The sequence below is a fragment of the Xylophilus sp. Leaf220 genome, assembly GCF_001421705.1.
Taxonomy (GTDB): Bacteria; Pseudomonadota; Gammaproteobacteria; order Burkholderiales; family Burkholderiaceae_C; genus Xylophilus.
The window spans coordinates 1-447,000 of sequence record NZ_LMKO01000001.1; the positions used below are offsets into that span (position 1 = coordinate 1).

The following is a 447,000-nucleotide window of genomic DNA, read 5'->3' on the forward strand; positions in this document are numbered from 1 at the left end:
GGTGAGTCCGCGCAGAGAATCCAAGCCATGAAGCAAGCCGACCTGGGCCTGAACCTGACGACCAAGCGCACGCGCAAGCGCGAGTTCCTGGCAGAGATGGAACGCGTGGTGCCGTGGTCAGAGCTGGTGGGCTTGATCACGCCGTATGCGCTCGAAGGCAAGCGCGGTCGCCCGCCGTTTGCGGTGGAGACGATGCTGCGCATCCACTTCATGCAACAGTGGTTCACGCTGAGCGATCCGGCGATGGAAGAATCGCTGCACGACGTGCCACTGTTTCGTGAGTTCGCAGGCTTGAACTGGGACACCGCAGTACCTGACGAGACCACGATCCTTCGATTCCGCCGGCTGCTGGATGAGCACAAGCTCAGCGCCCAGATCCTGGCGCTGGTCAACGAATTGTTGGGCGCCAAGGGTTTGATGCTGCGTGTCGGCACGGTTGTGGACGCCACGCTGATCGCCGCGCCCAGCTCGACCAAGAACGCCTCGGGCGAGCGCGACCCGCAGATGAAGCAGAGCCAGAAGGGCAACCAGTGGTACTTCGGAATGAAGGCCCACATCGGCGTGGATGCGGACTCGGGCCTGGTGCACACCGTGCGCGGCACGGCGGGCAGCGTCCACGACGTGGTCGAGGCCAACGCACTGCTGCATGGCGAGGAAACCGAAGCCTGGGGTGACGCGGGCTACCAAGGCGCCGGTAAGCGCCCTGACGCCCGGGACGGCGTACGCTGGAACATCGCAATGCGGCCGGGCAAACGCAAGCTGCTGGACAAGGCTCGCCTGGTCGACGACCTGAACGATCAACTCGAACGCCTCAAGGCCAGCATCCGGGCCAAGGTCGAGCACCCGTTCCGGGTGATCAAGCGCCAGTTCGGACACGTCAAGGTACGCTACCGCGGCCTGGCCAAGAACACCGCGCAGCTGCACACGCTGTTTGCGCTGTCCAACCTGTGGATGGCGCGGGGGCGTTTGATGGGAACGCGGGCATGAGTGCGCCTGCAGGCGGCCAGCGGGCCGAAAAATTAACCTTAGACAGTGCTGCGATGTCCTGGGGACGAGATGTCGCGGCGAATTAATCCTGGTGGGCGTGCTGGTGATCGNCCTGTGGATGGCGCGGGGGCGTTTGATGGGAACGCGGGCATGAGTGCGCCTGCAGGCGGCCAGCGGGCCGAAAAATTAACCTTAGACAGTGCTGCGATGTCCTGGGGACGAGATGTCGCGGCGAATTCATTCGACCGCCCTGCATCAGCACATCTCAGAGCGCATTGCGCAGACCTTCCCTAGGCGCCGGATGAGCGCGAATTGCAGCATTCAGGACCTGGGCATATGGACGCGAAGGTCAGCGCATCCCGCGCACCAGGGAGTACGGCTTCTCGTAGAGGACGACGGCCGAACTTGCCATACAAGAGATGGGGCCCGCCGTGCGCGACCGAGGCTGGACAGCTTCAGCGACCTCGCGATCCTGACCGGCTCCTAACGGGCGCAAAGGTCGTACACCCGTTGAAACGGCATGCCGTTCTCGGCTGCGGTGCGCGCTTTGCGAGCCAAGACGCCGTCAAGCGGGAGCTCTCGCTCGAGGGCATTGTGGAAATCATGCAGATGACGCCTTTCCCGGGCCCTAACGCGTGGAGCCCGTCTTAGGTGAAACCGGCTTAGATGACGAAAAAGCCTCTCGCCCACGCGGTTTTCTGAGTAACCTTGCCATCCAAGACGTGGAGGTCGGCTGCCGGCGTGAGCGCCTACTGCCACTTAACTTCGAGCAGGTAAGTCTCTCCTTGCAATGTGAAGCTGCCATCTATCTATTCGTGCTGATTTCGGAACGGCTCGCGCGGCGGCAATTCATAAACGTTGAACACCTCTCCCAGCCACTGCTCGAACGCGTATTCGCGCTGATGGGTAGCCATACTCCACATGTCTTTGAGCCTTCGCTTCAAGGCCAGCAGCTTGGGACGATCGGCGGCTCGGCGGTGCCTGCCCCCGGCATGCCCTGCATTCGGCCAAGCATCCAGAAGAACCGGCGCTCCGAATTGTTCACCCGCTCTTCAGCCCCTGTTGTCTGCGGATGCCGGCTGTATAACCGACTTCAAGAAGGGTTGGTCGGACGCATGCTGACCTTTACTCCGATACATGATGTTGAAGCATGCGCGACTCACCGGTCTCCTTGCAGTTTTGGTCGGCTGTAGCAGTGATGTCGAGCCCGTCTGCCCAGCTTAGTGTTGAGGTGGCTAGGTCCTTCGGCGGCTAGCGCAGCCTTCGGACACCCTAGTTTTGCGGCGGCCAGCGTTGAAGCCTGAGCGGCACCGGACGTCCCATGGCCGGGAACACCGTCACCGAAAAATCGTACTTGCGCGGCGGACGCCCGCCCAGGATCACCAGTATGGGCTCCGGGCACTGGTAGCGCTCGTTGGTTGCGATAGCGGCCATCGAGCTCTTGTCCGGCGAGCTCGGCTCGCTACTGCCTCCTGGGTGGAAGTGCCATTCGCCAAGATAGTGGAGCCCGTGTGTCCAACGTTGCACAAGCATGTCCCGCAGGCCCGATGCGCCTCTCTTGAACCAAGCCCAACCGGCCCCCGAGTCCGGCGGTTTGGCGCTGGCCTCGAGTACAAAGGCGGCGTTGCCATCTTCGGTAAAGCGACCGATCAGAATTCCCCCCGTTTCGCGGCCTCTGGCCACGGCACATACCGCGACCATCGAACCGACGGCCTGGTCGCTCAGGTGGACCTGGAATCTGCGGCTGTGGCCATCCACATAGATTCGCCCACCCTTAGACATCCACTCGCTCCACGGTGCCCAGATTGGTCTGCCTGAAGTAGGTGCAGGACCTCTCCCCCGAAATGATGGCCCGGCGCACAAACTTGCTGCCCAACGCCGCCCACAACTGCACGTCGTCGGCCGTTGCAGGAAAAACAGGATTCCAGCATCCCACACCTTCAGCACGCGCCTCATCGAAGTTCACGGGGGGCGTGGGCGCAGCACCAAATTTGGCGGTCGCATCATAGGTGGGAAAAGCCGCCTCGCTTGCCGCGTAAGCCAGCAGGCCTTCAGCACGCCATGTTATCGAGAGCACCACGAATTGCTTTTCGTTACCCCATTCGAACTGGCCCATGGCATGCAGCACGGCGTCCTCCGCCGTGCAGTCAACGATGACGTCGTACCCCCGCAAGCGATTAGCCATGTTGGCCTTGGCCGGAGGGAAGCGATCGGTCAGCGCCTCGACGCGTGCGTCAGGCATTGCGGAGTTCAAACGCGCCGCCAGCGCGATGGACTTGGCGTGGCCAATGTCTTCCATTGTGAGCACGTGCCGACTCAAGTTGCCATGCTGGAAGACGTCGCTGTCCATCAGCCCCATGTTCGTCACGCCCATGCGCAACAGGTTTTCGGCCACGGCCGCGCCCAACGTCCCGCAACCGATTAAGAGGACTTTCTTCCGACGTACCATGTCCTCAGCTTCGCCCCTCATGCGCATCTGGTCCGAGGCCCAGTTCGAGGTCCGCTGCCACACCAGCGACTTTGTTGAACTGGCGAGTTCGCGGTCCCAGCGCAGGTGGTTGTCCTCGGTGGTCCGGAATCCTTCGCGCGGGGTCTTCCGTGAACAGAGGGGCACCGTGTGTATAGCCAGCCAATGCAAACGGTCAGGCGTGTCACCGATGCGTTCGGCAACGGGAAAACCAAGCAGTAGGCGGTAGTGACGCGCCTTGCTGCTCGACTTGCGATAGGCTGCTCCGGCGTACTGGAGGATGTAGGCCAGATCGAAGCCGTCTGCTTCTAGCAGCGAATTCAACTCACGCCATGTGGTCGGCCGCTGCCAGGGCTGCAACACAGGTATGGTGGGGAGCTTGATCCAGATGCCCATGAAATCCGGTTGCGTGTCGGTAATCGGTGCTGACCAGTCCACTTTGCGAATGGTCGCGCCAGCGCCGGCCATGAACTCGGTCAGGACCAACGTGCGCTTGGCGCGCGGCACGGCTGCCATGCGGGCAAAACCCCAGGTGACAGCGCTTGCATTCCAGAAAGCCAGATCCGGCTTCGACTCGTTGAAAGCGACCATGTCGGCCACCCAGCCGGCCGGGAAAGCAGGTACCTCGAAGGGGTCGCCTGTCTGCACGAGCCGGCCTTCGGCGGCGGCATCCACCCAGTGCAGCAGACGCTCGACCTTCCATCGCATGCGGGCCTGCAGATCGCTCTGCGGCTCGTCGTTCCACGCGACGCGGCCCAGGTTCGCGATTGGCCTCTCGACACAGGGGTTGCCCGTGCGCCAAGGCTTGTCCTTCTCCGGCTTGTCGTTGTGCGACTGGTGCGGGAAAGTCGCCGTCAGCCCATTTTTTCCGTCGGGATAGATTCCCACGTCGACCTCGAAGCTGCTTCCCTCCACTACGAGGTGCCAGGACGTTTCGAGTGGCACCGCCTCCGAGGGCGGTACGGACAGCCTGACCACCAGCGGCAGCGACCAGGTGCCGGGGCCATGCGAATGCCACGGCGCCGAAATATCCACCCGGTCATGGGGCGCCATTTCGTCGGCAAAGCTGGTTAGGATCTCCGGCACCATTGCGACGTCGACTATGCAAACCTCGGTGTCAGCTGCGGGTCGGCCGGGCCGCTTGGCTTGGTGAAGCCGGGGGGACGGTCGCCGCCTTGGGGACTGGGCAGGGGGAACTTGGCACCGAACAGACCCTGCCACAGCATTCCGCTCTCCGAGGGGTCACCTGCGTCCAGCGCCTTGCGGGCCTGCGCGGCCGCGTCGGAGATCGCCTTGTGGAAGGCCTCGAAATCCTCGAAGCTCAAGCGCTGAAGAACGTTGTGCTCCGGCACACCGTGGTCGTCCAGTACCGGTACACGGCCCATAGCGACTTCCGGCGTCCACCGGTCCCTCATTTCTTCCAGGACCTGGACCACCCCGGTGCCCATCGAGCCCGTGCCGTTTGCCAGCGCCTGGCCGATCATGTGCTCCAGCGGGTATCCCTTGGGATACTTCGGCAGCATCCTAGCGTTGGTCTGCCGCCAGCACTTCAATGCCTTCACCAGGTTCACGTAGTGACCATTGCAGTCACGGTTCTTCGCCGCAGTCCACTGAATCTGGGCGAGGGGATGAGTGCGGCCCCAGCGGCCAGCATCCCGGTCAGGCAGCATCAGAGGGTGAGGCTTCCAGTCTTGCTCGGGGGCGTCCTGTGCAATGGCCATAACTGGGTAGAGGCCATCGCCCTTGGCCGCGGTCCAGCTTTTGTTCAGGCGCCATGTCGGCTGCTCTTCCAGGGTCTGGATGTTCTGCACGGATTCTGACTTGTACAGCGCCGTGACCGCCTGGTCGGAAGTCACTTCGCTGGGCAGGGCGGTGATTACCAAGTCTATGTCCACATAGGACAGCTCGATGCCAAAGGACCGACCCTGCCGGCGCCACTTGCCGGCGTAGTGGCGTTCCAGGAAGGGAACGAACTTGTCCATTGCCTGCTCCGGCGTCGTGGTGTTGTAGTCGATCGTCGTGACCACAACCACGTCGACGTCGGGGCGCTTGTCGCCAATGGGGCGGATGGCCGTAGAGCGGCGGATGCTGCCCTGCAAGAAGGTGGACACGGTGATCTTGGTGAGATCGGGATCCGCGTTCAAGCGAGTGCGCAGGGTGGTCGCCCCCACGATCCAGCCCTCCTTCTGCGACTGCGTGGGCCGAATCTCGGTGAGGAAGGTCTTGAATTGCTGGTTGAGTTCCATGGTTATTCGATCCTGAAAGCGGGCTGGTAGCTGCCGGTTGCTGTGTTGTTGAAATCGAACTCGTAGACAACGCACGGCCCCATCGCGTACCGGTGCTGGCCGAGGAAGAAGGTGAACGCGTTCGGGGCCGCGGCAAAGATGTGCACGGGGGTGCCTGCCGGGCGCCTGATCCGCTGGACCGCAGAAGACACTTGGTCGGCGATATCTGCGGCATGAGCACCCCCCACGATGGCGGTCTGACCTGGGCCAGCCGCGGGCGTGATGTTGACGAGCTTGCCGATGGCGGGCATCTCCTTCGCCAGGTACTCGCGCACGCCCTGCGATACGTCGCGCGATAGGCCCACGGCAACCGCGATCTCGGCACCGGTGCCGATCTCCTCTGAGGTCACGGTGGCTGCGGGGCCGGTCCGCTCGTCGTCGGCCTGCCAACGGCTGGATCCGCGCCGGCCCTTCTGAATGAGCTCGACCGTGACGCCGGACTTGAGACCAAGCGTGGAGCCTGCCAGGAAGGCCACGGAAGTGTGCGCATCCAGGTACAGCCGCAGCCGCGGGTTCTTGGCCCGCATCTGCGTCAAGAACTTGGACACCGCTGGCTGGATGGTGTCGGTCCAGCTGACGCCGTCGCGCAGGTGTCGGCCGTCGAAGTGTTCGACCAGCCTCAGGGTGTTGTCCGTGGCCGCATCGAGATGGTCGGCCAGGATGTCACCGAAGGACTGGATCGAAACGTTCAGGGTGGGCGACGCCGCTTTCTCGCGGAGCCACCCCTTCTCGATGACGAACTGCTCGAAGGCTTCACGGGTCAGGCTGTTGCGCTTCTGGCGCTTGAGGTCCCGGGCGACGCTGTCGAAGGTGAAGCCGGTGGTGTTAGTGCAGGTCATCATGCCCACGGACCTGAACCGCAGGTTGACCTCGTTGCGCATGTCCTCAAACGAAATCGCATGCTGCTTGATGCGGAAGCCGATCAGCACCTCCCGCAATTCATCATCCGCAGCTAGGCTCAGGTGCTCGCGCCATAGCTTGCGGATCTTGCCCATCTTGCTGCGATCACCCCCCCCGATGAACAGCTTGTCCAGCCGCAGGGTGTTGTCGACGTTGGAGATCAACTCGTTGAGCGGGTCGCCATCGCTGATGCGGTCCGTGGTCACCAAGACAAAGCCGGCGTCGCCGGCCTCGGCCTTCGCATCCTTCAGACGTTGCAGGATGGAAATGGACTCCGCACCGATGAACTTTGGATCCACCAGATCCGCGAAGCCGAAGCGCCCGATCTGGGTCGCATGGAACTTCAGTTGGTGGTAGTCCGCTGAGACGTGGGAAGGGTGCGAACTGGTAACCCGCCCGGGCGGCCGGTAGCGCACGATGACATCGTCGAACCCCTTGGGCCCGTCACCTTCATAGGTGACCTCAAGCACGTGGGCCTGGTCATCGTCGCGGAGCGCGGCCGCCATGTGCCAGAAATACCGGGACTGATAGTCATGCCCGTTCCAACTGGCTTCAACTGCATTTGCCAAGGGAACCTCCTCAATCGCCGAAAGAAACCATCGCGGCTGGCATCCAGAACTGGCGAATCTTGATGCGACCTTTGTCCTGGTACATCGAAGCGTGCTGAAGCTTGAAGAACTCGGTGCTGCCCATGATGTGGTCGATGGCGGCGTGCGTGAAGGCCACGGCGTCCAAGTAGTCACATCCGGCAGCCTGCAACTCCTCCTTGAGCCGCTTCTTGATATCGATCGCGGGTGTGTCCGCGCTTTTGGCGTTCGGGCGGTGGCAGAAGTCGAACAGGATGCGGCGCCCTTGGCTGAGGACGACCTGCGATGTGTCGCCCTCGCCCACTGGGTAGAAGAGGATCTGGTGCTTTTCTGCCATGTGAACCCTTCGATTGAGCCTTTGTGCTGGTTGACTTGAACTTATGACGCCCCGCACTGGCGGTGCGGCGGCTGAGAGCATATTTAATGTACGCATACTTTCTATGCGCGTCAACAAACTATACTCGCCTCATGCCAAGCCAAACCTCCCCTCGCAGAGCCGCTGACCCAACTCGGGTGAACAGCCCACCCTCTGAGCCGGGCGCTGCACTCCCCTCCGTCCCGCGACCCTCAGCGCGCTCCAGCAAGACCTCGCCCCAAGAAAAGGAGCCCGACACCGGTCCCGTCAAGTGGAGCCAGGAGCGCAGGCTGCAATTCATAGACTTCCGTCTGCAGTGGGGTGGACGCATCAACCGCCGCGACGTGACGGATTTCTTCAAGATCTCGGTGCCCCAGGCGTCTGCCGACATCGCTCGCTACGCCGAGGTGACGCCAGGCAATCTGGACTACGACACCAGTTCGCGCACGTACGTCGCTACGCCAGGGTTTGCCCCCCACTATGAATCCAGCGGAGCGCGCCAGTACCTGTCTCAGCTGCTGGCCTTGGAACGGCAGATCTTGACCAGCGGCCAAGCTTTCTTGGCGTTTCGGCCTCCCATGGCCTCGGTACCCCTTCCTAGTCGAACGGTCGAGCCGAAAACGCTTGCCCTTCTGGTGCAGTCAATCGCCGAGCGGGCGAAGCTGCGTATCCGATACCAGTCGATTGCGCGGGACGAGCCGCAAGAGCGCTTTATCAGCCCCCACGCGTTTGGTTATGACGGCGTGAGGTGGCACGTGCGGGCCTACTGCCACCTTCGCGAGGGGTTCCGAGACTTCGTCCTGGGTCGAATCCTGGTGCCCAGTGAACCTGTGGCGTCTGACGTTGACCCCTTGCATGACTGCGAGTGGCACACCAATGTGGACCTCATTCTGAAGCCACATGATTCACTCACGCTCATGCAGCGCGAGGGTGTCGAGATCGACTACGGGATGAAGGACGGAACGGTCACCGTGCCCTGCCGTCAGGCTATGCTGTTCTACACCCTGAGGACGCTGAACTTCGAGCCCAGCGGCACACCCCGGAGGGGCGAGAAGCAGGTGGTCATCGCCAACCTTGCCGAGATCAAGTCTCTGCTGCCGAGGCCAGGCCAAGCCTGAGCAATTAGCCCAACCGTCTGAAATAACCTCCGAAAGATGCACTAGCTCAGCCGACCTAGGTTAGCTGGCGTGTGCCACGTACACGAGAGAATATGCAGGGAGATGCGGAAATGATGGCCAACACGTCTACGGTGGCAAGCCAAGCGGACATAGATCTTCGAACGGTTTGGAGATTGCTCACGGTTGAGGATCAGACCGAGTTTTGGAAGTATGCTGGCCAACACTCGCGTCAGTTGCATCACGACACTGCGGTCTACAGAAAGCTCTGCGCGGCTCTCCGACAGGCTGAATCGAACAAGCCCGGAAGTCGTCCGACACCCGCCACCCGAGGCGCAGTTCGCCTTTTGTCCTCCGATGACACGCGCTCTGGGATTGCCCGACTAAAGGGGCGACTGGGTCAAATTTACTTCGGCGATCCGACGCAAAGTGGGTCAGATTTAAATCGGCGTTGATATCTGGGACGGGTTAACGCCAGTGTGCTGCCGTCCTGGGGCCAGACGAACCTGCCGGCATTTCACCGGCGAGCTGCCAGCCATACACCGATGCCGTCATGCACCAGCACCTACATGCGATTGGCCAGTCGGTTGGCGAACAGGTAGGCATGGTGAGGTCGAGCTTCGCCAAAGACCTGGCCCACCCGGCCGAGTACCGACTCGGTGCCCGCTCGCATGTTCAAGGGTTCACAGGTAAGCCACACTGCATCTACACGAACCATTTGAGCACCTCTCGAGTCCACAGGGCGAACTCGCCTGCAGCGCTGGTCGGCCAGGTGATGGACATCGTGATCGCGCCGCGGCGCAGTTCGACCAGCAGGTCCGCCTGCGGCGCTGACGGTTGCCGGGTGGCGCCGGTGCGGAAGCATCGTGAGGGGCAGTGCGATGAACTCGCCTGTCTTTGTGGCCGCCTTGCCGTCACCGACTCGGGTCAGCTTGCGCCAGCAATGAATGACATTGGCATTGATGCCGTGTGCCATCGCAATCTTGGCGACCGATACACCGGGCTCGGCGCACTGTGCCACAACCTGCGCCATCTTCGCCATCTTCGCCATGCTGTCCCGCCGCCCGGTATCCCCCTTCTCGCTTGTCATCGTGTCCACCTCAATCTAGATGCACACGATCCTTGCCGCCGCGCGGCTCGCTATCAAGATGAATTGGCCGGACGCATACAAAGCGCCGGCAGCAGCACATGGCTCACCGTTCTGGCCTGCATGGTGCTCGGAGATATCTGTAAAACTCTCGCTGGATTTTGGTTGCGCCTAGTCCTGCGCTTCATGCCAGTGATTTAACGTTTAAATCGGTCGCAGATCTTGTCGACCATTTCAACGACAAATTCCCGATCGGCCGGCAGGAGTGATCCAAGCCGTTTGCTCAACCATACGGCCTGATCTTTAGGGATCGCACTGACTGGAAGAATGAATTCGTCGACCCCGCAGCCATAGGCGTTGGCAAATTCGAAGAGGCGCTGGAGAGAGGGTACGACCACGCCTCTTTCAAGTCGGGAAACAGCCTCCTGCCCAATTCCAAGTATCTCTGCGACGTCCTCTTGGGACAACTGTGCTCTGACGCGGCGCGCAGCCAAAGCCGACCCGAGAGCTTTGGCATCGAGTTGAGGCGGGGGATGTTTTAGAGACGAGGACACAACTCCGATGGTCGTATGTCAACCGCTTGAGTTGAAGGGCGTTATGGGTTGTAATGCCACCTACAGGGTGGCATCCCATTAAGTTTTTCAAGCTTGTCGAAGTGCAGTCCTCCGGTCTCTCGAAGTCTGTCGTCGCGCTTGCTTGCACAGCCCCGTGTCCGTCGCTTCATCCAAATTCGTACCCGCATCACTAGCTGAGCACTACTAGGCCCCTCGCATGAACGCTTTTGACCTGAACGACCGAATCATCACCGCCGTCGGCACTGGCATGGCCGCAGCCGCCGAACGCTTCGGCCAGCGGATGCAGGAGATCCGCGAGCGGCGCGCGGAGCAAAAAGCGTCTGAGCACAACGCGCAGGTTGGCATCGCGTATGCAAAACAGGTCGATGACCTCACCGACAAACTCAAGCTGCTCCAGGCCTACTCCCGGAGCCAAGCAGAGGCGCATTCGAAGACCAACGATGACCTGCGGAAGGCACGTGCGGCCGGTGTAGCAGCGTCCAAGTACTTCATGCAGTTGCGAGATGACCTGGCCAGCACGCAGGACATACTGCAACGCCAAAGTGCCAACAGCTTCGCGCTCGATGAGTTCCGCAAGCTCGCTCTGGAGGAAATGCGCAACGGTGTCACCGGTGCGGACTCGGTCTGCATCGACGACGCCAAGCGTGGCGCATTCCTCGACACCGCATGGCTGAGCTTCATGAAAAACACGAACGTCAAGCGTGGCGTGCGGCCGCTGCCACCAGCACTCGACCCTAACCACCGCCCCTTCGTGCCCGCTCCCAAGGTCATCCCAAAAAAGTAGTTCCGATGACGCGCGCACGCTGCAATACCAACAACGGGATTCGATTCATGTAGCGGCGCGGCGCGTTCCTGTCGAACTTTTTGGCCGGGTCGTCAGCACACCCTCGTGTGCACCCGCGCCTGTTGAAAGTCGACAATGACGCTCTGCATCCTCCGTTCCGTGTCCGCAGTGGCCTGCGCCTTCCTGGCACTCTCGGCCACTTCCCAGACCCTCGCCTCTCCCCCACCCGCGACCTACAACCAGATCCTGGTCGACACGCAGCGCATCAGCAACGAATACCAGCTGATGACAGCGATGGGTGCCCGCCCTGTCGTTCTGGATCTCGTCGGTTTCGGCAAAGGCTCTGATGCCTTTTTCCAGCGTGGCCATCGCAAGGACGAGATCGGGTTCGTCTGCATGAACCCGACATTCAAAGGCGGGGCGATGACGGGCACCATCGTGAGGACTGAGGTCAGCCCCGACACGGGCCGCTTCTACTTTTTGAAGGATTGCGCCCCCATGCGCAAGAAGTAGTCCCCTCTTCTATGCCCGTCGACCCGACGGGAAGATCAGAACCCTGCTCTTGGGATGTGCCGCCTGCGCCACATCCCTTTTTTTGCGCGCGCTTGAGCATTTGCGATGGATTTTTTTGTCGTCTTCCTTTCACAATGTGTAGAGCGATGGGTGCGTGATGTTGTCGAGCCTTTTACGGGCGCTGAACAACGGAGCCATAAAGTGAGGATTACTTGGACCGTCCAAGTAATTAATCAACCTTTTTGGTTCACAAACCGGCGGTGAAAAGGGCCGCTGTTGGTAGTGCATTGTCCGTTTAGGTGCGACAAGCAAATCCAGGTCGAACGCAGTGAGCCAGCATCCATCATCGAGTTCAAATTCAAGAAAACCTTGTTTCACGGCTAGGTCTGCCTTTGAAATCGTGATTCAGACCTGAAGCGCAGGTCGGATCAGTCTGAAATAGCAAAATCGGCCATTTATTACGTGGCCAAACCCACCAAACTGGAAAATCTTCCGGTTTTTCAGTGTTCAAATAATGCTGCAGGTTCAGAAAGCCGCAGGACTTTAGTACCGCGGCTTCTGTCCAGGCCAGCCGATTGGCGGCAAACCAGACGATATGGCACTGATCGGATTTTCAAGCAGGCCAGCGCTCCATCGTTCCCACAACCTCACTTAGAAAGCCATCCATGGGAAGAAGTAAGGTAACCCAGGTCATCTCGCGGCGCAATAGCCCGTCGTCCGCGAATGACCAGCCAGAAGCGCTGGAACCGCCCGTCTGTGCGCTGCTGTCACCTGCAGAACAGCAAGTACAAGACGTGCGCACAGCCAGTGCTTTCCCGGCGTCGTCGTCCCTGACGCCTGAACAGGCCTTTGAGCTTGAAGCAGAAGACCTTCGGCAGAAGGTCTGCACGAAGAACTTCACGCAGAAGCGATTTCAGGAAATCGAAGCGCTGCTGAACAAACCGTGCTGATAGTCCCCGCGGCCCGGTAAGCCCGGGTCCTCCCCTTCAATCCACACAAGCACTTGCTATGGCAGGTGCAGCACTGCTGCGCGCGTCGCACTGTGCTTCGCACACATTCAGGAATTACCGCGATGAACTTTCAAGAAAACCCAGACGGCGTGCCTTTGTCCAAACCAACCAATGCGGTTGATCCAGTTCCGCAAAATCGCAAAACCTCTGCAAGCAGAAAGCCTCAAACCCGCAAAAAGCCCGCGCCCAAACGGAAAACTTCGGCTGCCCGTCCAGCGCAGAAATCGCGCAAGACCGCCGTTTGCATTGCAGCCGCAACCGCCACCACCGCCGAGACTGGAGATTCGCGCGAGACTGAAGATCTTCCTCCGCTGCCGCCACTGGCACCTTTCCAAGGCTCAGTACTTCAGCTCTCGCCAGACTCGATCGAACCCTGGGAACACTCCATCGACCGCACCGAGTTCCTGGACCCGGACAGCTACAAGCAAGTCTATGAGTCGATCGCGCTTGCAGGCACCAACACGGAACCCATTCTCGTCCGCAAGATTCTCCAGCCTCCGCCAAGCGGCCCTCGGTACACGGCGATTACCGGCCAACTCCGCTTGCGAGCGTGCCGAGACTTGGGACTGGATGTACAGGCGCAGGTCGAGGACGCCGAAGGATTCGACGACCATGCTGCTCTGCGCCACATGTTCAATTCGAATCGGGGCCGCCAGAGTTATGCACCCGCGGCCCTGGGCTCGTGGGGCGAAAGGATGCTCGACACCGGCGTCTTCCCGACTGCGAGGGAGCTGTGCCACACGTGTGGGCACGACGAAGGTGACTTCAGCAAGGCACGGAAGGTGGCCGCCCTTCCACGGGAACTCCTCGACGCGTACCGGGGCACCAGTGGACCGCACTTTCGCCATGCCGTCCCGCTGACAGACCTGCTGCAGAAAGACAAGAAGGGCCTGATGGAGCGGGCTGCGCTGGTTGCCCAAAAGAACGTGGACAAGAACTTCTCGATGAAGGCTCGCGAGATCTACGAAGCCCTGCTTCCACCCAAAGCCGAAGCGCCCAAGAATTCCGGAGGGGCCACCAAGAAGTGTCCAGATTGCACGGCCAGAGCCCAGGCGTTGCTGATGGCCTCGCCGTTTGCTGCCCACATGGATGTGTCGATGAACACGGCGTCGTTGCCGCCGCAGGGCGAAGGTGCATCGGTCACTGCAGCACCCCATAAGCTGGACGCAGAGCGGCCAACGGAAACGCAGCTGCAGCTTGACCTTGGACCTGAGGCAGACCTTATCGCTCCCGCAGTTGCTGCAGCACGGATCGACCGTGATGCGGTAGTAGCGTCAGTCGAAGCGTGCGAACAGGAAGCCTCCGAACCGGTTGGTCCCCAGTTCGTATTGCCAACGCACCTTCCATCGGATGCTGAGCCTGTCATCACCGACGCCGGCGTCACGCGAGGTGGGGTGTTCAACGATCGGACAAGCAAGACCTGTGCAGTGATCTGGATCCCGAACGTGGGAGAGCCTTATTGCAAGTGGCTGGCGTTGCGTTTGTCGATGCTGTTGTCGGACATTCCGGACTTTGATGATGTAGGCACTGAAGCCGGCGGAGGACTGTCTGCATGAGCACGTCTGCCCACCTCTGTGCGGGCACGGGCGCAGTCAGGCAGTTCACTGCCATGGCTGCGCCTGGACCAGACGCTGCAGTCCACCAAAGGCGAAAGGCATTTACGTCCGCGGCTGCCCCCGCGTGCGGAAGGCTTGCCACTGCGCCTTCGCAGTTCAATACGCAGTCGAATGCTCCATCCACGAGAGCGAAGTCCATTCCGGCATCGCAGAACATCCGACTCGAATTCGAAAATCTCCGCGATCGCAACAGCCCTTATTCACTTGCTTCGTTTGAAGCCAGCCTACGTGGTCGTACCCGGAGGGTACTCGCACGGCTGACGAAAGGGGCGTGCCGCCCCCCTCGACCCCCCACGAGCCATTGCGACTTCGTGCGTGCCCCGACGTCTTGGGAGACCATCCCATGAGGTCAGCTACCCCAAGACGAAAAACGGAAACCTTCAAACCCAACGAGGAGGAAAGACAAGCCATTCACCAAGCCGCAGAACGGGAGGGCATCACCCGGAGCGAGTTCATCCGCCGGGTGCTTCGGAAAGCGATGGGACTACCGGAAGGCCCGGTCGCGCGCAAGACCACACCCAAAGTAGTAAGACCCACAGGTCTGGAGCCCGGCGGCCCGTGCGCAGAGCTGCTGCACGTGCATGTGCGACTCAAAAATCTCGTGGAAGAGATCGCAGAGGGTGTCCGGGTGCTGTCCCACAACGGCCTGCCGATCGACCTCTCTGCCCTGCACTGCCTGCTCGTCGTGATCGACTTGCGGCTGGACGACTTGCTCGATCAGCAGGTGATTCGGCTTGACGAGAAAGCGCATTCGGGCGCCCTGTTCGCTGGGGACCCGCCAGCAGGTCTGGGGGCTTTGCAATGATGCTCAAGTTTCTGAACCAGGGCGGCACACAGCCAAGATTGGCAGTGAAGTACTGCAAGGCGGTTCTGGATCCCGCACACGGTGGCCGTGATGCGGTCGTCGTGCTCAGGGGATCGCCGAAAGAGTTTGTTCGGGTCGCGGAAACACTTCCATTTCGGGAGCGATACAAAAGCGCGGTGATCGCATGGGCCCCGGGCGAAGTACCCACATCTGAACAGCTCGACGAACTGCTGAAGGATTTCCAAGAGGTCAGTTTTGCAGGTCTGTCGCCAGACCGTTTCTGCTGGTGTGTGTTCCTGCACCAGAAAGGAAACCGGACTGATGTGCATCTTCTGGTTGCCACGGTCGATTTGGAAACTGGAAAACACTTCAACCCGGCCCCGCCTGGGTGGATGAAAAGCTACGATCCCCTGCGGGACATGCATAACTATCGCCACGGCTGGTCGAGTCCAGCAGATCCGCGATTGGCCCGCGCGGTTCAACCGGGCAGTCGTCCCCGCTGGGTTGCGGCGAAGCTCAGAGAGGCGCTTGCGGTCGAACCCGACACAAAGCAGGTGCTTCAAGACTTTGTCTTGGACCTGGTGCTTCGCAAGAAAGTGCGCACGCGCACCGACATCGTGGCAGTCCTTGCGCAACACGGTGAGATTACGCGAACAGGCAAGAACAGCCTCTCGATCAAGCCCGAGAACTTCTCGAAGTCGATTCGCTTGCGCGGGACGCTGTTTCAACGGGACTTCGATGCATTGACGTTTCAACCGCCAAAGCCCAAGCCAAAGGCGGATCGAACTGACGCAGAACGCGAAGCGGATAAAAACCCAGCAGCAGAGGCAGCGGCCAAGATCCGATTGGACGCGGCCATTCATCGGCGTGCTGAGGTCAACCGTCAACGCTACCAGCCGAAGAAACGCCGCGCTCAAACCGCGGATGGCCCCTTGACCCCGCCCGTCCATCCATCGCCCGATCGCCAGGTCATGGACCTGTCAGCAGACCCTGCCGACATGGTGCGGGTCCAGTCGCTTGCCGACCTCGTTCCTGTGCTTAAGCACATTGGCGATTCGGCATTTTCGCAGCCAGATGATCTCGCGACGAAAGAGCTGCCTGTACCTGCCCTAAGCACGTCTGAAAACCGAAAGCCGCAAACCTCCCCCACATCGGCCCCATACCCCACGCAGCAGAAAGCCAAAGATGGACAAACGACTGGAACAGATCTTCAAGGAATCGTTACAGGATTTATTGGCCGACTTCGGGCAGAGCTTGAAGCAATCTCAGCAGCTTTCGCTCGGCGAGTGCGAGCAAGGCTTGCAGACCTTGCAGTTGAAATGGAGCGGTTTGGAAACCAGCTTGCAAGAAAACGAGCAGCGCACGCAGCACGCGATCAGCTCGCTCGAGCGCAGGATCCTGCAGCTGGAACAAAACCAGCAGTCGAGCGATTTGGAAACCGCGCGCCCTGACTGAGTAGCAACTGATGGTGTGGGCGCTGTTGCACGGAGCCCGCCAGTCGCGCATATTTTGTGAACTGGCCGTTGAGACCTTGCTTACACCAGGCTTCATCGTTGTACCAGGCTCAATAAACAAAGTTGAAGGTTTGTATTGATCGCGCAAATATTTTCAGTACCGCAAATCGGGCTGCGGGACGAAACCGCGCACGCCTGAATGAACGACGCCACTCGGGCAGCCTCCTCCCATCGCGGCCAGACGTGAACGGGCGTTGCGCGGTGCGCCGTCGCCGACACGCACAGCTGCCTTGCGGATGCACAAAGATGCTGCGGGTAAATTTGTAGAACGTAGTGCTAATCAAAGGCAGTGGTAGTGGTAGCGGCTCCTTCGGCGCGGCGACGATTCGTGCGGTATGACGGCCTGCTTGGTACCCCACCAGTTGAGAGGGCGCCGTACTAGTTACCCGCGTCGCGCCACGCAAGGAGGCGCCTTGTGCCGCTGGCGGCGGTCTTCACGTAAGTGCGAAGTTCCCCTTCGTCTAACGCTTGTGGAGCGGGAGCATAAATTGTAGTGGTAACATAGGCCATGTGTAACCCCATGTTTCATTATGCAAAAAATTAGTCGGTGTTTTTTCTTGCTTGCCAGTGCAATTTCTTTTTGTGCAAATGCTAATCCATTCACCGACGATTTCGGTATTGCTAGCACTAGACAAGCATCGTCTTATGTGCCGCAATTTTCTGCCAATGGTGGGACAAGTTATTATAAATTTGCAGATCCTGCCGCACCCGCTGGCCCGACACAGACGCAGCAGCGAGTAATCGATGATGGCTATTACACCGTACTGAACCCAAATGCGGTTTTGACTTCAGGTGGAGGGGCGTGGTGGCAAAATGGAACGACAGGGTCAGCATCTAATTACCAAGACCATACAGGCAACGGCGGTGCTGTTCTAATTGTTAACGCCGGTAATGTACAGAATGCAGTTTACCGCCGCGTCGTGAGTCTACAGGCCGGGACAAAATATACTGCCAAGGTTTGGCGCTTCATCATTGCTGGCCCAACCAATCTTTCTTTTGACATTAGACAGGCTGACGATTCAGCATCGGTAGGCCAGTCTCCTAACTACACGACTGCAACTGGTACGAACGGAACATGGTCTGAGATGAGCTGGACCTTTACCACTGGTGGAACCTGCGGTACAGCTCAATATGCATTCTCGCTTTTGAATAATTCCCAAGTCGTTTCGGGGAACGATTTGTTCTTTGACGACATTTCTGTACAACCGGACCCGACTGGCACACCATCTGGTACGTTAGCTTGTTCAACCACTTCGACGCCAACGGTAACGGCTTTGCCAGATAGTATAAACACTGGGCCCGGGCAAGCTGTAACGATTTCTCCGCTAGCAAACGACACTATTACCCCTAACGGAAGCGCCGTTGGCGACCCAACGCAAGGGCAAATTCGAGCTGCGCATGGAACTGTTAACTTTACCGGCACCGGAACAGTGATTTACACGCCCACTGCCGGCTATGTTGGCCCAGACACGTTTTCTTATCAGATCTGCACGACCGCGTCTGCAGCAAACCCGACTCCAATCTGCTCGACCGCTAACGTAAATATTACTGTTGCTGTCGCGACTGCAGTTACAAAATCAATCCCGACCCTGTCCGAGTGGGGTTTGATCCTCATGGCCTCGGTGGTTGGATTGATTGCCATGCTACGAATGCGCAAACAGCGCTAACGGCTCACCCTTCCTCGGTTTCTCACGGCGGGCTGGGGCACCAACCAAGCGCTGGAACCAGCTCCTTTTCCTAGACTTGTCGCACGTCGTTCTCAGCGGTGGCGTGCGCGACCTGGGTGTTGATTTCGTACGGCGGCCGTGGCACATCGAGCGAACCGGCGCCCATGCAAGCGTCTATATGCTCCCCTCGACTAGCACTGGCGCCTTTCCCTCAGCGTCGATCCGCTGGCGCTTTTGCAATCAATACGCTAAAGCTGCAGTGAACGCCATCGAGGTTGACTGACTAACTAACGCAACCTGCCACGTCTCCATTTTTATCAGATCGCCGCTTTTGATCGCCGATCTTCGGCACCGCCCGGTCGTCCACTGTCGTAGGGCGCTCGCTGATGGAGACGGTGTCGGCAATCTGGCCGTGGAGGCTGGTCTTCTGCGTGTAATGGCGCGAGCGGCGCATGCCACGCGTGCGGCGCGGGTGCTCCAGCAAATCCTTCTTCAACGCCCCGCGCGTCTGGATGAAGAGGCTGCGGTAGATCGCTTCGTGGGACACGTGCATGGTCAGGTTGCCAGGATAGGTTTGCTTGAACCAGCCGGCAACCTGTTCGGGCGACCATTGGAGCGTAAGTTTCTCGGCCACCAGTGCCGCGAGGCCCGGGTGCAGGACCAGCTTGCAGGCCTTGGGACGCTTTGCACGCCCCCAGGCGGCTTGATCGGCTGCAGCGGCGCGGTAGCTGTCTGCCCCACCATTGCGGAGCAGCTCACGGCTGATGGTCGAGGCGGCACGATCCAATCGTTTGGCAACGGACCTGAGCGATTTTCCGGTGGCAACTGCACGGGAGATCTCTTCGCGCTCGGCCAAGCTCAGTGCCCGAGACGAACGCTTGGGCTGAGGCGGCCGGATGCCGCCCGTCTCGGCCAGGATGCGGTGGATGGAGGTGTGCGGTCGGTCGAACAGCTTGCCGATCTAGTGCAGCGTGTCGCCCTGCTTCCAGCGCTCCCACATGACTGCTTTCTGGGCGTCCGTGTAGTAAATCCTCGGTCTTCTCTTCATACAACACCCCTTCCGCAATCGCGGATCTAGTGTGTTGCATCGACCGGTTGAATCCGCAATAGAAAGCGGATCCTTGATTGGCAGGATCAGTGCTCGCGAACAGCGGTCGGCGGCTGCATGAATTCGATGGTCGCGCCATCAGGGCCAACGACGTAGATCACCCGCGTCCCAGCCCGCGCGCCACCTGCGATCGGCTGCGGAGTGCCTTGTGCCTTCCAGCCGTAGGTGGCGATCCGCGCCAAGAGCGCGTCGATGTCATCGACCACGAGCGCGAGATGCGCAAAGCCTGGGTCGAAAGGCTTGGCCGGTGCGCTCGGCCGGTCTACGCCCCGATATTCCAGAAGTTCGATCGTCTGATCTGCCAGCGACACGATTGCAATGCGTACCTCCGCCCCATGCGCACCCGTCACTTGGCCGAGAAACTCGCCCCCCATCTCGCCCGTGCGCACGAGTTGCGCCCCAAGCCCATCAAGCCAAAACCGAAGCGCCTCATCGAGGGAGGCGACCGCGAAGCCGACGTGGTCGGCACAGCGCACCTGGAAACTTGCATGTTCGCTCATACGGACGATCCTACTGGCAACGGGCTGTTCGTCTGCCACGGGCCCAAAGCAGTCACTTGAGATGCCGATTACGCTTTGACGTACTGCAGTACCGGGCCACCTATCCGGCTTTTTGCCGGGCTCTAAAGGCAGCTACCTTCATCCGGTTGCCGCACAGCCCCATGCTGCACCAACGGCGACGGTGCGACTTGGTCAAGTCTCGGAACAAGAGCGTGCAGTCGTGCGCCTCGCACTGCCGGACCCACTCCATCGGAGCATCGGTGAGCAGTTCTAACAACGCCCTCGCGACCGGCTCCAGCAGGCTCTCGGCGCTGTCATCACGGGGAGCAGTCTGAAGCACATAGCTGCGGCTCTCGGCACTCCACACCAACGCACGGGCCGCGCGGCCGGCCTCAAGCACTTGGTTGACCACCGCGACGTCGGCGGCATCGCCGGCCTTGGCCGCACGCACCAACGTGCTGCACTGGTCGCGGAGAGCTATGGCAAGCCGATGCAAACCTTCCGGCACGCGCTGGCGGTCAGGCGACACGACCCCCGTCTTTTTCAGCCACGCAAGCACGCTGGTGTCGTCCACAAAACAGTCGCGATGCGCAGCATCCACACCGTAACGGGTGTTGATGAAGTCGAGTGCCAAGTCGTCGCCGACGAATAGAAGCTCCAGTGGTGTGGACTGACTTTCGATCATGGATGCAATGTAACCTTTAAATTTAACGTTGACAAGTTACAAGCAGCCAAAGTAACCTGTAAATCCAAATTCAAAGGTTACAGGATTTACCCATGAGCTCAACCCAAACGATTGCAGCCGCTGGTTTCGCCGCCGCGGTGATGGCCGGAAGCGTCATCGCAGCCGACCTGCAGGTGCACCACAAGTTCGAGCAGGTCGGCGACGTAAAGGTCTTCTATCGCGAGGCGGGAGACCCGAAGTCGCCCGTAGTGCTGCTGCTCCACGGATATGCGGCTTCATCGTTCATGTACCGCGATCTCATCCCCAAGCTAGCGGACCGCTACCACGTCATAGCGCCGGACCTGCCGGGCTTTGGTTTCACCGAAGCGCCTGGGCGTGGCCGCTACGACTACACCTTCGACAAACTCGCTCGGACCATGACGCAGTTCACGGAGCAACTGCAGCTCAAGAGCTATGCCATGCAGGTGTTCGATTACGGTGCCCCGGTGGGCTGGCGCATGGCCCTCGCGCATCCCGAGCGCGTGCGAGCCATCGTTTCGCAGAACGGCAATGCCTACGAAGAAGGACTGGGCGCGGGCTGGGCGCCCATCCAGAAATACTGGGCAGAGCCAACGCCGGCACACCGCGCGGCCTTGCAGTCGTTTCCTACGGCGGCATCCATCCGGTGGCAGTACCTCGAGGGCGTGGGTGACAAGAGCTTGGTCGCACCCGACGCGATCGCGCTGGAGAGCATGCTGGTCGAGCGCCCGGGCAACGCCGAGGTGCAGTTGGATCTGCTGCTCGATTACGCATCCAACGTGGCGAAGTATCCGGAGTTCCAGTCCTACTTCCGTCGACACCAGCCGCCTTTGCTTGCGGTGTGGGGAAAGAACGACCCCTTCTTCCTGCCGGCGGGCGCCGAGGCGTGGAAGCGCGACATTCCAGGTGCAGAGGTGCGCTTCTACGACACCGGCCACCTGGCGCTCGAAACGCACGGAGAGGAGATCGGCGGTGTCATCCGGTCCTTCCTGGACAAGCACCTGAAATAGGCGCACTGCGAAACGTCCGCGCCCGACGCGCGAGTCGGGCACGGGAGCGCCTCGACACCGGTCTTCGCTTCTACGGCCTTGCAAGCTTGGCTGCCTCCCAAACGAGCAGAACCGTATGACCGCATCGCGCCGGGCGCTCCCGTGCTGCCGCGCACTATTTCGAAACGCGGTGAGGAAGCTATCGAAGACGCTGGTCAGGGCCTCGGTGTCACTTGATCGCAAGTAGGCGGTGGGATCCACAAGCTGATCGCCCAGGCACCGAGCAGGGGCGCAAGACGGCATCAGTGTTCTTTCGACTGAGAACTCACCGCGCGCAAGGACACCGCGCATCGGCGTGACCAGTCTCAAAGATGCGGCCAAGAACAGAACTTCCGGGCCTGGCTGGCCAACATTCATTTCCGGGACGAGCCCCCTTGCGTGGACGGCGATCAGCGGATGAAACCCATGCGGGTTTGGGGCTCGACCTTGATCGATCGAAAATCCTCCGGCAGAACCTCGACTCTTCCGTCGGCCACCGCTCTACCAATCGCCACTTGGCACCTGTTCTTGAACTCCCGCGTTCCGATCTCCAGACAGGCTTCGACAGCGGCGGCCGGCATGTTGGCATCGAAGGTGTAGAGGCGGCAGTCGGACACGGCTTGCATGAACATCTGCCGATAGATGTTGCGTCGCTCTTCTACTGACAACTCCGGAACCTGGAAGGTCAAACACCGCGACAGCAGCGCCTCGGGAATACCATCGACCGAGTTGCAGCACAAGATCCATCGCACGTATCTGGCGTCGATTTTCAGTCCGGGCAGCGACTCGTCCTGGAACGTCGCTGCAGTGCCGCTTTCCAACACGGTGTACAGACTGCCCACCGGGTCCATCTGCTGGCGCATGCCGATGGCCTTGTCCAGCTCATCCACCAGGATGACGGGGTCGGCATGCGGTGGTGACCCGATGCCGTGCGCGAGCAGGCGAAACAGTAAACCAGGTGCGCCGTTGCCCCACTTCGTAGACAGCCCAGTCAGGTCGGCGCAGGTGCTGGCAGTGGACATGTCGACGACACCCATCGGTACGCCCAGCATCGCCGCCAGCGCTCGTGCGAAATGCGTTTTACCGGTTCCTGGCGGACCCACCAGCAGTATGGGTGGCTGTCGGGCGATCCCACCCGCTGCGCGAATGACCATCGCGGGGCGCACGGCGCCCTCCACTACTTCTCGAAAGTTCGGTTGCCTCCTTAAAAGCAGTTCCAACTTCTTCTTGTAGATCGCACGCACCCAGCTGAGCGGTCTCGAGGTGCCATGTTCTGCAAGTAAATGCAGTTCGTGCAGCTGTCGTTCTTTGAGATCTTTCTCGAGTACCGATGCGGCCGCAGCCGCTGCTTCCACGCCAGCTTTGGTGAAGACCTCGACCCTCAGGAGTCCATCGCTGCGGTAGTGCTGCGCATCACTGCCACGTCCCACAAGCTTCGAAGGTCCAGTGTGTTGATCAACCTCGGGGGCGCTGGCTGGCTTGGCTGTTTGAGCAGGACCTAGTGATCGGAGCAGGTCGGCGATGTCGGCTTCCATCGACGCGCCCGGAGGCGCTGGATCAACTGGCGGACAGATCGGCGGGAAGAGCAGGCTTTGGTTTGGGGCTCCGAGGAGCCCCATGTTGTCGGGGCTCATCCGTTTACTTCCCGCAGCGCTCGAGGGTAAGGATGCCCTGAACGTCCGCGCCGAGCTCTGTGGTCAACGAGATGCTCTGGACGGTCGAGGTCACGTGACCTCCGGCGAATCCGCTAGTTAAAGCGCAGACAACTACGAGGTCCGGTTCACCTTCGATCTCGTAATAGGCGATCGCCGGGAACGCGCGCAGTTTCACTGAGACCGGCGTGCCCACCAGCTGCGTCAGCGAAGACCTATCGTGTTCGAAAACATGGATTGCAGCCGAGATGTCGCTTCCGGTCAGCGCTACGGGCTGTGATGAGGCTGCTGTGGATGCGGCGATGGCCGTGGCAAGCGCTGCGGCTGCCAAGAATGGAGGAGCGAACTTCATGGTGTCTTTCGCTCGACGACGTGCGTGCAAAGGCACACGCTTTAAACGTCTCGAGAAAATGACCACTCGGTCGCTGCAAGGGCTCGGGTCGGTTGCCGGCCTTGCTTGAAGGTGGGAATGCTATCCGAGATCAGGACGAAGATGGGCCCGAGATTCCACGCGTACCGCCTGCGGCATCGGCAGCAAGCGGCACCTGTGTTCGAACCCTGTCTGTGAATGGAAATGTTGCTGCATGTCTCCACGGACCGCCGACGTAGTGCCAAACCTGAAGCCCTACCGCGTCGATTTCGTGCGGCTCGAATGCCTGCTCGAGTTCGCCATGCAATTGCCTGGCAGCTGAAGGCGACACTTTGTTTTGCACGGTGATGTGCAGCGCTCCCCGCTTGTTTCGGTCTTGTGGGCTCAGAAGCGGTGACCAGCGCGCAACGAGCGCACTGCGCAGCTTCACCGCCTGCACGGACGACAAGGCATAGGCCACGCCTGCGCCAAGAAACAGCACCCGATCGACACGCAGCCTGAATGCATCGGTGCTCGATGCAAGCTCCGCCGCATCTCGCAGTACGAGATCCATTGACCCAATGGGCAGAGCGTGGAATAGCGTGATGTGGGCGTCGAGCCAGTTGCGATGCGCGGGGAAATGTTCGCGTCGCATCGCGGTAAATCGTGCTGAGGCTGCCGGATCCATTTGCAACGTGACTATGAGCGCTGTGGCATTGGGCTCGATAGCAAGGTTGCTATTTTGCGAAGGCTGGAATGACACGGTCATGGGCTCCAATCAAAGCGGGTTCTCTATTCAGCCTGAAGGTGTCTTACATTCCGATGCGTTCGCCTTCTGAAAGGCCAAGAACTAGGGAAGGTCTGCAAAACCTCACCGCTGATTGGCGCGTGCGGTGAGTCGCAGGCAAGATGGCGAGGATGACGCAAAAGCAGCAGATGCTGGAGTTCGATCCTCTGCCCAAGAGGACCCGCAAGGAGCATCACCCACCTGCCACGCACCGCCTGTGATTTGCCCGACGCCTGACGGTCGACCTTCGACGGCGGCGCTGCGGGCCTGCAGGTCAAGGTGCTACGCATGGACGACAGGCCTACCCCGCGGTGCACGACTTCGACGAAGCCTGCTGATGATCGACGGCTGCCTGCTGCTTGAATCGGAAGGCCGCATCCAGCGGGTGGAGGCCGCCTGCCTAGTCATCGTGCCGGCCGGACTGCTGCATGCCGTGGCGCCGGGCAGCCACGGCACGCTGGTCATCGTGGGCAGGTAACGCTGCGCCTGCGTAACGCCTGGGTACCCATATCGACGCCGGACACGCTATCCACTAAACCGCCGCCGGCGCCACGCCAGCAAACCCACCAGCGCGCTCATCAAGGCAAGCCCCGCATCCGACAACGTGGGTATGCCGGTCACGCCCGCCGGCGCGACTGCCTGCAGGAGCATGGGGGCAAAGGGGTCTTCAATGACGCCCACTGCAGCGTTGGAATCGCCGGCCTGGTTGTCGGTGATGGAGTAGCTCACTGTGCGGCGGTCCCCGCTCAGGCTGACAGCGCCGGACGGCAGCTCGAACCATTCGGCGGTCTGGCCTGCAACGCGTGGCCCGAACTTGAAGAAACGGATACCGCTGGGCAAAGGTTGCGGGTAGTTCAGGGTCACCGTGAGCTGGTCGCCGGGGCACCCCGTAGTGCGAAAGCCGAACACGCCTGCAGGCTGCGTAGAGCCGGCCGGTGCGCCTGCCGGCAGGGCCATGTTGAATTCTGCGGACGCCAGCGTGCAGGTCAGGCTGCCGCCACCTATCTCTACCGCCGCCATGCCCGCCATACCGGGAATGGTGCCAGCCGCTACCTTCTTGACTGGGGTGGCGTTCACGGCAGCGGACGCTGCGCCGCCCCCGATCGCATTGGTCGCCATTACCGTGAACCAGTGGGTCGTGCCGTTGACCAGCCCCAGCACCGTGCAGGTGGTGGCCGTAGCAGCTGTCGTGCTGCAGGTACCCAAGGGCGCGCCCTGAGAAGTGGTGTACGCGATGGCGGTATAGCCGGTGATGGGGCTGCCGTTGTCAGCCGGTGCCATCCACGACAGCGTGACTTGGCCGTCCCCCGGCGTGGCGGGGTTCAGCACTGGTGCGGCAGGCACGGCGGCCACGCGGCCGACCAGCACGCCTGTGGTGCTGCCCACGCCGTTGAGTGCCAGGTTGGCACTGTTGCCTGCTACGTCACGCATGGCACCGCCTTGGGCCTGCAACGCGCCCAGAGATATGCCATCGTTGTCTTCATCGTTGGACGCAACGATGTAGCGGAAGAGCAAGCTGGACGATTGCGACCCGGATACATACGCGGCTGAACGCGTGTTACCGCCGACCACCAGGGCGATACCCGGGGTGCCGCTCGTGGTGTCGACCGTCACGGCTTCGCTGAAACTGACGGTGAATTCCAGGGGGCTGCCCGTGCCGTAAGTGGCCGACGCCGGCACAGTCACCGAAGAAATCTGCGGCGCAGTCGTGTCGATGACGGCCGTCAGCCTGGCAGACGCAAGCGACACGTTGTCGGCCGCATCGGACGCCTTGGCCGTGAACGTGTGGGCGCCCTGCGCTAGCGTGCTGCTGGTGATGGACCAGTTGCCGGCGCCGTCGGCCATGGTGGTGCCCAGCACCGTCGTGCCGTTGGTGTCATACAGCGTGACGGTGGTGTTGGCCTCGGCCGTGCCGGTGATCGTCGGCGTGGTGGCCGAGGTGATGCGGTCGGAGTTGGACACACCCGTATCGCTGGCGGTGCTCAGCACCGGGGTGCCGGGCGCCGCCGGCGCCTGGGTGTCGAACGTCAGCGTGGGTGTCGTACCGGCACCGCCGTTGTTGCCCGCGGCATCGGTGTAGGCGCCGCCGGCCACGGTGATGCTGGCAGTGCCGCTGTTGGTCGCCGGCGTCGGGGTGAAGGTGGCCGTGCGCGTCAGGCCGCTGCCGATGATGGCGCCCAGCGTGCCGCCGCTGGACACTACGCTGCCCGCGGTGAAGCTGCTGCCCGGATTCTCGCTGAAGGTAAAGGTGATGGTGGCGGTTTCGCCGCTCTTGAGGGTTGCCACGTCGCTGGTGATCGCCAGCGTGGGCGCCACGGCATCGACCCGCACGGCGCCGGTGCTGCCGACCGACAGTCCGCTCAGCGTGGCGTTGTTGCCGACGGCGTCGCGCAGGGTTGCGCCATTGGTGCTGATGGCCGTGCCGACCACGACGCCGTCCGGATCGTTGTTGCCTGCCGCCACGACGTAGCGGAAAGTCAGCGTATTGGTGCCGCTGCCCGACACGTAGGCCGCCTGCACGGTGCCGCCCGTGTTCAAGGTGACCGGCACAGAGGGCGTACCGCCGGCGGTGTTGACGGTGACGCTCTCGTTGAAGGTAACCGTGAAATCCAGGGCGTTGCCTGCCACATAGGTCGCGCCTGGCGGCACGCCCGTGCTGCCGACGCCCGGGCCGGTGTGGTCGAAGGTGTAGACGTTGCCAGCGCTGAAGCCGGTCGCGGCATTGCCTGCCATGTCGGCCACGCCGGAGCCGCCCGACTTCAGGTCCAGCCGCAGCGTGCCGTCGCCGGTGATACCGCTTACCGCCACCGTGTAAACCGTCGAACTGACCGCCGTGACGGCGCCGACGGTGCCGCTGGCGGTTCCCGTGGTGCTCAAGCTGAACGAGCCGGCACCGACACCGGTCACGGCCTCGGCGAAAGTCACGGTGTATTCGACGACTGCCGCGTTGCTGAGGGCGGCCGTCCCCCCCGAGCGCACGATGGACGACACCGTGGGCGCGATGGTGTCGACCACCGCGTTGGTCGAATCGGCGGTGGTTTCGGACAAGCTGCCGTTGGTGGCGGTGATGGACACGTTGCGGCCCGCCGTGCCGTTGATGCTGCCTGCGGTGATGGTGTAACTGGCCGTCCACACGCCACCGGCATTGGTGGCGGCGACTGCCGTGCCACCGCCGAACTGGCTGAAATTGACCGTGACGCCAGTCACGCCCGGCTGGTTGTCGCCCGTGGCAGCCGTGTTGTTCCAGGTGGCGGTGACAGTGTCGCCGATGCGGTAGGCGCCGCCAGTGCCGGTGGCGCCAGCGATGGAGATGCGGGCGTCGGTCGGTGTGGGGCTTGTGGCCACGATGTTGTCGAGGACCAGCGAGTCGAGGGAGAACACGCTTTGGCTGGAACCGGACCCGGCGGTGTAGCTGACCGTGAAGGACGTGATCGACGCGAAGCCACCGCCGCTGGGGGTGATGGTCTGGTAGACGCCCCCGCCGGCCGTGAGGCTGCCCGACTGGGAACCGGAGGCCGGCGTAGTGATCAGGTAGGACGCCGGACCGCCGGTCTCCTGTTGCGCCAGCTTCAGGGATGTGAGGTCGAATCTGAAGCCCCGCAGCGAAATTACGGCGGTAATCGTGCCGCCGGGAGCTGCGCTGTTGCCAATGGCATAGCTGTCACCGCTGAAACCCGCGCTTCCATAGACTTCGCCGGCAGCGGCCCCGCTGACGGAAAATTGCAGGGTATAGGTGGGAGTTCCCAATGTCGTCCACGTGGTGGCGAAACCGCTTCCCCCATCGTTCCCATCCACGCCGGCCGTGAATTCGAAGGTCTGGGAAGCCGCCAGCACGTCTGCAGGAGTGCCCCAAGTCGCCAGCGCGACCAGAGCCCACCCAAAAGCAGCCCAAAGGCGACTGTTGGAATGGGGGCGCCGACGAAATTGGCGCAGAACCGCTGAGTACACAGAAGATGCAGACATAGCAAGACTAGGTTGGAGAACGTAAGCTCCGACGGCACAAGAAGGCGTCATGCGATTTTGTTAACAATTGTCAAGCTGCGCAAGCTCTGGTAACCCAAAGAAGCATCGACTTCAGGCTGCTGTTGATCTACCGCGACAACTCTTCCGGTGCGAAAGGCCGCAAGAGCAGCCACCCGGCGCTCCGCGCATCATTCGACTCACTGCACTAAGCTCGATGGCGTAGACCAGATTCCATCTCCATGCTCACGCCTTGCGGCAATTCGCACATCACACGCTGCAGACTCGCCAGAACGAATACCTGTCAGAACGACCGGCCTATTCCATTCCTTATGACCATTTGCCTCAACCATTGCGTCCTTAAGCAAACGTTGACCAACGTCCACTTTCCACGACTTACTACAGTCCATTGTGGGTGAGGAAGGTATGTTGGAAGGCCTCGCCCCGTAAGTACGCGCCCAGCCCAGCTTGAGTTCAGATCGGGTCCCCCGTTAGCACAGTGAGAGTGAAGTCATGCTTTGCAGCAAAGGTCTTCATCTTTGTGAGTTCGGCCTTCGCCAAGGCTGCGACAACAGGATTTTCAACCCCGGTGGAGCTGTGAGTCACGTAGATCGGCGGGAGGCTGAGCCCTCTTTGCCGGTAGTCCGCCGCCACTGCGAGCAAAAAGCACGCCGTAGCACTTTAATGCTTGCCACCGCCGTATGCCAAACCGGCAATGTGCCGGTCATCGAACACCTCACGTATGAGCCGCATTGCGCGGTCCATTGGTTGTTCTAGTGATAACTGGACCAATGCGTGTCCTGGATTGTCCGCCTTAACGACCTCAAAGAGATCTTGAGTTTGCATAGGTGCCTCTTAAGACTCAAAAGGCTTTTTTCATTGTCGGGAGATGGCCCCGCGAACGCTGCTGAAAGGCGATTTTCGCGCTCCAAAGCAGCCATCCACCCTCTTCTGAGTGCCCGCGCTACACAACAGAGCGTGCTTTGTACATCTACCCAACCGTCCAGCTCGGTGAAGAAGGGGGCGAACTGTGGGAGTTGGCTCCGCCTCGCTACGACTTATCTGCATATCCGCGTTCGACACACACGGTGTCGAAATCTCGCGCCAGATCGCCCAGGGTGATCGCGCCCAGGCGTGCCACCAGCAGGGCCTCGGCCTGCGCCAGCGCGTCGTCCAGTGCTGCGTTCACCACCTTCTCCACCGCGCACTGCGGTTCAGTACTCGTATTGCCGATGGCAAAGATGTGCGGCCCGCCGACCGCGCGGTGCACGTCCAGCAGCGTTACCGATCCCAGGTCGCAGCACAGTCGCCACCCTCCCCCGTGGCCTTTCTCGGAACTGACGAAGCCCGCCTGCTTCAGGCCCGCCATGGTGCGCCGGACGACGACAGGGTTGGTGCCCAGCATTCTGGCGATCTGCTCGGAGGTGAACGGATCGGCATGGCGGGCCATGTGCAGCAGCACATGCAGCATGCGGGACAGGCGGCTGTCGTTCCTCATGGCCGGTGCCGTTTTGGCGTTTGATCAGGCGGTACTGCAATGGTCATGACGCATTTTAAGTTGCGTGACACGGCAGGCCCGTCTATCATGCAACTTCGATAGTTTCTTCATGCGTCGAGCGGTTGCTTGATGTCTTCCCATTGATCCAGCAATGACCTACGACGCCATCATCATCTGAGGCAGCTATGCAGGCTTGGCCGCCGCCCTGCCGCTGGCGCGCGCCCGCCGACGCATCCTGGTTGTCGACGGCGGCCAGCGCCGCAACCGTTTCGCCGACCATTCGCATGGCTTCCTGACGCGGGACGGCACACCGGCCGCCGAAGTCGCCGCCATCGGCCGCGCGCAACTGATGCCCTACGGCACCGTCGAATGGCTGGAGGGCGAAGCCGGCGCAGCGACACAGGCCGACGGCGCCTTCCACGTCGAGATCGGCGGGCGAGTGACACGCTCCGCCCGCCGGCTGGTGCTGGCGACGGGCGTGGTCGATACGCTGCCACCGGTGCCGGGCCTGCATGAGCGCTGGGGCCGCCATGTGTTCCATTGCCCGTACTGCCACGGCTACGAGCTGGACCAGGGCCGGATCGGCGTGCTGGGCACCTCCGCACTGTCCCTGCACCAGGCACTGCTCCTGCCGGATTGGGGGCCGACCGCCTTGTTTCTGGACGAGACCATGACGCTCGATGCAGCTCAGCAAGCCCAGTTGCAGGCGCGCGGCGTGGCGGTGGAGACAACGCCGGTGGAGCGGATCGTAGGCCGTGCCGACGTGGTGCTGCGGGACGGCCGTATTGTCGCGCTGGCGGGCCTGTTCACCGTCACCGAGACCGCTCTCGCAGGGCAGGCCGCAGCATCCCTGGGCTGCGGATTCACCGATGGGCCGATGGGCCCGGTCATTACCACCGACGCGATGAAGGCGACGACGGTGCCGGGCGTGTTCGCCTGCGGGGATGCGGCACGGGCCGGCGGATCGGTGGCCCTGGCCGTGAGCGACGGAACGGTCGCCGGCGTGGCGGCGCACCAGTCGCTCGTGTTCGGGCTTCGCGCGGCATGACAGGCCACCACACGGCGGCCCACGGGTTCGACGATGCACAGGCCGTCGCAGGCTATGCCCTGCGGCCACCGCGGCTCGTCCCCGGTTTTGCCGACATGCAGCGCATGGCGATGCTGCTGCTGGCAGAAAGGTCACCGTCCGATGCGCGGGTGCTGGTGCTGGTGCTGGGGGCGGGCGGCGGCCTGGAGCTGGATCTGTTCGCGCGGGATCAGGCGGGCTGGCAGTTCGACGGCATCGACCCGTCGCACGCGATGCTGCAGCTGGCGCAGTCACGGCTGGAGCCCTACGGAGCGCGGGTGCGGCTGGTAGAAGGCTATGTCGATGACGCGCCGCCCGGCCCGTTCGATGCGGCCTGCAGCCTGCTGCGCTTCATTTCATCGCGCGTGAGGAGCGTCGCCGCACGCTGGAACAGGTGCGCGCTCGACTGCGTCCGGGCGCTCCGTTCGTCTGCGCGCATTTCAGCTTCGAGCAGCAGTCGCCCGACCGTGCGCAGTGGCTGTCGCGCTACGTGGCCTTCGCGGTGTCCTCGGGCATTGCTCGCAGCGAGGCAGAGCAGGCCGGCGCTGCCATCGGTGCCCGACTGCCGATTCTTTCGCCTGCAGAAGACGAAGCCCTCATTCGGGAAGCCGGCTTCGGCGAAATCGAGATGTTCTATGCCGGCTTTGGCTTTCGCGGCTGGGTGGCAGTCGCTTGATCAAGCTTAGGTGGCTTGGATGGCGCCGTCTTTGGACCTTCGTCTGGCGGCAGGGGAATCGGAAGCACCATCGATAGAGTCGACGCCGTGGGTACCAACGCCCCGTCACGCACCAGTGCCGCAACTCGTTCGAACGCACCTGCAAGAAAGGGAACCAGCAACGACATGATGGCTTGGACGTCGTCTGGGTCAGCTTCTCCGTCTGAAAGTAGGCGCACGCGGCCGGTGGGTGAGATGGCCGACACCATCGCCCCCACCGCGAACAGGTAGCACCAAGCCAAGGTGGCGCGGTCGAGTTCAGGCAGCACTAGTTGCAGCACACGCAGAGTCTGTCGTGCGATCGGATCCGTCATGGTTTGCGACACGTTGCGCGCATGCGGCTGCGGATCGTTGGAGATCTGCGCGATCAACTGCGCGTAAAGCGTGCCACCGGAGGCCTTGTCGCGCGCCATCAAGACAGTCGGCCCCAGGAATGCTCGTAGCACATCTTCCAGGGCTGGTTTCTCCCCTGCCCCACTGGCTTGCTCGACGGCGTCGAGAAGACTCAGGCGCTTTTGGTTGATCGCCGCGATTCGCCGTTCCATCACCGCCGCGAACAAGGCACTTTTCACCTTGAAGTGGTACTGCACAAGAGAGAGCGAAAGGTTGGCGCCGTTGGCGACTTGCCGCATCGAGACGCCGTGGAATCCCCTTTCCGCAAACTGCGCTTCGGCCGAATCGAGAATCTTTGCGCGTGGATCTGGCTTGGGTGCGAGCACGTTCTACCTGCGAGGGACTGTTAAAGCAGCTCAATTGTCCCCGACGCTGGCCCGCAAACGCCGTATTAATACGGATAGCGTCGCAGCCGCATCACTATACGATTGACCTACTTTTGACAGATGGGTGCATCGATGGATTTCTCACAACCGTGTTTGTCGCGATGGGTTGTCGCGGCTGTTGCAGCAGTGCTGGCCCAAGCGTCGGCGGCGGCCGATCAGGCGCGCTTCCCGGAAAAACCGGTAGAAACCATCGTCCCCTATTCCATCGGAGGCGGCGTGGGCGCAATGGCACGTGCTTTTGCGACCGAAGCTGCGAAGGTCACGGGCCAGCCATGGGTGGTGACCCCGCGGGAAGGGGCCGGAGGTGTGGTGGGTTTCACCTACCTGTCGCGTGCCAAGCCCGATGGCTACAGCGTGGTGTTCTCTCCCGCATCGCCGATGACCAATGCGCCCTTCATCAATGCCAGCATGCCGTTCCCGAACACGCAGATCCAGCCGGTATGTCAGGTGTTCGAGAACGTATTCACGATCGCGGTGGGTGAGAAGTCAACAATTCGAAACTTCAGCGATCTGGTTGCGCGCGCACGGTCCAACCCTGGATCGGTGTCGTTCGGACATGCGGGTCCTGGAAGTGTTGGCCATCTGTCTGTTGCAGCAGTAGAACGCGCGCTCAAGGTGAAGTTCAACGCCATCGCTTATCGGGGTGACGCTCCTGCCATCACGGATGCGATGGGCGGTACGCTTGATTTCAGCGCACCTGCTATCTCATCCATCGCAGGCAAGAACCTGCGCGTCTTGGCCGTTTTGTCAGAGAAGCGCCATCCGGGCTACCCGGACGTCCCATCCATCGCAGAGTTGGGCGTGCCCTCCGTCACGCCCGGCCTCAACGGGCTCTTCGTACCCGCGGGCACCCCCGCTCCGGTGATTGAGGACATCGAACGGCTTTGCGAGAAGGTGACAACTTCGGCATCGTTCAGCGACAGCGCGAAGACATTGATGCAAGTGCCCCAGTTTCTGAGCGCCACAGCTTTTCGCGCACGGATCGACACTGTCTACAAAGCCAATGCCGCATTGGTCCCCGAACTCAAGCTTGAAAAGAACTGAACCTGCGTTGGTAGCTCGACATGACAGACACCCTTCCCCCAATTCGCCGTATCGTGACCGGCCACACGGTCGACGGCCGCTCCTGCATCTTGGCTGACGGCCCATCGCCCGCTGTCAAGACGGTCGATGCACGACCTGGTTACCGCGTGACCAACCTGTGGCGCACCGTCTCCGGTGCTGGTTATGACGCACCCGACTCGATTGCCGAGCACCAAGGCGTCCTTCCACCATCCGGCGGCACGGTCGTCAGAATCATCGAATGGCCGGCCGAGCCCGACGATCCGGTCGAGCTTCGGCGGCGGATGGACGCGACGTTCTCCGCTATGTATCCCGACGCGCATCGTGAGCCGGGCGGCGGCGAGCACCCGGGCATGCACCGCACGCAGACGGTCGACTACGCAATTGTGCTGGAAGGAGAGGTGGTCGCCATCCTGGAGGAAGGTGAAACCGTGATGCGACAGGGCGACGTGCTGATTCAACGCGCGACCAACCATGCATGGGCTAACCGCTCCGGAAAGCCGGTGCAAGTCGCGTTCGTTCTCGTTGATCCAGGCGTCATCTAAAGGGAATACACAGTCGCGGTCATTACAAAGCGCATGCGAATGATCGGCAGTTTGAGAGCTGCTTCTGCTGCTGAGCACGCCTGCCGGCGGCGCATGGATCGCACAGGCCGCGCTGGTGCGCCACGAGTCGGGCATCAGCGCCGACCGGCGCACTGAAACCGCCTGCTGAGACGGCAGACGGTGCAGTCCGAATAAGTGCTGGCAACGCTCGTATGGCCAAGTAACTCTGGCGCAGCCGAACCTTCCGGTAGGCCCGAACGCAGATGTCGGCGGTCTACGCCGACGTTCTCAACGTTCTGCGGAGCCAGCGCGAAGTCCACTGGCCCGACCCGCAGCTTGCCGAGGCAAGCCCAACACACTGATGAATGGCGAGGATTTGGAAACCTAGGGTGACGCCAGTGACCATGGGGTTGGCAAGTGCCCGAGCGGCCGGGACGGCGTGCGCTAAAACATCGCGATCCGCCCGGGAAGCGCAAACTGCTTGATTAAGCTCAGCCAATCGACAACCTGCTCGACCAACTCGATTGCCTTACGGCCAGTATCTGGTGTGCGCTCAAATGCCAGTTCAGGCTTCTGAAGGTGCTTGAAACCGGGGTATGGTTGAGTAACCCGACCAAGTGCACACGCTGTTCCCCCAGTCAATCTCGCAGCTACTACGAGCGTATTTTGAAGGGAGCGCGGCATTAAGAGCGCATGGAGCTGCCAACGCACCGAAAAACCGGCTCAGGCATGGTTGTTTTGGCCAGCGCACTATTCTTGCAGCGAATTTGCTCAACTACCCTGCACCAATGCATCTAAAAACGCATTACGCAGACCTTCCTTGGATAGAGAGATACCGAGACCCAATAACGAACCTTCTACGGCTTTGCCCGTACCGCAATCTGCATAGAAAGAGCTCTCTGCGCCCTTGCTGCGGCATCAGCATCGACCCTATCAGCCAATACCTTCACCAACTGGTTCAGCTGCCCAGCAGTGATGCCAGCGTTCATGCTGATACCCATGTGCGATTGCACCTGCGAGTCGGCCCCCTGCAGTGCCGACAGCATGCTCACCGTGGCGATCTCGCGGCTCTGCCAGTCGAGGTTGTCGCGCTCGAAGATGTCGCCGAAGAGATGGGTCTTGAGGTACTCGTCGATCGCGGGTGCGAACTCGAACACAGCGCCCGTCACCGGCGCGCCTGCCAGCCGGGTCTGATTGGCGGTGCCGGCCGCCAACAGCGCTTCGCCCCGGGGTATGGCGCGGCCCGGTGCCTGGCCCTGGGCGTCCTGGAGGCCGCGGCGCTTGCGCGCCTCCAGAACCCTCATCAGTTCGCCGAGCGCATTGAGGCTGCGGGGAAATCCGGCGTAAGCATAGAGCTGCACTAGGATCTCCTTGTTGTCGTTCACCGTCAAGCCAGCATCGAGGCCCTGATCCAGGGCGTCGGCCAAGCGAGGCATGTCGCCAACTGCACCGAAAGCCGCGATCGGCACGATGGCCTGCTGGCGCGGTGACAGGGATTCAGGCATAGGGGATAGAGTCTCGCCTGGGGTTTGAGTCATGGGAGGGGGACTTTGTGCGTTTGCGTCTGCCTGACACAACAGGGTGGCCAAGCCCAGCGCCAGACTGGCGCCGACCTGCGAGGCGAGATTAGCGGGCGTGGTATTGGTCATCGGTCACCTTCTCCATCCAGTTCACGTTCTGGCCGCCGACCGTTCCAGCGACCGAGAGATGCGTCATGCCGGTCGTGGGCGATGCGCCGTGCCAGTGCTTGACCCCCGGAGGGCACCAGACGACGTCGCCCGGGCGGATCTCCTGCACGGGCTTGCCCCACTCCTGCGTGCGGCCCACGCCCGATACGACGACCAGATGCTGGCCGGCCGGATGGGTGTGCCAGGCCGAGCGCGCGCTGGCGTCGAAGGTCACGTTAGCACCGGCGGCGTTCATGCTCGCGTTGGCGGGCCAGACCGGATCGACCCGTGCGCGGCCGGTGAAGAACGCGTCCGGGCCGGCCGCCGAGGGCTGCGATCCCGCCCGGGTGATCTGCCCGCCGGCGACCACAGGCACCGACTGGGCGCAGGCACCTAAGGCCTGCGTGACGACCAAGCACACCACGATCTTCAGCAGGGCCCGTGTCACGGCTGGGCCCCTGCGAGGTACTCGGCATCAGTGACCTGCTCCAGCCAGTCGACGTTGCGGCCGTCGAATGCTTCGGCCACCGAGATGTGAGTCATGGCGGTGGTGGCGGTCGCGCCGTGCCAGTGCCGGTGGCCGGGTGGGCACCATACGACGTCGCCGGCGCGGATCTCGACGATCGGCTCGCCTGCGCACTGTGTCCAGCCGCAGCCGGCGGTGACGATCAGCGTCTGCCCCAGCGGATGGGTGTGCCAGGCCGAGCGCGCGCCGGGTTCGAAGGTGACGCTGGCGCAGGACGTGCGGGCGGGCGGCGGTGGGTCGTTCAGCATGTCGATGCGGACGGTACCGGTGAAATAGGTGGCGGGGCCTTTGGCGGACGGTTGCATGCCGGGGCGGATGAGCTTCATGGAAAGATGCCTTTCAGGGATGCGATCGACTCTATGAGCCGCAGCGCCCGTTGAGAAGCCGGCAAAATCGGCATTCACATGTGCAAATGATTCACCAATGCCTAAAGAAAACCTCAACGACCTGCAGGCGTTCGTCGTGGTCGCGCGCGAGCGCAGCTTCACCCGTGCGGCCGCGCAGATGGGCCTTTCGCGTTCCGCACTGAGCCACGCGATGCTGGCCCTCGAGGCACGCCTGGGCGTGCGGCTTTTGGCCCGGACCACTCGCAGTGTCTCGACCACCGAGGCGGGTGCCCGGTTGCTCGACACGGTGGCGCCGCGGCTCCAGGAGATCGAGGCCGAGCTGGGCCAGCTCAGTGCGATGCGGGACAAGCCCGCTGGCACGGTGCGCATCACCGCGCACGACCACGCCATCACCACCGCGCTCTGGCCCCGGCTGCTGCCGCTGCTGCGGCAATACCCCGACATCCAGATCGAGTTCAGCGTCGACTACGCCTTCACCGACATCGCCGCGCACCGGTTCGATGCCGGGGTGCGGGTGGGCGACCGGGTGGACAAGGACATGGTGGCGGTGCGCATCTCGCCCGATCTGCGCATGGCCGTCGCCGCCTCGCCCGACTACCTTCTCGGCAAGCCGGCCCCCCGGAAGCCTCAGGACCTGACCTCGCACCGCTGCGTGAACCTGCGGCTTCCTACCTGGGGCAATCTGTACGCATGGGATTTCGAGAAGGGCAGGAAGTCGGTCAACGTGCGGGTGCAGGGCCAAACGGTGTTCAACACCACCGCGCTGATGCTGCAGGCCGCGCTGGACGGCATGGGCTTCGCCTACGTTCCGTTCGACCTAGTGCGGCCGCACATCGACGCGGGGCGCCTGGTCCCGGTCCTGGAAGACTGGTGGCCGAGCTTTCCCGGCTACCACCTCTACTACGCCAACCGGCGCCAGATCGCGCCCGCCCTGGCGCTGGTGATCGAGGCGCTGAGGCTCGCACGGCCCGATCGCCCTACTGCTGCCGCGTCCCGCTGAAGCGCAGCGCCTTCACCACCAGCGAGAAGGCCGGCGACGGCTGGCGCTTGCTGGGGTAGTACAGGTGGTAGCCGGCGAACTTGGGGCACCAGTCCTGCAGCACCCGCACGAGGCGGCCCGCGTCGATGTGCGACATCAGCTCGTCTTCTGGCAGCAGCGAGATGCCGAGCCCGGCCAGGGACGCATCCACCTGGGGCGGGGCGGTATTGAAGATCAGCGGCCCGTCGACCCGCACGTTGATCTTGCGCCCGCGCTTCTCGAAGTCCCATACGTACAGCCCGCCGGAGGTCGGCATGCGTTGGTTGATGCAGGCGTGCTTCGTCAGGTCGGCCGGTGTCCTGGGGATGGGGTTGGCGGCGAAGTAGCCGGGCGACGCCACCACCGCCATCTGCAGCGGCGGGCCGATGGGCACCGCGATCATGTCGTTGTCGATGGTGTTGCCCATGCGAACGCCGGCATCGAACCGGTCGGCCACGATGTCGCGGAAGCTGTAGTTCACATCGAACTCGAGAGTGATGTCGGGGTACTCGCGCAGCAGCGGCGTGAGCCGGGGCAGCAAGACCGTGTGCAGCACGTTGTCACCGCAGGTGATGCGTACGGTGCCGGCGGGCTTGTCGCGCAGTTCGGTCAAGGCATCGAGCTCGGCCTCGATCTCCTCGAAGCGGTGGCCGATGGCCTTCATGAGCCGCTCGCCGGCCGAAGTGGGCGCAACGCTGCGGGTGGTGCGGGTCAGCAGGCGGATCTGCAGTCCTTCCTCCAGCCCACGGATCGCCTGGCTGAGCGCCGACTGGGTCACGCCGAGCGTGCCGGCAGCCTTGGTGAAGCTGCCCTCGCGGGCCACCGTCACGAAAGCCAGCAGGTCGTTGAGATTGCGTCTTGGCATGGCTGCTCCGCTGGGATGGACTGATTAGCTAGGGTAATAAATGTATTAAGCATTCATTACGTAGTCAATTTCGCTCCGGCTCGGCAAACTTCCCGGACGGTGACGGCGCCACCCGCTGCACGCCCAGCCGGCGCCACCCGCCACTGCGCACGAACATCGAACATGACAACCCAACCTTTCTTCTCCGGAGCGGCCGCCTGATGGCTGCGCAGGCCATCGGCACGCCGGCAGAGGCCGCCCCGCGCAACGACCGCACGGGCGCGCAGCCCGCCCACTGGGGCGGTGTCTTCGCGATGACGCTGTGCGTCTTCGCGCTGATCGCGTCCGAGTTCATGCCGGTCAGCCTGCTCACCCCCCTGGCCTCCGATCTCGGGGTGACCGAAGGCATGGCCGGCCAGGGCATCGCCATCTCCGGCGTCTTCGCAGTGCTCACCAGCCTGTCGATCTCGGCGGTCGCCCGCAGGGTCGACCGCAAGCGCATGCTGCTGTCGCTGACGGCGACGATGTGCCTCTCGGGCATCGTCGTCGCGCTGGCCCCGAACTATCCGACGTACATGGCGGGCCGCGCATTGATCGGAATCGTCGTGGGGGGCTTCTGGTCGATGTCCGCGGCGACGGCCATGCAGTTGGTGCCGCCGTCGCAGGTGCCCCGTGCGCTGGCGATATTCAACGGCGGCAACGCGCTCGCCACGGTGGTGGCGGCTCCGCTGGGCAGCTACGTCGCATCCTTCGTAGGGTGGCGGGGCGCGTTCTTCTGCCTGGTGCCGGTCGCGGCGGTCGCGTGGGCCTGGCAGTGGTACAGCCTGCCGACCCTGCGGGCGCAACCGCGCGCGGCGGGATCGGGCAACGCGCTCACGCTGTTCAGACGTCGGCGGGTCGTGCTGGGCATGTTGGCGGTCGGCGTCTTCTTCATGGGGCAGTTCGCGCTGTTCACCTACCTGCGGCCTTTTCTGGAGACGGTGACGCGGGTCGACGTGTCGACCCTGTCGCTGATGCTGCTGACATTAGGCGTCTGCGGCTTCGTCGGCACCCTGGTCATCGGCCGGTTCCTGCGGGCCGGCTTCTACCGCACGCTGGCGGCCATCCCGGCGCTGATGGCGGCGATCGCCGTGGCCCTAACGGCGGTCGGCACGCATTCGGCCGCCACGACGGTGCTGCTCGGTGCCTGGGGCTTGGTGGCGACCGCCGCGCCGGTGGGCTGGTGGCTGTGGATCGCCCGAACCTTGCCGGAGGATGCCGAGGCAGGCGGCGGGCTCATGGTGGCCGTGGTCCAGCTCTCCATCGCACTGGGGTCGACCGCCGGCGGCCTGCTCTTCGACAGTGGCGGCTACCGCAGCACGTTCGTCTTCAGCGCCGTCCTGCTGCTGGCCGGCGCGTTCCTGGTTTACCTGACGGCCCGTGCCGACCGCACGCATTCGACATGACGCACACCGCCACCCACCCTCCATGCGCCCCGACGATCAGGGCGCGCTGGACATCGCGCCTGGGCCTTGGTCTGCGCCTGGCCAGCCTTCTGATCGGATGCGCCACCTTCGGCGGCAGCCACGCCGAAGAGAAGCCGATGCCCGACGGGCGCGCCGTCGCTGCGGCAGATTCGGGTGCTGTACCCGCCGATACGAAGGCGGCGCGCATCTGGATGACCGTGGGCGAGCGCCGCTTCGCCGTGACCCTGGCCGACACCGAGGCCGCCGGTGCATTCGCCGCCCGGCTGCCGTTGACGCTCGACATGACCGACCTCCACGGCAACGAAAAGAAGTTCGACCTGCCGAACCCGCTGCCCGCGAATGCCATCCGGACCGGGACGATACGCAGCGGCGACCTGATGCTGTACGGCGCGAACACGGTGGTCGTTTTCTACCGGGGCTTCGGCTCCCCGTATTCGTACACCCGGCTCGGCCGGACGGACGACCCGCACGGCCTGTCGCAGGCGCTGGGTCGGGGCGACGCCCGGGTGGTGTTCTCGAAGCGGTGAAGGCGGCCCTCGCGATGCCAGCCCGCGCTGCGCCACTCATTAGCAGCGGTAATAAACCCATTAAGCATTCGTCAGGTAGTCGGCCGCGGCCGTGTTTGACACAGTGCTGCGTAGCCTGAAACAACGACGAGAAGCCCTCTGCGCCCGGCCCCCGCGGGCCCTGCTCCGCCGACGTGTTCCCCATTTACAAGGACCCAGTCCCATGCCCCACGACATCCGCCACGACCCCGACCGCCGCGACGACCTTTTCGCCGAACTCAGTGCCGACGAGGCCGCGCTCCTGCGCGAAATGCCGGCACTCGGCGACGTCGGCCAGGCACGACGGACCTTCATGATGCAGACCAGCGGCGGGGGCATCGGACTCTTCGCCGCCCAGCTGCTGGTGACCGAATCGGCACTAGCGCAGATGGCGCCGGCGGCGGGCGCGGCGTCCGCGCCGGTGGTGGCGCAGAACGTCGTGAAGGTCACTTTCCAAGTCAACGGCACGCCGCGGACGCTGGACCTCGACTCCCGCGTCGTGCTGCTCGATGCGCTGCGCGAACGCCTCGCGCTGACCGGCTCCAAGAAGGGTTGCGACCAGGGCCAGTGCGGCGCTTGCACCGTGCTGGTGGACGGGCAGCGGGTGCTGTCCTGCCTGACCCTGGCCGCCACGCTCGAGGGGCGGGAGGTCACCACCATCGAGGGCCTGGCGAAGGGCGACCGGCTGCACCCCCTGCAGGCGGCCTTCATCAAGCACGACGGCTTCCAGTGCGGCTACTGTACGTCGGGGCAGATCTGCTCGGCTGTCGGCCTGCTGGACGAGGCCCGGCGCGGCCAGGTGAGCCACGTCACCGGGAACGTCGCGAAGACCACCACCCGCCTCACCGACGACGAGATCAGGGAACGCATGAGCGGCAACATCTGCCGGTGCGGTGCCTACCCCGGCATCGTCGCCGCCATCCAGGAGGTCCACTCGGGCCGCCAGGCCGCCCAGACCTGGGGCTTCGCGCCCGAGACGTCCGTGGCTATCGCCCGGCAGGAGGACGGCCATGCGACCGTTTGAGTACGTACGCGCGTCGGATACCGACGCAGCCACCGCCGCCCTGTCCGCAATGCCGCAGGCCCAGTACCTCGCGGGCGGCAGCAATCTGCTGGACCTGATGAAGGAAGACGTCGAGCGTCCGACGCGGCTGGTCGACATCACCCAGCTGCCGCTGCGGGAGATCCAGCGGACCCGCTCTGGCATCTCCATCGGCGCCCTGGCCACCAACACCGACACTGCCAACCATCCGCTGATCCGCGAGAACTATCCGCTGCTCACCCAGGCGATCGTCGCGGGTGCCTCGGCGCAGTTGCGCAACATGGCCACCAATGGCGGCAACCTGCTGCAGCGCACCCGCTGCAACTACTTCTACGACACCGCCATGTCGTGCAACAAGCGCGAGGCGGGAACCGGCTGCGGGGCGCGCGAAGGCCTCAACAGGAACAGCGCGATCCTGGGCTGGAGCGATGCGTGCGTCGCGACCTATCCCGGCGACATGGCCACCGCGCTGTACGCGCTCGATGCCAAGGTGCTCGTCCGCACGCCGGACGGGCGCCAGCGCCTGATCGGCATCGGCGACTTCCACCGGCTGCCGGGCGACACGCCGCAGCGCGACAACACGCTGGAGCACGGCGACCTGGTCGTCTCGATCGAGCTGCCGGTGCCGGCGAGCGGCTTCGCCCGCCACTCGCACTACCTGAAGGTGCGCGACCGCGCCTCTTACGCCTTCGCGATGGTCTCGGTGGCCGCCGCGCTGGACATCGACGGCAGCCGGATCCGCCAAGCGCGCGTGGTGCTGGGAAGCGTTGCGCACAAGCCCTGGCGCAGTGCCGAGGCCGAGGCCGTCCTGGTGGGCCAGCGTGCCGACGAGGCGACCTTCCGACGCGCGGCCGAGGCGGCGCTTCGGGACGCCCGCCCGCTGGCGCACAACGCCTACAAGGTTGAGTTGGGCCAACGCTCCGTCGTGCTGGCGCTGATGCGCGCGGCCCGCCTAGCCTGAAGAAAGTACATCGCATGGCACGCTATCTAGGCAAGGAAACGACCCGCGTCGACGGGCTCGCCAAGGTCACCGGCAAGGCGAAGTACGCCGCCGAATTCCAGGTCCCGAACGTCGCCTACGGCTTCATCGTGCTGAGCACGGTCGCCAAGGGCCGCATCGCGGCGATCGACATCCGCCAGGCCGAGCAGGCGGGTGGGGTGATACGTGTCTTCACGCACCTGAACGCGGGCCGGCTCGGGCCCGCCCCGGCCGCGGATGCGGCCCCGGCGTGGTCCTGGCCGCTGCAATCGGACCGGGTGTTCTTCAGCGGCCAACCGATCGCGCTGGTGGTAGCCGAAAGCTACGAACAGGCGCGGCACGCGGCGCGGCTGGTGAAGGCGACCTACGTCACCGAGCCCCACAACACCGACTTCGCAACCGTGCTGGACCGCGCCCTGCCGGACCCGGACACCGCGAAGGGCAAGCCGCGCGGCGACCCTGCCGCCGCCATGCAGGCCGCGGCCGTCAAGATCGAGGCCGAGTACCGGATTCCGATCAACCACCACAACCCGATCGAGCCGCACGCGGCCATCGCGTTCTGGCAGGGGGACCAGCTCACCGTCTTCGACAAGACCCAGCAGGTCTTCGGGGTGCAGGCCCATCTGGCGGAGGGCCTCGGGGTGCCGGCCGAGAACATCCGGGTGGTGTCCCCGTTCGTCGGTGGGGCGTTCGGCGCGTCGCTCAAGCCCAACTACTACCCGTCGTTGACGGCGATGGCCGCGCGCGCGCTCCAGCGGCCGGTCAAGGTGGTCTACACCCGGGCCCAGATGTTCACCGGCCACGGCTACCGGCCGCACACCATCCAGAAGATCGCGCTGGGCGCCGACCGTGATGGCAAGCTGTCGTCGATGATCCACGAGGCTTTCCACAACACCTCGTCGTTCGAGGCCTTCTCGGACGCGACCACCGGCTTCACCCGCCAGCTCTACGCCTGCCCCAACCTCCACGCGCCGCTGAAGGTCGCGGCGACCGACCTGGCCACGCCTACCTGGATGCGCGCACCGGGTGCGGTGAGCGGGATGTTCGCGCTGGAATGCGCCATGGACGAACTGGCCCACAAGCTCCGGATCGACCCGATGGAGCTGCGCCTCGTCAACTATGCGGAAGTGGACCCCGAAAGCGGCAAGCCCTTCTCCAGCAAGGCCCTGCGCGAGTGCTACCGCCTCGGCGCCGAGAAGTTCGGCTGGAAGCACCGCAAGGCCGAGCCGCGGTCGATGCGGGACGGGCGCCTGCTGGTGGGCTGGGGCATGGCGTCGAGCGTCTGGGGCGCGATGCAGATGCCCGCCAGCGCGCGCATTACGTACCGCGCCGACGGCACGGCCGGAGTGTCCAGCGGCACCAGCGACATCGGGCCCGGAACCTACACCGTGATGACGATGATCGCAGCCGAATTCCTCGGGCTTCGGCTGGAACAAGTGCATTTCGAGCTGGGCGACACCCGGCAGCCAAAGGCGCCAGCGCAGGGCGGCTCGTGGACGACGTCGAGTGTCGGCTCAGCCGTGCGCGGCGCCGCCCTGGCGGTCGCCGCGAAGCTACTGCAGCTTGCCGACCGGGATGCCGCGTCGCCTCTTAAGGGCGCCACCGCGGCGCAGGTGGAGATGCTCGACGGCCGCCTGCACCTCAAGCGCGATCCGTCGCGCGCGGTCGACATCGCCGATCTCATGCGCCGCACCGCGACGGCCGAGATCACCGAGACCTACGATTCGACGCCTTCGCCGGAGCGTGCCAAGTACGCATCGCTCGCGCACGGCGCCCAGTTCGTCGAGGTGAAGGTCGACCCGGACCTCGGCACCGTCAAGGTCACCCGCGTGATCGAGGTGACCGCCTGCGGCAAAATCCTGAATCCGCTCGCCTCGCACAGCCAGGAAATCGGCGGCGTGGTCTGGGGCATCGGTATGGCGCTCGAGGAGGCGACCGAGATCGACCACCGCTACGGCCGGATCATGAACGCCAACCTGCAGCACTACCACGTGCCGGTGAACGCGGACATCCATTCGATCGAGACCATCTTCGTCGAAGAAGAGGATTCCATCGTGAACCCGCTGGGGGTGAAGGGCATGGGCGAACTCGGAATGGTCGGCATTCCCGCGGCCATCGCCAACGCGATCTTCCATGCGACCGGCAAGCGGGTGCGCGATCTGCCAATCACCCCGGAGAAGCTGCTGTGACGACTCGGCCCTCTGTGCATCGCCTCGCGCTTGGCATGGTACTCGGAGGGGCGGTCGCATGATGGTCCGGATCGCGGTGGACGGCGTTGTCATTGCGACTGGCTTGCTCGACGACAATGCCAGTGCACGGAATTTCGCAGCGTTGCTCCCGCTCGATTTACTTTTGAATGATTACGAAGCGACCGAAAAGATCGCCCACCTGCCCCGCAGGCTGTCGACGGTGGGAGCACCCACCTCCTGGACACCGTCGGCCGGCGACATTGCGTATTACGCTCCATGGGGAAATCTCGCGATTTTCTACGCGCCAGGCCCTTTGTCTGAGGGTCTTGTGCGGCTCGGGCGATTACATGTAGGCACCGAAGCTTTGCGGCGCGTTGGTCCGGTAGCGGTGAGAATAGTTTTCGAGTAAGGTGGGCGCGTCGCTCGCCAGCCAGTAACGACGCACCAGCAAACTGCACCTCATAAGACTAATTGCGCAATTTAATCTAGCTAAATCCAAGTTCTGATAGTTGGCAGTTGCAAAACTCAGGCACGGTAGATGCGTCCGGCACTGATAATTTGCATCATCAGAAATGGATAGTCTCGTCGGTTTGGGATATTACTTATTGCGTTTACAGCAGAGTCTCAGGTCACTGTGAATGGCTGTTTAACACAGCCATGATGGAGTCCAACAACACTAGGCGGGCAGCACCGAAAACTTCACAAGTTTCGGTTGCCAATCTCGAGCCAACTTGCAACCTTGGGAGAGTGAAACCCGACTCATCACCTATTTTCGCCAGCGCGCACAACGGATATTTGTGTTGTAACGTCTAGGGCATGCGCAGGCTCACACCGCCCGAATTTTGTTGACGTGGCCAGCCGCCGGTCTTCATATCCAGGAGCTACGGAGATAGAAGCTCGTAACGCGCCGACCACCCCGTCAGACCTCCATTAATGCCGCCCGATCCAGTGCGTCGCACTGCCTTCGCCGGCATTACCGTCCACGACGAGCGCCTCTGCAGCCTGCTGAATTACTCCCCGCACAAAGCAGCATCGCCATTCCGGTTGGATTAGCCAATCGGATTCATTTCGGATAGTGCAATAGGTCCGTGTTCAGGCGATGTTTTGAGGGTCTGTTGTCGGTTTTTGGACTGTTTTCCGGGCGTTATCCCGCCACCGGACGGAGCTGTCCCAGGGACCGCATGCGTACCAGGCTGTAGGCCGCCATGGTCAAGACGAACACTTGGTCCGCAAGCGAACTATCAGAAGAATGCAATTAATGCTGGAGTTCCCGGCAGATTGCGTTTTCAATCTCTTAAAGCCGGAAGTAGAAAAGCCGCCTTGCGCGGCCTTTCCAAGTATCGAATCACTACCCGGTTGATTACCAACCAGAGAAGAAATCGGAGACCTTGTTGCTGGCGTATGAAATCCCGCCCTTCATCTCATGAGCCACGCCCTTGACCTCGCCTTTCACATCCTTCATCACGCTATTCGAGGATTTACCTCCGGAAACAGCCTCGAGCTGCATGTCTGACAATTCGCCGCTCTCGGCTACGTTGCGCTGCTGTTCGATCCACGTCTCCGCTTCGGCATACGAGAATTCGTAGCCCAGCTCCTTGCCTTTCGCGACGACGCGAGCCGTGAAGTCTTCCGGCGTGGTGAAGTTGGCCATCAACTCCTGCATCAGCGCTGGCTCGTCTTTGACGCGGGCATAAAACTGTTCGATCTGGACTTGGGACATGCGGAACTCCTGGTGTTGTGGCGCCATCTGGCGAGACGGACTGAATCTATCCCAACACCCAGGTCGAAACTTGGCTCTGCGTCTCAAATCGCTATCGTTGCGTCCGAGGGTGCGGGTCTAAAACGTCTCAGGCGAATCAGCTCCGGTGTATGTCAAGTCGAGCTGTAAGCCGTCAGCTGGAGCAGGTGTCCAATCCTTCGAAAGCGGCACCGGTGGAGGGGCGAGGCCTCCCATGCGCGCCTTCAAATGCTTTGTCGCTGCCGGACTGCCATCCGGCGTGCACAGGAGTCACCAGGCGCATGTAGGAGGCAAGCATGTCTTCGGTGCCGCGTACCGATACTTCGATCATGGCTGCAACACCGCCGACTCGGCCCCGGCCGTCCAGCCGGAGCGGTAGTACAGCAGCCCTCCACCGTCAGGCTGCCGGTGGTATTGCTCTCGGGCGCGGCGAGGGTAATGTGGGCAGACCGCACCGCGACATCGACTATTGCGTTTTTATGTCGGCGATACCGCCAGCCAGCGGCACGACGGTCACGGCATGGGTGGCATGGTCTTGGTCGACCTGGGCGCCGTCCTGGTACTGGGAGCGGTCGAGCGTGGGGTTACCGCTAGTGCGGCGAAGGCGTTACTGTTGTTGCCGACCTGCACGACTGCCGGTGCCACGTCGCCAACGCAGAAGCGATCAGAAACTTTCCCAGTCATCGCTCTTCGGATCCGGAGTAGCGGAACCAAACGATGTGCTGGTTGGGCCAGCCGCTTTGGCGGCAGGCTTCGGCGAGACAGGTTTATTGGTTAGCTGGGGGGTGGAGCCCATCTTTGGTTTCGCCGGCGAGGAAGTTGGTGTTGCCGGAGCAGCTTTTAGCGCGACAGTGCGGACATCGACCGGTGACGACAAACCCGTCGATTGCGCTGGGACCTGGACGGTAGGCGCAGCATGGCTGCCCAGCTTGAACACCGAGATCGCATCGGTCAGCCGCTGGGCTTGGTCGCGCAGCGAGGATGCGGCCGCCGCACTCTCCTCCACCAGCGCCGCGTTCTGCTGGGTCATCTGGTCGAGGTGGCCCACCGCCTGGTTCACCTGCCCGATNTGGTCGCGCAGCGAGGATGCGGCCGCCGCACTCTCCTCCACCAGCGCCGCGTTCTGCTGGGTCATCTGGTCGAGGTGGCCCACCGCCTGGTTCACCTGCCCGATGCCGTCGCGCTGCTCCGACGAGGCCGCATGGATCTCCGCGATCAGGTCCGAGACCTGCCGCACGCCCTGGACGATCTCGCCCATGGTCTGCCCCGCCTGGGCCACCTGGCGGGAGCCGACGTCCACCGTCTCCACCGACGCGCCGATCAGGGTCTTGATCTCGCGCGCGGCCTGCGCACTGCGCTGGGCCAGGCTGCGCACTTCGCTGGCCACGACGGCGAAGCCCCGGCCCTGCTCGCCCGCCCGAGCAGCTTCGACCGCCGCATTCAAGGCCAGGATGTTGGTCTGGAAGGCGATGCCGTCGATGGTGCCGATGATGTCGCCGATCCGCCGCGACGAGCCGCTGATCTGCTCCATGCTGGCGACCACCTCGGCCATGACCTCGCCGCCGCGGGTGGCGGCTTGCGCTGCGGTGCCGGCCAGCTGGCGCGCCTGGTGGGCGGTGTCGGTGGACTGGCTGACGGTGCTGGTCAACTGCTCCATGCTGGCGGCCGTCTGTTGCAGGCTCGAAGCCGCCTGCTCGGTGCGGGCCGACAGGTCCTGGTTGCCGTGGGCGATCTCGGACGACGCGGTGGAGACCGATTCGACGCCCGAGCGCACTTCGCCGACCACCCCCCGCAGACGCTGCACCATCGTGTCCAAGGCCTGCAGCAATTGCCCGAACTCGTCGCGGCGGGTGTCCTGGATTTCCTGGGTCAAGTCGCCTGCGGCGATGCCGTCCGCGAAACCCACCGCACGCCGCAGCGGCTGCACGATGGAACGCACCAGCGCCGCAGTCACCAGCATGCCAACGGCAAGTAGCAGGACCGCTATTGAGAACGTGTAGACCATCACGGTGCGGCGTCCTGCTTCCAACTCAGCGTTGGCATGCTGACGCTCTAGTTCCTCGGCTTTTACAAAGCTGTCCTGGGTTGCCAGGTAGGTCGCGATCGCCGGTGAGAACTGCGTATTGACGAAGTTTTTTGCTGCCGCCGCATCTCCGGATGCCTTGAGTTCTCGGACTTTGGCCAGCAGAGCGAGCACCTTGGTGCGGTCTGCACTCACTTTTTCGAATGCAAGCTTTTCCTCGGGCGACACCAAAAGGGTCGTGATCTCCTTTTGCAGCTCGTTGATGCGGGCAATGACCTCCTTGACCCGCTGATCAAGGTTTGCCGCGAGCTCGGGTTCGCTGCTGAGCGCTCCGGTCACGATCATGGACGTCGACAACTCGGTCAGACCACGCCATCGAATCGCCGTAGAAACGCTTTTGTCGAGACGGGACATCTCGGCCAGCGCGCGGTCCATGTTGCGCTGGGCAAAAACTTGGCTACCTATCGCAAGTGCAAGCATGGCTGTCATGAGACCGGCTATCACCAGCCACAACTTCTTCGATACGCGTAAGTTCGTCAATCCCATGCCATTCCGTGTTTCATCAAGCTGTAATAGAACTGTAATAATTTTATCCATCCTTGTGCGGATCGTTTGATCGGGACATCGACTCGGCATGCCTTCCAACCAAACAACTGACACCTTGGAGACACGTCGTTTTGTCCTTTGAGGTGGGCGGAAGCAACCATCAAATCTTTGAAGCCCGTGGTCACCATGGCGAGCCTAGATCTCCCAATCAGATGGCCGAAGGACAGCGGTCAGGACAGGCGTTGAGCGATCGAGTAGCCCCGATGGCTATCGCAGGTGTATCGCCAGCACTCAACCGCGAGTTCCTTGTGGCTGACATCAACAATCAAAACCCTGCAGACGACCTCCAGCCCAACACCCAGGTGCTGGAACTTCGCCCGCAAGCGGTCAAGCAGTCCGGTGGAATGCGCCTCGCGGGCGATGCCTTCTGACGGAACTCGTTCGTACGTCCCTCAGGTCAGCACCTTCAACGTTTGGAACGGCTGCGATGTGACCACGATCTGTTCGGCTAATACGCTATTTGCCCTCTTGGTTAAACGACTGCTTCACCCGTTTGACGAAGTCGTCAGGCCGCTTGTTGTAGTAACGCTCAAGCATGCGCGGGTCCGTGTGCCCAGTCACGTAGCCGATTTCGTTGGCCCGCAGATCGGTCTGTTCGAAGAAGCGGCTTGTGGCTTCGTGCCTTAGGTCGTGACGTCGCAGGTCGGTTGCGCCGATTCTTTCGCGGGCCCGCCTGAACGCCGATTTGCATGCCTCGATGCTGGCTTCGAAAACGGCCTCTCCCGTGCGCGGCTGAGTCGCCAAGATACGCATCGCCCGCAGTGAAAGAGGAACGATCCGTCCCTTGCCGTTCTTGGTGATTTCCTTGGGCAGATCGACGTATCCCCGGGCGAGATGCACATGGGCCCAGCGCAGCTTGAGCAGCTCGCCGCGGCGCATGGCCGTCTCGATGGCCAGACTGACCAACGCCCAGTGCCTACCCTTGTCCCTGACTCGCGCTTTCAGCGGCGCCATTAGCTTTTTCTTGGCACGTGCCTTCAGGGTGGCGTCAGTCACCACCCGTTTACGTTCGGTAAACCAGCCAGGGTAGCGCAACGCACGGAGCAGGGCCTGCTGTTCTGACTGTGGCATCGCCAGCAAAGCCTCAGTGTCCGGATCGATTTCGAAGGCATCGTCGGCGGTTTTACGACGCTTGCTGGCGTTGGCGCTGCCCTTGTCGCCATCTGGGGCATGGGAGCGCATGCGCTCCTCTTTCAGCGCCCGACGTGCTTCCACCGGAACGTAGACATCCTTCAGCCTGCGGTCCCTCTCATCGCCCTCCCCGGCTGGCACCCGCGAGACGAGTTTCCCTGAGGCCGCGTTCGCAGCGAGATGGAGTTTCCATTCGCGGCGAGCCAATGCGATGACGCGGCCCATCAGCTCGAGCTCCTTGTTGACGTTCGCACCTTTGACCGGTGGGTCACCGAGCCTGCCCTGCAACCGGGCATCACGGTAGGCCGCGATGTCGCCCGGCTGTAACGCGGTCATGACGATGGAGGCTAAGGCCCGCTGCTGCAGGCAACGCATGCGAACCCGTGCAGGATCGTCGTTCGGGCGATCTGCCAGCACGGTCGCATCGTACTTTCTGAACAAATCACCGAGCGTGTTGTTGTCCGCCTCGCGGTAGTCGACGAAGCGGCGGGACACGATCTCGCCGTCTTTGACTTTGACCCAGTCATCTGCAGCCTTCCGGGTCGGGAACGTCTTGCAAAGGTCGGGCGCGAGCCGGGACCGGATCCGCACCTCCCATGCGATGGAGATCACCTGGATCTTTTTAGCCTTGGCAAACCCGGCCAGTTGGAGTTGCGACATGTATTCCCTCGCGTCCGTCTCTGCCTTGAAGGTCCTGACCTTTTCATCGCATTCGTCTGGCGGGACGACCTTCCACCGAACGCTTTTGACCTTGCGAATTGCACCCATCTCGCACTCCCTGAGCCCTTGTCGTTGAGGGAGGCCCGCGTTGCACATGTTCGGCATTGACGCAAAATTGACGCGAAGTCGCAAAAGCCCCAGCCAAACGGGAGCAATCGGGGTGCAGGGATTGAGAGAGGAAAACGAAAAAACCTCGTAAATCAAGGACTTACGAGGTTTTGAATTTGGTGGGTGATGCAGGGTTTGAACCTGCGACCCCTGCCGTGTGAAGGCAGTACCCAAGCCAAGCGTCAGTAATTTAATAAGGCAATCTTATTGCCGGTACCGCTTAGAACGTAGCAAATCCCGGTTTTTTCCAGTAATGGGTTTGGTGGACCCCCACTCTCGTCTTTGCTCACTTCAGACTGGCGTCTTTCGTTGAACAATCAGATCGGCAACCGTAAGCCGCAGTGCTTCTCCAACTTCGCCCCGCACCATGGCAGCCTGCAGCGACTCGATCTCTGAAGAAATCCAGCGGTTGCGATGGCCCACTTGAATCGGCGGCGGATAAAGTCCCGATTTCACACCTTCAAGCCAGGTCGTTCGACTGATGTCCATTCGCTGCAAGACCAAGGCCAGCCGCAGGAAGTGCATGGGCCTGTCGACTGGGCGATAGGGTCGAAGATTATTCGACGCGGAATTTCCCGCTTCGGGGTTGGATGGATGGAGGGTTACACTCGGCATAAAGACGCCTTCAAGGGTCTGTTTCGAAAGCACCTGCGCTCCCTTAATTTCCGACATCGATTTCGAGGTCTTGACGGAAACTGGGCTTCGGCTTCAGGTACTGATTCATCCGTTTTCACTGGACTTACTTCACTGTACGTCCCCTCAGCACGCTGTTTTGCCACTTTAGGGTGTTAAACAGCGTTTTTCTTTGCCGATTTTGGTCGTTTGGGCTGGTTTACGCCTACGAGTCCCGGTTGCTTAGCACAAAATAATCCACTCGACGGCCAGTTTCTCCCCGCCGGACCGTTTTCAAATCACGATTTCGCCTCGGTTGAAATCTCCAGCAGTCGCACCTGGGCCAGGTAATCGTTCCAGGCGCGAAGCGTTTCTGTTTTGGCGTCGAGGTGAGCGTCTTTGTCGTAGTGGCGGTCCTGCACGCCGGTGAGTCCATGCGAGAGGGTCTGGGCTCTGACGTCCTTCGAGATTTTTAAGCGGCCCGCCATGAGGGTCTCGACCGTGCGCCGGATGTCGCCACCGCGGAAAGGTGCCGTGACTTTCTCTGCTGCGCACAGGGCTCTGCTGATGCGCTTGACCATGTCGGAAGGCGTTTCCGGGGCCAGCGGTACGCCGTCGAGGGCGAACAGAATGCCTTCCGGGTTCTTTTGGCTGCTCAGTGCATCGGGAGGATTGAGTGCGCGCAGTGTGTCGAGGAGGGTTTTGATCTCCGGCAGGATGGGCAGCGTGTGTTTGCGGGGATGGGCGCGTCGACCCTTGCCGTCGTAGAGGTCGAAGGTGGTGCGGTGGACGTCGGATTGCTTTAGCCGGAGCATTTGCTGCATCCGCTGGCCGCCGAGGGCCAGTTGCATCTGCAGGGCGATCCGCGAGAGGCTCAGCGGCATGGCGTCCAGGTGGCGCAGGTAGGCGCCGAGTTCTTCGGGTGCGAGGCTGCGCTCCCCTACCCTGTTGAAGGCCTGGGCCATCTTGGTGGCAGGGACTGCAGCTGCGGGGTTGCTGAGCAGGCCGAAGCCTGCTGCGGCATTGGGGGCCATGGGGTCTACGCTTGCACCGAGAGCGAGGTTGAAGGCTGCAGACATGTAGCTGCGCAGCTTGAGGGCGGTCCTGCCAATCTTGTCTTTGACTCCGGGGCCGACGAGTCTTCCCAGGATGCGGGAGACATGTTCCGGGGTGATGGCAGAGGCAGGCAGCTCGGCAAATGCGGGAAACGCCAGGAGGACATGGTTCTTGAAGATGTTCTGGGCGTCGTAGGCACTGTCGGTCTTGCCCTTGTCTCGCAGTGCCTCGATGTAGGTTGCCAGCATGGACGCCAGGCTGCGCTCGGCGCTGGTCTTGTGGTCTGCGATGGCACGGGCTTGCGCCACGCGGGTGTCCTCCCGGTCCAGAAGGCGTTGCGCGGCCGGATCAGAGCCTGCCTTGATAGATACCTGCCACTCGGCCGCTACGGCGCGGGCTTGGGACAGCGTGAGGCAGTTCTCGGCTTCGGTGGCACTGTAGCGGCCGAGCGAGGGGCGACGCGTGACACCGTCGCGGCTCCACTCATAGATCCACTCGGTGACGCTTCCCTGCGCCGTCTTGCGCTTGCGGATCTTGAGGCTGCCGGCACCTGGGCGAACTGCGCCGTCGGCCAGCATGCGGCCGGGTTTCAGGGCGCTGATGGCGGCGGTGGTTAGCGATTTGGGTGCCGTGCGGCGGACCGCTGCGTCGACTGCAAGGGCCGAATTCTTGTCACGATCCATGTCACGATCCAGTTTTGATTGGGGCTGGATCGGAGCGTACACCAACGGACTTGAAATTGCGCTAACTTGTTGATCTACCTAGACCATAGGCATCAGTATCGTGACAATCCGAACGATGCCGAACCCCCGTTCAGGTGACTGTTAATCCGTAGGTCCCTGGTTCGAGCCCAGGTCGAGGAGCCACCTACAAGCCGCAAGGCCTCTAGAAAGCCCGCTATGTTCTGCATAGCGGGCTTTTTCGTTTCAGGCGCGGATGCAGCTCGTCCGTCGAGGGCGTCTGTGCGCGGATCGGTACGTGCCGCTCCGATTATTTGCCAGCGCCTCTGCCGGTGATCTCCTGCAGTTCGTCGATCCGCATGGAGGCCTGCGCCTTGTTCAGCGATTCGTCGAAGTCTACCTTCGCCTCTTCGGACAGCGTCGCCAGATACGACTTCTGTGCGCCGGTCATCGGCTCGTCGCCCGTGACCCAGGTGTTCGGGTCCTTTTCCATGTTGCTGTGTTCTGCTTCGGCTTGGACATGTTTGTCTGTCATGAGAATCTCCGTCTGGATGGGAAGACCTGCACTGTCGCGCGCCGGCCGATGCGTACATGTAGGCGCACAGCCAGAAGAACTGTAATTTCATACAGCATTCAGCCTGGCGAAGCGGTCAGCGGCCTGTATTGGTCGATTCGGTTCGTTCCGCGATATCGGCTACCGGCATCGGACGCCCGAAAAGATAGCCCTGCAGTTCATGCACGCCCAGTGCTGCGAGCCTTTTCGCCTGTTCGTCCAGTTCGATCCCTTCGGCCACGACGTGCTTGCCCAAAGCCTGCGCAACCGCCACGATCGCCGTGACGATGGCCAGCGACGGAGCGTCTTCGTGGATGTGCATCACGAAGCTCCGGTCGACCTTCAAGGTGTCGAAGGGAATGTCGGCCAGGTAACTCAGCGACGAGTAGCCCACGCCGAAGTCATCCAGCGCGATGTGGTAGCCCCCCTGTCGCAATTCCTGCAGACGCGCTGCGGCACCGGTCCGGTCCTGCACCAGCAGACCCTCGGTAATCTCGAGCTCGATCGCCCCGGGCGGCAAGGCATGGCGCCGCATCGTGTCCGCCGCCATCTCGTAGAAGCGCGAGGACGCCAGTTGCAGCGGCGAGACGTTGACCGAAATCTGGCGGATCGGCGAGCCCACCCGGTGCCACACCTGCCACTGGGCACACGCCTGTTCCAGCACCCACGCCCCGAACGACTCGATCAGGCCTGCCTCTTCCGCCAGCGGGATGAACCGGTCCGGAGGCACAAGGCCGAGGCTCGGATGGCGCCACCGCAGCAGGGCTTCTGCCGACACCCACCGGTGGCTGACGGCATCCACGCGCGGCTGGTAGACGACGAACAGTGCGTCCGTCTCAAGCGCCAGACGCAGTTCCCGCAGCAGCGCGAGCCGTTCGGTGTTCGCATGGTCGAGCGAAGGCGAGTACGCGACATACCCATCTCCGCCCCCGGCCTTGGCCTGGTACATCGCGAGATCCGCCATGCGCAACAGTTCTTCGGCCGTCGATGCGTCGCGGGCCGCCGATGCACCTCCGATGCTGAGGCGCACATGCAGTTCGCGTTCGCCGACCAGCACCGGCAGGCGTACCGCATCGCACAGGGCGGCCATGGCCGCTTCGCCACCCCCGACCGGCAACAGGGCCGCGAATTCGTCGCCGCCGAGCCGTGCCAGCGGAGCGCAGTAGGGTGTCAGCACCGCCTTCATCCGGCGCGCGATTTCCACCAGAAGCGCATCGCCTACGGTGTGGCCGTAGGCGTCGTTGACTTCCTTGAAATGGTCGAGATCGCAGTAGGCCAGCACCAATCCCCTCGCGTGCGCATCGGGACGCAGGCGCCTGGCGAGTTCGTCCAGCAGGCCGAGACGATTCCACAGGCCGGTCAGGACATCGGTCGTCGCCCGTTCTGCCAAAGCCCGGTCGCGGGCCTGCGCCTCCAGCGCAATGTGCAGCCGTTGGGCCAACTCTCGGACTTCCGCCGGCATCGGTCCACCATGCACCGCCTCCCACAACAGCAGATGACGTTCGTCGAGCACCAGGGTCTCTACCGAGGACGATGGAGCAACGGTCGTATCGACGTGCGTGCCGCTGCCGCTGACCATCGACAGGCGCCCTCCTGGAAACTGCTCCTGGCAATACCCGAGCACCATCTCGGCCATCTGCTCGAACGGCTGCCGCTCCAGGATCGCGGCATCGATGCGCGACAGAAGGGCCTGGTAGCCGAAACCGTGTGCCAAGCCGTCCATCATCCGGTTGAAGGAAAGACCCAGTTCGCGCATCTCGTCCTGCATGCCACCCAGATCGACCCGCACCAGCGCGCCCGGCCCGGCCGACTGTGCGGCACGGGTGAGCGCACCCAGCGGCTGCGTGATACGGCGAAGGAAGACCGAACTGGCCATGAGCGCCACGAGCACGGCAAGGAGCGATGCGCCACCCACCACCAGCCCAACCCCCACCGGAAGCAACCGCTGCATCTGCGGCGAAGGCACCGCGACCAGCACCCAGGGATCGGCTTCCAGGAAGGGCCTAAAAAGCAACTCGCGCCGGTAAGTGCCGGAGCCGGCCTTCTCCAGATCGGCGGAGGGCGCGCACCACAATACCGCCCCCGACGCCGCCCGCATGCACAGGTCGTACAACCCGCTCTGCACGTTCTCCCACAAATAGTCCGAACGCACCACGCCGCGCACCGCGCTGCGCCCGCCCTCCCCTATGGCGACCAGACTGATCTGCGCAGGGTCGCCGATGGCCACCTCCAGACGGCCTACCGCGGCGATGCCGGGCGCAGCATCCGCGGCAACCGAGGAGAAGACGAGATCGAGCGCTTCCGAGTCGCGTCCGGGAGTCCAGGTCTGCAACAGCTGCTCGGCTGCCCGCAGCCTGTCGAGCAGATTGAAGTTGACCAGCTTGGTGGACTCGGCCAACACCAGCCGCGTGGACGACCGGGCCATGTGTTCGCCAAGACCGTAGAAAAGCGCGCCCAGCGCCATCACCGCGGCGGCAGTCACGGCCAGCACGCCCCAGAAGATGCGCCGGGCCAGCCCGGGCAGGAACCGACCGCCAGCCGCCATGCCTCAGTAGTCCTCTGCGACGCCGATGAAGCCGCCGTTGTTCGCCCGGATGATGTCGTCGCGGCTGGCCTTCGCTGTCAGGGGCGAGACGGAACGGCCGTCCGGCCCCATGCTGTAGAGATCGTAGTCGCTGTTGAGCGGATGCAGCGACTTGTCCTTGCGCTTCTCGCCGACCGAGGCGTTCTCCATCGAAAGATACTGGTAAGGATGGCCCCAGGGATCCAGAAGATCGCCTGCGATCGGGGCCAGCGCCGCGGGGTAGGTGTTGTACCGTGTGAAATACCGGTCGAGCCGCGTCTGCAGGTCCAGCAGGTCGCGCTTCGCAACAGACACCCGGCCCTTGTCCATCGCGCTGGTATACGACGGAATCGCCACTGCCGCCAGAATGGTCACGATGGCCACCGTGATCATCAGTTCGACCAGGGTGAAGCCACCGCCCCGCATGTGCAGATAGCGGCGGGAGACGAATCGGGGGCAACCGACTGCGTGCGCGGCAGACGCGCGCTTTGTTGTGATCATCGTGTGTAGGCAGTTGCCGGGCCATCGTGCCACGCTTTGCTCCCGGGCACATCGGGCTTCTCCAGCGCGGCAATGCTCGTCCGACCTGCGGTTTCCGCGACGCGGCAGACGGTCGCCGATCCGTTCAGGGCCGGCTTCGCAACTTGCGGCTCGTCTTGCCGTCGGTGGGCGGAACTGCCGCACGTCCGCGCGCCTGCAGCAGCGTGCAGATCACTGCCACCTGCTGTTGGATCGCTTTCGCCACCTCGACGCGGCGCGTCGCGCCCATCCGGCTGGAGATGGCCGCTACGCTGACGGCGGCCATCGGGTTGTCGGGCGGAAACGCCACGCCGACCGCCGCGGTTCCGGGTGTCGCCGCGCTGTCCAGGAACGAATAGCCGTTCGCACGTCCCTCGGCCACGGCCGCGCGCAGAAAGCCCAGGTCGAAGGCCGCGAACTTGCGGTAGCGCGCGCTGTTCGCCTCGATGATCTCCTCGGCCTCGGCGGGGGGCAGCGCGCACAGGATCGCCAGGCCTCCGGCGCCGATGCCCATCGGCCGGCGGATGCCGACATCCAGCGTCAGCGCCTTGATCGGGTAGTCGCCCAGCGCCCGGCTGGTACAGATCGACTCTGCGCCGCGGCGCTCGCTCAGGTACACCGTGTCCTGGGTCTGCTCCGCGATCTCGGCCAGCGCGTCGTCGCAGATCTCGCTCAGCCGGTAGCGCGGTTGTGCCAGCAAGCCCAGCTCGTACAGCAGCGGCCCCAGGTGGTACTTGCGCGTCAACGGGTCGCGGTCGACCAGGCCTTCCAGCTCCAGCCGCTGCAGCATGCGAAAGCAGGTCGACATGGGCAGGCCGCTGACGCTGGCGACGTCGCCGATCCGCATCCCGCGGCGTCCGCGCGACGCCACCACCCGCAGCATGCCGACGACGCGCTCGATGCTTTGCGTGCCGGTGCGACCCGTGGCACCCGCATCGCCGGGCAGCGGATCGCCGGGCGGAGAGGCGGCGTCTGCCGCGAGCGAAGCGACGAACGTATCGAATTCTTTAGTTTCCACCATGTGGCAGTTTCCCGGGTTGCACCTGAATAGGCCGTTGTCCATACGCACTGTAATCGGCTTATCGGATCGAAAGAAACCGCCACATTGTGAGAGCCGGAAGGACGATAGATGCCACAGACAATGACCGAGAAGATACTGGCCAGGGCCGCCGGCAAGGCCAGCGTACGGCCGGGCGAGGAAGTGACCGCGCGGCCCGACTTCGTGATCAGCTACGACTTCCCCGGCTACACCGATGTGTTCTTCAAGGAGACACGGGAAGACTTCGGCATCGACAAGGTGTCGAGCCCGGAGCGCTTCGTGCTGTTCATCGACCACATGGTGCCGGCGGTCGCGCCCAAGGAGGAGGAACTGCACAAGATCACCCGGGCCTGGGGCCGCGACCAGGGCGTGCCGGTCTACGAGCGCGAGGGCATCGGCCACCAGGTCTCGGCCGAACTGGGCTATGCCACGCCCGGGGCCTTCGTGGTGCATTTCGACGGCCACGTGAGCCAGCTGGGCGCGTTCGGCACCTTCGCCTTCGGCGCCCGCAAGGGCGTGCTCGAATCCTTCGTCACCGAGCACCTGACGATGACGGTACCGGCCACCGTAAAGGTCGAGCTGGTCGGCACGCTGCAGCCCGGCGTGATGGCGCGCGACGTCTTCCACCACATGGTGCGGGTGATGGGCCCCGCGTCGTGCCGCTTCAAGGCGGTGGAGCTGTGCGGCCCGGTGATCGACGCGATGAGCATCGAAGGCCGCCAGACCGTCTGCGGACAGGCGATGTTCCTGGGCGCCACCACCATGCTGATCGCACCCGACGCCAAGACGCTGGCCTATGTGGACGGCCGCGCGAAGGTGGCGCTGCCGCCGGTGTACCCGGATGCCGACGCGGCGTACGACCGTGTCTGGACCATCGACGTATCGGATCTCGCACCGATCGTGGTGGTGCCGCCCAGCCCCGCCAACACACGCGACCTGGTCGACTACCTGGGCGTGGAAGTGCACACCGGCTACCTCGGTTCCTGCGCGAGCGGCCGGCTGGAAGACCTGCGCGCCGCGGCCGACGTGCTGCGGGGCCGCCGCATCCACCCGGGCTTCCAGCTGCACGTGGTGCCCACCTCGCGCACCATCATGGCCGCCGCTGCGCGGGAGGGGCTGATCGAATGCCTGGTCGAGGCCGGCGCCTTCATCAGCTCCCCCAGCTGCGACTACTGCTTCGGCCGCATCGCCACGATGAGCGACGGCCAGCGGGCCGTCTCCACCGGCACGCTCAACACGCCGGGCCGCATGGGCAGCGTCGATTCCGAGATTTACATCTGCAATGCAGCCGTGGTGGCCGCGTCGGCCCTGGAGGGGCGCATCGCCGATCCGCGACCCTACCTGGCCGAAGCCGCTGCGCTGGCCATCGCGGAGGAGGTGCAATGAGCCTGCTGCCTCTGCGCGGCCGCGTGGCCTGGGTCTTCGAAGAGGACGACTACGACATCGACCTGATCGTCGGCGTGCGCAACATCAAGATCACCGATCTGAACGAACTGGCCGCCATCGCCATGTCGGACTATCTGCCCGGCTTCGCGGCCACGGTGCAGAAGGGCGACCTGCTGGTCGGCGGCCACAACTTCGGCTACGGCCATCCCCACTACCCGGCCATGCGGGCGATGCGCCACCTGGGCATCGCCGCGGTGATCGCCGAATCGTTCTCGCCCGGCTTCTTCCGGGGAGAGACCAGCATGGGCTTTCCGCTGGTGAGCTGTCCCGGCATCCGCACCGCGGCCCTGCGCGGCGACGAACTGGCGGTCGACTGGGACACCTCCGTCGTGTCCAACCTGACGACCGGCCGCCAGCTGCCGTTGGAGCCGTTCTCCGATTCCGAGCGCGGCATGCTCGATGCCGGCGGCCTCATCCCGTACCTCAAGCGCCGCACCGTCGCCGCAGCCGGCGCGGCGGTCGCATGAGCGATCCCCACCCGCGAGCGACATCCCGACGCGATCCATGCACCACAGGAGACATGCCATGACTTCATCCCGACAGGCGCTTCGCGCCCGCATCGACGGCGGCGACACCGTCTGGTTCGCCGGCGCGCAGGACGCGCTTTCCGCACTGCTGGTGGACCGGTCGGGCTTCGACGGCATCTTCACCACCGGCTTCGGCATCTCGGCCTCGCTGCTGGGCATGCCCGACATGGAGCTCTATACGCTCAGCGAGAACGTCGGCGTGGTCGACCGCATCGTCAACATCGTCGGCAAGCCGGTCTTCGCCGATGCCGACACCGGCTACGGGAACGTGCTGAACGTGGCCCGCACGGTGCGCGAAATGGAAAAGGCCGGCGTCGCGGCGCTGTCGCTGGAAGACCAGGTGAGCCCGAAGCGCTGCCCTGCCGCGGCCACGCATTCGATCGTGGTGCCGGTCGCGGACGCTGTCGCTCGGATCAGGGCGGCGGTCGATGCGCGACAGGACCCGGACCTGCTGATCGTCGCCCGCACCGATGCGATGGACGCCGGCGAGGCGCTGGAGCGCTGTGCCCGCTATGCCGAGGCCGGTGCCGACCTGATCCAGCCGATCTCGCGCACCTTCGACCGCTTCGAGCAGCTGGTGGAGATGCAGAAGGCCTGCGGCAAGCGCCTCTCGCTGCAGCTCATGGCCGGCACCTGGATGACCGCGCTCAGCCGGCAGCAGATCGAATCGGTCGCCGCGTTCGCCACCTACCCGATCGTCGGACTGCTCAGCACCGTGCGGGCGGTGCAGGCCAACCTAGAGGCATTGGCGGCCCGCCGATCGGGCGACTTCGCCGGCCTGCCCTTCGAGCAGACCACGATGGCCATGTTCAAGCAGACGATCGGCTGGCACGAGCTGGAGGCGCGCCAGGCCGAGTACGAGACCGCCCCCGCCGCCTAGGCACCTTTCTCGCCCATAACGACAGGAGACACCATGCGCCAACTGAAGATCTTCGCCCGCCTCGCCGTCGCGGCATCCCTCGCACTGGGCGCGGCCGTGGCCCTCGCCCAGACCGGCGGATTCCCCACCAAGCCGATCCGCATCATCGTGCCCTACCCCGCCGGCGGCGCCACCGACGTGGCCGCCCGCATGCTCGGCCCACGTCTGCAGGAAGAACTGGGCCAGCCGATCGTGGTCGAGAACCGGCCCGGCGCGGGCGGCAACATCGCGATGAACGCGGTTGCGCAAAGCGTGCCCGACGGCCACACCCTGGCGATGACGCTGACCGGCATGCTGTCGATCAACCCGGTCATCTACAAGAAGGCGGGCTTCGATTCCGCGGACTTCACGCCGGTCGCGCGGGTGTCGCTGGCACCGCTGCTGCTGGTCGTGCCGGAGAAGTCGCCCTACAAGAACGTGCAGGAGCTGCTGGCCGCGGGCAAGAGCGCCGGCAAGAACGGCATGGCCTACGGCTCGGCCGGTGCGGGCGGACTGTCGCATCTGGCGTCCGAGTCGATCAACAGCCATGCGGGCGGCAACTTCACCCACGTGCCCTACAAGGGCGGCGCTCCGCTGGTGCAGGCGCTGATGGCCAACGAGGTCGCCTGGGGACTGCTGGGCACCGGCGACGCGCGCAGCTTCGTGCAGGCGGGCAAGCTGAAGGCGATCGGCGTGCTGCGCAACGGCCGCTCCGAACTGTGGCCCGAGATCGCCACTCTGCCCGAGCAGGGCCTGGCCGGGGGGGTCGATTTCGACGTGTGGTTCGGCGTGGTCGCGCCGGCCAAGACGCCGAAGGCGGTGGTCGCCCTGTTGAACCAGAAGATCGCCCTGATCGTTTCCGAACCGGCGTTCCGCAAGCGCCTGAACGAGCTGGGCGGCGTGGCACCGGCCACCGGCAACACGACCGAAGCCTTCACCGACGTCATCAACCGCGAGCTGGCGGTACTGCCCACCGCCGCCAAGGAGGCCGGGCTGCAGCTCGACTGATGCGAGGGGGCGGGCCCCCGGCATGCGGATGTGTCCGACGTCCGCATGCCGCCGGGCAGGCCATAGTGGCGCGATGCCCGATGCCCGCAAGTACCCCCACACACCCGACCAGCGCTATTTCGTCGTCAAAGGACGGCTGTGGCGCAGCAGCGACCCGGCCCTCGACCCGCACACTCGGCAACGGCTGGTCGACCAGCTGATGGATGCACGCCGCGCAGTGGGCGCGGCATTGAAGCATCGCGACGGAGAAGCCGAGCGCGAGGCCCGCCGGCAGGTGGACGCCGCGAAGACCGCGCTCGGCGAGCGCGGCCCCGTATGGTGGGACGACGGCGCACCCGACTTCAACCGGCGGCTGGTGGCGCACACACCCTACGCACAGTGGTACGCCGCGCTCGCACCCGCCGCATAGCAGCCTGCGCGCCAGACACCTCAGGGGCTGGCCGCCTGCCCCGCGGCCAAATTCCGCACCGCCGCCAGCAGATCGTCGATTTCGTCCGCCGTCGTGTAGGCGTGGGGCGACGCCCGCACAATTTCGTGCAGTCCGCGGGCCCGCATGTCGAGCGGCGTGTACGCCATGCCGTTCACCGCCAGCACCATGCCTTCGCCGGCCAGTTGCGCCTGTACCTGCACGGGCGCCAGGCCCTCCAACGTGAAGCTGACCAGCCCCGACTGGGCCGTACCCAGATCCCGCAACCGCACGCCGTCGATGCGCGCCAGGCCCTCCCGCAACTGCGTGGCGCGGGCGCCGATAACCTGCCGGAGGTTGTCCACACCGAGCGCCAGCGCGCCCTCCAGCGCCACGCCCAACCCCAGCCGGAGCGCGACTGATGCTTCGGACGCCTCGAAACGGCGCGCATCGGCGCGCAGGACGTATTCGCTGCCGTTCCACGGCGCGGTGAAATGGTCCACCGTCGGCGGGTGCAGCGTCTCGAGAAAGCCGCGTCGCACGTACAACAGGCCGGTGCCGCGCGGACCGCGCAGCCACTTGCGGCCCGGCGCCGTCAGCACGTCGCAGCCCAGCGCCCGCACGTCGACTGGCATCTGGCCGACGGCCTGTGCCGCATCCAGCACGAAGGGCACGCCGGCCGCGCGGGTCAGCGCGCCCACCGCCGCAGCCGGGTTCACCAGGCCGCCGTTGGCCGGCAGCCAGGTGAGCGACACCATCCGGACCGAAGCATCCAGGTTGTAGGCCAGGTCGTCCAGGTCGATCGTGCCGTCGGCCTCGCAGCCCACCTGCTGCACCGTGGCGCCGGTGGCGCGGGCGATGTGCAGCAGGGCCGCGTAGTTGCCTCCCCATTCGCTGCGGCCGACCAGCACGCGGTCGCCACGCTTCAACCCCATCGCCGCGATCACCGCCTGCCAGCCGCGCGAGTGGCTGTCGGTGAGCGCGATCTCGTCGGCGTCGCAGCCGAGCAGACGCGCGGCCGACCGGTAGACCTGGTCCACCGCGCCCTGCCGCTCGCCGGCCGCGCCGTAGGCGCCGAGAGACGACTCGAGCGCCAGATGGGCGGTGATGGCGTCCACCACGGCCTGCGGCATCAGCGATGCGCCCGCGTTGTTGAAATAGTGGCGCGGTGTGCCGGCCGGCAGGCCGGCACGGAGGATGGCGGGATCGAGCATGGGCGGGGCGGGGCGGGGCGGAGCCGGTCGGGTAGCGGGTGGCGGGTGGCGGGTGGCGACAGACCCGCCAGTCTATCGAGCACGCGCCCCGGGGTGCCGCCGGGGTTCGCGCGGCATGCGGGACCGCCGGGCCTCTTCCCAGATAATGCCGCGGACGCAACGACACGTTCGGACGATCACATATCCATGGGTACCGCCACGACCACCGACGACGCCTCCGGCCTCTCCCTGCAGCAGCGGGAGGAACAGCTCCGCCTGGCCATCGACGCCGCCGAGGTCGGCCTGTGGGACGTGGACGTGGCGACCGGCACCCTCTACTGGCCCGCGCGGGTCAAGGCCATGTTCGGCCTCTCCGCCGATGCCGAGGCGACGCTGGACGACTTCGTCGCCTGCCTGCACCCCGACGACCGGGGCGATGTGCAGCGGGCTTTCGCCGATGCGCAGGACCCGACGCTGCGCACCGTCTATGACGTGGAGTACCGCACCGTCGGCAAGGAAGACGGCCTGGTGCGCTGGGTGGCGGCAAAGGGCCGCGGCATCTTCGACGACACCGGCCGCTGCATTCGCGCCATCGGCACCGCGATCGACATCACCCGGCGCAAGGAGGCCGACGCCCGGCAGCAGGCGATCCAGAAGCGCCTGCAGGTGCTCGACCGGATCGAGCTCGCCATCCGTCCGCTGGTCGATGCGGTCGAGGTGATGCAGGTCACCGCGCGTCTGCTGGGCGAGCACCTGCACGCCACGCGCTGCGCCTATGCCGACGTCGAGCCCGACAACGACCGCTTCACCATCCGCAGCGACTGGTCGCAGCCCGGCGTGCCCTCGAGCGCCGGCGTGTATTCGCTCGACCTCTTCGGCCCGCAGGCCACCTCCAGCATGCGCAGCGGCGGCCACCTGGTGGTGCACGACGTGGACCGCGAGCTGGGCGACAACAACGGCGGCCGCATGTTCAATGCGATCGGCATCAAGGCGATCGTCTGCGCCGGCCTGGTCAAGGGCGGGCGGCTGGTCGCGATGATGGCGGTGCACCAGAGCCACCCGCGCCGATGGTCCGACGAGGACCTGCGCATCATCACCGACGTGGTGGAGCGCTGCTGGGCCCATATCGAGCGGGTGCGCGACGCCGCGATGCTGCGCGAGCAGGACCGCCGCAAGGACGAATTCTTGGTGACGCTGGCGCACGAGCTGCGCAACCCGATCGCGCCGATGCTCTACGCCGTCGCGCTGATGAAGCGCGAACCCGACCCGGCGCGCCAGGGCCGCCGCATCGACGTGGTCGAGCGGCAGGCAGGCCACCTGGTGCGGCTGGTGGACGACCTGCTCGATGTCTCCCGCATCAACCGGGGCCTGGTCGATCTCAAGCGCGAAGTGGTCGACGTCGCTCCGCTGCTTGCCCAGGCGGTCGAGGCGGCGACGCCGGCGCTCGAAGGCGCCCGCCACCGCTTGAGCGTGCAGCCGCCGCACATGCCGGCGCCGGTGCATGCCGATCCTGCGCGTCTGGTGCAGGTCGTCACCAACCTGCTCAACAACGCGGCCAAGTACACGCCCGACGGTGGCGACATCCGGTTGTCGGCATGGGTGGAGCGGTCGAAGGTGGTGGTGGAGCTGAGCGACAACGGCATGGGCATTCCGCTGGAGGACCAGCGCCGGCTGTTCGAACTGTTCACCCAGTTGCCGCACACCGGCCGCAAGGCGCACGGCGGGCTGGGCATCGGGCTGTCTCTGGTCAAGAGCCTGGTCGAGATGCACGGCGGCACCGTCAGCGTGCAGAGCGCCGGGCTGGACGAGGGCAGCACCTTCTGGATCGAACTGCCGCTGGCAGCCCCCGCCGCGGCGCCGGAAGCGCCCGCGCACCGGATCGCGCCGTCGGCCAGCCACGGCAGGGTTCTGGTGGTCGAGGACAATCCCGACGGCCTGCTTACGCTGGTGGAACTGGTCGGTGCAGCAGGCCATGCGGTGCGCGGCGCCGCCGACGGCCCCGAGGCGTTGCGCATCGCAGGCGGCTGGACGCCCGACCTGGTGCTGCTCGACCTCGGCATGCCCGCGATGGACGGCTACGAGGTCGCGGCCCGCCTGCGCGGCGAACCGGGCCTGGCCGGCACCCGCATCGTGGCACTGACCGGCTGGGGCACCGAGCAAGACAGGGCGCGCACCCGCGCCGCCGGCTTCGACGACCACCTGACCAAGCCGGTCGTACCCGAGCGGCTGCTCGAGCGGATCGACGAATGGATGCGTCCCACCGAAGCCGCCGGCGACCACGCCGGCTAGACGGCCGCATACACCCACGGCGGCCCGGTGAATCGGCGCGCCGCCGCAACGCGCACCGATAATCGTTCGCATCCATCCGCGCACTACAACACGCTTTCACGACAAAGCGGACGGCCTGTCTCACTCCTTCGACCTCGCTTTTTCGAGAAAGACCGTTCATGACCCGCTCCGCCCGCACGGCCCGTCCGCTGCTCCGCCCCGCCCTGCGCCTCGGCGCGCTCGCGCTCGCCACCGCCGCGGCCGCGCCGGCCTTCGCCGCCGAGGAGGTGACGCTCTACACGACCCGGGAGCCGGCCCTGGTGCAGCCGCTGCTGGCCGCCTTCAGCGCGCAGAGCGGCGTGCAGGTGAACACCGTGTTCGTGAAGGACGGCCTGCTCGAGCGGGTGCGGGCCGAGGGCGCCCGGTCGCCGGCCGACGTGCTGATGACGGTGGACGTGGGCAACCTCCTCGACCTGGTCGAAGGCGGCGTGACCCAGCCGGTGCAGTCGGCCGCGCTGCAGCAGGCGGTCCCGGCCAACCTGCGCGGCGCGCAGGGCGACTGGTTCGCGCTGTCGATGCGCGCCCGGGTGCTCTATGCCGACAAGGACCTGAAGCTGGGCACCTTCCGCTACGAGGACCTCGCCGATCCGAAGTGGAAGGGCAAGGTCTGCATCCGCGCCGGCCAGCACCCCTACAACACCGCCCTGGTCGCCGCGCTGATCGCGCACGACGGCGAAGCCAAGGCCGAGCAGTGGCTGCGCGGCGTGAAGGCCAACCTGGCCCGCAAGGCCACCGGCGGCGACCGCGACGTGGCGCGCGACATCCTCGGCGGCATCTGCGACGTGGGTATCGCCAATTCGTACTACGTCGGCCAGATGAAGGCGTCGAAGGAAGGCACCGACGCGCGCAAGTGGGGCGACGCGATCAAGGTGGTGAAGCCGGTCTTCGCCCAGGGCGGCGGCACGCACGCCAACATCAGCGGCGCCTCGGTCGCCAAAAGCGCGCCCAACAAGGCCAATGCGGTGAAGCTGCTGGAGTTCCTGGTGTCGGAGCCGGCCCAGGCGCTGTACGCCCAGGCCAACTACGAATACCCGGTGCGCAAGGGCGTGGCGCTGGATCCGGTGATCGCGTCGAGCATCGGCGAGATCAAGGTCGATCCGCTGCCATTGGCCGAGATCGCCAAACACCGCAAGCAGGCCAGCGCGCTGGTCGACAAGGTCGGCTTCGACCGGTGACCGCTCGCCCCCAGGCTGCGCGCTTCGCGTCTTCGCCTACCCCCTACCGGGGGCGACACCGGCGGCCCGGCGAAGCCGGTTCCACGGTGTCCCTGAGAGGTGCGCGGTCGGCGTTGCCGGGGTCCTGCCGGTTTTCGCCGTGATGTTTTGCACGTGAGCCGCAATTCGTCGCCGGTCGGGCCGGTGTGGCGCGTGGGCGCGTGGCTGGTCGCGCTCGGCGTGCTGGCGCCCGTGGCGTCGCTGCTGTGGATCGCGCTGGGAGAGGGCTGGGGGCACTGGGCGCATCTGGCGGCGCATGTATTGCCGCAGGCCGCGCTCAATACCGCGGTGCTGCTGGCGGGCGTGGGGGTGCTGGTGCTGGTGATCGGCACCGGTTGCGCCTGGCTGGTCACGGCCTGCGATTTTCCCGGGCGGCGGGTGCTGCATTGGGCCCTGCTGCTGCCGCTGGCGATGCCGACCTACATCAGCGCCTTCGCCTACCTGGACCTGCTGCACCCGATCGGGCCGGTGCAGGGTGCCATCCGGTGGATGCTGGGCTTCGACAGCCCGCGGCAGTTTCGGCTGCCCGATCTGCGCTCGATGGGCGGGGCGGTCTTCGTGCTGGGCTTCGTGCTCTATCCCTACGTGTATCTCACCGCCCGGGCGATGTTCATGACCCAGCCGGCGCATCTGCTGGAAGCGGCGCGCACCCTGGGCGAAGGCCGCGGCGGCGCTTTCTTCCGGGTGGCGCTGCCGCTGGCGCGGCCGGCCCTGGCAGTGGGCCTGAGCCTGGCGCTGCTGGAGGCGCTGAACGACATCGGCGCCTCGGAATTCCTCGGCGTGAACACGCTCACCGTGGCGGTCTACACCACCTGGATCACCCGCTCCGACCTGGCCGGCGCGGCGCAGATCGCCTGCGCGATGCTGGGCGCGGTGCTGCTGCTGGTGCTGCTGGAGCGCCACGGCCGGCGGCACCAGCGCTTCGGCGCCGCGCAGCGGATGCGGGCGGTCCAGCCCCGCCCGCTGCGCGGCGCGGCGGCCTGGGCGGCCACGGTGGCCGCCAGCGTGCCGGTGCTGGTGGGGTTCGCGGCCCCGGCGCTGTATCTGGTGGCCGAGACGGCCAAGCGGCTGCGCCAGGGCGGCGGCATCTCCGGCGGCCTGTGGAGCAGCCTGCTGAACACGCTGGGCCTGGCCTGCGGCGTGACCGCGATGGCGGTGGCCGCCGGGCTGGTCGTGGCCTGGGCCGCGCGCGGCGGCTCCACCGGCAGTGCGTCGATGCGCTGGCAGGCCCGAGCCGCCACGCTGGGCTACGCCCTGCCCGGTACGGTGTTGGCGATCGGCATGCTGACACCGGCACTCGCCTTCGACGCCGCGCTGGCCGGCCTGCTGGGCCTGCCCGGCCTGCCGCTCACGGGCATCGGCGCGGTGCTGGCCGTGGCCTGCACCATGCGTTTCCTGGCGATGCCCGTCGGCGGCATCGAGGCGGGCCTGGCCCGCATTCCGCCCGCGCTGGAGCAGGCCGCGCGGCTCCTGGGCGAAACCCCGGCCGGCGCCCTGCGGCGGGTGCACCTGCCGCTGCTGCGCCCGGCGCTCGCGGCCAGCGCGCTGCTGGTCTTCGTCGACGCGATGAAGGAACTGCCCGCCACCCTGCTGCTGCGGCCCGCAAACTTCGACACCCTGGCCACCTGGCTCTATGCCGAGGCCGCGCGCGGCACGTACGAAGAAGGCGCCATCGCCGCGCTGGCGATCGTGCTGGCGGGCCTGCTGCCGGTGGTGCTGCTGGCGCGCTCGCACCTGCAGCCACCGCATTGACGCGCCATCCCACACCCGCCCTGCCATGAGCCTCGACCTGCACCTCGATTCCGTCCACCTCGCCTATGCCGGTGCGCGCGGGCTGCACACCGTCGTCGAGGGTTTCTCGCTCACGCTGCCGGCAGGCGGCATCGGCTGCCTGCTCGGCCCGTCGGGCTGCGGCAAGACGACGGTGCTGCGCGCCGTGGCGGGGTTCGAGCCGGTGCATGCCGGCAGCATCCGGCTGGGCGCGCAGACCGTATCGTCGGCCGCGGTGCACCTGCCGCCGGAGCGCCGCAGGGTGGGGATGATGTTCCAGGAGTACGCCCTCTTCCCGCACCTCACCGCCGCGCAGAACATCGCCTTCGGCCTGCGCCGGCAGCCCGCCGCGCAACGGGCGTCGCGGGTGGCCGAGATGCTGGCCCTGGTCGGCCTGCCCGACGCCGGGGCACGCCCGCCGCATGCGCTCTCGGGCGGCCAGCAGCAGCGCATCGCCCTGGCCCGGGCCTTGGCGCCCGCCCCCGATCTGCTGCTGCTGGACGAGCCGTTCTCCAACCTCGACGGCGCCACCCGCGAGCGACTCACCCGCGAGGTACGCGACATCCTGCGCGCCACCGGCCAGACGGCCCTGCTGGTGACGCACCACGAGGCGGACGCGGATGCGATGGCCGACTGGGTGGGGCGGATGCGGGACGGCCGGCTGGCGCAGTGGGGGCCGGCGGAGGGCGTGGACGTCTAGCAGCGCTGGCTGCGGAGGTCGAGACAAAAGGCTTCGGCTAAGAAATGCCGCTGCTTGGCGGCCGACCTCTCGAGCCAAAAGTGCCCGCAGCCGGCGATCCACGCCGACCACCAGCTATCTATTTCGTAGCAGCCAGCCCGGCCGCTTCCACCCGCTGCAGCAGGCCCGCCGTGCTGCGCGGCCGGCCTACCGGCCCGAACCAGGCGCCGCCCGCGATCGAGGCGGCGATGCACAGGCCGTACAGCACCAGCGCCACGCCCTGCACCGCGAACACCGCCTGCAGGCCGCCGCCGGCCTGCAGCACCCAGGCGCCGCCGCCCGCGGCCACCGCCAGACGCACCAGATTGCCGGTGACCGGCCAGCGCAGCCGGCCCGCGCCCTGCGACGCGAAGTACAGCGCCAGCCCCAGGCCGAAGAAGCCGTAGGTCGGCCCGACCACCCGAAGGTACTGGGCGCCGGCCTCCAGCATCGCCGGATCGCTGCCGAAGAGGCCCAGCCACTGGCGGGGCCAGACGGCGGCAGCCAGGCCGATCGCCTCGGTCAGCACCGCGGCGGTGGCGGCACCCACCCAGGCGACCCGCAGCGCCCGCCCCCGCTGGCCGGCGCCCATGCATGTGCCCACCATCGAGACCAGCGGCGCCCCCAGGCCGAAGACCAGCGGCACCAGCAGGTACTCCAGCCGCGCCGCGGTGCCGTAGCCCGCGATGGCGGCGGGCCCGAAACTGCCGACCAGCCCGGTCGCCACGCCGATCGCCAGGTTGGTCGAGATCGCCGACACCGCCGCCAGCAGGCCCACCCGCAGGATGTCCTTGAACAGCGCCCAGCGCAGCACCGTGCCGGCCCAGGTGGGCCGCAGCGGCGACCGGCCGCGCCACAGGTGGGCCGCCAGCACCGCGCATCCGCCGGCGTAGTACAGCAGCAGCGCAAGGGCACCGCCCGCGATGCCCATGCCCGGCAGCGGCCCCCAGCCGAAGATGAGCAGGGGCGACAGCGGCAGCAGCGCCACCACGCCCACGCAGGTCACCGTGGCCGGCAGCGCCATGTTGCCGGTGCCGCGGATCACCGCCGCCAGCGAGTTGAACAGCCACACCAGCACCGCGCCGGCGAAGACCCAGTGCGAATAGGTGAGCGCCGCGTCCAGCGAGGCGCCGCTGCCGCCCATGTGGCCGTAGAGCCAGCGCCCGCTCAGCGCCATCGCCAGGGTGAACAGCAGGCCGAAGCCGAGCGCGATCACCACCGCATGCAGCACCAGCGCATCGGCATCGGTCCGGCGCCGCGCCCCCAGCGCGCGGGCGATGGCCGAGGCGATGCCCCCGCCGATGGCGCCGCCCGAGACCATCTGCATCAGCATCACCGCCGGGAACGCCAGCGCCATGCCGGCCAGCGCATCGGTGCCCAGGCGGCCGATGAACCATGTCTCGATCAGGCCGGCGCAGGCCTGCGCCACCATCACCAGCACGTTGGGCCAGGCCAGGCGCAGCAAGGTTCCGACGATCGGGCCTTCGAGCAGCAGCCGGGTGCGCGGGTCGAGGGGGCTTTGCGGCGCTGCGAGAGCGGATGTGGCGGCGGGCAGGGGCGCAGGGGTCGCAGCGGATGCCGGGGCGGTCATGGTGTTCGGTCCAGGAAAAGGGCGGGCTCAGGCGCGGCGGGCCACCGCAACGGCAGGTGCGGCTACCGCCGCGGGACGCGCCGGCCGACGGATCAGGAACACCGCGGCCGCCGCCAGCAGGCAGGCCGCGCCGGCCGCGTACAGCGCCGGCGAATAGGTCAGCAGCAGCGTGCGGGTCAGCCCCGCGCCCCAGGCGGCGGTGGCCGCGCCGATCTGGTGGGCCGCGAAGATCCAGCCGAAAACCAGGCCCACCTTCTGCGGGCCGAAGGCGGCACCGGCCAGCTTGACCGTCGGCGGCACGGTAGCGATCCAGTCCAGCCCGTAGAACATGGCGAACAGGCCCAGGCCGTAGAAGGTGAACTCCGAGTGCGGCAGCCACAGCAGCGACAGCCCGCGCAGGCCGTAGTACCAGAAGAGCAGCTTGCGGTTGTCGTAGCGGTCCGACAGCCAGCCCGAGCCGATGGTGCCCACCAGGTCGAACGCGCCCATCATCGCCAGCACCGAGGCGGCCGGCACCGCGCCCATGCCGTTGTCGCCGCACAGCGAGATGAAGTGCGTCTGCACCAGCCCGTTGGTCGACAGGCCGCAGATGAAGAAGGTGCCGAACAGCACCCAGAAGGTTCGGCTATGTGCCACCTCGCGCAGCACCCGGAACGGCGTGGCGAAGGTCATCGGCATGGCCGGCGAGGCCGGGGCCTGCGGCGCATCGGCCGCCTCGCCGAAGGGCCGCAGGCCCACGTCGGCAGGTCGGTTGCGCATCAGGAAGAACGCCAGGCCCGCGACCAGCGCGCAGCCCACCACCACCGGCACGATGGCCGAGCGCCAGCCCCAGTGCTCGATCATCCAGGCGCCGATCGGCAAAAAGGCCAGCTGCCCGGTGGCCGAACTGGCCGTCAGCAGCCCCACCACCAGTCCGCGCCGCGACACGAACCAGCGGTTGGCGACCACCGCGCCCAGTACCAGCGCCGTCATGCCGGTGCCCAGGCCCAGGATCACGCCCCACAGCGCCACCAGGTGCCAGAGCTGGGTGACCTGGGTGGAGAGCGCCATGCCGCCCGCCACCATCGCCAGCGCGGTGCAGATCACCGCCCGCAGGCCGAAGCGCTCCATCAGCACGGCGGCGAACGGCCCCATCAGACCGAACAGCGCGAAGCGCAACGCCAGTGCCGACGAGACCTGGTCGGTGCTCCAGCCGAACTCGCGGCCCAGCGGCTGGATCATCGCGCCGGGCAGGCCGAGCGCGGCCGACATCGTCAGCATCGTGCAGAAGGTGACGGCGGCGACCACCCAGCCGTAGTGGAGGCCGCGGCGTTGCAGGCGGGCGGCGAGAGGTGTGGAGGACATGGGCATCCCGGGACGATGGAAAAGGAGAAGAAGACGGGTGTGGCCGGACGCCCGGCGGCTAAGGCGCTTCATCGGGCGAAGCGGAGGCATCGTCGCCCTCGCCCTGCGTCGCGGCCATCTGCGCCAGCGTGTCGTCGAGCAGCGCGTGCAGCTCCAGCACCCGCGCCTCGCCGAGCCGCTCGTTGAGCGCCAGTTGCGCCGCCTTCCAGTGGCGCTGCGCGTCGGCCCGCTTGGCGCGGCCGGCGGGGGTGATGCGCACCAGCCGGCTGCGGGCGTCCGGGCCGGCGTCGAGCTCCAGGAATCCGTCGGCCACCAGCACCTGCAGGTTGCGGCTGAGGGTGGAGGCGGTCATGCCCATCGCGGCAGCCAGGTCCACCGGGCGCACCGGCGCCAGCCGCTCGACATGCGAGAGCAGCGAGTACTGGCTGGTCTTGAGCCCGGTCTTGCGGACCTCGGCGTCGTAGTGCTGGCCCACCCGGCGGGCCAGGTGGTGCAGCTTGAAATTGGTGCAACCCTGCGGCCGGACGGCCGGGGCGGCCGCTTGGGGCGGTACGGACGGCTCGGGGATGGATCGGCTTGTCATGCGATTCATTGTATCTACAATCGATGCATCTACAACTTATCGACCGAGGACACGCATGGGTTCACCCGACGCAGACGCCACCCTGGCCCGCTGGATCGCCGAAGAAGAGGCCGTGGCCCGTCGCATCGACGCCGGCCCGGGCCCGGGCGTGGCCCGCCGCGACCAGATCGCGGGCCTGACCGGGCTGCAGCAGATGCAGGCCATGCTGCAGGGCGCCCTGCCCTATGCGGCGATCGCCAGGACGCTCGACTTCAAGCTCATGGAGGTCGAGGAAGGCCGCTCGCTGTTTCAGGGCCGGCCCGGCACCGCGCACCTGAACCCGATGGGCACGGTGCACGGTGGTTGGTTCGCCACGCTGCTCGACTCGGCGCTCGGCTGCTCCATCCACACCCGCATGCTGCCGGGCCGCGGCTACACGACCGCCGAGCTGGGCATCAACCTGGTGAAGGCCCTCACGCCCAAGGTCCAGCGGGTGCGCGCCGAAGGCCGGGTGATCCACTGCGGCCGCCAACTGGCCACGGCGGAGGCGCGCCTCACCGGGCCCGACGGCGCCCTGTACGCCCACGCCACCACCACCTGCTTGGTGTTCGACCTGCCGCCGGAACGTTGAACCCGGTCACACACGGCGGCCGCGGAGTCGCCACAATCGTCGGCTTCCTCCCCGCACCGAAAGAGAAAGCCCCATGCGACTCCTCCACACCATGCTGCGCGTCGGCGACCTGCAGCGCTCGATCGACTTCTACACCCAGGTGATGGGCATGCAGCTGCTGCGCACCACCGAGCGGCCCGAACAGAAATACTCGCTCGCGTTCGTCGGCTACGGCACTAACCCGGAGCATGCCGAGATCGAGCTGACCTACAACCACGGCGTCGACAGCTACGACCTGGGCAAGGGCTATGGCCACATCGCCCTCGGCGTACCCGATGTCGCCGCCGCCTGCGAGAAGATCAAGGCCGCCGGCGGCGTCGTCACCCGCGAAGCCGGCCCGGTGAAGGGCGGCACCACGGTCATCGCCTTCGTGCGCGATCCGGATGGGTACCAGATCGAGCTGATCGAGCGGGATTGACGTCCCCCTGCGTGCGCTGCGTCACCGCACCTTACCCAGCCACGCCAACGTCTGCGCGACCAGATCGCCGATCGGCGCGGTGGCATCGAGCGTGAGCACATGGGGCTCGCCCGTCGGCGCTTCGAGCGTCGCGAACTGGTCGGCGACCAAGGCGGGCGAGAAGAAGTGGGAGGCGCGCGATCCGACGCGGGCCAGGGCCTGGTCGTAGTCGAGCTGGAGGAACACGAAGCCGAGCCGCGGCTGCGCCTGGCGCAGCCGGTCGCGGTAGCGCTTGCGCAGAGCCGAGCAGGTCAGGACGAGACCTGTCGCCGCCTCTGCGTCGTCCGTCGCGGCGGCGTCGGCGAGCAGCCCGGCCAGCCGGTCAAGCCAGCCGCTGCGGTCGTCGTCAGTCAGGGCGATGCCTTCCCGCATCTTGGCGACGCTGGCGGGCGAGTGGTAGCTGTCGCCCTCCTGCATCAGCCAGCCCAGCGCGTCCGCGCATGCCTGGCCGACGCTGGATTTGCCGCAGCCGGAGACGCCCATGAACACGAGCGCTTGCAATGGAGAGTGGGGGCGGGGACGGTCCATGAGGATGTTCTGGAAAAACGAGAAGGACCGCAGCATATGCGGGTTGCGCACCGTCCGGCACCCGAGGCGCGATGTCGCCGTGCCGACCGGCCGACGGCAGGAGCCCCTCGGACCGGAATCGCGGCTGCCATCGCGTAGCATCCATCCTGCTGGCACGTGCCGGCGCCACTCCAAGGAATTCTTATGGCTAAAGGCCAGCAACGCAACGACAAGATGACGAAGAAGCCCAAGAAGGACACTTCGGCACCCAAGACCGGTGGCGTGTCGGACCGCCCTACCCCTCCCGTCACCGCCGTCGCACCGCGCGGCAAGCTGAAGGACAAGGACAAGTAGAACGCACTACGCGGAGTGGTTCGATGAACCGGCTCGCAGACCGCAAGCTGCCCTGGCTCGAGGCCGGCGATCCGTTTCCCGACCCGGAGACCGCGTGGGGGCCGGATGCGCCTGCCCCCGGGCTGCTGGCGGCGGGCGGTGCGCTGGACACCGCCAGCCTGCAGGCTGCCTACGGGCACGGCATCTTCCCCTGGTTTAGCGAAGGCCAGCCGATCCTGTGGTGGAGCCCCGACCCGCGCATGGTGCTGCGGCCGACGGACTTCAGGCTGCACCGCTCGCTGCGCAAGACATTGCAGCAGTTCCGCAAGACTCCCGGTGCGGACCTGCGGATCGACACGGCCTTCGACCAGGTCATCGGAAACTGCGCACGGACGCCGCGCAACGGCCAGGACGGTACCTGGATCCTGCCCGAGATGCAGGCAGCCTACGGCGCGCTGCACCGTGCGGGCCATGCCCACAGCGTCGAGGTGTGGCAGGACGATGCCCTGGTCGGCGGCCTCTACTGCGTGGCGATCGGGCAGGCGGTGTTCGGGGAGTCGATGTTCGCCCATCGCACCGATGCGTCGAAGATCGCCCTGGCGGGGCTGATGGCGTTCTGCCGGCACCACGGCGTCGGGATGGTCGACTGCCAGCAGAACACCCGCCACCTCGCATCGCTGGGTGCGGTGGAGATATCCCGCGCCGCATTCCTCGATTCCGTGGAGCGGGCCCGCGCCCGGCCCGCGCTCTCCTGGGCGTTCGAGCCCCTATACTGGCAGTCGATTCTTCTTAACCGGTAGGCTTGTGCGTGACCCACCTCAAGGATCTCCCGCTCCATGCGCTGCAGTTCTACGCGACGGCGCCCTACCCCTGCAGCTACCTGCCCGACCGGGAAGCACGGTCGCAGGTGGCGACGCCCGGGCACTTGATCCACAGCGACGTCTACAGCGAACTGGTCGCCAAGGGGTTCCGACGCAGCGGCATGTTCACCTACCGTCCGTATTGCGACGGTTGCCGCGCCTGCGAACCGCTGCGGGTGACGGTCCCGCATTTCGTGCCCGACCGCAGCCAGCGCCGCGCCTGTAAGGAGCATGCCCATCTGCAGGCCCGGGTGCTCAAGCTCTGCTTCATGCCCGAGCACTACCGGCTCTACCTGCGCTACCAGAGCGGGCGGCATGCCGGCGGCGGCATGGACCACGACAGCATCCACCAGTACACCCAGTTCCTACTGCAGAGCAGAGTCAATTCGCGCCTGGTCGAATTCCGCGAGCCGGAAGTCGACGGCATGCCGGGCGCGCTGCGGATGGTGTCGATCCTCGACGTGGTAGACGACGGGCTGTCGGCGGTCTACACCTTCTACGATCCGGACATCGGCGGCAGCTACGGCACCTACGGCGTGCTGTGGCAGATCGAGCAGGCCCGGGACCTGGGCCTGGCCCACGTCTACCTCGGCTACTGGATAGAGCGCAGCGACAAGATGCGCTACAAGACGCGGTTCCGGCCCTATGAATTGCTGGTCGACGGCACCTGGCAGTCGCCAAAGACCTCGCCGTAAGCACTGCGTCGTTTTCACCAGATAAAATGCGCCACCGATCCAACCGAGTGGCTGCATGAGAAAAATCGACCACGGCGGCGTTCCTGCAACGCCCAGTGTCCAGGTGATCGAGCGCATGTTCGCGCTGATCGATGTGCTCGCTTCACGTGAAGAGGCCATCCCCTTGAAGGAGATCAGCGCACGCACGGGGCTGCATCCCTCCACCACCCACCGCATCCTGAACGACCTCGCCACCGGCCGGTTCGTCGACCGGCCCGAGGCGGGCAGCTACCGCCTCGGCATGCGCCTGCTGGAACTGGGCAATCTGGTGAAGGCACGCCTGAGCGTGCGGGATGCGGCGCTGGTGCCGATGCGCGAACTGCACCGCCTGATCCAGCAGCCGGTGAACCTAAGCGTGCGCCAAGGCGACGAGATCGTCTATGTGGAGCGCGCCTACAGCGAACGATCGGGCATGCAGGTGGTACGGGCCATCGGCGGACGGGCACCGTTGCACCTGACTTCGGTGGGCAAGCTGTTCCTGGCGGTGGACGATCCGCAGCGCGTCCGGGCCTATGCCACCCGGACGGGGCTGAGCGGCCACACCCGCAACAGCATCACCCAGCTGAGCTCGTTGGAACGCGAACTGTCGCGTGCCCGGCAGTACGGCACGGCGCGGGACAACGAGGAGCTGGAACTGGGTGTGCGCTGCATGGCCGCCGGCATCTACGACGACCAGAACCGGCTGGTGGCCGGCCTGTCGATCTCGGCACCGGCGGACCGGCTGGACGAGGGCTGGCTGCCCAAGCTGGAAAGCACCGCCCGAGAGATCTCGGTGGCGATGGGCCATGTGGAAGGCGGCAACGCCTGACCGAAGCCGTAGGGTGCCCGGAGCGCTGAGACGAAAACGGGCACGGTAGAGGCCCGTGCCCGCTCAAATTCGTTAGCCGACGCTGAAAGCGCGCCGCAGCCGTCAGCCGCGGCCGTACGCGATCAACCGTCCGTGTGCTTGGCCAGGGCGGCCGCGGACGCGGTCGATTCGACCCAGCGGCGGACCCGCTCGGCGTCCGCCACCCGGCTCAGCTTGCCGGCCGAATCCAGGAACACCATGATGACCTTACGGCCGGCGATCTTGGCCTGCATCACCAGGCACTGGCCGGCTTCGTTGATGTAGCCGGTCTTCTGCAGGCCGATGTCCCAGGCCGGGCTGTGCACCAGGCGGTTGGTGTTGTTGTACTGCAGGGTGCGGCGGCCGATGTCCACCGCATAGCTCGGCGAGGTCGTCAGTTCGCGCAGGGTCGGGTCGCCGTAGGCCGCATTGACCAGCGTCGCCAGATCGCGCGCGCTGGACTGGTTGCGGCTCGACAGGCCCGTCGGCTCCACATAGCGGGTATCGGCCATCCCGAGCATCTGGGCCTTGGCATTCATCAGCGTGACGAAGGTCGTCATGCCACCGGGATAGGTACGGCCGAGGGCATGCGCCGCCCGGTTCTCGCTCGACATCAAGGCGAGGTGCAGCATCTCGCCGCGGCTGAGCGTCGCGCCGACCACCAGGCGCGAGCTGCTGAATTTCTCGGTGTCGACGTCGTCCTGCGAGATGGTGATCATCTCGTCCATCGGAAGACGCGCTTCGGTCACGATCACGCCGGTCATCAGCTTGGTGATCGAAGCGATCGGCAGCACCGCACTGTCGTTTTTGCTGAGCAGGACTTCGTTGGTGTCCTGGTCGATGACCAAGGCGACGCTCGACTTCAGGTCGAGCGGATCGGACGCGGTGTGAAGACCCGCCAGCTGGCCGTACGAAGGACGGGCCGGCACGTAGGCTACGCGCATCGGCGCCTTGCTGCGCGCCGCCACCGTGATGGTCTTGGAAACACGGGCCACCTTGCGCGGGGCGACGACCCGCACTTCCCGCTTGGCCTGCACCGAGGCGACGGGCGTCCTGGCGACAGGCTTCTTGCGCTCGGCGGCCTGGGCTGCGGGGTGCACCAGCGCCCAAGCGACGGCGGTACAGGACACGAACTGGGTCAGACGACGCAAGACGAGGGAATTACGACTTGACATCAAAATATCTCCGCAGCAGTGAAAGTGGCATGGCCGAGAGTGTAATGAATCAAAAAAAACGCGCAAGATCAATTACTTGCGCGGCTTACTTGAAGCTGGGCCTAATTCGCAATAAAGCGTTACAAAAATACGCCTGCGTTGGCCGGAGGAAATGCAGTGTAGGACATTCCCTGCAATCCGGTGCCGCGAAATGCGACACCGGAGACCCCCATCTTCAGACGGCGGCAGCTTCCGCGGAATGCACCTGCCCCACGCCCGAACGCGCGACGCCCGACAGAATCGCCTTGAAGGAGGCGGAGACGATATTCGCGTCGATGCCGGCGCCGAACAGGCTAGCACCGCCGCCGACCTGCAGTTCGACATAGGACACCGAGCGCGCATCGGCGCCCGCGCCGATCGAGTGCTGGTGGTAGTCCAGCACCCGCACCTCCTGGCCGATCAACGCACCGAGACCCAGCACGAACGCGTCGATCGGGCCTGTGCCCTGCCCTTCGATCGCGTGCGAGCCGTCGTTCCACTGCACCTGCGCCTCGAGGCGGACCGTATGGCGACCGCCCTGGCTTTCTTCTGCGATGCGGTGGACGGGAGCCTCGATGTCCTGCAAGCGGTACTCGCCCTGGAAGAGCTCCCAGATGTCGCGCGCGGTGAGTTCCTTGCCTCCGGCATCCATCGCGCCCTGCACCACCCGGCTGAACTCGATCTGCAGACGGCGGGGCAGTTCCAGACCGTACTCGCTCTCGAGCAGGTACGAGATGCCGCCCTTGCCGGACTGGCTGTTGACGCGGATCACCGCCTCGTAGCTCCGGCCGAGGTCCTTCGGATCGATCGGCAGGTAGGGCATGTCCCAGATGTCGCCTTCCTTGCGGGCGGAGAACGCCTTCTTGATCGCATCCTGGTGCGAACCGGAGAACGAGGTGTAGACCAAGTCGCCGACGTACGGATGGCGCGGATGGACGCTGATCTGGTTGCAATGCTCGACCGTCGCGCGGATCTCGTCGATGTTCGAGAAATCGAGCTCCGGATCGACGCCCTGGGTGTAGAGGTTGAGCGCCACGTTCACCAGGTCGAGATTGCCGGTGCGCTCGCCGTTGCCGAACAGGCAGCCTTCGATGCGGTCGGCGCCCGCCATCAGCGAGAACTCGGCCGCGGCCGTGCCGGTGCCGCGGTCGTTGTGCGGATGGACCGACAGCACGATCGCATCGCGCCGCGCGAGGTTGCGGTGCATCCACTCGATCATGTCGGCGAAGATGTTGGCGGTCGAATGCTCCACCGTCGACGGCAGGTTGATGATGCACTTGCGCTCGGGCGTCGGCTGCCACACCGCGGTCACCGCATCGACCACCCGCTTCGAGAACGCCAGGTCGGTGCCCGAGAACATCTCGGGCGAGTACTGGAAGGTCCATTGCGTGCCGGGCTGCCTGGCTGCGCAATCGCGGAACACCTGGGCATGGGTGGTGGCCAGTTCGACGATCTGGTCCTCGTCCATGCCCAGCACGATCTTGCGCATCACCGGCGCCACCGCGTTGTAGAGATGCACGATGGCGCGCGGAACACCCTGCAACGCCTCGAACGTCCGGGCGATCAACTGGTCGCGGGCAGGGGTCAGCACCTGGATCGAGACGTCGTCGGGAATCCGGTTCTCGTCGATCAGGCGGCGCACGAAGTCGAACTCGACCTGCGACGCGGAGGGAAACCCCACCTCGATTTCCTTGAAGCCGATGTCGACCAGCGTCTCGAACATCCGCATCTTGCGGTCGATGTCCATCGGCTCGATCAGGGCCTGGTTGCCATCCCGCAGGTCCGTCGACAGCCACACCGGGGCCTTCGCCAGCACCACGTCGGGCCAGGTGCGGTCCTTCAGGGCGATCGGGGGAAAGCTGCGGTATTTGGTGGAAGGCTGCTTCAACATGATGGATCTCTTTCAAACGAGGAGGCACACCAGCAACTCCCAAAAGCAAAACGGCCCGTTGCTGGTGCAATACGGGCCGTAGAGTGAGGTGTGCGCGCGCTACCGTCTATGCCCAGTGAGCACTAGTAGTAGGGCGAGCGAGGTCAGGGACATGTCGGCGACTGTAGCACAGGGTTTCGTGCGGCCGCAACGCGATCTAGCGGTGCCAGCCGCGTTCGTCGGGTTCGTCGGTCGAGGTGCTGATCACGCTGGTGTGCTGGCCCTTGGCCTTGCGCCATGCATACACCGCGTAGCCGCTCAGGCCGTAGGCCACGAAGATGCCGAACAGCACCGTCGGCGGATGGATGTTGATGATCGCGATGCCGAGCGCGATCAGCACGATCGTGGCGAAGGGCACGCTCTTCTTCAGCCGGATGTCCTTGAAGCTGTAGAACGGCACGTTGGTCACCATGGTCAGGCCCGCGTAGAGCGTGAAGGCGAAGGTGATCCAGACCACCTGCGTCCAGCTGAGCCAGGCCGATTCGCCGTTGCGCACGCCGGCCTCGGTCATCAGCCAGATGAAGCCCGTCACCAGGGCCGCCGCCGCGGGCGACGGCAGGCCCTGGAAATAGCGCTTGTCGACCACGGTAGTGTTGACGTTGAAGCGCGCCAGCCGCAGCGCCGCGCAGGCGCAGTAGACGAAGGCGGCGATCCAGCCCCAGCGGCCCAGCCCGCGCAGCGCCCATTCGTAGGCGATCAGCGCCGGCGCGGCGCCGAACGACACCATGTCGGAGAGCGAATCCATCTGCTCGCCGAAGGCGCTCTGGGTGTTGGTCATCCGCGCCACCCGGCCGTCGAGGCTGTCGAGCACCATCGCGACGAAGACGCCGGCCGCGGCCAGGTCGAAGCGGCCGTTCATCGCCATCACGATCGCATAGAAGCCACCGAACAGCGCCGCCAGCGTGAACAGGTTGGGCAGGATGTAGATGCCCTTGCGGCGCTTGCGCACCACCATGCCCGCGTCGTCGTGCGGCAGCGGAGAAGAGGGATCGGGATGGGCCATGTGTGTCCTAGAAAACCGGTGCGACGGCGGGGTGCGGGCAGGATGCCGCGCGGGCCGTCGGAGCCGCCGAGTGTACCGACGGCGGAACGGCGCAAACGACGAGGGCCACTCGCGTGGCCCTCGTGTTCAGCGCAGCGGCGCAGCGCTTAGTTGCGGGTCTGGTCGACCAGCTTGTTCTTGGCGATCCACGGCATCATCGCGCGCAGCTTGGCGCCAACCTGTTCGATCTGGTGCTCGGCATTCAGGCGGCGGCGGCTGATCAGCGTCGGCTGGCCGGCGGCGGCTTCGAGCACGAAGCTCTTGGCGTATTCGCCCGTCTGGATGTCCTTCAGGCACTTGCGCATCGCGTCCTTGGTGGCCGAGGTGACGATGTTCGGGCCGGTCACGTACTCGCCGTATTCGGCGTTGTTCGAGATCGAGTAGTTCATGTTGGCGATGCCGCCTTCGTAGATCAGGTCGACGATGAGCTTGAGCTCGTGCAGGCATTCGAAGTACGCCATCTCGGGCGCGTAGCCGGCTTCCACCAGCGTCTCGAAGCCGGCCTTGATCAGCTCGACGGTACCGCCGCACAGCACGGCCTGCTCGCCGAACAGGTCGGTCTCGGTTTCTTCGCGGAAGTTGGTCTCGATGATGCCGGCCTTGCCGCCGCCGTTGGCCGAGGCGTACGACAGGGCCAGGTCACGCGCCTTGCCGCTCTTGTCCTGGTGCACCGCGACGAGATGGGGCACGCCGCCGCCCTGGGCGTAGGTGCCGCGCACGGTGTGGCCCGGGGCCTTCGGAGCGACCATCCACACGTCGAGGTCGGCACGCGGCTGCACGAAGCCGTAGTGCACGTTGAAGCCGTGGGCGAACACCAGGGACGCGCCCTGCTTGATGTTCGGCTCGACGTCGTTCTTGTAGACCGTGGCGATCTGCTCGTCCGGCAGCAGGATCATGACCACGTCGGCCGACTTGACCGCCTCGGCCACTTCGGCGACCTGCAGGCCTGCCTTGCCGACCTTGTCCCACGACGCGCCGCCCTTGCGCAGGCCGACCACGACCTTCACGCCGCTGTCGTTCAGGTTCTGCGCGTGGGCATGGCCCTGCGAGCCGTAGCCGATGATGGCCACAGTCTTGCCCTTGATCAGGCTCAGGTCGGCGTCTTTGTCGTAGAAAACTTTCATGGAATGCTCCGGAATTTAAAGGTTGGGTTGGCGAAAACGCCCAGCGACAGGCTCGGGGCGAACGCGCAATGCAAGGTCGCCATCCACGGGAATCCGTCCGTGCCGAGCCTGTCGACGCACGGTCGGAGGAAAACTCGGGTACTAGACGCGCAGCACCCGCTCGCCGCGGCCGATGCCGCTGGCGCCGGTCCGCACCGTCTCGAGGATCGCGGTCCGCTCGATCGCCTGCAGGAATGCGTCGTTCTTCGACTGGTCGCCGGTCAGCTCGACGGTGTAGCTCTTGTCGGTGACGTCGATGATGCGGCCGCGGAAGATGTCGACCATGCGCTTCATCTCCTCGCGCTCCTTGCCGACGGCACGCACCTTGACCATCATCAGCTCGCGCTCGGTGTAGGCGCCTTCGGTCAGGTCGACCACCTTGACCACCTCGATCAGGCGGTTCAAGTGCTTGGTGATCTGCTCGATCACGTCGTCGGAGCCGGCCGTCTGGATCGTCATGCGCGACAGGCTGGGGTCTTCGGTGGGGGCCACCGTCAGCGACTCGATGTTGTAGCCGCGGGCCGAGAACAGCCCGACCACGCGGGAGAGTGCGCCCGGCTCGTTCTCGAGCAGGACGGCGATGATGTGCTTCATGAAGGGATTCCTCTTTTTGCGACGACAGCACGATCGAAAAATGCTCGCTGAAAACTGTCGTTTTTCGCCGCCCTCCCCCGCGCACGGTAATGCGCGGGCTCGGCGGGCAATAGATTCGTCTGGGAACGGATCGCTATTATTTCGATAGCTAGTAGCCGGCGTCTGGCGCCGGCCACAGGCACTTTTCGCCTGTAATTACAGGTCTTCGCTGCCCAGGAGCATCTCGGTGATGCCTTTGCCGGCCTGCACCATCGGGAACACGTTCTCGGTGGGGTCGGTGCGGAAGTCCATGAACACCGTGCGGTCCTTGAGCTTGCGGGCCTCGCGCAAGGCGGGCTCCACGTCCTCGGGCTTCTCGATCAGCATGCCGACGTGGCCGTAGGCCTCGGCGAGCTTCACGAAATCGGGCAGCGCGTCCATGTAGCTGTGGCTGTAGCGGCCCGAATACTCGATCTGCTGCCACTGGCGCACCATACCCAGGAAGCGGTTGTTCAGCGCGCAGATCTTGATCGGCGTGTTGTACTGCAGGCAGGTGGAGAGCTCCTGGATGTTCATCTGCACCGAGCCTTCGCCGGTGACGCAGAACACCTCGGCCTCGGGCTTGGCCAGCTTGATGCCCATGGCATAGGGAATGCCGACGCCCATGGTGCCCAGGCCGCCCGAGTTGATCCAGCGGCGCGGCTCGTCGAACCGGTAGTACTGCGCGGCCCACATCTGGTGCTGGCCCACGTCGGAGGTGATGTAGGTCTCGACGTCCTTGGTCATGTTCCAGAGCGTCTCGACCACGAACTGCGGCTTGATCACGTCGCCGTTGCCGCGGTCGTACGCGAGGCTCTTGCGGCTGCGCCAGCCTTCGATCGTCTCCCACCAGCCGGAGAGCGCAGCGCCGTCGGGACGCACCGGCGATTCCTTGATCATGTTGATCAGCTCGGTCAGCACGTCCTTCACGTCGCCGACGATCGGCACGTCGACCTTGACCCGCTTCGAGATGCTCGACGGGTCGATGTCGATGTGGATGATCTTGCGTTCGTTCTGGGCGAAGTGCTTGACGTTGCCGATCACCCGGTCGTCGAAGCGCGCGCCCACGGCCAGCAGCACGTCGCAGTGCTGCATCGCGTTGTTGGCCTCCCAGGTGCCGTGCATGCCGAGCATGCCCAGGAACTTCGGGTCGGACGCCGGATACGCGCCCAGGCCCATCAGCGTGTTGGTGACCGGATAGCCCAGCAGGTCGACCAGCGTACGCAGTTCGTTCGACGCGTTGCTGAGCAGCACCCCCCCGCCGGTGTAGATGTAGGGCCGCTTGGCGGTCAGCAGCAGCTGCAGCGCCTTGCGGATCTGCCCGCCGTGGCCGCGCTTGACCGGGTTGTACGAGCGCATCTCCACCGTCGCGGGGTGGCCGCTGTAGGTGACCTTCTTGAAAGAGACGTCCTTCGGGATGTCCACCACCACCGGTCCGGGCCGGCCGGTACGGGCGATGTGGAACGCCTTCTTGATCGTCATCGCGATGTCGCGCGGATCCTTGACCAGGAAGTTGTGCTTGACGATCGGGCGGGTGATGCCGACCGTGTCGCATTCCTGGAAGGCATCCTGGCCGATCGCCGCCGTCGGCACCTGGCCGCTGATGATCACCATCGGGATGGAGTCCATGTAGGCGGTGGCGATGCCGGTCACGGCGTTCGTCAGGCCCGGGCCGGAGGTGACCAGCGCCACGCCCACCTCGCCGGTGGCGCGGGCGTAGCCGTCGGCGGCGTGCACCGCGGCCTGCTCGTGGCGCACCAGCACATGCAGGATCGAATCCTGCTTGTAGAAAGCGTCGTATATGTAGAGAACCGCACCGCCGGGATAACCCCAGATGTACTGCACGCCCTCGGCCTGCAGGGATTTCACCAACACTTCGGCACCCATCAACTCGGGATGGGCCTGTGCAGGCGAGGCGGGGGAAAGCGGGGAAGAAGCGCTCTGCGCGTGGGCAGCGGCGGCCGAGGCGATTTCGGCTTGGGAGATTTCCATGATGAACCTTTGTGAATTTCGGGCGCGAAAAACCTTGGGTGCTCCTTCACGCACGCTCTTGTGAAGCGGTGTCGGAACTTAGGGTCCACGGCCATGGGCGAGATGCTTGCTGCGCCGAACCGGAACCCGTTTGCTTGAATAGACAGCAACGCGCATTATCACATTGCTCGCGGCCCGACCCGGGCACGCGCCGAAATAAAGTTGACCGGTGCAATAATCCGGCCGTCCGGCAACTGCGGACTTCCGCCCCACCCTCGTGCCGTCCAGCGGCCGGATCCTGCTCTTGGCCACCGAACGCGAACTGTCCGATTTCCTCAAAAGCGTAGAAACGCGCGCGTTCAAGCGGTCGATCTACCATGTGCGCAACGAGGAAGCGGCACTCGACATCGTGCAGGACAGCATGATGCGGCTGGCGGAACACTACGGCGACCGGCCCGCCGAAGAGTTGCCGATGCTCTTCCAGCGCATCCTGTCGAACTGCACGCTCGACTGGTTCCGCCGGCAGAAGACGCGCAATGCGCTCTTTTCCAACATGAGCGATTTCGACGTGGCGGGCAAGGACGGCGACTTCAACCTGCTGGAAACGTTGCAGATCGACGACGGATCGCACCGCACCGAAAGCGCCGAAGACACGACCCGGCGGGCCCAGGTCTTGCATCAGATCGAGGCCGAGATCCAGGCGTTGCCGGCACGTCAACGCGAAGCATTCCTGATGCGTTACTGGGAAGAGATGGACGTGGCGGAGACCGCCGCCGCCATGGGCTGCTCAGAAGGCAGCGTCAAAACGCACTGTTCGCGTGCCGTCCATTCTCTTGGCAAGGCGCTCAAAGCCAAAGGGATCCAGATATGACCCAAGTTCACACTTCCGCACTTCCTCATCTGCAGGACGAATTCGGCGAGCGGATCGCCGCGCGCCTTTCGGAAGGCGCTCGTGCCGTGCCGCACGATATCTCGGAGCGCCTGCGCCTGTTGCGACAGCAGGCAGTCGCGCGGCGGCGGGTGGTGAATGTCCGGGCCCGTACCGCCTCGTCGATCTTCGGTCAGGGCGGGACCGCGACCGCATCCTTCGGGCAGGACGGCCCGGGATTCTGGGGCCGCATCGCAGCGGTATTGCCGCTGGCGGCGCTGGCGGCGGGCCTGTTCACGATCTACACGGTGCAGAACGACAACCGCGTACACGAACTGGCCGAGGTCGATTCCGCCTTGCTCGCTGACGATCTGCCACCGGCCGCCTATGCCGATCCCGGCTTTCTTCAGTTCATGAAGAACAGCGCGGACGGCCCACGTTGACCGCTGGTTCCAGTATGACTGCAGGCGCCCGGTCGACCACCCGTATAACCGTTGCTGCATGCATCGTGCTGGCAGCGGCTGCTGCCGTCGCCGTCCGCGCACAGGGCACCGATACCCCACCGGCACAGGGCGGCTCGACGCCCGCCACCGTCGGCACCGGAACAGCGAAGGGCCAGCCTGCGGTAGCGGCTACGTCCGCGGCGTTCAAGGCGCTGACTCCGCAGCAGCAGAAGGCGCTCGCGCCCTTGGCGAACGACTGGGGTGGCATGCGCGATACGCAACGCCGCAAGTGGCTGGAGATGGTGCGCAACTTCCACGCGATGCCGCAGGCCGAGCAGGACCGGTTGCACGGCCGCATGGCCGAATGGGCCACGCTTTCGTTCGAACAGCGCACCCAGGCGCGCATGAATTTCGCCGAAGTAAGCAAGCTGGACCCGGGCCAGAAAAAAGCGCAGTGGGAGGCCTACCAGGCCCTAAGTCCGGAGGAGCGCAGTCGGCTGACCGAAGGCCATGCCGCGCCGCCGACCGGGGCGGCGCGGGCCGTTCGGCCCGTTTCGTCCCAGCGCCTGGCAACCCTGCCGCCGGCGGTGACGCCCCGCCCCCGGCCGACGATTGGGGTATCGTCCTCGCACTTCGACCAGAAGACGCTGCTGCCCCAGCACGTCGTCGCGCAACCGACGGCGCGCGCGCAGCCGGCAGCCGTGCCGGCACCTGTACCTGTACCTGCTGCACCGGTGCCGTCGCCGGTACCGGATAATTCCGTATCACCTGCCGCCGCACCCGTACCTGCCGAGCCGCCTGCCGCCCCATGATGTCCGATTCCTCGCCGGAGACCGGCCAAAGCGCCGATGCTTCGCCGCCCGGCCTGCCGAGCTCCGTCGCGCCACGCCTCGCCCGCCGCATGGCCTGCTGGCTGTACGAGGGCATGCTGATGTTCGGTGTGGTCTTCATCGCCGGCTACCTGTTCGGCACCCTCAGCCAGACCCGCAATGCGATGGACAACCGGCATGCGCTGCAGGCGTTTCTCTTCGTGGTGTTCGGCATCTATTTCGCGTGGTTCTGGGCCAAGGGACAGACGCTGGCGATGAAGACCTGGCATATACGGGTCGTGGATGTGCACGGCGCGCAGGTGACGCAGCTGCGCGCGCTGTGCCGCTATTTCGCCAGCTGGCTATGGCTGCTGCCGCCGCTCGCGCTGATTTCTCCCCTCCAGCTGTCGACGGGCGAGACCTTTCTCGCGGTCCTCGGCTGGGTGACTCTCTGGGCCCTGGCCAGCCGCCTGCACCCCCAACGCCAGTTTCTGCACGATGCGATGGTCGGCACCCGGCTGGTCAGTACGGTACCGGTGCGGGCTGCGGCGGCCGCATGAGTATTCCAGCGTTTTCGCTGTGCGTGTACTGCGGCTCGCGGCCGGGCGACGACCTGCGATTCGCCGATGCCGCGCGCGCGGTTGGCTCGTGGATCGGCCGGCACGGCGGCCAGTTGGTCTACGGCGGCGGGCACAACGGCTTGATGGGCGTGGTGGCCGATGCGACCCAGGCCGCCGGTGGCCGGGTGATCGGCGTGATCCCCCAGGCCCTCGTCGACAAGGAAGCGGCCAACCGCCGTTGCGACGAATTGCACATCGTGCAGAACATGCACGAGCGCAAGGCGATGATGGCCGAGCGGGCCGATGCCTTCCTGGCGCTGCCGGGCGGCATAGGCACGTTCGAGGAGCTGTTCGAAGTCTGGACCTGGCGCCAGCTGGGCTACCACGCCAAGCCGCTGGGCCTCTTGAATGTCGCAGGCTACTACGACGCGATGCTGTCGTTCCTGCAAAACAGCGTGGGCCACGGCTTCATGGGCGAGTGGCAGATGGATTTCCTGCAGGTCGGCACCGAGGTCGATACCCTGTTGCCCGGCCTGCTGTGCCATCCCGGCACAGGGGACGTGGCGCCGCTGCGGGACGTGATCTAGGCCAACGCCATCGAAGCGGGGCGAGATGCCGCGAAGGCGGCCGCCCCGACACCGGCCTCAGATGGCCGATGCGTCCTCTTCGCCGGTGCGGATACGCACGATCCGGTCCACCGCGGTCACGAAGATCTTGCCGTCGCCGATCTTGCCGGTGCGGGCCGCGCCGACGATCGCATCGACGCAGCGCTCCACATCCTCGGTCGCCACCACCACCTCGACCTTCACCTTCGGCAGGAAGTCGACGACATATTCCGCACCGCGGTACAGTTCGGTATGGCCCTTCTGCCGGCCAAAGCCCTTCACCTCCGTCACCGTCAGGCCGGTCACACCGCATTCCGCCAACGCTTCCCGCACCTCCTCCAGCTTGAAGGGTTTGATGATGGCGGTGATCTGCTTCATGGTGTCGTCCTGTTGGAATAGGGGAGGCCGCGCGGGGCGTTGCCCGACGGCGCGAGGCGCACGGCGCCCCGGCGAGGGGTCGTAAACGATTATGTCATTCGCTCCACGAGCCCTTGGCGGAGGATGCGACGCCCCCACCTGCTCCACCTGCCTGTCGTGCCGCAACGCGCCGGTGCCTGCAAGGGCTAACGATTCCCGCCATCATCGGCTGCCCACGACCGAACCCTCCAACGCACCCCGCGCCCATTCCGTGACCTTGACCCTCCGAATCTTCTCCCGCCACCAGGAGGTGGATGCGCACGCCTGGGACCAGTTGCTGGCCCTCGGCGGCGACGCCACCCCGTTCCTGCGCCACGCCTATCTCGCGGCGCTGCACGACAGCGGCAGCGCCACCGCCGACACCGGCTGGGGCATCGTGTTCTTCACCGTCTGGGAAGGCGAGACGATGGAGGCCGCCTGCGCGGTCTATCTGAAGAACCATTCGTACGGCGAATACGTCTTCGACTGGGCCTGGGCCAACGCCTATGCCGACCACGGGCTCGCCTACTACCCCAAGGCGTTGGTGGCCGTGCCGTTCACCCCGGTGCCGGGCGCCCGGCTGCTGGCACGCACCCCCGAGGCCCGCAACGTGCTGGTGCAGGCGCTGGTGGCCTGGTGCGGCGAGCAGGAGCTGTCGTCGCTGCACCTGCTGTTCCTGTCGGATCCCGACGTGGATGCCTGCCGCGCGGCGGGGTTGATGCTGCGCAACACCGTCCAGTTCCACTGGCACAACCAGGCTCCGCCGGCAGCCGGGACCCCGCCCGGGCCCGCGCAGCCACCCCGCAGCTATGCCGACTTCGACGACTTCCTCGCCAGCCTGACCCAGGAGAAGCGCAAGAAGATCCGCCAGGAGCGGCGCAAGGTGGCCGAAGCGGGCGTGTCGTTCCGCTGGTCTCGCGGGACCGGCATCGCGCCCGACGATTGGGATTTCTTCTACCGCTGCTATGCCCGCACCTATCGCGAGCACGGAAACGCGCCCTACCTCACCCGCGACTTCTTCCGGCGGATGGAGCAGAAGATGCCGGAGAACTGGCTGCTCTTCGTCGCGGAAAAGGATGGCGTGGCGATTGCTAGCAGTTTGATAGCAATAAGCCCGCATCCGGCGCCGGCTGCAGGCACGAAAGACCCAGAATCGGCACCCCAGGCAGGTGGTGGCGGCGTCGCCTACGGCCGGTACTGGGGCGCACTCGAGCGGGTCGATTGCCTGCACTTCGAGGCCTGCTACTACCAGCCGATCGCCTGGTGCATCGCGCACGGCTTCGTCCGGTTCGAAGGCGGCGCCCAGGGCGAGCACAAGATGGCCCGCGCCCTGATGCCCGTCGCCACCACCAGCGCCCACTGGCTGGCACGGCCCGATTTCTCCGATGCGGTCGAACGTTTCCTGGAGCGCGAGGGGGAAGGCATCGCGCACTACATGGAGCACCTGGACGCCCGCTCGCCCTTTCGGCACGGCGGAGGCCACTGAGCGGCGGCGCGATCGCCGGCCGTTCTCCAGCCGGTCGATCGATTGCGCCGGCTCGCCCTTCAACGCGGGCTGCAGCCGTCGAACCGGCTGCGCCTGCGCACGCTCAGAACGTTTCCCAGTCGTCTTCCGAGCCTGCCGCCATTGCCCGGCTCGCCGGGGTCGCCGCGGGTGCGGGCGCAGGTGCGGATGGGGTGCTGGCCGGCTTGCGGGCCGACGGACCGGCGAGCTTCGCGGTGGCCGGTACCACCGCATCGGCGCCCGGCGGGCGCGGTGCAGGGCGGCTCGTAGCGGCCGGCGCTTTCGCGCTGGGCGCAGGCCGCGCGATCGACAGGGAGGGCGAGGCGACCTGAACGGGCACGGGCACGGGCATCGGAACCGGTGCCGGCGCCCTTGCCGCAGCGACCGGGGCCTGGCTGCCGCTACCGGGCGGCCGGGTGCGGGTCAGCTGGAACACGGCGACGGCGGCCACCAGTTGCTCGGCTTGCGCGCGCAGGCTGGCGGCAGCAGCCGCGCTTTCCTCGACCAGTGCGGCGTTCTGCTGCGTGGCCTGGTCCATCTGCGTGACGGCCTCGCTCACCTGGCCCACGCCGGCGCTCTGTTCGGCACTGGCGGCGCTGATTTCGCCCATGATGTCGGTCACCCGGCGGATCGAGCCGACCACCTCGGTCATGGTGGCGCCGGCGCGGTCGACCTGGGCGGTGCCCTGCTCCACCCGCTGCACGCTGGCGGTGATCAGCGCCTTGATCTCCTTGGCGGCATCGGCGCTGCGCTGCGCCAGGCTGCGCACCTCGGACGCGACCACCGCGAATCCGCGGCCCTGCTCCCCGGCCCGGGCGGCTTCCACCGCCGCGTTGAGGGCCAGGATATTGGTCTGGAACGCGATGCCGTCGATCGTGCCGATGATGTCGGCGATGCGGCGGGAGCTGTCGTTGATGCCCTTCATCGTCTCCACCACTTCGCTGACGGCCTCGCCACCCTGCACCGCAACCGCGGAGGCGCTGATCGCGAGCTGGTTGGCCTGGCGTGCGTTGTCGGCGTTCTGGCGCACGGTGGAGCCCAGCTCCTCCATCGAGGCGGCCGTCTCCTCCAGGGACGAGGCCTGCTGCTCGGTGCGGGCCGACAGGTCGTTGTTGCCCTGCGAGATCTGCGCGCTGGCAGTGGCCACGCCCTCGGCGTTGGCACGCACGCCGCCCACCACCCGGGCCAGGCTGTCGCGCATCGTGGCCAGGCCGGTCAGGAGCAATCCGACCTCGTCCTTGCTGCTGTCGTCCACCTCGATGCCCAGGTTGCCGGCCGCGATCTGCTGCGACACGAACAGCGCGTTGCGCAGCGGGCCGGTGATCAGGCGCGTCATCCACATGGCCAACAAAATCCCGGCGACGACCGCCGCGACCACCGATGCCACCACGCCCCACCGTGCGCTCGTGTAGGAATCGGTGGAGGCTGCGACTGCGGCATCGGCTGCGTGCTTGTTGACCTGTGACAGCTGGCCGATGGCCGCCACGAAAGCTGCGAACAGTTCGCGCGAAGGTCCCGAATACAGTCGGCTTGCCTCGGCCGTGCTCGTCTCGTCCTCGCCGTTGGCCAGGCGCGTAACCTCCTCGAGCGACTTCAGGTACGCATCGCGCCGTACCTGGTAGTTGCGGTAGCCCTCGGCCTCCTCCCCGGACGACACCAGCGGGGCATAGGCGGCCTCCGATTTGGCCAGGGACTTGCGCTGTTCGCCGACCTCGGCGGTGAAGGCCTTCGCCTGAGCGGGTGTGCGCGACATGACCAGCACGCCCTCGGCAAGACGGATCCGGTTGGCATCGACCCGCATGTCGCCCAATACCTGAACGCTGGGCAGCAGGTTCCCGCCGATCTCCCGCACATGTCCATGAACATTGTTGAGTGCCGACAGCGCGATCGCCCCGAGCGCCACTACCAGAACGACCAGCAGCCCGAAGGCTACCGCCAGCTTGGTTCTAATCTTCCAGTCGGAAATTTTCATCGGCCCGTGTTCCGTTACAAAAAGATAATCCTAACTGCGACCCGGGTGTAAACCCCCATCACACGGGGAAAGTTAGGCCCGGGGTTGCAGTGCTGCCACAAGCACCTGGCGAAAACGACAACGCCCGCGCGGGGCGGGCGTTGTCAAGCAAGCACGATGCCAACCGGCCCGCGAGCCGGCGGCAAAGAAGACGCTCAGGCCTTCGGCGCCTTGTAGTTGGCGATGCCTTCGGTGATCTCCTGCTTCGCCGCGTCGATGCCTTCCCAGCCCAGCACCTTGACCCACTTGCCGGCTTCCAGGTCCTTATAGTGCTCGAAGAAATGGCTGATCTGCTTGAGCAGGATCGGGTGCAGGTCCTCGGGCTTCTGGATGTTCTCGTAGATCGGCAGGATCTTGGTGGTGGGCACGGCCAGCACCTTGCCGTCGATGCCGGCTTCGTCTTCCATCTTCAGGATGCCGATGGCGCGGCACGGCACCACCACGCCGGGCGGCAGCGGGAAGGGCGTCATCACCAGCACGTCGACCGGGTCGCCGTCGCCCGACAGGGTCTGCGGCACGTAGCCGTAGTTGGTCGGGTAGTGCATCGCGGTCGTGAGGAAACGGTCGACGAAGATCGCGCCCGAATCCTTGTCCACCTCGTACTTCACCGGGTCGGCGTTCATCGAGATCTCGATGACCACGTTGAAGACGTCGGGCGGATTCTTGCCTGGGGAAACTTTGTCGAAGGACATGGTGCAGCAGCGGTTGGGGGGAAACGGAGAAAGGCGGCCGCCGGCACCGGTCCGGTACGGCCATGACAGCGCGGGATTCTACTGACCGGCCCGCACCGCGCCGCCCGCCCCCGGCACAATGGACGGCATGCAGTACCACTTCATCGCCAACGCCTCCCTGCCCTCGTCGTCCGGCCGCACGCTGCCGGTGATCGACCCCTCCGACGGGCAGCCCTACGACGAGATCCAGCGCGGCGACGCGCAGGACATCGACAGCGCGGTGCAGGCGGCGCGCCAGTGCTACGACGCGGTATGGAGCAAGGTCTCGGCGATGGACCGGGGGCGGCTGCTGATGGCGCTGGCCGAGGCGGTGGCCGCGCACGCCGACGAGCTGACCGCCCTGGAGCAGCGCGACTGCGGCAAGCCGACCCGGCAGGCCCGTGCCGATACCCAGGCCCTGGCCCGCTACTTCGAGTTCTACGCAGGCGCCTGCGACAAGCTGCACGGCGAGACACTGCCCTACCAGGAAGGCTACAGCGTCTTCACCTGGCGCGAACCGCACGGCGTGACCGGCCATGTGGTGCCGTGGAACTACCCGATGCAGATCTTCGGCCGCAGCGTGGGCGGTGCACTGGCCGCCGGCAACGTCTGCGTGGTCAAGCCGTCGGAAGACGCCTGCATGTCGCTGCTCCGCGTCGCCCAGCTGGCCGCCGAGGTGGGTTTCCCCGCCGGCGCGATCAACATTGTCACCGGCTACGGGCACGAGGTCGGCGACGCGCTGGCCCGCCATCCGGGCATCGACCACATCAGCTTCACCGGCAGCCCGTCGGTCGGTACCCTGATCCAGCAGGCCGCCGCCGAGCGGCACTGCCCGGTGACGCTGGAGCTGGGCGGCAAGAGCCCCCAGATCGTCTTCGCTGACGCCGACCTGGACGCGGCCATCCCGACGCTGGTCAACGCGATCGTGCAGAACGCCGGCCAGACCTGCTCGGCCGGCTCCCGCCTGCTGGTGGAACAATCGATCTACGAGCCGCTGCTGGAGCGCCTGGGCGCGGCCTTCGAAGCGCTGCGCGTCGGCCCGGCGGCGATGGATCTCGACGTGGGCCCGCTGATCCGGCAGAGCCAGCAGCAGCGGGTGTGGGATTTTCTGTCGGACGCCCAGGTGGCCGGCATCGCCATGGTGGCGCAAGGCACGGTGGTGGACGAGGCGCCCCAGACCGGCTATTACCAGGCCCCCACCCTGCTGCGCGACGTGCCGCCCCAACACCGCCTGGCGCAGGAGGAGGTCTTCGGCCCGGTGCTGGCCGCCATGTCCTTCCGCGACGAGGACCATGCGGTGCAGCTCGCCAACGGCACAGCCTTTGGCCTGGTCGCAGGCGTCTGGACCCGCGACGGCGCCCGCCAGTTCCGCATGGCCAAGCGGCTGCGCAGCGGACAGGTGTTCGTCAACAACTACGGCGCCGGCGGCGGCGTCGAACTGCCCTTCGGCGGCGTCAAGTCGTCGGGATACGGCCGCGAAAAGGGCTTCGAAGCCCTGTACGGATTCACCACCCTGAAAACCGTGGCCTTCAAGCACGGCTGAACACGCCGCGTGAGGGAGGTGGGGGTTCATGAGCGGCACGCAGTAACCGCTGCCTCAGGACACAGTGGATCCGGCTCCGCCGGTCCACCAGTGTCGCCCCCGGAAGGGGGTTGGCGTTATACGCAGTGAAAAGCCTGGGGGCGAATCTCGCTATCCCAATGCGGTATCGAGCAGCATCATGAGCACGAAGCCGACCATCAGACCACCGGTCGCCCAGGCCTCGTGCCCCTTGCGGTGCGATTCCGGAATGATCTCGTGGCTGATGACGAACAGCATCGCACCGCCGGCGAAGCCCAGGCCCCACGGGAGCATCCCGCTCGAAAACTCGATGATCGCGGCGCCCAGCACCGCGCCGACCGGTTCGACCAGCCCCGACGCCATGCCCAGGCCCACCGACAGCTTGCGGCTGTAGCCCGCGGCCAGCAGGGCGACGGCGACCACCAGGCCCTCGGGCACGTCCTGGATCGCGATGCCGGTCGCGAGCGCGCCTGCGCGCAGGGTGTCGTTGCCCGCGAAGCCCACGCCGATGGCCAGGCCCTCGGGCAGGTTGTGCAGGGCGATCGCGAAGACGAAGAGCCAGGTCCGCCGCAGCTTGCGCGCCGTCTGGCCCTCGACCCCCTTGATGAAATGTTCGTGCGGCACCAGCCGCTCCATCGCCAGCAGCATGGCGCCGCCCAGCAGGATGGACACGCCGACGAGGCTGCCCGCACCCCAGGGACCCATGCCCTGTGACCGCGCCGCAGCGATGCCGGGAATGATCAGGGAGAACGCACACGCCGCCAGCATCACGCCGGCGCCGAAGCCGAACAGCGTGTCCTGCGTCCTGTCCGACAGGCGTTGCGAGAACAGTACCGGCAGGGTGCCGAGCGCGGTCGCCAGCGCCGCCACCATGCCGCCGGTGAAGGCGTCGAGGATCACGTCGTTCGACGTGATGAAGCGCCACGACTGCACGCCCAGCCCCAGCACCACCGCCACCACGATCAGCGCACGGGGCAACCGGCGCAGTGTCAGTTGGGAGCGGAAAGACGACATGGGCGATCAGGTACGGGCATGCAGACGGCGGCAGTCGCGCGTCAGACCTTGGCAGCGGCGAAGCGGCGTGCCACTTCGGGCCAGTTGACCGCGTTGAAGAACGCCGCGATGTACTCGGGGCGGCGGTTCTGGTACTTCAGGTAGTAGGCGTGCTCCCATACGTCCAGGCCGAGGATCGGGGTGGCACCCGAGCCGACGCCCTGCACCACCGGGCTGTCCTGGTTGGCGCTGCTCTCGACCACCAGCTTGCCGTCCTTGCCGACCGACAGCCACGCCCAGCCGCTGCCGAAACGGCTGATGGCGGCCTTGGTGAAGGCTTCCTTGAAGGCGTCGAAGCCGCCCAGGTCCGCGTCGATCGCCTTGCCCAGCTCGCCGTCGGGCGTGCCGCCGGCATTGGGGGCCATCACCGTCCAGAACAGGCTGTGGTTGAAGTGGCCGCCACCGTTGTTGCGCACGGCGGTGCGGATGTTCTCGGGCAGGCCGTCAAGGCCCTTGAGCAGTTCCTCCACCGGCTTGCCGTCGTACTCGGTGTCCTTGACGGCGTTGTTCAGGTTGGTGACGTAGGTCTGGTGGTGTTTGGAGTAGTGGATCTCCATCGTCTGTGCATCGACATGCGGCTCGAGCGCGTCGTAGGCATAAGGAAGAGCGGGAAGCGTATAAGGCATGAATCAACTCCTGAGATAAGTGAACGCGGCGCCGGCGAAGGCGGCGCCGCAGTGCGGCGGAAGGCGCGGGCCTTCGCAGCGGCCGCAGCAGGCGGCATCGCCTCGGCTGCCACGGACTCCAGACTTGTAACATGATTTCGGCGACCGTATCGCCAGCGCATGTCTCGACATGCATCGCACGGGGTCGCCGACCGGCGCCGGACGGGCGCGGATTTAGACCCTGGCGCAAGGCGGAACACCGCAGGCCCTGCACAATCGGCGGATGACTTCCACCGTCGCGCCCGACCGCACCGCGCGCACCATCCCGCTGATCGACGTCCGCTCCCTTGCCGGCGCGGCGCCGGCGCTCGCCCGCGGCACGCCGTCGGCGCTGTTGCAGGACCGGCTGCAGCGCCCGCTGCGCGACCTCCGGATCAGCGTCACCGACCGCTGTAACTTCCGCTGCAGCTACTGCATGCCGAAGGAAAGTTTCGGCAAGGACCACCCCTACCTGCCCCAGTCGGCCTTGCTGAGCTTCGAGGAGACGACACGGCTGGCGCGCCTGTTCCTGGCCCAGGGCGTGCGCAAGATCCGACTCACCGGCGGAGAGCCGCTGCTGCGCAAGAACCTGGAGACGCTGGTCGGGCAGCTCGCCGAACTGCGCACCGTCGACGGCACCGCGCCCGACATGACCTTGACCACCAACGGTTCGCTGCTCGCCCGCAAGGCCCGGGCGCTGCGCGACGCCGGCCTGCGGCGGGTTACCGTCAGCCTCGACGCGCTGGACGATGCCGTCTTCCGGCGGATGAACGACATGGATTTCCCGGTGGCCGACGTGCTGCACGGCATCGACGCGGCGCTGACGGCGGGCCTGGGCCCGGTCAAGGTCAACATGGTGGTCAAGCGCGGCACCAACGCGCAGGAGATCCTGCCGATGGCCCGGCACTTCCGCGGGACCGGCGTGGTGCTGCGCTTTATCGAATACATGGACGTCGGCGCCACCAACGGCTGGCGGATGGACGAGGTGATGCCGGCATCCGAGATGGTCGAGCACCTGAGCGCCGCGCTGCCGCTGGTGCCGCTGGCCGAAACCTCCCCCGGCGAGACCGCCCGCCGCTGGGGCTACGCAGACGCACAGGGCCGCCACGACCCGTCGCTGGGCGAGGTGGGCGTGATCGCCAGCGTCACCCAGGCCTTCTGCCACGACTGCAACCGGGCACGCCTGTCCACCGAGGGCAAGCTCTACCTCTGCCTCTTCGCCAGCCAGGGACACGACCTGCGTGCCCTGCTGCGGGGCGGCGCGAGCGACGACGACATCGCCGCCGCCATCGCCGGCACCTGGCAGGGCCGCAGCGACCGCTATTCCGAGCTGCGGGCCGCCCTGCCACCGGCCGGCCCCGATGCCGCGCCCGGGCCGCGCCGGGTGGAGATGAGCTACATCGGCGGCTGAGCCGGCGCTGCCGTGTCGTCATCCGTGTCCCCTGCTCTGGCCGTGCGTGCCGACATCACCGGTCTGGTGCTGGCCGGCGGCCAGGGCAGCCGCATGGGCGGCGTGGACAAGGGCCTGCAACCCTTCCAGGGCACCCCGTTGGCGCGACATGCGCTGGAGCGGCTGCGGCCCCAGGTGGCGGCCGTAGCGGTAAACGCGAACCGTCACTTAGAGCGCTATGCCGCGTGGCAGGTACCGGTGTGGCCGGATGCATCGGCCGATTTCCCCGGGCCCCTGGCCGGACTGCTGGCCGGACTGGAGCACTGCACCACCCCCTGGCTGCTGACGGTGCCCTGCGACACGCCCCGATTTCCGACCGACTTGGCAGAGCGGATGGCAGCTGCCGCCAGCGCGGCTGGCGCATCGGTGGCGCTGGCGGCTTCCGCAGGGCCTGCCGGGCCCGTGCCCGAGCCGGTGTTCTGCCTCGCACGGGCGGCCCTGCGCGACGACCTCAAGACCGCCCTGGCCGGTGGCGTGCGCGCAATGCGGCAGTGGGCATCGCGCCATGCCGGCGTGCTGGTGCCCTTCGACCTGCCCGGCGACGATCCGCAGGCGTTCCGGAACGCGAACACGCCGGCGGAGTTGCAGGCGCTGGAGAGGCTCTAGCCCGCGGATGGGCCGGCAGCATAAAAATTCAAGGAAAAAATGCCTGTAGCCGGCATTCGGCGCCGGCATCCAGCTATCAAACTAATAGCATAAGGCCCGCAGGCATGGGCGGCGTACTAGCCCGCGTCTGCCGCTGCCGGCGTGGAGCGCACCTGCGCCGGCATCCGGCCCAGGGCCACCTCCACCCCACGGTTGGCCAACTGGTCGGCCCGCTCGTTGCCCGGGTCGCCGTTGTGGCCGCGCACCCAGCGCCATTCGATCTTGTGGCCGCCGGTGCGCACCAGCTCGTCCATCTTCTGCCAGAGTTCGACGTTCTTCACCGGCTCCTTCGATGCGGTGCGCCAGCCGCGGGCCTTCCAGCCCGCCACCCATTCGGTGATGCCCTTGAGCACGTACTGGCTGTCGATGTAGAGCGTCACGTCGCACGGCCGCTTGAGGGCGCCCAGCGCTTCGATCACCGCGGTCATCTCCATCCGGTTGTTGGTGGTGTTGCGCTCGCCCCCGTAGAGCTCTTTTTCGGTCGGGCCGGCCTTCAGCAATACGCCCCAGCCGCCCGGGCCGGGGTTGCCCTTGCAGGCGCCGTCGGTGTAGATGTCGATATGGTTCACGGGAAAACGCTTTGCAGAAAAATCAGGAGGGCGGATTGTCCGGCAAGCTGCGGCCGGCCACTGAGGCGGCCGGCGCCACCGCCCGCACCGCTGTCACCTTGCGGGGCTTCTCCATCCGCCGCATGCCGGGCACCCGCTTGACCGCCACCACGAAATACGCCGCGCCGAAGATCGGCCACCAGCGGTCGCCCAGCGGGTCCATCCAGGCGGTGCGGTCCAGCCAGCGCTGGCTGCGCATGGCCGGACGCCAGCAGCCGAACTGCACCGATTCCACCTCGAACGACAGCAGCCGCAGCCAGTCCCGCAGCCGCCAGTAGCCGATGAAATCGACCGCGTCGGGCAGGTAGCGCTGGCCCAGGCCCAGCCGCTGCGCCATCCGGGCGCGCCGCTGTTTCAGCCCCCAGAAGCTGACCGGATTCAGCCCGCTGATCACCACCCGGCCTTCGGGTACCAGGGTGCGCTCGGCCTCGCGCAGGGCGGCGTGCGGGTCGGCGGTCAGCTCCAGCGTGTGCGGCATCAGCACCAGGTCGAGGCTGCGCGACGCGAACGGCAAGGCACCGAACTCGGCATGGATCGCCGGCCGGAAAAGGGGCGGCACCGGCAGGTCGGATGCGGCGAGCGCAGCGGCTGCCGGCGGGTCCAGATCGTCGGGCCCTCCGATCAGCCAGCGGTGCGGCATGCGGTTGGCCCGCAGGCCGTCGAACCAGGGCAGGCCGAGCTGCACGCCGTGGTAGCCGAACAGGTCGCCCACCGCCTGGTCGACCCGCGCCTGTTCCCACGCGGTGAGGTATCGACCGGCCGGGGAGCCGAACCAGGGGTGCAAACCTATAATTTCGTCGCTCATGACCTTGCAACCGCTGCCCGCCTTCACTGACAACTACATCTGGATGCTGCACGAAGGGCAGCGGGCCGTGGTGGTCGACCCGGGCGAGGCCCAGCCGGTGCTCGACGAGCTGCAGGCCCAGGGGCTGCAGCTCGAGACGATTCTAGTCACGCACCACCACCACGATCACACCGGCGGCGTCGACGCCCTGCGCGCGGCGACCGGCGCCCGGGTGATCGGCCCCGCGACCGAGGCGCACGCGGTGGTGCCCGATCCGGCCGACCGGCTCCGCCACGGCGACGTGGGCCGTGCGCTGGGTCTGGCGTTCCGCGTGATCGACGTGCCGGGCCACACCGCGGGGCACATCGCATTCTTCTGCAAAGACGTGGGCGGCACGCCCCTGCTCTTCAGCGGCGACACCCTCTTCTCCGGCGGCTGCGGCCGGATCTTCGAGGGCACGCCGGCGCAGATGCTGGCCTCGCTCGACGCACTGGCGGCCCTGCCCGACGAGACACGCGTATGCTGCGGCCACGAATACACGCTCTCCAACCTCGCGTTCGCGCAGGCGGTGGAGCCCGGCAACCAGGCGCTGGCGGCGTATGTCCACCACTGCAAGGGGCTGCGCGCCCAGGGCCTGCCCACCCTGCCCTCCACCCTCGGGCTGGAGCGCGAGGTGAATCCTTTCCTGCGGAGCCGAACGGCTCCGGTCGTGGCGGCCGTGCGCCGCCACGCGAACCCCCTGGCCGACGACGAAGTCGGCATCTTTGCCGCCCTGCGCCAATGGAAGAACGATTTCCGATGAAGATTCTCAACGCCTTCTGGCTGTCCCTGGCCGTCCTGCTCGCCGGCTGCGCCACGCCTCCGGGCTCCTCCACCGCACCGGGCACCGGCGCCACCGCCGGCAGCGCAGGCCCCCAGAAGCAATACCCCTCGATGATCCCCGGCGGCGCGCTCAAGCCGCTCGCCACCGGCGCGGCCGGCTCGCACGACGTGGCCTACACCTCGCCGCCGGCCGACCTCTGGGAGCGCATCCGCCGCGGCTTCGCGATGCCTGACCTCGACACCGACCTGGTGCGCGACCGCGAGCAGTGGTACGCCACCCGCCCCGACTACATCCAGCGCATGACCGAGCGCTCGAGCAAGTACCTGTTCCACATCGTCGACGAACTGGAGCGGCGCAACATGCCGACCGAACTGGCGCTGCTGCCGTATATCGAAAGCGCGTTCAACCCGCAGGCCGTCTCCAGCGCCAAGGCCGCGGGCATGTGGCAGTTCATGCCGGCCACCGGCGGCGACTACCAGCTGAAGCAGAACGCGTTCCGCGACGACCGGCGCGACGTGCTGGCCTCGACCCGCGCCGCGCTCGACTACCTCCAGCGCCTCTACAACATGTTCGGCGACTGGCAGTTGGCCCTGGCGGCCTACAACTGGGGCGAAGGCAGCGTCAGCCGCGCGATCGCGCGCAACCAGAAGCTCGGCCTGCCCACCGGCTACACCGACCTCAACATGCCCAACGAGACCCGCTACTACGTGCCGAAGCTGCAGGCGGTCAAGAACATCGTCGCCCGGCCGCAGGACTTCAACACCGAACTGCCGCTGATCGAGAACCACCCCTACTTCCAGTCGGTCACCATCACCCGCGACATCGACGTGGCCCTGGCCGCCAAACTGGCCGACGTACAGCTGCGGGACTTCAAGGAACTCAACCCGTCGATGCACCAGCCGGTGATCTTCGCGGCGGGCGTGCCGCAGATCCTGCTGCCCTGGGACAACGCGGCCATCTTCCGCCGCAACCTGGAGGCCTACACCGACGGCCAGTACGCCAGCTGGACCGCCTGGACCGCCCCGACCACGATGAGCGTGTCGGCCGCCGCCCTGCTGGTCGGCATGAGCGAGGTGGACCTGCGCCAGGTGAACAACATTCCGCCGCGCATGCTCATCAAGGCAGGCTCGGCGCTGGTGGTGCCCCGGTCGGCCAAGAACCTGGACGACGTCGACGCGCAGGTGGCCGACAACGGCCGCCTGGCGCTGTCGCCCGAGATCGTCACCCGCCGCACCCTGGTCAAGGCCGGCAGGCGCGACACCGTAGCGACCGTCGCCCGCCGCTACCGGGTGACCACCTCCGACGTCGCGACCTGGAACGACGTGCAGCCCAGCACCGTGCTGCGCACCGGGCAGCAGCTGGTGGTGTACCTGCCGGTGAACGTGCGGGCGCCGGTCACCGCGGCGGCAGCGGCCTCTGCCGCGCCGGCCCCGGCCGCGGTGCGCGGCAACGCCCGGCAGCCGGCGCGTGCGGCCGCGACCCGCACCACCGCGGCCCGCGCGAGCGCCCCGGCCGCCTCGGCGACCCGCAAGGTCGCGGCGCCGAAAGCAGCCGCACCCCGCGCGGCGGCAAAACCTTCTGCGAAGAAATAGGCGGCTGCCGCACGGCACCACCAAAAGCAAAGGGGCGCTGCTGCGCCCCTTTGCTTTTGGTGGACGACCTTCGAGCCGTCAGCGGGTGCCGACCAGCCCCAGGATGCCCATGATGATCAGGTACAGCGCCACGATGTAGTTCAACAGACGCGGCACAATGAGGATGAGGATGCCGGCGATCAGGGAGACGACCGGGCCGATGCTGAATCCGAAAACCATGCGATTCCTTTGCGGTGCGCAGCACCTGTCTTGATGCGCCCGACGATAAGCCGCCACCCGGCGCTGCCTGTAACAAGGGACAGCGGCCCGGGTCAGGCCTGGAACCGGTCCTTGGCCCGCTGGGCGAAATCGTTGGTGTAGAGCCGCGGCAGGTCGATACGGCCCAGCTGCACCGCGGGATCGAAGCCCGCCATCGCCCGCACGGCCGTCTCGGGACCGCCCTCGGGCACCAACCCGTCGGGCGAGTAGCCCTCCCGCATCTTGTGGAAGACGGTGAGGTACAGCGCCCGGTCGCCCAGCAGGTAGGGTTCGGGCACCGTCTTCACGATGTCGCCCGGCCCGGCGGTCTGCAGCCACTTGAGTGCGTGCACCATGCCGCTGGCCAGGGCCTGCGCGGTGGCGCTCCGCTTCTGCACGAAATCCTCCGGCGCATGCAGGCAACCGGCCGGCATCGGCCCGCCGAAGAGATCGAGCGTGCCCTTGAGCGTGCGGGTGTCGCACACCACGCGGATGTCGGCCTTCTGCTCCAGCGTGGTCGCCACCGGATCGGTGACGCTCACCGCGTCGATCTGGCCCGCCCGCAGCGCCGATGCCGCCGCCGACGGCGTGCCGAGCGCGACGAATTCCGCATCGCCGGGCTTCAGCCCCGCGCGGGCCAGCACCAGCGTGGCCATCATGTGGCTGGCCCCGCCGGGCGCCGGGATGCCGATCCGCCGGCCCTGCAGATCGCGCAGGCCGCGGTAGCCGGCCAGGGTGCGGGTCGATGCGCCCATCACGATCTGGGGCGCGCGGCCCTGCAGCACGATGCTGCGGAAGCTCTTGCCCTTGCTCTGCAGGCTGACGGTGTGCTCGAAGGCGCCCGAGCAGACGTCGGCGATGCCGCTCAGCACCGCCTGCAGCGCCTGCGAACCGGTCGCGAAATCGCGGATCTCCACCTCCAGCCCCTCGGCGCGGAAGAACCCCATCTGCTCGGCGATGGTGAGCGGCAGGTAGGCGAAGCGTGCCTTGCCGCCCACCGCGATCGTCACCTTCTCCCGCTCGCGGCGCGACTGCGCCCGCAGGGCCGGCACGCAGGCGCCCGCCGCCGCCAGCGCGGCGGCCACACCGAAGCCGCGACGCGAGAGCGGGAACGCGGGGCTGGGTCTCACGGGAATCCTTGCCTGGGTGGATGACGACAGGGCCAGCTTAGCGGCCCGCCTGCACGGCTCCCATCGGGAACATCCCCGTGCGGGTAAATCCCGGGCCGGCGTACACCCGGCGGGGCCTCATCGGTAGCCGACGAACAGGATGGCCACGTTCAGCGCGAAGCCGAGCGAGTAGGCCGCGCTGCGCGTGGCCGCGCCACCGGCCATGTAGATCGCGCTGTAGGCCACCCGCACCAGCACCCAGCCGACCGCCAGCAGGTCGAGCCGGCCCTGCGGCGCAGCCAGCTGGTGGGCGACGACCACCGCGCCGATGAAGAAGGGCAGGCTCTCGAAGCCATTCTGCTGGGCCGCCATCGCACGCGCGCGCCAGCCGCGCACCCCTTCGGCCCACGTCCTGGGCGCGCGGTTGTCGTAGCCCTGCGCACCGGCCTTGGCGACGACGGCGCACAGGATCGGCAGCAGCGCCGCGGCCAGCACGCACCAGTAGGCGATCGTGAAATGCAGCGCGCCCGCCGGGGCCGCGACGGATGAAATGCCGTTCATGCAAAGTATCTCCGTCGCACGGAGCGCCTCAGCGGCGGTCCGCCAGGGCGTGGGCGATCGTGCCCAGGTCGACGTACTCCAGCTCGCTGCCCACCGGCACGCCGCGCGAGAGCCGGGTGACCCGCAGGCCGCGCGCCTTCAGGCCTTCCGAGATCGCATGCGCCGTCGCCTCGCCCTCGGCGGTGAAGTTGGTCGCGAGGATCGTCTCCTGCACCGTGCCGTCGGTCGCGCGCTCGAACAGCTTGTGCAGGCCGATCTCGTGGGGGCCGATGCCGTCGAGCGGCGACAGCTTGCCCATCAGCACGAAGTACAGGCCCTTGAAGGCGCCGGTGCGCTCCATCGCCGACTGGTCGGCCGGCGTTTCGACCACGCACAGCTTGGTCGCATCGCGCGACGGGTCGCTGCACACCTCGCAGATGTCGGATTCGGTGAAGGTGTGGCACAGCAGGCAGTGGCGCACCTGGCCGGCCGCGTCGTGCAACGCCCGCGACAGCATCTCGGCACCGGGCCGGTCGTGCTGCAGCAGGTGGAAGGCCATGCGCTGGGCGGTCTTGGCCCCCACGCCGGGCAAACGGCGCAGCGCCTGGACGAGCGCATCGAGCGAGCTGGTAGGAGCGGCCATCGTGGAAGTTATTGCGCCGGCGCCGGGGCAGCCGCGGCGGTGGCAGGCACGGAACGCGTGCGGTAGAGCGCCGGCCAGTCGCCCGGCGAGCCGGCGCAACGGCGCTGCTCGTCGCGCGATGCCGGCTGGAAAGCGGTGCCGTCGAACACCCACGACCGGGCGATGCCGCAGTCGCCGATGCCCCGGCCCTTCGCGAAGGACGACAGGGTGGCGGTGGCCGGGTCGTAGAACGCCTCGGTCGCCACGCTCGGGTCGTCGTTCTTGCCGGCCGGCAGGCCGCCCGGCACCTCGGGCAGCGCCACCGGCCGCGCCTGCTGCGGGGCCGACCGGGGCACCCGCAGCACCAGCGCGGCGCTCTGGTAGGCGCCCGACCAGCACTGCAGCAGCACCAGGGCGTCGGCGCCGGTCAACGGCATCGCGTCGTCGGATGCGGCCGCGTCGGCGGCGCCGCGCGGCGCATCGCACTTGCGCGCGACCAGTGCGGCGTTGCGGGTGCGGACCGCTGCCGCGAACGCCTGCGCATCGGCCAGCGGCGGCGGCGCGGCGGCGGCCTGCACCACCGGCAGCGCCGGCGCGGCCGGCACCTGCGCGGCGGGCCCGGTGCCCGGCTGGTGCAGCGCGGTGGCGGTCCCGACCCGGCCCTGCACGTCGTCAATGAAAAGCAGCGCGGCCGCCAGGCCGTCGAGCGACAGCTGCAGCGGTCCGTCGGGCTGCTGCACCGCCATCTGCCGCGCCTGGTCCAGGCGGCGGGCCAGCTTCAGCGCAGGCTCGCCCTGCAGACGGTAGCTGCCTTCGCCGTCGGTGGTCCAGGCGCTGCCGGCCGCGGCCGGCCGGTCGGCGCCGGCGAGCGCCGTGCCGTCGAGCCGCAGGGCGTCCGACGTCAGCGGCTTCTCGCCGGCCAGGTCGAGGTCCACCGCGCCCGCGGGGCCGGCCTCGCGCGCGACCGAAAGCCGCATCGGCAGCGTGTCGCCGGCGGCGGGCGCCAGGCGCGCCTCGCAGCGGCGCACGTTGTCGCAGGCGACGATCCAGTCCTTGAATTCGCGGTAGGCCGGCACCGCCGGTGCCGCGGCCTGGGCCGCGAAGACCGACAAGGCGCCGAGGCCCGCGACCAGCACGGCACCCGTGCGCCGCGGCGCCCGCGCCGCACCGGAGAAAGCGAGGCTCCCCTGCATGCGACGACGAGGCCGGCGGCCGGACACGGGCGTCATCGCGGGATCAGAACGGAAACTTCATGCCGCCGGGCAGGCCCGGCATGCCGGCGCTGATCTTGCCCATCTTTTCCTGGCTGGTGTCCTCGGCCTTGCGCACCGCGGCATTGAAGGCGGCGGCGACCAGGTCTTCGAGCATGTCCTTGTCCTCGGCCAGCAGGCTCGGGTCGATGGTGATGCGCTTGACGTCGTGCTTGCAGGTCATCAGCACCTTCACCAGGCCGGCGCCGGATTCGCCTTCCACCTCGATGGTCGCCAGTTCGTCCTGGGCCTTCTTGAGGTTGTCCTGCATGTTTTGCGCCTGCTTCATGAGGCCGGCGAGTTGTCCTTTGTTGAACATGGAATTCCTTCGGGTTGTCCGGGATGGGATGGGAGGGGTGGGATGGGAAAAGGCTGCGCGCCTCAGGCGGCCCGGGGCGGCAGCGGCTTGATGCTGCCGGGCACGATTTTCGCGCCAAAGTCGCGCACCATCTGCTGCACGAAGGGATCGTTCTGCACGATCTCCTCGGCACGGTGCTGGCGCGCGGCGGCGGCGGCGGCATTGCGGCGTGCGGGGCTGTCGACGACCACGCCGATCTCGACGGCCAGCGTCTCGGCATGGCCCGCCGTGGCCAGAGCGGTGCGCAGGCGCTCGCGGCTGGTCGGCTGGTTGAGCGATTCGCGCTCGACCCGCAGGATCCAATGGCTGCCGTCGCGCGACACCAGCTGCGACTGCAGCGCCAGTTCCCGCACCAGCGCCGAGATCGCCTCGGCCGCGATCAGCTGGCCGACGGTGGCGTGCCAGGCATCGCCCTCGTCCGTGCGGGTGAAGGTGGCGGCCGGCGGCCGGGGGCCGTTGCCGGCGGCATCGGGACGCGGCTGGGACCGCAGGCCCGGCTCGGGCTGCTGCCGCACCGGAATAGCTATTATATTGGTAGCATCAGGTCGGCCATGGACGCCGGCCACAGGCCTTTTTTCTTCGAAAGAAGCCGATGGCGGACGCTCGTGCACCGGCAAGGCCAGGCCGGCTCGTCCGCCCTGCGAGGCGACCGGCTCAGGAGTGGAGCCGACCGGCGCCGCACCGCTCTCGCGACCGGCAGGGGCGGCCGACTCTGCGGCGATCGAGTCCAGCCACTCGGCATCGCCGCCGTCGTCCATGCCGGGCGGGGCCGTGTCGGCTTCTGCGTCGCCGGCGTTGTCCGCTTCTTCCGCGTACGGGGCGGGTGCGCCGTCTTCGAACTGCGCAACAGGTCGGCCAGGCGAGTCCGAGGCGGCAGGAGCATGCACAGCTGAGGGCTGCTGCGGTTGCGGTTGCGGTTGCGGTTGCGGTTGTGGTTGCGGATCGTGCTGCGGCGGCGGTGCAGGTATGGCCGGACCCTGCCGAGGGACGGGCGGCCGCGCAGGCGCCGCCTCGGATACGGCGGGCGATGGCGCGGACGGCGCTTTCGCTACCGCTGCGGCCGGCGGTCGGGGGTCCGAAACGACCAGCGTCGGACCCGACGCTGCAGCGTCTGCCGTCGCGGCCTGCGCCGCGTCAGCCGGCTTCAGTGTTTTTTTTTGAGACGATCCAGGCTTGAACGCCAGCAGGCGCAGCAGCACCATCGTGAGCGCGGCGTATTCGTCGGGCGCCAGGCCCAGTTCGGCGCGGCCGTGCAGGCACAAGCTGTAGAGCAGCTGGGTCTCGTCGGCAGGCATCTCGCCCGCCAGCCGCGCGATCTCGACCGCCTCGCCGTCGGCCGCGTCCACTGCCGCGGCCATCTGCGGCACGGCCTGCATCACGGCCATGCGCTGCAGCACCGCGGTCATCTCTTCCAGCGTGGAGCCGGCGGAAAACCCGTTGACCCGCAACACGTCGGCCGTCTCGACCACCGTCTTGCCGTCGCCGCCGGCGAGTGCGCCGATCAGACGGAACACGTGCGAACGGTCGACGCTGCCGAGCATCCGGCGCACCGTGTCTTCCTCGAGCGCGCCGTTGCCAAAGGCGATCGCCTGGTCGGTGAGCGAGAGCGCATCGCGCATCGATCCGCGGGCGGCACGGGAGATCAGCTTCAAGGACGGCGCGTCGGCCGCGACGGCTTCGGTCTGCAGCACCTGGGCCAGGTGCTCCTCGACCGTCTCGGGCGCCATCGGCCGCAGGTTGAACTGCAGGCATCGCGACAGCACCGTGACCGGCACCTTCTGCGGGTCGGTCGTCGCCAGGACGAACTTGAGGTATTCGGGCGGCTCCTCCAGCGTCTTCAGCATCGCGTTGAAGGCGGTGTTGGTGAGCATGTGCACTTCGTCGATCATGAAGACCTTGAAGCGCCCGACCACCGGCTTGTAGACCGCCTGCTCCAGCAGCGACTGGACTTCGTCCACGCCCCGGTTGGAGGCGGCGTCGAGCTCGGTGTAGTCGACGAAGCGGCCGGCATCGATATCGGTGCAGGCCTGGCACACGCCGCAGGGCGCCGAGGTGATGCCGCCCTGCCCGTCCGGCCCCACGCAGTTGAGCGACTTGGCCAGGATGCGAGAGACGGTGGTCTTGCCCACGCCGCGGGTGCCGGTGAAGAGGTAGGCATGGTGCAGACGCTGGGTCTGCAATGCGTTCGACAGCGCCTGCACCACATGCTCCTGGCCGACCATTTCGGAGAAGTTCCGGGGGCGGTATTTGCGGGCGAGCACGAGGTAGGACATCACCCGGATTCTACGGGGCCGGGCATGCACGGGCTGCCGTCCCGGATCGTCACGCAGCCGCACCCCGGTGTTCGGCCGCGCGGGGTGCGGGGCATTTCCGCAACCGCGTAGGGATGTCGTTCGCCGCTGCCGAAACAGGGCCCGGTCGCACGATACAATGGCGGCTGACGGGCCTCCCCGCATAGGGAAGCGGCCAACCGGGTCAGGTGGGGAACCAAGCAGCCCTAACTGTGGATCTAGTGCCGGGGGTAAGGCTCGTCAACCCTCATTTTCGTTGCAGCCCGCCGTGCTTTCTATAGCACTTTTTTCTACAGGCTGCAATCGCCTCCCCTGTCTCTGCTTTCTGTTGTACAGGCCGGTCATCGCGACATCTTCGTGCGCGCGCTCCTGCAGTTCGGCTTACCAAACCATCTGCAGAGACTGCATGACCACGCGTACCAGCGAGGGGCGGCGCATCGACTGGTCCAGCAAGTTCGTCGCCCCTGCAGCGACGGCCGGCAAGACGCATACGGCGGTCGCGATGAAGGGAGTGTTGACGAATTGCTGGGCTACGGCTTTCATGGGACCTATGGTCGCCACCAATCCGTTTGCGGCACTGCAGCAGAGGCGCCGACGCAGCGAAGGATTTACCAGGGTGCATCGGGTCGGCCGGAGCCTACGGCAGCGTCGGCCCATCCGGTAGGGATGTAGGACGCCGGGCGGTGCCAAGCACTGGGAGGAACAAATGGCGCAAGGCGCCCTGCGACGCCGAATCCACTCGGATGACCCACCGATCGCGCGCTTGTGAGGGCGAAATTAGCTACCGGATACAAACGGTGATAGTTTCGTTCCGGATAAATAAAGGGCCCTGAAGCTATGCTCCCGGATGCCCCAAAAACGCAAATCCATCCGGCGCAAAAAAGCCGCCACGGGCTCCTCCTCACGCACGCTCAAATCCGGCATCCACGCCTTCGTGCTCTCCTTTTCGATCGGCCTCGCGGCGATCGGCTGCAGCGTTTCCCCGTCGGTGCCCGATACGGTCGCGGCAGGTCCATCGAGCCCGCCGGCGCAGGCCGCTGCAGGCCCAGGCTTCGCCGCTTGCCCCCAGCATTTCCCCGCCGCACCGCCGCCGGTGGCGGCGCCGGGGCTGCAGCGCGAGCTGTGCTTCGATGCGTTCGCCGTCCTGTACTCGGGACAGAGCAAGACGCCGATCTACGCCGTCGAGCGCCTGACCCGGTCCCGCCTAGAGTCCGCCCAGGGGATCAAGCGCAGCGACCGGTTCTATCCCGAAGCACGGCTGCCCGCCGCCTACCGTGCCCAGTTGGCCGACTACGCCGGCTCGGGCTACGACCGCGGCCACATGGCCCCCGCCGGCGACATGCCGACGGCGGAAGCGAAGGCGCAGAGCTTCAGTCTGGCCAACATGGTGCCCCAGGCGCCCGCCCTGAACCAGAAAGCCTGGAACCAGATCGAGCAGGCCACCCGCAAATACGCGGCGCGGGCGCCCGGCGACGTGTACGTGTTCACCGGCCCGAGCTACGGCGCAGGACCGGCGACGCTGGGAGCCAACAAGGTGTGGATCCCGGCCGCCACCTGGAAACTGGTGCATGTGCCGGCGGAAGGCCGGTCGTGGGCCTACTGGATGACCAACGACGCCGGGCCGCACACCCTGAAGCCGATCGACTACGCACAGTTCGTGAAACGGGGCGGGCCGGCCCTGCTGTCGGCAGAACTGGCGCACTAGCCCTGCGGTGCATGGCTACGACAACCGAGATGGACGAGTTGGATGCGGTGGGGTGAGGCTCCCTCGGGAGAGGCGAAACCGGGACATCGGAAAAGCACCCCCCAGAAACCAAAAAAGCCCTTGAATTTCAAGAGCTTGTCTGGCGGAAACGGAGGGATTCGAACCCTCGATGAGGCTCTACACCCCATACTCCCTTAGCAGGGGAGCACCTTCGGCCACTCGGTCACGTTTCCTAGAAGCCCCTGATTATGCCTGATGCCGGCGGCGATTTCGCCGCGCGGCGGGATTTTTCAGGCCTTGGGCTGGTCGAGGTCGAAGGCACGGTGCAGCGCGCGGACGGCCAGCTCCATGTACTTCTCGTCGATCACCACCGACGTCTTGATCTCCGAGGTCGAGATCATCTGGATGTTGATGCCCTCTTCGCTCAGCACCCGGAACATCTTGCTGGCGACACCCACATGGCTGCGCATGCCGATGCCGACGATGCTGACCTTGCAGATCTTGGCGTCCGACTCGATGCGGTCGGCACCCAGCGACGGCAGCACCTTGGTCTGCAGCATCTCGACGGTGCGCGGCAGGTCGTTGCGGTGCACGGTGAAGCTGAAGTCGGTCTTGCCGTCCTTCGAGAGGTTCTGGATGATCACGTCGACTTCGACGTTGGCATCGGCCACCGCGCCCAGGATCTGGTAGGCGATGCCGGGCTTGTCGGGCACGCCCAGGACCGAGATCTTGGCCTCGTCGCGGTTGAAGGCAATGCCGGATACGACGGCTTGTTCCATTTGTTCGTCTTCCTCGAAAGTGATCAGGGTGCCGGACACGGCCTCTTCGGCGATGTCGATGTCCCACGGGGTGAAGCTGCTCAGCACCCGCAGCGGGACCTTGTACTTGCCCGCGAATTCGACCGAGCGGATCTGCAGCACCTTGGAGCCGAGGGACGCCATCTCCAGCATCTCCTCGAAGCTGACCGTCTGCAGTCGCCGCGCCTCGGGCACGACCCGCGGATCGGTGGTGTAGACGCCGTCGACGTCGGTGTAGATCAGGCACTCGGCGGCCTTCATCGCGGCGGCCACGGCCACGGCCGAAGTGTCGCTGCCGCCGCGGCCCAGCGTGGTGATGTGGCCCAGGTCGTCGATGCCCTGGAAGCCGGTGACGATCACCACCTTGCCGGCGTTCAGGTCGCCGCGCACCCGCACGTCGTCGATCGACTCGATCCGGGCCTTGGTGTAGGAACTGTCGGTGCGGATCGGCACCTGCCAGCCGGCGTAGCTGACCGACTCCATGCCCTCGGCCTGCAACGCGATCGCCAGCAGCGCGGACGAGGCCTGCTCGCCGGTGGAGGCCAGCATGTCCAGCTCGCGGCCGTAGGCATCGCCCGGGCGGGTGGGCGCCAGCTCCTTGGCCAGGCCCAGCAGGCGGTTGGTCTCGCCGCTCATGGCGCTGGGCACGACCACCATCTGGTGGCCGGCGCGCGCCCATTTGGCGACGCGTTTGGCGACGTTGCGGATGCGCTCGGTGGAGCCCATCGACGTGCCGCCGTACTTGTGAACGATCAGTGCCATGGAATGAATGCGAATGACGGAAAGCGGCTCACGGCGCTGGGGGCGGGAGGTTTTGGAGCGCCGCGGTGTTCCGTGCTGCGTGAGAGTCCAAAACCGCGGGATTGTACCAACCGAGCATTGGGCCCTCCCGGCGCACGAAGCCCTCCCCCACCTTCAGGTGCAGGCGGTGGCCGCGGGTGGTGCAGGCCACCAGCTGGCGTTGCAGCTCGGCCAGCTGGGCGGCGCTCGGGACGGCACCGTGCGCGGTGCGCAGCCAGTGGCGCAGCACCAAAGCGCGCCGGCCAGCCGTCAGGCCCTGCAGCAGCGCGATCGCCGGCGGATCGCCGACGGCCGCCAGGTCGGCCGCCGCCACCTCGGCCAGCACCGACTGCGCCTCGGCCGCATGGGCCGCGCTCCGGGCGAACGTATCGCGGAACTGCGGAAAGGCGGCGTCGAGCGCCGGCAGCAGCCGGGCACGGATGCGGTTGCGGGTGAAGTGCTCGTCGGCATTGGTCGGGTCTTCCACCCAGGCGAGCCCGCGGGCCGCGGCCCAGGCGCGCACCGCGGCGCCGGGCACGGCCAGCAGGGGCCGGTGGTAGTCGGTGCCGTCACGCCGCCAATGCTGCGGCATGCAGGCCAAGCCCGGCAGCCCGGCACCGCGGGAGAGGGCCAGCAGCAGTGTCTCGGCCTGGTCGTCGGCGTGCTGGGCGATTGCTATGCTTTTGATAGCTGATGGCCAGCCATCCGCGTCGGCTTCGAGCCTGAAAGCCTCGTAACGGGCCTTGCGGGCCGCGTTCTCGGGGCTCTCGCCCGCCGCGGCCTGCGCGTCGACCCGGCGGACCGACAGCGGCACGCCCAGCTGGGTGCAGGTGCTGCGGCACCGTGCCTCGAAGCCGTCCGCCGCCGACTGCAGGCCGTGGTGCACGTGCAGCGCACGCACCTCACCCGGCCAGCGGTCTGCGCAGGCCGCCAGCAAGGCGGTGGAATCGGCCCCGCCACTGAACGCCACCAGCAGCGGCAGCGCCGGGCGAAACCGCTGCATCGCGGCGTCGAAGGCGGCATGGGCGGCGGCTGTGGGCATGGGGATGCGGTCCGGAAAAAAGCACACCCGCGGGCCGGTGCGGCGCGCGGGTGCGGAGGGCTGCGAAAAAGGGTATCGGCCAGCGCGCAGCGCCTGCCGGCAGCCCTTACTTGCTCTCGGCCTTCACGTCGTTGTAGCGGCCGTAGCTCTGCAGGCGTTCGTAGCGGCGGTCGAGCAGTTCCGAGGTCTTCAGGTCGTGCACCTGCCGGAAGGCGTCGTTGAGGGCACGCTTCAGGAAGGCGGCCATCTGCTTCGGATCGCGGTGCGCGCCGCCCACCGGCTCGTTGACGATCTTGTCGATCAGGCCCAGCGCCTTCAGGCGATGGGCGGTGATGCCCAGCGCGTCGGCGGCTTCCTGGGCCTTGTCGCTGGTCTTCCAGAGGATGGAGGCACAGCCCTCGGGGCTGATGACCGAGTAGACGGAGTACTGCAGCATCAGCACCTGATCGCCCACCGAGATCGCCAGCGCGCCGCCCGAGCCGCCCTCGCCGATGATGGTGGCGATGATCGGCACCTCCAGCTGGGCCATCTCGAAGATGTTGCGGCCGATCGCTTCGGACTGGCCGCGCTCCTCGGCGTCGATGCCCGGGTAGGCGCCCGGCGTGTCGACGAAGGTGAAGACCGGCAGCTTGAACTTCTCGGCCGTCTTCATCAGGCGCAGCGCCTTGCGGTAGCCCTCGGGCTTGCTCATGCCGAAGTTGCGCAGGCCGCGCTCCTTGGTGTCGCGGCCCTTCTGGTGGCCCAGCACCATGCAGGCGTGGCCGTTGAAGCGGGCCAGGCCGCCGACGATGGAGAGATCGTCCGAGAAATGGCGGTCGCCGTGCAGCTCGATGAAATCGGTGAACACCTCGCGCACATAGTCGAGGGTGTAGGGACGCTCGGCATGGCGGGCGATCTTGGTGATCTGCCAGGGCGAGAGGTCGCTGTAGATGTCCTTGGTGAGCTGCAGGCTCTTCTTGCCGAGCTGGTCGATCTCTTCGGAGATATCGACGGCGGATTCGGTCTGCACGTAGCGCAGCTCTTCGATCTTGCTTTCGAGCTCCGCAATCGGCTGCTCGAAATCGAGGAAAGTTTTCTTGGCCAAGGCCTTGCTCCTAATGGGGGCCGGCGCCGCAGTGGGCGCCGGTGTGCCGACCGCGGCTCAGTATTCGACGGGGAGCGGGTCGAGCGACCGCCAAATATACCAAGTCGCCACGCTGCAGTAAGGCGCCCAGGCGGCGGCGACTTCGCGGGCGTCGCTGCGGCTGACCGGATCGCCGGAAAAGTAGTTCTCGCTGATGCCCTTGATCAGCCCCAGGTCGTCGAGCGGCAGCACGTTGGGCCGCATCAGGTAGAAGATCAGGAACATCTCCGCCGTCCACCGGCCGATGCCGCGGATCGCGACCAGCTCGGCGATGATGGCCTCGTCGTCCATCGACTCCCACGACTTGACGTGCACCGCGCCGCCGTCGAAGTGCAGGGCCAGGTCGCAGAGGTACTCCACCTTGCGCGCCGACAGGCCGGCGGCCCGCATGTCGTCCACCTTCAGCTTGAGCACGTTGGCCGGCGTCATCTTGCGCGGCAGCAGCACGAACCGGTCCCAGACGGCCTGGGCCGCCTTGGTCGAGATCTGCTGGCCGACGATGCTGCGCGCCAGCGTGGTGAAGGCGTCGCCGCGGGTCTGCAGGCAGGCATCGCCGAACTGCGGGATCAGCCGCTTCATCACCCGGTCTTTCGCCACCAGATGGGCGCAGGCTTCCTGCCAGTAATCGGGCGTGAAGACCTGGACCACCGGCGCCACCTTGGCGGCGCGGGCGCGCACCGCCTTGGCCGGCGCGGGTTTCGCGTCCGGAACGGTGTCGACGGCCTCCACGGCGACCGCCCCCAGGGCCGCGCGGTCAACGGCCTTTGGCATACGCGCCTTCTCCGGCGAAGGAACGCGGGTTCATGCGCCCGCCTCCCAGGTGGTGCCGCCAGCCGTGTCCTTCAGGACGATGCCCTGCGCCAGCAGCGCCTGGCGGATGCGGTCGGCCTCGGCGAAGTCGCGGGCCTGCTTGGCCTGGACGCGCAGTGCGATCTGGGCTTCGACGGCCGCCGCGTCGAGCGTGGCGCCGGCGCGCAGGAAGGCCTGTGGCGCGCCCTGCAGCAGCCCCAGCGTACCGCCGAGCGCCACCAGCAGGCCGGCCAGCGCGGGCGACCGGGTGCGGTTGACCTCGCTCGCCAGGTCGAACAGCGCGGCCATCGCCTCGGGCGTGCCGAAGTCCTCGTCCATCGCGGCCTTGAAGCGGGCGGCGTGCGGCTCGGTCCAGTCGATCGCGGCCGGCGCCTGCGGCGCGACCAGGTCGAGCGCGGTGTAGAGGCGCTTCAGCCCGGTGCGGGCATCGTCCAGGTGGGCGTCGCTGTAGTTCAGCGGGCTGCGGTAGTGGGCGCGCAGGATGAAGTAGCGCACCGTCTCGGCGTCGTACTTCGCGAGCACCTCGCGGATGGTGAAGAAGTTGCCCAGGCTCTTGGACATCTTCTCGTTGTCGAGCCGCACGAAACCGTTGTGCATCCAGAAGCGCGCCAGCGGCTGGCCGGTGGCGCCTTCGCTCTGGGCGATCTCGTTCTCGTGGTGCGGGAACTGCAGGTCGGCGCCGCCGCCGTGGATGTCGAAGCTCTCCCCCAGCAGCGCGCAGCCCATGGCCGAGCATTCGATGTGCCAGCCGGGCCGGCCGGTGCCGTAGCCGCTGGCCCACTTGGCGTCGTCGGGCTCGCTATCCTTGGCGGATTTCCACAGCACGAAGTCGAGGGGATCGTCCTTGCCGCCCTGCACCGCCACGCGCTCGCCGGCGCGCAGTTCGTCCGGCGACTTGCCCGACAGCTTGCCGTAGCCCGGGAACCGGCGCACCGCAAAGTTCACGTCGCCGTCGGCACTGCGGTAGGCCAGGCCCTTCTGCTCCAGCGCGCCGACCAGGTCGAGCATCTGCGGCACGAAATCCATCGCGCGGGGCTCGTGCGTCGGCCGCTCGATGCCGAGCGCGTCGGCATCCTGGTGCAGCGCCTCGACCATGCGGTCGGTGAGAGCGCGGATCGTCTCGCCGTTCTCGAGCGCGCGGCGGATGATCTTGTCGTCGATGTCGGTGACGTTGCGGACGTAGGTCACCCGCAGGCCCGAGGCGCGCAGCCAGCGCTGCACCACGTCGAACGCGACCATCGACCGCGCATGGCCCAGGTGGCACAGGTCGTAGACGGTCATGCCGCAGACGTACATGCGGACATGGCCGGGCTCGATCGGGGAAAACGGCTCCAAGGCACGCGAAAGCGTGTTGTAGATGCGCAGGCTCATGAATTTAGGAAACCGGACGGCCGGCAGCATGCCGGTCGCATGCGCCTTTTTGCGGGAAAACGGGGGGATCGGCACGGGCCTGGACGTCGCGGATACGCAGGCTGCTCCCGGCTACAATCCGCCGCAGTATAAGCTCCCGCGGCCCCGTCCGGCGGGCCGTGACGTCCCGCATTCCGACCCCCGAGGCTCTATGAAAAAAGGCGCCGCCGCCCTTCCGTTTTCCCTGCGTTCCCTGGCGCTGTGCGTTGCTCTCGTCTGTGGCGGCCTGTCGGTTTCTGCACCGGCCCTGGCCGACGACTACACCGATGTCAACCAGCTGATCCGCACCGGCAAGTTCGCCGACGCGCAGCTGAAGGCCGACCGCTACCTGGCCAGCAACCCCCGCGATCCGCAGATGCGCTTCCTGAAGGGCGTCATCCAGACCGAGTCCGGCAAGCAGAACGACGCGATCGCGACCTTCACCGCGCTGACCCAGGAGTTCCCCGAACTGCCCGAGCCGTACAACAACCTGGCGGTGCTCTACGCCAACCAGAAGCAGTACGACAAGGCCCGCGCCGCGCTCGACATGGCGATCCGCACCAACCCGAGCTACGCCACCGCCCACGAGAACATGGGCGACGTGTACGCCAAGCTCGCCAGCCAGGCCTACAGCCGTGCGCTGCAGCTCGATGCCGCCAACCCGAACGTGCCGCCCAAGCTGGCCCTGATCCGCGACCTGTTCTCGCCTACCGCCGCCCGCACCACCAAGGCCGCCGCCACGGCACCGACGGTGGTCGCCGCAGCCCCTGCCGCACCCGCCAGGGCACCTGCTGCCGCACCGACGCCCGCGCCTGCGCCAGCCGCGATCCCGGCGCCCGCAGCCGCACCGGCCGCTGCTCCGACACCGGCTCCCGCTCCGGCACCGGTGCCTGCCGCGCCGAGCCCGGCACCCGCGCCCGCACCCATTCCCGCCCCGACGGCGCCCGCGCCTTCTCCGGCCCCCGTACCGGCTCCGGCGGCCCCTGCCGCATCGGCACCGGCTGCTCCTGCTGCGCCGGCCGCATCCGACGCCGCCAAGGAGCGCGAAGAAGTCGAATCCGCCGTGCGCGCCTGGGCCGCCGCGTGGGCTGCGCAGGATATGAAGGGCTATTTGGCTGCGTACAACAAGTCGTTCCGCACTCCCGGCAAGCAGTCGCGTGCCGCCTGGGAAGCGGAGCGCAAGGCCCGCATCGTCGGCAAGTCGAGCATCAAGCTCAACGTGTCGAACCTGGTGGTCACGGTGCAACCGGGCGGCAAGGCCACGGCCAAGTTCCGCCAGGACTACAGCGCCGACGCGCTCAACGTCACCAGCCGCAAGACGCTCGAGATGGTGAAGTCGGGCAACACGTGGCAGATCGTGCAGGAATCCACCGGCTGATTCCCGCAGCCGTCCGGGGCCGCGGGCCCCGCCGTCAGGACATGCGCGCAGCGGCCGGCACCGGCCGGGCGTGCGCAGCGACATTGCGTCTTCTCTTGCCCTCTTCCGTTTCCCGTATCCGAACCGCCCTGGCGCGGACCCTGCCGGCCGCCGTGGCTTGCCTGCTGCTGGCCGGCCTGCTGCCGCAGCCGACCGCGTGGGCAGCCCGCGAAGACGCGCCGCGCCGCGGGCAGTCCGCCCGGGCCGCCGCGACGACCGCCGCTGTGGCCGCGCCTGCCGCCGTCCGGGCGGCGCCCCGGCCCCCGATCGTCGACGGCGATGCCGAAGCCCGCCTGATCGCCATCTACCGGCTGATCGGCGACGGCGAAAGCGCTCGCGCCCTGGCCGATGCCGAGAAGCTCACCGCCGACTATCCCAACTTCCAGCTGGGCCAGCTGGTCTACGGCGACCTGCTGGCCCAGCGGATCCGCATCGTCCGCGCACTGGGCGACCTGCCCGACCACGACGCCGCGCAGGCTGCATCGCTGGCTGCCCTGCGCCACGAATCCGATTTGCGGCTGAAGGCGCTGCGCGAACGGCCGCCAGCAGGCACGGTGCCGGCGCAGTTCGTGCAGCTTTCGGCCAGCAGCCGCCATGCGATCGCGATCGACACCTCGCGCGCCCGGCTCTACCTGTTCGAGAACACCGACGGCGGCCTGAAGCTGCTGGCCGACTACTACATCTCGGTCGGCAAGTCGGGCATCGAGAAGTCGGCCGAGGGCGACATGCGCACGCCGCTCGGCGTGTACTACATCACCAGCAACCTAGACCCGCGCACGCTCAAGCCCTTCTACGGCGCCGGCGCGCTGCCGATCAACTACCCCAACCCGTACGACATGCGGCTCGGCAAGACCGGCGGCGGCATCTGGCTGCACGGCACGCCGGCCGACCAGTTCTCGCGGGCGCCGCTGGCGACCGACGGCTGCGTGGTGATCGCCAACCCCGACCTGCGCCGCATCCTGGGCACGGTGGCGGTGCGCTCCACGCCGGTGGTGATCGCCGAGCGTCTGCTCTGGGTACCGCCGCAGGCCGCGCGGGCCGCCGGCAAGTCGTTCGAGGACGCGTTCGAGGGCTGGCGTGCGGCGAAATCGGCCGGCGACATGGCCGCGCTGATGCCGTTCTACGCACCCGATTTCAACAGTTACGGCAAGTCGCTCGAGGCCTGGCGCCCGGTGGTACAACAGGACATCGTCCGCGCCCAGGGCCGCCCGGTGCGGGCGAAGGACCTGAGCATGCTGCGATGGCAGCACGACAACACCACCGAGACCATGGTGGTGACCTTCGGCGAAGTGCCCGAAGGCATCCGAACCGGCCCGGTGCGCCGCCAGTACTGGATGCGCACCCCGCACGGCCCCTGGCAAATTTTCTTCGAAGGAACGATCGGCTGATGAACACCCCGCACACCTCCCCATTCGCCCGCCTGCTGAGCCGCCGCGCCGCCGGCATCGCCGCCGCCGCCCTGCTGCTGGCCGGCACCGCCACCCAGGCCCTCGCCGCCGACCCGCGGGTCAAGCTCGCGACCACCGCCGGCGACATCGTGATCGAGCTCGACGCCGCCAAGGCGCCGAAGACCACCGAGAACTTCCTGCAGTACGTGCGCGACAAGCACTACGACGGCACCGTGTTCCACCGCGTGATCGACGGCTTCATGATCCAGGGCGGCGGATTCAACGCCGACATGCAGCAAAAGCCCACCCGCGCGCCGCTGGCCTTCGAAGCGACCGGCCTGAAGAACGACAAGTACACGGTGGCGATGGCCCGCACCAGCAATCCCAACTCGGCCACCTCGCAGTTCTTCATCAACGTGAAGGACAACGCGATGCTCAACCCGCCCGGCGCCGACGGCTACGGCTACGCCGTCTTCGGCAAGGTCGTCGCCGGCACCGAGGTGGTCGACAAGATCCGCACCATGGCCACCGGCAACAAGGGCCCGCACCAGAACGTGCCCACCACCCCCATCACCATCACTTCCGCAACGGTCGTGAACTGATCCCCCTCTCTACTAAGGAAACCTTGCCATGAGCAACCCGCAAGTCGAACTGCACATCCAGAACTACGGCGTCATCACGCTCGAACTCGATCCCGCCAAGGCACCCAAGACGGTCGAGAACTTCCTCGACTACGTCGCCAAGGGCCACTACGACAACACCATCTTCCACCGCGTGATCCCCGGCTTCATGGTCCAGGGCGGAGGCATGGGGCCCGGCATGAACGAGAAGGCCTCGGGCGCGCCGATCCAGAACGAAGCCAACAACGGCCTGAAGAACGACAACTACACCGTCGCCATGGCGCGCACCAACGCGCCGCACTCGGCCACGGCCCAGTTCTTCATCAACGTCGCCAACAATGGCTTCCTGAACCACACCGCGCCGTCGGCCCAGGGCTGGGGCTACGCCGTCTTCGGCAAGGTCGTCTCGGGCACCGAGGTGGTCGACAAGATCAAGGCCGTGAAGACCGGCCGCAAGGGCTTCCACGACGACGTGCCGCAGGAAGACGTGATCATCACCAAGGCCGTGGCGCTCTAAGAGGCCCGCCGTGCCGGCCCCCGACCGTCGCCGCGCCGCCCGGGCCCCATCGCCCGGGCCGTCGCACTGACACGGCGATGGCCGTCCTTTCGTCGACCGTGCCGCCGGTGGCGGAGCTTGCCGCTCCGCCCGCCTGGCGCACGGTCGACGTCGCGTCCGACCTGCATTTGCACGCCGACGACGCCGAGACCTTCGACGCCTTCGCGCACTACCTGCGCTCCACGCCGGCCGACGTGCTGCTGCTGCTGGGCGACGTGTTCGAGGTCTGGATCGGCGACGACGCCGCCACGCCCGGCAGCTTCGAGTCCCGCTGCGCGGAAATCCTGCGCGAAGCCTCGGGCCGGTGCGCCGTCTATCTGCAGCACGGCAACCGCGATTTCCTGCTGGGCCCCGCGTTCCTGGCCGACTGCGGCGCGACCGCGCTGGCCGACCCCACCGCGCTCGACCTGTTCGGCCGCCGGTGGCTGTTCTCGCACGGCGACGCCCTGTGCCTGGACGATGCCGACTACCTGCGCTTCCGCGCCGAGGTGCGCGCGCCGGCTTGGCAGCAGGCCTTCCTGGCGCGTCCGCTGGCCGAGCGACGGGCCCTCGCCCGCGGCATGCGCAGCGAGAGCGAAGCGCGCAAGCGCGCCGGCGCCGACTACGCCGACGCCGATGCCGGCGCGGTGGCCCGCTGGATGACCGTCGCAGGCGCCGACACGCTGGTCCACGGCCATACCCACCGCCCCGCCGACCATGCGGTCGACGGTGGCCGCCGCCGCATCGTGCTGTCCGACTGGGACCTGCGGGCCGAGCCGCCCCGGGCCGAGGTGCTGCGCATCACGGCGGCCGGGGCGACCCGCGTCGCGCTGGCGTAGCGCGCCGCGCCCTTCCTTCGAACATCGGGCCTCCTCCTCCCATGTGGCGCGCGATCCGGTCCCTCTTCGGCACAGCGCCCACCGGCGTGGAGATTCCCGATCCGCTCTGGAACGGCGTGCTGGCTGGCCTGCCGTTTCTCTCGGCGCTGTCGCAGGACGAGCAGGCGGGCCTGCGCAGCCTCTGCGGAGGGTTCCTCGACCGAAAGGAATTCCACGGGGCCCACGGCCTGGAGGTGACCGACGCGATGGCGCTCTCGATCGCCGCGCAGGCCTGCCTGCCGCTGCTCCACCTGGGGCCGCCCGCCCAGGCGCTGGGCTGGTACGACGACTTCGTGACCGTGGTGGTCCACGCCGCGGGCGTGGTGGCGCCGCGCGAGGTGACCGACGAGGCCGGCATCGTGCACCGCTACGACGAGCCGCTGATCGGCGAGGCGATGGACAGCGGCCCGGTCACCCTCAGCTGGCAGGACGTGGCGGCAGCCGGCGACACCGCGGCCGAGGGCACCAACGTCGTGATCCACGAGTTCATCCACAAGATCGACATGCGCGGCGGAGAGCCCGACGGCTGCCCGCCGCTGCCGCCCGGCTTCCTGGGCACCCGCGGCGCCCGTGCCGCGCGGGCGGCGTGGCTGGCGGTGCTGGAGCCGGCCTACGAGGCCTTCCGCGAGCAGGTGATCGTGGCCGAGCGCTTCGGTGGCGCCGAACCGTGGCTGGATCCGTACGGCGCCGAGGCGCTGTCGGAGTTCTTCCCGGTGGCCTGCGAGGCGTACTTCGTGAACCGGGCGCGGTTCGCGGACGAGTTTCCCGCGCTGGTGCCGCTCTTCGACGCCTTCTTCCGCCGACGGTAGGTCTGCTATCGTATCGATAGCGGGATGTCGGCGTGGTAAGCCGGCAACCGGCCTTATCAGCTTTTCACGACCGGCTCGGACACAAGCCGACACGGTGCCCGCGTCCGGCATTGGCCACACTGGCATGCCGCGGATCGCCTCCCGGGCCCCGCCCCGTTCCCCTCCTCCCACCAAGGAAGCCCGCCATGCTCGAAAAGCTGCCCGATGCCCTGGGCCACGCACTGCGCAACCAACGCGCCGGACTCGACGAGATCGCCTTCAACCTCGTCGACCTGCGCACCGGCACCGCCGCGATCGCCGTCTCCAGCCTCGCCTTCGCCGACCACGCGCCGATCCCCGCGCTCTACACCGCCGACGGCGAGGGCCGCTCGCCGCCGCTGCAGTGGAGCGGCGTGCCGGCCGGCGCCGCGTCGGTGGTGCTGCTGGTCGAGGACGCCGACGCGCCGACGCCACGTCCGCTGGTGCATGCGATCGTGGTCGACCTGCCTGCCGACGCCGAAGGCACCCTGCCCGAATCGGCCCTGGCCAGCCCCGCGCAGGACGACAGCACCTTGCCGGCCACCGGCCGTGTCGGCCGCAACTCCTACCTGCAGGCTGCCTGGCTGCCGCCCGACCCGCCGCCGGGCCACGGCGTCCACCGCTACGCGTTCCAGGTGTTCGCGCTGGCCGCCGCCGACCCGGAGGACGAAACCGCCCTCCTCGACGAAACACCCGGGCGCGAGGCTGTGATGGACGCGATCAACGCCCGGGCGCTCGCCAGCGGCTTGCTGATCGGCACCTACACCCGGCCCGACGGCAGCATCCGGGCCGACCAGGAAGAGCCTGCGACGCTGCCGCAGACACCCGGATTGTTGGCCACCTGACACCCCGGCGGATGGCGCGTGGTAGACGCGATCCTGAAAGAAAGATAGCCAGGGCCGGCCCTGCTCGCCGGCCTCTAGCTATCGAATAAGTAGCAAATCCTAGTCATTGCCGGCGGCGATCTGGCGCAACGCCTGCTCGAACACCGCCGCCGGCTGGCCGCCGGAGATCAGGTGCCGGTCGTTGATGACGACGGCCGGCACCGCGCTGATGCCGTGCTGCCGGTAATAGCGCTCCCGCGCCCGCACCTCGGCCGCGTATTTGTCGCCGTCCAGGATCTCTTCGGCGCGCGCCGCGTCCAGGCCCACGTCGGCGGCAAGGCGCACCAGCACCGCGGGATCCGATGGGTTCCTGCCCTCGGTGAAATACGCTTTCAGCAATCGCTTCTTGAGCGCGGGCTGCAGACCGCTGCCCTCTTCCTCCGCCCAGTGCAGCAGCCGGTGCGCATCGAAGGTGTTGTAGATGCGCCGGGCGTCGGCCATGCGGAACTCGAAGCCCACCTCGGCGCCGCGCTGGCGGATCGTTTCGCGGCTCTGGGCCATCTGCTCAGGCGTGCTGCCGTACTTCTGGGCGATGTGTTCGGAGATGTCCTGGCCTTCGGGCGCCATGTCGGGGTTCAGCTCGAAGGGCTGGAAGTGCAGGTCGGCCTGCACCGCGTCGCCGATGCGGGCCAGTGCATGCTCCAGCGCGCCCAGGCCGACGGCGCACCAGGGGCAGGACACGTCGGAGACGAAATCGATCTTGAGGGTGGTGGTCATCGCGGGCTCCGGCGGTCGAGGGGTGGTGGGCGGGTCAGGCGCCGGCCGGCTTCTCGGGCAGCAGGCCATTCTCGCGCAGGATGGCGGTGAAGATGCCGAAGGCGTGGTTGGCGACCGGCACGCCGCAGTAGATCGCGGCCTGCAGGATCACCTCCTTGATCTCGTCGGGCGTCAGCCGGGAGTCGGGTGCGCCGTCGAGCGCGGCGCGTACATGCATCGCGAACTCGTCGTAGGCATGGATGCCCAGCATCATCGACAGCACCATGAAGCGCCGGGTGCGGTCGCCCAGCGCCGGACGGCCCCAGATGTCGTTCCAGGCGTGGCGGGTGATCAGGTGCTGGAACTCGGCGTTGTAGGCATGGACGTTGGCGGCCGCCTTGTCGACCCAGGCGTCGCCGAGGACGCGGCGGCGGTTCAGCATGCCGCTGTCGTAGTCCTGCTGCTGCGTATCGGGCGTGGTGGGTTCGGGCATCGGGTTGCTTTCTGATAGAGGATGGAAAGAGCGGGGATCAGCCGGCGAGCAGCGTGCGCAGCCGGGCGGCCTGTTCGCGGGCCAGGCCGGCCGCATGGTCGGCGAGCGCGGGGGCGAACCATTCCTCGGCTGCGGCGGGCGGCAATTCGGCCCGCAGGCGGTCGAGGTTGGCCCGCATCCGCTCGCCGTGGACCTGCAGGCCGGGCACCGCCTGGGCCAGCGCACGCACCGCGCCATGGGCCGACTGCAGCAGCGCCGGCCATGCGGCCAGCTCGGCCTGCCAGGCGCCGAGGGCACGTTCTTGCTCCTGCGGCATCGCGGCCAGCAGCGCGGCCACGCACTGCGGAGCCCGGTGCGCCGCCGCCAGCGCCACCATCGAGGCGACCGGGTTGCGCTTGTGCGGCATCGCCGAAGAGCCGCCGCGTCCCGGCTCCGACGGCTCGGCCACCTCGCCCACCTCGTACTGGCCCATCAGCGCCAGGTCGCGCGCCAGCTTGCCCACGCTGCCGACCAGCACGCCGAGCGCGCAGCCGAGCGTCACCCAGCGGTCGCGCTGCGTGTGCCACGGCGCATCGGGCGCGGCCAGGCCCAGGTCGGCGGCCATCAGCGCGACCACCGCCGGCCCCTTGCCCGCCATCTGCGCCTGGGTACCGACCGCGCCGCCCAGCTGTACCGCCAGCGCCTCGGCCGCGGCCGCCCGCACCTGCAGCAGGCTGCGGGCGATCGGCGCGGCCCACTGGGCGCACTTCCAGCCGAAGCTGGTGACCGAGCCGGGCTGGCCCAGCGTGCGCGCCAGGACCGGCATGGCGGCATGGCGCTCGGCCAGGTCCAGCAAGGCGGCGACCAGTTGCCGGCCGTCGGCGTCGATCCGGTCCAGCACCGGGCGGGTGACCAGGGCGGCCGCGGTGTCGATCACGTCCTGGCTGGTGCTGCCGAAGTGGGTGAAGGCGGTGGCGGCGGCATCGACCGCTCCCACCCGCTCCTTCAGTGCCTTGAGCAGCGGAATCGCGACGCTGCCGGCCCGGCCGCTGTCGCGCACGATCTGCGCGACGTCGAAGGATTCGACATGGCATTGGCCGGCGATCGCTTCGGCGGCCGCTGCAGGCACCAGGCCGGCCTGGGCCTGTGCGCGGGCCAGCGACACCTCGAAGCGCAGCATCGCGGCGACGAAATGCGGCGGACTGAAGGCCTCCAGCGCCTCGTCGGTCGAAAGGAAGTCGTCGAACAGGCTGCTCATGGGATCGTGATGGTTGGAGGACGAGGAGCCGCGAGAGGCTTCCGGTGGCAAAAGCGATCGATTTTGCCCCACCCGCGAGCTGCACCCGCATCCGGTCCGGCTAACTCGGAACGCATACGGAAACGAAAAAGCCGCGCCTCTTACACAAAGAGACACGGCTTTGAAACGCTGTGGACGGCCGCTGCGAAGCGACCGTCACTCACCGATCAGCGACGCCAGTCGCCGTGGCCGCTCCGCCAGTGCGGTGGCGGGCCGTAATAGCCGCGGGGAGGACCATAGTAGCCCCGCGGCGGGCCGTAGTAGATCGGCTGCGGTGCCACGTAAACGGGCGGCGGGTTGTAGTACACCGGACGGGGCGGCACGTAGACCGGCGCGGGGTTGTAGTACACCGGCGGAGGGTTGTAGTACACGGGCGGGGGGTTGTAATAGGTCGGGGCCGCGACGCCGAGCGCCACGCCCGGGGTGTTGATGCCGACCGACCACGAGACGCCACCGTTGGCGTGCGCAACGCCCACGGTAGCCAGCGCGCCGACCATCACGGCGGCGCCGAGAGCCAAACGGCGGTAGATGCTTGCGATCATGGAGGATCTCCTTTGAAGGGCGCTGCGGTAGATCCGGCGCCTCGTGAATCAGTAACGCATGAAAGTCTGCGCCGGATGGCAGGGGAACGTGAATTGTGGTTTCCATGGGTAACGCCGGCGGGCTTGCAGCGACGGCTGTTGTAGCGCCCCCTTCAAAGCCCGCGCAGGGATCGACCCCCCGCCGCGCGAGGCGCCCCTCGGCCCCGGCCGTCGACAACGCGCCACCTAGAATCGGCGGATGACCTCCTCCTCCACCGGCACGCGGCCGAGCCCCGCCGCGCCGACCGCTCCCGAGCCGGCCCGCGACGCCGCGCGCCCCAGCAATTTCCTCCGCCAGATCATCGAGAACGATCTGGACGCCGGCACCTATTCCGCGCGCCACTGGGGCGGTGGCCCCGGCGACGCGGCCCACCAGGCGGCCGGCCCCGCCGACCCGCAGCGGGTGCGGATGCGCTTCCCGCCCGAGCCCAACGGCTACCTGCACATCGGCCACGCCAAGAGCATCTGCCTGAACTTCGGGCTGGCGCAGGAGTACGGCGGTGTCTGCCATCTGCGCTTCGACGACACCAACCCCGAGAAGGAAGAACAGGAGTACGTCGATGCGATCGTCGACGCGGTCCGCTGGCTGGGCTTCGACTGGCAATCCCACGGCACCAGCCACCTGTACTACGCCAGCAACTATTTCGATTTCATGTACCGGGCGGCCGAATACCTGATCGAGGCCGGCCATGCCTACGTCGACGAGCAGACGCCCGAGCAGATGCGCGCCAACCGCGGCGACTTCACCACGCCCGGCACCGACAGCCCGTTCCGCAGCCGCTCCCCGGCCGAGCACCTGGCCCGTTTCCGCGCGATGCGCGACGGCCAGCTGCCCGACGGCGCCGCGGTGCTGCGCGCCAGGATCGACATGGCGTCGCCCAACATCAACCTGCGCGACCCGTCGCTCTACAGGATCCGCCGCGCCACCCACCACAACACCGGCGACACCTGGTGCATCTACCCGATGTACACCTTCGCGCACCCGATCGAGGATGCGCTGGAGAACATCACCCACAGCATCTGCACCCTGGAGTTCGAGGACCAGCGGCCTTTCTACGACTGGCTGCTAGAGCGGCTGATCGAGGGCGGCCTGCTGGCCGCGCCCGCGCCGCGCCAGTACGAGTTCGCCCGGCTCAACCTGACCTACGTGGTGACCAGCAAGCGCAAGCTGCGGCAGCTGGTCGACGAAGGCCGGGTGAGCGGCTGGGACGACCCGCGCATGCCCACCATCGCCGGCCTGCGCCGCCGCGGCTACACGCCCGAGGCGATCCGCCTCTTCTGCGAGCGCAGCGGCGCCAGCAAGTCGGGCGGCTGGATCGACTACAGCTCGCTCGAGATCGCGCTGCGCGAAGACCTGGACGAGAAGGCCCCGCGTGCCATGGCGGTGCTGGACCCGGTGAAATTGGTCATCACCAACTGGGAGGAGCTGATGGGTGCCGGCACGCTCGACGCCTGCAGCGCGCCGGTGCATCCGCACCACCCCGAGATGGGCCAGCGCAGCCTGCGCTTCGGCCGCGACCTCTGGATCGAACGCAGCGATTTCGAGGCGGTGCCGCCCAAGGGCTTCTTCCGCTTCTACCCGCCGCACACCGCGGCCGACGGCACGGCCAAGCCCGGCAACAAGGTGCGGATGAAGTACGGCCACGTCGTCGAATGCACCGGCGCCACGGTCGATGCCGACGGCCGGCTGGTCGAGGTGCATGCCAAGCTGCTGCCCGACACCAAGAGCGGCACGCCCGGCGCGGATGCGGTAAAGGTCAAGGGGGTCATCACCTGGGTGGGCGACAGCGACGGCATCGAAGCCCCGGTGCACCTGTACGACCGGCTCTTCACCGAGGCGCATCCCGACGCGGGCGACCGCGACTTCCTGAGCGTGCTCAACCCCGACAGCCTGAAGACGGTGACCGCCCGGCTGGAGCCGAGCCTGGCGAACGCTGCGCCCGGCAGCCGCTGGCAGTTCGAACGGCACGGCTACTTCGCGGTGGACACCGGCGGCGATACGCCGGGCCCGGCCTTCAACCGCATCACCGGCCTGAAGGACAGCTGGGGGCGCTGAGGCGACCGCCAGCCGCTCCCGCACCCCATGGCCCCGCCGACCGCCCCTTCGGGCCTGCCACCGGCCGCGGCCGGCGTGCGGCCCGCGTCGCCCCGCCCTTCCCCGGAAGCGGCCGTGCAGCACCGCCGGGCGCTGCTGCGCTTCCTGCGGCCCTACCGCGGCCGCATACTGCTGGCGCTGGTGCTGCTGGTCGGCGCCGCGGCCACCACGCTGGCGTTTCCGCTGGCGCTGCGCAGTCTGGTCGACGGCGGCCTGGCCGCGCAGGACCCGGGCGAGCGGCTGATGACGCTGCGCACCCACTTCGCCGCACTGTTCGGCGTGGTGGTGGCGCTGGGTGCCTTCTCGGCCGGCCGCTTCTACATGGTGAGCTGGCTGGGCGAGCGGATCACGGTCGACATCCGCAATGCGGTCTACGCCCACGTGCTGCGGCAGAGCCCCCAATTCTTCGAGACCACCCAGACCGGCGAGGTGCTGTCGCGGCTGACGGCCGACACCACGCTCGTCCAGACCGTCGTCGGTTCCTCGCTCAGCATGGGGCTGCGCAACGCGGTGATGGGCCTTGGCGCGCTCGGCGTGCTGCTCTGGACGCACCCGACGCTGATGCTGGCGGTGCTCGCCGCGGTGGTGCTGGTGGTGGTGCCCAGCGCCTGGTTCGGCCGCCGGGTGCGCACCCTCTCTCGCGCCAGCCAGGACCGCATCGCCGATGCCAGCGCGATCGCGGCCGAAGTGCTGAACGCGGTGCCGCTGGTGCAGGTCTACACCGCCGAGGCCCGGGAATCGGCCCGCTTCGCCGCTTCCAACGAGCAGGCCTTCGACACCGCGGTGCGCCGCAGCCTGGCCCGCTCGGTGCTGGTGGCCTTCGTGATCATCGCCACCAGCGCGGCCCTGCTCTGGGGGCTGTACGCCGGCACCCGCGCGGTGTTGGACGGCACGATGAGCGCCGGCCAGCTGGGGCAGACCGTCGTCTACGTGCTGATCCTGGCCAGCGCCTCCGCGGTGCTGGGCGAGGTCTACGGCGACCTGCTGCGCGCCGCAGGCGCGGCCGAGCGGCTGATGGAGCTGCTGCACACCCGCTCGCCGATCCAGTCGCCTGCAGCCCCGCAGCAGCCCGGCCATTGGTCGGAAGTGCCCGCAGCCGGCGAACAGCGCCGGGGTCTAGCTATCGATTTCGTAGCAGTCGATTTCCACTACCCGTCGCGGCCGGCGCATCCTACCCTGCGCGCCCTGACGCTGGAGGTGGCCCCGGGCGAAACCGTCGCCCTGGTCGGGCCGAGCGGCGCCGGCAAGACGACCGTGTTCCAGCTGCTCCAGCGCTTCTACGATCCCGATCCGGGCGTCGGCCGGATCCGGGTCGACGGGCTGGACATCCAGCGGTTCGACCTGGCCGCGCTGCGCAGCCGGATCGGCATCGTGCCGCAGGATGCGGCGGTGTTCTCGGCCACCGCCCGGGAGAACATCCGCTACGGCCGGCCCGACGCGACCGACGCCGAGGTGGAGGCCGCCGCCCGGGCCGCGTTCGCACACGACTTCCTGCAGGCGCTGCCGCAGGGCTACGACACCTTCCTGGGGGAGCGCGGCGTGCGCATCTCGGGCGGCCAGCGGCAGCGCATCGCCATCGCCCGGGCCCTGCTGAAGGACCCGCCGCTGCTGCTGCTGGACGAAGCCACCAGCGCGCTGGACGCGGAGAGCGAGCGGATGGTCCAGGCCGCCCTCGACGCCGCCCTGCAGCGCGGTGCCGGCCGCCGCACGACCCTCGTCATCGCCCACCGGCTGGCCACGGTGCAGAACGCCGACCGGATCGTGGTGCTGGAGCACGGGCGCATCGTCGAGCAAGGCACCCACGCCACGCTGATGGCCGCGGGCGGCACCTACGCGCGGCTGGCGGCATTGCAGTTCGATGTGTGAGCGGAGCGTGGCAGGCGCCACGCCGCCGGGCATGCCGCAGACCTGCTTTGCGGGCCGAATAGGCCGCCAGCCGGTCACCGGCAACGGCCTCTAGCTACAAAATTGCGAGCAATCAAGACAGGAGTGCAGGGCTCGCAATCTGCGCCCGATGCGCATCAACGCGCCGTGCGCCCCGAGCGCTTGCGGTCCTCGGCGCGTCGCACCTGCCGGCTGGCGGCCGGCTGGGCGGCCAGGGCCCGTGCCTGCTTGCGGCGGTCGGACCACCGCTTGATCACCCGCACCACCACCGCGGTCACCACCAGGGCGAACAGGCCCACCAGCGCGCCGGCCAGGTCGGGAATCATTGCAGCGTCTCCGTCAGCGCGGCCGGCAGCGGCAATACGCCGATGCCCTCTTCGCGCAGTGCGTGGGCCTCGTCGGGCGTGGCCTGGCCGCGGATACTGCGCTCGGCGGCTTCGCCGTGGTGGATGCGCCGGGCCTCTTCGGCGAAGCGCGCGCCCACGTTCTCCGCCTGGCCGACCAGGGCCCGGGCGGCGCGCCACCAGGCGGCCTGCTCGGCGGTCAGCGCCGGCGCGACGGCGGACGATGGGCCGGCCGACCGGTTCGTCGGTACGACACCGGTGCCGGATTCCGCCGCCGGCACGCGGTCGCCGCGCGTGCTGCCCAGGTTGAGGCGCGGCGCGCTCGGCAGCTTGGAGACGTCGGCGATGCCGCAGACCGGGCAGGTCACCAGGCCGCGCGCGTGCTGGCCCCGGTAGTCGTCCTCGGAGCCGAACCAGCCCTCGAATCCGTGGCCCTGCCCGCACTGCAGGTCGAGCACCTTCATGCGGAAACGGCCGGCGGCGCCGCGTCGGCGGCGTGCCATTCCAAGGCCCACCCGCCCGATACCATGTTCTGCAAGTGCACCACGCAGGCCAGCGTCTTGGCGTCGGTCACCGTGCCGGTGCGGCACCACGCCAGCAGTTCGTCCAGCGAGGCCGCGAAGACGTCGACGAACTCGCCCGGGTCGAGCGACGGCGTGCCCGCGACCAGGCCGCGCGCGAAGTAGATGTGGATGACCTCGGTGGAGTAGCCGACCGCCAGGTGCATCGACCCGGCCCGTGCCCATTCGCGGGCGGTGAATCCGGTTTCCTCGAACAATTCGCGCTGGCCGCAGCGCAGCGGCGCTTCGCCCGGATCGAGCTTGCCGGCCGGAAACTCCACGATCACCCGACCCACCGGATAGCGGTACTGCCGCTCCAGCACCACCCGGCCGTCGTCCAGCAAGGGCACCACCACCACCGCGCCGGGGTGGACGATGTACTCGCGGGTGGACGTGCCGCCGTCGGGCAGCCGCACCTGGTCGCGCCGGGCCCTGAGGAAGCGGCCGTCGAGGATCGATTCGCCGGCGATACGCACTTCCTGCAGGTGCGCGTCGGTGCCGTCGAGGGCGGTCAAGCCGGGGAGCGGAGGGATGTCAGACATCTCGGTTGCGGCCGCGCAGCAGGTAGCGGTAGACGAAGCCGGGGAAGGCGAGCGTCAGGAAGACCGCCGCCGTCACCGCGTAGAACTCCCAGCCCTGCGGCGCGATCTGGCCCGCGCGCTTCTCGAGCAGCAGGCCGATGCCGAGGACCACGAAGTACAGCACCACCAGTTCCACCAGGCGCAGCGCCAGCGGCTTGGGCGCGCGCATCGGCACGGCAGCGAAGAGGCGCTGGCTGGCGAACGGCAGGTTGGCCAGGACCAGCCCCGCCAACCCCACCAGCCAGACCGCGAACGTGTTGGACATGCCGCCGTGGATCGGTCCGCGGCCGGCGCGTCAGGTGCCGAGCGTCTTGACGACGGCCTGCGCGCACAGCGTCATCAGGCCGCCGGGCACGACGCCCAGCACCAGCACCAGCGCGCCGTTGAGGGTCAGCATCCAGCGCGCATCGGCGCCGGCCACGACCGGCGTGGTGTCGCTCGGGGCGTCGAAGTACATGACCTTGACCACGCGGATGTAGTAGAACGCGCCGATCAGCGACATCACCACCGCGACCACGGCCACGCCGATGTAGAGCGACAGGCCGGAGCTGATCAACGCCTGCAGCACCGCCAGCTTGGCGTAGAAGCCCACCAGCGGCGGCAGGCCGGCCATCGAGAACATGCACAGGGCCAGCACGCCGGCATACAGCGGGCTGCGCTGGTTGAGGCCGGCAAAGTCGGCGATCTCGTCGTGCTCGAAGCCGTCGCGGGCCAGCAGCATGATCACGCCGAAGGCCGCGAGCGTGGTCATCACGTAGGTGACGATGTAGAACATCGACGAGCTGTAGGCGTTGTACGCCGCCGCAACGTCGCCGCGGATCACCCCCGACATCATGCCGAGCAGCACGAAGCCCATCTGCGAGATGGTCGAATAGGCCAACATGCGCTTCAGGTTCTTCTGCGCGATGGCCGCCAGGTTGCCGATCACCAGCGAGCACACCGCCAGCACCGCCAGCATCTGCTGCCAGTCGATCGCCAACGGCAGCAGGCCCTCGACCAGGAGGCGCATCGTCATCGCGAAGGCGGCGAGCTTGGTGGCGCCGCCGATGATCAGGGTCACCGCCGTCGGTGCGCCCTGGTAGACGTCGGGCACCCACATATGGAACGGTGCCACGCCCAGCTTGAAGGCGATGCCGGCGACGATGAAGACCACGCCGAAGACCAGTACCTGGTGGCGGATCTGTCCGGTGCTCACCGCCTTCAGCACCTGGCCGATGTCGAGCGAACCGGTCGCACCGTAGAGCATCGACAGGCCGTAGAGCAGGAAGCCGCTGGCCATCGCGCCCAGCACGAAGTACTTCATCGCCGCTTCGGTGGCGTTGGTGTCGTCGCGGCGCAGGGCGACCAGGGCGTAGCTGGAGAGCGTCAGCAGTTCCAGGCCCAGGTAGATCACCAGGAAGTTGTTGCCGCCGATCATGATCAGCATGCCCAGCAGGGCGAACATGCCGAGCGTGAACAGCTCGCCGCCGCGCGTCATGTCGCGGCTGGCCGCGTACGGCCGGCCGTAGACGATGGTGACGAACATCGCGACGGCGGCGAAGCACTTCAGCCAGTTGCCCATCGGGTCGCTGACCACCATGTTGGAGAAGCCGTACGAGGTGCCGCCGGTGTGCGCCTGCCAGCCGGCCAGCAGCGCGGTGGCCGCCAGGGTGGCCAGCGTCAGCACGTAGGTCAGGACGCGACGGGTGTCGGTCGTCCGCAGATCCAGCAGCGCAATCACGCAGGCCGCCACGAGCAGCAAGATCTCCGGGTAAAGGGTGGCCCAGCCGAATGTGTCCATATCTCTTCTACTTCAGTTCAGTGGGTCAGCGCAGCTTCGAGGTGGCGACGTGGCGCAGCAGATCGGCGACCGATGCGTCCATCACGTCGGTGAACGGCTTCGGGTACAGGCCCATGGCCAGCACCGCGATCGCCAGCAGCGACATGATCAGGAACTCGCGGCCGTTGATGTCCTTCAGGTCGCGGACGTGGTCGTTGGCCACCGGGCCCAGGTAGACGCGCTTGAACATCCACAGGGTGTAGCCGGCACCGAAGATCAGGGCGGTCGATGCGAGCAGGCCGATCCAGAAGTTCGCCTTCACCGCCGCCAGGATCACCATCCATTCGCCGACGAAGCCGGCCGTGCCCGGCAGGCCGCAGTTGGCCATCGCGAACAGCAGTGCGAACGCGGTGAAGCGCGGCATCGTGTTGACCACGCCGCCGTACGCCGCGATCTCCCGCGAGTGGACCCGGTCGTACAGCACGCCGATCGACAGGAACATCGCACCCGACACGAAGCCGTGGGCGATCATCTGCACGATGCCGCCGGACACGCCCAGGTCGTTGAACAGGAAGAAACCGAGGGTCACGAAGCCCATGTGCGCGACCGACGAATAGGCGACCAGCTTCTTCATGTCCTTCTGGACCATGGCGACCAGGCCGACGTAGACCACCGCGACCAGCGACAGCGCGACCATCAGCCACGCCCATTCGCGCGAGGCGTCGGGGGCGATCGGCATCGAGAACCGCAGGAAGCCGTAGGCGCCCAGCTTCAGCATGATCGCGGCCAGCACGGCCGAGCCGCCGGTGGGCGCCTCGACGTGCACGTCGGGCAGCCAGGTGTGCACCGGCCACATCGGCACCTTCACCGCGAACGCGGCGAAGAAGGCGAAGAAGATCAGCGTCTGCGCGGTCGACGACAGCGGCAGGCGGTGCCAGGTCGCGATGTCGAAGCTGCCGCCCGACTGGGTGTACAGGTAGATCAACGCCACCAGCGTCAACAGGGAGCCGAGCAGCGTGTAGAGGAAGAACTTGAACGCCGCGTAGATCTTGTTGCCGCCGCCCCAGATGCCGATGATCAGGTACATCGGGATCAGCGTGGCTTCGAAGAACATGTAGAACAGGATGCCGTCGAGCGCGCTGAACACGCCGATCAGCAGGCCCGACAGGATCAGGAACGCCCCCATGTACTGGTTGACGCGCTCGGTGATCACCTCCCACGCGGCGATCACCACGATGACCGTGATGAACGCGGTCAACGGCACGAACCAGAACGAGATGCCGTCCACGCCCAGGTGGTAGTGGATGTTGAAACGCTCCACCCAGCTGTGGCGCTCCACGAACTGCATCGCCGACGTACCGAGGCGGAAGCCCTGGTAGAGCGGAACCGTGACAAGCAGACCCAACAAGGACCCGGCGAGCGCCAGCCAGCGCACCAGGCCCGCCTGCTCCTTCTTGCCGAACGCCAGCAGTACGGCGCCGAACACGATCGGCGTCCAGATGGCGAGACTCAACCAGCCCATGTGTCGTTTTCCTTGTTGTTATTACTTGAAGAGCGCGAAGAACTGGTCATGCCACACGAAGTAGGTCAGCAGCACGAACACACCCACGATCATCACGAGCGCATAGTGGTAGATGTAGCCGCTCTGCAGATGGCGGACGGCGGCGGCGATGCGGCCGACGACCTTCCACGAGCCATTGACCAGCGCGCCGTCGATGATGGCCTGGTCGCCGCCCTTCCAGAGGCCGGTCCCGAGCGCCCGCGCACCGCGCGCCAGGACGTTCTCGTTGAACCAGTCGAGGTAGTACTTGTTCTCGAACAGCGTGTAGATCGGCTGGAAGGTGCGCTTGATCGCGGCCGGCACCTTCGGGTTGACCATGTACATGTAGTAGGACGACACGACACCCGCCAGCGCCAGCCAGAAAGGCCAGGTGGTCAAGCCGTGGATCGCCATCTGCAGCGGGCCGTGGAAGGCCTCGGCCAGCTCGGCCATCGCATGGTGCTTGTCGCCGTCGACGAAGATCACGTTCTTGAAGAAGTCGCCGAAGAGCATCGGCTCGATCGTGAAGAAGCCGATCAGCACCGACGGGATCGCCAGCAGCACCAGCGGCAGGGTGACGACCCAGGGCGACTCGTGCGGCTTGCCGCCGTGTGCGTCGTGCCCGTGGTGGTCGTCGTGCGCCGTCGCATGCGGGTCGGCATGGTGGTCGTCGTGGTGCGCGTCCGGATTCTGGTCGTAGCGTTCCTTGCCATGGAAGACCAGGAAGTACATGCGGAACGAGTAGAAGGCGGTGATGAACACGCCCGCCAGCACGGCGAAGGAGGCGAAGCCGGCGGCCGGAAGGTGGCTCTCGTGCACCGCTTCGATGATGCTGTCCTTGGAATAGAAGCCCGAGAACAGTGGCGTGCCGATCAAAGCCAGCGAGCCCAGCAGCGAGGTGATCCAGGTGATCGGCATGTACTTGCGCACGCCGCCCATCCAGCGGATGTCCTGGTTGTGGTGCATGCCCATGATGACCGAGCCGGCGCCCAGGAACAGCAGCGCCTTGAAGAACGCGTGCGTCATCAGGTGGAACACCGCGACCGAGTAGGCCGATGCACCGAGGGCGACCGTCATGTAGCCGAGCTGCGACAGCGTGGAGTACGCCACCACCCGCTTGATGTCGTTCTGGATGATGCCCAGGAAGCCCATGAACAGCGCGGTGATCGCCCCGATCACGAGGATGAAGTTGAGCGCGGTATCGGACAGCTCGAACAGCGGCGACATGCGCGACACCATGAAGATGCCGGCGGTCACCATCGTCGCCGCATGGATCAGGGCCGAGATGGGCGTCGGGCCTTCCATCGAATCGGGCAGCCATACATGCAGGGGGAACTGGGCCGACTTGCCCATCGCACCGATGAACAGGCAAATGCAGATCACGGTGACCAGCATCCAGTCGGTGCCGGGGAAGCCGAGCGCGGCCAGTTCGCCCTTCTTGGCGAAGATCTCGGCGTAGTTCAGCGTGCCGGTGTAGGCCGCGATCAGGCCGATGCCCAGGATGAACCCGAAATCGCCGACGCGGTTCACCAGGAACGCCTTCATGTTGGCGAAGATGGCGGTCGGCTTGTTGAACCAGAAGCCGATCAGCAGGTACGACACCAAGCCCACCGCTTCCCAGCCGAAGAACAGCTGCAGCAGGTTGTTGCTCATCACCAGCATCAGCATCGAGAAGGTGAAGAGCGAGATGTACGCGAAGAAACGGTCGTATCCGTCGTCCTCGGCCATATAGCCGACGGTGTAGATGTGCACCATCAGCGACACGAAGGTCACGACGCACATCATCATCGCGGTGATGCTGTCGACCAGGAAGCCGACCTCCATCTTGAGCGATCCGACCGTCATCCAGGTGTAGAGGGTCTGGTCGAAGCGGGCGCCGTCCTGCACCACGCTCCAGAGCGTCATCGCGGACAGCACGAAGGCGACGAACACGCCCAGGATGGTGAGGGTGTGGCTGGCCTTGCGGCCCAGCAGGTTGCCGCCGAACAGGGTGCCCGGGATGCCGGCCAGCAATGCGCCGGCGAGCGGCGCCAGCGGGATGGCCAGCAGGGTCGAGGCGGAAAGGGTTGCGCTCATCGTTCTCGTGTCTTTCTTCTTCTCGGCCGCAGCCTCAGCCCTTGAGCGTGTCGAGATCCTCGACGCTGATGCTCGACTTGTTGCGGAACAGCAGCACCAGGATGGCCAGCCCGATCGCGGATTCGGCGGCGGCGACCGTCAGGATGAAGAACACGAACACCTGTCCGTGCATGTCACCCAGATAGTGCGAGAACGCAACGAAATTCATGTTCACCGCGAGCAGCATCAATTCGATCGCCATCAGCAGCACGATCAGGTTCTTGCGGTTCAGGAAGATGCCGATGACCGACAGCGCGAACAGCATCGCGCCGAGCGACAGGAAATGGCCAAGCGTCAGCGTCATGCCTTCTTCTCCACCGCAGGTGCGGCGACGGGTTCAACGGGTGCCGGCGGGCGCGTCGCATCGAGCTTGACCAGGGCCACACGGTCCTGGGCGCGGACGCGCACCTGGTCGGCCACGTCGACGAACTTGCTGTCCTTGCGGCGACGCAGCGTCAGTGCGATGGCGGCGACGATCGCGACCAGCAGGATCACGGCCGCGATTTCGAGCGGGTACAGGTACTGGGTGTAGAGCAGCATGCCGAGCGCATGGGTGTTCGACACCTCGGACGCGGCGCCGCCCATCGTCACCATCGGACGCGGCCCGCCGCTCTCGCGGAAGCCGCCCATCAGCACGTAGGCCATCTCGAGCGCGATCACCACGCCGATCACGGCCGCCAGCGGGAAATGCTTCCAGAAGCCCTGGCGCAGGCCGTCCATGTTGATGTTGATCATCATCACGACGAAGAGGAACAGCACCATCACCGCGCCCAGGTACACCAGCACCAGGGTGATGGCCAGGAACTCGGCCTGCAGCAACAGCCAGATCGCCGATGCCTGCGAGAAGGCAAGCATCAGGTACAGCACGGCATGCACGGGGTTGCGTGCCGTTATTACCCGAAACGCGGCGAACAGCAGCGCGAACGAGAACAGAAAGAAGAAACCGGTCTTGACGTCCATGGGGGCTCTCAGGGGACCGCTTCAGCGGTACTTGGCGTCGGCCGCCTTGGCCGCGGAGATTTCTTTTTCGTAGCGATCGCCCACCGCCAGCAGCATGTCCTTGGTGAAATACAGGTCGCCCCGCTTTTCGCCGTGATACTCGAGGATGTGGGTTTCCACGATCGAGTCGACCGGGCAGCTCTCTTCGCAGAAGCCGCAGAAGATGCACTTGGTCAGGTCGATGTCGTAGCGGGTGGTACGGCGGCTGCCGTCGTCGCGCACTTCGGACTCGATCGTGATCGCCACGGCGGGGCAGACGGCCTCGCACAGCTTGCAGGCAATGCAGCGCTCTTCGCCGTTGTCGTAGCGGCGCAACGCGTGCAGGCCCCGGAAGCGCGGCGACAGCGGCGTCTTCTCCTCGGGGAACTGGACGGTCACCTTGCGCTTGAACGCGTAGCGGCCGGTGAGGGCCATGCCCTTGACCAGCTCCACGAGCATGAAGCTCTTGAAGAAGTCCTTGATTGAAAAAGCGGATACAGCAGCGGCTGACATCGTCAAATCTCCGTTTACTTCCAGATGTTCCACGAGGTCTGCATCCAGCCGCCCACGACGAGCAGCCAGACCAGGGTCACCGGAATGAAGATCTTCCAGCCGAGGCGCATGATCTGGTCGTAGCGGAAGCGGGGAAATGTTCCACGCACCCAGATGAACAGCGACACCACGAAGAAGGTCTTGATGCCCAGCCAGATCCAGCCGGGAATGAAATCGAGGAACGCGACCGGCGAGAGCCAGCCGCCCAGGAACATCAGCGCGGCCAGGATCGCCACCAGCCACATGCTGGCGTATTCGGCCAGGAAGAAGATGGCGAAGCCCATGCCCGAATACTCGACCATGTGGCCTGCCACGATTTCGGCTTCGCCCTCGACCACGTCGAACGGATGGCGGTTGGTCTCGGCCACGCCCGAGATCACGTAGACCACGAAGATCGGCAGCAGCGGCAACCAGTTCCACGACAGGAAGCCCAGGCCGCGGTCTGCGAACATGCCCTTGCCCTGCCCTGCCACGACGTCGCCCAGGTGCAGGCTGCCGGTGACCATGATCACCACCACCAGGCAGAAGCCCATGGCGATCTCGTAGCTCACCATCTGGGCCGACGCCCGGAGCGCGCCGAGGAACGCGTACTTCGAGTTGGACGCCCAGCCCGCGATGATCACGCCGTAGACCTCGACCGAGGTGATGGCCATGATCAGCAGCAGGCCCGCGTTGACGTTGGCCAGGACCACGTCGGGCCCGAACGGGATGGCGACCCATGCGGCCAGCGCCGGCATGATGGCCATGATCGGGCCCAGGCGGAACAGGCCACCGGCGGCAGCCGACGGGCTGATGATTTCCTTGGTCAGCAGCTTCACCGCATCGGCTATCGGCTGCAGCAGGCCCAGGGGGCCGACCCGGTTGGGCCCGTGGCGCACCTGGATCCAGCCGAGCAGCTTGCGCTCCCACAGCGTCAGGTAGGCGACCGCGCCCATCAGGGGCGCCAGTACGCAAACGATCTTGAGCAGGTTCCAGATGACCGGCCAAGCACCGCCCGTCCACCAGCCCGCACCGACCAGGTTCTGGCCGAATCCGTAAATGCTGTCGATCATGCTGCGACTCCTGCGCGCTGGGCGGCGGCATGTCCCGCCCGGCCATCGGCCGTCAGCTGCAACGATTCGGCGCGGCGAACGAGGCCGTCGAGCTCGTAGATGGCCGCGACCGCCGGCTCGGCCGCATCAGGCGTGGCCGCGCGCAGAGGCGCCTGCGTCGTGTTGGAGAGCCGTGCTTCCGGCAGGAAGCTGGCGTCTGCCGCCATGGCACCGCGGGCCTGGGCCAGCACCTCCTGCGAGGACTCGAACGCGAAGCCGGGCAGGCCGAGGAGGTTGCCCAGCACGCGGATGACCTTCCAGGCCGGACGCGCATCGCCACGCGGCTTGGTCACCGCGTGGAAGCTCTGGAGACGGCCTTCGGCATTGACGAAGCTGCCGGACGTTTCGGTGAAGGGTGCGACCGGCAGCAACACGTCGGCGATGTCGAGGTTGGCCTTGAAGGCGTTGAGCGAGACGACCATCGCCGCGCCACCCAGGGCCGCGGCGGCGGCCGCACCACCGGCGGCGTCGAACGCCGGCTCGGTATTGAGCAGCAGCGCCGCCTTCAGCTTGCCCTGCAGCATCTGGCCCGCATGCAGGCCGCCGTTCTGCGGGTAGGCGCCGACATACTGAGCACCGACGGTGTTGGCCGCTTCGGTGAGGTAGCCGACCGAAGCGCCGGTCTGCTGTCCGATCCACTGTGCGAGGCTCAGGATCAGCGACGCATCGGCATGGTGTGCCGCGCCGTTGCCCAGCAGGATGGCCTTGCGCTCGCCCGACAACAAGCTGCGGGCGACCGCGGTGCCAGAGGCATCCGCCGCGGTGGCGACAGGCGATGCGACGCCCTGCTCCGCCGCGATGCCGCTGGCGATGTTTTCCAGCGCGGCGACCCACTGGGTGTGCGGCACGACGGTGGAAGAGGCAAGCGCCATCGCCCAATCGTCGTCGGCCGACCGGATCGCGTGCACCGCCGCACCCTTGCGGGCTGCCTGGCGAATGCGCTGGGCGAACAGCGGATGGTCCTTGCGCAGGTTCGAACCGACGACCAGTACGCTCTGCAGGCTGGAGAGCGATGCGATCGAGGTGCCGAGCCAGCGGACGGAATCGCCCTGCTCCACCGAGAAATCGGCCGTGCGGAGACGGTAGTCGATGTTGTCGCTGCCCAGGCCGCGCACCAGGGCGGCGGCCAGGTAGAGCTCTTCCAGCGTGCTGTGCGGGCTCACCAGCGCACCGATCGAGGCGGCGCCGTGGTCCGCCTTGATCTGGCGCAGGCCATTGGCGACGTACTCGAGCGCCGCCTGCCAGCTGACAGGCTGCCATTGGCCGCCCTGCTTCAGCATCGGCTGGGTCAGGCGGTCCTCGCTGCGCAGCGCCTCGTAGGAGAAGCGGTCGCGGTCGGCGATCCAGCACTCGTTGATGTCCTCGTTCTCCAGCGGCAGGACGCGCAGCACTTCGTTGTTCTTGACCTGGACGATCAGGTTGGCGCCGGTGGAGTCGTGCGGGCTGACCGACTTGCGGCGCGACAGCTCCCAGGTGCGGGCGCTGTAGCGGAACGGCTTGCTGGTGAGCGCGCCGACCGGGCAGATGTCGATCATGTTGCCGGAGAGCTCCGAGTCGATCGTGTCGCCGACGACGGTGGTGATCTCCGAATGCTCGCCGCGGTGGATCATGCCCAGCTCCATCACGCCGGCGACTTCCTGGCCGAAACGGACGCAACGGGTGCAGTGGATGCAGCGGCTCATTTCCTTCATGGAAATAAGCGGGCCGACATCTTTCGGGAACACGACACGCTTTTCTTCCGCATAGCGCGAGCCGGAGCCTCCGTAGCCGACGGCGATGTCCTGCAGCTGGCACTCGCCGCCCTGGTCGCAGATGGGGCAATCCAGCGGATGGTTGATCAGGAGGAACTCCATGACCGACTGCTGTGCCTTGATAGCCTTGTCGCTCTTGGTGCGCACGATCATGCCCTGCGTCACCGGCGTGGCGCAGGCGGGCATGGGCTTGGGCGCCTTCTCCACGTCGACCAGGCACATGCGGCAGTTCGCCGCGATGCTCAGCTTCTTGTGGTAGCAGAAATGCGGGATGTAGGTGCCGGCTTTTTCGGACGCATGCATGACCATGCAGCCTTCGGCAACTTCGACCTTCTGGCCGTCGAGTTCTATTTCAACCATGTCGTGGGGTCCGCGGGGTCAGGCGTGAGCCGGATTCTGGGAGTTGCGGTTCTGCTGGATCAGCGCCTCGAACTCGGGACGGAAGTGCTTGATCATGGCGCGCACCGGCATCGCCGCCGCGTCGCCCAGGGCGCATATGGTGCGCCCCTGGATGTTGTCGGCCACCGAATTCAGCAGGTCGAGGTCGGTGGCGCGGCCTTCCTCGTGCTGGATGCGGTCGATCACCCGCCACATCCAGCCGGTGCCTTCGCGGCACGGCGTGCACTGGCCGCACGACTCGTGGGCGTAGAAGTACGACAGCCGCAGCAGCGACTCGACCATGCTGCGCGAATCGTCCATCACGATCACAGCGCCCGAGCCGAGCATCGATCCGGCCTTGGCGATGGAGTCGTAGTCCATCGTGCATTCCATCATGATGGCCGCCGGCAGCACAGGCGACGACGATCCACCGGGGATCACGGCCTTCAGCTGGCGCCCCTTGCGCACGCCGCCAGCCAGCTCGAGCAGCTTGGCGAACGGGGTGCCCATGGGCACTTCGTAGTTGCCGGGCTTCTCCACGTCTCCTGACACCGAGAATATCTTGGTGCCGCCGTTGTTGGGCTTGCCGCAGGCCAGGTAGGCCGCGCCGCCATGCCGCACGATCCACGGCACCGCGGCAAAGGTCTCGGTGTTGTTGATGGTCGTCGGCTTGCCGTACAGGCCGAAGCTGGCAGGAAACGGCGGCTTGAAGCGGGGTTGGCCCTTCTTGCCTTCGAGCGATTCGAGCAAGGCCGTTTCTTCGCCGCAGATGTACGCGCCGAAGCCATGGGCCGCATGCAGCTGGAAACTGAACTTGCTGCCCAGGATCGCGTCGCCCAGGTATCCGGCGGCCCGCGCTTCTTCCAGCGCTTCCTCGAACCGGTCGTAGGTCTGGAAGATCTCGCCGTGGATGTAGTTGTAGCCGACGGTGATGCCCATCGCGTAGGCGGCGATGATCATGCCTTCGATCACGATGTGCGGGTTGAACATCATGATGTCCCGGTCCTTGCAGGTACCCGGCTCGCCCTCGTCCGAATTGCAGACGAGGTACTTTTGGCCCGGGAACTGCCGGGGCATGAAGCTCCATTTCAGGCCCGTCGGAAAGCCCGCACCACCGCGGCCGCGCAGTCCCGATTCCTTGACCGTGGCGATCACCTGGTCCTGCGTGAGGCCGGCGTTCGGATCGAGCGGCTTGCCTTCGGCATCGGTCTGCACCGGTGCATCGGCCGGCACGTCAAGCTTGCCGAGGATCTTGCGCAGCGCCTGGTAGCCGCCGCGTGCCTCGTAGTCCTTCAGACGCCAGTTGGTGCCGTCGAGGCCTTCGTAGATCTGCGGATCGATATGGCGGTCGTGGAAGCAGGTCTGCACACCCGTCGCCTGGAACTGGGACAGCACTTGTTGGGCATTCATGTCAGGCTCCTTGCTTCGACGGCTGCTCGGCACCGCGCAGGCCGTCGATCAACTGGTCGAGCTTCTCGTCGCTCATGAAGCTGCACATGGTGCGGTCGTTGACCAGCATCACCGGCGAATCGGCGCAGGCGCCCAGGCATTCGCTCTGCTGCAGCGTGAAGAGGCCGTCCGAGGTGGTCTCGCCCATGGCGATGCCCAGCTTCTTCTCCAGATAGTGCAAGGCCTTCTGGCCATCGCGCAGCTGGCAGGGAAGGTTGGTGCAGACGTTGAGCTTGAACCGGCCCGTCGGCTGCTGGTTGTACATGTTGTAGAACGTCGTGACTTCGTGCACGGCGATCTGCGGCATGCCGAGCAGGTCGGCGATGACGACCTCGCTCTCCAGGGTGACCCAGCCCTGCTCCTGCTGTGCGATGGCCAGGCACGCCATGACGGCCGACTGCTTCTGCTCGGCCGGGTACTTGGCGATCTCGCGCGCGAAGCGCGCGTGGGCTTCGGCCGACAGCGGCATGGCGGCGGCGTGGGTGGTGTCCGAACTCATCGGTCGATCTCCCCGAAAACGATGTCCAGCGTCCCGATGACGGCGACCGCATCGGCAATCATGTGGCCCCGGGCCATCTCGTCCATGGCGGCCAGGTGCGGGAAGCCCGGCGCACGGATCTTCAGGCGGTACGGCTTGTTGGCGCCGTCGCTGATCAGGTAGATGCCGAACTCGCCCTTCGGGTGCTCCACCGCGGCATAGGCTTCGCCTTCGGGCACGTGGAAACCTTCGCTGAAGAGCTTGAAGTGGTGGATCAGCTCTTCCATGTTGGCCTTCATGGATTCGCGGTCAGGTGCGGCAACCTTGTGGTTGTCGGTGATCACCGGGCCCGGGTTCACCCGCAGCCAGTCGACGCACTGCTTGATGATCTTGTTCGACTGGCGCATCTCTTCCATGCGCACCAGGTAGCGGTCGTAGCAGTCGCCCGTCTTGCCGACCGGGATGTCGAAATCCATCTTGTCGTAGACGTCGTAGGGCTGCTTCTTGCGCAGGTCCCACGCCACGCCGGAACCGCGCAACATCGGGCCGGTCAGGCCGAGGTTGAGCGCACGGTCCGCATCCATCACGCCGATGCCGACGGTCCGCTGCTTCCAGATGCGGTTGTCGGTGAGCAGCGTGTGGTACTCGTCCATGTGGCCGTCGAACCGCTGGGTGAAATCGTCGATGAAGTCGAGCACCGAGCCCTGCCGGTTCTCGTTCATCCGGGCCAGGGCGCGGGCGTTCTTCAGCTTGCTGACGGTGTACTGCGGCATCGCGTCCGGCAGGTCGCGGTAGACGCCACCGGGACGGAAATACGCTGCGTGCATGCGCGCGCCCGACACGGCTTCGTACACGTCGAACAGGTCTTCCCGCTCGCGGAACGCGTAGATCAGGATGGTGGAGCTGCCGCAATCGTTTCCGTGCGAACCGAGCCACATCAGGTGGTTCAGCAGGCGGGTGATTTCGGAGAACATCACGCGGATGTACTGCGCACGGATCGGCACTTCCAGGCCGAGCAGCTTCTCGATGGCCAGGCAGTAGGCGTGCTCGTTGCACATCATCGAGACGTAGTCCAGACGGTCCATGTAGGGCAGCGACTGGATGAAGGTCTTGTGCTCGGCCAGCTTTTCGGTCGCGCGGTGCAGCAGGCCGATATGGGGGTCGGCACGCTGGACGACTTCGCCGTCGAGCTCGAGCACCAGGCGCAGCACGCCGTGCGCTGCAGGATGCTGCGGCCCGAAGTTCAGGGTGTAGTTCTTGATTTCAGCCATGAAATTACCGTCGCCGCGGCTGCTCAGTGCAGGCCGCCGTAATTGTCTTCGCGGATGATGCGCGGCGTGACCACGCGCGGCTCGATCGAGACCGGCTGGTAGACCACGCGCTTCATGTCGGCGTCGTACTTCATCTCGACGTGGCCCGACAGCGGGAAATCCTTGCGGAACGGATGGCCGATGAAACCGTAGTCGGTCAGGATGCGGCGCAGATCCTCATGGCCTTCGAACACGATGCCGAACAGGTCGAACGCTTCGCGCTCGAACCAGTTGGCACTGCTCCAGAGCGGCGTCACCGAGGCCACCATCGGCATGTCGTCGTCGGCGCAGAACACCTTGACCCGCACGCGCTGGTTGAGGCTCACCGACAGAAGGTGGGTGACGGCCGCGAAGCGCGCGCCTTCCCACAGGCCATCACGGTATTCCGAATAGTCGACGCCGCAGAGGTCGATCAGCTGCTCGAAGCGGCAGCCCGGCGCATCGCGCAGGATCTGCATGGCCGCCAGGTAGTTCTCGGGCGATACGATCACCGTCACTTCGCCCAGGCGCACGACGAAACGCGTCGCCTTGTCGCCCAACGCGGCCGCCAGGACTTCCTGCAGCGACTCGGGCGAAATCGCCAGCGCCGGGTTGGCGTCGGTCATGGAATGTGCGCTCATACGCGGGCAATCGTGTTGGTGCGACGCACCTTTTGCTGCAACTGGATGATCCCGTAGATCAGGGCTTCCGCCGTGGGCGGGCAACCGGGCACATAGACGTCGACCGGCACGATGCGGTCACAGCCGCGCACGACCGAATAGCTGTAGTGGTAATAGCCACCGCCATTTGCGCAGGTGCCCATCGACAGCACCCAGCGCGGCTCGGCCATCTGGTCGTACACCTTGCGCAGGGCCGGCGCCATCTTGTTGCAGAGCGTGCCGGCCACGATCATAAGATCGGACTGGCGCGGGCTGGCACGGAACACTTCGGCGCCGAACCGGCCGATGTCGTAGCGCGCCGCGGCCGCGTGCATCATCTCGACCGCGCAGCAGGCCAGGCCGAACGTCATCGGCCACAGCGAGCCGGTCTTGGCCCAGTTCACCACCGAGTCGTACGACGTGGTGATGAAACCTTCCTTGAAAACACCTTCGATAGCCATCGTGAACTCCTTGTGGTGGCCGGATCACTCCCAATCCAGCGCGCCCTTTTTCCATTCGTAGGCGAAACCGACCACCAGGATGCCGAGGAAGATCACGGCGGCCCAGAACCCGGTCGCGCCGATGTCCTTGAGCGCCACGGCCCAGGGAAACAGGAAAGCGATCTCGAGATCGAACAGGATGAAGAGAATGGCGACGAGGTAGTAGCGCACGTCGAACTGCATGCGCGCGTCCTCGAACGCTTCGAAGCCGCACTCGTAGGGTGAGTTCTTGGCCTCGTCCGGCCGGTTGGGGCCGAGGATGTATCCGAGCACCTGCGGCAGGATGCCGACGCTGATGCCGACCAAAATGAACAAGAGGACAGGCAGGTACTGATCGAGGTTCATTTTGGGGATTTGCTGGCCGCTTGCACCTACCTGGACGCGGGTCCAGGCAGGTTGTGTATGGTGCCGTCGGCGAGACTCGAACTCGCACAGCTTTCGCCACTACCCCCTCAAGATAGCGTGTCTACCAATTTCACCACGACGGCTATTTCGCGATGTTCGGATGGCATGAGGACCTTGCGGTTGTTGGCTTTCCGAACAGTCTACGATTCTACTCTGTAATCACCCGTTTTTCGCCGGGTCACAGAGTTTTCACTCTTGACTCAGGGCTTGGGCGTAGCCGGCGCCGACGGTGCAGGCACCGAGTTGTCTGTCGCACCCGATGCGGCCGGCTTGGCGGGCGTGTTGCCGGGAATCTGCCCGGCCGGGCTGGTGTCGGCCGGTGGCACCACGGCGGGCGACGCGACGCCCGCGCGGTCGAGCACGCTGCCCGAATCCGCCGGACGCAGGTTGCCGAAGTAGGCCAGGGCCAGCGTGCAGACGAAGAAGACCGCCGCCAGCACCGCGGTGGTCCGCGACAGGAAGTTGGCGCTGCCGCTCGCGCCGAACAGGCTGCCCGAGCCGCCGCTGCCGAAGGCGGCGCCCATGTCGGCACCCTTGCCGTGCTGGATGAGGATCAGGCCGATCATGCCGAGGGCCGACAGGATCTGCACGGCGAGGACGAGGTTGAGGACGATGTTCATAGAGAAACTCCAAATACGGGATGCGGGCCGCAGTTCAGTGCGCGGCGTGGACGATCTTCAGGAAATCCGGGGCCTTGAGCGACGCGCCGCCGATCAGGCCACCGTCGATATCGGCTTGCGACAGCAGTTCGGCCGCGTTGGCGGCGTTCATGCTGCCGCCGTACAGGATATTGATTCCGGCCGCATCGGCGGACGCGCTGCGCAACTGGCTGCGCAGCGCCGCATGCACGGCCTGCGCCTGCTCGGGCGAAGCGGTCTTGCCGGTGCCGATGGCCCAGACCGGTTCGTACGCCAGCACCATGCAGGCCGCGCGATCGCCCAGTGCGTCGAGCGCGGCAGCCAGTTGGCGCGCCACGACCTCGACCGTCCGGTCCGCTTCGCGCTCGGCCAGCGTCTCGCCGACGCAAACGATAGGGACGATGCCCGCATCCAGCGCGGCGACCGCCTTGGCGGCGACGACCGCATCGGTCTCGCCATGGTATTGCCGGCGCTCCGAATGCCCGACGATGGCGAAACGGACGCCGAAATCGCGCAGCATGCCGGCCGAGACTTCGCCGGTATAGGCGCCCTGCGCGTGGGCCGCCACGTCCTGGGAGCCGAGGGCGACCGGCGTTCCGGCGACCAGACCGGCCACCTGGGCCAGGTACGGCGCGGGCACGCAGACCGCCACGTCGCAGGCCGGCGAACCCAGGCCGGCGGTCAGGTCGGCCAGGAGACGGGCATTGGCCTCCAGGCCGCCGTTCATCTTCCAGTTGCCGACGATGAGCTTCTTCTTTTCGTTCATGGTGTGTTCGGGGCTCACCAGGTGAGCACGATCTTGCCGACGTGCGCGCCGGACTCCATCAGGGTGTGGGCCTCGGCGGCGCGGGCGCCTTCGAAGGTGGCGTGGATCACAGGCTTCACCTGGCCGGATGCCAGCAGCGGCCAGACCCGCTCGCGCAGTTCGCGGGCGACTTCGGACTTGAAGGCGATCGGGCGGGGCCGGAGCGTCGAGCCGGTGACCGTCAGCCGGCGGCGCAGCAGCAGGCCGGCGTTGAACTCGGCCTTGGTGCCGCCCTGCACCGCGATCACCACGATCCGGCCGTCCTCGGCCAGGCATTCGATCTCGCGGGCCACGTAGCTGCCGGCCACCATGTCGAGCACCACGTCGACGCCCTTGCCGTCGGTCAGGCGCTTGGCCTCGGCCGCGAAGTCCTGGGTCTTGTAGTTGATCGCATGGTCGGCGCCCAGCTTGAGGCAGGCGGTGCACTTGGCATCGTCGCCGGCGGTGACGATCACCGTCGCGCCCATCGCCTTGGCCAGCAGGATCGCGGTCACGCCGATGCCGCTGGTGCCGCCCTGCACCAGCAGGGTCTCGCCCTTCTGCAGGCGGCCGCGCATGAAGACGTTGCTCCACACGGTGAAGAAGGTTTCGGGCAAGGCCGCGGCCTCGACGTCACTCAGCCCATCGGGCACCGGCAGGCACTGCGCGACCGGCGCGACCGCATGGTCGGCATAGCCGCCACCGGCGAGCAGTGCGCAGACGCGGTCGCCCACTTTCAGGCCGGCCTCGGCCATCGCGGCGGCGTCGCCGCTCTCGACGACGCCTGCCACTTCCAGGCCGGGGATGTCCGACGCGCCGGGCGGCACCGGGTAGTTGCCGGTCCGCTGCAGCACGTCCGGGCGGTTGATACCGCTGGCGGCGACCCGGATCAGCAGTTCGCCGGCGCCGGCCGTGGGCAGCGGGCGTTCGGCCAGCTGCAGCACGTCGGGCGCGCCAAAGGATGTGATCTCGACAACACGCATCGGAAAACTCTCGCAAAGAAAATTCGGAGCCATTTCGTGCGCAAGCCGGCGCTGGACGCCGGCTGTGCGCTACGAATTCAGGAGCAAAAGCCGATCAGGCGATCAGCCTTGCGAACCTGGGTTGGCGTTGCCCTGCTGCTGCTGCTGCTGCTGCTGCTGCTGCTGCTGCTGCTGCTGCTGTTGCGATGCGTCGCCGAAGGCACCGCCGTAGCCGCCGGAGGCCGGACGCTCCTGCAGCGCCTTCATCGACAGCTTCACGCGGCCCTTTTCGTCCGTCTCGAGGACCTTGACCTTGACGATCTGGCCTTCGGTGAGGAAGTCGGTGACCTTCTCGACCCGCTGGTGGGCGATCTGGCTGATGTGCAGCAGGCCGTCCTTGCCGGGCAGCAGGTTGATCAGTGCGCCGAAGTCGAGGATCTTGACGACCGGGCCTTCGTAGACCTTGCCGATTTCCACTTCCGCGGTGATCTGCTCGATGCGGCGCTTGGCTTCGTCGGCCTTGGCGGTGTCGGTCGAGGCGATGGTGATGGTGCCGTCTTCGTCGATGCTGATCTGCGTGCCGGTTTCCTCGGTCAGCGCACGGATCACCGAGCCGCCCTTGCCGATCACGTCGCGGATCTTCTCCGGATTGATCTTCATGGTGAAGAGCTTGGGCGCGAAATCGGACACGACCGTCTTGGCTTCGCCCATGGCTTTCTGCATCTCGCTCAGGATGTGCAGACGCGCTTCCTTGGCCTGCGCCAGGGCGACCTGCATGATTTCCTTGGTGATGCCCTGGATCTTGATGTCCATCTGCAGCGCGGTGATGCCGGTGGCCGAGCCCGCGACCTTGAAGTCCATGTCGCCCAGATGGTCCTCGTCGCCCAGGATGTCGGTCAGCACGGCGAAGCGGCTGGCGTCCTTGATCAGGCCCATGGCGATGCCGGCCACGTGCGTCTTGATCGGCACGCCGGCGTCCATCATCGACAGGCAACCGCCGCAGACCGAGGCCATCGACGAGGAGCCGTTCGACTCGGTGATTTCCGACACGACGCGGATCGTGTACGGGAATTCTTCCTTGTTCGGCAGCACCGCGATCAGCGCGCGCTTGGCCAGGCGGCCGTGGCCGACTTCGCGGCGCTTGGTCGAGCCCATGCGGCCCACTTCGCCGGTGGCGAAGGGAGGCATGTTGTAGTGGAACAGGAAGCGGTCTTCGTATTCGCCGGCCAGTGCGTCGATGCGCTGCGCGTCGCGCTCGGTACCCAGCGTGGTGATGACCAGCGCCTGGGTTTCGCCGCGAGTGAACAGGGCCGAGCCGTGGGTGCGGGGCAGCACCGAGTTACGGATCTCGATCGGGCGGACGGTGCGGGTGTCGCGGCCGTCGATGCGCGGCTCGCCGGCCAGGATCTGGCTGCGGACGATCTTGGCTTCGATGTCGAACAGCAGGCCTTCGACCTTGACGCTGTCGACGGACGAACCGTCGGCCTTGAGGCCTTCGATGACGGAGGCGGTGGCTTCGCGCAGGGCCTGGGTGCGGGCCTGTTTGTTGCGCAACTGGTAGGCGGCGCGCAGCTTCTCTTCGGCCAGGGCGGCGACCTTGGCGATCAGCGGCTCGTCCTTGGCCGGCGGCTGCCAGTCCCAGACCGGCTTGCCGGCATCGCGCACCAGCTCGTGGATCGCGTTGATCGCGATGTTGCCCTGCTCGTGGCCGAAGACGACGGCGCCGAGCATGATTTCTTCGGACAGCTGCTGCGCTTCCGATTCGACCATCAGCACGGCGGCTTCGGTGCCGGCGACGATCAGGTCGAGCTGCGAGTTCTTGCGGGCGGTCTGGCCCGGGTTCAGAACGTATTCGTTGTTGACGTAACCCACGCGGGCCGCGCCGATCGGGCCGGCGAACGGGATGCCCGAGATGGCGAGCGCCGCGCTCACCGCGATCATGGCGGCGATGTCGGCATCGACTTCGGGGTTCAGCGACACGGTGTGGATCACCACGTGCACGTCGTTGAAGAAACCTTCGGGGAACAGGGGGCGGATCGGGCGGTCGATCAGGCGGCTGGTCAGGGTTTCGAGTTCGCTCGGCTTGGCTTCGCGCTTGAAGAAGCTGCCGGGGATCTTGCCGGCGGCGTACGTCTTCTCGATGTAGTCGACGGTCAGGGGGAAGAAGTCCTGGCCGCTCTTGGCGGTCTTGGACGCGGCCACGGTGGCCAGCACGACGGTGTCGTCGATGTCCACCAGCACGGCGCCGGAGGCCTGGCGTGCGATTTCGCCGGTTTCCATGCGGACGGTGTGCTCGCCCCATTGGAAGGTCTTGGTGACTTTGTTGAAAATGCTCATGCGTATTCCTTTTTGCTCTTCAATCGATAGCAGCTCACGGAGGACCTGCACGGGCCGGAGTGCAATTCAGAACACGATGCCATTCCAGCGAGCCTCGGAGCCAAGGCCCGTTGGAATGACACAGCTTCGCTCTGTGTTGCGGACTCCGGAAGTAAAAAACGCCTGAGCTAGCGCGCTAACCCAGGCGTTTTTTCAATGGTGTGCGCTTACTTGCGCAGACCCAGCTTGGCGATCAGCGCGGTGTAGCGGTCTGCGTCCTTGGCCTTCAGGTAGTCGAGCAGCTTGCGGCGGCGGCTCACCATGCGCAGGAGACCGCGGCGGCCGTGGTGGTCCTTGGCGTGGGTCTTGAAGTGGGGGGTGAGTTCGTTGATGCGGGCCGTCAGGATGGCGACTTGCACTTCGGGACTGCCAGTGTCGTTGGCGGCGCGGGCGTTGTCTTTGACGACTTCGGCCTTGATGGAGGATGCGATCATGTCGATTTCCGGTAGATGTTTGACTTGCGAGGTGCGCTGGAACTGCGCGCCACGTGCGCCTTGCCGAATGCAAAGCCCGTCGATTATAACGTGAGCGGCTTCCCGGCCCCTCCCCACCCTCTTTGCCCCTGCCCACGACGATGTACGCCACCGCCCTACGCCGCGCTTCGGTCCCCGCCCTGCCCTTCGCATCCACGCTGGTTGCCACGGCCCTGCTGCTCGGCAGCCTGCTGGCCGCCGCGCCGGCCCACGCCGCCCGCGGGCAGGGTGCGCAGGCCGATGCGCCGCAGCCCCATCGCACCACCCGCCACCGGGTGGCGCGTCCGCGCCAGATGCAGGGCGGCTCCGGCGAAACGGCGGCCGAGCGCGACCGGCGCCTGAACCGCGAGTGCCGCGGTCTGCCGAACGCCGGCGCCTGCCTGGGCTACGGCCGCTGACGCACCTCAGCCGGGACGCTGCATCCTGCAGGTGGTCGGCAGCTCGGCCTGGGCCGGCGTCAGCGCCTTGATCACCCGGAAGCCGTAGCCCGAGCCTTCGACGTCGAACCTGACGCCCGGCGCGCCCTGCCGGTCCATCACCCCGACCACCAGGCCCTGCTGGAACTGGTGGTCGGCCGCCCGCATGTGGCCGCGCTGGCCCTGCAGTTCGACATCGGCCGTCTCCAGCTGGCGGGCCACCGCCAGCGGCTCGGCGGTGCCGGCCCGGCCGATCGACTGGGCGAGCGACTCGACCATCAACTGCATCCGCATGTGGACGTAGTCGTCGGCCGGCTTGGGGTAGCGCTGGCGGAAGGCGGTGTAGAACGCCTCGCTCTGCGCGCCGGGCACGTTGGGCAGCCAGTCGGCCACCGCGATCACCCTGCCGACGCCGGCATCGCCCAGGGCCGCGGGCGCACCCAGCGCATTGCCGTAAAAGGTGTAGAAGGTGCCGTCGAAGCCGCTCTCGCGGGCCGACTTGACCAGCAGCGTCAGGTCGTTGCCCCAGTTGCCGGTGATCACCGCCTGGGCGCCGCTGGCGCGAATCTTGGCGGCATAGGGCGCGAAATCCTTCACCCGGCCCATCGGGTGGAGTTCCTCGCCGACGATTTCCACATCGGGCCGGGTGGCGACCAGCTGGCGCCGCGCTTCGCGCAGCACGCCCTGGCCGAAGCTGTAGTCCTGGCCGATCAGGTAGACGCGGCGCAGCGCACGGTCGTCCCGGAGCACCTGCATCAGCGCGGCCATCCGCATGTCGGCATGGGCATCGAAGCGGAAATGCCAGAAGCTGCATTTCTCGTTGGTCAGCGCGGGATCGACCGCCGAGTAGTTCAGGAACAGCATGCGGCGCGCCGGATCGCGTTGGTTGTGCTTCTCCAGCGCGTCCACCAGCGCGGCGGCGGTGGCCGACGAGTTGCCCTGCACCACGAAGCCCGCGCCGTCGTCGATCGCGGCGCGCAGGGCCGACAGCGTCTCCTCGTTCTGGCCCTTGCTGTCGTAGCGCTGCAGTTGCAGCGGCCGTGCACCGCCGGGCAGCGCCACGCCGCCGCGGGCGTTGACCCGGTCGATCGCCCAGACCAGGTTGCGGAAGACCGCCTCGCCGGTGTTGGCGAACGGCCCCGACAGGCTCTCGACCATCGCGATCTTGATCGGGCGGCCGGCGGCCGCGGCCGGCGCGGATGCCTCGGGCGCTTGACCCGCAGCGCAAAAAACCGAGGCACATAACGCTGCGGCGCCTGTTTTCAAGGCACCGGACAGCATATTTTCGAGGCGCATGTTTCTCTCTTGAAATGCCCCGGCGGGTGCGCAGATTCGCTGCATGCGGCGCTCATCCGTCCGAGGGCCGCGCAGTGTAACCAAGGAGCTTTCCATGTTCTTCGCACCCGTGATCCGCCGCGCTTCCTACACCACCGGCCCCCGCGCCGTCGACCGCAGCTTCGAGCGCTTCGTCAACGAGGCGCTGCTGGCGCCACGCACCCAGGCCCGCAACCCCGCCACGCTGGTCGGCCAGGACGATGCCGCTTGGGACCTGCAGATCGACGTGCCCGGCCTGGCCCGCGAACATCTGAGCATCGGCCTGGAGGGCGCCGTGCTGCGCATCGACAGCGTCGAAGGCGCACCCCGCGCCTTCAAGGCGGCCTACGAGCTGCCCCAGGAGATCGACGCGACCGCCAGCAGCGCCAAGCTCGAGCACGGCGTGCTGAGCCTGCACCTGGCCAAGAAGCAGCCGGTCAGCAACGTCGCCACGCTGGCCATCGACTGAGAAGGTGCGAGAGAACCTACTGCGCAGCCCGATTGCGCGTCTGCGGTCCTCACCGTACCGAAGTACGGCTCCGGTCCTCAACGCACACTCGGGCTTGCTCGCTACGGTTCTTTCACACCTTCCGACACGCCACGCGGCGCATGCTGTGCAGCAACGCAAAAGCCACCACTGCTTTGACCGGCCCTGGTGGCTTTTTCTCGGACCGGGACAGCATCCGATGCGAGCCAAACCCTAGCCGTTGTGCCCTCTCAAACGGCGTCGATCTGGTCCAGCGGCCAGCGCGGCCTGACGTCGAAGCTGTAGCCGCGGTTGGCATCCGCGGCGCCTGCCTGCAGCCGCATCGCGGCGGCCATCGCGATCATCGCGCCGTTGTCGGTGCACAGATGCAGTTCGGGGTAGTGCACCCGGATGCCGCGGGCCGCGCACCGTTGGTTCAGCTCGGCCCGCAGCCGGGCGTTGGCTCCCACGCCGCCGGCGACCACCACCCGGTCCAGGCCGGACTGCTGCAGCGCCGTCATCGTCTTGCGTACCAGCACGTCGACGATGGCCGCCTGGGTCGATGCGGCCAGGTCGGCCTTGCGTGCCTCCAGGTCGTCGCCCAGCCGCTTGGCCTGGACCAGCACCGCGGTCTTGAGGCCGGCGAAGGAGAAATCGAGGTCGCCGCTGTGCAGCAGGGGACGCGGCAGCTTGAAGGCCTCAGGATCGCCCTGGGCCGCGAGCCGCGACAGAGCGGGGCCGCCGGGGTAGCCCAGGCCCATAAGCTTGGCGCTCTTGTCGAACGCCTCGCCGGCGGCGTCGTCGATGGTTTCGCCCAGCATTTCGTAGCGGCCGATGCCGTCGACCCGCATCAGCTGCGTGTGACCGCCCGACACCAGCAGCGCCACGAAGGGAAACGCGGGCGGGTCGGCGCTCAGGAAGGGCGACAGCAGGTGGCCCTCCAGGTGGTGCACGCCCAGCACCGGCCGGTCGAGCGCGGCGCCCAGCGCGCAGGCCACCCCCGCACCCACCAGCAGAGCGCCGGCCAGGCCCGGGCCGCGGGTGTAGGCCACCACGTCGACCGCCGCCAGGGTGCTGCCGGCCTCGGCCAGCACCGCTTCGGTGAGCGGCAGCACGCGGCGGATGTGGTCGCGGCTGGCCAGCTCGGGCACCACGCCGCCGTAGGCCTGGTGCATCTCGATCTGGCTGTGCAGCGCGTGCGCCCGCAGCCGCGGCAGCGCGGCGCCGTCGGATTCCACCAGGGCCACGCCCGTCTCGTCGCAAGAAGATTCAATACCCAGTACCAGCATCCCTGGAGTGTAGGCGGCCGGCCCCGACCGCTCGGGCATGATGGCGCACCCACGACGCAGCGGCCGGCCCCCTGCCCCGCCGCGCAATCCAGGCACACGTTCCTCCATGACATCAGGCCTTAGTTTCTTGATCGCCGCCCGCCAATGCGAGATCCGCGAGCTGGAGCAGCTGATGCTGACCAGCGAGCTGGTGCAGCGCACCGGCCAGTTCACCCATGCGCTGCAGCGGGAGCGCGGCATGAGCAACCTGGTGCTCAGCTCGGGCGGCAGGCGCTGGACGGCCGAGCGGGCGCAGCAGATCGCCGAATGCCGCCGGCTCGAGGCCGAGGCCCGCGCCGCTTTCGACCGGCTCGACATCGACGGCGGGCGCATCGGCAACGGCGCCCGGCTCTTCAGCCGCATCGCCTACGTGCTGCACGGGCTGGAATCGCTGCCCGCGCTGCGACAGCGGATCGACACGCTCGACGGCATCACCGCATCCGAGGCCACGCAGGCCTTCACCCGGCTGGTCTCGGGCCTGCTGGCGGTGGTGTTCGAGGCGGCCGACAGCGCGAGCGATCCGCAGGTCTCGCGCCTGCTGGTGGCGATGTTCAATTTCATGCAGGGCAAGGAGTTCGCCGGCCAGGAGCGCGCCACCGGCGCCGCTGCCTTCGCCAGCGGCCGCTCCGATGCCCGGCGCCAGCAGCAGTGGCTGCACCTGATCGATTCGCAGGAGCGCTGCTTCCAGGTCTTCACCGATTTCGCCGAGGCCGGCCCGCTGGCGCTCTGGCAGGCCTGCAACGCCGGCCGGCCGCTGGCCGACCTGGAACGGCTGCGGCGCATCGGCTGCACCGCGCCCGAGGACGGCCTGCTCGATCCCGAGGCCAGCCAGGGCTGGTTCGACAGCTGCAGCGCCCGCATCGACGCGATGCAGGCGGTCGAGGCGCGGCTGGCGACCGACCTGCTGGCCCGCTGCCAGAGCAAGATCGCCCAGGCGCGGCAGGACCTGCAGTCGCAGCAGTCGCTGCTGGCGGCCCTGGCCGGCCCGGCGCCGGCCCCGGGCGGCTTCGCCGTGCCGCCGGCCGACGGCTTCGCGGTGGCGCCGCAGTCGTACGGCCCGCACCTGGAACGCTCGGTGCTGGAGATGGTGCAGGAGCAATCCAAGCGCCTGCAGGCGATGAACGACGAGCTGACCACCGTGCGCGCCTCGCTCAACGAGCGCAAGCTGGTCGAGCGCGCCAAGGGCCTGCTGATGGCGCACCGCCAGCTGAGCGAGGAAGAAGCCCACAAGATGCTGCGCCAGACGGCGATGAGCCAGAACCGCCGCCTGGTCGACGTGGCCGAGGCGGTGCTGGCGATGGCCGACCTGCTGCCCGGTGGTGCGCGCTGACCGGCGTACGCACCGCCACCCTCCGCTAATGGTGCGCCGCACCACCGCACGGCGTTGAGCGGCGCCTGCGGGCCACCATGCAGCGCTCCGCGCACCGCCGCGGCCCGCTTTCCCGGCCGATCCCACCTCCACGGACTGGCACGACTCCTGCTTTGTCGTACCCGTAACCCGGCCAACGGCGGTCGGGTCACAAGGTCACCCAGACACCCGGACAACGGCGTCCATCTCCCACCGGCGGCGCCAGCCTGCGGTCGAGAGATGGGCGCCGTTTTCATTTTCCGGGTCGGTTTCCCCGACACACTCAGGAGTTGAAAAGATGGCAACGCAGTCCCCAGGTTCCGCCCCCGCAACCGCCACGGCCCCCGTCAGCGCAGGCCGCCGCGATTTCCTCGGCAAGGCCGGCGCCGTGGGCACCGGCGCGATCTTCTCCACCCTGGGCCACAGCGGCGTCTGGGCCGCCGGCTCCGACGCACCGGAGAAGGCCGAGGTCAAGATCGGCTTCATCCCGCTGACCGACTGCGCCAGCGTGGTGATGGCGTCGGTGCTGGGCATCGACAAGAAATACGGCGTGAAGATCGTCCCCAGCAAGGAGGCCAGCTGGCCCGGCGTGCGCGACAAACTGGTCAACGGCGAACTCGACTTCGCCCACGTGCTCTACGGCCTCGTCTACGGCGTGCACCTGGGTATCGGCGGCGCCAAGAAGGACATGGCGGTGCTGATGAACCTGAACCACAACGGCCAGGCGATCACGCTCTCGAAGAAGTTGGCCGACAAGGGCGCGATCGACGGCCCCTCGCTCGCCAAGCTCATGGCCTCCGAGAAGCGCGAATACACCTTCGCCCAGACCTTCCCCACCGGCACCCACGCGATGTGGCTGTACTACTGGATGGCGGCCTACGGCATCAACCCGCTCAAGGACAGCAAGGTCATCACCGTGCCGCCGCCGCAGATGGTGGCCAACATGCGCATCGGCAACATGGACGGCTTCTGCGTCGGCGAGCCCTGGAACCACCGCGCGATCATGGACGGCATCGGCATCACCGGGGTCACCACCCAGGACATCTGGCAGGACCACCCCGAGAAGGTGCTGGGCACCACCGGCGAATACGCCAAGAAGTACCCCAACACCTGCCGCGCGGTGACCGCCGCCATCCTGGAGGCCGGCAAGTGGATCGACGCGGGCCTGCAGAACAAGATGAAGATGGCCGAGACCATCGCCGACAAGTCCTACGTCAACACCAGCGTCGACGCGATCAACCAGCGCATCCTGGGCCGCTACCAGAACGGCCTGGGCAAGACCTGGGACGACCCGAACTACATGAAGTTCTACGCCGACGGCAACGTCAACTTCCCGTACCTGTCGGACGGCATGTGGTTCCTGACCCAGCACAAGCGCTGGGGCCTGCTGAAGGACCACCCCGACTACCTGGCCGTGGCGCAGCAGATCAACCAAATCGGCATCTACAAGGACGCCGCCGCGGCCAGCAAGACGCCGGTGCCGAAGGACACGCTGCGCACCAGCAAGCTGATCGACGGCACCGTCTGGGACGGCAGGAACCCGAAGCAGTACGCCGATTCGTTCAAGGTCCACGCCTAAGCCCACCGGGAGCACCACCATGGTCAGCGCCGTCTTCCACTCGCCCCTCGCCGTCCCGCCCACCGACCCGCCGGCCCCCGGCCGGCCCCACCCTCCCGTCACTATGAATACCATAGCAGCAAGTCCAAGCGAATCGCCGGCTGCAGGGCTCAAGGGCGCCCAAAAGCCGGCCCGCATACCGCGCGACTGGCGGGGCTTCTGGCTGCGGATATTGCCGCCGGCAGTCGGCATCGCATTGCTGGGCGTGGTGTGGCAGCTGGTCTCGGCCGTCACCGCCGGCAGCATCCCGACGCCGGCCGACACGCTGCAGCAGGCGATCGTCGTCTTCAGCGATCCGTTCTACAGCAAGGGGCCGAACGACCAGGGCGTGGGCTGGAACGTGCTGGCCTCGCTGCAGCGGGTGGCGCTGGGCTTCGGCCTGGCGGCGGTGGTGGGCATTCCGGTGGGCTTCGCGGTCGGCCGGTTCAGCTTCCTCTCGCGGATGTGCAATCCGCTGATCAGCCTGCTGCGGCCGGTCTCGCCGCTCGCCTGGCTGCCGATCGGCCTGCTGGTCTTCAAGGGCGCCAATCCGGCGGCCATCTGGACCATCTTCATCTGCTCGATCTGGCCGATGATCATCAACACCGCCGTCGGCGTGCAGCGGGTGCCGCAGGACTACATGAACGTGGCCCGGGTGCTCAACCTGAGCGAGTGGAAGATCCTCACCAAGATCCTGTTCCCCGCCGTGCTGCCCTACATGCTGACCGGCGTGCGCCTGGCCGTCGGTACCGCCTGGCTGGTGATCGTCGCGGCCGAGATGCTGACCGGCGGCGTCGGCATCGGCTTCTGGGTGTGGGACGAATGGAACAACCTCAACGTCAAGAACATCATCATCGCGATCTTCGTGATCGGCATCGTGGGCCTGCTGCTCGAATATGCGCTGATCAAGCTGGCGACCGCGTTCACGTTCGAAGAGGTGAAGTCATGAGCAATCCGTCGCTGTCCACCAAGTTCATCGAAGTCCAGAACGTCGCCCAGACCTTCAAGACCGCCAAGGGCGCGTTCCCGGCCCTGCGCGACATCAACCTGACCGTCGCCAAGGGCGAGTTCGTGGCGCTGATCGGCCATTCGGGTTGCGGCAAGTCCACGCTGCTGAACCTGATCGCGGGCCTCACCACGCCCACGCAGGGCACCCTGCTCTGCGCCAACAAGGAGATCACCGGCCCCGGCCCCGAGCGGGCGGTGGTGTTCCAGAACCATTCGCTGCTGCCGTGGCTGACCTGCTACGAGAACATCTTCCTGGGCGTGGAGCGCGTCTTCTCGGCCACCGAATCGAAAGCCCAGCTGCGCGACCGCACCAACGCCGCGCTGGCTCTCGTCGGCCTGGTGCCGGCGGCGCAGAAACGGCCGGGCGAGATCTCCGGCGGCATGAAGCAGCGCGTGGGCATCGCCCGGGCCCTGGCGATGGAGCCGCAGGTGCTGCTGATGGACGAACCCTTCGGCGCACTTGATGCGTTGACCCGCGCCAAGCTGCAGGACGAGCTGCTCGCCATCGTCGCCAAGACCAGGAGCACCGTGGTGATGGTGACCCACGACGTGGACGAGGCGGTGTTGCTGTCCGACAAGATCGTGATGATGACCAACGGCCCGGCCGCCACCATCGGGGAGTTGCTGGCGGTCGACATTCCGCGGCCCCGCGACCGGGTGGCGCTGGCCGAGGACCCGCAGTACGCGCACTGCCGCAAGGCGGTGATCGACTTCCTCTACACCCGCCAGGCACACGTGGAGAAGACCGCCGCCTGAGCGTGCGGCGCGGGTCGCACGGCGCACGACACCGTGCGACCCGTGGCATGGAACCTGCATGAATTTGACGCGGCCCGACACGGCCGCACGGAAATGGCGCAACGAAGCGGCATTTCCAAACAGACAAAGGCGTCTCTGCAGCCTGCGCACTTCGGTGGCGCAGGCTGCACGGACGCCTTTTTGCGTTGATGCACCGACTACGACCACGAGACGCCGCCATGCTGAACTTCCGGGCATTCCTGAATGCGGGCCACGCCCCCACGCTTTGGGCCTCCTTCCTGTACTTCGCGTTTTCCTGCGGCATCTGGGTGATCAACGGCGCGATGGCGCCCTTCATCAGCGAGGCCTTCCAGCTGAGCCCGGCGCAAAAGGGCGTGATGCTGTCGATCCCGATCTTCGCGGGCGCGCTGATGCGCTTCCCGCTGGGGCTGCTGGCGCAGTACATCGGCCGCAAGAACGCGACGCTGGTCGAGATGGTGGGCATCGCGATCGCGATGGCCTTCGGCTATTTCTACGTGAGCTCCTACAACGACCTGCTGGCCATGGGCGTGCTGCTGGGCATCGCGGGCGCCAGCTTCGGCGTGGCACTGTCGCTGGGCTCGGGCTCGTTTCCGCCACGCTACAAGGGCCTGGCGATGGGTCTGGTGGGGGCCGGCAACGTCGGCACTGCGGTGTCGGCCTTGCTGGCACCGGCGCTGGCCCAGGCCTACGGCTGGCAGACGGTGTACGGCTTCGCGGCCCTTGGCATCATCGTGCCGATGGTGGTGATGATTGTCTTCGCCCAGGAACCGCCCGACCTGGACAAGCATTCGAGCTTCCGCGACCACATCGCCTGCCTGTTCGAGAAGGACGGCTGGGCCTTCAGCCTGATCTATGCGGTGACCTTCGGCGGCTTCATCGGCCTGACCACCTTCCTGCCCAGCTACTTCTACGACCAGTTCGGCGTGAGCAAGACGCAGGCGGGCCAGCTGACGATGCTGGCGGCCTTCATGGGCGCGGCGCTGCGCATCTTCGGCGGCTGGCTGTCGGACCACTGGGGTGGGGTGAACACCCTGACCGCGGTGCTGGCGGTGGTCGCCGTGTCGCTGGTGCTGTGCGGCTTCGCGCAGCAGTCGCTGCCGGTCACGGTGCTGCTGTTCCTGGTGTGCTTCGCCGCGCTGGGGGCCGGCAACGGCGCGCTGTTCCAGCTGGTGCCGCTGCGCTGGCCGCTGACCACCGCGGTGGCCGGCTCGATGATCGGCGAGATCGGTGCGCTGGGCGGCGGGCTGGTGCCCAACGCGATGGGCCTGTCCAAGCAGTACGCCGGCACCTACCTGTGGGGTTTCGTGCTGTTCGCGGCCTGCGCGCTGGCGATGCTGGTGCTGCTGCGCTTCATGCAGATCCGCTGGACCCGCACCTGGGCCGAGCGCGGCGGCCGCGCACGCGTCGCCTGACCGGGCCGCGGCGCTGCGCCGCGGCAGCGCAACGATCCCGCCCGACCGACCCCGCTCGGCGCGCTACACCGCCAGGGCCCGCACCACGGCCCGGGCGGCGTCGGCCACCACGTCGTGCCGCAGCGGCGCATCCGGGGCCGGCGGCACCGCCCGCGTGAAGTACACCGCGATCACCAGCGGGCTGCCGGCAGGCGGCCAGGCCACCCCGATGTCGTTGACCGTGCCGTAATCGCCCGAGCCGGTCTTGTCGGCCACCGGCCAGCCGGCCGGCACGCCGGCGCGGATGCGGGCGCCGCCGGTCGTGTTGCCGCGCATCCACTCCGTCAGCCGTGCGCGATGCGCCGGTGCCAGGGCATCGCCCAGCAGCAGCCGCTGCAGGTTGCGCGCCATGCCGCCGGGCGTGCAGGTGTCGCGCGGATCGCCGGGTACCGCATCGTTGAGCGCCGTTTCCCAGCGGTCGAGGCGGAACTCCGTATCGCCCAGGCCGCGCGCATAGCGCGTCAACCCCTCCGGCCCGCCGATCTCGCGCAGCAGCAAATTGCCGGCGGTGTTATCGCTGTACTGCAGCGCCGCAGCGCAGAGCGCGGCGTAGGTCATGCCCTCCCCCACCTGCTTCGACGTCACCGGCGAATAGTTGACCAGATCGGCCGGCCCGTAGCGCACCACCCGGTCCATCAGGCCCGGCACCGCATCGCTGCGCGCCAATACCGCGGCGGCGGCGAGCGTCTTGAAGGTGCTGCAGGCGGGGAACCGCTCCTGCGCCCGGTGCTGGACGACCGGCCCTCCGTCGGTCCGGAAAGCGCAGACCCCCAGGCGGCCGTCGGCGGCAGTCTCGATGCGGGCGAACGCGGCACGCGCCTCGGCCAGCCGGTCGGGAGCGGGGCCGCCGGCGCAGGCGGTGAGCCAGGGTGCGGCGGCGGTGGTGAGGAGGAGGGAGCGGCGGTGGATGCTGGCTGGCATATCGGTAGGTGATGCCAGAACAGGGCTGGCGGTAAAAGTGAGCTCGGAGGCAGCTTAAACCGGGTGCAAGGCACCGCAGGAGCGGCGGCGCGGCATATGCAGAGCGATATGGGCGTTGTTTCGCCGAAACGTTCTTCTTCGACGACAAATCTTCACCCGGTTCAGCAAGCATTCACGATGTATCCGGGTATTTCGCCAGTTACGGTTTATTATGCGAATAGTTGTCATTGCGTTTCGCTTTTGGCCAGCTATGCATGTCGTGATGCGCCTCCTCGGCGCGGCGCACGGCTCTGCCGGACTCGGCCGGTTCCTCTCCTTTCTCATCTCACTCATGCACTCTCCCAGCGCTCTTTCGCCGGCCACGCGCTTCCGCTTCGCCCCCACCCTCCTCGTGCAATCGATCCGCCAATGCCTGGGCGTCGGCCTGGTGCTGGCGACCGCGGGCGTCGCCGCCCAGACGTCGACGGACGGATCGCGCCTCAAGGACGTCACCGTGTCGGACCAGGCCGAGGCCATCGGCGGACTGCAGAAGACCTACTCCGGCGGCCAGCTCGCCCGCGGCGGCGACCTAGGCATCCTGGGCCGCACCGATCTGATGAACGTGCCGTTCAGCACGACCAACTACACCTCGGAGCTGATCCAGAACCAGCAGGCGCTCACCACCGCCGACGTGGTCATGAACGACGCCTCGGTGCGCACGCTCCAGGCCCGAGGCGGCTTCGGCGACGACTTTCAGATTCGCGGCCTGACGGTCCAGAACACCGACCTGAGCCTGAACGGACTGTTCGGCTTGGCACCGTCGACGCGTGTCCCGCTCGAAATGGTCGAACGGGTGGAAGTGCTCAAGGGTCCCGGCTCGCTCACGAACGGTGTCGGACCCGGCGGCAGCGTCGGCGGCAGCATCAACGTGGTCACCAAGCGGGCCGGTGACGTTCCCCTGACCCGCCTGACCACCACCTACATGGGCAAGGCGCAGTTCGGAACGCATCTCGATCTAGGCCGTCGCTTCGGCGAGGACAACCAGTGGGGCGTCCGGTTCAACGGCTTGCTGCGCAATGGCGAGGGCAACATCGACGGCGGCCGCCAGCGTGCCGACGTCGCCGCGGTCGGCGTGGACTATGCCGGCAGCCGGCTGCGCTGGTCGTTCGACGCTTTCGCGACCGACGGCAAGACGGTCGGCTTCCGCCCGCAGACCGCGTTCCTGGCCGGCATCACCCAGATGCCGGCGGTGCCCAACCCGCGCGGCAGCTTCTACCCCGGCGCCGAACTCACCGACGGCCAAAAGACCGCGATGACCCGGCTGGAGTACGACCTGAACGACAGCACCACCGCCTGGGGCGCGATCGGCTACAGCGACAGCTGGGGCGACCAGCATTTCCCGACCGCGGCACGCCGGGTGGATGCGCTGGGCAACTTCACCGTCAACAACGGCTACTACGACGCCTACAACAGGACCTCGTCCGCCGACACGGGCATCCGCACCCGCTTCAACACCGGTGGCGTGAAGCACACGGTGGCCCTGGCGGCCAATTACCTGAACCAGGAAATCGGCTACTTCTACCAACTGACCAGCACGCCGGTCGCTTCGAACATCTACAACCCCGCACCTCTGCCTGCGATCAACTTCGCACGAGGCGAGCCGTCCAAGAGCAGCGAACTGAAGCACTACAGCGTCGCCCTCGCCGACACCATGGCCTTCGCCGACGACCGGGTGCTGCTCACCGTGGGCCTGCGCAACCAGACCATCGAGCAAACCGGCTACAACGTCCTGACCGGCGCGGTCAGCGGCACGCCGTACAAGGCGAGCGCGGTCACCCCGTTGGCGGGGTTGGTGTTCAAGGCGACGAAGGACATCTCGGTCTACACCAACTACACCTCCGGCCTGACGCGGGGCGGCATCGCCGGCGCCGGAACCGCCAATATCGGCGAAGTCTTCGCACCGCAGAAATCCAAGCAGCACGAAGTGGGCGTGAAAGTCGATTGGGGTCGCCTGATGACGCAGGCCGCGCTCTACGAGATCAAACGCCCCGCGTCGGTCACCGACCCGTTGACGCGCGTCTACAGCTTCGGTGGCGAACAACGCAACCGCGGCCTGGAACTGAGCGCCTACGGCGAAGTGCAACGCGGCCTGCGGGTGATGGCCAGCGCCGCCTTCAACGACGCGGTGCTGACCCGTACCGCGGGCGGCGTCAACCAGGGCAACGACGCGGCCGGCGTGCCCGACCACACCTACAACCTGGGCCTGGACTGGGACACACCGTGGGTGCAGGGCCTGAGCGTGAATGGCCGGGTGATCAGTACCGCGTCGACCTATGCGGACGCGACCAACCTGTTGCGCGCACCGTCGTGGACCCGGGTAGACCTGGGCGCCCGGTACGCGACCCGTGTGGCCGGCAAGCCGGTCACCCTGCGCGCCAGCCTGGAAAACGCCTCGAACAAAGCCTATTGGGTCATCAGCAACTACGTGACGGTCGGCGCGCCCCGCACGCTCATGCTGTCGGCCGCGATCGATTTCTGATCGGTTCGGCATCGAGGCCGGCCCACGCCGGCCTCTCTTCCGATGCACCGGTGCAACGCCGGTGCTTGCAGATGCCGCGGGCCGCCGTCCGCCCTAGCGCGGCAGGAACAGCACCCAGTACACCAGCAGCCCGTTCAGCAGCAGCGACACCGCCAGCCCGATCTTCCACAGCGCCGCCGGATCGCGCGCGACCAGCGGCGATGCGGGTGGCGCGGTGATCGGCCGGGAGGCGCCCCGCTCCAGCGCCAGCACCATCTCCTCGGCAGTTTCGAATCGCAGGCTGCCGTCGCGCGCGACCGCCTTCAGCACGACGTGGTCGAGCCAGATCGGCACTGCCGGGTTGCGGCGGCTGGGCGGCAGCGGGTCGCGCCAATAGCGGCCGCGCTGGTAGGGCACCACCTCGCCGTACGGCAGCGCGCCGGTCAGCAGCTGGTAGAGCGTCACGCCCAGGGCGAACAGGTCGCTCTGCGCGTCGGCGGGCCGTGGCGGATCGTCCCACTGCTCCGGGTTGATGTAGCTCGGGGTGCCGGCATGCAGGGCGCGGGTGGCGGCGGGCTCGCGGCCGCTGAGGGCCACGCCCAGGTCCAGCACCCGCATGCTGCCGTCTTCGCCCTGGTGCAGGTTGGCCGGCTTGATGTCGCGGTGGATCACGCCCTGCCGGTGCAGCTGGCCCAGGGTGCGCGCCACCGGCAGGGCGATGGCCACGGCCTGGGCCGGGCTGGGGCGCTGGCCGCGGTCGAGCATCTGCTGCAGCGTCTCGCCGCCGTGCCAGTCGTAGAGCAGGTAGAAGGCGGTGGCCGGACCGGTGGGCGCCGCGCCGTGCAGTCGCACCAGGTGGTCGGCGGCGCGGCCGCCCTGCATGCGGCGGGCCAGCCAGGCCTCGTGGGCCAGGGTGGCGCGCTCTTCGGCGTCGTGGGCGCGGGAGGGTTGCAGCGTCTTCAGCGCATAGAGCCGCCGGGTCTGGGCGTCGCGCACCTGGTAGAGCCGGGCCACGCCGCCGTCGGAAACCAGCGCGGTGACGGTCAGGCCGTCGAGCGTGTCGCCCACCTTCAGAGGCGGCGGCACCGGCAGCTCCGACGCGCGCAACTGGGCGTCGTGCAGCGTGGCGGTGGCGGCGCCGCGCACGCGCAGCACCAGGGCGGTCGCGTCGTCGCCGCTGCCGCGCTGGCGGGCCGCGTCGACCAGCGCCTGGCTGATCGACTGCGCATCGGCGCCTTCCAGCGGCGGCTGCGCCAGCACGGCGATGTCGCGCTCCGACAGGCTGCCGTGCACCCCGTCGGTCAGCAGCACGAACAGGTCGCCGGTCTGCGCCTCGCCCTGCCGGTAGTCGACCACCAACCGGTCGTCGGCACCGATGCTGCGGGTCAGCTGGTGGGCGAAATCCGGATGGGCCACCGTATGGTCGGTGGTCAGCAGTTCCAGCGCGCCGCCACGCAGCAGGTAGGCGCGGGTGTCGCCCACATGGGCGAGTGCGTACGACTGGCCGCGCAGCACCAGGGCGGTGAGCGTGGTCAGCCCCAGGGCCGGCGCGCGGCGCCGGTTGATGCCCGCCAGCCACGCGTTCTGCGCGGCGATGATCCGGTCGAGCGCCACCGTCGTGTCCCAGGTGGCGGGCGTGCCGAAATAGTCGCGCACCAGGCTGGTCACCGTGGTCTGCGCCGCCTCGCGCCCCATGCCGCCGGCACTCACGCCGTCGGCGATCGCCGCGATCGCACCGCGCTGGTCCTCGCCATCGTCGCCCGCCATCGCGGCGGCGAAGTCCTCGTTGGCACCGCCGCCACGGCCCGCGGCGAGCGAGGCGAAGCCGATGTCGAGATCGAAGCTCATGTCGATCGTTCGTGTCGCCGCAGGCGGAGAGCAGCAAGCCCTACGGGCATCGGCATGGCCTGACCGACACCCGGGCCAGCACGGTAACACGCGGGCATATCGCTCCTATCTTGATAGCTGACGGCCGGCGCATGGCGGCGGCTACAGACACTTTTTTATTCGAGGCCAGCACCCTCACTTGCGACCGTAGGTCGCGTCGTGGTCGGGCGCGATGGTCAAAAAGCGCATGAAATCGCCGTCCCGGTAGGCGGTGCAGCGGCGCGCCTGGGTGATGCGCAACGCGTAGATCGCATCGACGCCCGCCGGCGGCGCGACACTCGCGATCTTCTCCCACTTCAAGCCGTTGTCCCGGTACAGCTGGGCCCAGGTGAGTTGCCGTATTTTCTTGAGGGTGTCGAGGGCGGCATGGCGATCGGGCTTTTGCAGGTGAAGCAGGTTTTCCTGGAAGACGGGATTGTTCAGGTCCAACCTCACCAACGCGTCGCCGGCGGCCATCAGCGCTTGGCCCCCAATACGTCCAACACTGCGTCCGCCTGGGCGTCGGAGGCGGGATGGGCTGCCGCCCAGTCCAGTGCGCGGCGCAGGTCGGCCGCCGTCTCCTCCCGGTGAAGCCAGCGCTCGTTGTCGGGTACGACCGTCGCGGTGCGGATCAGCCAGACACCGGCCTCCCGCTCTTCGACCAGCACTTGGCGCCCGGCGAACTGCTTGCCAAGGGAAATTTGCCCGTTAGCTCCGACGACCTTCACGCTTGCCGTGGCTTGTGTGATCTGCATGATAAAACTTTTGTGCTGCACGAAAATCGTGCGTTGGTGCCATTGTAATTAAAGCAATCAGATAGTTCAATGTGGGCATAAGGACCGGCGGTGCGCCCGATCGTGGCAGGCACCCGTCGGCTAGACCTTGTCGAAAAGCGGCAAGCCAGGGCGGACAGCTGGCCCGGCATAGCCAAGATGCTTTCGGTCGCATCGCCTCCGGACGGTGCATGTCGCAGCGCACCAATCTGAGGCGATCGCACCGGGACCCGTGCTGCACCCGCACGCTCACGTGGCACCGCCCGGCGTGGTTCTCCGATCGCAATGCCGAATTCGCTGGCACACCTCTTGCATCGATCCCTCCATAGGCTCTGCGCGGCAATGGCGTCGCGAAGGGCTCGAGGACAAAGGCGTCCGCATGTCGTACCAGCCCCCGCTGGCCACGGTCCATGCGGACGCCTTTTTCGTTTTCAGGATGGCCCCACGGAGGACCTGTATGGACATGCGCGTAAAGAAGCAGAAGCTGGTGTTGGTCGGCAACGGAATGGCCGGCGTGCGCACGCTCGAAGAGCTGCTGAAGATCGACCCCGACCTCTACGAGATCACCGTCTTCGGCGCCGAGCCGCACCCCAACTACAACCGCATCCTGCTCTCCCCGGTACTGGCGGGCGAGCAGACGGTCGAGGAGATCGTGCTCAACCCGTGGTCGTGGTACGAAGAGAACGGCATCACGGTGCACGCCGGCCGCAAGGTCACCGAGATCGACCGGGTCAGGCGCGTGGTGCGGGCCGACGACGGCACCGAGGCCCCGTACGACCGGCTGCTGCTCTGCACCGGCTCCAACCCGTTCATGCTGCCGGTGCCGGGCGCCCAGCTCGAGGGCGTGATCGCCTACCGCGACATCGCCGACACCAACACGATGATCGAGACCGCCAAGACGCACAAGCATGCGGTGGTGATCGGCGGCGGCCTGCTGGGCCTAGAGGCTGCCAACGGCCTGATGCTGCGCGGCATGATCGTGGTGGTGGTGCACAACAGCGGCTGGCTGATGGAGCGCCAGCTCGACGACGTGGCCGGCAGCATGCTGCGCAAGTCGCTCGAAGACCGCGGCCTGCAGTTCCGCCTGAACGCCCACACCCAGGAGCTGGTGGGCGACAGCGAAGACGGCAAGGGCGGCCGGGTGAAGGCGATCCGCTTCAAGGACGGCTCCGAAGACCCGGCCGACCTGGTGGTGATGGCCGTCGGCATCCGCCCCAACACCGCGCTGGCCGAGAAGAGCCGGCTGCACTGCAACCGCGGCATCGTCGTCACCGACACGCTGCAGACGGTGACCGATGCGCGCATCTACGCGGTCGGCGAATGCGCCGCCCACCGCGGCATCGCCTACGGCCTGGTGGCGCCGCTGTTCGAGCAGGCCAAGGTCGCCGCCAACCACCTGGCCGAGATGGGCATCGGCCGCTACCTCGGATCGCTCACCTCCACCAAGCTGAAGGTGACCGGCATCGACCTCTTCAGTGCCGGCGAATTCATGGGCGGCGAAGGCACCGAGGAGATCGTGATGAGCGACCCCTTCGGCGGCGTCTACAAGAAGCTGGTGATCAAGGACGACAAGCTGGTCGGCGCCTGCCTCTACGGCGACACGGTCGACGGCAGCTACTACTTCAAGCTGCTGCGCGAAGGCCGCAGCGTGAGCGACATCCGCGACCGCCTGATGTTCGGCGAATCCAACCTGGGCGACACCGGCCACCAGGGCCAGAACAAGGCCGCCGCGATGGCCGATACCGACGAGGTCTGCGGCTGCAACGGCGTGACCAAGGGCGCCGTCTGCAAGGCGATCAAGGAGAAGGGCCTGTTCACCCTGGAGGACGTGCGCAAGCACACCAAGGCCAGCGCGTCCTGCGGCTCCTGCACCGGCCTGGTCGAGCAGATCATCATGTTCACCGCGGGCGGCGACTACTCGTCCACGCCCAAGAAGAAGGCCCTCTGCGGCTGCACCGACCACAGCCACCAGGAAGTGCGCGACGCGATCCGCAAGGAGCACCTGACCAGCATGGCCGAGGTGCAGCGCACCCTCGGCTGGAAGACGCCCAACGGCTGCGCCACCTGCCGCCCGGCGCTCAACTACTACCTGATCAGCACCTTCCCGAAGGAGGCGAAGGACGATCCGCAGAGCCGCTTCATCAACGAACGCAGCCACGCCAACATCCAGAAGGACGGCACCTATTCGGTCATTCCCCGCATGTGGGGCGGCACCACCACCGCGGCCGACCTGCGCCGCATCGCCGACGTGGCCGACAAGTACGCGATCCCCACCGTCAAGGTCACCGGCGGCCAGCGCATCGACCTGCTGGGCGTCAAGAAGGAAGACCTGCAGGGCGTCTGGGCCGACCTGGGCATGCCGAGCGGCCTGGCCTATGCCAAGGCGCTGCGCACGGTCAAGACCTGCGTCGGCAGCGAATGGTGCCGCTTCGGCACGCAGGACAGCACGCAGCTCGGCAAGGACCTGGAGCGTGCGCTGTGGGCGATGTATGCGCCGCACAAGGTCAAGCTGGCCGTCTCGGGCTGCCCTCGCAACTGCGCCGAATCGGGCATCAAAGACGTCGGCATCATCGGCGTCGATTCGGGCTGGGAGATGTACGTCGGCGGCAACGGCGGCATCAAGACCGAGGTGGCCCACTTCTTCGTGAAGGTCAAGACCGCCGAGGAAGTGATGGAATTCGCCGGCGCCTTCCTTCAGCTCTACCGCGAAGAGGGCTGGTACCTGGAGCGCACGGTGCACTACATCGGCCGGGTGGGCCTGGACTACGTCAAGAAGAAGATCCTCGACGACGAGGCCAACCGCAAGGCGCTGTGGGAGCGGCTGCAGTTCTCGCTCGACGGCGCGCCCGACCCGTGGCTCGAATCGGCCAAGGCATCGGTCGACACCCGCCAGTTCACGCCGGTCATCCCGATCGCCGTGGCCGTCTGAACGCCGCACCGCACCGCACCGCACCACAAGGAACCCCATGAGCGAATGGAAACCCATCTGCCGCGTCGAGGACATCCCGGTCCTCGGCTCCCGCCGTGTCGCCCGCCCGGTGGGCGTCGACGTGGCCGTGTTCCGCAACGACCAGGACCAGGTCTTCGCACTGCTCGACCGCTGCCCGCACAAGGGCGGCCCGCTCAGCCAGGGCATCGTCTTCGGCACCAGCGTGGCCTGCCCGCTGCACAACTGGACCATCGGCATGGACGACGGCTGCGCCAAGGCGCCCGACGAGGGCTGCACCCCGCGCTTCGCCGTCCGCGTCGATGCCGGCGTGGTGCACCTGGATGCGGGCGAGCTGGCCACGCACGCCACCGACCTGCCGCGTCCCGTGGCCGGCCCGCGTGCGGTGGGCGCCCACGGCGCCAACGACACCGGCCATCCGCAGAACGACATGGCCGGCGCCGCTGCCTGAACGCCTTGCCCCGCCCCGCCGTCCGCCCCCTCCCACCACCAGCGAAACAGCCCATGCAGGAAACCAAGTCCACCTGCCCGTACTGCGGCGTCGGCTGTGGTGTGGTGATCGAATCGCACGACGGGCAGATCACCGGCGTGCGCGGCGACCCGGCGCATCCGGCCAACTTCGGCCGGCTCTGCACCAAGGGCTCGACCCTGGCCCGCACCGCCACCGCCCAGGTCACCCTGCAGACCCGCCTGCTGCAGCCGATGCTGCGCGCCGCGCGCGGCGCCGCGCCGCAGGCCCTGCCGTGGGACACCGCGCTGGACCTGGCCGCCGACAGGTTCGCCGACACGATCCGCACCCACGGGCCGGACGCGGTGGGCTTCTATCTCTCGGGCCAGTTGCTCACCGAGGACTACTACGTCTTCAACAAGCTGGCCAAGGGCCTGATCGGCACCAACAACGTCGACACCAACTCGCGCCTGTGCATGAGCAGCGCGGTGGCCGGCTACAAGCAGACCCTCGGCGCCGATGCGCCGCCGGTCTGCTACGACGACGTGAACCATGCCGACTGCCTGTTCATCACCGGCAGCAACACCGCCTGGGCGCACCCGATCCTCTACCGCCGGATCGAAGACGCGCGCGCCGCCAACCCGGCGATGAAGATCGTGGTGGTCGACCCGCGCCGCACCGACACCGCCGCCGCCGCCGACCTGCACCTGGCGATCCAGCCCGGCACCGACGTGATGCTCTACCACGGCATGCTGCACATCATGCTGTGGGAGGGCTGGACCGATGCGGCCTACATCGCGGCGCGCACCACCGGCTTCGATGCGCTCAAGGCCCTGGTGCGCGACTGCACGCCCGACAACGTGGCGTTCCTCTGCGGCATCAGGAAGGAAGACCTGTTCCAGGCCGCGCGCCTCTTCGCCACCTCGGCCGCGACGCTCAGCCTCTACTGCATGGGCCAGAACCAGTCGACCAGCGGCACCGCCAAGAACACCGCGCTGATCGGCCTGCACCTGGCCACCGCCCAGATCGGCCGCCCCGGCGCCGGGCCGTTCTCGCTCACCGGCCAGCCCAATGCGATGGGCGGGCGCGAGGTGGGCGGCCTGTCGAACCTGCTCTCGGCCCACCGCGACATGGCCAACCCGCAGCACCGCGCCGAAGTGGCCGCGCTGTGGGGCGTGGCCGACGTGCCCGCCACCCCGGGGCGGAGCGCGATCGACATGTTCCAGGCCGCGGCCGACGGCGAGATCCGCGCGCTGTGGATCTCCTGCACCAACCCGGCGCAGTCGATGCCAGACCAGGCGATGGTGCGCCGCGCGCTCGAGCGCTGCGATTTCGTCGTGGTGCAGGAGGCGTTCGCCACCACCGCCACCTGCGCCTTCGCCGACCTGCTGCTGCCCGCCACCACCTGGGGCGAAAAGGTGGGCACCGTGACCAACAGCGAGCGCCGCATCAGCCGGGTCCGCCCCGCCGTGCCCGCCCCCGGCGCCGCCCGCCACGACTGGGCCGCCGCCACCGATTTCGCACAGCGCCTGGCCGCACGGCTGCCGGCCCTGCCGCAGCACCTGTTCCCCTATTCGCTCGACCCGTTCGCCGCCGACGCGTCGGCCGAGGCGATCTGGAACGAGCACCGCGAAACCACCCGCGGCCGCGACCTCGACATCACCGGCCTCTCGTGGGCGATGCTCGATGCGCAGGGCCCGCAGCAGTGGCCGCTGCCCGAGGGCGGAGCGCCCAGGGCACGCCTCTACGAGGACGGCCGCTTCGCCACCCCCGACGGCCGCGCCCGCTTCGTCGCCGTGCCCTACCGGGCGGTGGCGGAGCCGCGCGACGCGCGCTACCCCTTCTCGCTCACCACCGGCCGGCTGCGCGACCAGTGGCACGGCATGAGCCGCACCGGCACGCTGGGCCGGCTGTTCGGCCACGTGGCCGAACCGGCGGTGCAGCTGCACCCGTCGGACATGGCGCGCCGCAAGCTCGCGGCGGGCGACCTGGTCCAGCTCACCTCGCGCCGCGGCTCCATCGTGGTGCCGGTGCAGCCGTCGGAAGACGTGGGCATGACCCAGGCCTTCATGGCGATGCACTGGGGCGAGGAATTCCTGTCGGGCCAGTCCTCCATCGGCCAGCGGCTGGCGGGCGTCAACGCGCTCACCCTGCCCGCCTACTGCCCCGATTCCAAGCAGCCCGAGCTGAAGCACACCGCGGTGAAGGTGCTGAAGGCCGAGCTGCCCTGGACGCTGCTCGGCATGGCCTGGCTGCCCGAGGGCGAGGCGCTCGCCGCCCGCGACGCGCTGCGCACGCTGATGGCGCAGTTCCCCTTCGCCACCTGCGTGCCGTTCTCCAACAACGCGCCGCTGGCCGCGCCCGAGCAGGAGCGCTTCGGCGTGCTGTTCCGAGCCGCGGCCTACGAGGCGCCGCCCGAAGCCCTGGTCGCGCAGGTCGAACAACTGCTGGGCCTGGGCACGCCGGACGCGCTGCGCTACGCCGACCGCCGCCGCGGCCAGCGCCGGGCGATACGCCTGCGCCGCGAGGGTGCCGATGCCTTCATCGACGGCTTCGTCCTGGCGGGCGACACCCGGGCCGAATCGTGGCTGCGCACCCTGCTGCAGGACGAGCTGCCGGCCCAGGCCTACGGCCGGCTGCTGCTGGTGCCGGGCGCCACCGCGCCGGTGGCGGTGGCGTCGCGCGGCCGGCAGGTCTGCACCTGCTTCAACGTCACCGAGCCGGCGATCGCGGGCTTCCTGGCCGGCTGCGCCGGCACCGAGGACGCGCGCCTCGCGACGCTGCAGGGCGCGCTCCGATGCGGCACCAACTGCGGATCGTGCATTCCCGAGCTGCGGCGCATCGTGCGGGCCACGCCGGCCGCCGCGGCGGAGCCGGCAATCACCGTGGGCGCATGACGACCCTGGCGTCATTCGGCATATAGCCGAAAGTGGGAACCGATCTTCGACAATCGGCGGTTCCCACCTTTCCCACGAACGAGACATACGAGCCGCATGGGCATCAGCCAGTACATCAAGGAAATCGGCCGCGGCGCCCGGGGCGCCAAGCCGCTCGACCGCGCCCAGGCGGCGGACCTCTTCGGCCAGGTGCTCGACGGCAGCGTGACCGACCTGGAGATCGGCGCCTTCTGCCTCGCGATGCGGATCAAGGGCGAGACGCCCGAGGAGATGGCCGGCTTCCTCGACGCCACCGCCGCCCGCACCGCCCGGGTGCCCGCTTCGCAGCGGCCGGTGGTCGTGCTGCCCAGCTACAACGGCGCACGCCGCCTGCCCGTGTTGACACCGCTGCTGGCGCTGCTCGTGGCCCGCGAAGGCCTGCCGGTGCTGGTGCACGGCGCGGCGACGGAATCGAGCCGGGTTCTGGCATCCGATGTACTCGAAGCCGTTGGTGTGCGACGACTTACAGCTATCGATTCCATAGCAGACGGCACGGTGGCCTTCGCGCCGACCGAACTGCTCTGCCCCGGCCTGAAACGCCTGCTGGACGTGCGCCGGGTGATCGGCCTGCGCAACCCGGCGCACAGCGTCGTCAAGCTGATGAACCCGTGCGACGGCCCGGCCGTGCTCGTGGCCAGCTACACCCACCTGCCGTACGCGGAATCGATGGGCGCGGTGTTCGAGCTGACAGGCGCCACCGCGATGCTGTCGCGCGGCATGGAGGGCGAGGTGGTCGCCGACCCGCGCCGCACCCCCGAGATGACCGGCTTCGTGCACGGCGCCCGGATGGAGCTGCAGGCCCAGCAGCCGGGCACCCTGCCCACGGTGCCTGGCCTGCCCGACGAGATCGACGTGCGGACCACCGCCGACTACACCCGCGCCGTGCTCGGCGGCGCGCTGCCGGTACCGGGTCCCATCGCCCGCCAGGTGGAATACATCTTGCGTATCGCGACCCAGGAGACAGCGACGCGCGAGGCCTTCGCCCCGGCCGCACGACAACCGAATCAGGAGCCCCGCCCATGACGATGCAAGACCCCCTCGCCCCCCTCCCCCACGGCAGCTGCACCCTGGTGGGCGCCGGCCCGGGCGACCCGGACCTGCTGACGGTCAAGGCGGTCAAGGCGATCCGTGCGGCCACCGTGCTGCTGGTCGACGACCTAGTGGCCGACGCGATCGTGGCGCTGGCCTCGCCCACCGCACGCGTCGTCTACGTCGGCAAGCGCGGCGGCTGCAAGAGCACGCCGCAGGCCTTCATCGAGAAGCTGATGCTGATGGCGGTGCGCGACGGCGAGCGGGTGGTGCGGCTGAAGGGCGGCGACCCGTTCATCTTCGGCCGCGGCGGCGAGGAGGTGGAGCATCTGCGGGCCGCCGGCGTGCAGGTGGAGGTGGTCAACGGCATCACCTCGGGCCTGGCCGCGATGACCGCGATCGGCGTGCCGCTGACCCACCGCGAGCATGCCCACGGCGTGGTCTTCGTCACCGGCCATGCCAAGCCCGGAGACTCCGGCACCGACTGGCGGGCGCTGGCCGCCACCGCGCATGCGGCCCGGCTCACGCTGGTGATCTACATGGGCGTGTCGGGCGCGGCCCGCATCCAGGACGAGCTGCTGTCGGGCCTGCCGGCCGGCACGCCGGTGGCCGTCATCCAGAACGCGACCCTGCCGACGCAGCGGCATGCGGTCACCACGCTCGGCGCGCTGCAGTCCACGATCGTGGCCGAAGGGCTGGGCAGCCCGTCGGTGATCGTGGTCGGCGATGTGCTGGTCGGACTGGCCGCGGCCCGGAACCAGCCGGCGCCGGGAGACCTGCGCGCCGCCTGAACACCCGCCCCGCGCCACTTCGCCCGAGCGGACGCGGCAGGATCAGCGGCGGTGGCCGCGGCTCACCGCCTGCGAGATGTGCTGCGCGGCCTTTTCCATCGCCTGCAGTTGCCGGTCTCCCAGCGACGCGTTCGCGGCGAAGCTGTAGGTGCACAGCGTGCCGTAGTTCCTGCGGCCGTCCAGCACGATCGGCGTGGTGATGAAAGCGCCGATCTTGGCCGGCGGCGGCGGCGCGTCGCGCAGCGCAGGCTCGGTGCGGGTGTCGGGCACCAGGCGCGGCAGCCGGCCTTCGACCACGTGGTGGCACCAGGTCTGCTCCAGCTCACGCACTTCGCCGGGCACGTGGGTCTGCTCGTGCGCCGGGTTCGCCACCTGCCGGATGACGTGCTTGTCGCCGTCGAACTCCGCGACGAAGACCACGTCCATGCCCAGCCGCTCGCGCAGCACCTGCAGCACCTGGGTGACCGACGCGTCGACCATCGCATCGGACTGTTCGGTGGTCGCCAGCAGCATCTCGCTGACGGTCACCTCGAGCTGGTCCATGTCTTCGGATTCGAATACGTTGCGCTTCATGTCGGAGGCCTCCGGACGGCGATGGTAACGCCGGCCAGTACGGGCGCCGTGGCCCGGCGCTTGCTAGACGGTACCCGTCACCGCTTCCAAGGAACCACCATGTCGGCACGGCCCCTCTCGACCTTCGCACCTGCGCCGCCGGCACCCGCCACCCCGCGCCAGGACGCCGGCATGTCCACCGTCAACCTGGCCGCACGGCAGCGGATGCTGTCGCAGCGCCTGCTGCTGCAGACGGTGCTGGCGGCGCAGGGCAGCGCGTCGCAACTGGCCGCGGCACGCGCCAGCCTCGCGCTGTTCGCCGACAGCCAGGCGCGGCTGGAGGGCACGCACCGGCAACTCGATGCCACCAGCGCCGCTGCCGTGCGCGACCTCTATGGCGGCACGGGCGGCGTCGGCCCGGCGGTGGCCGCCTTCGTGCGGCAGGCCGGCGAGGCACTGGACGCGATCGCCGCAAACAGCGCCCGCATGGCCGAGGCGGTGGCGGCATTGGCGGAGCGGGGCGATGCGACGCTCGATGCCCTCAACCGCGCCACCTCGACCTTCGACCGGATCGCCTCGGCGCAGGCCGAATCCACCACCCGCGAGCTGGGCGACATCGTCGGCTCGATCCAGCGGGTGGCGCGCGAAGCCAAGGTGGTCGCGTTCAACGCGCAGGTGATGGCGGCCCGCGCGGGCCAGCACGGCCGGGAGTTCGCAGTCGTGGCACAGGTGCTGTCGGGCATCACCCAGCAGGTGGACGGACTGTCGCTGCGCGCGGCCACGCTCATCGGCGCTCGGGCTTAGCGCAGGAGCAAGCGCCATCGTCTGCCGCGCGCGCCCTGTCGGCTTGCTAGAGTTCCGGCCCGCGTACGACCGGACTACAGCTTGCGCAGGAAGGCCTGCGTGCTACGGTGCGCACGCCGCTTCTCCACTGTGCGGCGCCCGGCACGGGTCAGCGACTCGACCCGCGCCGACATCGCCAGCACCGCACCGTCACGCCCGCACACCGGCTGCCGTATCTCGGCCACCACCAGTCCGGCCGCTACATATGCGCGGACCATGTCCACCTCCGCTCCGGCGATCTCCACCGGCAGCTGCATCTCGTCGAGCTTTTCCAGCAACGCGTAGGGCATGGTGCGTTCCTACGGAAAAACGACGGCGCCCGGGCGCCTGCCGCCACCGGTATCGGTGCGCACCGCACCCGAGGCGGCACGGCCGGCATCCTGCAAATAACGTCTGTCGCTGCGCATGGCAATCTTTGGAAAGGCTGTCGACGGTGTCGCAGCGAGGGGTCGAGTCGGGGTGGCACGGCGACGGTGCAATCCACCGAGATTCGCTGGGGTAAAAATAACTTGCTGCCATCCACACAGGACGCGCCTTGTAGGTAGCCGCTGACAGCCGATGGCGTGGGGGCCGACATCGGCACGCCGGGGCGATCCGCTGCGGGCACCGCGCCATCGGTGCCGGACACGCCCGTCAGCACGCCACGCCGGTAAGGCGCGTCGTTAGACTCGGGCCCCTCGCGCGGCACTACAGCGCACACCCGGAGCCTTCCCCATGCTCGACAAACTCAACGACTTCACCCAGAGCCACGGCGCACTGCCGCGCGGCCGCGGGCTGGTGACCGGCACCATCGCCCTCACCCTCGGCATCCTCAGCTTCCTGGGCGTGCTGGCCTTCCTGTTTCCGCAGTACCTGACCACGCCCGAACTGCGCAAGTCGTACAACGTCGACCTGATGCGCCAAATCCTTCTGGGCGCGCTGGTGGTGGGCGGCGGGCTGAGCCTGGTCAACATCCTGTTCAACCGTTCGCGCTGGCTCTCGGCCGCCGCCTTCCTGCTGGTCACCTCGGCCGCGCTGCTGGGCGGCCACAAGGTGCCGGTGCACGATTTCGCCGACGGCACGCCCTACATCGGGCTCGACTGGTTCGTGCTCGACCTGTTCGGATCGGCGCTCATCTTCATCTTCATCGAGAAGCTGTTCGCCCTGCGCAAGGACCAGCCGGTGTTCCGCGCCGAATGGCAGTGCGACCTGCACCACTTCATCGTCAACCACATGGTGGTCGGCTTCGTGCTGCTGGCGACCAACCTGATGGTGCACAAGTTCTTCGGCTGGGCCGCCAGCGACGGCATCCGCGGCTGGGTGCAGGGGCTCAACTTCTGGGTGGCGCTGTTCCTGATCGTGTTGGTGGCCGACCTGGTCCAGTACTGGACCCACCGCGCCTACCACGAGGTGCCGACGCTCTGGCGACTGCATGCGGTGCACCACAGCGTTAAGAGCATGGACTGGCTGGCCGGCTCCCGCCAGCACATCGGCGAATTGCTGATCACCCGCACGCTGGTGCTGGCGCCGATCTACGTGCTGGGTTTCTCGAAGGAAGTGATCGACGCCTACATCGTGATCGTCGGCTTCCAAGCGGTCTTCAACCATGCCAACGTGAGCGTGCGGCTGGGGCCGCTGCGCTACCTGATCGTGACCCCCAACTTCCACCATTGGCACCACAGCCAGGACGACGCCGCGCTCGACCGCAACTACGCGGCGCATTTCGCCTTCCTCGACTACCTGTTCGGCACCGCGGTGAAGAGCGACCAGCGCTGGCCGAAGGACTACGGCGTGAAGGGCGACTACGTGCCGGTCGGCTTCGTGCAGCAGTTCAAGTTTCCGTTCACCTGGAAGGGCTGAGCACTTTGGCGCGGCAGGCCTTGGCAGGGGCTGTCGCGGCCCGCGGGCTCCACTCCGCGATCTTTATCCCCGGCTGAGCCGCGTGCTATATCTTCGATAGCATGTAGTCGGCGAGCATCAATCCTCACAGGCACTTTTTCCTTGAAATCCTTCGACGCCATCGTCATCGGCGCCGGCGCGGCCGGCCTCTTCTGCGCGGGCGTGGCGGCGCAGCGCGGGCTGCGGGTGCTGCTGGTCGACCATGCGGAAAAACTGGCCGAGAAGATCCGCATCTCGGGCGGCGGCCGCTGCAACTTCACCAACCGCGAGCTCGACCCGGCCGCGCCGCAGAAACACTTCATCGGCCAGAACCCGCACTTCTGCCGCTCGGCGCTGGCGCGCTACACGCCGCAGGATTTCATTTCGCTGGTGCAGCGGCACGGCATCGGCTTCCACGAGAAGCACAAGGGCCAGCTCTTCTGCGACCGCTCGGCCGAGGACATCATCGGCATGCTGCTGGCCGAATGCGGCGGCGGGGCCAGCGGCGGCGGCGTGGAACGCTGGCAGCCGTGCAAGGTCGAATCGGTGCGCTTCTCGCAGACCGAGGGCTATGCCATCGAAACCAGCCGCGGCCCTGCCCGCGCGCCGCAATTGGTGATCGCCACCGGCGGGCTGTCGATCCCGAAGATCGGCGCCACCGACTTCGGCTACCGCATCGCCCAGCAGTTCGGACTGCGCACCGTGGCGCAGCGGCCCGGTCTGGTGCCGCTCACCTTCGACGGCGACGGCTGGGCGCCCTACGCGGCGCTGGCCGGCCTGGCACTGCCGGTGGAGGTGGCGACCGGCCAGAAGAAGGCGCGCGCCGCCTTCCTGGAAGACCTGCTCTTCACCCACCGGGGCCTCTCGGGGCCGGCGATCCTGCAGATCTCCAGCTACTGGCAGGAGGGGGTGCCGCTGGCGCTCGATTTCGCACCGGGCACCGACGTGCCGGCGCGGCTGTCGCAGGCCAAGGCGGTGTCGAAGAAGCGGGTGGCCAACGAGTTGGGGCTGATGGTGCCCTCGCGCCTGGCGGATGCGTGGACGGCGGGCGACGCAGCCCTGCAGCGCCCGGTCAACGAGGTGCCCGACAAATCGCTTGCGGCGCTGGCCGCCCGCATCGCGCAGTGGAGCATCGTACCCACCGGCACCGAGGGCTACCGCAAGGCCGAGGTGACGCTGGGCGGGGTCGACACGCGCGACCTGTCCTCGCAGACGATGGAGGCCCAGAAGCAGCCGGGGCTGTTCTTCCTGGGCGAGGTGGTGGACGTGACCGGCTGGCTGGGCGGCTACAACTTCCAGTGGGCCTGGGCGAGCGGCCACGCCTGCGGTCAGGCGCTGCAGCCTGCTCCCGTCTGACGCTACATTTTCGATAGCTGATGGCCGGAACCACACGCCGGCTACAGGCACTTTTCATCTGCAAAACGCCCGCAACCGCAACCGCCGCCGCCATTTTCCAGGGACACCGCGGATCCGGCTCCGCCGGGCCGCAAGGTGTCGCCCCCTGCAAGGGGGTAGGCGAAGACACGCAGTGCGGAGCCTGGGGGTGTGCTCTAGAACGCCGGGATCAGCGAGCCCTTGAACTTGGTCTCGATGAACTCGCGCACCTCGGCCGACTGGTAGGCGGCCACCAGCTTCTTCACCCACGGCTTGTCCTTGTCGGCACGGCGGGTGGCGATGATGTTGGCGTAGGGGCCGCGGGGCGACTCCTTGAGCACCGCGTCGCGCTCGAAGCTCAGGCCCGCCTGCCCGGCGTAGTCGTTGTTGATCGCGGCGATCGCCACGTCGTCGAGCGAGCGCGGCAGTTGCGCCGCATCGAGCGCGACCAGCTTGAGCTTCTTCGGGTTGGCGACCACGTCGAGCGGCGTGGCGTTGTTGCGCGCCACCGCCTCGGGCTTGAGGGTGACCAGGCCAGCCGACTGCAGCAGCAGCAAGGCGCGGTTGCCGTTGGACGGATCGTTCTGAATCGCGACGGTGACGCCGTCCTGCAGTTCGGACGCCGACTTGACCTTCTTCGAGTAGAAGCCCAGCGGCGCGGTGATCGTCAGGCCGACCGGCACGATGTCGAAGCCGCGGGTGCGGTTCTGGTTGTCGAGGAAGGGCTGGTGCTGGAAGGCGTTGGCGTCCAGGTCGTTCGAGGCGAGCGCGGCATTGGGCAGCTGGTAGTCGTTGAAGGCCACGACCTGGATCGTGAGGCCGTCGCGCGCGGCGACCTTCTTCACCACCTCGAAGATCTGGTCGCCGCTGCCGACCGAGACGCCCACCTTGATGGTCGTCTTGTCCTGCGCATGGGCCCATCCGGCGCCGAGCGAAGCGAGTGCGAGTGCGGCGACGGCGGCACGGCGGCCGAGGGAGAGTTTCGAACGGAATGGCATGGAGCGGTAGACCTGGAAATCGATGGAGGCGCGACTGTGCCGGGAGCCGCACCCCGGGGCAACGACATTTCGCGCATGTGCATATGCGGTGCGCGGCGCAGCGCTAACGGCACCGCCCTCCGCCGGCGCAGGCGGCACGCTTTGGCCTAGTCCTCGGCAGGGGCCTGTCGGGCGCTGTCGTTCTTCTTCACGCCGCGGATGTTCATCGCGCCCAGGCAGAACTGCAGCACCACCAGCGCCCACGACGTGCTGTAGATGCCCCAGACGATCCACAGCAGATTGCTGGCCAGGAAGACCCAGAAGCCCGCCTCCCGCCGCGACTGCGCATCCGACGCCACCATCCACGCCGCGCAGACCGATACGGCCATCGCGGGCCATTGAAGCCAATCGAGATAATCCATCGGCCGATTCTGTGGGGGTAGAAGGTTCGCAATGGAACGTTACAGCGGCTGCTTGCCGCACTGCCCGACGAATGTATGGACGAACGCCGTCGGCGCCGGGCTATAATGCTCGGCTTTGCTGGCAAACCCCCGGCGGCCTGATCACCTCAAGCCGGGGAACAATCGCAGCACGCCGGTCATGGGCCCGATCTCCCGTGATTCCAAGCGGCTGCACATATCTCGGAAAACATTACGTAATGACGACCATCCGTGTTAAAGAAAACGAGCCCTTCGACGTAGCTCTTCGCCGCTTCAAGCGCACCATCGAAAAGCTCGGCCTGCTGACCGACCTGCGCGCCCGCGAGTTCTACGAAAAGCCGACGGCCGAGCGCAAGCGCAAGAAGGCTGCCGCCGTCAAGCGCCACTACAAGCGCGTGCGCAGCATGCAGCTGCCCAAGAAGCTGTACTGATCCCTGCCGGAAGCCCACGGGCTTTCCGACAGCAACCCGCGCTCGGGACGCCAGGCGCGGGTTTTTTCGTTTGCGGCCGCTGCATCGCATGCGGCTGTGCGGCCCCACCCTCCACTTGCCAACACCAGGAAACACCATGGCCCTCAAGGAACAGATCACCGACGACATGAAGACCGCGATGCGCGCCAAGGACAGCGAGCGTCTCGGCACGATCCGCCTGCTGATGGCCGCGATGAAGCAGAAGGAAGTGGACGAGCGGGTGGAACTGGACGACGCGGCCATCGTCGCCATCGTCGACAAGCTGATCAAGCAGCGTAAGGACTCGGTCGCCGCCTTCGAGCAGGCCGGCCGCACCGACCTGGCCGACAAGGAAACCGCCGAGCTGACCGTGCTGCAGGTCTACCTGCCCGCACGGCTGTCGATGGAAGAGGTGACGGCCGAAGTACGTGCCGTGGTCGCCGCGATCACTGCGGAACTGGGCCGCGCCCCGGCCGCCGGCGACATGGGCAAGGTCATGGGTGCCGCCAAGGCCCGCCTGACCGGCAAGGCCGACATGGCCCAGGTCTCCGCCGCGGTGAAGGCCGCCCTGGCCGGCTGAACCGGCCTAGCAATGCAGCGCCGCCGTTACCGGCGCTTGCACAAAGGCGGCCCGGCGGGGCCGTCGCAGGACGGACGGTGTTAACTTCCGGCCGATAAAGGCGTTCTCATAGCATGGCTGTCTCCGCACTTTCTTCGCGCCTGCGCCGCTGGTGCACACCGTTCCTGGCGATGCTGCTGGCCGCCTCCGCACTGCAGGCGACGGCCCAGGCCGATCCGCCCGAGCGCATCGCCCGCTTCGACCTGATCGAGGGCAGCGCCCAGCACCAGACCGGCATCGACAACCAGACCCGCCCCGCCGACACCGGCTGGCCGCTGATCGCAGGCGACCGTGTCTGGACCGACACCGGATCGCGCGCCGAGATCGATGCCGGCGGCATGCTGCTCCGGCTTGACGGCGCCTCGGTGATGGAATTCACCGCCCTCGATCCCCAGACCACCCAGCTCAAGCTCACCCAGGGCACCCTCGGCGTCCAGCTGCGTGCGGCCGAGCCGGGCCAGCGCTACGAGATCGATACGCCCAACCTGGCCTTCGTGCTCACCCGCCCTGGCCGCTACCGGATCGACGTCGACCCGGGCCAGGGCCTCACCCGGGTGTCGGCGGTGGAGCCGGGCGCCGCGGGCGTCGTGTACGGCGAAAAAGGCGAATCGCTTCCGCTCACCGGGCCGCAGCGGCGCGATTTCGTCGGCCGCAACCTCAGCTCGCCGGGCCTGCTCGCCACCGTAGTGGCGGGCGACGATTTCGACCGCTGGTTCGAGCAGCGGGCACGGCTGGATGCGGCCTCGGTCAGCGCCCGCTACGTTTCGCGCGAAATGCCCGGCTACCGCATGCTCGACGGCCAGGGCGACTGGCACAACGACGGTACCTACGGCACGGTGTGGTACCCCACCGGCGTGGCGGCCGACTGGGCGCCCTACCGCTACGGCCGCTGGGAATGGGTGCAGCCCTGGGGTTGGACCTGGATGGACGACGCGCCCTGGGGATTCGCCCCGTTCCACTACGGTCGCTGGACGCAGATCAGCAGCCGCTGGGCGTGGGTACCCGGGCCGGCGCACATCCGGCCGATCTACGCACCCGCCCTGGTCGGATTCGTCGGCAGCCAGATCGAGACCGGCACCATACTGCTCGGCAACGGCCGGCCGGGCGTGGCGTGGTTTCCGCTGGCGCCCGGCGAGGCCTGGCGCCCTGGCTACCGAGCCAGCACCCGCTACCTGGGCAACATCAACCGCGGCTGGGACGTGCGCGGCAATGCCGACGCCGCGGCGTACCGCTTCCTCAACCGCCCGGGTGCGGTATCGGGCATCGGCGCCGACGATTTCGGCCGCCGCCGGGGCGAGCGCCGGCGGATGGAGGCGGTCACGGCCGAGGAACTGGCCCGCGCCCGCACGGTGCAGCCGCCGATCTTCCGGCCCGGCGCCGGCTACGGCGGCCCGGGCCAGGCCGGCATCGCCCCGCAGGTACCGCGCGGCGTCTACGGCACGTCGGGCGTCGGTAGCCAGCCGTTCACCGCCGGGCCGCCCGGTGGCGCGCTGGCCGACCAGATGCGCCAGCACCAGCTGGCCCAGGAGCAGCGCCAGCGGGAGCTGCAGCAGTACCGCGACAACCAGCAGGTCGAGCAGATGCGCCAGGCGCAGGAACGGTTCCAACCCGGCTTTTCCCAGCGGCAGGCAGAGGACCAGCGCCGCGCCCAGCAGGTCTACCAGGAGCAGGTCCGCATCCAGCAGCTCAACCACGAGCGCCGCGACCAGTTCCGCATGGAGCAGAACCAGCGGGAACAGGCGGTGCAGCGGATGGAACAACAACAGCAGCAGCAGCAGCGGTTCCAGATGCAGCAACAACAGCAACAACAGCAACAGCAACAACAGCAGGAACGCCAGGGACAGATGCAACTGCAGCAGCAGATCCGCCAGCACCAGGACCAGCAGCGCCAGCAGATGCAGCAGCAGCGGGAGTCGATGCAGCAGCAGATGCAGCCCAACCGCGGCATGGGCGGCGCACCGCACCAGCGCTTCGAGGTGCGGCCCGGCGGCTAGAGGTCGGCGGCGGCCGCCGCGCCTGCGGTCAACCGGTTCCGGTCAGTAGATTTCGGGCACCACCATGTGCGACGGCACCGGCTGGCGCAGGTAGTCGGGGTTGCGCACCCGCTCCGGCAGCACCACCGGCGCATGCGGCACGTCCTGGTAGGGCAGTTGGTGCAGCAGGTGGCTGATGCAGTTCAGCCGGGCCTTCTTCTTGTCGTCGGCCTGCACCACCCACCAGGGCGCTTCGGGGATGTGGGTGCGCTCCAGCATCGTTTCCTTGGCCTTGGTGTACTCCTCCCAGCGCCGGCGGCTCTCCAGGTCCATCGGGCTCAGCTTCCACTGCTTGAGCGGGTCGTGGATACGGCCGAGGAAGCGCAGGTGCTGCTCCTCGTCGGAGATCGAGAACCAGTACTTGATCAGCTTGATGCCCGAGCGCACCAGCATCCGCTCGAAGTCGGGCACGGTGCGGAAGAACTCCTCGTATTCCTCGTCGGAGCAGAAGCCCATGACCCGCTCGACGCCGGCGCGGTTGTACCAGCTGCGGTCGAACAGCACCATTTCGCCCGCAGCCGGCAGGTGCGCCACGTAGCGCTGGAAGTACCACTGGGTCCGCTCGCGGTCGTTGGGTGCGGGCAGCGCCGCCACCCGGGCCACGCGCGGGTTGAGCCGCTGGGTGATGCGCTTGATCACCCCGCCCTTGCCCGCCGCATCGCGGCCTTCGAAGAGGATCACCACCTTCTGCTTGCTCTGCTGCACCCAGTCCTGCAGCTCGACCAGTTCGCCCTGCAGGCGGAACAGCTCGCGGAAGTACGCGCGGCGGGCGTCCGGGTCCTTGGCGCTGCGCTCGCCGCCTTCGGCGAAATCGCGGTCTTCCATCTCCAGCTCGAATTCCTCGTCGTAGCTGTCGACCAGATCCTGCGCCATGCGGTGCACGAGGTCCTGCTGGGGTTCGGGGAGCGAAGAGAAGGTCATGGTGGATCGGCGGCTGAAATCCGCCATCTTCCGCACGGCCCGTGACGGGGCGGTGACACGAAGTGAACGAGCCGGTCGCCGAAGGTGCGCCGGCCCTCGGCAGCTCATTCCCGCAGCTTGTTCCCCAGCCGGCCGAAAGCCGATTCCAACGACAGCACCAGGATCGCCAGCACGGTGCTCAGCACAGCCGTGACTTCCTGCCCCAGGCCGGCCGACAAGCCGATCGCCGCGGTGAGCCATATGCCGGCAGCGGTGGTCAGCCCCTTGACCTGGTCGCCGCCGCGGCTCTTCAGGATGGCGCCCGCGCCCAGGAATCCCACGCCGGCGACGATGCCCTGCACAACCCGGCTCACGTCCGTCTCCAGAACGCCCGCCTGCTGGGTGACCAGCACGAACAGCGCCGCGCCCATCGACACCAGCATATGGGTGCGGATGCCCGCCGACTTGCCGCTGCGCTCCCGCTCCAGCCCCAGCAGGCCGCCGAGGAGCGCGGCCATGCCCAGCCGCAGCACGAGCCGCGTGATCCGCTCCGGATCGCCGATATCGGCGAACTCCTGCTCGACGACCCGACCCACCGTTTCCCACCAACCTGCCGCCATGGACATCCCTTCATCGACCGAGCCCCGGCGCGGGGCAACAGGCCATTGTGCGATGGCCGGGCGGACGAACACCCCTTCGACCCCTGATGCCGCTTGACGGAAACCGGCCACAAGACTTCAAAATACCCGGATCAAAACTGGAGAGTCTATGTGCCGCACAACCGCATTCACCTGCTCGATGGTCCTGGCATTGGTGGCGACACCGGTGCAGGCGCGCCTGGCCGTCGGTTACGCAGGTACCCCGTGCACCCACTGGAACGACATCCGCAGCAGCAGCGCGGTCGTGGACGTGGTGCGGGAAGATGGCATGGTGCAGTGGGTGTCGGGGTACCTGACCGCCGTCAACGCGATCCGCATCGCCGCCCGCCAGCGCCCGTACCCGCTGCCGAGCTACAGCGCCCTGAAGGAACTGGTGCATGCCCGCTGCCATGCCACGCCGGCCCGTACCTTCCAGCAGGTCGCCGACCTGCTGCACCTGGATTTGCGGGGCGCGGAGCCGCAAACGGGTAGCGGAGAGTAGCCCGCCGCAGAAACACCCGGCATGTGCGCGCGCCGGCGACCTGTGCGCAATACGGCCTGCGACGGCTGTCGCATCGGCGAAAGCGGCCTTGTGTTCGTGTCCCCGGAAGCGTAAAACACCCCAGACTATTTTTATGGGGGTAAATATGACGATCGTTGGCGTTCCGATGCGGCTTTCCACCGCGATCGCGTCAGTATTCCAGGACGTGGAGGGCCGCAGCTACATCGACAAGGTCTTGCGCGCCGCCCGCACGCACCTCGACATGGACGTGGCCTTCGTGGCCGAATTCCAGGGCGAAAAGCGGGTGCTGCGCCATCTGGATGCACGCCACCCCGTGCCGTTCTACCCTGGGCAGGTCATCCCGCAGGACAGCCGCTACGTGCAGGGCGTGATCACCGGCCATCTGTCGACCCTGGTGCCGAATGCGCGTGGCCAAGCGTCCCATCCGTCGGTACCCGACGCTGGCCCGCCGCTGGGCGCCCACATCAGCGTGCCGATCTGGCTGGCCGACGGCACGCTCTACGGCACCCTGTGCTGCCTGCGGTACCAGGCCGATCCGACCCTGGGAGAGCGCGATACCGGCATGCTCAAGACCTTGTCGGAGCTGGTGGCCCACCGGCTGGACCAGGAGCGGACGGCCTGGCAGCGCATGCAGGACAAGGCCGCGCGCATCGACGCGGCCATCATGGACAAGCAGCCGAGGATCGTCTACCAGCCCATCTATGACGTCGAGACGGGCACCGTCGCCGGTGTGGAGTGCCTCTCGCGTTTCTACAAGGGGCAGCGGGCCACGCCGGCGGAATGGTTCAAGGAGGCAGTCGAGGCAGGGCTGGGCACGTCGCTGGAGCAGTGGGCGATGGAGAAGGCCCTGGCGAGCATGGCGCAGATGCCAGCGCACGTCTTCTTCGCGATCAACGGCTCGCGCGAATTCATCTCGAGCGGTCTTCTGGAACCGACGCTCGAGGGCCACGACCTGACCCGCGTCGTGCTGGAGGTGACCGAGCGCGCGGCCGTCGCCGACGACAACACCGTCATGGCCCACCTGCAGCCGCTGCGGCAGCGGGGCCTGCGCATCGCCCTCGACAACGCCGGCGCGGGGCATGCCAGCATGCGGGACATCCTCCATTTGCGGCCGGACCAGATCAAGCTCGACATCTCGCTGGTGCACGACATCGACCAGGACGCGAACCACCGGGCCCTGGCCGCGGCCCTGAGCACCTTCGCCCACGACATCGGCAGCGACGTGGTGGCCGAAGGCATCGAGACGCTGGCCGAGTTGCGGGTGCTGCAAGGGATGGGCGTCGACCGGGTTCAAGGTTATCTGCTGAGCCACCCGGTGCCGCTGGACGATGCGGTGGGCTTGGCGCACGCGCCGCGGCGCGACTTCGATCACCGCCTGGGCGCCGAACCGGTGGCCGAGCGTCGGGCACGTTGAGCGCGGTGCGTCGGCCGGTACAGCCGCACGCATCGGCACCATGCGAAAAGCCCTTTCCTGCAGGGCAGGGAAGGGCTTTTTCGGACACGGCCCGGAGGCCGGAGGTGCGTGAACCTACATCTGGTCGATCATGACCTGGCCGAAGCCCGAGCAACTCACCTGCGTCGCACCTTCCATCAGGCGCGCGAAGTCGTAGGTGACCTTCTTGCTGGCGATCGCCTTCTCCATCGATTCGATGATCAGGTCGGCCGCCTCGGTCCAGCCCATGTGGCGCAGCATCATCTCGGCCGACAGGATCTCGGAGCCGGGGTTGACGTAGTCCTTGCCGGCGTACTTCGGCGCGGTGCCGTGGGTGGCTTCGAACATCGCCACCGTGTCGCTCATGTTGCCGCCCGGCGCGATGCCGATGCCGCCGACCTGGGCCGCCAGCGCGTCCGAGATGTAGTCGCCGTTGAGGTTGAGGGTGGCGATCACGCTGTACTCGGCCGGACGCAGCAGGATCTGCTGCAGGAACGCGTCGGCGATCGAATCCTTGACGGTGATGTCCCTGCCGGTCTTCGGGTTCTTGAACTTCATCCACGGGCCGCCGTCGATCGGCTCGGCGCCGAACTCCCTCTGCGCCAGGGCATAGGCCCAGTCGCGGAAGCCGCCTTCGGTGAACTTCATGATGTTGCCCTTGTGGACCACCGTCATGCTGGGCTTGTCGTTGTCGATGCAGTACTGGAGCGCCTTGCGCACCAGGCGCTCGGTGCCCTCGATCGACACCGGCTTGATGCCGAGTGCGGACGTTTCGGGGAAACGGATCTTGTCGACGCCCAGCTCGTCCTTCAGCAGGCGGATCAGCTTCTTCGCCTTCTCGCTGCCGGCCTCGAACTCGATGCCGGCGTAGATGTCCTCCGAGTTCTCCCGGAAGATCACCATGTCGGTCTTCTCCGGCTCGCGCACCGGGCTCGGCACGCCCTTGAAGTAGCGGATCGGCCGCAGGCAGACGTAGAGGTCGAGTTGCTGGCGCAGGGCCACGTTCAACGACCGGATGCCGCCGCCCACCGGCGTGGTGAGCGGTCCCTTGATCGACACGACGTAGTCGCGCACCACCTCCAGCGTCTCCTCGGGCAGCCAGACGTCGGGCCCGTAGACACGCGTCGCCTTCTCGCCGGCGTAGACCTGCATCCAGTGGATCTTGCGGGCGCCGCCGTAGGCCTTGGCCACCGCCGCATCGACCACCTTGAGCATCACCGGGGTGATGTCCTGGCCGGTTCCGTCGCCTTCGATGTACGGAATGACCGGCTCGTCGGGCACGCAGAGGGTCCTGTCGGCATTGACGGTGATCTTCTGGCCTCGGGCGGGCACCTGGATGTGCTGGTACGGCATGGGAAACCTCGGGGGAGAGCGGGAGAAAAGGTGCGCCCGGCGGCCGGTGACGGCCGGGACAAAGCCGTCGATTCTATGTCCGATAAATAGGCATACTCGCGGTCAACGCCGGTGCAGAAGACCGCGTTGAAAACCCGCCTTCCGGCGTTCCGGAAGGCATGCCCCCCACCCTTTTAAAGTTCCCGATCCAGGATACCGTCACATGAACAAGCTCCTCGCCACCCTGATCGCCGGTTTCTTCGCGATGGGCGCTTTCGCCCAGCAGGCACCGCAAGGCAACTCCAGCACCTCGGCCTACTCTCCTGCCCAGTCGCAGGCGGCCGGCGAGGCACGCAAGCAGGCCCGCATGTCCAAGCACAAGGCAGCCAAGAAGCACAAGCACCCCAAGGGCCCGCACGCTGCCGGCCACAAGCCGCGGCACCCGAAGCACGCGGTCGCGGCACACGCCCACAAGGGCTGATCGACAACCGCGGCATCCATCCGCCGCGGCGAGACCCGATCGACAGAAGCGGCCCGTGCGGCCGCTTTTTCGTGTCCGCCGCCTCCGTGCCGGCGCCGCACGCCGCGGCGCGCTCTGCGCGAGAATCGACATCCCTTCCGCACCGCTCGAAGAACCGCTCATGAAGAATGCACCGTCCCGCCGTATCCTCTGGGCACTGCTGTGCTCCGCCCTGCTGGCCGCCCCCGGCGCGCAGGCGCAGGACAGCCCGAACGGCGTGCCGCAGACCGATCTTCCGCGCGTTCCGCTGATGGCGGGCATGTACCGGATCGATGCCCAGGTGGCCGCAAAACCCGACGAGCGCCAGACGGGCCTGATGTACCGCCGCGAGATGCCGCAGCACGAAGGCATGCTCTTCGTGTTCGAACAGCCCGCGACGCAGTGCTTCTGGATGAAGAACACGCTGCTGCCGCTGACGGCGGCCTTCGTGGCGGACGACGGCACCATCGTCAACCTGGCCGACATGCAGCCGCTCAAGACCGATTCGCACTGCTCGACCAAACCGGTGCGCTACGTGCTGGAAATGAACCAGGGCTGGTTCGACCACAAGAAGCTCAAGGCCGGCTTCAGGCTGACCGGCGCGCCCTTCCAGGCCCGCTGACCACCGGTTTCGGCAGGCCTAGTCCGCGTCTGCAGCGCCCGCGACGGTTTGCGCGCTCACGCCGGTGACCTGCAGAGCCACGCTGCCGTCGGCCAGCGTCGCCTTGAGCGCCTGCCCCGCTGCGACTTGCCGCACGCTCTGCACGACGCCGCCCTGCGCATCCTCGATCCATGAGTAGCCGCGTTGCAGCACCAGCGCCGGGTCCAGCAGTTCGAGCCGCAACTGCGCGCGGTCGAGTAGCGCCGCATGCCGGGCCAGCGACGACGACACGGCGGGTGCGAGCGACTGCGCCAGCCGCTGCTGCGCATGCGCCGCCCGCTGCAGCGCGGCGCGGGCACCGAAGTGCAGCGTGTGCATATGCCGATCGAGCTGCAGCCGCTGCTCGGCCAGACGTGACGACGGCCTGCCCACCCGGGCCGCCAGCGTGTCGATGCGCTGGCCCTGCCGGTCCAGCGTCCGCAATACAGCACTCTTCAGCGCATCGGACATCTGGTCCAGCCCGCCCAGCAACGCATCCCGGGCAGGCGCCGACAACTCCGCCGCCGCGGTAGGGGTCGGCGCGCGCAGGTCGGCGACGAAGTCAGTCAGGGTGAAATCGGTCTCGTGTCCCACGCCGGTCACCACCGGCACCGGGCTGGCGGCCAGGGTGCGCACCAGCAGTTCGTCGTTGAACGCCCACAGGTCTTCCATCGAGCCGCCGCCGCGCACCAGCAGGATCACGTCGACCGGCTGCGTGTCCTGCGGCCGGCGCGTGTGGGCATACAAAGCCTCCAGGGCCCGCACCAGTTCGGCCGGCGCGCCGGCGCCCTGCACCGCGGCGGGGGCCAGCAACACCGGCAGGTGCGGCGCACGGCGGCGCAGGGCCGTCACCACGTCGTGCAGGGCGGCAGCCCCCAGGGACGTCACGATGCCGATGCCGCGCGGCATCGGCGGCAAGGCCCGCTTGCGGGCCGGGTCGAACAGGCCCTCCGCCTCCAGCCGGGCCTTGCGCAGCAGGAACTGCTCGAACAGGCCGCCCTGCCCCACCCGCGACATCGACTCGGCGACCAGTTGCAGGTCGCCCCGGGCCTCGTAGACGCCGAGCCGCCCCCGCACGTCCACCAGTTCGCCGTCGCGCGGGAGGAAGTCGAGCAGCCCGGCCGCGCGGCGGAACATCGCGCAGCGGACCTGGCCCTGCGCGTCCTTCAGGGAGAAGTAGCAGTGCCCGCTGGAGGCCCGGGAGAACCCGGCGATCTCGCCGCGCACCGCGACGGGGTTGAAGCGGGCGTCGAGCGCGTCGCCGACCGCCCGGCACAGCGCACCCACCGGCCAGACGCGTGCACCTGCCGGCTGGCCGGGTTCAAGCATGGAACGCCCGGCCGAGCGGCCTGGAAGAGATCGGAGGAGGTGCTGTTTTTTTCATCGAACTGTCGCATTCCAATGCCGGCGCGGGCTGGAGCCGCAAACCGCCGGCTTGCGCACAAACTTATCCACACGATCTGTGGGCGACCGGCTGGCGGACCGGCATGCAAGGCAAAGCAGGTCGCGGAAGGCCTGCGCCATAATCCCGGCCGACATCGTCATACGTCACCGGAGGGAGTCCTTTTGTTCTCGATCATACAAGCGGCCGGATGGCCGATATGGCCCCTGGTGCTCTGCTCCGTACTGGCGCTGGCCCTCGTCATCGAGCGTTTCCTGAGCCTCAAGACCTCGAAGGTCGCCCCCCCGAAACTGCTGGACGAAGCGATCGCCGTGTCGGCCCGCACGGTACCCGGCCCGGACGTGGTGACGCAGCTGGAGCAGAACTCGGTCCTCGGCACGGTGCTCGCCAGCGGCTTCCGGGCGCTCAACAGCAATCCCAGCTGCAGCGAGAGCGATCTGCGCGCAGCCATCGAAGGCGCGGGCCGCAGTGCAGCGCACCGGCTGGAGCGATACCTGAGCGCGCTGGCCACCATCGCGTCGGCCGCGCCGCTGCTGGGCCTGCTGGGCACCGTGATCGGCATGATCGAGATCTTCGGATCGCAGTCGGGCAGCGGCGCGGCCAGCGGCGGCGGCAACCCGGCGCAGCTGGCGCAGGGCATCTCCATCGCGCTCTACAACACCGCCTTCGGCCTGATCGTGGCGATTCCCTCGCTGATCTTCTGGCGCTACTTTCGGGGCCGGGTCGATGCCTACCTGCTGACGCTGGAACTGGCGGCCGAGCGCTTCGTGCGCCACCTGAACCAGCTGCGCAAACCCTGACCGCGGCACCGCCATGAGCCTCAATTTCCGCGGACGCTCCCGCATGGATTTCCGCGCAGGCAGCCGCGACGAGCCCGAGATCAACCTGATCCCGTTCATCGACGTGCTGCTGGTGGTGCTGATCTTCCTGATGCTCTCCACCACCTACAGCCGCTTCACCGAGATCCAGTTGCGGCTGCCGGTGGCCGATGCGCAGGCGATGCGCGACTACCAGAAGGAAGTGCTGGTCTCCGTGAGCAGCGACGGCCGGTTCACCGTCAACAAGACGCCGATGGCGTCGGGCTCGGTGGACGCGTTGAGCAAGGCCCTGGGCGCCGCCGCGAAGGCCGGTCGCGAGACGGTGGTGATCATCAGCGCCGATGCGAGCGCGCCGCACCAGACCGTCGTCACGGTGATGGAAGCCGCCCGCCGCGCCGGTCTGGGCCAGATCACCTTCGCCACCCAGAGCAGCGCGCGCGCCGGCGGCACGCCCTGAACCGCCGATGACGCCCGGCGGCGGCCTGCGGGAACGGTTGCGGGACGCATGGCTCCGGCGGGGGCCGCTGGCCCGGGCCCTGCGGCCGGTGTCGTGGATCTACCGCGCGCTCTGGAACCTGCGGCTGGCGGCCTACCGCCACGGCTGGCGGCACACCGAGCGGGTCGGCGTTCCGCTGATCGTCGTCGGCAACGCGGTCGCCGGCGGGGCCGGCAAGACACCGACGGTTATCGCCGTCGTCGAGCATCTGCAGCGCCGGGGTCTACGGGTGGGCGTCGTCTCGCGGGGCTACGGACGCACCCCTTCTGCCGGCGAAGACGACGACATCCGCCCGGTGATGCCGCAAGACATGCCCCAGACGGTCGGCGACGAGCCGCTGCTCATCCGCCGCCGCACCGGCGCGCCGGTGTTCGTCGGCCGCCGCCGCGCCGCGACCGCCCGCCGCCTGCTGGCAGCGCACCCCGAGGTGCAGCTGATCGTCTGCGACGACGGGCTGCAGCATCTGGCGCTGGGCCGCGACGTCGAGATCTGCGTGTTCGACGACCGCGGCGTCGGCAACGGCTGGCTGCTGCCGGCCGGACCCCTGCGCGAGCCCTGGCCCCGTCGGGTGGATCTGGTGCTGCATACCGGTAGCCGGCCGGCGTTCGACGGCTATCGCGGCGAGCGCCGCCTGGCCGACCACGCGCTGCAGGCCGACGGCACCGCGGTGCCGCTGGCGGCACTGGCCGGCGTGGCGCTGCACGCCGTCGCCGGCATCGCGCAACCGGAAGCGTTCTTCTCGATGCTGCGTGCGCGCGGCCTGGACGTCGCCCGGACGACCGCGCTGCCCGATCACTATGATTTCGATAGCTGGAGGCCGGCGCCTGACGCCGGCCAGCGGCTCATTTGCACCGAAAAAGACGCCCTGAAGCTCTGGCGGGCGGCACCGGCCGCGCTGGCGGTGCCGCTGGTGTTCGTGCCCGAGCCGGCCTTCCTGGCCGCCCTGGACGCACGGGTCGGTGCGCATCTGGCACGGCTATCATCGCCCGCTCACGACGCCGCCCAAGGAAAGCCATGATCGACAGCAAACTTCTCGAACTGCTGGTGTGCCCCGTCACCAAAGGCCCGCTGGCGTACGACCGCGAGAAGGACGAGCTGACCTCGCGCAGCGCCCGTCTGGCCTACCCGATCCGCGACGGCATCCCGATCCTGCTCGAGAACGAAGCCCGCACGCTGTCCGACGAAGAACTGGGCCTGTGATTTCGGCGTACGCCCCCGCCATGACCGCCCTGCCCTTCACCGCCCTGATCCCGGCCCGGCTCGCATCGACCCGGCTGCCGGACAAGCCGCTGGCCGACATCGGCGGATTGCCGATGGTGGTGCGGGTGGCGCGCCAGGCCATGGCCTCCGGCGCGGTGCGCACCGTGGTGGCCGCCGACCATCCCTCCATCGTCGCCGCCTGCGATCGCCATGGCGTGGAGGCCCTGCTGACACGCGCGGACCATGCCTGCGGCAGCGACCGCCTGGCCGAGGCCTGCGACCTGCTGCGCCTGGCCGACGACGACGTCGTGGTCAATGTGCAGGGCGACGAGCCGCTGGTACCCCCCGCACTCGTGGCCGCCGTGGCCGCGGCGCTGCATGCCCGACCCGAGGCCAGCATCTCGACTGCGGCACACCCGATCGACGCGCTGGCCGACTACCTCGACCCGAACGCGGTCAAGGTGGTGACGGATGCATCGGGCCTGGCGCTGTACTTCAGCCGGGCTCCCATCCCGTGGCTGCGCTCGACCGGTGCGCCGGCATTGCCCAGCCCGCCGCCATTGCGGCATGTGGGCCTGTACGGCTACCGGGTGCGCTTCCTGCGGGCGTTCCCGCAACTCGAACAGTCGCCGCTGGAAACCACCGAGGCGCTGGAACAGCTGCGCGCGCTGTGGCACGGCCACCGCATCGCGGTACACCTGACACCGGACGCGCCGGGTACCGGCGTCGACACGCCTCAGGACCTGGCGCGCGTCCGCGCTCTGTTCGCCTGAAACAGGCTTCGGCACGGGCCCCGAGGCGCCTGCCGGGGGCGACTCCCCCCTCGAAAACCCTGCAAGCCTGCGTGCTATCCTCCCGCGCAAGTCAGAGCACCGCACCCGCCCTTCCCAGCCCGTCCTCGACGGCGCGCCGCGCGGCCAGCGGTGCCACCGCCACATTTCACTATCCGAGGACTTCCATGAGACTGATTCTGTTGGGCGCGCCCGGCGCGGGCAAGGGCACCCAAGCCGCTTTCATCTGCGAAAAGTACGGCATCCCTCAGATTTCCACCGGCGACATGCTGCGCGCGGCCGTGAAGGCCGGCACCCCGCTCGGACTGCAGGCCGACGCGGTCATGAAGTCGGGTGCGCTGGTCAGCGACCAGCTGATCATCGATCTGGTCAAGGAACGCATCGCCCAGCCCGACTGCGACAAGGGCTTCCTGTTCGACGGCTTCCCGCGCACCATTCCGCAGGCCGATGCGATGAAGAGTGCCGGCGTCAAGCTCGACTACGTGCTGGAGATCGACGTTCCGTTCGAGGCGATCATCGAGCGCATGAGCGGCCGCCGCTCGCACCCCGCATCGGGCCGCACCTACCACGTCCGGTTCAACCCGCCGAAGACCGAAGGCAAGGACGACGTCACCGGCGAAGAACTCATCCAGCGCGAGGACGACAAGGAAGCCACCGTCAGCAAGCGGCTGGAGGTGTACAGCGCCCAGACCCGTCCGCTGGTCGATTACTACGCCGACTGGGCCCGCAAGGAGCCCGACCAGGCGCCGCGCTACCGCGCCATCAGCGGCATCGGATCCGTCGACGAGATCACCCGCCGGGCGCTGGAAGCGCTCGCTGCCTGAGGCGAAAACCGACACCCGTGAAGAAGGCCGCGCAGCGGCCTTTTTCTTTGGCGGCCCGCATTGCGTGGTCGCTGCCGCGCGACCCGGGTAGCGACCCGGTGAAAAAACACCACAGTCGGCATTGCCAACCGTTCGATGCTTGCCAATCCAGCGAAACTGTTCAAAAATACAGCTACTGGATATTCAAACAGCACCGCCGCGGAGAAATGACCATGATCGACAGCCACGCAGCCCCCATCAAGCTGACGGCGCGCCAGCAGGAAATTCTGGAGCTCATCAAGCAGGCCGTCGCCCGTACCGGCGCCCCCCCAACCCGCGCGGAGATCGCGCAAACGCTGGGTTTCAAGTCGGCCAACGCGGCGGAGGACCATCTGCAGGCATTGGCTCGCAAGGGCGTCATCGAACTGGTGAGCGGCACCTCGCGTGGCATCCGGCTGCGCAGCGACACCCTCCGGTCCTTGCACTCCGCCGGGCAGCTGTCGGTATCGCTGCCGTTGCCCGGGCTGGCGCAACTGGCGCTGCCGCTGGTCGGCCGGGTGGCCGCCGGCTCGCCGATCCTGGCGCAGGAGCATGTCGATCGCACCTACTACGTCGAGAGCGGCATGTTCCAGCAACAGCCCGATTACCTGTTGAAGGTGCGCGGCATGTCGATGCGCGACATCGGCATCATGGACGGCGACCTGCTGGCGGTCCTCTCCACCCGTGAAGCCCGCAACGGCCAGATCGTGGTGGCCCGCCTGGGAGAGGAAGTGACGGTCAAGCGCTTCCAGCGGACCGACAGCGGTGTGGAACTGCACGCCGAGAACCCCGACTTCGAGCCGATCTTCGTCCAGCCCGACGAGCCCTTCGAGATCGAGGGCTTGGCCGTGGGCCTGATCCGCAACACGATGCTCATGTAGCGTCTTCTGCAACGCCAGGTGGCGGGCGTTCGGCAGGCTTGGATCCCGAGCACTGGCGGCCCTGGCGATTGCATCTCTCTCGCAAATCCTGCCGTTCCTGAACCTTCTTCGATCTGGAGTTACGAATGGGATTTGCCGCTATCGCACAGGCAGGGATTTTTGCGCCCTTTTCCTCTTGGATGTCGCGTCGCGCATGGGACCGCCAGTCTGCACGCCCCGCATCCTCGCCTTCGACGCAGGCGCCACCGCTGCGGCTGGTCCCCCGGGCACCGGATGGCCTCGCAGCCGATACGACGGCCGCCGTGGCCGCGACGGCAGGTGTCGGCCACGCCGCACCATCGCGCCCCACGCCGCTGCGCGTTGTGCGGATCGTGGAAGGACGCCAGAACGCCCAGTACGCAGGCCGCATGGTGATCTCCGGCCGCATGGCCGACGTATGCGCCGAACTGGAGCGGTTGGCACCGCAGTAGGCCGGCGCCGTCTCGGCGTGCGAGGGACGGTGGAGGTCTGAAATTTCCCAGTTGCCGGCATGCGCCGGCAGGAGGAGATGCTCCCCCGCCCTTCGCCCTCGGTTCTGCAGCCGGCTTGCCCTGGGAGCCTTGCGCTTTCTACCCGGCGAGGTGACAAGGCACAATCGGGGCATGAATATTGTGATCCTCGACGACTACCAGGATGCGGTGCGCAAGCTGCATTGCGCTGCACGGTTGGACGCCTACTCCGCCAAGGTCTATACCAACACCGTCAAGGGTCTGGGCCAGTTGTCGGTTCGGCTGCGCGATGCTGAGATCATCGTCCTGATCCGAGAGCGGACACAGATCAACCGCCAGCTGATCGAGAAGCTGCCGCGCCTGAAATTGATCGCCCAGACGGGCAAGGTCGGTGCCCATATCGACGTGCAGGCCTGTACCGAGCGGGGCGTGGCGGTGGCCGAGGGGGTGGGCTCGCCGATCGCGCCGGCCGAACTGACCTGGGCGTTGACCATGGCGGCGATGCGCCGCTTGCCGCAGTACATCGCCAACCTCAAGCACGGCGCCTGGCAGCAGTCGGGCCTGCGCGCCGCGTCGATGCCGCCGAATTTCGGCGTCGGTAACGTGCTGCGGGGCAAGACGCTGGGGATCTGGGGCTACGGCAAGATCGGCCAACTGGTCGCCGGTTACGCGCAGGCATTCGGCATGCACGTCAGGGTCTGGGGCCGCGATGCCTCGCGCGCCAAGGCGCGGGCCGACGGCTACCAGGCCGCCAACAGCCGCGAAGAATTCTTCCAGCAGTGCGACGTGGTGTCGCTGCATCTGCGCCTGAACGACGAGACGCGCGGCATCGTCAAGCTCGACGACCTGTTGTGCATGAAGCCGACGGCCCTGATCGTGAACACGTCGCGTGCGGAATTGATCGAGCCCGAAGCCCTGCTCACCGCGCTCAACCGTGGACGGCCGGGCATGGGCGCCATCGACGTGTTCGAGACCGAGCCGCCCTTGCAGGGACACGCCCTGCTGCGCCTGGAGAACTGCATCTGCACGCCCCACATCGGCTACGTCGAGCAGGACAGCTACGAGATGTACTTCGGTGCCGCTTTCGACAACGTCATCAACTACATCAAGGGCGTTCCGACCAACATCGTGAATCCTGGCGCTCTGCAGGTACGACGCTGAGTCTGCCAGTGCGGCGAGCAAGGGATCGGGTCGGGTTTCAGGCCCTACAGCCGTGCCCCCTTGGCGTCCGAAATCTCGCCCAACCGTCTGATCATTCCGTGCCGACCGCTGCGGCGCGCGGGCAGCCTTCTACCGAATCTCCTCGACCCCGTGCCCTCAAGTCTCCGGCTTCGGCGGCTTTCCTTTGTTCAGCGCTTCCAGGTCCAGCAGGTCGAAGTCGATCAGGTTGTCGTCCGTCCGCGGTACCGGACCGAACCCGGCAGGAGCCGCAGGAGCACGCGCGTCCGGGGCTGCATTCGGCTCCTCGACCGGCATATCGAAGCTGAGAGGCTCCAGGCCGATGTCCTCGATGGCGTGGTCCTGGCGCAGCTCTTCCAGCGTGAAGCTGGGACGGTAGTCGTCCAAGGCGTCGGGCGATGGCTGTGCTGCCGCAGCGGGCGCAGGGTCGGCAAAAGCCCGGCCTGCCGCCAAATCCTTGCCTGGCGAAAAAGCCGTCGATGCGGCCACGGCGCCAGCAGCGCCTGCCCCGGCCGGTTCGCGAGCAGCACTGTCGCCCTGGCGGGACGTCGGATCCTGCTGGATGGCGATCCGTGCCACCGCATGCAGCAGCAGCAGTTCGCGATACGCCTCCAGCTCGAACGGCGAGGCGCCCTGCTGACCCGGCTTGCGGAAGAGATAGTCCTCGACCACGTCCAGGATGTCCTTGCGCTCCCAGTGGGCCTCGATGCGTGCCAGGGCATCCGGATAGTCCTCCAGACGCCGACGGCTCTTGAGGAAACCTGCGAATACGGGAACGTCGGCATTGAAGCTCGTGTTGAACTCGTCGCGCAATTTCCGATAGGCATCGGTCAGGCTCAGCGTGTGCAGGATCTTCAGCAAGTCGAGGTACACGGCCGGATTGACGCCCGGATGCGCGGCGATGTAGCCCTGCAGCAGCTCGATCGCCTGCTCGTACTGGCCGAGCGACACGTAGAACTCGGCGTTCTGCTGCACGTCGAGCAATGCGTCGGTATCCAGCTGGCGCAACTCGTGCGCAGCGGCAGTGGCGGCGGCGGCCGAACTGGCGCCTGTCGCCGCCAGAGGTGCCGCATCGAACACCTGGTGCGCAGGCTCCACCTGCTCCGGCACGAAACTGCCGGGTTCGAAGGCCGGCGGCGGCACCGCAGCAGCGGGAACAGCCCGCGGCGGCACGTCGATCGGCGTGCGGGCGGCCGCCGGGGTGGCGGCGCGGTCGCCCGGCACGACCGGTACTGTGACCGGAAGCGGCTCCAGCACCGAATCCTGGAAAGACGGCGCGACCGGCGCCTGCGCGGCTGTCGGGCGGGGCCGCCACCAGACGGCGCCGGACGCATCCCGCTTGCCCGACCGGCCGAGCAGGAAGAACACGAGGGCGGAGACCAGCAACGCCACGGCGCCGAGAGCACCCCACAGGTACAGCTGCCGGTCGCTTTCCGCCTCTTCCACCCGCGCCTGCAGTTCGGCCTCACGGGCCCGGTCGCGGGCGGCACTGCTCTGCAGCGTCTTCACTTGGTCCTGCAGCGTCTGAACACTGCGTGCCTGGTCGGCATCGGCCTGGGCGGCCGTTTCCGGCGACACTTCTGCAAACAGGCGGCGCCACGCGGCCGCGGCCATCGCGCGCTGCTCGGGCGTCACGGTGGCAGAGGGCGCGATCATGTCGAACGAGGGGCGCAGCGGCAGGTTGTGCTCCTCGAGCCACTCGGTGGGGGATTGCAACTCGAGCCGGGGAATTCCCGGTGCCGGGGCCTTCTTGACCGGCGCGGCCTCTGCACGGCGCGGCGGGGCGGACCGCGGTGCCGTGGCCGGCTTGGCGGCCGCCGCGGCGGTTCGCCCTGGCGCGGAAGACGGGGCGACGCGGCCCGACGCACCACTGTCCACCGACGCAGTCGGCGGCGGAACATTGCCACCGCGGCGCACCGCCTCGGCCGGGCGCTCGGGCAACGCGATCGCCGGGATCGGATCGGCCTGCGCGGTGGGCGAGGACGCGAGCAGCACGTAGCGCCGGGACAGGCCCTGTCCGCAACCGGCCCGCAGGTTGACCGATACGACCGGCTCGTTCACCGCGATGGCCGACGCCAGCTGGATCCGCACCTGCGATGGCTGCGCGCCCGGCAGGGTCGCGACCTGGACGCGCGACGGATCGACCCGGGTCTCTCCGTAGAACAATTCGGCCTGCGCGCAGGCCGACCCGCCGTCGGAGGGGCCGTCCAGCGTCAGGTCGAAAGTCAATTGGAGCGGTTGGCCGACGACGGCGGCGCCACGCGGCGATCCCAGCGAAAGCGCATGGCCTGCCGAGGCGGCTGCCAGCAATGCGATGCCGAGGACGGTTTTACTGCTTGTCACGCGCGGTCTTCTCCATGTCGGTCGATTCTGTCACAGGGCTTCACAAATCCGTGGCGTGATAATTACCCCATGCATAAGGTTTATCCCACCACCGCCGTGATCGGCGCAGGTGCCATGGGGCGCGGTATCGCCCAGATGGCGGTCCAGGCAGGAAGCTCCGTCGTGGTGTTCGACCGGCAGCCCGGTGCGGCAGAGGAGGCGGTGAAAGCCGTCCGTGCCCAGTGGGATCGCCTGGTAGAGAAGGGCCGGCTGACCGCCGATGCCGCCGCGGACCAGGCCGGCCGGCTGTCGGTCGCCGAATCGCTGCAGGCCTTGTCGCCCGCCACCCTGGTGGTCGAGGCGATCGTCGAGCAGATCGATGCCAAGCGCCAGCTGTTCGCGGCGCTCGAGGACATCGTGGCCGCCGATGCGGTGCTGGCGACCAACACGTCGTCGCTCTCGGTGACGGCCATCGCGGCGTCGCTGCGGCATCCCGAGCGCTTCGCCGGACTGCATTTCTTCAATCCGGTGCCCCTGATGAAGGTGGTGGAGGTGATCGCCGGCCTGCGGACCGCGCCGGCCACCTGCGACGCCCTGCAGGCCTACGTCGGCCGGATGGGCCACACGGCGGTCCGCGCCGAAGACACTCCGGGGTTCATCGTCAACCACGCCGGTCGGGGCTACGGCACCGAGGCGCTGCGGATCGTCGGCGAGAAAGTGGCCGATTTCGCGACCATCGACCGCATCCTGCGCGACCAGATCGGCTTCAAGCTGGGACCGTTCGAGCTGCTGGACCTGACCGGCCTGGACGTCTCGCATCCGGTGATGGAGTCGATCTACGACCAGTACTACCAGGAACCGCGCTACCGCCCGAGCGCGATCACCGCCCAGCGCCTTGCCGGCAACATGCTGGGCCGCAAGACCGGCGAGGGCTTCTATCGCTATGCCGACGGCAGGGCGGACGCGCCGGCGGAGCCGCCGGTGCCGGTCGTCGACGACATGCCGCCGGTATGGGTGTCGCCGCGCGCCGCGCGCCGGGCCGAACTGCTGCAGCTGCTCAAGGACCTGGGCGCGACGGTGGAGACGGGCGTGTCGCCCTCGCCCGGCGCACTCACGATCGTGGCGCCGCTGGGCTTCGACATCACTACCGTGGCGGTGGTCGAGCGGCTCGATCCGGCGCGCACCGTCGGCATCGACTTGCTGGCCGCCGACGTCGCCACCAGGCGCCGGGTGCTGGCGGTCAACCCCGCCACCCGCCGCGACATGCGCGACGCGGCCCATGCCCTGTTCTCCCGCGACGGCAAGCCGGTCAGCGTGGTGCGCGACAGCGGCGGCTTCGTGACGCAGCGGGTGGTGGCGACGATCGTCAACATCGCCTCCGACATGTGCCAGCAGGGCGTGTGCACGCCGCAGGACCTCGACACCGCGGTGACGCTGGGCCTGGGCTACCCCACCGGACCGTTGGCGCTGGGCAATTTGCTCGGCCCGACGAATATCCTCGAGGTGCTGTTCAACCTGCAGACGGTGTACGGCGATCCGCGCTACCGCCCGAGCCCGTGGCTGCGCCGCCGCGGCGCGATCGGCCTGAGCCTGCTGCATACCGAAGACTAGACAGCGCGCGCCTTCCCGGCGCCGCCCACCGCATCCCACGACAAAGGCCCGCATGCCCGCCGAGCTCAAGACCAGCAGCCATGGGGCCACCATGGTGCTCACGCTGCACAACCCCGACCAGCGCAACGCGCTCGGGCCCGCGATGTACGCCGCAGGCATCGAGGCGCTGAACGCCGCCGGGCCGGAGGTGCGTTCGGTCGTCATCGTCGGATCGGGCGGCTTCTTCTGCGCCGGCGGCGACCTGCAGCGCCTGCAGCACAACCGCCAGGAGCCGCCCGAAGTGCAGGCGCAGAGCATCGATGCGCTGCACCTGTGGCTGGAGGAGATCCGTTCGTTCCCCTGCCCGGTGATCGCGGCGGTGGAGGGGGCGGCGGCCGGCGCCGGCTTCTCGCTGGCGCTGGGCTGCGACTTCATCGTGGCCGCCAGCAACAGCGTCTTCGCGATGTCGCACACCGGCGTGGCGCTCTCGCCCGACGGTGGAGGATCGTGGCAACTGGCGCGCTTCCTGCCGCGCCAGCTGGCCAGCGAGCTGATCATGCTGGGCCAGCGGATCGATGCCGAGCGGCTGCGGCACTTCGGCATCGTCAACCGAGTCTGTGCGCCGGGCAGCGCGCTGGACGAGGCGCTGTCGCTGGCCGAGCAACTGAACCAGCGCGCGCCCAACGCACTCGCCAGCACCAAGGAACTGCTGAGCAGCGCGATGGACCATCCGCTCGGCCCGCACCTGACCAGGGAGCGCGACCAGTTCGTGCTGAACCTGCACCACGCCAACGCCGGCATCGGCATCGGCGCCTTCCTGGGCATGACGAAGCCGGATTACGAATGAAACATGGCTGGAGCCGGCGCAGGATGCCGGCCTCCAGCTATCGATTCAATAGCACCCCACGCTGCAGTCGCTGCCGCTGGGCAGCGAACCCCAGTCACCCATACGACAGACCATGGACGAACCGATTCTTACCATCGAAGAACGCGAGGCGATCAACTCCGGTCGCTGGTTCTCTTCCTTGTCGCCCTCGTTGCGGCACGACATCCTCCGATGCGCATACGTCAAACGCTACAAGGACGGCGACCTGCTGGCCGCCCGTGGCGACTCGCCCGAAGAGTGGGTGGCCTGCGCCCGCGGCGCGGTGCGCGTCAGCTCCACCTCGGTCTCGGGCAAGCAGATCACGCTGACCTACGTGGAGCCGGGCATCTGGTTCGGCGACGTGGCCTTCTTCGACGGCGAGAAGCGCACGCACGACTGCTATGCGCATGGCGACACCACCACCCTCTGCGTGGCACGGGCCGACTTCCGCAAGATCCTGTCGGCCCACGTCGAGCTCTACGAGGCACTGCTGCGCCTGCACGCCCGCCGCATCCGCACGCTGTTCGGGCTGGTGGAAGACCTCAACACCCTGCCCCTGCGGGCACGGCTGGCCAAGCAGCTGGGCCACCTGGCCCGCAGCTACGGCGTGCCGAGCCTGGGCGACAACAACGAGATCCGCATCTCCCTCCACCTGGCCCAGGAAGAACTGGCCCAGCTACTGGGTGCCTCGCGCCAGCGGGTGAACCAGGAGCTGAAGACGATGGAGCGCGAGGACGTGATCCGCATCGAAACCGCCGGGCTGGTCGTGCGCGACCGCCAGGCGCTGCGCAGCATCGGCGACGCAGACCACTGACCGGGGCCCCGCGGGCCCTCGATTGACAAAGGCCCCATGACGACCACCAGCTACAGCCACTTCGAGGGCACCCGCCCTGTTTCCGACCAGCACGCGATCGACGTGCCCGCGCTGGAGGCCTGGCTCTCCACCCGCATCGAGGGCTTCGCGGGACCCTTGTCGGTGGAGATGTTCAAGGGCGGCCAGTCCAACCCCACCTACAAGCTGGTGACGCCGTCGACCGCGTACGTGTTGCGCTCTAAGCCCGGCCCGGTGAGCAGGCTGCTGCCCTCGGCCCATGCGATCGAGCGCGAGTTCGCGGTGATGCGCGGCCTGCACGGCACCGCCGTCCCGGTTCCCCGGATGCATGTGCTGTGCGAGGACGAGTCGGTCATCGGCCGCGCCTTCTACGTGATGGAGTTCATGCAGGGCCGGGTGCTGTGGGACCAGACGCTGCCCGGCATGGCGAACGCCGAGCGGGCCGCCCTCTACGACGAGATGAACCGCGTCATCGCCGCGCTGCACACCGTCGACCACCGGGCCTGTGGACTGGAGGCGTATGGCAAGCCGGGCAACTACTTCGAGCGCCAGATCGCCCGCTGGAGCCGCCAGTACCAGGCCTCGGTCACCGTGCCCATCCCGGAGATGGACCGGCTGATGGAATGGCTGCCGGCGCAAATGCCGGCCAGCGCCCGCGACGAGCGCCATACCTGCGTGGTCCACGGCGACTACCGGCTCGACAACCTGATGTTCCACCCGACAGAGCCGAAGGTGCTGGCCTTGCTCGACTGGGAACTCTCGACGCTCGGCCATCCGCTGGCCGACATCAGCTACCACTGCATGGCCTGGCATATTCCGCAGGGATCGTTCCGCGGCATCGGCGGCGTCGACATCGCCGCGCTGGGCATCCCGTCCGAGGCCGATTACATCGCCCGCTACTGCGAACGCACCGGCATCGCGACGCCGGCCGAACTGGCGCCCGACTGGAACTTCTACCTGGCCTACAACATGTTCCGCATCGCGGCGATCCTGCAGGGCATCGCCAAGCGGGTGGAGGCCGGCACCGCGTCGAGCGCCCAGGCCGTCGCTTCGGGCGCGGGCGCGCGGCCGATGGCCGAGCTGGCGTGGCGTTTCGCGCAGAAGGCGTGATCGCAGGGCGTGCCAATACGCGCGATATCTGTAACAGTCTGATGGACAACCCCCGTATAGCGAAGGGCTTTGCCAGATACTGGCGACGTGTTCAATCCAACAGGAAACGCCATGAAAACGACACGCACCGCCTTCCGTCCTCTGCCCGCCGCACTGCTGCTGGCCACCCTGGCCTTCGGCTTCACCGCCCATGCCCAAACCGCGGCCATGCCGCCGGCTGAAACTGCGGCAACCCCTGCACCGGCCCAGCCCGGTGCCGGCAAGCGCGCGGTCGAGAGCACCAAGCGCACCGCACGTCGTGCAGGCAATGCGACCAAGCGCGGCGCCAAGAAGGCGGTCAACGCCACCGAGAACGTGGCGGAACGTGCCGGTGGCGCTGTACGCCGCACCGGCGAGCGTATCGGCGACAAGCTGCCGCCCGCACCACGCGACCAGGGCCTGAACGGCCAGGGCCAGCCACGCGTTCCTGCCAACTGACCAGCGCCTGCCTCCATCGCACCGACCGCGTCGGTGCATCCCTCTCGAAACCCGCCATTGGCGGGTTTTGTCCTACATGGGCTTGCGAATGGCGCGGTTGCGTGAGCAGGTACCGTTCGATAGATTGGTCGGCTTATGTTGCAGCCGCGCTGCGATCCACACCATCGACCGGAGATATCCATGATTACTTCCAGCAACGGCGACCACAACCTTCCCGACGATGTCGATCCAGACGGCGTCGTGGGACGCGCGGCCAACAAGGCCTACGAGACGGTCGATCGCGCGGCGCTCTCCGCGCAGGAAGGTTGCAACCGACTCAGCAACCTGTGCGATGAGATCGCCGATGTGCCGCGCAACACGATCCGCGAAAACCCGATCGCCGCGGTGACGCTGGCGCTGTCGGTGGGCTACCTGCTGGGCCGATTGGGACGCTGAACGCGCAGACTGCTATCCGACGCAAAAGAAAAAACGGGGCGAATGTGAGATTCGCCCCGTTTTGTTTTGTTTCGACTGTTTGCCTATTCGCCCACGGGCTCCGGCTGGATGACGCGCTCGATCTCTTCGTCGACCGGCACGTTGCTCGGCTCGATCAAACCCTCGCCCGGGCGAGGAATCTCCACCTCGTCGGCCGGATCTTCTTCGGAAATATCTTCGATGTTGGGAAATTCTGGATTGGTCGCCATGAAAGCTCCTTGAGAGGGTGAAAGCGAAAACACGCGTGGCACAAAGCCTTTACGGAGTATCGGCAACGTTATGATCGTTGGCATGCCGGGATTTCGACCCGTGTTCGCTTTTGCAAAAGCCTACACATGCCGGACTCATTTTCTGCCCGTAGCTCAGTTGGATAGAGCATCAGCCTTCTAAGCTCTCCAAACTACTGAGGATTCATGCGGGTTTGCCGTCGGTTTGCGCTCCGCAAAACTGTATGCATGAACAGTATTGCGAGCCGCATTCCTTGGTGACAACCATAGACTTTGCGGAGCGCTTTTCGCAGTCGAATCGGCTTGGCAAGCCGTAGGACAACAGCGCGCGCAATGGGAACTTTTAAGGCCCGGCGCCCCGCTCTAGCCTGTGGATTTCGATGTTCGCAGCTCTGCGGTCGCGACCAGCCGGTCGGCCGGAAACTGCCGCATGAATTCCATGCTGCTGCCTGCCGGCGCATCCAGCCAGTCGCTGTAGAGCCCGCGCGGCAGGATCACCACCATCCGCTTCTCATCGCCCGGCTTGTGATAGTTGCGCATGAGCTCGTGCTCATCGGCGTTGACGGTCAGCATCGTCATGCTGTGCATGTTGAGCGCCGCGTTCCAATCCCACAGCCCGGCAATCCCAAGATCGACACCGTCGGTCCGCTCGATCCGCGTCGGCACGGCCTTGCCCGATCGCCAGTCCGGCTCGTAGATGGCCGCGGCCGGGATGATGCAGTGCTGCGCGCGCTTCCACGCATCGCGGAAGCTGGGTTTCTCGGCCGCCGTCTCGCTTCGCGCGTTGTAGGTGCGCTTGGCCAAGCTCTCATCCTTGGCCCAATGCGGCAGCAGCCCGAATGTGCCGGTGACCGCTTCCATGGGCCCCACCGCTTCGTCGCCAGCGTCGGCCGCCCGCGGCCGCCGTAGGAACGGGCCGGCGTATCCGGGCCACAGGTCTGCCTTCGTCCAATCTGCTGGCGGCTCGGCGGACCAGCGCTCGAGGAACAGGGCTTTCTCAGGGGGTCTGTAGTGGGCGCACATGCATCCATTGTGTGCGCCAAGCTACGCCGGGCGGTATCACCTTGGTTAGCATACTAACGAACGACCACGCCAACCCCTGCCGAACGGATCCACATGTCAGCATCCATCAGCCCCGAAGTCCTGCCCGTCAAGGACGAGGACTATCCCCGTGCCGTGCCGACCGCTTGGCGACCCCTTCTGACGGACGTGGTTCGCTGCCTCGTCGCAGGCGACTACGGCCTGATCGCGGGCGGGGCTGGTGTCGATCCACTCCCTCCCGATGTGCGCGCCGACATCCGGGACGCGATCGAGAGCTATGGCACCTTGCTGGTGGAGCTACCCGAGAGGGCTTGGGAACGTGCAACGGCGCAGTGGTACAGCAACCACTGGGTCGTCTGCGTCGACCTGTGGTCCGATACTGGCCCCACCGAGCTGGTGCTGGCTGGCCGAATCGTCGAGACGGACACAGGGCCGAAGTTCACGGTGTACTTGGTGCACATCCCATAACCGTCGATCCCGCGAGCTGCACGTGCCGCTCGTCGGATGCCGGGCCCCGCAGGCGACCCGGGTGGAATGCAGCAGCCTCGGCGCGTAAAGCCGATTTGATCCGGGCGCCATTGTGCACCAAGCACTGTATGCTTAACCAGTAGTTCAACCCGGCCGCAAATTCTGTCGGCCCCTCTACTGGAGCAGCCATGCACACCGCCATCGACGCACCCACCGCCTTCTCGGTCAACCTCTGCGACTTCCCGGAACTGCCGGCCAACATCCGTCTCGACGCGGAATCGCGTTATGCCAAGGCGCTGGAGCGTGCCCTGGGCGGCGCCGAGGCGGTCGCCCAGGCCTACGGCGCGTACTGCTACGCCGCGGACGGCGACGAGAGCGACGCGACTCCCGAGGACAAGGCCCAGGCCCTGCGCTGGGTCAAGGCCGTGGAGCTGGCACGGCAGGCGGGCTTTCGCGGCCTGAGCGAAGGCGATGGCGCCTACTTCGAAGTGCGGCTCGGATAGCAGCTGTTCTCCTCGTCTGCCCACGCTGCGCCTCTCCCGCCATGACCCCGATCCCCTACACCCCCGGCTGCATCACCGCCTTCCACGTCCTGCACACGGTGCAGGCCGGCTTCGCTTCCCCGGCCGAGGACCACGCCACCAAACGCATCGACGTGCTCGAACACATCGTGCGGCACCCGCAGGCGACCTTCCAGTTCAAGGTGCGAGGGGAATCGATGCGCGACGCCGGCATCTTCGACGGCGACATGCTGATCGTGGACAAGGCGATCCGTCCGAAGTCGGGGCATGTGGTGCTGGCGGTGCTGGACAACGAATTCACGGTCAAGACGTATTGGGAGCGCGCCGGCCGGGTCCGGCTCAAGGCGTCGAACCCGACCTATCCCGACATCGTCCCCAAGGACGGCCAGATCCTCGAGGTGTTCGGGGTGGTAGTCGCCTGCTTCAAGATCTTCCCGAAGTGATGCGCGGTGGGCCGCCTTCCCCCGCTGTTCGCGCTGGTCGACGGCAATAACTTTTACGTCAGCTGCGAGCGGGTGTTTCGCCCCGACCTGCGGGGCATTCCGGTGGTGGTGCTGTCGAACAACGACGGCTGTGCGGTGGCCCGCAGCAACGAGGCCAAGGCCCTCGGCATCAAGATGGGCGCACCCTGGTTCAAGATCCGCGAGCTGCTGGGCGACCAGGTCGTGGCGCTCTCCAGCAACTACGCGCTGTACGCGGACATGAGCGACCGGATGATGACGCTGGCCGCCGGCCTAGGGCCTGCCCAGGAGATCTACAGCATCGACGAGAGCTTCATCGACCTGACCGGCGTGCCGGGCGACCTTGTCGACCGGGCGCGGCGCACCCGTGAGCGGATCCTGACCTGGACCGGGCTGCCGACCGGCATCGGCATCGGGCGCACGAAGACCCTCGCCAAGCTGGCCAACCACGTCGCCAAGACCGCCGAGCGCAAGCCGGGCAGCTATCCCGCCGACCTGGCCCAGGTCTGCAACCTGGCGGCGCTGCCGGCCTCGGACCTGGACGCGGTGCTGGCGGCCACGGCCGTGGGCGACATCTGGGGCGTCGGCCGGCGTATCGGCGCGAAGCTGGTGGAAGGCGGCATCCTGACCGCGCTCGACCTGGCCCGGATGGACCCGGCCGTGATCCGCAATGGCTGGAGCGTGGTGCTGGAGCGCACGGTGCGGGAGCTGCAGGGCATCAGCTGCGTCGACCTCGAGGACTTGCCGCCTGCAAAGAAAGAGATCGCCTGCACCCGCAGCTTTGGCCGGCCAGTGAGCGAGCTGCCCGAGCTGATCGAGGCGGTGAGCACGCACGCAAGCCGCGCGGCGGAGAAGCTGCGGATGCAAGCCGGGCATGCCTGCAAGGTGCTGGTGTTCGCACACACCAGCCCGCACCGACCGGGACCTAGCTTCTCCCGCAGCATGGTGGTACCGCTGCGCCGGCCGACGAGCCACACGCCGCTGCTGGTGGAGGCCGCAGTGCGGGGCATCACGCGGATCTACGAGCCGGGGTACCAGCTCATCAAGTGCGGGGTGATGCTGCTGGAGCTGCAGCCGGCCAGCCGGGTGCAGCACGAGCTGGATCTGGACGAGCCGGGCGAGGACAAGGCGCGGCTGATGACGGCGTTGGACACGCTCAATGATCGCTACGGGCGAGGGACGCTGAAGATGGCCAGCACCGGTGCCGGGCCGAAGAAGGCGTGGGGCATGAAGCACGAGCGCAGGACGCCGGAGTACACCACCCGGTGGGCTGATGTCCCTACCGCGCGGGCGTAGCAAGCGGCTCAAGTCTTCACAGGCGCTAGGCTCCGCATGCAACACCAGGACAAAAAAATCCAGTTCTTGGATTTTTAGGTCATCTGAATGATACATTAGCGCATGCTACTACGCTACTCTGTAACCAACTTTCTTTCCTTGCGCGACAAAGCCGACATGAGCTTCGTGGCAGCGCCTTTCAAGGAGCACGCAGAAGCAAAATTAGAATGCCGATTTACACCACATGGCGTATTGCCGATCATGGCAGTGTATGGCGCGAACGCTTCTGGCAAATCTAATGCTCTGCGAGCGTTACACTACATCAGACATTTCGTAATTACGTCTTTTCGCACCGCAGAACAAGCAGGCACTGGCCGCAAAGCGTTCAGACTTGATGCTGGCAGCGAAGAAGAAAACTCTTTGTTTGAGATTGATTTTGTTATAGATGATGTGCGCTTTGAGCTAGGCTTCGAGCTTGATGACAAAAAGGTAGTGAGGGAGTGGTTAAACCAGTATCCAAACAAAATTCGTCAAAAGCTCTACGAAAGAAGCGAACAATTCTTCGAATATGGAAGAGCACTGACAGGACCAAACAAACAAATTGAATCCGTGACATTGCCAAATGTCTTATTTTTGTCTGCCGCTGCCGCCTCAAAACACCCAATTCTTGAAAAAATAAGCGAGTTTTTCAAGGAAAAGCTTTTCTTTAGATTTTCCAACGGAGTATCACCGGCAGAGTTTGATGAAATTGGCGAATCTCTGTTCAGAAATGAAGATCTAAAAAATGATGTGGTGAGGCTTCTACGGTTTGCAGACACTGGAATTAGAGACCTCAAAATAACTGAGGAAGAAATACCAGCAGATGCAAAGTCAGGCATTGCAAGCCTGGTCGAACTAATTCAAAAATTAGCTGGCCCTGCATTTCCGCCCGAACTTAAATTCTCTAAGACGCATACTTATAAAATATCTGTCGGCCATGAGTGCGGCGATGATAAAGTAAGGCATTTAAGTTTAGCAACCGAAAGTTTAGGAACTCAGTATCTGTTGCAGCTATTACCATCACTATTAGTCGCGTTAAATCTAGGTGCCGTTATTATTCTTGACGAAATCACAACAGCCCTCCATACCCTTTTAGCTAGAAAAATAGTTTCGATGTTCAACAATAAAGCGTTGAACAAGCACGGCGCTCAGCTTATTTTTACCACGCACGACACAAATCTACTATATCCCGGCCTTCTCCGAAGGGATGAAATTTGGTTTGCCGAAAAGTCATCAGAGGGCGCCACCGTTATATACCCGCTCTCTGATATTAAAACCAAAAATTCAGATAATATTGAGAAGGGATATGTCGAAGGTAGATTTGGGGCCATACCCTTCGTCAGTGAATTTTCACTGTAAATAGCATGTTAAAGCGCCAACCTCCAAAACGTGAATCGCATCCGGAAATAGTGATTGTGTGCGAGGGTAAAGTCACAGAGCCAAGATATTTCCTTGACTTAAAAAAGTCATTTAAAAATACTTTGGTTACAATAACCCCAATTGGAGGTTGCGGCGTGCCTATTTCTGTAGTGGAGCGTGCTATTGACGAAAGACAACAGCGTGTTGCAAATGCAAAACGCAGCAAAAACTCTTTCGCAAAACGGTTTTTCGTCTGGGCTGTGTTTGACCGTGATGCTCATCCTGTCGGCCAAGTTCCTGCCGCTATGGCATTAGCCGAGGCAAATGGAATCAAAGTAGCTTTCTCCAATCCATGCTTCGAAGTTTGGGGGCTAATGCATTACAGCGCTTATGCAAAACCCGGCCACCACCACCAAACTCAATCAGAATTAAAAAATAAGCTCAAGTCTTATTGCCATGAGCATAATCCCATTATCGATCTTGGCGAAATTCAACATTTGTATAATGATGCGGTAAAGAATTCAAAGAAGGCAATGGAATCTAGGGCCGAAGAAGGCACCCCAAAAGGGGATCCCTCTACCAATGTTTATGAATTAACCGAGCTAATACGACTTGAAGGAAGAAAATAAAAGTCAAACAACCTGCCTTGAGAATATGCCTTCGCAGAAATCAATTATCTTCGCACCCCCAAAAGAGCTAATTATTTAGTGAAATGTAATCAAGTTCGCATCGGAGCCCTGCGGCATAGCTTCGATCAAGCGCTTCCGCCAGCTCTCCCGCTCGGCCGTCAGCCCGGCTGAACAGGTCGGCGAACAGATCGAGGGCATCGCCGGCTGGCGCGCTGCTTGAGCCAGCGGCGGGATCGCCGGCGGCGCCACGGATAGCGGCACGGAGGGCTTCGGATTGCTGGTGCAGGCGCTGGCCAGCAGTGCGAGCATCAACAAGGTCCCGAGCAGCGCGGGCGAGTTGGGCGGCTTGCGCATCGTCGTTCTCCTTCTGCCGGTCGAGCCGGCGCTGTGTCTCTCGGGCGTTCTGCTCGGCTTCGGTCAGTGCGCGGCCGCGGGCGGCGGCGTCAGCCGCATCCCAGCGGCTCTGCAGCTGGGCCAGCGCCACGGTGCCGCGGTCGTGCTCCCGGCTGACGCCGGCGCGGTAGGAGCCGCCGGCCAGGGCGGCGACTGCCAGGGCCAGGGCGGCCCAGCGGTAGGGTGCGGGGATCAGGCTCAACATCACGCACCCACATGCCGCACGATAGCGGCGATCTCGGCCTTGGCCTCGGCCGACAGAAACAGGTCCTGCGCCGCAGCCGCCTCCGGGTCGCCGCGCCGCGGCAGGCTGGCCGGCACGATGGTCGGCGGCACGCGCGGGAAGGTCCGGTCCCGCAGCTTGCCGAGCTTGTAACCAAAGCTGATGCGCAGCACCCGGCCACCCAGCGCCAAGCAGCCGTGGAGGTGGTACAGGCCGCCCTGCTCGAACAGCACCCAGCCCGGCCGGCTCTTCTCGGTGTCGATGTCGCCCCACGCCTGCTTCGGGCCCGTCGGCCAAGGCTTGCCCAACTGCAGCGAGAGGTTCGTACAGCGGTTGCGGGTCAGCCAGGCGCGCCGAGCTTTCGCGCTGCGCGGATGCTCGCCCGGGCACCAGTAGCAGAGCGCGCGGGCCTCGGGCGTGTCGAGGAGCGACACAGGCAGAGGGATGCCGGCGCCAGTGCCCTCGGGGTCGATCCACAGGCGCTTGTCGCCGTTGACGCCCCAGTTGTTGCCGTAGACGCCATCGAGGCGGGCCAGAGATTCAGCCGACCACGACAGGCGGCGCACCAGCAGCGGCACCACCAGGTAGGCGGACAGGCCGAAGAGCTTCGGGAGTGCCGCGCGGGCCAGCGCGCCGACGAAGCAGGCACTGGCGCGCAGCTTGTGCACCACCGGCACCGGCAGGCACCACAGCGCCGTCAGCGGCACCAGCAGCCACAGCAGGAAAAGGGCAAGCAATCCGCCCACGCCCAGCAGCCAGGGCCAGGCGGCAGCTATCAATTCCGCAGCATTCATGATCCGCTCCTCGCGCAGTTTTCATACATGCGCACGATGGTTTCGGTGTGGGCCCGGCGCTCCAGTGCGCTTGCGCCGGCGCGCAGGGTAGGCAGCAGGGGGCAGGCGCGCTGCAGCTCGTGGATTTCCACCAGCCGGCCCACGTCGGCCGATGCGGCCTGGCAGGCCTGAGCTGTCACGTCGGCCTGCGGTTCCGCCGGCGGCGTCGACGCGCAGCCGGCCTGCAGCATCACGGCGGCCAGGGTGGACAGGGCGAGGTGGGCGCGCTTCATCGGGCACCCTCCCCGATCCGGGCGTTGGCCTTGCCGATCGCGCTGTTGATCGCCTTGCGGTCCTGCTCGATCGCTGCGGCCGGCACGCCGGCGGCCTTGGCCGCCTTGCTGGCCGTCTGGGCGGCTACCTGAGCGGTCTCGGCCGCGGTGGCGGCCACACCGGCGGCCTCGGCGGTGGAACCTGCGGCCTGGGCCAGCCGGCCACTGATGGCCTGCAGCGCCATGCGGTTGGCGTCCTGCAGGCGTTGCAGCTCTTCGAGGTGGTCCTGCCGGTCCTCGATCAGCATGCCGCGCATGCGCTCGGTGCCGGCCCAGTAGCCGAGGCCGGCTCCGCTGGACAGCAGGGTGGCGAGGATGAAACAGGCTTCGCCCATCTCCCGCCATTTGCGGTAATCAGGTTTTTGCATGGACTTGCTCCGTCAGTTCGCNCTGGACAGCAGGGTGGCGAGGATGAAACAGGCTTCGCCCATCTCCCGCCATTTGCGGTAATCAGGTTTTTGCATGGACTTGCTCCGTCAGTTCGCGCACCCGGTTTTCCAGGCCCGCGATCTCAGTGGTGGCGTGCTCCAGCTGGCGCTGCATGGCCTCGATCTGGCCCTGCAGCTTGCCGAGCATGGTGATCGCCTCGTTTCGCTCGCGCGCGAAGTCGTCGGCCCGTTTGTCCGCCGTGAGGCGCGCGACGCGCTCGGCTTCCAGCAGTTCCTTGTAGACGTTGATCGCCGAGACGCGCCCGGCGTCGTCGGCCCGGTCAGCGGCACCCCGGGAGAGGTACTGCCGCAGGAAGATGAAGCCGCCGCCGATGGCGCCGATCGCCATGCCGATAGCGCCCATGGGGCCGCCGGGCAGGCCGTTGAGTTCCGGCACATCCACTTAGCTCACTCCAGCGCCAGGGAAACGGCCTGGCGGAAGTAATGGTCGGGGTACGGCTGTTCGCCGTTCTCGTGGGCGACGATGGCCGGCAGGATGCGGGTGAGCGTGGCCCGGTCCTCCAAGTCGATCCGGTCGTCGGGCTGCACGCCGAGAGCCTTGGCGACCTGGCGGGCGTATGCGCCCGTGTCGTTCTCGACCGGCGGTGCCCACCGGCCGATGATGGCCGCCGGCGTGCGCAGGTTGTATTTGCGCTGGTAGCTCAGCAGTACCTTGGCCAGGGCACGAAGGCCCCACAAGGGGCCAGTGAAGACGACGAAGCGCGGGTCGCTGGATTGGTCGGCGGCCATGCCCTGCCAGCGCTCGGTGGTCCGGTCGATGTTGCCGGGATTGTGGTTGCGGATGCCGCGGGGAATGGTGGCCATGGTGGTCTCCGAATGGGCGTAAAAAAACCCGCCGGGGCGGGTTGAGCGATAAATGCAAAAAGGGCCGGCGCCATGGGATGGCGGCCGGCCCTCTGAGGGAGCGGGAGAGACTAATGCGTCCTGAGTTTTCTCAGGAATTCCGCAACATCGGCTGGCTTGTTGCCTACTGCTTCGACCGCGGCAGCGAGATCCAAGGGGGTTGCCTGAAAGAACCTTGACCACGCCATCACGGCGGAGGCGTCGTCCAATTTGACGCCTCCGCCATTGGATTGATCTTGCGCCCATAGCCACTCTTCAGGAGTCGGCTGTCGCTTCCCCTCGTCAGAAGATAAGCGTTCGATGAGGTGGCAAAGGTGTCGGCGGCGAGGCATGCAGCATTATTGACAACAGCCGCGTTTAGAAGAACCCGTTCACGCCCGCATTAACCCCAGTTACGCGTAGGCCTTCGCCCACTAGGGTAACCCCTGGGTCGGCTTCCGACGTCAGCGCATCCAGGGCGAATAAGACGATGGCAAAAGCCAGGCATCTCCCATTCATATAACTAGTCAACCGATTCGCCGGCCAGGATCTGGCCTGCCCGGCCCGGCCCGTCGAGCAGCCCGAGCGCACCGAGCGCGCCGATGAACTCCACCGTTGTCGGATCCGTGCGGTCGATGTCGATCGCGTCCTTGTAGCGGGCGATCGCCGAGCGCACGCCGGCGCGCTGCGCGACCGTGAGGTTCTTGATCGCCGGCGTCTCGGCCACGAACTCCGCGAAGTTGAAGTTGTCGATCAGGATGTTCTCGCCGTCGGTCAGCAGCTTGCGGAAGTCGGTCTTGGTGTAGACCGTGGGAGGAACCGGCGGCGGCGGCGCTTCTGCGGCAGGCGCGACGAATGCGCCGTCTTGCCAGCCCCAGCCAGGGCCGACGCCCAGGCCCTGCTCGTGCGCCGTGTCCAGCGGTTCGAGGTGATCGTGATCGGGTGCGATCGCAGCCAGGTAGGCTGCGCCGTCGTCGTTGTCGGCCACCACCACGATATTGGTGACCATGCCGTTTTGGATCAGAGCGTAGTTCATGCTTTTTCGTACCATTGAACGATGACGATGCCGGAGCCACCCGCGGCTCCTGCGGTGGTCGCAACTCCGGCTGTTGCGCCCTGTCCGGTGTTGGCGGCGCCAGGGGTGGAGTTGGTGTATTGACTTCCGCCCTGGCCGCCGCCGCCGTAGCCTTCGACGTGCGCGCCGCCCTGGCCCATCTTGAACAGGTTGTCGTTGGCGGTTCCGCTGGCCGCCGGTCCGCCGGCGCCTCCACCGCCGCCGCCGCCAGCGCTGTGGGCGCCGCCGCCGGCGTTTTTCCCGGCCGGACTCGGGTACGGGGCGCCTTGATTGGCGCTACCGCCCCCGCCGACATTTCCGCTGTGGTTCGTAAGTGGCTGGACCGCTCCGCCACCACCGCCGCCGCCGCCGTTTGCCGTCAGCGTCCCGAACGACGATGCCCCTCCATTACCGCCGCGCGCTGTGGCATCGGATGCATTTGCTCCTGCTGCACCTCCGAGTCCGACGGAAACCGCCACTGCGGCGGCCACCGCCACGGCACGACGCAGGATCACGTCGCCGCCGCCGCCGCCGCCGGCCAACCAGGCACTGCCGCCGCTGCCGCCCGAACCGCCACCGGCACCTACGACGGTGACATAGACGGTGCCGCCCAGGTCAAGCAGGGCCTGGGGCGGCGTGAAAGTGCCCGATGCGGTGAATACCTGCGTCTTCAGCACCAGCTTGACGGCACCGCCGAGAAGGTCGTTTGAGGAACCCATTATTGGACGCTCCAGTCGCCGAGCGCGGCGACAAAGGTGAAGGTCAGCGTGCGACCCTTCGTGTTGCAGATGAAGTTTTCCGCGAGCCCGCCGACCTTCTTTCCCTGGGGATTGACGACCGCGGGATTCGTGGGCCATGTGCGGGTCGCGTCGTAGAGGGTGATCTGCGAGCCGTTCGACGCGGTGGCCGGGAACGGGATCGTGAAGCCGCCGGCCGAGGTGTCGACCGGATACCAGCCGCCCGCCACGGCGTTGAAGCCTGCGGACATTACCGCCGTGGGCGCGACCTTCGGTGTGAGCGGTGCCCAGCCTGCAGCGTCCGCGCTGGGGTCCGTGGCGCTGGCCCCGGTGCCCCGCTTGCGATAGCCCATGTAGTCGATCGGCGACCAGACGGTGGCGCCATCGTTGTAGTTGCCGGCCGCCCACTTGGAGGAGCCGGAGCCCGCCGCCGCCTGGGCTGCTGCCGCCTGGGCGCCGGCCTGTGCCGCCAGGGCAATGGCCGCATCGCCGTTCGCGGAGAGGGCGTTGGCCTTCGTCGCGTCGCCGATCGCCTTCAGCACGTCGCCCCAGGGCTTGAGCTGCGGCAGGAAGGCGTCGGACCGGGTGTCGAAGTTGGCCATGTCCGTGGTCGACGGCGCGGAGCCGAGGACGGGTAGATCCGGCACGGGGGTGATGGCCATTAGATTTCCTCCAGTTCAAGGGTGGCCAGCGCGTCCTTCGGCTGGTCCAGGTCGATCGAGAATTGCCGGTAGAAGCCCAGGATCAGGAGCGATTCGAAGTAGCCGTCGTCGCTGAAGTTGTCCAGTCCGCTCCAGACGGCGACCTTCGCGTTCAGGGCGGTGCGCAAATCGCGAACCGTGTTGACCAGGCCCTTCGGCAGCTCCAGCACCTGCTCGGTCCGCGGCACCGTGCGGCGGGGCACGAAGGTCACGTTGCCGGCGAAGTCCCGGGTGGTGTTGCTGAAGTTGAGGGCATCGCTCTTGGCCTTCTTCTGAACGTTGCCGATGAATTCGCCATTGCCGATGACCAGCGCCGCGCACTTCACGGCAGAGCCGAAGCTGTTCTCGATCGTTACGGTGATCACGGCGCCGGTCGACGGCGGCAGGTCGGTCAGCAGTAGGGACGGCAGCACGATGAACTTGCCGAAGAAGTAGGTCTTCCAACTGGTGGTGCGCCGCGCTACCCGGCTGACCGACCTCCGATATAGCTCCTGCCCGGCCAGGGTGACCACCACCGTTACCTGCGTGGCTTGGCCGCCGCCGATGAACAACGCCCCCACCCGCTGGCCAGGCGTCAGCACCACGGTCTGAGGCCCGGCCGAGGTGGTTGCGTTGTTGCGCTCCAGCTCGAACATGGCGCGCCGGTTGGTCGCGCCGATGTCCTGCCAGCTGGTCGGATCGTTCTCGGGCAGCGTGTTGGTGCCGGCTGCAACCGCCTTCACGCACTGGTATTTCCGGTGCGTGGTGGTGCGGATCCGCACGTCGCCCACCACATAAGCCGAGCTGGACGACCAGAGCGTCTCGCCGGTATCAGGCTCCAGCACGCTGCTGCTGGTCAGGATCGCGTCGGTGATGGGAATGGGAGTGACAACGATCATGCTGCTGCCTTCATCGATACGGACTTGCCGTCTTCCGCTGTAACGTTACGGATCGACTTCACGGTTTCACGCGTGTTGTCGGCCGTGGCCTTGGCCGCTAGCTGGAGCGCTTCCACCTTCAAACCCAGCGCCCGCAGCTCGACCACAATCTGGTCGTTCGCCGCTGCGCCGCCGCCGCCGAACGCTGCCGCCAGCTGCTGCTGGTTCCAGATCCGGCTTTGGCCTGATGCCTCCAACTCCCAGCCCCGCTCACCGACGATCCGCAGACCGCCCGCGTGCATGCCGCCCGCCTCGAAGGCCGGCACGCCTGCGGCCGCGGCTGCTGCCAGCACGTCGCCGTAGTAGTAGCCGTCCCGCGCCGCGATGTCGCGCAGCGAGAAGCCGGCGTCCCGCATCGCCTCGTAGTACCCCTTGACGTCGCCGGTGCCGGAGAACTGCGCCACGATGCCGGCCGCGCCGTCGAGCCGAGCGGCATCGGCCCCCGTGATGTCACGGGAGACGTAGCCGTCGCTGAAGACGTAGGAGCCATTGGCCTGGCGGCCCAGGTAGGAGCCGCTGTTGGCAGCGCCGCCGCCAGGGCCCGCACCGACCACCGCACCACCCGTGGCCGAGCTGCCGGCACCGGTCGCCGTGCCCGCAGGCTTCGCCGGGAACATCGCCTTATGCAGCCGGTCGATCGCCTCGGCCACGCTCAGCACCGAGGTGTCGACGCCCTTCATGGTGTCGACCAGGATCTTCGACTCGCGCAGCATGTCGTCCAGGCGCTTCAACTCGTCCTGCGTGGTCTTCAGCTGCTTCTCGGCGGTGGTGAGCTGGACTCCGTTGACCTCCTCCAGCTCGGACAGCTGGCCGGCCAGCACCAGGCGGTCGCGGTCGTACTCCTCGCGGGTCGCGTACCGGTCCTCGCCCATGTTGGCCCGCACGCCGGCGATCGCTGCCTGCAGCTCCTCGTCGCTGCTGACACCGCTGACAAGAGCCCGGCGGATGTAGGCCATGCCGTTTGCCGCCGTGACGGCCGTCACGCTGGTCACCTCGCCCAGCAGCGAGCCGATGCTCGACTTCAGGGTCTTGGCGATCGCGCCGAGGCCGGTCACTGCTGCCTGCTGCACCGACTGCATCTCGCTCAGCACTGTCTTGCGGGCGTCGACGGCACGCTGCACGGCGGCATACGCGTCATCGATCGCCTTGTCGCGGTCGGCCTTGGCTTTGGCTTCCGCCTCGGCCGCGGCGGCTGCAGCGGTGGCGGCGTCCTCTGCCAGCCACAGGTTATTGGCCAGGACGGCCAGCGCGGGGCTCAGCGCCACCAGCCGGGCATATTCCTTGGCCCGGTCACGGTCCAGGGCTTCCCGGTCCCGCCCCTGGGCCCGCAGCAGGCGCTGCTCGTAGTCGAATTGGGTGTCGCCGATCTCTTTCGCGCGGGCGTCGGCCTCGGCCTTCGCTGCCGCAGCAGCAGCCGTCGCGGCCGCCTCGTCCTGCAGGCTATAGATGTACCGCTGTTTCTCGCGCAGCAGCGGGTCCATCGCGGCAAGCTCATCCTCGCGCCGCGCGGCCAGCGCCCCGGCGGCATTGCCTTGCAGCTCTAGGATCTGGATGTCCTGGTCGCGCGAGGCCGTCGCCCGGGCCGTAGCCGCCGCCGTAGCCGTCGCTTCGTCCTGCAGGCTGTGGATGTACCGCTGTTTCTCGCGCAGCAGCGGGTCCATCGCCGCCAGCTCGTCCTCTCGGCGGGCCGCCAGCGCGCCCGCGGCGTCGCCCTGCAGCTCCATGATCTGGATTTCTTGCTGCCGAGCGGCGGTCGCGGTCTGGGCTGCGGTGGACGAATCTGCGGCCGCTTCGGTGATCGAGGCGAAGACAGGACCCAGCTGCAGCAGCGCCGCGTACATCTTGCGGCCCTCCTCCGTGTCGAGCTTCGTCTGGTACAGCTCGACCATCTCCCGGTAGGCGTCGCGCGACTTCGGCAGCGTGACGCCGAGCTTGTCGAACTCGGTGGTCAGCTGCCGGGTCGTGATCGCGGCGCGCTCGGCGGGGGTGTAGAAGTCCTGCAGGAAGCTGCCCGCGGCGGCGCTGAACTTGTCTATGCCGCCGAACAGGTCGACCAGGGCCGATGCTGCGGCACCACCAGCCAGGGACNGGCCGCGTACATCTTGCGGCCCTCCTCCGTGTCGAGCTTCGTCTGGTACAGCTCGACCATCTCCCGGTAGGCGTCGCGCGACTTCGGCAGCGTGACGCCGAGCTTGTCGAACTCGGTGGTCAACTGCCGGGTCGTGATCGCGGCGCGCTCGGCCGGGGTGTAGAAGTCCTGCAGGAAGCTGCCCGCGGCGGCGCCGAACTTGTCCATGCCGCCGAACAGGTCGACCAGGGCCGAAGCCGCAGCACCACCGGCCAGGGACGCCTTCAGAGCGGTCTGGCCAAGCGAGTCGAAGATGGCATTCGCGCCCGAAAGGCTGTTGGCCAGCCGGCCCAGCGTGTCGATCGCCGACTCGCCCGCCCGGCGGAACGGGTCCAGCGCCGAGGCGGCCGAGACGGTCTGACCACCAGCAGCAGGATCTGCGGCACCGGCGTAGGCCACCGGCAGCGCGCCGGCCGCGTCCTCCTGGATCGCGGCGGCCGCAGCAGCGGAGCCGGCCTTCGCACCCGACAGGATGCCGCCCGCCACCAGATTGGCCAGGTCGTCGCCCAGGCTCTTGAACGTGGCGGCCAGCTTCTCCTGGATCTGCGCGTCCGTCAGCCCCTGGGTGCTGATGAAGATGTCCTTGGTGAAGCCGTCGATCGCCTTCGAGTTGAGCCCCAGCACGTCCGAGAAGCCCTTGACGCTGGAGAACATCGAGCCGACCGACTGGTCGATTGCCAGCTTTGTGGCGGCCGGCAGAGCCGACAGCTCGTCGCGGTAGGAGGGGCCCGAGAACAGACTGCCACCCTTGCGAATGGTGGTGAAGCCGGACACGTCGGACGATGCGCCCAGCGTGCCCTTGAAGCCGACGTCGGTTTTCTTTTCCGAGCGGAAGACACCCAGGGCGTTCAAGGCCACCACCGCGGCCAGGGCGTAGGGTGCCGCCGCGCCGATGACGCTGCCGATGCTGAAGGACGCGCCGCCGACCGTGCTGGCGCCGACAGCGCTACTGATGCCGTTGGCGATGATCGCCCCGCCCTCGCCGGCGAAGAAGCCGGTGAGGCCCGACGACACGCCCGACGCCAGCGCACTGCCGGCGCCGGAGATCAGGCTGAAGGCGCTCGACGCCAGATTCGCGCCGCTGAGCACACCCCCGGCACCACCCGCCTGGTTGCCGACCAGGCCTGCAGCGCTGGCGGCCGAGCCGGCCAAGCCGGTGATGCCCGTCATCACACCCTGCACAAGCAGCTTCAGCACGCTGGTCTTGAAGGTGTTCTTGATGCCGGACCAGAAGGAGCTGAAGAAGCCCTTGCCGGCCTCGAAGCCCCGGAAGAGGCTGTCGGTCAGGCCCTGGTACACCGAGTCGGTGAACTTGGTCCACTCCCCCTGCGCTTCCTTGGCCTGCTCGACCACCTTGGCCTGGTCGTCGCGCTTGCCCATCAGGGCCAGCAGCTTGGTGCGCTGGTCGATCTCGCGCTGCAGGTTCTCCCAGCCTTCGCTGTTCTCGTAGAACCCGGCTTGCTTTTCTTTGAGGCGCGCGATCGCCACCTGCTCGACGGCGTAGGCCAGGGTGATGTGACCATCGGCCGACAGGGCCACGGCGCGCATCTCGTCCTCGATCGCACGAGTGCGGTCGGCGACGCCCGCAAGGGCGGCGCTGGCGGCCGCCTGCTGCGACTGGATGAACTCGGCCGCGGCCTGGTCGTCGGCTGCACGCTGGGTTTGCCGTGCGGTCGCCAGGTCTTGGGCGGACTTGATCAGGCTGCGGTCGATGTCGAGCGCGAGCTGGGCCGCCTCGGACCGGGCGAGCAGCGCGGCGATGTGGGCGCGCTCCGCGGCAGTCAGCGACTTCTTGGCGCCGTCCATGTCGGAGGCGACCTTGGCGGCGAACTTCTCCTGTTCGGTCAGGGTGCGGCCGGCCTTCAGCTCGATCTCGGCCAGCTGGATGCGCTCGCCGATGCGGGTGGTGAGCTTGGCGTATTCCGACTCGGTCTTGGACGCGGCTGCGCCGGTGGCGGCCAGGGCCTTGCGGGCCTTCTCTTCTGCGGCGGCCGCGGCGGCGCGGTTCGCCATGCGCTTGGCTTCGCTGTCGTCTTCTGCGGGCTTCGGATCGGTCGCGCTCGACTTCTTGAGGGAGGCCTTCAGCCGCTCCTCCTGCGCTACCAGCTCCGCGTGGGCGTCCTCGGCGTCCCGGATGATCTCCTGGCCGATCGCCCGCGCGCCCTTGAGGTCCCCCGACAGCAGCGCCGCCGCACCGGCGGCAAAGCCGCCGATCTCACGCCGCATCGCCGCAAAGCCGTAGGCGACATTGGCCCCGAGCACCGCCACCTCCACCAGGAACTGGGCCAGGTCGGCACCGACAGCACTGGCGGCCGAGAACCCAGCCCCGAGCGCACCCGCCTCGCGGCCGGCGCCGATGAATTCCGAGGTGAGCGCGTTGATCGTGGGCAGCAGCTGCGTCGCCACCTGGGCATAAGCGCCCTGCGAGACGACGGCCAGCTTGTCGAGCTGGTCGTTCAGCTCGCCCGCGAGTGCGCGCGCAGCCTCCTGACTCCCACCAGACAGGCGCACGAACTCCTCGCGCAGCTCGGTGATGCCTTCCCGGCCGCGGCTGAGCATCGGCACCATTTCCTTGCCGCTCTTGCCGAAGATGTCGACGGCCAGCGCAGTCTTGGTGACGCCGTCCGGCAGCACCTGGAAGAAGTCGGCCAGATCGCCGAACACCTCTTCGCTGGAGCGCACCTTGCCCTCGGCGTCCTTCAGCTTGATGCCGATGCTCTCGAAGGTCTTGACGGCTTCCTTACCACCGCCGACCGCCTCGGCCACCTTGACGCTGAGCTTGCCCATGGACGATTCCAGGGACTCGGCGTCGGTGCCGCTCATCTTGGCGGCGTAGCCCAGCTCGGCCAGGTTCTGCGCCGAGACGCCGATCTTGTCGGCCGCATCGGATACGCGGTCCAGTTCATCGATGGTCTGGCGGAAGCCCTGGATGATCGCGCCGGCGGTGACAGCGCCCACGAAAGCGCCGACCGCGGCACCGGCCGTGGCCTTGACGCGGTCCATCGAGTCCTGGACACGCTTGGCCATCTGCAGGGCGCGCTGCTCCGCAGCATCGGCGCCGCCCGTGAATTGGGCGTAGTTCAGCCCGAGCTGGACGACGAGGGAGCCGAGTGCAGCCATGGGTCAGGTTTCCTTTTTGTTTTTCATCAGCTCGGCGTCGGCGGTCAGCACCGCGGACTCCATCACCTGCAGGTCGGCGAAGAGCTGCAGGCGCTCTTTCTTGGGGACGGCGAACTGCATNGGGAGGCGGCGATCAGCACCTCGACATCGCCCGGCGAGCCGGCGCTGGGGCTCCATCACCTGCAGGTCGGCGAAGAGCTGCAGGCGCTCTTTCTTGGGGACGGCGAACTGCATCCAGGCGATGACCCGGGCGTAGTCGAAGCCGACCCGCTGCCCAGCCATACCGGCATAGGTCCACTGAGTGCGCAGCGCGTGGAAGCGCTCGAAGGTCTGGACGTTCTCGGCGTAGAGGCCGAAGTGCTCGTGGCTGTCGTCCTCGGGCTGGATCTGGGCCTCGGCGGCCTCGATGTCCTCGGCGCTCGCACCGAAAGCCCGCATGCCTTCCACGATCGACGCATCCACGGCCATCGGCGCCGGCGGCGTGTCCCGCACACCCGCCCAGTGCCGAGCCGCCCCGATCAGTTTTTTTGCTTGGCGCCCAGGTTGGCCTGCCAGAAGGTCACGGCCGTCTCGCGTACGGCGGCGGTGAAGCTGCAGAGGGCGTCGAGGTTTTCGGGAGTGAAGGGCACGTCGTTCTTGTTGTCGTCCTTCATCGACCAGCCGACCAGGCGGTCGCGCACCAGGTCGACATCGGACAGTGCGGCGAGGGCCTTGCGCTCCTCCTCGCTCGCGCGCTTGAACTCGCCGATGTAGCTGTCTTGCTTCCAGCCGCCGTTGGCCTGCTTGACGTTGACGGTGACGGTTTCCTTGAAGGTTTCGGTGGGGGTGAGGTTGAAGGCCATGTGGATCTCGGAATGGAAGGGGACGAAGGAAGGCCCGCGGGCGACATGCCGGCGGGCCTGGTGAGGGAACAGGAGAGGGAGAGAGAGACAGGCCGGCAGGCGCCGGCCTCGGCTTACTTCAGCGTCAGGACCATCTCGTCGTCACCCGTGTTCGGGTTTACGTCGAAGCCCAGATTGAGCATCGCGATGCCCTCTTGGTCCTGCAGCGCGGCGCTGGTCACCTGGATGTTCGGCAAGTCCAGCTGGATGATGTTGCCGGCCACGGTGCCGTGGATGCTCTGGGCGGCACCGACGGCGCTGTCCTTGATCGTGGCGCCCCAGTTTTTCTGCTGCATCGAGGTCAGCTCGATCATGGCGGTGCCCTTGGGCTGGCGGTCGGGGCTGCGCGGGCCGGCGCAGTTCACCAGTTCGCGCCAGGCCAGCTGATTGGCCACGTCGACGCCGAAGGCCTGCATGCAGGCCTGCACCCCGTAGATGCTGAAGGTGGGGGTGTTGATCTTGCCGACCGTCTGCGGCTGCTTGAACTTGCTGTAGTCGACCGTGTTGGCCGCGGGCTGCACCACGTCGGCGCCGTCGCTGTACGCGCCGATGAAGTCGAACTTCAGCACCGGGATGGTCTTCGCATCCATCTGCAGGCTGACGGTGCCCTTGGCGTTGGTGAGCTTGAACAGCACGCCATCCAGGTAGCCGTACATCGTCAGGGTCGGCTCGCCCTCGCTGACGGGCAGGTACTGGACGCTGGTGCCAATGGTGATGGTCTCGGAGAAGCCGCAGGCGGCCAGGATGTCGCCCCAGGCCGGGGCGGTGCCGGGTGCGCCCGAGCCGGCCAGCTCGATCTCGAACTGGAAGCGGCGGTGCACGCCGACCGCCATGCTGCCGCTGTTGCCCTTGAAGGGGCGCAGCAGGTTGCGCTGGACGAACTCGGCGGTGATCAGTTCGGGCGTGAACGCCCGGACCATCACCGAGTTGGCACCGGCCGTGGGGATCGGGTCCACGCCCGGTGTCACTTCCCGCTTGGCTAGCAGGAGCATTTTTCGCATCGACTTTGCCATGGGTATTACTCCTGAGTGGCGGGTGCTGCTGCCTCATCGGCAGCGGGGTCGGCGATGCGGGTGCGCACGCCGGTTTCGGGGTCGCGGATGTAGCGGCCGCCGATGCCGGTGTAGTCGTCCGGCGGGTGAATCGGCTCGGGAACCGGCTTCGTGGGCTTGCCGTCGGCCGGCACAGGGGCGGCCCCCACAGCGAGGGGGGATGCAGGCAGCGACGGGGCGACCTGCACAGGAGTGACGGGCAGCGGTGCTGCCGGGGTTTCGGGCAGGGCTGCGCCCACCAGCGGTTCGGTGTTTCGTGCCACGGGGTGGCTCCTTTCAGGGGGTTGAGGCGGGATCAGTACCGCGGGGTGCGGAGTCGGACAGTGAGGAACCGGGCGAAGACAGCCGGGTCGGGCTCGTAGTCGGCATCGCCGGCGTCTTCATCGAACTGGTACTGCGGGTGCAGTGCTTCCATCGCGGCGAGCAGCTGCGGCATCAGGCCGATCAGGACATCCAGGTCCTCGGCCATGGCCACGATATTCACGCTGTGCTGGTCGTAGCCGCCGCCGGCGCACCACAGCTCCTCGGGCTTCGAGTCGATGTCGAAGACGACGGCGGGCCAGGTCGGCACCGGCGGCAGCTCGACGGCCCAGGTGTTGGGCAGCACCGCCTCCAGCGCCGCAGAGACGAGGGCATGCACGTTCATTTTTTGAGCCCCACTTTCTGCAGTTCCTTGGCCAGGGCGTCGCCCATGGCCTGCAGGGCCGCGTCGCGCTTGTTGACCAGGGCCCGCGCGAGGAACGGCGTGCCGGCCCGGCGCTTCGTGGAGAACTCCAGAAACGACCAGTAGAAGGGATCGTCCGCGTAGCGCGTCACGACCCTGCCCTGTTTGTTGACCGCCAGCATGCTGGAGGCCTTCTGCTTCTTCGTGAGGCTGCGGCCGTGCCGCACACCCAGGTTGTATTGCACCGTGCCGTCAGGTGCGGCCGGCTCCCGCTTGATCACGATGTTCTTCAACAGCGCGCCGGTGCGGCGCAGGCCCAGGCCCTGGGCCACGGACTTCATCTTGTCGGCGTTGAGCTGGGCGAAGTTTTGCCGCATCTCGCCGATGCCGAGGATGCTGGATTCAGCCATGGTTCACCCCGCTGTCGCACGTCAGCACCAGCGCCTGGTTGCGCTCCTGCAGGTTGTTGACGTGCACGATGTTGTATCGGGTACCCCGGTGCACGACACGCATGGTGGCGGTGACTCCGGGCCGGTAGAGGATTTCGATCTCGGTGCGGGCCTCTGCCACTAGGCCGCCCACGTCCGTGGCGCGTTTCTCGTGCCCGGACAGGTGGCGGACGCTGCCCCACACCTCGGCGACGGACACCCAGGTCTTCTGCATGCCGCCAGATTCGCCCTTGCCTACCTGTAGCGCTTCGATCTGCACGCGCTGGTCGCGTTTGCCGGCCTGCCGCATGTCACACCCCCAGACCCACGCGCCACGGCTGCAGCAGGGAGCGGGAGCCCTCCGGCAGCAGGTTGGTCGTCCCGGCTACCGTGTCTTCCCGGTTGGCGAACAGGTGGCCCATGACCAGCAGCACCGCCGCGGTGATCGACTTATTGATCACCATTCCGGCATACACCTCGCCAGCGCTATAGCGCGCAGCCGTGTACCGGTCGGCAGCAGCATCCACGGCGAGGCCGCGCAGCTCGGGATCCACGATCGCATCGGCGGCGATGACCGCCGCGGCGAAGCGAGCCCGGGCCGACTCCAGGAAGGCAGGGATTCCGGCGAGGGCCTCATCCAGCGCGTCACTGTCGGCATAAACACGCCGGTTCAGGAAGGCCTGCACATCCTCTTCGGCCGCCTCCAGGTAAATCTGGATCTGCTCGGCCGGGTAGTCGCCATCCGCGCGCAGATGGGCGCGCGCCCTGTCGAGCGGGACCAGGGTCATGGCGTTGGCAGAAGAGCCAGCAGTTCGGCCTTCGGTGCGCTGGCCTTGTAGGCGATGCCGGCCGCGTCCAGCGCAGCTTTCAGCTCGGGGACGGTCAGGGTACTGGCCGGCGGCACCGCTGGAGCACCCTGGGCCCCGATCGCGTCGGCGATCTCCTCGGGGGTGCTCTTCGACGCGTAGCCGGCCGGTGGATAGTTCGCGGCCTGGTAGCCAGCGGCGACGAACTCCTTCACCGTGGGGCCATCGGCGCGCAGTTCGTCGCTGCCAACGGTGCGTGCGGTCCGCGCGACGGGTGCGTCGTCGGGGCCGATCTCGACAGCGTTGCCGCGCTCGACCAGCTGGCGGCCGCGGCTGCTGTCCATCTGGGCGATGGTGCCGGCACGGGGGTCCGGCTTCTGGAATTTGATCCGCATTGAATATCTCCTGGAATGCAATGAGCCCGGCGGGCCGGGCTCTTTTAGGGTTGCGGGGAGGTCGGCGGCGATCAGGCGACGTTGCCGAAGTCGCCGTAGATGAAGGCCTCGGGGCGGAACACCGCGAGAGCCAGGCGCTCCTCGGCGAGGATGGTCACCATGTTCTTGGTGAAGTTGTCGCCGTCCTCGGTCGAGACTTCCACCCGCGCCAGCCAGCGGTCGAACACTTGCGCGCCCAGCTTGAAGGCGCCGACCAGGAACTTGTCGGTGCTGATGGCCTGGGTTTCCACGACCGGCAGGTTCCAGAGGGTGGCGCCGATGCTGCCCTGCGGGTTGCCGATGATGTAGCGGCCGTTCGCGTCCTTCTGCATCTCGATGCGGGCCCAGTCGGTCGGGTTCATCACGATGCCGGTCGCAGGGTATTCGGCCAGGAACGCCTGCAGCATCGCCAGGCGGATGCTGTCGATGTTGGTCTCGGTGCCGGCCGGGTCGAACGGTGCGACGAAAGCAGAGGCCTGCGGAATGATGCCCAGCAGGTTCTGGCCGGTACCGTCGCCGTTAAGCAGCTGGCCCTCTTCCTTGAAGGCCAGGCCGTAGCGCAGGCGGCCGTCGATCATGCTGGCCAGCTGCGAAGCGTCGCTCAGGATCTGCCGCGATGCCTTCACGTAGTGGGCGATCACCTTCGCGGTGGTGCTGATCAGGTCGTACTTCAGGCTGGACTCGGGCTTCTGCGTGCCTTCGGCCACCATGGCGGCGTTGTTAGTGAAGCCGGTTTCCTTCACGTATTCCAGGGCGTTGCCGTCCATGGTGCCGGGGGTGATCAGGTCGCGCACCGTCATGCGGCGCTGCGGCAGCGCCAGCACGCCCGGCAGGCGGGTGCGCTCGACCAGGTCGCCGGCAGAGCCGTCGGCATCGGTGGTGAGCCCGGTGATGGCGGCATGGATCGGCATGTCGACGCGGCCGCGCGGGGTGGTCTGGCCCATCAAGGCCTTCACGCCGTCGGTATTGACGAACTGCTGACCGAGCGACTGGTGCTGCACGTCGCCGCCGGCGCCATTGGCCTCGATCTTCGCCAGCGTCTGCTGGGCGTGCTGCAGGTTGGCCTGCAGTTCGCCGTGCTTCACCAGCAGCTGGTCGACCTCGGCCTTCGTCTCGCGGGAGAGCTGACCGGCGCTCTTCGCTTCGCCGAGGGCCTTCTCGCCCGCGGCCTTGACTTCGTCGCCGATGCGCTGCAGCTGGACCTTGATGGACTGGGCGTCGTCGTCGGCCGCGCACAGGACCAGGCCGGAGCGCTTCATGTGACGGAAGAGCGCGTCGTTGACGATGGCTGCCGCTGCGATCAGAGCAACGACGATGCGATTCTTGGAAGTTTTCATTGAGATACCTTTTCAGTTGGAAAGTGAGAAGCCCTGGAGGGCGTGGACGACTTGCGCTGCTGCGGCGGGCTTGTTGACCCCGCCGCGTTCGGTGGGATCGCCCGCACCGCTGCCGGCGGGATCACCCACGCCGGACTTGAATTCGCTGATCAGCCGGAGAGCGTCCGACTTCGGCATGCCGCTCGCTCGAAGGGCGGCTTCAATGCGGCGCACTGCCGATGCGCTGGCCTTGCCGGCGCCTGCTGAGATCTGGTCGGAAGGCAAGAGCTCGTCGGCGAAGCCTTGCTCCACCGCTGCGCTGCCTCCAATCCAGGATTCCGCATCGAGCAGCTTGGCCGCAGACTTGGCATCAAGCCCCGTGCGGTCGCAGTAGATGTCCACCATGGCCGCGTCAAAGGGTTCCAGCCAGTCCGCGATGCCGCGCAGGTCCAGGCGGTTGCCCGCGGCCACCACCCAGGAGTTGTGCACCATGAAGAAGCCGGCACGTGCGATCTGCACTTTGTCGCCGGCCATGGCAATTACCGATCCGGCAGATGCGGCCAGGCCTAGCACCTTCACGGTGATCTCGCCTTTGTGCTCGCGCAAGATGTTGTAGATGGCCAGGCCCTCGAACATGTCGCCGCCCGGGCTGTTCAGATTGACTGTGACCGGGCCGGCGCCCATGCTTCGCAGCGCTCCGGCCACGCGCCGGGCCGTGACGCCCTCGCCTGACCAGGTGTCGTAGCCGATCGCCTCGTAAATGCTGATCACCCGCTCGTCGGCCTGATCGGTTTCAGCGGCCTGTATGCCGGGATTCCAGCGTTCCATAGCGCGCGGCAGAATTTCACTGCGCACGCCGCTACTCGGGCGGCCTGTCGGGGCGCCCGGAAGATTTCGCAAGCTCATGGATTAATCCTTGGAGTCGGGGGAGAAACCCAGCAGCGCGCGAAGTGCGGCCCGGGCCTGGGTGGTTTCAGTCGCGGTGCCGACCCCATCGAGCGTGGTCATGGCTGACTGCACGGTCAGGACGGCAGCATTGCCGCCCATTGGCTCTCGGTCTTCCAGCTCCCGCACCTCGTCGCGGGTCAGGATCCCGTTATTGACCATCGCGCCATAGAAGGCGGCGCGGCCGGCGCTGTCGGCGCGCAGCAGACCTTCGACCGCGAACTTCGCGTAGTAGCGCGTCCGCTCACCTGGCGTCAGCAGGTCCTTGGCGATCGCCTGCTCGCCGATCATCTGCTGCTCGATGCCGGTGCCCCAGCTGGTGGATTTCTCGGTGTGGCCGACCATCCAGGGCGGAACGCGGAACCAGCGGCAGATCGCCTCGACCGAGAAGGACCGCGACTCCAGCAGCTGAGCGTCCGCCGGGTTGATGTCCAGCGTTCCGGCCTCCATGCCCATCTCCAGCAGCGGCGCCTCGCCGCGCTCAATCCTTCCAGCCATATTCTTCTGGAAGTCCTCCCGCTGGTTAGGCTTCAGCAGCTGCGCAACGCGGTAGTAAATCGTAGGCAGCAGCCCGTTTCGAAAGGTCTTGGCTGCAGCCTGCTCGGCAGCGATCGCCGCGCCGAAGACCTTGGCCCCGTASTGGATGACGGACACCCCGTTGATCCCGTCGAGCGTGAAGCCGGGAATGGTCCAGATGTTTGCCGTCGCGATCTCCCGCAGCGAGCCGTTCGCCCGTGGGTAGTNTGGATGACGGACACCCCGTTGATCCCGTCGAGCGTGAAGCCGGGAATGGTCCAGATGTTTGCCGTCGCGATCTCCCGCAGCGAGCCGTTCGCCCGTGGGTAGTGGTAAGCCTTTCGGCCGTCCAGCCCACGGGTCACCTGCAGCTTCTGCGGATCCAGGAACATCAGGCCGACCAGCTGCGGGCCCGCGTAGAGCTTCTCGGCGCGGCCGGCGCCGCGCAGCAGCATGGCCGCCACCATCGCCTCCCAAAAGACCGAGGCGGTCGAGTCCGTATTCGGCTGGTCGTGGATGATGAAGTGCAGCCTGTGATCGCCGGCCGGCCGCTTGCCCTTCGGGGTCCGCTCGAAGACGGACAGAGGCAGCGTGGCGATCGTCTCTGAGATCAGCCGCACGCAGCTCCCGAGTCTTCCAAAGCCGGCCTACGGGCACTCCGGTCAACGNCTGGTCGTGGATGATGAAGTGCAGCCTGTGATCGCCGGCCGGCCGCTTGCCCTTCGGGGTCCGCTCGAAGACGGACAGAGGCAGCGTGGCGATCGTCTCCGAGATCAGCCGCACGCAGCTCCAGGCCGCGTCGAGCTGCATCACTCCCTTCACGCTGACCTCTACCCCCGCCCCCGAGTCGGGCGGGCTGTATAGCTCGGCATCCTGGGTGGTCAGGGATTTGACCCAGCCACTCACCGCCGCGCGAACCCGGCTCACCACGCCACCGGTCGGTCGATTCTTCATATGCGTTTCACCTTCCGACCACCGGGTTTTGCAGGAATGCCGAGATATTCGGCTCCCCATCACTGAAGACACACCGGCTCAGTGCCATCACCACGGCGACGACGCCATCGATGCGGCCTGTTTGCTGGCTCTTTTTCTTGTCCGGGCGGAAGTTGCCGTTCGTGTCGAACAGCAGCGCCACNCTGGTCGTGGATGATGAAGTGCAGCCTGTGATCGCCGGCCGGCCGCTTGCCCTTCGGGGTCCGCTCGAAGACGGACAGAGGCAGCGTGGCGATCGTCTCTGAGATCAGCCGCACGCAGCTCCAGGCCGCGTCCAGCTGCATCACGCTCTTCACGCTGACCTCGACCCCGGCGCCCGAGTCGGGCGGGCTGTAGAGCTCGGCATCTTTGGTGGTAAATGACCGCACCCAGCCATCGACGGCGGCACGAACCCGGCTTACGACGCCGCCGGTAGGTCGATTCTTCATACGCGTTTCACCTTCCGACCACCGGGTTTTGCAGGAAGGCCGAGATATTCGGCTCCCCATCGCTGAACACACACCGGCTCAGCGCCATCACCACGGCGACGACGCCATCGATGCGGCCTGTTTGCTGGCTCTTTTTCTTGTCCGGGCGGAAGTTGCCGTTCGTGTCGAACAGCAGCGCCACGTTCATCGCGCAGTAACGCAGCACCGGGTTGCCCCCGTGCTGCAGCAACTTCCCGTACACCAGCATTTCCAGGGCATTCGAGCCCGGGTACATGCCGCCGGTGTTCTGCGGGATCTCCACCAGCGGCACGCCGGCGTCCAGCATCTCGTTGCAGAGCTGCTGGGCGTTCCACCGCCATCACCACGGCGACGACGCCATCGATGCGGCCTGTTTGCTGGCTCTTTTTCTTGTCCGGGCGGAAGTTGCCGTTCGTGTCGAACAGCAGCGCCACGTTCATCGCGCAGTAGCGCAGCACCGGGTTGCCCCCGTGCTGCAGCAATTTGCCGTACACCAGCATTTCCAGGGCATTCGAGCCCGGATACATGCCGCCGGTGTTCTGCGGGATCTCCACCAGCGGCACGCCGGCGTCCAGCATCTCGTTGCAGAGCTGCTGGGCGTTCCACCGGTCGAAGCCGATGTCGACCAGGTCGTAGTCCTGCATCGCCTGCTGCACCTGGCGCCGCACCGGCCAGCATCTCGTTGCAGAGCTGCTGGGCGTTCCACCGGTCGAAGCCGATGTCGACCAGGTCGTAGTCCTGCATCGCCTGCTGCACCTGGCGCCGCACCGGSCCGTAGTCCGTCACATCKCCCGGGGTGGCGGTCAGCCAGCCCTCGGCCGCCCAGCGCTTGTAGGGCGCCACGTCGTCATGCTCCTGCGCATCGACCTTCGCCTGCGGGCACCAGAACCAGACCAGCACATGCCATTCGGGATCGTCGCCCTCGGGCGGGAACACCAGCGCGAAGGCGGTCAGGTCGCGGGTGCTGGCCAGGTCCAGGCCGCCGAAGCAGCGCCGGCCCTTCAGCATCTCGGGGTCGAACTTCTTTCCGCCCAGGTCCCAGGTGTCGGCGGCGAACCAGCCGTCGGCGCTGTTGCACCAGATGTTCAGGTCCTTCGTGAGAAAGTTGACCTTGGCACCCGGCAGCGCAGCCGCCTTGCGGGCCATGCCGCGCATGTATATACACCGCCACGCCTGCGAGCGATTTCANGCGGCGAACCAGCCGTCGGCGCTGTTGCACCAGATGTTCAGGTCCTTCGTGAGAAAGTTGACCTTGGCACCCGGCAGCGCAGCCGCCTTGCGGGCCATGCCGCGCATGTATTCGATCGTCTTCGACTTGCCGAGCCCCGGGTTGGCCTTCGGCCAATTGCGTTCATCGAACGGGTCGTCGTGCGCATCCAGGGTGTAGACGTAGCCGAAGAAGGCGTCGTCCTCGCGCTTGCCCTCCAGAGATCGGAAGAGCGTCNGCCGCCTTGCGGGCCATGCCGCGCATGTATTCGATCGTCTTCGACTTGCCGAGCCCCGGGTTGGCCTTCGGCCAATTGCGTTCATCGAACGGGTCGTCGTGCGCATCCAGGGTGTAGACGTAGCCGAAGAAGGCGTCGTCCTCGCGCTTGCCCTCCAGCACCGAGATCAGGTAGCCCCGCACCTCGGTGCAGATGCCGTCGAGGATGAAGCCGGCAGTGGTGATGGCCGACAGCAGCGGGTGCGCCCGGGCGCCGAGGGCTGACTCCATCACGTCCCACACGTCGCGTGACTTCTGCGCGTGCAGCTCATCGAACAGGATGGCGCTGGGGTTCAGGCCGTCCAGGTTCTCGGCCATCGCCGGCAGCGGCGCGAACACGCTGGTGTCCATCTCGATCTTCTCCTGGTTCAGACCGGAGAAGACCTTGAACGACCGGGCCACGCCCGGCGACCGGCGCACCCAGCGGCGCACGTTGTCGAAGCAGGGCTTGAACACCGTCATGGCTTGGGCTCGGGTGGTGGCCACGGCGTAAACCTCGGCGCCGATCTCGCCGTCCATCGCCAGCAGGTAGCCGCCCTGCGGCCCCTTCCATGTGCTCTTGCCGTTCTTGCGCGCCACCTCTTCGTAGCCGCGGGTGAAGCGCCGGTGCCCGGTGTCGATGCGCCGCCAGCCGTAGAGCACGGCGGTCCAGAACTTCTGCCACGGGTCCAGCAGGATCGGCTTGCCGGCCAGCGGGCCCTTGATGTGGACGAAGAATTTCTCGATGAACGAGATGACGTGCCAGCCGTGGGCGGGCATAAAGACCAGGCCGCGCTTTGCGCCGTCCTTCAGGTCCTGGTAGTGCCGCAGCACCGCGAGGTAGACCAGCCGCCCGGTGAGGATGTCGCCGCGCAGCACCGGCAGGCCGTACTGCTCGTCCCACTCCTCGAGCGCCGCCGGCGTCAGTGCCGTGATGCGTGCGCGGGCGAGGNCCGGTGAGGATGTCGCCGCGCAGCACCGGCAGGCCGTACTGCTCGTCCCACTCCTCGAGCGCCGCCGGCGTCAGTGCCGTGATGCGTGCGCGGGCGAGGACGTGCCGTGGTTTACGAGGTCGGCGAACAGGTCGTCCTGCTTGGCCTGCTCGCCGGTGTCCTTTCGGACCCGGGCCAGCGACGGGATCGTGAGACACGCTTTTGGCAGCCATTGGCCCAGTTCCATTTTGAGACGCTTCTCGTCGTCGGCCCAGGGCGTCGGGGTGGCCCAGCCGGTCTTCGAGATTTGCGTGCGCCCCTTCTCGTCGCACTCAGCCGCGGCCTTCAGCCAGTCGGCGAAGGTGCGCACGATGATCGCGATGGGCAGGCTGGCGGTGAGGTGCTCGATCCCCGCCTGGCGGAGCGTCTCGCAGATATGGTCGTAGAGCTGCTGCTCTTCGTCCGATAGGCCCAGCATGCTGGGCGGTTTGGGCGAGACGATCTCGCCCGGACCCGACAGCACCCGGGANGCAGATATGGTCGTAGAGCTGCTGCTCTTCGTCCGATAGGCCCAGCATGCTGGGCGGTTTGGGCGAGACGATCTCGCCCGGACCCGACAGCACCCGGGAYCCGCCGACGGCGGGGAGCGCTGCGGCGAAGTTGGTTTTGTCAGTCATCAGGACYCATCCTCAAACCCCCGGGGGGTAGTTCTCACTCCCCATAAATTTCCAGCTAGGCGTACGGTTTCCAGCGGGGAGTGCTGGACTTTGGACTCACCCTCCCCCGCCAAAACCGCCCGGTCAAGCCGACCGGCGGCGGCCCCGGATCGCCTCGGCCAGGCTCTTGGCCTCGTGGCAGGCATCGCAGAGCCCCTGCTCGTTCGTCTCGTCGTCCCTGCCGCCTTCGGCCAGCGGGATGACGTGATCGCGCTGCGTCGCCAGGGCCACCAGGCCGAGGGCGTCGCAGTGCACACAGAGGGGGGAGCGTGAGAAGAGCGCAGCGCGCATGGCCTGCAGCCGGCGGCCGGTGATGCGCTTCGTGGCCTTGGGTTTCTTCGTCCAGGCCTCGCGCTGGTGCTGGTCGCACCTGCCGGCCTGGGTGGCGAGCTGCCGGCATCCCGGGTACGAACAGGGACGCGGTGCAGCGACGGGCATAGAACCCCAGAAACGAAAATGCCCCGCGGTTGCGAGGCATCAAAAAGGTCTGGACGTGACTATCCAGCCGGGGCCGATACTACGAAAGAATTCCGCGCTTCGCAAGAACTTTCAGAAGAAAGTTTCGCGCTTCCAGCAGCAGCACCGTGCGCTCCGCCGGGTCCACCGGCAGGCGCGGCGAGGTCCACACGGCAGCACGCGACGACATGTTCCGGGCCTGGAATGCCAGCGCCGTCCGGTGCGGCTGGGGCACCTGGTCCATCGCCGCATCCACCGCTTCGGCCAGGTCGTCGTCCACCGACTCATCGAACGCGCTGCACTCTTCGCCGCGGTGCGCCGCCGACTGCGCCATGCGGCACGCCGCGTTCACACCCGGGTAGCCGCGCCCGTCGCGATAGCCTGCCGTCCACCGGTGCCAGCCCACCAGCATTCCGTCCAGGATGGAATCGATACCGTCGTTCATCCGCATTTCGTGCTTTCGTTCGTTCGACCTCGACCAGCCGAGGCCAGGATCTGCGCCATGCGCTCACGCACGGCAGCGGGCGGTGCGCCCACCTTCACATCGGCCACGATCTGCAGCGCAGGCATCGGCACCGGTTCACCCCATCCAGCCCGGTGCTCCTTCTGCAGCACCCACGCCCATCGCTTGGCGCAGTCGCTGTAGGCCCGCGTGCGCAGCTCGAACGACATGGCGCACGACGCACGCCACACAGCCGGATGGCTCCACTCTCCTTTGCGGCCTTCCCTGCGCTCGCGTTGCCCATCGACCGCCTCCAGCCATGCCAGCTCGGGGTCGAGCGACGGGCGGCAGAGGCGTGCGAATTCGGCCGGGTGCGGCGGGAAGACCCGCTGTCGACAGGCCATCAGCCCACGAGCGAGTTCCTCCGGTGCATACCCGGCCAGCACCTCCGACCATTGCTGCTGCACTGCCTCGGCTGTCGAGCTGGCGAACATGTCGGCCATACGATCCCCGAACTGCTCGGCGAGCCGAAGAAAGAGCTTTGCCGCCACGCGCTTCGGCAGCGCGTCTTGAGCCTCAGCCCGCGTCGACAAATTCAGTGCTGCTGCTGCGTGCTGCATTCGATGCCTCCCTTCCGTGTGCCAGGTCGGCCATGCCGGCCATGAAGCTCTGCCGACGCTCCTGCGCCGGTGTTTCTCGCCTGCCCCGCTGCCCTGCCCCAGGTGCACTGCCGCCCCGATCTGCCGCGCGCAGCAGCCAGTCGAAGCGAAAGCCCGTCCATCCAAATTGCATTGCCTCGGCCAGCGCAGCATCCGCCGTCCACCCGCCAGCCACCGCGAGGTGCAGTTCGGCCGCGAGGTTGTCGAGCGCCGTCTGCGTCAACGGCGCCCGCTTGCGCTTGCGGTGCAGCAGGTAGTCGGACCAAACACGCGGCGTGATGGCAGGCAGCGGCGACAGGTCGAGCGCCGGTGCACGCGCGCCCTCTCCTATTGCGGTTCCCTTACGGTTCCCTTTGGGTTCAATTACGGTTCTGGGTGACTGTGTGTCGGGGGTGGGGTGACCCACAGTCGGGGGTGGGGTGACGGTGGGTCGGGGGTGGGGTGACACACAGTCAGGGGTGACAGTCGGTCGGGGGTGACTGTCTGTCGGGGGTGGGGGTGACACACAGTCGGGGGTGGGTGCAGGAACGCCCGCGGCCAACACACTCTTTTTGGGGAACAGGATCTGGTAAACCGTCGAGCGGCCCGGCCGGTCCGACACCTTCAGGTAGCCCTCGGCGATCAGCCACGCGATCGACCGCTGCACCGACCGATCCGACAGGCACACCCGCTCCGAAACGCTGGCGACCGAAGGCCAGCACACGCCCTGGTCGTTCGCGTTGTCGGCCAGGCTCACCAGCACCGCCTTCTGGCACGGCGGCATCTGCAGCGGCCAGCAGGCCGACATGATCATCGTGCTCACCGGGCGCCTGCCTTCCGCGCAGCTATCGCCGCGACGCCGTCCACCTTGGCCACCAGYTGCTGGATCGCCGCGATSGCCTCCCGCGCCTCTTTCTTGATCCGCTTGATCTCGTTSGGCGAGTAGTGGTCGTCCTGGCCGGCCTCGGTCACCTTGCCCACCACGTCGGCCACCTCGCGCATCACGTTGGTGGCGCCGTGCATCACGTCCATCGGCAGTGACTGGCGACGCTGGTGGCGTACGCCGCGGCCGATGGCGTGCCCGCCTCGGCGCACAGCTGGCCGATCGCGCATGCCTCGCGGATGCCCAGCTTGTAGCCGGGCGCCGCGCGCAGTTCCTTGTCGAGCGTCTGCCACGGCTTGCCCAGCCGCAGCGCCACCGCCTCCACCCCGCCGGGGTAGTCGCGCACCATGAGGCGTAGCGCGTCATGTCCATCCATATCCGTGTCTTTCAGAAAAACGCTATTGAATTAAGAGCACGCCGCGCAGAAACTGCGGGCATGAGAACGAGGGAGCCGAAAAGAAAAACCGCCTGCCGCCCCGGCATGCCCAACACTGCGCACCTGCCCGCGCGCAGCGACAGAGAAGCCATGGAGAAACAACCGAATGGCATGCCGGCGTGTGTGACGGCAGGCGGGGAAAACGAAACGTGCCGGAGAATCCGGGGCCATGGACCTAAGCCTCATCACCGGCACCCTCTCGCTGCTCAAGGGCGCGCAAGAACTCGGCACTGCAGCCATAGCTACGCGCGATGCGCAAAAGCTCACCGCGGCTGTGACGGAGATCAACGGCAAGCTGCTCGAGACGCAACAAGCGCTCTTCTCCATCAGCACCCAGGCCTTCGAGCTGGGGCAACAGAACCAGAAGCTCCATCTGGAAAAGCAGGAACTGCAGGCAGCCGCCCATCAGCGCGCCCGCTACACGCTGGCCGAGGTGGCCCCTGGCAATTTCGCCTATCGGCTCAAGAGTGCCGACAGCTTGAAGCCAGGCGACGCCGAGCCGGTGCACCTGGTCTGCCAGCCCTGTTTCGACCAGGGGAGCAAAGTCGTCCTGATGAGGACTTTCCGCTCGTCCGATACCACGCGGAACTACCATGCCATCTGGCTGTGCTCCGCGTGCAAATTGGCGCTCCCGGACTTCATCACCGAGAGTTCCAGAGGCTGAGCCCTCACTGTCCTCTGAGTAGAAATCAGCCACGGTCCGCATCCTCCGGAGAAGCGCTCCGCAGCACCTGCAGGAATGCACCATCGTCTGCCGCCGCAACGTCGACGCCCTGGCGGGCCAGCCCCTCGGCCAGCACGCCCAGCCATGCCGCAGCACGCGCCCGGGCCAGCTGCTCGGCCGCGTGCCATCCGGAATCCCAGGGATCGGCCTCGAACGCCTGCAGGGCAGCGACCGAAGCAGGGACATCGGCGAGCAGCTCGGCCGCCGCACTGAAGCGGTCGGGCGCATGCTTAACCAACCCCGGCGGACCCACCCCCGGCGGCAGCGACGAAAACCGCGGCATGGCTTGCATCGAGCGGGAGGAGTTCCAGGGCGCGCGCGCGGTTGTCGGGTCACGCATGGGCCACCTCCTGCTGAGCCACAAGCTCGGGCCAGATGTCGCGCCAGTCGTCCGGCCGGAGATCGGCTCGCGTGACAAGCCCTCTCGTCGCACGCTCGATAGCGACGCAATGCTTCGGCCCGGGCTTCCGGTTGGCATAGCCGTGTTGCCACTGGCGGACCTGCGCGTCGCTAGGTACGCCAATCTGCACGCTCAGCTCTTTAACGGACAACGCACCGGACAAGTCCAAATATTCATGCAGCTTCATGGCGTGCAACTCTATAGCGTTCGCTACATTTTTGCAATACCAATCGCTAGCGTAGCGGATGCTACTGTTGCAACATGACCGATCTAGAGATTCAGGACCTGCGGCGAGCAAGGCTTGCAGCCCTTGCGCAAGAGGTTGGGGGCAACGCCGCGCTAGGCCGGCTGTTGGGGTACTCCAGCGGCGCCTTCGTCGGCCAGATGCTTTCCGGCCACAAAAACATCACAGAATCGACTGTCAGGCTGATCGAACGGCTCCCTAGGCGGGAAGGCTGGTTTGACACCACGACGACCGCTCGGCGAAGGGAAGAGATTGACCTCGATTCCCACCCTGATCTGGTTTCAGTCCGCCGGGTGAATCTCAAGCTCCAGGCGGGAATGAACGGCTTTGCAGTCGAGCCCGAGGAAGGGGAAGCGGACCCAATTTTTTTCCGTAGCAACTGGCTAGCAGCCCGCGGCTACAAGCCTTACAACCTAATCGCAATAAGCGTTCGCGGCCCAAGCATGGAGCCGACCCTTTATGAAGGTGATCTTGTCGTAGTGAACACAGCTGACAGAGAGCCAAAAGACGGATCTGTATGCGCGATCAACTACGAGGGCGAATCGGTGATCAAGCGGCTGCAACGAGAAGGGGGCAGCTGGTATCTTGCAAGCGACAACCCAGACCAGCGCAGGTTTCCGCGCAAAGAATGGATCGATGGAGAGGCAATCATCATTGGGGTGGTGATTCACCGTCAGAGCGAATTGCTTTAGCTGACGCTGCATAAATTTGCAAACGTATAGCGTTTGCTATTGACAAACACCAATAGCGAACGCTACAGTTCGCTCCTTGCCGCTTTCGGCTTTAGGAGCGAACGATGCATTTCACCCCCCTGCGCAGCTACCGCGCAAACCTGATCCAACCCGGGATCCAGGCCGAAGACGTAGAAGCCCACGCCGCTGCCGGCACCCTGCGCACGATCCGCCTGCGCGCCCCCAGTTGCACCCATGCGCAAATCGCCGCGCACAAGGTCACCGGCCTGCCGGTGCACTCGGTGGAGCGGATCGAGGTTGCGGCAGCATGAGCGCCCTGCCCGCCTCGTTCGCCTCGCTGCCGGCAGCACGCCCCGTCGCGCTCGACTTTGCGCGTGACACCATCACGTTCGAGCTGCCGCCCGGCCTACGCGTCTCCCAGCAGCTCTACGCGATCGCATCGGCCGAAGCACTGGCGGCCGCACTGCAGCAGGCAGGGCTTCCGGAGCACGGCGCAACCGTCCTGGGTGCGCCGCTTGCCACGCCACCCGCGGTCAAGTTCACAACGTACAACGGGTTCCGCGTGCTCACCGTCGACGGCGGGAACGGCATGTGCGTGCACGTCCAGTGCGACCGCTTTAAAAATCCGGCGCATTGGTACGGTAGCGAAAGCCGCACCGACCAATCTGGCCGCGCGTGGGAACGCCAGATCGGAACGCTCGTCATCGACAACTTCGGCGACCTCGTCCCCGCAGAAGGCGGTGCCGCATGAGCCGCCGCCTCGACAACCCCGCTCTGGACTTCTCGCTGATCGGTGTCCTGCTGATGCTGGCCGTTCTGCTGGGCTGCGGCGGCCTCTACCTGGACGGCGGTCCCGACGAGCCGGTCGGCATGGAGGCCCAGGCTGACGAAGCCGCCCACCTGCAGGCGCAGTACGCGGCCGACAACGCCCTGGCCGCCAGCGCCCGCGCCCGGCATCCGTCCACCGCGCAGCCGCCGCGCCGCATCCACGAATCGGTGCTGGTCGCCGCCGGGGGCCGCCCATGACGCCCCGCGAGATCCTCGGCAGCTTCTGCGAGCCCGTCACCGTGCAGGGCTCGGTGCTGGAAGGCCCGTGGCGCGACGGTGCCTACGCCTACGCCACCAACCGCTGCTGGATGGTGCGCATGCCCGCGTTCGGCATGGGCAGCCTTATCGGCCGCACGCCGGAGCATCCCACCTCCGCGTCCGTCGCCGCCCTGTTCGACAAAGCACCCCAGGCCGGCTTCGCGCCGATGGAGACGCTGCCGACAGTCAACCCCTGCCCGCGCTGCTGGGGCACGCTGACCGTGCAGACGCACGCCTGTCTCAGCTGCGCAGGCAAGGGCAAGTTCGAGCACTACCGCCATGAGTACGACTGCGCCCCGTGCGAGGGCAGCGGCCGCGCGTGGTCCGGCGACAGCCCCTCGCCACAAGTTCGAGCACTACCGCCATGAGTACGACTGCGCCCCGTGCGAGGGCAGCGGCCGCGCGTGGTCCGGCGACAGCCCCTCGCCACCCGAACTGAAAGAGACCTGCATCGACTGCTCGGGCACCGGCTTCGACCTCGCGCACTACCAGATCGCCCTGTACGGCACCCAGTGGTTCCAGCCCGGCTACCTGCACGCCATCGCGCGCCTACCGGGCGTGCTGTTCGCACCCGGCCTCGACAAGGGGCCTGCCGGTTTTCGATTCGACGGCGGTGGCGAGGGACTGCTGATGCCGTGCCATCCGCCGCGCTTCTACCCCAGCTTCTGACCGCGCCGACGACCGCCATGAACGCAAGGAGCCTGCAGCTGCACCTGCGCCGCCCTGTCTACCAGGTGCGGCACAAGAACCAGATCGCCTACATGGCGGCGCTGGTGGAGCGCACCGGAGAGCTTTCCTACGGCGCGCACATCGAAGCGCTGTTCGTGAGCGAAGACGCCGTCGCCTTCATCGATGCCCACCGCGCGGAGCTGAAGAGCGGCACCACGCTGCAGGACCTCGACTTGGTCGACATCCACGCCCACAACGACGTGCTGCGCGGCTATGTCGCCGGCACGCCCCGCATCGCCCCACCGCGGCACGCCGCCGCCCCCGCCCACCCCACGCAGGCCGCGCCTGCCCAACCAGCGACGACAGCATGACCACCGTCCACCTCACCATCCAGGACACGCCCTCCGGGCTGGTCCGTATCAGCACCGACGCGGCTCGCGCGCCGGCCGGCACCACCCCGCCGCCCGCCCAGCGTTTGGCCGTGGAGCTGCTCAGCCTGGCCGCGCACACGGGCTTCGCGATCGAAGTGCACGACACGCCGATCGCGGCCAATCTGGAGGGCCTGGCGGCGGCCCTGCTGGGCCCGCATCCGGCCCAGCGCGACGCCGAGGGCTACCTGACCCACCCGGCCCTGCCGATCCTCGACGAGGGCATCAACGTCCGATCGCTGCTGATGGTGCTCGGGCTGGAGACGAGCTTCGTTTGCATGGAGGACGATTGCGACCTGGACCACCCGGCCGTGACGAGCTACGAGCACGGCGACGGCTGCGCAGCATGGACGCCGACGCCGCCGGCAGGCGATGGCTGGGTGCTGGTCGAGATCTACGACACCGAGGACGGCGTCTACGCCCTGTATTGCCGAGGTGCTGCATGAGCACCTGGATCCAAACCGCCACCGGCCAACAGCACCACCTGGGCGGCATCGGCCGCACGGTCAACCGCATTGACCTGCACGACATCGCCCACGCGCTGGCGCAGATCAACCGCTTCACCGGCCACGCCTCCCGCCCCTACAGCGTCGCCGAGCACAGCCTGCTGTGCGCCGACATCGCCGAGCGCATGCAGTGCACCCCGGCGGTCCAGCGCGCAGCACTGCTGCACGACGCCCACGAGGCCTACACCGGCGACTGCAGCAGCCCGGCCAAGCAGGTGCTCGGCGCGGCCTGGGCCGACTACGAGGGCGCCCATGCCCTGGCGGTGCGCAAGCACTTTCGCATCAACCACATCTTCGCCGGCTGCCGCCCGGCGCTACACCAGATCGACCTGGTGGCGCTGGCCACCGAGCGCCGCGACCTGATGGCCTGGAGCGCCGACACGCACCCCGCCTGGGAGGTGCTGGACACGCCCGGCCGCGTGGTGCCCCCGGCCGACTGGATCAACCTGCAGAGCCTGAAGCGCGAGCACAAGCACTGGTGCGAGTGGCGCGATGAGTTCTTGGCCAAATTTCACGCAATAAATGCATTGCTAGACGAGGGCGCATCCTCCCGAAAAATAGTGAGCTAGTGGCTTCCCATGCAAACCATTTTCCTCACATCCTTAGCCCTCGCGCGAATCGCGAGCAGATACCCAAAGATCATAATCAAGGGTTTTAATAATCTCCCCTTCTGGAAAATCATTGTCACGCAGGGTAAAACTCATAGGAATGAGCTGTGCACCTCGATCGGACAAAGAAGCTGCCGCTGCCCCTTCCGCGTTTTCGATCGAATTAATCACAAAAGACATATAACCTCTTCTTCTATCGTGTACACCCCGACTCATCAAACTGCCGGCAGACAACTCGGGCCAATACTGATGCACATTTGCGGTGGCTTCTTGGATCGCGTCATAAACGCGCCAGTCGGGAATGCTAAGCAAAGGAGTTTTAGCCAATTCCGTGAGCATTTCCCTCAAGCGAGAAATCTCCTGATCCGCACCAAAACCAGAATCGACACTTCGCCTCACCCATGCCGCTTGGACCCTGCACCGAAAAATTGCTGCCCCCAGTATTTCAAGCACCCTAATTTCTTCCGTTTCCGCAGCCCGAGTGACGTGACGTGCATTTTCGCCAACTTGCCACCATACGCCAATCGCACCCGCAGCAATTGCAATCACGGCCCCAATAGTTTGGCCCCATGCTGGAGCCGATTCTGCCGAAAGCAGACACACTATAAACGGCCAACCCGGAAATATTGTCAGCAATGCTACGACAACCATTGCTATTGCAAAGGCCATTGCAAAGCGATCTCTAATGCGCCAAGTACTCTTTTTATCCATATAACCATCCGTCAATTCGCTACCAAACCGGCTGCAAATCATATGGTCTTTAAGGGAGAGGCATATGAAACGCGATGAACTGACATTTTCGCTCGGCTTCCGCGATGAACTGATCATCGACAACTTCGCCGGCGGCGGCGGCACCTCGACGGGGCTGGAAGCCGCCTTCGGCCGGCCGGTCGACATCGCCATCAACCACGACCCCGAGGCGCTGGCGATGCACGCCATCAACCACCCGCACACCCGGCACCTGCTGGAGAGCGTGTGGGACGTGGATCCGATCAAGGTGACCGGCAACCAGCCTGTCGGCCTGGTCTGGCTGTCGCCCGACTGTAAGCACTTCAGCAAGGCCAAGGGCGGCACGCCGGTGGCAAAGCACATCCGTGGCCTCGCCTGGGTGGGCATGCGCTGGATCGCGCTGTGCAAGCCGCGGGTGCTGATGTTGGAGAACGTCGAGGAGTTTCAGACCTGGGGCCCGGTTCTGGTGGGCCCCGATGGCCTGGCGCGGCCGGACCCGGCCCGCAAGGGCAAGACCTTCGAGTCGTTCGTGCGCCAGTTGCGCGCACATGGCTACACCGTGGACTGGAAGGAGCTGCGCGCCTGCGACCAGGGCGCCCCGACGATCCGCAAGCGCCTGTTCCTGATCGCCCGCCGCGACGGCCTGCCGATCCTCTGGCCCGAGACGACCCACGGCGACCCGGCCAGCCCGGCCGCCATCGCCCGCAAGCTCACGCCCTGGCGCACCGCGGCCGAATGCATCGACTTCAGCCTGCCGGCGGTCAGCATCTTCGACCGGAAGAAGGCCCTGGCGACGAACACCCAGCGCCGGGTGGCGAAGGGGCTGTGGCGGCATGTGCTGGCGAGCGCGAAGCCGTTCATCGTGGGCGCCGGAGGGCCGGCCTATGCGGGCAAGCCCACCGCCGTGGACCGGCCGTTGGGCACCACCCCCACCGCGAACCACCGCGCGCTCACCCAGCCGGTGCTGGCGCCGTTCCTGAACGAGCACGCCAACGCCAGCAACCAGCGCACGTTGGCAGCCGACGAGCCGCTGCGCACGGTCTGCGCCCAGGTCAAGGGCGGGCACTTCTCGGTGGTGGGGCCGACGCTGGCGCCGCTGGTGGTGACGAACACGAGCGGACACACCGGCTCGGCGGTGCACACCCCGCTGTCGACCATCGCCACCGGCGGGCACCACGCACTGACGGCCGCAGCCCTGGCGCCGCTGCGCGGTACCTCCGAGGGACACCTGGGCGGGCACGACGTGCAGACGCCGCTGTCCACGGTGTCGGCCGGCGGCACGCACCACGCGCTGCTGGGCGCCAGCCTGGTGACCGTGGGGTACGGCGAACGCCCAGGCCAGCAGCCGCGCGTGCCGGACATCGAGGCGCCCATGGGGACCGTGGTGGCCGGCGGTGTGAAGCACTACCTGGCTGCCGCCCACCTCGCCCACCTGACCCACCACGGCGACCGGCCGGGCCTGACGCCCGACGCGCCGCTGCCGACGATCACCGGCGCGCACCGCGGCGAGCAGGCGCTGGTGGCGGCCCATCTGGTGGACATGGGGCACGGCGAGGGCAAGGACGGCACGAAGCGGTTCAGCCACGGCGTGCGCAGCCTGGAGGTGCCGTTGAACACGGTGACGGCCAGCGGCGCCACCAGCGCCCTGTCGGCGGCCTACTTCGAGCAGGCGAACGGCGGCTTCTACGAGGGCCAAGGCCGGCCGGCGGATGCGCCCAGGTCCACCATCACCGCCGCGGGCAGCAACCAGCAGCTGGTGACCGCCTACTGCGTGAAGTACTACAGCAGCGGCGGCCAATGGCAGGGCCTGGCAGAGCCGATGCACACGGTGCCGACGAAGGGCCGCATGGGGCTGGTGCAGGTGGCGCAGGTGTCGGCCGACTGCCTGGCGCCAGAGCACCGGGCCCGGGCCGCCCAGTGCGCCGCGCTGCTGCACGAGCACCTGCCCGACCACTTCCCGACACCGGCCGACCTGGTGCTGGCCTGGCAGAACGGCCAGTGGTGGGTGCTGGTGGACATCACGCTGCGCATGCTGAAGCCGGTGGAGCTGTTCCAGGCCCAGGGCTTCCCGCGCGGCTACGTGATCCACGAAATACCGGACCCGGCCCTGCTGTTCAAGGACGGCGTGCAGGCGGCTGACCCGCTGGCGGTACCGCGCATCCCGCTGTCCATCACCGCCCAGGTGCGGATGTGCGGCAACAGCGTGAGCCCTGTGCAGTCGGAGGCGCTGGTGCGGGCGAATTTTGGGCACGAGGCGCTGATGCGCGGGAGGGCTGCGGCATGAATTTCGAGCTGCACCGCGGCGACAACCTCGCCGCCCTGCTCACCATGGCTGACGCAAGCGTCGATGCCGTCGTAACAGATCCACCCTATGGCCTGAGCCACGAGCCGGACATGGGCGAGGTGCTGCGCCACTGGCTGGCTGGCGACGACTACCAGCACCGCGGCGGCGGCTTCATGGGCATAGCGTGGGATTCGTTCGTGCCGGGGCCCGCCATCTGGCGGGAGTGCCTTCGCGTCTTGAAGCCCGGCGGCCACCTCCTGTCTTTCTTCGGATCACGCACCTATGACATGGGGGTGTTGGCCCTTCGTCTGGCCGGCTTTGAGGTTCGCGATCAGATCATGTGGGTCTACGGGTCCGGCTTTCCAAAGTCGAGCAACCAGGGGGGAGATTGGGAGGGGTGGGGAACCGCGTTAAAGCCGGCACACGAGCCCATTTGCATGGCACGTAAGCCGCTGATCGGCACCGTGGCCGCGAATCTGCTCCAGCACGCCACTGGCGCGCTGAACATTGACGGGTGCCGGGTCCCAGTCACCGATGCCGCCTACGCGAGAAACTGCGCCGGCGACCGGGGCTTTGCCGGCACCCGGGATGCGGAAGGCGCGACGAACCTCCGCCCAGGCGGCGGCAGCGCTGCCGCGGGCCGCTGGCCCGCAAATCTGATCCACGACGGCAGCGACGAGGTGGTGGCGCTGTTCCCGGAGAGCACCAGCGGCGCAATGAAAGCCGGCACGAAGCGCGCGGCCCAGGGCGGACCGGGGAGCGTGTGCTACGGAACGCTCGCGGGCGATTTCACGACCTCCGACATTCAGGCCAGCACCGGCAGCGCCGCGCGGTTCTTCTACTGTGCCAAGGCCAGCAAGGTCGACCGCAACGAGGGATGCGACGAACTGCTGCAGCGCGTGGGCGGCATGGTGAGCAACACCAGCGGCCAGCACATGACCCGCCGCGACGGCTACGAGCCGCCGCTGGTCGGTAACCACCACCCCACCGTCAAGCCCACCGACCTGATGGCCTACCTGTGCCGGCTGGTGGCGCCGCTGGGCGGTCTAGTGCTGGACCCGTTCATGGGGAGTGGCAGCACCGGCAAGGCATGCATGCGCGAGGGCTTCCGCTTTATCGGCTGCGAGCAAGGGCAAGAGTACTTCGCGATCGCGCGCGCCCGGATCGAAGCGGAGCACGGCAAAGCGATTGAGCGAATGGCTGCGGCAGCACGCAGTCCCGTAGTTCGCGACCTGTTTTCGGAAGCCGCATGACCCGCAAAACCATCCGCGAGCAGCTGACCGCCGCGGTGCCGCCGCAGCTGGCCCGCCTCACCTACCACCTGGAGCCGCCCTACGGCAAACCCCGCCAGGGCGAATACCTCATCACCGAGCAGAAATGGCTCGACATCGTCAAGGGCCTGGAATCGGCCACCAAGGAGCAGCGCACATGACCAGAAAGTCACACGGAGTAAGCATGTTCCTTTCGGCTCCAGAGTTAGCCGAATTGACGGGAATATCTCGCGGAAAGGACAGCATGACCTGCGGCGAATTGCAAGCGGCACAGCTCAGGGCAATGAAGATCCCACATTACCGCAACGCGGCGGGGCGCCCGGTTATCGCGCGCGCAGTTATAGAGGGCGCAGCCTACGTGCAAAGCTCCGCTGCTGGCGCAGATTGGATGCCTGAAGTGATGAGCGGAAAGCAGCGTGCGTATGGTTAGAGCGAATATGCCCGGCCTGCGGGCCCGACAGCAGAAATCCGGCGTCGTCTATTACTACTTCGACGCAGGCGGAAAGCCTCGCAAGGAGATTCCGCTGGGTTCGGACTACGTATTGGCCGTCCGGAAGTGGGCAGAGCTCACCCAGGCGCAGGCCTCCGTGTTACGCGTCGTTGACTTTCTGCAGCTGGCCGACCGATACCAGCGCGACGAGATGCCGCTGAAAGCCAAGAGCACACAGGCCACCCAACTGAGCGATCTACGTCACCTGCGCGAGTTCTTCGGCAAGCCGCCCGCCCCGCTGGACAACATCCGCCCCATGCATATCCGCGGCCTGCTGGACTGGAAAAAGACCCAGCCCACCACAGCAAACCGACTGAAGCGACTCTTTTCTCACATGTTCAACAAGGCGCGCGAGTGGGGATATACACACACGGAAAATCCTGCCACCGGGGTTCGTGGCTTCGAGCTTGCCCAGCGAGGCGTATACATCACTGACGCGGTGTTCAAGGCGGTGTGGGAGGCCGGCAGTGAGCCGCTGCGCGACACAATGGATCTCGGGTACTTAACAGGCCAGCGACCAGGGGACGTGCTGCGGATGACGACCCACGACATAGTAGATGGGACTTTATTGGTTGATCAGGGTAAAACCGGAGCCCGGCGGCGTATAAGGATAGAGGGCAAGTTAGCTGAGCTGATTGCAAGAATTTCAAACAGGAAGGCCAAACACAACATACACTGCTCAAGCTTGACCGTAAATTTGCAAGGACGACCATTAACTGCAGCGGTACTCAGAAAAGCGTTTACCGTTGCTCGCAAAGAAGCAGCCAAGACCAACCCAGATATTCAGAGTAGCATTTTAGAATTTTGGTTCTATGATTTGCGCGCCAAAGCCGCCGATGACATATCCGACCGTGCAGGAGAACAAGCTGCGGCTGATCTTTTAGGACACGATGACATTAGAACTACCAGCAAGCATTATCTAAGACGCGGCAAAGTCGTAAAACCCACTAAATAATTTGAACGTCAATAAAATATGTTTAACTTCGATAGAATTTTGGTCGCAGCAATCAAGCATTGGCGCGAAAACGGTTATACCAAGAAGCACGCCCGGATTTTAATAGCAATTATCTTGCTAATTGGCGGGGCCATTACGCTGATGGCCCAATACAATTTATTCAATGAACTTATTTTGAAAACATTAGCAGGCGTTGCAGTCGCAATTGCTTGGCTAGGCATCCTAGCAATCTCGGCTTACGAGGAAGTTGTACAACAACAAGAGCAAAACAAGAAGATCGAGATTGTCGAAAAAGATATTCTTGCCCACCCCGAAAAACCAAAACTTGCATGGGACTTGGCAAGAATTAAACTTGAGAGCTATCTGGATAGAAATTTAAGCCAAGTTAGATCGATATATTGGCTGACTTCATTTGTAATGACCTGTGGATTTATTATTACCTCCTACGGTATCTATCGATCATTTGAGGAGCCAAATCGTTTACCGATATCGGTCGTATCGGCAGCGTCAGGAGTTTTAATAAGCCTTATAGGAGGATCATTTCTATTTATATATAAATCTGTCCTTGCCCAATCGAAAGACTATGTAGTTGTATTAGAACGTATTAATGCAGTAGGCATGGCAGTGCAAGTAATTTCCAATATCCACGATGAAAATAGCGGTTTGAGAGACGTAGCAATGTCGGAGCTCGCAAAGCAACTTTTGACGCTGTATTCACCAGAAATTTCTTCCACCAAACAAGCTCGTTAAAAACCGAGCACCGGGTGAGAAAATTTCCTTAACGTTTGATCGGCCAGCCAACCGGCTATGATCAGCAGGTTTGCGGAGCGCTCCGCAGTCGCACTCAAGAATGATAGCAAGAGGCCCTTGCTGGGAAACATCTGCCCGTAGCTCAGTTGGATAGAGCATCAGCCTTCTAAGCTGAATGTCACAGGTTCGATTCCTGTCGGGCAGGCCACACCCTTTTACAGGGTGAAGTGCATCGATACCGTCGGCCACACGAACGTGGCAGCCATCAGGAAGCGCGGGTGGGCCAGGAAGTGCACGCTCATGCGAGAGGTGCGGCAGTTGGATTGCGGGGCTGGCGCTCCGACGGCGCGAACGCCCTTGGCATTGTCGTGGTCTGCAGGTGTTGCCGAAGTGTTCATGACATCTCGCTTTGAAAGTGAATGATGTCACTCTGGATTTCAGCCTAAGTACCGCATCTCAGCAGATGCGGCGTCTTGCTGTGGGAGAGCACCGACAGCAGCTGCAGCCCGCTCGCCGCAGCCTGTAGGCCCCTGCCCGCAGAGGTCCCGTCAACCGGTGTTGCGCAACCCTGCGGCGATCCCGTTGATCGAGATATGGATGCCGGTCTGCACCCGCTCGTCCCCTTGCCCCGCCCTGTAGCGGCGCAGCAGCTCGACCTGCAGGTGATGCAACGGATCGATGTAGGGAAAGCGGTGGCGGATCGAACGGGCCAGGGAGCTGTTGTGCGTCAGCCGCTGGCGGTCGCCGGTGATCTGCGACAGCGCGTCGGCGGTACGCTGCCATTCGGCTTCGATCTGCGAGAAGATCTTCCTGCGCAGCCGGGCATCGGCGACCAGTTCGGCGTAGCGCGACGCGAGCGCCATGTCGCTCTTGGCCAGCACCATGTCCATGTTGGACAGCAGGGTGCGGAAGAACGGCCACTGGCGGTACATCTTCTGCAGCAACGCGAGCCGCGCGGCCCGCTGGGTCTTCGCCGCCGCGGCCGGCACCCCGTCGGCCGCGCCCAGGAACGCCACTACCGCCGATCCGAACCCGTACCAGCCCGGCAGCGTCAACCGGCACTGGCCCCAGCTGAATCCCCACGGAATGGCCCGCAGGTCCTCGATCTGCTGGCTGGCCTTGCGCGACGCGGGGCGCGATCCGATGTTGAGCTCGGCGATCTCCCGGATCGGGGTGGAGCCGAAGAAGTATTCGGTGAAGCCCGGGGTTTCGTACACCAGCGCACGGTAAGCGGCCATGCTGGCAGACGACAGCTCGGCCGCGGCCTGCAGGAAGGCCTTGGTGGCGGGCTTGGTCGGCTGCAGCAGCGTCGCCTCCAGGGTGGCGGCCACCAGCGTCTCCAGATTGCGCCGGCCGATCTCGGGATTGGCGTACTTGGAGCCGATCACCTCGCCCTGCTCGGTCAGCCGGATCTGGCCGCGCACCGTGCCGGGCGGCTGCGCCAGGATCGCCTGGTAGCTCGGGCCGCCGCCGCGGCCCACGGTGCCGCCGCGGCCGTGGAACATGCGCAGCTGGATGCGGTGCGAGATGGCGAGCTGGTCGAACAGCTCCACCAGCGCGATCTCGGCGCGGTAGAGCTCCCAGTTGCTGGTGAAGATGCCGCCGTCCTTGTTGCTGTCGGAGTAGCCGAGCATGATGTCCTGCTCGGCGCCGCTGCGCTGCACCAGGGCGGCGATGCCCGGAAGCGCATAGAAGTCGCGCATGATCGGCGCCGCGTTGCGCAGGTCTTCGATCGTCTCGAAGAGCGGCACCACGATCAGGCCGGCGACCGCTGCCGCGTCCAGGCTGCCGCGCAGCAGGCCCACCTCCTTCTGCAGCAGCAGCACCTCGAGCAGGTCGCTCACCGTTTCGGTGTGGCTGATGATGTAGTGCTTGATCGCCTGCGCGCCGTAGCGCTCGCGCATGGTGCAGGTGGCCTCGAAGATCGCGATCTCGCTCTGCGCCAGCGGCGAGTATTCCGCGCCCAGCACCCGCAGCGGCCGGGCGTCGCTCAGCAGGCGCAGCAGCAGTGCCTGCCGGCCCGCCTCGTCGAGCGTCGCATAGCCGGGCTCGACCCGGGAGACGGCCAGCAGTTCGGCGACCACCGCCTCGTGCTTGTCCGAACTCTGGCGCAGGTCGACCGTCGCCAGGTGGAATCCGAAAACCTCGGCGGCCCGCAGCAGCGGGCGCAGGCGCTGCATCGCCAGTGCTTCGCCGTGGTGGGTGGCGAGCGACGCCTCGATGACCCGCAGGTCGGCCAGAAACTCTTCGGCGCGCGCATACGGGTTCTGCGGCGCGACCGCATGGCGGGCCGCTTCACCGCCGGTGAGCGTCTTGAGCGTCGCGGCCAACCGGGCATAGATGCCGGTCAGCGCGCGGCGATAGGGCTCGTCCTGCCGGTGTTCGCTGGGATCGGGCGAGCGCTCGGCCAGCGCCTGCATCGACGGCGCCACGCCGACCAGCCGTGCCGACATAGACAGTTCGCCGCCGAGGTAGTGCACCTCGGTGAGGAAGTGGCGCAGCGCGACCTCGGACTGGCGGCGCAGCGCGTACTCCAGCGTGTCGGCGCTCACGTTGGGATTGCCGTCGCGGTCGCCGCCGATCCATTGGCCCATGCGGAAGAAGCTCGCGACCGGCTGGGCACCCAGTTCCCGCTCCAGGCCGGCGTACAGCTTGGGGATCTCGCGCAGGAAGGTGGCTTCGTAGTAGCTCAGCGCGTTCTCGATCTCGTCGGCCACGGTGAGCTTGCTGTAGCGCAGCAGCCGGGTGTGCCAGAGCTGCATCACCCGGGCGCGCAGCTGGGTTTCGTTGGCGGCCATCTCGCGCGGCGTCAGCGCGTCCTTGGTGCCACCGTGGTATTCGCCGCGGGCCTTGATGTCGTCGCGCGCCGTCAGCAGTTGCGCGATGCCGCGCTCCGCGTCGAGGATGCTCTTGCGCTGCACTTCGGTCGGGTGGGCGGTGAGCACCGGCGACACGTAGCTCGACGCCAGCGTCTGCGAGATCGCCTTCGGCGAAATGCCGGCCCAGCGCAACCGGGCCATCGCGACCTCGACGCTGCCCTCTTGCGTGTCGCCCGCGCGTTCGTGGATCGTGCGGCGGCGGATGTAGTGCCGGTCCTCGGCCAGGTTGGCCAGGTGGCTGAAATAGGTGAAGGCGCGGATCACCCGGACGGTCTGGTCGCCGGTGAGCGACTTGAGCAGCTTCTTGAGCGCGCGGTCGGCCTCCTGGTCCGCGTCGCGCCGGAACGCCACCGAGAGCTTGCGCACCTGCTCGACCTGCTCGTACGCGGCCACGCCGTCCTGCTCCCGGATCACATCGCCGAGGATGCGTCCCAAGAGCCGGATATCGTCGACCAGCGGTTGCTCGGTGGTCTTGCGGCGGCGCACGCCGGTCTCTTGTTCGGGCAGGTTCATGGCCATGTTCCGTGGTGGGCTGAAGGGGCGGGATGATGCACCGCAGCATGCTAGCATCACCGGCTTTGCCGGCACGTCCTCGGTAACGCGCATGACCCCCACTCCCCTGACCCTCGTCATCGCCACCCGCGAAAGCCGGCTGGCGCTCTGGCAGGCCGAACATGTCCGTGCCCAATTGCAGGCGCACGGCCACACCGTCACCCTGCTCGGCATGACGACCAAGGGCGACCAGATCCTGGACCGCTCGCTGAGCAAGGTCGGCGGCAAGGGCCTGTTCGTCAAGGAACTGGAGAACGCCCTGGAAGACGGCCGGGCCGACCTGGCGGTGCATTCGCTCAAGGACGTGCCGATGGACCTGCCGCCCGGCTTTTCGCTGGCCTGCGTGATGGAGCGCGAAGACCCGCGCGATGCATTCGTCTCGCCGCGCTACGCCAGCCTGGCGTCGTTGCCGCACGGCGCGGTGGTCGGCACCTCGAGCCTGCGCCGCTCGGTGCTGGTCCATGCGCTGCGGCCCGACCTGAGGATCGAGCCCCTGCGCGGCAACCTCGACACCCGCTTGCGCAAGCTGGACGAAGGCCGCTACGACGGCATCGTCCTGGCCGCCGCCGGCCTGCTGCGGCTGGGCCTGGCCGAGCGGATCCGCGAATCCTTCAGCCCCGAGACGATGTTGCCCGCCGCCGGGCAGGGCGCGCTGGGGATCGAGATCCGCTCCGACCGGCAGGACCTGTTCGCCGCGCTCGCCCCGCTGAGCCACGAAACCACCTGGATGGCTGTCAACGCCGAGCGCGCGGTGAGCCGCGGAATGGGCGGCAGCTGCTCCATGCCGCTGGCCGCCTACGCCCGCTTCGACGGCGGCCGCCTGTCCCTGCGCGCCGCCTGGGGCGATCTGGTGAACCCCGGCACGCTGGTGCAGGCCGAGGGTGCCGCGGCCGTCACCACGCTCTCGGACGCCACCGTGCTGGGCGAGACGGTCGTCGCCCAATTGCGGGCCAACGGCGCCCACTGAGCCGCTGCACCGTACCGAGCGGGTTCGTCCACGCCCCATGAAGGTCATCGTCACCCGGCCCGCACGCGAAGCCGGCGAATGGGTCTCCGCGCTGCAGGCGCGCGGCATCGCGGCGCGAGCACTGCCGTTGATCGACATCGCGGCGCCGGCCGACCGGGCGCCGTTGCAGGCAGCGTGGCAGCGGCTGGCGGGTTACCGCGCGGCGATGTTCGTCAGCGCCAACGCCGCCGAGCAGTTCTGTGCCGCACGGCCTGACAGCCTCGGCGCCTGGCCTGCGGACACCCGTGCCTGGGCCCCCGGCCCCGGCACCGCCCAGGCCCTGCGCGCCGCGGGCGTGCCGGCCGACCGGATCGACTCCCCGCCGCCCGATGCCGCACAGTTCGATTCGGAATCGCTGTGGCAGGTCATCGCCGGCCAGGCGCGGACCGGGGACCGGGTGCTGGTCGTGCGCGGCTCCGACACCGAAAGCTCCGCCGCTTCCGCCACCGGCCGCGGCAACGGCCGCGAGTGGCTCGCGCAGCGGCTGGCGGCTGCCGGCGCCGCGGTCGATTTCGTGGTCGCCTACCAGCGCCGGGCGCCCGATGCGGCGCATTTCGATGCCGCCGCCGTCCGCGCGGCGGTGCAGGCCGGCGACGTGTGGCTGTTCAGCAGCTCGGCCGCGGTCGCCAATCTGTGCGCTCTGGTGCCCGGCCAGGACTGGCACGGAGCGCCGGCCCTGGCCACCCACGCCCGCATCGGCGAGGCGGCGACACGCGCCGGGTTCGCGCCGGTGGCGCTGTCGCGGCCGGCGCTCGACGACGTGGTGCGCAGCCTGCAGGCCCGGCCCTGAGCCGCCGCGGCCCGCCCAGGGTGCGCCGATAGAATCGCCGGATGATTTCCGAGCCGCTTTCCGACACTGCGGCACCGCCGCGTGCCCATCCGCCCGCCCTGCCGCCGGCGCCGCGCGACCCGTTCGCACGGCCGATGGCGGTGGCCGCGACGCTGATCGCCATCGTGGCCACCGCCGCCAGCGTGATGCTGTGGCAGCGGCTGTCGTCGATCCAGGAACAGCTGGCCCGGCAAAGCGCCGATTCGGGCGCCCAGGCAATCGAGGCCCGCACCATGGCGCGGCAGGCGCAGGAGACCGCCCAGGACGCCGCCACCCGGCTGGGCGTGGCCGAGGCCCGGGTCAACGAAGTGGCGCTGCAGCGCTCGCAACTCGAAGAGCTGATGCAGAGCCTGTCGCGCACCCGCGACGAGAACCTGGTGGTCGACGTGGAATCGGCCGTGCGCCTGGCGCAGCAGCAGACCGAGCTGACCGGCAGCGTCGCCCCGCTGCTGGCCGCGCTGCGCAGCGCCGACCAGCGCATTTCCCGCGCCGCCCAGCCGCGGTTGGCACCGGTGCAGCGGGCCCTGGCCCGCGATATCGAACGGGTGCGCAACGCCAGCACGGTCGATACGCCGGGGCTGCTGGCGCGTCTCGACGAACTGGTGCGCCTGATCGACGAGCTGCCGCTGCAGAACGCGGTGGCCCAGGTCTCCTCCAGCCGCAGCGTGGCGCCGGTGCGCGTCGGCCTGGGTGCGGCCGAGCCGGGCGAAGCCGCGGCCGACGACGGCGCCCCCTGGTGGCGCCGCACGCTGCGCACCGCCTGGGCCTCGGTGCGCGACGAGACGCGCAACCTGGTGCGTGTGACGCAGGTCGACCGGCCCGAGGCGCTGCTGCTGGCGCCCGACCAGTCGTACTTCCTGCGCGAGAACCTGAAGCTCAAGCTGGTGAACGCCCGCCTCGGCGTGCTGGCCCGGCAGCCGGATTCGGCCAAGGCCGACCTGGCGGCGGCTTCTGCCGCACTGAGCCGGTATTTCGATCCCGCATCGCGGCGCACCCAGACGGCCATGTCGGTCCTGAACCAGGCGCAGGCCCAGGTGCAGAGCACCGAGCTGCCGCGGCTCGACGAGACCCTGTCGGCGCTGGCCACCGCCGCGGCCGGACGGTAGCCGCCGATGCGCGCCGCTCTTTGGTTCCTGGCCCTGTTCGGAATGGCCGTGGCCGTCGCATTGTTCGCCGGCAACAACCAGGGCACGGTCACCGTGTTCTGGCCGCCCTACCGGGTCGACCTGTCGCTCAACCTGGTGCTGCTGCTGCTGTTCGGCGGCTTCACCCTGCTGTACGCCGCGCTGCGCACCCTGGCCGCGCTGCTGGATCTGCCGGTGCAGGCCAGCCGCTGGCGCACCCAGCAAAAAGAGCGGTCGATGCATGTCGCGCTGCTCGACGCGCTGGCCCACCTGACGGCCGGCCGCTTCATCCGCGCCCGCAAGGCGGCGGAGGCGGCCATCGCGCAGGAGAAGGCCCTCGTCGGCTCGGTCGAGCCGCTCCCGCATGCGGTACAGGTCCGCGCCCTCGCCCACCTGCTGGCCGCCGAAAGCGCCCATGCGCTGCAGGACCGCGCGGCCCGCACGCTCCACCTGGACGAGGCGCTGGAGCAGACGGCCCACAATCCGTCCGGCCCCGCGCAGGAAGTGCGCGACGGCGTCCAGTTGCGCGCCGCCGCCTGGGCGGTGCAGGACCGGGATGCACCCGCTGCCCTGGAATGGCTGGAGCAACTCCCCCAGGGCGCCGCACGTCGCACGATCGCCCTGCGCATCCGCCTGCGGGCGGCGCGGCTCGCGAACCAGACGCAGACCGCGCTGGAGACGGCCCGGCTGCTCGCCAAGCACCGCGCCTTCTCGCCCCTGGCCGCGCAGAGCATCACCCGCGGCCTGGCCACCGAGCTGATCAACGGCGCACGCGACGAATCGCAGTTGCTGCGCGCCTGGCAGTCGCTCGAGAACGGCGAGCGCCTCGCACCCGAGCTGGCGGTGCATGCCGCCAGCCGGCTGCAGCAACTGGGCGGCGACCCGGTGCAGGTGCGCCAATGGCTGCTGCCCGCCTGGGATGCCCTGCTGGCCGACCCAGACGCCCTGCCGGAAGCCCTGCGGGTACGCCTGGTGCGCACGCTGGAGGACGACATGGACTCGGTCGACGGCCCCTGGCTGGCGCGTATCGAAGGCGCGCAGCAACGCAACCCGCGCGATCCGCACCTGCAGTACCTGGCCGGCATGGCCTGCCTGCGCCGGCAGCTGTGGGGCAAGGCCCAGCAGCTGATCGGCAACGCGAGCCGGCAACTGCACCATCCCGAACTGCACCGCAATGCCTGGCGGGCGTTGGCCGAACTGGCCGAACAGCGCGGCGACGAAGCGGCGGCGGCCCAGGCGTGGCGCCAGGCGGCCGGGGGCGCATAGAGCGCGGGCTCGGTGCCTGGCACGAGGTCCTGCCGTGCGCCCGGCAGTCAGCCGCCACCCCATGCTATTAAATCCATAGCTAGGGGCCGGCGTCCCGCGCCGGCCACCGGTACATTTTTCATGGAATTGAGCCTGCGGCACCTGCTGGCGCACCGGGTGGAATCGCCCCGCGGCGCACCCCGCTAAAATCGCGGCGTTCTGCCCCTTATTTCGACGGCACCTCCGGGTGCCGTTTTCCATTGCCCGAGCCATGAGCGACGCCCAGCCCTCCACCCCCGCGCAACCGGGCCTCGATGCCCTCTCCAAGTCCTTCGAACCCGCCGCGCTCGAAGCGCACTGGGGCCCGCTGTGGGAGCAACGCGGCTACGCCCGCGCCGGCTACCGCGGCACCGGCGAAGCGAAAGCCGGCGCACCGGCCTTCTCGATCCAGCTGCCGCCGCCGAACGTCACCGGCACGCTGCACATGGGCCACGCCTTCAACCAGACGGTGATGGACAGCCTCACCCGCTACCACCGCATGAAGGGCGCCAACACCCTGTGGGTGCCCGGCACCGACCACGCCGGCATCGCCACCCAGATCGTGGTGGAGCGTCAACTGCAGGAGCAGAAGGTCAGCCGCCACGACCTGGGCCGCAAGAATTTCGTTGCCAAGGTCTGGGAGTGGAAGGAGCAGTCGGGCAACACCATCACCACCCAGATGCGCCGCATGGGCGACAGCGTGGACTGGTCGCACGAATACTTCACCATGGATCCGAAGCTCTCGAAGGTCGTCACCGAGACCTTCGTGCGCCTCTACCAGCAGGGGCTGGTGTACCGCGGCAAGCGCCTGGTCAACTGGGATCCGACCCTGAAGACGGCCGTCTCCGACCTGGAAGTGGAGAGCGAAGAGGAAGACGGCTCGCTCTGGCACATCCGCTACCCGCTGGCCGACGGCTCCGGTGAATCGGTGGTGGTCGCCACCACCCGGCCCGAGACGATGCTGGGCGATACCGCCGTCATGGTCCACCCCGAGGACGAGCGCTACGCCCACCTGATCGGCAAGCAGGTCACGCTGCCGCTGTGCGACCGCACGATCCCGGTCATCGCCGACGACTACGTCGACAAGGCCTTCGGCACCGGCGTGGTCAAGGTCACGCCGGCCCACGACTACAACGACTACGCGGTCGGCCAGCGCCACGGCCTGCCGACCATCGGCATCCTGACGCTCGACGCCACCATCAACGACAACGCACCGGCGGCCTACCGCGGACTCGACCGCTTCGTCGCCCGCAAGAAGGTGGTGGCCGACCTGGATGCGCTCGGCCTGCTGGTCGAGGTGAAGAAGCACAAGCTGATGGTGCCGCGCTGCGCCCGCACCGGCCAGGTGGTCGAGCCGATGCTCACGGACCAGTGGTTCATGGCGATGAACAAGGTCGGTACCGACGACGCCACCGGCAAGTCGATCGCGCAGAAGGCGATCGACGCGGTCGACAGCGGCGCGGTGCGCTTCGTGCCCGAGAACTGGGTCAACACCTACAACCAGTGGATGCACAACATCCAGGACTGGTGCATCAGCCGCCAGCTCTGGTGGGGCCACCAGATCCCGGCGTGGTACGACGAGGACGGCACCGTCTACGTCGCCCGCGACGAGGCCGACGCGCAAGCCCAGGCGCCCGGCAAGACCCTGACCCGCGACGCCGACGTGCTCGACACCTGGTACTCCTCCGCCATGGTGCCGTTCAGCACGATGGGCTGGCCCGAGCAGGGCACCGCCGACACCGACGACTACAACCTCTACCTGCCCTCCTCCACCCTGGTGACCGGCTACGACATCATCTTCTTCTGGGTCGCCCGGATGATCATGATGACGACCCACTTCACCGGCCGGGTGCCGTTCAGGGACGTCTACATCCACGGCCTGGTGCGCGACGCGCAGGGCAAGAAGATGAGCAAGTCCGAGGGCAATGTGCTTGATCCGGTCGACCTGATCGACGGCATCGCGCTGGAACCGCTGCTGGGCAAGCGCACCACCGGCCTGCGCAAGCCCGAGACCGCGCCTACGGTGCGCAAGAACACCCAGAAGGAGTTCCCCGACGGCATTCCCGCCTTCGGCGCCGATGCGCTGCGCTTTACCTTCGCCTCGATGGCCTCGCTCGGCCGCAGCATCAATTTCGATTCGAAGCGCTGCGAGGGCTACCGCAATTTCTGCAACAAGCTTTGGAACGCCACCCGCTTCGTGCTGATGAACTGCGAAGGCCGCGACTGCGGCCTGGCGGAACACACCAAGGCCGACTGCCAGCCCGGCGGCAGCGCCCACGGCTACCTGCGCTTCAGCCAGGCCGACCGCTGGATCAGTTCGGCCCTGCAGCGGGTCGAAGCCGAGGTGGAGAAGGGCTTCGCCGACTACCGCCTCGACAACGTCGCCACCGCCGTCTACGAGTTCGTCTGGAACGAGTTCTGTGACTGGTACCTGGAGATCGCCAAGGTGCAGATCCAGACTGGCGACGAAGCCCAGCAGCGCGCCACCCGCCGCACCCTGATCCGCACGCTGGAAACTCTGCTGCGGCTGGCCCACCCGGTGATTCCGTTCATCACCGAAGAACTGTGGCAGAAGGTGGCGCCCGTGGCCGGACGACTGGCCGCGGACGCCGAGGCGTCGATCAGCGTCGCGGCCTATCCGCAGAGCCAGCCCGACCGGATCGACCTGCAGGCCGAGGCGCATGTCGCCAAGCTCAAGGCGCTGGTCGACGCCTGCCGCACCCTGCGCGGCGAGATGAACGTCTCGCCGGCCACCCGGCTGCCGCTGTTCGCGGTCGGCGATGCCGACTTCATGCGCGATGCGGCCCCGGCGCTCAAGGCGCTGGCCAAGCTGGGCGAGGTGCGGGTGTTCGACGACGAGGCCGCCTGGCAACAGGCCGCGCAGGCGGCCCCGGTTGCGGTGGTGGGCGACGCGCGGCTCTGCCTGCACATGGAGATCGACGTGGCGGCCGAGAAGCTGCGCCTCGGCAAGGAAGTCGCCCGGCTCGAAGGCGAGATCGCCAAGGCCCACGCCAAGCTCGGCAACGAGGCCTTCATCGCCAAGGCGCCACCCGCCGTCATCGACCAGGAGAAGAAGCGGGTGGCCGAGTTCGGCGACGCGCTGGAGCGCCTACGCGGACAGCTTGTACGATTGGGCTGACAGACGCCCTGCGGGCCTGCCGCTAGCATGGCCCGAGCCCTTCGGTGGGCCATGATCGTTTTCGTGCGCCCGCCTGCAAGCGGACGCCCCGACCCTCTTTCCCCGTCCAGTCCAAGGAAACCGTCGCATGAGTTCTTCCTCCCGCCGCATCAAGAAGGCTGTCTTCCCGGTCGCCGGCCTCGGCACCCGCTTCCTTCCGGCCACCAAGGCCCAGCCCAAGGAGATGCTGCCGATCGTCGACAAGCCCTTGATCCAGTACGCGGTCGAGGAGGCCTACGCCGCCGGCATCCGGCACATGATCTTCATCACCGGCCGCAACAAGCGCGCGATCGAAGACCATTTCGATACCGCCTACGAGCTGGAAAGCGAGCTGGAAGCGGCCAACAAGCACAAGCTGCTGGAAATCCTGAAGTCGATCCAGGCCGACGACATGGTGCTGTCCTACGTGCGCCAGCCGCGGATGCTGGGCCTGGGCCACGCGGTGCTGTGCGCCGAGCATCTGGTGGGCAACGACCCGTTCGCCGTGCTGCTGGCAGACGATCTGATGGTCGGCAACCCGCCGGTGCTGGCCCAGATGGCGCAGGTGTTCGAGCGCACCGGCGGCTCGGTCCTGGCGGTGCAGGAAGTGCCGCAGGAGCAGACCAAGCGCTACGGTATCGTCGCCGGCGACATGGTCGAAGACCGTCTGATGAAGGTCAGCGGCATGGTCGAGAAACCCGACCCGTCGGTCGCACCGTCCCGCATGGGCGTGGCCGGCCGCTACATCCTGACGCCGGGCGTCTTCGACCAGATCCGGCAGCAGAAGCAGGGCGTGGGCGGCGAGATCCAGCTCACCGACGGCATCGCCGGCCTGATGAAGACCGAGTGGGTCTACGCCCTGCAGTACGAGGGCAAGCGCTACGACTGCGGCAGCAAGGAAGGCTTCCTGGAAGCGACGGTCGAACTGGCCCTGCAGCATCCGGAAGTCGGCACCTACTTCCGCGAATACCTGAAGAACCTGGACGTCCCCGGCGCCCAACGCCGGCAGGACGTCCCGGCCACGCCGGTCGCCTGACCGGCGCGCGCCATGCGGCAAAAAGGGCAGGACCTTGCGGTCCTGCCCTTTTTGCATGGGCGCCCCGCATCTGCCGGGGCGTTGGGACGGCGCTCAGCGCCGCCGCAGCACGTGGATGTAGTCGGTACCTTCCGTCTGCTGCTCCACCAGCTCGTTGCCCGTCTGCCGGGCGAACGCCTGGAAGTCGCGCACCGAGCCCGCATCGGTCGATACGACCTTGAGCAACTGCCCGCTGTGCAGCTCCGACAGCGCCTTCTTGGCCTTGAGAATGGGCAGCGGGCAGTTCAGGCCGCGGGTATCGAGTTCTTTGTTGACGTCCATATCTTTTCCGTAGAGCTGCGCCGATTCTAGGCAGACGCATCGGCAACAGGCTGCGGTGCCGGCCATTCCGCGAAGGTGGGCTCGATGCCCTTGCCGCGCAACCACTCCGCCATCGCATAGCCGGTGCCCGCCGGCCAGCACACCACATTCTCGGGCGCCAGCAGTTTGTACTCCGCCAGTTCGGGCGAGAGCGCGATCTCGCCGTCCGCCACCACGTGGTAGGCGATCAGCACCTGGTTCATCCGCAGGAACTCGTAGACGCCGATGAGCCGCGTGGACTGCACCACCAGGTTGGTTTCTTCCAGCACCTCGCGGGCGATGCCGGCCTCCGGCGACTCGCCGGCCTCCATGAAGCCGGTGATCAGGGCGAACATCCGGTGCGCCCATGCCGCGTTGCGGGCCAGCAGCACCTGGCCGCAGTACTCCACGATGGCTGCCAGCACCGGGGTCGGGTTGTTCCAGTGCGTCCAGCCGCAGGCCGGGCAACGGCTGCGTGTCTTCTCGCCGCCGTCTTCCACCATCGTCGTCGGCTGCAATGCCGTCGCGCAGCGGGGGCAGAAACGGAAATCCGAATCGGGCATGGCTGGGCGCTGCGTGCGGAGTGCTAAGCCGGGAAAACGCCGGTCGACAGGTAGCGGTCGCCCCGGTCGCAGACGATGAAGACGATGGTCGCGTTCTGCTCGCGCTGCGAGATCTGCTGGGCGACCCAGCAGGCCCCCGCAGCGGAGATGCCGCCGAAGATGCCCTCTTCCCGGGCCAGGCGGCGGCACATCTCTTCCGCGTCGGATTGCGCCACGTTCACCGTCTCGTCGACCAGGCTCCCGTCGTAGATCGCCGGCATGTATTCGGCAGGCCACTTGCGGATGCCCGGGATGCGGGAACCTTCGGCCGGCTGCGCACCGATGATCTGCACCGACGGTTTCTTGCTCTTCAGATAGCGCGAAACGCCGGTGATCGTGCCGGTAGTCCCCATCGCGCTCACGAAGTGGGTGATGCGACCATGGGTCTGCTCCCAGATCTCAGGACCGGTCGTCTCGAAATGGATGCGCGGGTTGTCCGGATTGCCGAACTGGTCGAGCACCCGGCCCTTGCCGTCCTTCTGCATCTGTTCTGCCAGATCTCGGGCGTATTCCATGCCGCCGCTCTTGGGCGTCAGGATGAACTCGGCACCGAAGGCCTTCATCGTCTGCGCCCGCTCGACCGACAGGTCCTCCGGCATGATCAGCAGCATGCGGTAGCCCTTGATCGCCGCCGCCATCGCCAACGCGATGCCGGTATTGCCCGAGGTCGCCTCGATCAGCGTGTCGCCCGGCCGGATGTCGCCGCGCTCTTCGGCCCGCCTGATCATCGACAGCGCGGGCCGGTCCTTCACCGATCCGGCCGGATTGTTGCCTTCGAGCTTGCCGAGTACGACATTGCCCGACACCGCGGCCTCTGCCGTGCCGATGCGCTGGAGTGCCACGAGCGGCGTCTGGCCGACGGTATCTTCGATGGTGGGGTACTGCATGCACGCACTGTGCCATAATTTCCGGCTTGCTTCCGGACACGGTCTTGCCGGAAGCGACGCGATTCGCGGACGCGCCCAAACAGCTTGCTTTCGGAGCCTGCCGTTCGCTGCAGTGCCGGCCACGGCATCGCGAGACTCCTTGCCCGAGTGGTGAAATTGGTAGACGCAGGGGACTCAAAATCCCCCGCCGCAAGGCGTGCCGGTTCGATTCCGGCCTCGGGCACCATCACTTTGCAGCTATCGAAACGGTAGCTTGTTTCGCATCTGAAGCGCTGATCGACCAGCGTTGCATGGACCGTCGCCGTCCTTCAGACTGCCTCGCACCGGTCGATAAATCACCCAGTAGCTCCAGCCCGCTCCGACGATGGGCGCCCCGTCTTACACCAGCATATGGCTAGGTAAAAGCATATTCCGTGGGCAATGGGCGGGTGCTACATTGCAGTGCAACATTTACGGGTGTCCCCAATGCTCTACCAGTTCTACGAAGCGCAGCGTTCCTTGATGGAACCGTTCGCGGACTTTGCGCTCGCAGCGTCCAAGATGTACAGCAACCCCCTGACGCCGATCGGGCAATCGCCGTTCGCGCAGCGGATTTCGGCAGGCTACGATCTGCTGCACCGGCTGGGCAAGGACTACGAGAAACCGACGTTCGATATCAAGACGGTGCCGGTCGACGGCGTGGACGTGGTCATCCACGAGGACATTCGCCTGGACCTCCCCTTTTGTGAATTGCGCCGCTTCAAGCGCTTCACCGACGACCCTGCGGTGCTCACCAAGCTGAAGGAGCAGCCGGTGGTGCTGATCGTGGCGCCGCTGTCGGGCCACTACGCCACCCTGCTGCGCGACACCGTCAAGACGATGCTGCAGGACCACAAGGTCTACATCACCGACTGGAAGAACGCCCGCCTGGTACCGCTGGCCGACGGCGAGTTCCATCTGGACGACTACGTCAACTACGTGCAGGAATTCATCCGCCACCTGCAGGCCTCCTATGGAAACTGCCACGTGGTCAGCGTCTGCCAGCCGACGGTGCCGGTGCTGGCCGCCGTGTCGCTGATGGCAGCGCGTGGCGAGAAGACGCCGCTGTCGATGACCATGATGGGCGGTCCGATCGACGCACGCAAATCGCCGACCTCGGTCAACAACCTGGCGATGAACAAGAGCTACGAGTGGTTCGAGAACAATGTGATCTACCGGGTGCCTGAAGGATTTCCGGGCGCGGGCCGGCGTGTCTACCCTGGATTCCTGCAGCACACGGGGTTCGTGGCGATGAACCCCGACCGGCATGCGAAGAGCCACTTCGACTACTTCAAGGATCTGATGAAGGGGGACGACGCCAGCGCCGAAGCCCACCGCAAGTTCTACGACGAGTACAACGCGGTGCTCGACATGGACGCCGATTACTACCTCGAGACGATCCGCACCGTGTTCCAGGATTTTCTTCTGGTCAACAACGCGTGGAACGTGAAAAGTGTCGACGGCACGGTCGAGCTGGTGCAGCCTTCGGCCATCTCCACCACCGCATTGCTCACCGTCGAAGGCGAACTGGACGACATCTCGGGCTCGGGCCAGACCGCCGCGGCCAACGACCTGTGCAGCGGCGTGCCTGAGAAGCACAAGCAGCACTACGAGGTGAAGGGTGCCGGCCACTACGGGATCTTCAGCGGCAGGCGCTGGCGCGACTTGGTGTACCCCAAGGTCCGCGCGTTCATCGCGAGCTACGACGAACAGACCAAGGCGGCCGCGAAGACCACGGCGGCGGTCGCAGCCCTGCCGGCGGCCCAGCGCGCGGTGGCAGCAGTGCGCCGTTCACCTTCCCGCAAGACGGCGGTGACCACCGTGGCCGTCGCACCCGCTGCCAAAAATCCCGCGGCCAAACGCACCCGCTCCAAACCTGCGTGAGCGGACGGGAGGTGGACCCAGCGGACGCCACGGTAGTGTCGGCCATGGTGGACCGCATCGACAGCGTGCTGCCCCAGACGCAATGCACACGCTGCGGATACCCGGACTGTCGCGGCTATGCCCAGGCGATCGCCGACGGCGCGGCCGGCATCGACCGGTGCCCGCCCGGCGGCACCGAGGGCATCGCGCGCCTGGCGGCCGTCACCGGCTTGCCCGTCACCGCGCTGGACCCGGCCTATGGACAAGAAGGGCCGCGGCAGCTGGCAGTGATCGACGAGTCGTGGTGCATCGGCTGCACCCTGTGTCTGGATGCCTGTCCGACCGACGCGATCCTGGGCCGCAACAAGCGCATGCACACTGTCGTGCCGGCCCATTGCACCGGGTGCGAGTTGTGCGTACCGGCCTGCCCCGTCGATTGCATCGCCATGGTTCCGGTGACCGGCACTGCGGTTGGCTGGGATGCCTGGTCGTCGGCGCAAGCCGCGGTGGCGCTGGAGCGCTACCGGCAGCATAAGCAAAGAAGCACGAGCAAAGGGCGTGATAACGATACGGCCGGAAGAACGCCGCCCGCCGGAAAGGAACGCACCGACCAGGCCGGCCCTGCTGCGGCTGTCGCCTCGGATGGTATGGCGGCGGCAAAACAACCTGCCCTCCCCATCGATCCCAAGCGCGCCATGATCGAAGCGGCCATGCGCAGGGCTCGCGCACTGCGCGGCTGAGGAACCGGGGCTGGGTCCCGAGCGGCGCTGATCTACGCGAGCGATCGCTCCAGCCGGCGCGCCTCTGCCAGCACCTCTCTTGCGCCGCACGTCTTCAGCCGGTGGTCGCTCCATACCTGTCGCCAGCGCCGTGCGCCGGGAAGGCCGTGCCGCAGGCCCAGCATGTGGCGAGCGACCGAGTGCCACGGCGTGCCGTGCTCCGCCGCTTCCCGCTCCATGTACTCCACCATCGCATCCTCTATCGACTCGCGTGTCTCGGCGAAGCTCGCAGCGCCGTAGAAGGCCGCGTCCCATTCCGTGAGCGTCCAGGGGTTGTGGTAGGCCTCGCGCCCCACCATCACGCCGTCCAGCACCGTCAACTGTTCCGCGATCTGTGCTGCCGTGGTGATTCCCCCGTTGACGGCGACCGTCAGCTGCGGGAAGTCCTGCTTCAACCGGCGCACCACCGCATACCGGAGCGGGGGAATGTCGCGGTTCTCCTTCGGGCTGAGGCCTTCGAGCCACGCGTTGCGCGCATGCACGACGAACACGTTGCATCCCGCCTCCGCGACGGTCCCCACGAAATCCCGCACGAAGTCGTAGCTTTCCACCCTGCCGATGCCGATCCGGTGCTTCACCGTCACCGGGACATCCACCACGTCCACCATGGCCTTGACGCCGTCGGCCACCAGCCGCGGCTCGTTCATCAGGCAGGCACCGAAGGCTCCACGCTGCACCCGCTCCGACGGGCAGCCGCAGTTCAGGTTGATCTCGTCGTAGCCCCAGTCCTCGCCGAGCCGTGCGGCCTTGGCCAGATCGGCCGGCTCGCTGCCACCCAGTTGCAGTGCGAGCGGATGCTCCTGCGGGTCGTAGCGCAGGTGGCGCGGCACATCGCCGTGCAGCAGCGCACCGGTGGTCACCATCTCGGTGTAGAGCAATGCACGGCGACTCAGCAGACGGTGGAAATAGCGGCAGTGGCGGTCGGTCCAGTCCATCATCGGGGCCACGGACACGACCTTGCCGGCGGTATTCAACAGGGGATAGGCGGGCTTCATCTCGAAAACGGAGAACTGCGGGAAAGCGGTCGATTGTCCGGCAAAGGTCCGCCTTGGAGCTTCGGCCGGGTGGAACGTCCTTTCGGCCAAACCGCGCAATCGGCAGATTCGCGAGCGGGCTTCGTAACAAAAGCCATCGACGCTCGCATTAATATGCTGCGCATTCCCGGCCGCAGGTGCTCGCTGCCCATGCGGCGCCCTGGCCCCCATCGATTCCGAGGAGACTTCCATGCGTCGACCCCATCATTTTTCCAGCGGTCGCGCAAGAGTTCCTCAGCAAGAGGCCTCTGCCGGATCCATTGCGTGCCGTATCCCCCGTCTGGCGCTCGTGGCACCGGTGGCACTGCTGCTCGCGGCATGCGGCTCCACGCCCCTGCCGCCGTGGCAGCCGCCCCGGGATCTGTCCACGTCCCGCCCGGTTCCGGCGGTGGTACGGCCTGCGGCGCCTGCGGTGGTGGACATGGCACCGGCGCCTTCCGCAGCCGTCGTCACGCCGGTCGCGCCCACGCCCTCGATGGCCGCGCCACCCGCGGATGCCCCAGTCGCCGTCGTGCCGCTGCAAGGCAGCGCCGACGCATTGCCCTACTCGGAGGCCGTCGCCGCACGTTTTCCCGACCCCGCCGTCCGCTACGGCACGCCCGGGCTGCAGCCCGACAGGCGCAGTTTCACCACCAATGCCGAGCTGGCCGCCTGGATGCAGAACCTGTCGGCCACCGCATCGCGGGCCGGTGCGATCCGCGCCGGGCTGCTGCCGATCGGCCGGTCGCAGCGCGGCGAGTCGATCGATGCGCTGGTCATCACGCGTTCGGCCAACACGGAGCCGTCGACGCTGCTCGCCGACGGTCGCCCGACCGTGCTGCTGGTGGGCCAGCAGCATGGCGACGAGCCCGCGGGCAGCGAGGCACTGATGGTCATCGCGCGTGAAGCCTCCCAGGGCCTGCTGGAGCCGCTGCTGGGCCGGATCAACGTGATCGTGCTGCCGCGCGCCAACCCCGACGGCGCAGAGGCCGGCACCCGCGTCACCGCCAACGGCATCGACATGAACCGCGACCACCTGGTGCTCCGCACGCCCGAGGCGCAGGCGCTGGCACGGCTGGTGCGCGACTACCGCCCGATGGTCGTGGTCGATGCGCACGAGTACACCGTGGTCGGCCGCTTCCTGCAGAAGTTCGGCGCGGTGCAGCGCTTCGACGGCCTGCTGCAGTACGCGACCGTGGCCAATCTGCCCGAGTTCGTGACCAAGGCGTCGGAGGAATGGTTCCGCCGTCCGCTGGTCACCGCGCTCAACCGGCAGGGCCTGAGCAACGAGTGGTACTACACCACTTCCACCGACCCCGAGGACAAGCGCGTCTCGATGGGCGGCACCCAGCCCGACACCGGCCGCAACGTCAACGGCCTGAAGAACACGGTGAGCCTGTTGCTGGAGACGCGCGGCGTGGGCATCGGCCGGCTGCAGATCCAGCGCCGGGTACACACCCATGTCACCGCGATGGCGAGCGTGCTGCAGAGCACTGCGGCACGTGCCGACGACCTGAAGCAACTGCGCTCTTTCGTCGACCGTGACGTCAGCGCACTCAGTTGCCGGGACGACGCGGTGGTCGAAGCCGCGCCGACGCCCGGCCGCCACAACCTGGTGATGCTCGATCCGGACACCGGTGCGGACCGCACGGTCGACGTGGAGTGGAACAACTCGCTGGTGCTGCGCACCGTCAAGACGCGCAAGCGGCCCTGCGGTTACTGGCTGTCCGCCTCGGCGGCCGACGCGGTCGACAAGCTCAGGCTGCTCGGCATCCAGGTGTTCAAGGTCTCGGAGCAGAGCTCCCTGCTGATGGACACCTACCGCGAAACCGCACGCCAATCGGCCGTCCGCCAGGACGTGCGCGGCGCCATCGCCGACGGCGGGGCCGGCGAGGTCGTGCGGGTCGACGTGGCCTTGGCCCGCACCCTGGTCGACGTTCCACCGGGCAGCTACTACGTGCCGCTGAGCCAGCCGCTGGCGCCGCTGGCGATGGCGGCGTTGGAGCCGGACACGCAGAACAGCTTCTTCGCCAACCGGGTCATCGAATCGCTCGCCGCGACCGCGCGGGTCGTCAGTCCACCGGGCCTGCGGCTCGAAGAGATTCAGCCGTAGTTCGGCCAGGGAGATGGGCACCGGCCGGCGTTCCGCGCAAACCCGACCGGGGTTCCCCCCCCGTTGCGGTGGGTTCGTCCTACAGGGACGGGAAACGCTTGCCGCTAGTCTCGGCTTTACCCGACCGCAACCGACAAGAGCCCACGAGGCAAGGAGCATCCCATGAGAAAGTTCGTACTCGATCCCGACATGCTGACGATGGGCGGCGTGTTCTATCCCAAGGGCCACATGGTGGTGATGTTTCCCGAAGCCGCGGATGCGCAGTCGACGGGCGAGGCATTGCTGGAAGCGGGGTTCACCGCCGACGAGGTCTTCACCGTCGACCCGGCCACCACGCGCCGCGAGATCAGCCGCACCGACGACGGTGCCGACATTCCCTTGCCCTCCGTCGGCACCGAGGGCGCCACCGTCCGCGCATTCGACGAACTTGCATCGAAGGGCCACCACGGCCTGGTCATACGTGCGGAATCGGCCGAGGAGACGGAACGCGCCATGGAGGTCGTACGCAAGGTGCCTTTCTCCCTGGCGCAGAAGTACCGGACGCTGGTGATCGAAGACCTGAAATAACATCGATCCGGCATACGTCCAGACGCAGCCTGCGGGCGGACGAAGCCCCCTTCAGCAGGAGCGTTCAGCGCGGCGTCAGGCGTGCCGGGCCGGCGGTTTCGCCGCGTGGTCCAGCACGTGCTGCGTCATCGAGTGGGCCAGTTCCTGCTCGCCCAGGAAGACCTTGCCGACATGCTCCTGCTCTAGCAGCTGCGTCTCTTCCTCGTTGTGCATCCGCACAACCACTTCGATATCGGGATTCAGCGTACGGGCGGTCGAGATGATCTGGCGCACGTCCATCGAGTCGGGGGTGGCGATCACCAGCATATGGGCCCGTGCGATGTGCGCCTGGATCAGCACTGAAGGCTCCGCCGCATTGCCCGAGACGGCGGCGATGCCCTCTTCCCGCAGGCGTTCGACCACCGCGCGGTTCTCGTCGGCGACGACGTAAGGAATCTCGTGGGCCGAGAGAGCCGCGGCGATGCGCCGGCCGACACGGCCATACCCCACCAGCACCACCTGCTGCGCCAGGTAGCGCGCGTGGGTGGTGGTGGGCAACTCGGCCAGCGGATCGTCCCGCTGTTCTAGCTTGCGCGCAAGTGCCGACCTGGCCAGCAGCCACTGCTGGATCGGCTGGATGCCCTTGAAGACCAGCGGATTGACCGCGATCGAGATCAGCGCACCGGCCAGCACCAGGCTCTGCCCCTCGGGCGGCATCAGGCCGAGCGAGGCGCCCAGCCCGACCAGGATGAACGAGAACTCGCCGATCTGCGCCAGACTGGCCGACACCGTCAGCGCGGTGTGCAGCGGGTAGCGGAACGCCAGCACCAGCCCGGCCGCGGCGATCGATTTGCCCACGATGATGATCGCGACTACCGCCAGCACCTGCAGCGGCCGGTCGACCAGCACCCGCGGATCGAACAGCATGCCGACCGACACGAAGAACAGCACCGCGAACGCGTCGCGCAACGGCAGCGATTCTTCCGCCGCCCGGTGGCTGAACTCGGATTCGCGCATCACCATGCCGGCGAAGAAGGCCCCGAGTGCGAACGACACGCCGAACAGCGCGGCGGAGCCGAACGCGATGCTCACAGCCGCCGCCACCACGCACAGCGTGAACAGCTCGCGCGACCCGGTGCGGGTCACCTGCCACAGGATCCACGGGAATACGCGCCGGCCCACCACCAGCATCAGCGCCACGAAGATCGCCACCTGCAGCAGGGTCCAGCCCAGCGTCCTGAGCAGTTCCTCGGTGCCGGTCGCCTCGCCGGTCCCACCCAAAGCCCCCGCGAGCGGCGGCAGCAGCACCAGCACCAGCACCATCGCTAGATCCTCGACCACCAGCCAGCCCACTGCGATGCGGCCGGTGAACGAGTCGAGGATGCCCAGCGTCTCCAGCGCCCGCAACAGCACCACCGTGCTGGCGACCGAAAGCGTCAGACCGAAGACCAGCGCCGCGCCGAAGCTCCAGCCCCACCACGTGGCCAGGGCGATGCCCATCAGCGTCGCCACGACGATCTGTACGATCGCACCGGGCAGCGCGATGCGTCGCACCGTCAACAGGTCGTCCAGCGAGAAATGCAGGCCCACCCCGAACATCAGCAGCATCACGCCGATCTCGGCTAGTTGCGCGGCGATCTCCGCATCGGCGACGAACCCCGGGGTGAACGGACCGATGATCACGCCCGCCAGCAGGTAGCCCACCAGCGCGGGCAGCCGCGCCTTGGTCGCGAGAAAGCCCAGGACGAGCGCGAGGCCCAGTCCGGCCGCGATGGTGTTGATGAGCGAGACGCTGTGGGGCATCGGCGGGCGGACTCCGTGTCGGGGGGCGGGCGATGGGTGCGGGGCGGCATCGAATAGCGGCCCGGCGGCGTGTGGTCTCTTATAACCGCAACGCCCGGCGAACCCGGGTGAATAACCCGGAATTCCAGCCACCGACAGGTCGTTCGGAACCCGCCCGCTTCCGGTCGCGGCAGGCATAAAAAAACCCGCCGAAGCGGGTTCCGTGGTGTGCGCTGCGCGACTTCAGTGCATGTGCAGGCCGCCGTTGACCGCGAACTCGGCGCCGGTGGTGTAGCCGCCCTCGTCGGACGCAAGCCACGCGATGATCGAGGCGATCTCGCCCGGCTCGCCCAGGCGCTTGACCGGGATGGTCGACACGATCTTGTCGAGCACGTCGGGGCGGATCGCCTTGACCATGTCGGTGCCGATGTAGCCCGGGCTCACCGTGTTGACCGTCACGCCCTTGGTCGCCATTTCCTGCGCCAGCGCCATCGAGAAGCCGTGCATGCCCGCCTTGGCCGCCGAGTAGTTGGTCTGGCCGGCCTGGCCCTTCATGCCGTTGACCGAGCTGATATTGATGATGCGGCCGAAGCCCTTCTCGACCATGTCGCCCACGACCTGCTTGGTGACGTTGAACATGCTGTTGAGGTTGGTCTCGATCACCGCGTCCCAGTCGTCGCGGCTCATCTTGAGGAACATGCGGTCACGGGTGATGCCGGCGTTGTTGACCAGCACGTCGATGCTGCCGTGGTCCGCCTTGGCCTTGGAGAAGGCCTCGACGGTCGAATCCCAGTCGCCGACGTTGCCGACCGATGCGTAGAAGGTGAAGCCGAGCGCCTTCTGCTCGGCCAGCCACTTGTCGAAATCGCGCGTGGGGCCGCAGCCGGCGACGACGGTGTAGCCCTCCTGGTGCAGCCGCTGGCAGATCGCGGTTCCGATGCCGCCCATGCCACCCGTCACATATGCCACTCTGTTTTTGACCATGTCGTTTGCCTTCCTGAATGAACCCACGCCGGGGAAACCGTTCGCCATGCAAGCACTGTACCCAAGAACGCCACCCGCTCCGGGCCTATCCGATCAGGGGAAACACCAAGCGCCGGCGACAGCGTATTGACATCTTTCATTTCTATACTGGTCGGCCCGCATACGGCCTGCGGATGCCCCCGCGGCCCGGCTGCTCGGTTGCCGTCCCACCGCCTTTTCCCTCCCCCTCCCCCAGAAAGCCAACACCGTGTCACTCGACAATATGAAGGTCGGACTTCGCCTCGCCCTGGGCTACGCCGTCGTGCTGCTGCTGGTCGTAGCGATCGTCGCCGTGGGCGTGTCCCAGCCCGGCGCGAGCGGCACGGCCCGGACGTGGATGCTGGTGCTGGGCGCCGCCGCGGTGCTGGTCGGCGTGCTGTCGGCCTGGGGCATTGCGCGCAGCATCGGCCCGCCGCTCGACGAGGCGATCCTGATCGCCGAGACGGTCGCCTCGGGCGACCTGAGCCAGGAGTTCGCGACCGAGCGCGGCGGCGATTTCGGCCGGCTGCTGGGCGCGCTCGGCAACATGGAAGACACCCTGACCGACCTGGTCACCCGGATCAAGGGCTCGACCGACCAGATCGCGGTCGCCTCCCGCCAGATCGACGCCGGCAACACCGATCTCTCGAAGCGCACCGAGGACCAGGCCGCGTCGCTCGAAGAAACCGCAGCGAGCATGGAGACGCTGACCGCCACCGTGCGACAGAACGCGGAGCGCGCCCGCTCGGCCAGCCAGCTGGCCACCGCGGCGTCCCAGACGGCCTCGCGCGGCGGCACGGTGGTTGGCGAGGTGGTCCACACGATGCAGGCGATCAGCGCCAGCTCGCGCAAGATCGTCGACATCATCCAGGTGATCGAGGGCATCGCGTTCCAGACCAACATCCTGGCGCTCAACGCCGCGGTGGAGGCGGCGCGTGCCGGTGAGCAGGGCCGCGGCTTCGCGGTCGTGGCGAGCGAAGTGCGCAGCCTGGCCCAGCGCAGCGCCACCGCCGCCAAGGAGATCAAGGGCCTGATCGACGATTCGGTGCAGCAGGTCGACAGCGGATCGCGTCTGGTGGGCCAGGCCGGCACCACCATGGGCGAGATCGTGCAGGGCGTGCAGCAGGTCTCGGGCCTGCTCGGCGAGATCTCGGCCGCGCTGGCCGACCAGAGTGCCGGCATCGAGGACGTGAACCATGCCGTGGCCCACATGGACACGGTCACCCAGCAGAACGCGGCGCTGGTGGAAGAAGCAGCGGCCGCCGCGACGGCCCTGTCGCAGCAGGCCGCCGAACTGCAGCGCGCCGTGGGCGAGTTCAAGCTCGACGACGACGATGCGCCCGTGCTGTCGCCGATGGCGCTGGCGCCACGCGGCACCCTGGTGGCGCTGCGCTAGGCGGCAACGCGCCAGGAAAAAGCCGCGCAACAGCGCGGCTTTTTTTGTCGGCCCTGCACCACTCGGTGCAAGGCGAGAAGGAGCCGTGGCGAGCAGCCCGAACGTGCGGCGAGGGCCTCAGCCGCTCGACAGGCCGGCGCAGCCGGTTCCCTCGCGCTTCTAGCGCTCGACCGTCAGCGCCACGCCCATGCCGCCGCCGATGCACAGCGAGGCGATGCCCTTCTTCGCGTCGCGGCGCTGCATCTCGTGCAGCAGCGTCACCAGGATGCGGCAACCGGATGCGCCGATCGGGTGGCCGATGGCGATCGCACCGCCGTTGACGTTGACCTTGCTGGTGTCCCAGCCCATCTCGTTGTGCACCGCGCAGGCCTGCGCGGCGAAGGCTTCGTTGATCTCCAGCAGATCCAGGTCGCCGGGCTTCCAGCCGGCGCGCTCCAGGGCCTTGCGCGAAGCGGGCACCGGGCCCATGCCCATGATGGCCGGATCGAGCCCGGTGGTGGCGTAGCTGGCGATGCGGGCCAGCGGCGTCAGGCCCAGCGCCGCGGCCTTCCTGGCGGTCATGACCATCACCGCGGCGGCGCCGTCGTTGATGCCCGAGGCGTTGCCGGCGGTCACGCCGCCGGCCTTGTCGAACGCGGGCTTCAGGCCGGCCAGCGCGTCCGCATTGGTCTTGCGGTTGATGAACTCGTCGGCGTCGAACACCACCGGATCGCCCTTGCGCTGGGGAATGTGCACCGGCGTGATCTCGGCCTTAAAGTAGCCCGCGTCCTGCGCCGCGGCGGCCTTCTGCTGGCTGGCCAGGGCCAGCGCGTCCTGCTGCTCGCGGGTGATGCCGTACTGCTTGGCCACGTTCTCGGCGGTGATGCCCATGTGGTACTGGTTGTAGACGTCCCAGAGGCCGTCGACGATCATGGTGTCGACCATCTTCCAGTCGCCCATGCGCTGGCCGTCGCGGGAGTTGGGCAGGATGTGCGGCGACGCGCTCATGTTCTCCTGGCCGCCCGCGATCACGATCTCGCTGTCGCCGGTGGCGACGGCCTGGGCCGCCAGCATCACCGCCTTCAGGCCCGATCCGCAGACGGCGTTGATGGTGAGGCCCGGCACCGCGTGCGGCAGGCCGCCCTTCAGCAGCGCCTGGCGCGCGGGGTTCTGCCCGGCACCGGCGGCCAGCACCTGGCCCATGATCACTTCGCCGACCTGGCCGGCTTCGAGCTTGCTGCGCGCCAGCAGTTCTCGGACGACGGTGCCGCCCAGCTCGGTGGCCGGGATCTTGGCGAGCGAGCCGCCGAACTTGCCGACGGCGGTGCGGGTGGCGGCGACGATGACGATGTCTTCCATGGGGATGCTCCTTGGGGGTCTTCGGGTGAAAGGGTTCTGCGCCGGTGCGGCGCGGTTCGGTTCTTCGGGAACTAGGCCTTCTGGCGCACGTAGCGGCCGGGCGCGGGTTCGATGGCGGGGTGGTCGGCATCGCCGTAGCCGGCAGGCGCGGCCACCATGCGGCCGGCGTGGCCGGCGAGCCACCGGGCCCAGTCGTCCCACCAGCTGCCGGGCCGCTCCTCGGCACCGGCCAGCCACTCGGAATGGGTGGCCGGCAGCAGGCCGTCGTCGCGCACCCAGTGGCTGCGCTTCTTCTTGGCGGGCGGGTTGATCACGCCGGCGATGTGGCCCGACGCGCCCATGACGAAGCGGCACGGGCCCGGCAGCACCTGGGTCGAGCCGTAGGCGCCGCCACCCTGCGCGCCGACCGGCACGATGTGGTCCTCGCGCGAGCCGTAGACGTAGGCCGGCACGTCGACCGTGTTCAGGTCCACCGGCACGCCGCAGACGGTGGCCGCGCCGGGCTGCACCAGCCGGTTCTCCAGGTAGGTGTTGCGCAGGTACCAGGCGTAGAACGGCCCGGGCAGGTTGGTGGCGTCGCTGTTCCAGTACAGCAGGTCGAAGGGCGGCGGCGTGTCGCCCTTCAGGTAGTTGCCGACCACGTAGTTCCAGACCAGCTCGTTGGGCCGCAGGAAGCTGAAGGTCGAGGCCAGTTCCTGGCCCGCCAGCAGGCCCTTCTGGCCCATCTGCGCCTCGCGCATCCTGACGAAGGCCTCGTCGATGAAGATGTCGAGGATGCCGGTCTGGCTGAAGTCGAGAAAGGTGGTGAGGAAGGTGGCCGAGGCGACCGGCTTGTGGCCCCGCCCCGCCAGCACCGCCAGCGCGGTGCCGAGCATCGTGCCGCCCACGCAGAAGCCCAGCGCGTTGATCTTGCCGCCGGCCTTGTCCTGGCCCGCAATGTCCCGCACCAGGTCGATCGCGCGGATCACCGCGTGTTCGATGTAGTCGTCCCAGGTGGCCTCGGCCATCGACGCGTCGGGGTTGCGCCAGCTGACGACGAAGGTGCGGTGGCCCTGCTCGACCGCGTAGCGGATCAGCGAATTGGCGGGCTGCAGGTCGAGGATGTAGTACTTGTTGATGCAGGGCGGCACCATCAGCAGCGGCCGGGCGTGCACCTTGGCGGTGAGCGGCTTGTACTCGAGCAGCTGGAAGAAATCGTTCTCGAAGACCACCGCGCCCTCGGTGGTGGCCACGTTGCGGCCCACCTCGAAGCCGCTCTCGTCGGTCTGGCTCACATGGCCCTGGCGCAGGTCGTGGGCCAGATTCTTCAGGCCGCGCGCCAGGCTCTCGCCCTGGGTGTCCAGCGCCGTCTGCAGCGCGTCGGCGTTGAAGGCGATGAAGTTGCTGGGGGCGGTGGCCGCCGCCCATTGCTCGACCGCGAAGCGGATCCGCGCGCGGATCTTTTCGTCGGCCTGCACCGCGTCGGCCAGGCCCGACAGCACCCGGGTGTTGAGCAGGTGCAGCCGGGCCGCGCCCTGCGCCGCCGGGCTGCGGGCCCACGCCTCGCTGGAGAAGCGGCGGTCCTGCGCGGTGCCGGCGGCCTCGCCCGCCGCGCCCCAGAGCTGGGTCATGCCCTGCAGGTACTCCTTCTGCAGCGCCTGCAGCTTCTGCGGGTCGAGCCGTGGCACCGGGCCGGGCGTGCCGCCCGGCGGTTGCGCCGCGCCGGCGGCGTTGCGCCACAGTGCCTGCCACTGTGCGGCGAGGTCCTGCGCGAAACCCGCGCCGGACGCGCCGGTTCCCGTAGCCGTGCCTGGTCCAGAATCCATGCTGTCTCCTCGTTATGGCGTGAAGCGAATCCGCACGCCCGCATTCTTGCAGACGCGGCGCACCGACCGCCACCCACCCCCATAAGAAAGCGCCATGTACCTCGTCGTCATCGCCTGGCTGTACGTGACCCTGATGATGGCCGCCGCCGAGGCCACCGCCTCCAACGGCAGCCTGCTGGGCGCGCTGGTCACCTTCGTGCTGTACGGACTGCTGCCGATGGGGATCGTCGTCTACCTGATGGGATCGCCCGCGCGCCGCCGGGCGATCAAGCGCAGAGAGGCCGAAGAGTTGGAGAAGGCCGCATCGCAGCCGGCACAGGACGATGTGAAAGAACCGTAGCGAGCAGCCCGAGTGTGCGGCGAGGACCGGAGCCGTACGTCGGTACGGTGAGGACCACAGTTGCGCAATCGGGTCGCGCAGCAGGTTCTCCCACATCGTCAGACGCGCCAGATGCAGGCCGCCATGCGCCCGCTGCTGCCGAGCCGCCCGGCGTCCCGCCGGTGCGAAAAGAAGCGTGACGGATTCGACACGGTGCACCAGCCCGCACCGCCGTCGTTGCCATGGACCGCCTGCACGCCGGCCACCGCGAGCCGCTGCCGCGCCAGGCCGGCCAGGTCGGCCCGCCACTTGCCGGACGAGCCGGCCACCGGCCTGAAGCAGTCGGCGGCCGACGGCTGCCGGGCGACGAACGCGGCCCGCACCTCGTCGCCCACCTCGAATGCCTCCGGCCCGATGCACGGACCGAGCCACGCTATCAAATCCATAGCTGGAGGCCGGCCTGCAGCGCCGGCTGGAGCACCGAAACGCTCCAGAACCGCCTCCAGCACCCCGTCGACCAGCCCGCGCCAGCCCGCGTGCGCCGCCGCGACCTGCCGGCCGGCGCGGTCGGTCAGCAGCACCGGCAGGCAGTCGGCGACCATGACGGTGCAGGCCCGGCCGGGCCGCGAGCCGATGCAGGCGTCGGCGCAGGGAACGTCGTCCGGGTCGGCACCGTCGAGCGCCGCCGTCTGCGTGCCGTGCACCTGCTGCAAAAAGAACGGCTGCGCGCCGATCGCCTGCGCCAGCCGCGCGCGGTTGGCGGCCACCGACGCGGGAGCGTCGCCGACGTGATCGCCCAGGTTCATCGACCCCCACGGTCCTTCGGACACGCCACCGGCCCGGGTGGTGAAGACGGCCCGCACGCCGGGCGGCGCCGGCCAGTCGGGCACGATCCAGTCGGACGGGCATGCGGGAAGTGGAGACGTCATGGAGGGCGAAGTGGCGGTAGAGTTTGCAACCCGGGCGACCAGCATAGCCGCCCCGTCCCTCCACCCTCCGGGCGCCGCGCCCGCATCTCCCATGATCCTGGAACACGCAGACATCCGCATCGCCCCCGGCCAGCAGGCCGCCTTCGAGGAGGCCCTGCACCGCGGGCTGGCCACCGTCATCTCGCGCGCCAAGGGCTTTCGCCGCGGCGCGCTGCAGGCCGGCGTCGAACAGCCCGAGCGCTACCTGCTGCTGATCGAATGGGACACGCTGGAGGACCACACCGTGGGCTTTCGCAACTCGCCGCTGTTCGCCGAATGGCGCGCCATCGTCGGCCCGTTCTTCGCGGCGCCGCCGGTGGTGGAGCACTTCCGCCTGGCCGCGCCGACCGGACAGGCCTGAGCGCGCCACGGTGGCACACTGCCGGACGGCGCCCGCGCCACCGGCGGTCCCCGCGCCGGCACGCACAGCCCCGATCCCGCACCGCTTTTCCAGAAACCTCCAGGATTTCGCATGAGCTATGTCTTCGCACCTTCCGCACCCGTCGCCGTCCCGGTGGCCGGCCGTCCCGAACAGTTCCCGGTGCACCGCATTTACTGCGTGGGCCGCAACTACGAAGAGCACGCCAAGGAGATGGGCTTCACCGGCCGCGAGCCGCCCTTCTTCTTCCTGAAGCCGGCCGATGCGGCCCTGGTGGTGCCCGAAGGCCAGACCGGCAGCCTGCCCTACCCCAGCCTGACGAAGAACTTCCACCACGAGATCGAGCTGGTGGTGGCGATCGGCAAGGGCGGCAAGAACATCGCCGCGGCCGACGCGTTCGACCATGTGTTCGGCTACGCCGTCGGGCTCGACATGACCCGCCGCGACCTGCAGAACGAGATGAAGAAGCAGGGCCGCCCCTGGAGCATCGGCAAGGGCTTCGACCACAGCGCCCCGATCGGCCCGATCCTGCCGAAGGAGCAGGCCGGCGACATCGAGCGCGCCGAGATCTGGCTGAAGGTCAACGGCGCAGACCGCCAACGCAGCACCGTCGCCAAGCTGATCTGGAACATTGCCGAGACGATCGAGCACCTGTCGGCCGCCTGGGAACTGCAGCCCGGCGACCTGATCTACTCGGGCACCCCCGAGGGCGTGGCCGCCGTGGTGGCGGGCGACGTGCTCGAGGGCGGCGTGGCCGGCCTGGGCACGCTCAGCGTCAAGGTCGTCTGACCGCACCGCAGCCGCCGATGATCCAGCGCACCCCGATCCGCCACTGCCGCAACTGCGGCACCGCCGTGGTCTACCGCCTCCCCGACGACGGCGACACCAAGCTGCGCGCCGTCTGCCCGGCCTGCCACACCGTCCACTACGAGAACCCGCTCAACGTGGTCGGCACGGTGCCGCACCTGGACGACCGGGTGCTGCTCTGCAAGCGCAACATCGAGCCGCGCAAGGGCAAGTGGACGCTGCCCGCCGGCTTCATGGAGCTCGACGAGACGACCGCAGGCGGCGCGGAGCGCGAGACCGACGAGGAGGCCGGCGCCCGGATCGCGATGGGCCCGCTCTTCAGCGTGATCAACGTGGCCGCCGTCGGCCAGGTGCATTTCTTCTACAGGGCTCAGCTGCTGTCCGATATCTTCGACCCGGGCCACGAGACGATGGAGGCACGGCTCTTCGCCGAAGAAGAAATCCCCTGGGACGAGATCGCCTTCCGTACCGTGCGCGACACGCTGCAGCTGTACTTCGCCGACCGCAGGAACGGCATGTTCGGCATGCACCACTTCAGTATTTAGCGCCCCCCGGTGCGCCTTCGGCGCTGCCCCTCCAGGGGCGAACCCGGTGGCCCGGCACAGCCGGATCCACGGGTTCCCTGCTGCGGGTGGCCCGCCGCCGGCAGGCCGGATTTCAATGAAAAGTGCCTGTGGCCGGCGTACGGCGCCGGCCACCAGCTATTCTTTCGATAGCACCGGCTACACCAGCCCTAGATCGACCGGCCGCACGCCTGGGAACACCTGGGCGAGCCGGCCGGCATCCAGCCCATACATGCGCCCGAACAGCCCGCCGATCACCGCGCGGTATTCGTTGAGCACCGGAAAGTCGCGGTTCTGGTTCAGCGTGCCGGGCGCGACCGCCACCTGCTCCCCCACGATCCGGCCGCCGCGCACCGCGCCGCCGGCCACCCAGTAGGTGCTGCCGTGGCCGTGGTCGGTGCCGCGGGTGCCGTTCTCGCGGAAGGTGCGGCCGAACTCCGACACCACCACCACCACCGTCCTGTCCCAGGCCGGCCCCATCTCCTCGGCGAAGCCGGCGATGCCGCTGCCCAGGTTGCCCAGCAGGTTGGCCAGCTGGCCCTGGGCACCGCCCTGGTTGACGTGGGTGTCCCAGCCGCCGACGTCGATGAAGCCCAGGTTGAAGCGGTCGCGCATCAGCCCCGCCATGCGGCGCGCCTCCAGCTCGAAACCCCTGGCACTGAGCGCGCGGCGATTGGCGGCCTCCATCTCCTGGTTGCGGGCGGCCATGTCGGGCGCCATGCCGGCGGCCGGCCCGGCGGCGGACGCGGCCGTGCGCTTCTGCAGCGCCTCCGCCTCTTCGGCCACCGTCCTGCGCAGCTCGAAGCCTTCGGCGATCACCGGCTCGAAACGGGTGCCCTGGTACATCTGCGCCAGCAGGGCCGTCTGCCGCGCGTCGAACGGCGTGCGGCCGGTGCCCTTGAGCGAGACGTTGGGCACGTTCTGCGGGCCGGCCATCACGCCCGGCAGGCCGTCGGTGAACGCCACCGGCGCGGCGCGCCCGCCCATCGCGCCGGCCAGGCGGTTGAGGAAGCCGGTGCCGCGCTGCGCCGGATCGGCCGCGGCGGTGGAATGGTCGCCCGGCATCGGCAGCCCGGCCTCGACGCCGTCCTGCGTCTCGAAGTGGCTGCGCGAGAGATCCTCGGTGCCGGCGAAGGGCAGGAAGGCCAGTTGCCGCCGCTGCCACAGCGGCAGCACGCCGCCGGCCAGCGCCGGATGCAGCGCCCAGCCGCCCTCGGCGCCGGGCAGTGCGACGGCGGCCTGCGGATCGGCCGCCGCATCGCCCGCAGCCGGCCGGCGGATCGCGATGGTGGGCCGAGAGGCGTAGTAGAAATCGCTGCCCGCCGGCACCAGCACGTTGGCCGCGTCGTACCCGCCGCGCAGGAACACCAGCAGGAACCGCGCATCGGCCTGGGCCGGCAGCGCATAGGCGCGCGACCCGATCGCCGGCCCCGCCAGCGCCAGCCCGGCGCAGCCCAGGCGCCGCAGGAGTTCTCGTCTTTGCATCGCATGCTCCTCGCGCCTCGGCGCTCGTTCGGTTTATCGGGTCATCCACTCGGGCGACGACAGCAGCACCGCGTTCCATTCGGGCTGCGACGCGGTCTGCGCCAGCGCGGTGCGGGTCGCGGGGCCGAGCGTCGGCTCGACGAAGCGGTAGTAGCTGCGGGTGGCGAGCACCGGGAAACCGGTGCGCGGCAGCGGCTTGCCGTCGTCGTCGGTGTAGAGCGCGGCCTGGCCGGCGCCCATCGCGCGGGCGATCTCGAAGCGCTTGACCATCTGGCCCGAGCTGGCCCACGCCGCCTCCGACGCCGGATAACCGTCGGGCGAGATGCGGCCGTAGAGCGGCTCGCCCAGCTGGTTCAACCAGCCGATCACCGGCCGCAGGTTGCCGATCGGCCGCTCGGCATAGGCCAGGCGCAGCGACGAGACGACGTACTGGAACGGGTCCTTGAACTTGTGCGGCCCGCCTGCGGCCAGGGCGGCCTCCATCTCGGGCGACAGGAACATCGTGCGCAGCACCTCGGCGACGTCGCCGCGCGAGCGCTCGAAGCGCTGCGCCATGCGGTCGACCAGGGCGGGCGGCGGCGTGTCGGCCACGAAGTACGCCGCCAGCTTGTGCGAGACGAAACGTGCGGTGGCCGGCTGGCGGGAGAGCAGTTCGACGGCCTGCTCCACCTCGCCGAAGCCGCGCCCTTCGATCCGCTGGCCCAGCACGGTCTTCGCGCCGAAATCGTGCCGGGCCGGATTGAACTCGAACAGGCCTTCGTGCAGGTACAGCGCCTGGCGCTGGGGTGGGAGCCGCGGCGGCTGGCCGTCGTTGTCGATGCCCACGCCGGTCAGCACCCGGGCCAGCTCCTGCACGTCCTGCTGGGTGTAGCGCGAGCCGCTGGGGCCGCCCGCCACGCCGAGGGTGTGCAGCTCCATCAGTTCGCGGGCGTAGTTCTCGTTGATGCGGTTGACCGCGCTCTGGGCGTTGTCGAGGTACTCCAGCATCGCCGGCGACCGCAGCGTGGCCAGCACCAGCGTGTCGAAGCGGGCGAACGCCAGGGGCCGCACCGTGCGCTCCTCGTACTCGCCCAGCGTCCAGCGCACGTTGCCCTTGCCGGAATAGACGTTGAAATGGTTCATCCAGAACCAGGTCATCTGCTCGCGCAGCTGGGTGGGCGACTGCAGGGCCCGCAGCAGGTGGCGGCGGGTGGTGTCCTGCACCGCCTCGTTGTTGGCGCGGTTGAGGGCGGTGCGGGCCGCCTGCTTCTCGTCCTCGTCCGCCAGCGTGTTGATGCGGCGCTGCTCGGCGCGCGCCGACCGCAGCCGCTGCTCGGCGCTCTGCTGCGCGACCGGCATCGCGGTGATGGCGGCGGCCAGGGCCGGCGGATCCTGCGCCGGCGGTGCCAGCTGCCGGTCGAGGTAGGCCTTGCGCCCCAGCGTCTGCAGCTGCCGCGCATCGCCCTCGTCCGCGCAGAAGTTGACCCGGTTGAGCCAGCGCCAGTCGCTGGCGGTCAGTGCCGCGCCGCTGCCGTCGGCACTGGGCGCGGTGCCCGGCGCCGCGCAACCCGCGGCGGACAGGCCCGCGCCGGCGGCGGCAGCGCACAGCAACGTGCGGCGGGACAAGGAGGTATCGGTCAAGGAAGGCATGCGGAACTCCGGTGCGGCACCGGCGGCAGCAGGCCGGCCTGCCGCCCGACGGAACCGGTGGCCGGGCGGGCCATGTCGGGGCCGCCAGTGTGCGCCCGCGGCCCGCCGGCCGGCATGGAGTTGCGGTGGACGGTTCGTAAAGAAAGCGCAAACCGCGTGTCCCGCGGTTATGGGCCGCCGCGCCCGGCGTGCGGGTGCGGCCGTGTCAGCGGTGCAACGCGTCGGCCGCCTCGGACTGGCCGCCCGCCCGCATCCACTCGATGGTCTGGGGCCGGTCGACCAGCACGCATTGCTTGCCGGTGCGGCGGCAGTGGTCCTGCACCCGCCAGTAGGCACCGTGGCCGACGCAGCCGGTCTGGCAGATGACCAGGTCGGCGGCGATCAGGCTGGCTTCCAGCGCCTCGGCATCGTCCTGGTCGCTGCCGCCGTGGTGCAGGAACTGGCCGCCCGCGCGTTCGACCAGGTGCTGCGCCGCGGTGGCATCGTCCGCATCGGGCCCGATGCAGAGGACCGCCTTGCGGTGAAGGTCGGCAGCGACCGGCGTCGCCGCAGGCACCGTGCCAGGACCGGGCGCCGCAGCATCCGGCAACCGCCCCGCGCGTACCTGCCAGCCGAGCCGCTCGCGCATCAGCCGCTGCACCCGCTCCACCAGCGCCTCGCCCCGCCGGGCCAGCGCCAGCCGGCGCGGCAGGCCAGGCACTGCGGCCTCGGCCCGCAGCCGGTCTTCGTGGGCGAAGGCGAGCGCCGTGTCGCGCACGACGACCGCCGCGCGCAGCCGCACCGCCTCGGCCTCCAGCCGCGCGATGGCGCGGGCCTGCGCGACCAGCAGCTCGCTGCACCGGCCCTGCGAACGGCCATACTGGCGCGCAAGCGCGGCGTACTCGCGCGTGGCGCTGGGGGTATCGGCAGGCGGCTGGTTCATGGTGCTCCGTCCGGTGGATGGGAAGCCGGCAGGCGTCGGAGCGGACATTCTAGATGAGAATATTTTTCATTTACAACCCCTGTCAACGCGGTTGCGAGGGCCTGCAAAGCCCACCCGCCGCCCTTCACCTACCGGAAAAGCCATGCATGCCCACCTCGACTCCTGCCCCCGCTGCGCCTGGGCCGGCTCCGATCCGCAGATGCGGGCCTACCACGACCACGAATGGGGCGTGCCGACGCACGACCCGCGGGCGCTGTGGGAATCGCTGATGCTCGAAGGCTTCCAGGCTGGCCTGGCGTGGATCACCGTGCTGCGCAAGCGGGTCGCGTTTCGCGCGGCATTCGCAGGGTTCGATCCCGAGCGGGTCGCGCGCTTCTGTGCCGACGACGTCGCGCGGCTGATGGCCGATGCGGGCATCATCCGCTCCCGCGCGAAGATCGAGGCCACCCTCCACGGCGCCCGCATTTATTGCGAGATGGCCGCGCGCGGCGAGGACTTCGCCGCCTTCTGCTGGTCCTTCACCGACGGACAGGTGCTGCAGGGCGACGGGCACACCGTGCCCGCATCGACCGACCTCTCGGCCCGGGTGTCGAAGGAGTTGAAGCGCCGCGGTTTCAAGTTCGTCGGGCCCACCATCGCCTATGCCTGGATGCAGGCGGTGGGCATGGTCGACGACCACACGGCCGCTTGCTTCCGCTACCGCCGGCCTGCGCCACAACGTATCGACGCCACGCCGTAGCCCGGCCGACCGGCACGGGTCCCCTCGCGCCAAAACCGGTCAGCGACTAAGCATGGTCGAAAAAATTCGTGGGCAGCGGGCGCCGCGAACGGTGCAATGCACCCCATGTCCGTTTCGCTCTCGCTCGCCGCTTCCCCTTCTCCTGCCGCTGCGCCGGCACCCCTGCTCGACGTGCGCGGCCTCGACGTGCGCTTCGACGGCCACCATGCGGTGCGCGCACTCGATCTGCAAATCCGGGCGGGCGAGACGCTGGCGCTGGTTGGCGAATCGGGCTGCGGCAAATCGACCACCGCGCTGGCGCTGATGCGGCTGCTGCCGGCGCATGCGCAGGTCGGCGGCACGGTGCACTTCGGCGGGCAGGACCTGCTGGCGCTGAACGAACATGCGCTCACCCGGCTGCGGGGCCGCGCGATCGGCATGGTGTTCCAGGAGCCGATGACCTCGCTCAACCCGCTGCTGCCGGTCGGCCGGCAGGTGGCCGAGACGCTGCTGCTGCACGGCGCGGCGACGAAGGCCGACGCCCGCAAGTGCGCCGTCGAACTGTTGGACCTGGTCCGCCTGCCCGACGCGGCGCGCCGCTACGACGACTATCCCCACCATCTCTCGGGTGGCCAGCGCCAGCGCATCGTGATCGCGATGGCGGTCGCCTGCAACCCGCAGCTGCTGATCGCCGACGAGCCGACCACCGCGCTCGACGTCACGGTGCAGGCCCAGATCCTGCGGCTGATCGACGACCTGCGCCGCGAGCGCGGCATGGCGGTGCTGCTGATCACCCACGACCTGGGCGTGGTCGCCCAATGGGCCGACCGGGTGGCGGTGATGCACGGCGGCCGCAAGCTGGAGCAGGGCCCCGCCGCCCGCGTCTTCGCGGCGCCCGCGCATGCCTATACCCGCGGGCTGCTCGGCGCGTCGCTGCACCTGGAGCAGGACCTGCACTACGAAACGACCCGGCTGGCCGAGATCCAGCCCGAGAGCGACGGCCGCTTCACCCTGGTGCGCCCCGCGCGCCGCGCGCCCGGCGCGGCGCGCGGCCGCCCGGCCGACGCGGCGCCGCTGCTGGCGGTCGAGGGCCTGGCCGTGCGCTACCCCGGCGCACCCGCCGGCGTGCGGGCGGTCGACGGCGTCGATTTCCAGATCGCGCCGGGCGAGACGCTGGGCCTGGTGGGCGAATCGGGCTGCGGCAAGTCGAGCCTGTCGCGCGCCATCGTCCGGCTGGTCGATGCCGATGCCGGCCGGGTGCTGCTGGGCGGCACCGACCTGCTGGCCCTGTCGCCCCGCGCGCTGCTGCCGCACCGGCGCCGGGTGCAGATGATCTTCCAGGACCCGTACGGCTCGCTCAACCCGCGGCACCGGGTGGAGGACCTCCTGGGCCATGCGCTGGCGATCCACGGCGTGACGGCGCGGGCCGAGCGCGAGCAGCGCATCGGCGCGATCCTGGACGACGTGGGCCTGGGCGCCTCGGCCCGCGCCCGCTATCCCCACGAGTTCTCGGGCGGCCAGCGTCAGCGCATCGGCATCGCCCGCGCGCTGGTGCTGCGGCCCGAGCTGGTGATCTGCGACGAGCCGGTCTCGGCACTCGACGTGTCGGTGCAGGCGCAGATCCTCAACCTGCTGGTCGACTTGAAGGCGGTCTACGGCCTCGCCTATCTCTTCATCTCGCACGACCTGGCGGTGGTGCGCTATATCGCCGACCGGGTGATGGTGATGCACGGCGGCCGGATCGTCGAGACCGGCGACCACCACGGACTCTGGGCCGCGCCGCAGCACCCCTACACCCGCAGCCTGATCGCGGCGGTACCAGGGCGGCGGGATGCGCAGGCCGGGCCGACGGCGATGACCCCGGCCAAGGCGGCCCCGCCGGTTGAGCCGGCGCTGCGGCGCGCGGCCTAGCGCGGACCGGCACATCCGCAGCGCCGGCCCGCCGGCCGCGGCCACGGAGCGCCACCGCCCCGGCACCGATGCCTTCCCCTCACGTCCTTCTTTTTTCCTTCCATCCCACTCCTGCCATCCGCCATGCCCGATATCCGCTCCGATGCTTCTTCGCCCGCAACCGTAGACACGCACCTTCCGCGCCGCACCGTCTTCCACCTGGCCGCGGCACTGGCCGCGAGCGCCGGCGTGCCGGCCCTTTGGAGCGGCCCGGCCCATGCGCTGGACAAGGCGCAACCGCCGGGCACCGAGGGCGCGCAGCGCGGCGGCGCGGTCAACGCGGTGGTGCATCCCGAGCCGCCGACGCTCGCCTTCTTCATCAACACCTCCACACCGGGCCGCACCGTCGTCAGCAAGATCTTCGACGGCCTGCTCGATTACGGCCCCGACCTGAAGCCCCGGCCGCAACTGGCCGAAAGCGTCGACGTGTCGGCCGACGGCCTCACCGTGCGGCTGCTGCTGCGCAAGAACGTGCTCTGGCACGACGGCAAGCCGTTCACCTCGGCCGACGTGAAGTTCTCGGCCGAACAGGTGTGGAAGCAATACGCACCCACCGCGCGACGGGTGTTCCAGTACCTGACGAAGGTCGAGGCACCCGATGCGCACACGGTGGTGCTGACGCTGTCGAAGCCCACGCCGGTGATCCTGAACGCGCTGGACGTGGTGGCCGCGCCGGTGCTGCCGAAGCACCTGTACGAAGGCACCGACATCCCGAACAACCCGTACAACAACAAGCCGGTGGGCACTGGGCCGTTCGTGTTCAAGGAATGGTCGCGCGGCAGCCATATCGCGCTGGAGCGCTTCGACCGCTACTGGGTGCCGGGCCTGCCCTACCTCGACAAACTCACCTTCAAGATCATCCCCGACGTGGCCGGCCGCGCGACCGCGCTGGAAACCGGTGCGGTGCACTACGGCGAACGCAACCCGGTGACCTTCGCCGACGCCGACCGCCTGGCCAAGCTGCCTCACCTGGTGGTGAGCAAGGAGGGCTACAACGGCTTCGCCGGCTGGCTGTGGCTGATCCCCAACCTGCGCGACCCGGTCGTGGCCAAGCTGGAGGTGCGCCAGGCGATCCTGCATGCGATCGACCGCAACGCGCTGGTCAAGACGGTCTGGGGCGGATACGCGGTGCCGGCCACCGGGCCGGTGTCGTCGCTGCTCAAGACCTTCTACACCGCCGACACCCAGCAGTACCCGTTCGACCGCAAGAAGGCCGAAGCGCTGCTCGACGCCGCCGGCTACCCCAAGAAAGCCGACGGCTGGCGCTTCAAGCTCGACCACGACTTCATCCCCTTCGGCGACGACTACCGCCGCACCGGCGAGTTCGTGCGCCAGGCGCTGCGGGCGGTCGGCATCGACGTCACGCTGCGGGCGCAGGACCTGCCCACCTGGACCAAGAACGTCTTCGGCGACTACAAGTTCCAGCTGGTCAGCTCCTGGGGCATCAATTGGCAGGACCCGCAGATCGGCGTGGAGCAGCACTATTGGTCGAAGGCCGAATCGAAAGGCACCGCCTGGCAGAACGCCTCGGGCTACGCAAGCCCCGAGGCCGACCGCCTGCTGGAAGCCGCGCAGACCGAGCGCGACCCCGCAAAGCGGGTCGAGATCTACCGCGAGTTCCAGAAGCTGGCCGAGAAAGACCTGGCGCTGCTGCCACTGTTCGAATTCCGCTGGTTCGGCGTCTGGGACAAGCGGCTGCGCAACGTGACCGACACCTTCAACCACAGCCAGAACAACTTCGCGAAGGTCTGGCTCGAGGCGAAGCAATAGCATGCGGCCGCTGCTGACCGCCTTGATGCGGCGCCTGGTGCAACTGGCCGGCGTGGTGCTGGCTACCGCGGTGCTCAACTTCGCGCTGCTGAAGGCCCTGCCGGGCGATCTGGTGGACGTGATCGCCAGCGAGAGCAGCAGCGTCACGCCCGAATACGTGGCGCAGTTGCGGCAGCTCTACGGGCTCGACCGCGGCGTGGGCGAGCAGCTGGCCGCCTACCTGCGCCGCATCGCGCAGGGCGACCTGGGCTTCTCGTTCCGCTATGGCGAGCCGGTGCTGGGCCTGGTGCTCGACCGGCTGGGGCCGACGCTGGCCCTGGTCTCCACCGCGCTCCTGGTGTCGGTGACGGTGGGCGTGCTGTTGGGCGTGGCCTGCGCGCGCCGGCCGCACGGCCTGGCCGACACCGCCATCTCGGCCTTCGCCACCGTCGGCTATTCGGCACCGATGTTCTGGACCGCGCTGATGCTGGTTGTGCTCTTCGGAGTGCACCTGGAATGGCTGCCGGTGGGCGGGCTGCGCGAGATCGGCGCCGGCCATACCGGGCCGCGGCTGCTGCTGGACTACCTGCACCACCTGATGCTGCCGGCGCTCACCCTGTCGATCTACTACATGGCCGTGTATGCCCGGCTGGCGCGCGCCTCGATGATAGAGACGCTGTCGGAGGACTACATCCGCACCGCCCGCGCCAAGGGTGCGGGAGAAGGCCGGGTGGTCTTCGGCCATGCGCTGCGCAACGCGGTGCTGCCGGTGCTCACCATGCTGGGCCTGCAGAGCAGCGCGCTGCTCGGCGGCTCGATCGTGGTCGAGACGGTGTTCGCCTGGCCCGGCCTGGGGCAGCTCTCGTTCGAGGCGATCAAGAGCCGCGACCTGCCGGTGCTGCTGGCCGTGCTGCTCTTCAGCGCGGTGCTGGTGGTGCTGGCCAACGCGCTGGTCGACGCGGCGCAGGCGCGGCTCGATCCACGGGTGCGCACCGCGCCGCGCAAGGCGGTGGCGGCATGAAGCGCTGGTACCTGCAACCTTCGATCGTGCTGGGCGGCGGCGTGCTGGCCGTCGTGCTGCTGGCCGCGCTGTTCGCGGGCCTGCTGTTCCCGGGCGATCCGCTCGACATGGTGGCCGCGCCCTACCTATGGCCGGGCCAGGACGCCGCCACGCCGCTCGGCACCGACCTGATGGGCCGCGACCTGCTGGCGGGCCTGTTCCACGGCGCGCGGGTCTCGCTGCTGGTGGGCGTGTCGTCGGCCCTGCTGGCGCTGACCATCGGCATCGCGGTGGGCGCCGCGGCCGGCTTCTACCGCGGCCGGGTCGATGCGGTATTGACCCGCGTCACCGGGTTCTTCCAGACCATTCCCGCCTTCCTGCTGGCGATCGTCCTGGTGGCGGTGCTGACGCCCTCGATCGGCACCATCGTGTTCGCGCTGGGCGTCACCGCGTGGACCAGCATCGCGCGGCTGGTGCGGGCCGAGTTCATCTCGCTGCGCGAGCGCGAGTTCGTGCGCGCCAGCGTCGCCCTGGGCGCGAGCGACCTGCACCTGGTGTTCCGCGAGATCCTGCCCAACGCCTGGACGCCGGTGATCGTCTCCACCGGCCTGCTGGTGGCCAACGCGATCCTGTCGGAGGCGGGCCTGTCCTTCCTCGGACTGGGCGACCCCAACCAGGTGAGCTGGGGTTCGATGATCGGCCTGGGCCGGGACGCGCTGCGCACCGGCTGGTACATGACCGCCCTGCCCGGCATCGCCATCGTGCTCACCGTGCTGGCCCTGAACCTGTTGAGCGACGCGCTCAACGCCGCCCTCAACCCGCGCCTGCGCCGTGCGCGCCGCGCCCCGCCGGTGTTGTAGCCGCCGGCCTCTTCTCTGACTGCATCCACCACCCATGTCCGAACACAGCTCCCCTGCGGCGCGCGTCCCGCGCCTTCCCGACCCGGCCCGCGTGCGGCGCATCGCCGACGACGCCGAGGCGCTCGATGCCGCCCACGCACTGGCCGCGCGGGCCGCCGACGGCGCATCCGACCGCGACCGCCGGCGCGATCTGCCCTGGGACCTGCTGGAGCACTGGTCCGAAAGCGGCCTGGGCGCGATCACGGTGCCGCGCGCCTACGGCGGTGCCGCGGTGTCCAACGCCACCGTGGCCGACGTCTTCGTCGTCCTGTGCCGGGCCGACCCGGCCTTCGGCCAGATTCCGCAGAACCATTTCGGGCTGCTGGGCCTGCTGCACGAACTGGGCACCGACGCGCAGAAGCAGCGTTTCTACGCCGAGGTGCTGGCCGGCCAGCGGCTCGGCAATGCCGGGCCCGAGCGGCGCTCGGCCGCGGCGCCCACCATCGCCCACGGCGCCACCCGCCTGCGGCAGACGCCAGACGGCCTGCGCCTGACCGGCACCCGCTTCTATTCCACCGGCGCGTTGTTCGCCCACCGTGTCCCGACCCGCGCGCTGGACGACCAGGACCGCCCGGTGCAGCCCTGGGTGCCGCGCACCGCCCCGGGCCTGGCGGTGCTGGACGACTGGTCCTCCTTCGGCCAGCGCACCACGGCCAGCGGCACCGTCGTCTTCGACGATGTGGCGGTGGCGGCCGAGGATGTGCTGCCGCTCTGGCGACTGGCCGACCGGCCCGGCCTGACCGGCCCGTTCTCGCAGCTCCTCCAGGCCGCGATCGACCAGGGCATCGCCGAGGCCGCGGTGGCCGATGCGATCGCCTTCGTGCAGGAGCATGCGCGGCCCTGGTCCGAATCGGGCGTGGCCCGCGCGGCGGACGACGTCTACATCCTGGCCGACGTGGGCCGGCTCACCATCGACCTGCACGCCGCCCGCGAGGTGTTGCTGGAAGCGGGCCGCACGCTCGACGCGGTGGCCGCGGCGCCGGTCACCGCCGCCTCCAGCGCGCGCGCCTCGGTGGCGGTGGCCGAGGCCAAGGTGCTCACCACCCGCATCGCGCTCGACGCATCGGAAAAGCTGTTCGAACTGGCCGGCGCCTCGGCCACCCGCGCGAAGCACAACCTCGACCGGCACTGGCGCAACGCCCGGGTGCACACGCTGCACGACCCGGTGCGCTGGAAGACCCACCTGATCGGCAACCACCTGCTGAACGACGTGGCCCCGCCCCGCCACTCCTGGAACTGAGCGGCCACCGTACGCCGCGCCACGCCTCCCCACAGAACACCTTTCATCCCATGGCAGACACGAAGAAGCAGATCATCCTCAACGCGTTCAACATGAACTGCGTCGGCCACATCAACCACGGCCTCTGGACCCATCCGCGCGACCGCTCGGTCGACTACAACACCCTGCCCTACTGGACCGACCTGGCCCGCACGCTGGAGCGCGGGCTGTTCGACGGCCTGTTCCTCGCCGACATCGTGGGCGTCTACGACATCTACCAGGGCAACGTCGACCTGACGCTGCGCGAATCGATCCAGCTGCCGGTGAACGATCCGCTGCTGCTGGTGCCGGCAATGGCCGCGGTCACCCGGCACCTGGGCTTCGGCGTGACGGTGAACCTGAGCTACGAAGAGCCCTACCTGCTGGCCCGCCGCTTCTCCACCCTGGACCACCTGACGCAGGGCCGCATCGGCTGGAACATCGTGACCGGCTACCTCGACAGCGCGGCCCGTGCCATGGGCCGCGCCCGGCAGCTGCCGCACGACGAACGCTACGACCTGGCCGACGAGTACCTGGAAGTGCTCTACAAGCTCTGGGAAGGCAGCTGGGAGGACGCCGCGGTGCGACGCGACAAGGCCGGGCGCCTGTTCGCCGACCCGGCCCGGGTGCACCCGGTGCACCACCGCGGGCGCTATTTCCAGGTCGACGGCTACCACCTCAGCGAGCCCTCGCCGCAGCGCACGCCGCTGCTCTTCCAGGCGGGCGCCTCCGGCCGCGGCCAGCAGTTCGCGGCGCGGCATGCCGAATGCACCTTCGTCTCCAGCGCCAACCGCGCCTCGACCCGCGCGCTGGTGGACGATGCCCGCCGCCAGGCCCGGGCCGCCGGCCGCGACCCGGCCGCGCTGAAGGTGCTGATGGGCATCACCGTGGTCGTCGCGCCCACGGCGAAGGAAGCGCAAGAGAAGTACGCCGAGTACCAACGCTACGCCAGCGCCGAAGCCGGGCTGGCGCATTTCTGCGCCGGCGCGGGTGTCGACTTCTCGCAGTTCGACCCCGACACCCCGCTGCAGGATTTCAAGAGCAACGGCATCGAGAGCGCGGTGCGCCGGGTGACCGGTGGCCGCGCCGACTACACGGTGCGCCACCTGCTGGAGACGCTGTCGCTGGGCGGCCGCTACGCCACCGTCGTCGGCGATCCGCAGCAGGTGGCCGACCAGTTGCAGGACTGGATGGACGACACCGGCATCGACGGCTTCAACCTCACCCGTACCGTCACGCCCGAGAGCTACGAGGACTTCATCGACCTGGTCGTGCCCGAGCTGCAGAGCCGCGGCATCTACAAGACCCGCTATGCCGAGGGCACGCTGCGCCAGAAGCTGTACGGCGGTGCGGCCCTGTTGCCGGACAGCCATCCGGCCGCGGCCTTCCGCCACGGCGCCGCCCCGGTATCCGCGAACGCTACCGCAGAGGTGTGGCCCGCGTGAGCGACGCCCCCGGCCGCACCGCCCTCCTCCATGCTTGATCCTTCTCAACACATGACCATGTCCATTCCTCGCCATCCGGGCCGCCGCCGCATCCTGCAGATGGGCGCGCTGGCTGCCGGCGCCGCCGCGGCGCACCTGCCGCAGTTCGCCACCGCCGCAACGCCCGCCCTGATCCGCGTCGGCGTCACCAGCGGACCGCACGAGCAGATCTTCGGCGTGGTGAAACGCGTGGCGGAGCGCGATTTCGCCCTCAAGATCAAGGTGGTCCCTTTCAACGACTACGTGCAGCCCAATGCCGCGCTGGCCGCCGGCGACCTGGAGGCCAACAGCTTCCAGCACCGCCCCTTCCTGGCCGCGGCGATCCGCGCGCAGGGCTACAAGCTGGTCGGCTTCGGCAAGACCTGGGTCGGGCCGATCGGGCTGTACTCGAAGCGCTACAAGTCGCTGGCCGAACTGCCTGTGGGCGCGCAGATCGCCCTGCCGAACGACCCGGCCAACGGCGGCCGGGTGCTGCTGTTGCTGCAGCAGGCGGGCCTCGTCAGGCTGAAGACCGGCATCGACCCGGTCGCGGGCGTGTTCGCCACCAAGCTCGACATCGTCGACAACCCGCGCAAGCTGCGGCTGGTGGAGATCGATTCGCCCCAGCTGCCACGCAGCCTGGACGACGTGGACGCCGCCGCGATCAACGCCGACTACGCGAGCAAGGCCGGCCTGAAGCCCGGCCGCGACGCCATCCTGCTCGAGGACAAGGAAGGCCCCTATGCGTGCCTGATCGCGGTGCGCGAGCAGGACCGTGCCCAGCCCTGGGTGCAGCAGTTGGTGCAGGCCTACCAGACCGACGAGGTGCGCGCCTTCATCGTGAAGGAATTCGACGGCGTGGTCATTCCGGCCTTCTGACCTGCCGCTGCGCGCACTGCCGCCATCCCCATGAAAACGACCCGCCCGACACCATGCTGCTAGCCGAAACCCCTCCTATCTCCACCGTGCCGCCGGCCGCCGCGCCCCGCTCCGCCACGCCGCCCGGTGCGGTGGCCGTCATCGCGGACGACGCGGAAGCGCTCGACACGGCGCGCCGCCTGGCGGCCGACTTCGCCACCACCGCGGTGGAGCGCGACCGGGAGCGCCGGCTGCCGTGGGACGAACTCGATGCGTTCTCCGGCAGCGGGCTCTGGGCGATCACCGTGCCGCGCGCGCACGGCGGCGCGGGCGTGGGCGGTGCCACGCTGGCCGAGGTGATCGCGCGGGTATCGGCGGCCGACGGCTCCCTGGGCCAGATACCGCAGAACCATTTCTACGCGGTCGAACTGCTGCGGCTGGCGGGCAGCGCCGAGCAGCAGCGCTTCTTCTATGGCCGGGTGCTGGCGGGCGAGCGCCTGGGCAACGCCCTGGCCGAGATCGGCCACAAGGATTTCAAACGCCGCACCCGCATCGAGCTGGCGGCAGGTGGCGGCTACCGGCTGCAGGGCCGCAAGTTCTACTGCACCGGCGCGCTGTATGCGCACTGGATACCGACGATGGCGGTGGCGCAGGAGACTGCGCCGGACGGCACGGTGCGCGAGGCGCCGCACCTGGTCTTCGTACCCCGCCACGCCCCCGGCGTGCAGGTGATCGACGACTGGGACGGCTTCGGCCAGCGGGTCACCGGCAGCGGCTCGGTGGTGCTGGACGACGTGCCGATCGAGCCCGGGTGGGTGGTGCGCCTGCCCGACGGCATGGAGCAGACCAGCACCGCCCGGCCCTTCGCCCACCTGATGCACAGCGCGATCGACCTCGGCATCGGCCGGGGCGCGCTGGCCGCGACGCTGGACTTCGTGCGGGACCACGCCCGGCCCTGGATAGATGCGAAGGTGGCCCGTGCGGCCGACGATCCCCTGCTGCTGCAGCAGATCGGCGACACCGCGGTGCGGCTGCGTGCGGCTGAGGCGCTAGTGCGACGCGCGGCCCGGCTGCTGGATGCCGCCCAGGCCGCGCCGACGCCCGAGCGGGTGGCAGCCGCATCGGTCGCGGTGTCGGAAGCGCGGGTGCTCACCACCACCGCCTCGCTCGATGCCGGCACCCGGCTGTTCGAGCTGGGCGGCACCGCGGCGACGCTGGACGGGCGCGGCCTCGACCGCTTCTGGCGCAATGCCCGGACCCATACGCTGCACGATCCGGTGCGCTGGCGCTACCACGCGGTGGGCGACTACCACCTCAACGGCCGCCACCCCGCGCTGCAGCCACCGGCGGCACCCGCCGCCCGCGAGTGACCGAGGCCGCGGTCAGGCCGCGGCCTTGGTCCCCACAGACCAGTAGAACTGCGGCTGGGCGCCGTTGAGCACGCAGTCGCCCAGCATCCGCGCCTTGTAGATCGTCGGGTTGTGCGAGGCCAGGGTACGCGCGTTGCGCCAATGCCGGTCGAGCCGCCGGTCCTGCTGCAGGGCCGATGCGCCGCCGACGTCGAACATCCGGGTCGCCGCGCCCAGCACCGCGTCGACGATGCCCACCTGCGCCTGCGCCGCCCGCAGCTCCACGTCGATCAGCACCGCTTCCGTGACCGGCGCGCCGTCCGCGCGCAACCGGTCGACCTCGCCCAGGCCGGCGGCCACGGCGCGCACCGCCGAGGCGGCCAGGAACGCGGTGGCCGAGAGCTGGCCGATCACCTGCTGCACCACCGGGTCCTCGCGCGGCGTGGTGGCGCTGCCGTGGCTGTAGGTGCGTTTGCGCGGCCGCACGAAATCGGCCGCGTCGCGCTCGATCGCCCGGGCGATGCCGGCGAGCGTCGCCAGGTGCACCAGTTGGAAGAAGGCGGTCATCGGCGTCGGCCGGTTGCGGGGGTAGTGCAGCACATGGCCCGGCTGCACCGCGACGTCGGCGAAGCGGGTGGTGCCCGAGGCGCTGAGCCGCTGGCCGAAGCCCTGCCAGTCGTCCACCCGTTCGACGCCGGCGCCGTCGGCCGGCACCAGCGCCACGACCGGGGACGGCCCCTCGTCCTGCCGCGCGGTGACCGCGATCCAGTCGGCATAGAGCGTGCCGGTGCTGTAGAACTTGGCGCCGTCGAGCCGCCAGCCCTCGCCATCGGGCGTGAGCGCGGTCTGCAGCGTGGCGATCGCGTTGTCGCCCAGCTCGGTGGTGGCGTTGCCGAAGATCACGCCCTGTCCCGCCAGCGCCAGCCACGGGCCATGCAGCGCGGGGTCGATCTCGGCGTAGAGCCGCTCGATGAAGCCGAAGTGGGCGCGCAGGATCTGCGGCAGGTTGGAGTCGGCCGTGCCCAGCTCGATCAGCAGGTCGAACAGCTGCTCCACCGACGCGCCGAAGCCGCCGTGCGCCACCGGCACCCGCAGGGCGCCGAAGCGGGCCTCGCGCAGCCAGCCGACGGCGTCGTGCGCCAGGGTGCGGGTGGCTTCGCGCGCGACCGCCTGCTCGGCAATGCGGTCGAAGACGGGGCGGAAATGCTGGAGGAGCGCGGCGGTCGTCGGAGGGGCTGTGGACATGCGGTCGTGATCGGTGATGGGAGGAGCGGAGGCCCGGGGGCACCCGGTGCTGCGGCCCGGGCGCACAGGGTGATGACCCGGTCCGGAAAAACCACCAAGGCTACCGATGCGATTCCGCGCACGGAAGTGCGTTTTGCGGCTATGGATAGACGAAATCCGTCCGCTGCGCGACCTGTTGCAAAGCCTACAGGCGAAGTGATTACAGTAGGTACCGCACCTTTCCCATCGCCTGGACACCCATGAAACACCTTGCCCTCTGCGCCCTGGCCGCCACCGCCCTGCTGGCCGGATGCGTCGCTCCGCCACCGCCGCCGCCCACCGTGGCGCAGGTGCTCGACGCCGATCCCACCACCGACTGCCTCAAGGCCGCCAACCGCGACCCGCGCCTGACCTTGCTGGAGCCCAAGCTCGGCAGCCTGCGCTCCGCCGGCCAGGCCTCGCTGCCGATGCTGGCCAGCAAGGACTACCCCACCGCCACCGAGAAGGTGGCGCTGGAAATCTGGGGCAGCGAGCGCCAGCGCTGCGTGAAGCTGGGCGAGAGCTACCGCGCCGCCAACCTGCCGCTGCCGCTGGTCTCGGCCTTCGAGCTCGGACAGCGCGACCTGGTCTTCCTGACCGCCAAGCTCTACGGCGGCGAACTGACCTACGGCCAGTTCAACATGCGCCGCCAGGAGCTGGCCGGCGCCCACCGCCAGCGTCTGATCGAGTTCAAGCAGCAGTACGCGGCCTACCTGTCGCAGATCGAGCCGCAGCGCCGCCTGGCGGCCGCCGGCCCGGCGCAGACGATGCCGGTGGCCCCGGCCGTGCGCGCACTGTTCACGACCTGCAACCGCTACAGCGTCGACGGCGTGAACTGCACCAGCCAGTAAGTTGGAAGAAAGAGCCGCCGGTCCTGGCAGCCGGCGGCGCCGCAGGGTGCGGGGCGGAAACATTCCTGCACCACTCTTGCAACCCGTGCTTCGACAATGGCGTCCTAGGAGGGAGCCATGTCCACGGTCACGTTACACGCCAAGCGTTTTTTCAGTCTCGCCAAGAAATCCGTCGCCGCATGGTCGGACGATTACGCACCCAGCATGGGCGCGGCGATCGCGTACTACACCGTCTTCTCGCTCGCGCCGCTGCTGCTGATCGTGATCGCGGTGGCCGGCTTCGTCTTCGGTCGCGAAGCCGTGCAGGGCGAGATCGTCGGCCAGCTCTCCGGCCTGCTAGGCCGCGACGGCGCGCTCGCGGTGCAGGGCCTGATCAAGAGCGCCAGCCAACCCGCGCAGGGCCTGATCGCCACCGTGATCAGCCTGGTGGTGCTCGCGGTCGGCGCCACCACCGTCTTCGGCGAACTGCAGAGTTCGCTCGACCGGATCTGGGGCATACCGGCGACCGCCAAGTCGGGCATCTGGGCGACCCTGCGCGCGCGGCTGCTGTCCTTCGGCCTGATCCTGGGGCTGGCCTTCCTGCTGATGGTGTCGCTCACCGTCAGCGCGGCGGTGGCCGCCATGGGCACCTGGGTGGGCTCGGTATTGCCGGGCTGGGCGGTCACGCTGCAGATCATCAATCTGGCGGTGTCGCTCTCCATCACTACCCTGCTGTTCGCGATGATCTACAAGCTGATGCCGCAGGCCAAGATCGCTTGGCGGGACGTGTGGGTGGGGGCCGTGGTGACGGCGGTGCTGTTCGAGGTGGGCAAGGTGCTGATCGGGCTGTACGTGGGGCGCAGCAGCGTGTCCTCGACCTTCGCCGCAGCCGGATCGATCATCGTGCTGCTGGTGTGGGTCTACTACTCGGCGCAAATCTTTCTTCTGGGTGCCGAGTTCACCTGGGTCTACGCCAGCGAGCACGGTTCGCGCTCGGCCTTGCCGGTGCCCGAGGCACCCGAAGTACCGCGCAAGTCCGATCCGGTGCCGGCGGTGGATCCTGACCGGCTGGCAGCTTCCGCAGCGGCGGTGGCCCCGCGGTCGATCGACGCGGACCATGACCACTACCCGGAGGAAGCCTACGAGCCGCAAGGGCCGACGATGCGCCAGAAGATCTATGTGACGGTGGCGTTGACCGCCTTGCAGATCGCGATCCGGGTGGCGATGCGGCGAGGCGCGGCGAAGAAGGCGGCACGCCGGGCCAGCACGCGGCGCCGTTGACGGATCCGGCTGGCCGGGCTCGGAGGCTTACCCCGGCAGGCCCGCCACATCGCATGCTATTTTTTTGATAGCTACTGGTCGGCCAGTGGCGCCGGCCGCGGGCCTTTTGGGCTCATAAATACGTACCGGACCGCTCTTGGCCGGCTTCATCCTCGGTGCGTGTCGCCACCCGAGGCTTCGTCGGCCATCCGGCGCATCCACAGCCGGAACTCCGCCAGCACGGCCGGTTCGTGCTCCAGCACGGGCGTCACCAGGTAGTAGGAGCGCTCGCCCCGCAGCGGTTGCGGGCAGGCGACGACGAGCTCGCCGCGGGCCAGTTCCGCCTCGATCAGCATCGGCGGCATCAGGGCCACGCCCAGGCCGTGGGCGGCGGCCACGGCGAGCATCGAGAACAACTCGTAGCGCGGGCCCGCGAGCGCGGCCGGTGCCTGCACCTCCATCGCGTCGAACCACTGCCGCCAGCCGTACGGCCGGGTGCTCTGCTGCAGCAGGGGCAAGTCCGCGACCTGCGCCGGGGCCAACGGCCGGCCCTGCAGCAGCGCCGGGCTGCAGACGGGCACCACGTCCTCCCGCATCAGCGGCTCGGCCCGGGTGCCGGGCCAGCGGGCGACCTGCTCGGCGGTGCCGGTGAAAAGCGCCGCGTCGAAGCCGGTGTCGTCGAACAGGAAGGGCCGGGTGCGGGTCTCGATATGCACCACCGTGTCGGGGTGCAGCGCCGCCAGCTGCGGCAGCCGCGGGATCAGCCAGCGCGTCGCGAAGGTCGGCACCGCCGCCAGGGCGATCGCACCGCCACGGCCCTGGCCGGCCATCAGGTCGAGGGTGTCGCGCTCCAGCCCCTGCAGGCCGCGCGAGATCTGCTTCCAGTACTGGGCGCCGCCGGGCGTCAGCGCCACGCCGTGGCGGGTGCGGCGGAACAGGGCCACGCCCAGGTACGCTTCGAGCGCCAGCACCTGGCGGGAGACGGCGCTCTGGGTGAGCGAGAGCTCTTCGGCGGCGCGGGTGTAGCTCTCGTGCCGCGCGGCGGCCTCGAAGCAGGCCAGCGCCTGGGTGGAGGGGATACGGCGTCGCATGCTGCAATGGAATCGTTGAAAGTCTGCCGAAGGCTGCCGAACGGAGCGCGAACCCGGTCAGACATTCCATGATCGCATACCTCGATGTGCAATCCTCGTTTGCCGCGATACGCCTCCCGGACTAGCATCCAGGGGTGACGTTCCCGGCCCGCCGGCCGATGCGCCGTGCATGGCGCCCGCCCCACCCGCTTCCTCAGGAGACCTCCATGTCCAGCTCTTCCCGCGCCGCCTTCCAGTGGGCCGACCCGTTCCTGCTCGACCAGCAACTGACCGACGACGAGCGGATGATCCGCGACGCCGCCGCGGCCTACTGCCAGGACAAGCTGGCCCCCCGCGTGCTGGAAGCCTTCCGCGACCAGAAGACCGACGTGGCCATCTTCCGCGAGATGGGCGAGCTGGGCCTGCTGGGCCCGACGATTCCCGAGCAGTACGGCGGCCCGGGCCTCAACTACGTCGCCTACGGCCTGATCGCCCGCGAGGTGGAGCGGGTCGATTCGGGCTACCGCTCGATGGCCAGCGTGCAGTCCTCGCTGGTGATGGTGCCGATCTACGAATTCGGCACCGAGGCACAGAAGCAGAAGTTCCTGCCGAAGCTGGCCAGCGGCGAGTTCATCGGCTGCTTCGGCCTGACCGAGCCCGACCACGGCTCCGACCCCGGCAGCATGGCCTCGCGCGCCCGCAAGGTCGACGGCGGCTACAAGCTGTCGGGCAGCAAGATGTGGATCAGCAACAGCCCGATCGCCGACGTGTTCGTGGTCTGGGCCAAGGAAGTGGACGCCGCCGGCAACGTCGGCCCGATCCGCGGATTCGTGCTCGAGAAGGGCATGGCCGGCCTGAGCGCCCCCGCGATCCACGGCAAGGTGGGCCTGCGTGCCTCGATCACCGGCGAGATCGTGATGGACGGCGTGTTCTGCCCCGAAGAGAACGCTTTTCCCGAAGTGCAGGGCCTGAAGGGCCCATTCACCTGCCTCAACAGCGCCCGCTACGGCATCTCGTGGGGTGCGATGGGCGCCGCCGAAGACTGCTGGCACCGTGCCCGCCAATACACGCTCGACCGCAAGCAGTTCGGCCGCCCGCTGGCCGGCACCCAGCTGATCCAGAAGAAGCTGGCCGACATGCAGACCGAGATTGCCCTCGGCCTGCAGGGCAGCCTGCGCCTGGGCCGGATGAAGGACGAGGGCACCGCCGCGGTCGAGATCACCTCGATCATGAAGCGCAACAACTGCGGCAAGGCGCTCGACATCGCCCGTCTGGCCCGCGACATGATGGGCGGCAACGGCATCAGCGACGAGTTCGGCGTGGCGCGCCATCTGGTGAACCTGGAAGTGGTCAACACCTACGAAGGCACGCACGACGTGCACGCGCTGATCCTGGGCCGGGCGCAGACCGGGATCGCGGCGTTTTAGCAAACCCCCAGGCTGCGCGCTGCGCGTCTTCGCCTACCCCCTTGCAGGGGGCACCGCTGGCGGACCGGCGGAGCCGGATCCGCGGCAGTCGCTGGGCCAACCCCAGCCCGCGCGCTTCGGCAACCCCTTTGCAGGGGGCGATGCCTGCGGCCCGGCGGAGCCGGATCCGCGGTAACCCTGAAATTAGCCGGTCCGATCGCGATTGGTGCGGCCGGACTACGAAGACAAACCTGATGCAGCGAGGCGCCGATGCGCGGCGCGGGAGATGGGCATGACGATGCAGAACGCCGGCGCACTGGCCGGGCTCAAGGTACTGGACCTTTCGCGGGTGCTGGCCGGGCCGTGGTGCACCCAGACGCTGGCCGACCTGGGTGCGGACGTGGTCAAGATCGAGCGGCCGGGCGCGGGCGACGATACGCGGCAATGGGGCCCGCCGTTCCTGAAGGACGCGGCGGGCAACGACACCGACCAGGCGGCGTACTTCGCCTGCTGCAACCGCAACAAGCGCTCGGTCACGGTGGACATGGCCACGCCCGACGGGCAGGCGCTGCTGCAGCGGATGGCCGCGGGCAGCGACGTGGTGGTGGAGAACTTCAAGGTGGGCGGGCTGCGGGCGTACGGGCTCGACTACGAGAGCCTCAAGGCCGCCAATCCGCGGCTCATCTACTGCTCGATCACCGGCTTCGGCCAGGACGGGCCGTATGCCAAGCGCGCCGGCTACGACCTGATGGTGCAGGCGATGAGCGGCATGATGAGCATCACCGGCCGGGCCGACGGCACGCCCGGCGGCGGGCCGCAGCGCGTCGGCGTGGCATTGACCGACACCTTCACCGGCATGTACGCCGCCACCGCCATCCTGGCCGCGCTGCAGGCGCGCCACCAGACCGGCCGCGGCCAGTACATCGACATGTCGCTGCTCGACGTGGGCATGGCGCTGCTCGCCAACCAGACCACCGGCTATCTCAATAGCGGCACCGTGCCGCAGCGCCAGGGCAATACCCACCCGAGCCTCGCGCCGTACCAGGATTTCCCCACGGCCGACGGCTCGATGCTGCTGGCCATCGGCAACGACGGCCAGTTCGGACGCTTCTGCGCCGCAGTCGGGCGGCCGGAATGGAGCGCCGATCCGCGCTACGCCAGCAACACGCTGCGGGTGCGCAACCGCGAAACGCTGATCCCCGCGATGGAAGAGCTCACCCGTGGCCGCTCCACCGCCGACTGGATCGCCCTGCTGGAAAACAAGGCTGTTCCCTGCGGCCCTATCAACGACATCGCCCAGGCGTTCGACGACCCGCAGGTGCAGGCACGGGGCCTGGCGATCGACCTGCCCCGGTCGGCCGGCGACGGCATCGACACGATCCGCGGCGTGGCCAGCCCGCTGCGGCTGTCGGAGCATCCGCCGGTGTTGCGCCACGCCCCGCCAGCGCTGGGCCAGCACACCGACGAGGTGCTGGCGGAATGGGGCGTGCCGGAAGCCGAACGGGTGCGTCTGCGGTCTGCCGGCGTCCTGTAGCGGCCTGGCGCCGGCGTGCTGGTGGCGTAGGCCGGCTCCTGCACGGATATGCCCCACCGGCCCCTGCCGTGCCCGGGTGAAAAGGCCTACAACGGTATTCCTTGGGTTGCACGGCGTGCACCCGCATCGAAAAGGAACCGCCATGAATCGCCTGTCTTCCACCCTGTACACGTCCCTGCTGGGTGCAGCGGCGTGCGTGATGATGGCCACCACCCCCGCTGCGATGGCCCAATTGCCGGATGTCAACTCCGGCGACCAGTGGGACAAACTGCACAACCAGTCGCAAACGCAGCGGCAGGTCGACCGGGTCAAGAAGGACGACTGGCGGGCAACACGCGAACGCTCCCGCGAATCCCGCGACTGGCGGCCCGAGAGCGATGGCCGCAACGGCCGCCGGGTCGACAACGACCGGAGCGCCGTGGATTGGCTGGACCGGGAACGGCGGCGGCGCGACTGAGCGCCCCCGTTTGACTTCAGGGCGCGGCGCGTAGCCCTTCGACGATGGTCGGGTAGCGCAACTTCGAGCGGAGTTCGTTCTTCAGCCTGTCGTTCACCAGCCGGCGCGATTCGCTGAGGAAGCTCATCTGCATCGCGGTCAACTGCTGCTCGGCCTCTTGGCGGCTGATACGGACCGGTCGCGGCAAGCGGTAGAGATCGGCCGCATGGTCCATGTAGTCGGCCATCGTCAGATCGGTATCGTCACTCGCGTGGTAGACCCGCTGCGCTGCACCCCTCCACAGCGCCGTGCAGCAGGCACGGGCCAGATCGTCGGCATGGATGTGGTTGGTGTAGACGTCGTCCTCGGCGCGCAACACGGGCGTTCCGCGCTGCAGGCGATCCCGGGGCGTGCCGCCCTCCCGGTCCGGCGCATAGATGCCTGGGATGCGGAGGATGCTCGCTCGGCTTCCACGTCCGAAAAGTCGCACATGGTCTTCGGCATCGACCCGGCGGTAGGCCCGGGCATTGCGGGGTGCGACGGTTCTGGTTTCGGAGACCTCCGCCCCGCCGCAGTCGCCGTAGACGCCGGTCGTGGAGCCGTACACCAGCCCCAGCGGCCGAGGTCCGGCCGCCAGGGCATGCATCAAGGCGCGGGTACGCGGATCGGCGTGCGGATCGGCCGCTGCACCGTCGCGCGGTGGCGGCGCCAGGTGCAGCACCCGGTGCCCCAGCCCGGCCAGCCGCCGCAGGCTGGCCGCGTCGTCGAGGTCGCCGCGCAAGGGCACGATGCCCCGCAACCGCAACTCGGCGATGCGGTCGGGCGACGAGGTCAGGGCGAGCAGCCGCACCCTCGGTGCCAGCAGGCCCGCGGTCCGCAAGCCGACATCGCCGCAGCCGACGATCAGCACCCGCGTTCGGCGAAAACGGGCTGGCAGGGCACCCATCGGGATGCGGGAGGGGCTCGGGTTTGCGGGCAAAATCGAAGGCTGTAGGAAAGAAGAAGACTTCCAAGGATAACGAGCGATGAGTTTCACCATTTCCGTACAGCCCAGCGGGCGTTCTTTCACCACCCAACCCGACGAAGCCATCCTGACCGCGGCGATCCGCCAGGGCATCGGCCTGCCCTATGGTTGCAAGGACGGCGCCTGCGGCTCGTGCAAGTGCCGCAAGCTCGCAGGCACCGTCGTCCACGGGGAGCACCAGAGCAAGGCCCTGTCGGCCGACGAGGAAGCCCAGGGCTTAGTCCTGACCTGCCGGGCGGTGCCGCAGACCGACGTGGTGCTGGAATCGCGCCAGGTCACCGACGAGAGCGCGTTCCCGGTCCGCAAGATGCCGGTCCGGGTGTCGTCCCTGGAGCGGAAATCGCACGACGTCATGCTGCTGCGTTTGCAATTGCCTGCCACCGAACACCTGCGCTACCACGCCGGCCAGTACATCGAGTTCATCCTGCGCGACGGCAGCCGCCGCGCATACTCGATGGCCACCGCGCCCCACCGGCAGGAAGAAAGCGGGCCCAGCGCGGAATTGCACATCCGCCACATGCCCGGCGGCAAGTTCACCGACCATGTGTTCGGTGCGATGAAGGAAAAGGACATCCTGCGCTGCGAAGGCCCGTTCGGCAGTTTCTTCCTGCGGGAAGACTCGGGCAAGCCGATCGTGCTGCTGGCGTCGGGCACCGGCTTCGCACCGGTCAAGGCCCTGATCGAGCGGATCCAGTTCAAGGCGCTCGACCGACCCGTCACCCTGTACTGGGGCGGGCGCCGCCCGGGCGACCTGTACCTGCACGACTGGGTGCAGCAAAAGGCGGCCGAACTGCCGCAGCTGACCTATGTGCCCGTCGTCTCGCACGCCTTGCCCGAGGACGCCTGGACCGGCCGGACCGGCTTCGTCCACCAGGCGGTGCTGGACGATTTCGCCGATCTTTCAGGCCACCAGGTGTATGCCTGCGGCGCACCGATCGTGGTCGAATCGGCGCAGAAAGCGTATGTGGAAGAGCGAGGACTGCCGGCGGAGGAATTTTTCGCCGATGCGTTCACCAGCGAAGCGGACAAACACGGCGCATGAAGGCGTCGCGCCTTCGACAAAAATAGCATTCAAATAAGAAAATCCGCCATGTAGGTTCACCTGCATGGCGGATTTTCTTATTTGGCATGCGAGCAGTGCAGTAATCATGCACAGACCCGAATACCTCGACGTATGGGGCCGACGCTCGCCGGAGATTCTTCTGCCGAACGAAGCCTGTGGCCCCCTGCGTGATTACTTCTTTGCTGCTTCCGCAGCGGCGTCCGCAGCCTTCTTGGCCGCTTCGTTCGCGGCGTCGGCTGCCGCATTGGCGCTGCTAGCAGCGCCAGCCGCGTTGTTGGCTGCGTTGGCGGCATCGGTCGCCGCACCGGTGGCGGCGGGCGTGGTCGTATCGGCAGGTGCCGAGGTCGCAGGGCCGGGACCGACGGCAGAACCAGGCACGGGCGCCGCGGTGGAAGGTGGCGCTGGCGCCTGCAGCGGCGCTGGTGCCGGAACGGCGACCGGCTCTTCCTTCTTGCCGCAGGCCGCCAATGCGACGGCCGATACCAAACCTGCCAAAACGAGGGAATTTCTCATGATTTTCGAGTCCTTATCCATTTGGATTTATCAATCGCACGAGCGGAGTGACCGGCTTCTGCGATGTGGAAATTCATTGTAGGGGTGTGCTCACGCGACGAGGTTAAGGAGGTGCGTTCCATTTCATCCAAACGTAACAGCGCAGATGCGATGGATGCGCGCAACCTACGTCGGCCGCATGCCCTGTCCGCTGCGCCGTGTCAGGACGCTTGGTGCAGCCACCCGTCCTCGCACCAGTCGGCCAGAAGCTCGCGTGCCCCGGCGCTCGCCTTGGCCACGTCCGCGGCATCGAGCCGCCGCTGGTCCGCCAGCTTATGCATCAGCCGCGCGTCGCGACCGCCGGCGAGAAAACTTTCTCCGTTGATGAAGACGTGGCGAGCGTCGTAGAGCATGCGGGTGCGCCTGTCGAGCTGGACAGCGCTGTCCGGATCGAACGCCGTGCCTTCGTCGAACCAGACCTGCGGCTTCAGCTCGGTCAGGTACTCGCCCAGGGCGCAGGCGACCGCGTCGCCGTCCTGCAGCAACTCGGAGACGGCGGCGCGGGCGAAATGCTCCATCTCCGCAGGAATGGCGCCGGTGTAGGCGACGGCGGGTTGCCGCGGATCGGCATACAGCGCGTCGTTGTCGTCGGCGGCGTGCTCGGCCATGCGCTGCAGGATGTCCTGTGCCAGTTCGCCGCGCCGCGGGGCGCGAAACCCGATGGAGCAGGTCATGCACTCGCCCTCGGCGATGCCGTCGTGCGCGTAGCGCGGCGGCAGGTACAGCATGTCGCCCGGCTCCAGCACGAACTCTTGCTCGGGCTCGAAACGGGCCAGCACCTTCAGCGGCACGTCGTCCCGCAGCGACAGGTCTTTCTGCTTGCCGATGCGCCACCGCCGCCTGCCGTGGGTCTGCAGCAGAAAGACGTCGTAGCTGTCGAAGTGCGGCCCCACCCCGCCGCCGTCGGTGGCGAAGCTCACCATCACATCGTCCAGCCGCGCAGCCGGCAGGAAGCCGAACGCCTTCAGCAGGCCATGGGCGCCGTCGTGGTGCAGGTCGAGGCCCTGCACCAGCAAGGTCCAGCGGGGCTGGTTCAACGACGGCAGTGCGCGGCGGGGCAGGGGCCCGTGCCGCATCTTCCAGCCATCGCCCTCGCCGACGATGAGGCGCGATTCGACATCGTCGCGTGCAGCCATCGCCAACAGGTCGGCGCGCGCGGGCAGCAGATCGCCGGGCGAGGCGATGGCGCCCCGCACCAGCAAGGGCTTTTTCTGCCAGTGGCGGCGCATGAAGGTGTCGGCGCTGAGGCCGCCGAGAAGCGGTAGCGGCAAGGAGGTATCCATGGGGAGGAACAGACAGAGTCGAACTGCGACAATTCTCGTATGGAAATAATCCCTCAATGCGTGGTCGCACTGACCTGGAACCTGACCGACACCCTGGGCGAAGAACTCGACGTCCTCGACGAGCCCGTCGAATTCCTTTTGGGAGGCGACGACCTGCTGGCGCCGATCGAGCTTGCGCTGCAAGGCCATGTCGCCGGCGACAAGCTCGCGCTGCAGATCGAGCCCGAGGAAGGCTTCGGCGATTTCAACGACCGCCTGCTGTTCCTGGAGCCGCGCAAGCTGTTCCCGCCCGACCTGGAGGAAGGCATGACCTTCGAAGGTCACGCGCTGCCGAAGGGCACCAACCCCGAGGCACCGAAGGATGCGCTCTACACCGTCTCGGAGATCTATCCCGAGCATGTGGTGCTGGACGGCAACCATCCGCTCGCCGGCATCGCCATCCGCATCCACCTGACGGTCGACAGCGTGCGCGAGGCCACCGAGGACGAGATCGGCCGCGGCACGCTCGGCACCGGCTTCTTCCGCATCCAGACCCAGGCGCCCGGCAGCGAAAGCCTGCACTAGCGCTTGCGGGCCCGCCCAGCAAAACGGCTGCCCGAAGGCAGCCGTTTTGCTGGGTGCGAGAAATGGTCAGATGCGCTGCAGCTGCCCACCCTGGATGCGCACCCGGTCGCCGATGCGCAGATCGCCGGGAGCCGGTACGTCGAATGCGCGCGAGCTGCCGTTGTCGACCTGTACCGAAATCCGGTAGGTCTGCACCACGCGCCCGCGCTGGTTGCCCTCGATCTGGTTGCCGGCCACCGCCCCGCCGACGACGCCGATGCCGGTGGCCAGCGCCCGTCCGCCACCGCTGCCGATCTGGTTACCCACCACGGCGCCGAGCACGCCGCCGATGATCGCTCCGGCGCCTGAAGGGGCGCGCGCCTGCTCCGACTGCAGCACTTCGATGTTCGACACCCGGCCGAATTCGGCATAGGCACCGCCCTGGTCGTACACCGGATAGGGTGCGGGCTGCGCGACGGGTGCGGGGTACTGGGCCGGGTAGCTGGCAGCCGGACGGCCATAGTACGGATCGGTGGCGCAAGCGCTCAAGGTGGCGACCGCGACCGCGCCGATGGCCATGGTGGCGAAACGGGAGAAATTTTTCATGGGAGGCTCCTGGATGGGGGTGCTTGTGGACGTCTGCTGCACCGCTGCGGATCTACCGAGTCGAACACACGTTGATGCATGACCTGCTCGGTGCGCTCCGCATGGCCGCGTCGGAAAACAACGCCTCTAGGGTAGGTGCGGACCGACCCCGCCTTGCATAGCCGCCGCAAAGACCGTTGCCGGATGTGTCCGTACCGCCCAGTACGGCCGGCTCACGCCGTTCCGGTGGAGCCGTAGCCGCCTTCCCCGCGCGCCGAGGCCTCGAACCCCTCCACCACCCGAAAGCGCGCCTGCACCACCGGTACGATGACCAGCTGGGCGATGCGCTCCATCGGCTCGATGGTGAAGGCGGTGTCGCTGCGGTTCCAGGCGCTGACCATCAGCTGCCCCTGGTAGTCGCTGTCGATCAGCCCGACCAGATTGCCCAGCACGATGCCGTGCTTGTGGCCCAGGCCCGAGCGCGGCAGGATCATCGCGGCGTAGCCCGGGTCGGCCAGGTGGATCGCGATGCCGGTGGGCACCAGCTGCCAGGCGTTGGCGGCCAGCGTCAGGGGTGCGTCCAGGCAGGCGCGCAGGTCCAGCCCGGCGCTGCCCGGGGTCGCATAGGCGGGCAGTTGCTCCGCCATGCGGGGGTCGACGATCTTGACGTCCAGTTCCATCTTCTTCTTCAATCAAATCGATGCCTGGCCGGCAAGGCGCAAGCGATCTCTGCTATCAATTCGTGAGCAAGCGCCGCCTTCGGCGCACGGTCGAGCAGACGGCTGCCCTTTTCGTCCACCAGCAGCAGCTGGTTGTCGTCCTGCCCGAAGGCCGCCGGGCCGATGTTGCCGACCAGCAGCGGCACGCCCTTGCGGATGCGCTTGGCTTCGGCATTGGCGCGCAGGTCGTGCGTCTCCGCCGCGAAGCCGACGCAGTACAGCGCGCCGGACCTCGCCCGGTCCGACCGGGCGACGGCCGCCAGGATGTCGGGGTTCTCGACGAAGGCCAGCGCCGGCACCTCGCCCGATCCGTCCTTCTTGATCTTCGCGTCGTGGAACGATGCGGGCCGCCAGTCGGCGACGGCGGCGGCGGCGACGAACACATCGGCGTTCCCCACGGCCGCCTGCACCGCCGCCTGCATCTGCAAAGCCGACTCGACCCGGACGCGGCGTACGCCGCGCGGCGTGGCGAGCGCCACCGGCCCCGATACCAGCGTCACCTCGGCGCCGGCCGCATGGGCCGCGCGGGCGATGGCGAATCCCATCTTGCCGGAGGAATGGTTGGTGATGCCGCGCACGGGGTCGATCGCCTCGAAGGTCGGGCCGGCGGTGACGACCACCCGCCGGCCGGCCAGCGGCTTCGGCGCCAGGAAGGCGGCCAGGTCCTCGAGTATCTCGTCGGGCTCCAGCATGCGGCCGTCGCCGGTCTCGCCGCAGGCCTGGTCGCCGTTGCCCACGCCCAGCACCGTCGCGCCGTCGGCCTGCACCTGGGCCAGGTTGCGCTGGGTGGCGGGGTGCGCCCACATCTCGCGGTTCATCGCCGGGGCCAGCAGCAGGGGCTGAACAGCACGCCGCGCCAGGCAGAGCAGGCTGAGCAGCTCGTCCGCCCTGCCCTGCACCAGCCGCGCGACGAAGTCGGCGCTGCACGGCGCGATCACTACCGCATCGGCCTCGCGGCTCAGGTTGATGTGCGGCATGGCGTTGTCCTGCCGCGCGTCCCACTGCGAGCCGTAGACCGGCCGGCCCGACAGCGCTTGCATAGTCACCGGGGTGATGAACCGCTCGGCCGCCTCGGTCATCACCACCTGCACCGTCGCGCCGGCCTTGACCAGACCCCGGCACAGGGCGGCCGATTTATAGCAGGCGACGCCTCCACTGAGGCCGAGCACCAGGTGTTTTCCAGACAGGTCCATGGGAGGGGGAGTTCGGCAGGTTGGGGAGCGAAGCAAGGGGGCGGGCCGCAGGAGCGCGCCAATGTAGCAGAGGGGATCGGGGCCCCGCGCCGCCGGAACCGCCCCGGCCGAAACCTATAATCTCGCTTTACCAGCTCCCCGAGCGGACCGCCTTCACGGGTTTTCCGACTTCGACATGACCAAATTCGTCTTCGTCACCGGCGGTGTGGTGTCTTCCCTGGGCAAGGGAATCGCCTCAGCCTCCCTTGCCGCGATCCTTGAATCGCGGGGCCTCAAGGTTACGCTCATCAAGCTCGATCCCTACATCAACGTGGATCCGGGCACCATGTCCCCCTTCCAGCACGGCGAGGTGTTCGTCACCGACGACGGCGCCGAGACCGATCTCGACCTGGGCCACTACGAGCGGTTCATCGAGACGCGGATGAAGCGCACCAACAACTTCACCACCGGCCGTATCTACCAGTCGGTGCTGGAGAAGGAACGCCGGGGCGACTACCTCGGCAAGACGGTGCAGGTCATCCCGCACGTCACCAACGAGATCCAGGAATACGTCAAGCGCGGCGCCGGCATCGGCACCGCCGACGCGGTGGACGTGGCGATCGTCGAGATCGGCGGCACGGTGGGCGACATCGAATCGCTGCCCTTCCTGGAGGCGGTGCGCCAGATGAGCCTGCGCATGGGGCCGAACAACACCGCCTTCGTGCACCTGACCTACGTGCCGTGGATCGCCGCGGCCGGCGAGCTGAAGACCAAGCCGACCCAGCACACCGCCCAGAAGCTGCGCGAAATAGGCATCCAGGCCGACGTGCTGCTCTGCCGCGCCGACCGCCGCATCCCCGACGACGAGCGCGCCAAGATCTCGCTGTTCACCAACGTGCCCGAATGGGGCGTGATCAGCATGTGGGACGTGGACACCATCTACAAGGTGCCGCGCATGCTGCACGAGCAGGGCCTCGACGGCCTGATCTGCGACAAGCTGCGCCTGAACACGCCGCCCACCAGCCTGAAGCGCTGGGACGACCTGGTCTACGAGACGGCCAATCCGCGCGGCGACGTGACCATCGCGATGGTCGGCAAGTACGTCGACCTGTCGGACAGCTACAAGTCGCTCAACGAAGCGCTGCGCCACGCCGGCATGCGCAACCATGTGCGGGTCAAGATCGAGTACGTCGATTCCGAGACCATCGCGCCCGACAACGTCTCGCGGCTCGCCGCCTACGACGCGGTGCTGGTGCCGGGCGGCTTCGGCAAGCGCGGCGTGGAAGGCAAGATCTGCGCGGCCCGGTTCGCCCGCGAAAGCAAGACGCCGTACCTGGGCATCTGCCTTGGCATGCAGGTGGCCACCATCGAATACGCCCGCCACGTGGCGGGCCTGCCGGACGCCAACAGCACCGAGTTCGAGCCCGCCACCCCCTGCCCGGTGATCGCCCTGATCACCGAGTGGAAGGACGCCGACGGCACGATCAAGACGCGTACCGCCAGCTCCGACCTCGGCGGCACGATGCGCCTGGGCGCGCAGAGCTCCGACGTGGCGCCCGACACCCTGGCCCACGACATCTACGGCGACGTGGTCACCGAGCGCCACCGCCACCGCTACGAAGCCAACGTCAACTACCTCGACCAGCTGCGCAGCGCCGGTCTGGTGATCTCGGCGCTAACCCAGCGCGAGCACCTGACCGAGATCGTCGAGCTGCCGCGCACGGTGCACCCGTGGTACATCGGCGTGCAGTTCCACCCCGAGTTCAAGTCGACGCCGTGGAACGGCCACCCGCTGTTCAACGCCTTCATCAAGGCGGCGGTCGAGCACCGTGCCGCCGGGCCCAAGACCACCGCCGCCCCGGCGGCCGAGGTGACCGCATGAAGCTCTGCGGCTTCGATATCGGGCTGCAGCACCGCTTCTTCCTGATCGCCGGCCCCTGCGTGGTCGAGTCCGAGCAGCTGCAGATGGATGTCGCCGGCCAGCTCAAGGACATCACCGCGGCGCTGGGCATCCCCTTCATCTTCAAGAGCAGCTTCGACAAGGCCAACCGGTCGTCGGGCACCAGCTTCCGCGGCCCGGGCCGCGAGAAAGGCCTGGAGATCCTGGCCAAGGTCCGTCAGACCCTGCAGGTGCCGGTGCTGACCGACGTGCACAGCGAGGACGACATCCGCGCCGCGGCCCAGGTGGTCGACGTGCTGCAGACCCCCGCCTTCCTGTGCCGCCAGACCGACTTCATCCGCGCGGTGGCCCAGTCGGGCAAGCCGGTGAACATCAAGAAGGGCCAGTTCCTCGCGCCGCACGACATGAAGAACGTGATCGACAAGGCACGCGCCGCGGCGAAGGAAGCCGGCCTGCCCGAAGACAGTTTCATGGCCTGCGAGCGGGGCGCGAGCTTCGGCTACAACAACCTCGTCTCCGACATGCGGAGCCTGGCCATCATGCGCGAGACCGGTGCGCCGGTGGTGTTCGACGCGACCCATTCGGTGCAGCTGCCCGGCGGCAACGGCACCAGCTCCGGCGGCCAGCGCGAGATGGTGCCGGTGCTGTCGCGCGCGGCGGTCGCGGTCGGCGTGGCGGGCCTCTTCATGGAAACCCATCCCGATCCGGCCAACGCCCTGTCCGACGGCCCCAACGCGGTCCCGCTGCGCCACATGAAGGCGCTGCTGGAGACGCTGGTGGCGCTCGACGACGTGACCAAGCGGCACCCCTTCCTCGAGGACTCCTTCGCATGAGCAGCGGCTACATCATCGCCACCGTCCAGGTGACCAATCCGGCGCAGTACGAGGACTACAAGAAGTGGTCCACCGAGGCGATGCGTGTCCACGGCGCCGAAGTCTGCGTGCGCGGCGGCGCCCTAACGGTGATCGAGGGCGACTGGTCGCCCTCGCGCCTGGTGGTGCTCAAGTTCCCCAGCTACCAGAAGGCCCAGGACTTCGCCGCATCGCCCGAGTACGACAAGGCGCGCACCGCCCGCCAGGGCGCGGCCGTCATGCAGATGGTGGCGGTCGAAGGCGTGTAGCCGCCATCCGATTCCGCAGCCGCGTGTGCCGGCCGCTCTCCCCCCGATTCAGCATCCCAAGGAAAGAGAAGAACGCATGAGTGCAATCGTTGATATCGTCGGCCGCGAAGTGCTCGACAGCCGCGGCAACCCCACCGTCGAATGCGACGTGCTGCTGGAATCCGGCGTGATGGGCCGTGCGGCCGTGCCCTCGGGCGCCTCCACCGGCAGCCGCGAGGCGATCGAGCTGCGCGACGGCGACAAGAGCCGCTACGCCGGCAAGGGCGTGCTGAAGGCGATCGAGCACATCAACACCGAGATCTCCGAAGCGGTGCTGGGCCTCGACGCCTCCGAGCAGGGCTTCCTCGACAAGACGCTGATCGACCTGGACGGCACCGACAACAAGAGCCGCCTGGGCGCCAACGCGATGCTGGCCGTCTCGATGGCGGTGGCGCGTGCCGCGGCCGAGGAATCGGGCCTGCCGCTCTACCGCTATTTCGGCGGAATGGCAGCGGTGCAGCTGCCGGTGCCGATGATGAACGTGATCAACGGCGGCGCGCACGCCAACAACTCGCTGGACATCCAGGAGTTCATGATCATCCCGGTAGGCGCCCCCAGCTTCCGCGAAGCGGTGCGCTACGGCGCCGAGATCTTCCACGCGCTCAAGAAGATCATCAACGACCGCGGCATGAGCACGGCGGTCGGCGACGAAGGCGGCTTCGCCCCCAACGTCGACAGCCACGAGGCCGCGATCCAGCTGATCCTGGAGGCCATCTCCGCCGCCGGCTACACCGCCGGCGAGCAGATCGCACTCGGCCTGGACTGCGCCGCGAGCGAGTTCTACAAGGACGGCCAGTACGTGATCGCCGGCGAGAACCTGACGCTGAGCGCCGCGCAGTGGACCGACATGCTGGCCACCTGGGTCGACAAGTACCCGATCATCAGCATCGAGGACGGCATGGCCGAAGGCGACTGGGACGGCTGGAAGCACCTGACCGAGCGCCTGGGCGAGAAGGTCCAGCTGGTGGGCGACGACCTGTTCGTCACCAACACCAAGATCCTGGCCGAAGGCATCGAGAAGCGCATCGGCAACTCGATCCTGATCAAGATCAACCAGATCGGCACCCTGACCGAGACCTTCGCCGCGATCGAGATGGCCAAGCGCGCCGGCTACACCGCCGTCATCTCGCACCGCTCGGGCGAGACCGAGGACAGCACGATCGCCGACATCGCCGTCGGCACCAACGCCGGCCAGATCAAGACCGGCTCGCTGTCGCGCTCGGACCGTACCGCCAAGTACAACCAGCTGCTGCGCATCGAGGAAGACCTGGGCGAGATCGCGGTGTACCCCGGCCGCGCGGCCTTCTACAACCTCCGATGAGCCACCCCCGAGGCGCCGGTGGCGCCTCCCCCTCCAGCGGGCGAGTCCGGCGGCCCGGCGAAGCCGGATCCACGGGTTCCCCGAGAAATGCGCGCTGCAGTGGCGGTGCGTGTCCGGTGCTCACCCACGTGACCGAAGGCTGAGATGGTCAACCGAATCGTGCCCCTGGTGCTGCTCGTCGTGCTGGCGGGCCTGCATGCGCAGCTCTGGCTGGGCCGGGGCAGCGTGCCGGCCGTCAAGCTGATGCGCCAACAGATCGAGACCCAGAAGGTGGCCAATGCCGAGTCGCTGCGGGTCAACGAGCGGCTGACGTCGGAGGTGAGCGACCTGCGCGAAGGCCTCGACATGGTCGAGGAAAAGGCCCGCAGCGAACTGGGCATGGTCAAGCCCAACGAGATCCTGGTCCAGTTGGCCAAGTGACCGCGGCAGGCACGGTGCTGCCGGCCCGCCATCGCCTCCGGCGCATCCGCTGCCCATGACCGATACCCTGTCCGCCCTGCTGTTCGCACCCGCCTTCGTGCTCTGGGGCGCTCCGGCGTCCTGGGCCGAGGTGCTGGGCTTCGCCCTGGGATTGTGGATGGTACGGATGAACATCCGCGAGCGGCACTGGGGCTGGCCGCTGGCGATCCTCAGTTCGGTCCTCTACTTCTTCGTCTTCTGGCGCAGCCGGCTGTACGCCGACGCATCGCTGCAGGTGTTCTTCGCGCTGGTGGCCCTGTGGGGCTGGACCCAGTGGCTGGCCGGCCGGCGCGCCGACGGCAAGCCCTTGACCGTGAGCCGTCTCGGCGTCCGCGGCCGCTGGGCCACCCTGCTCGCCTGCCTGCTGCTCTGGCCGGTCATCGGCCTGGTGCTGGCGCGCTACACCGACAGCGACGTGCCCTGGTGGGATGCGTTTCCCACCGCGACCAGCCTGGTCGCGCAGTTCCTGCTCGGCCGCAAGTACATCGACAACTGGGCCTTGTGGCTGGTGGTGAACTGCGTGTGCGTCGGTCTGTTCGCCTACAAGGGGCTGTGGCTGACCGTGGTGCTGTACGCGCTCTTCGCAGCACTCAGCATCGTCGGCTGGCGGGCGTGGCAGCGACGGATGGCGACAGGCGCCGCAGCGGCATGACGGCGACTTCCCCACGGGCGCCGGCCGTCGCCATCGTCGGTGCCGAGAGCACCGGCAAGACCGACCTGGCAGCCGCCCTCGCCGCCCGGCTGCAGGCACGCGGCCTGCAGGTGGCGGTGGTCGACGAGGTGCTGCGCGGCTGGTGCGAGCGCGCGGGCCGCACGCCGCGCCCCGACGAGCAGATGGCGATCGCCGCCGAGCAGGCCCACCGCACCGACGCGGCCCGCGCCCGGCCCGGCACCGACCTGGTGGTGACCGACACCACGCCGCTGATGACCGCGGTCTACAGCGACCTGCTCTTCGACGACCCGTCGCTCTACCCCTTCGCGCTGGCGCACCAGCGCGGCTACGCCGCCACCCTGCTGACCGGGCTCGACCTGCCCTGGGTCGCAGACGGACTGCAGCGCGACGGGCCGCAGGTCCGGGAGCCGGTCGATGGGCGCGTGCGTGCCGCCCTGCAAGGCGCCCGGCTGCCCTACCAGATGGTGTACGGCCAGGGCGATGCGCGGGTCCTCAACGCGCTCTATGCTATCGATTCCATAGCTGGTGGTCGGCGCCACACACCGGCTGCAGCCACTTTTCCTTCGAAAACGGAGCCTGCGGCCCACTGGCGCTGCGAGGGCTGCGGCGACCCGGCGTGCGAGCGCCGCCTGTTCACCGCGCTGCGCGACCGCGGCGCCTCCGGCTGACGGCGAGCCCGCCGGCCGATCCGACTACTGCACCGCCGAGGTACCCGGCAGCGGATGCTCCCCGGCGGCGAAGATCTGCTCGGCATCGACCGCGTCGAACCGGTACTGGCGGCCGCAGAACTCGCAGCCCACCTCGATATCGCCGCGCTCGGCGACGATCGACTCGGCCTCTTCCCGGCCCAGGCCGCGGATCATGCCGCGCACCCGCTCTTCGCTGCAGCTGCATTCGAAGCGCGGCACCGGATCGTCGTCCTGCGGCACGAAGCGGGCCAGCGGCTCCTCCCAGAAGAGGCGGCGCAGGATGGTGTCGACGTCCAGCGTCAGCAGCTCGTCGCGCTGCAGGCTGGCCGCCAGGTGCGACAGCCGGTTGAAATCCTCGTCGGCGCCGATCTGCGCCTCGTTCTCCTGGCTGACGAGGCTGCCGGCCAGGTTGCGGGTGCCCTCTACCGGCATCCGCTGCAGCAGCAGCCCGGCGGCGACCTTGTCGTCGGCAGCCAGGACCAGGGTGGTGTCGAGCTGCTCGCTCTGCAGCATGTAATGCTCGAGCGCGTCGCTGAGCTTCTCCAGCTTCTCGCCCCGGTCGCCGAAAAGCGGCACCATGCTCTGGTAGGGCTGCTGGCCGGGGAACTTGTCCTGCGGATCGAGGGTGATCGCGCAGCGGCCCTGGTTGTGCAGGTTGACCATCGCGCTCAGCCGGGCGTCGGCCGGCACCTCGCCCACGATGGTGGCGGTGGCCCGCACCCGCAGGTCGGACTTCACCTCGGCCACCGCCACCTTGACCGGGCCGTCGCCGAAGATCTGCAGCACCAGCGCGCCGTTGAACTTGATGCCCGACTGCATCAGCACGCCGGCCGCCGCCATCTCGCCGAGCAGTTGCCGCACCGGCTGCGGAAACGCGCCGCCGTGGCTGTTGGAGGCCCGGCGCCGCAGGATTTCCTGCCAGGCGTCGGTGAGCTTGACCAGCGAGCCGCGCACCGGCATGCCGTCGAAGATGAACTTGTGGATTTCGGACACGCTTTTGTTCCTGCAAATGCTGCGCGCCGGCGAACGTTTCGGATTCGCCGGCGCTTCGAAAAAGGGGATGCGGCCATTGTAGGGAGCCCGGCGGACGGGCGCCGGCGGCAGCGCCAAGCCATTGCCACACCTGCGGAATTCGGCGGCGGGCCGGCGGTGTGCAGCCTCAGGGCGCCACGCGGGGCGGCGCGCCGCCGGGCGGGAGTACCGGCCGGTCGCTCTCGTCCTTCAGCGCCACGCCGGTCAGCCGCCGGTGCAGCGCCTGGCCCACCAGCCAGGCCAGTTTGCGGGCCGCCTCGGCATAGCCCAGGCCCTGCGGCCGGACGTTGGAGATGCAGTTGCGCTCGGCGTCGCGCCGGCCGGTGCGGGGGCCGTAGGTCAGGTAGATGCCCAGGCTGTCGGGCGAGCTGAGCCCGGGCCGCTCGCCGATCAGCATCGCCGTCATCGCCGCGCGCAGGCATTCGCCGACCGGGTCGGCCAGCGCCACCCGGGCCTGGGTGGCGACCACCACCGGGCCCAGGGTCACGTCGGCCGGCAGCGCCGCCCGCAGGGCCTGCAGCAGCGGCTGCGCATGCCGCTGCACGGCCAGCGACGACAGGCCGTCGCCGACCACGATGCAGAGCGCGGGCGCCTCCGGCGGCGCTGCCGCGCGCAAGGCGGCGGCCGCGGCGTCGTCGAGCTGGCGGCCCAGGTCGGGCCGCCGCAGGTAGGTGGTCCGGTCGGGCGCCCGGCTGCGGGCCTGCAGCACCTGCCAGCCGTCGGCCTGAAGGCCGGCCGCCAGCGCGTCGGCGTCGAGCGGGGTGTGGATCGCATCGCGGGCCAGGGCATGGGCCCAGCCGAAGCGCAAGGTCTCGGCGGTAGGCGTCGCCACGCCGGCCCGGCCCAGGGCGATGCGGGCCGGGGTGGCGGCGCGCCAGTCGGCCCAGGCGTCGGGCTGCACGTCGGGTGCCGCATCGGTCGGCTTCGCGGGAGTGGGTGCGTCGTCCATGCCGTGGCCTCAGGCGGAACCGGCACCCAGGCCATCCATGCCCTGCAGCAGCCGGTGGGTGGCGCCGGACGGCAGCAGGCGGCCGTGGCCGTCGGCCAGCTGCATCCGCTGCAGCCAGGCCTCGAACTCCGGCGCGCGGCGGCAGCCCAGGGTGTCGCGCAGGAACAGCGCGTCGTGGAACGAGGTGCTCTGGTAGTTCAGCATGACGTCGTCGGCGCCCGGCACCCCGATCAGGAAGGTGAGACCCGCGGCCGCCAGCAACACCATCAGCGTGTCCATGTCGTCCTGGTCGGCCTCGGCATGGTTGGTGTAGCAGACGTCGCAGCCCATCGGCAGGCCCAGCAGCTTGCCGCAGAAATGGTCCTCCAACCCGGCGCGCACGATCTGCTTGCCGTCGTAGAGGTACTCGGGCCCGATGAAGCCGACCACCGTGTTGACCAGCAGCGGCCGGTAGCGCCGCGCCAGGCCGTAGGCGCGGGCCTCGCAGGTCTGCTGGTCCACCCCGTGGTGCGCGCCGGCCGAGAGCGCGCTGCCCTGGCCGGTCTCGAAGTACATGAGGTTGTCGCCGACGGTGCCCCGCTGCAGCGCGCGGGCCGCGTCGTGCGCCTCGTCGAGCAGCGCCGGCGTCACGCCGAAGGAGGTGTTGGTCTGCTCGGTACCGCCGATCGACTGGAACACCAGGTCGACCGGCGCGCCCGCCTCCACCATCCGCAGGGTGTTGGTGACATGGGTCAGCACGCAGGTCTGGGTGGGAATCCCGAAGCGCCGGACCACCTCGTCGAGCAGGCGCGTCAGTGCGCCCAGCGCCTGCAGGCTGTCGGAGGCCGGGTTGACGCCGATCACCGCATCGCCCGCGCCGTACATCAGCCCGTCGAGCACCGAGGCGGCGATGCCGCGCAGGTCGTCGGTCGGGTGGTTGGGCTGCAGCCGCACCGCCAGCCGGCCCGGCAGCCCCAGCGTGTTGCGGAACCGGGTAGTGACATGGCACTTGCGCGCGACCGCGACCAGGTCCTGGTTGCGCATCAGCTTCGATACGCCGGCCGCCATCTCGGGCGTGACGCCGGGCGCCAGCGCCGCCAGGGCTGCCGGCGTGGCCGCAGGGCCCAGCAGCCAGTCGCGAAAACCGCCGACGGTCAGGTGCGACACGGCGGCGAACGCGGCCGTGTCGTGCGTGTCCAGGATCAGCCGGGTGATGTCGTCGTCTTCGTACGGCACCAGGGCGTCCTGAAGGAACACCTTCAGCGGCAGGTCGGCCAGCACATAGCGCGCGGCCATCCGCTGCTGCGCACTCTCAGCCGCGATGCCGGCCAGGGTGTCGCCCGAACGGGCCGGGCTGGCGCAGGCCATGACCTGGCGCAGGTCGTCGAAGGCGAAGACCCGGGCGTCGAGCGTGGTGCGGTAGCGCATGGCGAAGGAAGCTCGCAAGAAACACGCCGCGGCAGGTGCGTGCCGCGCGGCGCGTCAGCCGATCTTCCTGAGTCCGGCCTTGAAGCGGCGGGCGTTCTCGACGTAATGCCGCGCGCTCTGCCGCAGGCCCTCGATCTGTTCCGGGCTCAGCTGCTTGATCGCCCGCGCGGGGCTGCCGATGATCATCGAGCCGTCGGGGAACTCCTTGCCCTCGGTGACCAGCGCGCCGGCACCGACCAGGCAGTTCTTGCCGATGCGGGCGTTGTTGAGCACCACCGCGCCGATGCCGATCAGGGTCTCGTCGCCGATGGTGCAGCCGTGCAGCATCACCTGGTGGCCGATGGTCACGTTCTCGCCGATGGTGAGCGGCACGCCATGGTCGGCATGCAGCACGCTCAGGTCCTGCACGTTGGTACCGCGGCCGATGCGGAGGGTGGCGGTGTCGCCGCGCAGCACCGCGCCGAACCAGACGCTGGCGTCCTCCCCCAGCTGCACGTCGCCGATCACCCGGGCGCTGTCGGCCACCCAGGCCGAGGCGGGCAGGCGCGGTGCGGTTCCATCGAGTTCGTAAAGGGCCATGTCGTGTGTCTCCTTGTTGTGGGGTTGCGGGCGCCCGGACATTGTAGGAACGGCGCGGCGCAGGCCTTACAGTGCGGAGCCGCGGGCCGCCGCCCCAGCTTCTTTCGCCCGCCCACCATGCCGACCCTTCGCCACCAAGCCCTCGCCGTCCTGCTGGAGCCGGATGCCGACCGCAAGTGCCTGCAGGGCCGTGCGCTGCACCCTGCCGGCCCGACCGGCGCCGCGGAGACGATCGACGCGCCGCCCGGCATCCCCGGCCGGCCCGCCCTGCCCGCCCTGGTGGCACCCACCGAGATCCGGCAGCGCTCGCTCGCCACCGCCGAAGGCCGCGCCGCGCTGATCCACGCACTGGCACACATCGAGCTCAACGCGATCGACCTGGCGGTGGACGCGGCCTGGCGCTTTCCCGGCATGCCCGACGACTACTACCGCGACTGGATCCGCGTGGCACAGGAAGAGGCCCTGCACTTCTCGCTGCTGCGCGACCACCTGCTGGGCATGGGCTTCGCCTACGGCGACTTTCCCGCCCACAACGCCCTGTGGGAGATGGCAGAACGCACCCGGCACGACGTGCTGGCCCGGGTGGCCCTGGTACCGCGGACGATGGAGGCCCGCGGCCTCGACGCCTCGCCCGCGGTGCGCGACAAGCTGGTCTCGGTGGGCGACAAGGCGGGCGCAGCGATCGTCGACATCATCCTGCGCGACGAGATCGGGCACGTCGCGGTGGGCAACCGGTGGTACGCCTGGCTGTGCGCCTTGCGCGGGCTGGAGCCGATCGCCACCTACCGCGAGCTGACCCGCAGCCACCGCGCCCCGCGGCTGCGCGGCCCGTTCAACCTGGCTGCGCGCGCGGCCGCAGGGTTCAGTCCCGAGGAACTGCAGGCGCTGGGCGAATGAGTTCCTCGTTCTCCCCGGATACAGGCCTGCCGAACGGACATTCTTAGAATGGACGGATACAGGGCGATGCCCCACCTTTCCGTACACCCAGATTCCACCGGGAGCTCCATGCCGAATCCCCCCGCCACAGCCCCAGCGGCCCCGCGCGAAAATTCCGCCATCATCGCCCGGCAGGCGATCGTGAACGCCGACCGCGCGGTGGTGGGCTACGAACTCTTCGACCGTTCCCAGGGTGCGGGCACCCACACCGCCGCGACCGACGTCACCCTCATATTCCACGCGCTCTCGCATGCCGGCACCGAAGACCTGATCGGCCGGCTGCAGCTCTTCATCAACTGCACCCACAACAGCCTCGCCGGCGGCCATCTCGACCTGATCCAGCCCGACAAGGTGGTGCTGGAGATTCCGCCCCTGGACCTGCCCGAGGCCGAGAGCATCGAAGACCGCACCCCGGTGCTCTCCAGCCTGCGGGAGCGCGGCTTCCAGCTGGCGTTCTCCTCCACCGTGCTCGACCCGGTCTACGCGCCGTGGCTGGCCATGGCCGACTATGTGAAATTCGACCTGGCAGCGCTCTCGCACACCGAGCTGGCGTCGCTGGCGCGCTACGCCCAGCAGCACTGCGATGCCGAACTGGTGGCCGAGAAGGTCGAGACGCAGCAGCAGTTCGAGGCCGCGCAGGCCATCGGCTTCGCGCTGTTCCAGGGCTACTGGTTCGCCCGGCCGGCCGAGGTCGAGACGCGGCTGGTGTCGCCCTCGCAGGTCGCGACCATCGAGCTGGTGAACCTGATCCGTCGCCAGGCCAGCACGATCGAGATCGAGGAAGTCTTGAAGCGCGACGCGGGCCTCGCCTTCAACCTTATGCGCTTGATCAACTCGTCGGGCTTCGGCCTGCAGCGCGAGGTGACGTCGTTCCGCCATGCGGTGATGATCCTGGGTCTGAAGAAGCTCTTCCGCTGGGCCGCGCTGCTGTTGCTCGCCTCGAAGAACGGCACGCCGCCGGCGGTGAGCAGCCTGGCGGTGGTGCGCGGCCGGCTGATGGAACTGCTGGTGGCCGACCGCCTGACGCCCGAGCAGCGCGACCATGCCTTCGTCGCCGGCATCTTCTCGCTGCTCGACGTGATGCTGGGCATGCCGATGGACCAGGCGGTCAAGCTGCTGACCCTGCCCGACGACGTGATCGACGCCCTGCTGCACCGCACCGGCCCGCTCGGCCACTTCCTGCAACTGACGGAAGCCTGCGAAACCGGCGACGACCGCACCTTCACGCTCGCAGCCGATACGCTGGGGCTGACCAGCCAGGAGGTCAACTGGGCCCACCTGCAGGCCCTGGCCTGGTCCGATGGCGTGGATTAACACCCGGGTGCGCCACAGCCACACCGGCTTAATTTTTGCCCGGGTCGGGTCTTCCATGCGATCAGGCGGCACGGCTCTGCCTAGAATTGTTGCTCACTGAAACGTATCGGTGCGTTTCCGTCCCCTTTTGCCTATTGGTTTCCCGATGTCCAGCACGCCAGAATCCCTCGCCTCCGAAGCCCCGCTCGCGGACAACACGCCGCCGGCGGCCGGCCTGATCGCCCGGCAGGCCATCGTCGACGAGAAGCGCGAAGTCTTCGGCTACGAACTCTTCGACCGCTCCACCGTCCCCAGCGAGCACACCGCGACGACCGATGCCGCCGTGCTGTTCAACACCCTCTCGGGCGCCGATGCCGAGGTGCTGGTCGGCAAGAAGACGGTGTTCGTCAACTGCACCCACGAGAGTCTGTCCGGCGGCCACCTGGAGCTGGTCCACCCGGAGAAGGTCGTGCTGGAGATCCCGACGCTGCCGAACGATCCGCCCGAGGAGATCGAGGCGCGCGCGGTGGTGCTGAAGGACCTGCACGCCAAGGGCTTCCGCCTGGCGTTCAACCAGTCGGTGCTGAAGAAGCCGTATGCCTCCTGGATTCCCCTGGCCGCCTTCATCAAGCTGGAGATGACCGCGTTCCCGCAGGCGATGGCCGAGTCGCTGGTGCGTTTCGTCAGCACCCAGACCAAGGCGAAGATCATCGCGGAGAAGGTCGAGACGGGCGAGCAGCACCAGCACATGGCCGGCCTGGGCGTGAAGCTGTTCCAGGGCTACTGGTTCGCGCGGCCGACGCTGGTGCAGTCCAAGACCGTCCGGCCGTCGCAGGCCATCATCCTGCAGCTGATCAACCTGGTGCGCCGCCAGGCCGACGCCGCCGAGATCGAGGAACTGCTGAAGAAGGACCCGACGCTGTCCTTCAACCTGCTGCGCTTCATCAACTCGTCGGGCTTCGGCCTGAGCGTCGAGATCACCTCGTTCCGCCACGCGGTGATGATCCTGGGCATGAAGAAGCTGTTTCGCTGGGCGGCGCTCTTGATGACCACCTCGCGCGACGGCTCGCCGCCCGCCCTCGGCACCACCGCGGTGGTGCGCGGCCGGCTGATGGAGCTGCTGGCCGCCGAGCTGCTGCCGCCGGACGAGTGCGACAACGCCTTCGTCGTGGGCGTGTTCTCGCTGCTGGACGCGATGCTGGGCATGCCGCTCGACAAGGCGCTGGAATCAGTCGCCCTGCCGCAGCCGGTGCTGGATGCGCTGCTGCACCGCAAGGGCATCTTCGCGCCGTTCCTGGAGCTGACCATCGCCTGCGAGAGCGGCGACGAAGCGGCCTTCGCCAAGGCTTCCGATGTCCTGCAGTTGACGAACCACCAGGTCAACTGGGCCCACCTCAACGCGCTGACCTGGGCGGATACGCTCGGGGAGTAGAGATCTCCCCCAGGCTACGCACTTCGTGTCTTCGCCTTCCCCCTTCCGGGGCCATACCAGCGGCCCGGCGGAGCCGGCTCCGCGGTATCCCTGGGATTGGGCGCTGCGGCCTTTCAAAGTCGTGCGTGATGCGGGCGCCCCCCCTCCCCGCTGCATTCGCCTGGCTGGAGAGCGGGAGCTCTTTGAGCCTCAGTCCGCGCGGATGTGCGCGGTGCGGACGATGCGGGCGTTGTTGGCGGATTCGGCGGCTATCTGCTGGGCGAAGGCGGCTGCGGTGCCGCCGGTGGGGACGTTGCCGGTGGTGAGCAGCTGCTGGCGCAGCTCGGGCTGTTGCAGGGCCTTGTTGACCTCGGCGTTGACGCGCTCGACGATCGCGGCCGGGGTGTGGGCCGGGGCCAGGATGCCGAAGAGGGACGACAGGTTGGCGGTGGGATAGCCGAGTTCGGCGAGCGTCGGCACCGCGGGCAATCCCTCCATGCGCTGCGGCGCGCCGACGGCCAGCGGCACCAGTCGGCCGGCCTTCATGTGCTGGGAGACGGTGGGGCCGGCGTTGGTCGAGAGGATCTCGAACTGGCCGCCGAGCGCATCGTTCATCTGCTGGCCGCCGCCCTTGTACGGAATGTGGGTGATGTCGACCTGCGACACCGCCTTCAACTGCTCCAGCATCACATGGCCGAGCGAGGCCTGGCCCGAGGTGGCCCAGCGCACCGCGCCCGGCTGGGCCTGCGCCGCCGCCAGCAGGGTGCGGAAATCGCGTGCCTTGGTGGCCGGCGTCGCCAGCAGCAGCACCGGCGAATACATGACGCTGGCCACCGGCACGACGCCGCGCACCGGATCGAAGGGCGAGCGCCCCAGGTGCGGGGCGAGCGACAGAGGGCTGATCGCCGCGAAGCCGAAGGTGTAGCCGTCGGGCGCGGCCTTGGCGACCGCATCGACGCCGATCACGCCGCTGGCACCGGCCTTGTTCTCGACGACCACCGAGGTGCCCAGCCCCGCGGCCAGACGCTCGCCCAGCGCCCGGGCGACCACGTCGCTGACGCCGCCCGCCGGATAGGCCACGACGATCCGGATCGGCTTGGCGGGCCACGCCTGGGCGAGCGCTACGGTGGGAAGCGATGCGATGCAGGCCGCGACCAGCAGGGTGCGGCGAAAGAAAGAAACGGCCATGGGGCGGGGCGATCCTGAAGACGGTGAAAAGAAGCGCGCGCCGGGTGGCGCGGCGAAAACGTCGATTCTCTCCGGCCGGACGCCCCTCTACGCGGCCCGTGCGGCAGCCGCATGAAAACGGCCGGCCCCGGCGCCTATGCGGCGTCCTGCACCGGCGCCGCAAAAGCACCGGGCGCGACGTTTGGGCCCCGGCCCGGAAACTGGGGAGGAGTCGCAGGCGCCCCACGCACCGCGCTGCCGTTTTTCCGCACCGCCTCAACCCCGCGGATGGTGCTCCGCATGCAGCGTCTTCAGCCGCTCGCGGGCCACGTGGGTGTAGATGGTCGTGGTCGAGATGTCGGCGTGGCCCAGCAGCAGCTGCACCGCGCGCAGGTCGGCGCCGTGGTTGAGCAGGTGGGTGGCGAAGGCATGGCGCAGGGTGTGCGGCGACAGCTTCGAATGGATGCCCGCCGCCACCGCATGCCGCCGCACGATCAGCCAGAAGTTCATCCGCGTCATCGCGGCGCCGTCGCGGCCGGTGACGAACAGGTCTTCGCTCTGGCGGCCGCCCAGCAGCGCGGGCCGGGCCTCGTCCAGGTACCGGCGCAGCCAGTCGCGCGCCACCATGCCGAAGGGCACCAGCCGCTCGGTCGCGCCCTTGCCGGTGATGCGGACGATGCCGTCGTTCATCTGCAGGCCGAAGACCAGCAGCGACACCAGCTCGCTCACCCGCAGGCCGCTGGCGTACAGCAGCTCCAGCATCGCCCTGTCGCGCAGGCCGAGCGGGGTGGCGGCATCGGGGGCGCTCAGCAGCGCGTCGACCTGGCTTTCGCTGAGCATCGACGGCGAGCGCATCGGTGTCTTGGCCGGCTGCAGCCGCAGGGTCGGGTCGACGGCGATGGCGTTCTCGCGCAGCGCCCAGTGGAAATAGCGGCGCAGCACGGTCAGGCGCCGGTTGGCGGTGGTGGCGCGGGTCTTGGCATGCTCGGCGGCGAAGAAGGCCTGCAGGTGGTGCTCGGCCGTCTCGTCGAGCGCCAGGCCCTGCCCGGCCAGCCAGGCGGCGTACTGCGCCAGGTCGCGCCGGTAGGCGGCCAGGGTGTTGCGCGAGAGGCCGTCCTCCAGCCAGAGCGCGTCGGTGAAGGCGTCGATGCGGTGCGCGCCGGGGGCGGTGGTCATGGTCGCCACCTTACCAAACCCGGCCGGCCACGAAAAAGCCGCCGCGGCGAACCGGGGCGGCCTGGCCGGGAGCGCGGCGGGCGCTTATTCCAGCGTGAGCTTCTGCTGCGCGACGACCTTCTTGTAGACGTCGAACTCGGCCTTGATCTCGGCGGCGAACTGCTCGGGCGAGTTGCCGACCACCAGCGAGCCGGTGTCCTCGATGCGCTTGCGCACCGCCGGGTCCTTCAGGGCTTCGCGCACCGCCGCGTTGAGCTTGTCGACGATGTCCTTGGGCATGCCCTTCGGGCCCAGGATGCCGTAGTAGGCCAGCCGGTTGACCGGCTCCAGGCCCACTTCCTTGAAGGTCGGCACGTTCGGCAGCGCGGCCAGGCGCTGCGGCGCCGAGACCACGATCGGCACCAGCCGGTTCTCCTTGATGAAGGGCAGCGCGGACGGCAGGTTGTCGAAGATGATCGGCACCTGGCCGGCCACCGTGTCGTTCAGCGCGGGGCCCGCGCCGCGGTACGGGATGTGGGTGACGAAGGTGTTCGTCAGGCTCTTGTAGAGCTCCATCAGCAGGTGGCCGATGCCGCCGGTGCCGGAGCTGGAGTACGAATACTTGCCCGGCGACTTCTTCAGCTCGGCGGCGAAGCCCGCATAGTCCTTCGCAGGGAACTTGGGGTTCACCGCGATGATGTTCGGCGTCGCGGCGATGTTGATGATCGGCGTGAAATCGGTGATCGGGTTGTACGGCACCTTGGGGTTGATCGCCGGGTTGGCCGCGGTGCTGGAGACGGTGGCCAGGCCCAGCGAGTAGCCGTCGGGTGCCGAGCGTGCGGTGTCGCCGGCGCCGACGATGCCGCCGCCACCGGCCTTGTTCTCGACGATCACCGGCTGGCCCAGGATCTTGCCGAGCGGGTCCGCGATCACCCGGGCGACGATGTCGGTGGTGCCGCCGGGGGCGAACGGAACGACCAGCCGGATCGGCTTGTTGGGATAGCTCTGCGCGAAGGCGCTTCCGGTGGCGGCGGCCAGGGCGACGGCGATCCAGGTGCGACGGTGCATGCGGTGACTCCTCTTGAATTGACAGTGCGGGCATCCTAAACGCTGGCCCCGGGTCGCCGCGCGGCCCGCGCCGCTCATTCTTCGGGGAAAACCCGGTTCGCGGCCCGTCGGGCGCGGACGGTAGCGCTATCCTGCGCGCGGTGAACTACGCCCTCCTCCTGTTTCCCGATTTCTCCCTGATCCTGTGCGGCTACCTGCTCTGCCGCTTCACCGCCCTGAACCGCAGCGTCTGGGACAAGGTGGAGGCGCTGGTCTACTACTTCCTGTTCCCGGTGCTGCTGTTCCATTCGATCGTGCGCAGCCCGCTCGACCTCGGTGCCGCATCGGGACTGATCCAGGGCGGTCTGCTGCTGGGCGCGGCCGGCGTAGGCCTGTCGTACCTGCTGCCGCACCTGCCGTTGCTGGGCCCGCGGATCGACCGGCGCGACGCGGCCGCCAGCGCGCAGGTGGGCTTTCGCTTCAACTCCTTCATCGCGCTGGCGCTGGCCGAGCGGCTGGGCGGGGCCGAAGGGCTGCAGATGATCGCGGTGTTGATCGGCATCTGCGTGCCGGCGTTCAACATCGCCGCGGTGTGGCCGATGGCGCGGCACGGCGGGCAGGGGCTGCTGGGCTCCATCGTGCGCAATCCGCTGATCGTGGCGACCACCGCCGGCCTGGCGCTCAACCTGCTGGGCGGCGGGGTGCCCGGCTGGCTCACGCCCACCTTCGGCCGCATCGGCGCCGCATCGCTGGCGCTGGGGCTGATGTCGGCCGGTGCCGGCATGCAGTTCGCCGCGATGCACGGCGGCCTGAAACTGGCCGCCGCGGTGCTGTCGATCCGCCACGCGGTGCTGCCGCTGGTGGCCCTGGGCCTGGTGCGGCTGCTGCGGCTCGATCCGCTGCAGGCCACGGTGCTGATGATGTTCTCGGCCCTGCCCACCGCCTCGACCTGCTACGTGCTGGCGGCACGCATGGGCTACAACGGGCCGTACGTGGCGGGGCTGGTGACGCTGTCGACGCTGCTCGGGGTGGTCAGCCTGCCGGTTGCGCTGTCGCTCGTCGGGTTGTAGAGGAAAAGTAGCCGCAGCCGGCGCAGCACGACGGCCACTAGCTATGTTTTTTGTAGCAAACGACGCGGAGGGTCACCCGGCGTCCTGCAGCGGCGCGCAACCGGCCTCGGCGGGCACGCCCGGCTCTGGCTCCGGCGCCTGCGCCAGGGCCCACGCCACATGCTCCCGGACCAGCGGACTGTCGTGCGCCTGCCGGCCGGCCAGCGCCCGGCGCTCCGCCGCGCCCCCGGCCCCCGACGCCAGCGCGTTGCCCAGCCCCACTGCCAGGTTGCGCAGCCAGCGCTCGTGGCCGATGCGGCGGATCGGCCCGCCCTCGGTACGGCGCAGGAACTCGTCCTCGCTCCAGCCGATCAGCGCGGCCAGCGGCTGGCCGGCCAGGCCGGGCCGGGCGTCGAAATCGACCAGCGTCGCGGGCTGGGCGAACTTGTTCCACGGGCAGGCCAGCTGGCAGTCGTCGCAGCCGTAGATCCGGTTGCCGATGGCGCGGCGCAGCTCCACCGGGATCGGCCCGGCATGCTCGATGGTCAGGTAGGAGATGCAGCGGCGCGCATCCAGCCGCTGCGGCGCGACGATCGCCTGCGTCGGGCAGACGTCGATGCAGGCGCGGCACTGGCCGCAGTGGCCGCTCACCGGCGTGCTCTCCGGCAGTGCGAGGTCGAGGTAGATCTCGCCCAGGAAGAACATCGAGCCGCCCTCGCGGTGCAGCACCAGCGTGTGCTTGCCGCGCCAGCCCTGGCCGCTGCGGGCGGCGAGCTCGGCCTCCAGCACCGGGGCCGAATCGGTGAAGGCGCGGTGGCCGATCGGGCCCACCTCGGCGGCGATCCGCTCGGCCAGCTTCTGCAGCCGGCCGCGCAGCACCTTGTGGTAGTCCCGGCCCCGCGCATAGAGCGAGACGATGCCTTCGGCCGGCCGCTCCAGCCGCGAGAATTCCACCGCCTGCCAGCCGGCCGGCGTGCCCTGCGGCAGGTAGTCCATCCGCACCGTCAAGACGCTCACCGTGCCGGGCACGAGTTCGGCCGGCCGGGCGCGGCGCAGGCCGTGGGCCTCCATGTAATGCATGCTGCCGTGGAACCCTTCGGCCAGCCAGGCCACCAACCCGGCTTCGGCCGCGGACAGATCGACCCCGGCCACGCCGATTTGGGAGAATCCCAGCTCGCGCGCCCATTCCCGTATCCGAGAGACCAGTTGTTGACTGCTGCCGACCATATCCCCGGAATTGTAGAAACCGCACCGCCCGGCCCGCCGCCCTGCCTGGTCTGGCGCAGCGAGGACGACACCGCCGCCTTCGCCGCCCGCCTGGCCGCGTCGCCGCTGCTGCGCGATGCGTTCATTGCCCTGCACGGCGACCTGGGTGCGGGCAAAACCACCTTCGTGCGGCATCTGCTGCGCGCCCTCGGCGTGCAGGGCCGCATCAAAAGCCCGACCTACGCGGTGGTGGAGCCGCACGAGGCGGCGGGCGGCCTGGCCGTCTACCACTTCGATTTCTACCGCTTCGACGATCCGCGCGAATGGGAAGACGCGGGCTTTCGCGACCTGTTCGCCGGCCCCGGCCTGAAGATCGCCGAATGGCCCGAGAAGGCGGCTGGCGTGCTGCCCGCGGCCGATCTCGACATCGCGATCGAGACCGATGCCGACGGCCTGCGCCAGGTACGCGTCGCCGCCCACGGCCCGGCGGGGGAAGCCCTGCGCCGGCACGGCCTGGGCCTTGCCGCATGAGCGCGGCGCGCCGCACGGGCTGCTCGTCGGCCCCCGATCTGTTCCGTCCCGCGAAAGTGCTTCCATGACCCGCTGCGCCCGTCCGACCCGCGACCTTTCGCGCCGCCGCCTGCTGCAGTCGGGCAGCCTGGTGCTGCTGCTGGGCACTGCGCAGATCGCCCGCGGCGCCACCATCATGGCGGTGCGGGTCTGGCCCGCGGCCGACTACACCCGCGTCACCATCGAATCCGACGCGGCCCTGGTCGCGCAGCAGTTCTTCGTCTCCAGCCCGCCGCGGCTGGCGGTCGACATCGTCGGCATCGAGCTGAACCCGGCGCTGCGCGAACTGGTCGCCAAGGTGAAGAGCGACGACCCGTACATCGCGGGCGTCCGCGTCGGCCAGAACGCGCCCAACGTGGTGCGGCTGGTGCTGGACTTGAAGCAGCCGGCCCAGCCCCAGGTGTTCTCCCTGCCGCCGGTGGCCGCCTACCAGCACCGGCTGGTGTTCGACCTGCACCCGGCGCAGGAGGTCGATCCGCTGGAAGACCTGATCGCCGGTCGGCTGCAGGACACGCAGCGCAGCGCGGCCGCGCCGCCCGCGCCCACCGTCGCCTCGGGCCCCGGCGCCCGCACCGCGCTGCCGCAGCCCGATCCGCTGGGCGAGCTGATGGCGCGCCAGGCCGAGCGGCCGGCCACCGCCAACACCGCACCGGGCCAGCGCCCGGTATCGCCGCTGCCCGCCCTGCCGCCGGCCGTGGCCGCCGCGCCGCCGCCCGCGCCGGTCGCGCCCACCGGCCCTGCGCCGAGTGCCACCCGCACCGACCGGATCATCATCGTCGCGCTCGACCCCGGGCACGGCGGCGAGGACCCGGGCGCCATCGGCGCCGCCGGCACCCGCGAGAAGGACGTGGTGCTGCGCGTCGCCCACCTGCTGCGCGACCGGATCAACGGCACCACCCTCAACGGCAACCCGATGCGCGCCTTCCTGACGCGCGACGCGGACTTCTTCGTGCCGCTCAACGTGCGGGTCGACAAGGCCCGCCGGGTGCAGGCCGACCTGTTCATGAGCATCCACGCCGACGCGTTCACCACGCCGGCCGCGCGCGGCGCCAGCGTGTTCGCCCTCAGCCAGAGCGGCGCATCGAGCAGCGCCGCGCGCTGGCTGGCCAACAAGGAGAACAACGCCGACCTGATCGGCGGCCTGAACATGGGCGTGAAGGACGCGCACGTGCAGCGCGCCCTGCTCGACATGAGCACCACCGCCCAGATCAACGACAGCCTGAAGCTCGGCACCGCCCTGCTCACCCAGATCGGCGGCATGGCGCGGCTGCACAAGCCCCGTGTCGAGCAGGCCGGCTTCGCGGTGCTGAAGGCGCCCGACATCCCCAGCGTGCTGGTGGAGACGGCGTTCATCAGCAACCCCGAGGAAGAGGCCCGCCTGCGCAGCCCCGAGTACCAGGTGCAGCTGGCCGACGCCCTGATGCGCGGCATCCTGGGCTATTTCTCGAAGAACCCGCCGATGGCCCGCAGCCGCACGCTGTAGCGCCCGGCCATGCGCGCCGGGATCGGCCCCGCAGGCCGACAGCCCGCGGTGTCGTTCTCCTACAGGTCTTTTGCGGGTGTCGCCAGATAGTTCTTCCACAGGCACTCAGCACGCCGCCGTTGTCACACACGGCAGGTCGCCTGCCCCTAGAACCAATCGATAGAGGTGAACACCATGAAGACGAAACTCTTGCTTTCCGCCGCCGCTGCAGCTCTGATCGGTTTGACCGGCTGTGCAGGTACCAGCAACCAGCAACTCGGCACCGGCGTCGGTGCAGTTGCAGGTGGCGTTGCCGGTAACGCCCTGTTCGGCGGCACCGTCGGCACCGTGGGTGGTGCAGCCGCCGGCGCACTGGTCGGCAACGAAGTCGGCCGCCGTAGCGACCGCCGCTGATCGCACCCTTGCGGCTTGGGCCGCGTGAACGGAAAAGCCTCCTTCGGGAGGCTTTTCTGCGTGCAGGCTATGCGCTGGGCGCCGGGTGGCGGCTGCTGCGCCAGGCGCCGAAGATCGCCAGCAGGCCGGGCACCAGGATCAGCGCCCAGATGATCTTCTCGAGGTTGGCCTTGACCCAGGGCAGGTTGCCGAAGAAGTAGCCCGCCGCGCACAGCCCCACCACCCACAGGAACGCACCGCCCACATTGAACGCGGTGAACCGGCCCCGGTGCATCGCCGCCACGCCCGCCACGAAGGGCGCGAAGGTACGGATGAACGGCATGAAGCGCGCCAGCACGATGGTGATGCCGCCGTAGCGCTCGTAGAACGCATGGGCCTTGTCGAAGGCCTTGCGGTTGAAGAAGCGGCTGCTCTCCCACTGAAACACCCGCGGCCCGATGTGCCGTCCGATCATGTAGTTGCACTGGTCCCCCAGGATCGCCGCCACCAGCAGCACCGGCACCGCGATCGCCAGGTCCAGCAGGCCGGCACCCGCCAGCGCGCCGACGATGAAGAGCAGCGAATCGCCCGGCAGGAAGGGCATCACCACCACGCCCGTCTCCACGAAGACGATCGCGAACAGCAGGGCATACACCCACGGCCCGTAGGCGATGACGAACGCCTCCAGGTGCTTGTCGATGTGCAGGATGAAATCGACCATGAAATGCACGACTTCCACCGGTCAGCCCCTCTCGCAAGTGGCGCCCGCGGCGCGTGGAAGGTCCGCCGGCTGGCGTAGAGGCATGGATGGCATCGGATCGACTCCCCGGATTTGGTCGGATTGAAAGGCTAGGCGCATGGGCGCGGCAAGCCGGTACTCTAGCCGCAGCCACCCGACTCCTAGAATCGCCCGGATGACCCAGCCCGCTCCCCGCCGCCCGATCCGTGAACTGCCTGACGAACTGATCAGCCAGATCGCCGCCGGCGAGGTGGTCGAGCGTCCGGCCAGCGTGGTGCGCGAGCTGGTCGACAACGCGCTCGACGCGGGCGCCGCCCAGGTCACCGTGCGCCTGATGGCCGGCGGCGTGCGGCTGATCGCGGTGGAGGACGACGGCGGCGGCATTCCCGATGCCGAACTGCCGGTAGCGCTGAAACGCCACGCCACCAGCAAGATCGGCAGCCTGGTCGACCTGGAATCGGTCGGCACGATGGGGTTCCGTGGCGAGGCGCTGGCGGCGATCGCCTCGGTGTCGGAGCTGTCGCTGCTCTCCCGCACGCCGGAGCAGGCCAGCGCCTTCCTGCTCGACGGGCGCAGCGGCGAGCTGCGGCCGGCGGCCCGCGCGGTCGGCACCTCGGTCGAGGTGCGGGAGTTGTTCTTCTCCACGCCCGCCCGCCGCAAGTTCCTGAAGACCGATGCGACCGAGCTGGCCCACTGCATCGAGGCGGTGCGCCGCCATGCGCTGGGCCGGCCCGATGTCGGCTTCGCGATCTGGCACGAGGGCAAGCTGGTCGAGCAGTGGCGCCGCTGCGGCGGTAGCCCGCAGGAGGCGCAGGACCAGCGCCTGGCCGACGTGCTGGGCCGCGATTTCCTGGAGCAGTCGATCGCGGTGCAGTACAGCGCCAACGGCGTCACCGTGCAGGGCCGCGCCGGCCTGCCGGATGCGGCGCGCGCCCGGGCCGACCAGCAGTTCTGCTACGTCAACGGCCGCTACGTGCGCGACAAGGTGCTGACCCACGCCGCCCGCAGCGCCTACGAGGACGTGCTGCACGGCCACCGCCAGCCGGTCTATGCGCTGCACATCGCGCTCGATCCGACACGGGTCGACGTGAACGTTCACCCCACCAAGATCGAGGTACGGTTCCGAGACAGCCGCGAGGTACACCAGGCGGTGCGCCACGGCGTCGAGAACGCGTTGGCCGCTCCCCGCGCCGCCGCGGCCGCCCTGGCCGCCGGCACGACCGGCGCGCCGGCAGAGGCCGCCCCGGCGGCTCCCTGGCCGCAGCAAAGCTCGATCTTCGAGCGAAAAGTGCCTGCGGCCGGCGGCTACGGCCGACCTCCTGCTATCGATTTCGGAGCAGGCTACGGCGTGCAGGTGCGCGACCTGCAGGCGCTGTGGTCGCCCGCCTCCGCCGGCAGCGCCGGGCCTTCCGAGGCGACGGTCGCCTACGCCGCGCCGGCCGAGCCCCTGCCCGCCACCGAGGACGGCGGCTGGCCTCTGGGCCGGGCCATCGCCCAACTGCAAGGTATCTACATCCTGGCCGAGAACACGCAGGGCCTGGTCGTGGTCGACATGCACGCCGCCCACGAACGCATCGTCTACGAGCGATTGAAGCAGCAGCAGGCGAGCGCCGCCGTGCTGCCGAGCCAGCCGCTGCTGATCCCCGCCACCTTCGCCGCCACGCCCCAGGAGGTGGCCACCGCCGAAGGCTGCGCCGAGGTGCTCGCCACCCTGGGCCTCGAGATCGCGCCCTTCTCTCCCCGCACCCTGGCCGTGCGGGCGGTGCCCACATCGCTCGCCCACGGCGACGCGGTGGAGCTGGCGCGCAGCGTGCTGGCCGAGCTGGCACAGCACGACGCCAGCACGGTGGTGCTGCGCGCCCGCGACGAACTCCTGGCCACCATGGCCTGCCACGGCGCGGTGCGGGCCAACCGCCGTCTGACGCTGGAAGAGATGAACGCCCTGCTGCGCCAGATGGAGGCAACCGAGCGCTCCGACGTGTGCAACCACGGCCGGCCCACGTGGCGCCAGCTGTCGATCCGCGAACTGGACGGCCTGTTCATGCGCGGGCGGTAAAGCTGCCGGCCCCGCTGGCCGGCTCAACGTGCGTGTAACGCACTGCGGTGGTGCGGCATTGACTGCAGCCAACCCTTCGTCAGATGCCCCGTGCTGCGACCCAACGGCTTCGATCTGTCGACAATTCGATCGGCCGAAATGTAACAGTCCCCTGGTACAGGGTTTGCGTGTATGCAGAAACGGCCGTTCCGGACGTTACGTCATGGACGAAACTTTGTTTGCCCCGACCGGTCGATGGAAGACATGAAGCTACGCTCGCTGTTCGCTCCCCTTGCCCTTGCCCTGGCCGTACTGGCCGGTTGCTCGACGCTGGACTACAAGCAGCGCGAATGGATCTTCCAGCCGAGCAACGTGGCCTGGGGCGGCGCCCAGTCGGCGCCCGACATGCAGGACGTGTGGATCGACTTCCATTCACAGGCCGAGGACAAGGAAGCCCGGCTGCACGCGCTCTGGCTGCCGGCCGCCTCCACCGCTCCCTCGCCGATGGGCAAGGCCGACAGCGCCGCCGGCGGCAGCCCGCCGGTCATGCTGTACCTGCACGGGGCGCGCTGGAACGTGATCGGCTCGGCCGGCCGCATCCGCCGCATGCAGGACATGGGCTTCTCGGTCTTGGCGATCGACTACCGCGGCTTCGGCAAGAGCAGCGCCGGCCTGCCGTCCGAGGCCACCGCCGCGGAGGACGCCCAGGCGGCCTGGGACTGGATCGCCCAGCGCTTCCCCGGCCGCTCGCGCTACGTCTTCGGCCATTCGCTCGGCGGTGCCATCGCGATCGACCTGGCCACCCGGGTGCCCGACGCCAGCGGCGTGATCGTCGAAGGCACCTTCACCAACATCGCCGACGTGGTCAGCAGCTTCAAGTGGGGCTGGCTGCCGGTGTCGATGCTGATCACCCAGCGCTTCGAGTCGATCGACAAGGTCAAGCGCATCCAGGCCCCGCTGCTGGTGGTGCACGGCTCTGAGGACAGCCTGATCCCCGCCGCGCTCGGCAAGCGCCTCTACAACGCGGCCAAGGGCCCGAAGGAGTTCGTGCTGGTCGAGGGCGGCTCCCACTTCAGCACCAACAGCGTGGGCGAGGCGCAGTACCGCCAGGCGATCCACCAGCTGTTCGGGCTGAACACCCTGCCCGCGCCCGCCCCGGCCCTGCCTAGCATTGCCGACGCGGGGCTGAACGGGCAGGCGATCACCAGCAACTGATGCGGTTGCGCCGCAGGAGTCCTGCCCGCGCCGCGCACCGCGGCAGAAGACGACGGCACCCGCGCCGAACCGTCTTTCGGTCGAATTGGTCCATGCAAGGACATGGCACGGCCCGCAAAGCGCCGTGCGGTCGCTCTGCTACCCTCGACCGATGACCTTCTCTCCCGCGGCGACTGCTGCCCCGGCACCGCCCGCCCTGCCCGTCGTCTGCCTCGCCGGACCCACCGCGGCGGGCAAGACAGCCGCCACGCTGGCCATCGCCCGGCACCTCGCAGGCCGCCTGCCGGTCGAGGTCGTCAGCGTCGATTCGGCGCTGGTCTACCGCGGCATGGACATCGGCACCGCCAAACCCAACGCCGCCGAACGGTCTGCCGTGCCGCACCACCTGATCGACATCCGCGACCCGCTGCAGGCCTATAGCGCGGCCGAGTTCGTCGCCGATGCCGAGCGGCTCGTCGGCGAGATCCACGCCCGCGGTGCGCTGCCGCTGCTGGCCGGCGGCACGATGCTCTACTTCAAGGCGCTGTTCGACGGCCTGGACGACCTGCCGCAGGCCGATGCCGCCCTGCGCGCCGCGCTCGACGCCGAAGGCGCCGCCCGTGGCTGGCCGGCGATGCATGCCGAACTGGCGACGGTCGACCCGGCGACGGCCGCCCGCCTGGCGCCGGCCGACAGCCAGCGCATCCAGCGCGCGCTGGAGGTGTACCGCCTCACCGGCCGCCCGCTCTCGGCCTTTCACGGCGCTACCAAAAACATAGCTGGTGGCCGGCGCAGGACGCCGGCTGCAACCCTTATTTCCCTGGAACCGACCGACCGTGCCTGGCTGCATGCCCGCATCGCCGAACGCTTCGACGCGATGCTGGCCGACGGTCTGGTCGACGAGGTAAAGGCCCTGCGCGCGCGCGGCGACCTGTCGCCCGGCCTGGCCTCGATGCGCTGCGTCGGCTACCGGCAGGTGTGGGAGGTGCTCGACGGCACCGCGCCGGCGGCCGAGCTGCGCGCGCGCGGCATCGCCGCCACCCGCCAACTCGCCAAGCGGCAGATCACCTGGCTGCGCAGCATGCCGGCGCGCCACGCCGTCGCCGCCGATGCGCCGGACGCGCTGGCGCAGGTGCTGCGGCAGGTCGATGCACTGCTGGCGGCAGCGGAGGTGGCGGCATGAGCGCGGCCCCTCTCGATGAAGCAGCCGGCGCAGGCGGACTGGCGGTGCGCGGCCTGGCCAAGCACTACGGCCAGGGTGCGGACGCGGTGCCGGTGTTCTCCGGCGTGGGCTTCGATGTCGCGCCCGGCGAGTTCGTCGCGATCGTCGGGCCGTCGGGCGTCGGCAAGTCGACGCTGCTCAACTGCCTCGCCGGCCTCGACGCCTGGGATGCGGGCAGCGTGTCGCTGGCCGGCGTCGACCTCTCCACGCTGGACGACACCCGGCGCGCGCTCTGGCGGCGGCGGCACGTCGGCTTCGTGTTCCAGGCCTTCCACGTGCTGCCGCACCTGGACGTGGCGCAGAACGTCGCGCTGCCGCTGATGCTGCTCGGCCAGAAGCCCGGCTCGCGGGTGGCCGAGCTGCTGGACGCAGTGGGGCTGCAGGGCCTGGGCAACCGGTTGCCGCAGCAGCTCTCGGGCGGGCAGTTGCAGCGGGTGGCGATCGCCCGCGCGCTGGTGCACCGGCCCGGCCTGCTGCTGGCCGACGAGCCGACCGGCAACCTCGATCCCGAGACCGCCGCGCAGGTGATGGACCTGCTGCTGGCCCAGACCCGCTCCCACGGCGCCTCGCTGGTGCTGGTCACCCATTCGGCCACCGCCGCCGCCCGCGCCGACCGGGTGCTGACCCTGGGCCGCGACGGCATCGCCGCAGCGCCGGGCACCGCGCCCGCCGCGTGAGCTCCGCGGTGCAGGAGGCCCGGACGGCCACCGATCTGCAGCGGATCGCACGAGGCCATCCCACCGACCTGCCGGGCATGCAGGCGGTGTTCGATGCGGTGCAGGCCCTGGCCGCGATGCGACATATGCCGCTGCGCCCCGCCCCACCGCCGCCCACCAGCTGCTGCGGCCGGGGCTGCAACGGCTGCGTGTGGGAGGGCTGGCACGCCGCTGCGCTGTACTGGCGCGACGAGGCGCTGCTGCGGCTCGGCGGCTGAGCCGCGGCGCTTCCGGGGCCCGCAGCGGCCCCGGCCGGCGCTACCCAAACCATCGGCGCAGCCGGACCAAACAGGGCGCCACCATACCTGCCGCAGCCCCCTTGGCTATCGCCGGCATAGAACTTTTGTCGCGCGCCCGACACGGGTTTTGCACCAGAATTTCGGTTGGCCTCCGGGCCGTTCCGTATCCCCACACAGACAGGACACACACCATGAGCAGCGAAGCATCCACCGCGCAATGCCCGTTCCACCAGACCGCCGGCGGCGGCACCACCAACCGCGACTGGTGGCCCGAGCAGCTGCGGGTGGACCTGCTCCAGCAGCATTCCGCCAAGTCCGACCCGATGGGCATCGGCTTCGATTACACAGCGGCTTTCAAGAGCCTGGACCTGGCCGCCGTGAAGGCCGACCTGGCCGCGCTGATGACCGATTCGCAGGACTGGTGGCCGGCCGACTTCGGCCACTACGGCCCGCTCTTCGTGCGGATGGCCTGGCACAGCGCCGGCACCTACCGCATCGGCGACGGCCGGGGCGGCGCCGGCCGCGGCCAGCAGCGCTTCGCGCCGCTCAACAGCTGGCCCGACAACGTCAGCCTCGACAAGGCCCGCCGCCTGCTCTGGCCTATCAAGCAGAAGTACGGCGCCAAGATTTCGTGGGCCGATTTGCTGGTGCTCACCGGCAACGTCGCGCTCGAGACCATGGGCTTCAAGACCTTCGGTTTCGCCGGTGGCCGGGCCGACACCTGGGAACCCGACCAGGACGTGTACTGGGGCCGCGAGGACAAGTGGCTCGGCGGGGACAAGCGCTACTCGCACGGCTCTCCGGGCGTCGAGGGCCACGGCGTGATCGACAAGGACGACGACAGCGAGGTCACCCACAGCCGAGACCTGGAGAACCCGCTGGCCGCCGTGCAGATGGGCCTGATCTACGTCAACCCCGAAGGCCCGGACGGCAAGCCCGACCCGGTCGCCTCGGCCCGCGACATCCGCGACACCTTCGCCCGCATGGCGATGGGCGACGAGGAAACCGTAGCGTTGATCGCCGGCGGCCACACCTTCGGCAAGACCCACGGCGCCGGCCCGTCCGAGAACGTGGCGCACGAACCCGAAGCCGCCGGCCTGGAAGCCCAGGGTTTCGGCTGGGCCAACAGCTTCGGCACCGGCAAGGGCGGCGACACCATCACCAGCGGCCTGGAAGTCACCTGGACCACGAAGCCCACGCAGTGGACCAACGACTACTTCGACCACCTCTTCGGCTTCGAGTGGGAGCTGACCAAGAGCCCCGCCGGCGCCCACCAGTGGACCGCCAAGGGAGCCGAAGCGACGATCCCGCACGCGCACGACCCTTCGAAGAAGCTAGTGCCCACCATGCTGACCTCCGACCTGGCGCTGCGCTTCGACCCGGCCTACGAGGCGATCGCGCGCCGCTTCCACCAGAACCCCGACCAGTTCGCCGACGCCTTCGCCCGCGCCTGGTTCAAGCTGACCCACCGCGACATGGGCCCGCGCGCCCGCTACCTGGGCGTGGAAGTGCCGGCCGAAGTGCTGATCTGGCAGGACCCGATCCCCGAAGCCACCCACGCCCCGGTGGATGCGCAAGACATCGCGGCGCTCAAGCAGAAGGTGCTGGCCTCCGGCCTGACCGTGTCGGAACTCGTCTCCACCGCCTGGGCCTCGGCCGCCAGCTTCCGCGGCTCCGACATGCGGGGTGGCGCCAATGGTGCGCGCATCCGACTGGCGCCGCAGAAGGACTGGGCGGTGAACCAGCCGGAGCAGTTGGCGAAGGTGCTGGGCGTGCTGGAAGGCATCCGCGGCGACTTCGCCACCGGTGGCAAGCAGATCTCGGTCGCCGACCTGATCGTGCTGGCCGGCGCCGCCGCGGTCGAGAAGGCCGCCGCCGATGCGGGCCAGACCGTCACCGTGCCGTTCACCCCGGGCCGCACCGACGCGTCGCAGGAGCAGACCGACGAAGCCTCGTTCGAGGCGATGGAGCCGGCTGCCGACGGTTTCCGCAACTACCTGAAGCGCAACAACTTCAGCATTCCGGGCGAGGCGCTGCTGATCGACCGCGCCCAGCTGCTGACCCTGACCGCACCGGAGATGACGGTGCTGATAGGCGGCCTGCGGGTGCTGGGCGCCAACGTGGGCGGCGCGCAGCACGGGGTGTTCACCGCCCGGCCGGGCGTGCTGACGAACGACTTCTTCGTCCACCTGCTCGACATGGCGACCGCCTGGAAGGCCACCGGCAAGGAAACCTATGCCGGCACCGACCGCACGACCGGCGCAGCCCGCTGGACGGGCACCCGGGTCGACCTGGTGTTCGGCTCGCACGCCCAGCTGCGCGCGATCTCGGAGGTGTACGCCGGAGCCGACGCGCAGCAGAAGTTCGTGGCCGACTTCGTCGCCGCCTGGACCAAGGTGATGGAGCTGGACCGCTTCGACGTGAAGAAGGCGTGATGGCCTGAGGTCGCGCGACATGGGGCCCGACCGGGCCCGACCGATGCCGCGGAGTGGAGAGGTGCGCAAGCGCCCTGCCCTCCGCGGCGTTTTCGTTTCCGCAGGCGGCGATCAGCCCGGCGCGGCACGCCCTGCCGCGGCCGCCGGCTCCTGGAACAGCTCCACAACCAGCGCCCGCAACCAGGCGTTGCCCGGCTCGGCATCGAAGCGGTGGCTCCAGTGCAGTGCCACGCGGAAATCGCGCAACGCGAACGCCGGCTCGACGATCGCGTAGCCGCCGGCTTCGGCGAAACCGCGCGCGATGTTGCGCGGCATCACCACCGCCAGGTCGGTCGCCCGCACGATCGAGGGCAGCACCATGAAGTGCTCGGTGGTCAGCCGCACCCGGCCGTCGAGCTGGGCCATCTGCAGGATGCGCAGCGTGTCGGCATGGCTGCGCACCGCCACGAAGTCGAGCGTCCGCAGGTCCTGCAGCAGCGCCGCCGCGCTGCGCCGCCGCTGGCGGGCGAACGGGTGGCCGGCGCGCAGCAGCACCACGTAGCGGTCGTGCAGCAGCGGCAGCGACTGCACCGCGTCCTGCAGCCGCGGCAGGAAGCCGATCGCCAGGTCGATGCGGCCGCTGTCGAGCGCGGCCGCCAGCTCGGCCGGCGGCACCGGCTCGGTCTCGATGTGCACGCCCGGCGCGCGGGCCCGCATCGCCGCCATCAGCGCCGGCAGGAAGCGCGCCTCGCCGATGTCGCTCAGGTGCAGCCGGAAGACGCGGCGCGACTGCAACGGATCGAAGCGCGCCGATTCGCCCACCGCCTGCTCCAGCGTGGCCAGCGCGCTGCGCACCATGCCCGCCATGCGGTCGGCCCGCGGCGTGGGCGCCATGCCGCCGGCGGCCCGCACGAAGAGCGGATCGCCCAGCAGCGCCCGCAGCCGCGACAGGCCCTGGCTGGCGGCCGGCTGGGTCAGGTGCAGCAGCTTGGCCGCGCGGCTCACGTTGCCGGTGCGGTGGACCGCGTCGAAGAGACGCAGCAGGTTCAGGTCGAGGGCGTCGATATGCATGTGGCTTATTCCACTTAGTCGGCTTATTTTATTGATGGATGACCGGCCGGACCGCAAGATCGGCCGCATGCTGCACACCGACCATTCCCCATCCGTCGCCGCGCCCGACAGCGGCGTACCGGCCGCCACCACCGTGCGCAGCGCCGTGCTCGACCTGCTGCGCGCTTTCGGCATGACCACGATCTTCGGCAACCCGGGCTCGACCGAACTGCCGCTGTTCCTCGATTTCCCGGCCGATTTCCGCTACGTGCTGGGGCTGCAGGAATCGGTGGTGGTCGGCATGGCCGACGGGCATGCGCAGGCCACCCGCAACGCGGCCTTCGTCAACCTGCATTCGGCGGCCGGCGTGGGCCACGCGATGGGCAACATCTTCACCGCCTTCAAGAACCGCACGCCGATGGTGATCACCGCCGGGCAGCAGGCGCGCTCGATCCTGCCGTACGACCCGTTCCTGTTCTCGGGCCAGGCGACCGAGCTGCCCAAGCCGTACGTCAAGTGGAGCATCGAGCCGGCCCGCGCCGAGGACGTGCCCCTGGCCATCGCCCGGGCCTACTACGTGGCGATGCAGCAGCCGCAAGGCCCGGTGCTGGTCTCGATCCCGGCCGACGACTGGGCGCGGCCCTGCGAGCCGGTGGCGCCCCGCGCGGTCAGCACCCGCAGCCGGCCCGAGCCGGCGCTGCTGGGCGCGATCGGCGATGCGCTGGACGCTGCCGCCCGGCCCGCCTTCGTGGTGGGCGCGGCGGTCGACCGCGACGGCGCCTGGGACGCGGTGCGCGCCCTGGCCGAGCGCCACCGGGCGCGGGTCTACGTGGCGCCGATGTCGGGCCGCAGCGGCTTCGCCGAAGACCATCCGCTCTTCGCCGGATTCCTGCCCGCGATGCGCGAGAAGATCGTCGCGCTGCTGGGCGGCCACGACCTGGTCTTCGCGCTCGGCGCGCCGGCCTTCACCTACCACGTGGAGGGCTTCGGCCCTCACCTGCCCGCCGGTGCCGCCCTGGTGCAGCTGACCGACGACCCGCAGACCGCCGCCTGGGCGCCGGTGGGCACCTCGGCGGTCGGCAGCATCCGGCTGGGCGTGGAAGACCTGCTGGCCCGCGCCATGCCGGCCACGGTGCTGGCCCGCACCCCACCGCCGGTGCGCGAGGCCGCGCCCCGCGCCGTGCCCGACGGCGAGCGCATGTCCGTCGCCTGGCTGCTGCAGACCCTGGCCGAGCTGCGCACGCCCGACAGCGTCATCGTCGAGGAATCGCCCAGCGCCCGGCCGGTGATGCACCGGCACCTGCCGATCCTGCAGAGCGAAACCTTCTACACCATGTGCAGCGGCGGCCTGGGCCACGGCCTGCCCGCCGCCGTGGGCGTGGCGCTGGCCCGGCCCGACCGGAAGGTGATCGCCCTGATCGGCGACGGCTCGGCGATGTACTCGGTGCAGGCGCTGTGGAGCGCGGCGCAGCTGCGGCTGCCGATCACCTTCGTCATCGTCAAGAACCGGCGCTATGCCGCGCTGCAGGAGTTCGCGCCCACCTTCGGTTTCGCGCCCGGCGCGCCGCTGGAGGGCTGCGACCTGCCCGACATCGACTTCTGCGCACTGGCCCGCGGCCAGGGCTGCGACGCGGTGCGGGTCGACGACGCCCACGCCTTGGCGCAGGTGCTGCGCGACGCGCTGGCCGCGCCGCGGCCGGTGCTGGTCGAGGTCGAAGTCGCGTAGCCCGCCGGCCCCGGTTCCGCAGCGCCCGCATCGGACGCGACCGCGCATCGCCTTATTTCCAAGAACGACACCAGGAGACACACCATGCCCATCCGAACCCCCATTTCCAGATCGAAACGCGCCCTGGCCGGCGCTGTGCCACGGCTTCTAGCTATGCTTTTGGTAGCGTCTGCGCCGCTGGCCGCCTGGGCGCAAGCCTACCCCGCCAAGCCGGTGAAGGTGATCGTCAACTTTCCGCCGGGCGGCGCGGCCGACCAGATCGCCCGGGCGGTCACCCTGCCGCTGCAGGAGGCGCTGGGCCAGCCGGTGGTGGTCGAGAACCGGGCCGGCGCCGGCGGCAACATCGGCGGCGAGGCGGTGGCCCGCGCCGCACCCGACGGCTACACCCTGCTGATGAGCAGCGGCGGCATGGTGTCGATCAACCCGGCCATCTACCCGAAGATGGCCTTCGACCCGGCCAAGGACCTGGTGCCGGTGGCCGCCGCCGCGCGGGTGCTGGTGTTCCTGGAGGTCAAGCCCGACTTCCCCGCCAGGACGGTACAGGAGTTCATCGCCCACGCCAAGGCCCACCCCGGCAAGCTGAGCTACGGATCGCCCGGCAACGGCAGCTCCCCGCACCTGGCCGGCGAGCTGTTCCGCGAGATGGCGGGCGTCGACACGGTGCACGTGCCCTACAAGGGCGCCGCCCCGGCGATGCAGGACCTGTTGGGCGGCCAGATCGACTTCATGTTCGACCCGGGCATCGGCCTGACCCATGTGCGCGCCGGCAAGCTGAAGCTGCTGGCCGTCGGCAGCCCGCAGCGCTCCAGCGTGTTCCCCGACGTGCCGACGCTGTCGGAGGCAGGGCTCAGGGGCTTCGACGCCGACACCTATTTCGGCTTCTACGCGCCCGCGGGCGTGCCGGCCGAGGTGGTCGCCAGGCTGAACCGCGAGATCAACAAGATCCTGGCGACGCCCGCCTACCGGGAGCGCCTGTCGAGCCTGGGCGGCGAGCCGGCCCCGATGACGCCGCAGGCCTTCGGCGCCAAGGCGCACGACGATGCGGAGCGCTTCGGCAAGCTGATCAAGGAGCGGGGCATTCGGGGAGATTGAGCGGGGCGCGCCTGGATTGCCCTGCCGCCATCGCCGCCCGCATCCATCCCAGCCCGTCGGTCGTCCCGCCGGGCACCGCGCCGCGGGCGGGCTTGTACTCGCAGCCGATCCATCCGGCGAAGCCCAGCGCGTCGATCATCTCGAACAGGTAGGGGTAGTGGACCTCGCCCGTGTCCGGCTCATGGCGTGCGGGAACGCCCGCGATCTGCAGGTGCGCCACCCGGCCGCCGGGCAGCCAGGTCCGCAGCCGGGCGGCCAGGTCGCCCTCGACGATCTGGCAGTGGTACAGGTCCATCTGCACCTGCAGGTTGGGCGCGCCCACCTCCTGCAGCACCGCGTGCGCGTCGTCCTGGCGGTTGAGCAGGTAGCCGGGGATGTCGCGGGTGTTGATCGGCTCGATCAGCACCTGCCGGCCTGCCTTCGCCGCCTCGGCCGCGGCCCAGCGCAGGTTGGCGACGTAGGTGGCGCGCAGCGCGGCGCGGTCGGCACCGGCCGGTGCCAGGCCGGCCATGACGTGGATCTGCGGGCAATCGAGCGCGTCGGCATAGGCCAGCGCATGGGCGAACCCCTCGCGGAACTCGGCCTCGCGCCCCGGCAGGCCGGCGATGCCCCGCTCCGGCCGGTTCCAGGCGGTGGCGACCGCTCCGGCCTCGCCGCCGCTGGGCGGCGCGTTGAACAGCACCTGGCGCAGGCCGTGGTCGCGCAGCCGGGCGGCGATCTCGGCCGCGGGGAACGGGTACGGCGCCAGGTATTCCACTGCGCCGAAGCCGTCGCGGGACGCGGCTGCGAAGCGGTCGAGGAAATCGAGCTCCTGGTACAGGAATGAGAGGTTGGCGGCGAAACGGGGCATGGGATTTCTCGGGGCAGGAATCAGGAAAAGGTCACCAGCGCGCGCCGAAGGAAACACGCAGTTCGTCGATCTGCGCGGCGTCCAGCGGCGCGGCGCGGCCGCCGTCCAGCCTCCAGAGGCGGGCGGTTTCCTCCAGCTCTTCCAGGGTCGCCATGGCGGCGGCCGGCGTGTCGTGCCAGACGTTGGGGCCCAGGCGCGCCAGCATCGCCGCGCGGATCGGCGTGCCGCGCTCGCCGTAGCGCACCACCGCCTCGGCCACCCGCTCGGCCGCCTCGGGCGCGCCGGGGCGGTGGTAGGGGACGACCGGTACATGCCCGACCTTCATCACGAAGTACGGGGTGAGCGCCGGCAGCAGCTCGTCGCCGGTGGGCTGCAGCGTGAGGGCCACGCAGTGGGTGCTGTGGGTGTGGATCACGCAGCGGGTCTGCGGGTCGAAGCGGGTGGCGCTCTGGTAGATGCGGCGGTGCAGCGCCAGCGTCTTGCTGGCCCGGTCGCCGGCCACCTGGCGGCCCTGGGCATCGACCTGCGCCAGCCGCGCCGGATCGAGAAAGCCCAGGCAGGCGTCGGTGGGCGTGATGAGGAAGCCGCCGTCGTCGAGCCGCGCGCTGATGTTGCCGGCGGTGGCGTGCACATGGCCGCGCTCGAACAGGCTGCGGCCGACGCGGCACACCTCCTCCCGCAGGCGATGGTCCGGCGGGCTCATGCCTGCAGGGCCGCGAAGGCCTTGGTGAAGAAATCGTCGGTGCCGAAGTTGCCGGATTTGAGCGCGATGTGCAGACCCGCGCCGCCAGCAGCGGCGCTGTGCGCATGGCACCACGGCACGCCGGGATCGATCTGGCCGCCGATCTGCATCTGGTGGATGCCGAGCGCCTGCACGCAGGCCCCCGAGGTCTCGCCGCCCGCGACGACCAGTTGCCGCACGCCCAGCGCCACCAGCCCGCGCGCGATGGCGGCGATGGTGCGCTCGACCATCGCGCCGGCCTCCTCCACCCCCAGCCGGCCCTGGATAGCCTGCACCGCCGCGGGCTCGGCCGTCGAATAGACCAGCACCGGGCCCTGCGCCAGGCGGCTGCCGGCCCATGCCAGCGCGGCCGCGGCGACATCGACGCCCGCCGCGATCTGCAGCGGATCGACCGCCAGCGCCGCACCGCCGCGGCGGACGAAATCGAGTACCTGCCGGTTCGTCGCCGTCGAGCAACTGCCCGACACGATGGCCCGCAGGCCCTCGGCCGGCGGCAGCGCAGCCGCCTGCGCCGACGGGGCGATGCCGAAGTTGGCCGGCAGCGCGATCGCCACGCCCGAGCCGGCGGTCAGCAGCGGCAGGTCGGCGAAGGCCGGGCCCATGCGCAGCAGGTCGTCGTTGGAGACGGCATCGACCACCGAGATGCCCACGCCCTCGGCCTGCAGCGCGGCGATGCGCGCCCGCACCGCCTCGGCACCGCGGGCGACCACCGTGTGATCGATCAGCCCGACGCGGTGCGCCGTCTGCGCCTGCAGCACCCGCACCAGGTTGGCATCGGTCATCGGGGTGAGCGGATGGTGCTGCATGCCGCTCTCGCTCAGCAGCACGTCGCCGGCGAACAGGTAGCCCTTGAAGACGGTGCGCCTGTTGTCGGGAAAGGCCGGCGTGGCGATGGTGAAGCCGGTGCCCAGCGCCTGCATCAGCGCATCGGTCACCGGGCCGATGTTGCCCTGCGGCGTGCTGTCGAAGGTGGAGCAGTACTTGAAGTAGATCTGCCGCGCGCCCTGCGCCTGCAGCCAGCGCAGCGCCTCCAGCGACTGCGCCACCGCCTCGGCCGGCGCCACGGTGCGCGACTTGAGCGCGACCACCACCGCGTCCACCCCGGCCGCCAGCGGCGCGGTGGGCACGCCGATGGTCTGCACCACCCGCATGCCGGCGCGCACCAGGTTGTTGGCCAGGTCGGTGGCGCCGGTGAAGTCGTCGGCGATGCAGCCGAGCAGGATCGTGTGGGTCATGGAGGCGGAGAGGTCGGATGAAGGGTGGGCGGGGCCGGCGGCCAAGGGCGCGCCTAGCCGCGCAGCGGTGCGCGCACCGCGCCGGGGTTCTCCCGCACGTAGTCGCGCACCAGGGCGTCGATACTGCCGTCGGCCTGCAGCCCCAGCGCCTGGGCGCGGGCGGGCCGGAAGCGGCTGGGCCAGCTGGCGATGATCTTCTCGACCTGCGGGTCGTGCCGCCAGTCGATCAGGGCGGTGGCGTCGGCGCCGGCGATGCGCTCCAGCGCGGCGACCATCTCGCCGACGGTGGTCGTCAACGACGGCAGGTTGACCGCGGTGCGCGGCCCCCACTCGGCCGCCGACGCGGTGGCCGCCCGCACCAGACCCTCCACCGTTCGCGCGGGCGAGGCCAGCGCCACCGCGGTGCCGGGCGGCACCGGGCAGACCGCCCGCTCGCCCGCCAGCGGCTCGCGCAGCATGCCGCTCAGAAAACCCGACGCCGCACCGTTGGGCCGGCCGGGCCGCACCGAGACGGTCATCAGCCGCACGCTGCGCCCCTGCACGAAACCCTTGCGCGTGAAATCGGCCACCAGTTGCTCGCCGATGAATTTCTGGCTGCCGTAGCTGTTCTGCGGCGTCGGCAGGCTGGTGTCGGTGATGACCTCGGGCAGCGGCTGTTCGGGCGAATCGCCGAACACCGCCACCGAGCTGGAGAAAACGAAGACGGGTGCATTGCCGCCCGCGCGGCAGGCCTGCAGCAGGGCGCGGGTGGCGTCGAGGTTGCTGCGCATGCCCAGGTCGAAATCGGCCTCGCACTCGCCGCTGACCGCCGCGGCCAGGTGGTAGACCAGCTGCGTGTCGGCCAGCGGCAGCTGGCCTGCCTCGATCTGGTCCAGCAGGTCGCCGCCCGCGAAGGCGATGCGGGTGTCGGTCTGCAGGTCGGACGGCGGCGGTGCCCGGTCGGCGAGGGTGATGCGGCCGATCGGCTGCGGCGCCGCGCCGGCCAGTGCCAGGCTGCCCTGGGCCAGCAAGGTGCGGGCCAGCCGCGCGCCGAGAAAGCCGCAGCCGCCGGTGATCAGGATATGGAGTGCCATGGATGAGCGGAGCCTTGCGTGGAGGGAGCGCGCATCTTCACGGTTTCTTCGGCAGCTCGATACCGGGGAAGATCTTGATGACCGCGCTGTCGTCTTCCTTCGCGAAACCGGCGGTCGACGCCTGCATGAACATCTGGTGCGCGGTGGACGAGAGCGGCAGCGGGAATTTGCTGGCGCGGGCCAGGTCCAGCACCAGGCCCAGGTCCTTCACGAAGATGTCGACGGCCGAGAGCGGGGTGTAGTCGGCCGCCAGCACATGGGCCATGCGGTTCTCGAACATCCAGCTGTTGCCGGCGCTGTGGGTGATCACCTCGTACAGCCCGGCCGGGTCGACGCCCTCGCGCAGGCCCAGGGCCATCGCCTCGGCGGCGGCGGCAATGTGCACGCCCGCGAGCAGCTGGTTGAGGATCTTCACCTTGCTGCCGGCGCCCGCCGCATCGCCCAGGCGGTAGACTTTGCCGGCCATCGCGTCGAGCACCGCGCCGGCCTTCTCGTAGGCGGCGGGGCTGCCGGCGGTCATCATCGTCATCTCGCCGCTGGCGGCCTTGGCCGCGCCGCCGGAGATCGGCGCATCCAGGTACAGGATATCGAGCGCCGCGAGCCGCGCCTCCAGCGCGACCGACCAGGCGGGGTCGACCGTGGAGCACATCACGAACACGCTGCCGGGCCGCAGCGAGGCCGCGCAGCCGGGCACCTCGCCCGCGCCGAAGAGCACCGCCTCGGTCTGCGCCGCGTTCACCACCACCGAGACGACCACGTCGCACTGCGCCCCCAACTCCGGCAGCTTGGCGCAGGCGCGGCCGCCCTCCTGCGCGAAGGCCTCGGCGGCCTCGGTGCGCACGTCGTGGACGGCGATGTCGAAGCCGGCGCGGCGCAGCGATTGCGCCATGCCCAGGCCCATGGCCCCGAGGCCGATCAATCCGATGGTGTCTGGCATGCGATGGAAGTCCGTGGAAAGAGAAAAAGGATTCGGCTGAAAACCGCGACGCCACCGTCGCGCGCGGGCAGGTGGAAGGCGACGCGGCTCAGTCCAGCACGATCTTTGCGCGCGCCGCGACCTGCTGCCACTGCGCGGCGTCGGCCGCCATGAAGCGGCCCATCGCCCGCTCGTCGAGGAAGGCGGGCTCGGCACCCTGGCGCTGCATCGCCGTAGCCACCTCGGGCATCCGCACGATGCGCGCCAGCGCCTCGCCGAGCCGTGTCGTCACCGCCCCCGGCAGGCCCGCAGGCGCGACGATGCCGAACCATGCGCTCACGTCGAACCCCGCCAGGCCCGACTCGGCCAGGGTGGGTACCGCAGGCAAGGCAGGGCTGCGCTCGGGCGTGGTGACGGCCAGCGCCCGCAGGCGGCCCGACTGGATCTGGGCGATGGCCGACGGCAGGTTGTCGAACATGAAATTGACCTCGCCCGCCATCAGCGCGGTGATCGCGGCCGCCGCGCCGCGGTACGGCACATGGGTCACGAAGGTGCCGGTGCGCGCCTTGAACAGCTCGGCGCTCAAATGCAGCGAGGTGCCGTTGCCGTTGGAGGCGTAGTTGAGCCGCCCGGGCGCCGCCTTGGCCCGGGCCACCAGTTCCTCCACCCGCTGCAGGCCGCCGGAAGGGTTGACCAACAGCACGTTGGGCACCCGCCCGAGCAGGGCCACCGGCGCCAATTGCGTGGGCTGGTAGGGCAGGTTGCGGTAGACGGCCGGCCCGATGGTCAGCGCGGGCGAGGCCATCAGCAGGGTGTACCCGTCGGCCGTGGCGCGCGCCACGTCGGCCGCGCCCAGGTTGCCGCCAGCGCCCGGCTTGTTGTCGACCACCACCGGCTGCCCCAGCTCCTGCGCCAGCCGGGTGCCGACCAGCCGTGCCATGGTGTCGATCAAACCGCCCGGCGGAAACGGCACCACCAGCCGCAACGGGCGCGCCGGCCAGGCCTGCTGGGCGAATGCGGGGGCGGCGGAACAGGCGACCAATGCAGCCTGCAGTGCGGCGCGGCGAGACAGGGTTGAGGTCATGGTGGGAGATCGAAGACTGTTATGACGACGGCGGCGGTTCAGCGCGTCGGACCGGCTACCGAAGGCCTGCGATACCCCGCCGGGGCGCTGTCCGCTTCTCTTGCAAGTGGCACCCGACCCGGCGGCAGCGGACGGACGCATCGGACAACGATCTGCACTTCATGCCTTGTCTCTCCAAATAAACTTGTTATATGGTCATCATACAAATTTAAAGATAGAAAGAACCACCGGGTTTTCACCGACTCAGCCGCCGGGCGCCCGTTCCGTCAGCGAGCGCGCCAGCACGTCGCCCTCCTGCGTCCAGAACTCGGGCCCGGCCTGCTCGATCCGGCGGATGGCGTTGCGCATATGGTCCGCTGCCGCCTGCCGCGCGGCCGTGACGTCGCCGGCCGCGATGGCATCGACGATCCGCGCATGCTCCTGGCTCACCGCGTGGGCGAAATCCAGCCGCCGCGCCTCGTTGGCCCGCGTCACCCGGGTCGCACCATGGAGGAACTGGCCCAGGTAGTCGAGCGTGCCCATCAGGAACGGATTGCGGGCGGCCTGGGCGATCACCCGGTGGAACTGCACGTCCTCCTCCACCCCGTCGCCACCGGCCGCGACCGCCGCGTCCAGTGCGCCGATGCACTGCCGGATCGCCGTCAGGTCCGCATCGGTGCGCCGCTCCGCCGCCAACGCCGCCACTTCCGATTCCAGCGCCCGCCGCACCTCGACGATCTGCACCACCGCCGCCCGCGAGCCGGCGTGCCGTGCATCGAAATTCAACGGCGAGAACCCCGCCGCCTTGGCATACACCCCGCTGCCCTGCCGCGACTCCACCAGCCCCACCGACTTCAGCCGCGACACCGCCTCCCGCACCACCGTGCGGCTGACCCCGAACTGCGCCGCCAGCGCCGCCTCGGTCGGTAGCCGATCGCCCGCCGCGATCCGCGCACCGCGCAGCTCGGCCTCGATGGCGTCCGCGACTCGGTCGGAGAGCCGTGCGCCGGGGGCGAGGGATGCGAAGGGAGGGAGTGTCATGGGGAGGTGTGCTTGCGTGTCAAGTGAGAACTTAGTTGATCGCAAGGAGACTTGGGGGCGGCACACCCTTGACGACACGGAAAACTACATACAGCCCTGCTGTGAAGATTTCGACGCAGGGGATGCTTTTTAAGCATGGCTGTGGGGGCTGAATCGCCGGTCAACACTCGAAACCTTGGTGCTTTACATCAATGGAAGCTTCAACTTGTTACGCTCACGCAGAGTGGTGCTATAGGCGTTCTTGCAACACCGATCGTCCACTTTTTGACAGATGCTTTGACATGCGCGTGCAATGGCTAGAACGCCCGGTCTAGGCTCTTTCCGAGTACGCGCTAAGATGCAGCCCATCATGCCATCAAGTACATAATTACATCAATAATAAATATTTATTCTAAATTATAATATTTAAGCAAAGTCATCAAATTCAAGCAATATAAAAATTTAAAAGATAATTAAAGGTATATATGAAATTAAACATTGATGGAATCGGAAAAATATTTCAATCATCCATCGACATAGATGGACTTACTATTATTTCGGGCGAGAATGATACTGGCAAGAGCACTGTTGGGAAAGTATTATTTTCTATAATTCAAGCGTTTACAACATTTCCGTACATCTTTGAAAAACAAACCCGAGAAAAATTTCAGCGGGAATTTGAACGACTTTATTACGAGATACGAAGACTTGTCGATATCACAGACAATTCTGAGATTCGGAACCTTTTTTCATTTTCCCGTGGAGCTGTAGGGGTCAGTGATGTTCCCCCGCACGTACTGCTTAACATTTTAAAGAAGCAGATTGAGTCGTTAAGCGGGGACAATATCGAGCAATTTTCAAGACAAAAATTGATAAATTCTATTGAGAGACTTAGGGTTGAGAATGCCAGCCCTGATAAAGAGGACAAAATTATCAGGCACTCGTTAAACAAAGTGCTAGCTTCTGAATTTCCCGCCGATGTGGTTTGCAAAACAACCGATGGTGTAGCAAAGATTGAGTTGATTGACGGGGCATCCAGGGTACTGGATTTTACAGTCGATAAGGGAGGCATTAAAGATTTCACCAGTTCTGGCCCACTAGGTTTTAAGAACGTAACTCTCGTAGACGGCCCTTCTATCCTTCAGTACTACCCAGCAATTTCTGAGTTCGATTCCGTGGGCGAAAAGCGACTTCGCAGAGGTGCGCTCCCATTTCACGTCGTAGATCTAGCAGGAAAAATACAAGGTGTAAAAAGGAATATCGATTTATTAGGAGAAATTTCAATCAATCGATTTCCAGGAGCAATTTCAGGCGATCTACGATATGACGAAAAATCGCACGGCTTTATATACGAGACTGACAAGTATTCCATCCAGTCAAATAATGTAGCGTCCGGCATAAAGGCGTTAGCATTAGTGGATCTCTTGATAATTGGTGAGTATGTGAATGCAGAATCGTTGCTTGTGTTGGACGAGCCTGAAACAAATTTGCACCCGAGCTGGCAGGTTCAATATGCAAAAGTCATTTGCGATCTCGTTCGAGGAGGAGCAAAAATACTATTGAATACGCATAGCCCTTACATGCTTGAAGCCCTTAAAGGATACTCTGCACAAATCGACGGGGTTAATTTTTATGTATCTAAATTGAATGAAAAGGGATACGCAGAATTTCACAACACCAATGGCGATATTACCCCGATATTGGAAGTGCTATCACAGCCATTGATTGACTTGGTCAACGAACTAAGTGAATAGTATGAATACCAGCGCAGCCTCTAGAATATACAGCTCACTTTTGCAAAGCCATCCGAAAGCAAATGCTTCGATAACTGAATTAAGCATGACCGAGGCTGGAACCAGCTTTGTGCAATCATGTTACAAAGCGTTTAATTTTGATTTAGTCAAAAATGCTTCGTTAAGAAAATCGGAAGTTAAAGAAAAGTCACCTGATGCCATTTTTTTAAACGGTGATGCACTCTATTTTGTGGAGTTCAAGTCTGGCTTGTGGGACAAAAAAGATCTTAGAGCAAAAATACACGAAGGTTTAACCACCCTTTTTCAGTACTCAATAAAAAATAAATTGATCGAGAGGTCTGAATTCTTTGAAATTCCTCTCCACTATGTAGTTATTGCAACTGACAGAAAAAAAAGCCACTCGCTTAGAAGTGAAAGCACTTTTCTCGATGCCCTAAATTTGAGCATGACATATTTCGGCTTATCAAACTTAGAGGGTTTTATATTAAAGAAAACGGACCTGTTAAGCCAACCTGACAAAGTTTTTCAAAAACTAAAAGAAATTACAGGCGACTCTTTGGATGATCTAGTTTTTATATGTCCTCAAAAGGGAGCTGTTACATTTGGAAATAATCCATAGATACAGACATCCCCAGTGACATAACTTATTCAAAACTTATGATTTTTATAATGCGCAATATTCAAAATAAGCGCTCTATAAATGATACCATAATTAGTAAATAACTATCGCCCGAAAATCATTCACATTGGTATTCGTCGGCCCCGTCACCAGCAAATCCCCCACCGCGTCGAAATACCCATACGCATCGTTGCGCTGCAAACAGTCCGCGATCTTGCAGCCCGCCGCCACACCCCGCGCCAGCGTATCCGGCACCACGAACGCCCCCGCGTTGTCCTCCACCCCGTCGATGCCGTCGGTATCCGCCGCCAGCGCCCACACACCCGCTTCGCCCTGCAGCGCCTGCGCCAGCCCCAGGCAGAACTCCCCTGCCCGCCCGCCCCGGCCCTTGGCGGCGCCCTCGGCGCGGGGCCGCACGGTGACGGTCGTCTCGCCGCCGGAGAGGATCACGCAGGGCTTCGCGAACGGCTGGCCGTGGCGGGCCACGGCGCGGGCCAGGGCGGCGTGGACCTTGCCGACTTCGCGGGACTCGCCTTCGATCTCGTCGCTGAGGATGTAGGCCGGCAGGCCTGCGGCGCGGGCAGCCTCGGCAGCGGCTTCGAGCGACTGGCGGGGGGTGGCGATCAGCTGGACCGTCTGGCCGTCGAAGGCCGGGTCGCCGGGCTTGGGGGTTTCGAGGGCGCCGGTCTCCAGGCGGGCGCGCACCCCGGCGGGAATGTCGATCCGGTAGCGGGCCAGGATGTCGAGCGCATCCGCGCAGCTGCTGGCGTCCGGCACGGTGGGGCCGCTGGCGATGACCGACGGGTCGTCGCCCGGCACGTCGCTGATCGCCAGGGTCACCACCCGGGCCGGCGCGCAGGCCGCGGCCAGGCGGCCGCCCTTGATGCGGGAGAGGTGCTTGCGCACGCAGTTCATCTCGCCGATGTGGGCGCCCGACTCCAGCAGGGCGCGGTTGATGCGCTGCTTGTCTTCCAGCGTCAGGCCCTCGGCCGGCAGCGTGAGCAGCGACGATCCGCCGCCGGAGATCAGGCACAGCACCAGGTCGTCGGCCGTCAGGCCCTGCACCATCCGCAGCATGCGCTCGGCAGCGGCCAGGCCGGCTGCGTCGGGCACCGGGTGGGCGGCCTCGACGAGTTCGATGCGCTGCGGCAGGCCGGCCGGGCGCGGGGGGATGTGGTGGTACCGGGTGACGACCAGGCCCTCCAGCGGCGCGTCGGCCGGCCACAGCGCCTCCAGCGCCTGCGCCATCGCGCCGCCGGCCTTGCCCGCACCGACCACGACCGTGCGGCCCTTGGGCGGCGGTGGCAGGAAGGGGCCGAGGGTATGGAGCGGCTGGGCGCGGCGCACCGCCACCCCGAAGAGATGCTGCAGGAAGGCGCGGGGATCGGCGAGGGAAGGCTTCATGATCAGAGTGCGACAGCGGTGGGCGGGTGGGCGGGCGGATGGCGGAACGTGCCGCATTCTGCCGGGGCCGCCCGCGGCGCCGCACCCTGCAATACCCTGCATCCGCCGGTCCACTGCTGCCGTTGCAGCCGGGTACAACCCGTCATGACCGCGTCACGGCCGGCCGGCAGGATCGGCGGGCCATGCCCGTCCCCACCCCCCTCCCCGCCGCCACGCATCCTGCGGCCCCCACCTTCGCGCAGCGCCGCCGCGACCTGCGCACCCTGGCACGGCTGATGCGCTACCGCCAGCTCAACGCCCTGTTCCAGCCGCTGGCCGATCTGCACAAGGGCACGGTCTTCGGGCACGAGGCGCTGATCCGCGGGCCGGTCAACACGCCGCTGCACACGCCCGACGCATTGCTGGCGCTGGCCCGCAACGCCGGCGTGCTGGCGATGTTCGAGCTGCTGTGCCTGGAGACGGCGCTGGCCGACTGGCACCGGGTGCAGGGCAGCGGGCGGCTGTTCCTCAACATCAGCGCCGATGCGCTGGTGCAGGCCCTGCGCCGCCATGGCGCGGCGGCGCTGCTGGCACACCTGCAGCGGCTGAAGATCGACCCGCGCATGCTGGTGCTGGAGCTGACCGAGCACGAGCGGGTGGCCGACAAGGAGGCGCTGGGCGACGCGGTGCGGCTGCTGCGGGCCGGCGGCGTGGCGCTGGCGCTGGACGACTTCGGCGACGGGCGCTCCAGCCTGCGGCTGTGGTCGGAGCTGCGACCCGAGTTCGTGAAGATCGACAAGTACTTCACCCGTGCGCTGCACGGCAACGACGGGCCCGAGAACCTGCGGCTGGTGCAGGCGCTGCTGAACATCGCAGAGGCGTTCGGCACCCAGCTGGTGGCCGAGGGCATCGAGACGCCGGCCGACCTGCGGGTGCTGCGCGAGCTGCGCGTCCCCTACGGCCAGGGCTACCTGCTGGGCCGCCCGGCGCCGCTGCCGCGCCAGCAGGTGGCGCAGGCCGCCCGCACCGTGCTGGGCGAGGCCCAGTCGCTGGTGGTGCTGCGCCAGCAGCTGCCGACGCGGCCGGGCGTGCTGCGCGGGTTTCCGCGGATCGACGCGCCCACCGCGCATCCGGGCACCACCCACGACGCGCTGGCCGAGCTGTTCCACCAGCACGAGGCGCTGCACGCGATCGCGCTGGTGGAGGACGGCCGGCCGGTGGCGCTGGTGAACCGGCAGCAGTTCATGAACCGCTACGCCACCCTGTACTTCCGCGAGGTGCACGGCAAGAAGCCCTGCATCGGCTGCGCCGACACCGCGCCGCGGATCGTCGACATCGAGGACGACATCGACGCGCTGGCCGCGATCCTCACCTCGCACGACCAGCGCTACCTGAGCGACGGTTTCATCATCACCGCGCGCGGCCGGTACGCCGGCCTGGGCACCGGCGAGCAGCTGGTGCGCACCGTGACCGAGGCGCGGATCGAGGCGGCGCGGCATGCCAACCCGCTGACCTTTCTGCCGGGCAACATTCCGATCAACCTGCAGATCGACCGGTTGCTGGGCGGCGGGGTCGACTTCGTCGCCTGCCATGCCGACCTGAACGACTTCAAGCCGTTCAACGACCACTACGGCTACTGGCGCGGCGACGAGATGATCCGGCTGGTGGCGCGCGTGTCGCTGCTGCATGCCGATCCGCAGCACGACTTCGTCGGCCATGTGGGCGGCGACGATTTCGTGCTGCTGTTCCAGAGCGCGGACTGGCGCCAGCGCTGCGAGCGGATCGTGCAGGAGGTGGCCGAGCAGGCGCTGGCGCTGTTCGACCCGGCCGCCCGCGCCCACGGCGGCATCCACGGCGAAGACCGCGACGGCCAGCCGCGCTTCTATCCCTGCACCACGCTCTCGATCGGCGTGGTGGCGGTGCGCGGCGGCCAGTTCCGCCATGCGGACGAGGTAGCCAGCCAGGCCGCGTTGGCCAAGCACGACGCCAAGGTGGCGCGCCAGCGGATCCTGGTGCGGGAGCCGGACGCCCCCCGGGCCGCGGCGGCGGTGACGGCGCAGCGCAAGCCCCACCTGGTCGGCCGGTAGCGGCGGCGTCGCCCGGCCCCGTGCCGGCGCGGCAGGCCGGCAGGGCGGCTACTGCACCGGCGCGCCGGCCTGGAACCAGCGGCCAAGCAAGGCGCGCTCGGCCTCGGTGATGCCGGTGGCGTTGTTCATCGGCATGGTGCGTGTGACCACCGCCTGCTGGTAGACGCCCTGGGCATGGGCCTTCAGCTGCTCGGGCGAGTCCAGGCGCACGTTCTTCATCTGCATGGCGGCGCCGTGGCACATGTAGCAGCGCTGCTCCAGCACCTTCTGCACTTCGGCATAGGAAACCGGTGCAGCCGGCTCCGTACGCCCGCCTTCAGCTATCGAAACCATAGCAACGGGCGCGGGGCGCAGCGCGAAGATGGTGGCGGCGATCACCGCCACGCCCACCAGCGCGTAGGGCAGCGGATGCCGGTTGCGGCCCAGCTTCCAGCCGTGGCGCAGCACGAAGAACTGCCGGATCGCCGCACCGGCGAACATCATCGCGATCAGCACCAGCCAGTTCTGCGGATGGGTGTAGGTGAAGCTGTAGTGGTTGCTGAGCATCGCGAACAGCACCGGCAGGGTGAAGTAGGTGTTGTGCACGCTGCGCTGCTTGCCGCGCCAGCCGTGCACCGGATCGACCGGCTGCCCGGCCTTGATCGCGGCGATCACCTTCTTCTGGCCCGGGATGATCCAGAAGAACACGTTGGCGCTCATGCTGGTGGCGATCATGGCGCCCACCAGCAGGAAGGCCGCGCGGCCAGCGAACCAGTGGCAGGCCAGCCAGGCCGCGGCGCAGACCAGCACCAGGGTCAGCGCGCCGACGATGGCGTCGCCGTTCTTGCGGCGGCCGAAGATCTGGCAGATGGCGTCGTAGAGCATCCAGAACACCACGAAGAACGACAGCGCCACCGCCACCGCCGCGCCGGGCGACCAGTCCATCCTCGATTTGTCGACCAGGTAGGCGCTGGCGTTCCAGATGTAGGAGACGGAGAACAGCGCGAAGCCCGATATCCAGGTGCTGTAGCTCTCCCAGAAGAACCAGTGCAGGTGCGGCGGAAGCTGCGGCGGCTTCACCGCGAACTTCACCGGGTGGTAGAAGCCGCCGCCGTGCACCGCCCACAGCTCGCCGGTGGCGCCCTGGCGCTTCAGCTCTTCGTCCTGCGGCGGGGTGAGGCTGCTGTCCAGGAAGACGAAGTAGAACGACGAGCCCACCCAGGCGATGGCGGTGATGACGTGGACCCAGCGCAGCAGCAGGTTGGCCCAGTCGAGAAGATAGCTTTCCATGTGTCTGGAATGCCGCGCGGGGGACGCGGCCTGTATGTGGCAACCTGCTCACCACTGCGGGCGCTCTGAGCAGAAATGGCCGCGAACCCGGGACGTGTCGCCGTCCCCCGCTCCGCTGCGACCTGTGCCGGCGAGTGTATGCAATCCGCCGACCGCCGGGTGGGGCCGCGCGTCAGGACCCGCCCTGCGAGCCCAGGGTTTGCAATAACTGTGCCGCCACCGCCACCGCGATCACCTCCGGCTCCTTGCCGGCGATGCCGGGCAGCCCGATCGGGCAGACGACCGCGTCCAGCTCCGCCGGCGTGAACCCGCGCGCTTCCAGCCGGCGCCGGAAGGTCGCCCACTTGGTGCGGCTGCCGATCAGGCCCAGGAACGGCAGGTCGGCCCGCGCCCGGCGGCGTTGCAGGCAGGCGGCGACGATGTCGAGGTCCTCCGCATGGCTGAAGCTCATCACCAGCACCCGCGAGCCGGCGGCCAGCCCGGGCACCGCCGCCTGCACCGGGTCGGAATGCTCGCAGGCGGCGCCGGCCGCCGCGTCGGGCGGGAAGATGCCGTCGCGGCTGTCGATCCAGGTGAGCGCGAAGGGCAGCGGCGCCAGCACGCGGGCCAGCGCGGCGCCCACGTGGCCGCCGCCGAACAGGGCCACCGGGCTGCGCGCCGCCGACAGCCGCGCCCGCAGCGCCGCCACGTCGGCCGCGCCCACCGGCTCGAAGCGCAGGTGCACCACCCCGCCGCAGCACTGGCCGAGCGACGGCCCCAGCGGATAGCGCCGCACCGGCTCCGTGCCGCCCTGCCCGGACAGCCGCAGCCGCGCCTCGGCCACCGCGTCGAATTCGAGCCGGCCGCCGCCGATGGTGCCCACCAGCGCATCGGCGAACACCGCCATCCAGGTGCCGGGGCCGCGCGGCACAGACCCTTGGGTAGACTCCACCGCCACCAGCACCGCCGCGGCCTGCGGCAGGCGCTGCAGCAGGGCATTCAAGATGTCCACGTCGCGTATTTCCTTTGTTCGCATTCTGACCCGAGGGCCGTCACCCATGCCGCCTGAACCGCCCCGCCGCCCCTGGATCGTGGCCGTGCTGCTGTCGGCCGTCGCCGCCGTCGTCGCATCCTGCAGGTCGGGCACCGACACGCCCGCGCCGCCCCAGCCGAAGACGCCCGACCCCGCCGCGCCCCCGGTCGCCACCGGCCCGGTGCCGGGCGACAAGGGCTCGGCCCGCGCCTCGTCGGCCGCCACGCCGCGCGCCTACCGGCAGGACGGCGCCACCCACCTCTACGGCCTGAACGCGCAGCGCATCTACAAGGGCAAGCTGCCGCCGCTGCTCTACGCGATCGGCACGCTGCAGGTCAACATCGACGCGGCCGGCAAGGTCGGCAAGCTCGAATGGATGCGCGCCCCGCGCCATGCGCCCGAGGTGATCGCCGAGATCGAGCGCACCGTGCGCGCCGCGGCGCCCTTCCCGGCGCCGGTGCGCCTGGGCAAGGTGGTCTACACCGACACCTGGCTCTGGGACAAGAGCGGCAAGTTCCAGCTCGACACCCTCACCGAAGGGCAGAACTAGCGGCTGCCGCGCTTCGGCATCAACTGCCGCGGTAGGTGGAATAGGCCCAGGGGCTCACCAGCAACGGCACGTGGTAGTGCTGGTCGGCGTGGGCGATGCCGAAATCGATGCTCACCACGCTCAGGAAGTTCGGCTCCGGCAGCGTCACGCCGCGGCCGCGGAAATAGCCCGCCACGTCGAACGAGAGCCGGTAGGTGCCGGTGCGCAGCCCGGCGTTGTCGAACAGCGGCGCATCGGTGCGGCCGTCGTGGTTGAGCACCAGGCGCTGCAGCAGCGTGGCCGCATCGCCGTGGGTGGCGTAGAGGGTGACGGCCATGCCCGCGGCGGGGCTGCCGTGCATCGTGTCGAGAACGTGGGTGCTGAGGCCCATGGGCCACCTCCTGGAATCGGTTGGACGGAGCGCCCGCCGGCGCCGTGCCGCGGCGACGGCCGGCCCGCGCGGGGCGAAACCGCGAGTGTAGGCAGACCTGCGGCAAGCCCCTGCACGGCCCGGCACCGCGCACAGCCTTGGTGCACCCCGGAATCCTCCGGCGCGGTAGGCCAGAATCTCGGGCGGTGCGGCCCCGGCGGCGATCGCGGTACTCGCGTTTTCGAGAAGAATGCGGTTCTGCCCCGGCCCGTGCCGTTGCCCCGCGACGCGACCCTCACCACCCTGCTTGCATGACCACTTCCGCCGTGTACGACGCCACCCTTCCCTATCCGCGCGACCTGGTCGGCTACGGCCGCCACCCGCCGCACGCGCAGTGGCCGGGCGGCGCGCGGATCGCGGTGCAGTTCGTCCTCAACTACGAGGAAGGCGGCGAGAACGCCACGCTGCACGGCGATGCCGGATCGGAGCAGTTCCTCTCGGAGATGTTCAACCCGCCGGCCTTCCCCGACCGTCACATGAGCATGGAGGGCATCTACGAGTACGGCTCGCGTGTCGGCGTCTGGCGCATCCTGCGGGCGTTCGAGGAGCGCGGCCTGCCGCTCACCGTGTTCGGCGTCGGCATGGCCCTGCAGCGCCACCCAGACCTGACCCGCGCCTTCGTGGAACTGGGCCACGAGATCGCCTGCCACGGATGGCGCTGGATCCACTACCAGGGCGTGGACGAGGAAACCGAGCGCGCCCACATGCGCCTGGCACTCGACACCATCGCGCAGATGACCGGCGTGCGGCCCGAGGGCTGGTACACCGGCCGCGACAGCCCCCGCACCCGCCGCCTGGTGGCCGACGACGGCGGCCTGGCCTACGACAGCGACTACTACGGCGACGACCTGCCCTTCTGGATGAAGGTGCGGCGCACCGACGGCACGGTGGTGCCGCGCCTGGTGGTGCCCTATACGCTCGACACCAACGACATGCGCTTCTCGCTGCCCCAGGGCTTCGCCCACGGCGAGGACTTCTTCACCTACCTGCGCGACAGCTTCGACGCGCTGTACGCCGAAGGTGCCGAAACGCCCCGGATGCTCAGCATCGGCATGCACTGCCGGCTGCTCGGCCGGCCGGGGCGCATCGGCGCGCTGCACAAATTCCTGGACCATATCCAGAAGCACGACCGCGTCTGGATCTGCCGCCGCATGGACATCGCCCGCCATTGGCAGGCGGTGCACCCCCACACCGAACAAGGCGCCTGACATGCCGATCACCCTGGACCAACTCAATGCCGCGTCGCCTGCGGAAGCGGCGGCGCTGCTCGACGGCCTGTACGAGCATTCGCCCTGGATCGTCGAGCAAACGGTCGCAGCGGCTACCGCTGCGGCAGCGCCGTTCCGGTCGGTCGCGCATTTCAAGCATGCGCTGGCGGCCACCGTGGCGGCCGCGCCGACGGAGGCGCAGTTGGCGCTGATCCGCGCCCACCCCGAGCTGGCCGGCAAGGCGATGGTGGACCGGTCGCTCACCGCCGAATCGACGAACGAGCAGCAGGCCGCCGGCCTGACCCGGTGCACGCCCGAGGAGTTCGCCCGCATCCAGCAGCTCAACGCCGACTACAACGCGCGCTTCGGCTTCCCGTTCATCCTGGCGGTGCGCGGGCCGCGCGGCACCGGGCTGGGCAAGGCGCAGATCATCGCCACCTTCGCCCGCCGGCTGCGCCACCACCCCGACGCCGAGCGCGACGAGGCGCTGCGCAACATCCACCGCATCGCCGAGATCCGGCTGGCCGACAAGTTCGGCACCGCGCCCACGCTGGGCGACGCGGTGTGGGACTGGCAGGAGTCGCTGGCCGACTTCAGCGACCCGGGCTTCGCCGAGCAGGGCCAGCTCACCGTGCTCTACCTCACCGAGGCGCACCGGGCCAGCGCCCGCCGCATCGCCGGGTGGATGCGCGAGAGCGGCTGCGACAGCGTGTCGATCGACGCGGTCGGCAACGTCGTCGGCCGCTACGAGGCCGCCGCCGGCGCCGGCCCGGCGGCCCCCACGCTGATGACCGGGTCGCACTACGACACGGTGCGCAACGGCGGCAAGTACGACGGGCGGCTGGGCATCTTCGTGCCGCTGGCCTGCATCCGCGAACTGCACCGCCAGGGCCGCCGCCTGCCCTTCGCGATCGAGCTGGTGGGCTTCGCCGAGGAGGAAGGCCAGCGCTACAAGGCGACCTTCCTCGGCTCCGGCGCGCTCACCGGGGACTTCAAGCCCGAATGGCTCGACCAGCAGGACGCCGACGGCATCACCATGCGCGCCGCGATGCAGCACGCCGGGCTGCCCGCCACGCTCGAGGCCATCGCCGCGCTGCGGCGCGACGCGGCGCGCTACCTGGGCTTCGTGGAGGTGCACATCGAACAGGGGCCGGTGCTGACGGAGCTCAACCTGCCGCTGGGCATCGTCACCTCGATCAACGGCAGCGTGCGCTGCGTCTGCGAGGTGATCGGCACCGCCAGCCATGCCGGCACCACGCCGATGGACCGCCGTCGCGACGCCGCCGCGGCCGTGGCCGAGCTGGCCGTCTACCTGGAGCAGCGGGCCTCGCTCGACGGCGATTCGGTCGGCACCATCGGCATCCTGGAGGTGCCGGGCGGCTCGCTCAACGTGGTGCCGGGCCGCTGCCGCTTCACCCTCGACATGCGCGCGCCCAACGACCCGCAGCGCGACGCGCTGGCCGCCGACGTGCAGGCGATGCTGGCCGCGATCTGCGCCCGCCGCGGCGTGCACTTCACCCTGGAGGAGACCGAGCGCGCCGCCGCCGCGCCGAGCGCGCCCGCATGGCAGGCGCGCTGGGAAGCGGCGGTCGAGTCGCTGGGCGTGCCGCTGCACCGCATGCCCAGCGGCGCCGGCCACGACGCGATGAAGCTGCACCGCATCCTGCCGCAGGCGATGCTCTTCGTGCGCGGCGAGAACGGCGGCATCAGCCACAACCCGCTCGAGAGCAGCAGCAGCGAGGATATGGACCTGGCGGTGCGCGCCTTCCAGCGGCTGCTCGACGGGCTGGAGACCGAGGCCGCCGCCGCCGTCGCGACCTGATCTGCAACGCTTCGCTATAGTATTGATAGCTAGAGGTCGGCGCCATTCGCCGGCCGCAGGCACTTTTCATTCATAAACCGGCCTCTGCACGCCGCAGGGGCTCCTGCCATGACCGCATCCGACCACGCCACCGACTACGACCGCCTCGACACCTGGATCGACGCCCACTTCGACGAAGAAATGCGCTTCCTGCAGGAGCTGGTGCGGGTGCCCACCGACACGCCGCCCGGCAACAACGCGCCCCACGCCGAGCGCACCGCCACGCTGCTGCAGGCCTTCGGCTTCGAGGCCGAGCGCCATCCGGTGCCGCAGGCCGAGGTGCAGGCCTACGGCATGGAGTCGATCACCAACCTGATCGTGCGCCGCAAATATGCGGACGGCGGCCGCACCGTGGCGCTCAACGCCCATGGCGACGTGGTGCCGCCCGGCGACGGCTGGTCGCACGACCCCTACGGCGCCGAGATCGAGGGTGGCGCCGTCTACGGCCGGGCCACCGCGGTGAGCAAGGGCGATTTCGCGAGCTTCAGCTTCGCGGTGCGGGCGCTGGAATCGCTGGGCGCGCCGCTCAAGGGCGGGGTGGAGCTGCACTTCACCTACGACGAGGAGTTCGGCGGCGAACTCGGCCCCGGCTGGCTGCTGAAGCAGGGCCTGACCAAGCCCGACCTGCTGATCGCCGCCGGCTTCTCCTACGAGGTGGTCACCGCCCACAACGGCTGCCTGCAGATGGAGGTGACGGTGCACGGCAAGATGGCGCACGCCGCCATCCCCGCCAGCGGCGTGGACGCGCTGCAGGGCGCGGTCGCGATCCTCAACGCGCTCTATGCGCAGAACACGGCCTACCGCCAGGTGCGCTCGCAGGTCGAGGGCATCAACCACCCGTACCTCAACGTCGGCCGGATCGAGGGCGGCACCAACACCAACGTCGTGCCCGGCAAGGTGGTCTTCAAGCTCGACCGCCGGATGATCCCCGAGGAGAACCCGGCCGAGGTCGAGGCGTCGATCCGCCAGGTCATCGCCGACGCGGCCGCCACCCAGCCCGGCATCGCCGTCGAGATCCGCCGCCTGCTGCTCGCCAATGCGATGCGCCCGCTGCCGGGCAACGCGCCGCTGGTGGAGGCGATCCAGAAGCACGGCCAGGCCCTCTTCGGCCAGCCGATCCCGGCGATGGGCACGCCGCTCTACACCGACGTGCGGCTGTATGCCGAGGCCGGCATCCCCGGCGTGATCTACGGCGCCGGCCCGCGCACCGTGCTCGAATCGCACGCCAAGCGCAACGACGAGCGGCTGCAGCTCGACGACCTGCGCCGCGCGACCAAGGTGATCGCCCGCGCCCTGCGCGACCTGCTGGCCTGAGCGGCACGGCGGCAGCGGCAGCGACGTCCGGCCCATGTTCCGCTTCAAGATCTCGATGGCGCTCGGCCTGCTCGTCGCACTGGTGTGCGTGCAGGCGGCCTTCGTCTACATGGGATCGGTGCGGGTCTACGACTATGCGCAGCACAGCCGGCTGGCGAGCGACATCCTGGCCGAGCTGGTGGAACTCTCGGCCAACAAGCAGCGGCTGCGGGTCTGGGCCTCGCAGCGCCTGATGAACGCGGCCGATGCGTCGCCCGAGACCCGCACCGCGCTGCTCGCCCGGATGCGCGCCAGCGCCACCACCCTGCAGGACCTGGCGCGCCGCGACCAGGAGCTGCTGGAGAAGCTGTCGGGCCAGGCGATGGTGGAGCCGCCGGCCGACGGCCAGCGTCTGGTGGCCGTCACCGACCTGCTCGACGACAACATCGTGGCGGTGCAGAACCGGCTGCTGGCGCTGGCGCCGCTGAGCGCGGGATCGGATTTCGGCGCGGTGTGGCAGGAGCTGAACGGCGTCTTCAACCAGGCCCGCGGCCGCGACCTGCGCGAGCTGATCGACAGCGCGATCGAGCGGCAGCGCACGGTGGTGCCGGCGGCGCGGGCCGCCACCGCCAGCGGCCTCGACGCGCTGCGGATGCAGGCCATCGGCATGGCGGCGGTGACGCTGCTCGCCTCCATCGTGATGGCGCGCTGGCTGGGCGGCAACCTGCAGCAGCCGCTGGCCCGGCTGATGGCGGGAATCCGGCAGCTGCAGGCCGGACGGCTCGACCACCGGGTGCGCATCGATTCCGAGGACGAGTTCGCCAAGGTGGCCGAGCAGTTCAACACCATGACCGACGAGCTGCAGCAGCACCGCACCCGCGCCGACGCCACCCGCCAGCAACTGGAGACCGCGGTGCAGGACCGCACCGCCGAACTGCGCCAGGCCCACGAGACGCTGCAGCGCATCGACCAGCGCCGCCGCCAGCTCTTCGCCGACCTGAGCCACGACCTGCGCACCCCGGCCACCGCGATCCGCGGCGAGGCCGAGATCGCCCTGCGCGGCGCCGACCGGCCGGTCACCGAGTACCGGCAGACTTTGTCGCGCATCGTCGGCGGCGTGGGCCAGCTCTCAGACGTGGTCGAAGACCTGATGCTGGTCGCCCGCGCCGATGCCGACCAGCTGATCCTGCGGCCCGCTCCGGTCGACCTGGCCGCCCTGCTGCACGAGGCCGCGGACCAGGCCGGCACCCTGGGCGCCGCGCGCGGCGTGCGGGTGCTGCTGGAAGCCAGCGGCGATGCCGGACTGCCGCCGCCCCGGGTCCACGCCGACGAGGACCGGCTGCGCCGCGCACTGATGGTGGTGCTGGACAACGCGGTCAAGTACTCCCACCCCGACGGCACGGTGCGGGTCATGTGGTCGCACGGCACGGCCGAGGCGGTGGTGCGGGTGCGCGACCAGGGCATCGGCATCGAACCCGCCGAGATGCCCCACGTCTTCGAGCGCTTCGTGCGCGGCGACCGGGCGCGCCGGCACCGGGCCGACGGCAGCGGCATCGGCCTGTCGATCGCGCATTCCATCGTCACCGCGCACGGGGGCCGCATCGCCCTGCAGAGCGTGCCCGACGGCGGCACGACCGTCGAGATAACCCTGCCGGTGCTGGCGCACCGCAGCGCGGACGAGGCGGCCGCATGAAACACCCCTGCCGTTTCCGCCACCCTGGCCGCCGCCCTGCCGCGGCACCGGCCCACAGAGGAATCCGATGAGCATCCTGGTCGTGGAAGACGACGCCCGTGTCGGCGATTTTCTGGTACGCGGCCTGCGGGCCGAGGGCTACCAGGTGCACTGGGCCCGCACCGGGGACGAGGGGCTGGAAGCGGCCCGCACCGGCGCGCCCCTGCTGATGATCCTCGACCTGATGCTGCCCGGACTGGGCGGCCTGGAGGTCTGCAGGACGCTGCGCGCGGAGGGCCTGCAGATGCCGGTGCTGATGCTCACCGCGCTGAGCAGCCTGGAGGACAAGGTGCACGGCCTGCGCCTGGGCGCCGACGACTACCTGACCAAGCCCTTCGCCTTCGACGAGCTGCTGGCCCGCATCGAGGCCCTGCTGCGCCGCGGCCGCACCCAGCAGCCGCGGCCGAACCAGCTCCAGGTGGCCGACCTGGTGCTCGACCGCGAACGGATGCAGGCCCGCCGTGCCGGCCAGCCGCTGGCCCTGACCGCCAAGGAGCTGGCCTTCCTGGAACTGCTGATGGGCGCCCCCGGCAAGGTGCACAGCCGCGAGCGCATCCTGGCCGCCGTCTGGGGCACACACGAGGACCCGCTGACCAACGTGGTCGACGTCTACGTGCGCCGGCTGCGCGCCAAGGTGGACGAGGGCCATCCGCTGCAGCTGATCAAGACGGTGCGCGGCTTCGGCTACCGGCTGGACGACAGCGCCGACTAGAAGGCGCCGCGCCCGCTACAGCCGCGCCAGCGTCTGCGGGTCCGCTTCGCCGCCGTGGAAACGCTGTAGAGCCCCGGCGTATACCGGATCGGCATCCTGCACCGCCGAGAAAAGCGTCATGCTCGAGCGGAACTTGAGGTCGTCGGGCGATCCGAAGATCGCATGGGCGGATCGGCCGGGCACCGCCAGCACCAGGGCGGTACAGGCGTGCAGCCGCGTGCCGAGCACCGGATGCGCCAGGTAGGCCCGCGCTTCGTCGGACGAGGCGATCGCGTAGCGCTGCGCCATGGCGCTATGGCCCAGGCCCGCGATCTGCGGGAACACGAACCACATCCAGTGGCTGCGCTTGCGGCCGGCGCGCAGCTCGTCCATCGCGGAGGCGATCACCGGCTGCTGGGCGTCGAGGAAACGCTGGAGATCGAAGGAGGATGTCATCGGCCGAGCTTCGCATGGTCCGGGCGGGCATGCACCACCACCGGCCTTCGCATCCGCTGCGGCGCTGCATGGCGCCCGCCATGCCGAAACCGCATGCCGGCGGGCTTCGCAGGGCATGAGCGGCCTGCGCGGCCGCCGATCCGGGTAAGCTCGCAGCCCCCCTTCGTGGGGATCCATCGCACCCAGGAATCGTCCATGTCCCAGACCCTCTCCCCCGCCGAACAAGCCCTGCGCGACGCTGCGCGCGAGTACCACCGCACGCCCGTCCGCGGCAAGATCTCGGTCACGCCGCTCAAGCCCCTGTCCAACCAGCGCGACCTGTCGCTGGCGTACTCGCCGGGCGTCGCCTACCCCTGCCTCGACATCCAGGCCGACCCGTCGCTGGCCTACGAGTACACCTCGCGCGGCAACCTGGTCGGGGTCATCACCAACGGCACCGCGGTGCTGGGCCTGGGCGACATCGGCCCGCTGGCCGGCAAGCCGGTGATGGAGGGCAAGGGCTGCCTGTTCAAGAAGTTCGCGGGCGTCGACGTGTTCGACATCGAGCTGGCCGAGCGCGACCCGGACAAGCTGGTCGAGATCATCGCCGCGCTGGAGCCGACGCTCGGCGGCATCAACCTCGAGGACATCAAGGCGCCCGAATGCTTCTACATCGAGAAGCAGCTGAGCGAGCGGCTCAACATCCCGGTCTTCCACGACGACCAGCACGGCACCGCGATCATCTCGTCTGCCGCGCTGCTCAACGGCCTGGAGCTGGTGGGCAAGCAGATCGGCGCGGTGAAGGTCGCGGTATCGGGCGCCGGCGCCGCGGCCATCGCCTGCCTGGACGTGATGGTCGGCCTGGGCGTCAAGCGCGAGAACATCTTCGTGGTCGACTCCAAGGGCGTGATCCACGACGGCCGCACGAACCTCGACATCTCGAAGCAGCGCTACGCCCAGAAGACCGATGCCCGCACCCTCGCCGACGTGGTGAACGGCGCCGACGTGTTCCTCGGGTGCTCCGCCCCCGGCGTGCTGACCGCCGAGATGGTCAAGACCATGGCAGACAAGCCGATCATCCTGGCGCTGGCCAACCCCGAGCCCGAGATCCGGCCCGAGCTGGCCAAGGCGGTGCGGCCGGACTGCATCATCGCCACCGGCCGGTCGGACTATCCGAACCAGGTCAACAACGTCCTGTGCTTCCCCTACATCTTCCGCGGCGCGCTCGATTGCGGCGCCACCAAGATCACCGAGGCGATGAAGCTCGCCTGCGTGCGCGAGATCGCCGACCTGGCCAAGGCCGAGACCAGCGACGAGGTGGCCGCCGCCTACCCGGGCCAGGAGCTGGTCTTCGGCCCCGACTACCTGATCCCCACGCCGTTCGACGCGCGCCTGATCCTGAAGATCGCCCCTGCCGTCGCCAAGGCCGCGCAGGAGTCGGGCGTGGCCACCCGGCCGATCGAGGACTTCGACGCCTACCGCGAGAACCTCACCCGCTTCGTCTACCAGACCGGCATGTTCATGCGTCCGGTATTCACCGCCGCCAAGGCTGCGCCGCAGCGCGTGGCCTATGCCGAGGGCGAGGACGAGCGCGTCCTGCGTGCGGTGCAGGTCGTGATCGACGAGCAGCTGGCCAGGCCGATCCTGATCGGCCGCCCGGCGGTGATCGAGGCCCGGGTGCTGAAGGCCGGCCTGCGCATCAAGCTCGGCCACAACGCCGAATGCGTCGACCCCGAGGACGATCCGCGCTTCCGCCAGTACTGGGAGGCCTACCACGGCGCGATGGGACGCAACGGCATCACGCCCGAGGCCGCCAAGGCCGCCGTACGCCGCAGCAACACCCTGATCGCCGCGTTGATGGTCCAGCTGGGCGATGCCGACGCGATGCTCTGCGGCCTGGTCGGCCGCTACGACCACCACCTGCAGCATGTGCAGGACGTGATCGGCCTGAAGGAAGGCGCGCACGAGTTCGCCGCCCTCAACGCGCTGATGCTGCCCGAGCACACGCTCTTCATCGCCGACACCTACATCAACGACGCGCCCGACGCCGAGCAGCTGGCCCGCATCGCGCTCGCCGCGGCAGAAGAGGTGCAGCGCTTCGGCCTGCCGCCGAAGGTGGCCTTCCTGTCGCACTCCAACTACGGCACCTCGACCCGGCCGTCGGCACTCAAGATGCGCGCCGCGCACGAGCGCTTCCGCGCCCTGGCGCCGCACATCGAATCCGACGGCGAACTGCACGGGGATGCCGCCCTGTCGGAGACCGTGCGCGCCAACGCGGGCCTGGCCGACAGCGCCCTGACCGGCTCGGCCAACGTGCTCATCTGCCCCAACCTGGATGCGGCCAACATCCTGTTCAACGTGCTGAAGACCACCAGCGGCCAGGGCATGACCATCGGTCCGATCCTGCTGGGCGCGGCCGCTTCGGTGCACATCCTCACCCCGTCGTCCACCGTGCGCCGCATCGTCAACATGACGGCGCTGGCCGGGGCGAAGGCGGTGAAGGCCACCGTGCAAGGCTGACGCTGCGCGGCCGGCAGGCCGGACCGGTGCGGACCGCGCGGCCGGCACCGGCCCGGCTTTTTTTGGGCCACTCGATTCTGTAAGACGGCACCGCTTTGTGCCGGGACACCGTGCGGCACCGAGAGACGCGAACCTATGATGCGTCCCACCCGGCAGACGACGGCCGGCAGAAAGCCCCACGTGTCCCCTGAAGAACGCTACGACCTGATCGTCGTGGGCTCCGGCCCTGGCGGTGGCGCCCTGGTGCAGCGCCTGGCCCCTACCGGCAAGCGCATCCTGGTGCTGGAGCGGGGCGAATACCTCCCCCGTACCCAGGCCAACTGGGATTCCAAGACCGTCTTCGTCGACGGGGCCTACCAGGCCAAGGACACCTGGTACGGTGCCGACGGCCGCAGCTTCCACCCCGGCCTGCACTACTGTGTCGGCGGTAATTCGAAGGTCTACGGCGCGGCGCTGCTGCGGATGCGGGAGCGGGATTTCGACGCGGTGCGGCATGCGGACGGCATCTCGCCCGCCTGGCCCCTGCCCTACGCCGCCTTCGAGCCCTACTACGCGCAGGCCGAGCGCCTGTTCCACGTCCACGGGCAGCGCGGCGAAGACCCGAACGAGCCGCCCGCGAGCGGCGCCTTCCCCCATCCGGCCGTCGCGCACGAAGCCCGCATCGCCCGCCTGGCCGAGGACCTGCGCCGCCAGGGTGCCCATCCCTTCCACCTGCCGCTCGGCATCCTGCTCGACGAAGTGGACGGCAAGCCCACCCCCACCAGCCGATGCATCCGCTGCGACGCGTTCGACGGTTTCCCCTGCCTGCTCAACGGCAAGGCCGATGCGCAGGTCACCTGCATCGACCCCACGCTGGCCGCCTGGCCCAACGTGACGCTGATGACCGGCGCCTATGTCTCGCGGCTCGAGACCGATGCCGCGGGCCGCACGATCACCGGGGTGCAGGTCGAACACCGCAGCGGCCCGTGCAAGGGCGAGCGGGCCTGCTACCGGGCCGATATCGTGGTGCTGGCCTGCGGTGCGCTCAGTACCGCGCTGCTGATGCTGCGCTCTGCCAACGACCAGCATCCGCAGGGCCTGGCCAACGGCTCCGACCAGTTGGGCCGCAACTACATGCGTCACAACCAGTCGGTGCTGATGGCTGTGGCGCGGGAGCCCAACGACACGGTGTTCCAGAAGACGCTGGCCGTCAGCGACTACTACTTCGGTTCGGACGACTGGGACTATCCGCTGGGCCTGATCCAGATGTGCGCCAAGTCGCATGCCGACCAGATCCGCGCCGAGGCGCTGCCCGGCTGGCTCGAATGGCTGCCCGGCATGCCCTTCGAGATGCTGGCTCGCCATTCGATCGACTTCTGGCTCTCCAGCGAAGACCTGCCACGCCCCGAGAACCGCATCTCCCTGCGGCACGACGGCCAGGTGGTGCTGGACGTGACCGAGAACAACATGGAGGCGCACCGCCGGCTGCGCGCCAAGCTCGAAGACCTGCTGCGCCACTGCGACGTGCACCCGCACCTGCTGGAGCGCAGCCTGTATTTCGGCAAGAACATCCCGATCGCCGGCACCGCGCACCAGGCAGGCACCGCCCGCTTCGGCACCGACCCGCGCAGCTCGGTGCTCGACCTCGACTGCCGCACCCACGAGATCGACAACCTGTACCTGGCCGATGCCAGCTTCTTCGTCTCGATCGGCGCGGTGAACCCGACGCTCACCATCATCGCCAACGCGCTGCGGGTGGCAGACCGGATCAAGGAGCGCCTGGGCGCCGCCGACCGGGGCCCGGCGTCCACCGCCGCGACATCCACCGTCTAGCGCCCGATACCTGCCCACCCCGCTTCATGCCGACCGACACTTCCGCTGCGCCCGACGACGCCGCCAGCTCTCCCGATCCTCTGACCAACGGCGCGCCCTGGATGCTGTGGGGCCCCTACCTCGCCGAACGCCAGTGGGGCACGGTGCGGGAAGACGCCAGCGAAGACGGCGAAGCCTGGGACGCGCTGACCCACGACATGGCCCGCAGCGTGGCCTACCGCTGGGGCGAGGACGGCATCGGCGGCATCAGCGACGAGCACCAGCGCCTGTGCCTGTCGCTGGCGCTCTGGAACGGGCAGGACCCGATCCTGAAGGAGCGGCTCTTCGGCCTGTCGAACGCCGAAGGCAACCACGGCGAGGACGTGAAGGAGCAGTACTGGTACCTGGACAACCTGCCCGACCACCGCTGGATGCGGATGGTCTACCGCTATCCGCAGGCCGCGTTTCCGTACACCCAGCTGGTGGCAGAGAACGCACGCCGCAGCCGGGCCGACCCCGAGTACGAGCTGGCCGACACCGGCATCTTCGACCAGGGCCGCTACTTCGATGTGGAAATCGCCTGCGCCAAGGCCGGCGAACACGACCTGCTGCTGCGCTACACCGCGCACAACCGCGGCCCGGACGACGCGCCGCTGCACCTGCTGCCCACGCTCTGGTTCCGCGCCGATCCTGCCGCCAATGCAGACATGCCGGCGGGCCTGTCCGCCGGACCCGACGGCACCTTGCTCGCACGGCACCCGACCCTGGGCCGCTACACCTGCCGGGTCGAGAGCGACGGCGCGGCGCCGGAGTGGCTCTTCACCGACAACGCCACGAATGCCGAACGCGCGGAGGCGCTCGGTGCCCGTTCCTGGCCCACGCCGCCCGCCTCCCGGGGATGCTTCAAGGACGCGTTCCACGAGCGGGTGGTGCAGGGGAATTCGGCGGCGGTGTCGGCCGAACCGCGCGGCAGCAAGGCCTGCGCCTGGTTCGCGCTGCAGGTGCACGCGGGCGGTGCCGCGTCGGTGCGGCTGCGGCTGTCCCGGGACGACGCGGCGGTGCCGGTCGGCGGCTTTGCGGACTTCGACCGGCAGATGGACGTTGCCCGGACCGGTGCAGACGCCTTCTATGCGCGCCGCCAGAACCCGGACCACACCGCAGAGCAGCGTGCGCTGCAACGCCAGGCCTGGGCCGGGCTGCTGTGGAGCAAGCAGTTCTACGCCTACGACGTGTCGCACTGGCTCGACGGCGAGCCGGGCTGCTCCGCGCTTCCGGCCGCGCGCAAGAAGGGCCGCAACGCCGGCTGGCGCCACGTGCGGGCCCACGACATCGTGCTGATGCCCGACAAATGGGAATACCCGTGGTTCGCCTCGTGGGACCTGGCTTTCCACGCCATCGCGGTGGCACCGGTCGATCCGGCCCTCGCCAAGCGCCAGCTCACGCTACTGCTGCACGACCGCTACATGCACCCCAACGGCCAGATTCCGGCCTACGAATGGAATTTCGGAGCGGCCAATCCGCCGGTGCAGGCGCTGGCGGCCTGGAAGGTCTACCAGACCGACGCCGCGATCACCGGCACGCCCGACACCGCCTTCCTGCGCCACGTGCTGCACCGGCTGATGCTCAACTTTACCTGGTGGGTCAACCGGCAGGACAGCAGCGGCAACAACATCTTCCAGGGCGGCTTCCTGGGCCTGGACAACGTGGGCGTCTTCGACCGCAGCCAGCCGCTGCCGGGCGGCGGCGTGCTGGAACAGGCCGACGGCACCAGCTGGATGGCGATGTACGCGCTCAACCTGATGCGCATCGCGATGGAGCTGGCGCTGGACGACCCGGTCTACGAAGACCTGGCGATCAAGTTCGGCGAGCATTTCTTCTACATCGCCGGTGCCATGGCCAACATGGGCGGGGTGGAGGGCGCGGGCCTCTGGGACGAGGAAGACGGCTTCTACTACGACCAGGTCCAGATGCCCGACGGCGCCAGCAGCCGGTTGCGGCTGCGCACCGTGGCGGGCCTGATCCCGTTCCTGGCGGTCGAGGTGCTGGACGCCGCCCGCGTCCGCAAGCTGGGCCGGCTGCGCCACCACCTGCAGGTCTTTCTGCAGGGCCGGCCCGATCTGGCGGCGCTGGTCAGCCACTGGCAGGAGCCGCATGCGCACGGCGCAGCGGGCCACGCGAACGGCAACAGCCTGCACCTGTTCAGCCTGCTGCGCGGCCACCGCATGAAACGGGTGCTGCGGCGGGTGCTCGACGAGAAGGAATTCCTGTCGCCGCACGGAATCCGCTCGGTGTCGAAGGCCTACGGCGACCAGGCTTTCGACTATGCGCTGGGCGACACCCACTACGGCCTGCACTACACCCCGGCCGAGAGCGACAACGACATGTTCGGCGGCAACAGCAACTGGCGCGGCCCGGTGTGGATTCCGCTCAACTACCTGATCGTCGAATCGCTGCGGCGCTTCCATGCCTACTACGGCGACGACTTCCTGGTCGAATGCCCCACCGGCTCGGGCCGGATGCTGTCCATCCGCGGCGTGGCCGATTTCCTGCAGGAGCGCCTGCTGTCGCTGTACCTGCCCGGACCCGGCGGCCAGCGCACCGGCTGCGGCGCGCCCGGCGAGCAGCAGGCCACCGACGGCATGCTGCTGTTCCACGAATACTTCCACGGCGACACCGGCCGCGGCCTGGGCGCCAGCCACCAGACCGGCTGGACGGCGCTGCTCGCGGTGCTGCTGTAGCGCCGCCGGTTCGTTCTTCATCCCCTCAACCCAAGGATTCCCATGTCACGCCTCACCGGAAAGAAAGCCCTCGTCACCGGCAGCACCCAGGGCATCGGCGCAGCCTGCGCACTACGGCTGGCGCAGGACGGTGCCGACGTCGCGCTGAACGGCCGAGACCCCAACAAGCCACCGCAGGAACTGATCGCGCAGATCGAGGCGCTGGGCCGCAAGGCGGTGTACCTAGCCGCCGACGTCGGCGACGCGAAAGGTGCCGCCGGCCTGGTCGACCGGGCGGTGGGGGCCCTGGGCGGGCTGGACCTGCTGGTCAACAACGCCGGCCTGGAGAAGCGTGCCGATTTCTGGGACGTGACCGAGGAAGACTACGACCTGGTGATGAACGTCAACCTGAAGGGCGTCTTCTTCGCCACCCAGGCCTTCGTGCGGCACCGTCGCGCTGTGCGGCAGCCGGGGGCCATCGTCAACATGAGCTCGGTGCACGAGGAGATCGCGTTCCCGCATTTCGCGTCGTACTGCGCGAGCAAGGGCGCGTTGCGGATGCTGACGCGCAACCTGGCGACCGAGCTGGCGCCGCTGGGCATCCGCATCAATAACGTCGCCCCCGGCGCGATCGCCACGCCGATCAACACCGCGCTGCTGCAGAACTCCGCGCAGCGCAAGGCACTCGAAGCGCAGATTCCGCTGGGCCGCATGGGCACGCCGAAAGACGTCGCCGGCCTGGTGGCGTTCCTGGCCAGCGACGACGCGGGCTACATCACCGGCAGCACCCACTTCGTGGACGGCGGGCTGACTTACCACTACACCGAGCAGTAGACGCAGCGGTCTGCAACGGACCGGCACTAGGCGCAAAATGTGACCAATGCACCAATACGGCGCACCGCCGCGTGCCGCGCCGCGCTCATCGGCGAATAGCACCCCCGCAGTGCAGGCGCGCACCACAAAGGGCTTTGCACCGGTGCATGCCCGGTTGACGCGGGCACTGTTTTTGCTCAGTGTAGATATCAGTAACTTTCTACACGGATGCCTTACCCATGACCAAGCGCGCGTTCCTCCGCTCCACCCTCCGACTGGCTGCCGTGACGGCGGCGATGGCCCTCGGCACCGTCCAGGCGCAGGCCCAGGCGCTCACCCCGGTCAAGTTCCAGCTGGATTGGCGCTTCGAAGGCCCGGCCGCCCTGTTCCTGGTGCCGGCGGCCAAGGGCCACTTCAAGCAGGCGGGCCTGGACGTGACGGTGGATGCGGGCAACGGGTCGGGCGGCACGGTGACGCGGGTGGCCTCGGGCAGCTACGACATCGGCTTCGCCGACCTGGCCTCGCTGATGGAGTTCCATGCCAACAACCCCGAGGCGCCCAACAAGCCGGTCGCGGTGATGATGGTCTACAACAACACGCCGGCCTCGGTGATGGCGCTCAAGAAGTCGGGCATCACCAAGCCGGCCGACCTGGCCGGCAAGAAGCTCGGAGCGCCGGTGTTCGACGCGGGCCGCCGTGCCTTCCCGATCTTCGCCAAGGCCAACAACGTCGGCAACGTGCAGTGGACCGCGATGGATCCGCCGCTGCGCGAGACGATGCTGGTGCGCGGCGACATCGATGCGATCACCGGCTTCACCTTCACCTCGCTGCTGAACCTGGAAGCCCGCGGCGTGAAGGCCGCCGACATGGTGGTGCTGCCCTATCCCGACTACGGCGTGAAGCTCTACGGCAACGTGATCATCGTCTCGCCCAAGTTCCTGAAGGAAAAGCCCGAGGCGGTGAAGGCCTTCCTGGCGGCTTTCGCCAAGGGCGCGAAGGAAGTGCTGGCCAACCCGGCCGCCGCGGTCGAGACGGTCAAGGCCCGCGACGGCATCGTCAACAGCGAGTTGGAAACCCGCCGCCTGAAGCTGGCGATCGACACGGTCATCAACAGCCCCGACGCGCGCGCCGAGGGCTTCGGCCAGGTCAATGCGGGCCGGCTGGCGCTGATGGCGTCGCAGGTCTCCGACGCTTTCGCCACCAAGACCCGCGTCAACCCCGACGCGGTCTGGAACGGCAGCTTCCTGCCGCCGGCGGCGCAACTCGACCTGCTGCCGCGCAAGTGACCGGCCCGGCGCCGGGCGGCGGAAGGTCTCCCCGCCTGGCGCTATCTTTTTAATAGCTGGTGGTCGGCGCGGAACGCCGGCCACGGCCTCTTTTCATTCGTAAAACGCATGTCCACCGCCGCCGAACCGTACTTCGTCGACTTCCGAGACGTCTGGCTCGCCTACAACGAGGAATTGCTGCGTGCAAACCACTTCGCGGTCGAGGCGATCGACCTGCAGGTGCGCCGCGGCGAGTTCATCGCGATCGTGGGACCGTCGGGCTGCGGCAAGTCGACCTTCATGAAGCTCACCACCGGGCTGCGCATGCCGTCGATGGGCAAGATCCTGATCGACGGCCAGCCAGTGACCGGGCCGCTGAAGATTTCGGGCATGGCCTTCCAGGCGCCGTCGCTGCTGCCGTGGCGCACCACGGTCGACAACGTGCTGCTGCCGCTGGAGATCGTCGAGCCGTTCCGCTCCAGCTTCAAGCAGAAGAAGAAGGAGTACGTCGAGCGCGCCCGCACGCTGCTGCAGAAGGTGGGCCTGGGCGGCTACGAGGACAAGTTCCCGTGGCAGCTGTCGGGCGGCATGCAGCAGCGCGCCAGCATCTGCCGCGCCCTGATCCACGAGCCGAAGATGCTGTTGCTCGACGAGCCCTTCGGCGCGCTCGACGCCTTCACCCGCGAGGAGCTGTGGTGCATCCTGCGCGACCTGCAGGCCGAACAGGGATTCAACGTCATCCTGGTCACCCACGACCTGCGCGAGAGCGTGTTCCTGGCCGACACGGTGTACGTGATGAGCAAGAGCCCGGGCCGCTTCGTCGTCAAGCGCGAGATCGACTTTCCCCGCCCGCGCCCGCTGGAGTTGACCTACACCAAGGAATTCACCGACATCGTGCTGGAGCTGCGCAGCCACATCGGCGCGATCCGCTCGCCGGTGCTGGCCGGCGCCGCCGCCCCCGCCACCGCCCTGCCGCAATAGAACAAGCCGAGACGCCCCATGCGCAACAAGAACCTGGAACGCTGGTCCCCCTGGATCCTGCTGGTGATCACCATCGCGCTCTGGCAGATCGTCTGCAGCGCCTTCGACATCTCGGAGTTCATCTTCCCGAGCCCGCTGCGCATCTGGACGCAGTTCATGGAATACAAGGCGATCATCGCCGGCCACGCCTGGCGCACCTTCTGGGTGACGATGGTGGGCTTCGGCATCGCGATCGTGGTGGGCGTGCTGCTGGGCTTCGTGATCGGCAGCTCCCGCCTCGCCTATGCCGCGATGTACCCGCTGATGACCGCCTTCAACGCCCTGCCGAAGGCCGCCTTCGTGCCGATCCTGGTAGTGTGGTTCGGCATCGGCGTGGGGCCTGCGATCCTCACCGCGTTCCTGATCAGCTTCTTCCCGATCATGGTCAACATCGCCACCGGCCTGGCCACGCTGGAGCCCGAGCTGGAAGACGTGCTGCGCGTCCTGGGCGCCAAGCGCTGGGACGTGCTGGTCAAGGTGGGCCTGCCGCGGTCGATGCCCTACTTCTACGGCTCGCTGAAGGTGGCGATCACGCTGGCCTTCGTCGGCACCACCGTCTCGGAGATGACCGCCGCCAACGAGGGCATCGGCTACCTGCTGATCTCCGCCGGCTCCAGCATGCAGATGGGCCTGGCCTTCGCCGGCCTGCTGGTGGTCGGCGCGATGGCGATGGCGATGTACGAGCTGTTCAGCGTCATCGAGAAGCGCACCACCGGCTGGGCGCACCGCGGATCGAATGCCTGACCGCGCCGAACCCACCGGCGCGCCGATGACGCCTGCCAAGGCCGTCGTCGCTCTGCGCCGCGCCAACGCGGTGGCGGAGCGTGCGATGGCGATGGGCCGGCACCCCTTCGGCGCGCTGCTGGTCGCGCCCGACGGCGAGACGGTGCTGGCCGAGCAGGGCAACATCGACACCGTCAACCATGCCGAATCGACCCTGGCCCGCGCCGCCGCATCGACCTACCCCGGCGCCTACCTGGCGCGGTGCACCCTGGTCACCACCTTCGAGCCCTGCGCGATGTGCGCCGGCACCGTCTACTGGGCCGGCATCGGCCACCTGGTCTACGGCGCGGAAGAAACCGCGCTGCTCGCCCTGACCGGCGACCATCCCGAGAACCCGACCCTGGCGCTGCCCTGCCGCGACGTCTTCGCCCGCGGCCAGCGCCCGGTGCGGGTCACCGGCCCGGTGCCGGAAGTCGCTGACGAGATGGTCGCGCTGCACCGCGGCTTCTGGAACCGCCCCCCCGGCTGACGGCCGGAACTCAGCAGGCGCGGAACTGCCGGCGCCCGGGGTTTCCGCGCCGTCGCGTCCATGCCAGACTTGCGGCATGCGTGCACTCATCGCCCTGGCCCTGGTCTCGTCCTCGCTGCTGCTGGCGGCCTGCAGCAGCGGCCCACCCACCCGGGCGGCGCGCCCTCCGGTCTACCGCGAACTCACGCCGCAGGAATCGAGCAACATCGCGATCCACGCCCTGGGGCTGGTCGGCACGCCCTACCGCTACGGCGGCAACACGCCGCAAGGCGGCTTCGACTGCAGCGGCCTGATCGGATACGTCTACCGCAGCCAGGCCGGCGTGGCACCGCCCCGCACCGTGGCGCAGCTCGACGGCTTCGGCGAACCGGTCGATGCGCGCTCTGTCCGCACCGGGGACCTAGTGATCTTCGGCAGCGGCCGGCCGAACCATGCGGGCATCTACGTGGGAGAAGGCCGGTTCGTGCATGCGCCGTCGAGCGGCGGAGAAGTGCGGCTGGATCGGCTGGACAGCCGCTACTGGGCGCGGCAGTCAGTGGCGTTTCGGCGGCCTTGATAGCGAAACGCAGAAAGGCGATAAGGCCTGCTCCGAAACGGGTCGAAGCTACCCGAGAGTCAACCGTACCAAGCTATGCGGTCAGCGCTCTCTCGCACGCCCCAGCATCTGTTCGGACGCAGTGGCGAGAAAAGCAGACCGGCTCATATTGCGAGACTCGGCGAACATGTCGATCTTGTGGACCAGCTGCTCGGACATGCTGATGTTGATGCGGATCGCCTTGGTACTGACTTTCGACAGGTCGATATCCACCAACATCCAGTAGCCGCCCTGGAACCGGACATCGTCCACCAGCAAGGAAGGATCGCTGGCCGTGGGCACATCGAACTTTTCACCTTCGAAGTGCGCCTGGACTGCCTCCTGCGCGGCACGTGGCAGTTCCTCCAGTACATCGGCGGCGGCGAAGCAAGCTTCGAAATCGGGAAACGTCAGCCCATAGGCACTGTGGTCGTCCTTGTGGACATAGGCTGGGAAAAACATGTTCGTCACTCCTTCCAATTCCATCCGGCTTGGCGGTAGATGTTGCGGACAGTGCCGACGGGAAGATCCTTCTTCGGGTGTGGAACCACGACATGTCCCGGCAGCGAAGGATGTTTGAACTTCGTGTGACTGCCAACGGTCGCCACGTTTTTCCAACCTTCAGCCTTGAGACGTTTGACGATCAGCTTGCTGTCCATGCATTCAATTTTAGTTACTACACAAAATTGCGCAAATAGGCATGCGACCGTGGCTCGGACAGCGGCCTTGATCCAACAAGTGATTCAGAAATTCCGGGGGGACCCACGTTCGGCGAGCGTGGGTCGAGTCCGCGGCCGCCCCAGATATCGACGCCTGGATAGCCCGACTGATGACCGGTTTGCAGAGCCTGCTTAAAATCCGACGAATACTGTGGCCGGTCGGTTGGTGCTTCAGCGAGCGCAAAAGCCGACACGGGGCACTCCAATCTAGCGTTTTCCAAACAGGCAACAAAAAAGCACCTAGCGTTTCCGCTAAGTGCTTTGTTCATCTACCAAATCTGGTAGGCGCGATTGGAATCGAACCAACGACCCCCACCATGTCAAGGTGGTGCTCTAACCAACTGAGCTACGCGCCTGTGGCTTGTTTGCCAAGACCGCGATCATAGCATTAAAAATCGGCGCGCCGAACCGATCCGCGCTTCGGTATGCGATCCGGACGTTGCGGGCGATCGGGTCGGGGGCTCAACGACGGCGCGCAGACCGCACGCCGGGCACCGAGCCCACCGCGCCCAGCACCTTGCCGAGGCGTCCCGAATCGGCGATCTCGACGGTGAACGTCATCCAGGCCGTGCCCTTGACCGACTGGGTCTGCACGCCGACGACGTTGGTCTTTTCCTTCGCGAACACCTCGGAGATATCGCGCAGCAGCGCCTGCCGGTCGGCCGCCTCGATCATCACATCGACCGGGTAGACGTCGGCCACCTCGCGCTTGGAGGCGCCCCACTCCACCTCGATGACCCGCTCGGGCGCGCGGGCCGACATCTCGCGGAAGTTGCTGCAGTCGCTGCGGTGCACGCTGACGCCGCGGCCGCGGGTCACGAAGCCCAGGATCGGGTCGGGCGGCGCCGGCTTGCAGCACTTGGCCAGCTGCGTCATCAGCGAGTCGAGGCCCACCACCAGCACGCCGCCGCGCGGCGAGGTCTCGATGCTGTTGGCCGAACGGCGCAGCACGTAGTCGTCGGGCTCCATCGCCGGGACCGGCGGGCGCAGCAGCGTCTCGATGTTGCGCAGCGAATACTCGTCCTTGCCGACGGCCTCGAACAGATCGTCGGCGGCCTTGAAGCCCAGCTGCCCGGCCAGGTCTTCCAGGTTGACGCTGGTCTTGCCCTGGCGCTGCAGGAGCTTCTCGACCGATTCGCGGCCACGCGCCACCTGTTCGTGGGTGATCAGCGCGTTGAACCAGGCACGCACCTTGGCGCGGGCACGGTGGCTGGTGAGATAGCCCAGCTCGGTGTTGAGCCAGTCGCGCGACGGCCCGCCTTCCTTGGCGACGGTGATCTCCACCGTCTGGCCGTTCTGCAGCGGCGTGTCGAGCGACACCATCACGCCGTCGACCCGCGCCCCGCGGCAGCGGTGGCCCACGGAGGTGTGCACGCTGTAGGCGAAATCGACCGGCGTGGCGCCCTGCGGAAGCTCCACCACCGCGGCGTCGGGCGTCAGGACGTAGATGCGGTCCTCGAACAGGCCGCGTCCGCGCTGGTCGCCCGAGAGGTCGCGCTCCCAGGCCAGCAGCTGGCGCAGCACCGCGATCTTGGCGTCGTATTCGCTGCTGGCCGACACGCCGGCATAGCCCTTCTGGCCGGCCTCCTTGTACGCCCAGTGAGCCGCCACACCGTGTTCGGCATGGTCGTGCATCGATTGCGTGCGGATCTGGATCTCCACCGGTTTGCCGGCCTCGTCGCGCACCACCGTGTGCAGCGATTGGTAGCCGTTGGGCTTGGGCTTGGCGATGTAGTCGTCGAACTCTTCGACGATCGGCGAGAAGCGTTCGTGCACCCAGCTCAGGGCCGCGTAGCAGTCCTTGACGGTCGAGACGACCACCCGCAATGCCCGGATGTCGAAGACCTGGTCGAAGCCGAGCGACTTGCCGCGCATCTTGCGCACGATGCTGTAGATGTGCTTGGGCCGGCCCTGGACCGTCGCGGCGATGCTGCGCTGGCGCAGTTCCGACTCCAGACCGGCGCGCAGCTGCTCCATCGAGACTTCGCGCTCGACGCGCTTCTCGTCGAGCAGCCGCGCGACGTCGCGGTAGGTGTCCGGCTCCAGGAACCGGAACGCCAGGTCTTCCATTTCCCATTTGATCTGCCAGATGCCCAGCCGGTTGGCCAGCGGCGCGAACACGTGCAGCGATTCGCGCGCGATGCTCGGCGCCATCGGCACCTTGTTCGATGCGCTGTAGCGCAGCGTTTCCAGCCGCGAGGCGAGCCGCAGCAGCACCACCCGCAGATCGCGCGAGAACGCCAGCAGCATCTTGCGCACGTTCTCGGTCTGCACCGCGGGGTCGTCGACCAACTGCGCGGCGGAGTTGGCGCCGCGGGCCTGCTTCTGCACGTGGATCAGGCGGTTGGTCTCGACCGCGAGGTCGGCGTACTGCTCGCCGAAGGCACGCGCGATCGTCTCGCGGGGCCGGGCCAGGTGCTCGCAGGCATGCACCAGGTAGTTGGCCGCGCGCATCGCCTCCGATCCGCCGATGCCCCGCAGGATGACCGATACCGCATCGGCATGCACCAGCGTGTTCTGGCCGGATTCGAGCAACTCGTTGGCGAGAAAAGGTTCTGCGAAGGCACGGGCGCGGGCCAGCGCCTGGTCCTGTTCGGGCAGGGCATGGGCGGTCGCCACGACGAGCTCGGACACCGGCTCCAGCGGCGCACGGGCCACGGCCCCTGGTGCGGCGACGAGGCTCTTCATGCGGCGGCCGCGTCGCCCAGGAGGAAATCGCGCACGGCCTGCACCTGGTCGGCCGCGACCAGGGTGGGTGCATGGCCCACGCCTTCGAACTCCACCACCCGCGCCCGCGGCCCGCGCCGAGACAGCGCGTCGGCCGTCGCGCGGCTCAGCAGGTCCGAATCGGCTCCGCGCAGCAGCAGGGTCTCGGCGCCGACATGGTCGTACAGGGTCCACAAGACGGCTTCCGACTGCGCGGCGGCTTCGGCCGTCAGCGCTTTCACCGCCACGGCGATGCCGGCGTCGTAGTGCAGCCGCACCGCACCGGGCCGGGCACCGGCGGCATCGGCGCCATCGGCGGGCACGAACATCGGCCGGCTGAGCGTCGCCCAGTCGGCATCGGAATGCGGACCGAACCCCTGCGACACCGAGCGCAGCGCAGCCGTACCCTCCTCGACCGAACCGAATTCCATCGCCGCGCCCAGGTAGCGCGCAATGCGCTGCACCGCGTCCCACTCGATGGCGGGGCCCACGTCGTTCAGCACCATGCGCCGCACCGGTACCGGCAATGGCAACCCCGGCTGGCCGCCGACCACCATGCCGATCAGGCCGCCCATGCTGGTTCCGACCCAGTCGAGGGTTGCGATAGGCGCCTCGGCCTGCAACTGCGCGAGGAGCGCCAGCATGTCGGCGGCATAAAGGGGAATGCCGTAGCCCATCGGGTCCTGCAGCCAGTCGCTGCACCCGCGTCCCACCACGTCGGGGCAGACGACGCGGGCGTGCGGCGCCAGCGCGCGTGCCAGCACGTCGAAATCGCGGCCCTGGCGCGAGAGGCCGTGCACGCAGACCACCACGTGCGGATGCGCCGGATCGCCCGTCTCGTTCCATTCCCAGTACGCCATGCGGTGGCTGCCGTCGTGCGGTTGCGCCCCGCGGGGAGCGCCCGGCAGTCCGGGGCAGGTGACATGGTGGAGTCGCGGTTCGGGCATGGGCATCGGAGGGGAAAACGGGAGGCTGCGGGCCTCCACGGCGGGGCCGATAATGGCTGCGAACATCCTAATTCATCCGAAAGAACTTCCATGCTCACAGGTAAAACGGCTCTCGTCACCGGCTCCACCAGCGGCATCGGGCTGGGCATCGCGGAGGCCATGGCACGCCAGGGCGCCAACATCGTGCTGAACGGTTTCGGCGACGTGGATGGACCGCGCAACCGGGTCCAGGCCGCAGGGGCGGCGGCGGGCATCTCGGTGATCCACCACGGTGCCGACATGTCGAAGCCCGGCGAGATCGCCGACATGATGGCCACCGCCGCCAAGCTCACGGGCAGGGTCGACATCCTGGTGAACAACGCCGGCATCCAGCATGTGGCGAACGTGGAGGATTTCCCGGTGGAGAAGTGGGACGCGATCATCGCGATCAACCTCACCAGCGCCTTCCACACCACCCGGCTCGCCTTGCCCGCAATGCGCGCGGCCAACTGGGGACGGATCGTGAACATCGCCAGCACCCACGGACTGGTCGCCTCGCCGCAGAAGTCGGCTTACGTGGCGGCCAAGCACGGCATCGTGGGCTTCACCAAATCGGTCGCGCTGGAAACGGCGACGACCGGCGTGACCAGCAACGCGATTTGTCCCGGCTGGGTGCTGACGCCCCTCGTGCAGAAGCAGATCGACGCACGTGCCGCGAACGGCGGCGATCCCCAGCAGGCCGAGCGCGAGCTGCTGGGGGAGAAGCAGCCCTCGCTCCAGTTCACGACGCCCGAACAACTCGGCGAGCTGACCGTCTTCCTGTGCTCGGACGCCGCCGTCAACGTACGCGGCGTTGCATGGCAGATAGACGGCGGCTGGACGGCGCAGTAGCGCATCGCGAGGGTGGCGGCAATCCGGCGTCCGGCCGGATCGCGCACCCGCCTGCTACTGCTGCTGCAGTTGCACCGAGCCCGAGATGTTGACCACGACCGTCGTTTTGCCGGCTTCGACGGGTACCGCTTCGTCCGAAACCGCCTTGGAGGCCGCCATCGCCATCATGCGGGGCATCGGCGGCGCCATGCTGTTGGCGTTGACCGAGATTTCGCGCAGTGTGTAGCGCGGGAACCCGAAGCCCTTCGCCAGTTCGGATGCCTTGGTCTTAAAGCTCTCGATGGCGCGGGCCTGCACCTCGGTCTCGGCCTGCAGGCGCTGTTCGCGGCTCAGTCCGAAAGCTGTGCGCGACACGGTCATGGTGTCGATCTTGCCGGCGGTGGCGGTGATGCGCGAGAAATCGCGGCCTTCGAGCACCAGCTCTGCGTTGCCGGTCCAGGAGCCGATCTTTCCTTCCTTGGTGTAGCGCGGCTGCAGGCTGAAATTGCCTGTACGCACATCCATCTGTCCAGGCTGGGCCGCAGCCTTCGCCTTGGTCAGGGCGGCTTCGAGCGCCTGCTTCAACTGCGTCTGCACGACACCGGGATCGGCCCCCTCGCGGGTGGTGCCGAGCACCATGGTGAGCATGTCCTGCGCGATTTCGCCCTGCGCATCGGCGCTGAGTTGCAGCACGTTCTTCGGCTCGGGCAATGTTTGGGCAAAAGTGGCGGAAGCCGAAGCGAGGAGCGCCGCGAATGCTACGTTTTTAATAGTACTGTTCATGGATTCCATAGTTGGTAGAAAGGTTCGAAACCGTACAACACCCGGTCGGTTCGCCATGTTGACGGCACAGGCGCAAATTGCTGGGAAGCCCCGCAAGACTTGTAACAGTTGGTCGGGAAATGGCGCTTTCAGCGGATTTCGGGCCACAAAATGGCCGCTGTTACAAATTTTGGAATGCCCATGACCCAAGCTGCAACCCGTACCGACAAGATCCTGGTGGTGGATGACGACGCCCGCATTCGCGATCTGCTGCGCCGCTATCTGACGCAAGAGGGCTTCGAGGTGATGGTCGCGGAAGATGGAAAGGCGCTCAACCGCATCTTGCTCCGCGACACCGTCGACCTGATCGTGCTGGACCTGATGATGCCGGGCGAAGACGGCTTGTCGATCTGCCGGCGGCTACGTGCGGCCAATGACCGTACTCCCATCATCATGCTGACGGCCAAGGGCGAGGACGTGGACCGCATCGTCGGCCTGGAAGTCGGCGCCGATGACTACCTCGGCAAGCCGTTCAATCCGCGCGAACTGCTGGCCCGCATCCATGCGGTTCTGCGCCGCCGGCCGCCCCAGGAAGCTCCGGGCGCTCCATCGGGCGACAACGAAGTCGTGGCCTTCGGCCCGTTCTCGTTCGACCTCGGCACCCGCGCGCTGCAGAAGAACGGCGAAGAGTTGCCGCTCACAACCGGCGAGTTCGCGATGCTGAAGGCCCTGGTGCGCCATCCGCGCCAGCCCCTTTCCCGCGAGAAGCTGGCCCTGCTGGCCCGCGGCCGGGAGTTCGAGCCTTTCGATCGCAGCCTGGACGTGCAGGTCTCGCGCCTGCGCAAGCTGGTCGAGGTCGATGCCGCCGCGCCGCGCTACATCCAGACAGTGTGGGGCGTGGGCTACGTGTTCGTACCGGACGGTGCCAACTAAGGGTCTCAACCCTTGAGCGCATGGGCAGGTGAGACGATCCTTGCCACATGCTTTTCCACTCGTTCGGCGCGGTCGCCGCGTTCCATCTCCCATGGCGGTAATAGCTTCTCCTCCCCCTCATGGGCTAGCCGAGCCGGACCTGGGAAAAACGCCCGATTCCGAGCAGATGTCGGACGAGGCTCCCCGCGCCCGGATCGGCCTCAATCTCTTCTGGCGGACCTTCTTCCTGCTGGCGATCCTGCTGGTCGGCAGCATCCTGGCGTGGTTGCAAACGCTGCGGGCGCTCGAGTTCGAGCCGCGGGCCCTGCACACCGCGCAGCAGATCGCGTCGCTCGTCAACCTGAGTCGTGCGGCCTTGATCCACGCCGACGCAATCGCACGGGTTTCGCTGATCAAGACGATGGCCGACCAGGAGGGCGTGCGCATCGTCCCCCGCGAGCCCGGCGACACCTTCGAGCCGCTGGAGAACAGCGCCCTCGGCAAGCGGATGACCGAGGAGCTGACCGAGCGCCTGGGCCGCGGCACGGTGATCGCCAAGGAGGTGAACGGTGAGCCCGGTTTGTGGGTCGGCTTCGCGATCAACGGCGACTCCAACTGGCTGCTGCTGGACCGCGCGCGCTTCAGCCCCGCGGGCGGCAAGACCTGGTTGATCTGGCTGGTGACGGCGGCCGCCCTTTCGCTGGCGGGCGCGGCGGCCATCGCCCGGTTGATCAACCGTCCCCTCAAGAAGCTGTCGTCCGCTGCCAACCGGGTGCGCGAAGGCGACTTCGCCACCAGTCCGCTAGACGAGCAGGTCGTCACCAGCGAAATCCGCGAGGTGAACATCGGCTTCAACCGCATGGCGCGCCGTTTGGCCCAGCTGGAACAGGACCGGGTGGTGATGCTGGCCGGCATCTCGCACGACCTGCGCACGCCTTTGGCACGCCTGCGACTGGAGACCGAGATGAGCGTGGCCGATCCCGACGCACGCGACCATATGGTGGCCGACATGTCGCAGCTCGACGCCATCATCGACAAGTTTCTGGATTACGCCCGCCCCGACCATGTCGACCTGAAGCCGATCAGCCTGGCCGACGTGGTGGCCTCCTGCACCTACGCGGTCGAGGACCACGACGAACTGCAGATCCGGGTGGACGTGGCGGACGACCTGAAGGTCATGGCAGACGGCACCGAACTGGCCCGCGTCGTCTCCAACCTGATCGAGAACGCGCGGCGCTACGGCAAGTCGCCAGGCACCGACGTAGCCGAAGTCGAGATCGATGCGCAGGCGCGCGACGACAAAGTCGTATTGCTGGTCCGCGACCATGGGCACGGCGTGCCGCCCGACATGCTCGTCAACCTGACCAAACCGTTCTTCCGGGGCGATACCGCCCGCACCTCGGCCACCGGTGCAGGCCTGGGCCTGTCGATCGTCGACAAGACGGTGCGGCGCATGGGCGGCAAGATCGTGCTGAGCAATGCCCCCACCGGTGGCCTGAGCGCACGCATCCAGCTGGCCCGGGCGTCGGCCGATGGCGCAGCCGCAGTGGCGACCGGGACCGAAAAGCGGTCGTGGCGGCCGTCCGTGATCCGAAAGCCGCTATCTAAACAATAGCACCACCGCACGGGCCTCCATGCTGCGGCCCTCCCCTACCGGCCCCAGCTTCTCGGCGGTCTTGGCCTTGACGTTGACCTGGCCGACCTCGATCTCCAGGACCGACGCGATGCGCGCCCGAATCGCCGGCATGTGCGGCATCAGTTTCGGTGCCTGCGCGATCACCGTGCTGTCGATATTGCCGATCTGCCACCCTTCAGCGCGTACCCGGCGGGCGGCCTCTTGCAGCAGCACGGCCGAATCCGCGCCATGGAAACGGGCATCCGTGTCTGGAAAGTGGGTGCCAATGTCGCCGAGCGCTGCCGCGCCGAGCAGCGCGTCGGTCATCGCATGCAGCAGCACATCGGCATCTGAATGGCCCAGCAGGCCGTACGTATGGGGAATCTCCACACCGCCGAGGATGAGCTTGCGCCCCACCACCAGCGCGTGGACGTCCCAGCCTTCGCCGATCCGGATATTGTTCATGAGGGTTTCCGAAAGAAATAAGGTTCAGACAGGCGCGGATGCCGGGGCAGGCCGTCGTGTGTCGGGATGGGCGTAGGAGCCGGAACGGGCCCGGTGCTCGAGCACCGCCTCGGCCAACGCGAAGTCTTCGGGCCAGGTCACCTTCAGGTTGAGTGCGCTACCGGCCACCAGCAAGGGCTGCAGGCCCGTGGCCTCGATGGCGCTCGATTCGTCGGTGACAGCGGGACCGGCGGCCTGCAGCGCGTCGGCGAGCATTCCGATCCGGAACATCTGCGGGGTCTGGGCCAGCCACTTTCCCGCGCGGTCCAGCGTGGCCTCGACCCGACCGGCATGCGCCGTTTTGAGCGTATCGGCCAAGGGCAGTGCGAGCAGCCCGCCGACGGCATCGCCCAGGCATGCGTCCACCAACCGATCGATCTGCTCGGTCGTGACCAGACAGCGCGCGGCGTCGTGCACCAGCACCCAATCGCCGGTGGATGCCCCCTGCGATAGCAGTGCCTGCAAGCCGTTGGCCACGCTCCGGGCCCGTGTCGCGCCCCCGCATGCGACCACGTTCCACACGTCATCGGGCGTTGAACGCCCAGCGAGGAATCGATCACCCGGGGCAACGGCCACGATACAGCCCGCCAGCCGAGCGACGCCCGCGAATGCGGCTAGCGTATGCAACACCAATGGCTGACCCGCCAACGGCCTGTATTGCTTGGGCTCGGCGCCATTGCCGGCACGGCTGCCGACGCCGGCGCAGGGTACGACGGCCCACACCCGGTCAGGGCGAGGGGAATCGGACGAGGGCGTCGGGTCGGCTGCCGTGGAGGGAGATGTAGGAAAAGGCGCAGACATGCAGGGAAGCGGCACGGGCAGGCGGCAGGAAAAAAGCCGCCATTCTAGAATCGATGCCATCGCACGCACCCCCCACCATCCGGTCGGGGGGTGCTTCCTATTTGCCTCACGATAGTCTGTTGCCCCGTATGGATCTGCCGCGTCTGGTGCCCGGAAAACGTTTCACCCTGCCGCGCCCCCCAGGCTCGGCCGACGCGCTGCTGCTGGCGCAGTTGGGAATGCAGGAAAAATCCGCGGGCAGGCGCACCCTGATCGTGACCTCGGATGCGAACGATGCCCAGCGTCTCATCGACGAGCTGAGCTTCTTCGCGCCTACCTTGCGGTGCGCTTTGTTTCCCGACTGGGAAACCCTGCCCTACGACACCTTCTCGCCGCACCAGGACCTCATCAGCGAGCGGCTGGCCACCCTCTGGCGCATCAGCCAGCGCGATGCCGAAGGTGGTGCCGATGTGGTGGTGGTACCCGCTACGACGGCCTTGTACCGTGTCGCGCCGCCCTCTTTCCTTGCAGGTTACACATTCCACTTCAAGACCAAGCAGCAACTCGACGAGAACCGTCTGCGCGCCCAGCTCACGCTGGCCGGCTACAGCCATGTGACGCAGGTGGTGAGCCCTGGCGAATACGCGGTCCGTGGCGGCCTGATCGACCTGTTCCCGATGGGCTCGCTGGTGCCTTTCCGCGTGGACCTGTTCGACGACGAGATCGATTCGATCCGCACCTTCGACCCGGACACCCAGCGCAGCCTGTATCCGGTGCCCGAAGTCCGCTTGCTGCCCGGTCGCGAATTCCCGATGGACGACGATGCGCGCGCCAAATTCCGCAATCGCTGGCGCCAGTTGCTCGACGGAGACCCGACCAAGAGCCGCATCTACAAGGACATGGGGGCAGGCGTGGCGACGGCCGGCATCGAGTACTACCTGCCGCTCTTCTTCGACGAGACCGCGACGGTGTTCGACTACCTGGGCGATGACGCTACGGTGGTGCTGCACGGCGACCTGGAGCCGGCTTTCCAGCGCTTCTGGACCGACACGCAGGAGCGCTACCGGCTCGTCCGGGGCGACCCCGAGCGGCCCGTGCTCCCGCCCGAATCGCTCTTCCTGGGCGTCGAGCAGTTCTACACACGGGCCAACGCCCATGCACAACTGGTGCTGCGTCCTGGCGTCGAGGATGTCGCCGACAACGCGCATTTCCAGAAACTGGGCGAGTTGTCGGTCACGCGGGGCGCAGAGGATCCGCTGGCACGGCTGAAGGCGCATATCCGCAACACCCAGCACCGCGTGCTGCTGCTGGCCGAGTCGGACGGTCGGCGCGAGAGCCTGCTGGATTTCCTGCGCGCGAGCGACGTCAACCCGCCGGCCTTCGACTCGCTGGCAGAGTTCGAGTCGCACACCGACGAAAAGCTGGGGATCGCCACGGCGGCCTTGGTGACCGGCTTCGCCTGGATCGAAGAAGGCATCGACTTCGTCACCGAGACCGAACTCTTCGCGGCAGGCCCCACCACCCGCAGGCGCCGGCGGCAGGAACAGGTCAGCGACGTCGAGGCGCTGATCAAGGACCTTTCGGAGTTGAACGTGGGCGATCCGGTGGTCCACACCGCGCACGGCATCGGCCGCTACCGCGGGCTGGTCAACATGGACCTGGGCCAGGGCACCAACGCCGACGGTTCGCCGATGCTGCAGGAGTTTCTGCATCTCGAGTACGCGGACAAGGCCACGTTGTACGTACCCGTCAGCCAGTTGCACCAGATCAGCCGCTACACCGGCGTCAGCGCCGACGAGGCCCCCCTGCACAAGCTCGGCAGCGCGCAATGGGACAAGGCCAAACGCAAGGCGGCCGAGCAGGTACGGGACTCTGCGGCCGAGTTGCTCAACATCTATGCGCGCCGGGCGGCCCGCGAAGGCCATGCGTTCCGCTACGCCGCGGCCGACTACGAAATCTTCGCCAACGATTTCGGCTTCGACGAAACGGCCGACCAGCGCGCCGCCATCCACGCGGTGATCCAGGACATGATCAGCCCCCAACCGATGGACCGGCTGGTTTGCGGCGACGTCGGCTTCGGCAAGACCGAGGTGGCGCTGCGCGCGGCGTTCATCGCGGTCACCGGCGGCAAGCAGGTCGCGTTTCTGGCCCCCACCACACTGCTGGCGGAACAGCACTTCCAGACCCTGGTGGATCGTTTCTCGAAGTGGCCGGTGAAGGTGGCCGAAATGAGCCGCTTCCGCTCCGCCAAGGAAATCACCGCCGCGGCCAAGGGCCTGGCCGACGGCAGCGTCGACATCGTCGTCGGCACCCACAAGCTGCTCAGCGAGTCGGTGAAGTTCCAGAACCTGGGCCTGCTCATCATCGACGAGGAGCACCGCTTCGGCGTACGCCACAAGGAGCAGATGAAGGCGCTCCGCGCCGAGATTGACGTGCTGACCCTGACGGCTACGCCGATCCCGCGCACCCTCGGCATGGCGCTCGAAGGGCTGCGCGACCTTTCGGTGATCGCCACCGCGCCGCAGCGCCGGCTGGCCATCAAGACCTTCGTCCGCAACGAAGGCACCGGCGTGATCCGCGAGGCGGTGCTGCGCGAGTTGAAACGCGGCGGGCAGGTGTATTTCCTGCACAACGAGGTCGAGACCATCGAGAACCGGCGCCAGAAGCTGGAGGAGATCATCCCCGAAGCCCGCATCGCGGTAGCGCACGGGCAGATGCCGGAGCGCCAGCTGGAAAAGGTGATGCGCGACTTCGTCGCCCAGCGCTTCAACCTGCTGCTGTGCTCCACCATCATCGAAACCGGCATCGACGTACCAAGTGCGAACACCATCGTGATCAGCCGTGCCGACAAATTCGGCCTGGCGCAGCTGCACCAGTTGCGGGGCCGCGTCGGCCGCAGCCACCACCAGGCCTATGCCTACCTGATGGTGCCCGACACCGAAGGCCTCACCAAGCACGCCAGCCAGCGGCTGGAAGCGATCCAGCAGATGGAGGAGCTCGGCTCGGGCTTCTATCTGGCGATGCACGACCTGGAGATCCGCGGCACCGGCGAGGTGCTGGGCGAGAACCAGTCCGGCAACATGATGGAGATCGGTTTCCAGCTCTACAACGAGATGCTCAACGAGGCGGTGTCGTCCCTGAAGGCGGGGCGCGAGCCCGACCTGCTGGCGCCGCTCTCGGTCACGACCGAGATCAACCTGCACGCACCGGCGCTGTTGCCGGACGACTACTGCGGCGACGTGCATTTGCGGCTCTCGTTCTACAAGAAGCTGGCGACGGCCAAGACGCCCGACCAGATCGACAACCTGCTCGAGGAAATCGTCGACCGTTTCGGCAAGCTGCCGCCGCAGGCGCAGACCCTGATTGACGTGCACCGCCTGCGGGTGCTGGCCAAGCCCTACGGGGTCGTCAAGGTCGACGCCGCACCCGGCGTGACCAGCATCACCTTCCGCGCCAATCCGCCAGTCGAATCGATGCGCATCATCGAGCTGATCCAGAAGAACAAGCACATCAAGCTGGCCGGCAACGAGAAGCTGCGCATCGAGCGCGCGCTGCCCGAGGCGAAAGACAGGGCGCAGATGGTCCGGGATATTCTCCGCAGTCTCGGCCAACCCACGACCAACACCACCACGACCGCCGCCGTATGACGCTTACGCCCCCTGCACCAGGACTCGTCGTCCGCAACCTGCCAGAGCGCATCGCGCTGTCGGACTTCAAGCTCATCGCATTCGACATGGATTCAACGTTGATCAACATCGAGTGCATCGACGAGATCGCAGACGTCGCCGGCAAAAAGGCCGAGGTCGCGGCGATCACCGAAGCCGCCATGCGGGGCGAGATCACGGATTTCAGAGACAGCTTGACGCGAAGACTGGCACTTCTCCGCGGCGTGCCTGCAGAGGCATTGCAAAAGGTCTACGACGAGCGGCTGGAATTGAATCCCGGAGCTCAGACACTGGTTGCAGCCTGCCAGCAGGCAGGTTTGAAGGTACTGCTGGTGTCTGGCGGCTTCACCTATTTTGCAGACCGCATTAAGGAAAGGCTCGGGCTGGATTTCGCGCGCTCCAATCGGCTGGAGTTGACGAACGGAGCACTTACTGGTCGAGTAGAAGCGCAAAGCTGGGGAGACATTTGCGACGGTGCCGAAAAACGCCGGACCGTTATGGACTTGGCATCGTTGATGGGCATCGAAGCCGATCAGGTCATCGCCGTCGGAGATGGTGCCAACGACCTGCCGATGATGGAGGCGTCAGGCCTGTCGGTCGCATTCCATGCCAAACCCAAAGTTCGCGAGAAGGCGGGGGTGGCGATCAACGAAGGCGGACTAGACCGTTTGCTGGAAATCTTGCGCTGATCCTTATCCCTGGAGAATCAGCGCACTCACACGGCGCCCTGCCGATCAATCGAGCCCGAAGTCGATGGCATCGCGTCGCATGGCGACCTCCGGCCGATGGTCCCGAAACAGCTTCGAGATGCCGTCCCGCCCGCTCGCAGCCCGAAACAACAAAGCCCCACCGGCCATCGCCTGGAGCACCGAGGTCATCTTGCAGTCGGTACGGAGTGCTGCCACGACCAGAGCGGTGCCGATGCCTGCCACCGCCAAGTGCTCGCCCGGCAGGCCGGGACGCACGCGGTCGAATTGCTGCCAGTCTTCGATTGCTTCTCTAATACCCATTGATCAAAACTCCTTTGTACGGACGATGATAGCGACGACTTCTCCCCTGACAAGAAGGTGAATCATCTCGGGACAATAAAAAAGAAAACCCGGCGCCTCTTGCGAGGAACCGGGTTTTCTTACCGACCGAAAGTCGGGATTGGATGGTGGAGCTGGGGGGATTTGAACCCCCGTCCGCAAGCCTTCTTCGTACAGATCTACATGTTTAGCGGTCTGATTTGAATCTCGCTACCGTCACCGCGCAGTCGCACGCTGAGACGGTCGCCAGTACCCTATTTTCTCGTTCCATGCCAAGGTACCCGACCTGGAACCAGCCAATGTAGATTACCTTGCAGCCTGGAAGCAGCGGATTGCTCCACTACCCCCTTGCCCAGCCCATCGGCCTGCTGTTGCAAGGCTCACCGGTGTTTAAGCGGCGAGTGCGAAACGTTCGTCGTTTGCAGTTAGTTTGTTTGAATCTGTTTTACGAGCGCATTCAGCTCGACATGCACCGCTACGATTCCGAACCCACGTCGAAACCAGTGCAGCCCCGAGGTGCCTATCTTAGTCGTTCTTGGCGGATTTCAAGAGCCCCAGCAAGTCGAAAGGCGATCGGATCACCGCATCTGCGCCCCATTCGTCCACGGCATCGTTGCGGCCGAGATAGCCCCAGGCAGCTGCGACCGTCGCCATGCCTGCGGCCCGGCCGGCCTGGACATCCCGCTCGTCGTCTCCGACATAGAGGCAGCGGGTGGGATCGACCCCCATCAATCGACAGGCTTCCAGCAGCGGCGCAGGATGCGGCTTGGAATGCGGTGTTGTGTCTCCGCACACGACGGCACCTGCTTGCTGCAGAAGCGGCATCGACTGCACCAGCGGGGTGGTGAAGCGCATCGCCTTGTTGGTGACGATGCCCCAGGGCAGGCGCTTCTCCCGGATGCCCGACAGCATGGCCTCGATGTTTTCGAATGCGCTGGTCGACCGGTTGGCACGGCTTTCGAACAGATCGAAGAACTGCTCCCGCATGGCCGGAAACGCCCCATCTTCCGGCGTCATGTCGAACGCGATGCCCAGCATTCCGCGCGCGCCAGCGCCGGCCATGGGCCGGTATTGCGCCAGAGGCAGCGGCGCCAGTCCCCGGGCTTCCCGCAACGCATTCGCCGCGGCCCCGAGGTCGGGAGCGCTGTCGACCAGCGTCCCATCGAGATCGAACAGTACGGCGGTGAGGTCGGCAAAGCGCGAGGTCATGCCGGCCCGGCCTTCTGCGTTGCCAGCATGTAGTTCACCCCGACATCGTCGTTGAGCCAATAGCGTCCGCTGACCGGGTTGTGGTGCAGGCCACGGCTGTGCCGGATGTCCAGGCCGGAGGCGCGGCAGTACGACGACAGTTCGCTCGGCTTGATCAGCCGACCGTATTCGTGCGTGCCCCGCGGCAGCAGGTTGAGAACGTATTCGGCGCCCAGGATGGCCAGAAGGAACGACCGCGCATTGCGGTTGATGGTCGAAAAGAAGACCCATCCCCCCGGCTTGACCATCGCTGCGCATGCCTTCACCACCGCCGCAGGATCGGGCACATGCTCGAGCATCTCCATGCAGGTAACCACGTCGAATGCCGCGGGTTGTTCCGCGGCGAGGGCTTCGGCGCTGATCTCGCGGTATTCGACGTTGGGCGTGCCCGCTTCGAGCGCATGCAATTGGGCGACGCGCAAAGACTTCTTAGCGAGATCGACTCCCAGCACATGCGCCCCTTTGCGCGCCATGGCGTCGGCCAGGATGCCGCCGCCGCAGCCCACGTCGACGACCTTGCGCCCGGACAGCGCTGCGATGCCCTCGATCCACCCCAACCGCAGTGGATTGATCTGATGCAAGGGGCGAAACTCGCTCTCCGTGTCCCACCAGCGGTGGGCCAATTCTGAGAACTTAGCCAGTTCGGCCGGATCGACGTTCAGGTTTTCTGTCATCGTTGGATTTTCTGCGATGCGCCATGAAAAAAGCCCACAGGCCTAGGCCTGTGGGCTTTTTGCCAAGATCCCGAAGGATTAGTTGGCGCGGGTGCCAACCACTTCGATTTCCACGCGGCGGTTCTTCGCGCGGCCTTCGGCGGTCTTGTTGTCGGCGACTGGCTGCTTCTCGCCCTTGCCTTCGGTGTAGACGCGGTTGCGTTCAATGCCCTTGGAGACCAAGTACGCCTTGACGGCTTCGGCGCGACGCACCGACAGCTTCTGGTTGTAGGCATCGGAGCCGACGGAGTCGGTGTGACCCACGGCGATGATGACTTCCAGGTTTACGCCCTTGACCTTGCTCACGAGGTCGTCGAGCTTTGCACGGCCAGCCGGCTTCAGAACGGACTTGTCGAAGTCGAAGAAAGCATCTGCTGCGTACGTCACCTTGTTGGCGACCGGGACCTGTGCTGCTGGAGGAGCAGGTGGGGTCACGGCTGCTGGAGGCACGACGGCTGCAGGAGGAGCGGCGACCGGAACCAGAGCGCCGTCGCAACCAGGGGCTGCGGTAGCCGGCGTCCAGTTAGCATCGCGCCAGCAATACTCGTTGGTACCGTTCTTCCACACCAGTTCACCGGTGCCGTTCTTCCAGTTGTCGATCGTTTGCGCGCCAGCGGCGGAAGCGAGTGCTGCAGAGGCAAACAACATCGCCACTTTGTTCAGTTTCTTCATGGTTCTCCTCTTGGGGAAAAAGCCGCAGCCGCGCTGCGAATCAATACGTCGTCAGTGACCATCACCAAAAACGTTGAATTCATTGTGCCATAGGGTCCCCGGGAATCGTTGCCAAAACGTCACGCATGCCGTAGGACAGCGACGCATCACCCGTTTGTGTTGCAGAGGCACTACAGCGGCTTGCCCGTAAAATGATTCTTCCTTCCGCCGTCAGAGCCCATTCTTCATGACCCAGTTCGCCAAAGAAACGCTGCCCATTAGTCTCGAAGAAGAAATGAGGCGCAGCTATTTGGATTACGCGATGAGCGTGATCGTGGGCCGGGCCCTTCCCGATGCGCGGGACGGTCTGAAGCCGGTCCACCGCCGCGTGCTCTTCGCGATGCACGAGCTCAACAACGACTGGAACCGCCCTTACAAGAAGTCGGCCCGCATCGTGGGCGACGTGATCGGCAAGTACCACCCGCACGGCGACAGCGCGGTCTACGACACGATCGTGCGGATGGCGCAGGACTTCTCGCTGCGCCACATGCTGGTCGACGGCCAGGGCAATTTCGGATCGGTGGACGGTGACAACGCCGCCGCGATGCGGTATACGGAAATTCGCCTCGCCAAGATCGCCCACGAGATGCTGGGCGACATCGACAAGGAAACCGTCGATTTCCAGCCCAACTACGACGGCAGCGAACAGGAACCGGCGGTGCTGCCGAGCAAGCTGCCGAACCTGCTGGTCAACGGATCGGCCGGCATCGCGGTGGGCATGGCGACCAACATCCCGCCGCACAACCTCAACGAGGTGGTGGATGCCTGCCTGCACCTGCTGCGCAACCCCGAGGCCTCCATCGACGACCTGATGGAGATCATCCCGGCGCCCGACTTCCCTACCGCCGGCATCATCTACGGCATCAACGGGGTGAAGGACGGCTATCGCACCGGTCGCGGCAAGGTGGTGATGCGGGCCAAGTGCCACTTCGAGGACATCGACCGCGGCCAGCGCCAGGCGATCATCGTCGACGAGCTCCCCTACCAGGTCAACAAGAAGACGCTCCAGGAGCGGATGGCCGAGCTGGTGCACGAGAAGAAGATCGACGGCATCAGCCACATCCAGGACGAGTCCGACAAGTCGGGCATGCGCCTGGTGATCGAGCTCAAGCGCGGTGAAGTACCCGAGGTGGTGCTCAACAACCTCTACAAGCAGACCCAGCTGCAGGACACCTTCGGCATCAACATGGTGGCGCTGGTCGACGGCCAGCCGCGCCTGTGCAACCTGAAGGACCTGATCTCGGTCTTCCTGCAGCACCGCCGCGAAGTGGTGACGCGCCGCACCGTGTTCGAACTGCGCAAGGCGCGCGACCGCGGCCACGTGCTCGAAGGCCTGGCGGTGGCGCTGGCCAACATCGACGACTTCATCCGCATCATCCGCGAGTCTCCCACGCCGCCGGTCGCCAAGGCCGAGCTGATGGCCCGTCCGTGGGACAGCAAGCTGGTGCGCGAGATGCTGACCCGCACCCGCGCCGACGGCGGCGTGATCAACGCCGACGACTACCGTCCCGAAGGTCTGGAAGCCGACTACGGCATGGGCGGCGACGGCCTCTACCGCCTCTCCGACACCCAGGCGCAGGAAATCCTGCAGATGCGCCTGCAGCGCCTGACCGGCCTGGAGCAGGACAAGATCGTCAACGAATACAAGGACGTGATGTCGGTGATCGAGGACCTGCTCGACATCCTAGCCAAGCCCGAGCGCGTCTCGACGATCATCGGCGAAGAGCTGACCACGATCCGCACCGAGTTCGGCCAGAGCAAGCTGGGTGCGCGCCGCAGCCTGGTCGAGCACAGCTCCTTCGACCTCTCCACCGAGGACCTGATCACCCCGACCGACATGGTCGTGACGCTCTCGCATACCGGCTACATCAAGAGCCAGCCGCTCTCCGAATACCGCGCCCAGAAGCGCGGCGGCCGCGGCAAGCAGGCGACGGCGACGAAGGAAGACGACTGGATCGACCAGCTCTTTATCGCCAACACGCACGACTACATCCTGTGCTTCTCCAACCGCGGCCGGCTTTATTGGCTCAAGGTATGGGAGGTGCCGGCCGGATCCCGCGGATCGCGTGGCCGGCCGATCGTCAACATGTTCCCGCTGCAGGACGGCGAGAAGATCAACGTCGTGCTGCCGCTGACTGGCGAGAAGCGCACCTTCCCCGCCGACCAGTACGTGTTCATGGGCACCCGCATGGGCACGGTCAAGAAGACCGCGCTGGACGAGTTCAGCAACCCGCGCAAGGCCGGCATCATCGCGATCAACCTCGACGAGGGCGACTACCTGGTGGGCGCCGCGCTCACCGACGGCACCCACGACGTGATGCTGTTCTCGGACGGCGGCAAGGCGGTGCGCTTCGACGAGAACGACGTCCGTGCCCTGGGCCGCAACACCCGTGGCGTGCGCGGCATGGACCTGCCCGAAGGCCAGGCGGTGATCGCGATGCTGGTGGCAGAGGACGAGCAGCAGAGCGTGCTGACCGCCACCGAGAACGGCTACGGCAAGCGCACCTCGATCACCGAGTACACCCGCCACGGGCGCGGCACCAAGGGGATGATCGCCATCCAGCAGAGCGAGCGCAACGGCAAGGTCGTCGCCGCCACCCTTGTGCATGCCGACGACGAGATCATGCTGATCACCGACCGCGGTGTGCTGGTCCGCACCCGGGTGGCCGAAATCCGCGAGCTGGGGCGTGCCACACAGGGCGTGACGCTGATCGGGCTGGACGAAGGCTCGCGCCTGTCGGGCCTGCAGCGCATCGTGGAGAACGATGCCAACGTGGCCGCCGCGCTCGGGGAGGAGGATGCCGAGCCGGATACCGGCGCGGCCGACGACGCTGCCAGCGATACCGGCGACAACGGCGAGATGGGCGATGCCCCGGCGCCCGATGCCGAGTAAGCCGACCGGCCAGCGCCGGACCGGAACCGCACCGGCCACCGCTTGCTATTATTTCAATAGCTAGAAGCCGGCGTACCGCGCCGGCTACAGCCACTTTTCATTCAGAACCTCACGTTCCGATCCGATGACCCGTCCCTACAACTTCTCCGCCGGCCCCGCCGCCATTCCCGAAGAGGTGCTGCGCCAGGCGGCCGACGAGATGCTCGACTGGCACGGCAGCGGCATGGGCGTGATGGAGATGAGCCACCGCGGCAAGGAATTCATCTCGATCTACGAGCAGGCCGAGGCCGACCTGCGCGAACTGCTCGCCGTGCCCGCACACTTCAAGATCCTGTTCATGCAGGGCGGCGGACTGGGCGAGAACGCGATCGTGCCGCTGAACCTGTCGCGGGCCGGCACCACCGATTTCGTCGTGACCGGCAGCTGGAGCCAGAAGTCGGTCAAGGAAGCGCGCAAGTACTGCAGCACCGTCAACGTCGTCGCCAGCAACGAGGCGGACGGCCATCACAGCATTCCGGCCCCGGCGACCTGGCAACTCAGCCGCGGCGCCAGCTACCTGCACCTCTGCAGCAACGAGACGATCCACGGCGTCGAATTCCAGGAGCTGCCCGACCTGAAGGCGCTCGGCAGCGACGCGCCGCTGGTGGTGGATTTCTCTTCGCACGTCGCGTCGCGGCCGGTCGACTGGTCGCGCGTGGGCCTGGCCTTCGGCGGCGCGCAGAAGAACCTGGGCCCTGCCGGCCTGACGCTGGTCGTGGTGCGGGAAGACCTGGTCGGCCACGCGCTGCCGGCCTGCCCCAGCGCGTTCGACTACAAGCTGGTGGCCGACAACGGCTCGATGTACAACACGCCGCCGACCTGGGGTATCTACGTCGCGGGCCTCACCTTCCAGTGGCTCAAGCGCCAGACCGAGGGCGGCCGCACCGGCATCGCCGCGATGGAGGCGCGCAACATCGCCAAGGCCAAGCTGCTGTACGACGCGATCGACGCGTCGCAGCTCTACCTGAACCCGATCGACCCGTCCTGCCGCTCGCGGATGAACGTGCCCTTCCTGCTGCGCGACGAGAGCCGCAACGAGGCCTTCCTGTCGGGCGCCAAGGCTCGCGGCCTGCTGCAGCTCAAGGGGCACAAGTCGGTCGGCGGCATGCGGGCCAGCATCTACAACGCGATGCCGCTCGCGGGGGTCGAAGCGCTGGTCGACTATCTCCACGATTTCGAGAAAACGCAGACCTGAGGCCCAGCACGCATGAACCCACCGTCGACCCCCGTCACCCTGTCCGATCTGCGGGTGCAGATCGATTCGCTCGACCAGCAGTTGCTGCAGTTGCTCAACCAGCGCGCCCGCGTCGCCGAGCAGGTGGGCGAGCTCAAGAAGCGCGAAGGCACCCCGTTCTTCCGTCCCGACCGTGTGGCCCAGGTGATCGAGAAGATCCAGACGGCCAACCCCGGCCCGCTCAGGAGCCAGCACGTGGCCGCGGTGTGGCGCGAGATCATGTCGGCCTGCCTGGCCCTGGAATCGCCCCAGCGCGTGGCGGTGCTCGGCCCGGCCGGCACCTTCTGCGAGCAGGCGGCGGTCGAGTTCTTCGGCGGCGCCGCCGACCTGGTGTACTGCGCCAACTTCGACGAGGTGTTCCACGCCACCGCCGCGGGCAGCGCGCAGTTCGGCGTGGTGGGCGTCGAGAATTCGGTGGAGGGCGTCGTCACCCGCTCGCTCGACCTGTTCCTGCACACCCCCACCCATGTGGTCGGCGAGGTGAGCCTGCTGGTGCGCCACAACCTGCTGCGCCAGCACAACTCGGTCGAGAACATCGAGGCGGTGCTGGCCCATCCGCAGGCGCTGGCCCAGTGCCAGGCCTGGCTCTCCAAGCACCTGCCGCACGCCGAGCGCCGGCCGGTGTCGAGCAATGCCGAGGGCGCCCGCCTGGCCGCCACCAACCCCGCCTGGGCAGGCCTGGCCAGCGAGCGCGCCGCCACCCAGTTCGGCCTGCACATCGTGGCGCACGCGATCCAGGACGATGCCTACAACCGGACCCGCTTCGCGGTGATCTGCCTGCCGCAGACCCTCGGCACGCCACCGGTGTCGGGCAAGGACTGCACCAGCCTGATCGTCTCGGTGCCCAACGAGCCCGGCGCGGTGCACGACCTGCTGGTGCCGCTCAAGACCCACGGCGTCTCGATGACGCGCTTCGAATCCCGTCCGGCCCGCACCGGCCAGTGGGACTACTACTTCTACATCGACATCGACGGCCACCCGGCCCAGCCGCACGTGGCCCGGGCACTCGACGAGCTGCGCGGCCTGTGCGCCTTCTACAAGGTGCTGGGTACCTACCCGGTCGCAGCCTGATGTTCGAGCAACTGGGCCTGATCGGCTGCGGGCTCATGGGCGGCTCGTTCGCGCTGGCGCTCAAGCGCGCAGGCCTGGTCAAACGCGTCGTCGGTTACAGCAAGTCGCCCTCCACCACCGACCGGGCCCGCCAGATGGGCGTGATCGACGTCGAGGCGCCGTCGGCCCTGCTGGCCGTCGCCGGCGCCGACATCGTGCTGCTGGCGGTGCCGGTAGCCGCCACCGAGCCGACGCTGAAGGCGATCCGGCACCTGATCACGCCGCAGATGCTGGTGATGGACGTCGGCTCCACCAAGGCCGACGTGGTCGAGGCCGCCCGCCATGCGCTGCGCGACCGGGTCGGCTCCTTCGTGCCGGCGCATCCGATCGCGGGCGCCGAGACGGCGGGGGTCGGCCAGGCCAACGCCGACCTGTACCGCGACCGCCAGGTGATCCTGACCCCGATCGAGCGAACCCTGACCGCCCAGTTGCAACGCGCCGAGACGGTCTGGACGGCGATCGGCTGCCGGGTGCGCAAGATGGCGCCGCAGGACCACGACGCCGCCTTCGCCGCCGTCAGCCACCTGCCCCACCTGCTGGCCTTCGCCGCGATGAACGCGGTGACCGGCCAGGCGCAGGGCGAAACCTTCCTCGGCCTGGGCGGTCCCGGTTTTCGCGATTTCACCCGCATCGCCGGTGCCGATCCGGTGATGTGGCGCGACATCCTGCTGGCCAACCGCGAAGAGATGATGCGGCAGTCGCAGGCCTTCCAGGCCGCCCTGGCCGAACTCGAAGCGGCGATGCAGCGCGGCGACGCCGCGGCGCTCGAGGCCCTGATCGCCCGCGCCAGCCAGGCCCGCAGCGGCTGGCAGATGCCGACCGCCTCCTCGTCCGACGCGCCCTGATCGTTCTACCGCCGCTGTGCCCGCCCGCATGTACGCCACCGAATTCCTCGACATCCCCGCACTGGCCCATGCCGGCGGCACCGTCGCGCTGCCCGGCTCCAAGAGCATCTCCAACCGCGTGCTGCTGCTGGCCGCGCTGAGCGAGGGCACGACCACCGTCTTCGACCTCCTCGACTCCGACGACACCCGGGTGATGCTGGCCGCACTGGTCCAGCTCGGCTGCGGCGTGGCGGAGGCGGACGGCACCGTCGCCATCACCGGCCTGGGCGGCCGGCCGCCGGCCGCCGCCGCACGGCTGTTCCTGGGCAACGCCGGCACCGCGATGCGGCCGCTGACGGCGGCGCTGGCGATCCTGGGCGGCGACTTCACCCTGGAAGGCGTGCCGCGGATGCACGAGCGGCCGATCGGCGACCTGGTCGCGGCGCTGCGCGCGCTGGGCTGCCGGATCGACTACCTGGGCCACGACGGCTTCCCGCCCCTGTCCATCGGCCGGCCCGCGCTGGCGCTGGACGCCCCGATCCCGGTGCGCGGCGACGTGTCGAGCCAGTTCCTCACCGCCCTGCTGCTGGCGTTGCCGCTGGTGGCGGCAGAGCGCGACGTGGTGATCGAGGTGCAGGGCGAGCTGATCTCGCGGCCGTACATCGACATCACGCTCAACCTGCTGGCCCGCTTCGGCATCGCGGTGCAGCGCGACGGCTGGCAGCGGTTCACCATTCCGGCCGGCAGCCGCTACCGGTCGCCGGGCAGCATCCATGTCGAGGCCGATGCGTCGTCTGCTAGCTATTTCATAGCACTCGGCGCGCTCGCGGCGCCGGCTCCGGGCACGAAAGGCATACGGATCCAGGGCCTGGGCGCCGACTCGATCCAGGGCGACATCCGCTTCGTCGAGGCGGCGCGGCAGATGGGGGCGCAGATCGAGAGCGGTCCCAACCACCTCGACATCGCCCGCGGCGCCTGGCCGCTGCGCGCAATCGACCTCGACTGCAACCACATTCCCGATGCGGCGATGACACTCGCCGTGATGGCGCTCTATGCCGACGGCCCCACCACCCTGCGCAACATCGGCAGCTGGCGCGTGAAGGAGACCGACCGCATCGCCGCGATGGCGGCCGAGGCGCGCAAGCTGGGCGCCTCGGTGGAGGAAGGCGCCGACTGGCTGCGCATCCACCCGCTGCCGCAGGGCCAGTGGCGGCCGGCCAGCATCCATACCTACGACGACCACCGGATCGCCATGTGCTTTTCGCTGGCGGCCTTCAATCCGGACGGGCTGCCGGTGCGCATCCTCGACCCGAAGTGCGTCGCCAAGACCTTCCCCGACTATTTCGAAGCGTTGTTCTCCGTGGCCTCCACGCCGACCGACCGGATTCCGGTGCTGTGCATCGACGGCCCGACGGCGTCGGGCAAGGGCACCGTCGCCGCGGCGGTCGCGGCCCGGCTGGGCTACCACTTCCTCGATTCCGGCGCGATGTACCGCATCGCCGCGCTGGCCGCCCTGCGCGCCGGTCTGGCGATCGACACCGCCCACGAATCCGAGATCGCGGCCATGGCGCGCGGCCTGCCGGTGCGCTTCCAGGCCGGCCGAGTCTGGCTCGGCGCGGACGACGTGACCGACGCGATCCGCACCGAAGAGGCCGGCATGAACGCCTCGCGCGTCTCGGCGCTGCCCTCGGTGCGCGAGGCGCTGGTGGCCCTTCAGCACGGCTTTCGCAGGCTTCCAGGGCTGGTCGCGGACGGCCGCGACATGGGCACCGTGATCTTCCCGCAGGCCACCTTGAAGGTCTATCTGACGGCGAGCGCGGCCCACCGAGCGGAGCGGCGCCATAAGCAGTTGATTTCTAAGGGAATTCCAGCTAACATCGACAGTCTTCGCGCCGACCTGGAAGCGCGCGACCTGCGGGACTCGTCCCGCGCGGTCGCACCGCTCAAGCCCGCAAGCGACGCCCTGGTACTCGATAACTCTGGTCTGACCGTCGAATCGTCGGTCGAACAGGTGGTTGCCTGGTGGCAGGAACGCATGCCGTTCGGCCCTGTGCCGCACGCCTGACGCTCGAAGAAACCGGCCCCTGGCGTTCCCGCCGCGCTCCTTGCGCACCGACGCCCGGGTTCATGCAACCACCGCGGATCCTTCCGTACAACCACTGCCGCACCAGTCTTAGAAACGCCTGCACTTCCGTGGGCGTAAACCTGCGTGCGGAACAGGAAACACATGTCTGAATCTTTTGCCGCCCTTTTTGAAGAATCGATCCAGCGCTCGGAAATGCGTCCGGGCGAGGTCATCACCGCCGAAGTCGTGCGTATCGAGCACAGCTTCGTCGTGGTCAACGCCGGCCTGAAGTCCGAAGCCTACGTGCCGCTCGACGAGTTCAAGAACGACAAGGGCGAAGTCGAAGTCCAGGTCGGCGACTTCGTGTCGGTGGCCATCGACGCCATCGAAAACGGCTACGGCGACACCATCCTCTCGCGCGACAAGGCCAAGCGCCTCGCCTCGTGGATGAGCCTCGAGAAGGCCCTGGAATCCGGCGAATTCGTCACCGGCACCACCAGCGGCAAGGTCAAGGGCGGCCTGACGGTCCTGGTCAACGGCATCCGCGCGTTCCTGCCGGGCTCGCTGATCGACACCCGTCCGGTCAAGGACCTGACCCCGTACGAGAACAAGACCCTGGAATTCAAGGTCATCAAGCTCGACCGCAAGCGCAACAACGTGGTGCTGTCGCGCCGCGCCGTGGTGGAAGCGTCGATGGGCGAAGAGCGCCAGAAGCTGATGGAAACCCTGAAGGAAGGCGCCATCGTCAACGGCGTGGTCAAGAACATCACCGAATACGGTGCGTTCGTGGACCTCGGCGGCATCGACGGCCTGCTGCACATCACCGACATGGCATGGCGCCGCGTTCGCCACCCGTCGGAAGTGGTCACCGCCGGCCAGGAAATCACCGCCAAGATCCTGAAGTTCGACACCGAGAAGAACCGTGTCTCGCTGGGTCTGAAGCAGATGGGCGACGACCCGTGGATGGGCGTCTCGCGCCGCTACCCACAGTCGACCCGCCTGTTCGGCAAGGTCACCAACATCGCCGACTACGGCGCGTTCGTGGAACTCGAGCCGGGCATCGAAGGCCTGGTCCACGTGTCCGAAATGGACTGGACCAACAAGAACGTGGCACCGTCCAAGCTCGTGTCGCTGGGCGACGAAGTCGAAGTCATGGTCCTCGAGATCGACGAAGACAAGCGCCGCATCAGCCTGGGCATGAAGCAGTGCAAGGCCAACCCATGGCAGGAATTCGCCCAGGACACCAAGCGCGGCGACCGCGTCAAGGGTCCGATCAAGTCGATCACCGACTTCGGCGTGTTCGTGGGCCTGGCTGCCGGCATCGACGGCCTGGTGCACCTGTCCGACCTGTCCTGGAACGAGCCGGGCGAAGCCGCCGTGCGCAACTACAAGAAGGGTCAGGAAGTCGAAGCGATCGTGCTGGCCGTCGACGTGGACCGCGAACGCATCTCGCTGGGCATCAAGCAGCTCGACTCCGACGAGTTCACCACCTTCACCACGGTCAACGACAAGGGTCAGATCGTGACCGGCAAGGTCAAGACCGTCGACGCCCGCGGCGCCGAGATCGAACTGGCCGACGGCATCCTGGGCTACCTGCGCGCTTCGGAAATCTCCCGCGACCGCGTGGAAGACGCCCGCAATGTGCTCAAGGAAGGCGACGAAGTCACCGCCGTGGTCGTCAACGTGGATCGCAAGACCCGCAACATCCAGCTGTCGATCAAGGCCAAGGACATGGCCGACGAACAAGGCGCGATGGCCAACCTGAGCCAGCAGTCGTCGCGCGAGAGCGCCGGCACCACCAGCCTGGGCGCCCTGCTGCGCGCCAAGCTCGACAACAGCAACAACAGCTGAGCCTAGAAGGCCGGGCTTCTGCGCGACGTGTTCGCGCGGCCGCCCGGCTTTTTTCTGCACGACATATTTCTCATGACCCGATCCGATCTCGTCGAGGAACTGGCCGCCCGCTTCGGCCAACTGGCGCACCGCGATGCCGAGACCGCCGTCAAGGCGATCCTGGACGCGGTGAGCGAGGCGCTGGTGCGCGGCCACCGCATCGAGATCCGGGGCTTCGGGAGCTTTTCGGTGAGCCACCGTTCGCCGCGCATGGGGCGCAATCCCCGCAGCGGCGAGAGCGTGGCGATTCCCGAGAAGCGGGTGCCGCACTTCAAGCCGGGCAAGGCCCTGCGCGAAGCGGTCGATGCCCGCACCGCGGAGATCGAAGCCACCACCGGGTTTCCTGCGCAACGGCGGCAGGCCTGAGCGGCGCATGGCGCGCCACTAGAATCGGTCCGTCACGCCGAGGAGACGGATGAAATACCTCACGTGGCTGCTCAAGGCAGCCATTTTTTTTACGCTGTTCGCTTTCGCGCTGAACAACCAGCAGGATGCGACGGTGCACTTCTTCTTCGGTACCCACTGGAGCGCCCCCCTGGTGCTGGTGGTGCTGAGCGCGTTCGCGCTCGGCATCGTGGTCGGCGTGCTCGGCATGGTGCCGCGCTGGTGGATGCACCGCAGTGCCGCACGCCGGGTGCACCGTCCGGCCGCCGATGCACCACCGACCGCCGCCGCTGCCGACCCAGCGCTGCCGGCCATCACGCAGATACCGCATGGACTTTGATATCGGGCTGGGGTGGATCCTCCTGGGCCTGCCGGTGGCGTTCGTCCTCGGATGGCTGGCGTCGCGCTTCGACCTGCGCCAATTGCGCATGGAGAACCGGCAGGCACCCAAGGCGTACTTCAAGGGCCTGAACTACCTGCTCAACGAACAGCAGGACCAGGCGATCGACGCCTTCATCGAGGCGGTGCAGAACGACCCCGACACTTCCGAGCTGCATTTCGCGCTAGGCAACCTGTTCCGGCGCCGCGGCGAGTACGAGCGCGCGGTGCGGGTCCACCAGCACCTTCTCTCCCGCGGCGACCTGGGCCGGATCGACCGCGAGCGTGCCCAGCATGCCCTGGCGCTCGATTTCCTGAAGGCCGGCCTGCTCGACCGGGCCGAGGAAGCCCTGCGGCGGCTGGAAGGCACGCCCTTCGAGGAGCAGGCGCGGCTGGCGCTGCTGGCGATCTACGAACGCTCGCGCGACTGGGAACAGGCCGCCGCCATCACCGCGCGTCTCACGACTTCCGGGCAGGGCAACTTCACCACCCGGCGCGCGCACTACCTGTGCGAGCAGGCCGCCACGCAGGCGGCCGCAGGCCAGACCGATGCCGCCCTGGCCCTGCTGAAGCAGGCCCAGGACACCGCACCCGAAGCGCCCCGCCCGCGCATCGAGCTGGCCCAGCTGCAGCGGCAGGCCGGCCAGGCATCGGCGTCGTTCGACACCCTGCGCACCCTGCTCGACGTGTCGCCGACCGCGCTGCCGCTGGTGGCGGCCCCGTTCGCCGAAACCGCCCAGGCCTGCGGCCGCGCGGACGAGGCGCTGGCGCTGCTCACCGCCTACTACGAGCAGAACCCGTCGCTCGACGTACTGGACGCGGTGGTGGGCCTGCAGCAGGCCGTGCCGGACACGGCCGGCCGCACTGGCCGCGACTGGTACGTGCGCCACCTGGAACGCGAACCGTCGCTGGTCGCCGCCGCCAAATGGCTGGCCGGCGAACAGCTGCAGGAGGAGCAGTTCCACCCGATCGTGCAGCGTGCGCTCGACCATGCCACCAAGCCGCTGATGCGCTTCCGGTGCGCGGCCTGCGGCTTCGAGGCCAAGCAGCATTTCTGGCACTGCCCGGGTTGCCAGACCTGGGACAGCTACCCTCCGCGCCGGGTCGAAGAACTGTGAAGCTCACCCCTGCCCGTCAACGTCCTGCGCGCGACGGGCGTTGATCGCGGGCAGGCGGCGGCACGGTGTCGCATCTGCCGTGTTTCCATGTTCCTCAGGAGCGCTCCATGCTGAAGAAAATAGTGGCGGTCGCCGCGATGCTCTGTGCCACCGCGTCGTTCGCCGCGGTCGATGTGAACCAGGCGAGTGCCGCGGATCTCGACGGGATCAAGGGCATCGGGCCGGCCAAGTCGACCCGCATCCTCGACGAGCGCAAGAAGTCGCCCTACAAGGACTGGCCCGACTTCATCGCACGGGTCCGGGGCGTGGGCACCACGACCGCCAGCAAGTATTCCGCCGAAGGCCTGACGGTGAACGGCGTGGCCTATCCGGTGGCCAAGCCGGTCGCGGCGGCGCCCGCACCCGAGAAGCCGGTCAAGCCCGCCAGGCCGCAGAAGCCCGAGACGAAGACGGTTGCCGCCGGCAAGACGCCGGCCGCCACCGCCAAGCCCTGAGTCGTTACCGACGCGCTCGCCGCCGGTCGCTGCACGGGCCTGCACGGCACGCCGAAAGGCCTGCGATTCGCATTTCCGGAGTAACCCCGCAGCAGCGTCATGCCAGGGCTTTCAGCGAAAACCCGCCGACTAGAATGGTCGGCGAATGTCCCAACTCCTTGCGCTTGTCCTTCTTCCCTTTGCCGGCAGCCTGCTCGCCGGCCTGCTTCCGGCCAATGCGCGCAACCGTGAATCCACCCTCGCCGGCCTGATCGGCCTGTACTGCACGGTCCAGACCGCGCTGTACTTTCCCCGCATCGCCGATGGCGGCGTGATCCGGCAGAACTTCTCGTGGATCCCGTCGATCGGGCTCGAGTTCTCGCTGCGGATGGACGGTTTCGCCTGGATGTTCTGCATGCTGGTATTGGGCATCGGGACGCTGGTGGTGCTCTACGCCCGCTACTACATGTCGCCGGCCGATCCGGTACCGCGCTTCTTCGCCTTCTTCCTGGCGTTCATGGGGGCGATGGTCGGCGTGGTGCTCTCGGGCAACCTGCTGCAGCTGGCGTTCTTCTGGGAACTGACCAGCCTCTTCTCGTTCCTGCTGATCGGCTACTGGCACCACCGCAAGGATGCCCGCCGCGGTGCACGCATGGCGCTCACCGTCACCGGCAGCGGCGGGCTGTGCCTGATGGCGGGCCTGCTGCTGCTGGGGCACATCGTGGGCAGCTATGACCTCGACGTGGTGCTGGCCGAAGGCGACCTGGTGCGCGCCCATCCGCTCTACCTGCCGACGCTGCTGCTGATCCTGCTCGGCACCCTCACCAAGAGCGCGCAATTCCCTTTCCAGTTCTGGCTGCCGCATGCGATGGCGGCGCCGACGCCGGTCTCTGCCTACCTGCACTCGGCCACGATGGTGAAGGCCGGCGTGTTCCTGATGGCGCGGCTCTGGCCGGTGCTGGCCGGCACCGACGAATGGTTCTGGCTGGTCGGCGGCGCCGGGCTCTGCACCTTGCTGCTGGGCGCCTACGCGGCGATGTTCCAGAACGACCTGAAGGGCCTGCTGGCGTATTCGACCATTTCGCACCTGGGCCTGATCACGCTGCTGCTGGGCCTCAACAGTCCGATGGCGGCGGTCGCGGCGGTCTTCCACATCATGAACCATGCGACCTTCAAGGCATCGCTGTTCATGGCCGCCGGCATCATCGACCACGAGAGCGGCACGCGTGACATCCGGCGGCTGTCGGGCCTGTTCCGGCTGATGCCGATCACCGGCACGCTGGCGATGGTGGCCAGCGCGGCCATGGCGGGCGTGCCGTTGCTCAACGGCTTCCTGTCGAAGGAAATGTTCTTCGCCGAGACCACCTTCGTCAGTGCCTCGCGCTGGATCGAGATCGGGCTGCCGGTGGCCGCCACCGTCGCCGGCATCTTCAGCGTCGCCTATTCCCTGCGCTTCACCGTCGACGTGTTCTTCGGGCCCCGCGCCACCGACCTGCCGCACACCCCGCACGAGCCGCCGCACTGGATGCGGGTGCCGGTCGAGCTGCTGGTACTGGCCTGCCTGGTGGTGGGCGTGGTGCCCGAACTCTCGATCGGCCGGGTGCTGGGCACCAGCGCGCTGCCGGTGGTGGGCGACACCCTGCCCGAGTACAGCCTGGCCGTCTGGCACGGCTTCAACCTGCCCTTCGCGATGAGCCTGGTGGCGCTCGGCGGCGGCATCGTCGTGTACCTGGCGGTACGTGCCCAGTTGCGCAGCGGCCGGATCGTCCGAGCTCCGCTGGTGGGCCTGCTGGACGGCCAGCGCATCTTCCACCGCGTGCTGACCACGCTGGCGGTGCTGGCCCGCACCGCGCGCCGGCTGTTGGGCACCCGCCGGCTGCAGGCGCAGCTGCTGTGGCTGGTCGGCCTGGCCGTGGTGGCGGGGGCCGCCGGGTTGTGGAACCGGGGAGCGGCGCCGGGCGACCGCGCGTTGCTGCCGGCCTCGCCCGCGTTCGTGCTGCTGTGGCTGCTGGGCGCCGCCTGCGCCGTCGGGGCCGCCTGGCAGGCCAAGTACCACCGGCTGGCCGCCCTGACGCTGCTGGGTGGCGCAGGGCTGGTCTGCTGCATCACCTTCGTCTGGTTCTCCGCGCCCGACCTGGCCCTGACACAGCTCTCGGTCGAGGTGGTGACCACCGTGCTGATCCTGCTCGGCCTGCGCTGGCTGCCGCGGCGCATCGAGAAGCGCTTCGACGACGAGCGCTGGTCGCCGTCGAAGCGGCTGCGGCGGCTGCGCGACCTGCTGATCGCCCTGGCGGCCGGCGGCGGCATGGCCACCATCGCCTACGCCATGATGACCCGCGATTTTCCGCAGAGCATTTCCGAATTCTTCCTGGAGCGGGCCCTGCCCGAAGGCGGCGGCACCAACGTGGTCAACGTGATGCTGGTCGATTTCCGCGGCTTCGACACCTTCGGCGAGATCGTGGTGCTGGGTGTGGTGGGGCTCACCATCTACGCCTTGCTGCGGCGCTTCCGCCCGGCGGGCGAGACGATGCAGCTGCCGCCGCAGCAGCGCGCCCAGTCGGAGAGCGCCACCACCGACCTGATCAATCCGCGCAACGTGGCCGACTCGGCCGTCGGCTACCTGATGGTGCCGGCGGTGCTGGTCCGGCTGCTGTTCCCGCTGGCCGGCGTCGCCTCGGTCTACCTGTTCCTGCGCGGGCACAACGAGCCGGGCGGCGGCTTCGTCGCCGGGCTGGTGATGTCGGTGGCGCTGCTGCTGCAGTACATCGTCTCGGGAACCCAGTGGGTCGAGGCGCACCTGCGGCTGCACCCGCGGCACTGGATCGCTTTCGGCCTGCTGACCGCGATCGCCACCGGTGTCGGTCCCTGGTTCCTCGGCTACCCCTTCATGACAACCCATACCGCCCACCTCGACCTGCCGATCCTGGGCGAGATGCATGTCGCGAGCGCCCTCTTCTTCGACATCGGCGTGTTCACGCTGGTGGTGGGCGCCACCATCCTGATCCTCACCTCGCTGGCGCACCAGTCGGTGCGGGCGCACCGCTACCAGGCGCGGGAGGACGGCGACGAGGAAGCGCAGGTCGGCGTGCCGGTGGCCGCGCTGCGTGCCGCCGCCACGGCCACGGTGAAGGGAGACGCCTGATGGAGATCGTCCTGGCGGCCGCCATCGGCATCCTCACCGCATCGGGCGTGTGGCTGGTGCTGCGCCCGCGCACCTTCCAGGTGATCATCGGCCTGTCGCTGATCTCGTACGCGGTCAACCTGTTCATCTTCGCGATGGGCCGGCTCTCGGTCGACCGCGAGCCGGTGCTGCTGCCGCACCTGCCGGCCACCCTGCAGTACTACGACGATCCGCTGCCGCAGGCCCTGGTGCTGACGGCGATCGTCATCGGCTTCGCCATGACCGCGCTGTTCCTCGTCGTGATGATGGCCCTGCGCGGCCTCACCGGCTCCGACCACGTCGACGGCGGCGAGGAGCAGAAGAAATGAGCCGCTGGATCGAGGCCTTGATGCCCCATGTCCTGCTCGCGCCGATCCTGCTGCCGATGCTTACCGGCGCACTGATGCTGCTGGCAGGCGAGGAGCGCCGGCGGCTGAAGCTCGGCGTCAACCTGGCGTCGACCTTCCTGTGGCTGGTGGTGGCCGTGGGCCTGCTGCGCTGGGTGGACCACCACGGCTCGGTCGGCACGGTGGGGGTCTACCTGCCCGGCAACTGGCCGGCGCCCTTCGGCATCGTGCTGGCGATCGACCGGCTGTCCGCACTGATGCTGGTGCTGGCCGGCATGGTGGCGCTGGCCTCGATCCTGTTCGCGTCGTCGCGCTGGCACCGCGCCGGCGTGCACTTCCATCCGCTGTTCCAGTTCCAGCTGATGGGCCTGGCCGGCGCATTCCTGACGGCCGATCTGTTCAACCTGTTCGTGTTCTTCGAGATCATGCTGGCCGCCTCCTACGGCCTGCTGCTGCACGGCTCGGGCCGCAGCCGGGTGCAGGCCAGCCTGCACTACATCGCGATCAACCTGGCCGCGTCGTCGCTCTTCCTGATCGGCACCGCGATACTCTACGGCGTGACCGGCACGCTGAACATGGCCGACCTGGCGCAGCGCATTCCGCAGGTGGCCGCGGCCGACCGGGGCCTGCTGCATGCGGCCGCGGCGATCCTGTCGGTGGCCTTCCTCACCAAGGCCGCCGTCTGGCCGCTCAACTTCTGGCTGGTGCCGGCCTACAGCGCCGCCACCGCGCCGGTCGCGGGCATCTTCGCCATCATGAGCAAGGTGGGCATCTATACGCTGCTGCGGCTCTGGTCGCTGCTCTTCTCCGCCGATGCGGGCGAGTCGGCCTTCTTCGGCGGCAACTGGCTGATCGCGGCGGGCATGCTCACCCTGGCCTTCGGCGCGATCGGCATGCTGGCCTCGCAGAAACTGGGCGTGCTGGCAGGATACGGCGTGCTGGTGTCGTCGGGCACCCTGCTGGCGGCGATGGGCTTTGGTCAAGGGGCCTTGACCGCCGGTGCGCTGTATTACATGGTCTCTTCGACGCTCGCGCTCAGCGCGCTCTTCCTGCTGGTCGACCTGATGGAGCGCTGGCGCAACGACGGCGCCACCTACGCGCCGCACGAACGGGCCGACAACGCGCCCTTCCTCACGCCCGACCTGAAGCCCTTGGTGGGCATCAACCTCGACGAGGAGCAGGCCGAACTGATCGGCCGCGCGATTCCCGCGGCCATCGCCTTCCTGGGCCTGTCGTTCATGGCCTGCACGCTGCTGCTGGCGGGCCTGCCGCCGCTGTCGGGCTTCCTCGGCAAGGTCGCGATGCTGTCGGCCTTGCTCAACCCGCTCGGGCTCGACCAGGGCATCACCGATGCAGCAGGTGTCCCAGGCATCGCCAACCGGCCCGGCACGACCCAGTGGATGCTGCTGGCGCTGGTGGTGGCCTCGGGCCTGCTGACCTTGATCGCGATGAGCCGCACCGGCATCCGCCACTTCTGGGCCGCCCACGGCCGCGGCATCCCCCACCTGCGTATTGCCGAAGGCCTTCCGGTCGCAGCACTGCTGGGCGCCTGCATCCTGCTGACCGTCTTCGGCGAACGGGCAATGCGCTACACCGCCGACACCGCCGCCGGGCTGAAAGCGCCCGCCAACTACATCTCGGCCGTGATGCAGGCCAAGACGGTACCGAACCCGAAGAAGTACGACTCCGAACCCGCCGCCGGCACCGCGCCCCGCTCGGGCACCAGCCCCGGAGCCACGCCGTGAAACTGCTGCGCCGGATCTTCCCGCATCCGCTGCTCGCCGCGGCGTTGTTCGTACTGTGGCTGCTGCTGACCCAGTCGGTCGGGCCCGCCACGCTGCTGATGGCGGCGGTGGTGGCCGTCGCCGGCCCGCTGCTCACCGCCAGCCTGCGCCCGGCGCCGGTGCGCATGCGCCGGCCTGGGGTGGTGCTGAAGCTGCTCGGCACCGTCTTCGTCGATGCGATGCAGTCCAACCTGCACACCGCGCGCCTGCTGCTCACCCGCCGGGCTCGCGACATCCCGTCGGACTTCGTGCACATACCGCTCGACCTGCGCGACCCCAATGCCCTGGCCGTGCTGGCGATGATCACCTGCGTGACGCCGGGCACCGCCTGGGCCGAGCTGGCGCTGGACCGCAGCATGCTGCTGCTGCACGTCTTCGATGCACGCGATCCGGAAGCGCTGATCGCCGACATCAAGCAGCGCTACGAGCGCCCCCTGATGGAGATCTTCGAATGAGCCCTTTCCTGCACTGGACGCTGTGGGCGGCCCTGGGCTGCCTGGTGTTGGCGATGGCCTGCTGCCTGCTGCGGATGCTCAAGGGCCCCAGCGCGCAGGACCGGGTGCTGGCGCTCGACTGCTTCTACATCAACGGCATGCTGGTGATGCTGGTGATGGGCCTGCAGTACGGCAGCAGCATGTACTTCGAGGCGACGATGCTGATCGCGCTGTTCGGCTTCGTCGGCTCCACCGCCATGGCCAAGTTCCTGCTGCGCGGCGAGGTGATCGAATGACGCCCGCGCAGTTGCCGCTCTGGGCCGAGGTCGTCGTCGGCGTGCTGGCGCTGGTCGGCAGCGCGATGGCGCTGATCGGCTCGGTAGGCGTGCTGCGGCTGTCGACCTTCTTCCAGCGCATCCACGCCACCACGCTCGGATCGACGATGGGCTGCTGGACGCTGGCCTGCGCCACCATCGTGTACTTCTCGGCCCGCGACGGCACGCTGGCGGTGCATGCGCTGCTGATCTCGGTGTTCGTGGCGCTGACGATTCCGGTAACCACCATCTTCCTGATGCGGGCGGCCCTGTTCCGCCATCGGCAGGCCCGGCTGGGCGACGTGCCGCCGGCGCTGGGAGCGGACGGGGAAACGGACCGGAACTGAGGAATCGGGATGGGCCCGGCGGCCTTCGCCGGGCATCGACGCGGCCATCCCGACAGTGGCACCGTTTTTGCGTAGCCCCATCACCGGGCACGCCGGGCCGCCGCAAGGGAATCTACCGTTCCCGCCCGGGGCGCAAGCGGTCACAGTGCCCGACGTCCTTCCTTCCGCAACCCATCGGCCTTCACCGAGGAACCGCTCCCATGAACCGTAGAACCCTGGCCGCCTGCGCGGTCGCGCTGCTGGCCCAGACCTCTGCCTTCGCCCAGGCCAAGTGGGACCTGCCCACCGCCTACCCGGCCACCAACTACCACACCGAGAACATCGCCCAGTTCGCCAAGGACGTGGAAGCGGCCAGCGGCGGCAAGCTCAAGGTCACGGTGCACGCCAACGCCTCGCTGTTCAAGGCGCCCGAGATCAAGCGGGCGGTGCAGAGCGGCCAGGCCCAGGCCGGCGAGATCCTGCTGGCCAATTTTTCCAACGAGAACCCGATCTATGCGCTCGACGGCGTCCCTTTCCTGGCCACCACCTATGCCGAATCGCGCAAGCTCTACGACGTGTCGAAGCCCGCCACCGACAAGCTCCTGGCCGCGCAGGGCATGAAGATCCTGTTCTCGGTGCCGTGGGCGCCGCAGGGCATCTACAGCAAGCGCGAAGTCGCCTCGGTCGCCGACCTGCGCGGCATCAAGTGGCGTGCGTACAGCCCCGCCACCGCCAAGATCGCCGAGCTGGTCGGTGCGCAGCCGGTGCAGATCCAGCAGGCCGAACTCAGCGCCGCGATGGCCACCGGCGTGATCGAGGCGTTCATGACCTCGGGCTCCACCGGCTACGACACCAAGACCTACGAGAGCATCAAGAACTTCTACGACACCCAGGCCTGGATTCCGAAGAACGCGGTGCTGGTCAACATGAAGAGCTTCAACGCGCTCGACCCCGCCACCCAGGCCGCGGTGACCAAGGCCGCCGCCGAAGCCGAAGCCCGCGGCTGGAAGATCGCCGAGGCCAAGAACGACGAGTACAAGCGCCTCCTGGCCGAGCGCGGCATGAAGATCATGAAGCCCTCGCCCAAGCTCGACGCCGACATGCGCCAGGTCGGCAGCATCATGCAGGCCGACTGGCTGAAGGCCGCCGGTGCCGACGGCGCCGCCATCGTCGACGCCTACCGCAAGCCATGAGCGCTGTTCGGCCTCCGGCCGCCGCCGGGCCGGCAGCCGGCGCGGTGCCAGCCGCGGCCCATGCGCCCGGCCCGCTGCGGCGGGCGCTGGCGCGCCTGTTTGATGTGGCCGGTGCCCTGGGCGCCAGTTGCGTCGTCGCGATCTTCCTGCTGATGATCGTGGCGGGCGTGGGCCGGCAGGTCAACCTGCGGGTCAGCGGCATCAACGACGTGGTGGCCTGGCTCTGCGCGGCCGCCGCCTTCCTGGCGATGGCGCATGCGTTTCGCCACGGCGACTTCGTGCGGGTGACGCTGGTGCTGGAATGGGTGCCGCCGCGGGTGCGCCGCTGGATGGACGCGGTGTGCCTGGCCATCGCGACCGCCGCGGTTGGTTATCTGACCTACTGGGCCACCGCGTTCACCTGGGAGAGCTACGAGTTCGCCGAGGTGGCGACCGGCCTGGTCGCGATCCCGATCTGGATTCCGCAGTCGACCTTCGTGGTCGGTTGCTGGCTGCTGATGCTGGCGGTGCTCGACGAACTGGTCACGGTGCTGCAGGGCGGCAAGCCGGGCTACCAGCGCGCGGTGGAAGAACGCCACGCCGCGGGCGATTTCTCGTCCGAAGTCTGATGCGCCATCCGCCCGCCCGCAGCGCGGCGACCGGCACACCGCCGGTGCGCCGTTCCTGCACCATCCCCTCCCGCTGCGCCTCTCCCTCTTTCGGTTTCCGAGGCCACGTCCTCCAGGATTTTCTTCATGTCTGACACCCTGCTCATGGGCGGCATGCTGCTCGGCATCATGCTGGTGCTGCTGGCCGGCGGCGTCTGGATCGCGATGACGCTGGCGATCGTCGGCTGGATCGGCCAGGCGTTCTTCACCAGCACCCTGCCCGGCAAGAACCTCTTCTCGGCCTTCTGGGAAAGCAACGCTTCGTGGGAGCTGGCCGCGCTGCCGCTTTTCATCTGGATGGGCGAGATCCTGTTCCGCACCAAGCTCAGCGAGGAGATGTTCGAGGGCCTGCGCCCCTGGCTCAACCGGGTGCCGGGACGGCTGATGCACACCACCGTGCTCGGCTGCGGCGTGTTCGGATCGGTCTCGGGCTCGTCGGCCGCCACCTGCGCCACCATCGCCAAGGTGGCTCTGCCCGAGCTGAAGAAGCGCGGCTACAACGAGAACCTGGCCATCGGCTCGCTGGCCACCGCCGGCACGCTGGGCATCCTGATCCCGCCTTCGATCACGATGGTGGTCTACGCGGTGGCGGCCGATGCGTCGATCATCCGCATCTTCCTGGCGGGCTTTCTGCCCAGCCTGTTGCTGATGGTGCTCTTTTCCGGCTACATCGGCTGGTGGAGCCACCGCCACCCGGACCAGGTGCCGCCGGCCGATCCGCCCAGCAGCTTCATGCAGAAGTTGAAGGCCTCGGGCAACCTGATCCCGTGCGCGCTGCTGATCGTCTTCATCGTCTGGGTGCTGGTGGCCGGCTGGGCCACGGCCACGGAGTGCGCGGCCTTCGGCGTGCTGGGCTCGCTGGCCATCGCCGCCTACGGCCGCAGCCTGACCTGGCAGAACTTCAAGGACGGCGTGATGGGCGCCACCCGCACCAGCTGCATGATCATGTTCATCCTGGCGGGCGCGGCCTTCCTGACCAAGACGATGGCCTTCACCGGCATTCCGCGCGAGCTGGCCGAATGGGTCGACGGCATGCACCTGTCGCCCTACGCCCTCATCTCGGTGCTGGTGCTGGTCTACCTGGTGCTGGGCACCGCGCTCGACGGCATCAGCATGATCGTGCTGACCAGCGCGGTGGTGCTGCCGATGATCCAGAAGGCGGGCTTCGACCTGGTGTGGTTCGGCATCTTCGTGATCCTGCTGGTGGAGATCGCCGAGGTGACGCCACCGGTGGGCTTCAACCTCTTCGTGCTGCAGAACATGACCGGGCGCGACAGCAACCTGATCGCCAAGGCGGCGATCCCGTTCTTCGTCTGCCTGGTGGTGTGCATCGCGCTGATCACGCTGTTCCCGCAGATCGTGACCTTTCTGCCCGACATGGTGATGGGCAAGGACGGCGCGCCGCTGCCGGCGGGCTAGCCCACAGGAGGGGGCGGCTGCGATACTGCGCGCCATGCTGCTCAACGTCTTCGTCATCTGCATCGCCGCCTGTGTCGGCGCCCTGCTGCGCTGGGGCTTCGCGCTGTGGCTCAACCCGGGCAGCGTGCTGCCCTGGGGCACGCTGGCGGTCAACCTGATCGGCGGCTACCTCATCGGCGTGGCGATCGGCGTGTTCAACGGATTGCCGAACCTGGACCCTGCCTGGCGGCTGATGGTGATCACCGGGTTCCTGGGCACGCTCACCACCTTCTCCAGCTTCTCGGGCGAGGTGGTCGGCATGCTGCTGCAGCAGCGCTACGCCCTGGCGCTGGGCACCGCGGCGATGCACATCGCCGGCTCGCTGCTGCTGACCTTCGCCGGGCTGCGCAGTGCGCAGTGGGCGCTGGCGGCTTTGCGCTGAATTTCAAGGAAAAAAGGGCTGGAGCCGGCGCTGCACACCGACCCCCAGCTATCTTTTCGATAGCATTTCGTCCCGCTGGGCCAGGCTGGGAAACAGGCGGAACCACATCAGCGCCACCAGCATCGTGCCCACCCCGCCGAACACCACCGAGCCCACCGGGCCGAGCAGCGCGGCGGTGGCGCCGGATTCGAACTCGCCCAGCTGGTTGCTGGCGCCGATGAAGACCGAGTTGACCGCACTCACCCGGCCGCGCATTTCGTCGGGCGTCTCCAGCTGCACCAGCGTCTGGCGCACCACCACGCTCACCATGTCGGCACCGCCGGTGACGGCCAGCGCCGCCAGCGACAGCCACAGGTTGTGCGACAGGCCGAAGACCAGCGTCGCCAGCCCGAAGACGCCCACCGCGGCCAGCATGCGGGCGCCCACCTTGCGCTCCAGCGGCCAGCGGGTCAGCACCACCGACATCGTCAGCGCCCCCACCGCCGGAGCCGCCCGCAGCATGCCGAGGCCCCAGGGGCCGGTGTGCAGGATGTCCTTGGCGTAGATCGGCAGCAGCGCCACCGCGCCGCCCAGCAGCACCGCGAACAGGTCGAGCGACACCGCGCCCAGCACCGGCTTGCGGTGCCAGATGAACTGCACGCCGGCCAGCAGCGTCTGCAGCGACACGGGCGCCCGCGGCGCGGCCACGTGGGCGTAGCCGAGCCGCGCCACCAGAAGGCTGCCCATCGCGAACAGCGCGACGCAGGTGCCGTACACCGCGGTGGCGCCGGCCACGAAGATCACGCCGCCCAGCGCCGGCCCGCCGATGATCGCCGCCTGCGAGCCCGCAGCGCTGAACGCCATCGCCCGCGGCAGCATCAGGGGCGGCACCAGCGCCGGCGTGAGCGCCTGCTGGGCCGGCATTTGGAAGGCCCGCACCATGCCCAGCACCACCGACAGGGCCAGCAGCAGCGACCGGCCCACCCAGTGGCCCTCGGTCGCGAGCACCAGCGTCAGCGCCACCACGCCCTGGGTGAAGAAGCACGCGGCCACGATATGCCCGCGGTGCAGCCGGTCGGCCACATGCCCCGCCACCAACGTCAGCAGCAGCGCCGGCACGAACTGGTAGAGCCCCACCAGGCCCAGGTCCCAGGCGCTGCCGGTCAGCTCGTACATCTGCCAGCCCACCGCCACCATCAGCATCTGCTGTCCGGCGGTGCCGAAGAGGCGCGCGGCCCAGAAACGGATGAAGGCGCGTTCCTGCAGCAGGTCGCGGAACTGGTACGTGGGGGTGGTCATGGGGCGGGCGGCGTGGCCGGCACTGCCACGGCGCCAGATGCGCGGCAGGGTCGTGGGAAAGGGTGCAGGGTCGTCTTGGCGAACCGTCATTCTGCCTCGCCCCGCCCGCGCCTGCCGACGCGCGGGCGTCAGTCCTGCTCTGCGCGGGCCGCGGTGATGGGGTCGCCCTCGAGCGCCACCGATGCCCGGCCGTCCGGACCCACCGGCGGCACGCCGCCGAGCGTCACGCGGTAGAGCTGCCGGTCGAATTCGGTCGCGAAGATGTCCTGCGGCGCCAGGTGGGCGGTCGCGCGGTTGTCCCAGAACGCGATCGACCCCGGCTCCCACTTGAAGCGTACGGTGAATTCGGGCCGGATCGCATGCTCGAACAGCAACTCCAGCAGCACCTGGCTCTCCCGCGGCGCCAGGCCGACGATGCTCTGCAGGAAAGTCGGGCTGACCAGCAGGGATTTCTCGCCGGTCTCGGGATGCACCCGCACCAGCGGGTGTTCGGTGAGCAGGGGCCGGCGCTTGACCTTGTCGTCGAACAGCGAGCTGGCGGTGGAACCCTGTGGCGCGGCGAACCGGTGCAGCCCGCGCAGGCCGTCGACGAATCCGCGCAGCGGCGCCGACAACTCGCGGTAGGCCACCTCGAGGTTGGTCCACTGCGTGTCGCCGCTGTAGGGCGGGATCGTCACGCCGCGCAGGATCGAGGCTGCCGGCGGGTTGACCGCGGCGGTCACGTCGGTGTGCCATCCGCTCCAGGGCCGCACCAGCGCCGGGCCCGAGAAGCGCACCTGCTTGCGGTTGCGGCCGACCGAGTAGATCTCGGGATGGTTGTCCTCGTAGCCGAAGACCGGGTGGCCGATGGTCGGCTCGCCGAACTGCCGGGCGAAGGCCACGTGCTGCGCATGCGAGAGCGGCTGGTCGCGGAAGAACACCACCTTCCACTCGAGCAGCGCGGCACGGATCGCGGCGACCTGGTCGGGCGGCAACGGCCGCGACAGGTCGACGCCGTGGATCTCGGCCCCGATATGGGCCGACAGGGGCCGGACCTCGACGGCCGACGGAAGGGCTTGCAGCACTGCGCTCATGTCTCATCTCCTGGTGGGGCCGCGCGGCCGGCCGCAGTCGAAGCGTTGCGGCACACCGTGGCGGTCGACGGAAATTGCACCACGCGGCCCTGTTGGACGCGTGGCGCATTTCAGATAAGCAAAGACGCAAATCGCAGTTCACAGCAGGCGGTGCCGGTTCCTAGACTGGCTTCTCCCACCAGCCGGCCGCGCCCTTCGCGCCGCACCACCCATGAACTGCACCGCCCCTCTCGCGCCGCACACCGTCCGCCGGCGCACCGCCCTCGCCGCCTTCGCATCCGCTGCCGCCGCCGCCGGCTGGCCGGCCGCCGCCCGTGCCACCACGGCGGGCTGGGCACCGGCCGACCGGGTCGAGTACATCGTGCCGTCGGGTGCCGGCGCGGCGCTCGACATGGCGGCCCGCCGGCTCGGTCAGATCCTGGAGGCGCAGCGGTCGGCCAAGGCGGTCGTCGTCACCAACAAATCGGGCGCCGGCGGCCAGCTGGCGCTGCACGTGCTGCAGCAGAACCCGGGCAACGCCAACTTCCTGACCACGCTGTCGTCGAGCTTTCTGACCGGCCACGCCACCGGGGCGCTGGCGGCCCGCTACAGCGACTTCACGCCGGTCGCGATCCTGGTGGACGAGTTCGTGACCGTCGCCGTGCGCGCCGATTCGCCCGTGCGCGACGCACGCGACCTGGCCGCCCGGCTTCGCCAGGACCCGCGGGCGTTGAGCATCGGCGTGGCCTCGTCGCTGGGCAACCACATCCACATCGGCATCGCCCGGCCGCTCAAGAAAGGCCGTGTGGACGTGGGCCGGCTCACGGTGGCGCCGTTCAAGTCGTCGGCGGAATCGCTCAATGCCTTGCTGGGCGGGCATGTCGACGTGGTGTCGTCCTCCACCCCCAACGTGATTGCCCACGTGAAGGCCGGGCGCATCCGGGTGCTGGCGGTCGATGCCCCGCAGCGGCTCGACGGCGCGCTGGCCGGGGTGCCCACCTGGCGCGAGCAGGGTTTCGACGTGGTAGGGGTGTCGTCGCAGGGGGTGCTGGCGCCGAAAGGCATCGGCGCCGACGCCCTCGCCTACTGGGTCGGCGCGCTCCGCAGTGCCACGCAGACGCCGGAATGGGCCGAGTTTCTGGCCACCAACCAGTTGCAGCCGCACTTCCTGGCCGGGCGTGCCGCGGCAGAGGTGCTGGACCGGCAGTACGCCGACATGAGCGCATCGCTGCGCGACCTGGGCCTGCTCGACCGCGCGGCCTGACCGTCGGTGCCGGTTCGGCGCCTGTCGCGCCGCTGCAGACCGTCACGACAATCCCCCACAATGGCGGGATGGATTCCACCCACAACCTCAACGACAACCGCATCGCCGATGCCTGGGCCACGCTCCATGCGCATTCCGACAGCGGCAACGCACTCCAATCCGAGGCCTACCGCCTCGCCTTCGCCGACCCCGAGTTCCTGACCCGCCGCGAGACCCGCGGCGTGCGGATGCAGCTGGAGATGCTCAAGCCCGACCTGGACCAGCAGGCCCAGGGCATCGAGAACACCGTCGTCGTCTACGGAAGCGCCCGTTTCCTGGCGCCGGACGAAGCCGCCGCGCTGCTGCACGCTGCCGAGACGGCGGGCGAGCCGGCCGCCATCGCCGCGGCGCAGCTGAAGGTCAAGAACGCCTACTACTACGAACAGGCCCGCCTGTTCGCGCGGCTGGTCGCCACCGACAGCGAAGCCCGGCCGAAGGAAGAAAGGCTCTACATCTGCACCGGCGGCGGCCCCGGCATCATGGAGGCGGCCAACCGCGGCGCGCACGAGGTCGGCGCGTTGAACGTCGGCCTCAACATCGCCCTGCCGCACGAGCAGAGCGGCAACCGCTTCATCACGCCCAGCCTATCGTTCAAGTTCCATTACTTCGCGCTGCGCAAGATGCATTTCATGATGCGGGCCAAGGCGCTGGTGGCGTTCCCCGGCGGCTTCGGCACGCTCGACGAACTGTTCGAGCTGTTGACCCTGGTGCAGACCGGCAAGAGCAAGCGGGTGCCGATCGTGCTGTTCGGCAAGAGTTTCTGGACCCGTGTGGTCGATTTCGAGGTGCTGGTGGAAGAAGGCACCATCTCGGCCGCCGACCTGAAGCTGTTCCACATCACCGACGATCCGCAAGACGCCTGGGACACAATCCAGGATTTCTACCGGCTGACGGATTGAGCGTGCTCGCCGCGACAGGGCAGGCGACGCATCCGGCCGGTCGCCGTACCCGGGCTTCGCTCCGGAAGCGCGTATCGGCCGGCCCCAACCCGGTTTTCCGTGGACATACGCCTACAGGCGCCTAGCACCGGCGCTGGCACCCGGTAGACACCGGGTGCCTAGCATGGACCTACCGAACGCGTTAACGCACAGCGAGGAGTTCCATGCCGTCCATCCAGCCCACCCCCTCCAACGCCCCCGAATCGCCAGACCCGCTGGACCACGATGCCTTCGAAGGCGGTGACCGCGGCAACAAATCCGGCACCAACGCGGCGCAGAACCGCGCCGTCGGCATCGACGATCCGATCGTCGAAGGCAGCCGCCAGGGCCGGGAACGCTACAAGACCGAGATCGACCACGGCGAAGCGGAACCCCAGAATTCCGTGTAGCCGACGATAAGAAGGCCATCCGCTTGCCGAGATTCACAAAGATGCTTCGTTGCGCAAACAGCGGCGAATCGTCAAGAAAAGCTGGTGGTCTCCTCAGCACCTGTTTCATGGTGCCCCTCTTGCCCGCGCACAGCGCGGGCTTTTTTGCGTCCGCCTACTGGCCGGGGCGCGGGTCCTGCACCGGCGGTTGCTGCGCGGGACGGGGCGGAGGATCGCCGATCGGGGTTTCGGCCGGCTGGCTCGGTGGTGGAGGCACCTGCAGCGGAGGCGTCGGGATGGGGGATTCGGTAGGCATGGGCATTTCTCCTGTGTCGGAACATGATGGTCGCGCCGGCCCCGCAGATGGTTTCCGCTTGCTACGAAGCGAAATGCGCCGCGCCGTCGCGCCGACGGGAACCTATGGCGCGTCGGCGGTCTCCGATCGCCATGACGCAAGACACGCTTCTCTCGCAGCCTGATATGCAAGCGCAGAAAACCGGCAGCGCCGACCGCTACACCTACCGCGGCCTGAACAACGCCGCGGCAGAGCGCGCGGGCCTGGCACTCGCTGCCCACCTGGAACGGCTGGGCACGGCCCGCTGCGTCGCCGCCCTGCAGGTGGCCCATCGCGATGCGGAGGCCGGCACCCCGCGTCACCACGCATTGCGCGTGCTGATCGGCGTGCTGCACGAGCTGGGCGTGGAAACGCTCCAGGCGCAGATGGAGCAGTGGCGGTCTGCCAGGCAGGCGATGGAGTCCGCGCGTGCCGAGTTGCAGGGACTGCAGCAATCGTTCGATGCGGATTTCGCCCGCTGGAGCGCCACCGCTGCGCAGATCCGGCGCACGCGAGAGCAGGCGTTGGCCTTGCTCGACTCACTGCTGCCGACCGCGCAGCGCAGGGAGAGCCCGTCGGTCCGGCCCCTGTCGAAGGCGCTTGCGCGGCTGCCCGGCAACGAACTGCAGGCCGCCCTGGCTTCGGCCGACGATGCCTTCCTCCAGCCGGCCCAGGACGCCCTGTTGGCCGACCTGGTGGATGTCGGCCTCGCGTTGGAGGTGCGCGAGCATGCCTGTGCCGCGGAAGGCCTGGGCATCGAGACCGAACTGGCGCTGGGCGCGGCGGGTTACGACATCCAGGATGCGATCCACCAGTTCAAGCCGCTGGCCGAAGCGGCAGCGGCACTGATGGAGCGCCGCAAGCACCTGACGGCCGCCATCGCCCGGGCCGCGCGGCTCCAGGCCGCCTGCCAGCAGGCGTCGGTTCCGGCGCTGCTCATGCGGCTGCCCTACCTGTGGTTTCCCGCGTTCGAGTTCGGCCAGGCCGACCAGGTGCTGTCGGCACTGCAGCCGGGAGAAGGCGGCGCATCGACCGAGTGTCCGACTGACCGTGGCGCCGCCGGACCGGTGGGCTCCGAAGGCTAGAATCGAAGGCTATCCAGGAAACGTGGCAGAGTGGTTGAATGCACCGGTCTTGAAAACCGGCGATGTCGAAAGACATCCGTGAGTTCGAATCTCACCGTTTCCGCCGGAGCACCCAGCACAGCCATGGTGGGAGCACTCCGGGCATCCCCGTGCGATCCGGTCGACCGCCTGAAGCAGCTGCTGCACTCCGTAGGAAACCGCCTGCGGTGCACTCAGCGCAGGCCATCTGGGGCTATCGCACACCTTTGTTCGAATGGGCCCATGAAACCTCGCTGCCGCGCCTTCCTCGTAGAAGACAACCCCCGAAATCTGGAAAGCCTGATACCCGACCTGGCCGAGATGGCCGGCGCCGAAGTCGTCGGCTTCGTCCAGCGGGAGGACGACGCGCTTGAGTGGCTCGGGGAGCATGCGGCCGAAGTCGATGTGGTGGTACTCGACATGTTCCTGCTGCAGGGCACCGGGCTGGGCGTGCTCAACGGCATGCGCTCCCGCGGTATCGATTGCACGGTGGTCGGGCTGACCAACCATGCGACCGCCGACACGCGCGCCCGCTTCTCCGCCGCCGGCGCCGATGCCGTCTTCGACAAGATGGAACAGACCGAGGACTTCTTCGCCTTCCTCGACACGGTGGTCCGCCGCAACCGGACCGACGAGACGGCGTAGATCGAAGGCGACCTGCAGGTCGGGCGCGAAGACTACCGAGCGGGCGTCCCGGGCGCCTCTTGCGGAGGGTCTGCCGCGAGGGTGAATATCCGGAACATCGGGTCTTCGTACACCGTCCGGAAATAGTGCCCGAATGCCGGCATCTCCGCGGAGGGAAAGTCGGGCCTGCGCACCACGATCATTTCGAAGCCTTGCTCCCTCAGGCGCGCCGCGAGCAGCTCCGGTGCCAGCCCCAGGAAATCGCGGTAGCGCCAGGGCCCGAAATGGTCGCCCCATACGGGAAACGGCAGGTAGTACAGAACCCCCTCCATGCCGCTCTGGTAGACCTTGCGAACCGGGTGCGCCTGCAGGTAGTCGATGGCGCCGGCGTAGTCGGGCAGCCATGTCTTCATCACTTCCAGGCGCTCGGCAGGGTTCACCGCCACCAGCGACCATTCGAACCCGCTGCGGTTGTAGAAGCGTCCTGCCACCAGAGCGAGTACGACCACGAGCGCCACGCGCCCAGCGCCCGTGCGAAAACCCGCATTCCCTTTCAAACCCGGCCACCGGCGGCCCAGCCGACCACCGACCTGCCGTGCGACGCTCCACATGACACCCACCGCCAACATCGCCAATACCGGGTACGCCGGCATCAGATAGCGCGAATAGTGCGAGGTCGCCACCCAGACCACCACCGCATACGCGGCAAATGCGATGCACGTCCACAACCTGAGTCGATGCAGATGCCGCCACGCCAGCAGTGGCGCAGCGAATGCGGCCGCCATGTAGCGAGGCGGCCAGTCGTAGCTGCGGGCGATGTCGGCGAACTGGTAGCGGTAGTCGTCGAGGTTCCAGTCGGTGAAGCCGAACAGCCGGCCCCCGAGCGGTACGACCGGATCGCCCGTCATGAGCGCATTGCGGGCGTACCAGTAGATGCAGGGCAGTGCCGCGGCGCAGATACACAGCGTCCAGCTACGCCACCCGCGGTCGCGCGTCACTACGCCCAGCACGAACAATGGCAGAAACGTGAGCGCCTGGTACTTGCTGCCCAGCGCGGTACCGAACAGGAACGCGGCCAAGGCAAGAGCAGCGCGGGCCTGCGGCTTCTCCCGCCAAAGTTGAAGCACGGCGAACGCCGCGCACACGAACAGGGTCACACCCATGTCGACATACGCCGTGGCGAACTCCGACCGCGTCGACTGCATCCACACCATCGCCGCGCAGCATGCCGCGACCCTGCCTACCAATGGCAACGCCCAGCGGAACAACAAAAACGCGGTGAGCCAGCCTGCACAGGCGTGCAGCATGTGGGCCATCACGTCGTCGCAGACCACCATCGCCGCGGCATAGAGCAGGTTGTAGTTGAAAGGGAACCAGGGGTAGCGCAGCCAGTCGTTGACCTCGAGCTTCCCGCTCAGCGCCCACTGCCGTGCATGCGGCAAGTGGTAGGCCAGCTCGTCCCAAGCCAGTGGCATGCGCAGCGGATACAGAACCGCGGCACTCGCGAAAGCCAGCACCACCCACGAACTCCAGTGAGGCCAGGCCCATGCCGGCTTCCTGCAGCCCACCACCGACCACGCCGCGCATGTGAGCCCCGTGCCGACGACGGCCAGCACGCCGGCCGTCTTCAAGAGGCCGGCGATCGCCAGCAGTTGCAGCAGGCAGATGCCGACGGCCATGCCTGCGACCATCGCCAGACCGCTCCGCAGCCACCGGTCGTCGCTGACCTGCTCCAGGGCGCGCCGTGCCAGGGCACGTCCGTAGCCCCAGGACGCCAGCACGAACAGCGCCAGGGCAGCGTAATGCCATAAGGCGAACACATACTTCGCGCCCATCATGCAGAGTCCTTCGGCAGCGAGTGGACGTGCGCCATGGTGTGCCGCCAAGCGGGCAGCGCAGCGCCGACGCGCCTGCGCAACGGGATACCGAACATCGAAGAGTCCTAGCCGGGAAGAAAGAGCGCCTGCAGGTCGCTCAGGAAATCGAAGCCCCGCTCGGTGGGCTGCACCCGCTTCAGGTCGCGGGTGATCAGGCCCTTGGCCTCCGCCTCCGCAAGCGCCGGCGCGATCGCCGCGACCGACAGGCCGGTGCGGTCGGCGAAGTCCTGCAGCAGGAAGCCCTCCCGCAGCCGCAGTGCATTGAGCATGTACTCGAACGGCAGGTCGGCCCGCTTCAGCTCTTCCTGCTGGGTGACCGCGTTGCCCGCCAGGGCCCGCTCCATGTAGAGCTGCGGATCGCGCACCCGCACCTGCCGCACGATGCGGTGGGCGAAGCTCAGCTTGCCGTGCGCACCCGCGCCGATGCCCAGGTAATCGCCGAACTGCCAGTAGTTGAGGTTGTGGAAGCAGCCGTGCCCGGCCTTGGCATAGGCCGAAATCTCGTAGCGGGCCATGCCGGCTGCGCCGGTCCGCTCGGTGATGCGGTCGAGCATCTCGTAGGCGGTGTCGTCCTCGGGCACGACCGGCGGATGCTTGGCGAAATAGGTGTTGGGCTCGATTGTCAGGTGGTAGATCGAGATGTGCGGCGGTGCCAGGGCCAGCGCGGTGTCGATGTCGGCCTCCAGCTGCGCCATGGTCTGGCCGGGCAGCGCATACATCAGGTCGAGGTTGAAGGTCTCGAAGGCCGAGGCCGCCTCCTCCACCGCGGCCAGCGCCTGGGCGCGGTCGTGCACCCGGCCCAGGGCCCGCAGGTGCGCATCGTCGAAGCTCTGCACCCCCACCGACAGCCGGGTGACGCCTGCGCCACGGAACGCGCGGAACCGGTCGCGCTCGAAGGTGCCCGGATTCGCCTCCAGCGTGATCTCGGCATCGGCCGCCAGCCGCACCCGGGCGCGGATGCCGCCGATCAACCGCTCGATCGCCTCGGGCGAGAACAGGCTGGGCGTGCCACCGCCGAAGAAGACGCTGTGCACCGTCCGGCCCCAGACCAGCGGCAGCGCGGCCTCCAGGTCGGCCATCAGCGCGTCGACGTAGCGCTGCTCGGGGATCGGGGCGCGCACGCCCTGCCCCGCTGTGCCGGCATCGACCTGCGTGCCCGCCCGCCACTCGTGCGAGTTGAAATCGCAGTACGGGCACTTCTTCAGGCACCAGGGCAGGTGCACGTACAGCGACAGCGGCGGCAGCGCGCCCAACTGCAGCGTGCCGGGCCGCATGTAGTGCAGCAGATCGGGCTGCGGCGCCACCGCCGGGCCGGCCGGGACGAGCGGAATGCTGCCGGCCATCACCAACGCTCGCGGACGAGTTCGAGCATCCGGCGCGCAGCCTGGCCCCGGTGGCTGTGCGCGTTCTTCACCTCGGGCGGCAGCTGGGCGCAGGTCTGGCCGAAGGCCGGCAGGAACATCACCGGATCGAAGCCGAAGCCGTGCTCGCCGACCGGTGCCCGGGCGATCTCGCCTGCCAGCCGCCCCGAGGCTATGAGCGGCTCGGGATCGTCCGCGCTGCGCACGCCTACCAGGGTGCTGACCAGCGCGGCGCGGCGGTCGTCGATAGCCTCCATCTGCTCCAGCAGCGCGCGCACGTTGTGGTCGTCGCCTTTCGGATAGCCGAACTGCGTCGCGTAGTAGGCGGTGTCGACGCCCGGCAGGCCGCCGAAGGCGTGCACGCACAGGCCCGCGTCGTCGGCGATGGCGGGCAGGCCGCTGGCGCGCGCGGCGTGGCGGGCCTTGGCCAGCGCGTTCTCGACGAAGGTGCGGAACGGCTCCTCCGCCTCCGGGATGCCCAGGTCGCCCTGGCGCAGCAGCTCGACACCCAAGGGCGCGAACATCGCCTGCAGCTCGGCCAGCTTGCCGCGGTTGTTGGAGGCCAGGACGATTTTCATAGGAGAAAGTGGCGGTAGCCGGCGTCGTTCGCCGGCATCATGCTATTACTTTTGTAGCGATTGCTTCTGCAGCACGACCAGCTCGGCGATCCCCTTCTCGGCCAGGGCCAGCAGCCGGTCCATTTCGGCGCGGGTGAAGGCGGCGCCTTCGGCCGTGCCCTGCACTTCGACATAGTGGCCGGCGCCGGTCATCACGACGTTCATGTCGGTGTCGCAGTCGACGTCCTCGATGTATTCCAGGTCGAGCAGCGGCACGCCGGCGACGATGCCGACCGAGATCGCCGCCACGTGGCCGCGGATCGGCGAGGCGGCCAGCTTGCTGTCGGCCATCAGCTTGTCGACCGCGTCCTGGGCCGCGACGAAGGCGCCGGTGATCGCCGCGGTGCGGGTGCCGCCGTCGGCCTGCAGCACGTCGCAATCGAGGTGGATGGTGCGCTCTCCCAGGGCCTTCAGGTCGAACACCGCGCGCAGCGAGCGGCCGATCAGGCGCTGGATCTCCTGCGTGCGGCCGGTCTGCTTGCCCTTGGCCGCCTCGCGGCTGCTGCGGGTGTGGGTGGCGCGCGGCAGCATGCCGTACTCGGCGGTCACCCAGCCCTCGCCGCTGCCCTTCTTGTGCGGCGGCACCTTTTCCTCGACCGACGCGGTGCAGAGCACCTTGGTGTCGCCGAACTCGATCAGCACCGAGCCTTCGGCATGGATCGTGTAGCCGCGGGTGATGCGCACGGTGCGCAGTGCATCGGCGGCGCGGCCGGTGCGGGTGTAGGGCGTGGGGGCGGCGGTGCCGCTGGTGGTGTCGCTCATGCTGGATCCGGGAAAGGTGAGGATAAAAAAGGGGAGGCGAGAGGCGATTGCCGCAGGACCGGAAGGATGTACGCACGCTTCGCATGCGGGCGGCCGGCCCCGCGAGCCGCCGGTCACACCCGGCGTGCGGCAGACCGGCGGATCGCCTCGTTGATCTCGGCGATCGAGCGTTCGATCGCCTCGTCGTCCAGGTCGTCGGCCGACGCGTCGGGCACGCCGGCCTGGATGGTCGAGGCGAACACCTCGTCGCCGATGGTGTCGGTGGAGATGCCGCGGGTCGGCTCGAAATCGGCGGCCTCCCATTCGAAGCCGATCGCGGTGACGTTGTCGCTGGCAGGGCCGGCGTTGCGCAGTGCGCGCTCGACCAGTTCGGGCACCGCGGCCGACACCGGATGCGCACTGGCCACGCCCACGATCTCGTCGTCGCTCAGCATGTCCCACAGGCCGTCGGAGCAGAGCAGCACCCGGTCTCCGCCCTGCAGCGGGAACGGGCCCGCCACGTCGAACAGCGGCCGCGTGGGCGAGCCGAGGCAGGTGAACAGCACGTTGCGGTTGGCCGCCTGGTTCGGCCGGGCCAGCTGCATGTCGCGGCGCTCGGTGTAGGAGTGGTCGCGGGTGCGGGTGACCAGGGCGCCGTTGCGGATCAGGTAGAGGCGCGAGTCGCCGCAGTGGGCCCAGGTGACCTGGCCGTTCTGCACCACCGCCATCACCAGCGTGGTCCGCGGCGAATCGAGCATCGCCTTGAAGGTGGCGTAGCGCAGCAGCTGCTGGTGCGCGCCCAGCACCGCCTCCGACAGGAAGGCCGTCATGTCGGGCAGGGCCGGCTTGGCGTAGCGCTGGAACAGGGCCGAGACGGTCTGCAGCGCGAGCTGCGCCGCCACCTCGCCCTCGGGATGGCCGCCCATGCCGTCGGCCAGCGCGAACAGGCCCGCCTGCCGGGTGTAGCAGTAGCCCATGCGGTCTTCGTTGATCTCGCGGCCGCCGAGGCGGCTCACCTGGAACACCGAGAACTTCATGGCAGCGCGGCCCCCGCGCCGTCGTTGCGGTGCGCATCGCGCGCCGCCGCGGCGGCGGCCGGTGCGGGCGCGGGACCGGCGGACGCAGCGGCGGGCCGCTTGCCGTCGGAGACCAGCGAGTCGATCTGCATGCGCATCCGCTCGCCCACCGTCAGACGGGTGTGCCGGCGCTCGGTGGGCATGCCCAGTTCCTTCTGCAGCGAGAAAACCGATTGCGGCCGCTGCAGCGGATCGAGCGCCATGCACCACTGCACGATCTCGATCAGGTGGTCGGAGTAGACGCCTCGCAGGCGCGACAGCGCGGTCGAGAGCCGGTCCTTGTCCTGGCGCTGCGGCACGTCGTTGGGCGGGTAGCCCTGCATGCAGGCGTACATGCAGGCACCGACGGCGTAGATGTCGGTCCAGGGGCCCATCATCGCGTCGCGCTTGTACATCTCGGGCGCGGCGAAGCCGGGGGTGTACATCGGCCGCACGAAGTGGCTTTCCTTGCTGAGCACCTCGCGCGCGGCGCCGAAGTCGATCAGCACCGCCTTGTTGTCGTCGGTGATGAAGACGTTGGCGGGCTTGATGTCGAGGTGCAGCATCTTGTGCTGGTGCACGATGCGCAGGCCCCGCAGCACCTCGTCGAACAGCGAACGGATGGTGGATTCGCGGAACACCTTCTGCGCCTTCTGCTCCCGTGCGGTGATGATGAAATCCTGCAGGGTGTCGCCCTCCAGGTAGTTCATCACCATGTAGACCGTCTCGTTCTCCCGGAAGAAATTGAGCACGCTCACCACCGAAGGGTGCGAGATCTGGGCCAGCGCGCGGCCTTCCTCGAAGAAGCTCTTGAGGCCCAGGCGGTAGAGCGACAGCTTCTCGGGCGCGACCTTGGGCAGCGGGCTGTCGGCGCTGCGGGTGGCGAGCGACGCGGGCAGGTACTCCTTGATGGCGACCTGCTTGCTCTCGCCGTCGTGCGCCAGGTAGACGATGCCGAATCCCCCGGCTGAAATACGGCGCACCACACGGTAACCCCCGATCGCCGTATCGGGCGGCAGCGGCGCCGGCTTGGTCTTGATCATGCGATGAGGGCGAAAGGATGGGCCGTCTGGCGACTGGTGCGGCCCTGCGGCGGGGGCAGTCGCATGGAGATCGCGGGGGCTTCACCGAAACCGCGGGCGAACCCCGCTATTCTCTGGTGTCTCCAACGACCCGCACAACAGATGTCAGTTTACAGCATGACCGGCTACGCCAGCGCGCAGGAAAGCGCCCCGGCACCCGAGCCCGACAACGCCGCGCGGCCTGCGCCGGAGCGTCGGCTCGGCCTGGAAATCCGCTCGGTCAACAGCCGCTTCCTCGACCTGGCGTTCCGCCTGCCCGACGAGCTGCGCCAGTACGAGCCGGTGCTGCGCGAGAAGCTCACCGCCCGGCTGAAGCGCGGCAAGATCGAGGTGCGTGCCTCGCTGGAACACGACAGCACCGACACGCTGCCCGAGCCTTCGGTGCGGCTGCTGCAGCGCCTCAACTCGATCCAGGACACGGTGCGCGCGTGGATGCCCTCGGCCGCGCCGCTGTCGGTGGCCGACACGCTGCGCCTGGGCGCCGCCGAACAGCATGCCCGCGCCACCGACTGGGGCACCACCATCGTGCCGCTGGTCGAGAAGGCCCTGACCGAGCTGCTGGCCGCCCGCGAACGCGAAGGCGCGCGGCTCGCCGCCATGCTGACCGACCGCGTCGCCCAGCTGCGCGCGCTGGCCGCCCAGGCCACGCCCCTGGTGCCGCGCCTGGTCGAGCAGCAACGCCAGCGTTTCATGGAACGCTGGTCTGAGGCCATGGCGCTCGGCGAAGGCGCCACCCTGCCCGAAGCCGCCCAGGACCGCGCCCTGTCGGAGGCGACCGCCTTCGCGATCCGCATCGACGTGGCCGAGGAGATCACCCGCCTCGACAGCCACCTGGACGAGATCGACCGCCTGCTCGCCAAGGGCGGCGAAGTCGGCAAGCGGCTCGATTTCCTGATCCAGGAACTGCACCGGGAAGCCAACACCCTCGGCTCCAAGTCCGCCGCGATGGAGCTCACCCGCATCTCGGTCGACATGAAGGTGCTGGTCGAGCAGATGCGGGAGCAGGTGCAGAACATCGAGTGATAACGCCCACTCCAAAGCGGGGCGTTACCGAAGTTAATGTGCATTAAAATGGCGATTAATATCAAGAATTGACCTTAGTCGCCATAAAAATGACATTTATTTTAAGCACTGCCGATGAGGTGCTGCAAACCGTCGGCGATCGCCTGCGCGTCCATCGGCTGGCCCAGGCCATGTCGCAGCAAGAGCTGGCCTCCACCGCCGGCTTGTCGCAAGGTGCGGTGCGCCAACTGGAGCGCAACGGCCAGTCCTCGTTGGACACGCTGGTCCGGGTGGTGCAGGCACTGGGGTTGGTGGGCGAGCTGGACGATCTGTTCGTGCCCCGAAGGCAGTCCATCGCGCAGATGGACCAGGCCGAAGCGGCCGGCCTGCGGCAACGCGCACCGCGGCAGAAGAAGCCGTGAAGCGGCTCGGCGTCCACTACCACGGCTGGGGCGACGACTTTCCGCTCGGAGAGCTTGCGGACGACGGCTCCAAGCTGCTCTTCGAATACTCGCCGGAGGCGCTGGCATCGACGCTGGAGCTTTCTCCGCTGCACTTGAAGCTGCGGGCCCCGGCCTACGGCGACTTTCCCATCCACCTGCACCGCCTCCCGGGCCTGGTCGCCGACAGCCTGCCCGACGGCTGGGGCCTGCTGCTGATGGACCGGCTGTTCCGTCGGCAGGGGCTTCGCCATCCAGGACCGCTGGACCGCCTCGCCTTCATCGGCGACCGTGCCATGGGGGCACTGCGCTTCGCTCCGGCCAGCGTCTCAGATGCTGCAGAGCCCGACTGGAACCTGTTGGCGCTTGCCCGCGAGAGCGAACGCGCCTTGGCCGGCGATACCGGCGCCGCCCTGCGCGAGCTGGCACTGACCGGAGGCTCGCCCCAGGGCGCACGGCCGAAGGCGCTGGTGCAGTACGACGCTGCAACCGCGCAGGTCAATACCCGCCACGATGCGCCAGGTGCACCGTGGCTGGTCAAGTTTCCTGCACAGGACGAGCACAAGGAGGTCTGCGCGATCGAGCAGATGTATGCGGAACTGGCCCGGAAATGCGGGCTGGAAGTGCCGGCCAGCGCATGGTTCGACCTGTCGCGCACGCTCGCGGCCTTTGGCGTCGCGCGTTTCGACCGGGAAGACGGCCTGCGCGTGCCCGTCCATAGCCTGGCGGGGCTGCTGCAGGTGGACTTCCGGCTTCCCGGCAGCACCGACTACACCACCTTCCTGCGGGCCACCCGGCTGCTGACCCGCGACGAGCGCGAGGTCGGCAAGGCCTATGCGCGGGCCGTCTTCAACGTGCTGTTCCACAACCGCGACGACCATCCGAAGAACTTTGCCTGGCGCATGGGCCGCGACCGGCGTTGGCGACTGGCACCCGCCTTCGACCTGACTTTCAGCGAAGGCCCGATGGGTCAGCACCACATGGATGTTTGCGGCGAAGGCAGCGCGGTGAGCCGGGCGCACCTGATCGCGCTGGCCGCCCAGGGCGGCGTGGCGCCCAAGCAGGCAGTCGCCTCCATCGAACACATGTTGGGACATGCAGCCGACTTCAGCCGGCTCGCAGCCGCATTTCCGATACGGCGCGCCACGGTGCGGCGAATGGCCACCGCGGTGGACGCCTGCAGCGCACGGCTGCGGCAGGACTGATGCGGGCCGACGCCTGATCTGCATCTGCCGCGCCAGGGACTTCCTGCCGCACCGCCACCGCATTCCCGCATAACCATCGTCGGAAACATTCGTCGCCGGAACCGGCCCCGCATCGCACGATCGGCCTCCCTTTCACCTCCGATGGGACTGCCGATGCGGGCGCGACGACGCGCACCGAACGCTCGTTCGCGACCTGCCCCGCACGCATTCCTGTCTCTCCGGGAGCATCCATGCGTCTGTTCACACCCACCCTCCGGCGGCTCGCCGCGCTGGGCTCGATTCTTCTGTCCCTGGCCGCGGCGGCACCGGCCCACGCGGCCGACCTGCGCATCGGCTTCATGCCCGGCCCCTACCGCGACGCGTTCGCGCAGGGCATCGCGCCGCAGCTGGAAAAGAAGGGCTACACGATCCGGTATGTGGAGTTCAGCCAGGGCGTGCAGCCCAACGACGCGGTGCAGCGTGGCGCGATCGACGCCAACATCTTCCAGCACTCGCTCTACCTGCAGGCCACCAACCAGCGCCAGGGTTTCGACCTGGTGCCGGTGGTCCAGGTGCCGACGCCGCCGATGGGCCTGTACTCGAAGCGCCACAAGACCCTGGCCGCAGTGCCCGACGGCGCCACCGTCACCCTGCCCTCGGATCCGGTCAATGCGGCGCGGGCGCTCAACATCCTGGCGCAGGTCGGCTGGGTGCAGGTGAAGCCCGGCACCGATCCGCTGGCGGTGTCGGAGCGCGACGTGGTGGCCAACCCCAAGCGCCTGAAGCTGGTGCCGCTGGAGGCCGCGCAGGCGCCCCGCTCGCTCGACGATGCCGACATCGCCGCGATCCAGGGCAATTTCGCCGTCGCCTACGGGCTGCGCCTGACCGATTCGCTGCGGTTGGAGGACATGACGGCGCCCTACGTCAACGTGGTCGCCGTCAAACGCGGCCAGGAGGAGGAGCCGTTCGCCCGCGACATCGCGGCGGCCTACCGGTCGGCCGGCTTCCAGCAGTTCTTCAAAGCGCAGCCGGTCTGGGCCGGCTACCGGCTGCCCGACTACTTCGGCAAGCAATGACCCGCACGGAAGAACGGCACACCCATGAGCGCTTCACCCCCTCGCCAGCTGCACCTCAACATCAACGCGCTGCATTCCGGCTTCCTGCCTTCGGCGTGGCGCCTGCCCGAGAGCGACCCGCACGCCTTCACCGACGTGCAGCACTACCTGCGCACCGCCCGCATCGCCGAGGCCGGCACCTTCGACGCGATCTTCCTGGCCGACAACGCCGCCATCGCCGACCAGATCGCGTTCCGGCCGATCCCGGCGCTGGAGCCGACGGTGCTGCTGGCGAGCGTGGCCGCGGCCACCACCCACATCGGCGTGATCGGCACCGCCTCCACCAGCTACAACGAGCCCTACAACATCGCGCGCCGTTTCTCGACGCTCGACCATGTGAGCGGCGGCCGCGCCGGCTGGAACATCGTGACCACGGCCGACGCCGCATCGGCCCGCAACTTCGGCCGCGACGCGGCGTCCGACCATGCCCAGCGCTACGCCCGCGCCGCGGAATTCACCGACGTGGTGAAGGCACTGTGGGACAGCTGGGAAGACGGCGCCCTCGTCGCCGACAAGGCCGCAGGCCGGTTCGCCGATGCCGACAAGGTGCACTCCATCGCGCACCGCGGCCCGCACTTCGCGGTGCACGGCCCGCTGACGCTGCCGCGCTCGCCTCAGGGCTGGCCGGTGCTGGTGCAGGCCGGCGCATCGGCAGACGGCCGGGCCCTGGCGGCCCGCCATGCCGAGGCGGTGTTCTCGGCTTCGCAGTCCTTCGACGAGGCCCGCGCCTATGCAGCCGACCTGCAGCAGCGGGCCGAGGCCTTCGGCCGCGGTCCGCGCGCGATCCGGGTGCTGGCCGGCCTGACCACCATCATCGCCGGCACCGAGGCCGAGGCGCTGCGCCGCCGCGACGACCTGGTCGACGCGATTCCGTGGGAGTACAGCCGCACCCGCCTGGCCGGCATCCTGGGCCTGCTGCCGGCGCAGTTGCAGCCGGATGCGCCGTTGCCCGGCGGCCTGGCGCTGCCCGGCGGCGGCGACGGCAACCACACCTTCTTCCACGCCACCATCGCCGCCGCGCAGCGCGGCCGCTTCACCGTGCGCCAGCTCGTCCGCGAACTGGCCGGCGGCACCGGCCACCGGGTGGTCGTCGGCACGCCGGAGCAGGTGGCCGACGACATCGAGCACTGGTTCCGGGGCGGCGCCGCCGACGGCTTCAACCTGATGCCCGACGTGCTGCCCGGCGGCCTGCAGGACTTCGTCGACGGCGTGGTTCCGCTCTTGCGGCGGCAGGGCATTTTCCGCAGTGCGTACGAAGGGAAGACCTTGCGCGAGCACCTGGGGTTGGCGGTGCCGGCCAGTCGGCACGGCGCGCGGGCTGCGGCCTGAATTCGAGTGAAAAGTGGCTGGGGCCGGCGTGTGGTGCCGACCAACAGCTATAGAAACTATAGCGCACACGGGTGTGGGCGCGCCGCTTTGGCAAACCGGGCCGGGTTAGTCGCTGTCGGTGATCGCGCCGACGCCGTACTCTGCTCCGCGAATGTCCCCCGCGACGGGCTGCGCCCGCCGCTCCTCCTTTATTTCGCTGCGCAGAGCACGTCATCGACGCGATCCTCGGCCCCCGGCTTGATCTGAGAATCGTGAGGTCGGATGCGTGCCAGCGCGAGGTGCCAACGCCACACGTTCAACATCGCCATTGTTGCTTGGCGGCATCGCGGCTGATCCGACCGGCGCCGCGCGACGTTCCCAGGGCCGGGAGTGTCGGGTGACCCCCGCAGCGAAATAAAGGAGGAGCCGAAGGCGGGGGACATTCGCGGAGGGGGTCACCCGGCGCTCGCGGCCCTCGCACCCGCCGCCCCCTCCACACCCAACGAACAAAGGTCACCGTGCCTCCAAGACCCCAGCCACCCAGTCACACAAGGCACTCCCCGCATCCTCGAACCCATGAATAGCCGTGAAGTGGTTCGCCCCCGCCTGCTCCAGCAACCCGGCCCGGTTGCCCGCAGCCGACCAGGCGTCCCGATAGGCCAACGACTGCCGCGCAAACTCCGCCTGCTCCACCCCGCCCCAGGTCAGCAGCACCGGCGTGGGGCTGGGCCGCACATGCAGCACCGGCGAGTTGCGGCGCACCAGTTCTTCGGTCAGCTGGATCTTCGGCTGCAGGTAGCTGAAGCGCAGCGGCGCCAGGTCGAACAGGCCGCTGGCCATCACCGCGCCGCGGAACGGGTCCTGCGGCAGGCCGTAGTCGCGCTCCCACGCGGTCTGCAGGCACATGGCCGCCAGGTGCCCGCCGGCGGAACTGCCGCCGATCGCTACCCGCTGCGGATCGCCGCCGTGCGCGCCGATGTTGCGCAGCACCCAGGCGCAGGCGGCGCGCATCTGGCGCACGATCTCGTCCAGGGTGACCGTGGGGCACAGCGCGTAGTCGGGCACCACCACCGTGATGCCGCGCCGCTGCAGGCCCAGCGCCACGCAGCTGAACTCGTTCGCCGACAATGCGCGCCAATAGCCACCGTGGATGAAGACGAAGACCGGCGCGCCCGGCGCGTCGGCCGGGAAGATGTCGAGCGTTTCGGCGCGCGTCGGGCCGTAGGGCACGCGCAGATCGCAGCGCAGCATCGCACGGGCATGGGCGCTGCGCTCGGCGTAGTGGCGTATCTCGGCGGCGCGGTCGGCCACCGAGATGGCGGTGTCGTACTGCGCGTCGATCTGTTCCTGCGTCTCGAAATCGCGGTAGAGGCCGGGCATGGCGGCGCCGCTCAGTCGGGGACGACGGCCGTCACTTCGATCTCGACCTTGGCGCGGTCCTCGATCAGGCCCGACACCTCGACCGCCGTCATCGCCGCGTTGAAGCTGCCGATGATCTCGCGGAAGGCCTTGCCGATCTCGGGGTACGCGGCCACGTAGGCCTTGCGGTCGGTCACGTACCAGGTCATGCGCACGATGTGCTCAGTCTTGGCGCCACCCTCGGCCAGCACCGCGGCCACGTTCTCCAGCGCCTGGCGAGCCTGGCCGGCCAGATCGTCGGTGTGGAACACGCCCTCGGCGTCCCAGCCGATCATGCCGGCGACGAACACCATGCGGCCGCGGGCGGTCACGCCGTTGGCGTAGCCGCGGGGGCGGGGCCAGCCGGGGGGAAGAAGGGTCTGCATAGGGGTCTCCAAAGAAATTCGGTGAATCGCACTGCGCTGCTGCCGGGTCGGCCGCCGCACCGGCCCCGCACGTGCGCCGAGGCCGCCGTCGCCGACCGTCGGCACATCAGCTGCTGGGGTAGCACGCATCTAGGTCGGCAACCGGTTCAGCGCCTCGCGCACGTCGTCGGGCAAGGCCCGCGCCTGGTGGGTCTTGAGATCGGTCGCGACCAGCACCTGGCGCGAACGCATCCGCTCCTGCTCGCCGGCGCGGCAGTGCAGCGCCAGGGTGAGCGAGCTGTTGCCGACGCGCTCGACCGCCAGCCCCAGCGTCACGTCGTCGCCCATGCGGCTCACCGCGCGGAACTCGCATTCCAGCCGCACGATCGGCATGCCGATCCGCCGCGGGCCCAGCAGGCCGGCATAGGACACGCCCAGGCAGTCGTTGAACCAGTCCTCGACCAGGCCGTTGAGCATCACCAGGTACTGCGGGAAGAAGACGATGCCCGCCGGGTCGCAGTGGGCGAAGCGGATGCGCAGCGGCCGTTCGAAGACAACCGGATGGGTGGAAGAGGGAATGGATGCGGTCATACGCCGATGTACTTGTGCCAGAGGCCCGGATCGGCCGCCAGCGCGGGGGAATCGCCCTGCCAGACCACCTGCCCGCGCTGCACGATGGTGTGGCGGTCGGCCAGTTGCACCAGGCGCTGCACGTACTTGTCGATCACCAGGATGCTCTGGCCCTGCGCGCGCAACTGTGCCAGGCAGCGCCAGATCTCCTCGCGGATCAGCGGGGCCAAGCCCTCGGTGGCCTCGTCGAGCACCAGCAAATAAGGATTGGTCATGAGCGCGCGGCCGATGGCCAGCATCTGCTGCTCGCCGCCCGAGAGCTGGTTGCCCATGTTGCGGGAGCGCTCGGCCAGCCGCGGGAACAAGGCGTAGACCCGCTCCAGCGTCCACGGGTCGGGCGACTGGTTGCGGTTGGCGCCGAAGGCGCGCAGGTTCTCGGACACCGACAGATTGGGGAAGATCTGCCGGCCTTCGGGCACCACCGCCAGGCCCATGCGGGCGATGCGGTCGGGTTCCATCCGCTCGATGCGTTCGCCGCGGAAACGCACCGTGCCGCTCTTCGCACGGACCAGGCCGAGCAGCGAGCGCACCGTGGTGGTCTTGCCCATGCCGTTGCGGCCCAGCAGCGTCGCCACGTCGCCCGCGTCGATCCGCAGGCCCACGCCGAACAGCACCTGGCTGCTGCCGTAGGCGGTCTGCAGGTCGTCGACCTCCAGCAGCACCGGGCGGTCGAGCCGCGGCGCAGGTGCTGGTGCGGCGGCGGCACCGGCCATCGTCGCTTGCGTATTCATGCGGCCACCTCCTCGTTCGCCTCGTCGCCCAGGTAGGCACGCCGCACATCGGCGTTGCCGCGGATCTCGGCCGGCGTGCCGCAGGCGATCACCTTGCCGAAGACCAGCACCGAGATGCGGTCGGCCAGGCGGAACACCGCGTCCATGTCGTGCTCGACCAGCAGCACCGTGGTCTGGCCGCGCAGCGACAGTAGCAGCGCGACCATGCGCTCGGATTCGTCCGGGCCCATGCCGGCCATCGGCTCGTCGAGCAGCAGCAGCTTCGGCGCGGTGGCCAGGGCCAGGCCCACCTCCAGCTGCCGCTGTTCGCCGTGCGCCAGCGCGCCGGCCAGCACGTGCAACTGCGGGCCCAGGCCGACCCGCTCGACAACCTGCTCGGCCTCGGCGTAGCGGGCGCGCTCGCTGCGCGCCGCCTGCCAGAAGCGCAGGCTGCTGCCCTGCCGGGCCTGCACCGCCAGCGCCACGTTGTCGCGCACCGACAGGCGCTTGAAGATGCTGGTGATCTGGTAGGACCGGGCCAGGCCGCGCAGCACCCGCTGCGGCATCGGCAGCCGAGTGATGTCGTCGCCGTGGAAGAGGATGCGGCCGGCGTCGGTCGCCAGCGCGCCCGAGATCTGGTGGATCAGCGTGGTCTTGCCGGCGCCGTTAGGGCCGATCAGCGCATGCAGCTCGCCGGGCTGGACCCGGATGTCGGCATGGTCGGTGGCGGTGAGGCCGCCGAAGCGCTTGACCAGGCCGTCGATGTGCAGCAGCGGTGCGCCCGATGGCGTGTGCATCGGACTGCTCATGCCGCCTTCCTCCTGCGCAGGAAGCCCGCCAGGCCCTGCGGCGCGACCAGCACCACCAGCAGCAGCACGGCCCCCAGGCCGAACTGCCAGTGGATCGTGTAGGCCGCCAGGATCTCTTCGAGCAGCAGGAACACCACCGCCCCGATGAAGCCGCCCCACAGGTGGCCCACGCCGCCCAGGATCACCATCACCAGCAGCAGGCCCGACTGGTTCCACTGCAGCAGCGACGGGCTCACGAAGCTCGACTGGTTGGCCAGCAGCGCGCCGGCCAAGCCCGCCAGCGCGCCGGCCAGGGTGAAGGCGACGAGCTGGTAGCGGTACACCGGGAAGCCGATCGCGCCCATGCGCGTCTCGTTCTCGCGGACCGCCTGCAGCACGTGGCCGAAGCGGGCGTTGAGCAGCCGCTGGATGGCCAGGAAGGCCAGCACGAACAAGGCGAGCACCACGTAGTAGAAGCGGGTGTCGCTCGCCAGGTCGAAGCCGCCGCCGACGGTGGAGCGGCCGGGCAGCGTCAGCCCGTCCTCGCCGCCCCAGGCCTTCACCGACACCATCAGGTAGTACAGCATCTGCGCGAAGGCCAGCGTGATCATGATGAAGTAGACGCCCCGGGTGCGCAGGCTGATCGCGCCCACCATCAGCGCGAACAGCGCGCTGACCAGCACCGCGGCCGGCCAGGCGACCCACGCCGACATGACGCCCTGCTGCATCAGGATGCCCACCGTGTACGCCCCCGTGCCGATGAAGGCCGCGTGGCCGAAGCTGACCATGCCGCCGAAGCCCAGGATCAGGTTGAGGCTGGTCGCGGCCAGCGCGAAGATCAGGATGCGGGTGGCCAGGCCCACGTAGAAATCCTCGCCCAGGGCGGAGGCCACCAGCGGCAATGCGGCCAGCACCAGCATCACCGGCACCGTCCAGCGCAGGTGCAGCGCATGGTCGAGCAGGCCGCGCGGGGCGTGGGCCGAAGCGATGACCTTCGGTGCGGTCGAAGCGCTGCCGGCAGGCAAGGAAGAAGATGCGGACGTCATGCGATCGGGTCCTTAGCCGTGCGCCGGGAAGAGCCCACGGGGCTTCCAGAAAAGCACCGCGGCCATCAGCAGGTAGATGAGGATCGAAGCTACGGCCGGGCCGGCGCTACCCGCTGCATCGGCGCCCAGCCAGTGGCCGAAGGCCATCGGGATCAGCGCGCGGCCGGCGGTGTCGACCACGCCGACCAGCAGCGCGCCGAACAGCGCCCCGCGGATCGAGCCGATGCCGCCGATCACGATCACCACGAAGGCCAGGATCAGGATGCTCTCGCCCATGCCCACCTGCACCGCCAGCAGCGGGCCCAGCATGCCGCCGGCCACCGCGCAGAGCGCTGCGCCCAAGCCGAACACCGCGGTGAACAGCCGACGCACGTTGGTGCCCATGGCCAGCGCCATCTCGCGGTTCGATGCGCCGGCGCGCACCTGCATGCCGAGCCGGGTGCGGGTGACCAGCACGTACAGCAGCGCTGCCACGCCCAGGCCCACGCCGATGATCAGCAGCCGGTAGGCCGGGTAGAAGAAGCCGGGCAGCAGCTCGACCGGGCCGGCCAGGCTGGCGGGCGGATTGAGCGAGATCGGCTGCGAGCCCCACAGCATGCGCACGCACTCGTTGGCCATCAGCAGGATCGCGAAGGTGCCCAGCACCTGCGACAGATGGTCGCGCTTGTAGAGCCGGCGCAGCACCGTCACCTCCAGCAGCATGCCGACCAGCGCGGTGCCGACGATGCCGGCGCCCAGCCCGATCCAGAACGAGCCCGAGGCTGCCGCCGCGGTGGCGATCAGGTAGGCGCCCACCATGTAGAGCGAGCCGTGCGCCAGGTTGATCATGTCCATGATGCCGAACACCAGCGTGAGGCCGGCGGCCAGCAGGAACAGCATCAGCCCGAACTGCAGCCCGTTCAGGGACTGCTCCAGCACCAGCACGCCGGTCATGGCAAGGCCCTTCTCATGGCATCGAAACGGATCGGATGCCCGGTCATACCGCCGGCATCTTGCAGCTGCCGACATACGCGTCGGCGTGGTTCTTGAACACGGTGCCCAGCGTGCGGTTGGTCACCCGGCCCTGGGTGTCCTTGGTGATCACGCGCAGGTAGTAGTCCTGGATCGGGAAGTGGTTGGTGTTGAACTTGAACGCGCCGCGCACCGATTCGAAACGTGCGGCTTCGAGCGCCTTGCGCACCGCGGCCTTGTCGTCGAGCTTGCCCTTCACGTCGCGCACCGCGCCGTCGATCAGGCGGGCCGCGTCGTAGCCCTGCGCCGCGTACAGCGTGGGTAGGCGGCCGAACTCCTTCTGGAAGTCGGCGACGAACTTCTTGTTGGCCGCGTTGTCCAGGTCGTGCGCCCAGAGCGAGCTGTTGAACATGCCGAGCATCGGCTCGCCCACCGCCTTGATCACGTCCTCGTCGGCCGAGAAGCCGGGGCCGAAGAGGGTCATGTCCTTGGACAAACCCGAGCCCACGAACTGCTTGATGAAGTTGATGCCCAGGCCGCCCGGCAGGAAGATGTAGACGGCATCCGGCTTGGCCGCGCGCATCTTGGCGATCTCGGCGCCGTAGTCGAGCTGGTTGAGCGGGGTGTAGCTCTCGAGCGCCACCTCGCCCTTGTAGAAGCGCTTGAAGCCGGCCAGCGCATCCTTGCCGGCGGGATAGTTGGGGGCGAGCAGCGCGACGCGCTTGAAGCCCTTGTCTTCCACCGTCTTGCCGACCGCTTCGTGCAGGTTGTCGTTCTGGTAGCTGGCGCTGAAGAAGTACGGGTTGCACTGGTCGCCCGCGTACTGCGACGGGCCGGCGTTGGCGCTGATGTAGAAGGTCTTGGCGGCGAAGGTGGGCGCGCCCACCGCCAGCATCACGTTGGAGAACACCACGCCGGTCATGAAGTCGACCTTGTCGCGCTTGATCAGCCGGTCGGCCGTCTGGCGGGCCACGTCGGGGCTCTGCTGGTCGTCGGCCACCACCACCTCGGCGGGCAGGCCGCCGAGCTTGCCGCCGCCGTGCTTGACCGCCAATTGGAAGCCGTCGCGGATGTCGATGCCGAGGCCGGCGCCGGGGCCCGACAGCGTGCTGAGCAAACCGACCTTGACCGCGTCGGCGGCCTGGGCGGACATGGCGACCGCGGCGAGCGCGGCCAGGACCAGGGGCTTGAGCGGAGAAGCGGAAAGAGTCTTCATGGGGCAGGCTTTCTGTCGGTGGAGACGGAGGGAGGGTTTGCGGGGCGAAGAGATTCAGGGGACCGCGGGCGCATCGCTGCGGCCCAGCCGGAAGCGCTGGAGTTTGCCCGTTTCGGTGCGCGGCAGGGCCACCACGAACTCGACGGCACGGGGGTATTTGTACGGGGCCACCGTCTGCTTGACGAAGTCCTGCAGCGTGCGCACCGTGGCCGGGCCGGGCTCCTGCCCGGGCCGCAGCACCACGAAGGCCTTGACGATCTGGCCGCGCTCCTCGTCGGGCACGCCGATCACGCCGCATTCGGCGACCGCCGGGTGCTGCAGCAGCGCCTCTTCCACCTCGGGCGAGGCGATGTTGTAGCCGGCCGAGATGATCATGTCGTCGGTGCGCGACTGGTAGTGGAAGTAGCCGTCGTCGTCCACCAGGTAGGCGTCGCCGGTCAGGTTCCAGCCGTCCTTCACGTACTGCGACTGCCGCGCGTCGTCGAGGTAGCGGCAGCCGGTCGGTCCCTGCACCGCCAGGCGGCCGACGGTGTTGGGCGGCACCGGGTTGCCGTCCGCATCGACCACCCGGGCGCGGTAGCCCGGCACCGGCACGCCGGTGGCGCCGGGGCGGGCGGCGGATTCGTCGGCCGAGATGAAGATGTGCAGCATCTCGGTGGCGCCGATGCCGTCGATCAGTTCGATGCCGGTCGCCTGCTTCCACAGCGCGCGGGTGGCCGCCGGCAGCGCCTCGCCGGCCGAGACGCAGCGCCGCAGCGTGCCGACGCGGATCGCGTCGCCGTGCGCGGCCAGCGTGCGGTAGGAGGTGGGCGCGGTGAAGAGCACCGTGGCGCCGAAGTCGCGGATGCCGTCGAGCAGTTGCGCGGGCGAGGCTTTTTCCAGCAGCACGGTCGATGCCCCGACCGCCATCGGGAACAGCAGCAGGCCGCCGAGCCCGAAGGTGAAGGCCATTGGCGGGCTGCCGATGAACACGTCGTCGGCCGCCGGCTTGAGCACATGGCCCGGCCAGCAGGCGCAGATCGCCATCACGTCGCGGTGGAAATGCATTGTCGCCTTGGGCACGCCGGTGGTGCCCGAGGTGAAGGCCAGGATGCAGGTGTCGTCGGCCGCGGTGTCCACGTTGTCGAAGGTGGCGGGCTGCGCGGCCATCGCGGCCTCCAGCCCTTCGGCGGAAGGATCATTGAAGCAGCACACCTGCCGCAGCACCGGGCATTCCAGCGCCGCGGCGCGCAGTTCGTCGGCCAGCCGCAGGTCGCACAGCGCGTGGCTGA

General features: G+C 67.8%; 432 protein-coding genes, 6 tRNA genes, 2 other RNA genes and 10 pseudogenes (1 of these 450 only partly in view). 229 read left to right on the top strand and 221 right to left on the bottom strand.

The features are described from left to right. The first annotated feature begins 27 nt into the window (after window positions 1–27). Entirely contained in the window at window positions 28–987 is a 960-nt protein-coding gene (locus tag ASE76_RS00005; RefSeq protein WP_055832912.1) for an IS5 family transposase, read from the top strand. 1,272 nt (window positions 988–2,259) lie between these two features. On the opposite strand, the gene ASE76_RS19690 is transcribed toward ASE76_RS00005, so the two are convergent. The 5 genes from ASE76_RS19690 to ASE76_RS00025 are packed head-to-tail and all read right to left on the bottom strand — an operon-like array spanning window position 2,260 to window position 7,563. Continuing rightward, a complete protein-coding gene (locus ASE76_RS19690) occupies window positions 2,260–2,745 on the bottom strand; it encodes a Mov34/MPN/PAD-1 family protein (RefSeq protein ID WP_168389190.1) in 486 nt (161 codons plus the stop codon). Window positions 2,746–2,761: 16 nt separating this feature from the next. Further along, window positions 2,762–4,543: a ThiF family adenylyltransferase gene (locus tag ASE76_RS00010; protein WP_055832914.1), complete on the bottom strand. Its 1,782-nt coding sequence runs from the start codon at window positions 4,541–4,543 to the stop codon at window positions 2,762–2,764. Window positions 4,544–4,554: 11 nt separating this feature from the next. Continuing rightward, window positions 4,555–5,700, bottom strand: coding sequence for a hypothetical protein (locus tag ASE76_RS00015; protein ID WP_055832915.1), 1,146 nt, complete (start codon window positions 5,698–5,700; stop codon window positions 4,555–4,557). Between the two features lie 2 nt (window positions 5,701–5,702). After that, on the bottom strand, window positions 5,703–7,208 hold the full coding sequence (locus ASE76_RS00020; RefSeq protein ID WP_055832918.1) for an SAVED domain-containing protein: 1,506 nt from the start codon (window positions 7,206–7,208) through the stop codon (window positions 5,703–5,705). A gap of 10 nt (window positions 7,209–7,218) precedes the next feature. Further along, complete coding sequence (locus tag ASE76_RS00025; protein ID WP_055832919.1) at window positions 7,219–7,563, bottom strand: hypothetical protein; 345 nt, start codon at window positions 7,561–7,563, stop codon at window positions 7,219–7,221. Between the two features lie 362 nt (window positions 7,564–7,925). On the opposite strand from ASE76_RS00025, the gene ASE76_RS00030 reads away from it, so the two are divergent. Next, window positions 7,926–8,699: a YafY family protein gene (locus tag ASE76_RS00030; RefSeq protein ID WP_055832922.1), complete on the top strand. Its 774-nt coding sequence runs from the start codon at window positions 7,926–7,928 to the stop codon at window positions 8,697–8,699. Between the two features lie 562 nt (window positions 8,700–9,261). Here the strand turns inward: ASE76_RS00030 and ASE76_RS20905 are convergent. Together ASE76_RS20905 and ASE76_RS19700 are read right to left on the bottom strand one after the other, a co-directional pair. Then, a complete protein-coding gene (locus tag ASE76_RS20905; RefSeq protein ID WP_082447800.1) occupies window positions 9,262–9,786 on the bottom strand; it encodes a transposase in 525 nt (174 codons plus the stop codon). A gap of 194 nt (window positions 9,787–9,980) precedes the next feature. Beyond that, a complete protein-coding gene (locus ASE76_RS19700; protein WP_168389191.1) occupies window positions 9,981–10,337 on the bottom strand; it encodes a helix-turn-helix domain-containing protein in 357 nt (118 codons plus the stop codon). A 217-nt stretch (window positions 10,338–10,554) separates the two neighbouring features. Between ASE76_RS19700 and ASE76_RS00035 the strand changes: the two genes are divergently transcribed. From ASE76_RS00035 to ASE76_RS19710, 7 genes are all read left to right on the top strand, one after another. Next, window positions 10,555–11,142, top strand: a complete 588-nt coding sequence (locus ASE76_RS00035) for a hypothetical protein (protein WP_055832923.1) — start codon at window positions 10,555–10,557, stop codon at window positions 11,140–11,142. A gap of 135 nt (window positions 11,143–11,277) precedes the next feature. Next, entirely contained in the window at window positions 11,278–11,655 is a 378-nt protein-coding gene (locus ASE76_RS00040; RefSeq protein ID WP_055832926.1) for a hypothetical protein, read from the top strand. A 665-nt stretch (window positions 11,656–12,320) separates the two neighbouring features. Then, window positions 12,321–12,605, top strand: coding sequence for a hypothetical protein (locus tag ASE76_RS20285; protein ID WP_156362462.1), 285 nt, complete (start codon window positions 12,321–12,323; stop codon window positions 12,603–12,605). 122 nt (window positions 12,606–12,727) lie between these two features. Beyond that, complete coding sequence (locus tag ASE76_RS19705) at window positions 12,728–14,221, top strand: ParB N-terminal domain-containing protein (protein WP_082447802.1); 1,494 nt, start codon at window positions 12,728–12,730, stop codon at window positions 14,219–14,221. Window positions 14,222–14,624: 403 nt separating this feature from the next. Continuing rightward, window positions 14,625–15,086: a CopG family transcriptional regulator gene (locus ASE76_RS20290; RefSeq protein ID WP_156362463.1), complete on the top strand. Its 462-nt coding sequence runs from the start codon at window positions 14,625–14,627 to the stop codon at window positions 15,084–15,086. Then, entirely contained in the window at window positions 15,083–16,537 is a 1,455-nt protein-coding gene (locus ASE76_RS20295; RefSeq protein ID WP_156362464.1) for a relaxase/mobilization nuclease domain-containing protein, read from the top strand. Before ASE76_RS20290 ends, ASE76_RS20295 begins: the two co-directional genes overlap by 4 nt. A 593-nt stretch (window positions 16,538–17,130) precedes the next feature. Beyond that, the gene (locus ASE76_RS19710; RefSeq protein ID WP_082447956.1) at window positions 17,131–18,267 is read left to right on the top strand and encodes an IPTL-CTERM sorting domain-containing protein; all 1,137 of its coding nucleotides are present in this window, start codon (window positions 17,131–17,133) and stop codon (window positions 18,265–18,267) included. A 346-nt stretch (window positions 18,268–18,613) separates the two neighbouring features. Here ASE76_RS19710 and ASE76_RS00060 read toward each other — a convergent pair. From ASE76_RS00060 to ASE76_RS00070, 3 genes and pseudogenes are all read right to left on the bottom strand, one after another. After that, window positions 18,614–19,315 (bottom strand): annotated as a pseudogene (locus ASE76_RS00060) (transposase); the annotation flags it as partial. 86 nt (window positions 19,316–19,401) lie between these two features. After that, window positions 19,402–19,875 (bottom strand): VOC family protein, encoded by a 474-nt coding sequence (locus ASE76_RS00065; RefSeq protein ID WP_055835374.1) that lies wholly within the window; start codon window positions 19,873–19,875, stop codon window positions 19,402–19,404. Between the two features lie 100 nt (window positions 19,876–19,975). Next, window positions 19,976–20,560 (bottom strand): ABATE domain-containing protein, encoded by a 585-nt coding sequence (locus ASE76_RS00070; RefSeq protein WP_055832934.1) that lies wholly within the window; start codon window positions 20,558–20,560, stop codon window positions 19,976–19,978. Between the two features lie 140 nt (window positions 20,561–20,700). On the opposite strand from ASE76_RS00070, the gene ASE76_RS00075 reads away from it, so the two are divergent. Beyond that, the gene (locus tag ASE76_RS00075; RefSeq protein WP_369793368.1) at window positions 20,701–21,588 is read left to right on the top strand and encodes an alpha/beta fold hydrolase; all 888 of its coding nucleotides are present in this window, start codon (window positions 20,701–20,703) and stop codon (window positions 21,586–21,588) included. Between the two features lie 428 nt (window positions 21,589–22,016). Here the strand turns inward: ASE76_RS00075 and ASE76_RS19715 are convergent, their stop codons facing one another. The 3 genes from ASE76_RS19715 to ASE76_RS19720 all read right to left on the bottom strand — a co-directional run bounded on the left by ASE76_RS19715 (window position 22,017) and on the right by ASE76_RS19720 (window position 24,376). Beyond that, window positions 22,017–23,240 carry an AAA family ATPase gene (locus ASE76_RS19715; protein ID WP_082447803.1) on the bottom strand — a complete coding sequence of 408 codons (1,224 nt, stop codon included), beginning with the start codon at window positions 23,238–23,240 and terminating at the stop codon, window positions 22,017–22,019. A gap of 4 nt (window positions 23,241–23,244) precedes the next feature. Then, the gene (locus ASE76_RS00090) at window positions 23,245–23,610 is read right to left on the bottom strand and encodes a hypothetical protein (protein WP_055832941.1); all 366 of its coding nucleotides are present in this window, start codon (window positions 23,608–23,610) and stop codon (window positions 23,245–23,247) included. A gap of 130 nt (window positions 23,611–23,740) precedes the next feature. Next, on the bottom strand, window positions 23,741–24,376 hold the full coding sequence (locus ASE76_RS19720) for a 2'-5' RNA ligase family protein (protein ID WP_082447804.1): 636 nt from the start codon (window positions 24,374–24,376) through the stop codon (window positions 23,741–23,743). 355 nt (window positions 24,377–24,731) lie between these two features. Between ASE76_RS19720 and ASE76_RS20910 the strand changes: the two genes are divergently transcribed. Then, window positions 24,732–24,872 carry a hypothetical protein gene (locus ASE76_RS20910; protein WP_201781812.1) on the top strand — a complete coding sequence of 47 codons (141 nt, stop codon included), beginning with the start codon at window positions 24,732–24,734 and terminating at the stop codon, window positions 24,870–24,872. A 47-nt stretch (window positions 24,873–24,919) separates the two neighbouring features. Here ASE76_RS20910 and ASE76_RS00100 read toward each other — a convergent pair whose 3' ends face one another. Next, complete coding sequence (locus ASE76_RS00100; protein ID WP_168389192.1) at window positions 24,920–28,357, bottom strand: IPTL-CTERM sorting domain-containing protein; 3,438 nt, start codon at window positions 28,355–28,357, stop codon at window positions 24,920–24,922. 1,048 nt (window positions 28,358–29,405) lie between these two features. Next, a complete protein-coding gene (locus tag ASE76_RS00105; RefSeq protein ID WP_055832945.1) occupies window positions 29,406–29,852 on the bottom strand; it encodes an Rrf2 family transcriptional regulator in 447 nt (148 codons plus the stop codon). A 193-nt stretch (window positions 29,853–30,045) separates the two neighbouring features. Between ASE76_RS00105 and ASE76_RS00110 the strand changes: the two genes are divergently transcribed. Together ASE76_RS00110 and ASE76_RS00115 are read left to right on the top strand one after the other, a co-directional pair. After that, window positions 30,046–30,900 (top strand): NAD(P)/FAD-dependent oxidoreductase, encoded by an 855-nt coding sequence (locus ASE76_RS00110; RefSeq protein WP_236698292.1) that lies wholly within the window; start codon window positions 30,046–30,048, stop codon window positions 30,898–30,900. After that, entirely contained in the window at window positions 30,897–31,604 is a 708-nt protein-coding gene (locus ASE76_RS00115; protein WP_236698293.1) for a class I SAM-dependent methyltransferase, read from the top strand. The genes ASE76_RS00110 and ASE76_RS00115 overlap by 4 nt, the downstream gene beginning before the upstream one ends. Here the strand turns inward: ASE76_RS00115 and ASE76_RS19725 are convergent. Then, window positions 31,552–32,352 (bottom strand): TetR/AcrR family transcriptional regulator, encoded by an 801-nt coding sequence (locus ASE76_RS19725; protein WP_082447806.1) that lies wholly within the window; start codon window positions 32,350–32,352, stop codon window positions 31,552–31,554. The two genes, ASE76_RS00115 and ASE76_RS19725, sit on opposite strands and share 53 nt — an antisense overlap. 120 nt (window positions 32,353–32,472) lie before the next feature. On the opposite strand from ASE76_RS19725, the gene ASE76_RS19730 reads away from it, so the two are divergent. Next, window positions 32,473–33,456, top strand: coding sequence for a tripartite tricarboxylate transporter substrate binding protein (locus ASE76_RS19730; protein WP_082447807.1), 984 nt, complete (start codon window positions 32,473–32,475; stop codon window positions 33,454–33,456). Between the two features lie 20 nt (window positions 33,457–33,476). Continuing rightward, on the top strand, window positions 33,477–34,019 hold the full coding sequence (locus tag ASE76_RS00125) for a cupin domain-containing protein (RefSeq protein WP_055832949.1): 543 nt from the start codon (window positions 33,477–33,479) through the stop codon (window positions 34,017–34,019). An 857-nt stretch (window positions 34,020–34,876) separates the two neighbouring features. On the opposite strand, the gene ASE76_RS00130 is transcribed toward ASE76_RS00125, so the two are convergent. From ASE76_RS00130 to ASE76_RS00140, 3 genes are read right to left on the bottom strand one after another with little or no spacing between them, the layout of a single operon-like run. Continuing rightward, window positions 34,877–35,668: a carboxymuconolactone decarboxylase family protein gene (locus tag ASE76_RS00130; protein WP_156362465.1), complete on the bottom strand. Its 792-nt coding sequence runs from the start codon at window positions 35,666–35,668 to the stop codon at window positions 34,877–34,879. Further along, window positions 35,646–36,134 carry a cupin domain-containing protein gene (locus ASE76_RS00135; RefSeq protein ID WP_055832952.1) on the bottom strand — a complete coding sequence of 163 codons (489 nt, stop codon included), beginning with the start codon at window positions 36,132–36,134 and terminating at the stop codon, window positions 35,646–35,648. The genes ASE76_RS00130 and ASE76_RS00135 overlap by 23 nt, the downstream gene beginning before the upstream one ends. Next, complete coding sequence (locus ASE76_RS00140) at window positions 36,131–36,538, bottom strand: cupin domain-containing protein (protein WP_055832954.1); 408 nt, start codon at window positions 36,536–36,538, stop codon at window positions 36,131–36,133. Before ASE76_RS00140 ends, ASE76_RS00135 begins: the two co-directional genes overlap by 4 nt. 97 nt (window positions 36,539–36,635) lie before the next feature. Here ASE76_RS00140 and ASE76_RS00145 point away from each other — a divergent pair, with 97 nt between their 5' ends. Then, a complete protein-coding gene (locus ASE76_RS00145; RefSeq protein ID WP_055832956.1) occupies window positions 36,636–37,559 on the top strand; it encodes a LysR family transcriptional regulator in 924 nt (307 codons plus the stop codon). Here the strand turns inward: ASE76_RS00145 and ASE76_RS00150 are convergent. Continuing rightward, complete coding sequence (locus tag ASE76_RS00150) at window positions 37,537–38,442, bottom strand: LysR family transcriptional regulator (RefSeq protein ID WP_055832958.1); 906 nt, start codon at window positions 38,440–38,442, stop codon at window positions 37,537–37,539. The two genes, ASE76_RS00145 and ASE76_RS00150, sit on opposite strands and share 23 nt — an antisense overlap. 200 nt (window positions 38,443–38,642) lie before the next feature. On the opposite strand from ASE76_RS00150, the gene ASE76_RS00155 reads away from it, so the two are divergent. The 6 genes from ASE76_RS00155 to ASE76_RS19735 all read left to right on the top strand — a co-directional run bounded on the left by ASE76_RS00155 (window position 38,643) and on the right by ASE76_RS19735 (window position 45,051). Then, entirely contained in the window at window positions 38,643–39,866 is a 1,224-nt protein-coding gene (locus tag ASE76_RS00155) for an MFS transporter (RefSeq protein ID WP_082447808.1), read from the top strand. Continuing rightward, entirely contained in the window at window positions 39,863–40,414 is a 552-nt protein-coding gene (locus ASE76_RS21000; protein WP_236698294.1) for a cyclophilin-like fold protein, read from the top strand. The genes ASE76_RS00155 and ASE76_RS21000 overlap by 4 nt, the downstream gene beginning before the upstream one ends. Window positions 40,415–40,703: 289 nt before the next feature. Beyond that, window positions 40,704–41,456: a 2Fe-2S iron-sulfur cluster-binding protein gene (locus ASE76_RS00165; protein WP_201781825.1), complete on the top strand. Its 753-nt coding sequence runs from the start codon at window positions 40,704–40,706 to the stop codon at window positions 41,454–41,456. After that, window positions 41,443–42,435 (top strand): xanthine dehydrogenase family protein subunit M, encoded by a 993-nt coding sequence (locus tag ASE76_RS00170; RefSeq protein WP_055832962.1) that lies wholly within the window; start codon window positions 41,443–41,445, stop codon window positions 42,433–42,435. The genes ASE76_RS00165 and ASE76_RS00170 overlap by 14 nt, the downstream gene beginning before the upstream one ends. A gap of 14 nt (window positions 42,436–42,449) precedes the next feature. Further along, the gene (locus tag ASE76_RS00175; protein WP_055832964.1) at window positions 42,450–44,642 is read left to right on the top strand and encodes a xanthine dehydrogenase family protein molybdopterin-binding subunit; all 2,193 of its coding nucleotides are present in this window, start codon (window positions 42,450–42,452) and stop codon (window positions 44,640–44,642) included. A gap of 58 nt (window positions 44,643–44,700) precedes the next feature. Continuing rightward, window positions 44,701–45,051: a cyclophilin-like fold protein gene (locus ASE76_RS19735; RefSeq protein ID WP_082447809.1), complete on the top strand. Its 351-nt coding sequence runs from the start codon at window positions 44,701–44,703 to the stop codon at window positions 45,049–45,051. A gap of 951 nt (window positions 45,052–46,002) precedes the next feature. Here ASE76_RS19735 and ASE76_RS00180 read toward each other — a convergent pair. From ASE76_RS00180 to ASE76_RS00185, 3 genes and pseudogenes are all read right to left on the bottom strand, one after another. Then, window positions 46,003–46,362 (bottom strand): Nif11-like leader peptide family RiPP precursor, encoded by a 360-nt coding sequence (locus ASE76_RS00180; protein ID WP_168389194.1) that lies wholly within the window; start codon window positions 46,360–46,362, stop codon window positions 46,003–46,005. Window positions 46,363–47,044: 682 nt separating this feature from the next. After that, window positions 47,045–47,449: pseudogene (locus tag ASE76_RS21005) on the bottom strand (methyl-accepting chemotaxis protein); the annotation flags it as partial. Between the two features lies 1 nt (window position 47,450). Next, a pseudogene (locus tag ASE76_RS00185) lies at window positions 47,451–49,039 on the bottom strand (methyl-accepting chemotaxis protein); the annotation flags it as partial. Window positions 49,040–49,257: 218 nt separating this feature from the next. Here ASE76_RS00185 and ASE76_RS21315 point away from each other — a divergent pair. Then, window positions 49,258–49,380 (top strand): hypothetical protein, encoded by a 123-nt coding sequence (locus ASE76_RS21315; RefSeq protein ID WP_255357246.1) that lies wholly within the window; start codon window positions 49,258–49,260, stop codon window positions 49,378–49,380. An 85-nt stretch (window positions 49,381–49,465) separates the two neighbouring features. Here ASE76_RS21315 and ASE76_RS00190 read toward each other — a convergent pair whose 3' ends face one another. The 7 genes from ASE76_RS00190 to ASE76_RS00215 all read right to left on the bottom strand — a co-directional run bounded on the left by ASE76_RS00190 (window position 49,466) and on the right by ASE76_RS00215 (window position 57,972). Continuing rightward, the gene (locus ASE76_RS00190; RefSeq protein ID WP_168389195.1) at window positions 49,466–50,908 is read right to left on the bottom strand and encodes a site-specific integrase; all 1,443 of its coding nucleotides are present in this window, start codon (window positions 50,906–50,908) and stop codon (window positions 49,466–49,468) included. 351 nt (window positions 50,909–51,259) lie between these two features. Continuing rightward, the gene (locus ASE76_RS20305) at window positions 51,260–51,493 is read right to left on the bottom strand and encodes an AlpA family transcriptional regulator (RefSeq protein ID WP_156362468.1); all 234 of its coding nucleotides are present in this window, start codon (window positions 51,491–51,493) and stop codon (window positions 51,260–51,262) included. Between the two features lie 386 nt (window positions 51,494–51,879). Further along, window positions 51,880–53,319 (bottom strand): integrase family protein, encoded by a 1,440-nt coding sequence (locus ASE76_RS00195; RefSeq protein ID WP_156362469.1) that lies wholly within the window; start codon window positions 53,317–53,319, stop codon window positions 51,880–51,882. A 307-nt stretch (window positions 53,320–53,626) separates the two neighbouring features. After that, on the bottom strand, window positions 53,627–53,851 hold the full coding sequence (locus tag ASE76_RS00200; RefSeq protein WP_055832974.1) for a DUF3072 domain-containing protein: 225 nt from the start codon (window positions 53,849–53,851) through the stop codon (window positions 53,627–53,629). A 115-nt stretch (window positions 53,852–53,966) separates the two neighbouring features. Then, the gene (locus tag ASE76_RS00205; RefSeq protein ID WP_055832976.1) at window positions 53,967–56,414 is read right to left on the bottom strand and encodes a bifunctional diguanylate cyclase/phosphodiesterase; all 2,448 of its coding nucleotides are present in this window, start codon (window positions 56,412–56,414) and stop codon (window positions 53,967–53,969) included. Between the two features lie 3 nt (window positions 56,415–56,417). Further along, window positions 56,418–56,966 (bottom strand): type IV pilin protein, encoded by a 549-nt coding sequence (locus ASE76_RS21320; protein ID WP_304437648.1) that lies wholly within the window; start codon window positions 56,964–56,966, stop codon window positions 56,418–56,420. Window positions 56,967–57,057: 91 nt separating this feature from the next. After that, the gene (locus ASE76_RS00215; RefSeq protein ID WP_082447811.1) at window positions 57,058–57,972 is read right to left on the bottom strand and encodes an IclR family transcriptional regulator; all 915 of its coding nucleotides are present in this window, start codon (window positions 57,970–57,972) and stop codon (window positions 57,058–57,060) included. A gap of 120 nt (window positions 57,973–58,092) precedes the next feature. Between ASE76_RS00215 and ASE76_RS00220 the strand changes: the two genes are divergently transcribed. The 5 genes from ASE76_RS00220 (at window position 58,093) to ASE76_RS00240 (ending at window position 62,278) form a co-directional block, all read left to right on the top strand. Continuing rightward, a complete protein-coding gene (locus ASE76_RS00220) occupies window positions 58,093–59,376 on the top strand; it encodes an aconitase family protein (RefSeq protein ID WP_236698295.1) in 1,284 nt (427 codons plus the stop codon). Continuing rightward, complete coding sequence (locus tag ASE76_RS00225) at window positions 59,373–59,903, top strand: 3-isopropylmalate dehydratase (protein ID WP_055832982.1); 531 nt, start codon at window positions 59,373–59,375, stop codon at window positions 59,901–59,903. The genes ASE76_RS00220 and ASE76_RS00225 overlap by 4 nt, the downstream gene beginning before the upstream one ends. 58 nt (window positions 59,904–59,961) lie before the next feature. Continuing rightward, window positions 59,962–60,843: an oxaloacetate decarboxylase gene (locus ASE76_RS00230; RefSeq protein ID WP_055832984.1), complete on the top strand. Its 882-nt coding sequence runs from the start codon at window positions 59,962–59,964 to the stop codon at window positions 60,841–60,843. 33 nt (window positions 60,844–60,876) lie between these two features. After that, window positions 60,877–61,869, top strand: a complete 993-nt coding sequence (locus tag ASE76_RS00235; RefSeq protein ID WP_055832986.1) for a tripartite tricarboxylate transporter substrate binding protein — start codon at window positions 60,877–60,879, stop codon at window positions 61,867–61,869. 73 nt (window positions 61,870–61,942) lie between these two features. Beyond that, window positions 61,943–62,278 carry a hypothetical protein gene (locus ASE76_RS00240; protein ID WP_055832988.1) on the top strand — a complete coding sequence of 112 codons (336 nt, stop codon included), beginning with the start codon at window positions 61,943–61,945 and terminating at the stop codon, window positions 62,276–62,278. Between the two features lie 20 nt (window positions 62,279–62,298). Here ASE76_RS00240 and ASE76_RS00245 read toward each other — a convergent pair whose 3' ends face one another. Then, window positions 62,299–63,489: an aminotransferase class V-fold PLP-dependent enzyme gene (locus ASE76_RS00245; protein WP_055832990.1), complete on the bottom strand. Its 1,191-nt coding sequence runs from the start codon at window positions 63,487–63,489 to the stop codon at window positions 62,299–62,301. A 186-nt stretch (window positions 63,490–63,675) separates the two neighbouring features. Between ASE76_RS00245 and ASE76_RS00250 the strand changes: the two genes are divergently transcribed. From ASE76_RS00250 to ASE76_RS00265, 4 genes are all read left to right on the top strand, one after another. Beyond that, entirely contained in the window at window positions 63,676–65,757 is a 2,082-nt protein-coding gene (locus tag ASE76_RS00250; protein ID WP_055832992.1) for an ATP-binding protein, read from the top strand. Window positions 65,758–65,915: 158 nt separating this feature from the next. Beyond that, window positions 65,916–66,971: a Fe(3+) ABC transporter substrate-binding protein gene (locus ASE76_RS00255; protein WP_055832994.1), complete on the top strand. Its 1,056-nt coding sequence runs from the start codon at window positions 65,916–65,918 to the stop codon at window positions 66,969–66,971. Window positions 66,972–67,124: 153 nt separating this feature from the next. Then, window positions 67,125–68,762, top strand: a complete 1,638-nt coding sequence (locus tag ASE76_RS00260) for an iron ABC transporter permease (protein ID WP_055832996.1) — start codon at window positions 67,125–67,127, stop codon at window positions 68,760–68,762. Between the two features lie 25 nt (window positions 68,763–68,787). After that, window positions 68,788–69,480 carry an ABC transporter ATP-binding protein gene (locus ASE76_RS00265; protein ID WP_055832997.1) on the top strand — a complete coding sequence of 231 codons (693 nt, stop codon included), beginning with the start codon at window positions 68,788–68,790 and terminating at the stop codon, window positions 69,478–69,480. A 118-nt stretch (window positions 69,481–69,598) separates the two neighbouring features. Here the strand turns inward: ASE76_RS00265 and ASE76_RS00270 are convergent, their stop codons facing one another. The 3 genes from ASE76_RS00270 to ASE76_RS00280 are packed head-to-tail and all read right to left on the bottom strand — an operon-like array spanning window position 69,599 to window position 73,016. Continuing rightward, entirely contained in the window at window positions 69,599–71,089 is a 1,491-nt protein-coding gene (locus ASE76_RS00270; protein ID WP_082447812.1) for an MATE family efflux transporter, read from the bottom strand. A 27-nt stretch (window positions 71,090–71,116) separates the two neighbouring features. Continuing rightward, window positions 71,117–72,433, bottom strand: coding sequence for an MFS transporter (locus ASE76_RS00275; RefSeq protein WP_055832999.1), 1,317 nt, complete (start codon window positions 72,431–72,433; stop codon window positions 71,117–71,119). 58 nt (window positions 72,434–72,491) lie between these two features. Then, a complete protein-coding gene (locus tag ASE76_RS00280; RefSeq protein ID WP_055833001.1) occupies window positions 72,492–73,016 on the bottom strand; it encodes a MarR family winged helix-turn-helix transcriptional regulator in 525 nt (174 codons plus the stop codon). A gap of 55 nt (window positions 73,017–73,071) precedes the next feature. Between ASE76_RS00280 and ASE76_RS00285 the strand changes: the two genes are divergently transcribed. Together ASE76_RS00285 and gloA are read left to right on the top strand one after the other, a co-directional pair. After that, window positions 73,072–73,626, top strand: a complete 555-nt coding sequence (locus ASE76_RS00285) for a PaaI family thioesterase (RefSeq protein ID WP_055833003.1) — start codon at window positions 73,072–73,074, stop codon at window positions 73,624–73,626. A 73-nt stretch (window positions 73,627–73,699) separates the two neighbouring features. After that, window positions 73,700–74,083 (top strand): lactoylglutathione lyase, encoded by a 384-nt coding sequence (gloA, locus tag ASE76_RS00290; RefSeq protein WP_055833009.1) that lies wholly within the window; start codon window positions 73,700–73,702, stop codon window positions 74,081–74,083. 21 nt (window positions 74,084–74,104) lie between these two features. Here gloA and ASE76_RS00295 read toward each other — a convergent pair whose 3' ends face one another. Further along, complete coding sequence (locus tag ASE76_RS00295) at window positions 74,105–74,605, bottom strand: gluconokinase (protein ID WP_055833011.1); 501 nt, start codon at window positions 74,603–74,605, stop codon at window positions 74,105–74,107. Between the two features lie 228 nt (window positions 74,606–74,833). Between ASE76_RS00295 and ASE76_RS20780 the strand changes: the two genes are divergently transcribed. The 4 genes from ASE76_RS20780 to ASE76_RS00310 are packed head-to-tail and all read left to right on the top strand — an operon-like array spanning window position 74,834 to window position 77,364. Then, complete coding sequence (locus tag ASE76_RS20780; RefSeq protein ID WP_168389196.1) at window positions 74,834–74,983, top strand: hypothetical protein; 150 nt, start codon at window positions 74,834–74,836, stop codon at window positions 74,981–74,983. Window positions 74,984–75,006: 23 nt separating this feature from the next. Beyond that, complete coding sequence (aat, locus tag ASE76_RS00300) at window positions 75,007–75,762, top strand: leucyl/phenylalanyl-tRNA--protein transferase (protein ID WP_055833014.1); 756 nt, start codon at window positions 75,007–75,009, stop codon at window positions 75,760–75,762. Window positions 75,763–75,770: 8 nt separating this feature from the next. Continuing rightward, window positions 75,771–76,517 carry an arginyltransferase gene (locus ASE76_RS00305; RefSeq protein WP_055835387.1) on the top strand — a complete coding sequence of 249 codons (747 nt, stop codon included), beginning with the start codon at window positions 75,771–75,773 and terminating at the stop codon, window positions 76,515–76,517. A gap of 55 nt (window positions 76,518–76,572) precedes the next feature. Further along, a complete protein-coding gene (locus ASE76_RS00310) occupies window positions 76,573–77,364 on the top strand; it encodes an IclR family transcriptional regulator (protein WP_055833016.1) in 792 nt (263 codons plus the stop codon). 122 nt (window positions 77,365–77,486) lie between these two features. Here the strand turns inward: ASE76_RS00310 and pbpG are convergent, their stop codons facing one another. The 6 genes from pbpG to ASE76_RS00340 form a co-directional block, all read right to left on the bottom strand. Continuing rightward, entirely contained in the window at window positions 77,487–78,557 is a 1,071-nt protein-coding gene (gene pbpG / locus ASE76_RS00315; protein ID WP_055833018.1) for a D-alanyl-D-alanine endopeptidase, read from the bottom strand. Between the two features lie 214 nt (window positions 78,558–78,771). Then, window positions 78,772–80,466 carry a 2-isopropylmalate synthase gene (gene leuA / locus ASE76_RS00320; protein ID WP_055833019.1) on the bottom strand — a complete coding sequence of 565 codons (1,695 nt, stop codon included), beginning with the start codon at window positions 80,464–80,466 and terminating at the stop codon, window positions 78,772–78,774. A gap of 196 nt (window positions 80,467–80,662) precedes the next feature. After that, on the bottom strand, window positions 80,663–81,508 hold the full coding sequence (pssA, locus tag ASE76_RS00325) for a CDP-diacylglycerol--serine O-phosphatidyltransferase (protein ID WP_055833021.1): 846 nt from the start codon (window positions 81,506–81,508) through the stop codon (window positions 80,663–80,665). 146 nt (window positions 81,509–81,654) lie between these two features. After that, on the bottom strand, window positions 81,655–82,671 hold the full coding sequence (gene ilvC / locus ASE76_RS00330) for a ketol-acid reductoisomerase (RefSeq protein WP_055833026.1): 1,017 nt from the start codon (window positions 82,669–82,671) through the stop codon (window positions 81,655–81,657). Window positions 82,672–82,812: 141 nt separating this feature from the next. Continuing rightward, window positions 82,813–83,304: an acetolactate synthase small subunit gene (gene ilvN, locus ASE76_RS00335; RefSeq protein WP_055833033.1), complete on the bottom strand. Its 492-nt coding sequence runs from the start codon at window positions 83,302–83,304 to the stop codon at window positions 82,813–82,815. Window positions 83,305–83,499: 195 nt separating this feature from the next. Beyond that, window positions 83,500–85,314 (bottom strand): acetolactate synthase 3 catalytic subunit, encoded by a 1,815-nt coding sequence (locus ASE76_RS00340; protein ID WP_055833036.1) that lies wholly within the window; start codon window positions 85,312–85,314, stop codon window positions 83,500–83,502. A 283-nt stretch (window positions 85,315–85,597) separates the two neighbouring features. Between ASE76_RS00340 and ASE76_RS00345 the strand changes: the two genes are divergently transcribed. From ASE76_RS00345 to ASE76_RS00360, 5 genes are read left to right on the top strand one after another with little or no spacing between them, the layout of a single operon-like run. After that, entirely contained in the window at window positions 85,598–86,164 is a 567-nt protein-coding gene (locus ASE76_RS00345) for an RNA polymerase sigma factor (protein WP_055835389.1), read from the top strand. Further along, the gene (locus ASE76_RS00350) at window positions 86,161–86,604 is read left to right on the top strand and encodes a DUF3619 family protein (RefSeq protein ID WP_055833040.1); all 444 of its coding nucleotides are present in this window, start codon (window positions 86,161–86,163) and stop codon (window positions 86,602–86,604) included. The genes ASE76_RS00345 and ASE76_RS00350 overlap by 4 nt, the downstream gene beginning before the upstream one ends. 14 nt (window positions 86,605–86,618) lie before the next feature. Continuing rightward, entirely contained in the window at window positions 86,619–87,416 is a 798-nt protein-coding gene (locus tag ASE76_RS19740; RefSeq protein ID WP_082447813.1) for a DUF3106 domain-containing protein, read from the top strand. Beyond that, window positions 87,413–87,973 (top strand): RDD family protein, encoded by a 561-nt coding sequence (locus tag ASE76_RS00355; RefSeq protein WP_055833043.1) that lies wholly within the window; start codon window positions 87,413–87,415, stop codon window positions 87,971–87,973. Before ASE76_RS19740 ends, ASE76_RS00355 begins: the two co-directional genes overlap by 4 nt. After that, window positions 87,970–88,560: a TIGR00730 family Rossman fold protein gene (locus ASE76_RS00360; RefSeq protein WP_055833046.1), complete on the top strand. Its 591-nt coding sequence runs from the start codon at window positions 87,970–87,972 to the stop codon at window positions 88,558–88,560. The genes ASE76_RS00355 and ASE76_RS00360 overlap by 4 nt, the downstream gene beginning before the upstream one ends. Before the next feature lie 57 nt (window positions 88,561–88,617). On the opposite strand, the gene ASE76_RS00365 is transcribed toward ASE76_RS00360, so the two are convergent. Beyond that, entirely contained in the window at window positions 88,618–88,956 is a 339-nt protein-coding gene (locus ASE76_RS00365; protein WP_055833049.1) for a P-II family nitrogen regulator, read from the bottom strand. A gap of 250 nt (window positions 88,957–89,206) precedes the next feature. Here ASE76_RS00365 and ASE76_RS00370 point away from each other — a divergent pair, with 250 nt between their 5' ends. After that, the gene (locus ASE76_RS00370) at window positions 89,207–90,460 is read left to right on the top strand and encodes a GNAT family N-acetyltransferase (RefSeq protein WP_055833052.1); all 1,254 of its coding nucleotides are present in this window, start codon (window positions 89,207–89,209) and stop codon (window positions 90,458–90,460) included. A gap of 103 nt (window positions 90,461–90,563) precedes the next feature. On the opposite strand, the gene ASE76_RS00375 is transcribed toward ASE76_RS00370, so the two are convergent. Then, the gene (locus ASE76_RS00375; protein ID WP_055833055.1) at window positions 90,564–92,450 is read right to left on the bottom strand and encodes a methyl-accepting chemotaxis protein; all 1,887 of its coding nucleotides are present in this window, start codon (window positions 92,448–92,450) and stop codon (window positions 90,564–90,566) included. 194 nt (window positions 92,451–92,644) lie between these two features. Then, a complete protein-coding gene (gene ppa, locus ASE76_RS00380) occupies window positions 92,645–93,181 on the bottom strand; it encodes an inorganic diphosphatase (RefSeq protein ID WP_055833059.1) in 537 nt (178 codons plus the stop codon). Between the two features lie 127 nt (window positions 93,182–93,308). Here ppa and ASE76_RS00385 point away from each other — a divergent pair, with 127 nt between their 5' ends. Continuing rightward, window positions 93,309–94,742, top strand: coding sequence for an aldehyde dehydrogenase family protein (locus ASE76_RS00385; RefSeq protein ID WP_055835392.1), 1,434 nt, complete (start codon window positions 93,309–93,311; stop codon window positions 94,740–94,742). 150 nt (window positions 94,743–94,892) lie between these two features. Here the strand turns inward: ASE76_RS00385 and ASE76_RS00390 are convergent, their stop codons facing one another. Together ASE76_RS00390 and ASE76_RS00395 are read right to left on the bottom strand one after the other, a co-directional pair. Then, complete coding sequence (locus tag ASE76_RS00390; protein ID WP_055833062.1) at window positions 94,893–95,774, bottom strand: ZIP family metal transporter; 882 nt, start codon at window positions 95,772–95,774, stop codon at window positions 94,893–94,895. 41 nt (window positions 95,775–95,815) lie between these two features. Then, on the bottom strand, window positions 95,816–96,439 hold the full coding sequence (locus ASE76_RS00395) for a superoxide dismutase (RefSeq protein ID WP_055833065.1): 624 nt from the start codon (window positions 96,437–96,439) through the stop codon (window positions 95,816–95,818). Between the two features lie 262 nt (window positions 96,440–96,701). Here ASE76_RS00395 and moaA point away from each other — a divergent pair, with 262 nt between their 5' ends. Beyond that, entirely contained in the window at window positions 96,702–97,868 is a 1,167-nt protein-coding gene (gene moaA, locus ASE76_RS00400; RefSeq protein WP_055833069.1) for a GTP 3',8-cyclase MoaA, read from the top strand. Window positions 97,869–97,961: 93 nt separating this feature from the next. After that, entirely contained in the window at window positions 97,962–98,513 is a 552-nt protein-coding gene (gene mobA / locus ASE76_RS00405) for a molybdenum cofactor guanylyltransferase MobA (RefSeq protein ID WP_055835395.1), read from the top strand. A 116-nt stretch (window positions 98,514–98,629) separates the two neighbouring features. Here the strand turns inward: mobA and rnhA are convergent, their stop codons facing one another. Next, a complete protein-coding gene (rnhA, locus tag ASE76_RS00410) occupies window positions 98,630–99,121 on the bottom strand; it encodes a ribonuclease HI (protein ID WP_055833072.1) in 492 nt (163 codons plus the stop codon). Window positions 99,122–99,143: 22 nt separating this feature from the next. Next, window positions 99,144–99,944: a class I SAM-dependent methyltransferase gene (locus tag ASE76_RS00415; RefSeq protein ID WP_156362517.1), complete on the bottom strand. Its 801-nt coding sequence runs from the start codon at window positions 99,942–99,944 to the stop codon at window positions 99,144–99,146. Between the two features lie 19 nt (window positions 99,945–99,963). On the opposite strand from ASE76_RS00415, the gene gloB reads away from it, so the two are divergent. Together gloB and ASE76_RS00425 are read left to right on the top strand one after the other, a co-directional pair. Then, entirely contained in the window at window positions 99,964–100,746 is a 783-nt protein-coding gene (gloB, locus tag ASE76_RS00420; protein ID WP_055833086.1) for a hydroxyacylglutathione hydrolase, read from the top strand. Further along, on the top strand, window positions 100,743–102,359 hold the full coding sequence (locus ASE76_RS00425; protein WP_055833089.1) for a transglycosylase SLT domain-containing protein: 1,617 nt from the start codon (window positions 100,743–100,745) through the stop codon (window positions 102,357–102,359). Before gloB ends, ASE76_RS00425 begins: the two co-directional genes overlap by 4 nt. Window positions 102,360–102,437: 78 nt before the next feature. Here ASE76_RS00425 and ASE76_RS19745 read toward each other — a convergent pair whose 3' ends face one another. From ASE76_RS19745 to dnaX, 7 genes are all read right to left on the bottom strand, one after another. After that, window positions 102,438–102,578, bottom strand: a complete 141-nt coding sequence (locus tag ASE76_RS19745; RefSeq protein WP_082447815.1) for a DUF3096 domain-containing protein — start codon at window positions 102,576–102,578, stop codon at window positions 102,438–102,440. Between the two features lie 92 nt (window positions 102,579–102,670). Further along, window positions 102,671–103,726, bottom strand: a complete 1,056-nt coding sequence (locus ASE76_RS00430; RefSeq protein WP_201781813.1) for an ABC transporter substrate-binding protein — start codon at window positions 103,724–103,726, stop codon at window positions 102,671–102,673. Window positions 103,727–103,843: 117 nt separating this feature from the next. Continuing rightward, window positions 103,844–104,266, bottom strand: coding sequence for an MAPEG family protein (locus ASE76_RS00435; RefSeq protein ID WP_055833095.1), 423 nt, complete (start codon window positions 104,264–104,266; stop codon window positions 103,844–103,846). A gap of 28 nt (window positions 104,267–104,294) precedes the next feature. Then, on the bottom strand, window positions 104,295–104,888 hold the full coding sequence (recR, locus tag ASE76_RS00440) for a recombination mediator RecR (protein ID WP_055833099.1): 594 nt from the start codon (window positions 104,886–104,888) through the stop codon (window positions 104,295–104,297). 8 nt (window positions 104,889–104,896) lie between these two features. Next, window positions 104,897–106,060 carry a DUF1176 domain-containing protein gene (locus ASE76_RS00445; RefSeq protein ID WP_055833102.1) on the bottom strand — a complete coding sequence of 388 codons (1,164 nt, stop codon included), beginning with the start codon at window positions 106,058–106,060 and terminating at the stop codon, window positions 104,897–104,899. Window positions 106,061–106,103: 43 nt separating this feature from the next. Continuing rightward, window positions 106,104–106,436 carry a YbaB/EbfC family nucleoid-associated protein gene (locus ASE76_RS00450; protein WP_055833106.1) on the bottom strand — a complete coding sequence of 111 codons (333 nt, stop codon included), beginning with the start codon at window positions 106,434–106,436 and terminating at the stop codon, window positions 106,104–106,106. Window positions 106,437–106,498: 62 nt separating this feature from the next. Next, window positions 106,499–108,748, bottom strand: a complete 2,250-nt coding sequence (dnaX, locus tag ASE76_RS00455) for a DNA polymerase III subunit gamma/tau (RefSeq protein WP_055833109.1) — start codon at window positions 108,746–108,748, stop codon at window positions 106,499–106,501. Window positions 108,749–108,914: 166 nt separating this feature from the next. On the opposite strand from dnaX, the gene ffs reads away from it, so the two are divergent. Continuing rightward, an RNA gene (gene ffs, locus ASE76_RS19750) (signal recognition particle sRNA small type) lies at window positions 108,915–109,011 on the top strand. Window positions 109,012–109,147: 136 nt separating this feature from the next. Here the strand turns inward: ffs and ASE76_RS20310 are convergent. After that, window positions 109,148–109,309: a hypothetical protein gene (locus ASE76_RS20310; RefSeq protein ID WP_156362471.1), complete on the bottom strand. Its 162-nt coding sequence runs from the start codon at window positions 109,307–109,309 to the stop codon at window positions 109,148–109,150. Window positions 109,310–109,613: 304 nt separating this feature from the next. Between ASE76_RS20310 and ASE76_RS00460 the strand changes: the two genes are divergently transcribed. Continuing rightward, entirely contained in the window at window positions 109,614–110,471 is an 858-nt protein-coding gene (locus ASE76_RS00460; protein ID WP_082447817.1) for a DNA/RNA non-specific endonuclease, read from the top strand. 140 nt (window positions 110,472–110,611) lie between these two features. On the opposite strand, the gene ASE76_RS00465 is transcribed toward ASE76_RS00460, so the two are convergent. From ASE76_RS00465 to cysS, 6 genes are all read right to left on the bottom strand, one after another. After that, window positions 110,612–110,704, bottom strand: a tRNA-Ser gene (locus ASE76_RS00465). Between the two features lie 57 nt (window positions 110,705–110,761). Next, window positions 110,762–112,030, bottom strand: coding sequence for an aspartate kinase (locus ASE76_RS00470; RefSeq protein ID WP_055833114.1), 1,269 nt, complete (start codon window positions 112,028–112,030; stop codon window positions 110,762–110,764). A 28-nt stretch (window positions 112,031–112,058) separates the two neighbouring features. Continuing rightward, window positions 112,059–113,090: a tRNA lysidine(34) synthetase TilS gene (gene tilS, locus ASE76_RS00475; RefSeq protein ID WP_055833117.1), complete on the bottom strand. Its 1,032-nt coding sequence runs from the start codon at window positions 113,088–113,090 to the stop codon at window positions 112,059–112,061. A gap of 106 nt (window positions 113,091–113,196) precedes the next feature. Next, window positions 113,197–114,174 (bottom strand): acetyl-CoA carboxylase carboxyltransferase subunit alpha, encoded by a 978-nt coding sequence (locus ASE76_RS00480; RefSeq protein ID WP_055833119.1) that lies wholly within the window; start codon window positions 114,172–114,174, stop codon window positions 113,197–113,199. 57 nt (window positions 114,175–114,231) lie between these two features. After that, the gene (locus ASE76_RS00485) at window positions 114,232–114,984 is read right to left on the bottom strand and encodes a DNA-3-methyladenine glycosylase (protein ID WP_082447818.1); all 753 of its coding nucleotides are present in this window, start codon (window positions 114,982–114,984) and stop codon (window positions 114,232–114,234) included. 30 nt (window positions 114,985–115,014) lie between these two features. Beyond that, window positions 115,015–116,394, bottom strand: a complete 1,380-nt coding sequence (gene cysS, locus ASE76_RS00490) for a cysteine--tRNA ligase (protein WP_055833122.1) — start codon at window positions 116,392–116,394, stop codon at window positions 115,015–115,017. Window positions 116,395–116,584: 190 nt separating this feature from the next. On the opposite strand from cysS, the gene ASE76_RS00495 reads away from it, so the two are divergent. From ASE76_RS00495 to ASE76_RS00525, 7 genes are all read left to right on the top strand, one after another. After that, on the top strand, window positions 116,585–117,790 hold the full coding sequence (locus ASE76_RS00495) for a tetratricopeptide repeat protein (protein ID WP_055833125.1): 1,206 nt from the start codon (window positions 116,585–116,587) through the stop codon (window positions 117,788–117,790). 95 nt (window positions 117,791–117,885) lie between these two features. Beyond that, the gene (locus ASE76_RS00500) at window positions 117,886–119,217 is read left to right on the top strand and encodes a murein L,D-transpeptidase family protein (protein WP_236698296.1); all 1,332 of its coding nucleotides are present in this window, start codon (window positions 117,886–117,888) and stop codon (window positions 119,215–119,217) included. After that, the gene (locus ASE76_RS00505) at window positions 119,217–119,819 is read left to right on the top strand and encodes a peptidylprolyl isomerase (protein WP_156362472.1); all 603 of its coding nucleotides are present in this window, start codon (window positions 119,217–119,219) and stop codon (window positions 119,817–119,819) included. The genes ASE76_RS00500 and ASE76_RS00505 overlap by 1 nt, the downstream gene beginning before the upstream one ends. A gap of 28 nt (window positions 119,820–119,847) precedes the next feature. Next, a complete protein-coding gene (locus ASE76_RS00510) occupies window positions 119,848–120,354 on the top strand; it encodes a peptidylprolyl isomerase (protein WP_055833131.1) in 507 nt (168 codons plus the stop codon). 77 nt (window positions 120,355–120,431) lie between these two features. Continuing rightward, entirely contained in the window at window positions 120,432–121,211 is a 780-nt protein-coding gene (locus tag ASE76_RS00515) for a UDP-2,3-diacylglucosamine diphosphatase (RefSeq protein ID WP_055833133.1), read from the top strand. 41 nt (window positions 121,212–121,252) lie between these two features. Continuing rightward, window positions 121,253–122,059, top strand: a complete 807-nt coding sequence (locus ASE76_RS00520; protein WP_055833135.1) for a zinc-dependent peptidase — start codon at window positions 121,253–121,255, stop codon at window positions 122,057–122,059. A 185-nt stretch (window positions 122,060–122,244) separates the two neighbouring features. Beyond that, entirely contained in the window at window positions 122,245–122,922 is a 678-nt protein-coding gene (locus tag ASE76_RS00525; RefSeq protein WP_055833138.1) for a YbhB/YbcL family Raf kinase inhibitor-like protein, read from the top strand. Window positions 122,923–123,021: 99 nt separating this feature from the next. On the opposite strand, the gene ASE76_RS00530 is transcribed toward ASE76_RS00525, so the two are convergent. From ASE76_RS00530 to ASE76_RS00545, 4 genes are all read right to left on the bottom strand, one after another. Further along, window positions 123,022–123,678 carry a DsbA family oxidoreductase gene (locus tag ASE76_RS00530; RefSeq protein ID WP_055833141.1) on the bottom strand — a complete coding sequence of 219 codons (657 nt, stop codon included), beginning with the start codon at window positions 123,676–123,678 and terminating at the stop codon, window positions 123,022–123,024. A 34-nt stretch (window positions 123,679–123,712) separates the two neighbouring features. After that, window positions 123,713–124,150 (bottom strand): carboxymuconolactone decarboxylase family protein, encoded by a 438-nt coding sequence (locus ASE76_RS00535; protein WP_055833144.1) that lies wholly within the window; start codon window positions 124,148–124,150, stop codon window positions 123,713–123,715. Window positions 124,151–124,187: 37 nt separating this feature from the next. Beyond that, window positions 124,188–125,387, bottom strand: coding sequence for a lyase family protein (locus tag ASE76_RS00540; protein ID WP_055833147.1), 1,200 nt, complete (start codon window positions 125,385–125,387; stop codon window positions 124,188–124,190). Between the two features lie 206 nt (window positions 125,388–125,593). Further along, a complete protein-coding gene (locus tag ASE76_RS00545; RefSeq protein ID WP_055833150.1) occupies window positions 125,594–125,968 on the bottom strand; it encodes a hypothetical protein in 375 nt (124 codons plus the stop codon). Window positions 125,969–126,206: 238 nt separating this feature from the next. On the opposite strand from ASE76_RS00545, the gene ASE76_RS00550 reads away from it, so the two are divergent. Then, a complete protein-coding gene (locus ASE76_RS00550) occupies window positions 126,207–128,063 on the top strand; it encodes a glutamine--tRNA ligase/YqeY domain fusion protein (protein WP_055833153.1) in 1,857 nt (618 codons plus the stop codon). Between the two features lie 27 nt (window positions 128,064–128,090). Then, window positions 128,091–129,968 carry an ABC transporter transmembrane domain-containing protein gene (locus ASE76_RS00555; RefSeq protein WP_055833156.1) on the top strand — a complete coding sequence of 626 codons (1,878 nt, stop codon included), beginning with the start codon at window positions 128,091–128,093 and terminating at the stop codon, window positions 129,966–129,968. Window positions 129,969–130,123: 155 nt separating this feature from the next. Here ASE76_RS00555 and ASE76_RS00560 read toward each other — a convergent pair whose 3' ends face one another. The 24 genes and pseudogenes from ASE76_RS00560 to rpsO all read right to left on the bottom strand — a co-directional run bounded on the left by ASE76_RS00560 (window position 130,124) and on the right by rpsO (window position 151,609). Next, window positions 130,124–130,312, bottom strand: coding sequence for a hypothetical protein (locus ASE76_RS00560; protein WP_055833159.1), 189 nt, complete (start codon window positions 130,310–130,312; stop codon window positions 130,124–130,126). Next, on the bottom strand, window positions 130,309–130,794 hold the full coding sequence (locus ASE76_RS00565; protein WP_055835404.1) for a DUF1178 family protein: 486 nt from the start codon (window positions 130,792–130,794) through the stop codon (window positions 130,309–130,311). The genes ASE76_RS00560 and ASE76_RS00565 overlap by 4 nt, the downstream gene beginning before the upstream one ends. Then, window positions 130,791–131,432, bottom strand: a complete 642-nt coding sequence (locus ASE76_RS00570) for an NUDIX domain-containing protein (RefSeq protein WP_055833161.1) — start codon at window positions 131,430–131,432, stop codon at window positions 130,791–130,793. The genes ASE76_RS00565 and ASE76_RS00570 overlap by 4 nt, the downstream gene beginning before the upstream one ends. Continuing rightward, on the bottom strand, window positions 131,425–131,736 hold the full coding sequence (locus ASE76_RS00575) for a DUF2818 family protein (protein WP_055833163.1): 312 nt from the start codon (window positions 131,734–131,736) through the stop codon (window positions 131,425–131,427). The genes ASE76_RS00570 and ASE76_RS00575 overlap by 8 nt, the downstream gene beginning before the upstream one ends. 30 nt (window positions 131,737–131,766) lie before the next feature. Further along, complete coding sequence (gene nuoN / locus ASE76_RS00580; RefSeq protein ID WP_055833166.1) at window positions 131,767–133,251, bottom strand: NADH-quinone oxidoreductase subunit NuoN; 1,485 nt, start codon at window positions 133,249–133,251, stop codon at window positions 131,767–131,769. Window positions 133,252–133,276: 25 nt separating this feature from the next. Further along, entirely contained in the window at window positions 133,277–134,752 is a 1,476-nt protein-coding gene (locus ASE76_RS00585; protein ID WP_055833169.1) for an NADH-quinone oxidoreductase subunit M, read from the bottom strand. A gap of 21 nt (window positions 134,753–134,773) precedes the next feature. Continuing rightward, window positions 134,774–136,846 (bottom strand): NADH-quinone oxidoreductase subunit L, encoded by a 2,073-nt coding sequence (gene nuoL / locus ASE76_RS00590; protein WP_055833172.1) that lies wholly within the window; start codon window positions 136,844–136,846, stop codon window positions 134,774–134,776. Between the two features lie 34 nt (window positions 136,847–136,880). After that, window positions 136,881–137,189, bottom strand: coding sequence for an NADH-quinone oxidoreductase subunit NuoK (gene nuoK, locus ASE76_RS00595; RefSeq protein ID WP_055833175.1), 309 nt, complete (start codon window positions 137,187–137,189; stop codon window positions 136,881–136,883). Then, on the bottom strand, window positions 137,186–137,845 hold the full coding sequence (locus ASE76_RS00600) for an NADH-quinone oxidoreductase subunit J (RefSeq protein WP_055833177.1): 660 nt from the start codon (window positions 137,843–137,845) through the stop codon (window positions 137,186–137,188). Before ASE76_RS00600 ends, nuoK begins: the two co-directional genes overlap by 4 nt. Window positions 137,846–137,866: 21 nt before the next feature. Then, on the bottom strand, window positions 137,867–138,382 hold the full coding sequence (gene nuoI / locus ASE76_RS00605; protein WP_201781814.1) for an NADH-quinone oxidoreductase subunit NuoI: 516 nt from the start codon (window positions 138,380–138,382) through the stop codon (window positions 137,867–137,869). Window positions 138,383–138,390: 8 nt separating this feature from the next. Next, the gene (gene nuoH / locus ASE76_RS00610; RefSeq protein WP_055833184.1) at window positions 138,391–139,467 is read right to left on the bottom strand and encodes an NADH-quinone oxidoreductase subunit NuoH; all 1,077 of its coding nucleotides are present in this window, start codon (window positions 139,465–139,467) and stop codon (window positions 138,391–138,393) included. Continuing rightward, window positions 139,464–141,617, bottom strand: coding sequence for an NADH-quinone oxidoreductase subunit NuoG (gene nuoG, locus ASE76_RS00615; protein WP_055833187.1), 2,154 nt, complete (start codon window positions 141,615–141,617; stop codon window positions 139,464–139,466). The genes nuoH and nuoG overlap by 4 nt, the downstream gene beginning before the upstream one ends. An 18-nt stretch (window positions 141,618–141,635) precedes the next feature. Further along, a complete protein-coding gene (gene nuoF, locus ASE76_RS00620) occupies window positions 141,636–143,045 on the bottom strand; it encodes an NADH-quinone oxidoreductase subunit NuoF (RefSeq protein WP_055833190.1) in 1,410 nt (469 codons plus the stop codon). A gap of 1 nt (window position 143,046) precedes the next feature. Further along, entirely contained in the window at window positions 143,047–143,583 is a 537-nt protein-coding gene (nuoE, locus tag ASE76_RS00625; protein ID WP_055833191.1) for an NADH-quinone oxidoreductase subunit NuoE, read from the bottom strand. Continuing rightward, complete coding sequence (locus ASE76_RS00630) at window positions 143,580–144,833, bottom strand: NADH-quinone oxidoreductase subunit D (protein ID WP_055833195.1); 1,254 nt, start codon at window positions 144,831–144,833, stop codon at window positions 143,580–143,582. Before ASE76_RS00630 ends, nuoE begins: the two co-directional genes overlap by 4 nt. Window positions 144,834–144,856: 23 nt before the next feature. Beyond that, on the bottom strand, window positions 144,857–145,477 hold the full coding sequence (locus ASE76_RS00635) for an NADH-quinone oxidoreductase subunit C (protein WP_055833198.1): 621 nt from the start codon (window positions 145,475–145,477) through the stop codon (window positions 144,857–144,859). Window positions 145,478–145,488: 11 nt separating this feature from the next. Continuing rightward, complete coding sequence (locus ASE76_RS00640) at window positions 145,489–145,971, bottom strand: NADH-quinone oxidoreductase subunit B family protein (protein WP_055833201.1); 483 nt, start codon at window positions 145,969–145,971, stop codon at window positions 145,489–145,491. A 24-nt stretch (window positions 145,972–145,995) separates the two neighbouring features. Then, window positions 145,996–146,355 (bottom strand): NADH-quinone oxidoreductase subunit A, encoded by a 360-nt coding sequence (locus tag ASE76_RS00645; RefSeq protein ID WP_055833204.1) that lies wholly within the window; start codon window positions 146,353–146,355, stop codon window positions 145,996–145,998. Between the two features lie 58 nt (window positions 146,356–146,413). Further along, window positions 146,414–146,498: transfer RNA gene (locus tag ASE76_RS00650), tRNA-Leu, on the bottom strand. A gap of 117 nt (window positions 146,499–146,615) precedes the next feature. After that, on the bottom strand, window positions 146,616–147,035 hold the full coding sequence (secG, locus tag ASE76_RS00655; protein WP_055833207.1) for a preprotein translocase subunit SecG: 420 nt from the start codon (window positions 147,033–147,035) through the stop codon (window positions 146,616–146,618). 34 nt (window positions 147,036–147,069) lie between these two features. Further along, window positions 147,070–147,819, bottom strand: coding sequence for a triose-phosphate isomerase (gene tpiA, locus ASE76_RS00660; protein ID WP_055833209.1), 750 nt, complete (start codon window positions 147,817–147,819; stop codon window positions 147,070–147,072). A gap of 14 nt (window positions 147,820–147,833) precedes the next feature. Then, complete coding sequence (locus ASE76_RS00665) at window positions 147,834–148,820, bottom strand: NAD(P)H-quinone oxidoreductase (RefSeq protein ID WP_055833211.1); 987 nt, start codon at window positions 148,818–148,820, stop codon at window positions 147,834–147,836. A gap of 215 nt (window positions 148,821–149,035) precedes the next feature. Continuing rightward, window positions 149,036–151,136 (bottom strand): annotated as a pseudogene (gene pnp / locus ASE76_RS00670) (polyribonucleotide nucleotidyltransferase); the annotation flags it as partial. Window positions 151,137–151,342: 206 nt separating this feature from the next. Then, window positions 151,343–151,609: a 30S ribosomal protein S15 gene (gene rpsO / locus ASE76_RS00675; protein WP_055833217.1), complete on the bottom strand. Its 267-nt coding sequence runs from the start codon at window positions 151,607–151,609 to the stop codon at window positions 151,343–151,345. 122 nt (window positions 151,610–151,731) lie between these two features. Here rpsO and ASE76_RS00680 point away from each other — a divergent pair, with 122 nt between their 5' ends. Next, complete coding sequence (locus ASE76_RS00680) at window positions 151,732–152,046, top strand: hypothetical protein (protein ID WP_236698297.1); 315 nt, start codon at window positions 151,732–151,734, stop codon at window positions 152,044–152,046. Window positions 152,047–152,052: 6 nt separating this feature from the next. Here ASE76_RS00680 and ASE76_RS00685 read toward each other — a convergent pair whose 3' ends face one another. Beyond that, on the bottom strand, window positions 152,053–153,360 hold the full coding sequence (locus ASE76_RS00685) for a branched-chain amino acid ABC transporter substrate-binding protein (RefSeq protein ID WP_082447820.1): 1,308 nt from the start codon (window positions 153,358–153,360) through the stop codon (window positions 152,053–152,055). 94 nt (window positions 153,361–153,454) lie between these two features. Here ASE76_RS00685 and ASE76_RS00690 point away from each other — a divergent pair, with 94 nt between their 5' ends. After that, window positions 153,455–153,847 carry an Hsp20/alpha crystallin family protein gene (locus tag ASE76_RS00690; protein ID WP_055833222.1) on the top strand — a complete coding sequence of 131 codons (393 nt, stop codon included), beginning with the start codon at window positions 153,455–153,457 and terminating at the stop codon, window positions 153,845–153,847. Between the two features lie 248 nt (window positions 153,848–154,095). Here ASE76_RS00690 and tsaD read toward each other — a convergent pair whose 3' ends face one another. Continuing rightward, the gene (gene tsaD, locus ASE76_RS00695) at window positions 154,096–155,133 is read right to left on the bottom strand and encodes a tRNA (adenosine(37)-N6)-threonylcarbamoyltransferase complex transferase subunit TsaD (protein ID WP_055833223.1); all 1,038 of its coding nucleotides are present in this window, start codon (window positions 155,131–155,133) and stop codon (window positions 154,096–154,098) included. 106 nt (window positions 155,134–155,239) lie between these two features. Between tsaD and ASE76_RS00700 the strand changes: the two genes are divergently transcribed. The 5 genes from ASE76_RS00700 to ASE76_RS00720 all read left to right on the top strand — a co-directional run bounded on the left by ASE76_RS00700 (window position 155,240) and on the right by ASE76_RS00720 (window position 161,314). After that, window positions 155,240–156,502 (top strand): nitrate regulatory protein, encoded by a 1,263-nt coding sequence (locus ASE76_RS00700; RefSeq protein ID WP_055833225.1) that lies wholly within the window; start codon window positions 155,240–155,242, stop codon window positions 156,500–156,502. A gap of 316 nt (window positions 156,503–156,818) precedes the next feature. Further along, window positions 156,819–158,099 (top strand): CmpA/NrtA family ABC transporter substrate-binding protein, encoded by a 1,281-nt coding sequence (locus tag ASE76_RS00705; RefSeq protein WP_055833230.1) that lies wholly within the window; start codon window positions 156,819–156,821, stop codon window positions 158,097–158,099. 19 nt (window positions 158,100–158,118) lie between these two features. Beyond that, on the top strand, window positions 158,119–159,066 hold the full coding sequence (gene ntrB, locus ASE76_RS00710; protein ID WP_082447821.1) for a nitrate ABC transporter permease: 948 nt from the start codon (window positions 158,119–158,121) through the stop codon (window positions 159,064–159,066). Next, window positions 159,063–159,881, top strand: coding sequence for an ABC transporter ATP-binding protein (locus ASE76_RS00715; protein ID WP_055833233.1), 819 nt, complete (start codon window positions 159,063–159,065; stop codon window positions 159,879–159,881). Before ntrB ends, ASE76_RS00715 begins: the two co-directional genes overlap by 4 nt. 218 nt (window positions 159,882–160,099) lie before the next feature. After that, window positions 160,100–161,314, top strand: coding sequence for a nitrate/nitrite transporter (locus tag ASE76_RS00720; RefSeq protein ID WP_055833236.1), 1,215 nt, complete (start codon window positions 160,100–160,102; stop codon window positions 161,312–161,314). A gap of 63 nt (window positions 161,315–161,377) precedes the next feature. Here ASE76_RS00720 and bla read toward each other — a convergent pair whose 3' ends face one another. Continuing rightward, entirely contained in the window at window positions 161,378–162,274 is an 897-nt protein-coding gene (gene bla, locus ASE76_RS00725; protein WP_055833240.1) for a class A beta-lactamase, read from the bottom strand. Window positions 162,275–162,605: 331 nt separating this feature from the next. On the opposite strand from bla, the gene ASE76_RS00730 reads away from it, so the two are divergent. Next, a complete protein-coding gene (locus ASE76_RS00730; RefSeq protein WP_055833244.1) occupies window positions 162,606–164,792 on the top strand; it encodes a TonB-dependent siderophore receptor in 2,187 nt (728 codons plus the stop codon). Between the two features lie 93 nt (window positions 164,793–164,885). Here the strand turns inward: ASE76_RS00730 and ASE76_RS00735 are convergent, their stop codons facing one another. The 3 genes from ASE76_RS00735 to ASE76_RS00745 all read right to left on the bottom strand — a co-directional run bounded on the left by ASE76_RS00735 (window position 164,886) and on the right by ASE76_RS00745 (window position 167,392). Beyond that, window positions 164,886–166,619 carry a bifunctional protein-serine/threonine kinase/phosphatase gene (locus tag ASE76_RS00735; RefSeq protein WP_055833248.1) on the bottom strand — a complete coding sequence of 578 codons (1,734 nt, stop codon included), beginning with the start codon at window positions 166,617–166,619 and terminating at the stop codon, window positions 164,886–164,888. Between the two features lie 174 nt (window positions 166,620–166,793). Then, window positions 166,794–167,114 (bottom strand): hypothetical protein, encoded by a 321-nt coding sequence (locus tag ASE76_RS00740; RefSeq protein WP_055833251.1) that lies wholly within the window; start codon window positions 167,112–167,114, stop codon window positions 166,794–166,796. Next, a complete protein-coding gene (locus tag ASE76_RS00745) occupies window positions 167,114–167,392 on the bottom strand; it encodes a hypothetical protein (protein WP_055833255.1) in 279 nt (92 codons plus the stop codon). Before ASE76_RS00745 ends, ASE76_RS00740 begins: the two co-directional genes overlap by 1 nt. A gap of 475 nt (window positions 167,393–167,867) precedes the next feature. Between ASE76_RS00745 and nirB the strand changes: the two genes are divergently transcribed. From nirB to cobA, 5 genes are all read left to right on the top strand, one after another. Beyond that, a complete protein-coding gene (nirB, locus tag ASE76_RS00750; RefSeq protein WP_055833258.1) occupies window positions 167,868–170,339 on the top strand; it encodes a nitrite reductase large subunit NirB in 2,472 nt (823 codons plus the stop codon). Window positions 170,340–170,376: 37 nt separating this feature from the next. Further along, window positions 170,377–170,808: a nitrite reductase small subunit NirD gene (gene nirD, locus ASE76_RS00755; protein ID WP_055833260.1), complete on the top strand. Its 432-nt coding sequence runs from the start codon at window positions 170,377–170,379 to the stop codon at window positions 170,806–170,808. A 53-nt stretch (window positions 170,809–170,861) separates the two neighbouring features. Continuing rightward, window positions 170,862–173,702, top strand: a complete 2,841-nt coding sequence (locus ASE76_RS00760; RefSeq protein WP_055833261.1) for a nitrate reductase — start codon at window positions 170,862–170,864, stop codon at window positions 173,700–173,702. 96 nt (window positions 173,703–173,798) lie between these two features. Further along, a complete protein-coding gene (ybiB, locus tag ASE76_RS00765) occupies window positions 173,799–174,764 on the top strand; it encodes a DNA-binding protein YbiB (protein WP_055833264.1) in 966 nt (321 codons plus the stop codon). Next, window positions 174,761–175,561, top strand: coding sequence for a uroporphyrinogen-III C-methyltransferase (gene cobA, locus ASE76_RS00770; RefSeq protein ID WP_236698298.1), 801 nt, complete (start codon window positions 174,761–174,763; stop codon window positions 175,559–175,561). Before ybiB ends, cobA begins: the two co-directional genes overlap by 4 nt. A gap of 42 nt (window positions 175,562–175,603) precedes the next feature. On the opposite strand, the gene ASE76_RS00775 is transcribed toward cobA, so the two are convergent. Further along, entirely contained in the window at window positions 175,604–176,134 is a 531-nt protein-coding gene (locus ASE76_RS00775) for a GAF domain-containing protein (RefSeq protein WP_055833270.1), read from the bottom strand. Between the two features lie 99 nt (window positions 176,135–176,233). Between ASE76_RS00775 and ASE76_RS00780 the strand changes: the two genes are divergently transcribed. Next, entirely contained in the window at window positions 176,234–176,917 is a 684-nt protein-coding gene (locus ASE76_RS00780) for a methyl-accepting chemotaxis protein (protein ID WP_055833273.1), read from the top strand. 74 nt (window positions 176,918–176,991) lie between these two features. On the opposite strand, the gene ASE76_RS00785 is transcribed toward ASE76_RS00780, so the two are convergent. Continuing rightward, on the bottom strand, window positions 176,992–177,246 hold the full coding sequence (locus ASE76_RS00785) for a hypothetical protein (protein ID WP_055833275.1): 255 nt from the start codon (window positions 177,244–177,246) through the stop codon (window positions 176,992–176,994). 424 nt (window positions 177,247–177,670) lie between these two features. Between ASE76_RS00785 and ASE76_RS00790 the strand changes: the two genes are divergently transcribed. Both ASE76_RS00790 and ASE76_RS00795 read left to right on the top strand, forming a co-directional pair. Then, entirely contained in the window at window positions 177,671–178,795 is a 1,125-nt protein-coding gene (locus ASE76_RS00790; protein ID WP_055833277.1) for a sterol desaturase family protein, read from the top strand. 141 nt (window positions 178,796–178,936) lie between these two features. Beyond that, window positions 178,937–180,169 carry an NAD(P)/FAD-dependent oxidoreductase gene (locus ASE76_RS00795; protein ID WP_055833279.1) on the top strand — a complete coding sequence of 411 codons (1,233 nt, stop codon included), beginning with the start codon at window positions 178,937–178,939 and terminating at the stop codon, window positions 180,167–180,169. A gap of 194 nt (window positions 180,170–180,363) precedes the next feature. Here ASE76_RS00795 and ASE76_RS00800 read toward each other — a convergent pair whose 3' ends face one another. Then, window positions 180,364–181,185: a MetQ/NlpA family ABC transporter substrate-binding protein gene (locus tag ASE76_RS00800; protein ID WP_055833282.1), complete on the bottom strand. Its 822-nt coding sequence runs from the start codon at window positions 181,183–181,185 to the stop codon at window positions 180,364–180,366. A gap of 146 nt (window positions 181,186–181,331) precedes the next feature. Next, complete coding sequence (locus ASE76_RS00805; RefSeq protein ID WP_055833285.1) at window positions 181,332–181,586, bottom strand: hypothetical protein; 255 nt, start codon at window positions 181,584–181,586, stop codon at window positions 181,332–181,334. A gap of 236 nt (window positions 181,587–181,822) precedes the next feature. Here ASE76_RS00805 and rpsU point away from each other — a divergent pair, with 236 nt between their 5' ends. From rpsU to ASE76_RS20315, 3 genes are all read left to right on the top strand, one after another. Next, window positions 181,823–182,035: a 30S ribosomal protein S21 gene (gene rpsU / locus ASE76_RS00810; RefSeq protein ID WP_007833691.1), complete on the top strand. Its 213-nt coding sequence runs from the start codon at window positions 181,823–181,825 to the stop codon at window positions 182,033–182,035. A gap of 136 nt (window positions 182,036–182,171) precedes the next feature. Beyond that, entirely contained in the window at window positions 182,172–182,633 is a 462-nt protein-coding gene (locus ASE76_RS00815; RefSeq protein ID WP_055833288.1) for a GatB/YqeY domain-containing protein, read from the top strand. A gap of 113 nt (window positions 182,634–182,746) precedes the next feature. Further along, window positions 182,747–184,666: a DUF6600 domain-containing protein gene (locus ASE76_RS20315; RefSeq protein ID WP_156362473.1), complete on the top strand. Its 1,920-nt coding sequence runs from the start codon at window positions 182,747–182,749 to the stop codon at window positions 184,664–184,666. Window positions 184,667–184,708: 42 nt separating this feature from the next. Here the strand turns inward: ASE76_RS20315 and ppk2 are convergent, their stop codons facing one another. Together ppk2 and ASE76_RS00830 are read right to left on the bottom strand one after the other, a co-directional pair. Then, window positions 184,709–185,653, bottom strand: a complete 945-nt coding sequence (ppk2, locus tag ASE76_RS00825; protein ID WP_369793346.1) for a polyphosphate kinase 2 — start codon at window positions 185,651–185,653, stop codon at window positions 184,709–184,711. 77 nt (window positions 185,654–185,730) lie between these two features. Continuing rightward, window positions 185,731–186,225 (bottom strand): MgtC/SapB family protein, encoded by a 495-nt coding sequence (locus tag ASE76_RS00830; protein WP_055833298.1) that lies wholly within the window; start codon window positions 186,223–186,225, stop codon window positions 185,731–185,733. A 178-nt stretch (window positions 186,226–186,403) separates the two neighbouring features. Between ASE76_RS00830 and ASE76_RS00835 the strand changes: the two genes are divergently transcribed. Together ASE76_RS00835 and ASE76_RS00840 are read left to right on the top strand one after the other, a co-directional pair. Further along, complete coding sequence (locus tag ASE76_RS00835) at window positions 186,404–186,745, top strand: hypothetical protein (RefSeq protein ID WP_055833301.1); 342 nt, start codon at window positions 186,404–186,406, stop codon at window positions 186,743–186,745. Between the two features lie 166 nt (window positions 186,746–186,911). Continuing rightward, the gene (locus tag ASE76_RS00840) at window positions 186,912–188,180 is read left to right on the top strand and encodes an EAL domain-containing protein (protein WP_168389197.1); all 1,269 of its coding nucleotides are present in this window, start codon (window positions 186,912–186,914) and stop codon (window positions 188,178–188,180) included. Window positions 188,181–188,294: 114 nt separating this feature from the next. Here the strand turns inward: ASE76_RS00840 and icd are convergent, their stop codons facing one another. After that, window positions 188,295–189,551 carry an NADP-dependent isocitrate dehydrogenase gene (icd, locus tag ASE76_RS00845; protein WP_055833305.1) on the bottom strand — a complete coding sequence of 419 codons (1,257 nt, stop codon included), beginning with the start codon at window positions 189,549–189,551 and terminating at the stop codon, window positions 188,295–188,297. Window positions 189,552–189,753: 202 nt separating this feature from the next. Between icd and ASE76_RS00850 the strand changes: the two genes are divergently transcribed. After that, window positions 189,754–190,011, top strand: a complete 258-nt coding sequence (locus ASE76_RS00850; RefSeq protein WP_055833309.1) for a hypothetical protein — start codon at window positions 189,754–189,756, stop codon at window positions 190,009–190,011. A 160-nt stretch (window positions 190,012–190,171) separates the two neighbouring features. After that, a complete protein-coding gene (locus ASE76_RS00855; protein ID WP_055833312.1) occupies window positions 190,172–190,651 on the top strand; it encodes a DUF192 domain-containing protein in 480 nt (159 codons plus the stop codon). An 18-nt stretch (window positions 190,652–190,669) separates the two neighbouring features. On the opposite strand, the gene xseA is transcribed toward ASE76_RS00855, so the two are convergent. Beyond that, entirely contained in the window at window positions 190,670–191,998 is a 1,329-nt protein-coding gene (gene xseA, locus ASE76_RS00860) for an exodeoxyribonuclease VII large subunit (protein WP_055833314.1), read from the bottom strand. Between the two features lie 237 nt (window positions 191,999–192,235). Between xseA and ASE76_RS00865 the strand changes: the two genes are divergently transcribed. From ASE76_RS00865 to ASE76_RS00900, 9 genes are all read left to right on the top strand, one after another. Beyond that, a complete protein-coding gene (locus ASE76_RS00865) occupies window positions 192,236–192,871 on the top strand; it encodes a MotA/TolQ/ExbB proton channel family protein (protein ID WP_055833317.1) in 636 nt (211 codons plus the stop codon). A 43-nt stretch (window positions 192,872–192,914) separates the two neighbouring features. Next, entirely contained in the window at window positions 192,915–193,346 is a 432-nt protein-coding gene (locus tag ASE76_RS00870; protein ID WP_055833320.1) for a biopolymer transporter ExbD, read from the top strand. Window positions 193,347–193,353: 7 nt separating this feature from the next. After that, the gene (lpxK, locus tag ASE76_RS00875; RefSeq protein WP_055833323.1) at window positions 193,354–194,403 is read left to right on the top strand and encodes a tetraacyldisaccharide 4'-kinase; all 1,050 of its coding nucleotides are present in this window, start codon (window positions 193,354–193,356) and stop codon (window positions 194,401–194,403) included. Continuing rightward, window positions 194,403–194,585: a Trm112 family protein gene (locus ASE76_RS00880; protein WP_055835412.1), complete on the top strand. Its 183-nt coding sequence runs from the start codon at window positions 194,403–194,405 to the stop codon at window positions 194,583–194,585. The genes lpxK and ASE76_RS00880 overlap by 1 nt, the downstream gene beginning before the upstream one ends. Before the next feature lie 20 nt (window positions 194,586–194,605). Beyond that, window positions 194,606–195,358: a 3-deoxy-manno-octulosonate cytidylyltransferase gene (kdsB, locus tag ASE76_RS00885; RefSeq protein ID WP_201781815.1), complete on the top strand. Its 753-nt coding sequence runs from the start codon at window positions 194,606–194,608 to the stop codon at window positions 195,356–195,358. Between the two features lie 185 nt (window positions 195,359–195,543). Next, window positions 195,544–196,200 (top strand): adenylate kinase, encoded by a 657-nt coding sequence (gene adk, locus ASE76_RS00890; protein WP_055833326.1) that lies wholly within the window; start codon window positions 195,544–195,546, stop codon window positions 196,198–196,200. Window positions 196,201–196,412: 212 nt separating this feature from the next. After that, complete coding sequence (gene lexA / locus ASE76_RS00895; RefSeq protein WP_055835417.1) at window positions 196,413–197,099, top strand: transcriptional repressor LexA; 687 nt, start codon at window positions 196,413–196,415, stop codon at window positions 197,097–197,099. Window positions 197,100–197,401: 302 nt separating this feature from the next. Then, on the top strand, window positions 197,402–197,569 hold the full coding sequence (locus ASE76_RS20320; RefSeq protein WP_156362475.1) for a hypothetical protein: 168 nt from the start codon (window positions 197,402–197,404) through the stop codon (window positions 197,567–197,569). 171 nt (window positions 197,570–197,740) lie between these two features. Next, complete coding sequence (locus tag ASE76_RS00900; protein ID WP_055833330.1) at window positions 197,741–198,748, top strand: D-2-hydroxyacid dehydrogenase family protein; 1,008 nt, start codon at window positions 197,741–197,743, stop codon at window positions 198,746–198,748. Window positions 198,749–198,904: 156 nt separating this feature from the next. On the opposite strand, the gene ASE76_RS00905 is transcribed toward ASE76_RS00900, so the two are convergent. Continuing rightward, complete coding sequence (locus ASE76_RS00905) at window positions 198,905–201,109, bottom strand: FimV family protein (RefSeq protein WP_156362476.1); 2,205 nt, start codon at window positions 201,107–201,109, stop codon at window positions 198,905–198,907. A 69-nt stretch (window positions 201,110–201,178) separates the two neighbouring features. Here ASE76_RS00905 and ASE76_RS00910 point away from each other — a divergent pair, with 69 nt between their 5' ends. The 6 genes from ASE76_RS00910 (at window position 201,179) to ASE76_RS00935 (ending at window position 206,397) form a co-directional block, all read left to right on the top strand. Further along, window positions 201,179–202,699, top strand: coding sequence for a 3-hydroxyacyl-CoA dehydrogenase (locus ASE76_RS00910; RefSeq protein ID WP_055833336.1), 1,521 nt, complete (start codon window positions 201,179–201,181; stop codon window positions 202,697–202,699). 52 nt (window positions 202,700–202,751) lie between these two features. Continuing rightward, the gene (locus ASE76_RS00915; protein ID WP_055833338.1) at window positions 202,752–203,525 is read left to right on the top strand and encodes an oxepin-CoA hydrolase, alternative type; all 774 of its coding nucleotides are present in this window, start codon (window positions 202,752–202,754) and stop codon (window positions 203,523–203,525) included. Between the two features lie 112 nt (window positions 203,526–203,637). Next, window positions 203,638–204,357, top strand: coding sequence for a Crp/Fnr family transcriptional regulator (locus ASE76_RS00920; protein WP_055833341.1), 720 nt, complete (start codon window positions 203,638–203,640; stop codon window positions 204,355–204,357). Window positions 204,358–204,393: 36 nt separating this feature from the next. Further along, a complete protein-coding gene (locus ASE76_RS00925) occupies window positions 204,394–205,485 on the top strand; it encodes a phosphotransferase (protein ID WP_055833346.1) in 1,092 nt (363 codons plus the stop codon). A 111-nt stretch (window positions 205,486–205,596) separates the two neighbouring features. Beyond that, window positions 205,597–205,962 carry a hypothetical protein gene (locus ASE76_RS00930; RefSeq protein ID WP_055833349.1) on the top strand — a complete coding sequence of 122 codons (366 nt, stop codon included), beginning with the start codon at window positions 205,597–205,599 and terminating at the stop codon, window positions 205,960–205,962. A 180-nt stretch (window positions 205,963–206,142) separates the two neighbouring features. Then, on the top strand, window positions 206,143–206,397 hold the full coding sequence (locus ASE76_RS00935; protein ID WP_055833352.1) for a hypothetical protein: 255 nt from the start codon (window positions 206,143–206,145) through the stop codon (window positions 206,395–206,397). Between the two features lie 83 nt (window positions 206,398–206,480). Here ASE76_RS00935 and ASE76_RS20325 read toward each other — a convergent pair whose 3' ends face one another. Both ASE76_RS20325 and ASE76_RS00940 read right to left on the bottom strand, forming a co-directional pair. Then, complete coding sequence (locus ASE76_RS20325) at window positions 206,481–206,645, bottom strand: hypothetical protein (RefSeq protein WP_156362477.1); 165 nt, start codon at window positions 206,643–206,645, stop codon at window positions 206,481–206,483. A gap of 381 nt (window positions 206,646–207,026) precedes the next feature. Continuing rightward, window positions 207,027–207,686, bottom strand: coding sequence for an SOS response-associated peptidase (locus ASE76_RS00940; RefSeq protein ID WP_055833355.1), 660 nt, complete (start codon window positions 207,684–207,686; stop codon window positions 207,027–207,029). A gap of 93 nt (window positions 207,687–207,779) precedes the next feature. Here ASE76_RS00940 and ASE76_RS00945 point away from each other — a divergent pair, with 93 nt between their 5' ends. The 6 genes from ASE76_RS00945 (at window position 207,780) to ASE76_RS19765 (ending at window position 212,456) form a co-directional block, all read left to right on the top strand. Further along, window positions 207,780–208,172 (top strand): hypothetical protein, encoded by a 393-nt coding sequence (locus tag ASE76_RS00945; RefSeq protein ID WP_055833359.1) that lies wholly within the window; start codon window positions 207,780–207,782, stop codon window positions 208,170–208,172. Window positions 208,173–208,360: 188 nt separating this feature from the next. Continuing rightward, window positions 208,361–208,675, top strand: a complete 315-nt coding sequence (locus ASE76_RS00950; protein WP_055833362.1) for a hypothetical protein — start codon at window positions 208,361–208,363, stop codon at window positions 208,673–208,675. A 41-nt stretch (window positions 208,676–208,716) separates the two neighbouring features. After that, window positions 208,717–209,136, top strand: coding sequence for a LexA family transcriptional regulator (locus ASE76_RS00955; protein ID WP_055833365.1), 420 nt, complete (start codon window positions 208,717–208,719; stop codon window positions 209,134–209,136). A gap of 24 nt (window positions 209,137–209,160) precedes the next feature. Further along, complete coding sequence (locus tag ASE76_RS00960; protein ID WP_055835420.1) at window positions 209,161–210,450, top strand: Y-family DNA polymerase; 1,290 nt, start codon at window positions 209,161–209,163, stop codon at window positions 210,448–210,450. A gap of 138 nt (window positions 210,451–210,588) precedes the next feature. Then, window positions 210,589–211,827, top strand: a complete 1,239-nt coding sequence (locus tag ASE76_RS19760; RefSeq protein ID WP_168389198.1) for an ATP/GTP-binding protein — start codon at window positions 210,589–210,591, stop codon at window positions 211,825–211,827. 5 nt (window positions 211,828–211,832) lie between these two features. Continuing rightward, complete coding sequence (locus tag ASE76_RS19765) at window positions 211,833–212,456, top strand: RloB family protein (RefSeq protein ID WP_082447824.1); 624 nt, start codon at window positions 211,833–211,835, stop codon at window positions 212,454–212,456. A 67-nt stretch (window positions 212,457–212,523) separates the two neighbouring features. Here the strand turns inward: ASE76_RS19765 and ASE76_RS00965 are convergent, their stop codons facing one another. The 36 genes and pseudogenes from ASE76_RS00965 to ASE76_RS01110 all read right to left on the bottom strand — a co-directional run bounded on the left by ASE76_RS00965 (window position 212,524) and on the right by ASE76_RS01110 (window position 238,491). After that, complete coding sequence (locus ASE76_RS00965) at window positions 212,524–213,054, bottom strand: DUF2514 family protein (RefSeq protein ID WP_055833367.1); 531 nt, start codon at window positions 213,052–213,054, stop codon at window positions 212,524–212,526. Next, window positions 213,054–213,866: a hypothetical protein gene (locus ASE76_RS00970; RefSeq protein ID WP_055833370.1), complete on the bottom strand. Its 813-nt coding sequence runs from the start codon at window positions 213,864–213,866 to the stop codon at window positions 213,054–213,056. The genes ASE76_RS00965 and ASE76_RS00970 overlap by 1 nt, the downstream gene beginning before the upstream one ends. Continuing rightward, window positions 213,863–214,138 (bottom strand): hypothetical protein, encoded by a 276-nt coding sequence (locus ASE76_RS00975; protein WP_055833372.1) that lies wholly within the window; start codon window positions 214,136–214,138, stop codon window positions 213,863–213,865. The genes ASE76_RS00970 and ASE76_RS00975 overlap by 4 nt, the downstream gene beginning before the upstream one ends. Continuing rightward, window positions 214,135–214,545, bottom strand: coding sequence for a hypothetical protein (locus ASE76_RS00980; RefSeq protein WP_082447825.1), 411 nt, complete (start codon window positions 214,543–214,545; stop codon window positions 214,135–214,137). Before ASE76_RS00980 ends, ASE76_RS00975 begins: the two co-directional genes overlap by 4 nt. An 82-nt stretch (window positions 214,546–214,627) precedes the next feature. Beyond that, entirely contained in the window at window positions 214,628–215,008 is a 381-nt protein-coding gene (locus ASE76_RS00985) for a hypothetical protein (protein WP_055833377.1), read from the bottom strand. 5 nt (window positions 215,009–215,013) lie between these two features. Next, window positions 215,014–215,430, bottom strand: a complete 417-nt coding sequence (locus ASE76_RS00990; RefSeq protein ID WP_055833381.1) for a structural protein P5 — start codon at window positions 215,428–215,430, stop codon at window positions 215,014–215,016. A 110-nt stretch (window positions 215,431–215,540) separates the two neighbouring features. Next, complete coding sequence (locus ASE76_RS21415; protein WP_082447826.1) at window positions 215,541–215,801, bottom strand: DUF3606 domain-containing protein; 261 nt, start codon at window positions 215,799–215,801, stop codon at window positions 215,541–215,543. 170 nt (window positions 215,802–215,971) lie between these two features. Then, window positions 215,972–216,484, bottom strand: coding sequence for a hypothetical protein (locus ASE76_RS00995; protein ID WP_055833384.1), 513 nt, complete (start codon window positions 216,482–216,484; stop codon window positions 215,972–215,974). Further along, window positions 216,481–217,221 (bottom strand): glycine-rich domain-containing protein, encoded by a 741-nt coding sequence (locus tag ASE76_RS21350; RefSeq protein ID WP_156362478.1) that lies wholly within the window; start codon window positions 217,219–217,221, stop codon window positions 216,481–216,483. Before ASE76_RS21350 ends, ASE76_RS00995 begins: the two co-directional genes overlap by 4 nt. After that, entirely contained in the window at window positions 217,221–217,901 is a 681-nt protein-coding gene (locus ASE76_RS01000) for a hypothetical protein (protein ID WP_055833387.1), read from the bottom strand. Before ASE76_RS01000 ends, ASE76_RS21350 begins: the two co-directional genes overlap by 1 nt. Continuing rightward, entirely contained in the window at window positions 217,901–218,818 is a 918-nt protein-coding gene (locus tag ASE76_RS01005; protein ID WP_055833390.1) for a hypothetical protein, read from the bottom strand. Before ASE76_RS01005 ends, ASE76_RS01000 begins: the two co-directional genes overlap by 1 nt. Window positions 218,819–224,226: 5,408 nt before the next feature. Further along, window positions 224,227–224,573: pseudogene (locus ASE76_RS21420) on the bottom strand (DUF1799 domain-containing protein); the annotation flags it as partial. 50 nt (window positions 224,574–224,623) lie between these two features. Then, window positions 224,624–224,947, bottom strand: coding sequence for a hypothetical protein (locus tag ASE76_RS01025; protein ID WP_055833404.1), 324 nt, complete (start codon window positions 224,945–224,947; stop codon window positions 224,624–224,626). A 113-nt stretch (window positions 224,948–225,060) separates the two neighbouring features. Beyond that, window positions 225,061–225,978, bottom strand: a complete 918-nt coding sequence (locus tag ASE76_RS01030; protein WP_168389201.1) for a hypothetical protein — start codon at window positions 225,976–225,978, stop codon at window positions 225,061–225,063. A 26-nt stretch (window positions 225,979–226,004) separates the two neighbouring features. After that, the gene (locus ASE76_RS20335) at window positions 226,005–226,301 is read right to left on the bottom strand and encodes a hypothetical protein (protein ID WP_156362480.1); all 297 of its coding nucleotides are present in this window, start codon (window positions 226,299–226,301) and stop codon (window positions 226,005–226,007) included. Between the two features lie 32 nt (window positions 226,302–226,333). Next, on the bottom strand, window positions 226,334–226,684 hold the full coding sequence (locus ASE76_RS01035) for a hypothetical protein (RefSeq protein ID WP_055833409.1): 351 nt from the start codon (window positions 226,682–226,684) through the stop codon (window positions 226,334–226,336). Continuing rightward, complete coding sequence (locus ASE76_RS01040; RefSeq protein ID WP_055833412.1) at window positions 226,681–227,112, bottom strand: hypothetical protein; 432 nt, start codon at window positions 227,110–227,112, stop codon at window positions 226,681–226,683. The genes ASE76_RS01035 and ASE76_RS01040 overlap by 4 nt, the downstream gene beginning before the upstream one ends. Further along, window positions 227,105–227,440, bottom strand: a complete 336-nt coding sequence (locus ASE76_RS01045; protein ID WP_055833415.1) for a phage head closure protein — start codon at window positions 227,438–227,440, stop codon at window positions 227,105–227,107. The genes ASE76_RS01040 and ASE76_RS01045 overlap by 8 nt, the downstream gene beginning before the upstream one ends. Window position 227,441: 1 nt before the next feature. After that, window positions 227,442–227,918 (bottom strand): head-tail connector protein, encoded by a 477-nt coding sequence (locus ASE76_RS21020; RefSeq protein WP_055833418.1) that lies wholly within the window; start codon window positions 227,916–227,918, stop codon window positions 227,442–227,444. After that, a complete protein-coding gene (locus ASE76_RS01055) occupies window positions 227,915–228,331 on the bottom strand; it encodes a HeH/LEM domain-containing protein (protein ID WP_055833422.1) in 417 nt (138 codons plus the stop codon). The genes ASE76_RS21020 and ASE76_RS01055 overlap by 4 nt, the downstream gene beginning before the upstream one ends. 71 nt (window positions 228,332–228,402) lie before the next feature. After that, a complete protein-coding gene (locus tag ASE76_RS01060) occupies window positions 228,403–229,707 on the bottom strand; it encodes a phage major capsid protein (RefSeq protein ID WP_201781816.1) in 1,305 nt (434 codons plus the stop codon). 12 nt (window positions 229,708–229,719) lie between these two features. Beyond that, the gene (locus ASE76_RS01065; RefSeq protein WP_055833429.1) at window positions 229,720–230,592 is read right to left on the bottom strand and encodes a head maturation protease, ClpP-related; all 873 of its coding nucleotides are present in this window, start codon (window positions 230,590–230,592) and stop codon (window positions 229,720–229,722) included. Between the two features lie 3 nt (window positions 230,593–230,595). Continuing rightward, window positions 230,596–231,285, bottom strand: a complete 690-nt coding sequence (locus ASE76_RS21025; protein WP_055833431.1) for a phage portal protein — start codon at window positions 231,283–231,285, stop codon at window positions 230,596–230,598. Window positions 231,286–231,375: 90 nt separating this feature from the next. Further along, a pseudogene (locus tag ASE76_RS21425) lies at window positions 231,376–231,767 on the bottom strand (phage portal protein); the annotation flags it as partial. An 808-nt stretch (window positions 231,768–232,575) separates the two neighbouring features. Next, window positions 232,576–232,893, bottom strand: a complete 318-nt coding sequence (locus tag ASE76_RS20350) for a terminase TerL endonuclease subunit (RefSeq protein ID WP_055833433.1) — start codon at window positions 232,891–232,893, stop codon at window positions 232,576–232,578. Window positions 232,894–232,969: 76 nt separating this feature from the next. Further along, a pseudogene (locus tag ASE76_RS21030) lies at window positions 232,970–233,230 on the bottom strand (terminase TerL endonuclease subunit); the annotation flags it as partial. A 94-nt stretch (window positions 233,231–233,324) separates the two neighbouring features. Further along, window positions 233,325–233,741, bottom strand: a pseudogene (locus ASE76_RS21035) (terminase TerL endonuclease subunit); the annotation flags it as partial. A gap of 34 nt (window positions 233,742–233,775) precedes the next feature. Further along, window positions 233,776–233,882 (bottom strand): annotated as a pseudogene (locus ASE76_RS21430) (hypothetical protein); the annotation flags it as partial. A gap of 149 nt (window positions 233,883–234,031) precedes the next feature. Continuing rightward, window positions 234,032–234,828 (bottom strand): annotated as a pseudogene (locus ASE76_RS01080) (terminase large subunit domain-containing protein); the annotation flags it as partial. 243 nt (window positions 234,829–235,071) lie between these two features. Then, the coding region (locus tag ASE76_RS01085) for a hypothetical protein (RefSeq protein WP_236698299.1) at window positions 235,072–235,509 on the bottom strand (438 nt) is incomplete at its 5' end. Window positions 235,510–235,780: 271 nt separating this feature from the next. Then, on the bottom strand, window positions 235,781–235,951 hold the full coding sequence (locus ASE76_RS21045; RefSeq protein ID WP_236698300.1) for an HNH endonuclease: 171 nt from the start codon (window positions 235,949–235,951) through the stop codon (window positions 235,781–235,783). A gap of 262 nt (window positions 235,952–236,213) precedes the next feature. After that, window positions 236,214–236,597, bottom strand: coding sequence for a hypothetical protein (locus ASE76_RS01095; protein ID WP_055833443.1), 384 nt, complete (start codon window positions 236,595–236,597; stop codon window positions 236,214–236,216). After that, window positions 236,594–237,214, bottom strand: a complete 621-nt coding sequence (locus tag ASE76_RS01100; protein WP_156362483.1) for a hypothetical protein — start codon at window positions 237,212–237,214, stop codon at window positions 236,594–236,596. The genes ASE76_RS01095 and ASE76_RS01100 overlap by 4 nt, the downstream gene beginning before the upstream one ends. Beyond that, a complete protein-coding gene (locus ASE76_RS19790; RefSeq protein ID WP_236698327.1) occupies window positions 237,171–238,046 on the bottom strand; it encodes a helix-turn-helix domain-containing protein in 876 nt (291 codons plus the stop codon). The genes ASE76_RS01100 and ASE76_RS19790 overlap by 44 nt, the downstream gene beginning before the upstream one ends. Window positions 238,047–238,051: 5 nt before the next feature. Further along, window positions 238,052–238,264 carry a phage regulatory CII family protein gene (locus tag ASE76_RS01105; protein WP_055833450.1) on the bottom strand — a complete coding sequence of 71 codons (213 nt, stop codon included), beginning with the start codon at window positions 238,262–238,264 and terminating at the stop codon, window positions 238,052–238,054. Continuing rightward, entirely contained in the window at window positions 238,255–238,491 is a 237-nt protein-coding gene (locus ASE76_RS01110) for a phage regulatory CII family protein (RefSeq protein WP_055833453.1), read from the bottom strand. Before ASE76_RS01110 ends, ASE76_RS01105 begins: the two co-directional genes overlap by 10 nt. Before the next feature lie 229 nt (window positions 238,492–238,720). On the opposite strand from ASE76_RS01110, the gene ASE76_RS01115 reads away from it, so the two are divergent. Further along, window positions 238,721–239,215 carry a hypothetical protein gene (locus ASE76_RS01115; protein ID WP_055833456.1) on the top strand — a complete coding sequence of 165 codons (495 nt, stop codon included), beginning with the start codon at window positions 238,721–238,723 and terminating at the stop codon, window positions 239,213–239,215. Between the two features lie 25 nt (window positions 239,216–239,240). Here the strand turns inward: ASE76_RS01115 and ASE76_RS01120 are convergent, their stop codons facing one another. Both ASE76_RS01120 and ASE76_RS01125 read right to left on the bottom strand, forming a co-directional pair. After that, window positions 239,241–239,615: a hypothetical protein gene (locus ASE76_RS01120; protein WP_156362485.1), complete on the bottom strand. Its 375-nt coding sequence runs from the start codon at window positions 239,613–239,615 to the stop codon at window positions 239,241–239,243. Then, window positions 239,608–239,862 carry a YdaS family helix-turn-helix protein gene (locus ASE76_RS01125; RefSeq protein WP_055833462.1) on the bottom strand — a complete coding sequence of 85 codons (255 nt, stop codon included), beginning with the start codon at window positions 239,860–239,862 and terminating at the stop codon, window positions 239,608–239,610. The genes ASE76_RS01120 and ASE76_RS01125 overlap by 8 nt, the downstream gene beginning before the upstream one ends. Before the next feature lie 74 nt (window positions 239,863–239,936). On the opposite strand from ASE76_RS01125, the gene ASE76_RS19795 reads away from it, so the two are divergent. The 9 genes from ASE76_RS19795 to ASE76_RS01160 all read left to right on the top strand — a co-directional run bounded on the left by ASE76_RS19795 (window position 239,937) and on the right by ASE76_RS01160 (window position 243,869). Further along, window positions 239,937–240,611 carry a S24 family peptidase gene (locus ASE76_RS19795; protein WP_082447829.1) on the top strand — a complete coding sequence of 225 codons (675 nt, stop codon included), beginning with the start codon at window positions 239,937–239,939 and terminating at the stop codon, window positions 240,609–240,611. A gap of 104 nt (window positions 240,612–240,715) precedes the next feature. After that, a complete protein-coding gene (locus ASE76_RS01130) occupies window positions 240,716–240,922 on the top strand; it encodes a hypothetical protein (RefSeq protein WP_055833465.1) in 207 nt (68 codons plus the stop codon). Continuing rightward, on the top strand, window positions 240,919–241,362 hold the full coding sequence (locus tag ASE76_RS01135) for a hypothetical protein (RefSeq protein ID WP_055833466.1): 444 nt from the start codon (window positions 240,919–240,921) through the stop codon (window positions 241,360–241,362). Before ASE76_RS01130 ends, ASE76_RS01135 begins: the two co-directional genes overlap by 4 nt. Beyond that, a complete protein-coding gene (locus ASE76_RS01140; protein WP_055833469.1) occupies window positions 241,359–241,637 on the top strand; it encodes a hypothetical protein in 279 nt (92 codons plus the stop codon). Before ASE76_RS01135 ends, ASE76_RS01140 begins: the two co-directional genes overlap by 4 nt. Then, complete coding sequence (locus ASE76_RS01145; RefSeq protein WP_055833472.1) at window positions 241,634–242,065, top strand: hypothetical protein; 432 nt, start codon at window positions 241,634–241,636, stop codon at window positions 242,063–242,065. Before ASE76_RS01140 ends, ASE76_RS01145 begins: the two co-directional genes overlap by 4 nt. After that, a complete protein-coding gene (locus ASE76_RS20355; protein ID WP_156362486.1) occupies window positions 241,977–242,366 on the top strand; it encodes a hypothetical protein in 390 nt (129 codons plus the stop codon). The genes ASE76_RS01145 and ASE76_RS20355 overlap by 89 nt, the downstream gene beginning before the upstream one ends. Window positions 242,367–242,383: 17 nt before the next feature. Further along, window positions 242,384–242,737, top strand: a complete 354-nt coding sequence (locus ASE76_RS01150) for a hypothetical protein (RefSeq protein ID WP_055833475.1) — start codon at window positions 242,384–242,386, stop codon at window positions 242,735–242,737. Further along, window positions 242,734–243,240 carry a hypothetical protein gene (locus ASE76_RS01155; RefSeq protein ID WP_055833478.1) on the top strand — a complete coding sequence of 169 codons (507 nt, stop codon included), beginning with the start codon at window positions 242,734–242,736 and terminating at the stop codon, window positions 243,238–243,240. The genes ASE76_RS01150 and ASE76_RS01155 overlap by 4 nt, the downstream gene beginning before the upstream one ends. Beyond that, complete coding sequence (locus ASE76_RS01160; RefSeq protein ID WP_055833481.1) at window positions 243,237–243,869, top strand: HD domain-containing protein; 633 nt, start codon at window positions 243,237–243,239, stop codon at window positions 243,867–243,869. Before ASE76_RS01155 ends, ASE76_RS01160 begins: the two co-directional genes overlap by 4 nt. Before the next feature lie 33 nt (window positions 243,870–243,902). Here ASE76_RS01160 and ASE76_RS20360 read toward each other — a convergent pair whose 3' ends face one another. Beyond that, window positions 243,903–244,619 carry a hypothetical protein gene (locus tag ASE76_RS20360; RefSeq protein WP_156362487.1) on the bottom strand — a complete coding sequence of 239 codons (717 nt, stop codon included), beginning with the start codon at window positions 244,617–244,619 and terminating at the stop codon, window positions 243,903–243,905. A 64-nt stretch (window positions 244,620–244,683) separates the two neighbouring features. On the opposite strand from ASE76_RS20360, the gene ASE76_RS01165 reads away from it, so the two are divergent. From ASE76_RS01165 to ASE76_RS01180, 7 genes are all read left to right on the top strand, one after another. Further along, window positions 244,684–246,921 carry a DNA cytosine methyltransferase gene (locus ASE76_RS01165; RefSeq protein ID WP_055833484.1) on the top strand — a complete coding sequence of 746 codons (2,238 nt, stop codon included), beginning with the start codon at window positions 244,684–244,686 and terminating at the stop codon, window positions 246,919–246,921. Then, entirely contained in the window at window positions 246,918–248,174 is a 1,257-nt protein-coding gene (locus ASE76_RS01170; RefSeq protein WP_055833487.1) for a site-specific DNA-methyltransferase, read from the top strand. The genes ASE76_RS01165 and ASE76_RS01170 overlap by 4 nt, the downstream gene beginning before the upstream one ends. Beyond that, complete coding sequence (locus tag ASE76_RS01175; protein ID WP_055833489.1) at window positions 248,171–248,353, top strand: hypothetical protein; 183 nt, start codon at window positions 248,171–248,173, stop codon at window positions 248,351–248,353. Before ASE76_RS01170 ends, ASE76_RS01175 begins: the two co-directional genes overlap by 4 nt. Before the next feature lie 23 nt (window positions 248,354–248,376). Then, the gene (locus ASE76_RS19800; protein ID WP_255357258.1) at window positions 248,377–248,622 is read left to right on the top strand and encodes a DUF4224 domain-containing protein; all 246 of its coding nucleotides are present in this window, start codon (window positions 248,377–248,379) and stop codon (window positions 248,620–248,622) included. 7 nt (window positions 248,623–248,629) lie between these two features. Then, window positions 248,630–249,637 (top strand): tyrosine-type recombinase/integrase, encoded by a 1,008-nt coding sequence (locus ASE76_RS19805; protein WP_082447831.1) that lies wholly within the window; start codon window positions 248,630–248,632, stop codon window positions 249,635–249,637. 18 nt (window positions 249,638–249,655) lie between these two features. After that, a complete protein-coding gene (locus ASE76_RS20365; RefSeq protein WP_156362488.1) occupies window positions 249,656–250,387 on the top strand; it encodes a hypothetical protein in 732 nt (243 codons plus the stop codon). Window positions 250,388–250,518: 131 nt separating this feature from the next. Then, window positions 250,519–250,595: transfer RNA gene (locus tag ASE76_RS01180), tRNA-Arg, on the top strand. A gap of 7 nt (window positions 250,596–250,602) precedes the next feature. On the opposite strand, the gene ASE76_RS20370 is transcribed toward ASE76_RS01180, so the two are convergent. Both ASE76_RS20370 and ppc read right to left on the bottom strand, forming a co-directional pair. Further along, window positions 250,603–250,785 carry a hypothetical protein gene (locus ASE76_RS20370; RefSeq protein ID WP_156362489.1) on the bottom strand — a complete coding sequence of 61 codons (183 nt, stop codon included), beginning with the start codon at window positions 250,783–250,785 and terminating at the stop codon, window positions 250,603–250,605. A 150-nt stretch (window positions 250,786–250,935) separates the two neighbouring features. Beyond that, window positions 250,936–253,785 carry a phosphoenolpyruvate carboxylase gene (ppc, locus tag ASE76_RS01185; RefSeq protein ID WP_168389202.1) on the bottom strand — a complete coding sequence of 950 codons (2,850 nt, stop codon included), beginning with the start codon at window positions 253,783–253,785 and terminating at the stop codon, window positions 250,936–250,938. 85 nt (window positions 253,786–253,870) lie between these two features. On the opposite strand from ppc, the gene hemC reads away from it, so the two are divergent. The 6 genes from hemC (at window position 253,871) to galU (ending at window position 262,254) form a co-directional block, all read left to right on the top strand. Beyond that, window positions 253,871–254,785, top strand: a complete 915-nt coding sequence (hemC, locus tag ASE76_RS01190) for a hydroxymethylbilane synthase (RefSeq protein WP_055833492.1) — start codon at window positions 253,871–253,873, stop codon at window positions 254,783–254,785. A gap of 37 nt (window positions 254,786–254,822) precedes the next feature. Next, complete coding sequence (locus ASE76_RS01195) at window positions 254,823–255,614, top strand: uroporphyrinogen-III synthase (protein ID WP_055833495.1); 792 nt, start codon at window positions 254,823–254,825, stop codon at window positions 255,612–255,614. Window positions 255,615–255,655: 41 nt separating this feature from the next. Next, window positions 255,656–256,759, top strand: a complete 1,104-nt coding sequence (locus tag ASE76_RS01200; RefSeq protein WP_055833498.1) for a uroporphyrinogen-III C-methyltransferase — start codon at window positions 255,656–255,658, stop codon at window positions 256,757–256,759. A 6-nt stretch (window positions 256,760–256,765) separates the two neighbouring features. Next, window positions 256,766–258,043 (top strand): heme biosynthesis protein HemY, encoded by a 1,278-nt coding sequence (locus ASE76_RS01205; RefSeq protein WP_055833501.1) that lies wholly within the window; start codon window positions 256,766–256,768, stop codon window positions 258,041–258,043. A 250-nt stretch (window positions 258,044–258,293) separates the two neighbouring features. Beyond that, window positions 258,294–261,200 carry a valine--tRNA ligase gene (locus ASE76_RS01210; protein WP_055833505.1) on the top strand — a complete coding sequence of 969 codons (2,907 nt, stop codon included), beginning with the start codon at window positions 258,294–258,296 and terminating at the stop codon, window positions 261,198–261,200. 127 nt (window positions 261,201–261,327) lie between these two features. Next, window positions 261,328–262,254, top strand: a complete 927-nt coding sequence (galU, locus tag ASE76_RS01215; protein WP_055833508.1) for a UTP--glucose-1-phosphate uridylyltransferase GalU — start codon at window positions 261,328–261,330, stop codon at window positions 262,252–262,254. A 93-nt stretch (window positions 262,255–262,347) separates the two neighbouring features. Here the strand turns inward: galU and ASE76_RS01220 are convergent, their stop codons facing one another. From ASE76_RS01220 to cysM, 3 genes are read right to left on the bottom strand one after another with little or no spacing between them, the layout of a single operon-like run. After that, window positions 262,348–262,575, bottom strand: a complete 228-nt coding sequence (locus ASE76_RS01220; protein ID WP_055833511.1) for a sulfurtransferase TusA family protein — start codon at window positions 262,573–262,575, stop codon at window positions 262,348–262,350. 26 nt (window positions 262,576–262,601) lie between these two features. Next, complete coding sequence (locus tag ASE76_RS01225) at window positions 262,602–263,156, bottom strand: NUDIX domain-containing protein (RefSeq protein WP_055833513.1); 555 nt, start codon at window positions 263,154–263,156, stop codon at window positions 262,602–262,604. Window positions 263,157–263,179: 23 nt separating this feature from the next. Continuing rightward, window positions 263,180–264,082: a cysteine synthase CysM gene (gene cysM, locus ASE76_RS01230; RefSeq protein WP_055833517.1), complete on the bottom strand. Its 903-nt coding sequence runs from the start codon at window positions 264,080–264,082 to the stop codon at window positions 263,180–263,182. A gap of 141 nt (window positions 264,083–264,223) precedes the next feature. On the opposite strand from cysM, the gene ASE76_RS01235 reads away from it, so the two are divergent. From ASE76_RS01235 to rsxB, 3 genes are all read left to right on the top strand, one after another. Then, window positions 264,224–264,308 (top strand) — tRNA-Leu (locus ASE76_RS01235). A gap of 239 nt (window positions 264,309–264,547) precedes the next feature. Beyond that, window positions 264,548–265,984 (top strand): polyhydroxyalkanoate depolymerase, encoded by a 1,437-nt coding sequence (locus ASE76_RS01240; protein WP_055833520.1) that lies wholly within the window; start codon window positions 264,548–264,550, stop codon window positions 265,982–265,984. Between the two features lie 44 nt (window positions 265,985–266,028). Next, window positions 266,029–266,703 carry an electron transport complex subunit RsxB gene (gene rsxB, locus ASE76_RS01245; RefSeq protein WP_055835425.1) on the top strand — a complete coding sequence of 225 codons (675 nt, stop codon included), beginning with the start codon at window positions 266,029–266,031 and terminating at the stop codon, window positions 266,701–266,703. 32 nt (window positions 266,704–266,735) lie between these two features. Here rsxB and dusA read toward each other — a convergent pair whose 3' ends face one another. After that, entirely contained in the window at window positions 266,736–267,737 is a 1,002-nt protein-coding gene (gene dusA / locus ASE76_RS01250; RefSeq protein WP_201781817.1) for a tRNA dihydrouridine(20/20a) synthase DusA, read from the bottom strand. Between the two features lie 229 nt (window positions 267,738–267,966). On the opposite strand from dusA, the gene ASE76_RS01255 reads away from it, so the two are divergent. After that, a complete protein-coding gene (locus tag ASE76_RS01255) occupies window positions 267,967–269,868 on the top strand; it encodes a M14 family metallocarboxypeptidase (protein ID WP_055833524.1) in 1,902 nt (633 codons plus the stop codon). 162 nt (window positions 269,869–270,030) lie between these two features. Continuing rightward, window positions 270,031–270,435 carry a hypothetical protein gene (locus ASE76_RS01260; protein WP_055833528.1) on the top strand — a complete coding sequence of 135 codons (405 nt, stop codon included), beginning with the start codon at window positions 270,031–270,033 and terminating at the stop codon, window positions 270,433–270,435. 75 nt (window positions 270,436–270,510) lie between these two features. On the opposite strand, the gene ybaL is transcribed toward ASE76_RS01260, so the two are convergent. After that, on the bottom strand, window positions 270,511–272,217 hold the full coding sequence (gene ybaL / locus ASE76_RS01265) for a YbaL family putative K(+) efflux transporter (protein WP_055833531.1): 1,707 nt from the start codon (window positions 272,215–272,217) through the stop codon (window positions 270,511–270,513). Between the two features lie 222 nt (window positions 272,218–272,439). Continuing rightward, window positions 272,440–273,180, bottom strand: a complete 741-nt coding sequence (phbB, locus tag ASE76_RS01270) for an acetoacetyl-CoA reductase (protein WP_055833534.1) — start codon at window positions 273,178–273,180, stop codon at window positions 272,440–272,442. A 247-nt stretch (window positions 273,181–273,427) separates the two neighbouring features. Between phbB and ASE76_RS01275 the strand changes: the two genes are divergently transcribed. Beyond that, window positions 273,428–274,594: a methyl-accepting chemotaxis protein gene (locus ASE76_RS01275; RefSeq protein ID WP_369793347.1), complete on the top strand. Its 1,167-nt coding sequence runs from the start codon at window positions 273,428–273,430 to the stop codon at window positions 274,592–274,594. Between the two features lie 159 nt (window positions 274,595–274,753). Here the strand turns inward: ASE76_RS01275 and ASE76_RS01280 are convergent, their stop codons facing one another. Both ASE76_RS01280 and phaC read right to left on the bottom strand, forming a co-directional pair. Continuing rightward, on the bottom strand, window positions 274,754–275,932 hold the full coding sequence (locus tag ASE76_RS01280; protein ID WP_055833539.1) for an acetyl-CoA C-acetyltransferase: 1,179 nt from the start codon (window positions 275,930–275,932) through the stop codon (window positions 274,754–274,756). 71 nt (window positions 275,933–276,003) lie between these two features. Further along, entirely contained in the window at window positions 276,004–277,737 is a 1,734-nt protein-coding gene (gene phaC / locus ASE76_RS01285) for a class I poly(R)-hydroxyalkanoic acid synthase (protein WP_055833542.1), read from the bottom strand. Window positions 277,738–277,831: 94 nt separating this feature from the next. Here phaC and ASE76_RS01290 point away from each other — a divergent pair, with 94 nt between their 5' ends. Continuing rightward, window positions 277,832–278,077 (top strand): hypothetical protein, encoded by a 246-nt coding sequence (locus tag ASE76_RS01290; protein ID WP_055833545.1) that lies wholly within the window; start codon window positions 277,832–277,834, stop codon window positions 278,075–278,077. A 98-nt stretch (window positions 278,078–278,175) separates the two neighbouring features. On the opposite strand, the gene pgeF is transcribed toward ASE76_RS01290, so the two are convergent. Beyond that, window positions 278,176–278,985, bottom strand: a complete 810-nt coding sequence (gene pgeF / locus ASE76_RS01295; protein WP_055833548.1) for a peptidoglycan editing factor PgeF — start codon at window positions 278,983–278,985, stop codon at window positions 278,176–278,178. 91 nt (window positions 278,986–279,076) lie between these two features. Between pgeF and ASE76_RS01300 the strand changes: the two genes are divergently transcribed. From ASE76_RS01300 to ASE76_RS01310, 3 genes are all read left to right on the top strand, one after another. Next, window positions 279,077–279,385: an antibiotic biosynthesis monooxygenase gene (locus tag ASE76_RS01300; RefSeq protein WP_055833551.1), complete on the top strand. Its 309-nt coding sequence runs from the start codon at window positions 279,077–279,079 to the stop codon at window positions 279,383–279,385. Between the two features lie 111 nt (window positions 279,386–279,496). Then, entirely contained in the window at window positions 279,497–280,192 is a 696-nt protein-coding gene (locus ASE76_RS01305; RefSeq protein WP_055833554.1) for a fumarylacetoacetate hydrolase family protein, read from the top strand. A 17-nt stretch (window positions 280,193–280,209) separates the two neighbouring features. Then, on the top strand, window positions 280,210–280,755 hold the full coding sequence (locus ASE76_RS01310; RefSeq protein ID WP_055833558.1) for an NUDIX hydrolase: 546 nt from the start codon (window positions 280,210–280,212) through the stop codon (window positions 280,753–280,755). A gap of 177 nt (window positions 280,756–280,932) precedes the next feature. Here ASE76_RS01310 and ASE76_RS01315 read toward each other — a convergent pair whose 3' ends face one another. From ASE76_RS01315 to ASE76_RS01325, 3 genes are all read right to left on the bottom strand, one after another. Continuing rightward, window positions 280,933–282,258: a DUF1501 domain-containing protein gene (locus ASE76_RS01315; protein WP_055833561.1), complete on the bottom strand. Its 1,326-nt coding sequence runs from the start codon at window positions 282,256–282,258 to the stop codon at window positions 280,933–280,935. A 33-nt stretch (window positions 282,259–282,291) separates the two neighbouring features. Further along, window positions 282,292–283,887, bottom strand: a complete 1,596-nt coding sequence (locus ASE76_RS01320) for a DUF1800 domain-containing protein (RefSeq protein ID WP_055833563.1) — start codon at window positions 283,885–283,887, stop codon at window positions 282,292–282,294. Window positions 283,888–284,092: 205 nt separating this feature from the next. Further along, window positions 284,093–284,809: a DUF2325 domain-containing protein gene (locus ASE76_RS01325; RefSeq protein ID WP_055833567.1), complete on the bottom strand. Its 717-nt coding sequence runs from the start codon at window positions 284,807–284,809 to the stop codon at window positions 284,093–284,095. A 142-nt stretch (window positions 284,810–284,951) separates the two neighbouring features. Between ASE76_RS01325 and ASE76_RS01330 the strand changes: the two genes are divergently transcribed. The 9 genes from ASE76_RS01330 to ASE76_RS01370 all read left to right on the top strand — a co-directional run bounded on the left by ASE76_RS01330 (window position 284,952) and on the right by ASE76_RS01370 (window position 296,074). Continuing rightward, the gene (locus ASE76_RS01330) at window positions 284,952–285,548 is read left to right on the top strand and encodes a DNA-3-methyladenine glycosylase I (protein ID WP_055833570.1); all 597 of its coding nucleotides are present in this window, start codon (window positions 284,952–284,954) and stop codon (window positions 285,546–285,548) included. Window positions 285,549–285,653: 105 nt separating this feature from the next. Next, window positions 285,654–287,438, top strand: a complete 1,785-nt coding sequence (locus ASE76_RS01335; RefSeq protein ID WP_055835431.1) for an ABC transporter ATP-binding protein — start codon at window positions 285,654–285,656, stop codon at window positions 287,436–287,438. A 123-nt stretch (window positions 287,439–287,561) separates the two neighbouring features. Next, window positions 287,562–289,247 (top strand): ABC transporter substrate-binding protein, encoded by a 1,686-nt coding sequence (locus ASE76_RS01340; protein WP_055833573.1) that lies wholly within the window; start codon window positions 287,562–287,564, stop codon window positions 289,245–289,247. A gap of 1 nt (window position 289,248) precedes the next feature. Next, window positions 289,249–290,247, top strand: coding sequence for an ABC transporter permease (locus ASE76_RS01345; protein ID WP_055833576.1), 999 nt, complete (start codon window positions 289,249–289,251; stop codon window positions 290,245–290,247). After that, window positions 290,244–291,086, top strand: a complete 843-nt coding sequence (locus tag ASE76_RS01350; RefSeq protein WP_055833579.1) for an ABC transporter permease — start codon at window positions 290,244–290,246, stop codon at window positions 291,084–291,086. The genes ASE76_RS01345 and ASE76_RS01350 overlap by 4 nt, the downstream gene beginning before the upstream one ends. A gap of 34 nt (window positions 291,087–291,120) precedes the next feature. Then, window positions 291,121–292,365 carry an SfnB family sulfur acquisition oxidoreductase gene (locus ASE76_RS01355; RefSeq protein ID WP_055833582.1) on the top strand — a complete coding sequence of 415 codons (1,245 nt, stop codon included), beginning with the start codon at window positions 291,121–291,123 and terminating at the stop codon, window positions 292,363–292,365. 50 nt (window positions 292,366–292,415) lie between these two features. After that, entirely contained in the window at window positions 292,416–293,828 is a 1,413-nt protein-coding gene (locus tag ASE76_RS01360; protein ID WP_055833585.1) for an LLM class flavin-dependent oxidoreductase, read from the top strand. 57 nt (window positions 293,829–293,885) lie between these two features. Beyond that, window positions 293,886–294,725: a MetQ/NlpA family ABC transporter substrate-binding protein gene (locus ASE76_RS01365; RefSeq protein WP_201781818.1), complete on the top strand. Its 840-nt coding sequence runs from the start codon at window positions 293,886–293,888 to the stop codon at window positions 294,723–294,725. Between the two features lie 53 nt (window positions 294,726–294,778). Beyond that, window positions 294,779–296,074 carry an SfnB family sulfur acquisition oxidoreductase gene (locus tag ASE76_RS01370; protein WP_055833593.1) on the top strand — a complete coding sequence of 432 codons (1,296 nt, stop codon included), beginning with the start codon at window positions 294,779–294,781 and terminating at the stop codon, window positions 296,072–296,074. 12 nt (window positions 296,075–296,086) lie between these two features. On the opposite strand, the gene ASE76_RS01375 is transcribed toward ASE76_RS01370, so the two are convergent. After that, the gene (locus tag ASE76_RS01375) at window positions 296,087–297,298 is read right to left on the bottom strand and encodes an acyl-CoA dehydrogenase family protein (RefSeq protein ID WP_055833597.1); all 1,212 of its coding nucleotides are present in this window, start codon (window positions 297,296–297,298) and stop codon (window positions 296,087–296,089) included. A 239-nt stretch (window positions 297,299–297,537) separates the two neighbouring features. Here ASE76_RS01375 and ASE76_RS01380 point away from each other — a divergent pair, with 239 nt between their 5' ends. Next, a complete protein-coding gene (locus tag ASE76_RS01380; protein WP_055833599.1) occupies window positions 297,538–298,167 on the top strand; it encodes a hypothetical protein in 630 nt (209 codons plus the stop codon). A 117-nt stretch (window positions 298,168–298,284) separates the two neighbouring features. Continuing rightward, window positions 298,285–299,427 carry a YihY/virulence factor BrkB family protein gene (locus ASE76_RS01385; protein WP_082447832.1) on the top strand — a complete coding sequence of 381 codons (1,143 nt, stop codon included), beginning with the start codon at window positions 298,285–298,287 and terminating at the stop codon, window positions 299,425–299,427. Window positions 299,428–299,573: 146 nt separating this feature from the next. On the opposite strand, the gene ASE76_RS01390 is transcribed toward ASE76_RS01385, so the two are convergent. After that, on the bottom strand, window positions 299,574–300,497 hold the full coding sequence (locus ASE76_RS01390) for a LysR family transcriptional regulator (protein WP_055833602.1): 924 nt from the start codon (window positions 300,495–300,497) through the stop codon (window positions 299,574–299,576). Window positions 300,498–300,703: 206 nt separating this feature from the next. Between ASE76_RS01390 and ASE76_RS01395 the strand changes: the two genes are divergently transcribed. The 3 genes from ASE76_RS01395 (at window position 300,704) to ASE76_RS01405 (ending at window position 303,873) form a co-directional block, all read left to right on the top strand. Continuing rightward, window positions 300,704–301,903: an acyl-CoA dehydrogenase gene (locus ASE76_RS01395; protein ID WP_055833605.1), complete on the top strand. Its 1,200-nt coding sequence runs from the start codon at window positions 300,704–300,706 to the stop codon at window positions 301,901–301,903. A gap of 271 nt (window positions 301,904–302,174) precedes the next feature. Continuing rightward, on the top strand, window positions 302,175–303,416 hold the full coding sequence (locus tag ASE76_RS01400) for a CaiB/BaiF CoA-transferase family protein (RefSeq protein WP_156362490.1): 1,242 nt from the start codon (window positions 302,175–302,177) through the stop codon (window positions 303,414–303,416). Window positions 303,417–303,558: 142 nt separating this feature from the next. Continuing rightward, the gene (locus ASE76_RS01405) at window positions 303,559–303,873 is read left to right on the top strand and encodes a hypothetical protein (RefSeq protein WP_055833608.1); all 315 of its coding nucleotides are present in this window, start codon (window positions 303,559–303,561) and stop codon (window positions 303,871–303,873) included. Window positions 303,874–303,889: 16 nt separating this feature from the next. Here the strand turns inward: ASE76_RS01405 and ASE76_RS01410 are convergent, their stop codons facing one another. Further along, on the bottom strand, window positions 303,890–304,798 hold the full coding sequence (locus ASE76_RS01410; RefSeq protein ID WP_055833610.1) for an SDR family oxidoreductase: 909 nt from the start codon (window positions 304,796–304,798) through the stop codon (window positions 303,890–303,892). Between the two features lie 79 nt (window positions 304,799–304,877). On the opposite strand from ASE76_RS01410, the gene ASE76_RS01415 reads away from it, so the two are divergent. Further along, window positions 304,878–305,918 (top strand): CDP-6-deoxy-delta-3,4-glucoseen reductase, encoded by a 1,041-nt coding sequence (locus ASE76_RS01415; RefSeq protein WP_055833612.1) that lies wholly within the window; start codon window positions 304,878–304,880, stop codon window positions 305,916–305,918. Window positions 305,919–306,110: 192 nt separating this feature from the next. Here ASE76_RS01415 and ASE76_RS19810 read toward each other — a convergent pair whose 3' ends face one another. Then, window positions 306,111–306,473, bottom strand: coding sequence for a hypothetical protein (locus ASE76_RS19810; protein WP_369793348.1), 363 nt, complete (start codon window positions 306,471–306,473; stop codon window positions 306,111–306,113). Between the two features lie 179 nt (window positions 306,474–306,652). Beyond that, window positions 306,653–307,774 carry a cupin domain-containing protein gene (locus ASE76_RS01420; protein ID WP_055833615.1) on the bottom strand — a complete coding sequence of 374 codons (1,122 nt, stop codon included), beginning with the start codon at window positions 307,772–307,774 and terminating at the stop codon, window positions 306,653–306,655. A 39-nt stretch (window positions 307,775–307,813) separates the two neighbouring features. Between ASE76_RS01420 and ASE76_RS01425 the strand changes: the two genes are divergently transcribed. Continuing rightward, a complete protein-coding gene (locus ASE76_RS01425) occupies window positions 307,814–308,338 on the top strand; it encodes a peptidylprolyl isomerase (RefSeq protein ID WP_055833619.1) in 525 nt (174 codons plus the stop codon). 66 nt (window positions 308,339–308,404) lie between these two features. On the opposite strand, the gene ASE76_RS01430 is transcribed toward ASE76_RS01425, so the two are convergent. The 3 genes from ASE76_RS01430 to coaBC all read right to left on the bottom strand — a co-directional run bounded on the left by ASE76_RS01430 (window position 308,405) and on the right by coaBC (window position 310,814). Beyond that, window positions 308,405–308,923: a glycine zipper 2TM domain-containing protein gene (locus ASE76_RS01430; protein WP_055833622.1), complete on the bottom strand. Its 519-nt coding sequence runs from the start codon at window positions 308,921–308,923 to the stop codon at window positions 308,405–308,407. 212 nt (window positions 308,924–309,135) lie between these two features. After that, the gene (gene dut / locus ASE76_RS01435) at window positions 309,136–309,582 is read right to left on the bottom strand and encodes a dUTP diphosphatase (RefSeq protein ID WP_055835437.1); all 447 of its coding nucleotides are present in this window, start codon (window positions 309,580–309,582) and stop codon (window positions 309,136–309,138) included. Between the two features lie 8 nt (window positions 309,583–309,590). Further along, window positions 309,591–310,814: a bifunctional phosphopantothenoylcysteine decarboxylase/phosphopantothenate--cysteine ligase CoaBC gene (gene coaBC / locus ASE76_RS01440; RefSeq protein WP_055833624.1), complete on the bottom strand. Its 1,224-nt coding sequence runs from the start codon at window positions 310,812–310,814 to the stop codon at window positions 309,591–309,593. Window positions 310,815–310,989: 175 nt separating this feature from the next. Between coaBC and ASE76_RS01445 the strand changes: the two genes are divergently transcribed. The 7 genes from ASE76_RS01445 (at window position 310,990) to ASE76_RS01475 (ending at window position 316,973) form a co-directional block, all read left to right on the top strand. Next, on the top strand, window positions 310,990–312,675 hold the full coding sequence (locus ASE76_RS01445; protein ID WP_055833626.1) for a CTP synthase: 1,686 nt from the start codon (window positions 310,990–310,992) through the stop codon (window positions 312,673–312,675). Then, window positions 312,672–313,526, top strand: coding sequence for a 3-deoxy-8-phosphooctulonate synthase (kdsA, locus tag ASE76_RS01450; RefSeq protein WP_055833630.1), 855 nt, complete (start codon window positions 312,672–312,674; stop codon window positions 313,524–313,526). Before ASE76_RS01445 ends, kdsA begins: the two co-directional genes overlap by 4 nt. Further along, entirely contained in the window at window positions 313,523–313,813 is a 291-nt protein-coding gene (locus ASE76_RS01455) for a DUF1330 domain-containing protein (RefSeq protein WP_055833634.1), read from the top strand. Before kdsA ends, ASE76_RS01455 begins: the two co-directional genes overlap by 4 nt. 76 nt (window positions 313,814–313,889) lie before the next feature. Further along, the gene (gene eno, locus ASE76_RS01460; RefSeq protein WP_055833637.1) at window positions 313,890–315,173 is read left to right on the top strand and encodes a phosphopyruvate hydratase; all 1,284 of its coding nucleotides are present in this window, start codon (window positions 313,890–313,892) and stop codon (window positions 315,171–315,173) included. Window positions 315,174–315,317: 144 nt separating this feature from the next. Next, a complete protein-coding gene (locus tag ASE76_RS01465; RefSeq protein WP_055833641.1) occupies window positions 315,318–315,593 on the top strand; it encodes a septum formation initiator family protein in 276 nt (91 codons plus the stop codon). A gap of 55 nt (window positions 315,594–315,648) precedes the next feature. Continuing rightward, the gene (gene pnuC / locus ASE76_RS01470) at window positions 315,649–316,284 is read left to right on the top strand and encodes a nicotinamide riboside transporter PnuC (RefSeq protein ID WP_055833644.1); all 636 of its coding nucleotides are present in this window, start codon (window positions 315,649–315,651) and stop codon (window positions 316,282–316,284) included. Continuing rightward, complete coding sequence (locus ASE76_RS01475) at window positions 316,281–316,973, top strand: AAA family ATPase (protein ID WP_055833648.1); 693 nt, start codon at window positions 316,281–316,283, stop codon at window positions 316,971–316,973. Before pnuC ends, ASE76_RS01475 begins: the two co-directional genes overlap by 4 nt. A gap of 24 nt (window positions 316,974–316,997) precedes the next feature. On the opposite strand, the gene ASE76_RS01480 is transcribed toward ASE76_RS01475, so the two are convergent. The 4 genes from ASE76_RS01480 to ASE76_RS01495 form a co-directional block, all read right to left on the bottom strand. Next, window positions 316,998–317,987, bottom strand: coding sequence for an Hsp33 family molecular chaperone HslO (locus ASE76_RS01480; protein ID WP_055833651.1), 990 nt, complete (start codon window positions 317,985–317,987; stop codon window positions 316,998–317,000). Window positions 317,988–318,153: 166 nt separating this feature from the next. Then, window positions 318,154–318,975: an ethanolamine ammonia-lyase subunit EutC gene (eutC, locus tag ASE76_RS01485; RefSeq protein ID WP_055833655.1), complete on the bottom strand. Its 822-nt coding sequence runs from the start codon at window positions 318,973–318,975 to the stop codon at window positions 318,154–318,156. Between the two features lie 9 nt (window positions 318,976–318,984). Beyond that, window positions 318,985–320,382: an ethanolamine ammonia-lyase subunit EutB gene (locus ASE76_RS01490; protein WP_055833659.1), complete on the bottom strand. Its 1,398-nt coding sequence runs from the start codon at window positions 320,380–320,382 to the stop codon at window positions 318,985–318,987. Between the two features lie 54 nt (window positions 320,383–320,436). After that, a complete protein-coding gene (locus ASE76_RS01495; RefSeq protein WP_055835440.1) occupies window positions 320,437–320,961 on the bottom strand; it encodes a gamma carbonic anhydrase family protein in 525 nt (174 codons plus the stop codon). A gap of 117 nt (window positions 320,962–321,078) precedes the next feature. On the opposite strand from ASE76_RS01495, the gene ASE76_RS01500 reads away from it, so the two are divergent. The 3 genes from ASE76_RS01500 (at window position 321,079) to ASE76_RS01510 (ending at window position 324,622) form a co-directional block, all read left to right on the top strand. Continuing rightward, window positions 321,079–321,858, top strand: coding sequence for a ferritin-like domain-containing protein (locus ASE76_RS01500; RefSeq protein WP_055833663.1), 780 nt, complete (start codon window positions 321,079–321,081; stop codon window positions 321,856–321,858). A gap of 108 nt (window positions 321,859–321,966) precedes the next feature. Continuing rightward, complete coding sequence (locus ASE76_RS01505) at window positions 321,967–323,211, top strand: EAL and HDOD domain-containing protein (RefSeq protein ID WP_055833666.1); 1,245 nt, start codon at window positions 321,967–321,969, stop codon at window positions 323,209–323,211. A gap of 145 nt (window positions 323,212–323,356) precedes the next feature. Further along, entirely contained in the window at window positions 323,357–324,622 is a 1,266-nt protein-coding gene (locus ASE76_RS01510) for an EAL and HDOD domain-containing protein (protein ID WP_055833669.1), read from the top strand. Between the two features lie 189 nt (window positions 324,623–324,811). Here the strand turns inward: ASE76_RS01510 and ASE76_RS01515 are convergent, their stop codons facing one another. From ASE76_RS01515 to ASE76_RS01525, 3 genes are all read right to left on the bottom strand, one after another. Continuing rightward, complete coding sequence (locus ASE76_RS01515; protein ID WP_055833672.1) at window positions 324,812–325,789, bottom strand: tripartite tricarboxylate transporter substrate binding protein; 978 nt, start codon at window positions 325,787–325,789, stop codon at window positions 324,812–324,814. 255 nt (window positions 325,790–326,044) lie between these two features. After that, the gene (gene xerD, locus ASE76_RS01520; protein ID WP_055833675.1) at window positions 326,045–326,944 is read right to left on the bottom strand and encodes a site-specific tyrosine recombinase XerD; all 900 of its coding nucleotides are present in this window, start codon (window positions 326,942–326,944) and stop codon (window positions 326,045–326,047) included. 84 nt (window positions 326,945–327,028) lie between these two features. After that, a complete protein-coding gene (locus ASE76_RS01525; protein WP_055833678.1) occupies window positions 327,029–327,991 on the bottom strand; it encodes a tripartite tricarboxylate transporter substrate binding protein BugE in 963 nt (320 codons plus the stop codon). Window positions 327,992–328,119: 128 nt separating this feature from the next. Between ASE76_RS01525 and ASE76_RS01530 the strand changes: the two genes are divergently transcribed. Next, window positions 328,120–329,040, top strand: a complete 921-nt coding sequence (locus tag ASE76_RS01530) for an AEC family transporter (protein ID WP_082447834.1) — start codon at window positions 328,120–328,122, stop codon at window positions 329,038–329,040. Between the two features lie 72 nt (window positions 329,041–329,112). Here the strand turns inward: ASE76_RS01530 and queG are convergent, their stop codons facing one another. Beyond that, window positions 329,113–330,246 carry a tRNA epoxyqueuosine(34) reductase QueG gene (gene queG / locus ASE76_RS01535; protein ID WP_055833683.1) on the bottom strand — a complete coding sequence of 378 codons (1,134 nt, stop codon included), beginning with the start codon at window positions 330,244–330,246 and terminating at the stop codon, window positions 329,113–329,115. On the opposite strand from queG, the gene tsaE reads away from it, so the two are divergent. The 3 genes from tsaE (at window position 330,229) to ASE76_RS19815 (ending at window position 332,671) form a co-directional block, all read left to right on the top strand. Then, the gene (gene tsaE, locus ASE76_RS01540; protein ID WP_055833686.1) at window positions 330,229–330,756 is read left to right on the top strand and encodes a tRNA (adenosine(37)-N6)-threonylcarbamoyltransferase complex ATPase subunit type 1 TsaE; all 528 of its coding nucleotides are present in this window, start codon (window positions 330,229–330,231) and stop codon (window positions 330,754–330,756) included. The two genes, queG and tsaE, sit on opposite strands and share 18 nt — an antisense overlap. A gap of 64 nt (window positions 330,757–330,820) precedes the next feature. Then, window positions 330,821–332,278: an N-acetylmuramoyl-L-alanine amidase gene (locus tag ASE76_RS01545; protein WP_055833689.1), complete on the top strand. Its 1,458-nt coding sequence runs from the start codon at window positions 330,821–330,823 to the stop codon at window positions 332,276–332,278. 174 nt (window positions 332,279–332,452) lie between these two features. Further along, on the top strand, window positions 332,453–332,671 hold the full coding sequence (locus ASE76_RS19815) for a glycine zipper 2TM domain-containing protein (protein WP_082447966.1): 219 nt from the start codon (window positions 332,453–332,455) through the stop codon (window positions 332,669–332,671). Window positions 332,672–332,738: 67 nt separating this feature from the next. On the opposite strand, the gene ASE76_RS01550 is transcribed toward ASE76_RS19815, so the two are convergent. Next, complete coding sequence (locus ASE76_RS01550; RefSeq protein WP_055833693.1) at window positions 332,739–333,389, bottom strand: DedA family protein; 651 nt, start codon at window positions 333,387–333,389, stop codon at window positions 332,739–332,741. 175 nt (window positions 333,390–333,564) lie between these two features. Between ASE76_RS01550 and mutL the strand changes: the two genes are divergently transcribed. From mutL to katG, 6 genes are all read left to right on the top strand, one after another. Continuing rightward, window positions 333,565–335,445: a DNA mismatch repair endonuclease MutL gene (gene mutL / locus ASE76_RS01555; protein WP_055833698.1), complete on the top strand. Its 1,881-nt coding sequence runs from the start codon at window positions 333,565–333,567 to the stop codon at window positions 335,443–335,445. Window positions 335,446–335,688: 243 nt separating this feature from the next. After that, on the top strand, window positions 335,689–336,639 hold the full coding sequence (locus ASE76_RS01560; RefSeq protein WP_055835443.1) for an alpha/beta hydrolase: 951 nt from the start codon (window positions 335,689–335,691) through the stop codon (window positions 336,637–336,639). Between the two features lie 151 nt (window positions 336,640–336,790). Next, complete coding sequence (gene miaA / locus ASE76_RS01565) at window positions 336,791–337,801, top strand: tRNA (adenosine(37)-N6)-dimethylallyltransferase MiaA (RefSeq protein WP_055833701.1); 1,011 nt, start codon at window positions 336,791–336,793, stop codon at window positions 337,799–337,801. Beyond that, window positions 337,798–338,517 carry an ABC transporter ATP-binding protein gene (locus ASE76_RS01570; RefSeq protein ID WP_055833704.1) on the top strand — a complete coding sequence of 240 codons (720 nt, stop codon included), beginning with the start codon at window positions 337,798–337,800 and terminating at the stop codon, window positions 338,515–338,517. Before miaA ends, ASE76_RS01570 begins: the two co-directional genes overlap by 4 nt. Further along, a complete protein-coding gene (locus ASE76_RS01575; RefSeq protein WP_369793349.1) occupies window positions 338,514–338,774 on the top strand; it encodes an oxidoreductase-like domain-containing protein in 261 nt (86 codons plus the stop codon). Before ASE76_RS01570 ends, ASE76_RS01575 begins: the two co-directional genes overlap by 4 nt. 212 nt (window positions 338,775–338,986) lie before the next feature. Continuing rightward, window positions 338,987–341,230: a catalase/peroxidase HPI gene (gene katG, locus ASE76_RS01580; protein ID WP_055833707.1), complete on the top strand. Its 2,244-nt coding sequence runs from the start codon at window positions 338,987–338,989 to the stop codon at window positions 341,228–341,230. 111 nt (window positions 341,231–341,341) lie between these two features. On the opposite strand, the gene ASE76_RS01585 is transcribed toward katG, so the two are convergent. Further along, window positions 341,342–342,280, bottom strand: a complete 939-nt coding sequence (locus ASE76_RS01585) for a LysR family transcriptional regulator (RefSeq protein WP_201781819.1) — start codon at window positions 342,278–342,280, stop codon at window positions 341,342–341,344. A 67-nt stretch (window positions 342,281–342,347) separates the two neighbouring features. On the opposite strand from ASE76_RS01585, the gene mdlC reads away from it, so the two are divergent. Continuing rightward, window positions 342,348–343,985, top strand: a complete 1,638-nt coding sequence (mdlC, locus tag ASE76_RS01590) for a benzoylformate decarboxylase (protein ID WP_055835451.1) — start codon at window positions 342,348–342,350, stop codon at window positions 343,983–343,985. Window positions 343,986–344,069: 84 nt separating this feature from the next. Continuing rightward, a complete protein-coding gene (locus ASE76_RS01595; protein ID WP_055833710.1) occupies window positions 344,070–345,077 on the top strand; it encodes a tripartite tricarboxylate transporter substrate binding protein in 1,008 nt (335 codons plus the stop codon). Here the strand turns inward: ASE76_RS01595 and otnI are convergent. The 7 genes from otnI to ASE76_RS01630 all read right to left on the bottom strand — a co-directional run bounded on the left by otnI (window position 345,049) and on the right by ASE76_RS01630 (window position 351,997). Then, a complete protein-coding gene (gene otnI / locus ASE76_RS01600; protein WP_082447835.1) occupies window positions 345,049–345,927 on the bottom strand; it encodes a 2-oxo-tetronate isomerase in 879 nt (292 codons plus the stop codon). The genes ASE76_RS01595 and otnI overlap by 29 nt on opposite strands. Window positions 345,928–345,958: 31 nt before the next feature. Then, window positions 345,959–346,630 (bottom strand): aldolase, encoded by a 672-nt coding sequence (locus ASE76_RS01605; RefSeq protein ID WP_055833713.1) that lies wholly within the window; start codon window positions 346,628–346,630, stop codon window positions 345,959–345,961. Beyond that, window positions 346,627–347,904, bottom strand: coding sequence for a 3-oxo-tetronate kinase (gene otnK, locus ASE76_RS01610; protein WP_055833714.1), 1,278 nt, complete (start codon window positions 347,902–347,904; stop codon window positions 346,627–346,629). Before otnK ends, ASE76_RS01605 begins: the two co-directional genes overlap by 4 nt. Window positions 347,905–347,957: 53 nt before the next feature. Then, the gene (denD, locus tag ASE76_RS01615) at window positions 347,958–348,977 is read right to left on the bottom strand and encodes a D-erythronate dehydrogenase (protein WP_055833717.1); all 1,020 of its coding nucleotides are present in this window, start codon (window positions 348,975–348,977) and stop codon (window positions 347,958–347,960) included. Between the two features lie 37 nt (window positions 348,978–349,014). After that, window positions 349,015–349,914, bottom strand: coding sequence for an L-threonate dehydrogenase (ltnD, locus tag ASE76_RS01620; RefSeq protein WP_055833720.1), 900 nt, complete (start codon window positions 349,912–349,914; stop codon window positions 349,015–349,017). An 88-nt stretch (window positions 349,915–350,002) separates the two neighbouring features. Further along, window positions 350,003–350,977 carry a tripartite tricarboxylate transporter substrate binding protein gene (locus ASE76_RS01625; RefSeq protein WP_082447836.1) on the bottom strand — a complete coding sequence of 325 codons (975 nt, stop codon included), beginning with the start codon at window positions 350,975–350,977 and terminating at the stop codon, window positions 350,003–350,005. A gap of 243 nt (window positions 350,978–351,220) precedes the next feature. Continuing rightward, on the bottom strand, window positions 351,221–351,997 hold the full coding sequence (locus ASE76_RS01630; protein ID WP_055833724.1) for a FadR/GntR family transcriptional regulator: 777 nt from the start codon (window positions 351,995–351,997) through the stop codon (window positions 351,221–351,223). A 464-nt stretch (window positions 351,998–352,461) separates the two neighbouring features. On the opposite strand from ASE76_RS01630, the gene ASE76_RS19820 reads away from it, so the two are divergent. Both ASE76_RS19820 and ASE76_RS20375 read left to right on the top strand, forming a co-directional pair. Next, the gene (locus tag ASE76_RS19820) at window positions 352,462–353,730 is read left to right on the top strand and encodes an AAA family ATPase (protein WP_082447837.1); all 1,269 of its coding nucleotides are present in this window, start codon (window positions 352,462–352,464) and stop codon (window positions 353,728–353,730) included. Between the two features lies 1 nt (window position 353,731). Then, window positions 353,732–354,349 (top strand): hypothetical protein, encoded by a 618-nt coding sequence (locus ASE76_RS20375; protein ID WP_156362491.1) that lies wholly within the window; start codon window positions 353,732–353,734, stop codon window positions 354,347–354,349. A 93-nt stretch (window positions 354,350–354,442) separates the two neighbouring features. Here the strand turns inward: ASE76_RS20375 and ASE76_RS01635 are convergent, their stop codons facing one another. Beyond that, the gene (locus tag ASE76_RS01635) at window positions 354,443–355,753 is read right to left on the bottom strand and encodes a glycerate kinase (protein WP_055833727.1); all 1,311 of its coding nucleotides are present in this window, start codon (window positions 355,751–355,753) and stop codon (window positions 354,443–354,445) included. A 182-nt stretch (window positions 355,754–355,935) separates the two neighbouring features. On the opposite strand from ASE76_RS01635, the gene ASE76_RS01640 reads away from it, so the two are divergent. Then, entirely contained in the window at window positions 355,936–357,819 is a 1,884-nt protein-coding gene (locus ASE76_RS01640; RefSeq protein ID WP_082447838.1) for a phosphodiesterase, read from the top strand. 48 nt (window positions 357,820–357,867) lie between these two features. Here ASE76_RS01640 and ASE76_RS01645 read toward each other — a convergent pair whose 3' ends face one another. Both ASE76_RS01645 and xdhC read right to left on the bottom strand, forming a co-directional pair. Beyond that, complete coding sequence (locus ASE76_RS01645; RefSeq protein WP_055833730.1) at window positions 357,868–359,088, bottom strand: urate hydroxylase PuuD; 1,221 nt, start codon at window positions 359,086–359,088, stop codon at window positions 357,868–357,870. Window positions 359,089–359,260: 172 nt separating this feature from the next. Continuing rightward, window positions 359,261–360,079 carry a xanthine dehydrogenase accessory protein XdhC gene (xdhC, locus tag ASE76_RS01650; protein ID WP_055833733.1) on the bottom strand — a complete coding sequence of 273 codons (819 nt, stop codon included), beginning with the start codon at window positions 360,077–360,079 and terminating at the stop codon, window positions 359,261–359,263. 46 nt (window positions 360,080–360,125) lie between these two features. Between xdhC and ASE76_RS01655 the strand changes: the two genes are divergently transcribed. Further along, on the top strand, window positions 360,126–360,650 hold the full coding sequence (locus tag ASE76_RS01655) for a hypothetical protein (protein ID WP_082447839.1): 525 nt from the start codon (window positions 360,126–360,128) through the stop codon (window positions 360,648–360,650). 19 nt (window positions 360,651–360,669) lie between these two features. On the opposite strand, the gene uraH is transcribed toward ASE76_RS01655, so the two are convergent. Continuing rightward, window positions 360,670–361,020, bottom strand: a complete 351-nt coding sequence (uraH, locus tag ASE76_RS01660) for a hydroxyisourate hydrolase (protein WP_055833736.1) — start codon at window positions 361,018–361,020, stop codon at window positions 360,670–360,672. A 290-nt stretch (window positions 361,021–361,310) separates the two neighbouring features. Between uraH and puuE the strand changes: the two genes are divergently transcribed. The 5 genes from puuE to ASE76_RS01685 all read left to right on the top strand — a co-directional run bounded on the left by puuE (window position 361,311) and on the right by ASE76_RS01685 (window position 367,865). Next, window positions 361,311–362,267: an allantoinase PuuE gene (gene puuE, locus ASE76_RS01665; RefSeq protein ID WP_055833739.1), complete on the top strand. Its 957-nt coding sequence runs from the start codon at window positions 361,311–361,313 to the stop codon at window positions 362,265–362,267. Window position 362,268: 1 nt separating this feature from the next. Then, on the top strand, window positions 362,269–364,089 hold the full coding sequence (gene uraD / locus ASE76_RS01670; RefSeq protein WP_055833742.1) for a 2-oxo-4-hydroxy-4-carboxy-5-ureidoimidazoline decarboxylase: 1,821 nt from the start codon (window positions 362,269–362,271) through the stop codon (window positions 364,087–364,089). 108 nt (window positions 364,090–364,197) lie between these two features. Continuing rightward, window positions 364,198–365,442 carry an ArgE/DapE family deacylase gene (locus tag ASE76_RS01675; protein ID WP_055833745.1) on the top strand — a complete coding sequence of 415 codons (1,245 nt, stop codon included), beginning with the start codon at window positions 364,198–364,200 and terminating at the stop codon, window positions 365,440–365,442. A 34-nt stretch (window positions 365,443–365,476) separates the two neighbouring features. Continuing rightward, a complete protein-coding gene (locus tag ASE76_RS01680) occupies window positions 365,477–367,114 on the top strand; it encodes a HAMP domain-containing sensor histidine kinase (RefSeq protein WP_055833748.1) in 1,638 nt (545 codons plus the stop codon). A 67-nt stretch (window positions 367,115–367,181) separates the two neighbouring features. Further along, window positions 367,182–367,865 carry a response regulator transcription factor gene (locus tag ASE76_RS01685; RefSeq protein ID WP_055833753.1) on the top strand — a complete coding sequence of 228 codons (684 nt, stop codon included), beginning with the start codon at window positions 367,182–367,184 and terminating at the stop codon, window positions 367,863–367,865. Window positions 367,866–367,880: 15 nt separating this feature from the next. Here the strand turns inward: ASE76_RS01685 and ASE76_RS01690 are convergent, their stop codons facing one another. Beyond that, window positions 367,881–368,300, bottom strand: a complete 420-nt coding sequence (locus tag ASE76_RS01690) for a DUF1810 domain-containing protein (protein ID WP_055833756.1) — start codon at window positions 368,298–368,300, stop codon at window positions 367,881–367,883. A gap of 195 nt (window positions 368,301–368,495) precedes the next feature. On the opposite strand from ASE76_RS01690, the gene ASE76_RS01695 reads away from it, so the two are divergent. The 9 genes from ASE76_RS01695 (at window position 368,496) to ASE76_RS01735 (ending at window position 380,213) form a co-directional block, all read left to right on the top strand. Next, the gene (locus ASE76_RS01695; protein WP_055833759.1) at window positions 368,496–370,799 is read left to right on the top strand and encodes an NADP-dependent malic enzyme; all 2,304 of its coding nucleotides are present in this window, start codon (window positions 368,496–368,498) and stop codon (window positions 370,797–370,799) included. A 180-nt stretch (window positions 370,800–370,979) separates the two neighbouring features. Then, on the top strand, window positions 370,980–372,611 hold the full coding sequence (locus tag ASE76_RS01700) for a GMC oxidoreductase (RefSeq protein ID WP_236698301.1): 1,632 nt from the start codon (window positions 370,980–370,982) through the stop codon (window positions 372,609–372,611). Window positions 372,612–372,637: 26 nt separating this feature from the next. Continuing rightward, window positions 372,638–375,328 (top strand): glucosidase, encoded by a 2,691-nt coding sequence (locus ASE76_RS01705; protein ID WP_082447840.1) that lies wholly within the window; start codon window positions 372,638–372,640, stop codon window positions 375,326–375,328. Between the two features lie 42 nt (window positions 375,329–375,370). After that, window positions 375,371–376,141, top strand: a complete 771-nt coding sequence (locus tag ASE76_RS01710; protein WP_055833763.1) for an SDR family NAD(P)-dependent oxidoreductase — start codon at window positions 375,371–375,373, stop codon at window positions 376,139–376,141. A gap of 218 nt (window positions 376,142–376,359) precedes the next feature. After that, on the top strand, window positions 376,360–377,406 hold the full coding sequence (locus ASE76_RS01715) for an ABC transporter substrate-binding protein (RefSeq protein ID WP_055833766.1): 1,047 nt from the start codon (window positions 376,360–376,362) through the stop codon (window positions 377,404–377,406). 108 nt (window positions 377,407–377,514) lie between these two features. Further along, window positions 377,515–378,366: an ABC transporter ATP-binding protein gene (locus tag ASE76_RS01720; protein WP_055833769.1), complete on the top strand. Its 852-nt coding sequence runs from the start codon at window positions 377,515–377,517 to the stop codon at window positions 378,364–378,366. Between the two features lie 18 nt (window positions 378,367–378,384). Beyond that, window positions 378,385–379,149 carry an ABC transporter permease gene (locus ASE76_RS01725; RefSeq protein WP_055833773.1) on the top strand — a complete coding sequence of 255 codons (765 nt, stop codon included), beginning with the start codon at window positions 378,385–378,387 and terminating at the stop codon, window positions 379,147–379,149. Further along, window positions 379,142–379,657, top strand: a complete 516-nt coding sequence (locus tag ASE76_RS01730) for a nucleoside deaminase (RefSeq protein WP_156362492.1) — start codon at window positions 379,142–379,144, stop codon at window positions 379,655–379,657. Before ASE76_RS01725 ends, ASE76_RS01730 begins: the two co-directional genes overlap by 8 nt. A 76-nt stretch (window positions 379,658–379,733) precedes the next feature. After that, complete coding sequence (locus ASE76_RS01735) at window positions 379,734–380,213, top strand: C40 family peptidase (protein WP_055833776.1); 480 nt, start codon at window positions 379,734–379,736, stop codon at window positions 380,211–380,213. Between the two features lie 81 nt (window positions 380,214–380,294). On the opposite strand, the gene ASE76_RS01740 is transcribed toward ASE76_RS01735, so the two are convergent. From ASE76_RS01740 to ASE76_RS01755, 5 genes are all read right to left on the bottom strand, one after another. Beyond that, the gene (locus tag ASE76_RS01740) at window positions 380,295–380,693 is read right to left on the bottom strand and encodes a type II toxin-antitoxin system HicB family antitoxin (protein WP_055835468.1); all 399 of its coding nucleotides are present in this window, start codon (window positions 380,691–380,693) and stop codon (window positions 380,295–380,297) included. 5 nt (window positions 380,694–380,698) lie between these two features. Then, window positions 380,699–380,890, bottom strand: coding sequence for a type II toxin-antitoxin system HicA family toxin (locus ASE76_RS19825; RefSeq protein ID WP_082447841.1), 192 nt, complete (start codon window positions 380,888–380,890; stop codon window positions 380,699–380,701). Between the two features lie 339 nt (window positions 380,891–381,229). Continuing rightward, window positions 381,230–381,306 (bottom strand) — tRNA-Val (locus ASE76_RS01745). Between the two features lie 106 nt (window positions 381,307–381,412). Further along, window positions 381,413–383,638: a bifunctional (p)ppGpp synthetase/guanosine-3',5'-bis(diphosphate) 3'-pyrophosphohydrolase gene (locus ASE76_RS01750; RefSeq protein ID WP_055833778.1), complete on the bottom strand. Its 2,226-nt coding sequence runs from the start codon at window positions 383,636–383,638 to the stop codon at window positions 381,413–381,415. Then, complete coding sequence (locus ASE76_RS01755) at window positions 383,635–384,603, bottom strand: alpha/beta fold hydrolase (protein WP_082447842.1); 969 nt, start codon at window positions 384,601–384,603, stop codon at window positions 383,635–383,637. The genes ASE76_RS01750 and ASE76_RS01755 overlap by 4 nt, the downstream gene beginning before the upstream one ends. A gap of 90 nt (window positions 384,604–384,693) precedes the next feature. Between ASE76_RS01755 and ASE76_RS01760 the strand changes: the two genes are divergently transcribed. Beyond that, window positions 384,694–385,473 (top strand): 3-hydroxybutyrate dehydrogenase, encoded by a 780-nt coding sequence (locus ASE76_RS01760; RefSeq protein WP_055833784.1) that lies wholly within the window; start codon window positions 384,694–384,696, stop codon window positions 385,471–385,473. Window positions 385,474–385,527: 54 nt separating this feature from the next. Here ASE76_RS01760 and ASE76_RS01765 read toward each other — a convergent pair whose 3' ends face one another. Next, entirely contained in the window at window positions 385,528–386,235 is a 708-nt protein-coding gene (locus ASE76_RS01765) for an SIMPL domain-containing protein (RefSeq protein WP_055835471.1), read from the bottom strand. 180 nt (window positions 386,236–386,415) lie between these two features. Between ASE76_RS01765 and ompR the strand changes: the two genes are divergently transcribed. Further along, complete coding sequence (gene ompR / locus ASE76_RS01770) at window positions 386,416–387,147, top strand: two-component system response regulator OmpR (protein ID WP_055835473.1); 732 nt, start codon at window positions 386,416–386,418, stop codon at window positions 387,145–387,147. A 166-nt stretch (window positions 387,148–387,313) separates the two neighbouring features. Then, window positions 387,314–388,741, top strand: coding sequence for an ATP-binding protein (locus ASE76_RS01775; protein WP_236698302.1), 1,428 nt, complete (start codon window positions 387,314–387,316; stop codon window positions 388,739–388,741). Here ASE76_RS01775 and ispF read toward each other — a convergent pair. Continuing rightward, complete coding sequence (gene ispF / locus ASE76_RS21050) at window positions 388,727–389,206, bottom strand: 2-C-methyl-D-erythritol 2,4-cyclodiphosphate synthase (protein ID WP_055833787.1); 480 nt, start codon at window positions 389,204–389,206, stop codon at window positions 388,727–388,729. The two genes, ASE76_RS01775 and ispF, sit on opposite strands and share 15 nt — an antisense overlap. 24 nt (window positions 389,207–389,230) lie before the next feature. Continuing rightward, complete coding sequence (gene ispD / locus ASE76_RS21055) at window positions 389,231–390,046, bottom strand: 2-C-methyl-D-erythritol 4-phosphate cytidylyltransferase (protein WP_236698332.1); 816 nt, start codon at window positions 390,044–390,046, stop codon at window positions 389,231–389,233. A gap of 128 nt (window positions 390,047–390,174) precedes the next feature. On the opposite strand from ispD, the gene mfd reads away from it, so the two are divergent. Both mfd and serB read left to right on the top strand, forming a co-directional pair. Then, on the top strand, window positions 390,175–393,672 hold the full coding sequence (gene mfd, locus ASE76_RS01790) for a transcription-repair coupling factor (protein ID WP_055833793.1): 3,498 nt from the start codon (window positions 390,175–390,177) through the stop codon (window positions 393,670–393,672). Further along, window positions 393,669–394,379, top strand: a complete 711-nt coding sequence (serB, locus tag ASE76_RS01795) for a phosphoserine phosphatase SerB (RefSeq protein ID WP_055833796.1) — start codon at window positions 393,669–393,671, stop codon at window positions 394,377–394,379. The genes mfd and serB overlap by 4 nt, the downstream gene beginning before the upstream one ends. A 45-nt stretch (window positions 394,380–394,424) precedes the next feature. On the opposite strand, the gene ASE76_RS01800 is transcribed toward serB, so the two are convergent. The 5 genes from ASE76_RS01800 to ompA all read right to left on the bottom strand — a co-directional run bounded on the left by ASE76_RS01800 (window position 394,425) and on the right by ompA (window position 397,351). Next, window positions 394,425–394,700: a hypothetical protein gene (locus ASE76_RS01800; protein WP_055833799.1), complete on the bottom strand. Its 276-nt coding sequence runs from the start codon at window positions 394,698–394,700 to the stop codon at window positions 394,425–394,427. Between the two features lie 144 nt (window positions 394,701–394,844). Next, window positions 394,845–395,231, bottom strand: a transfer-messenger RNA (tmRNA) gene (gene ssrA / locus ASE76_RS19835). A gap of 12 nt (window positions 395,232–395,243) precedes the next feature. Further along, the gene (locus ASE76_RS01805; protein ID WP_055833801.1) at window positions 395,244–395,927 is read right to left on the bottom strand and encodes an HAD family hydrolase; all 684 of its coding nucleotides are present in this window, start codon (window positions 395,925–395,927) and stop codon (window positions 395,244–395,246) included. Then, the gene (gene ubiG / locus ASE76_RS01810) at window positions 395,924–396,640 is read right to left on the bottom strand and encodes a bifunctional 2-polyprenyl-6-hydroxyphenol methylase/3-demethylubiquinol 3-O-methyltransferase UbiG (RefSeq protein ID WP_055833804.1); all 717 of its coding nucleotides are present in this window, start codon (window positions 396,638–396,640) and stop codon (window positions 395,924–395,926) included. The genes ASE76_RS01805 and ubiG overlap by 4 nt, the downstream gene beginning before the upstream one ends. Window positions 396,641–396,718: 78 nt before the next feature. Continuing rightward, a complete protein-coding gene (gene ompA / locus ASE76_RS01815) occupies window positions 396,719–397,351 on the bottom strand; it encodes an outer membrane protein OmpA (RefSeq protein WP_055833807.1) in 633 nt (210 codons plus the stop codon). Window positions 397,352–397,577: 226 nt separating this feature from the next. On the opposite strand from ompA, the gene gyrA reads away from it, so the two are divergent. From gyrA to crcB, 20 genes are all read left to right on the top strand, one after another. Continuing rightward, a complete protein-coding gene (gene gyrA, locus ASE76_RS01820) occupies window positions 397,578–400,283 on the top strand; it encodes a DNA gyrase subunit A (RefSeq protein ID WP_055833811.1) in 2,706 nt (901 codons plus the stop codon). A gap of 124 nt (window positions 400,284–400,407) precedes the next feature. Beyond that, window positions 400,408–401,517, top strand: coding sequence for a 3-phosphoserine/phosphohydroxythreonine transaminase (gene serC, locus ASE76_RS01825; RefSeq protein ID WP_055833814.1), 1,110 nt, complete (start codon window positions 400,408–400,410; stop codon window positions 401,515–401,517). A 12-nt stretch (window positions 401,518–401,529) separates the two neighbouring features. Beyond that, the gene (gene pheA / locus ASE76_RS01830; protein WP_055833818.1) at window positions 401,530–402,627 is read left to right on the top strand and encodes a prephenate dehydratase; all 1,098 of its coding nucleotides are present in this window, start codon (window positions 401,530–401,532) and stop codon (window positions 402,625–402,627) included. Continuing rightward, the gene (locus ASE76_RS01835) at window positions 402,627–403,511 is read left to right on the top strand and encodes a prephenate dehydrogenase/arogenate dehydrogenase family protein (protein WP_055833821.1); all 885 of its coding nucleotides are present in this window, start codon (window positions 402,627–402,629) and stop codon (window positions 403,509–403,511) included. Before pheA ends, ASE76_RS01835 begins: the two co-directional genes overlap by 1 nt. Window positions 403,512–403,539: 28 nt before the next feature. Continuing rightward, window positions 403,540–405,555, top strand: coding sequence for a bifunctional 3-phosphoshikimate 1-carboxyvinyltransferase/cytidylate kinase (locus ASE76_RS01840; protein WP_055833823.1), 2,016 nt, complete (start codon window positions 403,540–403,542; stop codon window positions 405,553–405,555). Window positions 405,556–405,717: 162 nt separating this feature from the next. Next, window positions 405,718–407,406 carry a 30S ribosomal protein S1 gene (rpsA, locus tag ASE76_RS01845; RefSeq protein WP_055833826.1) on the top strand — a complete coding sequence of 563 codons (1,689 nt, stop codon included), beginning with the start codon at window positions 405,718–405,720 and terminating at the stop codon, window positions 407,404–407,406. Between the two features lie 72 nt (window positions 407,407–407,478). Continuing rightward, entirely contained in the window at window positions 407,479–407,811 is a 333-nt protein-coding gene (locus tag ASE76_RS01850; protein ID WP_055833829.1) for an integration host factor subunit beta, read from the top strand. A gap of 49 nt (window positions 407,812–407,860) precedes the next feature. After that, on the top strand, window positions 407,861–408,169 hold the full coding sequence (locus ASE76_RS01855; RefSeq protein WP_055833832.1) for a lipopolysaccharide assembly LapA domain-containing protein: 309 nt from the start codon (window positions 407,861–407,863) through the stop codon (window positions 408,167–408,169). Next, entirely contained in the window at window positions 408,159–409,325 is a 1,167-nt protein-coding gene (lapB, locus tag ASE76_RS01860) for a lipopolysaccharide assembly protein LapB (protein WP_055833835.1), read from the top strand. The genes ASE76_RS01855 and lapB overlap by 11 nt, the downstream gene beginning before the upstream one ends. A gap of 107 nt (window positions 409,326–409,432) precedes the next feature. Beyond that, a complete protein-coding gene (locus tag ASE76_RS01865) occupies window positions 409,433–409,819 on the top strand; it encodes a helix-hairpin-helix domain-containing protein (RefSeq protein ID WP_055833838.1) in 387 nt (128 codons plus the stop codon). A gap of 145 nt (window positions 409,820–409,964) precedes the next feature. Further along, a complete protein-coding gene (locus ASE76_RS01870) occupies window positions 409,965–412,940 on the top strand; it encodes a monovalent cation/H+ antiporter subunit A (RefSeq protein ID WP_055833841.1) in 2,976 nt (991 codons plus the stop codon). After that, the gene (locus ASE76_RS01875; protein WP_055833845.1) at window positions 412,940–413,287 is read left to right on the top strand and encodes a Na+/H+ antiporter subunit C; all 348 of its coding nucleotides are present in this window, start codon (window positions 412,940–412,942) and stop codon (window positions 413,285–413,287) included. Before ASE76_RS01870 ends, ASE76_RS01875 begins: the two co-directional genes overlap by 1 nt. Then, entirely contained in the window at window positions 413,284–415,050 is a 1,767-nt protein-coding gene (locus ASE76_RS01880) for a monovalent cation/H+ antiporter subunit D (RefSeq protein WP_055833848.1), read from the top strand. Before ASE76_RS01875 ends, ASE76_RS01880 begins: the two co-directional genes overlap by 4 nt. A 5-nt stretch (window positions 415,051–415,055) precedes the next feature. Further along, the gene (locus tag ASE76_RS01885; RefSeq protein ID WP_082447968.1) at window positions 415,056–415,544 is read left to right on the top strand and encodes a Na+/H+ antiporter subunit E; all 489 of its coding nucleotides are present in this window, start codon (window positions 415,056–415,058) and stop codon (window positions 415,542–415,544) included. Next, on the top strand, window positions 415,541–415,819 hold the full coding sequence (locus tag ASE76_RS01890) for a K+/H+ antiporter subunit F (protein WP_055833850.1): 279 nt from the start codon (window positions 415,541–415,543) through the stop codon (window positions 415,817–415,819). Before ASE76_RS01885 ends, ASE76_RS01890 begins: the two co-directional genes overlap by 4 nt. After that, window positions 415,816–416,184, top strand: a complete 369-nt coding sequence (locus tag ASE76_RS01895) for a monovalent cation/H(+) antiporter subunit G (protein WP_055833853.1) — start codon at window positions 415,816–415,818, stop codon at window positions 416,182–416,184. The genes ASE76_RS01890 and ASE76_RS01895 overlap by 4 nt, the downstream gene beginning before the upstream one ends. 200 nt (window positions 416,185–416,384) lie before the next feature. Continuing rightward, window positions 416,385–417,356 carry a TRAP transporter substrate-binding protein gene (locus ASE76_RS01900; RefSeq protein ID WP_055833856.1) on the top strand — a complete coding sequence of 324 codons (972 nt, stop codon included), beginning with the start codon at window positions 416,385–416,387 and terminating at the stop codon, window positions 417,354–417,356. A 74-nt stretch (window positions 417,357–417,430) separates the two neighbouring features. After that, window positions 417,431–417,964 carry a TRAP transporter small permease gene (locus tag ASE76_RS01905; protein WP_055835482.1) on the top strand — a complete coding sequence of 178 codons (534 nt, stop codon included), beginning with the start codon at window positions 417,431–417,433 and terminating at the stop codon, window positions 417,962–417,964. 126 nt (window positions 417,965–418,090) lie between these two features. Beyond that, on the top strand, window positions 418,091–419,422 hold the full coding sequence (locus ASE76_RS01910; protein ID WP_055833858.1) for a TRAP transporter large permease: 1,332 nt from the start codon (window positions 418,091–418,093) through the stop codon (window positions 419,420–419,422). A 34-nt stretch (window positions 419,423–419,456) separates the two neighbouring features. Then, window positions 419,457–419,843 (top strand): fluoride efflux transporter CrcB, encoded by a 387-nt coding sequence (gene crcB, locus ASE76_RS01915; RefSeq protein ID WP_055833863.1) that lies wholly within the window; start codon window positions 419,457–419,459, stop codon window positions 419,841–419,843. A gap of 48 nt (window positions 419,844–419,891) precedes the next feature. Here the strand turns inward: crcB and ASE76_RS01920 are convergent, their stop codons facing one another. After that, window positions 419,892–421,121, bottom strand: coding sequence for an MFS transporter (locus ASE76_RS01920; protein ID WP_082447844.1), 1,230 nt, complete (start codon window positions 421,119–421,121; stop codon window positions 419,892–419,894). 128 nt (window positions 421,122–421,249) lie between these two features. Beyond that, entirely contained in the window at window positions 421,250–422,194 is a 945-nt protein-coding gene (locus tag ASE76_RS01925; RefSeq protein WP_055833864.1) for a TauD/TfdA family dioxygenase, read from the bottom strand. A gap of 211 nt (window positions 422,195–422,405) precedes the next feature. Here ASE76_RS01925 and ASE76_RS01930 point away from each other — a divergent pair, with 211 nt between their 5' ends. The 3 genes from ASE76_RS01930 to ASE76_RS01940 all read left to right on the top strand — a co-directional run bounded on the left by ASE76_RS01930 (window position 422,406) and on the right by ASE76_RS01940 (window position 424,803). Next, window positions 422,406–423,437, top strand: coding sequence for a tripartite tricarboxylate transporter substrate binding protein (locus ASE76_RS01930; protein ID WP_082447845.1), 1,032 nt, complete (start codon window positions 422,406–422,408; stop codon window positions 423,435–423,437). Between the two features lie 68 nt (window positions 423,438–423,505). After that, on the top strand, window positions 423,506–424,375 hold the full coding sequence (locus ASE76_RS01935) for a TIGR00730 family Rossman fold protein (protein ID WP_055833868.1): 870 nt from the start codon (window positions 423,506–423,508) through the stop codon (window positions 424,373–424,375). Between the two features lie 203 nt (window positions 424,376–424,578). Then, a complete protein-coding gene (locus tag ASE76_RS01940; protein ID WP_055833871.1) occupies window positions 424,579–424,803 on the top strand; it encodes a hypothetical protein in 225 nt (74 codons plus the stop codon). A gap of 154 nt (window positions 424,804–424,957) precedes the next feature. Here ASE76_RS01940 and ASE76_RS20380 read toward each other — a convergent pair whose 3' ends face one another. Beyond that, window positions 424,958–425,098 carry a hypothetical protein gene (locus ASE76_RS20380; RefSeq protein ID WP_156362493.1) on the bottom strand — a complete coding sequence of 47 codons (141 nt, stop codon included), beginning with the start codon at window positions 425,096–425,098 and terminating at the stop codon, window positions 424,958–424,960. Between the two features lie 164 nt (window positions 425,099–425,262). Between ASE76_RS20380 and ASE76_RS01945 the strand changes: the two genes are divergently transcribed. The 3 genes from ASE76_RS01945 to ASE76_RS01955 all read left to right on the top strand — a co-directional run bounded on the left by ASE76_RS01945 (window position 425,263) and on the right by ASE76_RS01955 (window position 426,864). After that, window positions 425,263–426,201, top strand: coding sequence for a hypothetical protein (locus tag ASE76_RS01945; RefSeq protein WP_055833874.1), 939 nt, complete (start codon window positions 425,263–425,265; stop codon window positions 426,199–426,201). A 16-nt stretch (window positions 426,202–426,217) separates the two neighbouring features. After that, window positions 426,218–426,304: transfer RNA gene (locus ASE76_RS01950), tRNA-Ser, on the top strand. A gap of 158 nt (window positions 426,305–426,462) precedes the next feature. Continuing rightward, the gene (locus tag ASE76_RS01955; protein ID WP_055833879.1) at window positions 426,463–426,864 is read left to right on the top strand and encodes a response regulator; all 402 of its coding nucleotides are present in this window, start codon (window positions 426,463–426,465) and stop codon (window positions 426,862–426,864) included. A 32-nt stretch (window positions 426,865–426,896) separates the two neighbouring features. Here ASE76_RS01955 and ASE76_RS01960 read toward each other — a convergent pair whose 3' ends face one another. The 6 genes from ASE76_RS01960 to ASE76_RS01985 form a co-directional block, all read right to left on the bottom strand. Beyond that, window positions 426,897–428,681, bottom strand: coding sequence for a hypothetical protein (locus ASE76_RS01960; RefSeq protein WP_055833882.1), 1,785 nt, complete (start codon window positions 428,679–428,681; stop codon window positions 426,897–426,899). Window positions 428,682–428,785: 104 nt separating this feature from the next. Further along, window positions 428,786–430,063 (bottom strand): radical SAM family heme chaperone HemW, encoded by a 1,278-nt coding sequence (hemW, locus tag ASE76_RS01965; protein ID WP_055833886.1) that lies wholly within the window; start codon window positions 430,061–430,063, stop codon window positions 428,786–428,788. Further along, a complete protein-coding gene (locus tag ASE76_RS01970; RefSeq protein WP_055833890.1) occupies window positions 430,063–430,659 on the bottom strand; it encodes a non-canonical purine NTP pyrophosphatase in 597 nt (198 codons plus the stop codon). Before ASE76_RS01970 ends, hemW begins: the two co-directional genes overlap by 1 nt. A 45-nt stretch (window positions 430,660–430,704) precedes the next feature. Further along, complete coding sequence (rph, locus tag ASE76_RS01975) at window positions 430,705–431,460, bottom strand: ribonuclease PH (RefSeq protein WP_055833894.1); 756 nt, start codon at window positions 431,458–431,460, stop codon at window positions 430,705–430,707. Window positions 431,461–431,573: 113 nt separating this feature from the next. Then, on the bottom strand, window positions 431,574–432,476 hold the full coding sequence (locus ASE76_RS01980; RefSeq protein ID WP_055833897.1) for a PP2C family serine/threonine-protein phosphatase: 903 nt from the start codon (window positions 432,474–432,476) through the stop codon (window positions 431,574–431,576). Then, entirely contained in the window at window positions 432,473–433,537 is a 1,065-nt protein-coding gene (locus ASE76_RS01985) for a serine/threonine-protein kinase (protein ID WP_082447847.1), read from the bottom strand. Before ASE76_RS01985 ends, ASE76_RS01980 begins: the two co-directional genes overlap by 4 nt. 141 nt (window positions 433,538–433,678) lie before the next feature. Between ASE76_RS01985 and ASE76_RS01990 the strand changes: the two genes are divergently transcribed. From ASE76_RS01990 to ASE76_RS02010, 5 genes are all read left to right on the top strand, one after another. Continuing rightward, entirely contained in the window at window positions 433,679–434,599 is a 921-nt protein-coding gene (locus ASE76_RS01990) for a YicC/YloC family endoribonuclease (protein ID WP_236698303.1), read from the top strand. 68 nt (window positions 434,600–434,667) lie between these two features. Beyond that, a complete protein-coding gene (locus ASE76_RS01995; RefSeq protein WP_236698304.1) occupies window positions 434,668–435,000 on the top strand; it encodes a helix-turn-helix domain-containing protein in 333 nt (110 codons plus the stop codon). Beyond that, window positions 434,997–436,223, top strand: a complete 1,227-nt coding sequence (locus ASE76_RS02000; protein ID WP_055833910.1) for a type II toxin-antitoxin system HipA family toxin — start codon at window positions 434,997–434,999, stop codon at window positions 436,221–436,223. The genes ASE76_RS01995 and ASE76_RS02000 overlap by 4 nt, the downstream gene beginning before the upstream one ends. A gap of 230 nt (window positions 436,224–436,453) precedes the next feature. Further along, the gene (locus tag ASE76_RS02005; RefSeq protein ID WP_055833913.1) at window positions 436,454–437,278 is read left to right on the top strand and encodes a MetQ/NlpA family ABC transporter substrate-binding protein; all 825 of its coding nucleotides are present in this window, start codon (window positions 436,454–436,456) and stop codon (window positions 437,276–437,278) included. Between the two features lie 24 nt (window positions 437,279–437,302). After that, window positions 437,303–438,646 (top strand): LLM class flavin-dependent oxidoreductase, encoded by a 1,344-nt coding sequence (locus ASE76_RS02010; RefSeq protein ID WP_055833916.1) that lies wholly within the window; start codon window positions 437,303–437,305, stop codon window positions 438,644–438,646. A 492-nt stretch (window positions 438,647–439,138) separates the two neighbouring features. Here ASE76_RS02010 and ASE76_RS02015 read toward each other — a convergent pair whose 3' ends face one another. The 9 genes from ASE76_RS02015 to ASE76_RS02055 all read right to left on the bottom strand — a co-directional run. Continuing rightward, window positions 439,139–440,005: an alpha/beta hydrolase gene (locus tag ASE76_RS02015; RefSeq protein ID WP_055833919.1), complete on the bottom strand. Its 867-nt coding sequence runs from the start codon at window positions 440,003–440,005 to the stop codon at window positions 439,139–439,141. A gap of 11 nt (window positions 440,006–440,016) precedes the next feature. Further along, a complete protein-coding gene (locus ASE76_RS02020) occupies window positions 440,017–440,409 on the bottom strand; it encodes a RidA family protein (RefSeq protein ID WP_055833921.1) in 393 nt (130 codons plus the stop codon). Between the two features lie 129 nt (window positions 440,410–440,538). Beyond that, on the bottom strand, window positions 440,539–440,979 hold the full coding sequence (locus ASE76_RS02025; RefSeq protein WP_055833924.1) for a thioesterase family protein: 441 nt from the start codon (window positions 440,977–440,979) through the stop codon (window positions 440,539–440,541). Continuing rightward, window positions 440,976–441,731: an ABC transporter ATP-binding protein gene (locus ASE76_RS02030; protein ID WP_055833927.1), complete on the bottom strand. Its 756-nt coding sequence runs from the start codon at window positions 441,729–441,731 to the stop codon at window positions 440,976–440,978. Before ASE76_RS02030 ends, ASE76_RS02025 begins: the two co-directional genes overlap by 4 nt. A 14-nt stretch (window positions 441,732–441,745) precedes the next feature. Next, a complete protein-coding gene (locus tag ASE76_RS02035; protein WP_201781821.1) occupies window positions 441,746–442,537 on the bottom strand; it encodes an ABC transporter ATP-binding protein in 792 nt (263 codons plus the stop codon). Next, window positions 442,534–443,436: a branched-chain amino acid ABC transporter permease gene (locus tag ASE76_RS02040; RefSeq protein WP_236698334.1), complete on the bottom strand. Its 903-nt coding sequence runs from the start codon at window positions 443,434–443,436 to the stop codon at window positions 442,534–442,536. Before ASE76_RS02040 ends, ASE76_RS02035 begins: the two co-directional genes overlap by 4 nt. 138 nt (window positions 443,437–443,574) lie before the next feature. Then, window positions 443,575–444,495, bottom strand: coding sequence for a branched-chain amino acid ABC transporter permease (locus ASE76_RS02045; RefSeq protein WP_055833930.1), 921 nt, complete (start codon window positions 444,493–444,495; stop codon window positions 443,575–443,577). Between the two features lie 43 nt (window positions 444,496–444,538). Further along, window positions 444,539–445,729 (bottom strand): ABC transporter substrate-binding protein, encoded by a 1,191-nt coding sequence (locus ASE76_RS02050; protein ID WP_055833932.1) that lies wholly within the window; start codon window positions 445,727–445,729, stop codon window positions 444,539–444,541. 54 nt (window positions 445,730–445,783) lie between these two features. Beyond that, on the bottom strand, window positions 445,784–447,000 hold the 3' portion of the coding sequence (locus ASE76_RS02055) for an AMP-binding protein (RefSeq protein WP_055833935.1). The gene runs 409 nt beyond the window's last position; only the last 1,217 of its 1,626 coding nucleotides appear in the window; its start codon lies beyond the right edge, outside the window; the stop codon is at window positions 445,784–445,786.

Excerpts from the sequence above, each read along its gene's own strand:
- ASE76_RS00005 (WP_055832912.1), top strand. The coding sequence starts at position 28 with ATGAAGCAAGCCGACCTGGGCCTGAACCTGACGACCAAGCGCACGCGC.
- ASE76_RS00010 (WP_055832914.1), bottom strand. The coding sequence starts at position 4,543 with ATGGTGCCGGAGATCCTAACCAGCTTTGCCGACGAAATGGCGCCCCAT.
- ASE76_RS00015 (WP_055832915.1), bottom strand. The coding sequence starts at position 5,700 with ATGGAACTCAACCAGCAATTCAAGACCTTCCTCACCGAGATTCGGCCC.
- ASE76_RS00025 (WP_055832919.1), bottom strand. The coding sequence starts at position 7,563 with ATGGCAGAAAAGCACCAGATCCTCTTCTACCCAGTGGGCGAGGGCGAC.
- ASE76_RS20905 (WP_082447800.1), bottom strand. The coding sequence starts at position 9,786 with ATGACAAGCGAGAAGGGGGATACCGGGCGGCGGGACAGCATGGCGAAG.
- ASE76_RS00035 (WP_055832923.1), top strand. The coding sequence starts at position 10,555 with ATGAACGCTTTTGACCTGAACGACCGAATCATCACCGCCGTCGGCACT.
- ASE76_RS00040 (WP_055832926.1), top strand. The coding sequence starts at position 11,278 with ATGACGCTCTGCATCCTCCGTTCCGTGTCCGCAGTGGCCTGCGCCTTC.
- ASE76_RS20285 (WP_156362462.1), top strand. The coding sequence starts at position 12,321 with ATGGGAAGAAGTAAGGTAACCCAGGTCATCTCGCGGCGCAATAGCCCG.
- ASE76_RS19705 (WP_082447802.1), top strand. The coding sequence starts at position 12,728 with ATGAACTTTCAAGAAAACCCAGACGGCGTGCCTTTGTCCAAACCAACC.
- ASE76_RS20290 (WP_156362463.1), top strand. The coding sequence starts at position 14,625 with ATGAGGTCAGCTACCCCAAGACGAAAAACGGAAACCTTCAAACCCAAC.
- ASE76_RS20295 (WP_156362464.1), top strand. The coding sequence starts at position 15,083 with ATGATGCTCAAGTTTCTGAACCAGGGCGGCACACAGCCAAGATTGGCA.
- ASE76_RS19710 (WP_082447956.1), top strand. The coding sequence starts at position 17,131 with ATGCAAAAAATTAGTCGGTGTTTTTTCTTGCTTGCCAGTGCAATTTCT.
- ASE76_RS00065 (WP_055835374.1), bottom strand. The coding sequence starts at position 19,875 with ATGAGCGAACATGCAAGTTTCCAGGTGCGCTGTGCCGACCACGTCGGC.
- ASE76_RS00070 (WP_055832934.1), bottom strand. The coding sequence starts at position 20,560 with ATGATCGAAAGTCAGTCCACACCACTGGAGCTTCTATTCGTCGGCGAC.
- ASE76_RS00075 (WP_369793368.1), top strand. The coding sequence starts at position 20,701 with ATGGCCGGAAGCGTCATCGCAGCCGACCTGCAGGTGCACCACAAGTTC.
- ASE76_RS19715 (WP_082447803.1), bottom strand. The coding sequence starts at position 23,240 with ATGAGCCCCGACAACATGGGGCTCCTCGGAGCCCCAAACCAAAGCCTG.
- ASE76_RS00090 (WP_055832941.1), bottom strand. The coding sequence starts at position 23,610 with ATGAAGTTCGCTCCTCCATTCTTGGCAGCCGCAGCGCTTGCCACGGCC.
- ASE76_RS19720 (WP_082447804.1), bottom strand. The coding sequence starts at position 24,376 with ATGACCGTGTCATTCCAGCCTTCGCAAAATAGCAACCTTGCTATCGAG.
- ASE76_RS20910 (WP_201781812.1), top strand. The coding sequence starts at position 24,732 with ATGATCGACGGCTGCCTGCTGCTTGAATCGGAAGGCCGCATCCAGCGG.
- ASE76_RS00100 (WP_168389192.1), bottom strand. The coding sequence starts at position 28,357 with ATGTCTGCATCTTCTGTGTACTCAGCGGTTCTGCGCCAATTTCGTCGG.
- ASE76_RS00105 (WP_055832945.1), bottom strand. The coding sequence starts at position 29,852 with ATGAGGAACGACAGCCGCCTGTCCCGCATGCTGCATGTGCTGCTGCAC.
- ASE76_RS00115 (WP_236698293.1), top strand. The coding sequence starts at position 30,897 with ATGACAGGCCACCACACGGCGGCCCACGGGTTCGACGATGCACAGGCC.
- ASE76_RS19730 (WP_082447807.1), top strand. The coding sequence starts at position 32,473 with ATGGGTGCATCGATGGATTTCTCACAACCGTGTTTGTCGCGATGGGTT.
- ASE76_RS00125 (WP_055832949.1), top strand. The coding sequence starts at position 33,477 with ATGACAGACACCCTTCCCCCAATTCGCCGTATCGTGACCGGCCACACG.
- ASE76_RS00130 (WP_156362465.1), bottom strand. The coding sequence starts at position 35,668 with ATGACCAATACCACGCCCGCTAATCTCGCCTCGCAGGTCGGCGCCAGT.
- ASE76_RS00140 (WP_055832954.1), bottom strand. The coding sequence starts at position 36,538 with ATGAAGCTCATCCGCCCCGGCATGCAACCGTCCGCCAAAGGCCCCGCC.
- ASE76_RS00145 (WP_055832956.1), top strand. The coding sequence starts at position 36,636 with ATGCCTAAAGAAAACCTCAACGACCTGCAGGCGTTCGTCGTGGTCGCG.
- ASE76_RS00150 (WP_055832958.1), bottom strand. The coding sequence starts at position 38,442 with ATGCCAAGACGCAATCTCAACGACCTGCTGGCTTTCGTGACGGTGGCC.
- ASE76_RS00155 (WP_082447808.1), top strand. The coding sequence starts at position 38,643 with ATGGCTGCGCAGGCCATCGGCACGCCGGCAGAGGCCGCCCCGCGCAAC.
- ASE76_RS21000 (WP_236698294.1), top strand. The coding sequence starts at position 39,863 with ATGACGCACACCGCCACCCACCCTCCATGCGCCCCGACGATCAGGGCG.
- ASE76_RS00165 (WP_201781825.1), top strand. The coding sequence starts at position 40,704 with ATGCCGGCACTCGGCGACGTCGGCCAGGCACGACGGACCTTCATGATG.
- ASE76_RS00170 (WP_055832962.1), top strand. The coding sequence starts at position 41,443 with ATGCGACCGTTTGAGTACGTACGCGCGTCGGATACCGACGCAGCCACC.
- ASE76_RS00175 (WP_055832964.1), top strand. The coding sequence starts at position 42,450 with ATGGCACGCTATCTAGGCAAGGAAACGACCCGCGTCGACGGGCTCGCC.
- ASE76_RS19735 (WP_082447809.1), top strand. The coding sequence starts at position 44,701 with ATGATGGTCCGGATCGCGGTGGACGGCGTTGTCATTGCGACTGGCTTG.
- ASE76_RS00180 (WP_168389194.1), bottom strand. The coding sequence starts at position 46,362 with ATGTCCCAAGTCCAGATCGAACAGTTTTATGCCCGCGTCAAAGACGAG.
- ASE76_RS00190 (WP_168389195.1), bottom strand. The coding sequence starts at position 50,908 with ATGGGTGCAATTCGCAAGGTCAAAAGCGTTCGGTGGAAGGTCGTCCCG.
- ASE76_RS20305 (WP_156362468.1), bottom strand. The coding sequence starts at position 51,493 with ATGCACTTCCTGCGGCTGGCCTTGGTCTTGCAGCGAATGGACATCAGT.
- ASE76_RS00195 (WP_156362469.1), bottom strand. The coding sequence starts at position 53,319 with ATGGATCGTGACAAGAATTCGGCCCTTGCAGTCGACGCAGCGGTCCGC.
- ASE76_RS00200 (WP_055832974.1), bottom strand. The coding sequence starts at position 53,851 with ATGACAGACAAACATGTCCAAGCCGAAGCAGAACACAGCAACATGGAA.
- ASE76_RS00205 (WP_055832976.1), bottom strand. The coding sequence starts at position 56,414 with ATGGCGGCTGGCGGTCGGTTCCTGCCCGGGCTGGCCCGGCGCATCTTC.
- ASE76_RS00215 (WP_082447811.1), bottom strand. The coding sequence starts at position 57,972 with ATGGTGGAAACTAAAGAATTCGATACGTTCGTCGCTTCGCTCGCGGCA.
- ASE76_RS00220 (WP_236698295.1), top strand. The coding sequence starts at position 58,093 with ATGACCGAGAAGATACTGGCCAGGGCCGCCGGCAAGGCCAGCGTACGG.
- ASE76_RS00225 (WP_055832982.1), top strand. The coding sequence starts at position 59,373 with ATGAGCCTGCTGCCTCTGCGCGGCCGCGTGGCCTGGGTCTTCGAAGAG.
- ASE76_RS00230 (WP_055832984.1), top strand. The coding sequence starts at position 59,962 with ATGACTTCATCCCGACAGGCGCTTCGCGCCCGCATCGACGGCGGCGAC.
- ASE76_RS00235 (WP_055832986.1), top strand. The coding sequence starts at position 60,877 with ATGCGCCAACTGAAGATCTTCGCCCGCCTCGCCGTCGCGGCATCCCTC.
- ASE76_RS00240 (WP_055832988.1), top strand. The coding sequence starts at position 61,943 with ATGCCCGATGCCCGCAAGTACCCCCACACACCCGACCAGCGCTATTTC.
- ASE76_RS00245 (WP_055832990.1), bottom strand. The coding sequence starts at position 63,489 with ATGCTCGATCCCGCCATCCTCCGTGCCGGCCTGCCGGCCGGCACACCG.
- ASE76_RS00250 (WP_055832992.1), top strand. The coding sequence starts at position 63,676 with ATGGGTACCGCCACGACCACCGACGACGCCTCCGGCCTCTCCCTGCAG.
- ASE76_RS00255 (WP_055832994.1), top strand. The coding sequence starts at position 65,916 with ATGACCCGCTCCGCCCGCACGGCCCGTCCGCTGCTCCGCCCCGCCCTG.
- ASE76_RS00265 (WP_055832997.1), top strand. The coding sequence starts at position 68,788 with ATGAGCCTCGACCTGCACCTCGATTCCGTCCACCTCGCCTATGCCGGT.
- ASE76_RS00270 (WP_082447812.1), bottom strand. The coding sequence starts at position 71,089 with ATGACCGCCCCGGCATCCGCTGCGACCCCTGCGCCCCTGCCCGCCGCC.
- ASE76_RS00275 (WP_055832999.1), bottom strand. The coding sequence starts at position 72,433 with ATGTCCTCCACACCTCTCGCCGCCCGCCTGCAACGCCGCGGCCTCCAC.
- ASE76_RS00280 (WP_055833001.1), bottom strand. The coding sequence starts at position 73,016 with ATGACAAGCCGATCCATCCCCGAGCCGTCCGTACCGCCCCAAGCGGCC.
- ASE76_RS00285 (WP_055833003.1), top strand. The coding sequence starts at position 73,072 with ATGGGTTCACCCGACGCAGACGCCACCCTGGCCCGCTGGATCGCCGAA.
- gloA (WP_055833009.1), top strand. The coding sequence starts at position 73,700 with ATGCGACTCCTCCACACCATGCTGCGCGTCGGCGACCTGCAGCGCTCG.
- ASE76_RS00295 (WP_055833011.1), bottom strand. The coding sequence starts at position 74,605 with ATGGGCGTCTCCGGCTGCGGCAAATCCAGCGTCGGCCAGGCATGCGCG.
- ASE76_RS20780 (WP_168389196.1), top strand. The coding sequence starts at position 74,834 with ATGGCTAAAGGCCAGCAACGCAACGACAAGATGACGAAGAAGCCCAAG.
- aat (WP_055833014.1), top strand. The coding sequence starts at position 75,007 with ATGAACCGGCTCGCAGACCGCAAGCTGCCCTGGCTCGAGGCCGGCGAT.
- ASE76_RS00310 (WP_055833016.1), top strand. The coding sequence starts at position 76,573 with ATGAGAAAAATCGACCACGGCGGCGTTCCTGCAACGCCCAGTGTCCAG.
- pbpG (WP_055833018.1), bottom strand. The coding sequence starts at position 78,557 with ATGTCAAGTCGTAATTCCCTCGTCTTGCGTCGTCTGACCCAGTTCGTG.
- leuA (WP_055833019.1), bottom strand. The coding sequence starts at position 80,466 with ATGTTGAAGCAGCCTTCCACCAAATACCGCAGCTTTCCCCCGATCGCC.
- pssA (WP_055833021.1), bottom strand. The coding sequence starts at position 81,508 with ATGGCCCATCCCGATCCCTCTTCTCCGCTGCCGCACGACGACGCGGGC.
- ilvC (WP_055833026.1), bottom strand. The coding sequence starts at position 82,671 with ATGAAAGTTTTCTACGACAAAGACGCCGACCTGAGCCTGATCAAGGGC.
- ilvN (WP_055833033.1), bottom strand. The coding sequence starts at position 83,304 with ATGAAGCACATCATCGCCGTCCTGCTCGAGAACGAGCCGGGCGCACTC.
- ASE76_RS00340 (WP_055833036.1), bottom strand. The coding sequence starts at position 85,314 with ATGGAAATCTCCCAAGCCGAAATCGCCTCGGCCGCCGCTGCCCACGCG.
- ASE76_RS00350 (WP_055833040.1), top strand. The coding sequence starts at position 86,161 with ATGACCCAAGTTCACACTTCCGCACTTCCTCATCTGCAGGACGAATTC.
- ASE76_RS19740 (WP_082447813.1), top strand. The coding sequence starts at position 86,619 with ATGACTGCAGGCGCCCGGTCGACCACCCGTATAACCGTTGCTGCATGC.
- ASE76_RS00355 (WP_055833043.1), top strand. The coding sequence starts at position 87,413 with ATGATGTCCGATTCCTCGCCGGAGACCGGCCAAAGCGCCGATGCTTCG.
- ASE76_RS00360 (WP_055833046.1), top strand. The coding sequence starts at position 87,970 with ATGAGTATTCCAGCGTTTTCGCTGTGCGTGTACTGCGGCTCGCGGCCG.
- ASE76_RS00365 (WP_055833049.1), bottom strand. The coding sequence starts at position 88,956 with ATGAAGCAGATCACCGCCATCATCAAACCCTTCAAGCTGGAGGAGGTG.
- ASE76_RS00375 (WP_055833055.1), bottom strand. The coding sequence starts at position 92,450 with ATGAAAATTTCCGACTGGAAGATTAGAACCAAGCTGGCGGTAGCCTTC.
- ppa (WP_055833059.1), bottom strand. The coding sequence starts at position 93,181 with ATGTCCTTCGACAAAGTTTCCCCAGGCAAGAATCCGCCCGACGTCTTC.
- ASE76_RS00385 (WP_055835392.1), top strand. The coding sequence starts at position 93,309 with ATGCAGTACCACTTCATCGCCAACGCCTCCCTGCCCTCGTCGTCCGGC.
- ASE76_RS00390 (WP_055833062.1), bottom strand. The coding sequence starts at position 95,774 with ATGTCGTCTTTCCGCTCCCAACTGACACTGCGCCGGTTGCCCCGTGCG.
- ASE76_RS00395 (WP_055833065.1), bottom strand. The coding sequence starts at position 96,439 with ATGCCTTATACGCTTCCCGCTCTTCCTTATGCCTACGACGCGCTCGAG.
- moaA (WP_055833069.1), top strand. The coding sequence starts at position 96,702 with ATGACTTCCACCGTCGCGCCCGACCGCACCGCGCGCACCATCCCGCTG.
- mobA (WP_055835395.1), top strand. The coding sequence starts at position 97,962 with ATGGGCGGCGTGGACAAGGGCCTGCAACCCTTCCAGGGCACCCCGTTG.
- gloB (WP_055833086.1), top strand. The coding sequence starts at position 99,964 with ATGACCTTGCAACCGCTGCCCGCCTTCACTGACAACTACATCTGGATG.
- ASE76_RS00425 (WP_055833089.1), top strand. The coding sequence starts at position 100,743 with ATGAAGATTCTCAACGCCTTCTGGCTGTCCCTGGCCGTCCTGCTCGCC.
- ASE76_RS19745 (WP_082447815.1), bottom strand. The coding sequence starts at position 102,578 with ATGGTTTTCGGATTCAGCATCGGCCCGGTCGTCTCCCTGATCGCCGGC.
- ASE76_RS00435 (WP_055833095.1), bottom strand. The coding sequence starts at position 104,266 with ATGAACGGCATTTCATCCGTCGCGGCCCCGGCGGGCGCGCTGCATTTC.
- recR (WP_055833099.1), bottom strand. The coding sequence starts at position 104,888 with ATGGCCGCTCCTACCAGCTCGCTCGATGCGCTCGTCCAGGCGCTGCGC.
- ASE76_RS00445 (WP_055833102.1), bottom strand. The coding sequence starts at position 106,060 with ATGCAGGGGAGCCTCGCTTTCTCCGGTGCGGCGCGGGCGCCGCGGCGC.
- ASE76_RS00450 (WP_055833106.1), bottom strand. The coding sequence starts at position 106,436 with ATGTTCAACAAAGGACAACTCGCCGGCCTCATGAAGCAGGCGCAAAAC.
- dnaX (WP_055833109.1), bottom strand. The coding sequence starts at position 108,748 with ATGTCCTACCTCGTGCTCGCCCGCAAATACCGCCCCCGGAACTTCTCC.
- ASE76_RS20310 (WP_156362471.1), bottom strand. The coding sequence starts at position 109,309 with ATGAAAGCCGTAGCCCAGCAATTCGTCAACACTCCCTTCATCGCGACC.
- ASE76_RS00460 (WP_082447817.1), top strand. The coding sequence starts at position 109,614 with ATGCCCCAAAAACGCAAATCCATCCGGCGCAAAAAAGCCGCCACGGGC.
- ASE76_RS00470 (WP_055833114.1), bottom strand. The coding sequence starts at position 112,030 with ATGGCACTGATCGTTCACAAGTACGGCGGCACGTCGATGGGCTCCACC.
- tilS (WP_055833117.1), bottom strand. The coding sequence starts at position 113,090 with ATGCCCACAGCCGCCGCCCATGCCGCCTTCGACGCCGCGATGCAGCGG.
- ASE76_RS00485 (WP_082447818.1), bottom strand. The coding sequence starts at position 114,984 with ATGCCAAAGGCCGTTGACCGCGCGGCCCTGGGGGCGGTCGCCGTGGAG.
- cysS (WP_055833122.1), bottom strand. The coding sequence starts at position 116,394 with ATGAGCCTGCGCATCTACAACACGCTTTCGCGTGCCTTGGAGCCGTTT.
- ASE76_RS00495 (WP_055833125.1), top strand. The coding sequence starts at position 116,585 with ATGAAAAAAGGCGCCGCCGCCCTTCCGTTTTCCCTGCGTTCCCTGGCG.
- ASE76_RS00505 (WP_156362472.1), top strand. The coding sequence starts at position 119,217 with ATGAACACCCCGCACACCTCCCCATTCGCCCGCCTGCTGAGCCGCCGC.
- ASE76_RS00510 (WP_055833131.1), top strand. The coding sequence starts at position 119,848 with ATGAGCAACCCGCAAGTCGAACTGCACATCCAGAACTACGGCGTCATC.
- ASE76_RS00515 (WP_055833133.1), top strand. The coding sequence starts at position 120,432 with ATGGCCGTCCTTTCGTCGACCGTGCCGCCGGTGGCGGAGCTTGCCGCT.
- ASE76_RS00520 (WP_055833135.1), top strand. The coding sequence starts at position 121,253 with ATGTGGCGCGCGATCCGGTCCCTCTTCGGCACAGCGCCCACCGGCGTG.
- ASE76_RS00525 (WP_055833138.1), top strand. The coding sequence starts at position 122,245 with ATGCTCGAAAAGCTGCCCGATGCCCTGGGCCACGCACTGCGCAACCAA.
- ASE76_RS00530 (WP_055833141.1), bottom strand. The coding sequence starts at position 123,678 with ATGACCACCACCCTCAAGATCGATTTCGTCTCCGACGTGTCCTGCCCC.
- ASE76_RS00535 (WP_055833144.1), bottom strand. The coding sequence starts at position 124,150 with ATGCCCGAACCCACCACGCCCGATACGCAGCAGCAGGACTACGACAGC.
- ASE76_RS00540 (WP_055833147.1), bottom strand. The coding sequence starts at position 125,387 with ATGAGCAGCCTGTTCGACGACTTCCTTTCGACCGACGAGGCGCTGGAG.
- ASE76_RS00545 (WP_055833150.1), bottom strand. The coding sequence starts at position 125,968 with ATGATCGCAAGCATCTACCGCCGTTTGGCTCTCGGCGCCGCCGTGATG.
- ASE76_RS00550 (WP_055833153.1), top strand. The coding sequence starts at position 126,207 with ATGACCTCCTCCTCCACCGGCACGCGGCCGAGCCCCGCCGCGCCGACC.
- ASE76_RS00555 (WP_055833156.1), top strand. The coding sequence starts at position 128,091 with ATGGCCCCGCCGACCGCCCCTTCGGGCCTGCCACCGGCCGCGGCCGGC.
- ASE76_RS00560 (WP_055833159.1), bottom strand. The coding sequence starts at position 130,312 with ATGATTCCCGACCTGGCCGGCGCGCTGGTGGGCCTGTTCGCCCTGGTG.
- ASE76_RS00565 (WP_055835404.1), bottom strand. The coding sequence starts at position 130,794 with ATGAAGGTGCTCGACCTGCAGTGCGGGCAGGGCCACGGATTCGAGGGC.
- ASE76_RS00570 (WP_055833161.1), bottom strand. The coding sequence starts at position 131,432 with ATGTCTGACATCCCTCCGCTCCCCGGCTTGACCGCCCTCGACGGCACC.
- ASE76_RS00575 (WP_055833163.1), bottom strand. The coding sequence starts at position 131,736 with ATGTCCAACACGTTCGCGGTCTGGCTGGTGGGGTTGGCGGGGCTGGTC.
- nuoN (WP_055833166.1), bottom strand. The coding sequence starts at position 133,251 with ATGGACACATTCGGCTGGGCCACCCTTTACCCGGAGATCTTGCTGCTC.
- ASE76_RS00585 (WP_055833169.1), bottom strand. The coding sequence starts at position 134,752 with ATGGGCTGGTTGAGTCTCGCCATCTGGACGCCGATCGTGTTCGGCGCC.
- nuoL (WP_055833172.1), bottom strand. The coding sequence starts at position 136,846 with ATGAGCGCAACCCTTTCCGCCTCGACCCTGCTGGCCATCCCGCTGGCG.
- nuoK (WP_055833175.1), bottom strand. The coding sequence starts at position 137,189 with ATGACGCTGACGCTTGGCCATTTCCTGTCGCTCGGCGCGATGCTGTTC.
- ASE76_RS00600 (WP_055833177.1), bottom strand. The coding sequence starts at position 137,845 with ATGGACGTCAAGACCGGTTTCTTCTTTCTGTTCTCGTTCGCGCTGCTG.
- nuoH (WP_055833184.1), bottom strand. The coding sequence starts at position 139,467 with ATGATCGACAGCATTTACGGATTCGGCCAGAACCTGGTCGGTGCGGGC.
- nuoG (WP_055833187.1), bottom strand. The coding sequence starts at position 141,617 with ATGGTTGAAATAGAACTCGACGGCCAGAAGGTCGAAGTTGCCGAAGGC.
- nuoF (WP_055833190.1), bottom strand. The coding sequence starts at position 143,045 with ATGAATGCCCAACAAGTGCTGTCCCAGTTCCAGGCGACGGGTGTGCAG.
- nuoE (WP_055833191.1), bottom strand. The coding sequence starts at position 143,583 with ATGAGTTCGGACACCACCCACGCCGCCGCCATGCCGCTGTCGGCCGAA.
- ASE76_RS00630 (WP_055833195.1), bottom strand. The coding sequence starts at position 144,833 with ATGGCTGAAATCAAGAACTACACCCTGAACTTCGGGCCGCAGCATCCT.
- ASE76_RS00635 (WP_055833198.1), bottom strand. The coding sequence starts at position 145,477 with ATGACCGACGCCAACCCGGCGCTGGCGATTTCGCCCGAGTCGCTGCAG.
- ASE76_RS00640 (WP_055833201.1), bottom strand. The coding sequence starts at position 145,971 with ATGGCTATCGAAGGTGTTTTCAAGGAAGGTTTCATCACCACGTCGTAC.
- ASE76_RS00645 (WP_055833204.1), bottom strand. The coding sequence starts at position 146,355 with ATGAACCTCGATCAGTACCTGCCTGTCCTCTTGTTCATTTTGGTCGGC.
- secG (WP_055833207.1), bottom strand. The coding sequence starts at position 147,035 with ATGAACATCGTCCTCAACCTCGTCCTCGCCGTGCAGATCCTGTCGGCC.
- tpiA (WP_055833209.1), bottom strand. The coding sequence starts at position 147,819 with ATGAACGAAAAGAAGAAGCTCATCGTCGGCAACTGGAAGATGAACGGC.
- ASE76_RS00665 (WP_055833211.1), bottom strand. The coding sequence starts at position 148,820 with ATGCGTGTTGTCGAGATCACATCCTTTGGCGCGCCCGACGTGCTGCAG.
- rpsO (WP_055833217.1), bottom strand. The coding sequence starts at position 151,609 with ATGATCGCATCCTCCATCAAGGCCGAAGTCGTCAAAGACAACGCCCGC.
- ASE76_RS00685 (WP_082447820.1), bottom strand. The coding sequence starts at position 153,360 with ATGCGCCTCGAAAATATGCTGTCCGGTGCCTTGAAAACAGGCGCCGCA.
- ASE76_RS00690 (WP_055833222.1), top strand. The coding sequence starts at position 153,455 with ATGTTCTTCGCACCCGTGATCCGCCGCGCTTCCTACACCACCGGCCCC.
- tsaD (WP_055833223.1), bottom strand. The coding sequence starts at position 155,133 with ATGCTGGTACTGGGTATTGAATCTTCTTGCGACGAGACGGGCGTGGCC.
- ASE76_RS00700 (WP_055833225.1), top strand. The coding sequence starts at position 155,240 with ATGACATCAGGCCTTAGTTTCTTGATCGCCGCCCGCCAATGCGAGATC.
- ASE76_RS00705 (WP_055833230.1), top strand. The coding sequence starts at position 156,819 with ATGGCAACGCAGTCCCCAGGTTCCGCCCCCGCAACCGCCACGGCCCCC.
- ntrB (WP_082447821.1), top strand. The coding sequence starts at position 158,119 with ATGGTCAGCGCCGTCTTCCACTCGCCCCTCGCCGTCCCGCCCACCGAC.
- ASE76_RS00715 (WP_055833233.1), top strand. The coding sequence starts at position 159,063 with ATGAGCAATCCGTCGCTGTCCACCAAGTTCATCGAAGTCCAGAACGTC.
- ASE76_RS00720 (WP_055833236.1), top strand. The coding sequence starts at position 160,100 with ATGCTGAACTTCCGGGCATTCCTGAATGCGGGCCACGCCCCCACGCTT.
- bla (WP_055833240.1), bottom strand. The coding sequence starts at position 162,274 with ATGCCAGCCAGCATCCACCGCCGCTCCCTCCTCCTCACCACCGCCGCC.
- ASE76_RS00730 (WP_055833244.1), top strand. The coding sequence starts at position 162,606 with ATGCACTCTCCCAGCGCTCTTTCGCCGGCCACGCGCTTCCGCTTCGCC.
- ASE76_RS00735 (WP_055833248.1), bottom strand. The coding sequence starts at position 166,619 with ATGAGCTTCGATCTCGACATCGGCTTCGCCTCGCTCGCCGCGGGCCGT.
- ASE76_RS00740 (WP_055833251.1), bottom strand. The coding sequence starts at position 167,114 with ATGGCCGCCGGCGACGCGTTGGTGAGGTTGGACCTGAACAATCCCGTC.
- ASE76_RS00745 (WP_055833255.1), bottom strand. The coding sequence starts at position 167,392 with ATGCAGATCACACAAGCCACGGCAAGCGTGAAGGTCGTCGGAGCTAAC.
- nirB (WP_055833258.1), top strand. The coding sequence starts at position 167,868 with ATGGACATGCGCGTAAAGAAGCAGAAGCTGGTGTTGGTCGGCAACGGA.
- nirD (WP_055833260.1), top strand. The coding sequence starts at position 170,377 with ATGAGCGAATGGAAACCCATCTGCCGCGTCGAGGACATCCCGGTCCTC.
- ASE76_RS00760 (WP_055833261.1), top strand. The coding sequence starts at position 170,862 with ATGCAGGAAACCAAGTCCACCTGCCCGTACTGCGGCGTCGGCTGTGGT.
- ybiB (WP_055833264.1), top strand. The coding sequence starts at position 173,799 with ATGGGCATCAGCCAGTACATCAAGGAAATCGGCCGCGGCGCCCGGGGC.
- cobA (WP_236698298.1), top strand. The coding sequence starts at position 174,761 with ATGACGATGCAAGACCCCCTCGCCCCCCTCCCCCACGGCAGCTGCACC.
- ASE76_RS00775 (WP_055833270.1), bottom strand. The coding sequence starts at position 176,134 with ATGAAGCGCAACGTATTCGAATCCGAAGACATGGACCAGCTCGAGGTG.
- ASE76_RS00780 (WP_055833273.1), top strand. The coding sequence starts at position 176,234 with ATGTCGGCACGGCCCCTCTCGACCTTCGCACCTGCGCCGCCGGCACCC.
- ASE76_RS00785 (WP_055833275.1), bottom strand. The coding sequence starts at position 177,246 with ATGCCCTACGCGTTGCTGGAAAAGCTCGACGAGATGCAGCTGCCGGTG.
- ASE76_RS00790 (WP_055833277.1), top strand. The coding sequence starts at position 177,671 with ATGCTCGACAAACTCAACGACTTCACCCAGAGCCACGGCGCACTGCCG.
- ASE76_RS00800 (WP_055833282.1), bottom strand. The coding sequence starts at position 181,185 with ATGCCATTCCGTTCGAAACTCTCCCTCGGCCGCCGTGCCGCCGTCGCC.
- ASE76_RS00805 (WP_055833285.1), bottom strand. The coding sequence starts at position 181,586 with ATGGATTATCTCGATTGGCTTCAATGGCCCGCGATGGCCGTATCGGTC.
- rpsU (WP_007833691.1), top strand. The coding sequence starts at position 181,823 with ATGACGACCATCCGTGTTAAAGAAAACGAGCCCTTCGACGTAGCTCTT.
- ASE76_RS00815 (WP_055833288.1), top strand. The coding sequence starts at position 182,172 with ATGGCCCTCAAGGAACAGATCACCGACGACATGAAGACCGCGATGCGC.
- ASE76_RS20315 (WP_156362473.1), top strand. The coding sequence starts at position 182,747 with ATGGCTGTCTCCGCACTTTCTTCGCGCCTGCGCCGCTGGTGCACACCG.
- ppk2 (WP_369793346.1), bottom strand. The coding sequence starts at position 185,653 with ATGGCGGATTTCAGCCGCCGATCCACCATGACCTTCTCTTCGCTCCCC.
- ASE76_RS00830 (WP_055833298.1), bottom strand. The coding sequence starts at position 186,225 with ATGGCGGCAGGTTGGTGGGAAACGGTGGGTCGGGTCGTCGAGCAGGAG.
- ASE76_RS00835 (WP_055833301.1), top strand. The coding sequence starts at position 186,404 with ATGGTCCTGGCATTGGTGGCGACACCGGTGCAGGCGCGCCTGGCCGTC.
- ASE76_RS00840 (WP_168389197.1), top strand. The coding sequence starts at position 186,912 with ATGCGGCTTTCCACCGCGATCGCGTCAGTATTCCAGGACGTGGAGGGC.
- icd (WP_055833305.1), bottom strand. The coding sequence starts at position 189,551 with ATGCCGTACCAGCACATCCAGGTGCCCGCCCGAGGCCAGAAGATCACC.
- ASE76_RS00850 (WP_055833309.1), top strand. The coding sequence starts at position 189,754 with ATGAACAAGCTCCTCGCCACCCTGATCGCCGGTTTCTTCGCGATGGGC.
- ASE76_RS00855 (WP_055833312.1), top strand. The coding sequence starts at position 190,172 with ATGAAGAATGCACCGTCCCGCCGTATCCTCTGGGCACTGCTGTGCTCC.
- xseA (WP_055833314.1), bottom strand. The coding sequence starts at position 191,998 with ATGCTTGAACCCGGCCAGCCGGCAGGTGCACGCGTCTGGCCGGTGGGT.
- ASE76_RS00870 (WP_055833320.1), top strand. The coding sequence starts at position 192,915 with ATGGATTTCCGCGCAGGCAGCCGCGACGAGCCCGAGATCAACCTGATC.
- lpxK (WP_055833323.1), top strand. The coding sequence starts at position 193,354 with ATGACGCCCGGCGGCGGCCTGCGGGAACGGTTGCGGGACGCATGGCTC.
- kdsB (WP_201781815.1), top strand. The coding sequence starts at position 194,606 with ATGACCGCCCTGCCCTTCACCGCCCTGATCCCGGCCCGGCTCGCATCG.
- adk (WP_055833326.1), top strand. The coding sequence starts at position 195,544 with ATGAGACTGATTCTGTTGGGCGCGCCCGGCGCGGGCAAGGGCACCCAA.
- lexA (WP_055835417.1), top strand. The coding sequence starts at position 196,413 with ATGATCGACAGCCACGCAGCCCCCATCAAGCTGACGGCGCGCCAGCAG.
- ASE76_RS00900 (WP_055833330.1), top strand. The coding sequence starts at position 197,741 with ATGAATATTGTGATCCTCGACGACTACCAGGATGCGGTGCGCAAGCTG.
- ASE76_RS00910 (WP_055833336.1), top strand. The coding sequence starts at position 201,179 with ATGCATAAGGTTTATCCCACCACCGCCGTGATCGGCGCAGGTGCCATG.
- ASE76_RS00915 (WP_055833338.1), top strand. The coding sequence starts at position 202,752 with ATGCCCGCCGAGCTCAAGACCAGCAGCCATGGGGCCACCATGGTGCTC.
- ASE76_RS00920 (WP_055833341.1), top strand. The coding sequence starts at position 203,638 with ATGGACGAACCGATTCTTACCATCGAAGAACGCGAGGCGATCAACTCC.
- ASE76_RS00925 (WP_055833346.1), top strand. The coding sequence starts at position 204,394 with ATGACGACCACCAGCTACAGCCACTTCGAGGGCACCCGCCCTGTTTCC.
- ASE76_RS00930 (WP_055833349.1), top strand. The coding sequence starts at position 205,597 with ATGAAAACGACACGCACCGCCTTCCGTCCTCTGCCCGCCGCACTGCTG.
- ASE76_RS00935 (WP_055833352.1), top strand. The coding sequence starts at position 206,143 with ATGATTACTTCCAGCAACGGCGACCACAACCTTCCCGACGATGTCGAT.
- ASE76_RS20325 (WP_156362477.1), bottom strand. The coding sequence starts at position 206,645 with ATGGCGACCAATCCAGAATTTCCCAACATCGAAGATATTTCCGAAGAA.
- ASE76_RS00940 (WP_055833355.1), bottom strand. The coding sequence starts at position 207,686 with ATGTGCGCCCACTACAGACCCCCTGAGAAAGCCCTGTTCCTCGAGCGC.
- ASE76_RS00945 (WP_055833359.1), top strand. The coding sequence starts at position 207,780 with ATGTCAGCATCCATCAGCCCCGAAGTCCTGCCCGTCAAGGACGAGGAC.
- ASE76_RS00950 (WP_055833362.1), top strand. The coding sequence starts at position 208,361 with ATGCACACCGCCATCGACGCACCCACCGCCTTCTCGGTCAACCTCTGC.
- ASE76_RS00955 (WP_055833365.1), top strand. The coding sequence starts at position 208,717 with ATGACCCCGATCCCCTACACCCCCGGCTGCATCACCGCCTTCCACGTC.
- ASE76_RS19765 (WP_082447824.1), top strand. The coding sequence starts at position 211,833 with ATGTTAAAGCGCCAACCTCCAAAACGTGAATCGCATCCGGAAATAGTG.
- ASE76_RS00965 (WP_055833367.1), bottom strand. The coding sequence starts at position 213,054 with ATGTTGAGCCTGATCCCCGCACCCTACCGCTGGGCCGCCCTGGCCCTG.
- ASE76_RS00970 (WP_055833370.1), bottom strand. The coding sequence starts at position 213,866 with ATGAATGCTGCGGAATTGATAGCTGCCGCCTGGCCCTGGCTGCTGGGC.
- ASE76_RS00975 (WP_055833372.1), bottom strand. The coding sequence starts at position 214,138 with ATGAAGCGCGCCCACCTCGCCCTGTCCACCCTGGCCGCCGTGATGCTG.
- ASE76_RS00980 (WP_082447825.1), bottom strand. The coding sequence starts at position 214,545 with ATGCAAAAACCTGATTACCGCAAATGGCGGGAGATGGGCGAAGCCTGT.
- ASE76_RS00990 (WP_055833381.1), bottom strand. The coding sequence starts at position 215,430 with ATGGCCACCATTCCCCGCGGCATCCGCAACCACAATCCCGGCAACATC.
- ASE76_RS21415 (WP_082447826.1), bottom strand. The coding sequence starts at position 215,801 with ATGCCTCGCCGCCGACACCTTTGCCACCTCATCGAACGCTTATCTTCT.
- ASE76_RS00995 (WP_055833384.1), bottom strand. The coding sequence starts at position 216,484 with ATGAACTACGCTCTGATCCAAAACGGCATGGTCACCAATATCGTGGTG.
- ASE76_RS21350 (WP_156362478.1), bottom strand. The coding sequence starts at position 217,221 with ATGGGTTCCTCAAACGACCTTCTCGGCGGTGCCGTCAAGCTGGTGCTG.
- ASE76_RS01000 (WP_055833387.1), bottom strand. The coding sequence starts at position 217,901 with ATGGCCATCACCCCCGTGCCGGATCTACCCGTCCTCGGCTCCGCGCCG.
- ASE76_RS01005 (WP_055833390.1), bottom strand. The coding sequence starts at position 218,818 with ATGATCGTTGTCACTCCCATTCCCATCACCGACGCGATCCTGACCAGC.
- ASE76_RS01025 (WP_055833404.1), bottom strand. The coding sequence starts at position 224,947 with ATGGCCTTCAACCTCACCCCCACCGAAACCTTCAAGGAAACCGTCACC.
- ASE76_RS01030 (WP_168389201.1), bottom strand. The coding sequence starts at position 225,978 with ATGCTCCTGCTAGCCAAGCGGGAAGTGACACCGGGCGTGGACCCGATC.
- ASE76_RS01035 (WP_055833409.1), bottom strand. The coding sequence starts at position 226,684 with ATGAACGTGCATGCCCTCGTCTCTGCGGCGCTGGAGGCGGTGCTGCCC.
- ASE76_RS01040 (WP_055833412.1), bottom strand. The coding sequence starts at position 227,112 with ATGGCTGAATCCAGCATCCTCGGCATCGGCGAGATGCGGCAAAACTTC.
- ASE76_RS01045 (WP_055833415.1), bottom strand. The coding sequence starts at position 227,440 with ATGCGGCAGGCCGGCAAACGCGACCAGCGCGTGCAGATCGAAGCGCTA.
- ASE76_RS21020 (WP_055833418.1), bottom strand. The coding sequence starts at position 227,918 with ATGACCCTGGTCCCGCTCGACAGGGCGCGCGCCCATCTGCGCGCGGAT.
- ASE76_RS01055 (WP_055833422.1), bottom strand. The coding sequence starts at position 228,331 with ATGCGGATCAAATTCCAGAAGCCGGACCCCCGTGCCGGCACCATCGCC.
- ASE76_RS01060 (WP_201781816.1), bottom strand. The coding sequence starts at position 229,707 with ATGAAAACTTCCAAGAATCGCATCGTCGTTGCTCTGATCGCAGCGGCA.
- ASE76_RS01065 (WP_055833429.1), bottom strand. The coding sequence starts at position 230,592 with ATGAGCTTGCGAAATCTTCCGGGCGCCCCGACAGGCCGCCCGAGTAGC.
- ASE76_RS20350 (WP_055833433.1), bottom strand. The coding sequence starts at position 232,893 with ATGCTGGACGCCGGCGTGCCGCTGGTGGAGATCCCGCAGAACACCGGC.
- ASE76_RS01095 (WP_055833443.1), bottom strand. The coding sequence starts at position 236,597 with ATGAACGACGGTATCGATTCCATCCTGGACGGAATGCTGGTGGGCTGG.
- ASE76_RS01100 (WP_156362483.1), bottom strand. The coding sequence starts at position 237,214 with ATGCAGCACGCAGCAGCAGCACTGAATTTGTCGACGCGGGCTGAGGCT.
- ASE76_RS19790 (WP_236698327.1), bottom strand. The coding sequence starts at position 238,046 with ATGATCATGTCGGCCTGCTGGCCGCTGCAGATGCCGCCGTGCCAGAAG.
- ASE76_RS01110 (WP_055833453.1), bottom strand. The coding sequence starts at position 238,491 with ATGGATGGACATGACGCGCTACGCCTCATGGTGCGCGACTACCCCGGC.
- ASE76_RS01115 (WP_055833456.1), top strand. The coding sequence starts at position 238,721 with ATGGACCTAAGCCTCATCACCGGCACCCTCTCGCTGCTCAAGGGCGCG.
- ASE76_RS01120 (WP_156362485.1), bottom strand. The coding sequence starts at position 239,615 with ATGCGTGACCCGACAACCGCGCGCGCGCCCTGGAACTCCTCCCGCTCG.
- ASE76_RS01125 (WP_055833462.1), bottom strand. The coding sequence starts at position 239,862 with ATGAAGCTGCATGAATATTTGGACTTGTCCGGTGCGTTGTCCGTTAAA.
- ASE76_RS19795 (WP_082447829.1), top strand. The coding sequence starts at position 239,937 with ATGACCGATCTAGAGATTCAGGACCTGCGGCGAGCAAGGCTTGCAGCC.
- ASE76_RS01130 (WP_055833465.1), top strand. The coding sequence starts at position 240,716 with ATGCATTTCACCCCCCTGCGCAGCTACCGCGCAAACCTGATCCAACCC.
- ASE76_RS01135 (WP_055833466.1), top strand. The coding sequence starts at position 240,919 with ATGAGCGCCCTGCCCGCCTCGTTCGCCTCGCTGCCGGCAGCACGCCCC.
- ASE76_RS01140 (WP_055833469.1), top strand. The coding sequence starts at position 241,359 with ATGAGCCGCCGCCTCGACAACCCCGCTCTGGACTTCTCGCTGATCGGT.
- ASE76_RS01145 (WP_055833472.1), top strand. The coding sequence starts at position 241,634 with ATGACGCCCCGCGAGATCCTCGGCAGCTTCTGCGAGCCCGTCACCGTG.
- ASE76_RS20355 (WP_156362486.1), top strand. The coding sequence starts at position 241,977 with ATGAGTACGACTGCGCCCCGTGCGAGGGCAGCGGCCGCGCGTGGTCCG.
- ASE76_RS01150 (WP_055833475.1), top strand. The coding sequence starts at position 242,384 with ATGAACGCAAGGAGCCTGCAGCTGCACCTGCGCCGCCCTGTCTACCAG.
- ASE76_RS01155 (WP_055833478.1), top strand. The coding sequence starts at position 242,734 with ATGACCACCGTCCACCTCACCATCCAGGACACGCCCTCCGGGCTGGTC.
- ASE76_RS01160 (WP_055833481.1), top strand. The coding sequence starts at position 243,237 with ATGAGCACCTGGATCCAAACCGCCACCGGCCAACAGCACCACCTGGGC.
- ASE76_RS20360 (WP_156362487.1), bottom strand. The coding sequence starts at position 244,619 with ATGGATAAAAAGAGTACTTGGCGCATTAGAGATCGCTTTGCAATGGCC.
- ASE76_RS01165 (WP_055833484.1), top strand. The coding sequence starts at position 244,684 with ATGAAACGCGATGAACTGACATTTTCGCTCGGCTTCCGCGATGAACTG.
- ASE76_RS01170 (WP_055833487.1), top strand. The coding sequence starts at position 246,918 with ATGAATTTCGAGCTGCACCGCGGCGACAACCTCGCCGCCCTGCTCACC.
- ASE76_RS01175 (WP_055833489.1), top strand. The coding sequence starts at position 248,171 with ATGACCCGCAAAACCATCCGCGAGCAGCTGACCGCCGCGGTGCCGCCG.
- ASE76_RS19800 (WP_255357258.1), top strand. The coding sequence starts at position 248,377 with ATGTTCCTTTCGGCTCCAGAGTTAGCCGAATTGACGGGAATATCTCGC.
- ASE76_RS19805 (WP_082447831.1), top strand. The coding sequence starts at position 248,630 with ATGCCCGGCCTGCGGGCCCGACAGCAGAAATCCGGCGTCGTCTATTAC.
- ASE76_RS20365 (WP_156362488.1), top strand. The coding sequence starts at position 249,656 with ATGTTTAACTTCGATAGAATTTTGGTCGCAGCAATCAAGCATTGGCGC.
- ASE76_RS20370 (WP_156362489.1), bottom strand. The coding sequence starts at position 250,785 with ATGAACACTTCGGCAACACCTGCAGACCACGACAATGCCAAGGGCGTT.
- ppc (WP_168389202.1), bottom strand. The coding sequence starts at position 253,785 with ATGGCCATGAACCTGCCCGAACAAGAGACCGGCGTGCGCCGCCGCAAG.
- hemC (WP_055833492.1), top strand. The coding sequence starts at position 253,871 with ATGACCCCCACTCCCCTGACCCTCGTCATCGCCACCCGCGAAAGCCGG.
- ASE76_RS01195 (WP_055833495.1), top strand. The coding sequence starts at position 254,823 with ATGAAGGTCATCGTCACCCGGCCCGCACGCGAAGCCGGCGAATGGGTC.
- ASE76_RS01200 (WP_055833498.1), top strand. The coding sequence starts at position 255,656 with ATGATTTCCGAGCCGCTTTCCGACACTGCGGCACCGCCGCGTGCCCAT.
- ASE76_RS01205 (WP_055833501.1), top strand. The coding sequence starts at position 256,766 with ATGCGCGCCGCTCTTTGGTTCCTGGCCCTGTTCGGAATGGCCGTGGCC.
- ASE76_RS01210 (WP_055833505.1), top strand. The coding sequence starts at position 258,294 with ATGAGCGACGCCCAGCCCTCCACCCCCGCGCAACCGGGCCTCGATGCC.
- galU (WP_055833508.1), top strand. The coding sequence starts at position 261,328 with ATGAGTTCTTCCTCCCGCCGCATCAAGAAGGCTGTCTTCCCGGTCGCC.
- ASE76_RS01220 (WP_055833511.1), bottom strand. The coding sequence starts at position 262,575 with ATGGACGTCAACAAAGAACTCGATACCCGCGGCCTGAACTGCCCGCTG.
- ASE76_RS01225 (WP_055833513.1), bottom strand. The coding sequence starts at position 263,156 with ATGCCCGATTCGGATTTCCGTTTCTGCCCCCGCTGCGCGACGGCATTG.
- cysM (WP_055833517.1), bottom strand. The coding sequence starts at position 264,082 with ATGCAGTACCCCACCATCGAAGATACCGTCGGCCAGACGCCGCTCGTG.
- ASE76_RS01240 (WP_055833520.1), top strand. The coding sequence starts at position 264,548 with ATGCTCTACCAGTTCTACGAAGCGCAGCGTTCCTTGATGGAACCGTTC.
- rsxB (WP_055835425.1), top strand. The coding sequence starts at position 266,029 with ATGGTGGACCGCATCGACAGCGTGCTGCCCCAGACGCAATGCACACGC.
- dusA (WP_201781817.1), bottom strand. The coding sequence starts at position 267,737 with ATGAAGCCCGCCTATCCCCTGTTGAATACCGCCGGCAAGGTCGTGTCC.
- ASE76_RS01255 (WP_055833524.1), top strand. The coding sequence starts at position 267,967 with ATGCGTCGACCCCATCATTTTTCCAGCGGTCGCGCAAGAGTTCCTCAG.
- ASE76_RS01260 (WP_055833528.1), top strand. The coding sequence starts at position 270,031 with ATGAGAAAGTTCGTACTCGATCCCGACATGCTGACGATGGGCGGCGTG.
- ybaL (WP_055833531.1), bottom strand. The coding sequence starts at position 272,217 with ATGCCCCACAGCGTCTCGCTCATCAACACCATCGCGGCCGGACTGGGC.
- phbB (WP_055833534.1), bottom strand. The coding sequence starts at position 273,180 with ATGGTCAAAAACAGAGTGGCATATGTGACGGGTGGCATGGGCGGCATC.
- ASE76_RS01280 (WP_055833539.1), bottom strand. The coding sequence starts at position 275,932 with ATGGAAGACATCGTCATCGTCGCCGCCACCCGCACCGCCGTCGGCAAG.
- phaC (WP_055833542.1), bottom strand. The coding sequence starts at position 277,737 with ATGGATTCTGGACCAGGCACGGCTACGGGAACCGGCGCGTCCGGCGCG.
- ASE76_RS01290 (WP_055833545.1), top strand. The coding sequence starts at position 277,832 with ATGTACCTCGTCGTCATCGCCTGGCTGTACGTGACCCTGATGATGGCC.
- pgeF (WP_055833548.1), bottom strand. The coding sequence starts at position 278,985 with ATGACGTCTCCACTTCCCGCATGCCCGTCCGACTGGATCGTGCCCGAC.
- ASE76_RS01300 (WP_055833551.1), top strand. The coding sequence starts at position 279,077 with ATGATCCTGGAACACGCAGACATCCGCATCGCCCCCGGCCAGCAGGCC.
- ASE76_RS01305 (WP_055833554.1), top strand. The coding sequence starts at position 279,497 with ATGAGCTATGTCTTCGCACCTTCCGCACCCGTCGCCGTCCCGGTGGCC.
- ASE76_RS01310 (WP_055833558.1), top strand. The coding sequence starts at position 280,210 with ATGATCCAGCGCACCCCGATCCGCCACTGCCGCAACTGCGGCACCGCC.
- ASE76_RS01315 (WP_055833561.1), bottom strand. The coding sequence starts at position 282,258 with ATGCAAAGACGAGAACTCCTGCGGCGCCTGGGCTGCGCCGGGCTGGCG.
- ASE76_RS01320 (WP_055833563.1), bottom strand. The coding sequence starts at position 283,887 with ATGCCTTCCTTGACCGATACCTCCTTGTCCCGCCGCACGTTGCTGTGC.
- ASE76_RS01325 (WP_055833567.1), bottom strand. The coding sequence starts at position 284,809 with ATGAACCAGCCGCCTGCCGATACCCCCAGCGCCACGCGCGAGTACGCC.
- ASE76_RS01330 (WP_055833570.1), top strand. The coding sequence starts at position 284,952 with ATGCATGCCCACCTCGACTCCTGCCCCCGCTGCGCCTGGGCCGGCTCC.
- ASE76_RS01335 (WP_055835431.1), top strand. The coding sequence starts at position 285,654 with ATGTCCGTTTCGCTCTCGCTCGCCGCTTCCCCTTCTCCTGCCGCTGCG.
- ASE76_RS01340 (WP_055833573.1), top strand. The coding sequence starts at position 287,562 with ATGCCCGATATCCGCTCCGATGCTTCTTCGCCCGCAACCGTAGACACG.
- ASE76_RS01345 (WP_055833576.1), top strand. The coding sequence starts at position 289,249 with ATGCGGCCGCTGCTGACCGCCTTGATGCGGCGCCTGGTGCAACTGGCC.
- ASE76_RS01350 (WP_055833579.1), top strand. The coding sequence starts at position 290,244 with ATGAAGCGCTGGTACCTGCAACCTTCGATCGTGCTGGGCGGCGGCGTG.
- ASE76_RS01355 (WP_055833582.1), top strand. The coding sequence starts at position 291,121 with ATGTCCGAACACAGCTCCCCTGCGGCGCGCGTCCCGCGCCTTCCCGAC.
- ASE76_RS01360 (WP_055833585.1), top strand. The coding sequence starts at position 292,416 with ATGGCAGACACGAAGAAGCAGATCATCCTCAACGCGTTCAACATGAAC.
- ASE76_RS01365 (WP_201781818.1), top strand. The coding sequence starts at position 293,886 with ATGTCCATTCCTCGCCATCCGGGCCGCCGCCGCATCCTGCAGATGGGC.
- ASE76_RS01370 (WP_055833593.1), top strand. The coding sequence starts at position 294,779 with ATGCTGCTAGCCGAAACCCCTCCTATCTCCACCGTGCCGCCGGCCGCC.
- ASE76_RS01375 (WP_055833597.1), bottom strand. The coding sequence starts at position 297,298 with ATGTCCACAGCCCCTCCGACGACCGCCGCGCTCCTCCAGCATTTCCGC.
- ASE76_RS01380 (WP_055833599.1), top strand. The coding sequence starts at position 297,538 with ATGAAACACCTTGCCCTCTGCGCCCTGGCCGCCACCGCCCTGCTGGCC.
- ASE76_RS01385 (WP_082447832.1), top strand. The coding sequence starts at position 298,285 with ATGTCCACGGTCACGTTACACGCCAAGCGTTTTTTCAGTCTCGCCAAG.
- ASE76_RS01390 (WP_055833602.1), bottom strand. The coding sequence starts at position 300,497 with ATGCGACGCCGTATCCCCTCCACCCAGGCGCTGGCCTGCTTCGAGGCC.
- ASE76_RS01395 (WP_055833605.1), top strand. The coding sequence starts at position 300,704 with ATGTCCAGCTCTTCCCGCGCCGCCTTCCAGTGGGCCGACCCGTTCCTG.
- ASE76_RS01400 (WP_156362490.1), top strand. The coding sequence starts at position 302,175 with ATGACGATGCAGAACGCCGGCGCACTGGCCGGGCTCAAGGTACTGGAC.
- ASE76_RS01405 (WP_055833608.1), top strand. The coding sequence starts at position 303,559 with ATGAATCGCCTGTCTTCCACCCTGTACACGTCCCTGCTGGGTGCAGCG.
- ASE76_RS01410 (WP_055833610.1), bottom strand. The coding sequence starts at position 304,798 with ATGGGTGCCCTGCCAGCCCGTTTTCGCCGAACGCGGGTGCTGATCGTC.
- ASE76_RS01415 (WP_055833612.1), top strand. The coding sequence starts at position 304,878 with ATGAGTTTCACCATTTCCGTACAGCCCAGCGGGCGTTCTTTCACCACC.
- ASE76_RS19810 (WP_369793348.1), bottom strand. The coding sequence starts at position 306,473 with ATGGATAAGGACTCGAAAATCATGAGAAATTCCCTCGTTTTGGCAGGT.
- ASE76_RS01420 (WP_055833615.1), bottom strand. The coding sequence starts at position 307,774 with ATGGATACCTCCTTGCCGCTACCGCTTCTCGGCGGCCTCAGCGCCGAC.
- ASE76_RS01425 (WP_055833619.1), top strand. The coding sequence starts at position 307,814 with ATGGAAATAATCCCTCAATGCGTGGTCGCACTGACCTGGAACCTGACC.
- ASE76_RS01430 (WP_055833622.1), bottom strand. The coding sequence starts at position 308,923 with ATGAAAAATTTCTCCCGTTTCGCCACCATGGCCATCGGCGCGGTCGCG.
- dut (WP_055835437.1), bottom strand. The coding sequence starts at position 309,582 with ATGGAACTGGACGTCAAGATCGTCGACCCCCGCATGGCGGAGCAACTG.
- coaBC (WP_055833624.1), bottom strand. The coding sequence starts at position 310,814 with ATGGACCTGTCTGGAAAACACCTGGTGCTCGGCCTCAGTGGAGGCGTC.
- ASE76_RS01445 (WP_055833626.1), top strand. The coding sequence starts at position 310,990 with ATGACCAAATTCGTCTTCGTCACCGGCGGTGTGGTGTCTTCCCTGGGC.
- kdsA (WP_055833630.1), top strand. The coding sequence starts at position 312,672 with ATGAAGCTCTGCGGCTTCGATATCGGGCTGCAGCACCGCTTCTTCCTG.
- ASE76_RS01455 (WP_055833634.1), top strand. The coding sequence starts at position 313,523 with ATGAGCAGCGGCTACATCATCGCCACCGTCCAGGTGACCAATCCGGCG.
- eno (WP_055833637.1), top strand. The coding sequence starts at position 313,890 with ATGAGTGCAATCGTTGATATCGTCGGCCGCGAAGTGCTCGACAGCCGC.
- ASE76_RS01465 (WP_055833641.1), top strand. The coding sequence starts at position 315,318 with ATGGTCAACCGAATCGTGCCCCTGGTGCTGCTCGTCGTGCTGGCGGGC.
- pnuC (WP_055833644.1), top strand. The coding sequence starts at position 315,649 with ATGACCGATACCCTGTCCGCCCTGCTGTTCGCACCCGCCTTCGTGCTC.
- ASE76_RS01475 (WP_055833648.1), top strand. The coding sequence starts at position 316,281 with ATGACGGCGACTTCCCCACGGGCGCCGGCCGTCGCCATCGTCGGTGCC.
- eutC (WP_055833655.1), bottom strand. The coding sequence starts at position 318,975 with ATGGACGACGCACCCACTCCCGCGAAGCCGACCGATGCGGCACCCGAC.
- ASE76_RS01490 (WP_055833659.1), bottom strand. The coding sequence starts at position 320,382 with ATGCGCTACCGCACCACGCTCGACGCCCGGGTCTTCGCCTTCGACGAC.
- ASE76_RS01495 (WP_055835440.1), bottom strand. The coding sequence starts at position 320,961 with ATGGCCCTTTACGAACTCGATGGAACCGCACCGCGCCTGCCCGCCTCG.
- ASE76_RS01500 (WP_055833663.1), top strand. The coding sequence starts at position 321,079 with ATGCCGACCCTTCGCCACCAAGCCCTCGCCGTCCTGCTGGAGCCGGAT.
- ASE76_RS01505 (WP_055833666.1), top strand. The coding sequence starts at position 321,967 with ATGCCGAATCCCCCCGCCACAGCCCCAGCGGCCCCGCGCGAAAATTCC.
- ASE76_RS01510 (WP_055833669.1), top strand. The coding sequence starts at position 323,357 with ATGTCCAGCACGCCAGAATCCCTCGCCTCCGAAGCCCCGCTCGCGGAC.
- ASE76_RS01515 (WP_055833672.1), bottom strand. The coding sequence starts at position 325,789 with ATGGCCGTTTCTTTCTTTCGCCGCACCCTGCTGGTCGCGGCCTGCATC.
- xerD (WP_055833675.1), bottom strand. The coding sequence starts at position 326,944 with ATGACCACCGCCCCCGGCGCGCACCGCATCGACGCCTTCACCGACGCG.
- ASE76_RS01525 (WP_055833678.1), bottom strand. The coding sequence starts at position 327,991 with ATGCACCGTCGCACCTGGATCGCCGTCGCCCTGGCCGCCGCCACCGGA.
- queG (WP_055833683.1), bottom strand. The coding sequence starts at position 330,246 with ATGGTCGGCAGCAGTCAACAACTGGTCTCTCGGATACGGGAATGGGCG.
- ASE76_RS01545 (WP_055833689.1), top strand. The coding sequence starts at position 330,821 with ATGACCCGCTGCGCCCGTCCGACCCGCGACCTTTCGCGCCGCCGCCTG.
- ASE76_RS19815 (WP_082447966.1), top strand. The coding sequence starts at position 332,453 with ATGAAGACGAAACTCTTGCTTTCCGCCGCCGCTGCAGCTCTGATCGGT.
- mutL (WP_055833698.1), top strand. The coding sequence starts at position 333,565 with ATGACCCAGCCCGCTCCCCGCCGCCCGATCCGTGAACTGCCTGACGAA.
- ASE76_RS01560 (WP_055835443.1), top strand. The coding sequence starts at position 335,689 with ATGAAGCTACGCTCGCTGTTCGCTCCCCTTGCCCTTGCCCTGGCCGTA.
- miaA (WP_055833701.1), top strand. The coding sequence starts at position 336,791 with ATGACCTTCTCTCCCGCGGCGACTGCTGCCCCGGCACCGCCCGCCCTG.
- ASE76_RS01570 (WP_055833704.1), top strand. The coding sequence starts at position 337,798 with ATGAGCGCGGCCCCTCTCGATGAAGCAGCCGGCGCAGGCGGACTGGCG.
- katG (WP_055833707.1), top strand. The coding sequence starts at position 338,987 with ATGAGCAGCGAAGCATCCACCGCGCAATGCCCGTTCCACCAGACCGCC.
- ASE76_RS01585 (WP_201781819.1), bottom strand. The coding sequence starts at position 342,280 with ATGCATATCGACGCCCTCGACCTGAACCTGCTGCGTCTCTTCGACGCG.
- mdlC (WP_055835451.1), top strand. The coding sequence starts at position 342,348 with ATGCTGCACACCGACCATTCCCCATCCGTCGCCGCGCCCGACAGCGGC.
- ASE76_RS01595 (WP_055833710.1), top strand. The coding sequence starts at position 344,070 with ATGCCCATCCGAACCCCCATTTCCAGATCGAAACGCGCCCTGGCCGGC.
- otnI (WP_082447835.1), bottom strand. The coding sequence starts at position 345,927 with ATGCCCCGTTTCGCCGCCAACCTCTCATTCCTGTACCAGGAGCTCGAT.
- ASE76_RS01605 (WP_055833713.1), bottom strand. The coding sequence starts at position 346,630 with ATGAGCCCGCCGGACCATCGCCTGCGGGAGGAGGTGTGCCGCGTCGGC.
- otnK (WP_055833714.1), bottom strand. The coding sequence starts at position 347,904 with ATGACCCACACGATCCTGCTCGGCTGCATCGCCGACGACTTCACCGGC.
- denD (WP_055833717.1), bottom strand. The coding sequence starts at position 348,977 with ATGGCACTCCATATCCTGATCACCGGCGGCTGCGGCTTTCTCGGCGCG.
- ltnD (WP_055833720.1), bottom strand. The coding sequence starts at position 349,914 with ATGCCAGACACCATCGGATTGATCGGCCTCGGGGCCATGGGCCTGGGC.
- ASE76_RS01625 (WP_082447836.1), bottom strand. The coding sequence starts at position 350,977 with ATGACCTCAACCCTGTCTCGCCGCGCCGCACTGCAGGCTGCATTGGTC.
- ASE76_RS01630 (WP_055833724.1), bottom strand. The coding sequence starts at position 351,997 with ATGACACTCCCTCCCTTCGCATCCCTCGCCCCCGGCGCACGGCTCTCC.
- ASE76_RS19820 (WP_082447837.1), top strand. The coding sequence starts at position 352,462 with ATGAAATTAAACATTGATGGAATCGGAAAAATATTTCAATCATCCATC.
- ASE76_RS20375 (WP_156362491.1), top strand. The coding sequence starts at position 353,732 with ATGAATACCAGCGCAGCCTCTAGAATATACAGCTCACTTTTGCAAAGC.
- ASE76_RS01635 (WP_055833727.1), bottom strand. The coding sequence starts at position 355,753 with ATGAAGCCTTCCCTCGCCGATCCCCGCGCCTTCCTGCAGCATCTCTTC.
- ASE76_RS01640 (WP_082447838.1), top strand. The coding sequence starts at position 355,936 with ATGCCCGTCCCCACCCCCCTCCCCGCCGCCACGCATCCTGCGGCCCCC.
- ASE76_RS01645 (WP_055833730.1), bottom strand. The coding sequence starts at position 359,088 with ATGGAAAGCTATCTTCTCGACTGGGCCAACCTGCTGCTGCGCTGGGTC.
- ASE76_RS01655 (WP_082447839.1), top strand. The coding sequence starts at position 360,126 with ATGCCGCCTGAACCGCCCCGCCGCCCCTGGATCGTGGCCGTGCTGCTG.
- uraH (WP_055833736.1), bottom strand. The coding sequence starts at position 361,020 with ATGGGCCTCAGCACCCACGTTCTCGACACGATGCACGGCAGCCCCGCC.
- puuE (WP_055833739.1), top strand. The coding sequence starts at position 361,311 with ATGACCACTTCCGCCGTGTACGACGCCACCCTTCCCTATCCGCGCGAC.
- uraD (WP_055833742.1), top strand. The coding sequence starts at position 362,269 with ATGCCGATCACCCTGGACCAACTCAATGCCGCGTCGCCTGCGGAAGCG.
- ASE76_RS01675 (WP_055833745.1), top strand. The coding sequence starts at position 364,198 with ATGACCGCATCCGACCACGCCACCGACTACGACCGCCTCGACACCTGG.
- ASE76_RS01680 (WP_055833748.1), top strand. The coding sequence starts at position 365,477 with ATGTTCCGCTTCAAGATCTCGATGGCGCTCGGCCTGCTCGTCGCACTG.
- ASE76_RS01685 (WP_055833753.1), top strand. The coding sequence starts at position 367,182 with ATGAGCATCCTGGTCGTGGAAGACGACGCCCGTGTCGGCGATTTTCTG.
- ASE76_RS01690 (WP_055833756.1), bottom strand. The coding sequence starts at position 368,300 with ATGACATCCTCCTTCGATCTCCAGCGTTTCCTCGACGCCCAGCAGCCG.
- ASE76_RS01695 (WP_055833759.1), top strand. The coding sequence starts at position 368,496 with ATGTCCCAGACCCTCTCCCCCGCCGAACAAGCCCTGCGCGACGCTGCG.
- ASE76_RS01705 (WP_082447840.1), top strand. The coding sequence starts at position 372,638 with ATGCCGACCGACACTTCCGCTGCGCCCGACGACGCCGCCAGCTCTCCC.
- ASE76_RS01710 (WP_055833763.1), top strand. The coding sequence starts at position 375,371 with ATGTCACGCCTCACCGGAAAGAAAGCCCTCGTCACCGGCAGCACCCAG.
- ASE76_RS01715 (WP_055833766.1), top strand. The coding sequence starts at position 376,360 with ATGACCAAGCGCGCGTTCCTCCGCTCCACCCTCCGACTGGCTGCCGTG.
- ASE76_RS01720 (WP_055833769.1), top strand. The coding sequence starts at position 377,515 with ATGTCCACCGCCGCCGAACCGTACTTCGTCGACTTCCGAGACGTCTGG.
- ASE76_RS01725 (WP_055833773.1), top strand. The coding sequence starts at position 378,385 with ATGCGCAACAAGAACCTGGAACGCTGGTCCCCCTGGATCCTGCTGGTG.
- ASE76_RS01730 (WP_156362492.1), top strand. The coding sequence starts at position 379,142 with ATGCCTGACCGCGCCGAACCCACCGGCGCGCCGATGACGCCTGCCAAG.
- ASE76_RS01735 (WP_055833776.1), top strand. The coding sequence starts at position 379,734 with ATGCGTGCACTCATCGCCCTGGCCCTGGTCTCGTCCTCGCTGCTGCTG.
- ASE76_RS01740 (WP_055835468.1), bottom strand. The coding sequence starts at position 380,693 with ATGTTTTTCCCAGCCTATGTCCACAAGGACGACCACAGTGCCTATGGG.
- ASE76_RS19825 (WP_082447841.1), bottom strand. The coding sequence starts at position 380,890 with ATGGACAGCAAGCTGATCGTCAAACGTCTCAAGGCTGAAGGTTGGAAA.
- ASE76_RS01750 (WP_055833778.1), bottom strand. The coding sequence starts at position 383,638 with ATGAAGAGCCTCGTCGCCGCACCAGGGGCCGTGGCCCGTGCGCCGCTG.
- ASE76_RS01755 (WP_082447842.1), bottom strand. The coding sequence starts at position 384,603 with ATGCCCGAACCGCGACTCCACCATGTCACCTGCCCCGGACTGCCGGGC.
- ASE76_RS01760 (WP_055833784.1), top strand. The coding sequence starts at position 384,694 with ATGCTCACAGGTAAAACGGCTCTCGTCACCGGCTCCACCAGCGGCATC.
- ASE76_RS01765 (WP_055835471.1), bottom strand. The coding sequence starts at position 386,235 with ATGAACAGTACTATTAAAAACGTAGCATTCGCGGCGCTCCTCGCTTCG.
- ompR (WP_055835473.1), top strand. The coding sequence starts at position 386,416 with ATGACCCAAGCTGCAACCCGTACCGACAAGATCCTGGTGGTGGATGAC.
- ASE76_RS01775 (WP_236698302.1), top strand. The coding sequence starts at position 387,314 with ATGTCGGACGAGGCTCCCCGCGCCCGGATCGGCCTCAATCTCTTCTGG.
- ispF (WP_055833787.1), bottom strand. The coding sequence starts at position 389,206 with ATGAACAATATCCGGATCGGCGAAGGCTGGGACGTCCACGCGCTGGTG.
- ispD (WP_236698332.1), bottom strand. The coding sequence starts at position 390,046 with ATGTCTGCGCCTTTTCCTACATCTCCCTCCACGGCAGCCGACCCGACG.
- mfd (WP_055833793.1), top strand. The coding sequence starts at position 390,175 with ATGGATCTGCCGCGTCTGGTGCCCGGAAAACGTTTCACCCTGCCGCGC.
- serB (WP_055833796.1), top strand. The coding sequence starts at position 393,669 with ATGACGCTTACGCCCCCTGCACCAGGACTCGTCGTCCGCAACCTGCCA.
- ASE76_RS01800 (WP_055833799.1), bottom strand. The coding sequence starts at position 394,700 with ATGGGTATTAGAGAAGCAATCGAAGACTGGCAGCAATTCGACCGCGTG.
- ASE76_RS01805 (WP_055833801.1), bottom strand. The coding sequence starts at position 395,927 with ATGACCTCGCGCTTTGCCGACCTCACCGCCGTACTGTTCGATCTCGAT.
- ubiG (WP_055833804.1), bottom strand. The coding sequence starts at position 396,640 with ATGACAGAAAACCTGAACGTCGATCCGGCCGAACTGGCTAAGTTCTCA.
- ompA (WP_055833807.1), bottom strand. The coding sequence starts at position 397,351 with ATGAAGAAACTGAACAAAGTGGCGATGTTGTTTGCCTCTGCAGCACTC.
- gyrA (WP_055833811.1), top strand. The coding sequence starts at position 397,578 with ATGACCCAGTTCGCCAAAGAAACGCTGCCCATTAGTCTCGAAGAAGAA.
- serC (WP_055833814.1), top strand. The coding sequence starts at position 400,408 with ATGACCCGTCCCTACAACTTCTCCGCCGGCCCCGCCGCCATTCCCGAA.
- pheA (WP_055833818.1), top strand. The coding sequence starts at position 401,530 with ATGAACCCACCGTCGACCCCCGTCACCCTGTCCGATCTGCGGGTGCAG.
- ASE76_RS01835 (WP_055833821.1), top strand. The coding sequence starts at position 402,627 with ATGTTCGAGCAACTGGGCCTGATCGGCTGCGGGCTCATGGGCGGCTCG.
- ASE76_RS01840 (WP_055833823.1), top strand. The coding sequence starts at position 403,540 with ATGTACGCCACCGAATTCCTCGACATCCCCGCACTGGCCCATGCCGGC.
- rpsA (WP_055833826.1), top strand. The coding sequence starts at position 405,718 with ATGTCTGAATCTTTTGCCGCCCTTTTTGAAGAATCGATCCAGCGCTCG.
- ASE76_RS01850 (WP_055833829.1), top strand. The coding sequence starts at position 407,479 with ATGACCCGATCCGATCTCGTCGAGGAACTGGCCGCCCGCTTCGGCCAA.
- ASE76_RS01855 (WP_055833832.1), top strand. The coding sequence starts at position 407,861 with ATGAAATACCTCACGTGGCTGCTCAAGGCAGCCATTTTTTTTACGCTG.
- lapB (WP_055833835.1), top strand. The coding sequence starts at position 408,159 with ATGGACTTTGATATCGGGCTGGGGTGGATCCTCCTGGGCCTGCCGGTG.
- ASE76_RS01865 (WP_055833838.1), top strand. The coding sequence starts at position 409,433 with ATGCTGAAGAAAATAGTGGCGGTCGCCGCGATGCTCTGTGCCACCGCG.
- ASE76_RS01870 (WP_055833841.1), top strand. The coding sequence starts at position 409,965 with ATGTCCCAACTCCTTGCGCTTGTCCTTCTTCCCTTTGCCGGCAGCCTG.
- ASE76_RS01875 (WP_055833845.1), top strand. The coding sequence starts at position 412,940 with ATGGAGATCGTCCTGGCGGCCGCCATCGGCATCCTCACCGCATCGGGC.
- ASE76_RS01880 (WP_055833848.1), top strand. The coding sequence starts at position 413,284 with ATGAGCCGCTGGATCGAGGCCTTGATGCCCCATGTCCTGCTCGCGCCG.
- ASE76_RS01890 (WP_055833850.1), top strand. The coding sequence starts at position 415,541 with ATGAGCCCTTTCCTGCACTGGACGCTGTGGGCGGCCCTGGGCTGCCTG.
- ASE76_RS01895 (WP_055833853.1), top strand. The coding sequence starts at position 415,816 with ATGACGCCCGCGCAGTTGCCGCTCTGGGCCGAGGTCGTCGTCGGCGTG.
- ASE76_RS01900 (WP_055833856.1), top strand. The coding sequence starts at position 416,385 with ATGAACCGTAGAACCCTGGCCGCCTGCGCGGTCGCGCTGCTGGCCCAG.
- ASE76_RS01910 (WP_055833858.1), top strand. The coding sequence starts at position 418,091 with ATGTCTGACACCCTGCTCATGGGCGGCATGCTGCTCGGCATCATGCTG.
- crcB (WP_055833863.1), top strand. The coding sequence starts at position 419,457 with ATGCTGCTCAACGTCTTCGTCATCTGCATCGCCGCCTGTGTCGGCGCC.
- ASE76_RS01920 (WP_082447844.1), bottom strand. The coding sequence starts at position 421,121 with ATGACCACCCCCACGTACCAGTTCCGCGACCTGCTGCAGGAACGCGCC.
- ASE76_RS01925 (WP_055833864.1), bottom strand. The coding sequence starts at position 422,194 with ATGAGCGCAGTGCTGCAAGCCCTTCCGTCGGCCGTCGAGGTCCGGCCC.
- ASE76_RS01930 (WP_082447845.1), top strand. The coding sequence starts at position 422,406 with ATGAACTGCACCGCCCCTCTCGCGCCGCACACCGTCCGCCGGCGCACC.
- ASE76_RS01935 (WP_055833868.1), top strand. The coding sequence starts at position 423,506 with ATGGATTCCACCCACAACCTCAACGACAACCGCATCGCCGATGCCTGG.
- ASE76_RS01940 (WP_055833871.1), top strand. The coding sequence starts at position 424,579 with ATGCCGTCCATCCAGCCCACCCCCTCCAACGCCCCCGAATCGCCAGAC.
- ASE76_RS20380 (WP_156362493.1), bottom strand. The coding sequence starts at position 425,098 with ATGCCTACCGAATCCCCCATCCCGACGCCTCCGCTGCAGGTGCCTCCA.
- ASE76_RS01945 (WP_055833874.1), top strand. The coding sequence starts at position 425,263 with ATGCAAGCGCAGAAAACCGGCAGCGCCGACCGCTACACCTACCGCGGC.
- ASE76_RS01955 (WP_055833879.1), top strand. The coding sequence starts at position 426,463 with ATGAAACCTCGCTGCCGCGCCTTCCTCGTAGAAGACAACCCCCGAAAT.
- ASE76_RS01960 (WP_055833882.1), bottom strand. The coding sequence starts at position 428,681 with ATGATGGGCGCGAAGTATGTGTTCGCCTTATGGCATTACGCTGCCCTG.
- hemW (WP_055833886.1), bottom strand. The coding sequence starts at position 430,063 with ATGGCCGGCAGCATTCCGCTCGTCCCGGCCGGCCCGGCGGTGGCGCCG.
- ASE76_RS01970 (WP_055833890.1), bottom strand. The coding sequence starts at position 430,659 with ATGAAAATCGTCCTGGCCTCCAACAACCGCGGCAAGCTGGCCGAGCTG.
- rph (WP_055833894.1), bottom strand. The coding sequence starts at position 431,460 with ATGAGCGACACCACCAGCGGCACCGCCGCCCCCACGCCCTACACCCGC.
- ASE76_RS01980 (WP_055833897.1), bottom strand. The coding sequence starts at position 432,476 with ATGAAGTTCTCGGTGTTCCAGGTGAGCCGCCTCGGCGGCCGCGAGATC.
- ASE76_RS01985 (WP_082447847.1), bottom strand. The coding sequence starts at position 433,537 with ATGATCAAGACCAAGCCGGCGCCGCTGCCGCCCGATACGGCGATCGGG.
- ASE76_RS01990 (WP_236698303.1), top strand. The coding sequence starts at position 433,679 with ATGTCAGTTTACAGCATGACCGGCTACGCCAGCGCGCAGGAAAGCGCC.
- ASE76_RS02005 (WP_055833913.1), top strand. The coding sequence starts at position 436,454 with ATGCGTCTGTTCACACCCACCCTCCGGCGGCTCGCCGCGCTGGGCTCG.
- ASE76_RS02010 (WP_055833916.1), top strand. The coding sequence starts at position 437,303 with ATGAGCGCTTCACCCCCTCGCCAGCTGCACCTCAACATCAACGCGCTG.
- ASE76_RS02015 (WP_055833919.1), bottom strand. The coding sequence starts at position 440,005 with ATGCCCGGCCTCTACCGCGATTTCGAGACGCAGGAACAGATCGACGCG.
- ASE76_RS02020 (WP_055833921.1), bottom strand. The coding sequence starts at position 440,409 with ATGCAGACCCTTCTTCCCCCCGGCTGGCCCCGCCCCCGCGGCTACGCC.
- ASE76_RS02025 (WP_055833924.1), bottom strand. The coding sequence starts at position 440,979 with ATGACCGCATCCATTCCCTCTTCCACCCATCCGGTTGTCTTCGAACGG.
- ASE76_RS02030 (WP_055833927.1), bottom strand. The coding sequence starts at position 441,731 with ATGGCCGGTGCCGCCGCCGCACCAGCACCTGCGCCGCGGCTCGACCGC.
- ASE76_RS02035 (WP_201781821.1), bottom strand. The coding sequence starts at position 442,537 with ATGAGCAGTCCGATGCACACGCCATCGGGCGCACCGCTGCTGCACATC.
- ASE76_RS02040 (WP_236698334.1), bottom strand. The coding sequence starts at position 443,436 with ATGCTGGTGCTGGCCGCATTGCCGCTGGTGGCCTCCGCCCTGGGCGAG.
- ASE76_RS02045 (WP_055833930.1), bottom strand. The coding sequence starts at position 444,495 with ATGACCGGCGTGCTGGTGCTGGAGCAGTCCCTGAACGGGCTGCAGTTC.
- ASE76_RS02050 (WP_055833932.1), bottom strand. The coding sequence starts at position 445,729 with ATGAAGACTCTTTCCGCTTCTCCGCTCAAGCCCCTGGTCCTGGCCGCG.